Annotated in this window: 392 protein-coding genes, 3 tRNA genes, 1 other RNA gene, 3 pseudogenes and 1 riboswitch (2 of these 400 cut by a window edge); of the genes and pseudogenes, 176 read left to right on the plus strand and 223 right to left on the minus strand. The window is 52.1% G+C overall.

The annotated features are described in order from the left end of the window. Both QWJ20_RS04725 and arsC read left to right on the plus strand, forming a co-directional pair. On the plus strand, positions 1 to 468 hold the final stretch of the coding sequence (locus QWJ20_RS04725; RefSeq protein ID WP_397309756.1) for a beta-barrel assembly-enhancing protease. It extends 969 nt beyond the left edge of the window; only the last 468 of its 1,437 coding nucleotides appear in the window; its start codon lies beyond the left edge, outside the window; the stop codon is at positions 466 to 468. Between the two features lie 14 nt (positions 469 to 482). Then, positions 483 to 854 (plus strand): arsenate reductase (glutaredoxin), encoded by a 372-nt coding sequence (gene arsC, locus QWJ20_RS04730; RefSeq protein ID WP_433991973.1) that lies wholly within the window; start codon positions 483 to 485, stop codon positions 852 to 854. A gap of 82 nt (positions 855 to 936) precedes the next feature. On the opposite strand, the gene hda is transcribed toward arsC, so the two are convergent. From hda to upp, 3 genes are all read right to left on the minus strand, one after another. After that, positions 937 to 1,644: a DnaA inactivator Hda gene (gene hda, locus QWJ20_RS04735; protein ID WP_433991974.1), complete on the minus strand. Its 708-nt coding sequence runs from the start codon at positions 1,642 to 1,644 to the stop codon at positions 937 to 939. A 100-nt stretch (positions 1,645 to 1,744) separates the two neighbouring features. Next, a complete protein-coding gene (gene uraA, locus QWJ20_RS04740; RefSeq protein ID WP_040031268.1) occupies positions 1,745 to 3,034 on the minus strand; it encodes a uracil permease in 1,290 nt (429 codons plus the stop codon). 216 nt (positions 3,035 to 3,250) lie between these two features. Beyond that, positions 3,251 to 3,877, minus strand: a complete 627-nt coding sequence (gene upp, locus QWJ20_RS04745; RefSeq protein WP_010307474.1) for a uracil phosphoribosyltransferase — start codon at positions 3,875 to 3,877, stop codon at positions 3,251 to 3,253. Positions 3,878 to 4,214: 337 nt separating this feature from the next. On the opposite strand from upp, the gene purM reads away from it, so the two are divergent. From purM to speG, 5 genes are all read left to right on the plus strand, one after another. After that, the gene (purM, locus tag QWJ20_RS04750; RefSeq protein WP_010286490.1) at positions 4,215 to 5,252 is read left to right on the plus strand and encodes a phosphoribosylformylglycinamidine cyclo-ligase; all 1,038 of its coding nucleotides are present in this window, start codon (positions 4,215 to 4,217) and stop codon (positions 5,250 to 5,252) included. Next, positions 5,252 to 5,890: a phosphoribosylglycinamide formyltransferase gene (gene purN, locus QWJ20_RS04755; RefSeq protein ID WP_095993992.1), complete on the plus strand. Its 639-nt coding sequence runs from the start codon at positions 5,252 to 5,254 to the stop codon at positions 5,888 to 5,890. The genes purM and purN overlap by 1 nt, the downstream gene beginning before the upstream one ends. A gap of 271 nt (positions 5,891 to 6,161) precedes the next feature. After that, positions 6,162 to 7,268 carry an ABC transporter substrate-binding protein gene (locus QWJ20_RS04760; RefSeq protein ID WP_433991975.1) on the plus strand — a complete coding sequence of 369 codons (1,107 nt, stop codon included), beginning with the start codon at positions 6,162 to 6,164 and terminating at the stop codon, positions 7,266 to 7,268. Further along, positions 7,261 to 9,402, plus strand: a complete 2,142-nt coding sequence (locus QWJ20_RS04765; RefSeq protein WP_433991976.1) for a TonB-dependent siderophore receptor — start codon at positions 7,261 to 7,263, stop codon at positions 9,400 to 9,402. The genes QWJ20_RS04760 and QWJ20_RS04765 overlap by 8 nt, the downstream gene beginning before the upstream one ends. A gap of 168 nt (positions 9,403 to 9,570) precedes the next feature. Next, on the plus strand, positions 9,571 to 10,146 hold the full coding sequence (gene speG / locus QWJ20_RS04770) for a spermidine N1-acetyltransferase (protein ID WP_039472461.1): 576 nt from the start codon (positions 9,571 to 9,573) through the stop codon (positions 10,144 to 10,146). A gap of 56 nt (positions 10,147 to 10,202) precedes the next feature. Here speG and ybbP read toward each other — a convergent pair whose 3' ends face one another. Both ybbP and ybbA read right to left on the minus strand, forming a co-directional pair. Continuing rightward, a complete protein-coding gene (gene ybbP / locus QWJ20_RS04775) occupies positions 10,203 to 12,632 on the minus strand; it encodes a putative ABC transporter permease subunit YbbP (RefSeq protein ID WP_095698818.1) in 2,430 nt (809 codons plus the stop codon). Continuing rightward, complete coding sequence (gene ybbA, locus QWJ20_RS04780; protein WP_095993988.1) at positions 12,629 to 13,360, minus strand: putative ABC transporter ATP-binding protein YbbA; 732 nt, start codon at positions 13,358 to 13,360, stop codon at positions 12,629 to 12,631. The genes ybbP and ybbA overlap by 4 nt, the downstream gene beginning before the upstream one ends. Here ybbA and tesA point away from each other — a divergent pair. From tesA to QWJ20_RS04795, 3 genes are all read left to right on the plus strand, one after another. Beyond that, on the plus strand, positions 13,283 to 13,966 hold the full coding sequence (gene tesA / locus QWJ20_RS04785) for a multifunctional acyl-CoA thioesterase I/protease I/lysophospholipase L1 (protein WP_095701874.1): 684 nt from the start codon (positions 13,283 to 13,285) through the stop codon (positions 13,964 to 13,966). The genes ybbA and tesA overlap by 78 nt on opposite strands. A 28-nt stretch (positions 13,967 to 13,994) precedes the next feature. Beyond that, positions 13,995 to 14,765, plus strand: coding sequence for an SDR family oxidoreductase (locus tag QWJ20_RS04790; protein WP_433991977.1), 771 nt, complete (start codon positions 13,995 to 13,997; stop codon positions 14,763 to 14,765). 110 nt (positions 14,766 to 14,875) lie between these two features. Then, the gene (locus QWJ20_RS04795; RefSeq protein WP_039486057.1) at positions 14,876 to 15,736 is read left to right on the plus strand and encodes a thioredoxin family protein; all 861 of its coding nucleotides are present in this window, start codon (positions 14,876 to 14,878) and stop codon (positions 15,734 to 15,736) included. 173 nt (positions 15,737 to 15,909) lie between these two features. Here QWJ20_RS04795 and QWJ20_RS04800 read toward each other — a convergent pair whose 3' ends face one another. Beyond that, positions 15,910 to 17,103: a nicotinamide mononucleotide deamidase-related protein YfaY gene (locus QWJ20_RS04800; RefSeq protein WP_433991978.1), complete on the minus strand. Its 1,194-nt coding sequence runs from the start codon at positions 17,101 to 17,103 to the stop codon at positions 15,910 to 15,912. Positions 17,104 to 17,324: 221 nt separating this feature from the next. Here QWJ20_RS04800 and tyrP point away from each other — a divergent pair, with 221 nt between their 5' ends. Next, on the plus strand, positions 17,325 to 18,533 hold the full coding sequence (gene tyrP, locus QWJ20_RS04805; protein ID WP_433991979.1) for a tyrosine transporter TyrP: 1,209 nt from the start codon (positions 17,325 to 17,327) through the stop codon (positions 18,531 to 18,533). Positions 18,534 to 18,676: 143 nt separating this feature from the next. Here tyrP and QWJ20_RS04810 read toward each other — a convergent pair whose 3' ends face one another. After that, positions 18,677 to 19,216, minus strand: coding sequence for a YfaZ family outer membrane protein (locus tag QWJ20_RS04810; RefSeq protein ID WP_039472451.1), 540 nt, complete (start codon positions 19,214 to 19,216; stop codon positions 18,677 to 18,679). A gap of 248 nt (positions 19,217 to 19,464) precedes the next feature. On the opposite strand from QWJ20_RS04810, the gene QWJ20_RS04815 reads away from it, so the two are divergent. Further along, positions 19,465 to 19,677 (plus strand): catalase, encoded by a 213-nt coding sequence (locus QWJ20_RS04815; RefSeq protein WP_433991980.1) that lies wholly within the window; start codon positions 19,465 to 19,467, stop codon positions 19,675 to 19,677. 1 nt (position 19,678) lies between these two features. On the opposite strand, the gene menE is transcribed toward QWJ20_RS04815, so the two are convergent. The 6 genes from menE to menF form a co-directional block, all read right to left on the minus strand. Then, positions 19,679 to 21,163, minus strand: coding sequence for an o-succinylbenzoate--CoA ligase (menE, locus tag QWJ20_RS04820; protein ID WP_433991981.1), 1,485 nt, complete (start codon positions 21,161 to 21,163; stop codon positions 19,679 to 19,681). Continuing rightward, entirely contained in the window at positions 21,151 to 22,122 is a 972-nt protein-coding gene (gene menC, locus QWJ20_RS04825; RefSeq protein ID WP_433991982.1) for an o-succinylbenzoate synthase, read from the minus strand. The genes menE and menC overlap by 13 nt, the downstream gene beginning before the upstream one ends. Beyond that, positions 22,122 to 22,979: a 1,4-dihydroxy-2-naphthoyl-CoA synthase gene (gene menB, locus QWJ20_RS04830; RefSeq protein WP_039486044.1), complete on the minus strand. Its 858-nt coding sequence runs from the start codon at positions 22,977 to 22,979 to the stop codon at positions 22,122 to 22,124. The genes menC and menB overlap by 1 nt, the downstream gene beginning before the upstream one ends. A 5-nt stretch (positions 22,980 to 22,984) precedes the next feature. Next, positions 22,985 to 23,800 (minus strand): 2-succinyl-6-hydroxy-2,4-cyclohexadiene-1-carboxylate synthase, encoded by an 816-nt coding sequence (gene menH / locus QWJ20_RS04835; protein WP_433991983.1) that lies wholly within the window; start codon positions 23,798 to 23,800, stop codon positions 22,985 to 22,987. Continuing rightward, positions 23,788 to 25,470 (minus strand): 2-succinyl-5-enolpyruvyl-6-hydroxy-3-cyclohexene-1-carboxylic-acid synthase, encoded by a 1,683-nt coding sequence (gene menD, locus QWJ20_RS04840; protein ID WP_433991984.1) that lies wholly within the window; start codon positions 25,468 to 25,470, stop codon positions 23,788 to 23,790. Before menD ends, menH begins: the two co-directional genes overlap by 13 nt. Positions 25,471 to 25,687: 217 nt before the next feature. Continuing rightward, positions 25,688 to 27,010, minus strand: a complete 1,323-nt coding sequence (gene menF, locus QWJ20_RS04845) for an isochorismate synthase MenF (protein WP_433991985.1) — start codon at positions 27,008 to 27,010, stop codon at positions 25,688 to 25,690. Between the two features lie 577 nt (positions 27,011 to 27,587). Between menF and QWJ20_RS04850 the strand changes: the two genes are divergently transcribed. From QWJ20_RS04850 to rcsB, 3 genes are read left to right on the plus strand one after another with little or no spacing between them, the layout of a single operon-like run. Beyond that, positions 27,588 to 28,757 (plus strand): MFS transporter, encoded by a 1,170-nt coding sequence (locus QWJ20_RS04850; protein ID WP_095993978.1) that lies wholly within the window; start codon positions 27,588 to 27,590, stop codon positions 28,755 to 28,757. A gap of 16 nt (positions 28,758 to 28,773) precedes the next feature. Beyond that, positions 28,774 to 31,458, plus strand: coding sequence for a phosphotransferase RcsD (gene rcsD, locus QWJ20_RS04855; protein WP_433991986.1), 2,685 nt, complete (start codon positions 28,774 to 28,776; stop codon positions 31,456 to 31,458). A gap of 8 nt (positions 31,459 to 31,466) precedes the next feature. Next, complete coding sequence (gene rcsB, locus QWJ20_RS04860) at positions 31,467 to 32,117, plus strand: response regulator transcription factor RcsB (RefSeq protein WP_005976164.1); 651 nt, start codon at positions 31,467 to 31,469, stop codon at positions 32,115 to 32,117. Between the two features lie 37 nt (positions 32,118 to 32,154). On the opposite strand, the gene rcsC is transcribed toward rcsB, so the two are convergent. Both rcsC and gyrA read right to left on the minus strand, forming a co-directional pair. After that, positions 32,155 to 35,010 carry a two-component system sensor histidine kinase RcsC gene (gene rcsC / locus QWJ20_RS04865; protein WP_433991987.1) on the minus strand — a complete coding sequence of 952 codons (2,856 nt, stop codon included), beginning with the start codon at positions 35,008 to 35,010 and terminating at the stop codon, positions 32,155 to 32,157. Positions 35,011 to 35,125: 115 nt separating this feature from the next. Then, complete coding sequence (gene gyrA / locus QWJ20_RS04870; protein ID WP_433991988.1) at positions 35,126 to 37,765, minus strand: DNA topoisomerase (ATP-hydrolyzing) subunit A; 2,640 nt, start codon at positions 37,763 to 37,765, stop codon at positions 35,126 to 35,128. 261 nt (positions 37,766 to 38,026) lie between these two features. On the opposite strand from gyrA, the gene ubiG reads away from it, so the two are divergent. The 4 genes from ubiG (at position 38,027) to yfaE (ending at position 42,897) form a co-directional block, all read left to right on the plus strand. Next, positions 38,027 to 38,746, plus strand: coding sequence for a bifunctional 2-polyprenyl-6-hydroxyphenol methylase/3-demethylubiquinol 3-O-methyltransferase UbiG (gene ubiG, locus QWJ20_RS04875; protein ID WP_095993974.1), 720 nt, complete (start codon positions 38,027 to 38,029; stop codon positions 38,744 to 38,746). A 349-nt stretch (positions 38,747 to 39,095) separates the two neighbouring features. Continuing rightward, entirely contained in the window at positions 39,096 to 41,381 is a 2,286-nt protein-coding gene (gene nrdA / locus QWJ20_RS04880) for a class 1a ribonucleoside-diphosphate reductase subunit alpha (RefSeq protein WP_095698803.1), read from the plus strand. A 121-nt stretch (positions 41,382 to 41,502) separates the two neighbouring features. Next, on the plus strand, positions 41,503 to 42,633 hold the full coding sequence (gene nrdB / locus QWJ20_RS04885) for a class Ia ribonucleoside-diphosphate reductase subunit beta (RefSeq protein WP_095698802.1): 1,131 nt from the start codon (positions 41,503 to 41,505) through the stop codon (positions 42,631 to 42,633). A gap of 3 nt (positions 42,634 to 42,636) precedes the next feature. Next, the gene (gene yfaE, locus QWJ20_RS04890; protein WP_010284079.1) at positions 42,637 to 42,897 is read left to right on the plus strand and encodes a class I ribonucleotide reductase maintenance protein YfaE; all 261 of its coding nucleotides are present in this window, start codon (positions 42,637 to 42,639) and stop codon (positions 42,895 to 42,897) included. A gap of 152 nt (positions 42,898 to 43,049) precedes the next feature. Here yfaE and QWJ20_RS04895 read toward each other — a convergent pair whose 3' ends face one another. Further along, positions 43,050 to 43,400: a hypothetical protein gene (locus QWJ20_RS04895; RefSeq protein WP_109411868.1), complete on the minus strand. Its 351-nt coding sequence runs from the start codon at positions 43,398 to 43,400 to the stop codon at positions 43,050 to 43,052. A gap of 574 nt (positions 43,401 to 43,974) precedes the next feature. Here QWJ20_RS04895 and QWJ20_RS04900 point away from each other — a divergent pair. The 6 genes and pseudogenes from QWJ20_RS04900 to QWJ20_RS04925 form a co-directional block, all read left to right on the plus strand. Continuing rightward, positions 43,975 to 44,163: pseudogene (locus QWJ20_RS04900) on the plus strand (hypothetical protein); the annotation flags it as partial. Between the two features lie 31 nt (positions 44,164 to 44,194). Beyond that, positions 44,195 to 44,542, plus strand: coding sequence for a hypothetical protein (locus tag QWJ20_RS04905; RefSeq protein ID WP_433991989.1), 348 nt, complete (start codon positions 44,195 to 44,197; stop codon positions 44,540 to 44,542). A gap of 520 nt (positions 44,543 to 45,062) precedes the next feature. Beyond that, on the plus strand, positions 45,063 to 46,439 hold the full coding sequence (locus tag QWJ20_RS04910; RefSeq protein ID WP_433991990.1) for a hypothetical protein: 1,377 nt from the start codon (positions 45,063 to 45,065) through the stop codon (positions 46,437 to 46,439). 159 nt (positions 46,440 to 46,598) lie between these two features. After that, positions 46,599 to 47,477: a hypothetical protein gene (locus QWJ20_RS04915; RefSeq protein ID WP_174877664.1), complete on the plus strand. Its 879-nt coding sequence runs from the start codon at positions 46,599 to 46,601 to the stop codon at positions 47,475 to 47,477. A 278-nt stretch (positions 47,478 to 47,755) separates the two neighbouring features. Next, a complete protein-coding gene (locus QWJ20_RS04920) occupies positions 47,756 to 48,670 on the plus strand; it encodes an SPFH domain-containing protein (RefSeq protein ID WP_095698795.1) in 915 nt (304 codons plus the stop codon). Continuing rightward, complete coding sequence (locus QWJ20_RS04925) at positions 48,670 to 49,125, plus strand: NfeD family protein (protein WP_127156252.1); 456 nt, start codon at positions 48,670 to 48,672, stop codon at positions 49,123 to 49,125. The genes QWJ20_RS04920 and QWJ20_RS04925 overlap by 1 nt, the downstream gene beginning before the upstream one ends. Before the next feature lie 37 nt (positions 49,126 to 49,162). On the opposite strand, the gene cueR is transcribed toward QWJ20_RS04925, so the two are convergent. After that, positions 49,163 to 49,570, minus strand: coding sequence for a Cu(I)-responsive transcriptional regulator (gene cueR / locus QWJ20_RS04930; protein ID WP_039502918.1), 408 nt, complete (start codon positions 49,568 to 49,570; stop codon positions 49,163 to 49,165). 117 nt (positions 49,571 to 49,687) lie between these two features. On the opposite strand from cueR, the gene copA reads away from it, so the two are divergent. Further along, positions 49,688 to 52,411: a copper-exporting P-type ATPase CopA gene (gene copA, locus QWJ20_RS04935; protein ID WP_433991991.1), complete on the plus strand. Its 2,724-nt coding sequence runs from the start codon at positions 49,688 to 49,690 to the stop codon at positions 52,409 to 52,411. 95 nt (positions 52,412 to 52,506) lie between these two features. Here copA and QWJ20_RS04940 read toward each other — a convergent pair whose 3' ends face one another. Next, the gene (locus QWJ20_RS04940; RefSeq protein ID WP_039312292.1) at positions 52,507 to 52,938 is read right to left on the minus strand and encodes a type II toxin-antitoxin system HicB family antitoxin; all 432 of its coding nucleotides are present in this window, start codon (positions 52,936 to 52,938) and stop codon (positions 52,507 to 52,509) included. A gap of 22 nt (positions 52,939 to 52,960) precedes the next feature. Next, on the minus strand, positions 52,961 to 53,143 hold the full coding sequence (locus QWJ20_RS04945) for a type II toxin-antitoxin system HicA family toxin (protein ID WP_039485998.1): 183 nt from the start codon (positions 53,141 to 53,143) through the stop codon (positions 52,961 to 52,963). Between the two features lie 185 nt (positions 53,144 to 53,328). On the opposite strand from QWJ20_RS04945, the gene QWJ20_RS04950 reads away from it, so the two are divergent. Beyond that, complete coding sequence (locus QWJ20_RS04950) at positions 53,329 to 54,147, plus strand: TraB/GumN family protein (protein WP_433991992.1); 819 nt, start codon at positions 53,329 to 53,331, stop codon at positions 54,145 to 54,147. A 70-nt stretch (positions 54,148 to 54,217) separates the two neighbouring features. Next, positions 54,218 to 54,697, plus strand: a complete 480-nt coding sequence (ybaK, locus tag QWJ20_RS04955) for a Cys-tRNA(Pro)/Cys-tRNA(Cys) deacylase YbaK (RefSeq protein WP_014914564.1) — start codon at positions 54,218 to 54,220, stop codon at positions 54,695 to 54,697. A gap of 107 nt (positions 54,698 to 54,804) precedes the next feature. Here the strand turns inward: ybaK and QWJ20_RS04960 are convergent, their stop codons facing one another. From QWJ20_RS04960 to QWJ20_RS04985, 6 genes are all read right to left on the minus strand, one after another. Next, positions 54,805 to 56,187: a glycoside hydrolase family 28 protein gene (locus QWJ20_RS04960; protein ID WP_127156255.1), complete on the minus strand. Its 1,383-nt coding sequence runs from the start codon at positions 56,185 to 56,187 to the stop codon at positions 54,805 to 54,807. Between the two features lie 281 nt (positions 56,188 to 56,468). Next, the gene (yjiA, locus tag QWJ20_RS04965) at positions 56,469 to 57,455 is read right to left on the minus strand and encodes a GTPase (protein ID WP_095993963.1); all 987 of its coding nucleotides are present in this window, start codon (positions 57,453 to 57,455) and stop codon (positions 56,469 to 56,471) included. A 16-nt stretch (positions 57,456 to 57,471) separates the two neighbouring features. Next, positions 57,472 to 57,675: a YbdD/YjiX family protein gene (locus QWJ20_RS04970; RefSeq protein WP_005976130.1), complete on the minus strand. Its 204-nt coding sequence runs from the start codon at positions 57,673 to 57,675 to the stop codon at positions 57,472 to 57,474. Between the two features lie 145 nt (positions 57,676 to 57,820). Continuing rightward, a complete protein-coding gene (locus tag QWJ20_RS04975) occupies positions 57,821 to 59,974 on the minus strand; it encodes a carbon starvation CstA family protein (protein ID WP_095993962.1) in 2,154 nt (717 codons plus the stop codon). A 478-nt stretch (positions 59,975 to 60,452) separates the two neighbouring features. Then, positions 60,453 to 62,591 (minus strand): SGNH/GDSL hydrolase family protein, encoded by a 2,139-nt coding sequence (locus tag QWJ20_RS04980; RefSeq protein ID WP_433991993.1) that lies wholly within the window; start codon positions 62,589 to 62,591, stop codon positions 60,453 to 60,455. 457 nt (positions 62,592 to 63,048) lie between these two features. Then, entirely contained in the window at positions 63,049 to 65,037 is a 1,989-nt protein-coding gene (locus tag QWJ20_RS04985; RefSeq protein WP_433991994.1) for a discoidin domain-containing protein, read from the minus strand. A gap of 203 nt (positions 65,038 to 65,240) precedes the next feature. Between QWJ20_RS04985 and QWJ20_RS04990 the strand changes: the two genes are divergently transcribed. Continuing rightward, positions 65,241 to 66,496 (plus strand): IS3 family transposase gene (locus QWJ20_RS04990; protein ID WP_433991995.1). Its coding sequence is split into 2 segments (ribosomal slippage): positions 65,241 to 65,601 and positions 65,601 to 66,496, totalling 1,257 coding nucleotides; the frame shifts between segments, so codons are not numbered across the junction. Between the two features lie 19 nt (positions 66,497 to 66,515). On the opposite strand, the gene QWJ20_RS04995 is transcribed toward QWJ20_RS04990, so the two are convergent. The 5 genes from QWJ20_RS04995 to ushA form a co-directional block, all read right to left on the minus strand. After that, positions 66,516 to 66,671 carry a hypothetical protein gene (locus QWJ20_RS04995; RefSeq protein ID WP_433991996.1) on the minus strand — a complete coding sequence of 52 codons (156 nt, stop codon included), beginning with the start codon at positions 66,669 to 66,671 and terminating at the stop codon, positions 66,516 to 66,518. Continuing rightward, positions 66,644 to 68,500, minus strand: a complete 1,857-nt coding sequence (locus tag QWJ20_RS05000) for a discoidin domain-containing protein (RefSeq protein ID WP_433991997.1) — start codon at positions 68,498 to 68,500, stop codon at positions 66,644 to 66,646. The genes QWJ20_RS04995 and QWJ20_RS05000 overlap by 28 nt, the downstream gene beginning before the upstream one ends. Before the next feature lie 161 nt (positions 68,501 to 68,661). Continuing rightward, on the minus strand, positions 68,662 to 68,817 hold the full coding sequence (locus QWJ20_RS05005; RefSeq protein ID WP_433991998.1) for a hypothetical protein: 156 nt from the start codon (positions 68,815 to 68,817) through the stop codon (positions 68,662 to 68,664). Next, on the minus strand, positions 68,790 to 70,583 hold the full coding sequence (locus QWJ20_RS05010; RefSeq protein WP_433991999.1) for a discoidin domain-containing protein: 1,794 nt from the start codon (positions 70,581 to 70,583) through the stop codon (positions 68,790 to 68,792). Before QWJ20_RS05010 ends, QWJ20_RS05005 begins: the two co-directional genes overlap by 28 nt. A gap of 243 nt (positions 70,584 to 70,826) precedes the next feature. Then, on the minus strand, positions 70,827 to 72,476 hold the full coding sequence (gene ushA, locus QWJ20_RS05015; RefSeq protein WP_433992000.1) for a bifunctional UDP-sugar hydrolase/5'-nucleotidase UshA: 1,650 nt from the start codon (positions 72,474 to 72,476) through the stop codon (positions 70,827 to 70,829). 668 nt (positions 72,477 to 73,144) lie between these two features. Here ushA and ybaL point away from each other — a divergent pair. Further along, on the plus strand, positions 73,145 to 74,830 hold the full coding sequence (gene ybaL / locus QWJ20_RS05020; protein WP_039487888.1) for a YbaL family putative K(+) efflux transporter: 1,686 nt from the start codon (positions 73,145 to 73,147) through the stop codon (positions 74,828 to 74,830). A gap of 111 nt (positions 74,831 to 74,941) precedes the next feature. On the opposite strand, the gene hemH is transcribed toward ybaL, so the two are convergent. The 8 genes from hemH to QWJ20_RS05060 form a co-directional block, all read right to left on the minus strand. Further along, positions 74,942 to 75,904 (minus strand): ferrochelatase, encoded by a 963-nt coding sequence (hemH, locus tag QWJ20_RS05025; protein WP_433992001.1) that lies wholly within the window; start codon positions 75,902 to 75,904, stop codon positions 74,942 to 74,944. A 222-nt stretch (positions 75,905 to 76,126) separates the two neighbouring features. Further along, complete coding sequence (gene adk / locus QWJ20_RS05030) at positions 76,127 to 76,771, minus strand: adenylate kinase (protein ID WP_039487885.1); 645 nt, start codon at positions 76,769 to 76,771, stop codon at positions 76,127 to 76,129. A gap of 263 nt (positions 76,772 to 77,034) precedes the next feature. Beyond that, positions 77,035 to 78,918: a molecular chaperone HtpG gene (htpG, locus tag QWJ20_RS05035; RefSeq protein ID WP_226307459.1), complete on the minus strand. Its 1,884-nt coding sequence runs from the start codon at positions 78,916 to 78,918 to the stop codon at positions 77,035 to 77,037. 180 nt (positions 78,919 to 79,098) lie between these two features. Further along, positions 79,099 to 79,704, minus strand: coding sequence for a recombination mediator RecR (gene recR, locus QWJ20_RS05040; protein WP_039487881.1), 606 nt, complete (start codon positions 79,702 to 79,704; stop codon positions 79,099 to 79,101). After that, positions 79,704 to 80,033 (minus strand): YbaB/EbfC family nucleoid-associated protein, encoded by a 330-nt coding sequence (locus QWJ20_RS05045; RefSeq protein ID WP_005976112.1) that lies wholly within the window; start codon positions 80,031 to 80,033, stop codon positions 79,704 to 79,706. The genes recR and QWJ20_RS05045 overlap by 1 nt, the downstream gene beginning before the upstream one ends. 40 nt (positions 80,034 to 80,073) lie before the next feature. After that, a complete protein-coding gene (gene dnaX, locus QWJ20_RS05050) occupies positions 80,074 to 82,161 on the minus strand; it encodes a DNA polymerase III subunit gamma/tau (protein WP_433992002.1) in 2,088 nt (695 codons plus the stop codon). A 74-nt stretch (positions 82,162 to 82,235) separates the two neighbouring features. After that, positions 82,236 to 82,790: an adenine phosphoribosyltransferase gene (apt, locus tag QWJ20_RS05055; RefSeq protein ID WP_095698780.1), complete on the minus strand. Its 555-nt coding sequence runs from the start codon at positions 82,788 to 82,790 to the stop codon at positions 82,236 to 82,238. A 215-nt stretch (positions 82,791 to 83,005) separates the two neighbouring features. Further along, a complete protein-coding gene (locus QWJ20_RS05060) occupies positions 83,006 to 83,401 on the minus strand; it encodes a DUF454 family protein (RefSeq protein ID WP_039356217.1) in 396 nt (131 codons plus the stop codon). A gap of 208 nt (positions 83,402 to 83,609) precedes the next feature. On the opposite strand from QWJ20_RS05060, the gene priC reads away from it, so the two are divergent. Next, on the plus strand, positions 83,610 to 84,146 hold the full coding sequence (priC, locus tag QWJ20_RS05065) for a primosomal replication protein PriC (protein WP_433992003.1): 537 nt from the start codon (positions 83,610 to 83,612) through the stop codon (positions 84,144 to 84,146). 37 nt (positions 84,147 to 84,183) lie between these two features. Beyond that, entirely contained in the window at positions 84,184 to 84,354 is a 171-nt protein-coding gene (gene rsmS, locus QWJ20_RS05070; protein ID WP_226307366.1) for a pleiotropic regulatory protein RsmS, read from the plus strand. 56 nt (positions 84,355 to 84,410) lie between these two features. Here rsmS and acrR read toward each other — a convergent pair whose 3' ends face one another. Then, positions 84,411 to 85,052, minus strand: coding sequence for a multidrug efflux transporter transcriptional repressor AcrR (gene acrR, locus QWJ20_RS05075; protein ID WP_433992382.1), 642 nt, complete (start codon positions 85,050 to 85,052; stop codon positions 84,411 to 84,413). Positions 85,053 to 85,217: 165 nt separating this feature from the next. On the opposite strand from acrR, the gene QWJ20_RS05080 reads away from it, so the two are divergent. The 6 genes from QWJ20_RS05080 to QWJ20_RS05105 all read left to right on the plus strand — a co-directional run bounded on the left by QWJ20_RS05080 (position 85,218) and on the right by QWJ20_RS05105 (position 91,433). After that, positions 85,218 to 86,411, plus strand: a complete 1,194-nt coding sequence (locus QWJ20_RS05080) for an efflux RND transporter periplasmic adaptor subunit (protein ID WP_095698776.1) — start codon at positions 85,218 to 85,220, stop codon at positions 86,409 to 86,411. Positions 86,412 to 86,439: 28 nt separating this feature from the next. Further along, entirely contained in the window at positions 86,440 to 89,568 is a 3,129-nt protein-coding gene (locus tag QWJ20_RS05085; protein WP_095698775.1) for an efflux RND transporter permease subunit, read from the plus strand. A 232-nt stretch (positions 89,569 to 89,800) separates the two neighbouring features. After that, positions 89,801 to 90,049 (plus strand): type B 50S ribosomal protein L31, encoded by a 249-nt coding sequence (locus tag QWJ20_RS05090; RefSeq protein ID WP_015839361.1) that lies wholly within the window; start codon positions 89,801 to 89,803, stop codon positions 90,047 to 90,049. Between the two features lie 17 nt (positions 90,050 to 90,066). Continuing rightward, a complete protein-coding gene (ykgO, locus tag QWJ20_RS05095; protein WP_005976091.1) occupies positions 90,067 to 90,210 on the plus strand; it encodes a type B 50S ribosomal protein L36 in 144 nt (47 codons plus the stop codon). 597 nt (positions 90,211 to 90,807) lie between these two features. After that, the gene (gene tomB / locus QWJ20_RS05100) at positions 90,808 to 91,176 is read left to right on the plus strand and encodes an Hha toxicity modulator TomB (RefSeq protein WP_005976089.1); all 369 of its coding nucleotides are present in this window, start codon (positions 90,808 to 90,810) and stop codon (positions 91,174 to 91,176) included. 53 nt (positions 91,177 to 91,229) lie between these two features. Then, positions 91,230 to 91,433, plus strand: coding sequence for an HHA domain-containing protein (locus QWJ20_RS05105; RefSeq protein ID WP_005976087.1), 204 nt, complete (start codon positions 91,230 to 91,232; stop codon positions 91,431 to 91,433). Between the two features lie 461 nt (positions 91,434 to 91,894). On the opposite strand, the gene ffs is transcribed toward QWJ20_RS05105, so the two are convergent. After that, an RNA gene (gene ffs, locus QWJ20_RS05110) (signal recognition particle sRNA small type) lies at positions 91,895 to 91,991 on the minus strand. 185 nt (positions 91,992 to 92,176) lie between these two features. On the opposite strand from ffs, the gene QWJ20_RS05115 reads away from it, so the two are divergent. Beyond that, entirely contained in the window at positions 92,177 to 92,497 is a 321-nt protein-coding gene (locus QWJ20_RS05115) for an MGMT family protein (protein WP_433992004.1), read from the plus strand. Positions 92,498 to 92,516: 19 nt separating this feature from the next. On the opposite strand, the gene QWJ20_RS05120 is transcribed toward QWJ20_RS05115, so the two are convergent. Continuing rightward, positions 92,517 to 93,098 carry a YbaY family lipoprotein gene (locus tag QWJ20_RS05120; RefSeq protein ID WP_433992005.1) on the minus strand — a complete coding sequence of 194 codons (582 nt, stop codon included), beginning with the start codon at positions 93,096 to 93,098 and terminating at the stop codon, positions 92,517 to 92,519. A gap of 212 nt (positions 93,099 to 93,310) precedes the next feature. Here QWJ20_RS05120 and tesB point away from each other — a divergent pair, with 212 nt between their 5' ends. Further along, positions 93,311 to 94,174, plus strand: a complete 864-nt coding sequence (gene tesB / locus QWJ20_RS05125) for an acyl-CoA thioesterase II (RefSeq protein ID WP_109411847.1) — start codon at positions 93,311 to 93,313, stop codon at positions 94,172 to 94,174. A 127-nt stretch (positions 94,175 to 94,301) separates the two neighbouring features. On the opposite strand, the gene amtB is transcribed toward tesB, so the two are convergent. The 5 genes from amtB to QWJ20_RS05150 all read right to left on the minus strand — a co-directional run bounded on the left by amtB (position 94,302) and on the right by QWJ20_RS05150 (position 100,406). Further along, the gene (gene amtB / locus QWJ20_RS05130; protein ID WP_433992006.1) at positions 94,302 to 95,588 is read right to left on the minus strand and encodes an ammonium transporter AmtB; all 1,287 of its coding nucleotides are present in this window, start codon (positions 95,586 to 95,588) and stop codon (positions 94,302 to 94,304) included. A gap of 39 nt (positions 95,589 to 95,627) precedes the next feature. Further along, complete coding sequence (gene glnK / locus QWJ20_RS05135; RefSeq protein ID WP_039485501.1) at positions 95,628 to 95,966, minus strand: P-II family nitrogen regulator; 339 nt, start codon at positions 95,964 to 95,966, stop codon at positions 95,628 to 95,630. A gap of 359 nt (positions 95,967 to 96,325) precedes the next feature. Beyond that, a complete protein-coding gene (locus QWJ20_RS05140; protein ID WP_433992007.1) occupies positions 96,326 to 98,104 on the minus strand; it encodes a SmdB family multidrug efflux ABC transporter permease/ATP-binding protein in 1,779 nt (592 codons plus the stop codon). After that, entirely contained in the window at positions 98,097 to 99,866 is a 1,770-nt protein-coding gene (locus tag QWJ20_RS05145; RefSeq protein ID WP_119888082.1) for a SmdA family multidrug ABC transporter permease/ATP-binding protein, read from the minus strand. The genes QWJ20_RS05140 and QWJ20_RS05145 overlap by 8 nt, the downstream gene beginning before the upstream one ends. Positions 99,867 to 99,944: 78 nt before the next feature. Then, positions 99,945 to 100,406, minus strand: a complete 462-nt coding sequence (locus QWJ20_RS05150) for an Lrp/AsnC family transcriptional regulator (RefSeq protein ID WP_433992008.1) — start codon at positions 100,404 to 100,406, stop codon at positions 99,945 to 99,947. 281 nt (positions 100,407 to 100,687) lie between these two features. Here QWJ20_RS05150 and QWJ20_RS05155 point away from each other — a divergent pair, with 281 nt between their 5' ends. The 3 genes from QWJ20_RS05155 (at position 100,688) to queC (ending at position 103,268) form a co-directional block, all read left to right on the plus strand. Then, positions 100,688 to 101,131, plus strand: a complete 444-nt coding sequence (locus QWJ20_RS05155) for a hypothetical protein (protein ID WP_433992009.1) — start codon at positions 100,688 to 100,690, stop codon at positions 101,129 to 101,131. Between the two features lie 156 nt (positions 101,132 to 101,287). Next, a complete protein-coding gene (locus tag QWJ20_RS05160; RefSeq protein WP_433992010.1) occupies positions 101,288 to 102,364 on the plus strand; it encodes a PLP-dependent cysteine synthase family protein in 1,077 nt (358 codons plus the stop codon). A gap of 208 nt (positions 102,365 to 102,572) precedes the next feature. Next, complete coding sequence (queC, locus tag QWJ20_RS05165) at positions 102,573 to 103,268, plus strand: 7-cyano-7-deazaguanine synthase QueC (RefSeq protein WP_039485491.1); 696 nt, start codon at positions 102,573 to 102,575, stop codon at positions 103,266 to 103,268. Positions 103,269 to 103,364: 96 nt separating this feature from the next. Here queC and QWJ20_RS05170 read toward each other — a convergent pair whose 3' ends face one another. The 9 genes from QWJ20_RS05170 to bolA form a co-directional block, all read right to left on the minus strand. After that, complete coding sequence (locus QWJ20_RS05170) at positions 103,365 to 103,763, minus strand: acyl-CoA thioesterase (RefSeq protein WP_039485489.1); 399 nt, start codon at positions 103,761 to 103,763, stop codon at positions 103,365 to 103,367. 105 nt (positions 103,764 to 103,868) lie between these two features. Next, on the minus strand, positions 103,869 to 104,234 hold the full coding sequence (locus QWJ20_RS05175) for a helix-hairpin-helix domain-containing protein (protein WP_095698765.1): 366 nt from the start codon (positions 104,232 to 104,234) through the stop codon (positions 103,869 to 103,871). A gap of 138 nt (positions 104,235 to 104,372) precedes the next feature. Beyond that, positions 104,373 to 106,253 carry a peptidylprolyl isomerase gene (gene ppiD, locus QWJ20_RS05180; RefSeq protein WP_095698764.1) on the minus strand — a complete coding sequence of 627 codons (1,881 nt, stop codon included), beginning with the start codon at positions 106,251 to 106,253 and terminating at the stop codon, positions 104,373 to 104,375. A gap of 269 nt (positions 106,254 to 106,522) precedes the next feature. Continuing rightward, the gene (gene hupB / locus QWJ20_RS05185) at positions 106,523 to 106,795 is read right to left on the minus strand and encodes a nucleoid-associated protein HU-beta (protein WP_005976031.1); all 273 of its coding nucleotides are present in this window, start codon (positions 106,793 to 106,795) and stop codon (positions 106,523 to 106,525) included. Between the two features lie 197 nt (positions 106,796 to 106,992). Beyond that, complete coding sequence (gene lon, locus QWJ20_RS05190; protein ID WP_039485486.1) at positions 106,993 to 109,374, minus strand: endopeptidase La; 2,382 nt, start codon at positions 109,372 to 109,374, stop codon at positions 106,993 to 106,995. Positions 109,375 to 109,566: 192 nt separating this feature from the next. Beyond that, complete coding sequence (gene clpX, locus QWJ20_RS05195; RefSeq protein WP_039485483.1) at positions 109,567 to 110,841, minus strand: ATP-dependent protease ATP-binding subunit ClpX; 1,275 nt, start codon at positions 110,839 to 110,841, stop codon at positions 109,567 to 109,569. Between the two features lie 163 nt (positions 110,842 to 111,004). Continuing rightward, entirely contained in the window at positions 111,005 to 111,628 is a 624-nt protein-coding gene (gene clpP / locus QWJ20_RS05200; protein WP_010282141.1) for an ATP-dependent Clp endopeptidase proteolytic subunit ClpP, read from the minus strand. Between the two features lie 512 nt (positions 111,629 to 112,140). Continuing rightward, a complete protein-coding gene (gene tig, locus QWJ20_RS05205) occupies positions 112,141 to 113,445 on the minus strand; it encodes a trigger factor (RefSeq protein ID WP_174877678.1) in 1,305 nt (434 codons plus the stop codon). Positions 113,446 to 113,764: 319 nt separating this feature from the next. Next, on the minus strand, positions 113,765 to 114,079 hold the full coding sequence (gene bolA / locus QWJ20_RS05210) for a transcriptional regulator BolA (RefSeq protein WP_039485477.1): 315 nt from the start codon (positions 114,077 to 114,079) through the stop codon (positions 113,765 to 113,767). 323 nt (positions 114,080 to 114,402) lie between these two features. Here bolA and QWJ20_RS05215 point away from each other — a divergent pair, with 323 nt between their 5' ends. The 8 genes from QWJ20_RS05215 (at position 114,403) to QWJ20_RS05250 (ending at position 123,424) form a co-directional block, all read left to right on the plus strand. Further along, positions 114,403 to 114,981: a lipoprotein gene (locus QWJ20_RS05215; protein ID WP_010304166.1), complete on the plus strand. Its 579-nt coding sequence runs from the start codon at positions 114,403 to 114,405 to the stop codon at positions 114,979 to 114,981. Positions 114,982 to 115,040: 59 nt separating this feature from the next. Next, positions 115,041 to 116,528, plus strand: a complete 1,488-nt coding sequence (gene ampG, locus QWJ20_RS05220) for a muropeptide MFS transporter AmpG (protein WP_226300598.1) — start codon at positions 115,041 to 115,043, stop codon at positions 116,526 to 116,528. 424 nt (positions 116,529 to 116,952) lie between these two features. Then, on the plus strand, positions 116,953 to 117,915 hold the full coding sequence (gene cyoA, locus QWJ20_RS05225; RefSeq protein WP_433992011.1) for a cytochrome o ubiquinol oxidase subunit II: 963 nt from the start codon (positions 116,953 to 116,955) through the stop codon (positions 117,913 to 117,915). A gap of 4 nt (positions 117,916 to 117,919) precedes the next feature. Next, entirely contained in the window at positions 117,920 to 119,911 is a 1,992-nt protein-coding gene (gene cyoB / locus QWJ20_RS05230) for a cytochrome o ubiquinol oxidase subunit I (RefSeq protein WP_039485471.1), read from the plus strand. After that, positions 119,901 to 120,515 carry a cytochrome o ubiquinol oxidase subunit III gene (locus QWJ20_RS05235; RefSeq protein ID WP_095698760.1) on the plus strand — a complete coding sequence of 205 codons (615 nt, stop codon included), beginning with the start codon at positions 119,901 to 119,903 and terminating at the stop codon, positions 120,513 to 120,515. The genes cyoB and QWJ20_RS05235 overlap by 11 nt, the downstream gene beginning before the upstream one ends. Beyond that, positions 120,515 to 120,847 (plus strand): cytochrome o ubiquinol oxidase subunit IV, encoded by a 333-nt coding sequence (locus QWJ20_RS05240; protein ID WP_039490482.1) that lies wholly within the window; start codon positions 120,515 to 120,517, stop codon positions 120,845 to 120,847. The genes QWJ20_RS05235 and QWJ20_RS05240 overlap by 1 nt, the downstream gene beginning before the upstream one ends. 14 nt (positions 120,848 to 120,861) lie before the next feature. Then, a complete protein-coding gene (gene cyoE, locus QWJ20_RS05245) occupies positions 120,862 to 121,752 on the plus strand; it encodes a heme o synthase (protein WP_010282097.1) in 891 nt (296 codons plus the stop codon). A 307-nt stretch (positions 121,753 to 122,059) separates the two neighbouring features. Further along, positions 122,060 to 123,424, plus strand: a complete 1,365-nt coding sequence (locus QWJ20_RS05250) for an MFS transporter (protein ID WP_039485465.1) — start codon at positions 122,060 to 122,062, stop codon at positions 123,422 to 123,424. A 62-nt stretch (positions 123,425 to 123,486) separates the two neighbouring features. Here QWJ20_RS05250 and QWJ20_RS05255 read toward each other — a convergent pair whose 3' ends face one another. Then, positions 123,487 to 123,978: a YajQ family cyclic di-GMP-binding protein gene (locus tag QWJ20_RS05255; protein ID WP_005976012.1), complete on the minus strand. Its 492-nt coding sequence runs from the start codon at positions 123,976 to 123,978 to the stop codon at positions 123,487 to 123,489. A gap of 188 nt (positions 123,979 to 124,166) precedes the next feature. Between QWJ20_RS05255 and panE the strand changes: the two genes are divergently transcribed. Both panE and yajL read left to right on the plus strand, forming a co-directional pair. Continuing rightward, positions 124,167 to 125,075, plus strand: a complete 909-nt coding sequence (gene panE / locus QWJ20_RS05260) for a 2-dehydropantoate 2-reductase (RefSeq protein WP_433992012.1) — start codon at positions 124,167 to 124,169, stop codon at positions 125,073 to 125,075. Further along, complete coding sequence (gene yajL, locus QWJ20_RS05265; RefSeq protein WP_010282087.1) at positions 125,038 to 125,628, plus strand: protein deglycase YajL; 591 nt, start codon at positions 125,038 to 125,040, stop codon at positions 125,626 to 125,628. The genes panE and yajL overlap by 38 nt, the downstream gene beginning before the upstream one ends. A gap of 35 nt (positions 125,629 to 125,663) precedes the next feature. On the opposite strand, the gene thiI is transcribed toward yajL, so the two are convergent. Beyond that, positions 125,664 to 127,112, minus strand: a complete 1,449-nt coding sequence (gene thiI / locus QWJ20_RS05270) for a tRNA uracil 4-sulfurtransferase ThiI (protein ID WP_095993934.1) — start codon at positions 127,110 to 127,112, stop codon at positions 125,664 to 125,666. Between the two features lie 252 nt (positions 127,113 to 127,364). Between thiI and xseB the strand changes: the two genes are divergently transcribed. From xseB to dxs, 3 genes are read left to right on the plus strand one after another with little or no spacing between them, the layout of a single operon-like run. Continuing rightward, entirely contained in the window at positions 127,365 to 127,613 is a 249-nt protein-coding gene (gene xseB, locus QWJ20_RS05275) for an exodeoxyribonuclease VII small subunit (RefSeq protein WP_010282080.1), read from the plus strand. After that, a complete protein-coding gene (gene ispA, locus QWJ20_RS05280) occupies positions 127,610 to 128,521 on the plus strand; it encodes a (2E,6E)-farnesyl diphosphate synthase (RefSeq protein WP_109411833.1) in 912 nt (303 codons plus the stop codon). Before xseB ends, ispA begins: the two co-directional genes overlap by 4 nt. 18 nt (positions 128,522 to 128,539) lie before the next feature. Further along, positions 128,540 to 130,405 carry a 1-deoxy-D-xylulose-5-phosphate synthase gene (gene dxs / locus QWJ20_RS05285; RefSeq protein ID WP_039485456.1) on the plus strand — a complete coding sequence of 622 codons (1,866 nt, stop codon included), beginning with the start codon at positions 128,540 to 128,542 and terminating at the stop codon, positions 130,403 to 130,405. Between the two features lie 71 nt (positions 130,406 to 130,476). On the opposite strand, the gene pgpA is transcribed toward dxs, so the two are convergent. The 6 genes from pgpA to nrdR form a co-directional block, all read right to left on the minus strand. Then, positions 130,477 to 131,013, minus strand: coding sequence for a phosphatidylglycerophosphatase A (pgpA, locus tag QWJ20_RS05290; RefSeq protein ID WP_433992013.1), 537 nt, complete (start codon positions 131,011 to 131,013; stop codon positions 130,477 to 130,479). After that, positions 130,988 to 131,968 carry a thiamine-phosphate kinase gene (gene thiL / locus QWJ20_RS05295; protein ID WP_433992014.1) on the minus strand — a complete coding sequence of 327 codons (981 nt, stop codon included), beginning with the start codon at positions 131,966 to 131,968 and terminating at the stop codon, positions 130,988 to 130,990. Before thiL ends, pgpA begins: the two co-directional genes overlap by 26 nt. A gap of 68 nt (positions 131,969 to 132,036) precedes the next feature. After that, complete coding sequence (nusB, locus tag QWJ20_RS05300; protein WP_010282066.1) at positions 132,037 to 132,456, minus strand: transcription antitermination factor NusB; 420 nt, start codon at positions 132,454 to 132,456, stop codon at positions 132,037 to 132,039. 24 nt (positions 132,457 to 132,480) lie between these two features. Continuing rightward, the gene (ribH, locus tag QWJ20_RS05305) at positions 132,481 to 132,957 is read right to left on the minus strand and encodes a 6,7-dimethyl-8-ribityllumazine synthase (protein WP_039485449.1); all 477 of its coding nucleotides are present in this window, start codon (positions 132,955 to 132,957) and stop codon (positions 132,481 to 132,483) included. Positions 132,958 to 133,068: 111 nt separating this feature from the next. Further along, positions 133,069 to 134,205: a bifunctional diaminohydroxyphosphoribosylaminopyrimidine deaminase/5-amino-6-(5-phosphoribosylamino)uracil reductase RibD gene (gene ribD, locus QWJ20_RS05310; RefSeq protein WP_174870843.1), complete on the minus strand. Its 1,137-nt coding sequence runs from the start codon at positions 134,203 to 134,205 to the stop codon at positions 133,069 to 133,071. 35 nt (positions 134,206 to 134,240) lie between these two features. After that, positions 134,241 to 134,690 carry a transcriptional regulator NrdR gene (gene nrdR, locus QWJ20_RS05315; RefSeq protein ID WP_010282042.1) on the minus strand — a complete coding sequence of 150 codons (450 nt, stop codon included), beginning with the start codon at positions 134,688 to 134,690 and terminating at the stop codon, positions 134,241 to 134,243. A 217-nt stretch (positions 134,691 to 134,907) separates the two neighbouring features. On the opposite strand from nrdR, the gene QWJ20_RS05320 reads away from it, so the two are divergent. Next, complete coding sequence (locus tag QWJ20_RS05320; RefSeq protein WP_039485445.1) at positions 134,908 to 135,477, plus strand: DUF3251 domain-containing protein; 570 nt, start codon at positions 134,908 to 134,910, stop codon at positions 135,475 to 135,477. A gap of 197 nt (positions 135,478 to 135,674) precedes the next feature. Here the strand turns inward: QWJ20_RS05320 and secF are convergent, their stop codons facing one another. The 5 genes from secF to queA all read right to left on the minus strand — a co-directional run bounded on the left by secF (position 135,675) and on the right by queA (position 141,285). After that, positions 135,675 to 136,586: a protein translocase subunit SecF gene (gene secF / locus QWJ20_RS05325; protein WP_217451075.1), complete on the minus strand. Its 912-nt coding sequence runs from the start codon at positions 136,584 to 136,586 to the stop codon at positions 135,675 to 135,677. A 72-nt stretch (positions 136,587 to 136,658) separates the two neighbouring features. Beyond that, entirely contained in the window at positions 136,659 to 138,506 is a 1,848-nt protein-coding gene (gene secD / locus QWJ20_RS05330; protein ID WP_071822569.1) for a protein translocase subunit SecD, read from the minus strand. Positions 138,507 to 138,533: 27 nt separating this feature from the next. Next, entirely contained in the window at positions 138,534 to 138,866 is a 333-nt protein-coding gene (gene yajC, locus QWJ20_RS05335; RefSeq protein WP_010282033.1) for a preprotein translocase subunit YajC, read from the minus strand. A 109-nt stretch (positions 138,867 to 138,975) separates the two neighbouring features. Then, positions 138,976 to 140,121, minus strand: coding sequence for a tRNA guanosine(34) transglycosylase Tgt (gene tgt, locus QWJ20_RS05340; protein WP_039485440.1), 1,146 nt, complete (start codon positions 140,119 to 140,121; stop codon positions 138,976 to 138,978). Positions 140,122 to 140,217: 96 nt separating this feature from the next. Further along, positions 140,218 to 141,285, minus strand: a complete 1,068-nt coding sequence (gene queA / locus QWJ20_RS05345; RefSeq protein ID WP_433992015.1) for a tRNA preQ1(34) S-adenosylmethionine ribosyltransferase-isomerase QueA — start codon at positions 141,283 to 141,285, stop codon at positions 140,218 to 140,220. Positions 141,286 to 141,521: 236 nt separating this feature from the next. On the opposite strand from queA, the gene QWJ20_RS05350 reads away from it, so the two are divergent. The 3 genes from QWJ20_RS05350 (at position 141,522) to QWJ20_RS05360 (ending at position 144,415) form a co-directional block, all read left to right on the plus strand. Continuing rightward, on the plus strand, positions 141,522 to 142,103 hold the full coding sequence (locus QWJ20_RS05350; RefSeq protein WP_095698752.1) for an ACP phosphodiesterase: 582 nt from the start codon (positions 141,522 to 141,524) through the stop codon (positions 142,101 to 142,103). A gap of 211 nt (positions 142,104 to 142,314) precedes the next feature. Next, complete coding sequence (locus tag QWJ20_RS05355; protein WP_095698751.1) at positions 142,315 to 142,917, plus strand: peroxiredoxin C; 603 nt, start codon at positions 142,315 to 142,317, stop codon at positions 142,915 to 142,917. Positions 142,918 to 143,140: 223 nt separating this feature from the next. Further along, complete coding sequence (locus tag QWJ20_RS05360) at positions 143,141 to 144,415, plus strand: mechanosensitive ion channel family protein (protein ID WP_433992016.1); 1,275 nt, start codon at positions 143,141 to 143,143, stop codon at positions 144,413 to 144,415. 64 nt (positions 144,416 to 144,479) lie between these two features. Here the strand turns inward: QWJ20_RS05360 and proY are convergent, their stop codons facing one another. From proY to phoB, 6 genes are all read right to left on the minus strand, one after another. After that, positions 144,480 to 145,850, minus strand: a complete 1,371-nt coding sequence (proY, locus tag QWJ20_RS05365; RefSeq protein ID WP_039514062.1) for a proline-specific permease ProY — start codon at positions 145,848 to 145,850, stop codon at positions 144,480 to 144,482. A gap of 141 nt (positions 145,851 to 145,991) precedes the next feature. Then, positions 145,992 to 147,311, minus strand: coding sequence for a branched-chain amino acid transport system II carrier protein (brnQ, locus tag QWJ20_RS05370; protein WP_039485425.1), 1,320 nt, complete (start codon positions 147,309 to 147,311; stop codon positions 145,992 to 145,994). Between the two features lie 479 nt (positions 147,312 to 147,790). Further along, the gene (locus tag QWJ20_RS05375) at positions 147,791 to 148,897 is read right to left on the minus strand and encodes a cobalamin-independent methionine synthase II family protein (RefSeq protein ID WP_433992017.1); all 1,107 of its coding nucleotides are present in this window, start codon (positions 148,895 to 148,897) and stop codon (positions 147,791 to 147,793) included. A gap of 242 nt (positions 148,898 to 149,139) precedes the next feature. Then, the gene (locus QWJ20_RS05380) at positions 149,140 to 150,078 is read right to left on the minus strand and encodes a PstS family phosphate ABC transporter substrate-binding protein (protein ID WP_433992018.1); all 939 of its coding nucleotides are present in this window, start codon (positions 150,076 to 150,078) and stop codon (positions 149,140 to 149,142) included. Positions 150,079 to 150,093: 15 nt separating this feature from the next. Then, on the minus strand, positions 150,094 to 151,416 hold the full coding sequence (gene phoR, locus QWJ20_RS05385) for a phosphate regulon sensor histidine kinase PhoR (RefSeq protein WP_095698746.1): 1,323 nt from the start codon (positions 151,414 to 151,416) through the stop codon (positions 150,094 to 150,096). Between the two features lie 27 nt (positions 151,417 to 151,443). Next, positions 151,444 to 152,133, minus strand: coding sequence for a phosphate response regulator transcription factor PhoB (gene phoB / locus QWJ20_RS05390; RefSeq protein WP_005975981.1), 690 nt, complete (start codon positions 152,131 to 152,133; stop codon positions 151,444 to 151,446). Positions 152,134 to 152,427: 294 nt separating this feature from the next. On the opposite strand from phoB, the gene sbcD reads away from it, so the two are divergent. After that, positions 152,428 to 153,666, plus strand: a complete 1,239-nt coding sequence (gene sbcD / locus QWJ20_RS05395) for an exonuclease subunit SbcD (protein WP_433992383.1) — start codon at positions 152,428 to 152,430, stop codon at positions 153,664 to 153,666. Beyond that, complete coding sequence (locus tag QWJ20_RS05400; protein WP_433992019.1) at positions 153,663 to 157,346, plus strand: AAA family ATPase; 3,684 nt, start codon at positions 153,663 to 153,665, stop codon at positions 157,344 to 157,346. The genes sbcD and QWJ20_RS05400 overlap by 4 nt, the downstream gene beginning before the upstream one ends. Before the next feature lie 18 nt (positions 157,347 to 157,364). Here QWJ20_RS05400 and mak read toward each other — a convergent pair whose 3' ends face one another. Then, positions 157,365 to 158,276: a fructokinase gene (mak, locus tag QWJ20_RS05405; RefSeq protein WP_433992020.1), complete on the minus strand. Its 912-nt coding sequence runs from the start codon at positions 158,274 to 158,276 to the stop codon at positions 157,365 to 157,367. Positions 158,277 to 158,565: 289 nt separating this feature from the next. On the opposite strand from mak, the gene rdgC reads away from it, so the two are divergent. Then, a complete protein-coding gene (gene rdgC / locus QWJ20_RS05410) occupies positions 158,566 to 159,495 on the plus strand; it encodes a recombination-associated protein RdgC (protein WP_039485408.1) in 930 nt (309 codons plus the stop codon). Positions 159,496 to 159,604: 109 nt separating this feature from the next. Here the strand turns inward: rdgC and QWJ20_RS05415 are convergent, their stop codons facing one another. Beyond that, positions 159,605 to 161,395, minus strand: coding sequence for a methyl-accepting chemotaxis protein (locus tag QWJ20_RS05415; protein WP_174868813.1), 1,791 nt, complete (start codon positions 161,393 to 161,395; stop codon positions 159,605 to 159,607). A gap of 537 nt (positions 161,396 to 161,932) precedes the next feature. Between QWJ20_RS05415 and QWJ20_RS05420 the strand changes: the two genes are divergently transcribed. After that, positions 161,933 to 162,679, plus strand: coding sequence for a GntR family transcriptional regulator (locus QWJ20_RS05420; RefSeq protein ID WP_205556278.1), 747 nt, complete (start codon positions 161,933 to 161,935; stop codon positions 162,677 to 162,679). Here the strand turns inward: QWJ20_RS05420 and QWJ20_RS05425 are convergent. From QWJ20_RS05425 to QWJ20_RS05455, 7 genes are all read right to left on the minus strand, one after another. Next, a complete protein-coding gene (locus QWJ20_RS05425; protein ID WP_433992021.1) occupies positions 162,653 to 163,630 on the minus strand; it encodes a PfkB family carbohydrate kinase in 978 nt (325 codons plus the stop codon). The two genes, QWJ20_RS05420 and QWJ20_RS05425, sit on opposite strands and share 27 nt — an antisense overlap. Then, positions 163,630 to 164,631, minus strand: a complete 1,002-nt coding sequence (locus tag QWJ20_RS05430) for an ADP-ribosylglycohydrolase family protein (protein ID WP_433992022.1) — start codon at positions 164,629 to 164,631, stop codon at positions 163,630 to 163,632. The genes QWJ20_RS05425 and QWJ20_RS05430 overlap by 1 nt, the downstream gene beginning before the upstream one ends. Then, positions 164,628 to 165,908 carry a nucleoside permease gene (locus tag QWJ20_RS05435; protein WP_433992023.1) on the minus strand — a complete coding sequence of 427 codons (1,281 nt, stop codon included), beginning with the start codon at positions 165,906 to 165,908 and terminating at the stop codon, positions 164,628 to 164,630. The genes QWJ20_RS05430 and QWJ20_RS05435 overlap by 4 nt, the downstream gene beginning before the upstream one ends. Before the next feature lie 277 nt (positions 165,909 to 166,185). Beyond that, on the minus strand, positions 166,186 to 166,470 hold the full coding sequence (gene ppnP, locus QWJ20_RS05440) for a pyrimidine/purine nucleoside phosphorylase (protein ID WP_039485395.1): 285 nt from the start codon (positions 166,468 to 166,470) through the stop codon (positions 166,186 to 166,188). Between the two features lie 140 nt (positions 166,471 to 166,610). Next, the gene (gene aroL / locus QWJ20_RS05445; RefSeq protein ID WP_433992024.1) at positions 166,611 to 167,132 is read right to left on the minus strand and encodes a shikimate kinase AroL; all 522 of its coding nucleotides are present in this window, start codon (positions 167,130 to 167,132) and stop codon (positions 166,611 to 166,613) included. 282 nt (positions 167,133 to 167,414) lie between these two features. Next, positions 167,415 to 168,464 carry a type II asparaginase gene (locus QWJ20_RS05450; protein WP_433992025.1) on the minus strand — a complete coding sequence of 350 codons (1,050 nt, stop codon included), beginning with the start codon at positions 168,462 to 168,464 and terminating at the stop codon, positions 167,415 to 167,417. Between the two features lie 206 nt (positions 168,465 to 168,670). Beyond that, a complete protein-coding gene (locus tag QWJ20_RS05455) occupies positions 168,671 to 170,317 on the minus strand; it encodes a multidrug ABC transporter permease/ATP-binding protein (protein WP_433992026.1) in 1,647 nt (548 codons plus the stop codon). An 18-nt stretch (positions 170,318 to 170,335) separates the two neighbouring features. Here QWJ20_RS05455 and QWJ20_RS05460 point away from each other — a divergent pair, with 18 nt between their 5' ends. From QWJ20_RS05460 to QWJ20_RS05480, 5 genes are all read left to right on the plus strand, one after another. After that, positions 170,336 to 170,548, plus strand: a complete 213-nt coding sequence (locus QWJ20_RS05460; protein WP_433992027.1) for a hypothetical protein — start codon at positions 170,336 to 170,338, stop codon at positions 170,546 to 170,548. 500 nt (positions 170,549 to 171,048) lie between these two features. Continuing rightward, entirely contained in the window at positions 171,049 to 185,661 is a 14,613-nt protein-coding gene (locus QWJ20_RS05465; RefSeq protein ID WP_433992028.1) for an Ig-like domain-containing protein, read from the plus strand. 153 nt (positions 185,662 to 185,814) lie between these two features. Next, positions 185,815 to 187,254, plus strand: coding sequence for a TolC family outer membrane protein (locus QWJ20_RS05470; protein ID WP_433992029.1), 1,440 nt, complete (start codon positions 185,815 to 185,817; stop codon positions 187,252 to 187,254). A 37-nt stretch (positions 187,255 to 187,291) separates the two neighbouring features. Continuing rightward, a complete protein-coding gene (locus QWJ20_RS05475) occupies positions 187,292 to 189,430 on the plus strand; it encodes a type I secretion system permease/ATPase (protein ID WP_433992030.1) in 2,139 nt (712 codons plus the stop codon). Between the two features lie 11 nt (positions 189,431 to 189,441). After that, complete coding sequence (locus QWJ20_RS05480) at positions 189,442 to 190,611, plus strand: HlyD family type I secretion periplasmic adaptor subunit (RefSeq protein WP_433992031.1); 1,170 nt, start codon at positions 189,442 to 189,444, stop codon at positions 190,609 to 190,611. Between the two features lie 321 nt (positions 190,612 to 190,932). Here the strand turns inward: QWJ20_RS05480 and QWJ20_RS05485 are convergent, their stop codons facing one another. Further along, positions 190,933 to 192,141 carry a glycoside hydrolase family 28 protein gene (locus tag QWJ20_RS05485; RefSeq protein WP_433992032.1) on the minus strand — a complete coding sequence of 403 codons (1,209 nt, stop codon included), beginning with the start codon at positions 192,139 to 192,141 and terminating at the stop codon, positions 190,933 to 190,935. A gap of 578 nt (positions 192,142 to 192,719) precedes the next feature. Between QWJ20_RS05485 and pelI the strand changes: the two genes are divergently transcribed. Further along, the gene (pelI, locus tag QWJ20_RS05490; RefSeq protein WP_095698731.1) at positions 192,720 to 193,763 is read left to right on the plus strand and encodes a pectate lyase PelI; all 1,044 of its coding nucleotides are present in this window, start codon (positions 192,720 to 192,722) and stop codon (positions 193,761 to 193,763) included. 103 nt (positions 193,764 to 193,866) lie between these two features. Here the strand turns inward: pelI and uxuA are convergent, their stop codons facing one another. Beyond that, the gene (uxuA, locus tag QWJ20_RS05495) at positions 193,867 to 195,063 is read right to left on the minus strand and encodes a mannonate dehydratase (RefSeq protein WP_433992033.1); all 1,197 of its coding nucleotides are present in this window, start codon (positions 195,061 to 195,063) and stop codon (positions 193,867 to 193,869) included. Positions 195,064 to 195,335: 272 nt separating this feature from the next. Next, positions 195,336 to 196,070 carry an FCD domain-containing protein gene (locus QWJ20_RS05500; RefSeq protein ID WP_039472311.1) on the minus strand — a complete coding sequence of 245 codons (735 nt, stop codon included), beginning with the start codon at positions 196,068 to 196,070 and terminating at the stop codon, positions 195,336 to 195,338. 211 nt (positions 196,071 to 196,281) lie between these two features. Between QWJ20_RS05500 and QWJ20_RS05505 the strand changes: the two genes are divergently transcribed. From QWJ20_RS05505 to QWJ20_RS05530, 6 genes are all read left to right on the plus strand, one after another. Next, a complete protein-coding gene (locus QWJ20_RS05505; protein WP_433992034.1) occupies positions 196,282 to 197,475 on the plus strand; it encodes an alpha/beta hydrolase in 1,194 nt (397 codons plus the stop codon). Positions 197,476 to 197,560: 85 nt separating this feature from the next. Then, complete coding sequence (locus QWJ20_RS05510) at positions 197,561 to 198,805, plus strand: SpoIIE family protein phosphatase (protein ID WP_039485365.1); 1,245 nt, start codon at positions 197,561 to 197,563, stop codon at positions 198,803 to 198,805. A gap of 13 nt (positions 198,806 to 198,818) precedes the next feature. After that, on the plus strand, positions 198,819 to 199,373 hold the full coding sequence (locus QWJ20_RS05515; RefSeq protein ID WP_249687731.1) for a SiaB family protein kinase: 555 nt from the start codon (positions 198,819 to 198,821) through the stop codon (positions 199,371 to 199,373). Between the two features lies 1 nt (position 199,374). Then, positions 199,375 to 199,827, plus strand: coding sequence for a DUF1987 domain-containing protein (locus tag QWJ20_RS05520; protein ID WP_039485361.1), 453 nt, complete (start codon positions 199,375 to 199,377; stop codon positions 199,825 to 199,827). Continuing rightward, positions 199,814 to 200,521, plus strand: coding sequence for a GGDEF domain-containing protein (locus QWJ20_RS05525; protein ID WP_433992035.1), 708 nt, complete (start codon positions 199,814 to 199,816; stop codon positions 200,519 to 200,521). Before QWJ20_RS05520 ends, QWJ20_RS05525 begins: the two co-directional genes overlap by 14 nt. A 79-nt stretch (positions 200,522 to 200,600) precedes the next feature. After that, positions 200,601 to 201,494, plus strand: coding sequence for a LysR family transcriptional regulator (locus QWJ20_RS05530; protein WP_433992036.1), 894 nt, complete (start codon positions 200,601 to 200,603; stop codon positions 201,492 to 201,494). Here the strand turns inward: QWJ20_RS05530 and QWJ20_RS05535 are convergent. The 4 genes from QWJ20_RS05535 to QWJ20_RS05550 all read right to left on the minus strand — a co-directional run bounded on the left by QWJ20_RS05535 (position 201,491) and on the right by QWJ20_RS05550 (position 206,074). Then, positions 201,491 to 202,216, minus strand: coding sequence for a sulfite exporter TauE/SafE family protein (locus QWJ20_RS05535; RefSeq protein WP_433992037.1), 726 nt, complete (start codon positions 202,214 to 202,216; stop codon positions 201,491 to 201,493). The genes QWJ20_RS05530 and QWJ20_RS05535 overlap by 4 nt on opposite strands. Before the next feature lie 564 nt (positions 202,217 to 202,780). Next, a complete protein-coding gene (gene mltB / locus QWJ20_RS05540; protein WP_109411803.1) occupies positions 202,781 to 203,851 on the minus strand; it encodes a lytic murein transglycosylase B in 1,071 nt (356 codons plus the stop codon). 138 nt (positions 203,852 to 203,989) lie between these two features. Continuing rightward, complete coding sequence (locus QWJ20_RS05545) at positions 203,990 to 204,331, minus strand: zinc ribbon domain-containing protein YjdM (protein WP_010296489.1); 342 nt, start codon at positions 204,329 to 204,331, stop codon at positions 203,990 to 203,992. 120 nt (positions 204,332 to 204,451) lie between these two features. Continuing rightward, positions 204,452 to 206,074: an EAL domain-containing protein gene (locus QWJ20_RS05550; RefSeq protein WP_433992038.1), complete on the minus strand. Its 1,623-nt coding sequence runs from the start codon at positions 206,072 to 206,074 to the stop codon at positions 204,452 to 204,454. A 302-nt stretch (positions 206,075 to 206,376) separates the two neighbouring features. On the opposite strand from QWJ20_RS05550, the gene fecI reads away from it, so the two are divergent. From fecI to QWJ20_RS05605, 11 genes are all read left to right on the plus strand, one after another. Next, positions 206,377 to 206,898, plus strand: coding sequence for a ferric citrate uptake sigma factor FecI (gene fecI / locus QWJ20_RS05555; protein ID WP_433992384.1), 522 nt, complete (start codon positions 206,377 to 206,379; stop codon positions 206,896 to 206,898). Continuing rightward, the gene (gene fecR, locus QWJ20_RS05560) at positions 206,895 to 207,851 is read left to right on the plus strand and encodes a ferric citrate uptake sigma factor regulator FecR (RefSeq protein ID WP_433992039.1); all 957 of its coding nucleotides are present in this window, start codon (positions 206,895 to 206,897) and stop codon (positions 207,849 to 207,851) included. Before fecI ends, fecR begins: the two co-directional genes overlap by 4 nt. A 92-nt stretch (positions 207,852 to 207,943) precedes the next feature. Further along, positions 207,944 to 210,292: a TonB-dependent Fe(3+) dicitrate receptor FecA gene (gene fecA / locus QWJ20_RS05565; protein ID WP_433992040.1), complete on the plus strand. Its 2,349-nt coding sequence runs from the start codon at positions 207,944 to 207,946 to the stop codon at positions 210,290 to 210,292. A 90-nt stretch (positions 210,293 to 210,382) separates the two neighbouring features. Next, on the plus strand, positions 210,383 to 211,297 hold the full coding sequence (locus tag QWJ20_RS05570; protein ID WP_433992041.1) for a Fe(3+) dicitrate ABC transporter substrate-binding protein FecB: 915 nt from the start codon (positions 210,383 to 210,385) through the stop codon (positions 211,295 to 211,297). Beyond that, on the plus strand, positions 211,297 to 212,292 hold the full coding sequence (fecC, locus tag QWJ20_RS05575) for an iron-dicitrate ABC transporter permease FecC (protein ID WP_433992042.1): 996 nt from the start codon (positions 211,297 to 211,299) through the stop codon (positions 212,290 to 212,292). The genes QWJ20_RS05570 and fecC overlap by 1 nt, the downstream gene beginning before the upstream one ends. Continuing rightward, on the plus strand, positions 212,292 to 213,251 hold the full coding sequence (gene fecD / locus QWJ20_RS05580; RefSeq protein WP_433992043.1) for a Fe(3+) dicitrate ABC transporter permease subunit FecD: 960 nt from the start codon (positions 212,292 to 212,294) through the stop codon (positions 213,249 to 213,251). Before fecC ends, fecD begins: the two co-directional genes overlap by 1 nt. Further along, positions 213,252 to 214,019: a Fe(3+) dicitrate ABC transporter ATP-binding protein FecE gene (fecE, locus tag QWJ20_RS05585; protein WP_095698715.1), complete on the plus strand. Its 768-nt coding sequence runs from the start codon at positions 213,252 to 213,254 to the stop codon at positions 214,017 to 214,019. It abuts the gene before it with no gap. 196 nt (positions 214,020 to 214,215) lie between these two features. After that, the gene (locus QWJ20_RS05590) at positions 214,216 to 214,845 is read left to right on the plus strand and encodes a glutathione S-transferase family protein (protein WP_433992044.1); all 630 of its coding nucleotides are present in this window, start codon (positions 214,216 to 214,218) and stop codon (positions 214,843 to 214,845) included. 259 nt (positions 214,846 to 215,104) lie between these two features. Next, the gene (locus QWJ20_RS05595) at positions 215,105 to 215,584 is read left to right on the plus strand and encodes an Hcp family type VI secretion system effector (RefSeq protein WP_433992045.1); all 480 of its coding nucleotides are present in this window, start codon (positions 215,105 to 215,107) and stop codon (positions 215,582 to 215,584) included. Between the two features lie 71 nt (positions 215,585 to 215,655). Then, on the plus strand, positions 215,656 to 215,991 hold the full coding sequence (locus QWJ20_RS05600) for a hypothetical protein (protein ID WP_039557101.1): 336 nt from the start codon (positions 215,656 to 215,658) through the stop codon (positions 215,989 to 215,991). Then, entirely contained in the window at positions 215,984 to 216,328 is a 345-nt protein-coding gene (locus tag QWJ20_RS05605) for a hypothetical protein (protein WP_433992046.1), read from the plus strand. Before QWJ20_RS05600 ends, QWJ20_RS05605 begins: the two co-directional genes overlap by 8 nt. Positions 216,329 to 216,342: 14 nt before the next feature. Here the strand turns inward: QWJ20_RS05605 and QWJ20_RS05610 are convergent, their stop codons facing one another. Beyond that, positions 216,343 to 217,137 carry a DUF4225 domain-containing protein gene (locus tag QWJ20_RS05610; RefSeq protein ID WP_433992047.1) on the minus strand — a complete coding sequence of 265 codons (795 nt, stop codon included), beginning with the start codon at positions 217,135 to 217,137 and terminating at the stop codon, positions 216,343 to 216,345. Positions 217,138 to 217,611: 474 nt separating this feature from the next. Here QWJ20_RS05610 and mutS point away from each other — a divergent pair, with 474 nt between their 5' ends. Next, a complete protein-coding gene (mutS, locus tag QWJ20_RS05615; protein WP_233966523.1) occupies positions 217,612 to 220,176 on the plus strand; it encodes a DNA mismatch repair protein MutS in 2,565 nt (854 codons plus the stop codon). Between the two features lie 57 nt (positions 220,177 to 220,233). Here the strand turns inward: mutS and nlpE are convergent, their stop codons facing one another. Together nlpE and QWJ20_RS05625 are read right to left on the minus strand one after the other, a co-directional pair. Then, positions 220,234 to 220,929 carry an envelope stress response activation lipoprotein NlpE gene (gene nlpE, locus QWJ20_RS05620; protein ID WP_433992385.1) on the minus strand — a complete coding sequence of 232 codons (696 nt, stop codon included), beginning with the start codon at positions 220,927 to 220,929 and terminating at the stop codon, positions 220,234 to 220,236. Between the two features lie 73 nt (positions 220,930 to 221,002). Continuing rightward, complete coding sequence (locus QWJ20_RS05625; protein WP_039483887.1) at positions 221,003 to 221,557, minus strand: YaeQ family protein; 555 nt, start codon at positions 221,555 to 221,557, stop codon at positions 221,003 to 221,005. Positions 221,558 to 221,797: 240 nt separating this feature from the next. On the opposite strand from QWJ20_RS05625, the gene QWJ20_RS05630 reads away from it, so the two are divergent. Next, on the plus strand, positions 221,798 to 221,998 hold the full coding sequence (locus QWJ20_RS05630) for a YaeP family protein (protein WP_010285748.1): 201 nt from the start codon (positions 221,798 to 221,800) through the stop codon (positions 221,996 to 221,998). Further along, on the plus strand, positions 221,985 to 222,245 hold the full coding sequence (gene rof, locus QWJ20_RS05635; protein WP_029367608.1) for a Rho-binding antiterminator: 261 nt from the start codon (positions 221,985 to 221,987) through the stop codon (positions 222,243 to 222,245). Before QWJ20_RS05630 ends, rof begins: the two co-directional genes overlap by 14 nt. 126 nt (positions 222,246 to 222,371) lie before the next feature. On the opposite strand, the gene tilS is transcribed toward rof, so the two are convergent. From tilS to rpsB, 19 genes are all read right to left on the minus strand, one after another. Further along, positions 222,372 to 223,691, minus strand: a complete 1,320-nt coding sequence (gene tilS, locus QWJ20_RS05640) for a tRNA lysidine(34) synthetase TilS (protein WP_433992048.1) — start codon at positions 223,689 to 223,691, stop codon at positions 222,372 to 222,374. 4 nt (positions 223,692 to 223,695) lie between these two features. Further along, complete coding sequence (locus tag QWJ20_RS05645; protein WP_433992049.1) at positions 223,696 to 224,085, minus strand: VOC family protein; 390 nt, start codon at positions 224,083 to 224,085, stop codon at positions 223,696 to 223,698. A gap of 145 nt (positions 224,086 to 224,230) precedes the next feature. Beyond that, entirely contained in the window at positions 224,231 to 225,190 is a 960-nt protein-coding gene (gene accA, locus QWJ20_RS05650) for an acetyl-CoA carboxylase carboxyl transferase subunit alpha (protein ID WP_039483881.1), read from the minus strand. Positions 225,191 to 225,202: 12 nt separating this feature from the next. Continuing rightward, positions 225,203 to 228,685 carry a DNA polymerase III subunit alpha gene (dnaE, locus tag QWJ20_RS05655; protein ID WP_119888381.1) on the minus strand — a complete coding sequence of 1,161 codons (3,483 nt, stop codon included), beginning with the start codon at positions 228,683 to 228,685 and terminating at the stop codon, positions 225,203 to 225,205. A gap of 86 nt (positions 228,686 to 228,771) precedes the next feature. Beyond that, positions 228,772 to 229,368: a ribonuclease HII gene (gene rnhB / locus QWJ20_RS05660; protein ID WP_119888380.1), complete on the minus strand. Its 597-nt coding sequence runs from the start codon at positions 229,366 to 229,368 to the stop codon at positions 228,772 to 228,774. 21 nt (positions 229,369 to 229,389) lie between these two features. After that, the gene (gene lpxB, locus QWJ20_RS05665; RefSeq protein WP_433992050.1) at positions 229,390 to 230,541 is read right to left on the minus strand and encodes a lipid-A-disaccharide synthase; all 1,152 of its coding nucleotides are present in this window, start codon (positions 230,539 to 230,541) and stop codon (positions 229,390 to 229,392) included. 3 nt (positions 230,542 to 230,544) lie between these two features. Continuing rightward, positions 230,545 to 231,333, minus strand: coding sequence for an acyl-ACP--UDP-N-acetylglucosamine O-acyltransferase (lpxA, locus tag QWJ20_RS05670; RefSeq protein ID WP_095701864.1), 789 nt, complete (start codon positions 231,331 to 231,333; stop codon positions 230,545 to 230,547). A gap of 4 nt (positions 231,334 to 231,337) precedes the next feature. Then, positions 231,338 to 231,793, minus strand: coding sequence for a 3-hydroxyacyl-ACP dehydratase FabZ (fabZ, locus tag QWJ20_RS05675; RefSeq protein ID WP_010284842.1), 456 nt, complete (start codon positions 231,791 to 231,793; stop codon positions 231,338 to 231,340). 101 nt (positions 231,794 to 231,894) lie between these two features. Further along, on the minus strand, positions 231,895 to 232,917 hold the full coding sequence (lpxD, locus tag QWJ20_RS05680) for a UDP-3-O-(3-hydroxymyristoyl)glucosamine N-acyltransferase (RefSeq protein WP_039490407.1): 1,023 nt from the start codon (positions 232,915 to 232,917) through the stop codon (positions 231,895 to 231,897). 3 nt (positions 232,918 to 232,920) lie between these two features. Continuing rightward, positions 232,921 to 233,418: a molecular chaperone Skp gene (skp, locus tag QWJ20_RS05685; protein ID WP_039483875.1), complete on the minus strand. Its 498-nt coding sequence runs from the start codon at positions 233,416 to 233,418 to the stop codon at positions 232,921 to 232,923. A gap of 143 nt (positions 233,419 to 233,561) precedes the next feature. Continuing rightward, positions 233,562 to 235,991, minus strand: a complete 2,430-nt coding sequence (gene bamA / locus QWJ20_RS05690; RefSeq protein WP_095701862.1) for an outer membrane protein assembly factor BamA — start codon at positions 235,989 to 235,991, stop codon at positions 233,562 to 233,564. Positions 235,992 to 236,026: 35 nt separating this feature from the next. Next, entirely contained in the window at positions 236,027 to 237,382 is a 1,356-nt protein-coding gene (gene rseP / locus QWJ20_RS05695; protein WP_277513336.1) for a sigma E protease regulator RseP, read from the minus strand. Between the two features lie 21 nt (positions 237,383 to 237,403). Continuing rightward, positions 237,404 to 238,261, minus strand: coding sequence for a phosphatidate cytidylyltransferase (gene cdsA, locus QWJ20_RS05700; protein ID WP_095701860.1), 858 nt, complete (start codon positions 238,259 to 238,261; stop codon positions 237,404 to 237,406). 9 nt (positions 238,262 to 238,270) lie between these two features. Then, positions 238,271 to 239,032, minus strand: a complete 762-nt coding sequence (gene ispU / locus QWJ20_RS05705) for a (2E,6E)-farnesyl-diphosphate-specific ditrans,polycis-undecaprenyl-diphosphate synthase (RefSeq protein ID WP_014914449.1) — start codon at positions 239,030 to 239,032, stop codon at positions 238,271 to 238,273. A gap of 198 nt (positions 239,033 to 239,230) precedes the next feature. Then, positions 239,231 to 240,427, minus strand: a complete 1,197-nt coding sequence (gene ispC, locus QWJ20_RS05710) for a 1-deoxy-D-xylulose-5-phosphate reductoisomerase (protein WP_095993884.1) — start codon at positions 240,425 to 240,427, stop codon at positions 239,231 to 239,233. Positions 240,428 to 240,677: 250 nt separating this feature from the next. Further along, positions 240,678 to 241,235, minus strand: coding sequence for a ribosome recycling factor (gene frr, locus QWJ20_RS05715; protein WP_095701858.1), 558 nt, complete (start codon positions 241,233 to 241,235; stop codon positions 240,678 to 240,680). A gap of 135 nt (positions 241,236 to 241,370) precedes the next feature. Continuing rightward, entirely contained in the window at positions 241,371 to 242,096 is a 726-nt protein-coding gene (pyrH, locus tag QWJ20_RS05720; protein ID WP_005975910.1) for a UMP kinase, read from the minus strand. A 155-nt stretch (positions 242,097 to 242,251) separates the two neighbouring features. Then, positions 242,252 to 243,103 carry a translation elongation factor Ts gene (tsf, locus tag QWJ20_RS05725; protein ID WP_010296401.1) on the minus strand — a complete coding sequence of 284 codons (852 nt, stop codon included), beginning with the start codon at positions 243,101 to 243,103 and terminating at the stop codon, positions 242,252 to 242,254. 134 nt (positions 243,104 to 243,237) lie between these two features. Beyond that, a complete protein-coding gene (gene rpsB, locus QWJ20_RS05730; protein WP_039483864.1) occupies positions 243,238 to 243,963 on the minus strand; it encodes a 30S ribosomal protein S2 in 726 nt (241 codons plus the stop codon). 344 nt (positions 243,964 to 244,307) lie between these two features. On the opposite strand from rpsB, the gene map reads away from it, so the two are divergent. The 4 genes from map to QWJ20_RS05750 all read left to right on the plus strand — a co-directional run bounded on the left by map (position 244,308) and on the right by QWJ20_RS05750 (position 249,316). Then, entirely contained in the window at positions 244,308 to 245,102 is a 795-nt protein-coding gene (gene map, locus QWJ20_RS05735) for a type I methionyl aminopeptidase (RefSeq protein WP_014914446.1), read from the plus strand. A gap of 41 nt (positions 245,103 to 245,143) precedes the next feature. Continuing rightward, positions 245,144 to 247,858: a bifunctional uridylyltransferase/uridylyl-removing protein GlnD gene (gene glnD, locus QWJ20_RS05740; protein ID WP_224072377.1), complete on the plus strand. Its 2,715-nt coding sequence runs from the start codon at positions 245,144 to 245,146 to the stop codon at positions 247,856 to 247,858. A 28-nt stretch (positions 247,859 to 247,886) separates the two neighbouring features. Beyond that, positions 247,887 to 248,714: a 2,3,4,5-tetrahydropyridine-2,6-dicarboxylate N-succinyltransferase gene (gene dapD, locus QWJ20_RS05745; RefSeq protein ID WP_010284812.1), complete on the plus strand. Its 828-nt coding sequence runs from the start codon at positions 247,887 to 247,889 to the stop codon at positions 248,712 to 248,714. 212 nt (positions 248,715 to 248,926) lie between these two features. Further along, positions 248,927 to 249,316 (plus strand): DUF3461 family protein, encoded by a 390-nt coding sequence (locus QWJ20_RS05750; RefSeq protein ID WP_010296391.1) that lies wholly within the window; start codon positions 248,927 to 248,929, stop codon positions 249,314 to 249,316. 73 nt (positions 249,317 to 249,389) lie between these two features. Here the strand turns inward: QWJ20_RS05750 and QWJ20_RS05755 are convergent, their stop codons facing one another. The 6 genes from QWJ20_RS05755 to syd form a co-directional block, all read right to left on the minus strand. After that, positions 249,390 to 249,845 (minus strand): flavodoxin, encoded by a 456-nt coding sequence (locus QWJ20_RS05755; RefSeq protein WP_095701857.1) that lies wholly within the window; start codon positions 249,843 to 249,845, stop codon positions 249,390 to 249,392. 55 nt (positions 249,846 to 249,900) lie between these two features. After that, entirely contained in the window at positions 249,901 to 250,686 is a 786-nt protein-coding gene (gene truC, locus QWJ20_RS05760; protein ID WP_433992386.1) for a tRNA pseudouridine(65) synthase TruC, read from the minus strand. Continuing rightward, positions 250,679 to 251,029: a YqcC family protein gene (locus QWJ20_RS05765; RefSeq protein WP_095701856.1), complete on the minus strand. Its 351-nt coding sequence runs from the start codon at positions 251,027 to 251,029 to the stop codon at positions 250,679 to 250,681. Before QWJ20_RS05765 ends, truC begins: the two co-directional genes overlap by 8 nt. 91 nt (positions 251,030 to 251,120) lie before the next feature. After that, positions 251,121 to 251,567: a MarR family winged helix-turn-helix transcriptional regulator gene (locus QWJ20_RS05770; protein ID WP_226308537.1), complete on the minus strand. Its 447-nt coding sequence runs from the start codon at positions 251,565 to 251,567 to the stop codon at positions 251,121 to 251,123. Between the two features lie 328 nt (positions 251,568 to 251,895). Next, complete coding sequence (locus tag QWJ20_RS05775) at positions 251,896 to 253,572, minus strand: amidohydrolase (RefSeq protein ID WP_433992387.1); 1,677 nt, start codon at positions 253,570 to 253,572, stop codon at positions 251,896 to 251,898. Between the two features lie 903 nt (positions 253,573 to 254,475). Continuing rightward, positions 254,476 to 255,024 (minus strand): SecY-interacting protein, encoded by a 549-nt coding sequence (syd, locus tag QWJ20_RS05780; protein ID WP_433992051.1) that lies wholly within the window; start codon positions 255,022 to 255,024, stop codon positions 254,476 to 254,478. Between the two features lie 70 nt (positions 255,025 to 255,094). Between syd and queF the strand changes: the two genes are divergently transcribed. The 3 genes from queF to xni all read left to right on the plus strand — a co-directional run bounded on the left by queF (position 255,095) and on the right by xni (position 258,481). Beyond that, positions 255,095 to 255,943 (plus strand): NADPH-dependent 7-cyano-7-deazaguanine reductase QueF, encoded by an 849-nt coding sequence (queF, locus tag QWJ20_RS05785; RefSeq protein WP_433992052.1) that lies wholly within the window; start codon positions 255,095 to 255,097, stop codon positions 255,941 to 255,943. Between the two features lie 318 nt (positions 255,944 to 256,261). Further along, positions 256,262 to 257,626, plus strand: coding sequence for a nucleotide 5'-monophosphate nucleosidase PpnN (gene ppnN, locus QWJ20_RS05790; RefSeq protein ID WP_010284789.1), 1,365 nt, complete (start codon positions 256,262 to 256,264; stop codon positions 257,624 to 257,626). A 72-nt stretch (positions 257,627 to 257,698) separates the two neighbouring features. Continuing rightward, positions 257,699 to 258,481, plus strand: a complete 783-nt coding sequence (gene xni / locus QWJ20_RS05795; RefSeq protein WP_433992053.1) for a flap endonuclease Xni — start codon at positions 257,699 to 257,701, stop codon at positions 258,479 to 258,481. Between the two features lie 53 nt (positions 258,482 to 258,534). Here xni and rlmM read toward each other — a convergent pair whose 3' ends face one another. From rlmM to QWJ20_RS05815, 4 genes are all read right to left on the minus strand, one after another. Then, positions 258,535 to 259,635: a 23S rRNA (cytidine(2498)-2'-O)-methyltransferase RlmM gene (rlmM, locus tag QWJ20_RS05800; protein WP_095701851.1), complete on the minus strand. Its 1,101-nt coding sequence runs from the start codon at positions 259,633 to 259,635 to the stop codon at positions 258,535 to 258,537. Beyond that, the gene (locus tag QWJ20_RS05805) at positions 259,628 to 260,023 is read right to left on the minus strand and encodes a DUF423 domain-containing protein (RefSeq protein WP_010296354.1); all 396 of its coding nucleotides are present in this window, start codon (positions 260,021 to 260,023) and stop codon (positions 259,628 to 259,630) included. The genes rlmM and QWJ20_RS05805 overlap by 8 nt, the downstream gene beginning before the upstream one ends. Before the next feature lie 110 nt (positions 260,024 to 260,133). After that, positions 260,134 to 261,057, minus strand: a complete 924-nt coding sequence (locus QWJ20_RS05810; RefSeq protein ID WP_039362098.1) for a transcriptional regulator GcvA — start codon at positions 261,055 to 261,057, stop codon at positions 260,134 to 260,136. 537 nt (positions 261,058 to 261,594) lie between these two features. Beyond that, entirely contained in the window at positions 261,595 to 261,816 is a 222-nt protein-coding gene (locus QWJ20_RS05815) for a YgdI/YgdR family lipoprotein (protein WP_005975888.1), read from the minus strand. Positions 261,817 to 261,999: 183 nt separating this feature from the next. On the opposite strand from QWJ20_RS05815, the gene csdA reads away from it, so the two are divergent. Together csdA and csdE are read left to right on the plus strand one after the other, a co-directional pair. Beyond that, positions 262,000 to 263,205: a cysteine desulfurase CsdA gene (gene csdA, locus QWJ20_RS05820; RefSeq protein ID WP_433992054.1), complete on the plus strand. Its 1,206-nt coding sequence runs from the start codon at positions 262,000 to 262,002 to the stop codon at positions 263,203 to 263,205. Between the two features lie 3 nt (positions 263,206 to 263,208). Beyond that, positions 263,209 to 263,664, plus strand: a complete 456-nt coding sequence (csdE, locus tag QWJ20_RS05825) for a cysteine desulfurase sulfur acceptor subunit CsdE (RefSeq protein WP_433992055.1) — start codon at positions 263,209 to 263,211, stop codon at positions 263,662 to 263,664. A 51-nt stretch (positions 263,665 to 263,715) separates the two neighbouring features. Here csdE and tcdA read toward each other — a convergent pair whose 3' ends face one another. Both tcdA and QWJ20_RS05835 read right to left on the minus strand, forming a co-directional pair. Next, a complete protein-coding gene (gene tcdA, locus QWJ20_RS05830) occupies positions 263,716 to 264,528 on the minus strand; it encodes a tRNA cyclic N6-threonylcarbamoyladenosine(37) synthase TcdA (RefSeq protein ID WP_095993874.1) in 813 nt (270 codons plus the stop codon). Positions 264,529 to 264,596: 68 nt separating this feature from the next. Continuing rightward, positions 264,597 to 266,855 (minus strand): molybdopterin-dependent oxidoreductase, encoded by a 2,259-nt coding sequence (locus QWJ20_RS05835; protein ID WP_433992056.1) that lies wholly within the window; start codon positions 266,853 to 266,855, stop codon positions 264,597 to 264,599. Positions 266,856 to 267,269: 414 nt separating this feature from the next. Between QWJ20_RS05835 and QWJ20_RS05840 the strand changes: the two genes are divergently transcribed. From QWJ20_RS05840 to QWJ20_RS05870, 7 genes are read left to right on the plus strand one after another with little or no spacing between them, the layout of a single operon-like run. Further along, complete coding sequence (locus QWJ20_RS05840; protein WP_095993873.1) at positions 267,270 to 268,856, plus strand: ABC transporter substrate-binding protein; 1,587 nt, start codon at positions 267,270 to 267,272, stop codon at positions 268,854 to 268,856. Between the two features lie 51 nt (positions 268,857 to 268,907). Beyond that, positions 268,908 to 269,894, plus strand: coding sequence for an ABC transporter permease (locus QWJ20_RS05845; RefSeq protein ID WP_095701845.1), 987 nt, complete (start codon positions 268,908 to 268,910; stop codon positions 269,892 to 269,894). Position 269,895: 1 nt separating this feature from the next. Next, a complete protein-coding gene (locus QWJ20_RS05850; protein ID WP_249715407.1) occupies positions 269,896 to 270,831 on the plus strand; it encodes an ABC transporter permease in 936 nt (311 codons plus the stop codon). Continuing rightward, complete coding sequence (locus QWJ20_RS05855; protein ID WP_433992057.1) at positions 270,828 to 272,549, plus strand: ABC transporter ATP-binding protein; 1,722 nt, start codon at positions 270,828 to 270,830, stop codon at positions 272,547 to 272,549. The genes QWJ20_RS05850 and QWJ20_RS05855 overlap by 4 nt, the downstream gene beginning before the upstream one ends. A 55-nt stretch (positions 272,550 to 272,604) precedes the next feature. After that, on the plus strand, positions 272,605 to 273,885 hold the full coding sequence (locus tag QWJ20_RS05860) for a M20 aminoacylase family protein (RefSeq protein ID WP_433992388.1): 1,281 nt from the start codon (positions 272,605 to 272,607) through the stop codon (positions 273,883 to 273,885). A gap of 3 nt (positions 273,886 to 273,888) precedes the next feature. After that, positions 273,889 to 274,590: a TetR family transcriptional regulator gene (locus QWJ20_RS05865; protein WP_433992058.1), complete on the plus strand. Its 702-nt coding sequence runs from the start codon at positions 273,889 to 273,891 to the stop codon at positions 274,588 to 274,590. 43 nt (positions 274,591 to 274,633) lie between these two features. Beyond that, positions 274,634 to 275,551 carry a 4-hydroxy-tetrahydrodipicolinate synthase family protein gene (locus tag QWJ20_RS05870; protein WP_433992059.1) on the plus strand — a complete coding sequence of 306 codons (918 nt, stop codon included), beginning with the start codon at positions 274,634 to 274,636 and terminating at the stop codon, positions 275,549 to 275,551. Positions 275,552 to 275,639: 88 nt separating this feature from the next. Here QWJ20_RS05870 and mltA read toward each other — a convergent pair whose 3' ends face one another. Beyond that, on the minus strand, positions 275,640 to 276,770 hold the full coding sequence (gene mltA, locus QWJ20_RS05875) for a murein transglycosylase A (protein ID WP_226308545.1): 1,131 nt from the start codon (positions 276,768 to 276,770) through the stop codon (positions 275,640 to 275,642). Further along, entirely contained in the window at positions 276,673 to 277,026 is a 354-nt protein-coding gene (locus QWJ20_RS05880) for a hypothetical protein (RefSeq protein WP_433992060.1), read from the minus strand. Before QWJ20_RS05880 ends, mltA begins: the two co-directional genes overlap by 98 nt. A 35-nt stretch (positions 277,027 to 277,061) precedes the next feature. Between QWJ20_RS05880 and QWJ20_RS05885 the strand changes: the two genes are divergently transcribed. Beyond that, positions 277,062 to 277,138 (plus strand) — tRNA-Met (locus QWJ20_RS05885). A 72-nt stretch (positions 277,139 to 277,210) separates the two neighbouring features. Beyond that, positions 277,211 to 277,287, plus strand: a tRNA-Met gene (locus tag QWJ20_RS05890). 184 nt (positions 277,288 to 277,471) lie between these two features. On the opposite strand, the gene amiC is transcribed toward QWJ20_RS05890, so the two are convergent. Further along, a complete protein-coding gene (gene amiC, locus QWJ20_RS05895) occupies positions 277,472 to 278,716 on the minus strand; it encodes an N-acetylmuramoyl-L-alanine amidase AmiC (RefSeq protein WP_433992061.1) in 1,245 nt (414 codons plus the stop codon). 260 nt (positions 278,717 to 278,976) lie between these two features. Between amiC and argA the strand changes: the two genes are divergently transcribed. Then, the gene (gene argA / locus QWJ20_RS05900) at positions 278,977 to 280,320 is read left to right on the plus strand and encodes an amino-acid N-acetyltransferase (protein ID WP_174866179.1); all 1,344 of its coding nucleotides are present in this window, start codon (positions 278,977 to 278,979) and stop codon (positions 280,318 to 280,320) included. Positions 280,321 to 280,384: 64 nt separating this feature from the next. Here argA and QWJ20_RS05905 read toward each other — a convergent pair whose 3' ends face one another. Beyond that, a complete protein-coding gene (locus QWJ20_RS05905; protein WP_433992062.1) occupies positions 280,385 to 281,581 on the minus strand; it encodes an L-talarate/galactarate dehydratase in 1,197 nt (398 codons plus the stop codon). A gap of 326 nt (positions 281,582 to 281,907) precedes the next feature. Here QWJ20_RS05905 and QWJ20_RS05910 point away from each other — a divergent pair, with 326 nt between their 5' ends. Beyond that, complete coding sequence (locus tag QWJ20_RS05910) at positions 281,908 to 282,930, plus strand: LacI family DNA-binding transcriptional regulator (protein ID WP_433992063.1); 1,023 nt, start codon at positions 281,908 to 281,910, stop codon at positions 282,928 to 282,930. 76 nt (positions 282,931 to 283,006) lie between these two features. On the opposite strand, the gene recD is transcribed toward QWJ20_RS05910, so the two are convergent. From recD to rppH, 12 genes are all read right to left on the minus strand, one after another. Next, positions 283,007 to 284,872 (minus strand): exodeoxyribonuclease V subunit alpha, encoded by a 1,866-nt coding sequence (gene recD, locus QWJ20_RS05915; RefSeq protein WP_433992064.1) that lies wholly within the window; start codon positions 284,870 to 284,872, stop codon positions 283,007 to 283,009. Next, positions 284,869 to 288,450: an exodeoxyribonuclease V subunit beta gene (gene recB, locus QWJ20_RS05920; RefSeq protein ID WP_433992065.1), complete on the minus strand. Its 3,582-nt coding sequence runs from the start codon at positions 288,448 to 288,450 to the stop codon at positions 284,869 to 284,871. The genes recD and recB overlap by 4 nt, the downstream gene beginning before the upstream one ends. Beyond that, the gene (gene ptrA / locus QWJ20_RS05925) at positions 288,447 to 291,383 is read right to left on the minus strand and encodes a pitrilysin (RefSeq protein ID WP_433992066.1); all 2,937 of its coding nucleotides are present in this window, start codon (positions 291,381 to 291,383) and stop codon (positions 288,447 to 288,449) included. Before ptrA ends, recB begins: the two co-directional genes overlap by 4 nt. Before the next feature lie 96 nt (positions 291,384 to 291,479). After that, entirely contained in the window at positions 291,480 to 294,878 is a 3,399-nt protein-coding gene (gene recC / locus QWJ20_RS05930) for an exodeoxyribonuclease V subunit gamma (protein ID WP_433992067.1), read from the minus strand. 57 nt (positions 294,879 to 294,935) lie between these two features. Further along, positions 294,936 to 295,331 carry a prepilin-type N-terminal cleavage/methylation domain-containing protein gene (locus tag QWJ20_RS05935; protein ID WP_433992389.1) on the minus strand — a complete coding sequence of 132 codons (396 nt, stop codon included), beginning with the start codon at positions 295,329 to 295,331 and terminating at the stop codon, positions 294,936 to 294,938. Next, a complete protein-coding gene (locus tag QWJ20_RS05940; protein ID WP_254592644.1) occupies positions 295,318 to 295,773 on the minus strand; it encodes a YgdB family protein in 456 nt (151 codons plus the stop codon). The genes QWJ20_RS05935 and QWJ20_RS05940 overlap by 14 nt, the downstream gene beginning before the upstream one ends. Continuing rightward, complete coding sequence (locus tag QWJ20_RS05945; RefSeq protein ID WP_433992068.1) at positions 295,770 to 296,396, minus strand: prepilin peptidase-dependent protein; 627 nt, start codon at positions 296,394 to 296,396, stop codon at positions 295,770 to 295,772. The genes QWJ20_RS05940 and QWJ20_RS05945 overlap by 4 nt, the downstream gene beginning before the upstream one ends. Further along, positions 296,390 to 296,893, minus strand: a complete 504-nt coding sequence (locus tag QWJ20_RS05950; protein WP_433992069.1) for a prepilin peptidase-dependent protein — start codon at positions 296,891 to 296,893, stop codon at positions 296,390 to 296,392. The genes QWJ20_RS05945 and QWJ20_RS05950 overlap by 7 nt, the downstream gene beginning before the upstream one ends. A gap of 175 nt (positions 296,894 to 297,068) precedes the next feature. Beyond that, positions 297,069 to 297,863, minus strand: a complete 795-nt coding sequence (gene thyA, locus QWJ20_RS05955) for a thymidylate synthase (RefSeq protein WP_095701828.1) — start codon at positions 297,861 to 297,863, stop codon at positions 297,069 to 297,071. A 36-nt stretch (positions 297,864 to 297,899) separates the two neighbouring features. After that, the gene (lgt, locus tag QWJ20_RS05960; RefSeq protein WP_433992390.1) at positions 297,900 to 298,766 is read right to left on the minus strand and encodes a prolipoprotein diacylglyceryl transferase; all 867 of its coding nucleotides are present in this window, start codon (positions 298,764 to 298,766) and stop codon (positions 297,900 to 297,902) included. 389 nt (positions 298,767 to 299,155) lie between these two features. Further along, entirely contained in the window at positions 299,156 to 301,402 is a 2,247-nt protein-coding gene (gene ptsP / locus QWJ20_RS05965) for a phosphoenolpyruvate--protein phosphotransferase (RefSeq protein ID WP_433992070.1), read from the minus strand. A gap of 12 nt (positions 301,403 to 301,414) precedes the next feature. Beyond that, positions 301,415 to 301,948 carry an RNA pyrophosphohydrolase gene (rppH, locus tag QWJ20_RS05970; protein ID WP_010282870.1) on the minus strand — a complete coding sequence of 178 codons (534 nt, stop codon included), beginning with the start codon at positions 301,946 to 301,948 and terminating at the stop codon, positions 301,415 to 301,417. A 696-nt stretch (positions 301,949 to 302,644) separates the two neighbouring features. Here rppH and mutH point away from each other — a divergent pair. The 4 genes from mutH (at position 302,645) to QWJ20_RS05990 (ending at position 305,934) form a co-directional block, all read left to right on the plus strand. Then, a complete protein-coding gene (mutH, locus tag QWJ20_RS05975) occupies positions 302,645 to 303,340 on the plus strand; it encodes a DNA mismatch repair endonuclease MutH (RefSeq protein ID WP_010282867.1) in 696 nt (231 codons plus the stop codon). Between the two features lie 215 nt (positions 303,341 to 303,555). Beyond that, positions 303,556 to 304,272, plus strand: coding sequence for a TerC family protein (locus QWJ20_RS05980; protein ID WP_174868756.1), 717 nt, complete (start codon positions 303,556 to 303,558; stop codon positions 304,270 to 304,272). Positions 304,273 to 304,446: 174 nt separating this feature from the next. Continuing rightward, positions 304,447 to 304,665: a YgdI/YgdR family lipoprotein gene (locus tag QWJ20_RS05985; RefSeq protein ID WP_174872011.1), complete on the plus strand. Its 219-nt coding sequence runs from the start codon at positions 304,447 to 304,449 to the stop codon at positions 304,663 to 304,665. Positions 304,666 to 304,872: 207 nt separating this feature from the next. Further along, positions 304,873 to 305,934 (plus strand): NADP(H)-dependent aldo-keto reductase, encoded by a 1,062-nt coding sequence (locus QWJ20_RS05990; RefSeq protein ID WP_433992071.1) that lies wholly within the window; start codon positions 304,873 to 304,875, stop codon positions 305,932 to 305,934. Positions 305,935 to 306,341: 407 nt separating this feature from the next. Here the strand turns inward: QWJ20_RS05990 and phnE (QWJ20_RS05995) are convergent, their stop codons facing one another. The 16 genes from phnE (QWJ20_RS05995) to trmB all read right to left on the minus strand — a co-directional run bounded on the left by phnE (QWJ20_RS05995) (position 306,342) and on the right by trmB (position 321,975). Then, positions 306,342 to 307,238, minus strand: a complete 897-nt coding sequence (gene phnE, locus QWJ20_RS05995) for a phosphonate ABC transporter, permease protein PhnE (protein WP_433992072.1) — start codon at positions 307,236 to 307,238, stop codon at positions 306,342 to 306,344. Position 307,239: 1 nt separating this feature from the next. After that, a complete protein-coding gene (phnE, locus tag QWJ20_RS06000) occupies positions 307,240 to 308,100 on the minus strand; it encodes a phosphonate ABC transporter, permease protein PhnE (RefSeq protein ID WP_095993852.1) in 861 nt (286 codons plus the stop codon). Between the two features lie 125 nt (positions 308,101 to 308,225). Continuing rightward, entirely contained in the window at positions 308,226 to 309,158 is a 933-nt protein-coding gene (phnD, locus tag QWJ20_RS06005) for a phosphonate ABC transporter substrate-binding protein (RefSeq protein WP_174871994.1), read from the minus strand. Positions 309,159 to 309,209: 51 nt separating this feature from the next. Next, positions 309,210 to 310,037, minus strand: a complete 828-nt coding sequence (gene phnC, locus QWJ20_RS06010; RefSeq protein WP_433992073.1) for a phosphonate ABC transporter ATP-binding protein — start codon at positions 310,035 to 310,037, stop codon at positions 309,210 to 309,212. Between the two features lie 152 nt (positions 310,038 to 310,189). Beyond that, positions 310,190 to 311,326 (minus strand): alpha-D-ribose 1-methylphosphonate 5-triphosphate diphosphatase, encoded by a 1,137-nt coding sequence (phnM, locus tag QWJ20_RS06015; protein ID WP_433992074.1) that lies wholly within the window; start codon positions 311,324 to 311,326, stop codon positions 310,190 to 310,192. Beyond that, positions 311,313 to 312,026, minus strand: coding sequence for a phosphonate C-P lyase system protein PhnL (gene phnL, locus QWJ20_RS06020; protein ID WP_433992075.1), 714 nt, complete (start codon positions 312,024 to 312,026; stop codon positions 311,313 to 311,315). Before phnL ends, phnM begins: the two co-directional genes overlap by 14 nt. A 63-nt stretch (positions 312,027 to 312,089) precedes the next feature. Then, positions 312,090 to 312,854 (minus strand): phosphonate C-P lyase system protein PhnK, encoded by a 765-nt coding sequence (phnK, locus tag QWJ20_RS06025; protein WP_095993847.1) that lies wholly within the window; start codon positions 312,852 to 312,854, stop codon positions 312,090 to 312,092. Beyond that, positions 312,841 to 313,695 (minus strand): alpha-D-ribose 1-methylphosphonate 5-phosphate C-P-lyase PhnJ, encoded by an 855-nt coding sequence (locus tag QWJ20_RS06030; protein ID WP_433992076.1) that lies wholly within the window; start codon positions 313,693 to 313,695, stop codon positions 312,841 to 312,843. The genes phnK and QWJ20_RS06030 overlap by 14 nt, the downstream gene beginning before the upstream one ends. Further along, positions 313,688 to 314,764, minus strand: coding sequence for a carbon-phosphorus lyase complex subunit PhnI (locus tag QWJ20_RS06035; protein WP_433992077.1), 1,077 nt, complete (start codon positions 314,762 to 314,764; stop codon positions 313,688 to 313,690). The genes QWJ20_RS06030 and QWJ20_RS06035 overlap by 8 nt, the downstream gene beginning before the upstream one ends. Continuing rightward, positions 314,764 to 315,345 (minus strand): phosphonate C-P lyase system protein PhnH, encoded by a 582-nt coding sequence (gene phnH, locus QWJ20_RS06040; protein WP_433992078.1) that lies wholly within the window; start codon positions 315,343 to 315,345, stop codon positions 314,764 to 314,766. The genes QWJ20_RS06035 and phnH overlap by 1 nt, the downstream gene beginning before the upstream one ends. Further along, on the minus strand, positions 315,345 to 315,791 hold the full coding sequence (phnG, locus tag QWJ20_RS06045; RefSeq protein ID WP_433992079.1) for a phosphonate C-P lyase system protein PhnG: 447 nt from the start codon (positions 315,789 to 315,791) through the stop codon (positions 315,345 to 315,347). Before phnG ends, phnH begins: the two co-directional genes overlap by 1 nt. Then, positions 315,792 to 316,505 carry a phosphonate metabolism transcriptional regulator PhnF gene (gene phnF / locus QWJ20_RS06050; protein WP_433992391.1) on the minus strand — a complete coding sequence of 238 codons (714 nt, stop codon included), beginning with the start codon at positions 316,503 to 316,505 and terminating at the stop codon, positions 315,792 to 315,794. Positions 316,506 to 316,758: 253 nt separating this feature from the next. Then, a complete protein-coding gene (locus tag QWJ20_RS06055) occupies positions 316,759 to 319,869 on the minus strand; it encodes an autotransporter domain-containing protein (RefSeq protein WP_433992080.1) in 3,111 nt (1,036 codons plus the stop codon). 212 nt (positions 319,870 to 320,081) lie between these two features. After that, a complete protein-coding gene (locus tag QWJ20_RS06060; protein ID WP_010282855.1) occupies positions 320,082 to 320,795 on the minus strand; it encodes a DUF2884 domain-containing protein in 714 nt (237 codons plus the stop codon). Positions 320,796 to 320,909: 114 nt separating this feature from the next. Next, positions 320,910 to 321,254, minus strand: a complete 345-nt coding sequence (locus QWJ20_RS06065; RefSeq protein ID WP_039483816.1) for a YggL family protein — start codon at positions 321,252 to 321,254, stop codon at positions 320,910 to 320,912. A 1-nt stretch (position 321,255) separates the two neighbouring features. Then, on the minus strand, positions 321,256 to 321,975 hold the full coding sequence (gene trmB / locus QWJ20_RS06070) for a tRNA (guanosine(46)-N7)-methyltransferase TrmB (RefSeq protein ID WP_039472184.1): 720 nt from the start codon (positions 321,973 to 321,975) through the stop codon (positions 321,256 to 321,258). Between the two features lie 165 nt (positions 321,976 to 322,140). Here trmB and mutY point away from each other — a divergent pair, with 165 nt between their 5' ends. The 4 genes from mutY to QWJ20_RS06090 all read left to right on the plus strand — a co-directional run bounded on the left by mutY (position 322,141) and on the right by QWJ20_RS06090 (position 325,829). After that, positions 322,141 to 323,247 (plus strand): A/G-specific adenine glycosylase, encoded by a 1,107-nt coding sequence (gene mutY / locus QWJ20_RS06075; RefSeq protein ID WP_233966427.1) that lies wholly within the window; start codon positions 322,141 to 322,143, stop codon positions 323,245 to 323,247. Continuing rightward, complete coding sequence (locus tag QWJ20_RS06080; protein ID WP_249683686.1) at positions 323,244 to 323,516, plus strand: oxidative damage protection protein; 273 nt, start codon at positions 323,244 to 323,246, stop codon at positions 323,514 to 323,516. The genes mutY and QWJ20_RS06080 overlap by 4 nt, the downstream gene beginning before the upstream one ends. Positions 323,517 to 323,568: 52 nt before the next feature. Further along, the gene (gene mltC / locus QWJ20_RS06085) at positions 323,569 to 324,642 is read left to right on the plus strand and encodes a membrane-bound lytic murein transglycosylase MltC (RefSeq protein WP_120357972.1); all 1,074 of its coding nucleotides are present in this window, start codon (positions 323,569 to 323,571) and stop codon (positions 324,640 to 324,642) included. Positions 324,643 to 324,737: 95 nt separating this feature from the next. Then, positions 324,738 to 325,829, plus strand: a complete 1,092-nt coding sequence (locus QWJ20_RS06090; protein WP_433992081.1) for a helix-turn-helix domain-containing protein — start codon at positions 324,738 to 324,740, stop codon at positions 325,827 to 325,829. Here QWJ20_RS06090 and QWJ20_RS06095 read toward each other — a convergent pair. Further along, on the minus strand, positions 325,792 to 326,835 hold the full coding sequence (locus QWJ20_RS06095; RefSeq protein ID WP_127157645.1) for an alpha/beta hydrolase family protein: 1,044 nt from the start codon (positions 326,833 to 326,835) through the stop codon (positions 325,792 to 325,794). The genes QWJ20_RS06090 and QWJ20_RS06095 overlap by 38 nt on opposite strands. 567 nt (positions 326,836 to 327,402) lie before the next feature. Between QWJ20_RS06095 and QWJ20_RS06100 the strand changes: the two genes are divergently transcribed. Continuing rightward, positions 327,403 to 327,816 (plus strand): DUF2628 domain-containing protein, encoded by a 414-nt coding sequence (locus QWJ20_RS06100; protein WP_095993838.1) that lies wholly within the window; start codon positions 327,403 to 327,405, stop codon positions 327,814 to 327,816. Positions 327,817 to 327,939: 123 nt separating this feature from the next. On the opposite strand, the gene QWJ20_RS06105 is transcribed toward QWJ20_RS06100, so the two are convergent. Beyond that, complete coding sequence (locus tag QWJ20_RS06105) at positions 327,940 to 328,773, minus strand: phosphoenolpyruvate hydrolase family protein (protein ID WP_109412691.1); 834 nt, start codon at positions 328,771 to 328,773, stop codon at positions 327,940 to 327,942. A gap of 12 nt (positions 328,774 to 328,785) precedes the next feature. Then, entirely contained in the window at positions 328,786 to 330,009 is a 1,224-nt protein-coding gene (locus QWJ20_RS06110) for a Tm-1-like ATP-binding domain-containing protein (RefSeq protein WP_433992082.1), read from the minus strand. A 288-nt stretch (positions 330,010 to 330,297) separates the two neighbouring features. On the opposite strand from QWJ20_RS06110, the gene QWJ20_RS06115 reads away from it, so the two are divergent. The 3 genes from QWJ20_RS06115 to ansP all read left to right on the plus strand — a co-directional run bounded on the left by QWJ20_RS06115 (position 330,298) and on the right by ansP (position 333,572). After that, positions 330,298 to 330,927, plus strand: coding sequence for a TetR/AcrR family transcriptional regulator (locus QWJ20_RS06115; RefSeq protein ID WP_039483806.1), 630 nt, complete (start codon positions 330,298 to 330,300; stop codon positions 330,925 to 330,927). A 79-nt stretch (positions 330,928 to 331,006) separates the two neighbouring features. After that, positions 331,007 to 331,747, plus strand: a complete 741-nt coding sequence (locus QWJ20_RS06120; protein WP_433992392.1) for an SDR family oxidoreductase — start codon at positions 331,007 to 331,009, stop codon at positions 331,745 to 331,747. Positions 331,748 to 332,120: 373 nt separating this feature from the next. Further along, positions 332,121 to 333,572: an L-asparagine permease gene (ansP, locus tag QWJ20_RS06125; RefSeq protein WP_433992083.1), complete on the plus strand. Its 1,452-nt coding sequence runs from the start codon at positions 332,121 to 332,123 to the stop codon at positions 333,570 to 333,572. 60 nt (positions 333,573 to 333,632) lie between these two features. Here ansP and QWJ20_RS06130 read toward each other — a convergent pair whose 3' ends face one another. Continuing rightward, entirely contained in the window at positions 333,633 to 335,786 is a 2,154-nt protein-coding gene (locus QWJ20_RS06130; RefSeq protein ID WP_174872007.1) for an ornithine decarboxylase, read from the minus strand. 231 nt (positions 335,787 to 336,017) lie between these two features. Further along, positions 336,018 to 336,149, minus strand: a complete 132-nt coding sequence (locus QWJ20_RS06135) for a hypothetical protein (RefSeq protein WP_262252947.1) — start codon at positions 336,147 to 336,149, stop codon at positions 336,018 to 336,020. A 312-nt stretch (positions 336,150 to 336,461) separates the two neighbouring features. On the opposite strand from QWJ20_RS06135, the gene QWJ20_RS06140 reads away from it, so the two are divergent. After that, a tRNA-Phe gene (locus QWJ20_RS06140) sits at positions 336,462 to 336,537 on the plus strand. A 247-nt stretch (positions 336,538 to 336,784) separates the two neighbouring features. On the opposite strand, the gene QWJ20_RS06145 is transcribed toward QWJ20_RS06140, so the two are convergent. Next, positions 336,785 to 337,027, minus strand: a complete 243-nt coding sequence (locus QWJ20_RS06145; protein WP_174866205.1) for a helix-turn-helix domain-containing protein — start codon at positions 337,025 to 337,027, stop codon at positions 336,785 to 336,787. Positions 337,028 to 337,131: 104 nt separating this feature from the next. Here QWJ20_RS06145 and QWJ20_RS06150 point away from each other — a divergent pair, with 104 nt between their 5' ends. From QWJ20_RS06150 to QWJ20_RS06170, 5 genes and pseudogenes are all read left to right on the plus strand, one after another. Next, the gene (locus QWJ20_RS06150) at positions 337,132 to 337,386 is read left to right on the plus strand and encodes a helix-turn-helix domain-containing protein (RefSeq protein WP_433992084.1); all 255 of its coding nucleotides are present in this window, start codon (positions 337,132 to 337,134) and stop codon (positions 337,384 to 337,386) included. A gap of 84 nt (positions 337,387 to 337,470) precedes the next feature. Continuing rightward, complete coding sequence (locus QWJ20_RS06155) at positions 337,471 to 337,719, plus strand: helix-turn-helix domain-containing protein (RefSeq protein ID WP_010299606.1); 249 nt, start codon at positions 337,471 to 337,473, stop codon at positions 337,717 to 337,719. 14 nt (positions 337,720 to 337,733) lie between these two features. Then, entirely contained in the window at positions 337,734 to 337,952 is a 219-nt protein-coding gene (gene ccdA, locus QWJ20_RS06160; RefSeq protein ID WP_433992085.1) for a type II toxin-antitoxin system antitoxin CcdA, read from the plus strand. Between the two features lie 6 nt (positions 337,953 to 337,958). Beyond that, positions 337,959 to 338,240, plus strand: a pseudogene (gene ccdB, locus QWJ20_RS06165) (type II toxin-antitoxin system toxin CcdB); the annotation flags it as partial. A 99-nt stretch (positions 338,241 to 338,339) separates the two neighbouring features. Continuing rightward, the gene (locus QWJ20_RS06170) at positions 338,340 to 339,155 is read left to right on the plus strand and encodes a toll/interleukin-1 receptor domain-containing protein (RefSeq protein ID WP_174872305.1); all 816 of its coding nucleotides are present in this window, start codon (positions 338,340 to 338,342) and stop codon (positions 339,153 to 339,155) included. Between the two features lie 401 nt (positions 339,156 to 339,556). Here QWJ20_RS06170 and QWJ20_RS06175 read toward each other — a convergent pair. The 15 genes and pseudogenes from QWJ20_RS06175 to QWJ20_RS06245 all read right to left on the minus strand — a co-directional run bounded on the left by QWJ20_RS06175 (position 339,557) and on the right by QWJ20_RS06245 (position 355,861). Beyond that, positions 339,557 to 339,984, minus strand: a pseudogene (locus QWJ20_RS06175) (GNAT family N-acetyltransferase). A gap of 56 nt (positions 339,985 to 340,040) precedes the next feature. Next, positions 340,041 to 340,334 carry a DUF1778 domain-containing protein gene (locus tag QWJ20_RS06180; RefSeq protein ID WP_433992393.1) on the minus strand — a complete coding sequence of 98 codons (294 nt, stop codon included), beginning with the start codon at positions 340,332 to 340,334 and terminating at the stop codon, positions 340,041 to 340,043. A gap of 205 nt (positions 340,335 to 340,539) precedes the next feature. Then, positions 340,540 to 341,040 (minus strand): serine acetyltransferase, encoded by a 501-nt coding sequence (locus QWJ20_RS06185; RefSeq protein WP_039461785.1) that lies wholly within the window; start codon positions 341,038 to 341,040, stop codon positions 340,540 to 340,542. A 26-nt stretch (positions 341,041 to 341,066) separates the two neighbouring features. Further along, positions 341,067 to 342,461 (minus strand): DUF4832 domain-containing protein, encoded by a 1,395-nt coding sequence (locus tag QWJ20_RS06190; protein ID WP_433992086.1) that lies wholly within the window; start codon positions 342,459 to 342,461, stop codon positions 341,067 to 341,069. A 38-nt stretch (positions 342,462 to 342,499) separates the two neighbouring features. Beyond that, positions 342,500 to 342,907 carry a hypothetical protein gene (locus tag QWJ20_RS06195; RefSeq protein WP_433992087.1) on the minus strand — a complete coding sequence of 136 codons (408 nt, stop codon included), beginning with the start codon at positions 342,905 to 342,907 and terminating at the stop codon, positions 342,500 to 342,502. A gap of 2 nt (positions 342,908 to 342,909) precedes the next feature. Continuing rightward, complete coding sequence (locus QWJ20_RS06200; protein ID WP_095701793.1) at positions 342,910 to 344,022, minus strand: glycosyltransferase family 4 protein; 1,113 nt, start codon at positions 344,020 to 344,022, stop codon at positions 342,910 to 342,912. A 1-nt stretch (position 344,023) separates the two neighbouring features. After that, on the minus strand, positions 344,024 to 345,235 hold the full coding sequence (locus QWJ20_RS06205) for a glycosyltransferase family 4 protein (RefSeq protein WP_433992394.1): 1,212 nt from the start codon (positions 345,233 to 345,235) through the stop codon (positions 344,024 to 344,026). Positions 345,236 to 345,244: 9 nt separating this feature from the next. After that, complete coding sequence (locus tag QWJ20_RS06210) at positions 345,245 to 346,234, minus strand: glycosyltransferase family 2 protein (protein WP_205556491.1); 990 nt, start codon at positions 346,232 to 346,234, stop codon at positions 345,245 to 345,247. Next, positions 346,227 to 347,609 carry a capsular biosynthesis protein gene (locus QWJ20_RS06215; protein WP_433992088.1) on the minus strand — a complete coding sequence of 461 codons (1,383 nt, stop codon included), beginning with the start codon at positions 347,607 to 347,609 and terminating at the stop codon, positions 346,227 to 346,229. Before QWJ20_RS06215 ends, QWJ20_RS06210 begins: the two co-directional genes overlap by 8 nt. Next, a complete protein-coding gene (locus QWJ20_RS06220) occupies positions 347,606 to 348,817 on the minus strand; it encodes a lipopolysaccharide biosynthesis protein (RefSeq protein ID WP_433992089.1) in 1,212 nt (403 codons plus the stop codon). The genes QWJ20_RS06215 and QWJ20_RS06220 overlap by 4 nt, the downstream gene beginning before the upstream one ends. Positions 348,818 to 348,830: 13 nt before the next feature. Beyond that, the gene (locus QWJ20_RS06225; RefSeq protein ID WP_433992090.1) at positions 348,831 to 350,963 is read right to left on the minus strand and encodes a GumC family protein; all 2,133 of its coding nucleotides are present in this window, start codon (positions 350,961 to 350,963) and stop codon (positions 348,831 to 348,833) included. 2 nt (positions 350,964 to 350,965) lie between these two features. Continuing rightward, the gene (locus QWJ20_RS06230; protein WP_174878129.1) at positions 350,966 to 351,523 is read right to left on the minus strand and encodes a polysaccharide biosynthesis/export family protein; all 558 of its coding nucleotides are present in this window, start codon (positions 351,521 to 351,523) and stop codon (positions 350,966 to 350,968) included. 1 nt (position 351,524) lies between these two features. Then, positions 351,525 to 352,811: an outer membrane beta-barrel protein gene (locus QWJ20_RS06235; RefSeq protein WP_433992395.1), complete on the minus strand. Its 1,287-nt coding sequence runs from the start codon at positions 352,809 to 352,811 to the stop codon at positions 351,525 to 351,527. Beyond that, positions 352,801 to 354,192, minus strand: coding sequence for an undecaprenyl-phosphate glucose phosphotransferase (locus tag QWJ20_RS06240; RefSeq protein ID WP_433992396.1), 1,392 nt, complete (start codon positions 354,190 to 354,192; stop codon positions 352,801 to 352,803). The genes QWJ20_RS06235 and QWJ20_RS06240 overlap by 11 nt, the downstream gene beginning before the upstream one ends. Positions 354,193 to 354,904: 712 nt before the next feature. Further along, a complete protein-coding gene (locus QWJ20_RS06245; protein ID WP_174868711.1) occupies positions 354,905 to 355,861 on the minus strand; it encodes an AraC family transcriptional regulator in 957 nt (318 codons plus the stop codon). A gap of 115 nt (positions 355,862 to 355,976) precedes the next feature. On the opposite strand from QWJ20_RS06245, the gene QWJ20_RS06250 reads away from it, so the two are divergent. Further along, on the plus strand, positions 355,977 to 357,164 hold the full coding sequence (locus tag QWJ20_RS06250; protein ID WP_174872322.1) for an MFS transporter: 1,188 nt from the start codon (positions 355,977 to 355,979) through the stop codon (positions 357,162 to 357,164). A 130-nt stretch (positions 357,165 to 357,294) separates the two neighbouring features. Here the strand turns inward: QWJ20_RS06250 and QWJ20_RS06255 are convergent, their stop codons facing one another. After that, complete coding sequence (locus QWJ20_RS06255) at positions 357,295 to 357,717, minus strand: MarR family winged helix-turn-helix transcriptional regulator (RefSeq protein WP_174866217.1); 423 nt, start codon at positions 357,715 to 357,717, stop codon at positions 357,295 to 357,297. A 159-nt stretch (positions 357,718 to 357,876) separates the two neighbouring features. Here QWJ20_RS06255 and QWJ20_RS06260 point away from each other — a divergent pair, with 159 nt between their 5' ends. Then, positions 357,877 to 358,896, plus strand: a complete 1,020-nt coding sequence (locus tag QWJ20_RS06260) for an alpha/beta hydrolase (protein WP_433992091.1) — start codon at positions 357,877 to 357,879, stop codon at positions 358,894 to 358,896. Between the two features lie 687 nt (positions 358,897 to 359,583). Here QWJ20_RS06260 and QWJ20_RS06265 read toward each other — a convergent pair. Beyond that, entirely contained in the window at positions 359,584 to 360,723 is a 1,140-nt protein-coding gene (locus QWJ20_RS06265; RefSeq protein WP_433992092.1) for a methyltransferase, read from the minus strand. A gap of 131 nt (positions 360,724 to 360,854) precedes the next feature. Continuing rightward, positions 360,855 to 361,442, minus strand: coding sequence for an NAD(P)H-dependent oxidoreductase (locus tag QWJ20_RS06270; RefSeq protein ID WP_433992093.1), 588 nt, complete (start codon positions 361,440 to 361,442; stop codon positions 360,855 to 360,857). 117 nt (positions 361,443 to 361,559) lie between these two features. On the opposite strand from QWJ20_RS06270, the gene QWJ20_RS06275 reads away from it, so the two are divergent. Then, the gene (locus tag QWJ20_RS06275; protein ID WP_433992094.1) at positions 361,560 to 362,177 is read left to right on the plus strand and encodes a TetR/AcrR family transcriptional regulator; all 618 of its coding nucleotides are present in this window, start codon (positions 361,560 to 361,562) and stop codon (positions 362,175 to 362,177) included. 94 nt (positions 362,178 to 362,271) lie between these two features. On the opposite strand, the gene QWJ20_RS06280 is transcribed toward QWJ20_RS06275, so the two are convergent. After that, positions 362,272 to 362,805, minus strand: coding sequence for an HPP family protein (locus QWJ20_RS06280; RefSeq protein ID WP_400275546.1), 534 nt, complete (start codon positions 362,803 to 362,805; stop codon positions 362,272 to 362,274). 133 nt (positions 362,806 to 362,938) lie between these two features. Between QWJ20_RS06280 and QWJ20_RS06285 the strand changes: the two genes are divergently transcribed. From QWJ20_RS06285 to cueP, 3 genes are all read left to right on the plus strand, one after another. Beyond that, positions 362,939 to 363,505: a TetR/AcrR family transcriptional regulator gene (locus QWJ20_RS06285; RefSeq protein WP_127157574.1), complete on the plus strand. Its 567-nt coding sequence runs from the start codon at positions 362,939 to 362,941 to the stop codon at positions 363,503 to 363,505. Positions 363,506 to 363,590: 85 nt separating this feature from the next. After that, positions 363,591 to 363,992 carry a VOC family protein gene (locus tag QWJ20_RS06290; protein WP_120357942.1) on the plus strand — a complete coding sequence of 134 codons (402 nt, stop codon included), beginning with the start codon at positions 363,591 to 363,593 and terminating at the stop codon, positions 363,990 to 363,992. Positions 363,993 to 364,208: 216 nt separating this feature from the next. Further along, positions 364,209 to 364,760 carry a copper-binding periplasmic metallochaperone CueP gene (gene cueP / locus QWJ20_RS06295; protein WP_433992095.1) on the plus strand — a complete coding sequence of 184 codons (552 nt, stop codon included), beginning with the start codon at positions 364,209 to 364,211 and terminating at the stop codon, positions 364,758 to 364,760. Positions 364,761 to 364,865: 105 nt separating this feature from the next. Here cueP and QWJ20_RS06300 read toward each other — a convergent pair whose 3' ends face one another. Continuing rightward, entirely contained in the window at positions 364,866 to 365,759 is an 894-nt protein-coding gene (locus QWJ20_RS06300) for an ABC transporter six-transmembrane domain-containing protein (protein ID WP_127157572.1), read from the minus strand. A 92-nt stretch (positions 365,760 to 365,851) separates the two neighbouring features. Here QWJ20_RS06300 and QWJ20_RS06305 point away from each other — a divergent pair, with 92 nt between their 5' ends. Continuing rightward, positions 365,852 to 366,424, plus strand: coding sequence for a TetR/AcrR family transcriptional regulator (locus tag QWJ20_RS06305; protein ID WP_174878116.1), 573 nt, complete (start codon positions 365,852 to 365,854; stop codon positions 366,422 to 366,424). Positions 366,425 to 366,482: 58 nt separating this feature from the next. Here QWJ20_RS06305 and QWJ20_RS06310 read toward each other — a convergent pair whose 3' ends face one another. Both QWJ20_RS06310 and QWJ20_RS06315 read right to left on the minus strand, forming a co-directional pair. Continuing rightward, positions 366,483 to 366,953, minus strand: a complete 471-nt coding sequence (locus QWJ20_RS06310; RefSeq protein ID WP_433992096.1) for a FidL — start codon at positions 366,951 to 366,953, stop codon at positions 366,483 to 366,485. Then, on the minus strand, positions 366,940 to 367,713 hold the full coding sequence (locus tag QWJ20_RS06315) for a winged helix-turn-helix domain-containing protein (RefSeq protein ID WP_174868705.1): 774 nt from the start codon (positions 367,711 to 367,713) through the stop codon (positions 366,940 to 366,942). The genes QWJ20_RS06310 and QWJ20_RS06315 overlap by 14 nt, the downstream gene beginning before the upstream one ends. Positions 367,714 to 368,429: 716 nt before the next feature. On the opposite strand from QWJ20_RS06315, the gene QWJ20_RS06320 reads away from it, so the two are divergent. The 5 genes from QWJ20_RS06320 to QWJ20_RS06340 all read left to right on the plus strand — a co-directional run bounded on the left by QWJ20_RS06320 (position 368,430) and on the right by QWJ20_RS06340 (position 374,063). After that, complete coding sequence (locus QWJ20_RS06320) at positions 368,430 to 368,978, plus strand: fimbrial protein (protein WP_095701757.1); 549 nt, start codon at positions 368,430 to 368,432, stop codon at positions 368,976 to 368,978. A gap of 225 nt (positions 368,979 to 369,203) precedes the next feature. Continuing rightward, on the plus strand, positions 369,204 to 371,627 hold the full coding sequence (locus QWJ20_RS06325; protein WP_433992097.1) for a fimbria/pilus outer membrane usher protein: 2,424 nt from the start codon (positions 369,204 to 369,206) through the stop codon (positions 371,625 to 371,627). 37 nt (positions 371,628 to 371,664) lie between these two features. Next, the gene (locus QWJ20_RS06330; protein ID WP_433992098.1) at positions 371,665 to 372,414 is read left to right on the plus strand and encodes a fimbrial biogenesis chaperone; all 750 of its coding nucleotides are present in this window, start codon (positions 371,665 to 371,667) and stop codon (positions 372,412 to 372,414) included. A 17-nt stretch (positions 372,415 to 372,431) separates the two neighbouring features. Beyond that, positions 372,432 to 373,466, plus strand: coding sequence for a hypothetical protein (locus QWJ20_RS06335; RefSeq protein WP_433992099.1), 1,035 nt, complete (start codon positions 372,432 to 372,434; stop codon positions 373,464 to 373,466). Between the two features lie 27 nt (positions 373,467 to 373,493). Continuing rightward, a complete protein-coding gene (locus QWJ20_RS06340; RefSeq protein WP_433992100.1) occupies positions 373,494 to 374,063 on the plus strand; it encodes a fimbrial protein in 570 nt (189 codons plus the stop codon). Between the two features lie 107 nt (positions 374,064 to 374,170). Here the strand turns inward: QWJ20_RS06340 and QWJ20_RS06345 are convergent, their stop codons facing one another. Beyond that, complete coding sequence (locus QWJ20_RS06345; protein WP_039283817.1) at positions 374,171 to 374,662, minus strand: DUF2569 domain-containing protein; 492 nt, start codon at positions 374,660 to 374,662, stop codon at positions 374,171 to 374,173. A gap of 97 nt (positions 374,663 to 374,759) precedes the next feature. Next, complete coding sequence (locus QWJ20_RS06350; protein WP_095993808.1) at positions 374,760 to 375,509, minus strand: AAA family ATPase; 750 nt, start codon at positions 375,507 to 375,509, stop codon at positions 374,760 to 374,762. A gap of 282 nt (positions 375,510 to 375,791) precedes the next feature. Between QWJ20_RS06350 and QWJ20_RS06355 the strand changes: the two genes are divergently transcribed. Both QWJ20_RS06355 and QWJ20_RS06360 read left to right on the plus strand, forming a co-directional pair. Then, positions 375,792 to 377,138 (plus strand): MFS transporter, encoded by a 1,347-nt coding sequence (locus QWJ20_RS06355; RefSeq protein ID WP_433992101.1) that lies wholly within the window; start codon positions 375,792 to 375,794, stop codon positions 377,136 to 377,138. Beyond that, a complete protein-coding gene (locus QWJ20_RS06360) occupies positions 377,131 to 378,480 on the plus strand; it encodes an enolase C-terminal domain-like protein (protein ID WP_433992102.1) in 1,350 nt (449 codons plus the stop codon). Before QWJ20_RS06355 ends, QWJ20_RS06360 begins: the two co-directional genes overlap by 8 nt. A 104-nt stretch (positions 378,481 to 378,584) precedes the next feature. Here QWJ20_RS06360 and fhuE read toward each other — a convergent pair whose 3' ends face one another. The 3 genes from fhuE to QWJ20_RS06375 all read right to left on the minus strand — a co-directional run bounded on the left by fhuE (position 378,585) and on the right by QWJ20_RS06375 (position 383,009). Further along, positions 378,585 to 380,834 carry a ferric-rhodotorulic acid/ferric-coprogen receptor FhuE gene (fhuE, locus tag QWJ20_RS06365; protein WP_433992103.1) on the minus strand — a complete coding sequence of 750 codons (2,250 nt, stop codon included), beginning with the start codon at positions 380,832 to 380,834 and terminating at the stop codon, positions 378,585 to 378,587. Between the two features lie 208 nt (positions 380,835 to 381,042). Next, positions 381,043 to 382,065 carry an AEC family transporter gene (locus QWJ20_RS06370; protein ID WP_433992104.1) on the minus strand — a complete coding sequence of 341 codons (1,023 nt, stop codon included), beginning with the start codon at positions 382,063 to 382,065 and terminating at the stop codon, positions 381,043 to 381,045. Between the two features lie 50 nt (positions 382,066 to 382,115). Then, the gene (locus QWJ20_RS06375) at positions 382,116 to 383,009 is read right to left on the minus strand and encodes a LysR family transcriptional regulator (RefSeq protein ID WP_433992105.1); all 894 of its coding nucleotides are present in this window, start codon (positions 383,007 to 383,009) and stop codon (positions 382,116 to 382,118) included. Positions 383,010 to 383,645: 636 nt separating this feature from the next. Here QWJ20_RS06375 and QWJ20_RS06380 point away from each other — a divergent pair. The 3 genes from QWJ20_RS06380 (at position 383,646) to QWJ20_RS06390 (ending at position 387,838) form a co-directional block, all read left to right on the plus strand. Next, complete coding sequence (locus tag QWJ20_RS06380) at positions 383,646 to 384,335, plus strand: helix-turn-helix transcriptional regulator (protein ID WP_226300572.1); 690 nt, start codon at positions 383,646 to 383,648, stop codon at positions 384,333 to 384,335. Positions 384,336 to 384,349: 14 nt separating this feature from the next. Continuing rightward, on the plus strand, positions 384,350 to 385,666 hold the full coding sequence (locus QWJ20_RS06385; protein WP_433992106.1) for a purine-cytosine permease family protein: 1,317 nt from the start codon (positions 384,350 to 384,352) through the stop codon (positions 385,664 to 385,666). Between the two features lie 306 nt (positions 385,667 to 385,972). Next, the gene (locus QWJ20_RS06390; protein ID WP_205556518.1) at positions 385,973 to 387,838 is read left to right on the plus strand and encodes an Svx/AvrXca family virulence/avirulence protein; all 1,866 of its coding nucleotides are present in this window, start codon (positions 385,973 to 385,975) and stop codon (positions 387,836 to 387,838) included. A 119-nt stretch (positions 387,839 to 387,957) separates the two neighbouring features. Here the strand turns inward: QWJ20_RS06390 and azuC are convergent, their stop codons facing one another. Next, positions 387,958 to 388,044 carry a stress response protein AzuC gene (gene azuC / locus QWJ20_RS06395; protein WP_085996941.1) on the minus strand — a complete coding sequence of 29 codons (87 nt, stop codon included), beginning with the start codon at positions 388,042 to 388,044 and terminating at the stop codon, positions 387,958 to 387,960. A 391-nt stretch (positions 388,045 to 388,435) separates the two neighbouring features. On the opposite strand from azuC, the gene QWJ20_RS06400 reads away from it, so the two are divergent. From QWJ20_RS06400 to QWJ20_RS06430, 7 genes are all read left to right on the plus strand, one after another. Further along, entirely contained in the window at positions 388,436 to 389,629 is a 1,194-nt protein-coding gene (locus tag QWJ20_RS06400; protein ID WP_095701738.1) for a multidrug efflux MFS transporter, read from the plus strand. Between the two features lie 291 nt (positions 389,630 to 389,920). Then, positions 389,921 to 390,325: an ExbD/TolR family protein gene (locus QWJ20_RS06405; RefSeq protein ID WP_010301909.1), complete on the plus strand. Its 405-nt coding sequence runs from the start codon at positions 389,921 to 389,923 to the stop codon at positions 390,323 to 390,325. A 1-nt stretch (position 390,326) separates the two neighbouring features. After that, positions 390,327 to 391,073, plus strand: a complete 747-nt coding sequence (locus tag QWJ20_RS06410) for an energy transducer TonB (RefSeq protein ID WP_433992107.1) — start codon at positions 390,327 to 390,329, stop codon at positions 391,071 to 391,073. 90 nt (positions 391,074 to 391,163) lie between these two features. Next, positions 391,164 to 393,404, plus strand: a complete 2,241-nt coding sequence (locus QWJ20_RS06415; RefSeq protein WP_433992108.1) for a TonB-dependent receptor family protein — start codon at positions 391,164 to 391,166, stop codon at positions 393,402 to 393,404. A gap of 85 nt (positions 393,405 to 393,489) precedes the next feature. Beyond that, on the plus strand, positions 393,490 to 394,173 hold the full coding sequence (locus QWJ20_RS06420; RefSeq protein ID WP_433992109.1) for a MotA/TolQ/ExbB proton channel family protein: 684 nt from the start codon (positions 393,490 to 393,492) through the stop codon (positions 394,171 to 394,173). Next, positions 394,166 to 395,506, plus strand: a complete 1,341-nt coding sequence (locus tag QWJ20_RS06425) for a phospholipase D-like domain-containing protein (RefSeq protein WP_433992110.1) — start codon at positions 394,166 to 394,168, stop codon at positions 395,504 to 395,506. Before QWJ20_RS06420 ends, QWJ20_RS06425 begins: the two co-directional genes overlap by 8 nt. Before the next feature lie 33 nt (positions 395,507 to 395,539). Next, a complete protein-coding gene (locus tag QWJ20_RS06430) occupies positions 395,540 to 396,901 on the plus strand; it encodes an esterase-like activity of phytase family protein (RefSeq protein WP_433992111.1) in 1,362 nt (453 codons plus the stop codon). A gap of 66 nt (positions 396,902 to 396,967) precedes the next feature. Here QWJ20_RS06430 and QWJ20_RS06435 read toward each other — a convergent pair whose 3' ends face one another. The 6 genes from QWJ20_RS06435 to QWJ20_RS06460 form a co-directional block, all read right to left on the minus strand. Further along, positions 396,968 to 397,654: a GntR family transcriptional regulator gene (locus tag QWJ20_RS06435; protein ID WP_433992112.1), complete on the minus strand. Its 687-nt coding sequence runs from the start codon at positions 397,652 to 397,654 to the stop codon at positions 396,968 to 396,970. A 197-nt stretch (positions 397,655 to 397,851) separates the two neighbouring features. After that, positions 397,852 to 399,318: a mannitol dehydrogenase family protein gene (locus QWJ20_RS06440; protein WP_433992113.1), complete on the minus strand. Its 1,467-nt coding sequence runs from the start codon at positions 399,316 to 399,318 to the stop codon at positions 397,852 to 397,854. A 273-nt stretch (positions 399,319 to 399,591) separates the two neighbouring features. After that, entirely contained in the window at positions 399,592 to 400,962 is a 1,371-nt protein-coding gene (locus QWJ20_RS06445) for an MFS transporter (RefSeq protein WP_039484935.1), read from the minus strand. Positions 400,963 to 401,174: 212 nt separating this feature from the next. Further along, the gene (locus QWJ20_RS06450; protein WP_433992114.1) at positions 401,175 to 402,197 is read right to left on the minus strand and encodes a Zn-dependent oxidoreductase; all 1,023 of its coding nucleotides are present in this window, start codon (positions 402,195 to 402,197) and stop codon (positions 401,175 to 401,177) included. 44 nt (positions 402,198 to 402,241) lie between these two features. Further along, positions 402,242 to 403,456 carry a D-mannonate dehydratase ManD gene (gene manD, locus QWJ20_RS06455; RefSeq protein ID WP_039283781.1) on the minus strand — a complete coding sequence of 405 codons (1,215 nt, stop codon included), beginning with the start codon at positions 403,454 to 403,456 and terminating at the stop codon, positions 402,242 to 402,244. A 290-nt stretch (positions 403,457 to 403,746) separates the two neighbouring features. Further along, a complete protein-coding gene (locus tag QWJ20_RS06460; protein WP_433992115.1) occupies positions 403,747 to 404,646 on the minus strand; it encodes a LysR family transcriptional regulator in 900 nt (299 codons plus the stop codon). 402 nt (positions 404,647 to 405,048) lie between these two features. Here QWJ20_RS06460 and QWJ20_RS06465 point away from each other — a divergent pair, with 402 nt between their 5' ends. The 6 genes from QWJ20_RS06465 (at position 405,049) to QWJ20_RS06490 (ending at position 411,602) form a co-directional block, all read left to right on the plus strand. Next, positions 405,049 to 406,014 (plus strand): alpha/beta hydrolase fold domain-containing protein, encoded by a 966-nt coding sequence (locus tag QWJ20_RS06465; protein ID WP_433992116.1) that lies wholly within the window; start codon positions 405,049 to 405,051, stop codon positions 406,012 to 406,014. A gap of 528 nt (positions 406,015 to 406,542) precedes the next feature. After that, positions 406,543 to 407,241, plus strand: a complete 699-nt coding sequence (locus QWJ20_RS06470) for a 4Fe-4S dicluster domain-containing protein (protein ID WP_433992117.1) — start codon at positions 406,543 to 406,545, stop codon at positions 407,239 to 407,241. Further along, the gene (gene nrfD, locus QWJ20_RS06475; protein ID WP_433992118.1) at positions 407,234 to 408,196 is read left to right on the plus strand and encodes a cytochrome c nitrite reductase subunit NrfD; all 963 of its coding nucleotides are present in this window, start codon (positions 407,234 to 407,236) and stop codon (positions 408,194 to 408,196) included. The genes QWJ20_RS06470 and nrfD overlap by 8 nt, the downstream gene beginning before the upstream one ends. Beyond that, a complete protein-coding gene (locus tag QWJ20_RS06480) occupies positions 408,197 to 409,573 on the plus strand; it encodes an MFS transporter (protein WP_433992119.1) in 1,377 nt (458 codons plus the stop codon). Positions 409,574 to 409,657: 84 nt separating this feature from the next. After that, positions 409,658 to 410,005 (plus strand): FMN-binding protein, encoded by a 348-nt coding sequence (locus QWJ20_RS06485; RefSeq protein ID WP_433992120.1) that lies wholly within the window; start codon positions 409,658 to 409,660, stop codon positions 410,003 to 410,005. A gap of 67 nt (positions 410,006 to 410,072) precedes the next feature. After that, positions 410,073 to 411,602, plus strand: a complete 1,530-nt coding sequence (locus QWJ20_RS06490; protein ID WP_433992121.1) for an FAD-dependent oxidoreductase — start codon at positions 410,073 to 410,075, stop codon at positions 411,600 to 411,602. Positions 411,603 to 411,682: 80 nt separating this feature from the next. Here the strand turns inward: QWJ20_RS06490 and alkB are convergent, their stop codons facing one another. Further along, positions 411,683 to 412,339 carry a DNA oxidative demethylase AlkB gene (alkB, locus tag QWJ20_RS06495; protein ID WP_433992122.1) on the minus strand — a complete coding sequence of 219 codons (657 nt, stop codon included), beginning with the start codon at positions 412,337 to 412,339 and terminating at the stop codon, positions 411,683 to 411,685. Next, positions 412,336 to 413,469: a bifunctional DNA-binding transcriptional regulator/O6-methylguanine-DNA methyltransferase Ada gene (ada, locus tag QWJ20_RS06500; RefSeq protein WP_433992123.1), complete on the minus strand. Its 1,134-nt coding sequence runs from the start codon at positions 413,467 to 413,469 to the stop codon at positions 412,336 to 412,338. Before ada ends, alkB begins: the two co-directional genes overlap by 4 nt. A 279-nt stretch (positions 413,470 to 413,748) precedes the next feature. Here ada and QWJ20_RS06505 point away from each other — a divergent pair, with 279 nt between their 5' ends. Both QWJ20_RS06505 and QWJ20_RS06510 read left to right on the plus strand, forming a co-directional pair. Next, positions 413,749 to 414,528 carry an L-threonylcarbamoyladenylate synthase gene (locus QWJ20_RS06505; protein ID WP_174868681.1) on the plus strand — a complete coding sequence of 260 codons (780 nt, stop codon included), beginning with the start codon at positions 413,749 to 413,751 and terminating at the stop codon, positions 414,526 to 414,528. Between the two features lie 182 nt (positions 414,529 to 414,710). Next, positions 414,711 to 415,373: a DNA-3-methyladenine glycosylase family protein gene (locus QWJ20_RS06510; RefSeq protein WP_433992124.1), complete on the plus strand. Its 663-nt coding sequence runs from the start codon at positions 414,711 to 414,713 to the stop codon at positions 415,371 to 415,373. 23 nt (positions 415,374 to 415,396) lie between these two features. Here the strand turns inward: QWJ20_RS06510 and QWJ20_RS06515 are convergent, their stop codons facing one another. Continuing rightward, positions 415,397 to 415,867, minus strand: a complete 471-nt coding sequence (locus QWJ20_RS06515) for a multidrug/biocide efflux PACE transporter (RefSeq protein ID WP_039485099.1) — start codon at positions 415,865 to 415,867, stop codon at positions 415,397 to 415,399. 105 nt (positions 415,868 to 415,972) lie between these two features. Between QWJ20_RS06515 and QWJ20_RS06520 the strand changes: the two genes are divergently transcribed. Next, positions 415,973 to 416,851, plus strand: coding sequence for a LysR family transcriptional regulator (locus QWJ20_RS06520; protein ID WP_095701724.1), 879 nt, complete (start codon positions 415,973 to 415,975; stop codon positions 416,849 to 416,851). A 5-nt stretch (positions 416,852 to 416,856) separates the two neighbouring features. Here the strand turns inward: QWJ20_RS06520 and QWJ20_RS06525 are convergent, their stop codons facing one another. Further along, entirely contained in the window at positions 416,857 to 417,021 is a 165-nt protein-coding gene (locus QWJ20_RS06525) for a hypothetical protein (RefSeq protein ID WP_157910747.1), read from the minus strand. Positions 417,022 to 417,340: 319 nt separating this feature from the next. On the opposite strand from QWJ20_RS06525, the gene fumA reads away from it, so the two are divergent. Then, positions 417,341 to 418,984, plus strand: a complete 1,644-nt coding sequence (fumA, locus tag QWJ20_RS06530; RefSeq protein WP_095701723.1) for a class I fumarate hydratase FumA — start codon at positions 417,341 to 417,343, stop codon at positions 418,982 to 418,984. Between the two features lie 257 nt (positions 418,985 to 419,241). On the opposite strand, the gene norR is transcribed toward fumA, so the two are convergent. Next, positions 419,242 to 420,780: a nitric oxide reductase transcriptional regulator NorR gene (gene norR, locus QWJ20_RS06535; protein WP_433992125.1), complete on the minus strand. Its 1,539-nt coding sequence runs from the start codon at positions 420,778 to 420,780 to the stop codon at positions 419,242 to 419,244. Positions 420,781 to 420,945: 165 nt separating this feature from the next. Between norR and norV the strand changes: the two genes are divergently transcribed. The 3 genes from norV to tehB all read left to right on the plus strand — a co-directional run bounded on the left by norV (position 420,946) and on the right by tehB (position 424,601). After that, entirely contained in the window at positions 420,946 to 422,475 is a 1,530-nt protein-coding gene (gene norV, locus QWJ20_RS06540) for an anaerobic nitric oxide reductase flavorubredoxin (RefSeq protein WP_433992126.1), read from the plus strand. A gap of 7 nt (positions 422,476 to 422,482) precedes the next feature. Continuing rightward, a complete protein-coding gene (norW, locus tag QWJ20_RS06545; protein ID WP_433992127.1) occupies positions 422,483 to 423,622 on the plus strand; it encodes an NADH:flavorubredoxin reductase NorW in 1,140 nt (379 codons plus the stop codon). 118 nt (positions 423,623 to 423,740) lie between these two features. Continuing rightward, positions 423,741 to 424,601 (plus strand): SAM-dependent methyltransferase TehB, encoded by an 861-nt coding sequence (gene tehB / locus QWJ20_RS06550; protein WP_095701719.1) that lies wholly within the window; start codon positions 423,741 to 423,743, stop codon positions 424,599 to 424,601. A 103-nt stretch (positions 424,602 to 424,704) separates the two neighbouring features. Here tehB and ribB read toward each other — a convergent pair whose 3' ends face one another. Continuing rightward, on the minus strand, positions 424,705 to 425,358 hold the full coding sequence (ribB, locus tag QWJ20_RS06555; protein ID WP_174872349.1) for a 3,4-dihydroxy-2-butanone-4-phosphate synthase: 654 nt from the start codon (positions 425,356 to 425,358) through the stop codon (positions 424,705 to 424,707). Positions 425,359 to 425,485: 127 nt separating this feature from the next. Next, positions 425,486 to 425,662: riboswitch (FMN riboswitch) on the minus strand. A 180-nt stretch (positions 425,663 to 425,842) separates the two neighbouring features. Between ribB and ubiK the strand changes: the two genes are divergently transcribed. Continuing rightward, a complete protein-coding gene (ubiK, locus tag QWJ20_RS06560; RefSeq protein ID WP_039484983.1) occupies positions 425,843 to 426,136 on the plus strand; it encodes a ubiquinone biosynthesis accessory factor UbiK in 294 nt (97 codons plus the stop codon). 133 nt (positions 426,137 to 426,269) lie between these two features. Here the strand turns inward: ubiK and yjeH are convergent, their stop codons facing one another. Then, complete coding sequence (gene yjeH, locus QWJ20_RS06565; protein ID WP_226300555.1) at positions 426,270 to 427,523, minus strand: L-methionine/branched-chain amino acid transporter; 1,254 nt, start codon at positions 427,521 to 427,523, stop codon at positions 426,270 to 426,272. 128 nt (positions 427,524 to 427,651) lie between these two features. Next, positions 427,652 to 428,692, minus strand: coding sequence for a cell division protein ZipA (zipA, locus tag QWJ20_RS06570; RefSeq protein WP_433992128.1), 1,041 nt, complete (start codon positions 428,690 to 428,692; stop codon positions 427,652 to 427,654). A 224-nt stretch (positions 428,693 to 428,916) separates the two neighbouring features. Here zipA and cysZ point away from each other — a divergent pair, with 224 nt between their 5' ends. After that, complete coding sequence (cysZ, locus tag QWJ20_RS06575) at positions 428,917 to 429,744, plus strand: sulfate transporter CysZ (RefSeq protein WP_262253014.1); 828 nt, start codon at positions 428,917 to 428,919, stop codon at positions 429,742 to 429,744. A gap of 162 nt (positions 429,745 to 429,906) precedes the next feature. After that, positions 429,907 to 430,875, plus strand: a complete 969-nt coding sequence (gene cysK / locus QWJ20_RS06580) for a cysteine synthase A (protein ID WP_095701714.1) — start codon at positions 429,907 to 429,909, stop codon at positions 430,873 to 430,875. 49 nt (positions 430,876 to 430,924) lie between these two features. Here cysK and QWJ20_RS06585 read toward each other — a convergent pair whose 3' ends face one another. Then, positions 430,925 to 431,215 carry a hypothetical protein gene (locus tag QWJ20_RS06585; RefSeq protein ID WP_095993772.1) on the minus strand — a complete coding sequence of 97 codons (291 nt, stop codon included), beginning with the start codon at positions 431,213 to 431,215 and terminating at the stop codon, positions 430,925 to 430,927. 115 nt (positions 431,216 to 431,330) lie between these two features. Between QWJ20_RS06585 and ptsH the strand changes: the two genes are divergently transcribed. The 3 genes from ptsH (at position 431,331) to crr (ending at position 434,019) form a co-directional block, all read left to right on the plus strand. Then, on the plus strand, positions 431,331 to 431,588 hold the full coding sequence (ptsH, locus tag QWJ20_RS06590; protein ID WP_005971891.1) for a phosphocarrier protein Hpr: 258 nt from the start codon (positions 431,331 to 431,333) through the stop codon (positions 431,586 to 431,588). Positions 431,589 to 431,633: 45 nt separating this feature from the next. Further along, complete coding sequence (ptsI, locus tag QWJ20_RS06595; RefSeq protein ID WP_039513182.1) at positions 431,634 to 433,361, plus strand: phosphoenolpyruvate-protein phosphotransferase PtsI; 1,728 nt, start codon at positions 431,634 to 431,636, stop codon at positions 433,359 to 433,361. Positions 433,362 to 433,509: 148 nt separating this feature from the next. After that, positions 433,510 to 434,019 (plus strand): PTS glucose transporter subunit IIA, encoded by a 510-nt coding sequence (crr, locus tag QWJ20_RS06600; protein WP_010301392.1) that lies wholly within the window; start codon positions 433,510 to 433,512, stop codon positions 434,017 to 434,019. A gap of 65 nt (positions 434,020 to 434,084) precedes the next feature. Here the strand turns inward: crr and QWJ20_RS06605 are convergent, their stop codons facing one another. Then, on the minus strand, positions 434,085 to 435,452 hold the full coding sequence (locus tag QWJ20_RS06605; protein WP_433992129.1) for an ATP-binding protein: 1,368 nt from the start codon (positions 435,450 to 435,452) through the stop codon (positions 434,085 to 434,087). Continuing rightward, on the minus strand, positions 435,452 to 436,132 hold the full coding sequence (locus tag QWJ20_RS06610; protein ID WP_095701712.1) for a response regulator transcription factor: 681 nt from the start codon (positions 436,130 to 436,132) through the stop codon (positions 435,452 to 435,454). Before QWJ20_RS06610 ends, QWJ20_RS06605 begins: the two co-directional genes overlap by 1 nt. Before the next feature lie 375 nt (positions 436,133 to 436,507). Here QWJ20_RS06610 and QWJ20_RS06615 point away from each other — a divergent pair, with 375 nt between their 5' ends. Together QWJ20_RS06615 and QWJ20_RS06620 are read left to right on the plus strand one after the other, a co-directional pair. After that, a complete protein-coding gene (locus tag QWJ20_RS06615; protein ID WP_039485001.1) occupies positions 436,508 to 437,707 on the plus strand; it encodes an efflux RND transporter periplasmic adaptor subunit in 1,200 nt (399 codons plus the stop codon). A 3-nt stretch (positions 437,708 to 437,710) separates the two neighbouring features. After that, the gene (locus QWJ20_RS06620; RefSeq protein WP_433992130.1) at positions 437,711 to 439,663 is read left to right on the plus strand and encodes a MacB family efflux pump subunit; all 1,953 of its coding nucleotides are present in this window, start codon (positions 437,711 to 437,713) and stop codon (positions 439,661 to 439,663) included. Positions 439,664 to 439,666: 3 nt separating this feature from the next. Here the strand turns inward: QWJ20_RS06620 and cysM are convergent, their stop codons facing one another. The 14 genes from cysM to QWJ20_RS06690 all read right to left on the minus strand — a co-directional run bounded on the left by cysM (position 439,667) and on the right by QWJ20_RS06690 (position 456,917). Further along, positions 439,667 to 440,548, minus strand: coding sequence for a cysteine synthase CysM (gene cysM / locus QWJ20_RS06625; protein ID WP_127157539.1), 882 nt, complete (start codon positions 440,546 to 440,548; stop codon positions 439,667 to 439,669). A 63-nt stretch (positions 440,549 to 440,611) separates the two neighbouring features. Further along, positions 440,612 to 441,478, minus strand: a complete 867-nt coding sequence (cysW, locus tag QWJ20_RS06630) for a sulfate/thiosulfate ABC transporter permease CysW (RefSeq protein WP_433992131.1) — start codon at positions 441,476 to 441,478, stop codon at positions 440,612 to 440,614. After that, the gene (gene cysT / locus QWJ20_RS06635) at positions 441,478 to 442,332 is read right to left on the minus strand and encodes a sulfate/thiosulfate ABC transporter permease CysT (protein ID WP_433992132.1); all 855 of its coding nucleotides are present in this window, start codon (positions 442,330 to 442,332) and stop codon (positions 441,478 to 441,480) included. The genes cysW and cysT overlap by 1 nt, the downstream gene beginning before the upstream one ends. Next, on the minus strand, positions 442,332 to 443,360 hold the full coding sequence (locus QWJ20_RS06640; RefSeq protein ID WP_095701706.1) for a sulfate ABC transporter substrate-binding protein: 1,029 nt from the start codon (positions 443,358 to 443,360) through the stop codon (positions 442,332 to 442,334). The genes cysT and QWJ20_RS06640 overlap by 1 nt, the downstream gene beginning before the upstream one ends. Before the next feature lie 320 nt (positions 443,361 to 443,680). Next, on the minus strand, positions 443,681 to 444,580 hold the full coding sequence (locus QWJ20_RS06645; protein ID WP_205556551.1) for a Dyp-type peroxidase: 900 nt from the start codon (positions 444,578 to 444,580) through the stop codon (positions 443,681 to 443,683). A gap of 188 nt (positions 444,581 to 444,768) precedes the next feature. Then, positions 444,769 to 445,380, minus strand: a complete 612-nt coding sequence (locus tag QWJ20_RS06650; protein ID WP_433992133.1) for an RpoE-regulated lipoprotein — start codon at positions 445,378 to 445,380, stop codon at positions 444,769 to 444,771. A 345-nt stretch (positions 445,381 to 445,725) separates the two neighbouring features. After that, positions 445,726 to 447,399 carry an ABC transporter ATP-binding protein/permease gene (locus QWJ20_RS06655; RefSeq protein WP_120358290.1) on the minus strand — a complete coding sequence of 558 codons (1,674 nt, stop codon included), beginning with the start codon at positions 447,397 to 447,399 and terminating at the stop codon, positions 445,726 to 445,728. After that, complete coding sequence (locus QWJ20_RS06660; protein ID WP_433992134.1) at positions 447,396 to 450,167, minus strand: M16 family metallopeptidase; 2,772 nt, start codon at positions 450,165 to 450,167, stop codon at positions 447,396 to 447,398. Before QWJ20_RS06660 ends, QWJ20_RS06655 begins: the two co-directional genes overlap by 4 nt. A gap of 25 nt (positions 450,168 to 450,192) precedes the next feature. Further along, on the minus strand, positions 450,193 to 453,006 hold the full coding sequence (locus QWJ20_RS06665; RefSeq protein ID WP_433992135.1) for a secretin and TonB N-terminal domain-containing protein: 2,814 nt from the start codon (positions 453,004 to 453,006) through the stop codon (positions 450,193 to 450,195). 119 nt (positions 453,007 to 453,125) lie between these two features. Next, positions 453,126 to 454,076: a FecR family protein gene (locus tag QWJ20_RS06670; RefSeq protein WP_433992136.1), complete on the minus strand. Its 951-nt coding sequence runs from the start codon at positions 454,074 to 454,076 to the stop codon at positions 453,126 to 453,128. After that, positions 454,063 to 454,584 (minus strand): sigma-70 family RNA polymerase sigma factor, encoded by a 522-nt coding sequence (locus QWJ20_RS06675; protein ID WP_095993759.1) that lies wholly within the window; start codon positions 454,582 to 454,584, stop codon positions 454,063 to 454,065. Before QWJ20_RS06675 ends, QWJ20_RS06670 begins: the two co-directional genes overlap by 14 nt. 357 nt (positions 454,585 to 454,941) lie before the next feature. Continuing rightward, on the minus strand, positions 454,942 to 455,904 hold the full coding sequence (locus QWJ20_RS06680; RefSeq protein ID WP_277513016.1) for a pesticin C-terminus-like muramidase: 963 nt from the start codon (positions 455,902 to 455,904) through the stop codon (positions 454,942 to 454,944). 27 nt (positions 455,905 to 455,931) lie between these two features. Further along, positions 455,932 to 456,078 (minus strand): hypothetical protein, encoded by a 147-nt coding sequence (locus tag QWJ20_RS06685; protein WP_277513015.1) that lies wholly within the window; start codon positions 456,076 to 456,078, stop codon positions 455,932 to 455,934. 413 nt (positions 456,079 to 456,491) lie between these two features. Next, a complete protein-coding gene (locus tag QWJ20_RS06690) occupies positions 456,492 to 456,917 on the minus strand; it encodes a GNAT family acetyltransferase (RefSeq protein ID WP_039274944.1) in 426 nt (141 codons plus the stop codon). A 181-nt stretch (positions 456,918 to 457,098) separates the two neighbouring features. Here QWJ20_RS06690 and hemF point away from each other — a divergent pair, with 181 nt between their 5' ends. Continuing rightward, positions 457,099 to 458,031 carry an oxygen-dependent coproporphyrinogen oxidase gene (gene hemF / locus QWJ20_RS06695; RefSeq protein ID WP_433992137.1) on the plus strand — a complete coding sequence of 311 codons (933 nt, stop codon included), beginning with the start codon at positions 457,099 to 457,101 and terminating at the stop codon, positions 458,029 to 458,031. 3 nt (positions 458,032 to 458,034) lie between these two features. After that, a complete protein-coding gene (locus tag QWJ20_RS06700; RefSeq protein WP_095701698.1) occupies positions 458,035 to 458,487 on the plus strand; it encodes a YaiI/YqxD family protein in 453 nt (150 codons plus the stop codon). Between the two features lie 81 nt (positions 458,488 to 458,568). On the opposite strand, the gene mtr is transcribed toward QWJ20_RS06700, so the two are convergent. Then, positions 458,569 to 459,843, minus strand: a complete 1,275-nt coding sequence (gene mtr / locus QWJ20_RS06705) for a tryptophan permease (RefSeq protein WP_433992138.1) — start codon at positions 459,841 to 459,843, stop codon at positions 458,569 to 458,571. A 195-nt stretch (positions 459,844 to 460,038) separates the two neighbouring features. On the opposite strand from mtr, the gene QWJ20_RS06710 reads away from it, so the two are divergent. Beyond that, a complete protein-coding gene (locus QWJ20_RS06710; protein WP_205556556.1) occupies positions 460,039 to 460,224 on the plus strand; it encodes a hypothetical protein in 186 nt (61 codons plus the stop codon). Positions 460,225 to 460,277: 53 nt separating this feature from the next. On the opposite strand, the gene maeB is transcribed toward QWJ20_RS06710, so the two are convergent. Beyond that, positions 460,278 to 461,373, minus strand: partial view of an NADP-dependent oxaloacetate-decarboxylating malate dehydrogenase gene (gene maeB / locus QWJ20_RS06715; RefSeq protein ID WP_095701696.1) — the final stretch only. Its footprint extends 1,184 nt past the window's final position; only the last 1,096 of its 2,280 coding nucleotides appear in the window; the start codon falls outside the window, past its right edge; its stop codon occupies positions 460,278 to 460,280.

The following is a 461,373-nucleotide window of genomic DNA, read 5'->3' on the forward strand; positions in this document are numbered from 1 at the left end:
CAACCGCTGTTAAGCAGCGCGCCTGAAAATCCGTGGTTTCTGGATATGATGACGGATATCGATATAGGACAAAGTCGCGCGACACAGGCTATCGCACGCTTACAAAACGTGCCGGGAATGCAGGCGAACCCGGTACTTCAGCTTAATCTGGCGAATGCTTATGTGGAAGGGAAACAGCCCGCTGCCGCCAGCAAAATACTGTATCGCTACACCTACGCGCACCCTGACGATTCGAACGGCTGGGATCTGCTGGCACAAGCCGCAGCAGCACAAGGACAGCGGGCAGAAGAACTGGCCGCGCGAGCGGAGAGTCTGGCCCTCAGCGGTCAGCTCGATCAATCTATTCGGTTACTGAGTAACGCGAGTTCACTGGTTAAATTGGGGAGTCTGGAACAGGCGCGTTACGACGCCCGCATTGACCAGCTCCGCCAGTTGCAGCAGCGCTTCCGCCAGTACCAGAAATCCTGATAAGGAGCATGACGATGACACAATCTTCAACTCAAAAATCCGTGACGATTTACCACAACCCGCGCTGCTCCAAGAGCCGTGAAACGCTGGCGCTGCTACAGGAACACAATATTAGGCCCGACGTCGTGCTCTATCTCGACACGCCGCCCGATGCCGCGACGCTGGCTCAGCTTATCAAGCAGTTGGGCTTGACTAGCGCACGCGAATTGATGAGAACCAAAGAAGAGATTTATCAGCAGCTGGGGCTGTCCGATGCCGCACTAACGGAAGCGCAGCTGATTCAGGCGATGATCGATAATCCGAAGCTCATCGAGCGCCCCATCGTCGTGGCACAGGGTCAGGCACGTATTGGTCGCCCGCCAGAGCAGGTGTTGGAAATTCTGTAGTGGTAAACCATTGTGGTAAAAAACAGCTGTAAACGATAGGCGTGAACGATCCTCAACGACGATCTTTATTAAAGATCGTCAATTACAGTCCGAGGATCTCTTTCACAAAAGGAATGGTCAGCTTGCGCTGCGCAGTGATGGAAGCATGGTCGAGCTGATCGAGCGTCATAAATAACGTGCGCATTTCCCGATCCAGACGCTTAAGCAGAAAACGGCTGACGTCTTCCGGCAATTCGAACCCGCGCAGTCTGGCACGCAGCTGTAGCGCTTCCCCTTTTTCGTCATCCGACAACGGCTGCAGCTTGTAGATTTGTCCCCAATCAAGGCGAGAAGCCAGATCGGGCAGACGTAAATTCAGCTGACGCGGCGGACGATCGCCAGTAATCAACAGCCGGGCACGCCCTGTTTCCTGAATGCGGTTATACAGATTAAACACCGCCATTTCCCACTCTTCATCGCTCGCGATAGATTCGATGTTATCGATACACACCAGCGCCAGTTGCTCCATCCCTTCCAGCACATCTGGTACAAAGTAGGCACGTTTATCCAGCGGCACATAGCCCACCGCACGTTCCTGACGCGACAATTCGGCGCAGGCAGCATGCAGCAGATGGCTGCGCCCGCCCCCTTCGCGTGACCAGAAATAGATATAGCTACCATGCTCCTGATACAAAGCATTATTGACGGCGGCAAGAAGAGACGCGTTTTCACCCGGATAGAAACTGGCAAATGTTTCGTCATCGGGTAAGTAGAGTGGCAATGAAAGCTGTGCCGGCGTGTTCAGAATCACCTCAAGCAAAACGGGCAGGAAATCGGATCGAGTTTATCACAGAAACCGGCCCCTGTTGAGGACGCGATACGCAAGGCCTCAACAGGGGGGAATGACGCGGTTATGAACGCGCGTCGTTCTCTTCCGGCGCATCGAGGATCTCTTCCTCTTTGCGGAACAGGCTGATGACCTTAAACACCAGACTCATGCCGATACCGACAACCGTCGCCAGCGCCATGCCTTTCAGTTCGGTCGAGCCCAAATGCACTTTCGCGCCGCTGACGCCAATGATCAGAATCACGGAAGTCAGGATCAGGTTTTGCGCTTTGTTGTAATCCACTTTGGATTCAATCAGCACGCGAATACCGGATGCACCAATTACGCCGTACAGCAGCAGTGACACGCCGCCCATAACAGGAACCGGCACAGCCTGAATCGCCGCCGCCAGTTTGCCCACGCAGGAAAGCAGAATCGCGAGGATCGCCGCACCGCCGATCACCCAAGTGCTGTACACTTTGGTAATCGCCAACACGCCGATATTTTCGCCGTAGGTTGTGTTCGGCGTAGAACCAAAGAAGCCGGACAGCACGGTAGAAATCCCGTTGGCAAACATGGAGCGGTGCAGCCCCGGTTCACGCATCAAGTCTTTCTTCACGATATTCGCCGTCACTACCAGGTGACCAACGTGTTCCGCAATCACCACCAACGCCGCAGGCAGAATCGCCAGAATAGCAAACCACTCAAAACGTGGCGTATAGAATGTCGGCATCGCGAACCAGTGGGCTTCACGAATCGGGGTCAAATCCACCACACCCAGCACGAACGACAGCGCATAGCCTGCCAGTACCCCGATCAGAATCGGAATGATCGCCAGAAAACCGCGAAACAGCACCGAGCCCAGAATGGTGATCGCCAGCGTCGCCAGTGAAATCGTCACAGCGGTAGAATCGACAGAAGCGCCATCGGCAGGCAACAGTCCAGCCATTCCCGCCGCAACACCCGCCAGTTCAAGACCGATAACGGCGACAATCGCCCCCATCGCCGCAGGCGGAAACAGCACATTCAGCCAGCCGGTGCCCGCTTTCTTAACAATCAGCGCCACCAGACAGAACAACACGCCGCACATAATGAAACCACCCAGCGCGACTTCATACCCCAGCGGCAACAGCAGTAAAACCGGGGAAATAAACGCGAAGCTCGATCCCAAATACGCCGGAATTTTGCCCTTACAAATGAATAAATAAAGCAGCGTACCCACACCGTTGAATAACAGTACGGTGGCCGGATTGATCTTGAACAGAATGGGCACCAGAACGGTAGCGCCAAACATCGCGAACAGATGCTGGAAACTCAACGGGATGGTTTGTAACAAGGGTGGTCGTTCACTTACCCCGATGGCGCGACGAGTCATCTTCAATATCCTCTGTAGTGTTGCTATTTATGTGTGCAGGTAGACCCGCACTTCTTATGACAGCCAGACGCATCCCGCCCCACCGTAGTGAAGCAGGATCATATTGACTGCTGATGTATAAAAGAACCGCGTGTGACGTAACACAGGCTGTGGCGCACCATAGGAAATACTTAGGTTTACGCCAAAAAAAAGCCGACTATCAAGTCGGCTTACCTGTTATTTGGTACCAAATATTTTATCGCCCGCATCACCCAGGCCCGGCATGATGTAACCCTGCTCGTTAAGGCCTTTATCGATGGATGCCGTGTAAAGCTCGACATCTGGGTGGGCTTTTTCCAGTGCGGCAATCCCTTCTGGCGCCGCGACCAACACCAGCACCTTAATGCTGTGACAACCCGCTTTTTTCAGCAGGTCGATCGTCGCGATCATTGAACCACCGGTTGCCAGCATAGGGTCAACAACCAGCGCCATGCGCTCTTCGATATTGGAAACCAGCTTCTGGAAATAAGGAACAGGCTCCAGCGTCTCTTCATCACGGTAGATGCCGACAACGCTGATACGCGCACTAGGCACATTTTCCAGCACGCCATCCATCATCCCCAACCCTGCACGCAGAATCGGTACGACGGTAATTTTCTTGCCTTTGATCTGATCGACTTCAACCGGACCGCACCAGCCATCAATGGTGACTTTTTCGGTTGCCAGGTCAGCCGTCGCTTCGTAAGTCAGTAAACTTCCCACTTCGGAAGCCAGCTCACGAAAACGCTTGGTACTAATATCGTTCTCACGCATCAAACCCAGTTTGTGTTTGACGAGTGGGTGTTTCACCTCGACGATCTTCATCATTATCTCCCCATCGGCTAGTGGACGGACAAAAACGCCAAGCGCGTTTTTAAACACCGCTTGCGGCGGCCCGCAGGGCGGCGGGCACGAGAGCCCGTCGTAAAAAAAATCGCGGGATTATACCGCCTTTTTTACTTAGCGCCATATGATTAAGCCTGATCCAGATCAACCGAGGAGAGAAATTGTCGCCATTAACGAAAAATAGCCAGCCGATGACTCATCACTCGCAAACGATTGCCTACACTGTTAGAATTAGCGCGCATTATTTTTACCACAGTATGTTTTCTAAATACCGTGTTTTCTGAATACGACCCGTAACCTTCGTGGGGACTCAGCAGTGACCGACAAAACCTCTCTCAGCTATAAAGACGCAGGCGTGGATATCGATGCGGGTAATGCATTGGTAGACCGTATCAAAGGTGTAGTGAAACAGACCCGTCGCCCGGAAGTTATGGGTGGATTGGGTGGTTTCGGTGCCTTGTGCGCCTTACCGCAAAAATACCGCGAACCGATTCTGGTTTCCGGCACTGACGGAGTCGGCACCAAACTGCGCCTGGCGATGGACCTGAAACGCCACGATACGATTGGTATCGACTTGGTTGCGATGTGCGTGAACGATCTGGTCGTTCAGGGCGCTGAGCCGCTGTTCTTCCTCGACTATTACGCCACGGGCAAGCTGGATGTTGACACCGCTGCCAGCGTGATTACTGGTATCGCGGAAGGCTGTAAGCAATCAGGCTGTGCGCTGGTCGGTGGCGAAACCGCCGAAATGCCGGGTATGTATCACGGTGAAGACTACGACGTTGCCGGCTTCTGCGTCGGTGTCGTAGAAAAATCAGAAATTATTGACGGCAGCAAAGTGCAGAACGGCGATGTTCTGGTTGCCCTCGCTTCCAGCGGCCCGCACTCAAACGGCTACTCGCTGGTGCGCAAAGTGCTCGAAGTCAGCAAGACCGATCCAGAGCAGTTCGAGCTGGAAGGCAAATCGCTGGCCGATCACCTGCTGGCCCCAACCAAAATCTACGTGAAATCCATACTGTCCCTGATTGAGAAAGTTGATGTCCACGCGATTTCTCACCTGACCGGCGGTGGCTTCTGGGAAAATATCCCACGCGTACTGCCAGAAGGCATGCAGGCAACGATCGACGAATCCAGCTGGCAATGGCCTGCCGTTTTCAACTGGCTGCAACAGGCCGGTAATGTCAGCCGCCACGAAATGTATCGTACTTTCAACTGTGGTGTTGGTATGATCATCGCACTGCCAGCCGAACAGGCAGACGAGGCCGTTGCATTACTCAACAGCAGCGGCGAAAACGCATGGAAAATCGGCGTCATTACTCAAACCGATGCCGGAGACGCAGTGGTTATTAACTGATGAAAAACATCGTTGTTCTGATTTCAGGTCATGGAAGCAACTTACAGGCGTTAATTGACGCCTGTAAGAACGGACGCCTTAAAGGAAAGATCGTCGCCGTATTCAGTAATAATGCGGAGGCTTACGGGCTAGAACGCGCACAGAATGCGAATATTCCTACGTGCGTCCTGAACCCTGAAGACTTTGCCGACCGTGCTGCATTTGATGCCGCACTGGCAAACGAAATTGAGCAATATGAACCCGCGCTGGTGATCTTGGCAGGCTACATGCGGATTCTCAGCCCGGAATTTGTTGCCCAGTTTGCTGGCAAAATGCTGAACATTCACCCTTCCCTGCTGCCCAAGTATCCCGGCCTGCATACGCACCGCAAGGCGCTGGAAAATGGCGATCGGGAACATGGGACATCCGTCCATTTCGTCACCGATGAACTGGACGGCGGCCCACTGATTCTGCAAGCGAAAGTGCCTGTATTCAGTGACGACACGGAAGAAAGCCTGAGCGAGCGCGTGAAGACTCACGAGCACACGATTTATCCGATGGTGATTAACTGGTTCCTGAACGGCAGACTGGTGATGCGTGATAATGAAGCCTGGCTGGACAGCATTCGCATCCCGCCGCAGGGCTACGCTGCCGAGTAATCTTGTCAGCTCATCGCTTCATCATAGAGTAAGGCTCCCCTGCGGAGCCTTACTTTTTATTACGTCTTCCTTTCCATACCCATTCATTAATCACTACCCTTTTCTCTTCCCTCACCACGCTTTAAATATTTACTAATCTTTACGAAAAATTCATTAACCATCAGATAATAAAGAATATTTATATCAACCGACATTACACGTGCTCTTCATCGGTTGAAAATGAAAATAACAATGATTATCTTTCCCCATCTTAAATTTTGTGAACTCCATCATGCGTACCGTCTTACTGTTTTGCCTGCTTTTTCTCAGCCCGCTCTTGCAGGCAAAAACCGTCACCGACATTTTAGGCCGACAGGTGGCGATCCCAGACAATCCTCAGCGCATCATTCTGGGCGAGAGCCGCATGCTCTATACGCTGGCGTTGCTCCAACCTGATAACCCAGCAAAGCATGTCGTCGGCTGGCCGGGAGATATGGCGCGCTACGATGCGCAGAGCTGGTCACGCTATACCGAAAAATTCCCACAGCTGAGCCAGATCCCCCAGTTAGGTAACGGCAGCCTGCAAGCGATGAATGCAGAAATGCTGCTGCCGTTAAAACCCGATCTGGTCATTCTTCCACGGCTGGCAAAAAATGCGGCCAATGAAGACCTCCTGCAACAGACGCTGACTCGTGCAGGAATCCCGTTTATTTACGTCGATCTGCGTATCGATCTGCTTAACAACACGTTGCCCAGTATTCGCCTGCTCGGTGAGGTGTTAAATCAACCCCAGCGCGCTACCGCCTTCAGCAATTTCTATCAGCAGCATATGGATGTGATTCGCCAGCGCATCGCGCAATACCACGGCAAGAAACCGACGGTCATGCTGCATCTGCATCTGGGCAGACGGGACACCTGTTGCACCACGGCGGTCGGCGGCAGCCTTGGCGATCTGCTGACCTTCGCTGGCGGCGAGAATATTGCCAGCGGCACTATCAATAGCGTCTACGGAGAGCTAAGCCCAGAGCGCGTTTTGGCGGCCAATCCCGATGTCTATATCGCCACCGGTATGGCAGGGCCAGACGGCAAACGCTTTTCCAGCCTGATGCTCGGCCCGCTGGTTAACGCTGCACAAGCACAAGAGAGCTTCGACACGCTTATTCGTCAGGAACCCATTTTGTCTCACCTACGAGCCGTACAAACAGGTCACGCCTGGAGCATGTGGCACAACTTCTATCTCAGCCCGTACCACGTCGTAATGGTCGAGATGTTTGCCAAGGCGCTCTATCCAGATCGGTTTGCCGATATCGATCCGCAACAAACACTACAACAACTCTATCAACAGTTTTTACCTATTGAATTTTCAGGGATTTATTGGAGTCAGATTTCGCATGAATAAGTTTTTTATAAAAAAGGCCACGCTCCGTCACGGATGGCCGCTGCTGGCGCTGTTGCCGTTTAGCATTCAGGCTGCCACCGTCGATGGCAAAGCAGACACCATGGTGGTGAATGCCACCTCTGGCGATCAGGCAGAAAAAGAGACTGGCTATCAGCAGCATAAAACCGTGACGGGCACTCGCACTGAAAGCCGCCTGCTGGATGTTCCACAGGCCGTCAACGTCGTTCCGACTCAGGTACTCGAGGATCGTGCGGTACGCAACATTGATGAAGCACTGTATAACGTCAGCGGCATCACCCAGTCCAATACGCTGGGCGGCACGCAGGATGCCATCATCAAACGTGGCTTTGGCGATAACCGCGACGGCTCGATCTTTCGTGATGGAGTGCGATCCATTCAGGCGCGCAACTTTACGCCCAGCAGCAAACGCGTCGAAGTGCTGAAAGGTCCGGCGTCCATGCTCTACGGCATGGGAGAACCCGGCGGTGTCATTAATATCATCAGTAAAAAACCCGAACTGGTGCAGAAAACGCACATTGAAGGCTGGGGAAGCAGCTTCAAAGGTGGCGGCGGGCAGTTGGATGTCACCGGCCCGTTAGGCACATCCGGCTTGGCTTACCGCATGGTGGTCGATCACGATGAAACTGACTACTGGCGCAACTTCGGGCGTAACCGCCAGACGACAGTGGCTCCATCACTCATGTGGTACGGTGAAGACACCACCGTGCGCGTGGCCTACGAACATATGGAATACCTAACACCTTTCGATCGCGGCACCCTTATCGATCCGAAGACGGGCAAGCCGGTTAATACACCGCGAGATCGCCGCTTTGATGAAAGCTACAATGCGACACGCGGCGATCAGGACAGCGTCACTATGCAGGTTGACCGTAACCTCAATGACCGCTGGAAAAGTAGCCTGACCTACTCGTACAACCGCAACCGCTACAGCGACAATCAGGCACGAGCAATGGGCTATGACGCCAATACCGGAATACTAACGCGCCGAGCCGATGCCACCGCTTACGCGCATTCCCAGGCGCAGATCGTGCAGCTTACCGTAAATGGTGATGTGGACTGGGGGCGTATCAATCACCAATTGCTGCTTGGATTTGATTACGAGGCAGACCGTACCTTCCGCGGTGATATGATCCGCGGAGGAAACAATACGACCAGTTTCAATATCTACAATCCAATTTACGGTCAATTACAAGTCCCTACAGTCGCCAATGCTTCCGACAGCGATCAGCGCGAAAATATCGACAGCAAAGCTTTCTTTATGCAGGACGCTATCCGCCTTAACGATCGCTGGCAGTTGCTGGGCGGTTTGCGATATGACACCTTTGATGTGATGTCAGGTAAAGGTCGCCCGTTCGTCACGCGAACAGATAGCACCTACAGTCGCGTCGTTCCACGAGCAGGTGTCATCTATAATCTGACATCCTATTCTTCGCTTTATGCCAGCTATAGTGAATCATTCAAACCTAACTCCTCTATTGCGGCACAGGCCACCTCTCTGCCGCCAGAGTTAGGGCGTTCTTATGAAATCGGAGCAAAGTGGGATTTGGACAACCGTATCAGCGGTAATCTGGCTCTCTTCGATATTGAGAAACGCAACGTCATGGTGACAGAAAGAATAGGGAGCGAAAATTTTGGCCGTGTTGTAGGCCAAGTCCGTTCACAAGGGGCAGAACTTGATCTAGCAGGAAAACTAACGGACTCACTGAGTCTAATCGGTTCCTATGCCTATACCGATGCTCGCGTCACCGCCGATCCAAAAAATAATGGCAAACGTATGCCAAATTCCGCTCGCCATACCGCCTCGCTATTCCTGACACAGGACTTCGGCAACATTGGTCTGGCGGCTGGTGACGATCTTCGTGCTGGTGCAGGCGCGCGCTACGTCAGCCGTCGTGCAGGAAAAGACGATAACAACTTCTATCTGGATGCCTATACTGTCGCGGATGCGTTTATTGCCTATAGCCTGCCGCTCAACGGCTACAAAGTGAAATGGCAGCTCAATGTGAAAAACCTGTTCGACAAGACCTATTATCCATCCAGCGGTAACGATAATCTGCGTGTCGCCGTCGGTGAACCACGTCAGGTGGTGCTGCGCGCCAGCGTCGATTTCTGATGCATTTTCGCCCCGCGTCTCACCGATGCGGGGCACCTTACCGAGTTTCATTCCACATTGAGAGTTCAGCACCCGCCTCCCCGCCGCTATACTAGCGTTGGCATACTCATGCCAGCGTGACCTCGGTAACCACGGGTCACGTCCCTTTATATCAATTAAGGATTCACTATGTCCGGTACGAGCAATTCCGTTCGGCTACGACCGCTGGAGCGAGACGATCTCACTTTTGTCCATCAGTTGGATAACAATGCCAGTGTGATGCGTTATTGGTTTGAAGAGCCTTACGAGGCCTTTGTCGAACTCAGCGATCTGTACGACAAACATATTCATGACCAAAGCGAGCGGCGCTTCATTATTGAACACGAGCAGACCAAAGTAGGTCTGGTTGAGCTGGTAGAGATTAACCACATCCACCGCCGCGCGGAATTTCAGATCATTATCGATCCCGCGTATCAAGGCAAAGGTTACGCCAGCGCAGCAGCCAAGCTGGCGATGGATTATGGCTTCTCGGTGTTGAACCTCTACAAGCTATATTTGATTGTGGATAAGGAAAACAAGAAAGCGATCCACATCTACAGCAAGCTGGGGTTTGAGGTAGAAGGCGAGCTGATCCACGAGTTTTTCATCAACGGTGAATATCGCAACACGATCCGCATGTGCATTTTCCAACATCAATATATGGCGAAGCACAAAACCGTGACGGGAACCGGTGGCGAAGCGCCGGGAAGTTCTATCAGCCAATAAGTTCTATCAGCCGATATGTAAGAAGGCCAGCAATGCGCTGGCCTTCCGTTAGAGCATTAACCCGCAAATTGCCGGAACAGTGCTTTACCGCGTAAGAGTCGTAGCCCCAGCCAGCCGCCGCAGAGCGACAGAAGGAACGCCGCGATTAACGGCAGTGCTATCCACATCCCGATATTCGGTTCCCAGGCAAAGTTAAAGACCTTACGCTGCAACAGCCACAGTGCCGATTCTGCGCCAATCGCTGCCGCCGTTCCCGCCACCAAGCCCAGCACCGCGAATTCACACCACAGCGTAGTACGCAGCAGGCGTAATCCGGCTCCCAGCGTGCGGTATACCATCAGTTCCTGACGTCGCTGACGCATCCCGACCTGAATCTGTGCCAGTAACAACAGCACGCCACAGAACAACACCAGGATGACCATAATCTCCAGCGCACGACTCACCTGCTGCAAGACCTGCCCAACCTGACGCAGAATACTGCCAATATCCAGTACGCTTACCGTCGGGAACTGGCGATTCAGTTGCGTAATCATCTTCTCATCGCCATCGTAGCGGAAGCTGGTCAGCCAGGACTGAGGCTGGTTATCCAACGCCCCCACGGGGAAAATGAAGAAGAAATTCGGACGCAGGCTTTCCCAATCCACCTGACGGAAACTGGTCACCGTAGCGCTAAACGGCTGCGTGTCGCCGGTAAAAGTCAGCGTATCACCAATCTTGATCCCCATCTCTTTGGCTTCTTTCGCTTCCATCGAGACTTCACCCGCCTTCGGTGCTTCACCTTCCACCAGCACATTGTGTTGCGGGATCCCGTTCATCCAGGTCAGGTTCAGCTCACGGTTCACCGTGTTGCCGCCCGGATCGTCCTCGTGGATCACTTCCGTAGCGACCTGCTGATTAATCTCCGTCAGACGCGCACGAATAATTGGGAAGAACTGCTCCGGCATTACCTCATGCTGAGAGAGGAAATCCCTTATCTGTGGCACCTGATCTGCCGTGATATTCAGCAGGAAATAGTTCGGGCTACCCGGCGGCAACTGCTGCTGCCAGCGTTCCAGCAAATCACCGCGCATCACCAACAGCAGCGCCAATAGCATGAAGGACAGCGAAAACGCGGCCAGTTGACTGAGCGTCGACCACGGCTGACGCAGCAGGCGATTAATCGCCAGACGCAATGCCAGTCGTTTAACCGTCAAACGCCGTAACAGCAGCAGACCGCCCCAGCCAATGACGCCCAGCAGTAGCGACAGCACTGCCACGCCGCCAAGCAGCGACCACAGCAGCACGCCGCCACCGGACAACACGGCCAGCAGCCCGACGACAATAATCAGGACGATCGGCAGGTAATAGCGCAGCGGCCACACGTTCGCCACCACATCCTGACGCAACACGCGCAGCGGCTGTGTCGCCAGCAGCAGTCGATAAGGCCGTAGCCCAACCAGCAGTGAGATCAGCACTAGCGATCCCAGCGCCCATACCCACGGCCACAGCCCGGATGCAGGCAATGCGGCGGGTAGCACCGGGGCCAGCATTTTCATCAGCAGCGCCTCAAACCCAAGGCCGAGCACGCTACCGCAAACCGCCGCCAGACCAAGCACGGAAAGCCACTGCCCGATGATTAATCGCCTCAGCGCCTGTTTGCCTGCCCCCAGCGTTTTTAGAATAGCGACCAAATCATAGCGGCTGCGGCAGTAGTGCCCCATCGCCACCGCAACAGCGGCAATAGACAGCAACAGCGTTAGCAATGCCGACAGCAACAGGAACTGCTGCGACCGCTTTAACGACTGGCTCAGTGCACCTTCAGAATCTTCCATGCCATACCAACGCTGATCGGGCTTGAGCTGTGGCTTGATGAAGTTGCTGAATTCACTAATTTGCTTCTCATTGCCAGAAAACATGTAGCGCCAGGTAATGCGACCACCCGGCTGAATCGCGCCGGTTTTCTCGACATCGTCCAGATTCATCAGAATACGCGGCGCGGTCTCGAACGGATTGAAGCCGGAATCCGGTTCCTGAATCAGTTCGCCGCTGATGCGCAGCGAGGTATCGCCGACGTCCAGCATGTCACCGACTTTCAGCCCAAGTAACGCCAGCAGGCGCGGGGCCACCAGCACCGTTCCCGCTTCCGCATGCAGTCCTTCGGGGCGCGTCTGCAAATTACCGTACAGCGGATAGCGCTGGTCAGTCGCTTTAACCTGCGCCAGCTGCGGCGTATCACCCGCAAACGTCATGGTCATGAAAGAAATCTGGCGGCTAAGCGTCAGCCCGCGCTGCTCCGCTTCCTGAAGCCAGGTGTCAGCAACGGGACGCGATGCACGCAGCACGCGGTCGCCCGCCAGAAAATCCCGGCTCTGCTGGCTGAGCCCTTTCTCCATGCGGTCGCTGATCGTGCCCAACGCCAGCACGCAAGCCACGGCCAGCGTTAGCGCCAGCCAGACAATCAGTAAGGAAGGAGAGCGCCATTCGCGCCAGAACCACCGCCAGATCATGCGTCCTCCCGCAGCTTGCCGTCGACTAACCGCAGACGTCGCTCGCAGCGTGCCGCCAGTTGTTCATCGTGCGTCACCAGAATCAGCGTCGTGGCATAATCACGATTGAGGGAAAACAGCAGATCAACGATGCGCTCACCGGTTTTACGATCCAGATTCCCGGTAGGTTCATCGGCAAACAAGACGTTAGGGCGACCGCTGAATGCGCGCGCCAGTGCTACGCGCTGCTGTTCACCGCCGGAAAGCTGAGCGGGAAGATGATGTAAACGCTCCCCCAGGCCAAGCTGCTGTAAAAGCTGTTCGGCCTGTCCACGACTGTGGCTATCGCTTTCACCGCGCAGCAACGCGGGTAGCTGTACGTTCTCCAACGCATTCAGCGTCGGCACCAGCATGAAAGACTGGAAGACAAAACCAACATGCTGAGCACGCAGCGCCGCACGACCTTCTTCATCCAATCCGTTGAGTGATTTGCCCATCAGGCTAACGTCGCCCTCGGTGCCATCATCCAGCCCGGCCAAAATCCCCAACAAGGTTGATTTCCCCGAACCGGATTCACCAATCAGGGCAATTGTCTGCGCAGGTTTGACAATAAGCTCAACTCCGGTAAGGATGGAAAGCCGATTTTCTCCTTGACCAACGTGCTTACTAAGATGATGAACTTCAAGAATGTTTTCTACGTGCGCAGTTTCGCTTGGCGTAGCACTCGCTGGGCTGGTCTTCGCAAACATGTTTTTGTCCTTTTGCTTCTGGGATTATGCAGCGTACGCGCTTTCGCCGCTGACACATTATTAATTCTGGGCGATAGCCTCAGTGCGGGCTACCAAATGCCAGCCGCTAACGCGTGGCCAACGCTGCTGAACACGCAGTGGCAGACGCAGAAAAAAGGCATCGCGGTGGTTAACGCCAGTATTAGCGGTGACACCACCGCACAAGGGCTGGCACGTATTCCTGCCCTGCTGAAACAGCATCAGCCGCGTTGGGTGTTGATTGAACTGGGCGGCAATGACGGGCTCCGGGGATTTCCGGCAGCCAATATCGAGCAGGATCTGACGAAAATTATCACGCTGGTCAAACAGGCTAACGCCCAGCCGCTGCTTATGCAGATCCGTTTGCCGACCAACTATGGCCGTCGCTACACCGAGTCATTCAGCAATATCTACCCCAAATTGGCGGAGCAGTTTGCGCTTCCGCTGCTGCCTTTCTTTATGGAGCAGGTGTATCTTAAACCGGAGTGGATGATGGAAGATGGCATCCATCCAACCCGGGATGCCCAACCGTTTATCGCAGAATGGATGGCGAAGCAGCTGGAACCCTTAGTTAACCATGAGTCTTAATAAATAGGCTTTTGAATTAGGTAAAGTTATGCAAAAAACGGTCTTCATTACCGGTTGCTCCAGCGGCATTGGCCTGATTGCCGCTCAGGATCTGCAAAAACGCGGCTATCGTGTGATTGCGGCCTGCCGCCGCGCAGAGGATGTTGCTCGTCTGACCGCGCTCGGTCTGGAAGCGATTACGCTCGATTTGGATAACAGCGCCAGCGTTGAACAAGCCGCTGCGGAGGTGATCAGGCTGACCGATAACCGTCTGTACGGTTTGTTTAATAACGCTGGATATGGCCTGTATGGCCCGTTGAATACCATTTCGCGCCAGCAGCTTGAGCAGCAGTTTTCCAGCAACCTGTTCGGTACGCATCAGCTCACGCAGCTGTTATTGCCTGCGATGCTGCCGCACGGTGAAGGCCGCATCATCCAGACCAGTTCCGTGCTGGGGCTGGTGTCAACGCCGGGTCGCGGTGCGTATGCCGCCAGCAAATATGCGCTGGAAGCCTGGTCAGATGCGTTGCGTATGGAATTACACGGCAGCGGCCTGCATGTCAGCCTGATCGAGCCCGGCCCGATCAGTACGCGTTTTACCAACAATGTCGCACAGACGCAGACGGACAAACCGGTTACCAATCCCGGCATCGCCAAGCGCTTCACGCTGCCGCCAGAAGCGATATTGCCGAAGCTCCATCATGCGCTGGAAAGCTCACGGCCTAAATTACGCTATCCCGTGACGATGGTGGCTCACGCCTTAACCTGGCTGCGTCGTTTGCTACCGGGGTGTCTTCTGGATAAGGTAGTACGAGGATAAGGTCGCAGAGGGCGATGTATTGCGCACTCACCTCTGCACAAGGCTTGTAAGTCACACCGACAGGCCCCATCTAAGAGTCAAATGAATTCAAGAAGTAAGAGAGACTACTCATGTTAGAACAACAAGCGACTATCGTTGACGTCAATGAATCCAACCTGCATCAGGTGTTGGAACACTCCATGACACTGCCAGTCCTGTTTTACTTCTGGTCGGGGCGTAGCCAGCACTGCCTGGAGCTGGAACCAGTGCTGGACAAGCTGGCGCAGGAATACGCAGGACAGTTTGTTCTGGCGAAGGTTGACTGTGATACCGAACAGCGCGTAGCCGCCCAGTTTGGCCTGCGCTCAATCCCAACCGTGTATCTGGTTAAAGACGGGCAGCCGCAGGATGGTTTTCAGGGGCCACAGCCGGAAGAAGCCATTCGTGAATTGCTGAAACGCGCGCTACCGAAAGAAGAAGAACTGAAAGTCGCACAGGCGCAGCAGCTGATTCAGGAAGACAAACTGCCGGAAGCGATGCAACTGCTGAAAGACGCCTGGCAACTCAGCCAGCAGCGCAGCGACATCGGTCTGATGCTGGCAGAAGTGCAGATTCAGATCAACCGCAGTGAAGATGCAGAAGCCGTGCTGGCCACTATTCCTTTGCAAGACAGGGATACCCGCTATCACAGCCTCGTGGCGCAGATTGAATTACTGAAACAGGCGGCAGATACGCCAGAAATTCAGCATCTACAGCAGCAGTTGGACGTCGATCCGCAAAATGCGGAGCTGGCGGTACAGCTGGCGCTGCAACTGCATCAGGTTGGGCGTAACGAAGAAGCGCTTGAACTGCTGATGGGCTTCCTGAAGAAAGATCTGGCCGTTGCTAACGGCAGCGCACGTAAAACGCTAATGGACATCATGGCCGCCCTCGGCACCAGCGACGCCCTCGCCGCTCGTTATCGCCGGCAGCTCTATTCGTTATTGTATTGATTCTCTAGTGGAAAAGGCCAGAACGTTGATTCTGGCCTTTTTATTTGCAGACAAGCCGTCCCGTGTCGGGCGCGTGCTATGAAGTAGCATGAAAGTGACGGTATTATCGCGCACGAAACAGCCTCAACAGCGGCATAAAATGCAACTCAGAGGCAGTCTTGGATCCCCGCTGACTAAAGCGTCTTCAACACCGTTATCCAGCCGTGTCCGTCATACACGGACCAACCGTTTAGCCAGCGGCGCAGCATGTTCATCGCCAGCATCGCAACGACTTCCTGATGGGTTTTCAGGCTGTAGCGCTGTACGTTGAACTGTATCGTTTGGGCGAAAGATCCTTCCGGCGTATGCAGCGCTAATGACAGCTCCGCATCGTTCCGGTTTCCTACAACCAGCGCTAACGATGCGCCCTGATGCTCCGCCAGATGGCGGGCATAGTCCACAAGCCCAGACAAGCTGGTATCCTCAACGTTTGCCAGCAGTTCTCCGCCCGCCAGCGGAACATTCGCCGATTGGAGCTGCCAGTTGAGCAATCCTGCCGTGAAGTGTTCACTCACTGCCAGCGTCATATCACGCTCGGCCAGACGCCGTGCCAACTGTGCCGGTAACCCCTCGGTTCCTTCGAAGATGGTATTTTCCCCTGCCACGGTGCGCACCGTTTCCCACAGTTGCTCCATATTTTCCTGCTGGGCAGCAGGGCCGGTTAGCTTCAGCTCGATAATCGGCATAGAAGAGCGGTAGCCCAGCACCACGCCCGGCGGTAACGCCATGCCGTCCAATTGGCTTGCCAGATCGCTCTCGGAGCGACCAAAGGTGGTCAGACGCAGGCACAGCGGGGCATCTGCGACAGCAAAACGCTCGCGCAGGCGCGGCATAATCTGCTGATCGACCATGACCTTAAACTCAGACGGCACGCCCGGCGTAAAAAACATCAGGCACTTGTTCAGTTGCAGCGCAAAACCACAGGCGGTGCCCACCGGATTATCGACCATTTCCGCACTGGCAGGGATTTGCGCCTGTTTGCGGTTGCTCGGTGCCATCACTCTGCCGCGCTCGGCAAAGAACGCCTCCATACGCGCCAGCCATTCCGCGTGCTCAACCAGCCCTTCTCCCGCTGCGGTGGCCGCTGCCAATGCGCTGAGATCGTCGCTGGTCGGCCCCAGGCCGCCGTTCACAATCAGGATATCAGCTATCTGGCTACGCTGCGTTATCGCAGTCACCAGCGCATCGAGATCGTCCCCCACCGTCATCCGGCTGGTCATCGGTAATCCCTGCTGAAACAGATAATCCGCCAGCCAGGCCGCATTGGTATCAATAATCTGACCATGCAGCACTTCATCGCCGGTACATAACATCTCGACCCTAAGCATTTTTTTATTCCTCGTGACGATCCTGAAACCACTTTAAAAAGTCGGATGAACAAACACAATATTTCTTTCAGCCCGCCGAAAAATACGCCACCGCCGACGAGCCTCACTCCAGTGTAAATATAAAATTACACCCCTCGTAACGGCGTTTTGACAGAAATCACTGAATACTCTACCCTGCTGCCAAAAATATCTGGATAGCCACGCTATTTATAGAGGAATAGGTGAAAAATCGTACTCTTGGCAGCATTTTTATCGTTGCAGGCACTACCATTGGCGCGGGAATGTTGGCGATGCCGTTAGCCACCGCTGGCGTCGGGTTTGGTACTACATTGATGATATTAATCGGTTTGTGGGCACTGATGTGTTACAGCGCCTTATTGCTGGTTGAAGTGTATCAACATCAGCCCTCGCACACCGGGCTGGGCACGTTGGCAAAAATCTACCTCGGCCGCTGGGGACAGTGGATCACCGGTTTCAGTATGCTATTCCTGATGTATGCGCTAACGGCAGCCTATATCAGCGGCGCTGGCGAACTGCTCGCCAGCAGTATCAGCCAGTGGAGTGGCTACTCACTTCCATTGTCCGCAGGCATTCTGCTCTTTACGCTGGTTGCTGGCGGCGTCGTTTGTATCGGAACATCCTCCGTCGATTTGTTTAACCGCATCCTGTTTAGCGGCAAAGTACTGATGCTCGTCATCATGCTGGCCGTCATGGTGCCGCATATTCAGCGCGTCAACCTCTTAACGCTACCGCTGCAACAGGGTCTGACGCTCTCGGCATTACCCGTCATTCTGACCTCCTTCGGCTTTCACGGCAGTATCCCCAGCATCGTGCACTACATGGGTGGAGATAGCCGTAAGCTGCGCCGGATATTCCTTATCGGTAGCGTGATACCGCTGATTGCCTATATTTTCTGGCAGCTCGTAATGCTGGGCAGTCTCAGCTCTTCAACATTCAACGCTATTTTGGCCGATCAGGCAGGATTGAATGGGTTGATGCAGGCTATTCGCACGCTGGTTGCCTCACCGCACGTTGAACTGGCCGTCCATCTGTTTGCCGATCTGGCTCTGGCGACCTCTTTCCTCGGCGTGGCGCTTGGATTATTCGATTATTTAGCCGACCTGTTTAAACGTAAAAATAGCATCATCGGGCGCGCGCAAACGGGCTTGCTGACCTTTATTCCCCCGCTGGTGTTTGCCCTCTTTTATCCGCAAGGGTTCGTGATGGCGCTGGGCTATGCGGCGATCGCACTGGCCGTGCTGGCACTGCTTATTCCCGCCCTGCTGAGCTGGCAGGTACGCAAACAGCGTCCTGAAATACGCGCAACGCGCGGTGGCGCGCCGGTCCTGGTACTAGTCTTCGCCAGTGGCGTAGCGATTATCCTGATCCAACTGGCGATGGTCGCGGGCTGGCTACCGTCAATCAGTTAACCTTACGTGCATAAAAAACGCAGGGAGCGTTTTTCAACGTCGCTTGCGACGGCCCAAAGGGTGACGGACAAGGATGTCCGTCATAAAAAAAGAGCGTGAACTCAGCATTCACGCTCTTTTTTGTTTCGAACTTCAGATAGCTATCAGAAGTTCAGACCAACGCCGACATAGGCAGAATCCGCCAGTCTGTTATCTGGGCCGTTTTCACGCGCCATATTGATATAGCGGTAGCCGACATCAACGCTCAGCGGTGCAAACACCTGCCAGCGTACGCCTGCTTTCCCTTCAACATAGTGGTCAACATGGCTGGAGAAGGAATCCGGTGAATAGTAACCTTCACCATACAGCGAGAACTGACGGCTCAGCGGCCACTGCACGCCACCGCCCAGTGCGACGCCATAGCCATCATTGCCGTGATCCTGATTGAGGTACAGCGCTTTGCCACCCAGAGTCAGCTTGAGTGGGCCAACAGGAATGGTGTATCCCAAGCCGAAGCCGTATACATCATTGTTGTTGTCGCCGTGGGCATAGCTCACATTGCCCGCAAGCCCAGGAATGCCCAGACCGAAGCCCGCACTAGCACCAGCGTAATCGCGACCTGCTTCCCCGGAAAGGCTAATGGCATGTACAGAAGCACTTGCAAGTAACAAGCTTCCCGCACAGGCAATCACAAACTTTTTCATTTTCAATATCCTTAAAAACCGTCGTTAAACGCGCGTGTAAAGGTGTTATCGGTGCCGATTCTACCCGAAACGCCCCCTCACTCCAGCATGAAATTGCCCTGAGCAGCGATTTATTCTTTTAATAATCATGAAAGTTTACCTTCAGCGCTGCTGACAATAGCAGCAATAAGCGCCGCCTATTTGCTCAAAAAAGACAAAGTGAACAATAGTAATCGTCATGGATGACGACAAACAGGCAGAAGGAAACGATGATGAGAGAAGGAAAATTAGCCACAGAAAAGCGCGCCACGGCGATGGATGCTCCTCACACGGTAAGTTCCGACAGGCAGAGCCCGATGCGGTTTCAGGACATGTGGTTTCTGGAGAAGCTGGCGCTGTTCGATCGTGAAACCCGCGCCAATAATCAGACCAATCATCCGCGAAAGGTAGCGAAATCCGGCACCAACGCACCGGACAACTAGCCTACGGCCGAGCTGTTCGACCAGTTGTGTTGGACGAATGGTGCATTGCATTGACCCAGCTTTTCACCTGCTGGCGAGAAAGCTTAATCCCACCATTTTTCAGTTCAGCGGGCAGCGCATAATACGCGACCGGACGCTGAAACCCGGCAAGCTGCGGCTGTAGCCAATCGCGTATTGCATCAAGCGTCGTGGCTTGTGCCACCTCCAATACCGCAACAGGACGGTGGCCGAACTCCGCATCGTCAACAGGCACAATGCAGGCCTGTTGAACGTCAGGATGCGCCAACAGTACGGCTTCGATATTCTCGGGTTGAATCCCTTCTCCACCGCTGAAGAATTGGTTATCCAGACGCCCCAGAATATGCCACTCACCCTCGGTAAATAGCCCGCGATCCCGCGTGTGGAACCAGCCGTCATCGTCGGCGAGTGGAATCAGTTTTCCATCACGCCAATAGCCAGCGGCCAGCGTGCTGCCACGCAGCAGAATTTCCTCTTCTACCAGCCGGATCTCTCGCCCATGCAGCGGCATGCCGACACCTGAATGCCCGTCAGCACGTTTCGCGCAGACCGTGGACGCCAGCTCCGTCAGACCGTAGCCACACCAGCAGCTAACGCCTCGCGCTTCTGCCTGTTGCGTCAGCGCCTGTGGGATCATCGCGCCGCCAAGCAATACGGCCTTCAATGCCGAAGGGAATGTCCCCTCTGACAGCAGTCGCCACAGTTGCGTTGGCACCAGAGAAGCATGGGTGCAATCGCGCAGCGCACTATCCAGAGGCTGATGTGCGCGGACAACAATGGTTGCCCCAGTCGCAAGCCAGCGCCAGACGATGCCCTGCCCGGAAACGTGAAAGAGCGGAAGTGACAACAGCCAGCTGTCGCTGGAGGAAAATGCCATCATCAGCACCACACCTTCCGCGCTGGAGAGATGGGCAGCAAATGAATGCACCGCGGCTTTTGGCATCCCACTGGAGCCGGATGTCAGTGTCAGCGTCGCCAGCCGATCGGCCTGCCAGCGTACTTGGTCGATGCTGTGACTTTCTTCGGTATCGCCTGATGGCGAAGCGTCTGATGACAAAGAAATAGAAGGCAAAGAAAGCGTGCGTATCGCATTCGGCCACGGTTTATCATTCAGGCACAGACCATACGCCACATTCAGCGCAGGCAGCAGCGCCTCGGTGAGTGCATCAGGTAACTGTGGGTTCAGCGGCAGCACGCGCACGCCGCACTGTAACAGAGCCAAATAGCTGAACAGCATCTGGACGCTATTTTTCCCGCGTAGCGCGACCGTACTGTCGGCCATCACGCCCTGCTGTGTGAAATGCTCTGCCAGATGATCCACCCGCTGGGCAAGCGACTGCCAGCTCCAGCGGGTTTCGTCGTCAATCAGCGCGATTGACTCATCCAACGGGACAGGCTCATTCAACGAGACAGGCTGGGACGTCTGGTTTGCCCAGTGTCGCCACGGCCAGTCAGTCAGGATTGCCATACCACGTCCAGTTGCTCAGCCGCCAGCAGCGGCAACGTGCTCTCCGGCCAGCGTTGAATCACCTGCGCCTGCATCAGATCCAACGTGTCCAGCCCTGGGATCGTGTCCGGCGTCAGCCAGTGTGCCAAACGTGCCAGCTGCGTTAAGCCTAGGCTGGATTCGATGCTGGAGCTGATCACCGCCGTTAATCCAGCCTGATGCGTTTCCTGCACCAGCTGCTGGCAGCGAGCGAGGCTACCGACCAGCGTCGGTTTGATCACAATCGCGCTCACGCCCGGCTCAGCTTCCACCCGAAAATCCGCATCGCGCACGCTTTCATCCCAGGCAATGCTAATGCCCGTTTCCCGCGCAAACTCGCGAGATTCCTCACGAGTTTTGCAAGGCTCTTCGAGAAAGGCAATGCGCGAACGCAATGACGGCGCGACATAACGAGCGAAGCCGTCCGCTTTGGCACGCGTCCAACTGCGATTGGCATCCAGACGGAGTTTCAGATCCGGCAAGGCTTCCAGCAGCACGTTAACGATCATGCCATCACGCACCGCTTCGTACAGGCCGACTTTGATCTTCGCCACTTTCTCGCCCGGCATCGCCTGTAACATGTCAAACAGCTCGTCAGGATCGCCGCTGCACAATGGCGCTTTGCGATAGTCCGCCGCCTGAGGCAGACGCTGATCCAGCTCGGCCTGCGCACAGCTCAAGCCAAAGGCAACAGAAGGCGGAAGATCGTCAGAAAATGCCGCCCCTGCCGCCCACGATTTTAGCTGTTCAAGCGCGGCTGATTCCGCCTCTGCCAGCGTTTCCACGCTGAACTCTGGCAGAGGCGCGATCTCGCCCCAGCCCAATCGCTCGCCGTCTTGCAGGCGAACGATAAGCCCATCGCGGGTTTTCAGACGCTGATTGCGCAGCACCACTCCGGCTTCCATCGGCACGCTGTAACGATAGAGAGTGACCTGACGCATTACGGATTCCGTTTGAATTTGCTGAAGTCAGGCTGACGTTTTTCGTTGAACGCGTTACGGCCTTCTTGCCCTTCGTCCGTCATGTAGAACAACATGGTGGCGTTACCCGCCAGTTCCTGCAAGCCAGCCTGACCGTCGCAGTCCGCGTTCAGCGCCGCTTTCAGGCAGCGCAGCGCCATCGGGCTGTTTTGCAGCATTTCACGGCACCAGCGCACCGTCTCTTTTTCCAGCTCTGCCAACGGAACCACGGTGTTAACCAGCCCCATATCCAGCGCCTCCGCCGCATCGTACTGGCGGCACAGGAACCAGATTTCACGCGCTTTTTTCTGACCCACGATGCGCGCCATGTAAGAAGCGCCCCAACCGCCGTCGAAAGAACCGACGCGTGGACCCGTTTGACCGAAGATGGCGTTCTCTGCCGCAATCGTCAGGTCACACATCATGTGCAGAACGTGTCCGCCACCGATGGAATATCCCGCAACCATCGCGACAACCGGCTTCGGACAAGTACGGATCTGACGCTGGAAATCCAACACGTTCAGGTGATGCACACCGCTGTCATCCTGATAACCGCCGTAGTCGCCGCGTACTTTCTGATCGCCGCCGGAGCAGAATGCCTTATCGCCCGCGCCAGTCAGGATGATCGTCCCGATGCCGTCATCATGGCGGGCATTATCGAGCGCCTGAATCATCTCTTTTACCGTTTGCGGACGGAATGCATTGCGAACCTGAGGACGGTTAATGGTGATTTTGGCAATGCCATCGATGGATTTATGGTAGAGGATATCGGCGAAGTCGCCGCTGCAATCGTGCCATTCAATCGGTGCGTAAAGCAGATCTTCACTCGGATAAAGCATAGTTATCAATCCTTAACGTGATGCAAAAGAAAAGAGCGAACCCGCTCGGCATAGGCCGTTGGATTCGCCTGATGAGCATTATGACCCGCCTGAGCCACGCTCAGTAACGGCAGGCCGTATTGCGCCGCCAGCGTTTGAAACTTCACGTCGCTGGCACCGCATAAGTAAACAAAAGGTATCGACAGGTGCCGGAGGCGTTCCGCCAAAAAAGGCTGTTGCCCCAGCGAGGTCGCTTCGAGCATTGCCGCAATGGAGGCACCGTAATTCACGCTGCGGCGCGCGATCAGTTGTTCACGCTGCGCTGAATCCAGATCGGCAAACACCGCCTGCTGATACCAGTCCTGCAAGACCGCCGGCAGCGGCTCCTGACGAAAGCGCTGCGCCCAGCGTGCATCATGCTGGATACGTTCCGAACGCAACTCCGGCGTTGCCAGACCGGGATGGCCGCCTTCAACCAGCAGCCCCAGCATGCCGTCATGCTGTCCGTTGCAGGCGTGATACATCGCGATACGCCCACCGAGCGAATAGCCTAGCAGCCAGTAATTCTCAATGCCTTGATCCAACAGCGTCTTACTTAACTGGCGGCTGACATCGGCAAAATCTGTTGTGGAAATCGTTCGCGACGCACCGTGTCCGGGTAAATCCACCAGCAGCACCGGCCAGTCACGACAAAACGGCAAAACAGGCAGCCAGTCTTCGCCACTGCCTAATAAACCATGCAGACACACCAGCCACGGCTGCCTCGGCGCCACCGCGCCATGCGTCACTTTCCGGCAGCTTAGCCTCTGAAAATCTATCTGCTGAAAATCTAATGCGCCCACGTCGCCACCTGAGCGACCAATTCATTGAGCGTTTCTGCGCCGTCTTTAGGCTCAACCACCACTTCCAGCAGCGTGACGCCACCCTGAGTCCAGCAATCCGCCACCGTGTCTGCCAGTTGTTCCCAGCTCTCGGCACGTACGTAATTCAGGCCAAACATCGCGGCCGCGTGGCCGAATTCCACATTTTGCGGCATGCAGTAAAACGTTTCACGCTGCGCAACCGGCGTCGGCAGCAGGGAAAATATCTGGCCGCCGTTATTGTTCACCACGATCAACACCAACGGTGCGGGAGCCTGACGCAGCAGCGCCAGCGCATTCAAATCGTATAACGCGGAAAGATCGCCGACGATGCCAAGCGTGGCTTTTGACGTGGCACGCTGTACACCAGCCAGCGTGGAGATAAGACCATCAATGCCGCTGGCACCGCGATTACCGTACACCGGATATCCCTGCGGGAGCTGCGCCAACGCATCGATCAGGCGAACCACAAGGCTGTTGCCGACAAATAGCTGTCCATCCGGCGGCAACAGCGCCGGTATGCGCTGCGCCAGTTGCGCCTCACCAAAACGGGAAGCCAGATGCGCGTCGATCTGCCGCTGCGTTTTGTCGGCAATATCCGCCAACAAATCCGCCCACGGCGCTTGTTTGTGTGCCGGATGCGCAGACAGCCATTCGCCCACATCCGCCACCAGACGACGCCCGCGATGGTGAGCTGGATCCAACCGTCCCGGCAAATCATCAATTAACCAGAATTCTTGCGGCTGGCACTGTTCCTGCCATTGCAGCAGACGCTTACCCGTCAGGCTGCCGCCGAACTGCAGGACAATGTCCGCCTGCCGTAAGCGATCCGCCGCGTCAGGATGCGCCAGCCAAATATCCGCACAGGGTAACGGCTGCCCGCTTTGCGACAGGACGTCGCCAATCAACGGCCAGCCCAGTTCGTTCGCCCACGCAGCGAGTCGCGCGCCTTGTTCAGGCGTCACGCGACCGGCAAGAACAACGCCCCGCTTCTGTCGCCACTGCGGCCAGTCCGACTGCACCGCCAGCGTACTCTGACGCATTTCACGCAACCAAGGTTCACGGCTGTTCCACCAGTCGCCCAGCGTCATCAGCCAGTCCTGATACACCGTGCCGTCATCGGCACCGTACAGCGGTTCAGCAAAGGGGCAATTAATGTGCAACGCGCCGTGCGTCAATCGCGCCATTGCGCTATCCACAGAGGAAACCAGCCAGCTAGCCGGAATGTCGGGCGTGGGGCGCGGCAAATCCAGCGCCAGCGTGGGGTGTGAAGCATACAGTGCATGTTGGCGAATTGCCTGATTCGCACCGCAATCAATCAGTTCCGGCGGTCGGTCGGCCGTCAGAACCACCAGACGTTCACCGGTCAGCCCAGCTTCGATGATGGCTGGATAAAGGTTCGCGGCAGCAGTGCCTGACGTCACGATAATCGCAACCGGCTCACGCGACGCTTTTGCCAGCCCCAGCGCCAGATGCCCGAGCCCCCGCTCATCGAAATGCGTGTGGCAAATCAGTGCGTGATTGTCCGCCGCAGACAGCGTCAACGGCGTAGAGCGCGAACCAGGCGCGATGCAGACATGCCGGACACCGTGGCGGGTCAGCGATTCCAGCAGTAATGTAGCCCAGCGGCGATTAAATACACTTGTTGACATGTTGTACTCAACAACTCAGGTTGCAGGTTATATCCGTTATGCTTCAAGCCGCCTTCACGCAACTCGAATTATTTAGGGTATTAAGCAAATAATAATGATCAAACTGTTGGCGGTCTGGTGCCCTTCAGCAAACATCGAGATCAGCCTTATTATATTTTTTTTTCTCACGCTGACTTTGATATAAACCAGTACCTCGCACAACAACCATAAAACAAAACTATGACATATCACCGTCTAACAGGGATCTTAGCCCCGCTGCTTTGTTTTCTAACTCCTGCCATTCTTGTTCTGGATCAGAAGCCGCCACAATTCCGGCACCGGCATAAAGCGTTAAAACATGATCCCGCACTTCGGCCGAACGTAGCGCCACGCTGAATTCAGACTGCTGACGCGAAAGGTAACCTGCGGAACCCGCATACCAGCCGCGTTCAAACGGTTCATGTTCAGCAATAAAACGGCGAGCCTCTTGCCTCGGCAGGCCCGCAACGGCTGCCGTGGGCTGTAGCGCATTCAGGCACGCGCTATCGGATGCGGTGCGCAGCGTGGCGTGAATAGTACGGCGCAGATGCTGTACTTTACGCAGGCGCACAATTTCCGGCGGCATGACATCCAGCGACAGCGCGGACTGCTGTAACCGCTGACAAATATCATCCACCACCAACATGTTCTCACACTGATTTTTAGTGTCATTCATCAGCCAGTCGGCCAGTTCAGCGGCTTTGCGCGCATCGCGATCGCTTGCCACCGTCCCCGCCAGCGCCTCCGTTTCCAGTTCACTACCCCGACGGCGATAAAGCCGCTCTGGGCTGGAGCCGAGAAACGCATGACGCGCATCGTGCGCCAGCATGAAATGGAAACAGTGGTGATTTGCCGCTCGGCTGGCGGCCATAAAGGTGGTGGCCTGTAGCGGCTGCGTCAGCGTTAGCGTGGTCGCGCGCGCCAGAACCACTTTTTCCATCAGCCCGGCATTGATGTCATGCAGCGCACGGTGGAGCAAATCAATCCACCCCTGACGCTCCGGCTGATGCCCGACGGATTGCACTTCCGCATGCAAAAGAGGCTGCGACGCGGGTGGCAGAAGCAGGTTAATAAACGCCGAGGCTTCAACGGCATCCTGCTGCAATGAGGTGTCACTGAACAGGTTAATGCTGAGGCTGAGCATCTCATCCTGACACCGCAGTTCTGCACGAGGCAAAAACAGGTAGCCAGATGACGCAGCGCCGTCCTCTCTCGTTTGATTAAACGCGTTCAGCCCCCAGATGCGCACATCGGGATCGCATTGCTGCTGAACGAGGAATGCCTCAGCATCCTGAATGTGGCGAAACCCGCACACGTTGCCGCACACGGCGGCTTCTTCACGATCCTGACGATGCTGCCAATAGAACTGGGGGTACACTGGCTGGGTCGCCAGCCACGGCAATAGCTCAGACGCGTCGCTGAGGGTCAACGAACGCGTTATTTGTCTGAAACCTGCGCGTTCAGGCTGTGGCTCGCGCAAATCCTGCTGCAGATGCCGCAGCAAGTCGGAAAGTTGTTTCACCGTTACCCCGGAGACCTAACACAAAGTAGGGGATTATACGGGAAAAAAACACGCCGTGGGTGAGAGGTTACACAAGACCAACAGGCTACCCTCAGCAGGGTCGCACTTTTTATGACGTGCCATCCCTGGCCGTCACCCTTACGGGCCGTTGCTGACGCAACGTTAAAAATTTCTCCCGGCAATTTTTTATGACGTGCCATCCCTGGCCGTCACCCTTACGGGCCGTTGCTGACGCAACGTTAAAAATTTCTCCCGGCAATTTTTTATGACGTGCCATCCCTGGCCGTCACCCTTACGGGTTATCCTCATGACCATAATGGTGAGCATGGACTGAAATCGCACCAAACGGCAAAACGGGTCACGCACATCGCTCTAAAATCCTCTTCCATCATCATTATTGCTTCAATTGACCGATTCTTTTGCCGATTATCTAATCGGCATTTTTTTGCCCGCTCCACGGCCCCAAGCTTCCCTTCTTCCCTCGCACCAAAACCGCACACCAGGATTCTTTCCATTCAGACCGCTAATTATGGTAAAAATAGGCCCTTGTTACGTCGACCGGATAGCCTCATTCAGGATGAGTACAACACTGAATTCCAACCCGTTATGCATTAATCAGAATCTGCCAGGCAAGAAAGCACAGGCAGCCACGCGCCTCGTTTTCTTTGTTGCGGGCTTTGCTATGGCTGCTTGGGCGCCGCTGGTGCCCTTTGTCAAAACGCGGCTGGCTATCAGTGATGCCTCTCTGGGGATGTTGCTGCTTTCTCTCGGTATTGGCTCGCTCTTAGCCATGCCGCTGACCGGTTTCCTCACCAGCAAGCTAGGGTGCCGCAGCGTTATTTTGCTGGCAAGCGCGCTGCTTTGTCTGGTATTGCCCGCGCTGACGCAGGCAGAAACGCTGCCTCTGATGGCGATAACGCTGCTCTTTTTCGGCGCGTCCATGGGCATGATTGATGTCGCGATGAATATTCAGGCCGTTATCGTGGAACGGGCGAGCGGCCGGGCGATGATGTCCGGTTTTCATGGCTTCTTTAGCATCGGTGGGATTGTCGGCGCAGGCGGTGTTAGCGCCCTGCTGTGGCTTGGCCTGTCTCCGCTAATGGCAATTCTGGCGATTGTCGCACTCATGCTGATAGTGATGGCAACAGCGCACAAACACCTGCTACGCACCACAAATCAAGATGATGATGGCCCGCTGTTTGTCATCCCGCGCGGCTGGGTGATGTTCATTGGCTCACTGTGCTTCATCATGTTCTTAGCCGAAGGATCCATACTGGACTGGAGCGCCCTCTTTTTAACGGTTGAACGCAACCTGAGCGGCGCGCAGGCAGGCATGGGCTATGCGGCGTTTTCCGTCGCGATGACGCTAGGCAGGTTGAATGGCGATCGTATTGTTAATGCGCTCGGCCGCTACGCAATTCTGACCGGCGGCAGCCTCTGTGCCGCACTCGGTCTGGTGTTAACGATCAGTATTGATAATGCAATCACCGCCCTTCTTGGCTTTGTGATGGTGGGCATCGGCGCATCGAATGTGGTGCCGATCCTTTTCAGCGCCGCGGGAAATCAAAAGATCATGCCGCCGAATCTGGCCATCGCCTCCATTACCACGGTGGGCTATGCAGGTATTCTGATCGGCCCGACTATTCTTGGCTTTATTGCACAGTTCAGCAATTTGGCTACCGCATTCGGGTTTGTCGCACTGCTATTGCTAGGCGTTAGCGCCAGCGCACGTGCCGTTATCCGCTAATCAGGAGCGTTAATTGATGCCAGCCATGATTCTGCGTTATTTTTCACTCCTTACGGTGCTCTCACTCCTGATTACCGGAACGTTCGGCTATAACTACATCAACGATTTGCTGACGGACAAAAAACATTCGCTGACGACTATCGCTCAGGGCATACAAAAACGCGTCGATACCTATCGTTTTTTCACCTATCAAATATACGGCAGCCTAAACAGCGAACCAGCCGCTAGCGACGCCAACATTAGCGCCATTAATTTAATGCCGAATGTTTTCTATGTAGAAAAAAACGGTCAGAAAACGGACGCGCTGATTTTTGGGCAACACGATAAAGGGACGCTCACTTCGGTTCGCCGGATATCACGTTACCTCGATATTCTCTGGGGCGCGGAGAATAGCGTCTATTCCATGTATTACCTGAATGGTATCGACAACAGCCTGACGATGATTTCCACGCAGACGCTGAAAGATATCTCCTCGCAGTTCCGTGGGAATTATATTACGGTCATCGCCGAAGCCCGCCGTACGGAAATGCTGCAACAGGCGAATGTGTTAGACGAGCGCGAAAGTTTTTCCCCGCTGCGTAAATTACGCTTCTATAACGACTACTATTTTACGCTACGCACCACATTCAATCAGCCGGGCCATCTGGCGACGATTCTGGCGTTCGATTTACCGATTAACGATTTAATCCCAGACACCATTCCGCGTGAGCATCTTATGCTGAAGCCGGATACGCCGGCGGCCAGCAATATGGACAACAATAACGGCGAAGGCACGGCTGACGTTCAGCTTCATGGCTCGAATATTGAAATCTCCGCCACGCTCGTGAATGCGCCGATAAAAATCGTTTTTCAGGTGCCGATAAAAGTCCTGATTATTGATTCATTACGTAATAACGTCTGGCTTCTGCTGCTGAATCTGGTTCTGCTGAGTGTGTCTATCGTCGGCTTTTATCTTTTCCGTCGGCAGTATGCGCATCCCAGAGAGGATGTCTCGCATCAGTTGGAAAAGACGCTGGATATTTACCGCGAAACAACGGGAAGAATCCCGATGGGCGTGCTAGTTTATGATTTCAGCAACAATAAAGTCGTTATACAGAATGAGCGCGCAGAGCAGCTGCTTCCGCACCTGAGCCTGCAAAAAATCACCAATATGGCGGACGAGCATCAGGGCGTCATTCAGGTCACGATTAATAATGAGATGTATGAAATACGCCAAATCCGCAGCCAATATTCGCCTGACTATTGCCTCTTCCTGCTGCGTGAACAGGATAAAGAGATTCTGGTACAGCGGAAATTGCTGCTCGCCCAGCGTGAATACGAAAAGAATATTCATGCCAGAAAACGGTTATTCCAAAACCTGCTCAGCGAATTCAAACAACCGCTGATTTCACTGCGACAGCATATTCATGCGCTACGCCACAGCGAGACAGCAACCGTACCGACACCCACGCTGGATCAGCTAACGGCGGATACCCGCTGCGCGATTGAGCTGCTGGAAAATATTGCCTTGCACGAAAAGCTGGAAGCGCAGGAATGGAATGTGGTCAACGAGAGTTTTTCACCGCTGACGGTTATCGACCATGTTCTCCTTGAGCTGCTGCCACGATTGAATCAAAAAGGTCTGACCCTATTCCATCATTACAATCTGGATATGAATCAAACCTACGTGGGCGATGCCGAGCTGTTGAAAAAGACGCTGGCGCTGTTGCTGAATTATTCGGTGACCAATACAGATTACGGCAAGATTACGGTATCGATTGATAGAAAAAGTAATGAGTCGGATACGCTGATTATTCAGATTAGCGATACGGGTACGAATGTTTCAGGCAAAGAGCAGGAAAATATTCGGCACCCCTTCCTGCATCCTGCAACTTCCGATCGTTTCGGACAAAATTCAGGATTGACCTTATTTTTGTGCAATCAACTCTGTAATAAACTGGGCGGCGCGTTAACTATCAACAGTAAGGCCGGATTAGGCACACACTATATTCTGACGCTAAAACTGGAGCCAGAAGCGCTTCCCGTTGAGGAAGAAAAACTGCTGGATGGTATTACCGTTCTGCTGGATGTGACGTCTGATGAAGTACAGCATATTGTCGGCAATATGCTGACGGGCTGGGGTGCGAATTATCTGGTTAGCGATGAACGCCAGATTAATCAGGAAGCGGATATCTGCATGACTGACGACCCAGAGAAAAAAGCAGATTATACGCTGCTGTTGAGTCATGACGATGACACAGTAACGCCTTTGGGCCCGCGCCGTTTGCGGGTGAATTATAATATCAGCCACCTCCTGCTGGAGGCATTACTTAAGCTGATTGAGCTACAACTGGAAACATCACCCGATGCGCTACAGGAAGGGGAACCGGATAATGTTGAATTTTATGCCGAACAATTGGCAGCAAGCGACTATTATTCGCTGTTCGTGGAGACAGTACCGGATGATTTAAAGAGGCTGTATACTGAAGTGGAAGCAGGCGATTTCCCGTCGCTTTCGCAGACGGCACACCGGCTGAAAGGCGTGTTTGCCATGCTTAATCTGCATCCTGGCAAACAGTTGTGTGAACAGCTTGAACAGCATATTACCGCGCATGATAGTGAACAGATCGAGGCTAACCTTCATGAAATTGAGTGGTTTGTCAGTGCATTACTATCCCCAGTAGAACCTAAAGGGCAGCAAGGTAGCCAACAAGATGAGTAACCAAAACGATGAGTAACTTAAACGTAATTATTGCCGACGACCATCCTATTGTCCTTTTTGGCATCAAAAAATCGCTTGAGCAGATTGAATGGGTCAATGTGGTTGGCGAATTTGAAGACTCAACAGCGCTGATCAATAACCTACCTAAGCTGGACGCTAATGTTTTAATCACCGATTTATCCATGCCAGGCGATAAATACGGCGACGGTATTACCCTCATTAAATACATTAAGCGCCATTTTCCCCACCTTTCTATTATTGTTCTTACCATGAACAATAATCCGGCGATTCTGAGCGCGGTGCTGGATTTGGATATCGAAGGCATCGTACTGAAACAGGGTGCGCCGACCGATTTACCCAAAGCGCTGGCTGCCCTGCAAAAAGGGAAGAAATTCACTCCGGACAGCGTATCCAAAGTGCTGGAGAAAATCAGCGCCAGCGGCTACGGCGACAAACGTCTGTCCCCGAAAGAAAGTGAAGTGCTGCGTTTGTTTGCAGAAGGCTTTTTGGTTACCGAAATCGCCAAAAAACTGAATCGCAGTATCAAAACGATCAGTAGCCAGAAGAAATCAGCGATGACTAAGCTGGGCGTCGAGAACGATATCGCCCTGCTGAATTACCTGTCCTCCGTTAACGGCGGCGCGACGCAGGTAGACTAAGCATCTCCCCTCCTGCACCGGCAGCCGCTGGTGCAGGTTATTCCTCGGATGTTCTCGCCTGACGCACCACGTTACTGTAATGCGCCAACGCCTGCTGCAACGTATCCAGCGTAACCGGTTTTGACAAACAGTGGTCCATCCCAGCTCCGAGGCAACGCTCTCTTTCTTCCGCCAACGCATTTGCCGTCACGCCGATAACCGGGAAACGTAACCCCTGCTCGCGCATACGCCGTGTGAACAAATAACCATCCATATTCGGCATGTTGACATCCGTCAGCACAATATCAATATGGTTCTTACTCAACACACTCAGACCATCTACGCCATCATTCGCCGTCATTGCCTGATAGCCCAGAGAGCCTAGCTGATCCGCCAGTAGTCGACGATTGATCGGGTGATCGTCAACCACCAGAATCATAATGTCGCCATTCTCAGCTCGCACATAGTTAGTCAGCGGCGGCGAAATCTCTGTACGAGTCTTATCCTCGTTCTCTGAACGATAGATTTTTTCCAGCAAGTCCGGCAGATGTTGAGGTGTGGACGTCCCTTGCACCCAGTGCCCGTCGCTGACTTCCTGCGCCGACCCGGTATGCGCGCCGCTCATCACGATATGCGCCCGAACGTTAACGGCCTCTTCCGACACGAAATCGCTAATCATCACATCATCAGGCGACACGGTTTGGTTCTGGTAACGCGCCACCTGCAACCCTTGCTCCTGCAACAGCGCCAGCAGATAAGCCTCAAGCCGGGCATTGCGTATCCTCAACCAGCACGTTTTCCCTTGCAGGCTGGCGTTGATCGCCGCTGGTGCATAGCGCGCTTTATACAGCGGAATTCTGACGCCAAACAGGCTGCCAAGCCCAGGTTCCGACTCAATGGTAATGTCTCCATCCATCAGATTGACCAGCTTTTCACAAATCGCCAGCCCTAAGCCCGTCCCCTGAAAATGACGCTGAACACCGCTCCCAGCCTGGAAGAACGGATCAAACAGCTTCACCGCCTCGCGAGGCTGAATGCCCACGCCAGTATCACGCACTACAAATTCCAGATAACCATCGCGGCAGCCGACTTCGAAAATGATGCAGCCCGTGTCCGTAAACTTGATGGCGTTACTCAGCAGGTTAGATAACACCTGCTGCAAACGTACGGGATCGCCGAATAGGCTGACCGGTACATTGGGATCGATAAAGCAGTACAGCGTCAGGCGTTTCTTGACCACCAGCGGGAGATAGTTGCTGGTGATGTGGCTGATGACTTCATGCGGTGCAAACTCACACGCTTCGATCTTCAACTGCTCAGATTCAATCTTGGAAAAATCGAGGATATCGCTGATGATTTTCAGCAGCAGTGAGGAAGAGTTGTTCATCGCGGCAACCAGACGGTTGGCATCCTGCGGCAACGATTTGGTTTGCAGTAAATCGAGGTTACCGATAATCCCGTACAGCGGCGTACGCAATTCATGGCTGACGGTGGCAAGGAACATCGATTTAGACTGGCTTGCCTGCTCGGCGGCATTCGCCATTTCCTGTAGCGACTCTTCCATTTTGACGCGCGCGCTGACGTCCAGCAGCACACAAATTGCCACGTTTTCATTACGATAGCGCGAATGGACAAAGCTGATTTGCAGGTGATGATTGCGGCTGGTCATGACATCCACAAACTTGGACTGCTGCTCGCAAATGATGCGGGTAATTCGCAGCCTATCCTCGTGGGTAAGCAGGTTGAGATAGTTGTGCGCCAGCTCGTTACTAAGGATGTTCGTGCCGTCATTAATACGCAGGATACAAATGCCTACGGGTGCCGATGCGACAATCTTGCGGTTGAATTGCTCGTTTTCTTCCAGTTGGAACGCATTGATTTCCGCTGGCAATAGCATTTTCCGCTCAAACACCAGCGCCAGCACAAACAGCAAGATAGCCGATAGCGTATTCATCACCAGCATATTGATCATCAATGCGCTGATATGGGAGAGCAGCACCTTCAACGGCAGCGAATACACGATGCTGAATGACGTCGGCGACAGCGACTTCTTCAGAATGAGTTCATCATACCCATTCACATAGCCAAAATAGTTATGATCGGAGGGATAGCCATCTACCGAAGAAGCGTACCGCTCTTTATCATCGGAAAACTGCAAAACCACCTGATTATATTGATCCAGCAGCCGGGCACTGATCGGAAATTTACCCATGGTGACGAAGTCATCCAGACGAATCGTCTGTTCAATCCCCATGATGACTTCCAGCTTGTTATCCACATAAATCGGTGTCAGCGCATATAAATAGCCAACATCGGGGATAGAGGCAGGGGTAATCCAATAGACCGTTTCATCGCGTCCAGTTTGAGTGCGACTCTTCTTCTGATCCTGAAACCGATCCTGCACATTTTTAAGCAGGTTATCACGGTCGAGCGACTGGTTACGGATGCCAAAATCAACCATACAGCGCCGATCGCCGCCGACAAAAAAGACCCGATTAAGATCGTAGACGGCAGAGAAATTATCCTGCCAGCCGTTGAAAAAATGGCTCAATGAGAGCAGCGCTGCATTTCCGCCATATTGCGTGGAACAGGTTGCACCGGGAGCCAGTGAATAAACAGAAACACCGGGGCCCCCTTCCGTTGGCGGCTCTGCCTTTTCTCTTGCCAACATCAGGCGATTTGCCGCCAGATACTGGAGTTCACGCACAATATCCGATGCGTGTCGGATGTAACCCTGCGACTGATCAAAGCTGAGGTTATACTCCTGCCGCAGCTCTGATTCTTTTTCATTCAATACTTTAGTGACATAAAAAACGGATATCAGCGCGCCCAATACCCACAGCATGACCGCCAGAACCCGAAATAAATAGCGGGACACCTTTAATGTGGTCTGGAATGAGGCGAGATATTTCAAATGGATACCGTTGAATAAGGGAAGAACCAGTTGGCTGATACACTACCGAGAGTCGATAAAAAAAGCCAGCGCATTGCGCTGGCTTACTCTACTCATTCCGGTTTAATAAAAAGGCTTATTCGTCATCTTCAGCGATATCATCATCGCCATCAATGTCATCGATAGCATCATCGTCTTCGGCAACTTCGCCTTCAACTTTTACCACGCCATCCAGCTCTTCATCTTCTACCGGCTCGGCAACGCGTTGCAGGCCGACAACATGTTCGTCTTCCGCCGTACGAATCAGCGTGACACCCTGCGTGTTACGGCCAACGATACTGACTTCAGACACGCGAGTCCGCACCAGCGTTCCCGCATCGGTAATCATCATGATCTGGTCTGCGGCATCAACCTGAACCGCGCCAACAACTTTACCGTTACGTTCGCTGACCTTGATAGAGATAACCCCTTTCGTCGCACGCGACTTGGTCGGGTACTCGCTCACGGCAGTACGCTTACCAAAGCCATTTTGCGTGACGGTCAGGATATCGCCTTCGCCGCGAGGAATGATCAGAGAAACGACGCGATCTTCGCCTTGCAGATTGATACCACGGACGCCCGTTGCCGTACGGCCCATCGAACGCACCGCCTGCTCGGAGAAGCGAACCACTTTGCCTTCCGCAGAGAACAGCATCGCTTCATCGCTACCGTCGGTCAGGTCAACGCCAATCAGCTCGTCACCTTCGTTCAGGTTAACCGCGATGATCCCTGCACTACGCGGACGGCTGAATTCCGTCAGCGCCGTTTTCTTCACAGTACCGCTCGCGGTTGCCATGAAGATATGGCGGCCTTCTTCGTATTCACGCACTGGCAGAATCGCGGTAATACGCTCATTCGGCTCAAGCGGCAGCAGGTTGACGATCGGACGACCGCGCGCACCACGGCTGGCTTCCGGCAGCTGGTACACTTTCATCCAGTACAAGCGACCACGGCTGGAGAAGCACAGAATCGTGTCGTGGGTGTTGGCCACCAGCAGACGATCGATAAAGTCTTCTTCTTTAATACGAGCAGCAGACTTGCCACGACCACCGCGACGCTGGGCTTCATAGTCGCTCAGCGGCTGATACTTCACGTAACCCTGATGAGACAGCGTAACGACAACATCTTCCTGGTTGATCAGATCTTCGATGTTGATGTCAGCGGTGTTCGCCGTGATTTCCGTACGACGCTCGTCGCTGTATTGCGTTTTGATCGCTTCCAGCTCTTCGCGGATGACTTCCATCAGGCGCTCAGGGCTATTGAGGATATAAAGCAGCTCGGCGATCTCCGCCAGCAGCTCTTTATATTCATCAAGCAGCTTTTCGTGCTCCATGCCGGTCAGTTTCTGCAAACGCAGATCCAGAATCGCCTGCGCCTGCGGTTCGGTCAGGTAGTAGTGACCGTCACGGATACCGAACTCTGGCTCCAGCCACTCTGGACGCGCAGCATCATCGCCCGCACGTTCCAACATGGTAGCCACGCTACCTAGCTCCCATGCTTGTGCGATCAGCGCGGCTTTCGCTTCAGCAGGTGATGCAGCACGACGAATCAGTTCGATAATCGGATCGATGTTCGCCAGCGCAATAGCCAGACCTTCCAGAATGTGGGCACGGTCACGGGCTTTACGCAGTTCAAAAATGGTACGACGCGTCACCACTTCACGGCGGTGGCGCACAAACGCAACCAGAATGTCCTTCAGCGGCATGATCTTAGGCTGGCCCTGATGCAGAGCGACCATGTTGATGCCGAATGACGTCTGAAGCTGCGTCTGAGAGTACAGATTATTCAGTACCACTTCGCCCACGGCGTCACGCTTAATCTCGATGACGATACGCATACCGTCTTTATCGGATTCGTCACGCAGTGCGCTAATGCCTTCGATACGCTTATCTTTGACCAGCTCGGCAATTTTCTCGATCAGGCGCGCTTTGTTCACCTGATACGGAATTTCATGCACGATGATGGTTTCACGTCCGGTTTTCGCGTCCGCTTCCACTTCAGCACGCGCACGGATGTAAATTTTACCGCGCCCGGTGCGATAAGCTTCTTCAATGCCGCGTCGGCCATTGATGATCGCCGCCGTCGGGAAATCTGGGCCTTTGATGTGTTCCATCAACCCTTCGAGGCTGATGTTTTCATCATCGATATACGCCAGACAGCCGTTCACGACTTCTGTCAGGTTGTGCGGTGGAATGTTCGTTGCCATCCCGACGGCGATACCGGAAGAACCGTTAACCAGCAGGTTGGGAATACGCGTAGGCATGACGTCAGGAATCTGCTCGGTGCCGTCATAGTTCGGCACAAAATCGACCGTCTCTTTTTCAAGATCGGCCAGCAGTTCATGAGCAATTTTCGACATGCGAATTTCGGTATAACGCATCGCCGCAGCGGAGTCGCCATCAATCGAACCGAAGTTGCCCTGACCATCAACCAGCATGTAACGCAGTGAGAAAGGCTGCGCCATACGTACGATGGTTTCATAAACGGCAGAGTCGCCGTGCGGGTGGTATTTACCGATGACATCCCCGACGACACGGGCGGATTTTTTATACGGTTTGTTCCAGTCGTTACCCAGTACGTTCATCGCGTACAGTACGCGGCGGTGTACCGGTTTCAGTCCATCTCGAACATCTGGTAATGCACGCCCGACAATAACGGACATCGCATAATCCAGATACGAGCTTTTCAGCTCTTCTTCAATGTTGACCGGTGTGATTTCTCTGGCAAGGTCGCTCATGGAGCCGCTATCCCTCTATTTAGGCATCTACCCGTGTTCAGAAAAGTGAACCGTTCAGATAAGGTGAACTGTTCAAAAGGTGAAAAATTATATCACAAACCGCCGTTTCGGGGGAAACTCCCTTCCGCTCTGAACAGACTGTTTTCCCAATGGACTTTATTCCTCAGATATCCCTTAGAGAAAACGGACACCGCTGCACGTTGCAGCGCGAAGGGAGTATACTCGCGGCAGGATAAAGATGACGAAAGGCAGTGATGACACATGAATGTAGAAAATCAAACTCCGAACGTTGACCATCAGGAGATTGCCAAATTTGAGGCTATCGCTTCACGCTGGTGGGATTTAGAAGGTGAATTCAAACCATTGCACCGCATTAATCCGCTGCGTCTTGGCTATATTTCGCTGCACGCGGAAGGCCTGTTCGGCAAGAAAGTGCTGGATGTCGGCTGCGGCGGCGGCATTTTAGCCGAAAGCATGGCGCGTGAAGGCGCGGACGTCACCGGGCTCGATATGGGCGCAGAGCCGTTGCAGGTCGCGCGTTTGCATGCGCTGGAAAGCGGTGTCGCCGTCGATTACGTGCAGGAAACGGTAGAAGCGCATGCACACGCTCATCCGGGACTCTACGATGTCGTCACCTGTATGGAAATGCTGGAGCACGTTCCTGACCCGCAATCCGTGGTGCAGGCTTGTGCCAAGTTGGTCAAACCCGGCGGACACGTCTTTTTCTCCACCATCAACCGCAATGCGAAAGCGTGGATGATGGCCGTTATCGGTGCCGAGTACGTGCTAAAAATGGTACCGCGCGGCACGCACGACATTAAGAAGTTCATTCGCCCAGCAGAACTGATGCACTGGGTCGACAGTACACCGCTGCGTGAAAAGCATATCACCGGGCTGCACTACAATCCGCTGACGGACCACTTTAAACTGGGTCCAAACGTGGACGTGAACTACATGCTGCACACTCGGCACGATAAATAGAACCGATTAAGAATACTCTTAAAAGTTGCGTGGTTTTTCACCGCGCAATTTTCCAGGTTTTAGCTGAAAAACCAACAAAATGACTACGACTTATTTTTTTTACAGAATATTGACATCCTCTTAGCCCTTACAAAATCAGGATTTCGAGAAACCAACGGTTCAGCAACCTGAAATTAACACCAAAATCAAGCCTTGTACTCAAACGAATCCGGACTAGAATACTCACCATGTAGTAGCCATTTATTAAAAAATATCTATATCTAGTATTTATCCACAGAGTTAGTCACAGAGACATTTCTGTGAATAAACAGGGGATATTTTTTATTTTCACCAACAGGTAAATCCCAACATGAACCAGAGCTTGCTCGTCACCAAACGCGATGGCAGTAAAGAAAAAATCAATTTGGATAAAATCCACCGCGTCATTACCTGGGCCGCAGAAGGTTTACACAATGTCTCCGTTTCTCAGGTCGAACTGCGTTCACACATTCAGTTTTATGACAGCATCAAAACCTCTGATATCCATGAAACCATCATTAAGGCAGCCGCCGATCTGATCTCCCGCGAAAGCCCGGATTATCAATATCTGGCTGCGCGTCTGGCTATCTTCCATTTGCGTAAGAAAGCTTACGGCCAGTTTGAGCCACCAGCCCTGCTGACCCACGTCACCAAAATGGTCGAACTGGGCAAGTACGACAAGCACCTGCTGGAAGACTATAGCCAAGAAGAATTCGCCCAGATGGACGCTTTCATCGATCACTGGCGTGACATGAATTTCTCCTATGCTGCGGTTAAACAGCTGGAAGGGAAATACCTGGTACAAAACCGCGTCACCGGTGATATCTACGAAAGCGCCCAGTTCCTGTACATTTTGGTCGCCGCCTGCCTGTTCTCCGGCTACCCGCGTGAGACGCGTCTGGACTACGTTAAACGTTTTTATGACGCAATCTCTACGTTCAAAATTTCTCTGCCGACGCCAATCATGGCGGGCGTGCGTACGCCAACACGTCAGTTCAGCTCTTGCGTGCTGATCGAATGCGGCGACAGTCTGGATTCCATCAACGCGACCTCCAGCGCGATTGTGAAATACGTTTCTCAACGTGCCGGTATCGGCATTAACGCGGGACGCATCCGTGCGCTCGGTAGCCCAATTCGCGGCGGTGAAGCATTCCACACCGGCTGTATTCCTTTCTATAAACACTTCCAGACAGCAGTGAAATCCTGCTCTCAGGGCGGCGTACGCGGCGGGGCTGCCACGCTGTTCTATCCGCTGTGGCACCTGGAAGTGGAAAGCCTGCTGGTGCTGAAAAACAACCGTGGCGTAGAAGGCAACCGCGTTCGTCACCTCGACTACGGCGTGCAGTTGAACAAACTGATGTACCAGCGTCTGGTAAAAGGTGAAGAGATCACGCTGTTCAGCCCGTCTGACGTGCCAGGACTGTACGATGCCTTCTTCGCCGATCAGGATGAATTCGAGCGCCTGTATGTGCAATATGAGCAGGATAGCAGCATCCGCAAACAGCGCATCAAAGCAGTCGAACTGTTCTCACTTATGATGCAGGAACGAGCTTCCACAGGACGTATCTATATTCAGAACGTTGACCACTGCAACACGCACAGCCCGTTCGATCCGCAGATTGCCCCCGTTCGCCAGTCCAACCTGTGTCTGGAAATCGCACTGCCGACCAAGCCGCTGAACGATGTGAACGATGAAAACGGTGAAATCGCGCTGTGTACGCTGTCCGCTTTCAACCTCGGCGCAATCAATAGCTTAGACGATCTGGAAGATCTGGCGACACTGGCCGTGCGCGCGCTGGATGCCCTGCTGGATTATCAGGATTACCCGATTACCGCGGCAGAACGTGGTGCGATGGGTCGCCGCACGCTGGGTATTGGCGTCATTAACTTCGCTTACTATCTGGCGAAAAACGGCGTGCGTTACTCCGACGGCAGCGCCAACGGCCTGACACACAAAACATTTGAAGCGATTCAGTACTATCTGTTGAAGGCGTCGAATGTGCTGGCACGCGAACAAGGTGCTTGCCCGTGGTTCAATGAAACCACCTATTCGCAAGGTATTTTGCCTATCGATACCTATAAGCGCGATCTTGATGCGATTTGCAACGAACCGCTGCATCTCGACTGGGAAGCGCTGCGTAACGACATCAAAGAGTATGGCCTGCGTAACTCCACGCTGTCTGCGCTGATGCCGTCTGAGACCTCATCTCAGATCTCCAACGCCACCAACGGTATTGAACCACCGCGCGGCCACATCAGCGTCAAAGCGTCCAAAGACGGTATTCTGCGCCAAGTGGTGCCGGAGTACGAAACGCTGAAAGACGCTTACGAACTGCTGTGGGATATGCCAAATAACGACGGCTATCTGCAACTGGTTGGTCTGATGCAGAAGTTTGTCGATCAGGCGATCTCTTCCAACACTAACTACGATCCGTCACGTTTCCCATCAGGTCGAGTACCGATGAAACAGCTGCTGAAAGATCTGGTCACGGCCTACAAATTCGGCGTGAAAACGCTGTATTACCAAAACACCCGTGACGGCGCGGAAGACGTACAAGACGACCTGCTGCCAGAACCACAGGACGACGGCTGCGAAGGTGGCGCGTGTAAGATTTAAGCCAATAATGAAAGGCTGCCGATGCAGCCTTTCTCTTTTATAGCAAACGTCGCTGCCCGCCCCTGATGGGCCTTCACAAGCGGCGTTAAAAAATGCTCCCGGCATTTTTTTGGAGAGACTCATGGCCTATACCACTTTTTCACAGAATAAAAATGACCAGTTGCTAGAACCCATGTTCTTCGGTCAGTCGGTTAACGTTGCGCGTTTCGATCAGCAAAAATATGAAATTTTCGAAAAACTGATCGAGAAACAACTGTCCTTCTTCTGGCGTCCGGAAGAAGTTGACGTGTCCCGCGATCGCATCGACTATCAGGCGCTGCCCGATCATGAAAAACATATCTTCATCAGCAACCTGAAATACCAAACGCTGCTGGATTCGATTCAGGGACGCAGCCCGAACGTGGCACTGCTACCGCTGATTTCTATCCCTGAGCTGGAAACCTGGGTGGAAACCTGGGCTTTCTCGGAAACTATTCACTCACGTTCCTACACGCACATCATTCGTAATATCGTGAACGACCCGTCACTGGTGTTTGACGATATCGTGACTAACGAAGAAATTCTGAAGCGTGCCAAGGATATCTCCAGTTACTACGATTCGCTGATCGAGATGACCAGCTACTATCATCTGCTGGGTGAAGGGACACATCAGGTTAACGGCAAGACCGTGACCGTGAACCTGTATGCGCTGAAAAAACAGCTGTATATCTGTCTGATGAGCGTAAACGCGCTGGAAGCGATTCGCTTCTACGTTAGCTTCGCCTGCTCGTTTGCTTTTGCTGAACGCGAACTGATGGAAGGCAACGCCAAAATCATCAAGCTGATCGCCCGTGATGAAGCGCTGCACCTGACCGGCACGCAGCATATGCTGAACCTGATGCGTTCCGGCCATGACGACCCAGAAATGGCGCAGATTGCCGAAGAGTGTCAGCAAGAGTGTTATGACCTGTTCGTGCTCGCCGCTCAGCAAGAAAAAGAGTGGGCTGAATACCTGTTCCGCGACGGTTCGATGATTGGCCTGAACAAAGATATTCTGTGCCAATACGTGGAATACATCACCAACATCCGCATGCAGGCGGTTGGGCTGCCGCTGCCGTTCCAGACGCGCACTAACCCAATCCCGTGGATCAACGCCTGGCTGGTGTCCGATAACGTACAGGTCGCACCACAGGAAGTTGAAGTCAGCTCTTATCTGGTCGGTCAGATCGATTCAGAAATTAGCGACGACGATCTGAGCGATTTCCAACTGTAATCGATGAGCAATCCAACGATCACACTGCGCACATCCGGTGCGCAGTTTTCCTGTTCAGACGACGGCCCTTCCCTGCTGGATGTGCTGGAATCCAACCGCGTCAGCATTGAATATCAGTGCCGCTCCGGCTATTGCGGTTCCTGTCGGTTGCGTCTGGTAAAAGGCAGAGTGGCGTATCGTCAAACTCCGCTGGCCTGCATCCAACAGGATGAGATCCTTCCCTGCTGCTGTATGCCGCAGGGCGACATCGAACTCGATATCTAGCGAAGAGATTAGCGAAGAGATTAGCGAAGAAATTAGCGAAGAAATTAGCGAAATGATATGGCGAAATTCGCCAATGGAAACAAAAAACCATCATTTTGCAGACGCATTTTTTACTATAGCGGACACCTTATTGCAGCGCGTCCGCCATATATTTACTTTGCAGCGTCTTTTTCAGTGGATTTCAGGTATTGCAGGACATCTTTTTTAATTTTTTCCTGATTAGAGTATTTCCACTCTTTCCACAACTCTGGGTTATCAAGATAGACTTCCGAGCGAAGACCATAGTCTTGAAGCACAACCCATTCTCTCAGTAGTTCTTCATCGCGTTGTTGCAGGAAGCGTAGTAACTCTATCAGCGTCAATGCGGTAGCAGGAAAGTTCGTTGTTTTCCCTTCAAGATATTTCCATAGCGTAGCTCTGGGCAGGTTCATCATCGTTTGCAGAACCCCCTTCTCAATTCCCATTTTTTCAAAGGTCTCTTTGAACACATCCGCATCACTCATAACACTTACCGTCTCCAATGCGGCGAAAAAACAGCGCCAACAAAACATGATCTGTATCAATAAAGGATACGTATTTTATCTTATCGCCTGAGCTCTTTCCAGTAGAGGGCGATTAGCCCTTGAGTTTCAAGATATTACTCAAGACAAAATAACTTCACATTAAAACAATACAGCAAAAAACCAACCCAATGAAGACAAAAACAAACTCCAATGAAGACTATTAATATTTAAAAACCAAATAAACAGGATAAAAGTCGAATATTTGTGATGTGCAACACACAAATCTGAGCGTATAAATCAACTCCATTGAAGACAACATTCACTAATGGAAGTCATTGGCAGAGCTATCATGCAAAAATGATGCTTATCATTCGCTGTGATTGCCGCAAGCGTTCCATTGATAGCCAGAGAAAGCTTCAATGACAATGAGTTAGTTACAGAAAATACTTATTTCGCGTCACATCCTGATATTCAGATCTATGCACCTTGGATCGGGAAATCAGGACTGGATGTCAGCTCTCGACAGAGCCAATAAGTAGGAACAGTTAGGTTAATCATCAACAGAGCAAAGAATATGAAAAGAATCGCTGTAATCGCCCTCGGCGCAGTCACGTTTGGTCTGCTAGACGGTTGTTCCTCCCAAGCTTCGCGGATGGCGGAATGTGAAGCACAAGGCATCAGCCGCGACGCCTGTTACATCGCGGAAAAAAACCGCCAAGCTACAATTAATGCCAGTGCGGAAAAGCAGGCGCTGGAAAACGCAGCGCACGCGGTACGATAAGGAGTTTACCCATATGAAAAACGGAACAGTAGCACTCTTCGTACTGGTGCTGGCCGGGTCTCTGATCGCTGTAACCAGCTACGGTACGGTATTAGCGGGTACGCCACATACTGATCATTCTTCTCATCAAGCCGTAAAGGCCACGCAGAAGAATATGACCAAATCCTCTTGGGCGGGCTTTGGCATCAAAGTGATTCGGGAGAAAGACGGCATCATCACCGTCGATGGAAAGCCCGCAGCCTTAGATGAATCGAGTAAAGATGCTCAGGTTTACTCTCAAGGGCTAAACACGCTGATTTTCTACAAAACGGGAAGAGTCGTGTTAATGCGTAACGGACAATTTGTTGGAGACTTGAGGTAACTTTCTGCGTGAGTGGCTTTTTGTTATTGGTTATTTGAGTGTCACACCATCAGAGGTTTTACTCAGCTTCCTCTGACTACTTGATAGAACGTATCTCTCTTTGTGGTTTATTTTTCCTGGTGATTTGCCCTTTATCTCGCATAAAGGGCTTTTTTTTAACTCGCTCATGAAAAAACGCGAGGCATTCAGCATGCCATGACGCCCCTATAAAATCATCAATAAGTCACTTAAAAGACTAAAATGACAATTGTCATTTCCCCTCAAAAAAAATAGATAGCCTGCAATGATAAATTGATTTTCACCATTCAAAAAAACCATCTCTCACCTTACCCTTCATTTAAAACCCTTAAAAGAAATTAAAATCACTAACTTTTCAAACACTTCATTAAAACACATCAAAATCACTAAAAAAAGACTTGAGAATCACTAATTGAAGAGTAGGATTCGCAACATCAAAAGCCATTAAGAACCCTTAAGGGAATCAAGGCTTATTTAATTTTTTCTTTTAGGAAAAATAAAGATGAAAACCAATACCACCAAAACATTGATCGCTCTGGTTGTTACCGTTGCTGTTGCACCTGTGAGCGCAGCACATGCAAGTAACGTTGATGTGAATAACTTTCTTGTGAAAGCACATGGCGAGAACTTTCAGGAAGCGGTGAACGCCTACGATAACCTTAACCAGCGTGACCGAATGGTCGTTGATGGGATTGCAGATAAAACAGATTTAGGCGGGAAGTTCTTAGACATTAAAGGCGCAGCCGATCAGCTGGCTCACACTCATACAGCCCCGCAGGGTTGGGACTATTCAAAAACACAGGCTTTCATTGACGCTGCTAACGGTAAAAATGGGATCGACGGCGCAGCAGGTAAAGATGGGGTTAACGGTAAAGACGGTGTTAACGGTGCGGACGGTAAGGATGGCGTGACCACGATTATTACCAAAGTTGAAACCGATACCGCCACACAAAACCAAGTGAAAGCCAATACAAAAGCCATTGCAGGTACTGAAATTGAGCTCTTAGGCGAGTCTAACTTACGCCGCGTATCAGATGAGAATCTGCAACACCAGATCAATGCAACAAATACGAAATTACAGGGTGATGAGCTCACGCAGATGAACCGCGATCGTACTGCTAGTCAGCACGTGCAGCCTGTCGTGGGTCACGATGGCACTGATGGGGTTAACGGTAAAAACGGTGCTAACGGCAAAAATGGGATCGACGGCGCGGCGGGTAAAGATGGTGTGACGACAGTTATTACCAAAGTTGAAACCGATACTGCCACACAAAACCAGGTGCATGTGAACAGCGACGATCTGAAAGGTTTGCAACTGCAACAGGCGAACCGCGATCGTACTGCTAACCAACGCGTACAACCTGTCGTTGGTCACGATGGTGCGAACGGTGCGAACGGTGCGAACGGTAAGGATGGCGTGACGACGGTTATTACCAAAGTTGAAACCGATGCCTCCACGACACAGCAGGTCAGTAATAACGCGACATCGCTTCGCGCAGTACGCTCTGAACAGGCTGTACAAGGAGCATTTGTACAGCGTCAAGTAACGGTCATCAACCAACATTCAGCGCGTCTCACTCAGGACTCCGCCGACATCGCTCACAACAGCCAACGCATTGACCAGAACGCGAAACGTATTGATGAGACTAAAGAGGATCTGAAACGTGGCCTGAATAACGCCGCAGCCATGTCTTCACTACATTTCAACGGCAACCGTGATTCGTGGGCGCTGTCTACGGGTTCAGCGAATGGTGAAGGTGCTGCACTGGCTGGCGGTATGCAAAAGTCGCTGACTGAACACACTGCGGTAACTGTCCAATACTCTGATTCATTGTCTGGTGGCTACATGGTCGGTGCGGGTATCCACGGCGATTGGTAAGCCATCATCGACTCTTTTAAAAGGCTTCCATTCGGTGGCCTTTTTTATTTTCTTCTTATCAATGATAACGTGAAGACTTACCTCGCACTGGTAGTTAAAGCACCGTTGAAACTTTTCGTGCTATTCTGGTGCGGGTAGACAAAACAGGAAATCTATAAAATGTCACACGTTTTTCTTGAATTCGCAAACATCGATCCAGGGGTTAAGACTTTGGAAGATCTGCACTATGTGTTACGCAAAGATGATGACACCGCTTTTTCAATTAGCCCGGAAGTTGCACAATGGTTCAAGCAAACGTTGCAGGCATTCAAAGGCCAGAAGCTCACGCTGCTCAAAAATTGTCGCATTGCTTTTGCCGATGGCGCGGAGTTTGTAGAAATTGATAATAAAGGCAACGTGCAGCCAGTGGCCACCGTTGCACCGGCCTGGTACCCCGATCGTGGTGAATTCCTGCGTGAGAAATGGCTTATCAACAAAGAAATGCACGATCAAAATATTGTTGAATTTCTCCGCAACTTCCTGGAAATGTACCCTAACGTGAAAGATCGCAGGGTTCACGGCAATCTGCTGTTTGATCTGCAACTGGATAAGATCGACACGGAAAAGTCTGCCGATCACACCAAACCGCCAGCAGGGAAGATTGGGAATAAAAACAGATTATCGACTCAACCAAAAGTGAATGACCTGAAGTCGTTCGATATGTTCAGCCAGTTCTATTCAAATCTCGCCAAGGCGGTTATCGCTAACCAGTTCCCTACCATGCAGGTTTTGACCGGACAAGATAACCTCACCAAAGCGTCTACACCGTTGAAGGGTGCGGTCCGTACCTGGTTCAAGGCTATCACTGGTGAGCTGCCACCGAACAATAAAAAGGTTGAAGCGGGCCACGCAGAGGTGTTTTGCGCACCGATTCAGACCTCGCTACAGCAAATCACAGACTACGGATTAGAAAAATATTACGCTGAGCTCTCACAAGCTATCCAGCAGGCGGGAGATCTCACACTGGATAAATTTGAATATCCATTCCCGAAGCAATAAGACATCCACCACTTTAAAAGGCTTCCTATCTGGGTGGGCTTTCTCTTAGCTCACTTATGAAAAAACGTGATTGCTTCAGTCGTCAGTCATGGCGCAACGTTATTACCTATTATCCTTTTTCTACTGCATTGACGCTGCAATCTGACGAAAAGATAGGCTTTGTTGGGCGAAAGCGTTAGAATGCATTCGCAAGAAAAGAAAATAAAATCATCCCTTTCAAATAGTTAATAATCACTATTACGAATAAACACACGTAAGCGCCATTGGAGGTGAAAACTATGTTTACCGTCATTCCTATTTTGATCTTTGTTGCACTCATCATTGTCTGGTCAGGCATCAAAATCGTACCTCAGGGATATCAATGGACTGTGGAACGGTTTGGTCGCTATACCAAAACACTGATGCCGGGGCTGAATCTGGTCGTGCCGTTTATGGATCGCGTTGGTCGTAAAATCAACATGATGGAACAGGTATTAGATATCCCCTCTCAGGAAATTATCTCTCGCGATAACGCCAATGTAGCCATTGATGCCGTGTGTTTTATTCAGGTGATCGATCCCGCGCGCGCCGCCTATGAAGTTAGCAATCTGGAACAGGCTATCGTGAACCTCACCATGACCAACTTCCGTACGGTGCTGGGTTCCATGGAGCTGGACGAAATGCTGTCTCAGCGCGATAGCATCAACACCCGCCTGCTGCACATTGTTGATGAAGCCACGAACCCGTGGGGCGTGAAAATCACCCGTATTGAAATCCGCGACGTACGCCCGCCTGCTGAACTGATTGCTGCCATGAATGCGCAGATGAAAGCAGAGCGTAACAAGCGTGCCGACATTCTGGAAGCCGAAGGGGTGCGTCAAGCCGCGATCCTGAAAGCCGAAGGGGAAAAACAGTCGCAGATTCTGAAAGCCGAAGGCCAGCGCCAATCCGCCTTCCTGGAAGCAGAAGCGCGTGAGCGTGCGGCAGAAGCAGAAGCACAGGCGACTAAAATGGTGTCCGAGGCCATCGCAGCAGGCAACATTCAGGCGATTAACTACTTTGTTGCCCAGAAATATACCGACGCCTTGCAGCAGATCGGCTCCTCCAATAACAGCAAAGTGATCATGATGCCGCTGGAAGCCAGCAATCTGATGGGCGCTATTGGCGGGATTACGGAGCTGATTAAAGACAGCAAAGATAGCCGAGGTCAATAATGGGCATTGAACTGGTGATGGAAAATGCGCACTGGTTCTGGCTGTCGCTCGGCGGTCTGCTTTTGGCCGCCGAAATGCTGGGTGCCAGTGGCTATTCGCTGTGGAGCGGTTTATCGGCAGTATTGGTTGGGCTATTAACGTGGGTGATGCCGCTGGGGTGGCCATTACAGGGAACGATTTTCGCCATCCTGACGATCGTTACGGCACTGCTCTGGTGGTATTGGCTGCGTAAACGAACGCTGTCACGCCCACAATCGATGCTCAACCAGCGCGGACAACAGTTGGTTGGCCTGCGCGCGACGCTGACCGACCCGGTGATCAACGGTTTCGGCCGGGTAAACATCGGTGACAGCAGCTGGCGTGTGAAATCAGAACAGGATCTGCCCGTCGGCACGCAGGTTGAAGTGATTGCCATTGATGGTATCACGCTGCATGTACGCCCGATTGAGCGCTAACATAACGCATTATTTGGGGGAGCCAGTCTCCCCTTTATCACTCTTTTCTCTTTTGACAACAGCCCGCCAAATTATTGATTATCGGACAGTCTGCGCCCCCATCCCCCGGACACTGTTCTGCCAGTGCCAGTAAATGTTCACGCATCGTTTTCAGCTCTTCGATATGCATCTCGATTTCCTGCACTTTCTGCAAGGTTCGCGCTTTTACATCCGCACTTCGCCGCAGCGGATCGTTAAATAACGTAACCAGCTCTCGGCATTCATCCAGATTAAAGCCAACCTGACGCGCCTGACGCAGCAGCGTCAGCTCTTCGACATGATGCTCGTCGTAGCTGCGGTAACCATTTTCAGAACGCAGCGGCGTAGTCAGAAGTTCTTTCTCTTCATAGAAGCGAATGGTTTTACTGCTAAGACCGGTTTTTTTTGCAACATCACTGATATTCATGATTTCCCCCTTGACCCTCCCCTTGCTAGAAGGTTTACCTTACCCAATAACTAGTAGAAATCAGATGGCCGGTCAACGTCTTTCACCGCCGGCTGTGATCACGGGAGAAAAATTACTATGTCACAAACCATCTTGTTGTCATTGCAGGGACTGACCTGCGGACACTGTGTCCAACGCGTTAAAAAAGCACTGGACGCGCTGCCTGCGGTCGAACAAACCGACGTCACCCAACAGTACGCCAGCGTCAGCGGCGACGTTGATTCCCAGACGTTGATCGACACCATTGAGCAGGCTGGCTACGAAGCACAGCTTGCTACCACGCCGGATGTGTCCCTCCAGCTTTCCGGCCTGAGCTGCAATCACTGCGTCGCCGCTACGCGTAAAGTGCTGGAAGCAATTCCCGGCGTCGTGGCGACAGATGTCACCAAAGAACAAGCAACCGTGTATGGCAGCGTCGAGGCCACGATACTAATTAGTGCCATTGAAGAAGCTGGCTATCACGCCAGCGTGCAGGAGAACGTTCACCCAAAAACTGAGCCGCTGGCACAGGTAGCGATGACGCCGGAAGCGCTGCCAGCGGCCGAGAGTACTCTTCCGGCAACGACAACACATGCCACCCGCGATGACGACAGCGTGCAGCTCCTGCTTCAGGGCATGAGCTGCGCCAGCTGCGTGAACCGCGTACAGACGGCGCTGCAAAACGTCAGCGGCGTCACACAGGCGCGCGTCAATCTGGCCGAACGCAGCGCGTTGGTCAGTGGTTACGCCGAGCCGGAAGCACTGATTGCTGCCGTTGAGCAAGCGGGCTATGGCGCGGAAATTATTCAGGACGAAGAAGAACGCCGTGCGCGCCAACAGCAAACCTCTCAACAGGCTATTCGCCGTTTCCAATGGCAGGCCGCGCTGGGATTACTGCTTGGTGTGCCGCTGATGCTGTGGGGCGTGCTGGGCGGCAGCATGAGCCTGACGCCTGAAAGCCAAACGCCGTGGCTGGTCATCGGTATTTTGACGCTGGCAGTGATGGTGTTCGCTGGCAGTCATTTTTACCGTAACGCCTGGCGCAGCCTGAAAAATGGCACAGCAACCATGGATACGCTGGTCGCGCTGGGAACGGGTGCCGCCTGGCTTTATTCTATTACCGTTAACCTGTGGCCGGATCTTTTCCCGATGGCGGCGCGTCACCTTTACTACGAAGCCAGCGCGATGATCATCGGTTTAATCAACCTCGGTCATGCGCTGGAACAGCGCGCCCGCCAACGCTCTTCGCGGGCGCTGGAACGGCTTCTGGATCTGACGCCTCCGACTGCCCGCGTCGTGACGCCGGAAGGTGAGAAATCCATTCCGCTGTCCGACGTGCAGTCTGGCATGACGCTACGCCTGACAACTGGCGACCGTATTCCTGTCGACGGTGAGATTCTGCAAGGCGAAGTGTGGGTAGATGAAGCCATGCTGACCGGGGAACCGATCCCGCAATCCAAAACGGCTGGCGATACGGTTCACGCAGGCACGCTGGTTTCCGACGGCAGCGTCCTCTTTCGTGCAGACGCAATCGGCAACCAAACCACCCTATCGCGCATCATCCGACTGGTCAGGCAGGCGCAAAGCAGCAAACCCGCTATCGGCCAGTTGGCGGATCGCATTTCTGCCGTGTTTGTTCCCGTCGTCGTGGCCATCGCACTTCTCAGCGGCGCAGTCTGGTTCTTCGTGGGACCACAGCCACAGATGGTCTACACGCTCATTATCGTCACGACCGTTCTGATCATTGCTTGCCCCTGTGCGCTTGGGCTGGCAACGCCAATGTCGATTATTTCCGGCGTCGGACGAGCAGCGGAGTTTGGCGTGCTGGTGCGTGATGCCGATGCCTTACAGCAGGCCAGCAAGCTGGATGTGCTGGTGTTTGACAAAACCGGTACGCTAACCGAAGGACAGCCACGCGTTGTGGCGATTCATACCTTCGGTGACGTGACAGAAGAACAGGCGCTGGCTTGGGCGGCTTCGCTGGAGCAAGGCTCAAATCACCCACTGGCAAAAGCGATTCTTGAACGAGCAGAGAATTTGACGCTCACGCAAGCCGAACAGTTCCGTACGCTGCGCGGCCTCGGTGTCAGCGGCGAGATCGGTGATGCCCACCTGCTGTTAGGGAATCCGGCGCTGCTCAAACAGCATCAGGTCGATATCACCGCAGGCGAAACGCTGATCAATGAACAGGCTCAACGTGGTATCACGCCCGTGTTGCTTGCGGCGGATGGTCGCATCATTGCAGTGTTTTCTATCCACGATCCGCTGCGAGCAGATAGCGTCAGCGCCTTGCAGCGTCTCCACCAGCAAGGCTACCAGTTAGTCATGCTAACGGGGGATAATCCGCTCACGGCGAAGAGCATCGCGAAAGACGCGGGTATCGATCAAGTGATCGCTGGCGTGCTGCCAGACGGCAAAGCAGAGGCCATCAAAAAACTACAGGCTCAAGGCAAACGCGTGGCCATGATTGGCGACGGCATCAACGATGCGCCGGCACTGGCGCAGGCCGATGTCGGCATTGCGATGGGAGGCGGCAGCGATATCGCGATTGAAACCGCCGCCATCACGCTGATGCGCCACAGCCTGCACGGCGTCGCCGATGCGCTGGCGCTCTCCAATGCCACACTGCGCAACATGAAGCAGAACCTGCTGGGCGCGTTTATCTATAACTCGCTGGGGATTCCCATTGCCGCAGGCGTGCTCTACCCGCTGACCGGAACGCTGCTCAGCCCGGTGGTAGCTGGTGCCGCTATGGCGCTCTCCTCCATCACGGTGGTCAGCAACGCTAACCGCCTGCTGCGTTTTAAACCTAAAAATCAGTAATGCAAACGCGGCGCGCCTCAACAACGCGCCGCGTTTTCCTTTGCCGAAAATCATCGTGATTTTTATCGCTGGCAACCAGACCTATTCAACCGCGCTTACTCTAGTTCATGGCGTGCAGCTTCGGCCAAAAAATGGCTGCGATCGCGATAAGTACCCGGCTGCTCTCGTACGCGATTATCAATACGCTGTATCAACGTATCGGGAAGAGAAATGTTCAATCGCTGCGGCTTTCCCTCAAAAGCTGATAGATCGACATCCAGCACGAACCAACTATCATAGTCCGCAAAATCTGGCATCGCCGCATAGATGAGGTGTCCAGCGTCGTTAAGTCGTCTAATATCCAGATTTCCGCGACTCACAGCTTCATCAATAAGGGTTAAAATCGCTTCCCGCGCCATGCGTGCAATCTCTTGTTGGCTGTCTGCCGCAGAGAAGCAGCCGTAATCATCAGTACACAATGCCGGAACGATCAGCCCATATGCCGTAGCATCATCTTTTGGCGTTTCAACACCGACTGAAAAAAACATATTGCCTCCGAAAAGGCGGGGATCAGATCCCCGCCATTTTTTTGATGGATTTGACAGTGCCAAGTGGTAAATCCTTTTTTGGATGCGGCACTGGAAACGTTTTTCCAGTAATGGGTGACCACCATATTTGATGACTCCCGCCGTTATGCCGTTTGCACTCACAACCTGCCGCTGCCAGCTCCTTTATCAGGTCGGTTGATTTCATGTATCCTCCTAACCTGATTTTTATTATACACACCAATACACACTCATCAATATTTACGTATAGAAAGAATCGATAGGGAGTGAGTAGCCAAACACGTAGGCTTCCGTGCCCTTAGGAGTGGTATACCTTGTATTGTTCCGCATCTAGCGTTTAGCATAGTTATTCCACATCAGGAGACGGAACCAATGGGGCAACTGCTGCGTAGAATCGCGACTTTTCTTGGCTTTATCTCACCGCTGGCTTACGCCTACCCAGCGATAGACGTTCAGCTTGCCAATGAACGGCAGCTGCATCTGGTCGGCAGTATTCATATGGGCAGCAAGGATATGGCACCGCTGCCCGATACGTTGTTGCAACAGCTTCGGCAGGCAACCGCACTCATCGTCGAAGCCGATATATCCGATTCACACTCCCCCTTCGGACACAATGACGCCGAGCCGCCGCTCGTACAGCGCCTCAGCCCGGAAAACTACCGTCAACTGCAAAAAGTCTGCGAATCACTCTCTTTCGATGAGAGCAATATCAGTACGCTTCCGGCCTGGCAGGCCGCTCTGATGCTGCAAGCAAGACAGGCGCAGTTGCTGGGCTTACGTCCCGACTATGGCATCGATTATCAGTTGATTAACGCCGCGAAATCTCACGGTATTCAGGTTATCGAATTAGAAGGACAGCAGACGCAGGTTGATTTGTTACAACAACTGCCGCAGGGCGGCCTGCTGTTGCTGGAAGATACGATTAAACACTGGCGCACCAACGCGCATTTACTACAAACGATGGTGGGCTGGTGGCTAGACAGCAGACCCGGTAAATATACGCCGGATATCCCCGCGACGTTCAGCAATGAAATGACCGACCTGCTGATGGGGCAGCGTAACCGCCGCTGGCAACAGCAGCTTCAGGCGTTGCCACCTGGAAATTACGTTGTGGCCGTAGGGGCACTGCACCTGTATGGCGATGAGAATTTACCTACGCTGCTCACAAACGGTCATTCAGCAACCCCGTGAAAGAACACGCTATGACGCTTAACGACGTCCGCAAGATAAAGCCCGCTACAGGGTTAAGGATAGTGAAATCATGACACCCGCAGTCAATCTGCTCGAAAAGAACAAGGTCGCCTTTACGCTACACAGTTACCACCACGACAGCGACGAGACCAATTTTGGCGAAGAAGCGGCCAGAAAGCTGGGGCTGAATAAAGAACAGGTGTATAAAACGCTGCTCGTTTCTCTGAATGGTGATGCGAAAAATCTCGCCGTGGCCGTTACGCCAGTCGCTGGCATGCTGGATCTCAAGAAAGTCGCTCGCGCGCTATCGGCTAAAAAAGCGGATATGGCCGATCCGATCATCGCTCAGCGTGTCACGGGTTATCTGGTAGGTGGAATCAGCCCGCTGGGGCAGAAGAAACTGTTGCCGACCGTGATTGATGAACCGGCGCGCCAGTTCGGTACTATTTTTATTTCCGGTGGTAAACGGGGGTTGGATATTGAGCTGTCGGCTGACGATCTGGCACGCCTGCTGCGCGCCACTTTTGCCGATATCGCCAAGCATGATTAATGCCCGCCATTAAACGAACATCACCAGCCAGGCGATGAGCATAAAAGCGAAGCAGATAGCAGAGGACTCCACGGCCAGTGTGTCCCCTGCTACCGCTTCATGATCGATTACTGATCGACTTTCGCCCCTTTATCCAACTGCATCACTGGGCCTTCTTTCACATTCAGCGTCAGGCCTTTGGTTTGCAGTTCCGCATTCCTCACGCGAATGCCTTTATCTGCATCAATACGCACATTATCAAAGTGGAAACCACTGAGCGGGGCTTCCGGTACGCCGATAATGTACGCAGCGGCCTTGGTCTTACCGGTCGACTCCAGATTCTCGATCGTCACATTGCTGAAATGCGGCGTCTTGTACTGATCAAACGGCTGCTCTGGATCGGTATCTGGCGGGTAAATTTGCTCACCCATGGTGAAGCCACCTTCGGCCAGCATCTTATCGACTTCAGCCTGCACAATCGGCGCGGCTTTGTAGTAAGCGGCAAAGACTAGCGGGATTTCAACATCCACCATTTTGGTATTACGGTAGGTGATGTTTTTCACTTCGCCGCCTTTACCACGATGGGTTTTAATGCGGATACCGTACATGGAACCTTCGAACTGGTTATTTTCCACCAGCACGTTATTCACACCACCGGAGGTTTCGCTGCCGATAGAGATGCCGCGCCCCTGCTTCAGGATATTGTTGGCGATATAGATGTTATCCACAACGCCATTCGGGAAGCGGCTATCCGGCTTCTCGGCTTTTATCGCGATGTGGTCGTCATTACAGTCGATATAGTTGTTGGTGATACGGATATTCTGGCTGTCGATCGGGTCGATAGCATCAGTATTTGGTGCATGCCACGGCGACAGAATCCGAGTACCGTTGACATCCACATCATGCGAGTAACGCATCACAATGTGGAAGCTCGGAGAGTGAGTGAGCGTGACGCCATCCACCAGCACGTTACTCGAGCTTTTGATATAAATCAGACGTGGACGATCGGTGCCACCTTTCTTGCCGGTTGCACGAATGTTCTCACGCCAGCGCTCCCACCAGACAGCGCCTTGCCCATCAATAGTGCCCTGCCCGGTGATAGCCACATTCTGTGCATCGGCAATACTGATAAAGGGAAGCCAGCCATTTTCCGCTTCAGCGTACTTGGTTTTTTCCGTCGCGCGATACGCCGCTTCTTCGGTCGACGCGACGATGGTCGCATCTTTTGCCAGATCCAGTCTGATGTTACTTTTCAGGAACAGCGGATCGACCAGATAGTTACCGCGAGGAACGTGTACCGTTCCGCCGCCGGCCGCAGCACAATCATCAATCGCTTTCTGGAAAGCTTGAGTATTCAGTGCGATCTGTAGGCGGTGGCCTTCGGCCCCGTATTGCGTTACGTCACAGGTTTTATCGGGAAATTTCACTGAACTGGCCGCTTGTGCGGTGCCCGCTTGAATACCCAACGTGATGCAGGAAGCCATTAATGACAGGGCAAGACCACTACGCATACTTAACCTCACTAAAAAATGAAATATCGTTTTAATAAAATACCACTCCTATTCCATTAAAAAGCGAGAGGCGATCACGTTTTGGATGTATTCGTAATAATTACAATAAGGTAGGAATTTTTTCGTGCAATTGCACGATTCACATTTTGCTGATCTACTAATGACAGAGATCGCACCTGTCAGGCAGTGCGTCGCGTAAGCAGATCAAGTGAGGTAAAAGAAAGTAAGATCGAGGGAAATGGTGCTGGCCTGAGCGACCAGCACAGAGAAGATAAAGGGCGTTATGCCGTCAGGCGAGCGAAAGCGTCACGGATTTCCTGTTCAGGTAAATCCACACCGATAAATACCAGCACGCTCTTTCTTTCTTCATCAACGTGCCATTCTCTGTCCCAGTCGGCGCTGTACAAGCGCTGAACGCCCTGAAACAGCAGGCGACGGTCATCACCGTTGATGGCCAGAATGCCTTTATAACGCAGCAGATTGTCGGAGAATTGCAGCAGCAGGTTTTCCATCACATCGGAAACAGACTGAAGCTCAACCGCCTTCTCGAGATACACAACAATCGATTGCACGTTATTTTGCGTAGGAGCAACAAAGCGAAATACGGGCGTTTTCACGTCCAGCTTGTCACTGAGGACAAAGCCATCGATGTTAAACAGCACGCTCAGATCGATATCGCCATGTACCACAGGATAGATCGGTGCACGCGCATTGATGCGCTGAAGACGCGGTAGCAGCGTTTCGTCTTCGCTTGCCACGTCGGTTTTGGTTAGCAGTATGCGATCGGCATAGCCAATCTGCGACTGAGCGATAGTGAACTGATCGAGCTGTTGCTGCGCATGTACTGCATCCACCAGCGTGATAATCCCGTCCAGAACAAAGCGTTCACAGATAACTTCATGCGAGAAGAAGGTCTGCGCTACCGGCCCCGGATCGGCCATACCGGTGCATTCAATGATGACATGATCGAAATCCAACGTGCCGTTATCCACGCCATCAATCAGATCGAGCAGCGCATCGGCCAGCTCATTGGACTGCGTACAGCAGATGCAGCCGTTGCTCAGCGTCGTAATCTGGCTGGCACGTTCGCCGATTAGCGAATTATCAATCGGGACTTCACCGAATTCGTTTTCAATCACGGCAATCTTGTAGCCATGATCGGCATTCAGGATATGCCGTAATAAAGTCGTTTTTCCTGCGCCGAGAAACCCGGTCAGAATAGTGACATACACGGGTTTCGTCACATCAGAGGATAAAGGTTGAGTCATAACAGGTCCCAAGTCGTTAACAGCAACGCATCCCGCCTTTGCCGTCTCCGCCGTAACGCGCCTGCTGGCGTTCACGGAAGAATTCTTCGTACGTCATCGCAGGTTTATCCGGGTGATTAGTCTGCATATGCTGCACATAGGTATCATAATCTGGCATACCGACCAGCATACGCGCCGCCTGGCCCAAATATTTTCCTGCTTTTCCCAGATTGCCAAACATCATTACCTCCAGACCATCGCCTGCAATAGCGGCTAGATAAAAAATACCCTGTATAACGTTATACATTATACAGGGTATCTGTACCCGTCATCTTTCACGTTCAGCCTTGCTAGCTGTCTCGCAAAATCTGACGGGCGCGAATCACTTAGTGGCCGGAAGAGACTTTCACGCCACCTTCAGGAACCGGAACATACGGGGTTTCCTGATCGGTACGTTCAGCCACTTTACGTGCAGCCAGTGCCGCTTTAATACCGTACGCAATAATGCTGTACACCACGATCAGGAACAGAATGCTCAGACCGGCGTTGGTATAGTTGTTAGTCACGATATGGTTCATGTTAGAAATCTGCTGCGCGCTCAGTTCAGCACCGCCTTCCGCAATTTTGCCCTTGAACATGTTCGCCATGTAGAAGAAGCCTTCCAACTGAGGATTGTCGCTGAACAATTTCAGACCCAGCGCCCAAGTAGTACAGATCAACAGCCAAATCGCCGGAACCAGCGTTACCCAGATGTACTGCGTACGTTTCATCTTAATCAGGATAACCGTACCCAGCACCAGCGCTACCGCAGCCAGCATCTGGTTAGAGATACCGAACAACGGCCACAGGCTCTTCACGCCGCCCAGCGGATCAACCACGCCTTGATACAGCAGGTAGCCCCACAGACCAACGCAGCCAGCCGTACCGATCATACCGGCAATCAGAGAGTCGGTTTTCTTCAGGAACGGAACGAAGTTACCCAACAGGTCTTGCAGCATGAAGCGGCCCGCACGCGTACCCGCATCCAGTGCTGTCAGAATGAACAGCGCTTCAAACAGAATACCGAAGTGATACCAGAAGCCCATGTTGGCACCAGGAATGATCTGGTGGAACACATGTGCGATACCGACAGCCAGTGTTGGTGCACCGCCTGCACGGTTCAGAACGGAAGGTTCACCGATGTCTTTCGCCGTTTGCAGAATCTGCTCTGGAGAAATCACGAAGCCCCAAGAGCTAACGGTCGCCGCCGCGTGTGCGGATACGTCCTGCAGCTGTGCCAGAATCATCGGCGCATCGGCTGTACCCAGACGGTGCAGATCCGGCATCGTAATACCCAACGCCGCCGGCGGGGTATTCATCGCAAAGTACAGACCCGGTTCGATGATAGACGCCGCAACCAGCGCCATCACTGCCACGAAAGATTCCATCAGCATGGCGCCGTAACCGATGAAACGCGCATCGTTTTCGTTAGCCATCAATTTCGGCGTAGTACCGGAAGCAATCAGCGCGTGGAAACCAGATACGGCGCCACAGGCGATAGTAATAAACAGGAACGGGAACAGCGTACCTTTCCAGACCGGACCGGTGCCATCCACAAACTGCGTTACCGCTGGCATTTTCAGGTCAGGATTCAGAATCACGATACCAATCGCCAGACCGACGATGACACCAATTTTCAGGAAGGTAGCCAGATAGTCACGCGGTGCCAGAATCAACCATACTGGCAGCAGTGCGGACACAAAAGCATAACCAATCAGCGTATAGGTGATGGTCGTATCTTTGAAGGTCAGCGCCGGGCCCCAGTACGGGTCATGTGCCACTACGCCACCAAACCAGATTGCCAGCACCAGCAGCACGATCCCGATCACCGAGATTTCACCGACTTTACCCGGACGGATGAAGCGCATGTAGACGCCCATAAACAGCGCGATCGGCACCGTAGAACATACGGTAAAGACGCCCCACGGACTTTCTGCCAGTGCTTTCACCACGATCAGCGCCAGTACGGCAAGAATGATGATCATGATAAGGAAGCAGCCGAACAGCGCAATCGTACCCGGTACCGGGCCTAATTCTTTCTTAACGATTTCGCCTAATGACGCGCCGTTACGACGGGTCGAAATAAACAGCACCATGAAGTCCTGCACGGCACCGGCCAACACCACGCCGCCCAGCAGCCATAAGGTGCCCGGCAAGTAGCCGACCTGCGCGGCCAATACCGGCCCAACCAGCGGACCTGCACCTGCGATAGCGGCAAAGTGGTGCCCGAACAGGACGTTACGGTTCGTCGGCACATAGTTAAGACCGTCGTTATTCACAACGGCAGGGGTTGCTCTGGTCGGATCTAACTGCATGACTTTTTGTGCGATATACAGGCTGTAGTATCGATAAGCCACGAGGTAAACGGCGACAGAGGCAACAATAATCCATAATGCACTAATATGCTCACCGCGACGTAGTGCGACTACGCCGAGGCAAGCAGCCCCGATGATTCCAAGAATCATCCAAGGGATGTGTTTAAGAATGGCGTTGCTCTTCATAAGACATCCTTCAATTAAAAATCACAATCGTTTGATTTTGTTAGCTGTAGAAAAATAAACCCTGGTAATGCATCGTGCGATAACGCGGGTTATCGCGTATTTCAGATAAAGGAAAATAGTGGCGGCACATTACGCCATCGCGTACGCGCGTGGGGCGGGTATTTGGGTAGGCGGCAGAATAGCGAGCTAAGCGGTTAGAATGACGCAGTGAGTGGCTGGGGATAAATTGGGCGGTATAAACGAAAAGGCCGCGACGTTCGCGGCCAGTGAAGTATTGGATGTGGTGAACGATTACGGAACCTGATACGCCAGCTTGTAATTGCGGTTAGCGTTGCGGCATTGATTTGTGCCCACAAGCCAGCTGATGTTAATAATTTCTGAGTTACTGACTGTGCTAATAGAGTATATATTGTACGCACACTAATCCGATGCGCCGCGCGATAAATGCGGCACATCAGGCGAGATAAATTACAGATTTCTAGCGACCGCCGATGATTGTAACTCTGAACGATGTCGGATTGACGAGTGCATTCGCCGCATTATAAAACAGAATCCTGAACGAGTTCGTCGTCTTAAATACCACTCTATGGATGATGAAGGATGCGTCTTCTGTATATTCCACGTCAACTCTATAGTTATCAGTAACGAGATTGGCCATGCTTACATTGAATTGGCCAACAGCTTCAGTTGTGCATCCTGTAACGAAACCAGTAACCGTGTTACTAGAACCCCTTCTGAACAACGTCCCCACCACCCCGCCGTTGATGTCATTATTTTTAACGTTAGACCAGCTATCGCAGATCAGCCCCTCTAATGACACAGGCCCAGCATTCTGTCCTGATGCGAATGTAATCATGTGCCACCCCGCCGTTGTCACATGCAAATAGCCTGCTGTTGCGAGTTGAGAAAATCGCTCAGTAGCCCGGTTTTTTGATGTGTCACCCGAAATCGAACGCCTGGAAACAATGTAGTCTGGGTCTTGTAAAATGGTAGGGATTTCAACATTTGACGGATACAACGGCTGACGTGCGCCATTATTCAGAATCATGTCAACCATCCACGGGCCTTTTGCATGAAATGACGGGAAAATTAATGAATTATCGTCCTTGATATAAACCGCGATTGTCACGGTCCCGCCAACAGGGTCGTTGGGTAACATAACCCCGACAGCCTCTGGCTCGTCAGCAGCACCGAGAAAAGGCGGTGAGGTGCCGTTAGTAAATTCGTTCCTCTTCAATGTAACGTTAGACGATACAGGGGCATAAAATATGTGAGGAAGGACTACAGAACCCTGCCGCATGACGCACGGTCTTTTGTAATCCTGTTGCATAAAGACAGCGGCCAGCTTCTTACCCATTATCGATAAGAATTCTTCACGTAGATGAACACCATCGAACGCCGATTCGCTCAAACCATACTGCCGAATAACGTCCCGCTTGGTATCAATAAACATACATCCGAATTCATTCGCGACCGATTTAACCGCTGAGTCATATACCCATGAAACATAACCCTCTGTCAGATTACCCATCGGAGAGATATTTGCACCACCGACAAACTGTGTAGTGCCCAGCAATACTACACATCGGCGACGTAACAATTCTCTCGCGACAAACTTACGCATGACTACAGAAAAATTTTTACCGCTATAGAGAGAATCGCCGTCTACATTTTCGGGTACATTGCCGTTATTGGTTGCGGCTTTAATATCATTGATGCCCAACATAATTGTTGAAATATCACCGTCCGAACCATCATTAATCGTTCGGATATAGTGTGCTAGTGCTGTATCCCCTGCATGCGCCTGATTCTGAGACGTCCATACTGACTGCGTTAATGACGACATCACCTCTGCTATCACACCGGGGTACGTCACAGACATTTGCCCGCCTCCTGGTCCTTGCGCCCATGTGATGCTGTCTCCATAACTGATCACTTTGATGGGTTTATTAGTCCGAAGCTTGGCTTGATATTGTGTATAGCTGAGATTTTCTAGCTCATTTAGTTTGTCGTAATCGTCAAACTCTAACATCCCACCATTCGAGACTAACTTATGCAGTTCATCGTCAGATGTGATTTCCGAGCCTGCATGACCGGGGATAATATTTCGCGATGAGTTATACACAAATGTATAACCGACATCCGTTAAATAAACGCGCTGACCATCAATAAACCGCTCAAATGTTTTTGCATTGGCCAATGTGAGACGAATGACTTGCAGGCCACCGACCATTAAAAACCCTGTAGGTGCGGCCAGCTCGCTTCGTAGCGCCACATCGCCAATGTTAACGTTAATCCAGTTGCCATCATCATCCGGGGATGCCCCAGAGATAACATGAGGTTCATCAAGATTACCTGCATAGCGATACCATGACCCCTGATAGTTCACAATCTGGGTCGGCAATGAGATTTCCATACCTATCTCCCATATCCCTAATTGAATCCACCCCAGACCATCAAAGGCTGTGTTGAATTTCTGATACAACCAGCGCGTTCTATTTGCCAGGTCTCTTAACGGTTTATTCGCAGTACCATCCGGTCCACCGCCAACGGGGTCGTTACGCTCTATTTGATAAACGCCTGCTGTCCATTCTGGCGATTCAGGTAAATTAGCCATTTGTTTTCTCCTGGTGTATTAATACACGAACTTGTGTTCGCCGTTAAAATCGATTTCGTCGTTATAAGTGATGGTGCGTAATTCATTAATCATTGAGATACGCCCGAATATGCCCAGTTCTATTGACGTTTTTTTTGCAGAACGGGCAATATTAATGACGTGGTTTCTAATCCGACGAGGTTATTACTTGTATTAATCAGCTCTAACATGCCAACTGGATCGATATTGACGCGGTAGAGTTCGATAAGAGTTTCCCTGCAATTCTCTGCCAGATTGAGGGGCGTACTAAGTTCGGACTCCTAGAGCCCCCTCTTCATAGTTCATGCATAGGGAGTATTATTTGTTTTTTATAAATACTATTTTAAAGAAATTTAATAATTTACCTATTCATGCTCTGTAAAATTTAGAAAAAAGCCGCGATATACGCGGCTATTGAAAGAGGTCATCGGGCGAAGAGTTATGGAACCTGATACGCCAGTTTGTAATTACCTGCCGCCGCAGTGCGGAATGTCACACTGTCCGTGCGCCAGCGGATTTCCACCTCCGCCTGAGTCTGCACTTTCCAGCTTGAGGCATCGTTGACGTTCAGCACCAATCGATCAATCGTCGCAACGTCTGTCTCTGGATCGGTGATATCAAACGCAAACGCAAACGCGAGTGAGTCCGGCACGCCGTTATTGGATGAAAACAGTTGAGCCCACTGTGCCACCGTAATACCGCCGAGTTCGGCTGGCGTCATACCATCCGCAATCAGTGCTTCTGCGCCTGCGGTATCGGCTGACAGCGCACCAATATCAACCCACGCACCGTCCTGCAAGACATGCCAGCTCACCAGATCCCGTGTGACAGCGACACGCACTTTACCCTTGGCGGTTAGCGTTGTGGTATTGATTTTTGACCACACAGCAGACGTCAGTGATTTTTGAATAATAACTTGAGGCATTAATTTGTATGCATACTTAATTAATGCTCTGTTATTGCTAACAATTTCTACATTTTGAGCATCATCTCCGCTAAGAGATGCGGATGAAACCCCAATTTCATCAATCAACTCAGGTGTAACAGTATCCGTTATCTCACTGAGTGTTCCATTTACGACAGTGTAAAATTTATCAGCATAGCGCATGACAAATTTACTTTCAGGAGGGGATAACTTAAGTTCTGCAATTACAATAAAATTTTGAGTGCCGTTAACACTGGTGATAAACAGTCTGTAATGTTGATATGCAACAATTTTATCTAACTTAAATGATTTAATAACTCGAGTGTCATTTCTCGTATCATTCGTTACCTTATGCAAATCATGCCAATCAATTCCATCATCACTGCCTTGAAAAATGAAATCTCTGACTGAGGCAACATTATTACCATATGAATCAATAAATCTAGAGAAAATAGTATACCCAGAAACTGGAAGTTTATTCGGTAAATCTATACGTAACCATTGTGGTGCTTGTTCGGTCGGGCGGGCATTAGAAATCCATGCTTTCTGATTTGTTTCAGTTACGCCATCAAAACTGTAATATGCGTTATATGCTGCCGTATTATAACTGCTGGCACTTGCGATATATCCAGCAGGAACGTTATCAGATGTCATTTTTGGGATTATGGAATCCGTTACAACACTAATATCGACAGAATGATACCCATTTTTTACTTCTGAATAATAAAACCCGCCTCTCTGCTCTAACATTTCTGAATACACGCTACTATCTTGGTGTACCCCTCCATCAAAAATAACATCATCCGTTGCATCATAATTATCTTTACTGGATGCGCCGAAATCATCAACAACGTAAGTCTGATTTGCTGCACCGGCTTCTTCTTTCAGCGCATACGCCGCGAGATTAAATGTATTTTGTGGACGAATGTTGAACGCGTGGTTTTGCCCTGCCGTTGCGCCCTGACGATCGGCGACGATATAGCCAGAATTGCCGCCGGAACCACCAACAGCACTGATAATGGTTTTCTCATTCACAGGGTTATAACTCAGCGTCACGCCCGCCCCCGCTTCCAGCGAGGAATGGATAAGCTGTTTCGTTTTTTGCGTGTAGTCGGTGATGTCCGCAGTGGTGTGAGTGTGATCTGCGGCCGCAACCCCCATTTGCGCTGGCGTCAGTGAGATATCACCGCTGCCCAGCAGCGATTGACCAAAGAGCGTGCGGATGGTGGTGCCAGAAATTAATTCAGCCTGCTTTGCGTTCCAGATTGCTTTTTCATCCGGCGAGGCAAATTTTCTGGTGGCGGTTTCGGTGATCTGATCGGCGGTATAGTCGCCGGATTGTGCAATCACGATACCAGTACGCCCGAATACGGAGGCCACACCCGAAACACCGGGTTCTTGACCACCACCATTATCTGAATGACAGCAAGTATGGGGATGAACCGTACATGTTGATTTTCCCGTACTATCAAAAACATTAATTTCAATATTGATATCTTTCATAGCATTGATGACTCCAGTAATAAAAAGAATAAGGAGTATCACTTACTTTCCCTCTGTATTATTTCAACTCACTTTACTAATCCATTATTTCCTTTATATAAATTACAGAAGCAAAAAAGGCCGCAAAATGCGCGGCCATTTGAATATGTCTGACCCGTCCTGAATAGCGTTGACACGTTCCTGACTTAAATACGGAGAACGTGATGATGACTGAGTTCAAACGTACTCAACGTGATTATCCTCTATCCTTTAAAATAGCCGTCGTTGAACAGGTCGAAAAAGGCGAGATGACCTATAAACAGGCCCAGCAGCGATATGGCATTCAGGGGCGCTCCACCGTTCTTGTCTGGCTGCGTAAATATGGCCAGCTTGACTGGAGCCCCGGACTTCCTGACCTGATGAAGAGGAAACTGCCTGTGGCTCAGACAAATACCCCACTTACACCCGAGCAAAGAATCAAAGAACTTGAAGAGCAGCTTAAGCTGGCGAACCAGAAAGCTGAGTTTTTTGAATCTGTTATCAACGTCCTGAAAAATGATTACGGGGTAAGTGTCGTAAAAAAGAGGCCCGGCAAGTCCTTGCGCAGAGTCAGGTCCCAAAAGTCACCGTGACTCGTGCATGCCAGCTCCTGGGGCACAGCAGACAGGCATGGTACCAGCATAATGCAAGGTGCAATAAACGACATGAACACAATAGTCAGGTTCTTGATTTTATTGCCCGAGTTCGGTGCCGTCAGCCACGTATAGGCACACGCAAACTCCACTCTCTGTTGAACCGTCAGGCAGGTGAAACACTCAATATCGGGCGTGACCGCCTGTTTAGCCTGCTGGGTAAACACCGGCTTCTGGTACCCGTAAAGCGGGCATACCACAAAACGACCAACAGCCATCATCGTTTTTACCGGCATCCCAACTTGCTGAAGCCTGGCCCAGAACAGGTTACTGTCCTTCAGCCGGAGCAAGTCTGGGTCGCCGATATTACTTATCTACCAGTACGCAGTGGCACGGTCTACCTGAGTTTGGTCACAGATGCCTGTTCCAGAAAAATCATGGGTTACCATGTAGGGGATAATCTGCAAACTGAAAATGTGGTAAAAGCCTTCAAACAGGCATTACGACAAAGAAAAACAAAAGGGCTGTTGATACACCACTCTGACAGAGGGCTACAATACTGTTCAGCGCTTTACCAGTCGGTACATGAGAGCAATGGGATAACCTGTTCAATGACAGAGGGTTATGACTGCTACCAGAATGCGCTGGCTGAACGGATAAACGGCATCCTGAAAAATGAGTTTTTACTCTCGCGCCCAGCTAATCTGGCACAAGCGAGGAAAATGGTAAAAGAATCTGTGGCGATTTATAACCATGAGCGGCCACATCTGGCCCTGAAATACAAAACGCCCGATGAGGTTCATCAGGCGTTTTACAGGCAGAAAACTGTCAATCTATATCAGGACTAGTCAGTCATCGGGCGAAGAATTATGGAGCCTGGTACGCCAGTTTGTAATTACCTGCCATCGCGGTACGGAATGTCACGCTGTCCGTGCGCCAGCGGATTTCCACTTCCGAAGGTGACTGCACTTTCCAGCTTGAGGCGTCGGTGACGTTCAGCACCAGCCGGTCAATAGTCGCCACGTCGGTGACCGGGTCAGTGATATCGAGTGCAAACGCAAACCGAGTTCGGCTGGCGTCATACCGTCAGCAATCAGTGCTTCTGCGCCTGCGGTATCGGCTGACAGCGCCCCCACATCAACCCAAGCCCCGTTCCGCAAGACATGCCAGTTCACTAAATCCCGCGTCACAGCGATACGTACTTTACCGTTGCCGGTCTGCGTTGCCGTTAGTGTTGCGGCATTGAGCTGGCTATAGCTGACGAGTGAAGCCAACGCTGACTGGGTCAGGATCTGTGAGTGTGGCGTGTATTTTGTCTCAATATTAATTTCCGAATTTGAGATTACTTTCACTGGACTAGTGAAGAATGACGGCAGGTTACTGACACTGCTAATCCCCTGAGCACTAATTCTTTCCACTGTTAACTCACCGTCAATCTCTTTCAATGATCCATTATTGACACCGTAATTTTTACCGCCGTAGTTAATTACAAATTTATCCAGGGATTCATAAATTTCCAATTCATCAACACCGACAAATGATGATAAAATCCCATAATTCGCCAGCGTAATATGAATACGATAATATTGAAAACTAACATCGTTGTTAATGACATACGTGCGTTTCTGACCGGGAGTGTTCTGGGTATCGTTTGTAATCGTATGCAATACTGCCCACGTGACCCCATCATGGCTCCCTTGAAACGTCCAGGTACGCGGCGAATTTGAATATCCAGACTGATTACGGGTCACAACGGAATAGCCTTTAGCAATCGCGGACGCAAGGAGCTTTACGCCAACCCATTGCGGCGATGAGACAGAAGGCGCGCCATCGCTAGTCCATGAATCACTTCCTCCAACCTGAGATCGGTTAAAAGCTTTATATATTGCAGATCCAGCGCCTGGATCTCTGCTGTTTGAGCTTGCGATTGCTTCGTAGCCTGCTGGCGCGTTATTAGCGGTCATTACAGGAATGATGCTTTCCACCGTTGCTGATGTTGTCGGTGTTTTCTGAAGAATGCTTATCGCCTTTCCATCCGCTTTTATTTCGGCAGCATAAAATTTTCCATCCGATATTAATTGATAATTTGAACCAGTATAAAGGCTGGCTATACCGTCAAAAATAACATCACTTGTTGCGTTGTAATTCGGCTCACTCGACGCATTAAAATCATCAACCACATAAGTCTGATTTGCTGCACCGGCTTCTTCTTTCAGCGCATACGCCGCGAGATTAAATGTATTTTGTGGACGAATACTGAATGCATGATTTTGTCCTGCCGTTGCACCCAGACGTTCTGCGACGATATAACCCGAACTGCCGCTGCCAGAACCACCAGCAGCACTGATGATGGTCTTCTCATTCACCGGGTTATAGCTCAGCGTCACACCTGCTCCGGCTTCCAGCGAGGAATGGATGATCTGCTTCGTTTTTTGCGTGTAGTCGGTGATGTCCACTGTGGTGTGCGGGTGATCTGTGGCCGCAACACCCATTTGCGCTGGCGTCGGTGAAACGTCACCGCTACCCAGCAACGATTGGCCAAAGAGCGTGCGGATAGTGGTGCCAGAAATTAATGCGTCTTGCTTTGCATTCCAGATTGCTTTTTCATCCGGCGAGGCAAATTTTCTGGTGGCGGTTTCGGTGATCTGATCGGCGGTATAGTCGCCGGGTTGTGCAGTCACGATACCGGTACGTCCGAATACGGAAGCAACGCCCAAAACACCGGGTTCTTGACCACCACCATTATCTGAATGACAGCAAGTATGGGGATTAACCTGAACAGGAGGATGAACGGTACATGTCGCTTTGCCTGTACTGTCACAAACATTGATTTCAATATTAATGTCTTTCATGGCGTTGATGACTCCGTTAATAAAGGGCATAGGGAGTATCACTTATTTTCCAGAGAGATCATTTTAAAGTACTTTACTAATTCGTTGTTTATTTTATATAGAAACTGAATTAAAAAGGCCGCGATATACGCGGCCATTGAAATAGGTCATCGGGCGAAGAGTTACGGAATCTGATACGCCAGTTTGTAATTACCCGCCGTCGCATTGCGGAATGTCACGCTGTCCGTGCGCCAGCGGATTTCCACTTCCGAAGGTGACTGCACTTTCCAGCTTGAGGCGTCGGTGACGTTCAGCACCAGCCGGTCAATAGTCGCCACGTCGGTGACCGGGTCAGTGATATCGAGTGCAAACGCAAAGCAATCAACGTTGTTGCGCCTGCCGTATCGGCTGACAGCGCCCCCACATCAACCCACGCCCCGTTCCGCAAGACATGCCAGTTCACTAAATCCCGCGTCACAGCGACACGTACCTTGCCGTTGCCCGTCTGCGTTGCTGTTAGCGTTGCGGCATTGATTTTTGGCCACGCGGCGGACGTCAGTGATTTTTGAATTGCAATTTGTGAGTAAGGCGCATATTTCACTGAAACATCCAGTTGAGATGTAGACACAATCGATATCGGTAACTTTCCAATCAACTGTGACGCCATAATTTCCCCACTATTGGAAAACCCATTAAATGGTTTTAATTCAGCCGGTAATAAAACACCGTTACTGGCCGTAAAATATTCACCTGTCCCCGCTTTTATCAGGATAGTATCCTTAGCAGAAAGTAATTGCAGGTCACCAATTTGGACAAAATTACCACTACCATTGCTATCAGTTATATTCAGACTAAAGTAAATATATTTTTCACTTTTGGGGAATGACCATTCTCGTAGCTGTTGATTACCATTTCGAATATCGTTAACTACCGAATATATTTCATCCCAAATTACACCATCATTACTCCCTTGTAATGAAAATGACTTAGGTGATGCTAAGTCAATGACATACGGAGTATTCATGTTAGTTATTCGCAATCCATCAGCGCTAGTTGGATTTGGACATTTTACCCGTATCCATTGTGGAGATTCTGACGTTGGTTTTTTTGATGACCACCACGCATCAAGATTATTTATCGTTGTATTATTCATGGCTTTATATGCCGGTGAATTTTCGTTTAATTGGCTACTGGATGCAGCACTAAACCCTGCGTCTTCATTTGAAGACATTTTAGGGATAATATTACTTTTAACATCGGGTAGAACGATCGAGACAAACTTCCCATCCGCACGAACTGGGGATGAATAAAATTCACCGTCTTTTTCCAGTTGTACCGATACACCCGTGTAAAGATGTAGTAGATCATCAAAAAAAACCGCATTCGTCGCGTTGTAATTCAACTCACTTAACGCATTAAAGTCATCAACAACGTAAGTCTGATTCACCGCACCCGCTTCTTCTTTCAGCGCATACGCCGCGAGATTAAATGTATTTTGTGGGCGAATGTTGAACACATGATTTTGCCCCGCCGTTGCGCCCTGACGATCGGCAACGATATAACCAGAACTGCCCGTACCCGAACTACCAGCCGCGCTGATAATGGTTTTCTCATTCACCGAGTTATAACTCAGCGTCACGCCAGCCCCGGCTTCCAGCGAGGAATGGATGAGCTGCTTCGTTTTTTGCGTGTAGTCGGTGATGTCCGCTGTGGTGTGCGTGTGATCCGCGGCCGCAACGCCCATTTGCGCTGGCGTCAGTGAGATATCACCGCTGCCCAGCAGTGATTGACCAAAGAGCGTGCGGATGTTGGTGCCAGAAATTAATGCATCCTGCTTTGCATTCCAGGCTGCTTTTTCATCCGGCGTGGCAAATTTTCTGGTGGCAGTTTCAGTAATCTGATCGGCGGTATAGTCGCCGGGTTGTGCGGTTACGACACCAGTACGCCCAAATACGGAGGCAACGCCAGAAACACCGGGCTCCTGACCACCGCCATTGTCTGAATGGCAGCAAGTATGGGAATCAACTTGAATAGGGGGATTAACAGCACATGTTGATTTTCCCGTGCTGCCACAGACGTTGATTTCAATATTTACGTTTTTCATAGTACCGACTACTCCGTTAGTTAGGGTGTATCAGGAGTATCGTGTATTTGGCAGGTCGGTTATTTTAAAGCACGTTACTAAACATAAGATTATTTAATCAATTAAATCAGCAAATTAGATTTAATGCTTTTTGGTAGTTAAAAGTTTAAATGCGGCATGATTATCTCAGGATAACACCCAAAAAAATGGCGGTTTATGTCATCAGCAAAGAGACAAAAACCGCCATCACTATTTGTTAATTTGTTACTTATAAACGATCTCACCTTTCGGCGCGTAGGCTTCCGCATCCAGCGGAGAATGCTTCTCGATGTATTGCTTCAGCACTTCAGCGTCGACAAAGCCGGTGTTCACATAGCCCGGCAGATTATCAAGACGTGGGTAGCCATCGCCGCCCATCGCATTAAAGTTCAGCGTTGCCATGCGATAAACTTTATCGGCCTGCAACGGCTCACCTTTGATTTTCACGTTCTGCACGCCCTGCCCGTCTGCCGTCAGGCTGACGTTCAGGAATTGCGCATAGGCACCGGAATCCACCTTTTTATTGGCGGCTACGGCCAGATACTTCTCGACGTCGCTGCCTTTCATATCCACATAGACCAACGTGTTGGCGAACGGCTGAACCTTCAGTACATCTTTATAAGTGATATCACCGGATTCGATCGAGTCGCGTACACCGCCGCCGCTCATGATGGCAAAATCTGCTCCTGCACGTTCAAGCTGCGCCGACAACAGCACGTGCGCCAAATTGGTCTGACGGAAACGCACCTGATTGCGATCGCCTTCCAGCTTGCCTTTCACGCTACCGACCTTGATGCCCAGTTGCGCCTGCCCTTTTTCCTGGAACGGCGTCAACATTTTCATGACGTCAGCATCCTGCGTGATTTCATGCGTATAGAAAACACGTTCGGTTTTGCCGTCTTTCTCTACCTTTTTCTTCAGGTTGATCGGTATTAGCTGGTAATGCTCAAGTTTCAATTCACCATTGCGGAATGTGAAATCAGCACGACCAACATATTTACCCCACTCATGTGCCTGAACAATCCAGGTGCCGTTCTGGCGATCGGGAGCACAAGGCGCGCCTGGCACATAATCCACCTGCTTTTTATTTTCCTGCGCCATACATACCGGGTCCTGCGAGTGGCCGCCGACAATCATGTCCAGATATCCAGCAGGCAGGCTACGCGCCATTTCCACATCACCCGGCGCATTAGAACCGTGATTACCGTCGTCATAGTGTCCCATGTGCGTCGCGGCAATAATCACATCCGGTTTTTCGCTCTTCCGCAATTGCTCAACAACCTGCTTCGCTTCTGTCGAAGGATTACGGAATTCGATATCAGTAAAATACTCAGGATTGCCTAATTTGGCCGTATCGTCCGTTGTCAGGCCGATAACCGCGATTTTTACACCTTGCTTGTCGAACAGGGCATAAGGCTTAAATAAACGCTGATTGGTGCTTTTTTGGTAGATATTGGCTGATAACAGAGGGAATTTCGCCCATTTCTCCTGCTGACGCAGAACAGACAGCGGATTATCGAATTCGTGGTTGCCAAGTGCCATTGCATCATAGCCGACCATGTTCATACCGCGGAAATCTGGCTCTGCATCCTGCAAATCGGACTCAGGCACGCCGGTATTAATATCACCACCGGAAAGCAGCAGTACGCTGCCACCTTTACTCGCCACTTCCTGACGAATCTGATCGACCAGCGTTTTTTGCGCGGCCAATCCATATTCACCGTGATCGTTATGCCAGAAGTGACCGTGATGGTCATTGGTATGCAATATAGTGATGGCGTATGTTTTGTCTTTTTCCCAAGCCATTGACATTACAGGTGTTAGCGCGAGCGATACCGCCATCGCACATCCCAGAGCTTTTATTGAAAAGCGCATGATAAATCTCCGTTTATTTTAAAGACCCAGTGGAACCACTGAAAAATTCACCACACAAATTAGCACAGCAAAATGAACAATGCGCGAGGCGCATTCACGCTGTCCGTCAGCAATGTGCGGTAGCCGACAAAATCAGATTAGGTATAGCAGCGAGAGTGATATCACGCTGGCTTGGCACTGTCGTCACGCCGTCACGAACTCTTGCTAATATAGATACTTCATCGGAATAACCCAGCGACACACCGTTTATCCCCTATTTCCTGGGGTTTTACGTCAGTGGATAAAACCATTCCGCTGAATACACGGGAAAGCCGTAGGGCATTGCAGCCAATAACATCATGCTATCAGAATAATTACGCATGTTTATCAACGCTTATCGCGAGAAACCATCCCTAAATCTGTGTTAGACTACCTTTAACTGGAGAAACTGATATTTTTCATAAAATACCACTTTTATCCAAGCAACATTTCGCTATATGCAATAGAATTTATCTATACCCAGAGTAATTGGCGTTGCAGCCAAACAGCAAACGAACGAATCCCAATACGCTTTTCGGTACATAATAAAAGTCATAAGGGTACGTAAGCGCTGCTAACCACGCTGTAACTTCAAAGCAAGAAGGGTAAATCCGCTCAATTACGTTTCACCTATGGCACAAGGAGTTGGGATGCATGCTGCAACACCGCTAATTTCTACTATCGCTGGGGGGCTGGTTCTTGCCTTCCTCCTTGGTATTCTGGCACACCGCCTGCGTATCTCCCCCCTTGTTGGTTACCTTGCCGCAGGCGTTCTTGTCGGTCCTTTTACACCCGGTTTCGTTGCCGATACCTCACTGGCATCAGAACTCGCGGAACTTGGCGTCATCCTGCTGATGTTTGGCGTTGGCCTGCACTTCTCGCTGAAAGATCTCATGGCGGTAAAGTCCATCGCCATTCCCGGTGCGATAGCCCAGATTGCCGTGGCAACGCTACTTGGAATGGGGTTATCCTCCATGCTGGGTTGGAGCCTGGCGAGCGGCCTGGTTTTTGGCCTCTGCCTGTCCACCGCCAGTACCGTGGTTTTGCTACGCGCGTTGGAAGAACGCCAGCTTATTGATAGTCAGCGTGGTCAAATCGCCATCGGCTGGCTGATTGTGGAAGATCTGGCGATGGTCCTTACGCTGGTTCTGCTACCAGCCTTCGGCGACATGATCGGCGCTGAGCATGCCGACACCAGCAAACTGCTGGCCGATTTAGCCTGGACCATCGGCAAAGTGATTGCGTTTATTACCCTGATGATTGTGGTCGGTCGCCGTCTGGTACCGTGGGTGTTGGCAAAAAGCGCCAGCACCGGTTCACGTGAGCTTTTCACGCTGGCGGTGTTAGCAATGGCACTGGGTATCGCTTTTGGCGCGGTGAAGCTGTTTGATGTCTCCTTTGCACTGGGCGCATTCTTCGCCGGCGTGGTATTGAACGAATCTGAACTCAGCCAGCGTGCGGCACACGACACGCTGCCGCTGCGCGATGCCTTCGCCGTACTGTTCTTCGTTTCCGTCGGTATGCTGTTTGATCCGATGATCCTGCTGAACGACCCGATTTCCGTGCTGATCACGCTGGCGATTATCGTATTCGGTAAGTCAGCCGCCGCTTTCGTGCTGGTTCGACTCTTTGGTCACTCCAAGCGTACAGCATTAACGATTTCCGCCAGTCTGGCGCAGATCGGTGAATTTGCCTTTATTTTGGCCGGACTCGGTATTGTGCTGGGGCTGCTGTCCGAAGAAGGACGGAATTTGGTACTGGCCGGTGCCATTCTCTCCATCATGATAAACCCGCTGCTGTTTACGCTGCTGGAACGCTATCTGGCGAAGAACGAAACAATAGAAGAGCAGATCGTAGAAGAAGCGATTGAGGAAGAGAAACAAATTCCTGTCGATATGTGCAACCACGCGCTGCTGGTCGGCTATGGTCGCGTTGGTAGCCTGATTGGTGCCAAGCTGCATCAGGCTGGGATTCCCGTGGTCGTGATTGAGAATTCGCGTACACGCGTCGACGCACTACGTGAACAGGGAATTAAAGCCGTATTGGGTAACGCCACCAAGCCTGAAATCATGGATATTGCGCGTCTGGACTGCGCCCGTTGGTTATTACTGACGATTCCGAACGGCTATGAGGCGGGAGAAATCGTCGCGGCAGCTCGTGAGAAGCGCGCCGATCTGGAGATTATCGCTCGTGCGCACTATGACGATGAAGTCAGCTACATTACCGAACACGGTGCCAACGAGGTGGTGATGGGTGAGCGGGAAATCGCCAATAGCATGATCACGCTGCTGAAGCTGGATGACATTCCACCAGCACCTCAGGCGTGCCCTATCTGAATGGCTACACGTTAGAGACAAAAATGGCGGGCCTATTTGGCCCGCCATTTTTTTACGCTGTGCGATATCGATATGCCTGAAAACGTCACCAGACAAAAAACCGTCTTTCCCCTACTCGGCTTTACTCACTAGCTGTTCCAGCAGATCGATGTGCAGCGGATCGTCATTGAGCGCAGGAATATAGTGGAATGCCTCTCCACCTGCGTGCAGGAAGATTTCACGATTCTGTTCCTGAATCTCCTCCAACGTTTCCAGACAGTCAGCGGAAAAACCGGGGCACATAATCTGAATATGTTTGATTCCCTGCGCGGGTAGCCCCTGCATGGTTTCATCCGTATATGGCGTCAGCCAGGGTTCACGGCCAAAACGCGACTGGTAGGTCATCATTATTTTGCCTTCCGGCAGCCCCAGTGCGGCAATTAGCGCCTCTGTGGTCGCCCGACAGCGTTGTGGATAGTCATCCCCTTCATTGGCATACCGCTCGGGGATGCCGTGATAGGAGATCACTAATCTGTCGGGTTCGCCGTGTTCAGCAAAAGACTGCTCGACACGATGCTTCAATGCCGCAATATAAGCAGGATGTTCGGCGTAATCACGGATAAAGCGAATCGCAGGCAACTGACGATTATCACGCAGCTGTGCCGCTAACCCATCCCACACGGCAGCGGTCGTTGAGCAGGAATATTGCGGATACATCGGCAAGACCACCAGTTGCGTGACACCCTGCGCCAGTAGCTTATCCAACGCTGAACGTAGGCTTGGCGTGCCATAGCTCATTCCCAGCTCCACGGGCGTTTCCGGCATGCGCGCAGCCAGTGCCTGCTGCTGTCGGCGGCTAATCACCAACAGCGGCGATCCCTCTTCCATCCAGACCGACTGATAGAGCTTCGCCACTCGCGGTGAGCGGGTTGGTAGGATGATACCGCGCAGCAGCGGCCACCATAGCAGACGCGGCGTATCCACTACGCGCCGGTCGCTCAGAAACTCCGCCAGATAACGCCTCACCGCCTGCGGCGTCGGGGCATCGGGTGTCCCTAAGTTCACCATCAGCACGCCGTATTTCTCTTGTTTCATCGCCGTCTTCCTTTTATGGAGAAGCAGGCTTTCTCTCAGCCCACCAGTGCGTAACATCAGATTCCTATTGTAGCGAAAAAAAGCTAAACAAATACGGGTAGATAACAGGGATAACGCCGATGCTATCAATAGAAGAAACAAAGCAAATGAGGATCTCAGAACGAAAAAATGCCAGACGATCGTCTGGCATTCAGATAGCGGAGTATGATTCGCTTAGAAAAATTAGCCCAGAATAGTTTCCAGCTCTGCGCGAACTTCTTCCACTTTACGCGTACCTTCCACTTTGAAATAGCGCGTATTACCTGCATCAGCTTCTTTCTGATAGTAAGAAACCAGTGGTGCAGTCTGCTGATGGTACTCAACCAGACGCTTACGCACGGTATCTTCCTGATCGTCCTTACGAATGCTCAGCTCTTCGCCCGTCACGTCGTCTTTGCCTTCAACTTTAGGCGGATTGAATTTTACATGATAGACACGACCGGACGCCGCATGAACGCGACGGCCAATGATACGATCGATGATCAGTTCGTCAGGAACTGCAAATTCGATAACGTAATCCACATTGATGCCTGCATCTTTCATCGCATCAGCTTGTGGAATGGTGCGTGGGAAGCCATCCAGCAGAAAACCGTTACGGCAATCCTCCTGGGCGATGCGCTCTTTAACCAGAGCAATGACCAGTTCATCAGTGACCAGTTTACCTGCGTCCATGATTTCTTTAGCCTGCTTGCCCAATTCAGTACCCGCTTTTACCGCTGCACGCAGCATGTCACCCGTGGAAATCTGCGGAATACCGTATTTCTCCATGATGAATTGAGCCTGAGTACCTTTGCCTGCGCCCGGAGCGCCCAGCAGAATAATACGCATCGCGTAAATCCCCTTGCTATGTAATATTTATAAAATAAATTTGAAAAACGCTAAACCATACCATTCCAGACGCTTATGCTCAAGGAACGGGCTCGCTTCAGCAACGCGCAGGCAGATGAAAAAAAGCAAGATACCTAAAAATACGGTTTGCCGTCTGCCCAATATTGCCATTCAGTGTAGACGAAGAAACGCCCAATAACGGAAGGAAACGTAAAATCGGGGGGAAGACCCCGGTTGGTACCGGGGTCTAGAGGACATCAATATCAGGCACTTAACAGCTGATTCATACGGCGGATGAACAGGTTCGGATCGTCCAGCGTACCGCGTTCGGCCAGCAGAGCCTGATCCAGCAGCAGCTCGACCCACTCGCCAAACTCAGCGTCATCAGAAACGTCAGCCGCACGTTTAATTAGCGCGTGTTCCGGGTTCAGTTCAAAAATGTACTTCACTTCCGGTGCTTGCTGGCCTGCCGCAGCGAACAGTTTCGCCATCTGCGTACTCATCTCGTCCGCATCCGTCACGACAATCGCAGGCGTATCGGTCAAACGGTAGGTGAAACGCACATCTTTAACGCGCTCGCCCAGCAGCGTTTTCACACGCTCAACAAACGGCTCCAGCGCTTTCTGTGCTTCTTTCTGCGCATCGTTTTCTTCATCAGCCAGTTTATCCAGCGCGTCGTCCGCTTTGCTGACCGACTGGAGGGATTTACCGTCGAATTCGGTCAGGTAGCTCATCATCCATTCGTCAATACGTTCGGACAACAGCAATACCTCGATACCCTTCTTACGGAACAGCTCCAGATGCGGGCTGCTCTTCGCCGCCGCATAGCTGTCTGCGGTGATGTAGTAGATCTTGTCCTGACCTTCCACCATCCGGCTAACGTAATCTTCCAGCGATACCGTCTGTGCGGAGCTGTCGGATTGCGTAGTAGCAAAGCGCAGCAGTTTCGCGATCGCTTCGCGGTTGCTGCCATCTTCTGCTGGGCCTTCTTTCAGCACCAGACCAAACTGTTGCCAGAACGTCTGGTATTTTTCTGCGTCGTCTTTCGCCAGTTTATCCAGCATTTGCAACACACGTTTAGTCAGCGCATTACGCAGGTTCTGCGTCACACGGCTGTCCTGCAAAATCTCACGGGAAACGTTCAACGGCAGATCGTTGGAATCAATCAGACCACGAACAAAACGCAGGTAGTTCGGCATGAACTGCTCGGCGTCATCCATAATAAAGACGCGCTGAACGTACAATTTCAGGCCGTGTTTATGATCGCGGTTCCACATATCCCACGGTGCATGGGCGGGAATGTAGAGCAGGCTGGTGTATTCCTGCTTACCTTCTACACGGTTATGGCTCCAGCTCAGCGGATCGGTAAAGTCATGGGAGATATGTTTATAAAACTCGTTGTACTCTTCATCGCTGACTTCAGATTTACTGCGCGTCCACAGAGCCTGTGCCTTATTAATTTTTTCCCAGCTAACGGTGGATTCACCGCCTTCTTCTTCGCTTTCTGTCCGGGATTCAATTTCTACCGGCAGCGCAATATGGTCGGAATATTTGCTGATGACGGAACGCACACGCCAATCATCCAGGAATTCGTCTTCACCTTCGCGCAGATGCAAGGTGATTTCCGTACCGCGATCGTCTTTGGTGATGTCAGCGATGGTGTAATCACCTTCACCGGCAGATTCCCAGTACACGCCCTGATCGGCATTCGCACCTGCAGCACGGGTGCGTACAGTCACTTTATCCGCCACGATGAAGGCGGAATAGAAACCGACACCGAACTGACCAATCAGTTGGCTATCTTTAACTTGATCGGAACCCATAGATTCCAGAAAAGCCTTGGTGCCAGATTTCGCAATCGTACCGAGATTATCAATAACTTCATCACGGCTCATGCCGATACCGTTGTCAGAAATCGTCAGGGTGCGTTTTTCTTTATCCGTAGACACACGCACGCGCAGGTCGCCATCGCCCGCATACAGTTCTGGTGCGGACAGCGCACGAAAACGTAATTTGTCTGCCGCATCGGAGGAGTTGGAGATCAATTCACGCAGAAAGATTTCTTTGTTGGAATAGAGTGAATGGATCATCAAATGCAGGAGTTGCTTAACTTCGGACTGGAACCCGCGAGTTTCTTGGCCTTTCATGCTCATTGTTGCTTACCTCAATCCTAATATTATTCAGGCTGATTAAACTGACGATAAGTAGCAAGTGGGGATAAACCAAGGTGATTTCAAGGGGTAAATTTCAGCGAAAAAAGAAAACGGTGAGATGAAAGAGGAAAACAAGACTGCGGCTGCCAGATAATGATGCTGGCAACCGACAGATTAAAACCGGAAAGGCTGACGACCCGCGAGTGAATGGGAAAGCGTGGTGCCATCGACCATTTCCAGCTCACCGCCAACGGGAACACCGTGTGCAATGCGGCTGGCCATCACACCGTGTTGTGCGCACAGTTCAGCGATATAATTCGCGGTGGCATCACCTTCTACCGTCGGGTTGGTAGCCAGAATCACTTCGCTCATCGATTCCACTTGCAGGCGTTCTTCCAACCGCCCCAAACCGATATCGTCCGGGCCAATGCCATCCAACGGTGACAAATGCCCCATTAGAACGAAGTAGCGACCGGCAAACTGCCCCGTCTGTTCAATGGCATGAATATCAGCGGGGCTTTCTACCACGCAAATCTGCCCGTTTTGCTGGCGGCGCGGGTTCGAGCAAATCGCACAAACGTCCTGCTCGGTAAATGTCCGGCAATCGCTACAGTGACCGATTTCGGACATCGCCCGCGTCAACGCCTGCGCCAGACGCATACCGCCACTGCGGTTACGTTGCAGTAGCTGAAACGCCATGCGCTGTGCCGACTTGGGCCCAACGCCCGGCAGGCAGCGCAGCGCTTCCATCAATGACTCAAGAAGCGGACTGGTCTGCATCAGAACGGCATCTTGAAGCCCGGCGGCAGTTGCATACCGCTGGAAACCGACGCCATTTTCTCTTTCTGCGTTTCGGCAATACGACGAGCGGCATCGTTGAACGCCGCAGCGATCAGGTCTTCCAGCATCTCTTTGTCGTCTTCCATCAGGCTTGGATCGATCTCAACACGGCGGCAGTTATGCGCACCGTTGATCGTGATTTTCACCAGACCTGCACCCGATTCGCCCGTGACTTCCAGATTCGCCACTTCTTCCTGCATCTGCTGCATTTTTTCCTGCATCTGCTGGGCTTGCTTCATCAGGTTGCCAATTCCACCTTTACCAAACATAGTTTTCTCTCTATCACGTCGGGCTGCGCACTCGCAGCGGTTAAACAGGGCGGATACTTTCTTCGTCCAGTTCCGCATCAAAGAAACGCCGCAGCGTTTGAATCGTTGTATCGGCCAGAATTGACTGACGCGCCTGCGCCAGTTTCTCTTCATAGATAGCCTGACGCCACTCCAGCGGAGTTCGTACCGCTGGGTTGTCGTCTTCAGTAATCAGTAATTCTACAGGATGCCCGTAGTGAGCCGTCAATGCATCCACCAGCGTCTTTTGCGCCGCAGGCGAATTCAGGTGCCGCTGGGATGAACGCAGATGCAGATGGATCTTACCTGCTTCTTCGCTCTCTTTAAACGCATTGAGTGCCAGCTGTTGTACCAGCTTTGGCAACGTCAGGCGATGGATTTCCGCCGCCCATGCATCCCGCTCCAGTGACTCTTCCGCTAGCCGTGCCGCCAGTTCAGGCGTTTTTTCGTGCTCTAATGCTGAACGCAACGCTTTTGGCGTCGCGACATCGACCTTCTCTTCTTCGACTTTATTCTGCGCCCGCCAGCGATAGGCTTCCGGCTTTTTGGGTTCGGAGGAAGAGGTTTTCGCGTTTTGCCGTTGAATGCTGCGCTCAGTCACCGAAGCCAATCGCTCCAGCGCTGAGGTTGCCGGCCGCGTGTTGTCAGACGCTGCCGGATCAGCCTTTTTTGGTGGCGTACTCCCCTGTTTTCGCAGGAGCTGGCTGCGAGCCTGTAATAGCTGAGACGTTGCATCAGGCAGCTCGCTCTCACCATATTGATCCGCAGCACCCGTTAAAGCAGGCATTTCCCCTAACGGCGGCGCATACGCAGAGGCATCCATCGGCGGTTCGGAAGAGTAAGATGGTGGCTGCACGTCTTCATGAGATTCACTGCTTTGCGGCATTGGCGCACGAACCGTCGCCGGTGTCGTGGCAACAGGCTGCTGTGCAGGAGTCTGGAGAGAAGGCTGAATAATAGAAGGCGCACGCGCAGCTTGAACAGGCGCGGCGTTTACGGGCGCCACAGGTTCGGCAATAATCTGGCTGGGGTGAAACGCCAATGCTCTCAGTAGCGTCATTTCAACGCCCATGCGGCGATCGGGCGCAAAAGGCAGTTCTTTACGGCCAATGAGCATCGTCTGGTAGTAAAGCTGCACGTCCGCCGGCGGCAGCGCGCGCGCTAACTCGCGCATACGGGCTTCAACCGCGGCGTAATCATCACCCAGCGCAGCAGGCAGCAGTTGAACCATCGCAATACGATGCAACAGCGTCTGAGTTTCTACCAACAGCGATTCCCAGTCCACACCTCGTGCCGCGACCTGGTCTAATAGCGACATGACCTGTGCCCCATCGCCTTTCGCCAGCGCTTCAATAAGTGCTAGCGGTTGCTCATCGTCCAGCGTGCCCAGCATGTGGCTGACGGAATCCGTCGTCACCTGCCCTTGCCCCATAGCAATAGCCTGATCGGTCAGACTCAGCGCATCACGCAAGCTCCCATCAGCAGCACGAGCCAGAAGCTGTAGCGCACGCGGCTCACTGACGAGATTTTCAGCCTGTAATACCTGTTCCAGATGCGCACGAATCTGTTCAACATCCAGCGCTTTGAGGTGAAATTGCAGGCAGCGCGACAGAATGGTCACGGGCAGTTTTTGCGGATCGGTGGTCGCCAGCAGGAATTTCACGTGCGGAGGCGGTTCTTCCAACGTTTTCAGCAGCGCATTAAAGCTGTGGCGCGATAGCATGTGCACTTCGTCGATCAAGTACACCTTGAATCGCCCACGAGCGGGGGCGTACTGCACATTATCCAGCAGATCGCGCGTGTCTTCGACTTTAGTGCGAGACGCGGCATCGATTTCGATCAAATCGACAAAACGACCCTGTTCGATTTCGCGGCAGTTATCACACTGACCACAAGGCGTTGCCGTCACGCCCTGTTCGCAATTCAGCCCTTTTGCCAGCAAACGGGCAATCGACGTTTTCCCGACACCGCGGGTGCCAGAAAACAAATACGCGTGATGAATTCTGCCTAGGGAAAGGCCGTTAGCCAACGCGGTCAGGACATGCTCCTGACCGACAACATGGGTAAAGGTTTGGGGACGCCACTTACGGGCAAGAACCTGATAGCTCATCAATACCGCAACAGTCGAGTTATTGAGGCGATCATGCTAACACAGCCACGCCGCTATCGGCGAGACTGTTATGATTAATGTCCGGGGAAGTCAACCAGGCTATAGCAGGTTACACCCATCTCGGTCAGGCGTTGCTCGCCACCCAGATCGAACAAATTGATGATAAAAGCGGCATCATTGACCGAACCACCCAGACGACGGATCAATTTCACCGTCGCTTCGAGCGTACCGCCAGTTGCCAGCAGATCGTCGATCACCAGCACATTATCGCCCGCGGAGATTGCATCTGCATGAATTTCCAGCGTATCTGAACCGTATTCCAGCTCATAGCTTTCACTGATAGTCGGACGTGGCAGCTTGCCAGGTTTACGCACGGGAACAAAACCCACACCCAGCGCCAACGCAACTGGGGCGCCAAACAGGAAACCACGCGCTTCCGTCCCGACAACTTTCGTCACACCGGTGTTACGGTAACGGTTTGCCAGCATCTCAATACTGGCCGCATAGGCCACAGGATCTTCCAGCAGGCTGGTGACATCACGGAACAGTATTCCCGGCTTAGGATAATCGGGGATGCTTTTGATACTGTTTTTAATTAATTCTGCCTGCTGCGCTGTTACGGTCGTCATAGTTGTGCCTGATAAAACGTTCTGAACATACCAATGCCGGTCGCCACAAGGCTTTCATCATCGCATGATGCGATGAATAGGCATTATGACAAAGAGGAAAAATGGCGACCCGTGCACGAAAACGGTCAAATCTAGTCAAAGTGACGGACAAATGCAACCACCCGCACTCTGGGTGTGTATTTTTTGTCTGTCCGTCACAGAGGCCACCGCTTACACTATCTTTTCGGATTCGCGCCCTGCGTTTGTTGTTCTGGATCAATCACGGGTAAACGAAGCATGAAGGTCAGCAAAATAGCCAAAATGACCAACAGCAAAATCCTGACCCAAACGAGCTTAACCAGCCAGAGCGAAAGCGCGAACGTTAACAGAATCATGGTGACAGCCTTCCATTTTGCACCCGGCGGCAACGCCCGATGTTGCTGCCAATGGCGCAAATAGCTGCCAAACCAAGAACGGTACAGTAACCAGTCATGGAAACGCGGGGACGAGCGGGCAAAACACCAGGCGGCCAGTAGCAAGAAAGGCGTTGTCGGTAATAAAGGTAACACGACGCCCAAGGTTGCCAGCACAACGGAAACCCACCCCAATATCATCAGCAACACGCGATACATATTCACCTTTATGCTTTATTCACTACAACTATGTGTTGTCTACTCAATATGCGTTGTCTACGACAATGTCTATCACACTTTATCACCACCTTGCCCGATGAATTAGTTAAGATATCCTCATACAGTGTATTAAGGCGACGTAGACTCACAGTGTCGACCTACCAAGCACCGATTCGCTGAATCATCAGCCTTACCGTAAGGGAAAAAAGTGAACACGCATCGATTGCTGCAGGCGCTTGAACAACAAATTAACACGCTGGCGAAAGAGCTTGAACCGCTGGCGGATAAAGCCGTGCCGCAATCGCGCTTTGATCGTCAGCTTTTTAGCAGCTACGGTACCCGGCTACGTGACTATCGCGCCGAAGTTGAACAAAACCTGCACGCAATAAAGCAGTTAGTCGCAGAGCAGCGCACCGATCGCGTGGCGTTTCTGGCAGAAAAATTGGTCAGCCAGATAGCCGCATTGCAGCGCGAGCTAGCGACGCAGTCATTACGCAGACAGGAGCAAAATGCAGCCCCACAGCAGGAAGATGTGTATCACAAGCTGGCGGAGCATCAGGATTATGAACGTCGTTTGCTTTCCATGATTCAGGATAGAGAAAGCTTGCTCACCACGCAGACACTCTTCAGCGAGCAACAGCGATTACAAAAAGAGCTGGCTGCGCTGGAAGGAAGGCTGTCACGCTGCCGCCAGGCGCTATCGAGACTGGAGCGTCAGATAGAACGCCGAGAACAAGGACTATAGCGCGGCGGCTTCGCCGAGAAAAAAGAGGAACCGCTTCATGTCACTTGAAAACGCCCCACCCGACGTCAAGCTGGCGGTCGATTTGATTATGCTGCTGGAAGAAAACCAGATCGAACCGCGTATCGCGCTGGCCGCATTGGAAATTGTGCGCACCGATTTTGAAAAGAAGCTATCACAAGAAGAAAGCGACGCTAAATCCTCTGCCTAAAGCAAAAATAACTCAGCACGTAAAGGTAACGGGTGTTAGCGCCGTCGATCAATCGCTTACTCGGCGGGTTTACGGAGCGCCGGGCTAAAATGCAACATATCGATAAAGGCATCTACCAGCGATGGGGCTTCCTGATCGAGATCGAAACTTTCCGGCAGAAATAGCCAGTTCTCCATCACGCCAGAAAAATAGGCACGCAGCGCAATCGCCGCACGACGAGGATGAATATCTGTTGGCAACATTCCCAGACGGATGCACTCAATCAGATTATCTTCAATATCGACATAACAGGAGAGGTAAAGCTCTTTGCGCGCATTGTACGATTGCAACATTTCACCGACAAACTCACATTTGTGAAAAGCGATCTCCATAATAGATCGCCAATGCGTATCATTAACGGTTAAACGCAGCATATAAATCAATAATTCACGCATCACGCGGAGTGGATTATCAGGAAATTTTGTCTGATACTCTATTTCAAACTCACTGATCTTTGACTCTGCTAACGCCCAGATCTCATCAAAGATTTCGGCTTTGTTCTTAAAATGCCAATAAATAGCACCGCGGGTCACACCAGCAGCAGTCGCAATGTCAGACAATGAAGTCGCAGACACACCATGCTCAGAGAATACTCTTAACGCAGTATCCAGTATCTGTTGCCGGGTTTCCTGAGCCTGTTTTTTGGTTTTTCGTGCCATGATAATTTGGTTTTTCGTGCCATATCGCTGTATTTGAAGGAAAGTGAGATTTACATACATTCAAGTATGTATGTAACATAGCACGAACATAAGACTATAGCAGCAATGGGTTTTTGAGCTTGTGATCCATTGGTCAATTTCAAATCGGACACTTGAGGTTTATCTATGAACAAAAACAGAGGGCTAACGCCTCTGGCGGCAGTTCTGATGCTTTCCGGCGGCTTAATGCTCGCAGGATGTGATAGCGGCAATAATCAACAAGGCGGCGCACAGCAGCAGATGCCTGAAGTGGGTATTGTTACGTTGAAAACGGAAGCACTGAATGTCATGACCGAACTGCCGGGCCGTACAAGTGCTTACCGCATTGCTGAGGTTCGCCCACAGGTTGGCGGGATTATCCTCAAACGCAACTTCGTTGAAGGATCTGACGTCAAAGCTGGTGCATCGCTGTATCAGATCGATCCTGCGACATATCAGGCAAGCTACAACAGCGCCAAAGGTTCACTCGCTCAGGCTCAGGCTCAGGCAGAAATTGCCCGCTTGACCGTTAATCGCTATAAGCCGCTGCTGGGCACCAACTACGTCAGCAAGCAGGATTACGATCAGGCCGTCGCTACATCCCGTCAGGCTGATGCTGCGGTTCAGGCTGCCAAAGCGGCAGTGGACACCGCACAAATCAATCTGGCTTACACCAAAGTCAATTCGCCAATCGAAGGCCGTGTAGGTAAATCTACGGTAACGGAAGGCGCATTGGTGGCAACAGGACAGGCAACGGCATTAACAACCGTGCAGCAACTTGATCCGATCTATGTTGACGTCACGCAGTCCAGCAACGATTTCCTGCAACTGAAGAAAGAGCTGGAAAACGGCACGCTGAAACAAAGTGAAGGCAAAGCCAATGTCCGCCTGCTTTTGGAAAACGGTACTGAATATACTGAGGCAGGTACATTAGAATTCTCTGATGTCACGGTAGACGAAACCACTGGTTCCATCACACTGCGCGCTATTTTCCCGAACCCACAGCACAATCTCCTTCCCGGAATGTTTGTACGCGCTCGCCTCGATTCCGGCGTGAACCCAACAGCCTTGTTAGTTCCTCAGCAAGGTGTTACCCGCGATCCACGTGGTCAGGCCACGGCGATGGTGGTTGGGGAAGGCGATAAAGTAGAACCCCGCACGCTTAAAACGAGTAAGGCAGTTGGTGACAAATGGTTAGTTACCGAAGGCTTGAAAGCGGGCGATCGCGTTATCGTCACTGGTCTGCAAAAAATCAGACCCGGTGCGCAGGTGAAAACTAAAGAAGTCGCTTCAGAAAATCAGCAGACGCCGCAAGCGTCAGCAGAACCCGCGAAGTCTTAAGACGTTCTAACAGGAGCCGGTATAATTCATGGCTAAGTTTTTTATAGATCGACCCATTTTTGCATGGGTGCTCGCCATCATGGTGATGCTGACGGGGTTGCTGGCAATTGTTAAATTACCTATTGCCCAGTATCCAACGATCGCACCACCTGCGATTGAAGTAACAGCAAATTATCCAGGGGCCGATGCATCAACGCTGCAAGATTCCGTGACGCAGGTTATCGAACAGAATATGAACGGTATCGATAACCTGATGTACATGTCATCAAGCAGTGACTCTTCAGGTACAGTGCAGATTACGCTGACCTTTGACGCAGGTACGGACGCGGACATCGCGCAGGTTCAGGTGCAGAACAAACTGCAACTGGCCATGCCGCTGCTGCCGCAGGAAGTACAGCAGCAAGGGGTTAACGTTCAGAAATCAAGTAGCAGCTTCCTCATGGTTGCCGCCTTCATTAGTGAAGACGGTAAAATGTCGCAGGAAGATATCGCTGACTACGTGGCTGCTAACGTTAAAGATCCTATCAGCCGTACATCCGGCGTAGGTGACGCACAGCTGTTTGGTGCTCAGTACGCGATGCGTATCTGGCTGGATCCAAACAAACTGAACAACTATCAGTTAACTTCAGGTGATGTCACCGCAGCAATCAGAGTCCAAAACAACCAGATCGCAGCAGGACAACTGGGGGGAGCACCACCTGTTCCCGGCCAACAGTTGAACGCCTCGATCATTGCTCAAACCCGCCTGAACTCAGCAGAAGAGTTTTCTAAAATCCTGCTGAAGGTTAACGCTGACGGCTCTCAAGTTCGTCTTAAAGACGTTGCCCGCGTTGAATTGGGCGCAGAAAGCTATGACACAATTGCACGTTACAATGGTCAGCCCGCTGCTGGTATAGGTATCAAACTGGCAACCGGTGCGAACGCACTGGATACCGCGACTGCCGTAAAAAACTCACTAACAAAACTGGAAGAGTTCTTCCCTTCTGGCATGAAAGTGGTTTACCCGTATGATACAACGCCCTTCGTTAAGATTTCGATCAACGAAGTAGTGAAAACACTGGTAGAAGCCGTCGTACTGGTATTCCTGGTTATGTATCTGTTCTTGCAGAACTTCCGTGCCACGCTGATCCCAACCATCGCGGTACCGGTCGTCTTGCTGGGGACGTTTGCTATCCTCTCCGCGTTTGGTTATTCCATTAACACCTTGACGATGTTCGCGATGGTTCTCGCCATCGGGCTTCTGGTGGATGACGCCATCGTCGTCGTGGAAAACGTGGAACGTGTCATGGCGGAAGAAGGTCTGCCGCCTAAAGAAGCGACAAAACGCTCCATGGAGCAGATCCAAGGTGCGTTGGTCGGTATTGCGCTGGTCCTGTCCGCGGTATTCGTCCCGATGGCGTTTACCGGTGGTTCCACAGGGGCAATCTACCGCCAGTTCTCCATCACTATCGTTTCTGCAATGGTGCTGTCGGTTCTGGTCGCATTGATTTTGACACCTGCTCTTTGTGCAACGCTGTTAAAACCGATTGCCAAAGGCGATCACGGTGAGAAGAAAGGCTTCTTCGGCTGGTTCAACAGACTGTTCGAGAAAAGTACCCATCACTACACCGATAGCGTGGCAAATATCCTGCGCAGCACGGGCCGTTATCTGGTCATCTATCTGCTGATTGTTGTGGGTCTGGCAGTGTTGTTCTTACGTTTGCCGGCATCCTTCCTGCCAGACGAAGACCAAGGGGTTCTCCTGAACATTGTTCAGTTGCCTTCCGGTGCGACGCAGGAAAATACGCAGAAAATCATGGACAGAATGACGCAATACTATCTCGACAATGAGAAAGGTAACGTCAAGTCTGTGTTTACCGTGACGGGCTTCGGGTTCTCTGGTCGTGGGCAGAATGCCGGTCTGGCTTTCGCCAGCCTGAGTGACTGGAGTGAACGAAGCGGCAAAGAAAATAAAGTTCTGGCGATTGCAGGCCGAGCAAACGCAGCCTTTAGCCAGTATAAAGAAGCGATGGTTTTCGCAGTCAACCTTCCTGCGATTATCGAACTGGGTACCGCAACAGGTTTCGACTTCCAGTTGATTGACCAGGCTAACCTTGGGCACGCAAAACTGACGGAAGCACGTAACCAACTGCTGGGCATGGCGGCACAACGTCCTGATACGCTGGTGCAAGTTCGTCCTAACGGGATGGAGGATACACCGCAGTTCCGTCTCGATATCGATCAGGAAAAAGCACAGGCGCTTGGTGTGTCACTGTCGGATATCAGTTCAACATTGGCAACCACGCTGGGTGGTTCTTATGTAAATGACTTTATCGATCGCGGTCGCGTGAAGAAAGTTTACGTTCAGGCCGATGCGCCTTTCCGTATGTTGCCGGATGACATCAAAAACTGGTACATCCGCGGTAGCAACGGACAAATGGTGCCATTCTCTGCATTCACGCAGAGCCACTGGGAATATGGTTCACCGCGTCTGGAACGTTATAACGGCCAACCATCCATGCAGATCCAAGGTGAAGCCGCGCCAGGTAAGAGTACCGGTGAAGCCATGGCACTAATGGAAGAGTTCGTCACCCAATTGCCGCAGGGTATTGGCTACGAATGGACGGGTATGTCCTATCAAGAGCGGTTATCAGGCAACCAGGCACCGGCAATCTATGCCATTTCACTGATTGTCGTGTTCCTGTGTCTGGCAGCGCTTTATGAGAGCTGGTCAATCCCGTTCTCCGTCATGCTGGTGGTTCCATTGGGGATTATCGGTGCGTTGATTGCGGCGAATATGACAGGTCTTGAAAACGACGTTTACTTTAAGGTGGGCCTGCTGACAACCATTGGGCTATCGGCGAAGAACGCCATATTGATTGTCGAATTTGCTAAAGATCTGATGGAGAAAGAAGGGAAAGGACTGATTGAAGCAACGCTTGATGCCGTTCGTATGCGTTTGCGTCCAATCCTGATGACATCACTTGCCTTTATCCTCGGTGTTATGCCGTTGGTTATCAGTAGTGGTGCCGGTTCCGGTGCACAGAACGCCGTTGGTACTGGCGTAATGGGCGGGATGATTACCGCAACCGTGCTGGCTATCTTCTTCGTTCCTGTGTTCTTTGTTGTTGTCCGCCGTCGCTTCGGCAAGAAAGTAGACGACACAACAGCGCACTAAGACCGAATCCCTCCGATATACTCTAAAAGGCCGCCTAGCGGCCTTTTTTACGCCCCTGCCCCGACCCAATGACGAAGCTGAGCCAAGCAGCACTATGCGCTGTTTGGCTCAGCTTCGTTATCTCTAGAGTGGCTTAGAGAATGCTGACGTCTACCGAAACATAATAGTTGATCCTGATGCTAAAAAAGCGCAACATAATGGATATGTTATAACATAACAATCAGAGGCAACTATGAAAGCGGGTATTCATCCTGACTATCGTACAGTGGTATTTCATGATACCAGCGCGGATGTCTATTACAGGACTGGGTCAACCATTAAAACCGATCGAACCATTGAGCTTGAGGGTACCAGTTACCCTTACGTCACCATTGACGTTTCTTCGGCATCGCATCCCTATTACACCGGGAAGCAAAAAGAATATTCCAAAGAAGGCAGCACAGCGCGCTTCCAGCAGCGTTTTGGGAACTTCTTCAAGTAATCAGAGAGGGCTATTAAATGCAGGTGCTTAGTTCGCTACGTTCAGCAAAGAATCGTCATAAAGATTGTATTGTGGTCCGCCGTCGCGGGCGCGTTTACGTTATATGCAAATCCAACCCGCGCTTTAAGGCTGTGCAAGGCGGGAAAAAGAAAAAAGGTTAATCTTTCTCGCATCCATCCCGATACAGTCAGTGTTATGACGCTAACAAGGCTGTACGGGATGATTCGCATGAAAAAACTGCTGAAACAATAAGATAACGCATACCAACACCCCTTATCCGTTGAGTAATCTCTTCGCATTCCTTCTGCCATTTCTCATATTTTCAGATAGAAATAATTAAATAATCAGCAGCCGAGTTTATTCTATGCTCATTGTTACAACAAAAATTCTGAGAATTAATCAAAATAAATAGCAGTGAAAACCTTACCTATTATCCGCGAACTTTACGAACACTTTTGCTATAGTCATATATAGAATGACGTAACCGTAACCAGCATGGTATAGCTATACTTAAGGTTAAGTCATGAGATGTTGGTATTTACGCCAACGCTATTTCGCGACATAGTAGATACTGGGAGGGACGATAATCACGGTTTTCTCATTCATTACAGAACAAATCACAATGGTTCAACGCCCTGTCTGTAACAACATGAATACGAAACAACGTTAACGTTTTATCTTGTAAGCTTCATCAGTCTACCTGTTTACCAGGTGTTAACCGCAGTAACACTGAATAACGGCTTAACGGAGGGATTGATATGGATGAGTACACACCAAAACATTATGATATTGCCCAACTCAGATTCTTATGTGAGAATCTGTGTGACGAAAGCATAGCAACGTTAGGTGATAGCAGTCACGGCTGGGTCAATGATCCAACATCTGCGATCAATCTCCAATTAAATGAACTTATTGAGCATATCGCTACGTTTATTCTCACATTTAAAATAAAATACCCTAACGAAAGTGAGCTTTCAGAGCAGGTTGAAAAGTATTTGGATGATACTTACGTCTTGTTTAGCAACTATGGAATTAATGATGCTGAACTGCGGCGTTGGCAGAAGTCCAAAGCAAAATTATTCGGAATGTTCTCAGGGGAGAACGTCTGTACGCCTGCTAAAACTTAAGCAATAATTTATTTATATTTTTTAACCACCAGGTACTGCTTGCATAGGCCATTATGAAAAAAATCGACTATTTGATGCGTTTGCGTAAATGCACAACCATTGACACTCTCGAACGCGTTATTGAAAAAAACAAGTATGAACTCTCCAATGATGAACTGGAGATGTTCTTTTCCGCAGCGGATCATCGTCTGGCAGAACTGACGATGAACAAACTCTACGACAAAGTCCCTACTGCAGTATGGCGATACGTTCGTTAATTCCTAACGAAACGCATACAAAAACTGACATTAAATACACTGTGCCGATAATATTATCGGCCTTTGTTTTTATTATCTTTTTAACGTATTAATTGCGTAATACTTGTAACAAATTGTATTTTTTATATTAAGTAAAAATGAATTATTCCTCACCTTCTACACTTATTTCTCCGGCACTCATCGTTTATAACAATCGCATCGATAGCATCCACGAATGGTATATCCCATGATGAAAATAGAGGATGTAATAATTACCGCAATTATTACTCGCTAAGTAAAGATGCACAGTAATCCTCTCGAAGAAACAGCGATCGAAAAATGACACCTATCGAGCAAAAAATGGCGGCTCAGCGTTTACGTCTGTCAGAAAATGGGTTTATGGCAGAGAATTTAATTTACGTGCAGAAGATGAAGACCAGTCTGGTGATGAAGCGATTACCGAGGGCACAAATTGGTGGAGGCCCTGCCAGCTACATCCCGGCACACACGTCTCCTGCTGCGGCTGCTTCCTTCCGGACCTGACCGAATCCACAGGTTAGTGTTGCGGGAGAACCGACAGGGCCTCCATTGACGACTTCATAACAGCTTGCACATGATAACCGCAACGCGTCACAAAGCGGTGGGCATTATCGGCGATGGGATAGGCAATTGCAAGCTAACACAGACTAACCGTTGTTTTCTTACCCACCCCACTGTGCCACTATGAGGCTCAATCGGTTTAGGAACAGCAGGAACATCCGCTGATGTCAGAAGAAAACGATAATTTCCGCCAGCGCGTTTTTCAAATCATCGCGGCAATCCCTTACGGAAGAATAGCGACCTATGGCGACATCGCACAGCTTGCCGATTCACCCAGAGCATCCCGACAAGTCGGCGGAGTATTAAAACGTCTGCCGAAAGACAGCAAACTTCCCTGGCATCGGGTAATCAATCGTAAAGGCGAAATATCGCTGGTTGGTGGAGACTATGTGCGTCAAAAGTCAGCGCTACAAGCGGAGGGCATTATTTTCAATCGTCAGGGAAAAGTTGATCTTGCGAAATACCGCTGGCAATACGCGCCATAAAGGCGCGTATTCAGATGAATTACCAGATGGTCTGTGGTGCCGTAGATGACGAGCCAGGCTGCCCCTGAAGCATATGAGGGGTCTGGTTCGTCGGGTTAGACATCATTGATTCCTGATTTTTCGCCGGTAAGGGAACAGAAGCGACAGGTACCAGCACCAAATCGGCGTTATTTACCCCGTTGCTAATAACCGGCAATACGTTCTCCGTCAGCATGACGATACGATTATCGATTGCAATCGCAGCGCTGAGTAAGATACGCGCATTGGGCTGGATATCTGCCGGGTTATACGGTAGCTCGAATTGGAAAGGTGCTTGCTTTCCTTCTGTACGCGTCACACGCTGGGTAATCACTTTTGAAGGCGCATCCGCCAGCGATGCATCAGACACCGTAACGGTCAAAACGGCGTTGTGAGGTAGCGCAATGCGCTGACGAATATTCACCGTACCCGTTACCGCAGGCATCGCGACAGCTGGGCGCTGTGAAGAAACACTGGTGACAGGTGCGCCAGTTTGAGGAGAAACGCCATAATCATTCCTCTGTGCGCATGCAACCAGAGTCATCGATAACGTGATACCGCCTAAGATATGCCATAATTTCATTCGGTCAGTCTCCTTTATTATTGTCAGACTACCAGTATCGAAAACTGGCACTCATAAATAGTATGATTCAACCAACACAATAATGATGGTGCAAAATTCTGATATTTTCCTGAAAACCACACACTTATTGCAGTAAAAATCTATAAGCAGATATTTTACACATTAAAAAACAAATAGATAACTAGCCATTCGCATCCATTGGGGCCGATACCATGAGTCAATCACTACAACACCTTCTCGACCTCCTGCATTTAGAAAAGCTCGAAGAAGGGCTATTTCGCGGACAAAGCGATGATTTGGGGCTGCGTCAGGTCTTTGGTGGGCAAGTCGTCGGCCAGGCCATGTCAGCCGCCAAACAGACCGTCCCTGTCGAGCGCAACATTCATTCATTCCACAGCTACTTTTTGTTACCCGGTGACAGTCAGAAACCGATTATTTATGACGTTGAAAACCTGCGCGATGGCAACAGTTTCAGCGCCAGACGCGTTAGAGCTATCCAGAATGGTCGCCCCATTTTTTATATGACCGCCTCATTCCAAAGTCATGAAGAAGGGTTTGAGCACCAGAATGTGATGCCAGACGTCACACCGCCAGAAGATCTGAAATCTGAGCAGGAAATCGCACAAGACATGCAGCACCTTCTGCCGCCCCGCTTTCACGATAAATTTATTCAGGCCAGCCCGATTGAGATACGCCCGGTTAAATTCCATAACCCACTAAAAGGCGAAGTAGACGAGCCAGTGCGACATGTCTGGTGCCGTGCCAGCAGCCCACTACCGGACGATAAGCGTATTCACCAATATCTGCTCGGCTATACGTCTGACTGCAATTTCCTACTCACGGCCTTGCAGCCTCACGGCGTTGGCTTTTTGGAACCGGGTATGCAGGTCGCCACCATCGATCACTCGATGTGGTTCCATCGTGATTTCCGGCTGGATGACTGGCTGTTATATACCGTGGAAAGCACGTCTGCATCCGGTGCTCGTGGTTTCGTTCGTGGGCAATTCTATACACGGGAAGGCGTGCTGGTTGCATCCAGCGTGCAGGAAGGCGTCATACGTCGCCGCCAGCCGTAGCAGCCTCGTCATGTAAAAAACCACCTCATCAGAAGGTGGTTTAACACTGATAATAAAACAGGCGTGGAGTTTCCCCCACGCCTGTTTATTTGTACTCAAACGATCTCACTGATTAATTTACGCGATCTTATTGGTTGTAAGCACTCTCGCCATGGCTGTTGACGTCCAGACCTTCGCGCTCTTGATCTTCAGGTACACGCAGGCCGACAACCATATCCGCGATCTTGAAGGCGACAAATGCCACCACACCAGACCACACCAGACAAACAATCACGCTGAACAACTGCACCCAAACTTGGTGTGCCATCGTCACGCCTTCCGCATAGCCAGTACCGCCCAGTGATGCAGAGGTGAATACGCCAGTCAGGATACAGCCAACGATACCGCACACGCCGTGAACACCGAACACATCACACGGGTCATCCACACGCAGCCATCTTTTCAGTACCGTTACGCCCCACAGGCCTGCAACGCCACCAGCCAGACCGATGATCAGTGCACCGCCGACGCCAACCGTACCCGCTGCAGGCGTGATTGCCACCAGACCAGCGATACAGCCAGAACATGCGCCCAGCAGAGAAGGTTTACCACGTACCATCCACTCACCGCCAACCCATGCCAGAATTGCAGCAGCAGTTGCGACAACGGTGTTCAGGAAAGCCAGAGCGGCGATACCGTTCGCAGCACCTGCAGAACCCGCATTGAAACCAAACCAGCCGATGTACAGAATCGCCGTACCGATAAACACCATCGGCAGGTTATGCGGTTTGAAGGCTTCTTTGCCAAAACCAGCACGTTTGCCCAGCAGGTAAGCACCAACCAACCCAGCAACTGCGGCGTTGATGTGAACCACCGTACCGCCAGCGAAGTCCAGCGCGCCATCCGCAGCCAGATAGCCACCGCCCCATACCATGTGCGTCATCGGCAGGTAGGAGAACGTCAGCCACAGCGCAACGAAGATCAGTACAGCAGAGAAACGGATACGCTCAGCAATCGCCCCGACAATCAGCGCAACCGTGATACAAGCAAAGGAAGCCTGATAAGCCACGTGCACGAACTGATAGAAGGTGCCACTGATGGATTCAATCCCGATGCCTTTCAGCATAAAGGTGCTGAAACCACCGAAGAAGGCATTACCTTCGCTGAAGGCCAGGCTATATCCGTAAACCACCCACAGGATACAGACCATCGCGAACGTTACGCTCACCTGCGTCATCATGGACAGTACGTTCTTAGAACGAATCAGGCCGCCGTAAAACAGTGCAATGCCCGGTATAGTCATAAAGAGTACCAGTGCGGTACAAATCATAATAAAAGCGTTGTCCGCTTTATCAATAGTCGGTGTCGCAGCCATTGCCCAGGTCGGGAGTAATGCCGCCACACCGAAACCTAATGAAGAGAGTAGTTTTTTCATTTTCATCCATCCCTATTTACGTATCTACGCTAGGTGTTGTTAAAGTGCGGCTTCGTCAGTTTCACCCGTACGAATACGGATAACTCTTTGCAACTCGGCGACAAAAATTTTGCCATCACCAATTTTTCCGGTGTACGCGGATTTGCTGATGACGTCGATCACTTCATCCAGTTGGTCGTCTGCAATCGCGATATCAATTTTTACCTTAGGTAAAAAGTTAACGCTGTATTCCGCGCCGCGGTATAGCTCCGCGTGTCCTTTCTGACGACCAAACCCTTTCACCTCAGTGACGGTGAGTCCCTGGATGCCGACAGAAGATAACGCTTCACGTACATCTTCCAGCTTGAATGGTTTTATCACCACAGTAACCAGTTTCATTTATCTTCCCCCTAGCCATTATGTTCAGGCTTTCGCCCGTCACTTGTTCGATTACATGCTCTATGAAGTAGGTCTACGTCATGACTAAAGCAAAGGGTGTGCCATAAATGATTTATCTGGCACAAATCAGGAAAGAGAACGCAATTAACGATAAGAAAGGGCAAAAAGAAAACCCGGTGGGAAAGAAGTGCAGGAAGAATCGGGCAAGAATTGCACTAATTTAGTGCACGGCGAGTATTTTCAGTGCAGCGGGGGAAAAACCTGAATCATGATGCTTATTGATGGTGCGAAGCCATGAATAGACTGTCAGTCTGCACCACACAAGGCGGTGCAGACTGAGATACTATCTCAGGTAAGTCTCAGTGCGCAGGGCAAGGCTCCGTGCTGGTGGCGGCAAGATCCTCTCCGGCGAGCTGCAATTGATACATTTGATAATAGCGCCCCTGCTGTTGCAGCAGTTGCTCATGCGTTCCCCGCTCAACGGTTTGCCCATGATGGAGCACCATAATCGTGTCGGCCTCAACGATAGTGGAAAGCCGATGGGCGATGATAATCAAGGTCGTTTGTTCCCGGATAATGCGCAGCGCCTTTTGCACCGCCTGCTCCGTACCCGAGTCAATATTCGCCGTCGCTTCATCGAGAATCAGGATTTTAGGCGTTTGCACCAGTACCCGCGCAATCGCCAGCAGCTGCTTCTGTCCGGTAGACAGGTTATTCCCCTGCTCACCAATGCGCGTGTGCAATCCTTCCGGGAAAGCACGAACCAGTTCGGCAAGCTGCACCACTTCCAGCACGCGCCAGACGGCCTCTTCACTGATATCACGCCCCAGCGTTACATTCACAAACATGGATTCCGCCAGAACAACCGGATCCTGTTGCACCATTGCCACATTTTGGCGCAACACCTCATGAGAGAGCGTCGACAGCGGGCGGCCATCAAGCCGAATCTCGCCCTCATCCGGCGCGTAATACCCCATAAGCAAACTGGCTAGCGTACTTTTCCCACTGCCGGTATGTCCGACCAGCGCGACGAATCCGCGCTCAGGTATCGCCAGAGAAATATTCTGTAGCACACGTTTTTCTGTGCCATACGAGAAAGAAACCTCATCAATATCGACGCGCCCAGTTGCCAGAGGACGATCATCATCGCCGTAGCTCTGCTTTTTGCCATCCATCAATTCAAAGATACGCTCACCAGCGACGACCGCCTGCTGTAACATGGACTGCTGGGTTGTCAGTTCAATCAGCGGTTCATTCAGACGGCCCAAATAGTTGATAAACGCGTACAAGACCCCGACGCCAACCGATCCCATTGAGCTGAAACCAAATTGGATTAACAAGCCACACAGTACCATTGCGGCAAACAAGCTCAGCAACGGTCGCAGCAGGAAACCTTCCAGACGCAGGGCCTTCATCCGCGCTTCATAATGTTCATGGCTGGCTGCGCCCAACTTCTTGCCAAAGCGAGCCTGCTGGCGAAACTGCTGAATGACGCCCATGCCATTAATCACTTCGTTGAAACCATCATTGATGTCGGCCAGATAGCTTCGTACCTTGCGCACAGTCGGCGTACTAAAGCGATGGTACAGCACCATAACCGTCGCTACCGCAGGGAAAATCATCAACGCAACCAGCGCCATCTGCCAGTTCAGACTGAACATCGCCACCAGCATGGCACCAACCAGCGCCGCACTGCGTAATACCGTTGACACCACCATGACGTACAGGTCTTTGACCACTTCGGTGTCATTGGTAACGCGTGAAATCAGTTGCCCGACAGGCTGCGTATCAAATGTACTCAGCGGCTGGCGCAATGCCGCATCCATCACATCAATGCGCAGTTGCTGAACGACACCGACCGCGACCCGGTTAAACAGTAGCGTCTGAAAATAGTGCAGCGAGGCTGCCAGAATTTGCAGCAGGATATAGGCCATTGCCAGACCAGCCGCAATCGCCAGCGGGAATTGGCCTTTTGCTATCAAATCATCAATAAAATAGCTCACCAACACGGGGCCTGAGACTTCAGCGATTGCGGCAATCCACAGCATCAGGACGCCCTGCATCAGCGGTTTTCGCCAGGGGGAGCCATAGGCCAGCAAACGTTTCAGGGTTGGCCAAAACTGTTGAGGGCTATTCATTTTTCGTTCCTTCCAACTGCGGCACATCATCCAGCGCCGCCTCTAGCTGTTGATAACGGTACATATCCCGATACCAGCCAGGTTGTGCCGCCAGCGTCCGGTGTGTGCCACGCTGCACCGTTTGTCCTTGCTGCAACACCACAATTTCATTCGCTTCGGTTAGGGCTGACAGGCGGTGTGCGCTAATGATCACCGTCCGTTTTTCACCCCATGTTTTGAGATTCTGTAAAATCTGATGTTCCGTTCGCCCATCAACCGCAGACAACGCATCGTCCAGCACCAGAATTTCAGCATCCAGCAGTAATGCACGGGCAATCGCGATCCGCTGTTTTTGACCGCCTGATAGCATTACGCCGCGCTCTCCGACCTCTGTCTGATAACCCTGAGGCAAACGCAGAATGTCGTCATGAACGCTGGCAAGCCGTGCCGCTTGTTCAATCTCTTGTTGGGTAGCATCAGGCCGACCCAGTGCGATGTTTTGCGCCACCGTATCGGAAAACAAAAAGGGCATTTGCCCCACAACGGCAAAACGGCTCCGCAGTTCATCCAGCCGAATAGCGCTCAATGGACGATCGTGATAACGAATCTCTCCCGATTGAGCATCGAAATGACGCAAAATCAACGCCAGCAGCGTACTTTTACCCGATCCTGTCGGTCCACATAGCCCCAGCATATTGCCCGGCGCCAGCGTAAACTGAATATGTTGTAAAGCATCACGGGTATTATCCGGGTAGCGAAACGCGGAGATATTCACCTCAAGCACGCCCCGCTCGGCAGGTAATGATTCCTCACCGTCTTTCACCACGAGATCTTCCGCAAGCAGTTGGCGAATACGGCTATATGCCGCGCTACCACGCTCAACAATATTAAACATCCAGGCCAGCGCCAGCATCGGCCAGATCATCAACCCGAGATACATAACAAAGCTGGTCAACAAGCCCAAGGTCAGTGAACCATTAATCACCATCCAACTGCCGCCGCCAATCGCCAGCAAATTCGACAGCCCGACGGCAATATAAATCGTGGGATCAAAGCGGGCATCAACTCGGGCGACGTGCATGTTCTTGGCACCAGCATCTGCCGCAACCTGCGCAAAACGCGCGGACTGATAGTTTTCCAACCCGAAGGCTTTAATCATCCGAATGCTGGTCAAACCTTCCTGCGCCTGATCGTTAAGCGAAGAAAACGCGGCCTGTGCGGATTTAAAGCGGTTATGCAGTTGGGTACCGTAGCGTTTGATGAAAATCGCCATGACTGGCATCGGAAGCAGCGCCAGCAGGGTCAGTTCCCAACTGATTTGAGTACACATGACAACCAGCACGGCACAACCCATCACCATCGAATCGACCAGCGTCAGCACGCCTTCTCCGGCGGCAAAGACTACACGATCAACATCGTTAGTCGCTCGCGCCATCAGATCGCCAGTTCGGTGACGTTGATAAAATGCCGGATGCTGGCGGCTCAGTTGGCGGTAAAAATCCTCTCGTAGCTCAACCGCCAACTGGTATGACGCGCCAAACAGAAACACTCGCCACACATAGCGCAGCAGATAGACCATGACGGCAGTCAGCAGCATCACGCCAATCCACTTCATCATTTCGGTCATCGACATGCCGTGCTGCGTTACACCATCGACAATCACGCCGACCAATTTAGGGGGCAACAATTGCAGAATGGCAATTGCAATCAATAGCGCAACAGCACCCAGATAGCGCCGCCATTCGCGGCGAAAATACCAACTCAGTTGAGCAAACAGTCTCACGCGGTTTTCATTCCAATAGCCAAACGGGTCATGACAGACTCAGACAAGTGATTATACAAAAGACGGATATACGATGAATCACAGGGATAAGGGCAGTGCCGTGGTATGTTTGATTCGTTCCATAGCAAAGTTAGATGTTACATCGACCAGCCCGGGAATACCATTCACCAGCCGCTTATAGAAATCATCATAGCTTTTCATATCAGCAACCTGAACCTGCATCAGGTAATCGTATTCGCCAGCCATACGATAGAAAGCCAGCACCTCCGGCATGTCAGATACTACGCGAGTGAAGGTCTGATACCAGTCACGGTTGTGCTGCTGCGTCTTCAATAAGACAAACGCCGTCAGCCCTAACCCCAGGCGTTCATTATCCAGCAACGCCACCCGAGCCCGGATGATTCCTTCCTCCTCCAGACGCTTCAGTCGTTTCCAACACGGCGTGGATGTCAGATTAACCGCATCGGCCAGCGTCTGTAGTGAAAGTGTGCAATCCTGTTGCAGCATATTCAGCAGTGTGCGATCAATTTTATCTAGCATAGTTTTACTCAATATAGCGCCGCCGATAGAAAACCTTGCCCTACTTTCCCCCATTAAGAGAGAAAAGCAATGTTCTTCCCATTAAAAATCGCCTTCAATATTCACTGACAACATCAAAAAACCACATCACCATTCGATAATGAAAAATCATAATGGATTGTATAATATGGAATTTCATTACCTTTTACAGAAGGTGATACCTTAAGCAGACAGATTGATTTCTACAATTCATTACGCATCAGCCAGTGACGTATTTTATGCCAATCAGGAGTGGCGAAACGATGACAAAGGATAAAAACAATAAACTCAGTACTATAGGTATGATTTTAGGCGCAATCGGATTAGTGATTGCCGTATCTTACTTTTGGGTCGGACCATCAACACCAGAAGTACCGATTGAAGAGCGAATCGCAGAAAAAATTGTCTCCATCCGTGATACCACGTTGGATAGATTAATGGGAAAAGCGCTCCCCACACCACCACAGCAATCCTCATTCAATGAAGAGCGGTTAGTCATTGCAGCAACATCCGTATTAGGTTGCCTTGCGATAATTTTCGCTGTTTTCGGCTTCGCTCGCCGTGAATCCACCAGACCTTGCATGAGCGCAGCCATGCTTGGTATCGCTGTGATCGCATTCCCTTTCATTATCAGTGCCATCAATATGGCATTCGCTTTAATGGCTCTCGTTGCGCTAGCAGCAGCCATCGCCATGTTTTTTGGGTAAGCATCCCCCAGCCAGGGGGATGGAAAATATTCCCAAAAAACCAGAAATAAAGAGTAAATATTTTCTTTAAATTGGTCATGAAGAGATAAAAAGATAACCTTTTTATCCTGAAAACTCGTTACTCTATTCGCATCACTGCCTAACCGAGTTTTCATCATGACCAATGCCTGGGTTAAAAATGCCATCAGCGCTATCGAAGCAGATTTTCAGCGTTCAGCTGATACGCATCTTATCCGTCTGACCCTGCCGGATTATCCGGGTATCTATTTTTATCTCAAAGATGAAAGCACGCATCCCAGCGGCAGCCTGAAGCATCGCCTGGCTCGTTCCTTATTTCTCTACGGGCTATGCAATGGCTGGATTAAAGAAGGCACGCCGATTATCGAAGCGTCATCCGGCAGCACCGCCGTCTCAGAAGCCTACTTTGCACGTTTGCTTGGCCTGCCGTTTATCGCCGTCATGCCTTCCTGTACCGCAAAAAAGAAAATCGAGCAAATCGCTTTCTATGGCGGGCGCTGCCATTTTGTCGAGCAGGCGGGACAAATCTATGCCGCATCCGAACAGCTCGCACAAGAGATGAACGGCCATTATATGGATCAGTTCACCTACGCTGAACGCGCCACCGACTGGCGTGGCAACAACAATATTGCCGATAGCATTTACCGCCAAATGGCACGTGAACCGCATACTGTGCCGGACTACATCGTGATGAGCGCAGGAACTGGCGGTACGTCAGCCACGCTCGGACGCTACATTCGCTATCAAGGCCTGGATACGCAACTGGTCGTCGTCGACCCAGAAAACTCCGTCTTCTACGACTGCTACCAGCAGCGGGATCGCTCTATCACAGGGCCATGTGGCAGTCGGATCGAAGGTATTGGTCGCCCGCGTGCAGAGCCTTCTTTTATTCCTGACGTCATTGATCACATGATCAAAGTGCCGGATGCCGCCAGTATTGCAACACTGTACTGGCTGGAAAGCGTGTTAGGTCGCAAAGCGGGAGCCTCTACCGGCACCAACGTCTGGGGTATGCTGCAACTGGCCAAAGAGATGGTGAGCAGGGGTCAAAAAGGCGCGATTGTGACCCTGCTTTGCGACAGCGGCGAACGCTATCTGGACACCTACTACAACAGCAACTGGGTAGAAAAAAATATCGGTGACATTAGCCCTTATCTCAGTGTGCTGAACACCCCAGAGATAGCTCACCTTTCCCCTGAATCCAACCTGACGTGAGGCTAGCGTATTCCGCACGCAGCCGCAGCGCTGAATGTGGGCTGTTTTCCAGGTAACATGGTTTTCAGATAACATGGTTTTCAGATAACCGCGCTTTTCAGATAACAGGTTTTTTCAGCTAACAGAGCTTTTCAGGTAAAATAGCGGCTTTACACCGCAGTACGTTACAGACGTATTGCGGTTAACGTCGCGTTAAGGTGAATGAAGAATGAAGCGTGCTGTTGTCGTTTTTAGCGGTGGACAAGATTCCACAACCTGCCTGATTCAGGCTTTGCAAGATTATGATGACGTCCACTGCATCACCTTCGATTATGGGCAACGCCACCGCGCAGAAATTGATGTCGCTCGGGAACTCAGCCAGAAACTGGGTGCAACGGCGCATAAGGTTCTGGATGTCGGCTTGCTGAATGAGCTCGCCACCAGCAGCCTGACGCGTGACAGCATCCCTGTCCCCGATTACGACGCCAATGCACAAGGCATCCCCAACACCTTTGTTCCGGGAAGAAACATTCTTTTCCTGACGCTCGCCGCAATCTACGCCTATCAGGTTGGTGCAGAAGCCGTGATTACCGGCGTGTGTGAGACTGATTTTTCCGGTTACCCAGATTGTCGCGATGAATTCGTCAAGGCACTGAATCAGGCTATTGTTTTAGGTATTGCCCGCGATATCCGTTTTGAAACCCCGCTGATGTGGCTTAATAAGGCCGAAACCTGGGCGCTGGCGGATCATTACCAGCAACTCGATACCGTTCGTTACCACACGCTAACATGCTATAACGGCATCAAAGGTGATGGGTGTGGTCAGTGTGCCGCCTGCCATCTGCGAGCAAACGGGCTTGCACAGTATCAAAATGACTCCGTGGCTGTCATGGCATCGCTGAAGCAGAAAGCAGGATTACGCTGATACTTCACTCCACCATTCAGAAACCGACACGCAGAAACATCACACAGTGTAAAAACAGCAGGCCACACCTTACAGGTAGTGGCCTGCTGCTTCATGTTAACGGCGAATCTCGTTTAGGTGTTCCAGCAGTTCTCCCTCCAGCGGCAGTGATTTTTGCGTCGATAAATCGATACAGACAAACGTCAGCGTGGCATCCGCCACATCGCTTTCATCAGACACTCGGGTTATCTTCTGACTTATCACGCCACTCTTCGTATTCATCTGCAGTAATTCACTATCAATACGCAGCACGTCACCGAGAACGGCAGGCTTGCGATAGTTGATATTGATGTTCACCACGACGAAAGCAATATTGTTGCTATGCATCCAACCAAAAGCGGGCAACGTTTCCAGCCATTGCCAACGCGCTTCTTCCAGAAACTCCAGATAGCGCGCGTTATTAACGTGCTGATAAACATCAATGTGATAACCACGAACGGTAATGAAAGTCTGCATAGCGGTGATACTCCTGTGACAACACTAACAACTGGTATGACCTGATAATTAGCCTAGCAGAGGTTCGCAGCCCAGAGGAAGTGCTCGACTGGGCTGCGACTGATATCACAGTTTTAAACGAGAGAGATTTCGCTCAACCAACGCAGCCCCAATTCCCGGGACCTCAGTTAATTGATCGATCTGAGTAAAAGGACCATTTTGCTCACGATAGTTAACGATCGCTTCCGCCTTTTTAAGGCCGACACCGTTCATTATTTCCGCCAAATCAGCAGCGTTTGCTGCATTAATGCTTACCTTATCCTCGTCACCATCAGGAAGCGTTGCTTTTTCCGCTTTCTGATCTGCTGGCGCAGACTTCACCACTGTCGCCGTACTGTCGGCGGCTTTAGGTGCCGCCTGCCCCAGTAATGGCAACCCAGACAAACTCATTCCGATGATTAAACACAGTGCTTTTATTCCTGATTTTTTCATGCTGTTTCCTCCTTGTGTGTGACAGCACGGCTACCTTGCCGCAGACCCATCAACACCGCAAACAGCAGAATTTAAATGTGGAAAAGGCCGCGAAAGCGGCCTTTTGTTGTTGCAACGATTTGCAAATTTTTGCGGAGCTTATTGCTGTTCTTGCGCCGCATTGCCCATCTTGATTTTCGCTTCACTACGCAAGCTGGACAGCAGAGAATCAAACAGCGCACCCAGAGAACCTTGCTGAACCTGGCTAGCAAACTGTGTTTTCTGCTCATCATTTAGCTGATGTGGCGTCACGCTATCCAGCGCGACCAGTACGACATTACCAGCCTGATCCTGAGTAATCGCATAAGATGGCTTATCTTTCTCTGGATGCGGCATAGCAAAGATTGCTTCGGCCGTTGCATCACCCTGAGAGATAGAAGACATCGTTTTTGCCTCACCAAAGCTCAGACCTGCAGCTTTAAGCGCGTCGTCTTTGCCTTGTTTCAGCTCAGCCAGAATTTTTTCAGCGTCTACACGAGTCTGCTGTTCAGCTTTCTGACGTTTCAGCGTCTCTACGATCTCGGTACGAACCTGATCCAGAGGGCGAGTACTTTCAGGCTTGTGCTCAGTGATGCGCAGAACGAAAGCACGATCGCCGTCGACGTTAATCACATCGGAGTTGTTGCCCGCAGCACCGTTTTCGCCCAACAGCGCACCGCTAAAGATAGCCTGTGTTACCGGCTGGAAGTTCAGCGCAGCGGGAATTTTCTCACGCGTAAACCAGTCGGTCTGCGTTGCTTTCACGCCGGCCGCTTCTTCTGCTGAAGCCAGAGATTCGTTGTCGTTACTGGCCGCTTCGCTGACTTTTTGTTGCAGCGCATAGTAACCATCCTGCGCTTTCTCGTGCTTCACTTTCTCAGCAATCTCGGCACGCACTTCGCTCAGCGGTTTGACCTGCTGCGGCTGAACATCATCCAGACGCACAACCAGATAACCAACAGATGATTTAATCGCTTCGGAAACCTGACCTTTCTCCGTCAGTTTTGCCTGCTTCAGCTCATCAATCATGCTGTTTTCGTCCATCCATCCCAGATCGCCACCGTTGCGGCGCGAGATAACGTCCGTTGATTTTTCTTTCGCCAGCGTAGCGAAATCACCACCTTGCTTCAGCGCATCCAGAACAGACGCTGCATCGGCCTCATTCTTCACCTGAATAACGCTGAATTTTTTTCGCTCAGGTTGGGAATAATCGCTCTTGTTCTGTTCGTAGAAATCGTTGATGGCAGCATCGTCTACTTTCACGCCGTCCATGATGCTTGCCGCATCCAGCGAGATATAGCTGACTTTGAATTCTTCTGGTGCGATGAAATTCCCTTTGTTTTGATCGTAATAACTCTGGATCTCATCGTCAGCAACCGTCTGCGCTTTCGCCTTGGCAGCAATATCAATGGTTGCAACACGGACAACACGATCTTGTGCAGCCAGTTTCACCAGATTATCGATCTCCTGCGGCAGCAGGAACGCGGTATTGCCAAAGCCACGAATCAACTGCTGTGAAGTCAGTTGTTTACGCAGCATCTGAGCATACATATCCGGTGTGACGCCAAGGCGACGAACCTGATCCAGATACTTTTCATTATCAAAACGGTTGTTGGTCTGAAACGCAGGAACGTCAAAGATCGCCTGTTTGATTTGCTCATCACTGATGTTCAGTCCCAGCTTGTTGGCATACTGATCCAGCAAGGTTTCATCAATGAGTTGGGAGAGTGCCTGCCTACGCAATTGCTGCATGTAGCCGTCATTACTCGCCAGAAGAGAGAAATTCTCACCCAAGGCTTCCTGCTGACGACTGCGTTCGTTCTGTACCGCCTGCTCAAGCTGTGCGCGGGTAATTTCCTGCCCGTTCACCTTTGCAGCGTAATCTCCTGAACCACCAATAAGATAATCACCAACGCCAGTTAGAACGAATGATGCGATGATCAAAGCAAGAATAATTTTGAGCACGACGTTATTCGCGGCCGTACGTAAATTGTCCATCATAATGTGACAACACTCCGCTGTAGAATGGATAAAACTCCCTGCGCTGGCCGGAGCCATGCATCCTTGCGATTGCTATAGCCCAATACAAGGCTAGGGCGCATTTAAGCTTATTGCCCGCCACGTTTTGCCATGTGTCGGGTATGTATAGTCCTAATAAATAAAAGGCACATCATAAAATGATGCGCCTCGTATCTTACCCTACCAATATCATTGCGTCAGGTATTGTTTGGCACCCAAAGTGGTTATCAGCCAAACCTGTGACGTAATAATCAGTTAACGGCGTCTTTCAGCGTTTTACCAGCACGGAATCCTGGTACTTTCGCCGCAGGGATACTGATTTCTTTACCAGTTTGCGGGTTACGGCCGGTACGAGCAGCACGTTCACGCACTGAGAAAGTACCAAAACCAACCAAAGCAACATCATCCCCTTCTTTCAGGGATTCGGTAACGGAACCAATAATTGCATCCAACACACGCCCTGCTGCCGCTTTGGAAATATCAGCATCTGCGGCAATTTTGTCGATCAATTGTGACTTGTTCACTCTGTCATCCCCTCTGGAATTCTCTTATCGCGCTTCAATGTCCCAAGACGCGACACGTGACTTATTATCAATACTGTCATGCCTAGCCTGTTATGGCTAAAACTAACAGTGCTCTAACTTAGCGGTACAAAAAAAAGCTGGCAAGCACGATTTCACTCACCAGCCCTGATTTTCTCAAGGGTTTTTGCGACAGGTCACTATTTTGCCTTGGCTTTGGTCTTGGCTTTAGGCGCCGTGACCACCTGCATGCCAGAAGGCGCATTCAGCAATGCGAGTGCCAATACTTCCTCGATACGTTTCACCGGATGGATTTCCAGATCGGCAATCACGTTCTGTGGGATATCTTCCAGATCGCGCTTGTTGTCATCAGGAATCAATACCGTCTTGATGCCACCACGGTGTGCTGCCAGCAGTTTCTCTTTCAGACCACCAATCGGCAGTACCAGACCACGCAGGGTAATCTCACCCGTCATCGCCACATCGGCACGCACCGGATTCCCGGTCAAACAAGAAACCAGTGCGGTACACATAGCGATACCCGCACTCGGACCGTCTTTCGGCGTCGCACCTTCTGGAACGTGAACGTGGATATCACGCTTCTCGTAAAAATCAGCATTGATGCCTAATTTTTCTGCACGAGCACGAACCACGGTAAGCGCAGCCTGAATCGACTCCTGCATGACCTCACCCAACGAACCGGTATAAGTCAGCTTACCTTTGCCCGGCACGCAGGCGGTTTCAATCGTCAACAGATCGCCGCCAACTTCCGTCCAGGCCAGTCCGGTCACCTGCCCTACGCGATTTTCATCGTCCGCACGACCATAGTCAAAACGCTGTACCCCAAGGAAATCCTTAAGGTTATCGCCCGAAATCTGGATATGCTTAGTGGATTTATCCATCAACAGCGTTTTTACTGCTTTACGGCACAACTTGGAGATTTCACGCTCCAGGCTACGCACGCCAGCTTCACGCGTGTAATAACGGATAATGCCAACAATCGCGCTGTCTTCTACCGAGATCTCACCATTTTTCAGCGCATTACGTTCGATCTGTTTCGGCAGCAGATGCTGTTTAGCGATATTCAGTTTTTCGTCTTCTGTATAGCCGGAAAGACGAATGACTTCCATACGGTCAAGCAACGGCGCTGGGATGTTCATCGAGTTAGACGTCGCAACAAACATCACATCGGACAGATCGTAGTCGACTTCCAGATAGTGATCGTTAAACGCCACGTTCTGCTCAGGATCGAGCACTTCCAGCAAGGCAGAAGCCGGATCGCCACGCATGTCAGAAGACATCTTGTCGATCTCATCCAGCAGGAAGAGTGGGTTTTTCACACCAACTTTTGCCATTTTCTGGATTAGTTTGCCCGGCATTGAACCGATATAGGTACGGCGGTGCCCGCGGATTTCAGCTTCGTCACGCACGCCACCCAGCGCCATACGCACATACTGACGTCCAGTCGCTTTGGCGATAGACTGACCGAGCGAGGTTTTACCCACGCCTGGCGGCCCCACCAGACACAGAATCGGCCCTCTGATCTTGCTGACACGGCTCTGTACTGCAAGATATTCAAGGATGCGTTCTTTCACGCGATCCAGACCATAATGATCGGTATCCAGCATTTCCTGCGCTTTCAGCAAGTCTTTCTTCACTTTGCTGCGCGCATTCCACGGCACCTGCACCATCCAGTCGATATAGCTGCGCACCACTGTCGCTTCCGCTGACATCGGTGACATCATTTTCAGCTTTTGTAATTCTGCTTCGGCTTTCTCACGCGCGTCTTTCGGCATTTTCGCCGCTTCAATCTTGCGTTTTAACGCTTCGTGTTCATCCGGTGCGTCATCCATCTCACCCAGCTCTTTCTGAATCGCTTTCATTTGCTCATTCAGATAGTACTCACGCTGGCTTTTTTCCATTTGCTTCTTAACGCGGCCACGAATCCGTTTTTCTACCTGCAACAGGTCGATTTCGGATTCCATCATCGCCATCAGGTACTCCAAACGTTCAGTAATATCGAACATTTCAAGTACAGACTGCTTATCAGCCAATTTCAGCGGCATGTGCGCAGCAATAGTGTCGGCCAAACGCGCAGCATCATCAATGCTGTTCAGCGAGGTCAGCACTTCCGGCGGGATCTTCTTGTTCAGCTTGATGTATCCCTCAAACTGATTGACCGCCGTACGCATGAGCACTTCTTGCTCGCGCTCATCAATCGCTGGGGAATCAAGATATTCTGCGTGTGCAGCGAAATGTTCACCGCTGTCAGAAAGCGTCGTAATACGCGCACGCTGTAACCCTTCGACCAGCACTTTTACTGTGCCGTCCGGCAGTTTCAGCATTTGAAGAATTGAGGCTACCGTCCCTACCGAGAAAAGATCGTTAATACTTGGCTCATCCGTTGAGGCTTCTTTCTGTGCCACCAGCATGATCTTCTTATCATGATCCATTGCGGCTTCAAGGCACCGAATCGATTTCTCCCGACCAACAAACAACGGAATGACCATGTGCGGATAAACCACCACATCGCGCAATGGCAATACGGGGATTTCTATGCGTTCGGAACGCTCAGGGTTCATAGAGCTCTCTCTTAGTTTCGTTTCCGCCAGGTTATGGGAATCTCGTGAAACGCGGTTTTCACGGGTTTCATCAAATAGGTATTTGAGTATATGGGGATAAATGTCTCACATTCAACGACCAGCATGCGTGTAAAAAACAAATGGGGGATAAAATCCCCCATTTTTATTTTTTGATACCGCCAAATTGATTAATTATTCGCCGGAAGCCTGCTGTGTCTCAGGTTTGCCATAGATCAGCAATGGTTCGGACTGGCCCGCAATAACGGATTCATCAATGACGACTTTATCCACGCTTTCCAGCGATGGCAGGTCATACATGGTATCCAGCAAAGCAGCTTCAACGATAGAACGCAGACCACGTGCACCGGTTTTACGCACCATCGCTTTCTTAGCAATCGCCGTCAGCGCTTCATCGCGGAATTCCAGCTCAACGCCTTCCAGATTGAACAGCGCCTGATACTGTTTAGTCAGCGCATTCTTCGGCTCACGCAGAATCTGAATCAGCGCGTCTTCGCTCAGTTCTCTCAGCGTAGCAACGACTGGCAGACGACCGATAAACTCAGGAATCAAACCAAATTTAATCAAATCACCTGGCTCAACCTTGCCCAACAACTCGCCTTCTGTCGCTTTATCTGCGGTGCCTTTAACCGTTGCGTTAAAGCCGATGCCGCGTCCCGTGTCGGTACGCTGCTCGATCACCTTGTCCAGACCTGCGAACGCACCGCCACAGATAAAGAGGATCTTGGAGGTATCAACCTGCAAGAACTCCTGCTGCGGATGCTTACGGCCACCCTGCGGTGGAACCGCTGCGATAGTACCTTCGATCAGCTTCAGCAGAGCCTGCTGAACGCCTTCACCAGACACATCGCGGGTGATCGATGGGTTGTCTGACTTACGAGAAATCTTGTCGATTTCATCAATGTAGACAATGCCACGCTGCGCTTTCTGCACATCGTAATCGCACTTCTGCAACAGCTTCTGAATGATGTTCTCAACGTCTTCACCGACGTAGCCCGCTTCAGTCAGCGTAGTTGCATCCGCCATAGTGAACGGAACGTCCAGGAAGCGCGCCAGCGTTTCAGCCAGCAACGTTTTACCGCTCCCCGTAGGACCGATCAGCAGGATGTTACTTTTACCCAGTTCGATCCCGTTGCTGCTGTCACCATTACGCAAGCGTTTATAGTGGTTATATACCGCAACGGCCAATACCTTCTTGGCCTGCTCTTGACCGATGACGTAATCGTCAAGGTGGCGGCGAATTTCGTGTGGCGTCGGCAACGCACTGCGCTCACGGTGGGGCGCCACTTCCTTAATTTCTTCGCGAATAATGTCGTTACACAAGTCAACACATTCATCGCAGATATACACCGACGGCCCGGCAATCAGCTTACGCACTTCATGCTGGCTTTTGCCGCAAAAAGAGCAGTACAGTAACTTTCCTGAACCGTCTTTGCGCTTATCTGTCATGAGTTAAACCTCTTTTTCGTCTTTTGCCCGCAGGCCAACCACAGCGATACCGCTACAACGAACGCCGATACTTATAGCTAATACGCGTAAAATAACCTCGCACAACAGACTATCGGTCGAACACTGATTTTTAGCTACACCAGACCGCTAATATGGCGAATTATTACCCACGGTTAGTGAATACGGAGTCTACCAAACCGTAGTCTACTGCCTCACTGGCAGAGAGGAAACGATCGCGCTCGGTGTCTCTCTCTATCGCTTCAAGAGGCTGACCCGTATGTTTCGCCATCAGCTCATTCATCTTGGCTTTCACTTTCAGTATTTCTTTGGCATGGATTTCAATATCCGTTGCCTGCCCCTGGAAACCGCCCAATGGCTGGTGAATCATGACGCGCGAGTTAGGCAGGCAAATACGCTTGCCTTTGGCTCCCGCCGTCAACAGGAACGCGCCCATGGAACAAGCCTGTCCCATACAAATCGTGCTGACATCCGGTTTGATAAACTGCATGGTGTCGTAAATAGACATACCAGCAGTAATGACGCCACCTGGAGAGTTAATGTACAGATAAATGTCTTTTTCTGGGTTTTCAGCTTCCAGAAACAACATCTGTGCCACAACCAGATTCGCCATGTGATCTTCAACCTGACCAGTCAGGAAGATTATCCGTTCTTTTAGCAGACGGGAATAGATATCGTAAGAACGTTCCCCGCGAGAGGTCTGTTCAACCACCATCGGCACTAACGCCATATGAGGTGCTTGTCTTTCTTGTTCGCCACTGTATGACATTCACGTCTCCTAGATAAAATGCGTCCGGCACTCTTAGCGTTGTTCAATCAATTGCATTGTTCAATTCTACTAGAGATAGGGGGGGATGACTACGGAACCCTGTCTCGTCCTTGCTGAACAACCCATACGGCCGAGAATCCTTACCTGCTGTGCCTACTTTTCCTCTTCAGTGAGTGGGGGCACACGCATTGTATTTCAAGCTTACACTATCAATCGTTCTCTATTAAAGAGCCAATTATTTTATTCTTAACACGTTATCGGCACGGCAACGCTGCAGTTTAACTCGTTGCCTGACCTAACAAATTCGCAGCCTGAGTTAACTGTATGACTTAATAGTAGTGCAATTTCAGGCGGTCATTCCTCGTGTATCCCCTGACAGGAACACCGGATACGACGTAGCCCAAGCGATCATCATCAGTATTGCACCAAGCAAAAAGCCCGCGCCATAAGGCACGGGCTTTTGATAGGGAAGCATCCCGCTACGCAATAAACAATGTTGATATCAACAAGGTTTATGCTGTAGTCGTTTGATTCATCAGTTCGTTGAAGCTTACTGACTTCTCAACAACTTTCGCTTTAGCAAGCACGGTTTCTACCGCTTGCTCTTCCAGAGCAACGTTACGCATGTTGTTCAGCAGCTCTTTGTTTTTGCTGTAGAACTCGATAACTTCCTGCGGATCTTCGTAAGCAGAAGCCATCTCTTCGATCAGTGCATTAACGCGTGCTTCGTCAGCTTTCAGCTCATTGCTGCTGATGACTTCACCCAGCAACAGACCGATAACAACGCGGCGTTTAGCTTGCTCTTCGAACAGCTCACGCGGTAATTCCTGCGCTTGCTTCTCGTTGCCGCCAAAACGCTGTGCAGCCTGGCGACGCAGAACGTCGATTTCGCCATCGATCAGTGCAACTGGCACGTCGATTTCGTTAGCGTTGATCAGTCCGTCCAGAACCTGAGTTTTAACACGGTTACGCACCGCGCCTTTCAGTTCACGTTCCATATTTTTACGAACTTCAGCACGCAGACCTTCCTGAGAACCATCAGCCACGCCGAAACGTTTGATGAATTCTTCAGTCAGTTCAGGCAGCTCACGTTCTTCAACTTTCTTCAGGACGATAGCGAACTGAGCCGCTTTTCCTTTCAGGTTTTCAGCGTGGTAATCTTCTGGGAAGTTCACGTTGATAGTGAATTCTTCACCCGCTTTGTGCCCAACGATGCCATCTTCAAAGCCTGGGATCATGCGATTCTGGCCCATTGCCAGAACGAAGTCAGACGCTTTTCCGCCGTCGAAGACTTCACCATCGATAGAACCGGTGAAATCGATCGTTGCACGATCTTCCGCTGCCGCAGCGCGGTCAGTTTCTTTCCAGGTCGCCTGTTGCTTACGCAGCGTGTCCAGCATGGTATCAACGTCAGCATCAGTGACTTCAACAACCGGTTTTTCAACTTCGATTGCATCCAGACCTTTCAGCTCGACTTCTGGGTACACGTCAAATTCAACAGAGTAAGTGAAGTCGCCACCTACGGCATATTCGCCAGGGATGTAGTTAGGCGCGCCAACCGGATTAATTTTTTCTTTGATGATCGCGTCAACAAAGTTGCGCTGCATCAGGTCACCCAATACGTCCTGACGCACAGAGGCACCATAACGCTGAGCAACAACATTCATCGGCACTTTGCCTTTACGAAAACCGTCAATACGTACTTTTTTGGCCGTGTTGACCAGCTCGCTCTTCACCGCACTCTCAATGATGTCAGCAGCAACGGTAATCGTTACGCGACGTCCCAGACCTTGAGTTGTTTCAACTGAAACTTGCATCTTATTACCTCAAAAAATCACAGTGATCGGTCAACCCCAAAACTATTCTCGCGACGAAAAACTCTCACGACAGCGACACTGACTCAGACTGCCGCCACCGAAGGCGTACAGCTCGAATCAACCTCGCAGAACCGGGAAATTGCCAACCCCGTCCTTGTAGTCAGAAGCGTCCCGAATACATTCAGGAAAAAATTAGACGCGTATTATAGCGATATAGAGAGGATGAGTCGAGAACGGCGGGCGGACTATTACAGCAACGGATTCACACTTTTGTCAGTAACCCGCCCTGAATATGTCAGGAACGGGCCATATTAATGACTTAAGAAAGGATGCCAGCGCCACCGCAAGGCGGTGAAGAAGGTACGGCATTTTGCAAACTGGTCCACTCTTTTGCCGTATACGTATGCAGTGCTAACGCATGCACTGACCCCGCCAGCTCCGTAGCCAGCACGGCATAGACTGCACGATGTCGCCCAATCACGCGTTCGCCCGTGAATTTATCGCTGACCAGCACAACTTTAAAATGGCTTTCTGCTCCCGCAGGCACGTTGTGACGATAACTCTCATCAGTCACTTCTAAATGAACGGGTTCAAAACCCACACGCAGCTTGTCTTCTATCGTTTCACGCATCATACGGCTACCCTTTCGGCTTGGGGAAAATTTGATATCAACGCGACATGACTGTCATTCACCGATGCCCGAATCATTATAACCTCATCGTTTTTCAACCTGTTATGCGTACAAACAGCATAGTGAGAAGAAAGCTGTACGCTACGGGTTGATATATCATCGACGGTCTTGATGTGATAAAAACGGTTTTTCCAGGTCAAAAGCGTGAAAAAGATGAATTTCAGGACAATTTACCTGCTATCGGATCTTTTTCCTGCCTGTGGCGATGATATGATATCAACAATATTTGTCAGCTCACCACACTAATCATTACTGAGAAAATACGAATGTTAAAAAAATTATTTTTCCCTCTTCTGGCCGTAATTCTGCTTGCAGGATGTGCAGCAAAAAGCAACACCTTGAACATCACACCAAAAATTAGCGTGCCTTCTCAGGATCCGACGCTGATGGGCGTAACGATTAGCATCAATGGTGCAGACCAGCGCGCCGATCAGGCTCTGGCGAAAGTGAATCGCGATGGCCAACTGATTACGCTGACGCCTTCTCGCGATCTGCGTTTCCTGTTGCAAGAAGCGTTGGAAAAGCAAATGACCGCACGCGGTTACATGATCGGAACCGGTGGCCCAGTCGCCTTGCAGATCGTGGTTAACCACCTGTACGCTGATGTCTCCGAAGGCAACCTACGCTACAACATCACCACCAAAGCGGATATCTCCATCATTTCTCAGGCGGCGAATGGCAACAAGCAGGTGAAGAACTACCGCTCAACCTATAACGTTCAGGGCGCGTTTACTGCCAATAACGAAAATATTACCAATGCCGTTAACACGGTGTTAGGCGATGTCATCAACGACATGGCGCAAGACACGACTGTAAGTAGCTTTATCAAAGAAAACGCCCGTTAATTTCTGTACGCCGCTTCCCTTGCTCCTGAACGCTCACGGAGCAAGGGAAAGGACTCTTCATGTTTAGTCGCATCATTGCTTTATTCAGCCAACGTAATTCGCTTTTTATGCTGTTGCTTGGCTTCGCTTCCGGTTTACCACTGGCATTGACATCAGGCACATTACAAGCCTGGATGACCGTCGAGAATGTCGATCTGAAAACCATTGGTTTTTTCTCTCTGGTTGGTCAAGCCTACGTCTTCAAGTTCCTGTGGTCCCCGCTGATGGATCGCTACACCCCACCGTTTCTCGGCAGACGCCGCGGCTGGCTGATTCTCAGTCAACTTCTGCTCATTGCTGCCATTATTGGTATGGGGTTTATGAACCCAGCACGCGATCTCTGGTGGCTGGCCGCGCTGGCGGTTCTGGTCGCGTTCTGCTCCGCGTCTCAGGATATTGTTTTTGATGCCTATAAGACGGATTTACTTCCCCCTGAAGAACGCGGTACGGGTGCAGCTACCTCGGTATTAGGTTATCGTCTGGCCATGCTGGTTTCAGGCGGACTGGCGCTGTGGATGGCCGATCGCTATTTCGGCTGGCAGGCCACTTATTGGTTAATGGCAGGATTAATGCTGATTGGTGTATTTGCCACCCTGCTAGCGCCGGAACCACTGAATAGCCAGCCAGCACCGCGCACCATGGAGCAAGCAATTGTTGCCCCCTTGCGTGACTTCTTCGCACGCAACAACGCCTGGCTCATTCTTCTACTTATCGTGTTATACAAACTCGGTGACGCCTTTGCGGTCAGCTTGACGACAACCTTCCTGATACGAGGCGTTGGCTTCAATGCTGGTGATGTCGGGCTGGTTAATAAGACACTTGGACTCTTCGCCACCATCGTGGGAGCCATTTACGGCGGATTACTGATGCAGCGACTCTCGTTGTTCAGAGCGCTGATGCTGTTTGGTATTCTTCAGGCGGTATCGAATGCGGGATACTGGCTGCTGGCTATCACAGACAAAAGTCTGTTCACCATGGCCAGCGCTGTCTTTCTGGAAAATCTCTGCGGCGGTATGGGAACGGCAGCATTCGTCGCACTATTGATGACGCTGTGTAATAAGTCATTTTCAGCCACACAGTTTGCTCTGCTTTCCGCCCTTGCCGCTGTCGGACGGGTTTACGTTGGCCCCATCGCAGGCTGGTTTGTCGAATCCTACGGCTGGGCATGGTTCTATCTGTTCTCGATTTTTGCCGCATTACCGGGACTGGCAATCCTGATGATTTGCCGTGAAACGCTGGAATTTACCCAGAAAACCGATACTTTTCAGTTACGCACACATTTCCAGAATTATTACAAGAAGGCCATACATGTGCTGGGATTAGGTGTGATCGTGCTGGTATTGTGGCTCATGCTGCTGATCAGCAATGCGCTGGAATGGTCCTCATTGCCTCTGTTGGCAGAATACCTGCTCGCCGCAGGCGGCACACTCGCTCTGCTGGGCATTTTCTTCGGTAGTTTGCTGGACTATCTGTCACTCCGGCGCGCGTCCAAACAGTCCGCGCACTGACGATATTCGTTCAGGCAGCACTCATCTGCTGCCTGAACCTATTACATCATTCCTTTATTTAATTATTTTTTTCATAATTATCTTGCTAGAGGGAATTTTATTTCCTCGTAAAACCCGCCAGAACTAATTTCATTCGTTATCAAAAACACAGATTGAGCAAAAAATTTCACCAAACTAAAAATAGAAAATAAGCGTTACGATACGTTGTAATTTCTTATTATCCATCCATACTCTCATCTGGGTAGCCACTTAATTTGCTGTTTTTCAATACCATTTTTATTTTGGCTATCTTTGTGACATTAAGGGCAAAAAACAGCAACAATCGGCTGACATAACCTTAATCATGTTTACAGTGCAGTAACCTTCCCGTAAAATGCCCGCTCGCATGAAATGACAATAGAGCCCTTGTTATTGAGGTCGCTAGATGAGACTCAAGAAATACAATAAAATTTTTGGGATGCTGTCTTTATTTGCAGCCACTGTTCTACTGAGCGGTTGCGATATGGCGCTGATGAACCCCAAAGGAGAAATCGGGTTAGAGCAAAGATCGTTAATACTGACTGCCATCGGGCTGATGTTGATCGTTGTGATTCCCGTTATCGTTATGACGATAGCTTTTGCCTGGAAGTTCCGTGCTTCCAATGAAAAGGCAAAATATACCCCGAACTGGTCACATTCCAATAAGATAGAAGCAGTAGTCTGGACTGTACCAATTATCATTATCGTTATTCTTGGCACCATTACCTGGAAGACGACTCACTCGCTTGACCCGTACAAGCCGCTGGTATCAGACGTCAAACCTATCAATGTCGAAGTTGTTTCGCTTGATTGGAAATGGCTGTTTGTTTACCCGGATCTGGGTATCGCGACGGTTAACGAACTGGCGTTCCCTGCCAACGTGCCTGTTGCGTTCAAGATTACATCCGACTCCGTGATGAACTCCTTCTTCATCCCTCGTCTTGGCGGACAGATTTACGCCATGGCCGGAATGCAGACGAAGCTCCACTTGATCGCTAATGAACCGGGCAAGTATGACGGTATCTCTGGCGGCTATAGTGGTAAAGGCTTCTCTGGTATGAAGTTCACCGCGATTGCCACGCCAACTCAGCAAGAGTTTGACCAGTGGGTTGCGAACGTTCGGTCGTCCCCTAAGACACTGAATACCATGGATGAATTCAACGCGTTGGCTAAACCAAGTGAATTCCATCCTGTCGAATACTTCTCCACTGTCCAGCCGGATTTGTTCAATAATATTATTCGCAAATTCACAGGCAACGACATGAACATGCAACATCATGGTGAAGGCATGAAGCCCGACGAAAACATGCAACACGGTGAGGGTATGAACATGGGCGAGCATAGCTCGCACAAAGGAGCCGAGGGATAATACGATGTTCGGAAAACTTACACTCGATGCGGTTCCGTATCACGAACCCATTATTATGGTCACCGTGGCGGCGATCATCGTTGGCGGCCTTGCGCTGCTGGCGGCAATAACCTATTTCGGTAAGTGGAAATGGCTGTGGGCCGAATGGTTCACCTCCGTAGACCACAAGAAAATCGGTATCATGTACATCATCGTCGGTCTGGTGATGATGATACGTGGTTTTGCCGATGCCATCATGATGCGTGGCCAGCAGGTGCTGGCCTCTGCCGGGCAAGAAGGCTTCCTAAACGCTCACCACTACGATCAGATTTTCACCGCTCACGGTGTCATCATGATCTTCTTCGTGGCAACTCCGTTCGTTGTTGGCTTGATGAACCTTGCGGTTCCCTTGCAGATCGGTGCGCGTGACGTTGCTTTCCCCTTCCTGAACTCCCTCAGCTTCTGGCTGTTTGTCGCTGGCGTTATCTTGATCAACCTCTCTCTCGGGGTAGGTGAATTTGCGCAGACTGGCTGGGTGGCGTATCCGCCGCTTTCAGGAAAGGAGTACAGTCCCGGCGTCGGGGTCGATTACTGGATATGGAGTCTACAGATATCCGGTATAGGTACCACGCTGACAGGTGTTAACTTCTTCGCTACGATTCTGAAGATGCGCGCACCGGGCATGACGCTGATGAAAATGCCAGTATTTACCTGGACAGCACTGTGTACCAACGTGCTGATCATTGCCGCATTCCCGATATTGACCGTTACCATTGCACTACTGACGCTTGACCGTTACCTCGGCACCCATTTCTTTACCAATGATATGGGTGGCAACATGATGATGTACATCAACCTGATTTGGGCATGGGGTCATCCTGAGGTTTACATTCTGGTGCTGCCAGTCTTCGGTATTTACTCCGAAGTGGTTGCGACCTTCTGTAAAAAACGGCTGTTTGGCTACACCTCACTGGTGTGGGCAACGATTGCGATTACGGTTCTGTCGTTCATCGTTTGGTTGCACCACTTCTTTACCATGGGGTCCGGCGCGAACGTCAACGCCTTCTTTGGTATAGCCACCATGATTATTTCAATCCCGACCGGGGTTAAAATCTTCAACTGGCTGTTCACCATGTATCAAGGCCGTATCGAATCCAACTCCGCGATGCTGTGGACCACGGGCTTCATCATCACCTTCACCATCGGTGGGATGACCGGGGTACTGCTGGCCGTACCGGGTGCGAACTTTGTCCTGCACAACAGTCTGTTCCTGATTGCTCACTTCCATAACGTGATCATCGGCGGCGTGGTGTTCGGTTGCTTCGCAGGTATTACTTACTGGTTCCCGAAAGCCTTTGGCTTCACCCTGAACGAAACTTGGGGTAAGCGCGCATTCTGGTTCTGGATTATCGGCTTCTTCGTTGCCTTCATGCCGCTGTATGTCCTCGGCTTCATGGGAATGACGCGTCGTCTGAGCCAGCAAATCAACCCTGAGTTCCACGCTTTACTGGTTGTGGCCTCCATCGGTGCGGTATTGATTGGTATCGGCGTACTGTGTCAGGTTATGCAGTTCTACGTCAGTATTCGTGACCGTGACCAGAACCGCGATCTGACGGGTGATCCGTGGGGTGGACGTACGCTGGAGTGGGCAACCTCTTCTCCTGCACCGTTCTATAACTTCGCTATCGTGCCACACGTCAACGACCGTGACGCATTCTGGGAAGCGAAAGAGAAAGGTGAAGCTTACAAGCGCCCTGCCAGCTATGAAGAGATTCACATGCCGAAGAACACCGGCGCTGGTGTGATTATCTCCGCATTCAGCCTGGTATTCGGTTTTGCCATGATCTGGCATATCTGGTGGCTTGCTATCGCTGGCTTCGCTGGCATGATTGTGACCTGGATTGTGCATAGCTTTAATCAAGACGTGGATTACTACGTGCCGGTTAAAGAAATTGAGCAAATTGAGAATCAGAATTTTGATCAACTCAGTAAGGCAGGCGTGAAACATGTCAACTGAAACTCTGACTAACCACAATACCGCCCATGCCGAGCATGGGCACCACGACGCAGGAGCCAACAAAGTATTTGGCTTCTGGGTCTACCTGATGAGCGACCTGATCATTTTCGGGTCACTGTTCGCAACCTATGCGGTACTGGTTAACGGTACAGCGGGTGGCCCAAGCGGGAAGGAACTTTTCCAACTGCCTTTCGTGCTGGTGGAAACGTTCGCGCTGTTGTTCAGTAGTATTACCTACGGCATGGCAATGATCGCCATGAATAAGGGCAACAAATCTCAGGTTAATACCTGGTTAGGCGTGACCTTCCTGTTCGGCCTGGTGTTTATCGGGATGGAAATCTATGAATTCCATCACCTGATCGCTGAAGGCTATGGCCCGGATCGCAGCGCGTTCCTGTCTGCCTTCTTCGCACTGGTCGGCACCCACGGGCTGCACGTAACGGGCGGTCTGATCTGGTTGGTCATCATGATGATTCAGGTGTCCAAGCGTGGCCTGACTGCAACCAATAAAACGCGTCTGATGTGCCTGAGTCTGTTCTGGCACTTCCTCGACGTGGTATGGATCTGTGTCTTCACCGTTGTTTACCTGCTGGGGGCAATGTAATGAGTCATTCAACAACCGATCATGCAGGTGCCAGCCACGGCAGCGTGAAGTCATATGTGATAGGTTTTGTTCTGTCTGTAATTTTGACAGTGATTCCTTTCAGTATGGTCATGAGCGGCACAGCCTCACATAGCGCCATTCTTTTCACTGTGGTGGGATGTGCCGTTGTTCAGATTCTGGTACATCTGGTGTACTTTCTGCACCTGAATACGTCCTCAGAAGAGCGCTGGAACGTGGTGGCTCTTGTGTTTGCCGTCCTGATTATCGCTATTGTCGTCGTGGGCTCCATCTGGATTATGATGAGCGCACACCACAATATGATGATCCAGTAACAGAGCCGTAAAAGATGATTAAGCAATACCTGCAAGTTACTAAACCAGGAATTATTTTCGGAAATCTGATTTCCGTTATCGGTGGATTTCTCCTTGCGGCACAAGGCCGCATTGATTATCCCCTGTTTTTCGCCACCCTCGTGGGTGTGTCGTTAGTCGTTGCATCTGGCTGCGTGTTTAACAACGTCATTGACCGCGACATCGACAAGAAAATGGAGAGAACCAAAAATCGGGTTCTGGTAAAGGGACTGATTTCGCTGAAGGTAACGCTGGTTTACGCATCGCTGTTAGGTATTGCGGGCTTTGCTCTGCTTTACATCGCGGCTAACCCGCTGGCCATGTGGCTGGCGGTGATGGGCTTCGTCGTGTATGTCGGTGTGTATAGTCTGTACATGAAGCGGCATTCTGTTTATGGCACGCTGATTGGCAGCCTGTCTGGCGCGGCACCACCGGTTATCGGTTATTGTGCCGTCAGCAACCAGTTCGACGCTGGTGCGTTGATTCTGCTGCTGATCTTTAGCCTGTGGCAGATGCCGCATTCATACGCGATTGCGATTTTCCGCTTCAAGGATTATCAGGCCGCCAACATCCCGGTTCTGCCTGTTGTGAAAGGTATCTCCGTTGCGAAACACCACATCACGCTGTACATCGTGGCGTTTGCGGTAGCGACGCTGATGCTGTCTCTCGGCGGCTATGCTGGCTATAAATATCTGATCGTTGCCGCAGCAGTTAGCGTCTGGTGGTTGGGTATGGCGCTGTCAGGCTATAAAAATGCGATTGATGACCGCGTATGGGCAAGAAAACTGTTTGTTTTCTCCATTGTCGCGATTACGTCACTGAGCGTCATGATGTCTGTGGATTCAATGGCACCAGCGCATGAAATTATGCTGACCTACCTGCGTTAATCACAAGCAGCGTTACAGGCATTTAATAAAAACAGGTGGCTCGTCCGCCTGTTTTTTTATGACCAGCTTCCTGCACGCGTCCTTCGTCTCGTCGCAAGGACGTTAAAAACGTTCCCTGGTTTTTTTATGTCGAGCTTCCTGCTCTCCCCCCTTCGGGCCGTCGCAAAAGCGACGTTGAAAAACGCTCCCTGCGTTTTTTTCTTTCCCCTCCCCTACTTTTTCCTCCGCCAAATCACGTAACAAACCTATCGTTTACTGTCTGACCAAGAACACACTAAAATAGGGCAATTGCTTTTCAGAGGTATACATGAACGATAATAAAATGACCCCTGGCGAATTACGCGCCACATGGGGCTTGGGAGCCGTTTTTTCACTGCGCATGCTTGGCATGTTTATGGTGTTGCCCGTCCTGACAACTTACGGCATGGCCTTGCAGGGCGCGAGTGAAGCGCTGATCGGTATTGCGATTGGTATTTACGGCTTAATGCAGGCTATTTTCCAGATTCCCTTTGGTTTGGTCTCCGATCGTATCGGTAGAAAACCGCTGATCGTCGGGGGGCTGCTGATATTTGCACTCGGCAGCGTCATCGCCGCACTGAGCGACTCCATCTGGGGCATCATCCTTGGTCGGGCATTGCAGGGCGCTGGCGCGATTTCTGCCGCCGTCATGGCGCTACTTTCCGACCTGACGCGTGAGCAGAACCGAACCAAAGCCATGGCGTTTATCGGCGTCAGCTTTGGTGTCACCTTTGCTATCGCCATGGTCGTTGGGCCTATCGTTACTCACGCCTTCGGTTTACAGGCGCTCTTCTGGGGCATCGCCCTTCTGTCACTCGCTGGCATTGTCATCACGCTGACCCTGATTCCTTCTGCGCCTGCACACGTCCTGAATCGAGAATCGGCGATGGTACGCGGCAGTTTCCGTAAAGTGCTCGGCAATAGCCGCCTGCTGAAACTGAATATCGGCATCATGTGTCTGCATATTTTATTGATGTCGAGCTTCGTCGCCCTGCCGCGCGTAATGGAATCTGTGGGCTTGGCACCGCAGGACCACTGGAAAGTCTATCTGGTCACGATGCTGATCTCTTTTGTCGGCGTCGTGCCTTTCATTATTTATGCTGAAGTGAAAAGGCGAATGAAGCAGGTCTTCATCGGCTGCATCGTGGTGCTGATCGCCGCAGAAGTTGTCCTGTGGAAGGCAGATAACCACCTCTGGCAAATTATCATCGGCGTACAGCTGTTCTTCCTGGCCTTCAACGTCATGGAAGCCCTGCTGCCCTCGCTGATTAGCAAGGAGTCGCCTGCGGGATACAAAGGCACCGCGATGGGCGTTTACTCCACCACGCAGTTTATCGGTGTGGCCATTGGCGGGAGCATCGGCGGCGGACTGTTTGAGCTTTATGGTGCCTCTGCCGTGTTTATGGCAGGCGCGGCGATTGCGGCCATCTGGCTACTCGTCAGCGTCACCATGCAGGAGCCGCCTTATCTCAGTAGCCTGAGAATCGCGCTGTCCGATTTAGCATTGCAGGATAGTGAATTGGAACAGAAAATTCGCACCCAGCCCGGCGTGGCCGAAGTGGTTATCGTGCCGGATGAATACAGCGCCTACGTGAAGATCGACAACAAAAAAACCAATCGGCAGCAGTTAGAACAATTAGTGGGTCAATCCTAACGCATCATGCAAAAGGCCAGCTTTCGCTGGCCTTACTGTTCATCGGCGGATGACTAACCGTATCAATCGCGGAAGTTGGTAAACTGGAACGGTTGCCCCAGATTTCCACCGCGAATCAACGCCATCACACCCTGTAAATCATCCCGTGATTTACCGGTGACACGAACCTGTTCACCTTGAATCTGCGCCTGCACTTTCAGCTTGCTGTCTTTAATCAGCTTGATGATTTGCTTGGCCAGCGTCGTTTCAATGCCTTGCTTCAGCTTCGCTTCCACGCTGTACGTTTTTCCGCTGTGTTCCATCTCTTCTGGGATCTCCAGCGCACCGCCTTCAATACCCCGCTTAACCAGCTTTTCGCGCAGAATATCAACCAGCTGTTGTACCTGAAAATCAGACTCGCTGGCCACTTTGATACTCTGTGATTTCTCATTCAGTTCAAAGCTGGCCGGAACATTGCGAAAATCCCAACGGGTGCTCAGATCGCGTGTCGCATTTTCCACCGCGTTACGGACTTCCTGCATATCAATTTCCGAAACAATATCGAAAGATGGCATAATTCGCTCTCCTGACAAATTTGGCTGGCGAGCATAATAACCGCTCTTCTGCGATAAGCAAGATGCCAGACACGATCCCGATTTTTACTCTGCATCAGGTAAACAGGCCGAATAACACAAGATCGTGACATGAATGATAGCCTATGATGGCAGAACAACCGCGCCCGCATCGAATAAGGGAGACACACATGAAGATCACCGTTCTTGGCTGTGGCGCGCTGGGGCAACTTTGGCTCGCCGCGTTACATCAGCAAGGGCATGATGTCCAGGGATGGCTGCGCATTCCGCAACCGTATTGTCCAGTCAATGTCACGATGCTGGACGGTCAGCACTGTAATCTCAACCTGACAGCGAACGATCCCGATCATCTTGCCCAAAGCGAACTTCTGCTGGTGACGCTCAAAGCCTGGCAGGTTTCCGATGCCGTTACCGTGCTGTTGCCGCAGCTCAACCCGCATTGCACGATTCTGCTTTTACACAACGGGATGGGCACACGAGAAGAATTGCCGTCGCTGCCGCAGCCACTGGTGCTCGGTATTACCACTCACGCTGCCAGACGCGATGCAAATAACGTCGTACACATTGCGGCAGGCACAACACATATTGGCACGTTTAACGGTGACAGTAGCCAAAGCCATTTAGCTGAAGTGCTGCATCAGGCGTTGCCGGATGTGGCCTGGCACACCAACATTAGCGCTACCTGCTGGCTGAAACTGGCGGCTAACTGCGTCATCAATCCGCTCACGGTGAAATATCACTGCACCAATGGCGAGCTTTCTGCCTACCCGGAACTGATTGTGTCACTTTGTCAGGAAGTGGCCAGCGTCATGGAACGAGAAGGCTTCCACACATCGCCAGATAGCCTGCTGCTCTACGTGAACCAAATTATTCAGAACACGGCAGCAAACACCTCATCGATGTTGCAGGACATCATCGCTCAGCGACATACCGAAATTGATTACATTACCGGGTATTTACTGCACCGTGCGCGTCTCCACGGGCTGATGCTCCCCGAAAATGCCCGTCTGTTTGACTACATTAAGCAAAAGGAAAATGATTATGACCGCATCGGCACTGGTGTGTCTGGCACCTGGTAGTGAAGAAACTGAAGCCGTCACGACCATCGATTTGCTTGTCCGAGCGGGTATTCAGGTCACGCTTGCCAGTGTAGCCAGCGATGGCAATCTGGAAATCGTCTGCTCACGCGGGGTAAGGCTGCTGGCGGATGCCCCACTGGCTACCGTCGCCGATCGGCCTTTCGATGTGCTGGTGTTACCGGGCGGCCTGCAAGGTGCGGAGTGCTTCCGCGATAGCCCAATACTGGTGGAATGCATTCGACAAGCACATCTGGAAGGGAAAATTGTTGCTGCGATGTGTGCAACACCTGCGCTGGTGCTGGAATATCATCAGCTGTTCCCTGTCGGAAACATGACGGGCTATCCTGCGTTTAAGGATAAGATTGCACCAGAAAAATGGATGGAAAAACGTGTCGTCTACGATCCACGGGTGAATCTGTTAACCACACAAGGGCCAGGAACCAGCATGGATTTCGCGCTAAAGATCATCGATTTACTGCTGGGAAAAGAAAAAGCCGCCGAAGTCGCCGCACAGCTCATCCTGCCGCCGGGAATTCATAATTATCGCGATTGAGGCTGACGAAAAAGGCGCTTGCGCGCCTTATTCTATTACGGACGGTATACCTTCACATTGCTGAAACCTTGCTCACGCAAGTACAGCGCCTGCAAGCGGCTCATCACGCCACGCTCGCAGTAAAGTAGATAGGTTTTACTCTGATCCAAATCGCCAAACTGCGTACCCAGCTTGTAGAACGGTAAGGATTTGATTTCGATCTGATCCAGCTCAAGCGGTTTATCGTCCTGTTCATCCGGCGCGCGGATATCCAACAGCACGTCAGTTGGCGCAAACGACGCGACCGTTTCGACTTCAACCACCTCTTGCTTGGTCTGCTCGGCGATCTCACGGATATCAATATTCCGTGCTTCACTCACCACGCGATCCAGGATAGCAAAATCAAAGTGGCCTTCTTCAGCCTCAATCTTCGCTTTCACTGCCTTCACCGTCGGGCTTTTCGAGATCACACCACAGTATTCCGGCATCGTTTTGGCGAAGTCTTCCGTCCCCAGCTCACGAGCCTGTTTGATAATGTGCTCTTTATCATGAGAAATCAGCGGGCGAAGAATCAGCGTGTCGGAGGCATTATCGATCAAACGCAGGTTGGTTAGCGTCTGACTGGACACCTGCCCTAACGCTTCACCGGTCACCAGCGCCTGAACACCGTAACGCTCAGCAACTTTGGAGGCCGCACGTACCATCATGCGCTTTAAGACAACACCCATCTGGCCGTCGTCAACCTTCTCCAAAATTTCACCCACGACAGGATCGAAGTCGATGGCAATAAAACGCACCCGATGCGAGCTACCAAAACGGTTCCACAGATAGTGTGCTACCTGCTTCACACCGATCTCATGTGCAGCACCGCCAAGGTTGAAGAAGCAGTAATGCACGCGGCATCCACGACGCATCAACATATAGCTGGATACGCCAGAGTCGAAACCACCAGAAATCAGTGATAACACATCTTCCTGCGTACCGATTGGGTAACCACCGATCCCTTCGCTGCGGCCTTTAATCAGCAGCAGGCGGTCCTGCTCGATTTCCAGATGCACGGTGACCTGCGGTGTCGTGAGGTTAACTCGCGCCGTTTCAATATGCTGGTTCAAACCGCCGCCGACGTAGCGTTCCACGTCCTGAGAGCTAAATTCATGCTTACCGCGGCGTTTCACTCGCACACAAAACGTCTTGCCTTCCAACCGCTCACGATACAACGCCAGCGCCTGTTCAAAGATGTTATGCACATCGGTATAAGAATGATCTTCAACTTCCAGAATATGGTGAATACCTGGAATTCTTGTTAGCGCATCACGAATCGCTCCACGCTGATTTTCATCTTTGGCACGAACTTCGATATGATCCCAGTGACGGACAACCGCCAGCGTTTCATCATAGTGTTTTAATACGTTGCGAATGTTTCCGGTTAGAATCTTGATAAAGCGCAACCGCACAGATTGGCTCTTGATGGTGATTTCCGGGAACAATTTAATGATAAACTTCATGGTGGCTGTCGTTACTTGGTCAGAAAGGCGTAAATAAATTTACCCTGAGCACTAAAATCACGTTATCGGTAAAATCAGCCAGAACAGAGATGATTTTACCAATAGCATCCAGGGCGCGGAGTATATCATTATATGAAGATATACTGTGCGCTTTAACCGTATAATTGTTGCGCATCCACAGATGACCACACGCAACACCACGCTCTGCCGCCACAAGCCAACGGCGTATAACACCAGGATTCTGAAACCACTATGCCTAAGAAGACCGAGCAGCCAGTCAGCTTTGAAAGCTCGCTGAACGAACTGGAAAAAATCGTTACCCGTCTCGAATCAGGCGAACTGCCGCTGGACGATGCGCTAAATGAGTTTGAGCATGGCATCCAGCTTGCTCGTCAGGGGCAGCAAAAACTGCAACAGGCAGAACAGCGCGTACAAATCCTGCTGAGTGACGATCCCGAGGCGCCGTTGTCACCGTTTACGCCGGATAACGATTCGCTATGACCGATTTCAGCACGCAATTGAATGCACATTACCAGCGCACTAACCGTATGTTGGGGCATTTCATCGCCGATCTCCCCTTTCAGAGTAGTCCACTGGTCAATGCGATGGAGTATGGCTCACTCTTAGGAGGCAAACGCCTGCGCCCGTTTCTGGTTTATACTACTGGCGAACTGTTTGGCGTGCCGTTAGAGAGTTTGGATGCCCCCGCTGCGGCAGTAGAATGTATCCATGCTTATTCACTGATTCATGACGATCTGCCGGCAATGGACGACGACGATTTACGCCGCGGACAGCCAACCTGCCACATCAAGTTTGGCGAAGCGAATGCCATTTTGGCAGGCGATGCATTGCAAACGCTGGCATTCTCCATTTTGGCCGATGCACCGATGCCGCAGGTCTCTGACCGCGATCGGCTGGCGATGCTCTCAGAATTGGCTCATGCTAGTGGTGTAGCGGGCATGTGTGGTGGTCAGGCTTTCGATCTGGAAGCGGAAGGCCATCAGGTCGATCTGGCCGCGTTAGAGCGGATTCACCGCCACAAAACCGGTGCATTGATTCGCGCCGCAGTCCGATTAGGCGCACTGGCTGCTGGTGAAACAGGCCGCGCTGCGTTGCCCCATCTGGATCGTTACGCTAACGCGATTGGGCTCGCTTTTCAGGTTCAGGACGATATTCTCGATGTTGTTGGCGACAGCGCGACAACAGGCAAACGTCAGGGTGCAGACCAGCAACTAGGTAAAAGCACCTATCCCAGTTTACTGGGGTTAGATAACGCACGAAAAAAAGCACAGGAGCTCTATCAGGAATCACTGGCATCGCTTGACGATCTCGTCGCATCCAGCTCAATTCCCCTGAATATTGCCCCACTACAAGCGCTGGCGAATTTCATCGTTGAACGCGATAAGTAATTACCTAATGAGTCTCTAATGAGTTTTGATACCGCGAAGTACCCTACATTGGCGTTAGTGGAAACACCGGATGAACTTCGGTTGTTGCCAAAAGAGAGCCTGCCAAAGCTGTGCGATGAGCTGCGCCAATATCTGCTGGACAGCGTCAGCCGTTCAAGCGGCCATTTTGCTTCAGGGTTAGGGACGGTTGAATTAACGGTTGCACTGCATTACGTCTATAACACCCCTTTCGATCATCTGGTGTGGGATGTCGGCCATCAGGCTTATCCGCACAAGATCATTACCGGCCGTCGCGATCGTATTTCAACGATCCGCCAAAAAGGCGGTTTGCACCCTTTCCCATGGCGTGATGAAAGCGAATATGACGTATTAAGCGTCGGGCATTCATCCACCTCAATCAGTGCCGGACTGGGCATGGCCGTTGCGGCCGAGCGTGAAGGCAAAGGCCGTCGTACCGTTTGTGTGATCGGCGACGGCGCGATTACCGCAGGCATGGCCTTTGAGGCAATGAACCACGCGGGCGACATTAAATCCGATTTGCTGGTTGTGTTGAACGACAATGAAATGTCGATTTCAGAAAACGTCGGTGCACTGAACAACCATCTGGCGCAGCTGTTATCCGGCAAGCTCTACGCCAGCCTGCGTGAAGGCGGTAAAAAGGTCTTATCTGGCCTGCCGCCCATCAAAGAGCTGGTGAAACGTACCGAAGAGCATCTTAAAGGCATGGTCGTGCCGGGCACGCTATTTGAGGAACTGGGTTTTAACTATATCGGCCCGGTTGACGGTCATGACGTTCAGGCGCTGGCGCATACGCTGAAAAACATGCGCAGCCTGAAAGGCCCACAGCTCCTGCACATTATGACGAAGAAAGGCAAAGGGTACGCCCCTGCCGAGCAGGATCCGATCAGCTGGCACGCAGTGCCGAAATTCGATCCGGCCAGCGGCACATTGCCGAAAAGCAAAGAAGGTGCCCAACCCACCTATTCCAAAATCTTCGGTCAATGGCTACAGGAAACGGCTGCCAAAGACAGCAAGCTCATGGCGATCACACCTGCAATGCGCGAAGGTTCGGGCATGGTGCAATTCTCCCGCGACTATCCACAACAATATTTTGACGTCGCAATTGCCGAACAGCATGCCGTAACGTTTGCTGCGGGTCTGGCTGTCGGTGGCTATCATCCGGTTGTCGCCATTTACTCTACTTTCCTGCAACGTGCTTACGATCAGGTCATCCACGATGTCGCGATCCAGAATCTACCCGTTCTGTTTGCTATCGATCGCGGCGGTATTGTTGGTGCGGATGGACAAACGCATCAAGGTGCGTTCGATCTCTCTTTCTTACGCTGTATCCCGAACATGATCATCATGACGCCCAGCGATGAAAATGAGTGTCGCCAGATGCTGCACACGGGCTATCACTACCAGAAGGGCCCTACGGCAGTGCGCTATCCGCGCGGAAACGGTACGGGTACGGAACTGACACCACTATCAGAACTGCCAATTGGTAAAGGCGTGGTACGTCGTCAGGGCGAAACGATCGCGATTCTGAATTTCGGGACGCTATTGCCGGAAGCTCAGATTGCAGCAGATAAGTTGAATGCCACGCTTGTCGACATGCGTTTTGTTAAGCCGCTGGATGAAGCGTTACTGGAAGAGCTGGCGCAGTCTCACAGCACGTTTGTGACGCTGGAAGAGAATGCGGTCATGGGCGGCGCAGGGAGCGGCGTGAATGAATTCCTGATGGCGAAACGCCTTGCTGTCTCGGTGCTGAACATTGGGCTACCGGACGTCTTTATTCCACAAGGTTCTCAGGAAGAAATCCGTGTCGATCTGGGTCTGGATGCCGCTGGCATTGAGCGCAGAATCACGCAGTGGATGGAATAAGCGACTCACGATAACCGGGGCACATGGCCCCGGTTCAATAATAATGTCAGTGATTCAATAACGCAGTAACGTCAGAATATCGGCCAGTGATAGCCGATGAAATAGATAATTCCCGCAGAGATCACCCCCGCGACGACATCGTCGATCATGATGCCCATACCGCCATGCACGTTGCGATCGAACCAGCGAATCGGCCAAGGTTTCCAGATATCCAGACAGCGGAAGACGACAAACCCTGCCGCCACCCATTGCCAGTTATCCACCGGGATCGCCATCAGGGTAATCCACATGCCGACAAATTCGTCCCAGACGATGCTGCCGTGATCGTGAACGCCCATATCTTTCGCGGTCTGATGACACAGGTAAACCCCGATACAAATGCTCAGCATCACCAAGAGCGAATACAATTCAAGCGGCAGGAACGACATGAGATACCACAGTGGAATCGCCGCCAATGACCCTACCGTACCCGGCATCCAGGGAGACAGACCGCTGCCAAACCCAGTTGCTATCAGGTGCCACGGGTTACTCAGCCGTAAGCGGCGTTTTGCCACTTCAGCACCTTTCGCCTTGTTCGCAGAGTCAGTTTTGCTCGCTAAAATGGTCATACCCCTTCCAGTTCAGCTCGGTCGCTTTATTATCCCTGAAAAAACGTAGCCCTTCAGAGGAAGGCCCGATTTGCCCGATGCAGGTGTAGTCAGCGCCGAGATGCCCCAAGGCCAGCTCCAGCGCACCACGGTTAATTTCCGGCACGGTAAAGCACAGCTCATAGTCTTCGCCGCCAGATAGCGCCCAACGCAACGCCTGTTCTTCATCGACGCAGCCTCGCAGCCAATCAGATTGTGGGATCGCGTCCAGATTAATACGCGCACCGCACTCGCTGGCTTTAAGTATATGCTGTAGATCGGAGATGAGGCCGTCAGAAAGATCGATAGCCGAGCTGGCCAGATCGCGCAATGCCTGACCTTGCAGAATTCTCGGTTGAGGACGAAAGTGACGTTGGAGCAATCCCTGACGTGCCTTTTCATCCTCAACGTGCAATATATTCTGGAGAATAGCCAGACCAGCCGCGCTGTCGCCTAATGAACCGGTAACATAAATCCAGTCACCAATTCTGGCCCCACGACGCGTCAGTGCCCGACCTGCTGGCACCAGACCGTGGATAGTCAGCGTCAGGCTCAGTGGACCGCGCGTCGTATCGCCCCCCACCAACTGCATACCATAATAGTCAAGCAGCTCAAACAAGCTGTCGCTGTACGCGGATAGCCACTGGCTATTGCTTTTAGGGAGGGTAATGGCCAGAGAAAGCCAGGCAGGATCGGCACCCATTGCAGCCAGATCGCTTAAATTGACCGCCAGAGATTTGTAACCCAGATCGGCGGGATCGATATCAGGTAGGAAATGAACGCCAGATACCAGCGTGTCGGTACTCACCGCCAGCATCTGTTTATCTGCCACCGTCAGTAACGCACAGTCATCACCGATGCCTAACTCAACATCGCGACGTGAACTTCGGACCCGATTAAAATAGCGGGCAATAAGGTCAAACTCACCTTCAACCATAACCTTTCCAGCCAGCCTATCATTCAAAAGCGATCAGGGCCGGATATCCGGCCCTGATTCGATTCGTTTTACTTCTTGCCTTTCCGTACACTCGGAGCAGCTTTGTCTAGCACGCCATTCACAAACTTATGGCTATCTTCAGCACCGAAGATTTTAGCCAGTTCGATGGCCTCGTTAATCGCCACCTTGTAAGGAACGTCTTCGCGCTTGCTCAGCTCAAACATCGCCAAACGCAGAATCGCTTTTTCAACCTGTCCCAATTCCTCAATTTGACGAGACAGGAAAGGTGCCATCAGTTGATCAAGCTTCTCAGCCTGAGTGGCAACACCCGCCAGCAATTCACGGAAATAGGTAATGTCGACATCTTTGACATCCTGCTCGCTCAGGAATTGGTGTTCAACATCGGCAATATCATTTTTAGATAACTGCCAGGAGTAAAGCGCTTGAACCGCACATTCACGAGCGCGGCGACGAGCAGCAGGTTTCACGGAATTCCCCTTACTTAATCAGGCTTACTTAATCGCTTTCAATACATTAATCATTTCTAGCGCGGTCAAGGCAGCTTCAGCACCTTTGTTCCCCGCTTTCGTACCGGCACGCTCAATCGCCTGCTCAATGCTTTCCGTCGTCAGAACGCCGAAAGCAACAGGGATTTCACTGTCCATCGCAACAGAGGACAAGCCTGAGCTACATTCGCCAGCAACAAATTCAAAATGCGCTGTTCCACCACGGATGACCGTTCCCAGAGCAATCACGGCATCATATCCGCCATTTTTCGCGCTTTTGGTCAGCGCACGAACCGTCAATGGCAGTTCGTAAGCACCCGGCACCCAGACAACGGTGATGTTTTCGTCTTTAACCTGACCGATGCGTTTCAATGCATCAATCGCACCGTCCAGGAGGCTGTCGTTAATAAAATGGTTAAAACGCGCAATCACAATCGCCACACGGGCATCAGGAGTAGCAACAACACCTTCAATAACGTTCATAGCATTCCTTGTATCTGGTCTTTATGGCCCGCTAGGGGGGCGGATTCTATCATAATTTTTGTTGGCACGTATCCGGTTTTGTCGGACCTGCACTACGTATTTACATACACATCAGAATTTAGGTTTCAGGCGCAATCGCAAATCTGGGCCAATCTGGCGAACGTCTGCGATATCAAATTCCGGTGCCTGAGACAGCTGATCCAGCCCAGGCAAGAGGCACAGCGAACGGGCATTTTCACCCAACAGTTTGGGGGCAAGATAAACGATAAGTTCATCAACAACGCCAGCATTAAGCAGCGCACCGGCCAGACTGGCCCCGGCTTCAACCCAAACGGAGTTAATCTGCCGTCTCCCCAGCACCATCATCAGCGCCACCAGATCAACGCCGCCATTGTGCTGCGGTAACATCACTTGTTCAACGCCCTGCGGCCACGCTTGTTCATCCGCCTGCACGCGCGCCAGCCAGGTCTCACCCGGTTGGCTAACAATTCGATGCTGTGGCGTGACGCGCTGTCGGCTGTCCACAATCACCCGCACGGGCTGCCTGAGATCCGCTTCTGAATAGCGTTTCTGCACATCGGCACCCAGCTCTGACCAGCGTACGGTAAGCGAGGGATCGTCAGCTAACACCGTCGCACTGCTGCTCAGAATCGCTGCGCTCTCTGCACGAAAACGTTGCACATCCTGCCGTGCCTGCGGTGAAGTGATCCACTGGCTTTCTCCCGACGCCATCGCAGTACGCCCATCCAAAGACGCCGCCATTTTGAGCTGCACGTAAGGAAAGCCCGTCCGCATACGTTTCAGGAAGCCTACATTCACCTTCTCTGCTTCAGCCATCATCAAACCATGACTGACGGCAATCCCCGCTTGCTGTAGGCGATGCAAACCACGACCCGCTACCTGTGGATTCGGATCCTGCATTGCAGCAACCACGCGGGAAACGCCAGCAGCAATCAACGCATCGGCGCAAGGTGGCGTGCGGCCATGGTGGCTACACGGTTCCAATGTGACGTAGGCCGTCGCACCACGTGCACGTTCCCCCGCCATTCTCAGCGCATGCACCTCAGCGTGTGGCTCACCAGCACGAAAATGATAGCCTTCACCTACAATTTCGCCATCACGAACAATCACGCAGCCAACATTAGGGTTGGGTGCGGTCGTGAAACAACCACGACGCGCCAACTCTAACGCGCGCGCCATGTATAATTCATCCTGCGGCAAGTGGCCGTTTTCCTGAAAAACGCTCATTCCCGAACCTCTTATCTCCGTCGCGTTGACGCGACTTAATCCTGCAAACGCGCAATCTCTTCGCCAAACTCGCGGATATCTTCAAAGCTGCGATACACCGATGCAAAGCGGATATAAGCCACTTTATCCAGCTTTCTCAACGCTTCCATCACCAGATTCCCCACCATCTTGGTGGTAACCTCGCGTTCTCCGGTGGCACGAAGATGAGATTTAATGTGATTAAGCGCCATTTCGACGTCATCAGAACTGACTGGCCTTTTTTCCAGCGCTTTCAGCATGCCGCTACGCAATTTATCTTCATTAAAAGGCTCACGTACTTCATTGCTTTTAATGACTCGCGGCATCACCAGTTCAGCCACTTCAAACGTGGTGAAGCGTTCATGACAAACCAGACACTGCCGACGACGACGGACTTGCGAACCTTCGCCGACCAGACGGGAATCAATGACTTTGGTATCAACAGCGGAACAAAACGGGCAATGCATGATGTGTCCTGACCAGTAATCCTTAACGTAGCGACAGTTTACCCTGAATTAACGGACTAACCAAAACTCCTGATCCACGTTGCGAAGGGTTTCGCATCTCTCCCGGTAATAGGATGAAAAAAGCTGTCTCACCTATGACTTAGGCTTAATCGCAGCTAAACTCAGCAACAGGGATCAACGGATCAATGAATAAAACATCGAAAGGGGAACCACAGATATGAGAACCCGATATCGCGTACTGACCTTCCTGCCAGCGCTACTTTTGCTCGCAGGATGTGCTGAACAGCGCCAGATGCCCAAATTGCAGAACCAGATAGGTCAACTCAATCAGCAATTACAAACGCTGACCGATCAGGCCACGGCATTAGAGCGACAAAATGCGTTGAATTCCCAGTCCACCTCCGGCGTTTATTTACTGCCTGCCGCGCAAACCAGCACCGTGCTGGAAAGCAGTATTGGCAGACTCAACGTATCGTTACGCAATATCGAGACTGAAGCGAACGGAACAAGCGCGTTGTTGCACATTCGCACGCTTGATGCGAAGGGGCTACCAGCCTTTGGCGCACAGCTTGACTGGGGACGGCTCGATCCCGTGAGTGGGAAGCCTTTAGCTGGCGATACGCAAACACAGTCCTTTGTCGTCTCCCCGACTCTGTTACCAAAAGCCGAAGCGATTATTGAATTGCGCCTGAGCGGCCTGCCGCCGGAAGAACTCGGCTTTGTTCGTTTGCATCAGGTTCAGGAAATACAGAGTCCGCCGCCCGTTGCCGCAACCGAGTCCCCTTGATATATCCGTCATACTTCAAGCTGCATGTACGTTGGCTTTCCTCGCTCACCCCAGTCACTTACTTATGTAAGCTCCTGGGGATTCACTGTGTCGCCGCCTGCATGCAACTCGAATTATTTAGGATATAAAGGTATTTCCCAACGCTAAGATGCAAAAAACCCCGCAATGCGGGGTTTTTTATGTTTACAGTCAGCAGATTAAGGCAGGATAGACGGTTGGTCCGCTCCTTCTTTTTCCACTTTCTGAACGATCAGGTGTTCACGCTTCATACCCAGTTTCAACGCCAGAGCGGAAGAAACGTAGATAGAAGAGATCGTACCGATGATCACACCGATAAACATCGTCAGCGAGAAGCCATGCAACAAGGCGCCACCGAAGACCATGAGGATCACAATCATCGCCAGCGTGGTCGCTGATGTGATGATGGTACGCTGCAACGTCTGCGTCAGAGAAATGTTGGTAATCTCGTAAGGTGTGCCACGACGCACCTTGCGGAAGTTCTCACGAATACGGTCAGATACTACGATCTTATCGTTAAGTGAATAACCAATTACCGACATCAGCGACGCAATGATCGTTAGGTCAATCTCAATAGAGAACAGAGACAGCAGACCCATCGTGATGATCGCATCGTGCGCCAAAGCCAGCACGGCACTCATCGCCAGACGCCATTCAAAACGAAAACCGATGTAAATAAGGATAGCAATCAACGCAGACATCAGCGCCAATGCGCCCGCCTGTGCCAAATCACTCCCCACGCTCGGCCCGACAAACTCAATACGTTTCACCGTCGCATGCTGCTGGAAGGTATCATTAACTACCTTCAGCACTTTGTTACCGAGCGCTTCGTTCTCGCTGCCAGAAACGGGTGGCATACGCACCATCACGTCACGGCTGCTACCGAAATTCTGCACCTGCGGCTCTGAAAACCCAGAGGTCTCTAATGAACTGCGCAGGACATCGAGATCGATCGGTTGCTCAAGGTTGATCTCGATAACCGTACCACCGGTAAAATCGAGTCCCCAGTTGAAACCACGCACACCCATAATCGCGATAGAAGCGATGATCAGCAGACCGGAAATGACAAATGCCAATGTATCCCAGCGCATGAAATCATAGACTTTACGCCCATGATTGAGTTGTTCAATGTTGTATTCCTGTTCCTGTGCCACAACGCACTCCTAGATAGACAGCTTGTTGATACGTTTACCGCCGTAAAGCAGGTTAACGATGGCACGAGTACCGACGATCGCCGTAAACATTGAGGTCGCAATCCCAATCGCAGTCGTGATAGCAAACCCTTTGATAGAACCGGTACCAACCGCATACAGGATGATAACTTTAATCAACGTCGTGACGTTCGCATCAACAATCGAACTGAATGCACCTTTGTAGCCCTCATGAATGGCCTGTTGCACAGAGCGACCATTACTGAGTTCTTCTTTGATACGTTCGTTAATGAGTACGTTAGCATCGACGGCAACCGCCAGCGTAAGCACGATACCCGCGATACCCGGCATGGTCAGCGTCGCCCCCGGTAGCAGCGACATCACGCCGACAATCAACACCAGGTTAGCAACCAGCGCACTAGTCGCAATGACACCAAACTTCTTGTAGAAGAAGACCATAAAGAGAATCGATGCGATCAAGCCCCACAAACAGGCTTCCAGCCCCTGAGTGATGTTTTGCATCCCCAGCGTTGGCCCAATGGTACGTTCTTCAACGATTTGGATCGGCGCAATCAACGCCCCCGCACGCAACAGCAGAGAAAGCTGACGCGCTTCGTTCGGGTTATCAATGCCGGTAATACGGAAGCTGTTACCCAGTCGCGACTGAATCGTCGCTACGTTAATCACTTCTTCGTGTTTTTCCAATATCGAACGGCCAGTCGCATCTTTCTTGCCGCTGTCTTTGTATTCCACAAAGAGCGTCGCCATCAGCTTGCCGATACTGTCTTTGGTGAAGTTGGACATGGTGTTGCCACCCGCGCTGTCCAGTGAAATATTCACCTGAGGCTGGTTGTATTCATCCGTACTCGATGTCGAATCGGTAATATGGTCGCCCGTCAGAATCACACGCTTGAACAACACCACTGGTGAGCCGTCACGCATGTTCTTCACTTCAGAGTCGCCCGGCACACGGCCGTTCGCCGCTGCGGTTGCATCAGCATTACTGTTGACCAGACGGAATTCCAGCGTAGCGGTTGCACCAAGAATTTCTTTCGCGCGCGCCGTGTCCTGAATACCCGGTAACTCAACAACGATACGGTCAGCACCCTGACGCTGTACCAGTGGCTCAGCAACACCCAGTTGGTTCACACGGTTACGCAGGATATTGATGTTCTGCTGTACGGCGTATTCACGTGCTTCACGCAGACGTTCGTCAGACATCACTGCACGCAGCAGGTTGCTACCGCTGCTGCTGAGAACCAGATTGCGGTGACGAGTCGTCAGATAGTTGATGCCCTCATCACGCGTTTGAGCATCACGGAAACGAATTTCGACACCGTAATTATCAATTTTACGCACGGAGGCATAAGGAATGTTCTTCTCACGCAGATCGCTGCGCAAAGAGTCCATTGTTTGTTCTTGTAGTTTACCCAGCGCCGTATCCATATCCACTTCCATCAGGAAGTGAACGCCGCCGCGCAGGTCAAGCCCCAATTTCATCGGTTCAGCGCCCAACAACCGCAGCCAGGTTGGCGTAGCAGGTGCCAGGTTAAGTGCAACGACGAACTTTTCGCCCAGCTCATTCACGAGCGCTTCACGCGCACGGAGCTGAACATCAGGGTTAGAGAAGCGAGCCAGAATTGCACCGTTTTCCAATGCAATCGACTTACTGGTAATGTTCTGTTCTTTTAAAACATTCTGGACTTGGATCAGCGTCGTTTCGCTGGCGGCGGTTCCCCGCGCGCCAGTAACTTGTACCGCCGGATCCTCACCATATAGGTTAGGAAGTGCGTAGAGCAGGCCGACAAACAACACCACGACCAGCATCAGGTACTTCCACAAAGGATAACGATTTAACACGGCAGTTCCCTTCGGGAAAATCGGAAATTACAGGGCCTTAATCGTGCCCTTCGGCAGCACGGCAGCCACGAAATCACGTTTGATAACCACTTCATTGGTCTCGTTCAACGCAATCGCAATATAGCCAGTTTCGGACACTTTGGTTACGCGACCAACCAGACCACCGGTCGTTAAGACTTCATCGCCCTTGCCGATAGAATCCATTAACTTTTTGTGTTCCTTGGCGCGTTTTTGCTGAGGACGCAGGATCATAAAGTAGAAAATCAGACCAAAAACGGCCAGCATAATAACCAGAGAGTACGGGCTTCCCTGAGCCGGAGCGCCGGTTGCAGCTACAGCATCGGAGATGAAAAGACTCATTTAAATATCCTCTTTTTTGTCAAAAGATAAGCTATCAAAAAGATAAGTTATCAACCTTACAATCGTGAAAACGCTTCACAGCAAAATGCAATTCATAGCAAACGGGCTGTCAGTTGCTTGTGGCAACGTCTTTTTCAGCAAGCGGCGGAATGGGTTTGCCTATCCGTTGGTAAAAATCCACCACAAAGTGCTCTAATTTACCCTCTTCAATGGCCTGACGTAAACCCGCCATTAAACGCTGATAATAACGCAAGTTATGAATGGTATTGAGTCGTGCTCCGAGTATTTCGTTGCAACGGTCAAGATGATGCAAGTAGGCGCGGCTATAATTGCGACACGTGTAGCAATCACAGTGTTCATCCAGCGAGCTGACGTCATCTTTATGCTTCGCATTACGGATTTTCACTACGCCATCAGTCACGAAGAGATGCCCGTTACGTGCATTGCGCGTTGGCATCACACAGTCAAACATATCAACACCGCGGCGAACACCTTCGACTAAGTCTTCCGGCTTGCCAACGCCCATCAAGTAGCGTGGTTTATCTTCTGGAATCTGCGGGCAAACGTGCTCCAGAATACGGTGCATATCTTCTTTCGGCTCACCGACAGCCAAACCGCCCACAGCGTACCCATCAAAGCCAATGTCTACCAGCCCTTTTACGGATACATCACGTAAATCTTCGTAAACACTTCCTTGGATAATACCGAACAGCGCATTTTTATTCTCCAGCTCATCAAAACGCTGACGGCTACGTTTTGCCCAGCGCAGAGACATCTCCATCGAGCGTTTGGCGTAGTCCCAATCAGCAGGGTACGGCGTACATTCATCAAAGATCATGACGATGTCGGAACCGAGATCGTGCTGAATCTCCATCGATTTTTCCGGGCTAAGGAAAATCGAGTCCCCGTTGATCGGGTTACGGAAATGCACGCCCTGTTCGGTAATCTTGCGAATATCGCCGAGGCTGAACACCTGAAAACCGCCGGAATCCGTCAGAATCGGGCCGTGCCAGTTCATGAAGTCGTGCAGATCGCCATGCAGCTTCATGATTTCCTGACCGGGACGCAGCCACAGATGGAACGTATTGCCGAGCAGAATCTGTGCGCCGGTCTCTTTCACTTCTTCCGGCGTCATGCCTTTCACCGTGCCGTACGTCCCCACGGGCATAAAAGCCGGAGTTTCCACTACGCCACGTTCAAAAATCAATCTACCGCGTCGCGCACGGCCGTCCGTTGTTTGTAATTCGTACTTCACTTAGCCTCCAGCATCAGAAAAACAGTCTGATGGTAATGATGTATTAACACCTGACAGAGCGTGGTCTGTGGCGTTCCTATTATGTGGAAAGCGGGTTTATCCCACTTTTTCCTGTTCGGCCATCAGGTTATGCGTAATAAACATCGCATCACCGTAGCTGAAAAAACGATATTGCTCTGCCACCGCCTGACGGTAGGCAGACATCGTATTCTGGTAACCGGCAAAGGCAGACACCAGCATGATTAACGTCGATTCGGGTAAATGGAAATTGGTCACCAGCGCATCGATAATGCGGTAGCGATAGCCCGGATAGATGAAAATTTTGGTATCGCCGAAGAACGGTTCGATAGCAGCGTTCTGGCTGGCCTGCGCGGCACTTTCCAGTGAACGAACCGAGGTGGTGCCAACGGCGATTACGCGGTTTCCCCGCGCTTTGCACGCCAGAACAGCATCAACGACGTCTTGCGGCACTTCGGCATATTCGGCGTGCATGATGTGATCTTCGATCGTATCGACGCGTACAGGCTGGAAAGTCCCCGCACCCACGTGCAGCGTAACAAACGCCATATCGATGCCTTTCTCGCGCAGCGCGGCCAACATCGGCTCATCAAAATGCAAGCCCGCCGTCGGTGCCGCTACGGCACCCGGACGTTGGCTATACACCGTCTGATAAAGCTCACGGTCGGCGTCTTCATCAGGTCTGTCGATATAAGGTGGCAACGGCATGTGGCCGATGTCATTCAGGATCGACAGAACATCGCGAGAATCATCGAAATGCAGCTCGAATAGCGCATCGTGGCGAGCCGCCATCGTAGCTTTGACGCTTTCGTCATCGCCCAGTAGCAGCTCTGTGCCCGGCTTCGGCGCTTTTGACGCTCGAACGTGCGCCAGCACCCGATGGTCATCCAACACGCGCTCGACCAGCACTTCCAGTTTGCCGCCGCTGGCTTTACGGCCAAACAGACGAGCAGGAATCACGCGTGTATTGTTGAACACCAGCAGATCGCCGGGATTCAGTTTATCCAGCAAATCGGTAAACACACCATGCGTCAGATTTCCCGTCGGCCCGTCCAGCGATAGCAGGCGACAACCACTGCGTTCCGCTTGTGGATAATGGGCAATCAATGATTCAGGAAGTTCAAACGAAAAATCGGCAACACGCATGGCAATTCACTTAGCTGTAATACATTAAAAATGGGCGGCCTAGTCTAGAGCCGCAAGCGCATGGCTGCAAGAAATAAGCATCTGAGTCGTGGAATGCATTATACCCAATAGATTTCGAGATACAGGAAGGCGGCAACTGAGGGAGTCCCCAGGAGCTTACATCAGTAAGTGACTGGGGTGACCAAGGGCAGCCAACGAGCCTGTAACTCGAAAGATGAAGGGTATATACTAGCGCCATGAATTTTCTTGCTCACCTCCACCTGGCCACGCTGGCCGACAGCTCCCTATTAGGTAATCTGATGGCGGATTTCGTGCGCGGCAACCCGCAGGACAGCTACGCTGACGAGATCGTCGCGGGTATTCGTCTGCATCGTCGCGTTGATTCACTGACCGACAGCCTGCCGGAAGTCAAACAGGCGCGTCAGTATTTCAGCGATGAATTCCGCCGCGTTTCGCCCATTACGCTAGATGTCCTGTGGGATCACTATCTTGCGCGTCACTGGCTACAGCTGGTGCCGGACACGCCCTTGCAAACCTTTATTGACGGTGCACAATCACAAATCGAACCGCATCTGGCACTGACGCCTGAACGCTTTCAGAACCTGAATCGCTATCTGTGGCCGGAACGCTGGATGACCCGTTACGCAGAGCTGCCGTTTATCGCCGATGTGCTGCACAGAATGTCGGTACGCCGCCCAAAACTGGCTGCGCTGTCCGGCTCTTTTCAGGATATCGAGCAGCATTATCACCAATTTGAAACACTCTTCTGGCAGTTTTATCCACGGATGATGCAATTAGCGAAAGCGCAGCAGCTGTAAGAACGCGATTTTTCCGTTTTTCTACGCGACGTATTGTCCTTTCCGTCAAAAGGGATAATGTAGCCCCTTGAAAGGAAATAGCGATGAGTTCAATAGACAGAAGCTATCTCATTGATTGGTCTCTTTGCCTGTATTCACTCAGGTAGAGTCCCTATACTAGTCGCTGTTTTTTATATCATCCGATCACTAACCGCTATCTACAGGAGTAATTATGGTCCTGGTAACTCGTCAAGCCCCAGACTTCACCGCAGCTGCCGTTTTAGGCAGTGGCGAAATCGTCGAAAATTTCAACCTGAAGAAGCACATCAACGGTAAAGCTGCCGTGATCTTCTTCTGGCCGATGGACTTCACCTTCGTTTGTCCGTCAGAGCTGATTGCTTTCGATCACCGCTATGCCGAGTTCAAGAAACGCGGTGTAGAAGTGGTTGGCGTTTCCTTCGACTCCGAGTTTGTTCACAACGCATGGCGTAAAACCCCTGTGGACAAAGGCGGCATCGGCGAAGTGCAATATGCGATGGTTGCTGATATCAAGCGCGAAATCCAGAAAGCCTACGGCATTGAGCACCCAGAAGCGGGTGTTGCACTGCGTGGTTCTTTCCTGGTCGACAAAAACGGCGTAGTTCGTCACCAGGTGGTGAACGATCTGCCGCTGGGTCGTAACATCGACGAAATGCTGCGTACCGTTGACGCCCTGCAATTCCACGAAGAGCACGGCGAAGTGTGCCCGGCGCAGTGGGAAAAAGGTAAATCCGGTATGGGCGCGTCACCAGACGGCGTAGCGAAATACCTGTCTGAGAACGCAGACAAGCTGTAATTCCTCATTCTGCCGACATGGCAATATGATGACCAAGCCAGTTGCTAAGCGACTGGCTTTTTCTTTGCCCGCCATTTACCCCTCTGTTCTTCTTCACCTCTCACAGACTCTTCCCTGCGATATCTTAAATAATACAAAAGGTTGACTAGGGGCGCTAAATCCTTAGCCTTAAAGCCACATCGTGTTAATGCACGACAGATTCATTGGAATAAAAGGAGAACGCATGCAACAAAACCTCACGCTGTGGCTGAGAGAAGCTGAGATACAACACGCGAGCATCATTGCGTTACTGATTGTTCTTGGGCTGATATTGCTCATTTCTGCCGTCATCCACCTGATTTTGCATCAGGTTGTGCTGAAAAGAATGGTACTGCGTTCGCTCAATAAGCCGGGAAAAACCGAGGGGCACGGGTGGAAACAGGCACTGACGCAACACAACTTGTTTAATCGGCTGGCCTTCTTGCTGCAAGGGGTGATCCTCAATATTCAGGTCTTTGTGTGGCTTCCCGCGCAGAGTGAAACTCGCGAAACGCTGATCATCTGTTCCCAAGTGTGGATCATGATCTTTGCGCTGCTGTCCCTATTTTCGCTCCTTGATGTTCTGCTCAACGTTTCCGCCCGAACCAAAGTCGCGGCCCAATTGCCGCTGCGCGGTATCTTCCAGAGTCTGAAGCTGATTGCCACCATCGTCATCAGCATTATGGTCGTGTCACTGCTCATCGGGAAATCGCCACTGATTCTGATTAGCGGATTAGGCGCGATGGCCGCCGTCCTGATGTTGGTGTTCAAAGATCCGATTATGGGATTGGTGGCAGGTATCCAACTCTCCGCCAACGACATGTTAACGCTGGGCGACTGGCTCGAAATGCCGAAATACGGCGCTGACGGGGCCGTTATCGATATCGGTCTGACAACGGTAAAAGTGAGAAACTGGGACAATACTGTCACCACCATTCCCACCTACGCGTTAGTCTCCGATTCCTTTAAGAACTGGCGTTCAATGTCCGAATCAGGAGGACGGCGCCTCAAGCGCAGTATCAATATCGATACCACCAGCGTGCATTTTATGACGGAAGACGGGCAGGCGCGATTGCTGCGCAGCAAGCTGCTGTCGCCTTATATTCAGAACAAGAAGAGTGAACTGGAGCAACATAATGCACAGTCCGATTGCGATCTGACATCACCGCTGAACGGCCGTCGTTTGACGAATTTAGGTACGTTTCGCGCCTACCTTCAGGTTTATCTGCGCACGCATCCGGGTATTCATAAAGGCATGACGCTGATGGTGCGGCAGCTTGCGCCAACGTCAGAAGGGGTACCGCTGGAGATTTATGCGTTTACCAACACGACCGCTTGGGTCGATTACGAAAGCATTCAATCTGACATTTTCGACCATATTTTTGCGATCTTACCGGAATTCGATCTCCGCGTTCATCAAATACCAACCGGCCACGATATGCGGGTCATGGCACAGCAAATGACGGCTCCGAAAGCGTAATATCGATTCAAAAAAAGCGCTCCAACAGGAGCGCTTCTTCTGACAACAAGCGACTAGCTTAATGCTATGCCGCTACCGCATTCTGACGCTTCTTCTTCCAGACATAGCCCACTAAAAGCAGCACTATCCAAATGATGCCGACATACAGCGACACGCGCGTGTCCGGGAAGTAGCCAATCAAACCAATGATGAAGAACAGGAAGACGATGCCGAACACGGAGGTCACAATGCCGCCGCGCAGTGGGAACGCCAGCGCCTTCACTTCATCTGGGCTCAGACGGCGGCGGAAGGCGATCTGAGAAAACAGAATCATGATCCACACCCACACCGTGGCAAACGTTGCCAGTGAAGCAATCACCAAGAAAACTTTGCCAGGCATAATGTAATTCAGATACACCGCTACCAGCAGCGCCATCATCATCACAACCACCGTGACCCACGGGATACCACGCTTGGAAAGGCGGCTAAACACCTTCGGTGCGTGCCCCTGCTCCGCCATCCCGTGCAGCATTCTGCCGACGCCGAAGACATCGCTGTTAATCGCCGACAGCGACGCGGTAATCACGACAAAGTTCAGGATACCTGCCGCCGCCGTAATGCCCATATGCTGGAATGTCAGCACGAACGGGCTTCCGTTAGTGCCTACCTGATTCCACGGGTAAATCGACATAATCACGAACAGCGTACCGACATAGAACACCAGAATACGCCATGGCACAGAGTTGATCGCACGAGGGATAGACTTCTGCGGGTCTTTGGCCTCACCGGCCGTAATCCCGATAATCTCGACGCCGCCATACGCAAACATCACCAGTTGCAGCGACAGAATCATCCCCATCACACCGTTACTGAAGAACCCGCCATTGCTCCAGAGGTTGTGGATACCCGTCGGTTCCCCCCCGTTGCCAATCCCCCAGATGATGATGCCGATCCCAGCAGCGATCATGATGATAATGGTGGCCACTTTGAAGAAAGAGAGCCAAAACTCCAGTTCACCAAAGGCTTTCACATTCATCAGGTTAATGGCACCAATGATAAGCACTACGCTCAGAACCCACACCCAGTGCGGCACGGCAGGGAACCAGACGCCCATGTAGATACCAAACGCGGTCACATCAGCAATGGCAACAATCAGCATCTCAAAACAGTAGGTCCAGCCGGTGATATACCCCGCTAATGGCCCGAGATAATCCTGCGCATAGCGGGAAAACGAGCTGGACTGCGGGTTGTGCACCGACATTTCACCCAGTGCGCGCATGATGATATACGCGACAACCCCACCGATCAGATAAGCCAGTAATACACTGGGGCCAGCCATTTGGATCGCACTCGCGGAACCATAAAACAGACCGGTTCCGATTGCCGAGCCAAGGGCGATAAAGCGGATATGCCGCGTGCTTAACCCACGCTTGAGCTTGGAGGATGGTTGTTCCATTGATAAGCAACCCTGTCTTATATAAAGGAAAATTTTACAAAAAGAAAAACCACAGGCAAAAACCTGTGGTGCATAAACCCAACCTTGTGCTGGAGCAGTACGCTATCCCTACCGCCCCAGCGCTATCAGGCATTAACGATGTTATTGATGTACCGTAACTTCCTGACGACCACAAAGTCTGTCGTAAATCACCGCAACCAGTAAGATCAGCAGTGACGGTGGCAGCCAGGCCAACCCTTGCTCGCTCAGCGGCAGGTTGAGGCTCCACTCTGGCAACAGCGATTTGAAGGCCGACGATTTTACACCATCAATCATGCCAAATAACAGACTGACTAACATGACCGGGGCCACAATACGTGAAGCGCTATTCCACCAACGCAGCGTAAAGCTCAATAAAACCAGAATGATACACGGTGGATAAATCGCCGTCAGTACAGGAATGGAAAGTTGAATCAGATGGCTTAAGCCCAGATTAGACACCACCATCGAGAACGTTCCCAACACAAATACCAGCGTGCGGTAAGACAACGGCAGGTATTGCGCAAAGAATTCAGCACAAGCACAGGTCAGCCCCACCGCCGTCACCAGACACGCGATGAAGATTAACAACGCCAGGAAGCTGCTTCCCATATTGCCAAACGAATGTTGCACATAGGCATGGAGAATTTCAGCACCGTTCTGCGCCTGCGGCACCAGTTCACCGCTGACAGAACCGAGCTGGAACAGGCTCAAATAGACTAATGTCAGGCCAATACCGGCAATCAAACCCGCCCACATGGTGTAACGCGTCAGCAGCACAGAGCTGGTCACCCCACGCGAGCGCGCAGCATTCACGATCACGATACCAAAGACCATTGCACCCAGCGTATCCATCGTCAGATAGCCGTTAACAAAACCATTAGAGAACGGCAGTTGCTCATACGTTTCTGTCGCCGGGATAGGCGAACCGGCAGGCCACAGCACCGCAGCAATACCCAGTACCGCCAGCGCAATGATCTTTAACGGTGCCAACACATGGCCGACCGTATCCAGCAGTTTGCCCGGATACAGGGAAATCGCGATCACAATGGCAAAATAAATCAGGCTATAAATCAGCAGAGGAGAGGCTCCGTTGCCGACCAAAGGCGCCAGACCGACTTCAAACGAGACGGTTGCCGTGCGCGGCGTTGCGAATAGTGGCCCAACGGCCAAATAGCACACGGTCGCCAGAACAACACCGGCCTTTTTACCAATCGGCGAGCTCAGCGCATCAACGCCACCGCCAACCCGGGCAAGCGCGATCACGGTCAACACCGGTAGGCCAACCGCCGTCAGCAGAAAGCCGAGCGCTGCGGTCCAAACGTGCTCTCCCGCCTGCAATCCCACCATAGGCGGGAAAATAATATTTCCTGCCCCCACGAACAAAGCAAAGGTCATAAAACCTAATGCCACGATATCTTTGGAAGTTAAACGATGACTCATAGTTATGTCGTGTTGCCTGTATCAAATCGATAAAAAGAAAACGGTGCCGTTTATCGCCGCCAGAAGCCATTCACAAAGGGCTAGCGCGAAGCTGACGCCAACACTCTGGAAACGTGAAAGATGGCGAGCATAGAGGAGTTATTTTTTGCACAGCCATATTGGGTGCTAAGTAAAACGTTTATAGCGTAAAAAGACAAGTAGAGATCCAAAAACCAGAGTATCAAGCCTAACTATGCCAAAAAGTAAGAATATAAATTGGTTTATCCTGATTTGCATAACACATGATTTGCGCATTTATCGATATTTCATTGCAATAAAACTGACAAAAACTGGAATAAAATGCGCTGTTCGATCATAAAAAAAACATATTTCACAAAAGCGTCGCGAATAGAAAGCCGGATAACGGCCACAAAAAAGGCCGGATCGAATGATCCAGCCTCTGTATGTCTGTTGCAGAATAGCGCGCTACCTCATCGGTATCACCACACGCGATTGGCGATATCCACAACAAGCTTCAACTTATTCCACTGCTGCTCTTCCGTCAGGCTATTGCCCTCTTCCGTTGAAGCAAAGCCACACTGTGGGCTCAGGCAAATCTGGCTGAGATTGATATATTTTGCCGCTTCCGCGATACGCGCCTGCACAACTTCAGCCTCTTCCAGCTCACCGTTCTTCGTGGTGATCAGTCCCAGTACCACCTGCTGATGACCCGGCTTCACAAAACGCAGCGGCTCAAACCCGCCCGCTCTCTCGGTATCGTATTCCAGGAAGAACGCATCGACATTCACTTCGCCAAACAGAATTTCTGCCACAGGCTCGTACCCGCCTTCAGAAATCCAGGTCGAGCGGAAATTACCGCGACAAACGTGTAAACCGATCACCAGATCCGCAGGCTTATCAGCCAGCGCTTTGTTCAACACATCAGCATAGGTCCGTGCCAGCTGTGCCGGATCTTCACCACGTTCACGGATCTGGCGTTTTTGATCGTCAGAGCACAGGTAGGCCCATACGGTGTCATCCAGTTGCAGGAAGCGACAGCCTGCGTCATAAAATGCGTGAATCGCATCGCGCCAGGTTTGTGCCAAATCGTCGAAATAGTCAGCCAGATCGGGATAAACCGTCGCATCAATCGCTTTGCGGCCGCCGCGGAAATGCATCACGCTAGGGCTTGGAATCGTCATTTTAGCGACCGCATCGCCAGAAATGCTGTTCAGGTAGCGGAAATGATCGAGCATCGGATGCTGGGAATTGAAGCTCACTTTATCCACAACGCGAATCGCATGGGATTTGGTCTGAATACCGTTGAATTGAATACCGTGATCGGCTTCGTAGCGCTCCACGCCGTTCAAGTCGGCAAAGAAGTCGAAGTGCCACCAGGCGCGACGCAGTTCACCATCCGTCACAACCTGCAGGCCCGCTTCACGCTGCTTTTCTACTACCCGCAGAATCTCGCGATCTTCAATGCTACGCAGCGCAGCATCATCAATCTCACCTGCCTGATGCTGAAGACGTGCTTCCTTAATCGCGGCTGGACGCAAGAAACTGCCGACGGTATCGGCACGGAAAGGGGATAAGGTGTTCGCCATATGTCGCTCCTGACATGTTGCCAGCACCGACCTTCAGGAAAGAAGCGTACTGACAGATAGTTTCAATATGAAATATTTGCCCAGAGGGATAATTACATTTAATTTTATTTAGCCATCTGGACGTCTAAATTTAAAACTATCCTGTCACGTGGCGAATCACAGGGCAATAGAAGAATTTTCACGTCACGTGAAGAAAGTTCATGTAACGTGAAAACATCGCAAATTCGTAGTGGAAAGAGAAATTATTCCGGCAGGCCAATCAGCTGACGCGCCTGATGACGCGCTGCTTCCGGCAGTGGCAAATAACCATCCTGATTCACCAACGACTGCCCCGTTTCAGACAGCACTCGCGCTAAAAATGCCGCCGTCAGCGCTTCCAACGGTTGGCTGGGCGCCTTGTTCACGTAGATATAGAGATAACGGGTATAGGGATACAAACCGCTGCGGATATTTTCAGTCGAGGGATAAATGTAGTCGGTGCCTTGTGCGGCTAACGGCAGCATTCTCACGCCGCTGGTACGAAAGCCCACGCTGGCATAGCCGATGGCATCGGTTGACGCCGCAACTGCCTGCACAACGGACGCCGAACCCGGCAACTCATTAACCTGAGGAAGGAAATCGCCACGGCATAGCGCCTTTTGCTTAAAGAACCCATAGGTTCCCGACGCAGAATTTCGTCCATAGCGCAGTAGCGTGCGTTTTTCCCAATTGCCGTGCAGGCCGAGATCGCCCCACTGTTTTATCGGCTGGTGGTTACCGCAGCGCTGCGTAATCGAAAAGATGGCGTCCAACTGCGACAAGTTCAGCCCCGGCAGCGGGTTATCCTGATTGACCAGCACGACCAACGCATCCATTGCCACCGGCACCGCCAGCGGCGGGTAGCCATAATGCTGGACGAACGCCTCAACTTCGCTGGCCTTCATCGCCCTGCTCATCGGCCCAAGCTGCGCGGCACCCGATGCCAGAGACGTCGGCGCAGAGGACGACCCAGCGGCCTGAATCTGTAAATTCACGTTCGGGTAATGCTGGCTGAAATCCGCCGCCCAAAAGGCCATCAGGTTAGCCAGCGTATCCGACCCCGCGCTGGAGAGGTTACCCGCCAACATCTGGCGAGGCTGCGCGGAGCACAACGCGCTGAGCAGCAGTAAAAAAGCGCCCGCAATACGAGTGGCGGATGTCATAGATAGCGTTTTCCGTCAGGCTGAAGGTTTCACCGTATTTTCAGCCAGAGAGGCAGGGACAATCAACCGATTCGGCAACGTAAAGACGAAACGTGAGCCCAGCCCATCCTCACTCATGATTTCCAGACGGGAATCATGATGGCTAAGCGCATGCTTAACAATCGCCAGCCCCAAGCCGCTACCGCCGGTTTGTCGTGAACGCGCCTTATCCACCCGATAAAAACGTTCCGTCAGGCGCGGCAAGTGCTCGGCCGCAATGCCCGGCCCGTTATCGCTGACCTGAAACTGTGCGCCCTGTGGGATCTTCTGCCAGCAGACTTCGATACGCGTTCCCTCTGGCGTATGGTTGACCGCGTTATACACCAGATTGGATACCGCACTGCGCAGCTGTTCTTCATTACCAAACACGCGGAGGCTTTCGTTCACACGAAAGACGATCTCATGTCGCCCTTGACTCAGCGTCTGCGCTTCACGCTGAAGTACGCGCAGCATCAATGGAATATCGACCTTTTCATTCAGATCGATTGCCGTCGCCGCCTCAATACGGGACAAGGTGAGCAGCTGTTTGACCAACCCGTCCATGCGTCGGGTCTGCTCCTGCATGGTATTCAGCGCTTTCCCGCGCAGCGCCGCATCAAGCGTTTCTTCCTGCATCATTTCCAGATAACCCTGCAACACCGTCAGCGGCGTACGCAGTTCATGGCTCACGTTGGCAAAAAAGTTACGTCTGGCGCCTTCCAACTGGTGCATTTGCGTAATATCACGCACCACCATCAGTAGCTGGCCTTCGGAATAGGGCATCACGCGGAATTCAACATGGTGGGAATTATTCAACTGCAGCGTGAGAGGACGGCTAAAATCCTGTCCTTTCATGTAATTCGTGAATTCGGGATAGCGTAATAAGTTGAGGATATTCTGACCGTTATCTTCCGGCCAGCGGAAATTCAACAGGTGCTGCGCCAGATGGTTACACCAGAAGATCGTGCCTTCTTCGGTGGTGATCACCACGGCATCGGGTAAGGATTCGGCACCGCTGCGAAACCGCTTAATCAGAAGCGCCAGTTCCCGACGTCGGCGTCGATTACGCAACTGCATCTGATAGAGCCCGTAAAACAGCGGCTCCCAGCTCCAGCGACCAGGTGGTGGCGTCATGCTGCGGTCAACCCACAGCCAATAAGAGAGTTTTAGCTGGTTATAAAAATTCCAGCACAGTAAGCCTAATACGGCGACCAGCAGAAACCAGGGCAGATAGCCAAAAATCAGCCCCAGCAGTAAAGCGGGCAAACAAAAAAAAGCTAGCTCCAATGCCAGCCTTTTCCAGGATAAACGTTCTAGCACGTTAATGTGTCTCCGGTTACGATCACCTCAGTAACGCGTTGAAAAACGGTAGCCCGTTCCCCGAACGGTTTGCACCATTTTGTCATGTCCGCTGGTTTCCAGCGCTTTACGCAGGCGACGAATATGGACGTCGACAGTACGATCCTCAACATAAACGTTAGTGCCCCAAACGTGATTCAGCAACTGTTCCCGGCTATAAACACGTTCAGGATGCGTCATAAAGAAATGCAGCAGTTTAAATTCCGTCGGTCCCATGTCCAACGCGTGCTCTTCGGTCGTCACGCGATGTGAGGAAGGATCGAGGCTCAAGCCACGCATTTCAATCACTTCTTCCACTGCCATCGGTGAAATGCGGCGCATGACGGCTTTGATACGCGCCACCAATTCTTTGGGTGAAAACGGTTTGGTAATGTAATCATCCGCTCCCACTTCAAGCCCGCGCACGCGGTCTTCTTCTTCGCCACGCGCGGTCAACATCATCACCGGGATATCACGCGTTAGCGCCTCGCGCTTCATATGCTTAATGAATTGCAGGCCCGACCCGCCTGGCAGCATCCAGTCCAATAACACCAGTTCCGGGAATGGCTCCGACAGTTGCGTTACCGCGCTGTCATAGTCTTCAGCTTCAACGGGTTGATAACCATTTTGTTCCAGTACAAAGCAGACCATTTCACGAATTGGTGCTTCATCTTCCACGACTAATATGCGTTTTGCCATTGTTAATCCTGTCGTTAATCATCGTCGCTGTTAGCAGGCGGAGGCATTATGCGTCAGTTTTATGACAGATTTATGAAAAACGCACGGACCGCTCTGCACGATTGTTACAGCGCGTACATCCGATTTTTCGAGCTGCTTTCCAAACACCTGATTCCACCGCGACAGCCGCCATCCCTGCTATATATAATCATGGCATTACGATGACAAAGCACCATGGCGACGACACACCCTTTCACATAATAAATAATGACAACGTCATCCACCGCCACGCGGCATGAATATCGAGAGAACACGATGCGCATTATCCACACCGCCGATTGGCATTTAGGGCAATATTTTTATACCAAAAGTCGCGCTGCTGAGCATCAGGCTTTTCTAAACTGGCTTATCGTTCAAGTAGAACAACATCAGGTCGATGCCATTATCGTTGCTGGCGATATTTTTGATAACGGCTCGCCCCCCAGCTATGCGCGAGAAATGTATTATAGCTTCGTGGTCGCGCTACAGCGCACAGGCTGCCAGCTCATCGTTCTCGGCGGTAACCACGATTCTGTCGCGATGCTCAACGAATCCCGCGAGCTGCTTGCCTGCCTGAACACGAAAGTGATTGCCTGCGCCAGCGACGATCCAGCCCAACAAGTGCTTCTGCTGGAAAACCGTCAAAAGCAGCCCGGTGCCCTGCTCTGCGCGATTCCTTTTTTACGTCCGCGCGATGTGTTAACCAGCAAAGCCGGGCAATCCGGGGATGAAAAACAGCTGGCGCTACAGGAAGCGATTACCGCGCACTACCAGCAGTGTTATCAACTCGCTTGCCAAAAGCGCGACGAGCTTGGCCTGCCGCTGCCGATTATCGCAACCGGGCACCTGACGACGATTGGTGCGACCGCCTCGGAATCCGTGCGCGATATCTATATTGGTACGCTCGATGCCTTCCCTGCTCAGGCTTTTCCTCCTGCGGATTATATCGCGCTCGGCCACATTCACCGCCCGCAGCGCGTGACCCAAAGCGAGCATATTCGCTACAGCGGTTCGCCGATCCCATTGAGTTTTGATGAACTAAACAGTGAAAAATCCGTCTGTCTGGTCAGTTTTTCATCTGACGCATCACCGCAAACACCTCCGCAGATAGACATCCTGCCGATTCCCATGACTCAGCCGATGCAGCTGATTAAAGGCAGCCTGAGCGATATTGAAAAACAGCTGACCACCTTCCAGAACTATCAGGGCGATAAACCCGTGTGGTTGGATATTGAAATCAACACGCAGGATTATCTGAGCGACATGCAAAAACGCATTCAGGCGATGACCGAAAACCTGCCCGTAGAGGTGCTGCTGCTGCGCCGCACGCGTGAACAGCGCCTGCAGGCGATTACCCGACAGGACAAGGAAACGCTGAACGAATTGAGCGTACATGACGTTTTTGAACGTCGTCTGGTAACGGAGACAGACATGGAAGACAGCCGCCAGCAGCGTGTTCGCACGCTGTTTAATCAGGTTATTGATGAACTGGAAAATAGCGAGACGGCCAAATGAAGATTCTCAGTCTGCGCTTAAAGAACCTTAATGCACTGAAAGGCGAATGGAAGATCGATTTCACGCAGGAGCCGTTTTCCAGCAACGGCTTATTTGCCATTACTGGCCCGACTGGCGCGGGGAAAACCACTCTGCTGGATGCGATCTGTCTGGCGTTATATCACGAAACACCACGGCTTGGCCTGCTTTCCGCCAGCCAGAATGACCTGATGACGCGTAATACCGCAGAGTGCCTTGCCGAGGTAGAGTTTGAAGTTAAAGGCGTCGGATATCGCGCCTTCTGGAGCCAGCGCCGGGCAAGAAACGCGCCAGACGGCAATTTGCAGTCTCCCAAGGCTGAACTCGCGCTCATTGAAGACGGCAAAATTCTGTGTGAAAAGCTCAATGATAAGAAAGAGATGATCACACAGCTCACCGGGCTAGATTTCGGCCGCTTCACGCGATCCATGATGCTGTCGCAGGGGCAATTTGCCGCCTTCCTCAACGCCAAAGCAGACGACCGAGCGGAACTGCTGGAAGAGCTGACCGGCACGGACATTTATGGCCTGATTTCCGAACGCGTCTATGACAAACACAAGCAGGCAAACGTCGCACTGAACACGCTACAGGCGCGCGCATCAGGCATTCAACTGCTGACCGATGAGCAACGTCAGCAGGTGGAAGAACAGCTTGCCGCGCTGATCCAGCAAGAGCAACGGGGCAACGTTGAACGTGAGCAAGCGCTGACTACGCTGCGCTGGTTTGAGCAACTGACGCAGCAGCACACGCAGCTAACCAACATGCAGGCGCAGCATGCGAGTGCCGAATCCGCCATTCAGCAGGCTAAACCGCAGCTCGACAGATTAACTCACAGCGAACCAGCAGAAAAACTGAGGCCGCTACATCAGGAACGAGAGCGCTATCGACAGGAATCTCTTACGCTGGCACAGCGTATTGAACAACTGACCGGGAAGCAGGCCGCCGAGCAGGTGACGTTAACCGCGCTACGCCAGCAGGAAGAAAAAGCAGAGCTGGAGGTTAATGAGCACAAACGGGTACGGCAGCAGCAAGAACAGGTGATCAACGAACAGGTTGTGCCACTTGACCATCGCATTGCCACGTTGGTGCAGCAAAACGCGCAGCAACAGGACGAACTGGCAAAAACGCAGGTTCGTCTGCACACCGATGAAAGCAAACAAACCCAGACAGCGGCGGAACAGCAGCAGGCTACACAGCAGCTTGAACAGATTCAGTTTTACCGCCAGCAACACGCGCATCATCAGCAGTGGGGAGAACAACTTCCTCAGTGGCGCACCCAGTTCAGACAGTTGCGCCAGCTTCAGGACGAGCAAGAGAACCTGAAGCAAAAACAGGCGCGGCACACCGCACAGTCGGCAGTGCTACAGCAAGAGACTGTGACGCTGGTGGCACAACAGTGTGAACAACAAGCAGTCGTTGATGCAGCCCGTCAGCAGTTCATGCAACACGATGAGACACGGCAACAGCAGGAAGCGCACCAGCCGCTTTCCGCCCTGCAACAGCAGTTTAATCAACGTATTGACCAGCGTGCTGAACGACAACGGCTCGCGACAATCAGCGACCAGTTCCAGCGTCTGCATGTGCGCAAGCAGCAGTACCTCACCAAACAGGGTGAAGTACAAGAGCATATCAGCCAGTCAGAAATCTTGAAGAAACGGCAGCAGTCTGAGCATGAGCAGCGAAGCCAGCATCTGGTCGATCTGGAAACTCTGCTCCGGCAGGAAGAGCGTATCGTTAAGCTGGAAGCCGAACGCCAGCGGCTACAGGCCGGAGACGCCTGTCCGCTATGTGGTTCAACCGAGCACCCCGCTATCGAACGCTATCAGGCGCTGCAACCGTCTGAAACCCAAAGCCGCCTGACGTCGCTACAACAGGAAGTAAACCAGTTAACGACAGCGCTGGCGAATTCAACTGCACAGTTGGCCTTGCTAGAACAACAGCGGGAACAGCTGCAACAGGAGATCGCTCAGCTCGATAGCGAACATCATGCCCTGCTGCAACAGTGGCAAGATGTCAGTGAGCGCTTACAAGTTAACTACACGCTGGAACAACCGGATGAGATCGCAGTCTGGCTTACGCAAAATGAAGCCGAAGAACAGGCTATTCGACAGCAGATTACCGCACGCGAGCAATTGCAAAAACAGTGGCAGGAAAGTAAGGATTTACTGACTGCCGCAGAGGCATTGCAGCGGGAACTCGACCAGAAAATCGCGCTGAATACCCAGCAACAAACTGCGCTAAGCGTTACGCAGCAAGAAATCGAGCAGTCGCTGCAAAACGTGCACCAGCAGATCACGCAGCACACTCAGGAAATCACGCAGACGCTGGCAACCTTAAGCCTTGTTCTACCTGAAGCCGACGCACAGAATGACTGGCTGGCTCAGCGCGAGAACGAGTGGCAGATCTGGAAAACCAAAGAGCAGGAGCAATCTCGCTTAGTTCCTCTATTTGCCACGTTGGAAAGCGATCTTCAGCATCTGAATCGCAGCGTGACCGAGGCAAAACAACAGCTCCAAACCCAGCAACAGCACGTGGAACAGCTCCTCGCGTTGCTCAACGCGAGCCAAAAAGAGCGACTGGCACTTTTCGGCGACAGACAAATCGCCACCGTGCGCGAACAGCTACAGCACACCAGTCAACAGTATGACGATGCACTGCGCTTGGCCCTGTCAGCTCGTCAGCAAACCGAAACGACGTTGAGCCGTCTGACGGGAGAGCTGGCTAGCACGCAGCAGCACTATGAACAAAGCACGCGCCAGCATGAGAGTGCAACCGAACGCTTTCGTCAGGCTTTGCAACAAAGCACTTTCGCCGATGAAGCCACGTTCCTCAATGCGCTGCTTGATGAGCAGGAACGCCAGACGTTGCAGGCATGGAAGGAAGAACTGTATCAGCGCTTGCAGCAGGCGGCGGCCCTTCACCAACAGGCTGAACGTGAGCTGCTCGCCCATCAACAAAAGCGCCCCGCTTCCCTGACGGAAGACGCCACACAAGAAGCGGTACAGCAGCAGTTGGCAGCGCTGGATGAAACACTGAAAGCGAACCTGCGGCAGCAGGGCGAGTTCCAGCATCAGTTGGCTGACGATAAACAACATCGCCAGAACCAGCAGGATTTGCTCAATGAGATCGCCCAAAGTCAGCAAATGTATGACGACTGGAGCTGTCTTAATACGCTCATCGGCTCACAAAGCGGGCATAAATTCCGTAAGTTTGCTCAGGGGCTAACGTTGGATCATCTGGTTTATCTTGCCAATCTCCAGCTTTCCCGCCTGCATGGGCGCTATATGCTGAAACGGAAACCCGGCGACGATCTGGAACTGCTGGTGATGGATACCTGGCAAGCGGACGCCGAGCGTGATACGCGTACGCTGTCCGGTGGCGAGAGCTTCTTAGTGAGTTTGTCGCTGGCGCTGGCGCTATCCGATTTGGTCAGCCATAAAGCCAGCATCGACTCTCTGTTTTTAGATGAAGGCTTTGGCACGCTGGATGCCGAGACGCTGGATATCGCGCTGGATGCCCTCGATAACCTGAACGCCTCCGGTAAAACCATCGGCGTTATTAGCCATGTCGAAGCCATGAAAGAACGAATTCCGGTACAGATCAAGGTGCAGAAGATTAACGGGCTGGGCGTCAGCCGACTGGCGCCGCAGTACGCCGTTTAGCCATCATTCGATCTGCAATTACTTCGTCTTCGGCCAAAGCCAGGCGGCTCCGCGTACCCCGCTGGAGTCGCCGTGTATGGCCTGGCGCACGGGCGTTTCGCACTCGCCGCCGAAGATCCACGGTTTAATCTTTTCCGGCACGGTTTGATAAAGGCGAGCAACGTTACTCATTCCGCCCCCCAGCACCACGACATCGGGGTCGAGCAGATTAATCACATGCGCCAGCGATTTTGCCAGACGATGTTCATAGCGCTGTAACGCCAGTTCTGCAATGGGATCGCCCTGCTCCGCTAAGGCAATAATCGCCTCGCCCTTGTGCGGCTGACCGCTCAGGCGTTGGTAATCCAGCGCAAATCCCGTACCGGAAATAAAGGATTCAATACAGCCGGACTTGCCGCAGTAGCAGGGAACCGTCTGCCGATAGCGCAGCTCATCGTCATCCATCCAGGGCAGCGGGTTATGTCCCCATTCACCCGCAATACCGTTGCCGCCGACGTGAGCCTGACCGTTCAGCGCAATACCCGACCCGCAGCCGGTTCCGATGATGACCGCGAAGACGGTCTGCTTCCCAGCCCCGGCACCGTCAACCGCTTCTGAAACCGCGAAACAGTTCGCGTCATTGGCAACCCGCACAGGCCGATTCAGCAGCGTGGCGAGATCGCGATCCAGCGCCTGACCGTTGAGCCAGGTGGAGTTGGCATTTTTTACCTTACCGGTAAACGGCGACAGCGTACCGGGGATTCCCACACCGACGCTGCCGCGAGAGCCGGTCGCTTTTTCAGCCATCTCCACCAGCGTGGCGATAGTCCGCAGCGTTTCCGGATAATCATTTCTTGGCGTCGGCATACGCTGCCGAAAACGTTCCTGCCCCTCATCATCCAGCGCAATGACTTCCGTTTTCGTCCCGCCTAGATCGATACCGATTCTCATGATGTCTCCCCGCGTGTTGTAAATAGGCCAGAGTAAATTCACTACCGACCTGAAAACGTTCTGATTTATAGATAGAAACCCTAAATAATTCGAGTCGTGCAGCCAACGCATATGTCGCTTGAAGTATGACGGGTATAACCAGAGAAACCAATCAGCTGCCACTCAAAGCGTGATAGGTATTCCTCTGAATCCCGGTATTTTATTCCACATAACCGTCTCGAATTCGTTATCATGCGCGCAACATTACAAACCCGCGTGCAAACCTGCGCGCCCAGTCAGGGATAACACCATGTTGTGGTTTAAGAACTTAATGATTTACCGCCTAAGCCGGGACAGCGTGCTGTCCAAAGATAACGTTTTATCTGCGGATGAACTGGAAAAACGGCTCAGCGCTTTCGCGTTCACCCCGTGCGGCAGTCAGGATATGATGAAAACGGGTTGGGTATCGCCGATGGGGTCGCATAGCGATGCCTTAACGCACGTCGTTAATGGGCAAATCGTTATCTGCGTCCGCAAAGAAGAAAAAATCCTGCCGTCCCCGGTCATCAAGCAAACCCTTCAGGCCAAGATTGAACGTCTGGAAGCGGAACAGCACCGCAAGCTGAAAAAAACCGAAAAAGACTCGCTGAAAGACGAAGTGCTGCATAGCCTACTGCCGCGTGCATTCAGCCGTTTCAGTCAGGTTTGGCTGTGGATCGATACGGTTAACGGCCTGATTATGGTCGATGCTGCCAGCGCCAAAAAAGCGGAAGATACGCTGGCACTGCTGCGTAAAACGCTGGGTTCGCTGCCTGTTGTACCACTGACGATGGAAAATCCTATCGAACTGACGCTGACCGAGTGGGTTCGCTCCGGTGAACCAGCGGCAGGTTTTGCGCTACAGGATGAAGCAGAGCTGAAAGCCATTCTGGAAGACGGCGGCGTTATCCGCTGTAAAAAACAGGATTTGGTCTGCGATGAAATTGCCGTACACATTGAAGCTGGCAAACTGGTTACCAAGCTGGCGCTGGACTGGCAGGAACGGATTCAGTTGGTCTTGTCTGAGGACGGTTCGGTAAAACGCCTGAAGTTCTCCGATACACTGCGGGAACAAAACGACGATATCGATCGGGAAGATTTTGCTCAGCGGTTTGATGCCGATTTTATTTTGATGACCAGCGAGCTGGCGGCATTGGTTGCGAATCTGATTGAGGCGCTGGGCGGAGAAGCTCAGCGTTAATGCTGTCGATTGTTAGTACTGTTGATTATTAGTACTGTCGATTGTTAATACAGTCGGCGATTGCCCGCCAGCGTTCTGGCGGGCAATACCTCTTTAGTGCCTGAACCCGTTAAACTCGGAATGCCCCGACAACGGCGTTCAGTTCTTCAGCCTGTGACTGCAACGCACCCGACGCAGCAGCAGATTCCTGCACCAGCGCGGCGTTTTGTTGCACCATCGAATCCAACTGCGCGACCGCTTTGTTGATCTCGTTGATGCCACGCATTTGCTCATCTGCCGCATGCGTGATTTCAGACATCACCGAACTTACCGTAGAGACGCCGCCGACAATTTCATTCATCGTGTCGCTGGCCTGACGAACCTGCACGGAGCCAGAGGTCACGCTGGAGACCGTCGCTTCAATCAGCTCTTTAATTTCTTTTGCGGCCTGCGCACTGCGCTGTGCCAGACTGCGAACTTCACCAGCAACAACGGCGAAACCACGCCCCTGTTCGCCTGCTCGCGCGGCTTCTACCGCGGCGTTAAGCGCCAGAATGTTAGTCTGGAATGCAATGCCATCGATCACACCGATGATATCGCCGATTTTGCCAGACGCGACCACGATCTCTTCCATCGTGACAATCACATCGGACACCACTTTTCCGCCCGTACCGGCATCTTTCGACAGCAGCAGCGCTTTGGCGTTAACCTGCTGTGCAGAACCTGCCGACTGCGTGACCGCCGCAGAAATTTCTTCCAGCGAGGCTGCGGTTTGCTGAATGCTCGACGCCGCAGATTCAGTACGCGCAGAGAGATCGTTGTTCCCCGCAGAGATTTCATCCGCCGCGACCTGAAGCGATGCGCTGATATCCCGAATCTGCATCATTACCTGACTGATCTTATCGACGAAGATATTAAACGAGCGCGCAATTTGCGCCACTTCATCATGCCCTTCATCCGGCAGACGCTGTGTCAGATCGTTATTACCGCTGCTGATATCATCCATCGCATCGCGGATTTGCAGCAGACGCTTGAGCGCTGAGGCAATGATGAAACCAATCACCAGCGTGCCCAGCAGAGCGATAACGACTAGCGTGATCACAGAGGTAGACAGCAGAGAACGCATGCCCGCTGTCGCTTCGGCTTTATCCAACGCCACCAGCATGAACCAGTTCGTGCCAGCAATCGGTTTTGCAACCACGAGCTTTGTCGACCCAGAAAAATCCACATCGCGGGCGCTATCGGCGGAAAGAATGTCGTTCAGATCAATCCCAGGGGCAATGTCGGTGATATTTTTCAGCGTCAGTTTTTCATCCGGGTGAGCAATGATCAGACCGCTACGCTCGATAAGAACACCGAAGCTATCTTTGGCTGGGTTAATCGCTTTTACGTTTTCAATCACGCTGTTCATCGTGACATCGCTACCGACGACGCCTCTGACCGTTCCGCCGTCCACCACGGAAGCAACGAAAGAAACCACCAGCGTATTCGTCACCGCATCAACGTAGGGGGCAGTGACCAGCGGTTTGCCCTCTTTCACCGCCTGCTGATACCAGGGGCGGATCGTTGGGTTGTAATCGGCAGGAATACCGCCAGAATCGGCAAACTTAGCCGTGCCATTGGCATAACCCATGTACACATTCAGGAGGCCACCGGATGCCGCAATCTGTTTAAACAGCGGAATCGGATCCTCATCAGTCATGACACGGTCGTGCAACGCAGAGATCATCAGCGTTTTAGAAGCAACCCAGTCGCTAATCGCAATACTATGGCTAGTAGCTACCGCATTCAGCGTATTCTGGATCGATTCCTTATTAGCGTTATTGGCGATGGTGTAATTAAGAAAGGTATTGATAACAAGTGAAAGCACAACAATTGTCGAACAGGCCGCAAGGATGCGGGAGCGAGTCGTTTTCAGCATAAAATACTCTTTGCATAGAATAGTTATACTATCCATAACGGCACAGCAAAATAAAACTTGAATGCGATCACATTCCACAACCGCCATTTATCTTAAAACGCAGAAAAATAATTAATACGTTCAACCAAACCTTTATACAAAAAAAGACACCAAATGGATTTCCAACCAACAAACCAACACAAAAACCCAGTTTAAAGAAAATAAAAAGAACAAAAAACTTATTCACCCCCATAACATAAAATTATCGGTGAATGCCGTAATCTGTTGTATTTTAACAATCATGGGATTATTCCTAATAACTACGACATTCTTTTACGCTATTAATTAATAAACACCATTAAATAAAATAACTCATATATGGAATTAATGATGAGCGTTACAAAGAATAGATGACGTTTTCGTGACAGGTAAACATGCTAAAAATCACTAAATATACTTTATTTTATGTGGCAACGCCGCGATTGCCATTTTCAGTATAGAGGTAATAATACCAGTGGTATTATTACCTCTACGCAAACCGATCAGGATCAGAGAAGAATGGAACACGCGCATACTCGATTAATAGAACAGCTTACTCAGCGCTTTGCGACAGCAGATAATACCCCACTCTATCTAAAGTTTGCCGAAACGGTAAAAAATGCAGTGCGCAGCGGTGCATTGGAACATGGCAATATTCTGCCGGGAGAACGTGACCTGAGTCAGTTAGCCGGCGTATCCCGCATTACCGTGCGCAAAGCGATGCAGACGCTGGAAGAAGAAGGCGTTGTGACCCGCGTGCGCGGCTACGGGACGCAAATCAATAATATTTTCGAATATTCGTTGAAAGAGGCGCGCGGATTTTCACAACAGGTCGTGCTGCGGGGCAAAAAACCCAATACGCTGTGGGTAAACAAACAAATCGTAAAAAGCAGCAAGGAAGTGGCCGAGCAGTTGGCTATTGCGCCAGACACACCCGTTTTTCTGTTGAAACGTATTCGCTATGTGGATGAGGACGCCGTTTCGATTGAAGAATCGTATGTTCCTGTTGATCTGATCGCTGACGCTGAAGATATCGGCGTCTCGCTTTATGACTATTTTCGTAGCCAGAATATCAATCCACAGCGTACGCGCAGCCGCGTCAGCGCCCGTATGCCCGATGCCGAGTTTCAGTCACACATCCAGCTTGATAATAAAGTGCCGGTTCTGGTCATCAAGCAAATTGCGCTCGACCCGCAGAACCGGCCCATTGAGTACAGCATCAGCTATTGCCGCAGCGATCTATACGTTTTCGTCTGCGAGGAGTAACCGCGTACGCAGTTCAGCCAGCGTCGGCGCGCAGTCTCCGCCGCGGTGGCTCACGACATAGGCCGCAACGGCGTTCCCCAGCGTGACGGCATCGGCCAGCGACCACCCAGCCGCCAGGCCAGCCAGCGTTCCGCACGCGTGGCTGTCCCCTGCCCCAATGGTATCCACCACCGTTGCCGGAAACGGCGCGATAATGCCTTCAGAAGCCGCGTCGAAATACCACGCTCCCGCTTTGTCCTGACGAATAATCACTGGGGCACGGTAGGCTTCCCGCCAGGCTCTTCCCAGCGTTTGTACATCAGCCGACACGCCGAGCAGGTCCGCCGCCACATCCGCTTCCTGACGATTAAGGGAAACCACGGGGTGAAGCGCCATAATGCGAACCATCAGGCTTGCCGGTATATCGGCAATGCGTGGGCCAAAATCGATGAATGGCGTGATGTTATGCAAATTTTCCAGCCAGCTCACCAGGCGCTCACCGCACGGTGCCGCCAATTGATAGCCAGAAAGGTAGACCAAACTCCCCGATGCGACGGATAACGATGCCAGCCAACTGTCGCTCCACTGATTCTCAACCCCGCTGAAGGACATAAAAGTCCGTTCACCGTCCGGTTCAACCAGCGCCAGACACCAGCCGTTGTCTCCCGAATCGGTTTGTACCACCGTGGTGATATTTTGCTTTTCCAGACTATGACGAATGATATCCGCCCACACGCCCTGCCCGACAGGCAAGGCGTTTTGTGCGGCTATCCCAAGGCGTTTAAGCGCAATGGCAATATTCAAGGCACAGCCGCCAATATTCACGCTTTGCTGCTTCAGTTCGATATCACACCCGCGATACGGCAGAGCGTAAGCATCGGCAATCACATCAATCACCGCCGCCCCAATGATGGTCAGCGGCTGACGCGTCGTTAGCCCATCCAGTTTTGCAGCAAGTTCGCTGGCCTTCATCACGCCTCCCGTGCTGAGCGATACTGCTGAATCAGGCTGGCGTAGCGACGAAAATCAAGCTGGTTAATGTCATCCAACTCCTGCTTCAGCGCGGCATCAATCGCCGTGACGCCGTGCAGCGCACCGCATATTGCGGTTGCCATCGCCCCGATAGTGTCGGTATCCCCTCCGAGGTTGGCGCACAGAATCGCACAGCGATTTGGGTCGGTCTGCGCCAATTCCACCATCGCGATGGCGGTAGCAACGGATTCAATGGTGCTCGTTCCCGCGCCAATCAGCTGATAAAGCTGCTCGCTGGCGCTTTCCGTCCCGTTTGCACGGCGCACGATACTCAGCGCCAGCTCCAAACGTGCGGCAAGGGAGGCGCTAAACGTCGTGATACGCTTTTCCTGCGCGTGGCGTGCCACAGACGGCAACGCATCGACAATCTCCTGCCAGCTGGCGCCGTCAACTGCCCGGGAAATAGCCCAGGCAACGACGACCGCTCCCGCAATTGCCAAATCAGATTTATGTGTCGGGCTGGATGCCAGCGCCACCTGATCGATGAATTCATCGAGATCGTGCGCAGGCAGCAGACAGCCTAGCGGGGAAGCCCGCATCGCCGCGCCGTTCGTGACACCATTATTTTCCAGCTCGCTGACCGGTGTGCCCTGTCGAATCGCCTTCAGCGCAATTTTAGAAGTCGGGCCGAGCACATTCTTATTAAATGCATCGAACGATTCCGCCCATTTCAGGATGTGGCGACCAATCGCATCGGCGTTGATTTCACCATCGCATTCAATGATGGCGTCGGCCAGACTCAGCGCCATCGAGGTATCATCCGTAAACTCGCCACGGCCAAAATAGCACGCCGCATTGTTTTCCGCCGGGCCGGGTAAAAAGCGATCAATCCAGCCGAAATGCGCTTTCACGCGGGTTCGGGGCCACAGTTCCGATGGCATGCCCATCGCATCCCCTAAAGCCTGGCCGTATAAGGCACCGAGAATACGTTCTTGTTTCATTTGCTTTCCTCTGTACTGAAATGCTTGTTTTTTGCACCGTCGACATCAATGGTCGAGATCGTCTTATCCGATTCACGGAAAAACAGAATAAAGATCAGCGCAATAATTGCGATCATCACCGCACCAAACAGCCACATACCGGTCCAGTTAAAGGTCAGGCCGTTCACCGGCTCACCGTGGGCGAAAAGTTTCTCCATCATCACGCCACCCAGACGATATCCCAACAGGCTACCGAAGCCCTGACAGCAGAGCGTAATCAGTCCCTGCGCGGCCGTGCGCATATGCACCGGCGCTTTTTTATCAACGTAGATATAAGCGGTCACATAGTAAAAATCGTAACTCACGCCGTGCAGCAAAATGCCGAGGAACAGCAGTGCATACGTGAAGTAGTGGTAAGCGTCGCCGTAGACGAAGAAGACATAGCGGATAGCCGCCGTCACCAGCCCCAGCAACAATACCTTTTTAATACCAAAACGTTTGGTGAAAAACGGCAGCGCCAGCATAAAGAAAATTTCAGAGAACTGGCCCAGCGTCATCCAGCCTGTCGCATTCTTCATGCCGACTTCGGTGAGGAAGCCCGTGGCAAAAATGTAATAAAACGCCAGCGGCATCGCGAATAAGAAGGAGCAGACAAAAAACACCAGAAAGTTTTTGTCTTTCAGCAGCACAAGCGCGTCCAGCCCCAGCATGACTTTAACATCCATCTTGCCAGTGCTTTTGGGTGGCGTATTGGGCAGGAAAAACGCAAAGAAGCCGAGCAACGCGGAGCTAGCAGCGGTAATCATCAGCGGAACATTGGTGGGCGAAATATCGCTAAATCCAAGCCATGTCGGCAGAAAACCGCAGACGATCCCGGAGGCGATCCAGCCAATCGTTCCCAATACCCGGATACGTGGAAAATCCCGTTCTACATCGGCAACATGCGAGAAAGCGATGCTGTTAGTCAGTGCGATAGTCGGCATGTAGGTCAACGAATAGGCCAACAGCAGCGGGAAGAAATACATAAATTCCATTTGCTGCGCCGCCAGGTACATCAGTATCGTCCCGGCGAACATCAGTACCGCCAACACCTTTTGCGCGGCAAAGAAGCGATCGGTGAGCGATCCCACCAGAATCGGCGACAGAATCGCGGCAATCGCAGTACAGGCATACGACCAGCCGATTTCACCCGCCGTAAATCCGCTTTTGCTCAGATAAAGCCAGAGTGGAACGAACCAGGCTCCCCAGATAAACCATTCAACGAACATCATGAACGACAGCTTTGCTGTAGTTTTCATATTTACATCCTTCATGACAGAGTAAGGTACACCTTTAAAACACCAATTAATAATACCTTTTAAATACCTTTGCGTTCATTACTTGAGCTACTTAACATTTTTGCAGCATTATTTATTACCATCAGGGGAAGAATGGCAGAGAAAGGCGCTAACCGCGTTGGGGAGTAACAAGAGGAATGAGGCAGGACTAGGATAAAAAACGCCGCGTTATGTCGTACATAACGCGGCGAGAATGATCTACTCTACAGAGAGAGAATAGCTATTACAGGTACTTACACTACAGGTACTTACACAGATAAGAGGTCGGTTCGACCACCTGCAAATTGAATTCACTTTTTCCCGGAACGAAAAACGTTTCTCCCGGTGTGAAAACCTGCCAATCCGGTGCGCCTGGCAGCAGTACTTTCAATGCTCCGGTGATCACCGTCATTTCTTCCGGCTGTGCGGTTCCAAAGGTGTATTCACCCGCATCCATGACGCCGACACTGGCGCGGCCAATGCTGTCGCCTTCAAAACCGATTGATTTGACCTTCCCTGCAAAATACTCATTTACATTCAGCATAGCGCGGCACCCTATCATCGAAAAAATTCAGGAAATTCATCTTAAAAGGAGAGTCGAGCCACTGTCACGATCTATTCATTGAAAGTTGGTGTTCGGTAACACTGACTGGTGATTATTTTACCAGTATCCGGCTCACCGACCTATGCAGCCGACGAGCGCAGCGCTTTCAACACGCTTGCCACAATCGCTTCCGGCGTTTGCGATGCATCGATGACGTGGTGCGCAACACCGCGATAAAGCGCCTCGCGCGCGGCCAGTACATCAGCCATTTCCTCGGCGATAGGGCGACCAGTCAACGTCGGCCGCTGGTTATCCTGCGGGTTTTCTTCCAGCCGCTGGGCCAGCAGTTCGGCATCCGCATGGAGGTAAATGACGGTGCCTTTATCATGCATAAAGCGCCGATTGGCTTCCGCCAACACCATACCGCCGCCTGTCGCGATGATGCAGCGGTTGGACGTCACCTGCTGAAGCGCCAGACTTTCACGCTGGCGGAACCCATGCCATCCTTCCTGCGCAACCACATCAGCCACCGTCATATTGGTGGTCTGCTGCATAAACAGGTCGGTATCGACAAAGTCATATCCTAACGCCTGCGCCAGTTGATGCCCAACGGTGGTCTTCCCACAGCCTCTGGCACCAACCATAAAAATGGGGTGTGTCATGTAATGACGAATCCTTCTTCTTTAATTCACCCGCTCCGCCATACTTCAAGCTGGACGCGCGTAGGCAGTCCCGCCACTCGAATTATTTCGGGTATCAAAGATAAATAGGGGTGATTACCTGCTTTGTCGTGGGCTGAATCATACCGATAAAATCAACAGAGAGGGAAGTGACTTCTCAGTGGAAACGAAAAGTTGAATAACTAAAAGTAAAAATGGGATGACGGGAAATAAAAAGCCCCGCTTTTAAAGGCGGGGCTATCACACTACAAACCGATCAGACGATTAATACGCGTGGAAATAATCCTGAATCACCGCTGGGTTCGTCGTTTTCGTCAGTGCCAGCATCAGCAGAATGCGTGATTTAGCCGGGCTCAGAGAATCGGCAACCAGACCAGGCTGGCCCGCATCCGGTGGCACGATACCGCTGCCGGTACGGCTGGAGCGCACAACAACAACGCCTGCGCTTTCCGCTTTACGGATGCCCGCATCGCCGCGCTTGGATACCGAGCCTGCGCCCATACCCGCATAGACAATACCTTTCGCGCCATTTTTGATAGCGGCGTGGTACATGTATTCAGGGTCATCCTGATAGCCATAAATAATGTCAACGGCTGGCAGTTTATCTACGTTGGTCACATCAAATACGGAACGTGTGGTGTGAACTTTATCCAGACGCGTCTGGTAATAAATTTTGTCACCGATAATCACGCCCAGATAACCTTCTTCTGGCGCTTTAAAGGTATCCAGCGTAGAAGCGTTGGTTTTGCTGATGAAACGGGCAGAACCAATACGGTCGTTCAGTACGACGAGAACGCCGCGACCGCGAGAGTTTTTATCCGCTGCCACTTTTACTGCGCCGTACAGGTTCATTGGGCCGTCGGCACTGATTGCCGTTGCCGGACGCATCGCGGCGGCAAAGACCACCGGTTTGTCACTCTTCACCGTCAGGTTCAGGAAGTAAGGTGATTCGTCGAGCGTATCCGTACCGTGCGTAATGACCACGCCATCAACATCGCTGCGCGCCAGCAGCTCGTTTACGCGCTTGCTCAGCTTCAGCAGCACGTCGCTGGTCATATTTTCACTGCCGATGCTGGCAACCTGCTCGCCCGAAATATTGGCAAGCGTTTTCAGCTCTGGCACTGCTTGAATCAGCGTCTCTACACCCAACGCACCGGCTTTATACCCTGTGGTTTGCGTATTGGCCGCAGCGGAACCTGCAATCGTACCGCCTGTTGCCAGAATGACAATGTTAGGTAGATTTTCTGCCGCATTTGCCAGAGACGAAAAACAAACAAAAACAACAACGAATAATGCGTTAAATATCCTTTTCATAACCTATACCAACTTATTGAGTTAAGTGGCAGACCAGATACGTCAGGTGCCTGATCTGTAAGTAAAAAACGTCCACTCTGTTAGCAGCCTGCCAACATTGGCGCTTATTCTGCCCCAGAACTCAACGAATTAATATATGCCCGTCAGACTTCACGTTAACGATGTGTGATGCCTCACAGCACGGCATTCCGCCGCGCCGATTTACGTTACCGACTAATCTGCGCCACGGCATCCTGCGAGGCCTGTTCACGCGCTTCCCCCGTCAGTTCTGACAGCGTTCCCTGATGCATTTCAAGCAGGCGATCGGCGTATTCAAAGTAGTGATCGTCATGGCTGATCGCCACAATCGTTTTCCCCAATGCGCGCAGCTGCGGTAACAGCTCAAGATAGAACACGCGGCGGAATTGCGGATCCTGATCGGCCGCCCATTCATCCAGCAGCAGGATGTCCCGCTGTTCGGCGACGGCCAGCAGCAGCGCCACACGCTTACGCTGCCCCTGAGAAAGCTGTAAGTTCATCACCTGATGATTCTCCAGCGTCAGCTTATGCCGCATGTTCAGGCGATCCAGCCAGCTATCGACCAGCGCCGTATCCGGCTCCGTTCCCTGCGGCCCCATCATCTGCCCGAACAGGTGGAAATCGGTAAAGATGGCAGAGAATAGCCGTTGGTAATCCTCGCGCGTTTCCGCCGTAACGGGGCGGTTATCCAGCAGCAGCGAGCCGGAAACCGGGGTATAGAGCCCCGTCAACAGCATCGCCAGCGTCGATTTTCCGCTGCCGTTGCCGCCAATGAGAAACACCAGTTCACCACGCGTTATCACCAGATTGATCGGTCCGACTTCAAAGCCGGAATCGTCATAGCGAAATACCACGTCACGCAGTTCCAGCGTGTGCCAGCCAGCAGGGGCAGCCGCAGCAGAAAACGGTTCCTGATAATCCGCTAAATCGAAACGTTTCAGCTTATTAAACGCGACTTGCGCACTCAGCAGCGTCGGCAGTGCGCCAACGGCCTGAAGCATCGGCGTGCGTAAAAACAGCAGCGTCAGTGAGTACGTCGCCGCCACGTTGGTATCCGCCCAGCCGAGGTTGTTTGCCATGAAAAAGACCGCGCCAATCACGCCCAGCATCATAATGTTCGACCAGTTCACCGCACTGAGGTGGAAGGTGTCGGCACGAATCACGTTCTGTCGGTAATCCTGCGCATTGGCCTGATAAACCTCTTCATACAGCTTCTGCGCCCGTTCACGGTTGAGCGTCAGCTCTTTACGCCCGTTAATCACCGTTTCGTAATCTTTCTGAAGACGATCTTCCGCTTCCCTCACCTGAGTAAGGTGGCGATACACGCGGGAAACCAGCATAAAACCGCCCCAGAGCGTTATCGCAATCCAAACGGACGTCACCACCAGCATCTTGGGGGAGAGCCAGGCCAGATAAGCGGCCGAACCGATGGTAAGCACAATGCCCTGAATCAGCTCCGGCAGACGCACAAACGCAATCGTGATATTGCGGATATCGCTGGACAAGCTGGCAAGCAGCTGCGCACTGCCGATCTGTTCGATACGGGCAATGTTAGTGTCCAGAATACGCTTGATAAATTGCCCACGTAGGCGGTAAACGAAATGGTGCCCCAGCGTAGTCAGCGCCAATTGCGACACCAGCGTGACGCCCATCAGGAGCAACAGCAAGCCCAGAAATTGCGGCAATACGCTCAACGACTGATTGACCGTTTCAATCAATTGCAGGTTGATAAAGGCAATAAGCCCAATGCCCAGCGCAGCACTCAACAGACTTAACAGGATAACGGCCAGGAAAGGCCAACGGTACTGCTGGTAAACAATGCGGAGCAACTCCATAACAACCTGGTCTCTCTGATGAAAACAATCGCCCGCAGTGTAATAGGGATGACCGTGATATCAAGAATAATTCTCATATCCAGCGTTATACCAGATGCCATCTTTTCAAAATTCACGCTCGGTATCGCCAGCACCAACCATAAGAAAAAATCATTGATTATCACGTTTCGTTATCACTTTGCTGGCAACATACCTCGTTTAACGCTCATGTATTACCGCCAACAAAAATAAACACAAATTGATACAACAAACACAGATAAAGACACTATCTTAACGGTGAGTATCCCCATCGCCTCCTACTCAAATGTGGGCAAAAGGCGTATTGCCAAGCCACAAAATTCGCTAAGAGATGGTAATTTAACATGATAATTAGTGTGGTAATGATAAGAGTGGGAGGGCAATGTCGCTAAGTGATTTAATACGTAAGAATATTGTCATATTTTTTATTTTCAAAACATTTCAAAAAAGTTGGATTTTTAGTTAAGCCACACCTATAAATATCAAGAATTGGGTGAATATGATCCCGATAACCTAATCCCCATAACAGAGGGATACACAGCAATATTGTTAATCATATTTGACGACGACTGCTTTTTGTTTCTGAACCAGGTCAGCTTTAGCGCCCCCTCTTTTTGTATTGGTGGTGCATCTCCCCATACGTCTCCCGTTGCGGCCCCGATCCGCTGTGAGAGGTATTAAGACAATGGTGCAGATAAGCAAGAGGCTATTTCATGTCAGATATGAATGTTATTGCGGGAAATGCAAATATCCTGTCGCGTCATAGTGGTCAGTTCATCAACGCCGTTCCTCAGGGAGCGACGAATATCGAATTGCTGGAAAGCAGCACCGTCAGAATCTTTGGCACACCCGACGTGGTGTCTCGCTATGAGCGTGTCGGCAACGATCTTATCTTGCACATGAGCGACGGTACCACCGTCCGCTATGAAAGCTTCTTTACTCTGGATGCCGCGGGCTATCACAGCGAGCTGGTTTTTGACGATGGCACCCGACTCATCCATGCACAGTTTTCTGGTGCGGCGGCGGCAGAGGGAGCCGCACTCACGGCGGAAGCCGTTGCCCTTACGCCAGAGTACACCGCGCTGGGCGATATGACGTCATTGCTGATTGGTAGCACGACAACCAGTACGTTATCTGCAACCACGCTGGGCAGCATTCTGGGTGCGGTCGCCGTCGGCGGAGCCGCTGTCGCTGGGGTCGCCGTCGCTGTCTCGTCATCAAGCAATGACAACAACGCCACACCGCCACCGCAAGAGCCCTTAACCGTCGATGCCTTTGCTGGAAATAACGGGCTGAACCGTACAGAAATCGGCCAACCTCATGTCCTCAGCGGGAAAACAACCGGCGTCAGCGCGGGGCAAACCGTCACTATCACGTTGAACGGCGTGGTTTACACCACCACCATTGCCACCGACGGCAGTTGGCACTTTACGCTGCCAGCAGGTGCATTTACCGGGCTGCAAGATGGCGTTTACGCATTAAAAGTGAGCGTACCGGGTGCAAACGGCGTCATCCATGAGAAAACGATCGATCTCACCATTGATACCCTGCCGCCGAATTTAACCGTTGATAAATTCACGGGCGATAACTACCTCACCGTCGGAGAGCTGGCAAACGGCCAGATCCTCAACGGAACCGGTGAAGTAGGCCAGAACGTCAGCATCACGCTGAATGGAAAAACGTATACAACGACCATTAATGCTGCCGGTACCTGGACCCTGACCGTACCTGCCGCAGATCTTCGCGCACTGAGCGAAGGTGAGCACGCTATGTCGTTCACGATTAGCGATAGCGCCGGCAATACTACCGTGGTCAACCGCACCATTATTGTCGATACCACGCCGCCAGAGCTGTCCCTGTCGCCGTTTACCGGCAACAACCTGATCACCGCTGACGAACTGCAATCCTCACAGTTTGTCTCCGGTACGGCCTCCCTGTCGGATGTTGGTCAAACCGTGACGGTGACACTCAACGGTATCACCTATACCACCACCGTAGAGAGCGACGGCGCCTGGAGCGTGTTCATTCCTTCCGGTGATATCCAGGCGCTGACTAACGGCACCTACAATCTGGTGGCGTCATTAACGGATAAAGCAGGCAACACCACCACGCTGCCGCCCCAAACCATCACGGTGGACACCAACGCCGAAGCGGTCAACATTAGCATCATCTCATTTGATAATCGCCTGAATGCCGTGGAAGCTGGGCAGCCGCTAACGATTGATGGCACAACGGCCAACGTTGCCGCAGGCCAAACTGTCACCGTGATATTGAACGGGAAACCCTACACCACCACAACGGGAGCAGACGGCAAATGGTCTTTGGACATCCCCAGCGCCGACCTGCTTTTGCTGTCAGACGGCAGTAATACCCTGACTGCCAGCGTACAGGGAATCAGTGGTGATACCGTCACCGTCGACCACACGCTGGATGTACACATCAACACGCTCCCTTCCATTACGCTGACACCGCCTTTCGCCGATGGCGTATTAAACGGAGCCGAAGCCGCGCAGGATCAGGTCATCCGTGGGGAAACCGGAATTAGCGGCAGAGGCCAAACCGTCAGCCTGACGATCGGTGGGAATTACGTTACCGGAACGGTGGATGCCAACGGGAACTGGACGGTCACGATCCCTAAAGACGTGCTGCAAAGCCTGCCCTCAGACAACATTAGCGTGCTGGAGATCGTCGTCCGCGATATCGCCGGCAACGAAACTATCGTCACGCAGAATATCACCGTAGATACGACGCCGCCGACGCTCACCGTCTCCGCTATCGCTCAGGACGATATCCTCAATGGTGCAGAACTGGCCGTTAATCAGGTGGTCAGCGGGACCGCATCGCTCAGCGAAGCCGGTCAAACAGTCACCGTTACGCTAAATGCCAAACTCTACACCGCCACCGTCGGCAACGACGGAAACTGGAGCGTTACGCTGCCAACGGCCGATCTGGCGGCTATCGCGGACGGTAACCAGAACCTGACCATTACGCTGACCGATGCCGCAGGCAACACCACAACGGTTACCCGCCCGCTGACCATTGACAGCGGTACGACCACCGCGCCAACCATTACCATCAATAATTTCGCGGACGATAACGTCATTGATGGCGCAGAAGCAAAAGTCAGCCAGCAGCTAAGCGGGACCACCACCAACGTTGAGGCGGGACAGGTTGTCACCATCAGTCTAAATGGAAAAACCTACCTTGCCACCGTGCAATCCGGCGGTGTCTGGAGCATCAACGTTTCAACCGCAGATGTTGCCCTGCTGGCGGACGGTGCGCACAGCATTAGCGTTAACGTGAGTAACAAAGCGGGCAACGCCGCAAGCGGAAGCCAGAATATCAACGTCGATAAGTCTGGCGACAGCATCGCCATCAACATTGTCGCCAGCGATAACCTGTTAAGCCGGGCAGAATCCCTGCAACCGCTGGCGATTAGCGGGAATACCGCCAATGTCCCTGCGGGGCAGACGGTGACCGTGACGCTGAACGGAAAGAATTACACCACGACCGTGGCCGCCGACGGCAGTTGGACGCTGCAAATCCCTAGCGCCGACCTCCAGCTTCTGTCAGACGGCAATGCCACCATCACCGCCAGCGTGAATGTGGCGGGAAGCGCTGCCGTAACGGACAATCACACGCTTGGCGTTCACATTCATACCCTGCCACAACCGACGATTGATACCCCGTTCGGCAACGGTTCACTGAACAGCGCAGAGGCGCTGGTCAGCCAGACGATTACCGGCCATACCGGTATCAGCGGTGCGGGGCAGACGGTCATCTTGTCCCTCGGCGGGAAATCTTATACGGGAACGGTTGATACGGCAGGTAACTGGAAAGTCACCGTCCCTGCGGCCGATCTCCAGCAGCTACCAGAAGGCAACAATACGCTGTTGGTAACCGCACAGGATGCTGCGGGCAATCAGGCGGGTAAAACGTTTGTTAGCCCAACCGACTTTACGGCCCCTACCCTGACTATCGGCACCCTTGCAGGCGATGACACCATCAACATGGTCGAATCGCAAAGCAACCAGACTGTCAACGGCACCGCCTCAATCAGCGAAGCGGGTCGCACCGTCGTTATCACCTTCGATGGGCAGTTCTATACCGGCGTTGTTGGCACCGATGGCAACTGGAGTATCAATTTGCCCACGGCAGCCCTGCGCGGCATGGCTGATGGCAACTACACACTGTCCGCGTCGCTGAGCGATACCGCGGGGAATACCGTCAGCGTTGAGAAGTCCATTACGCTCAGTGCAGATCCGGCATTCCAGCCGACGATCTTCGTTAACGCTTTCGTCAATGAAAACAACGTCATCACCGCGGCCGATCTCAACGTCAGCCAATGGCTGACAGGCACCAGCGCGAATGTGGAAACCGGCCAGATCGCCACCCTTCTTCTTAACAAAAAGTTCTACTTCGCCGCCATTAGAAGCGGTGGGAACTGGAGCGTGGAAATCCCCGCCGAAGACATGGCGCAGCTCTCTGAAGGCACCGTGTCCATCACTGCGCAAGTTGCGGATCTGGCTGGAAACGAGGGCAGTCATGAGAACTGGTCCAATGTTGATATGGATAATGACAGTATCTCCATCAGCATTGTCGCGATTGATAACCAGATCAACCGTCTGGAAGCATCACAACCGCTGACCATTTCGGGTTCGACGGTCAACGTGACGCTGGGAGAAAGCGTTACCGTTACGCTCAATGGCAAGACCTATATTGGCACGATTGCCGCAAACGGGAGCTGGAGCGTCACGATCGAGAGCAGTGATATGCTCGCCTTGCCGGATGGCACAACCACCATTACCGCCAGCGTCGCCAACCCCGGTGATGTCCCTGTCACCGCCAGCCGCAATATTGATATCCATATTAACAACCTGCCACAGCCAACGATTGACCAACCTTTCGGCGACGGCATACTGAACATCATCGAATCATCCAGCGGGCAGAACCTGACCGGGAAAACGGGAATTGCCGGAGGCGGCCAAAGCGTCATCGTCACGCTGAACGGCAAAGCCTATACGGCAACCGTGGATAATCAGGGGAACTGGAGTGCCGCGCTTCCCGCTGCCGACCTGCAACTTCTGCCAACTGGCGTACAGACCATTCGCGTAGAAGCGACGGATACCGCAGGCAACAGCATACAGGGCATTCGCGACATTACCGTCGATATGGTTCGCCCTCTTCTGACGCTGAAACCGCTGACCAACGATGGCATCATCAACGCCGCTGAAAGCCTGAACGATCAGGTGATCTCCGGTCACGCGCTACAGTCAGAAGCCGGACGCACCGTCCTTGTCACGATCAACAATAAAAATTATCAGGCGCAGATTCAGGTTGATGGTAGCTGGAGCACCACAGTTCCTGCCGCCGACCTTCAGGCTATGGCTGACGGCAATTACACCGTGACGGCGACACTGACGGGCGTATCGGGCAACAGCGCCACCAGCACGGGATCATTAATGCTGGATGCCAATCCGGCCAATCTGCCGCTGCTCACCGTCAACGCTATCGCGCTCAATAACATCATCGACGGGGGCGAAATCAACGTCGCGCAAATCATCAGCGGCGGCAGCCTGAATGTCGAGGCGGGGCAGCGAATTACCGTGACGCTTGGCGACAACATCTACACCGCAACGGTTGACAGCAACGGCCAATGGCGCGTCAGCGTACCGTCTGTCGATCTCCTTCATCTGGCACAAGGCGCGCATGCCGTTACGATTGGCGTCAACGACGTCAGCGGTAACCCCGCAACGCTCAGCCAGACCATTACGGTGAACACTTCCCTGAGCGGTATCGCCATCGATACCGTCGCGGGCGATGACAAGCTGAATCAAGTCGAAGCCGCGCAAGATCTCACCGTCAACGGCAGCAGCCAGAATGTGGCAGCCGGCACCGCCGTCACGATTGCGCTGAACGGGAAAAGCTATGCTGGTGTCGTACAACCGAATGGCACCTGGAGCATCACCGTATCAGCAGCCGATGTCAGCACGCTGGCCGACGGCACTTCAACCCTGACCGTCACGACAATAGACAGTACGGGGAATGTGTTAAGCGGCAGCCGTACGATCGAGGTATTCACCCACAGTAGCCCAGCGCTGACGCTGAATACGCCGTTCAGCGACGGCATCCTCAATGCCACAGAAGCGGGCGTGACTCAGACGCTCAGCGGCACAACCGGTATCGCCTCACCAGGGCAAACCGTCACGGCCACACTCGGCGGCGTGACGTACACAGGGATCGTAGATTCGGCAGGTAACTGGACGATCTCTCTGCCTGCGAATGGCCTGCAAAATCTGCCGAATGGCAGCACCGCATTGCAGGTTAGCGTCAGCGACGCAGCCGGAAACAGCAGCACCTTAACCAGTAACGTTACCGTGGCGCGTACACCGCCTACGCTGACGGCAGGCAACGTTGCTACCGACAACATTCTGAACAGCACCGAGGTACAAAGTAATCAGTTGCTCACCGGCACCGCCTCACCGTCTAGCGCGGGGCAAACGGTCACCACCACGCTGAACGGGAAAACCTACAGCGGCACCATCGGCGGTGACGGCACCTGGAGCATCACCATTCCGTCAGCCGATCTGAGCAACCTGTCCGACGGCAGTTACAGCGTAGTGACACGTCTGACCGATGCCGCAGGCAATACCACGACCACAACGCAAACCATTGTCGTCGATGCCAGCCCGCTCAACGCGCCGGTCGTCACGATGGGTACGTTCGCTGGCAACAACATTATTGACGGGGCGGAAGCTCGGGTCAGCCAAGTGATCAGCGGCACCAGTAAAAACGTTGAGCAAGGCCAGACGGTAACGATTAGCTTCAATGGCAAGGCGTATACCGCACAGGTTCTGTCGAATGGAGGCTGGAGCACCACGATTTCGGATACTGACATGGGACTGCTGGTTAACGGCAGCCAGACGATTACCGTCAGCGTGAATGATGTCGCCGGCAATACCGCAACATCCAGCAGCGCCGTCATGGTTAACACTAACGCGAGTGGGCTGTCTATTGCGCCAATCACCGGGGATAACCAGCTAAACGTGCTCGAAGCGGCAAACGGTATTACGATTAACGGCGGTGCCGTCAACGTGGTGCCAGGCACGGACGTCAATGTCATACTCAATGGGAAAACCTACACCGCACAGGTTCAGCCAGACGGGACCTGGAGCGCCACCATTCAGCCCAGCGACCTGCAAGTGCTGGGGGATGGCGTCATCACAGTTAACGTCACGGCGGTCGATCAGGCGGGTAATGCCCTGTCGGGGACGCAGCAGTTGGGCGTCAGCATCCATAATCCACCGGTGGCATCGCTGCATATGCCGTTCAGCAACGGCTACCTGAATCTCAGCGACGCTCAGGCCGGACAGACGCTCTACGGCACGACGGGCCTGCGTGGCGCCGGGCAAACCGTCAGCGTGACCATTGGCACCACGGTCTATTCCGGCACGGTTGACAACAACGGTAACTGGAGCCTGCAACTGTCACCGAGCGTGTTGAACGCGCTGGCAGACGGTATACAAAATATTTCCGTTACCGTCAGCGATGCGGCAGGCAATACCTCCACCGTTCAGGGCAGCGCCTTCGTTGACTTGACTCCACCGGTGCTGACCATCAATCCGATTGGCATTGACGATATCATCAACATTGCGGAAAGCCTGCTGCCGCTGGAAATCAGCGGTACGTCGCCCATCCACGACAGCGGCCGTCCTATCATTGTTAACGTCACCATCAACGGGCAGATCTATCAGGGGCTGGCGCAGACGGATGGCACCTGGAGCGTCACCGTGCCTGCTGGCGACCTGCAAAATATGCCGAACGGCATCACGGCAATCACTGCCAGCTTGACCGATGCGGCCGGCAACACCGGCACGGTAAGCCATTCGATTACGCTGGATACCGATCCGGCTAAAGCACCAACCCTGACGATAGCCACGCTGTCGACCGATGATTACCTCAATCTGGCCGAATCAGGTCTGCCGTTGACCATCAGCGGAAGCAGTCAGAATGTAGAACAGAACCAGCAAGTTACCATCACCCTCAACGGTGGAATTTACTTTGCCACCGTGGGTGCGGATGGCAGTTGGAGCGTGCAGGTTCCTGCAACCGATGTCGGCAGCATCCCTGATGGCAAACAAACCGTAAGTGCCAGCGTAACGGACGTGAGCGGCAACCCCGGTTCAGTGACGCATAGCATTACCGTCATCACCGATGTGACTAATCTGCCAGCCATCACCATCGCCACCCTATCGGGTAACGATGTCATCAGCGCGCAGGATACGCAATCTGACCTGCTCATCTCTGGCTCAACCACGAATATTCAAGTGGGACAGCGCATCACGGTGACGCTGAATAACAAAACATATCTGGCGACCGCTGGTGCGGACGGCAGTTGGAGCACCACCGTTCCGGCTAGCGATGTGCAAAACCTGCCACAGGGCAGCCAGAACGTTACTGCAACAGTCAGCGACATCGCACAGAACCCGGCCACAGCCACCCATCCGTTCATGGTCGATACCGTCCCACCGCTGTTGTCCATCGACATGTTGGTTGACACCAGCGACATCGGTTTGGCGGACGCGCTGGCCGGGCTACCGCTGAGCGGCAAGGCCGAAGCGGACCTTCTGGTCACGATCAACGTCGGTACGGCAGTCTATAGCGTCGTCGCCGATAGTAACGGCGTCTGGCAAATCACCGTTGCGGCAAGCGACCTGCTGGCATTGGGCGACGGCGTGAAAACACTGGCGGCCAGCGTGACCGACGGCGCAGGGAATGCCAGCGCCACCAGCATTGATATCACGTTAAAAACGCAGTCGCTCCCAACGCTGACGCTAGATTCGCTCTATGACAATAACGTCCTGACTATTGCGGAGCTGGCGACGGCAACGACGATTGGCGGCAGTTACACCAACCTGCCCGTCGGGACAGTGATTCAGGTCACGATAGGGACTTACACTACGACGGGCGTGACGCTCGCGGGCGGCCTGTGGAGCGCCACGATTCCGGCCAATGCACTTAGCATTCTGGCAGATGGCAACATGCAGGTCAGCGCGACGGTCACAGACAACGCGGGCAATACCGGCAGTGCGAGCGGCACATTGGATGTCGTCATCCACACCAATTTCGCCATCAGCATCGCTACCCCGTTTGTTGACGGCGTGCTCAATCAGGCAGAAAGCACGGTGGATCAACTGCTGACGGGGACGACGGGATTCATCGATCCAAGCCAGAGCGTGTCGGTTTCGGTAACCAACGGTACGATCACCTCCACCTACAGCGCCACAGTGGCAGCAAACGGTCAGTGGAGTGTGATGCTACCCGCTGCCGATCTCGCTGCACTTGGTGATGGTACACAAACCATCAATGTGACCGTCACGGACCATGCAGGCAATACCGGTTCAGGCAGCGGATCCTTCACCAGCGTTATTGTGGGTGTTCCCGTCGCCTCGCTGGATACGCCGTTCGGCGATGGCAAATTGAGTCTGGCCGATGCACAGCCGGGCGCTATACTTTCCGGACAAACGGGGCTCACCAGCAACGTGGGGCAAACCGTGTCGGTCAGCATTAACGGCACCAGCCTCCCTGCTACAGTGAATGCCGACGGCAGTTGGTCGTTATCGCTGGGTCGCCAGACGCTGATCGACCTGCCGGATGGCACGGTGAATTTCACCGTCATCGTAACCGACACGGCGGGCAACACCAGCACCACAGCAGCCACGGCGAATGTACTGACCACCACTCTGCCCGTGGCCACGCTGGACCTGCCGTTTGGTGATGGCATCCTGAACACCACTGAAATTCAGGCCATCCAGACATTGACCGGTAAAACCGGTATTACCAGCGCGGGTCAGGAAGTCATCGTGACGGTGACCAATAAAACTACGCTGGTCGACACCCCCTTTACCGCCATCGCAGACGGCTTAGGCGGCTGGTCCAGAGCGCTAAGCCTTGCCGATTTGGCGATCTTCACCGAAGGCAACTACAGCATTAGCGTCAAGGTCACCGACTGGGTTGGCAATACCAACACCAGCGCCTCGCTCGACGTGAGTTCGGCGCAGACGCTGCCAGCGCCGATTATCGACGTGGTGCCATTCGGTATTGATAATATTCTGAGCGGTGCCGAAGCCGCATCCGCACTGACCTTCTCTGGCCGCACGCAGATTGGCGGCAACGGGCAAAGCGTTAAACTGGAGATCGACCTCAACGGCATTCGCTACACCGCAACGGTCGATGGTCTCGGCAACTGGTCCGTTACGCTGCCCCCTAATGCGCTGAACTCGCTGAGCGACGGCCAACATACCATCACCGTCACCGCCGTCGATGCGGCCGGCAACGTAGGGTCTACGCCGATCGTCTTTGACAGCGATCTCACGCCACCGACCATCACGCTGAATACGCCGTTTGGCGATGGCTACATGAGCATTGCGGAAGCCGCTACGCTGCTGGGCAGGACGCTAAGCGGTACCGCGGGCGATGCGGTAAACGTGGACGTCACGTTTGGCGGTGAACCGCTTGTCGTACAGCTTAGCGGGGGAGTCTGGACCGCAACGCTCACCCCAATCCAGCTTTCCCAGCTTGCCGACGGTACGCAAAATATCAGCATCACGGCCACGGACAGCCTCGGTAACAGCAGTACGTTGAATTCTCAGGCCTACCTCGCGATTCAGGCCGCACCGACCATTACGATTTCGGCCTTCGCCGGTCTGGACGGTCTTACCTATGCGGAAAGCCGGGCAACGCAGGCCGTCAGCGGGACGTCGACCGGACTACAAATTGGCCAGAACGTGACCGTCAGACTGAATGGTCAGGACTACCAAACCAAAATTCTCAACGGTGGCTTATGGAGCCTTGACCTCCCTTCCTCTGCATTGCAGGTATTGTCCAACACGACCTATTCGCTTTCCGTCAGTGCGCAGGACCGAGCAGGCAACTCAACGCCGCCATCCAGCGTTAACTTTACTGTTGACCTGACGCAAACTCAGCCCATCATGACCATTGACCCTATCTCGACCGACAACATCATCAATGCCGTCGAGATCAATGGCAACATTACGATCTCTGGGCGTTCTATTGGTCCTGCGTCATCAGAGACCGCAGTACAAGTTTCGGTCAACGGGGTAGCGCTTCAGCCCGATCCCATCACCGACATCAACGGTAACTGGACCATTACCATCCCAGCCCTGCCAGCCTTTGCTGGTCAGGGGGCGATCAGCGTAACCGCGGCGTCTCTGGACGCGGCCCGGACCACGAGCGTCACCGTGGATACCGTCGCGCCCGATTTGAATATTGTCGCTCTGGCTACAAACAACGTGCTCAACGCGGCTGAAATGAGCACCGCGCAGGCGATTACCGGTACGGCCTCCGTCTCAGAGGCGGGACAAATTGTCACCATCGTCCTGAATGGTAAAACCTACAGCGCTCAGGTTGGTTCCCTTGGCGCCTGGAGTGTCAATGTCCCGGCCGCCGATCTGGCACAGTTAGCCGACGGTAACTACGTCATCACCGCGACGCTGTCGGATAAAGCTGGCAATACCACAACGGATACGCAGGTTATTACCGTTGATACCGATATCCCACTGCTTAGCGTCACGCTGTTTGATGACAACATCCTGACGCTGGCTGAAGCCGTAGCGGGCGCAGCGATTACCGGCAGAGGCGAAGCGGGTGCCACCGTCACCTTAACCACCGGGCCACTGACGGGCACGACAACCGTCGGTCTCGACGGCAACTGGAGTCTTCCAATCCTGTCCGCCAATCTGCAAAACCTGATTGACGGGCCGCAGGTCATCGGCGTGACGTTGACCGATACAGCGGGCAATACCGCTCACCTTGATGTCACACTGGACGTTGCGCTGAACAAAACGCTCGGCGCAGGCATTACCGATATCTTCGGTAACGATGGCATCCTCAATCTGGCCGAATCACTGTTGACGCAGGTCATCAGCGGTAACGCGACCGGCAACTATCTGGGCGCGAAAGTACAGGTCACCGTGTTAGGCACCACAGTGGAAGGCACCGTCGGAGCCAACGGAGCCTGGAGCGTTGCCCTGCCCTCGAACGTGTTCACTGGCTTAAGCAATGGCGTGCTGGCGGTTAACGTCGACATCGTCGATTCACACGGCAACGTGAAGAATCAGCTAGTCAACATTGACGTGTTGAAATCCCTGCCGGTCATTGACTCTGTTGTGGCCTTCACGGATGGCGCGCTGAATGCCGCAGATGCCACGACCAGCCAGATTATCAGCGGTATCGTCAGCAATGTGAATATCGCTGCTGGCGCAACGGTCGCCGTGACATTGGGCACCAAAATTTACACTGGGATTACCGTCGGTGCAGGCGGTGCCTGGAGCCTGTCCGTTCCTGCTCTCGACCTGCAAGCCTTGCAGGACGGCACGCTGGCGCTGGGCGTTGCGGTCACCGATCATGCGGGCAATACCGCCAGCCAGATAGTGAACGTCCCGACGGTCATCAAGAACTTGCCGAGCATTACCCTGAATCCGGCCTTTGGCGATAGCCTGCTGAATCTGGGCGACCTGCTGGTCAACCAAACCCTGAGCGGCACGGCTACCGGTCTGGCAGGCAGAACCATTACGCTTAGCATTGCGGGTTCACAGACGGTCACCGCGACCGTTGGTCTGGACGGCAAATGGAGCGCCGCGGTTACTCCAAGCATACTGGGTATTCTGCAAGGGCTCGGCAGCGGTGATTTCACCGTGACCGCGACCGCGACAGACAGCGTAGGCAATAGCGCCAGCGGCAATGCCGGCATCAAGTTCGATTTCGCACAGCCAGTGATAACGCTCAACCCGGTATTTGGCGGCGATGGTTTCCTCAACGCGGCAGAAGCGCTGGCGGCACAAACGATCGGTGGCGTGGTCACCAATGCCAGCGCAGGATCGCAGGTTGCGGTTACCCTTGGCGGTAAAACCTTCCTGTCTACAGTCGGGGCCGGGGGCGCGTTTAGCCTGACGTTGCTGCCGTCCGATCTCGGTACGCTGCTCGATGGCAACACCACGCTGAATGTGTCGATCACGAATACCTCCGGCAATATCGGTACGGTCAATAACGCCATCAACATTATTGCCAAAACTCTGCCGACGATTAACCTTGGCTCACTGTTTGGCGGTGATGGTTTCCTCAATGCCGCAGAAGCCGCATTGACGCAGACGATTAGCGGCACCACCACTAACGCCGTCGCAGGATCGTCCGTCGTGATTCGTATTGGCACCCTGACGCTAAACGCGACCGTCGGCAATGACGGCACCTGGAGCACCAGCGTCACGCCGCTGCAACTGTCCGGCTTGGCGAACGGTAACCTCACCGTCAGTGCCACGGTAACCGACCCAGCAGGCAACAGCACGGGTATCAGCACGGGCCTCAACATCGCCATCTTGCCGCCGACGATTACCCTTAACCCATTGTTCAACAACGGTGTTCTGGATCTCCCTAGCCTGTTAAGTACGCAGCTCATCGGCGGGACTACGACCAATGTGTCAGCAGGCACCGCGATCAACGTCACGCTGGGCAGTAAAACCTACACCACAACGGTCGGTGCAAACGGCAGTTGGAGCCTGCCGGTCCCTAGCCTCGATCTGAAAGCCCTTGCGGATGGCGTCACTAACGTCGGTGTGCGTCTGGTCGATGCGGCGGGTAACGTAGGCACGCAAGCCGGTACCGTAAGCGTGGCGATTAACGGTCAACCGACGCTAACCATCAGTCCACTCTTTGGCGGTGACGGCCTGCTCAATGCCGTCGAAGCAGCGGCGGGTCAGGTCATCAGCGGAACCAGTACCAATGCGATAGGTTCCACAATCCAGATCTCACTGGGTGCCAAGACCTACTCTGCCGTGGTGCAAAGCAACGGGAACTGGTCCGTCAGCCTGCCTTCACTCGATCTCAACGGTTTGACTGACGGCACGCTTTCCCTCAACGCCTCTCTGACCAACGCGGCTGGAAAAAGTACCAGCGCGGGGGCATCAATCGGCGTGGGCGTTCACATGCTGCCGACGGTCAGCCTCGGCTCTCTGTTTGGCGGGGACGGTTACCTGAATCTGGCCGAAGCGGGCATAAACCAGATCATCAGCGGAACCACAACTAACGCGGCAGGCGGTAGCGTCACGCTGACCGTGGGCGGGCTTGTGCTCAGCGCCGCTGTCGCCGGCAACGGCACCTGGAGCATCAGCGTACCGAGCGCTAACCTGCTCAACATCGCCGATGGCAATTTGTCCGTCGGTGTCAAAGTCACTGACCGCTATGGCAACACCAACAACACCAGCAGCAATGTGATCGTGAAAACGCACCAGTTGCCGCAGTTGGGCATTGATGCGGTGGGGTCGCTGGTGGGAAATACCGTTGGTCTGCTGGCAAACGGCATCACCGTCAGCGGGACATCACGCTACGTGCAGCAGGGTGCCAAAGTGACCGTCACGCTGCTCGGCCAGACGCTACAGGGTACCGTCGGTGCCGATGGCAAATGGAACGCGCACTTCACCAGTTCACTACTGGGGATCAACGTCCTGAACGTTGGCGCAATTTTGACGGCGCTGCTGGGTACGGCGGTTGAAGCCTCCGTCACCGATCAGGCGGGCAACTTCACTGGCGTCTCCGCTGGATTAACCTCCGGTATCTCCCTCGGGTTACCGCTGATGAGCATGATGGCGCTGGACGTTGACGATAGCAGCGTCGCGCAGGTGGCGTCGTTGTCCAGCGAACCGCTCGATACCGGGGACAATGCCGAGGTACAACCCCTTCATGTCAGTTCGAAAGTGGCGGCGGCTGCGCTCAGCGAGACCAACACCCTCGACAATAGCGCCAGTACCGACGTGGAAGACAGCGTTTACGCCATCGGCGGTGTTGTCATCAATCTGGCCGACGGCAGTGTGCAAACGGGAGCAGATGTCGAAGGCGGTGAAGGCGATGACCTCATTACGCTCTCAACGCTCGACTTTACCCAGATCGATGGCGGCAACGGCATTGATACGCTGGTTCTGGATGGCGCCGATCTCAATCTGGATCTCACCGCGCTGGGGTTGAAAATCGACAACGTGGAAATCTTTGATTTAGGCCAAAACGGCACCAACAGCATCACGCTGGATCTCGACCGCGCCCTGAATGTCACCGACCGACCAGAAGACGACTTACTGATCGTCGGGGGAGAAGGCAATCAGGTGAACCTGATCCCGGGCGAAGGCGCGTGGAGCACGGTAGGACAGCGCGATATTGATGGTCAACGTTTCGACGTCTACCACCATTCATCGTTGGATAACGCCAACAACCTGGGAGATGTACTGGTACAGCAAGGCCTGCTAGTCAATATGGTGTAACCGTGTTTTAAGAGTTAAGTGTTAACGCCTCCCCCAGCCAAAGGGGGAGGCTTTGAGAGGAGGTCAGTTAGGGAAAAACAACCACTGTTACTAACAGGCTGGCCGCCCTTTTAAAGGAACTAAAACAAAGAGTGATGAAAACAGGGGTCATTGATGCACAAACCATTTTTTATCAGGGGCATGTTTTTTCCGCGCAATCGCGCTTTTTTTACGCACACATTACGCCATCACACGCCGCGCGGTGTGCTGACTGTCGGGCTGGCGATCGGGCTGGCCTGCGGTGGCCTTCCTTTCTTCTCTAGCTCGCCGACGTTCGCTCAGGCCGTCGCGTTTGACTGGTCTGCCGCACCAACGGAGCAGCAGGTCGATAGTCTGGATCTCAAGCAAGCCATTCTCCGCGCGTTCGCACGCAACCCGCAAATCGCGCAGGCCTCAGCACAAATTCGCGTTGGCGAAGCCGATCTGCGCGTGGCGCAAAGCGCCTGGTTCCCGCAAATCGGTCTGAGTGGCAATGTCGGTCGGTCAGATCAAAGTGATACTGGCGGCACAATGAGCAACAATTCGACGGCGGGTCTTACGCTGAAACAGCTCCTGTACGATTTCGGTAAGACGGGCGGCAGCATTGATGAGCAGCACAGCCTGTCAGATGCTTATCGCTATCAGCTCTACGGCACCATGACCACGGTCGGCCAGCAAACCTTGCTTACCTACCTGAAAGTCAAACGCTATCAGGAACTGAGTCTGGCGGCCGAACGCAATATCACATCGCTCAGTGTGGTAAAAGACACGGCGACGCTCCGCGCCGAGGCCGGTCTCAGTACGCAATCCGATATTCTGCAAGCGGAAACCCGCATCGCGGGCATGAAGGCGACGCTGGAACAGTATCGGGCACTGGAGCGTTCCTCACTGGCCCAGCTCAGCGTGTTAACCGGCGTTCTCCCCACCGTCCTGCCCGATCTGCCACGCGCGCTGCTGCAACAAAAGATTACGCTCAAGGCGCTCCCGTACCAGCAGAGTAATGCGGTGCTGAGCGCACAGTCCAAGCAAGAGGCCTCGCGCCACCGGATTCGTCAGGCAGAAGCGCAACACTTTCCCACCATTGCCGTGCAGGCAGGTCGCACCCGTTATGAAACTGACAGGCGTAATTACTGGGACGATCAGCTCCAGCTGGTGGTAGAAGCCCCGCTCTATCAGGGCGGAGCCGTCAGCGCACGCGTTGATGCCGCATCAGGCACGCGCGAAGCGGCGCAGGCCGAAGTCGAAGCGGCGAAGCTGGATATGAACCAGAAAGCCTCAACGGCCTATGCCGATCTCATCGGTGCGCAGCAGCGTGAAAAAGCCAGCCAGCAGCAAATTACCAGCGCGACCTACACCCGCAATGTCTATCAGGATGAATACAAACTCAGTAAGCGCAGCCTGAACGACCTGCTCAGCGTGGAGCAAGACGTGTTGCAGGCCGAAACCTCACGCATCGGCGCGTTATACGACGGCTGGGAGGCGACGGTTAACTACGCCGCTGCCGTCGATAATCTGTTGGATATGCTGGGTATTGAGCGTCATGAAACCACTGGCGAGACGTTACCGTCGCTGTAAGCCGGCTCCTGCCGGATAAGAACATGCAGGAATATCAATGACACACGTTGCCCAAACTGAAGTCTGGATTGCCGCGATGGCTCGCGCCGCCGCCCACTATGGACAGGTGGTGGATACTCAGTCGGTACGCCAGCAGATGCGCTGGTACGAACAGCAGCCGATTGCCCGCCAGTTAGAACAAATCAGTCACCTGATGGGGTTGAGCATCAGCCTGCGCCATACGGAGAAACTCCGCTGGCGTAACAAGATCCTGCCGGTACTGGCGGAAACCGATGACGGCGGCGTTATCGTCATCGAATCATTGAATGACGAAGGCATCGCCACCTACTGGCTGAATGACGGCGGCGATCTTCAGCGCGAAGCCGAACTGACAGAACTCATCAAACACAGTCAGGGGATTGTCGTGCTGGTCGGCATCGCGGAACGTGGCCGCGATACCCGCATCGATGATTTCGTCAAACCGTACCGCAAGCACTGGTTCTGGCAGCACTTTCGCGGCGCAAAACGACAGATCGGGGAAATCTCTCTGGCCTCTATCGTGGGTAACGTTCTGGCGCTCGCGGGGATCCTGTTCTCCATGCAGGTGTATGACCGCGTGATTCCGGCGCAGTCGATCCCCACCTTGTGGGTGCTGTTTTTCGGCGTGCTGCTGGCCGCTGCATTAGAGTATGCCATCCGTTTGTCGCGCACCGTCGTTTCCGATTTGATGGGCAAAAGCATCGACCTGAACGTGTCGGGTATGCTGTTTGCCCGCGCGCTGGCGATAAAAAATGAGGCTCGGCCGAAATCCACAGGCTCGTTTATTTCTCAACTGCGGGAAATCGATCAGGTGCGTGAACTGCTGACCTCGACGACCGTCGGGGCGGCCGCTGACATGCCGTTCGTCTTGCTGTTTCTCGGCATCATGGCGATGATCGGCGGCCCGCTGGTGTTTATTCCCATGCTGGCGATCCCGCTGATTGTGATCCCCGGCCTGCTGCTGCAATGGCCGATGGCGAAGCTCGCTAAAGAAGGGATGCGTGAAAGCGCATTGCGCAATGCGGTGCTGGTCGAATCCATCGAAGGGATCGAAGATATTAAAGCGTTGCAGGCTGAACCCTACTTCCAACGCCAGTGGGAGCAAACTCACGAAGTCAGCGCCGCCATCGGGATGAAGCAGCGCGTATGGGGCGCACGGCTCAGCGGCTGGGCATCGACCGTTCAACAGCTCACCTATGCTGGCATGCTGGTTTTCGGCTGCTATCTGGTGATGGCCGGTGATATCACCACCGGTACGCTCGTGGCCTGTAGTCTGCTTTCTTCTCGCACCATCGCCCCGCTCATGCAGCTAACGATGGTATTTTCCCGCTGGCAACATGCGAAAACCGCCATGACCGGGCTGGATGACCTCCTGCAAAAACCGCTGGATCGGCCGGAAGAGGGCAAAATGGCACACTGCCCGATCCTTCAAGGGCACTTCCAACTGCACAACGTGCAATACAGCTACGACCCCGAAAAGGGCGATACCGCCTTGCAGGTCGGAAAGCTGGAAATCAAACCGGGCGAAAAAGTGGCGCTGCTGGGTAAGGTCGGCGCGGGGAAATCCACCCTGCTCAAGCTGCTTGCCAATCAGGCGACCGCGACGCGCGGCAAGGTCATTATTGATGGCGTCGATATCAGCCAGATCGATCCAGCCGATGTCCGCCGCCAGTTGGGTTTTCTGTCACAGGAATCGCGCCTGTTCTTCGGCAGCCTGCGGCAAAACCTGATGCTCGGCAACCCGCACGCCACCGAACAGGAACTGTTGCAGGCGCTGCGCATTAGCGGCGCGCTCAGCCTGATCCAACAGGATGCTTCCAGTTTGGATCGCATCATTCATGAAGGCGGGCGCGGTTTATCCGGCGGGCAGAAACAGATGATCCTGCTCAGCAGGATGCTGTTGCGTAATCCCCAAATTGTCCTGCTGGATGAACCCACCGCCTCAATGGACGAACAGCTGGAAAGCCACGTTATTCAGCAATTAAGCAACTGGCTTACCGGCCGCACGCTGGTGCTGGTGACACACCGTCCGGCGCTGCTCAAGCTGGTTGACCGCGTGGTCGTCATGGATGGCGGGCGCATCGTCGCTGATGGCCCGCGCGATCAGATCCTGAAAGCAGTCAGCAAACCGGCAGATACCGCACAGAGCGTGGCGTAAGGGGAAATACAATGAGTAGCATCACTATCCACGATGACCTGAAACGCCAGGGTCGACGCGTCTCCGTCATTATCTGGCTCAGCCTACTGGGGCTGATAGTGTTTTTTATCTGGGCCAAATTCGCCGTGCTGGATGAGGTTTCCGTCGGGAGCGGCAAAGTCACGCCGTCGACCCGCGCGCAGGTGATTGAAAGTCTGGATGGCGGGATCATCGGCCAGCTGTATGTGCAGCAGGGCAACGTCGTCGAGAAGGGTCAGGTGCTGGCGCAGTTGGACATCAACCGCTTCCAGTCCGTCTACGGCGAAGCCTTCTCCCGCGTGCAGACGCTACGGGCCTCCGCCGAACGGCTGCACGCCGAGCTCAGCGGTGCACCGCTAAAATTCAGCGAAGAAACCATGAAGGAACCGGCGCTGGCAGCACGCGAACGTCAGCTTTATGAATCACGTTTGCGCAATCGCGATGAAACGGTCGCCAACCTGCAACAGTCTATGCGGCTGGTAGAACAAGAGCTGCGGATGACAGAGCCGCTGGTGCAGCGCGGTGCTGCCAGCGCCGTCGAGGTGATTCGCTTACGCCGTCAGATTAGCGAAATCCGCGGAAAAATCGACGAAGCCAACAACCAATATGCCGTACGGGCGCGGGAAGAACAGGTCAAAAACAACGCCGATCTGGAAGCACAAATGGAAGTGGTCAGCGGGAAAGCCGATCAGCTCAAGCGCGCGACGATTACGTCACCGGTACGCGGAATTGTGAAAGACATTCAGGTAACGACCGTGGGCGGCGTGCTGCAACCGGGCGGTAAGCTGATGGAAATTGTACCGCTGGAAGATCAGTTGCTGATCGAAACACGCATCAACCCGCGCGATATTGCCTATATCCGGCCGGGTTTGCCCGCCACGGTAAAAATCACCGCCTATGATGCGTCCATCTACGGCAATTTAACGGGTGAAGTCGAAAGCGTGTCACCCGATACCCTTCAGGACGAAGTCAGGCGCGATCAGTTTTATTATCGAGTCTATGTGCGCACCGCGCAGGCAGAGCTGACCAACAAAGCCGGAGAAAAATTCCCCATCGTGCCCGGCATGGTCGCCAGCGTTGAGATAAAAACCGGTCAAAAAAGCGTGATGGACTATCTGATTAAACCGCTGAATAAGGTCAATGAAGCGCTGCGTGAGCGTTAAGTCAGTACACTCAATGCACGCTGTCATTTTATAAATAACGGTGCTGCGATTGCTGAAAAAGTGAGTCGAGCGGTGATAATGGGTAGATCGTAAAGACGCTGCAAGTCCCTCCCTGTAAGCTCGAGCCGCGCGGATATGAATCTCATCCCTGAGATTCACCCTTTCAGGGCCGTCGCAAGCAACGTTCAAAGGCGTTCCTAACGCCTTTGTCCCTGGCGCGGACGCTTTACTCTTCTATCCCATTACCACCGTTCTTGTTCTGTAAGTAGATTTGTCAACGCTCTGAACGTTGTCATGACAAAACAACTTATTAGAAGCGAACTACTTCTTAACCGTGACGTTCTTGATTTGCCAGGTACTATCGCTTGTCAGTTTGACGTTCTTCATGGTGACTTCTATCGGCTTTTTCGCGTTCTCGCCGTTCAGTACCACTACGCCTTTGGTTTGGGACGTAATATCTTTAAACGTAATGTCGCTCCAGTCAGGAACATTACTTCCCTCTTTTTTCTCATATACCGTATCAATCACGATCGGTTTCGCCACATTTTTCATGACGACATTGCTATACCGAACGCCAGTGACCACCCCTGCCGCCGATTTGTCACTTTTAATACGTAAGCCATTCGTGGTGCCAGTCATGACCAAATCATCGACCGTCACGTTATAAACCCCCATCGTTTCGCTGCCGATCGACATACCGTGTCCCGTTCCGAATTCGTTATGCAAAATGGAAATATTGCGCGTTTCGGCACGGCCTTTATAGGCTTTGATCGCCACGTTATCGTCACCCGTCGAAATATTGCTGTGGGCAATAGTGATATTTTTTGATGACATCGGATCGATACCGTCGGTGTTTCTGGCAGTAGACGGTGTTTTGATCGTGGTTTTCCACGCGGTGAAACCATCACCATCGCTGAATACCACATGGAAGTTCGGGGAATTAATGAGAGAGATATTATACAGCGTGAAATTCTTGCTCTTATTAATCTGAATCAGCCGGGGAGTATTCTGTTTTAACTTTTTCACTTTGGCATCGGCGGCCAAATCCCACCAGCTCACCTTTTTATCTTGAAGCTTCACACCGCCTTGCCCATCAATAGTGCCCGGCCCATAGATTCCGCTACCTGTCGTACTCGTTGCGGTAATAAACGCATCACAGCCTTTACCGTTTTTATCGACGACGCCGCAGGATGATGGCGCGTTCTCAAAAGATTTGGCGTTATTCACTGCACGTAAGGTCACCCCTTTGTCGATTAATAAGCTCACGCCAGAAGGCAGAGAAAGCGGACCGCTCAGAAAGACGGACGAACTCCCTGTGCTCAGCCTTACCGCTTTTCCTTGCCCACAATTATTCAGAGCCTTTTGAATCGTACTCGTGGCCGTACTGCTGTCCGCTTTAAGCACCGTACAGGAAGACGGTGCTTTCGGTTCACTCACCGTTCGTGAGTCAGAAGCAAACGCCGATGCGCTGAACAGACCTAATAGCCCCAATGATAGTGATAAAACTCGCTTGCCTGATTGGTATTCCATGTCAAACCTTCCCTTATAGATATCCGCAATTTTATTGTGACTAAAAAGGAATGACGCATTTTCTTTATTTAATTAAGAAACATGAAACACCTTTATAGAAACTAAAAATTGTCGCATATGAATATGTAGATTAATAAAAGTCCATTTACATAAAACTTTGCTGATGTTTATCAAGAAAAGCATTCAGTTTTACGCATGGTTAAATTATCACCAGAAAATTAAATGGCACATCAACGAAACGTGGAAACAAATCGAATACTGTCATGCGCAGCAATAGGCGAGTGATAAGATTTCCACCTCGCCACATCATTAATTTCTCTTATCCTTTAATAAGAACCTTCCGAATGTTTATTAATTTCCATAAAATAATTAAATGAAATATAATAAACGACCAATAAAATTAAATATAAAATAGTCACAGGCTAAATTAAATAATCTGATTAACCTCAACAATTTCGTCGAATTATTATTCATTTCATATTCTCTGCTATATAATCCTTTTCGATGCGCAAGGACTCCCTCTTTATTTGGAATAAATAAAGAGAAAAAATATCCGTTTAATTTACAAGGAAAAACACATGTTTAAGTATTTAACACCGATATTTTTATGCACGGCTGCTTTCTCTTTTCAGGCTCAGGCAGATGACACCATGCTGATGCTGCTGAAAAAAGACAATGCCACCTATTTAAGCTGGTCTACCGATGCAGGCAACGTTGTTCGCCAGGATGTGTATCGCAGCACCAGTAGTGCTCAGGCAGGCAGCGAAAAAATCGCAGAGCTCAATTCCACCGACAGAACCTTTACCGATTTAAGCGCCAATCCACAGTCAGACTATTGGTATTGGGTGGATACCGTTAGCGGTAATAATAGCGTTCTGAAATCTAATGCCGCTTCAACGGCCCCAGCACCATTGCGCGCCGCTCCGCTTAAGGCAGCAAGCCCTGAATGTAAGGCCGGTGCAGTCATCAAAAACAAATCTGTCGACTGCGGTGGGATTACTCTGGGTCTGAGCTGTAGCGGTGATAGTGATAAGCAACCTCCTGTTATCACGCTGGAAAACGCGAGTATCAAGAACCTGCGCATCTCGGCAAAAGGCGGTTCTGACGGTATCCACTGTAAATCAGGCGACTGCCGTATTGAAAACGTGATCTGGGAAGACGTTTGTGAAGATGCAGCAACCAACCTGGGTAAAACCATGACCATCGTCGGCGGTGTTGCACATAACACCACCAATGGCCCTGGTGGCAAACCGGACAAAGTGCTGCAACAGAACTCCAAGAATAGTCACACTATCGTACAGGGCAACTTCACCCTGACTGGCCAACACGGCAAACTGTGGCGCTCTTGCGGTGACTGCACCAACAACGGTGGCCCACGTAACCTCACCATCATCAGCGCAACCGTTGACGGCACCATCGACAGCATCGCTGGCGTAAACCGTAACTTTGGTGATGTCGCTGAAATCCGTGATTTGCGTATTAAAGGCTACAAAGCAGGTAAACCTAAAATCTGTGAAGAGTTTACTGGTGTAGAAAAAGGCAAAGGCACACCAACAAAACATGACGAGCAGTGGGATACCAAGAACTGCAAAGTCAGCCGTTCAAACGTTAAAGCTCTGTAATTCTGCCAGCAGAATTCACATATAAATTAATACCTCCTCTGGGGTCCTGACGCATCAGTCACCTGCAGACCGTGCTTGAATAAGCACGGTCTGCTTCATTTCATTACCCTTGCTGCAATTCGGTAAACAGCGTGCGTTTCAACGCCAGTTCGACGCCGCGCAGTTCCGCCAATCCTTTCAGCCGCCCGATTGCCGAGTAGCCGGGGTTGGTTTTCTTTTTCAGATCGTCCAGCATCTGATGCCCGTGATCTGGCCGCATCGGGATCGGACGGCGATCGCCCGCCTTCTGACGCCGCAACTCTTCTGCCAGAATGGCCTTGATAATCGCGACCATGTCCACATCCCCCTGCAAATGCGCGCCTTCATGGAACGAGTTGGGATTGTCTTCCCGGCAGGTGGCACGCAGATGGGTGAAATGCACGCGATCGCCGAACGTTTCCAGCATCGTCACCAGATCGTTATCGGCCCGTACGCCGTAAGATCCCGTACAGAAGGTAAAGCCGTTATGAAGGCTATCGACCGTCTGTTTCAGCCAGCGCATGTCGTCAATCGTGGACATCACACGCGGCAGCCCAAGGATCGGACGCGGTGGATCGTCTGGGTGAATGGCAAGGCGAAGGCCAACGGCTTCCGCAACGGGCACAATCTCACGGAGGAAATACCCAAGGTGCTCGCGCAGTTTCGCATGGTCGATACCATCATATTCCGCCAGACGGCCGCGGAACTGCTCCAGCGTATAGCCCTCTTCAGAGCCCGGCAGCCCGGCGATAATGTTACCTGTCAGGCGCGCGATATCTTCTTCGCTCATTGCACGGAAGTAGTCGGCAGCCTGTGCCTGTTCATCCGCCGTGTAATCTTTTTCAGCACCGCGACGCTTCAGGATATGCAGTTCAAAGGCGGCAAAGGCAATATGATCGAAACGCAGCGCCTTTGAACCATCCGGCAGAACATGCTCCAGATCGGTTCGCGTCCAGTCCAGCACGGGCATGAAGTTATAACACACCGTATCAATGCCGCACTGCGCCAGGTTACGCAGCGATTGCTGGTAATTGGCAATATGCTGCTGATAATTCCCCGTCTGAGTTTTGATCTCTTCATGAACCGGTACGCTTTCCACCACCGACCACACCAGCCCTTTCGCCTTCAATTCGGCTTTGCGCTTTTCAATCTCTTCAACCGACCAGATTTCGCCATTAGGGATGTGGTGCAATGCCGTCACCACGCCGGTCGCTCCAGCCTGCCGAACATCATCCAGTGAGACAGGATCGTTCGGGCCGTACCAACGCCAGGTTTGTTCCATACCGAGTTACCCTTTTATTTTCGTCAAGATAGTGAGTTGTCGTCGAGAATAGGAAAAGCCTACCTCACCGGGACAGGCTGTCAAACGAAACTCACGAATTGATTGACCAATTACACAAAAAATTCGCATTTTGGACTAACATCATGCGTAATCAGGCTGAAATCATAAAGGGAAAGTCAGGAATGGATTATTTGGTCTGATATCTTTCTCTCCGTACACCGATGCGATGCCAGAGAGAAAATTCACACGAGAAGGGAAACGCAGAGGGAGAGTCAGGATTCCAGACGTGAAGGAACAGACTCGAACAGATAGCCGTCGAAAGCCGGATCGTCCACATTCGAGATTTCCAGCAGTTTAATTTTTACGTTTTCCAGATGCTGCCACATTGCCTGACGCGCCATGTTCACATCGCGGCGAGATACGGCACGCAGGATTTGTTCATGATCGTCTAGCCACTGGCGCTGATAGCTGAAATCGTCGGTATGGGAGTGAATGCCTTGCCACATTGGGCTGCGTTTACGCGCCTGCCACACCTCATACACCATATTGGCTAAGACGCTGTTTTGGGTAGACTGCGCCAGCAGGCAATGGAATTGTTCATCGGCGCTTTCATCCACGCTGCCGTTCTCAAGCGACGCCCGTTCTTGTTCAATGGCCTGCCGCATTTTCACGATGTCGCTTTTGGTCGCCTGCATCGCGGCAAACGCTGCGACTTCGCCTTCCAGCAGTTGACGCGCCTGCATCAGCTCGAAGGGGCCATAGCCGCTGTCCACCACGCTGTCTTTTCCCTGTGCGCTCGGCAACTGCATGACATAAACGCCAGAGCCTTTACGCACCTCAATCAGCTTTTCCAGCTCCAGCATAATCAGCGCTTCACGCACTACGCTACGGCTGACGTTGTAGGTTTCAGCAATATCACGCTCGGGAGGCAAGCGGTCGCCAATCTGATAGTTTCCCTTCAGAATTTCCGCGCGAAGATTGTCGCCAATCTGCTGATATAAACGCATACCGCCATCCCTTTATTCAACATCGGCCATCGTAATATTGGCCTGACCAAAAGACAGAAAAAACGCCCAATTTGTCTGAAGTATAACATGAAGCCATACAGCGCCGCACGTTGAGCAATCTGCATACGAAATGATTTCGGATATAGTGTTGTCAACGCGCCATTATCCCGTTAGCGATCAGATTGATATTGCCAAAAGGCAAGGAGCATAAATGACAATAAGCGTATTCCGGTTCGTTTCGTGGGCAGTCTGGAAACGGGTGGTGGCAGGCCTGTTCGCCCTCATCGGCGTACTTTTCATGGTGGGATGCAACAGCAGTCCGCGCGACATCACGCCGTTAGGGCAAACCTCATTCGAACGTTACCAGCAAGACACCACGCGCTGGGTCGCTGAGCACCGCGCCTTTCAAACCACGGATAAGCAACTGGAATTACGTTGGAATACGCCCAGTGAAACCCGCCCCCTCGGCCAACCGCAGAAAGCCATCTTATTGGTACACGGGTTGGGCGATTCACCCGGTTCATTCACTGACATCACCCCAAAATTGGTCGAACAAGGCTTTCTGGTCAGAACCGTGTTGCTACCAGGTCATGGCACCCGCCCCGCCGATCTGTTGCACGTTACCGTAGATGACTGGCGCAGCGTAGTCGCCGAGCAGGCGGCCATCCTCAGCAAAGAGGTCGATGAGGTTTATCTGGGCGGCTTTTCCACCGGCGGCAATCTGGTACTGGAATACGCCTTACAGCATCCTGAAATCAAAGGGCTGGTGCTGTTCTCCCCCGCGATTAAATCCAACGAAAAATACGCCTTCATGGCTCCGGTGCTGTCCGTGTTTACCGACTGGCTGATGCCGCCGCGCCCCGGTTACCCCCAGCAGTTGGCAACCCGCTATATGCGCGTGCCGACCAACGGTTTCGCCCAATATTATTATTCCAGCAGCGGTGTGCGTTCAGAGCTCGCCAAAAAGCCTTATGACAAACCGGTGTTCATCGTGCTGGCGGAACATGATTCCGTCGTCGATACGACTTATCTTGTCGACACGTTCGATAAACAGTTTACCAACCCACGCAGCCGTCTGATCTGGTATGGCGATCGCCCTGCCGGTATCCATTCTTCACGCGTGTTGGTGCGGACAGGCTCGCTGCCCGACTGGCGTATCAGCCAGTTCTCGCACATGTCGCTCATGTTTTCACCAGACAATAAGGAGTACGGCAAAACCGGTGCGATTGTCATCTGCGCCAACGGCCAACCCCTGAACGACCTGAAAACCTGTCAGGACCGCAGCACGCTGTGGTATTCCGACTGGGGATACGTCGAAAATGGCAAAACCCATGTGCGCCTGACCTTTAACCCCTACTTCGACTGGCAAAATCAGATCATGGCCAACGTACTCGACGCGCAATAGTCTTACCGAAAACGGGGAGTTGTCATCATTTGGTCATCAAGGGCAGGTATTTTGACTTAAAGATAAATACGCCCAAAGATTAACCATGATCGCCATGCCCGTTCCTTGCGCCCGACCACTCCTCCGGGGTACACCGGTGGCGCGAGATCTTTGCATTCCTCTGCCGGACGTTTCTCCTAACACCGACAACGCCACCGTATTGCAGTTGTTCAGTAAGAATAAAGAGTGGGTCAGCCTGCCTGTCGTGGAGGATGGACGCCCTTTCGGCTTAATCAACCGCCATATTTTTCTCTCGCAGATGTCCCGGCCTTTTTATCGTGAACTGTACGACAAAAAGAGCTGCATCGCGTTTATGGATAAAAATCCGCTGATTGTCGATGCACTGGCATCATTGAACGACGTCGCCGATCAAACGGTGATTACCGGTGATAAATCGCTGACGGACGGCTTTATGATCACTGAGAACGGGCGTTATATCGGTATCGGATTAGGCATCGATCTGATCAAGGCCGTCTCCGATATGCACCTGCGCCAGCATCAGCAGATTATGCAGAGCATTGAATATGCCAGCGTGATTCAGACAGCGATGCTGACGACGTCAACACAGGCGATGTCCCGCACGCTTGCCGACTGGTGTTTAGCCTGGGAACCGCGAGACTGTGTCGGCGGCGACTGCTATGCCTTTAAAACCTATCAGAATGGCTGGCTTGCCGCCGTTGCAGACTGTACCGGACACGGCGTACCCGGCGCATTCATGACCCTGATTTTCTCTTCCGCGCTGGAACAGGCGCTGACACAGCACGGCCCGATGCTACCAGCGCAGTTGTTACAGGCAATCAACCGTCATATCAAAGATACGCTGGGGCAGCGTGACGAAGCGCGTCAGCTTTCTACCTCTAACGACGGCTGCGACGCGATGCTGGTGTTCTGTGATATGACGCGAAACACGCTGACGTTTTCCGGTGCGCGGATGCCCGCTTTCATGTTGCAACGCCAGACCGGAGAGCTGACACCACTCCAGTGCGATCGTATGGGGGTCGGCTATACCGAAACGCCTTATGACTACCAGTGGTCGAGCTATGAATTGCCGCTTCATGATAACGATATATTTTTCACCACCACAGATGGCTTGACGGATCAAATCGGCGGAGAACGCCGGATTATGTTTGGTAAACGTCGCCTACAGGAGTACCTCCAGCACCATCAACACCAGCCGATGCGCGAACTGGCTAACCAGCTCCTGTCGGCACACAAGATCTACCAGGGCGATCAGACCCGACGAGACGATTTAACATTTTGGGGCTTCCGACATTGTTCGACTTTTGTTTAATCAGGCAGACAGAATGATGCCAAACATCAAATACACTGAATTTTTTTCGCCCTCACACCAGCATGACATCACGCTGTATTACGTGGGCTATTTTTCACAAAACATCATCAGTTCACTGGCCGAAACCATGCGGCTACAGCTGGAGAAAAAACAGCTTCCTGCCGGCATCCGTCGCCGACTGTTCTCTACGTTCGTCGAAATGGTGCAGAACATTACCCGCTATTCCGCTGCACCGTTAACCGCGCTCGATCACACCGCCGAAGTCCGTCATGGTTCGGTGTGTCTGGGTTACGAAAATGGGAAATACTTCCTGTTGTGCGCCAACCCGATACACCCCGACGATGTCGAGACGCTGCGAGGACGTCTTGAGCCGCTGCGCGGCATGACGCTTGATGAAATCCGACTCGCCTACAAAGTCTCTCTGCGTGATGAAACCCCGTCATCAAGCAAAGGCGCGGATATGGGGCTATTGACCGTCGCGCGTGATGCCAGTGAGCCACTCCAGTTTACGTTTCGGGCCGATGCATCAACGGGGCTATCTACGTTTTATCTGAAGGCAATCATTTGACATGAAAAATATAACAACCCTAAGCAACCTCCATATTTCGGGGACATCCTGTACCCCGACGGTTGATTTTCACTTTGACACACACCGTCTTTATCTTTCCGGCGAATCTTATCCTGAGAACGCCGCGGCGTTTTATCGCCCGCTGCTCACCGAGATTCAGGCGTATCTGCACGCGTTAACAACCTACGCGGAAACGATGCCGCCGGATGAAGCGCTGCCGAGCATCGAAATTCACGTTTCCCTGATTTACTTCAACAGTTCCAGCACCAAGATGCTGTTCAGTTTATTCAATCTGCTTAATCAGGCGGCTGAACAGACGCTCTCGATTGCGCTGTATTGGTATTACGACAAAGACGACGATATTGCGGAAGAATTTGGTGAAGAGCTTCACATTGATTTCCCTGCCCTGACCTTTCACAGCACAATTTTGAGTGATAATCATGAGCACAATTGAATTGTTTACACCGGAATACGACATTCTGCTCGCCGCGCGCAACATCGCTAACCAGCAGGAAAGACCAGCAGAAGTCTATCGCGACACGCTGCTGGCGTTAACCGACCACTATCAGCGGCTGGTACGTGAGTCGCACCGCCTGATTTCGCGCAGCGACCGTGCGGAGAAAGAGCTGAACTGTCTGAACGCACAGCTCAATCAATTGGCCGTCGAACTGGAATACAAAGCCAGCCACGATCCGTTGACCAGCGTATATAACCGTGGCGCAATTATTGAACGCATTAACCACGCGCTGGAGCGCAATCAGGCGGCGCTCATCGTGCTGGATATCGATCACTTCAAGCAGGTGAACGATACCTATGGTCACCCAACCGGCGACGCCGTGATCTGCGATCTGGTCTCACGCGTGCAGCAGGTGCTGAATACCACGAGCAGCATTGGTCGCGTCGGTGGTGAAGAGTTCACCATCCTGCTGGAAGGGCACACGCTCATGCAGGCCGTTTCACTCGCCAGCCGCCTGCATCAGGATCTCAACAGAATGCCGCTCAGCGTGCTGCCGCAACAGCGCGTCACCGCCAGCTTTGGCGTCAGTTGGGCCCCACAGAAAACCCGTTTCGATGCGCTCTACGGTGCCGCAGATGCCGCGCTCTATCAAGCCAAAGAAAAAGGCAGAAATCGCGTGGAGTTTCAGTAAGTCGCAGGCTGGGCGATTGCCGTCGCCCTGACTCACGACCATAATAGGGGGTATCGGCGTCTCCGAGACAGATTCCCCTATGCGATTCGATTTAACCGATCTCCGGCTGTTTCTCAATGTTCAGAAAGCAGGCAGCATTACCGGTGGCGCAGCAGCGTCTAGCCTGACCGTGCAGGCCGCCAGCGAGCGAATCCGGGGAATGGAAGATGAACTTGGCGTACCGCTGCTGCTGCGGTCAAAGGCGGGCGTCTCGCTCACCGACGCAGGCTTTTCGCTGGCGCACCATGCCCACATTATCCTGCGTCAGGTAGAACATATGCGCAGCGAATTACACCAGTACAGCAAAGGGCTGCGCGGCCATATTCCGCTGCTGTGCAACTCTGCGGCGCTGAATGAATATTTGCCTGCCCTGCTGGGCCGCTATCTGGTGGTCTGCCCACAGATATCCGTCGCGGTGAATGAAAAACTCAGCCGCGATATCGTCAGCGCTATTCGTAATCAAACCGCCGACCTCGGCATTGTGGCCGATTCCGTACCGCTCGACGGGCTGGAAACGCGCCCGTTTCGCCGCGACGAGTTGGTAGTTGTCGTTCCCCGTGACAGCATCTGGTCTGACGCACAGCAGCTCACCTTTTCCGCCATTGCCGACGCCGAATTTATCGGGCTTAGCGAAGGCGCGGCCTTGCAGGAGCACATCGACGAGCACGCCAGAAGGCTGGGAAAACGCCTGAATTACCGCGTGCGTCTTGCCAGCTTCGATGCCGTTACGCAGGTGATTCACAGCGGTATCGGCATTGGTATTCTTCCGCGACATGCAGCACAGCGCATGATGGAACGGCTGGCGATTCACACGATTCCGCTGTCAGACGACTGGGCAATGCGTAATCTGGTTATCTGCGCCCGTCAGTTTTCCGCGCTGCCCGGCTATGTTCAGGATTTCGTGGCTTTTATTACGACAGAGAACGCAGGTTAAAGCAGCCCGCGCGCGACCATGTATCCACCCAGCACTACCAGCCCGATAAAGAAGCAGCGCCGGAAAACCGGTTCGCTAATCGTGTGGCGCAGGCGTTGCCCAATCATCATGCCCAGCAGCGCGGGAATCAGCGCCAGCACCGATTGCCAGAGATCGATGCCCTGTAGCCCAACGCCCTGCATCAGCTGTATCGCCAATCCCAGCGTGGAAACGGTAAATGCCAGCCCGAGCGCCTGCACCAGATCGTTTTTATTAAGCCGCAGGCATTGCAGGTAAGGCACGGCGGGAATCACAAAGACGCCCGTCGCCGCCGTGATAGCGCCGGTGATGTAGCCCACCAGCGGCGACAGCCAGACTTCGTGACGACCGGGCTGCGGCAAAGTCGTCGCTACGATGCCCCACAGGCCATAAACTACCAAAATGCCGCCGAGCGCCGCGCTCGTCCATGACGATGATGAGGTTAGCGCAGGCAGACCATTCCAGAACGTCCCAATAATGATCCCGGCAAACAGCGTCCAAAACCGTTTAATCAGGCTAAGAAAAGCGGGGCCGCAGGCAAGTTGCCAAATGTTGGTCACTAGCGAAGGAACGATCAAAAGCCCCGCCGCGCTGGCAGCGGGCATCACCAGCGTTAACAAGCCCATCGAGATCGTTGGTAATCCCAGGCCAATCACGCCTTTCACTACACCAGCCAGCAGGAACACCACCATCATCGTCGTCATTTATCGCCTCGATTTGCAAAGCATATTTTTATAAAACAGTAAGATAGGAAAGAATAAAAAAACGCTACGAATGAATATTCCAACGATGCGACAAGGCTGTCTATGCGGATTGTATTGAGGGTGATTCAGGGAAAATTGGAGGCAAAGGGAGGATTAGGAAGAGTGAGATTCTCGACAGTCCTTTGAGTCACATCTTTATGCAGGTTCAGAGACCGTTTCGTGCGCAACAATACCGTTATTCTCATGCTACTTCGTCGCACGCGCCCGACTCGGGACGGCTCAAACGCCGCTCGCCCCGAGACCCCAGGCTTTTGGCGGGAATTATGCCGCTAAAGCGGTACCTTCGTCGGTATCAGGCTTAGAGGACCACTTGCGACACGTTCCATACGTGGCGCAAGCTTTCGCCGCGTCCATGCGGCTCATCCTAAGCCAGCTATCTCCTCAGCATAATTTTTTACGCCAGATAACAGTCAATCCTGCTGGCATCCCACACTGTGTATAAGAAACAGCTCTGAGATTGGGGTCAGACGTTATTAGCAAGCCACAAATTTAATAGCCCTGACCCTAGCGCGCGCGGCCTACAGCTTCGCCTAGCTGCCATACGGCCATCGCGTAGTGCGTGCTGTGGTTGTAGCGCGTGATGGTGTAGAAGTTCGGCAGTCCGTACCAGTATTGGTAACCCGTGCCGATGTCCAGCCGCAGCAGGCTGGCTTCACTGTATCCCGCCAGCGAATGCTGTGGCGTCAAACCCGCGGCCTGTAGTTCCGTGAGCGAGTAGCGGGTATTAAAACCGTTCGGGAGCAGAGGAGCCTGGCCATTTGCTTGCACCGCAACAGGTGCGCCTTTCACCCATCCGTGCGCTTTGAAATAATTGGCTACGCTGCCAATCGCATCCACCGGATCCCATAAGTTGGTATGTCCGTTGCCGTCGAAATCCACCGCGTAGTTCTTGAATGATGACGGCATAAACTGCCCATAGCCCATCGCGCCCGCGTAAGAACCGCGCAGGCTGAGCGGATCGTTGCCTTCTTTACGCGCCATCAGCAGGAAGGTTTCCAGCTCGCCCGCAAAGTAATCGGCACGTCGCGGGTAATCAAACGCCAGCGTTGCCAAGGCATCAATGATGCGCGTTTTACCCATGACTCTGCCCCAGCGGGTTTCAACGCCAATAATGCCGACGATGATCTCAGGCGGGACGCCGTAAATGTTCTGAGCGCGCTGTAGCGCATCCTGATATTGATTCCAGAACGCCACGCCGTTCTGTACGTTGTCTGGCGTAATAAACTGATTGCGGTAGCGGTTCCAAGATCCGTTCGGCCCTGAAGGCGGGCGCGATGTCGGGGCTTGTTTATCCATCAGACGGATCACCCAATCCAGACTTTTCGCCTGCACCAGCACATCATGCAGCTGCTGGCGGTTAAAGCCGTGCTCCAGCACCATTTTCTCGACAAACCGTGCGGTAGCCGGGTTAGTTGCAAAATCACCGCCTAGCGGATGGACATTGTGTGCAGGTTCAAGCAGGAAGCCACCTTTAAAAGGATTACCTGAAGGCACTTCTGCGGGAGGAGGGGCCGGCTGACTGCTACAGGCCGAGAGCAAAACGAGCAGAGGGAGAAAACGAACCAAATGACGCATCAGATATCCGTATAGCCAGGTAAGAAATCAATACAGGCTATGGTAAAGGATTGTCTGATGTGAAAAAACCAGCCAGAGGTGAAAAAATGCAGCGCGCCGCTCAAATAGAAGACCGACGCGTATGTCATCACATCCGAATTAGTTCTTCTTCACAAACTCGGACTTCAGCTTCATCGGGCCGAAACCATCGATTTTACAATCAATATTGTGATCGCCTTCGACCAGACGAATGCCCTTCACACGGGTGCCGATTTTCAGCGGTGTTGAACTGCCTTTTACTTTCAGGTCTTTAATGACCGTTACCGTATCGCCGTCCGCCAGCAGATTGCCGTTAGCATCTTTCACGACTAAACCGTCATCCTGCGCTGGCGCATCGCCTGCCGCCGACCACTCATTTCCGCATTCTGGGCAGTTAAGCATTTCGCCTTCTTGCCAGGTATATTCAGAACTGCATTTTGGACAATGAGGCAACTGTTGCATGATAAACTCCTGAAAAATTAACAATAAAAAAGTAATAAATATCATTAGGTAACTACCATATTTTCGATATTTTACCCTTTTATGCGTATTTTTGATAGTGAAGCCGCGTTTATCGTGACTTTACGACGCATCCGACCCTGTTTCATCTTTTTCCGCCAGAAACGTAATCAGTGCTTCTTGCGTTAGCGCTTTGGAATACAGCCAGCCCTGCGCATAAGCGACGCCAAGGCTTTTCAGATAGGCTTCCTGAGCCGGAGTCTCAACCCCTTCGGCAACAATATACAGATTAAGACAGTGCGCCATGCTGACAATATGAGACAGCACAATATCAGTCGGTGAGTGGACACTAATATTCCCAACAAAGGACTTGTCGATTTTAAGCTTATTGGCTTTTACCCGCTCAAGATACGACAGCCCCGAATAGCCGGTGCCAAAATCATCAATGGCAACATCAATGCCTTGTTGTTGATACAGCTCCACCATCGGTGCTGCTTTCCGGGGTTCAATCATGGATGATTCGGTTAATTCGACATTAACATTGGCACCATCGAGATCGTATATAGCAACCTGTTCCACGAGATAATTTAAAACGGACATATCCTCAAATTCGGCCGCCTCAAGATTGATAGAGACAAACATGTCAGGGTCACTTTTCTTCAGTACACTGGCTGTTTGTAGCGCCTCATTAATGACGAACAAGGTTAACTCTTTCATCAACCCAACCTGACGAATCATGGGAATAAAAGAGTCTGGCGTAATCAGGTTACCATCCGAATGACGCCAGCGTATCAGCGCTTCACATCCCACGACCTGAGCGGTATCCAATTTAATAATCGGCTGATAATGTAATTCAAACTCTTTTTGCCTCAGCGCCTGCTTGAGAACATAGAGCGGACTCTGAATGGTCAGCGACTTTCTGGAGATAAGGATGGACAGAATCAGGGAAAGCAGCAGAAAAATAGGCAAAGCAGAGAAAAAAATCTTCAGATAAAATGAGAGGGATGTGGATTGATCCGCACTCACCACCAGAGCAAGATCGCTATCCGGTATCGGTTTCAGAACGTAGTATTTATCGCCAATATAAAATTTATCAGGGTTATTCTCCCCGACGACCAGACGAGAATAAATATCATCAGTCATTAAATCCGATAGAATAACGCGTCCATCTCCCTTATTTTTCTCCAGCAATGCATATTGGATATTATAACTGTAGGAAGGAACATCCAGAAATGAACGCGGATTCAACACCACAAGATGACGCGTTGCGCCAACATAAATCATCGGCTTATTTCTATTCAGCGGACTTTCAATTTTGTACCAAATATTATAGCTATTTTTATAGTGAAAATCGGGCGATGGAAGAAACACCGAATTAATTTCACTCATCATCGAAGAGCAGCGGAGGCGATTCCCATCGATATAAACCACATCCTGAATATAATCATTGTCGTAAGCGATTTTACGCAGTAAACCTAAATGCAAATCATCACAATAAGGTGGAAACTTTTTTTCTAAAATATCGAGTGCGGAGGTCGCCTGTAGAATGATTTTCCCAGCATGTTCAACCGTGACGTTAGAAAAATCATCAACTTCGTGTTCAAACTGTCTGAGCGTAAACGTTGAATAAACCGCAAGCACCAACGCAAAAAGTGAAGCCAGAATAAAAAGCAGGCAGGAAGATAATAAGAAAAAACTTTTCTTAAAATAGAGCGTTTGAAAATAGGCTAGCAGGCTTTTTTTCATAGTAGCGACGCAGCATCATTATGAGAAATCCAACATAGCACACAACCCTTCCCGACAATCTATCGATATCTCAAATAATTCTGATTTTAAGACACCCGTAACCGTCGGATTCCGCAGCGCCTCTCAGGCAAAGGTGACATCGCTATTTAGTTTTCTATTTACCTTAAAAAACAGCCAGTTGCTTTCTATCACTTTTTTCTTATCACTGTCGCTCTGTGATTTAATTGTAATGAGAACCATTATCATATTAACATAGCACCCTATTATTGACCGTCGATACGTTTTTTCTATTTCTGCCCATGATAGCTGACCACGCAACTCCCTCTGCTGAACTGACGCTTGAATCACTCTATGGTTCGCATCACGGCTGGCTGAAGCACTGGCTGACGGGCAAACTCCAATCCTCTTTCGACGCCGATGATATTGCTCAGGACACCTTCCTGCGCGTGATGAACGGCGAGTCGCTGACCGCAATCCGCGATCCTAAATCGTTTCTGTGTACCGTTGCCAAGCGCGTGATGGTCGATATCTTTCGCCGCAATGCGCTGGAGAAAGCCTATCTGGACAGGCTGGCGCAGTTGCCGGAGGCGCTTGCGCCCTCACCGGAGATCCAGCAACAGCAGCTTGAGACGCTCCAGCAGGTGGATCTCATGCTCGATGGCCTGAGCCACAAAGCACGACAGGCGTTTTTGCTTTCCCAGCTTGATGGCATGGCCTACGGCGAGATCGCCACACGGCTGAATGTTTCCGTCAGCTCCGTCAAAAAATACGTTGCCAAAGCCACGGAGCATTGCCTGCTGTTCCGTCTGGAGCACGGGCTGTGAGCCTCCCGCTGACCGATTCTCAACGTCAGGCTCTGCGTTCCGCCTCGCATTGGTATGCGGTACTGAGTGACGAACGCGTGAGCCCCCAGCAAACTGAGAAATGGCAGCAGTGGTATGAGCAAAATCGGGATCACCAGTGGGCCTGGTCGCAGGTAGAAAATCTGCGCAGCCAGATGAACGTCGTGCCCGGCAACGTCGCCCACCGCGCCCTTCAGGATACGCAGCTTACCCGTCGCAGAGTGATGAAAGGTCTTTTACTGCTGTTAGGCGTTGGCGGCGGGTGGCAGCTTTGGCGCTCCGATACCGGAACGGGCCTTCGAGCCGATTACACCACGGCGAAAGGTGCAATCCGTCAGCAGCGTCTGGAGGACGGAACGCTGCTTTCGCTGAACACCGACAGCGCCGTCGATGTTCGCTTCGATCCACAGCAGCGGCGCATTCATCTCTGGTACGGCGAAATCGCGATTACCACCGGACAGGATGCCAGCCGTCGCCCTTTCTACGTGCAGACACGACACGGGAAATTGACCGCACTCGGCACTGAATTTACGGTCCGTCAGGAAGCCGACAGCACGCTACTGAGCGTGCAACACCATGCGGTAAAAGTCGTACTGGCAGAAGATCCGACTCAAGAGCACATCGTGCGTCAGGGCGAAAGCCTGCGCTTCAGCGCGCGGGAACTAGGTGAAATCCAATCCGCAGAGGAAGAAGACAGCAACTGGGCGCAGGGCATTCTCAGTTTCAGCAATAAGCCGCTCGGCGACGTGATAGCGACGCTATCGCGCTACCGTCATGGCGTGCTGCGCTGTAGCCCAGAGGTCGCGACGCTGCGGTTAAGCGGCACCTTCCCGCTGAAAAATACCGATACGGTGTTACAGGTTATCGAGAAAACACTTCCCGTTAAGATTCAGTACATTACTCGTTACTGGGTCAATATCCTTCCCGCAAACTAAACGATAACGAAAAAAATTATCATTCTTGATTGTCCTTTTTCTCCCTCTCGTTCGACTTAGGTGTATAGAACAAAAATGATGATGGAGATGTTATGACGCTCTTACGCGCCTTTCGTAAAGCAACCCCTTTAGCCATGGCGATACAGCTCAGCCTGCTGTCGACAGTCGGTATCACGACAGGGATGGCCCACGCGGCGACGGCTCCCGCCACCGCACGCTACGATATTGCTGCTGGTGAGTTAGACAAAGCGCTCAACCACTATGCCGCCCGCAGCGGGATTACGCTGTCGGTCGATGCTAGCCTGACGCAGGGAAAACGCAGCAACGGCCTGCACGGCGACTACACCGTTGACGGCGGCCTGAAAGCCCTGCTGGCGGGTAGCGGTCTGCAACTGAAAGCGTTGGGCGATAACGCTTGGACGCTGGAACCAATCCCAGCGGCAGCGGAAGAAACGCTGACGGTCGTTGGCGACTGGCTGGGTGAAGCGCGTGAAAATGACGTCTTTGAACATGCGGGCGCACGCGATGTGATCCGTCGTGAGGACTTCGCCAAGACCGGTGCCACCACGATGCGCGATGTCTTAAACCGTATGCCGGGCGTGTATGCGCCGGAAAATAACGGTACGGGCAGCCACGATCTGGCCATGAACTTTGGTATTCGCGGCCTCAGTCCACGCCTCGCCAGCCGTTCCACCGTGCTGATGGACGGCATTCCAGTGCCGTTTGCCCCTTACGGTCAGCCGCAGCTTTCCCTTGCGCCCATCTCACTTGGCAATATGGACGCCATTGATGTCGTGCGCGGCGGCGGTGCTGTGCGCTACGGGCCGCAAAGCGTCGGCGGCGTCGTGAACTTCGTCACTCGGGCGATCCCGAAAGAGTTTGGCATTAGCGCGGGCGTAGAAGGCCAACACAGCCCGACATCTTCACAGCACAACCCGAAAGAAACGCACAACCTGCTGGTTGGCGGCACGGCGGATAACGGTTTTGGCTCGGCGCTGCTCTATTCCGGCACGCGCGGCAGCGACTGGCGTGAACACAGCGCGACACGCATTGACGACGTGATGCTGAAAAGCCGCTACGCACCAAACGACGTGCACACGTTTAACAGCCTGCTGCAATATTACGATGGCAGCGCCGATATGCCGGGCGGTCTGTCGCGTGCCGATTACAATGCGGACCGCTGGCAGTCAACGCGCCCGTACGATCGCTTCTGGGGACGTCGTCAACTTGCCAGTCTGGGCTATCAATACCAGCCGGATCAGCAGCATAAATTCAATATTCAGGGCTTCTACACACGTACGCTGCGCAGCGGCTATCTGGAACAGAATTCGATCATTACCCTGTCGCCACGCGAATATTGGGTACGTGGCATCGAACCGCGCTACAGCCAAAGTTTTACCCTCGGATCTTCCGCTCATGAAGTGGGCGTCGGCTACCGCTATGTCAGCGAATCCACCCATGAGGTGCGTTATTTCACCAGCACCGCCAGCAAAACGCTGCCAAGCGCCAGCAGCCCTATCGACCGCGAAACCCGCGCGGGTACAGAGGCACACGCCTGGTACATCGACGACCGCGTTGATATCGGCAACTGGACGATTACGCCGGGAATGCGCTTTGAGCACATCAAATCTCATCAGGACAACACGCTGAAAGGCACGGGCGAAGCGGTCAGCTACAACGCACCACTGCCCGCCTTGAACGTGCTCTACCACGTTAACGAGAGTTGGAATCTTTATGCAAACACCGAAGGATCATTCGGCACCGTACAGTACAGCCGAATTGGCAAGGCTGCTCAAAGCGGCAAAGTGGAACCAGAAAAAGCGCGCACCTGGGAAGTCGGTTCCCGCTACGACGACGGCGCGCTGACGGCAGAAATGGGCGTTTTTCTGGTTAACTTCAATAACCAATATGACTCCAATCAGACCAACAACACCGTCACCACGCGGGGGAAAACCCGCCATTCCGGGCTGGAAACACAGGCGCGTTATCACCTCGCCGAGCTGTCACCCCGCTTAGACGCGGTGTCAGTTTATGCGCGCTATTCCTATGTGAATGCGGAAATTCGCGAAGCGGGCGATACCTACGGTAATCAGGTGCCCTTCTCTTCAAAACACCGGGGAGGATTCGGCGTCGATTATCAGCCGGGCAACTGGACGTTCAACCTGAACAGCGAGTTCCAGTCCAGCCAGTTCGCCGATAACGCCAACACCGTTGCCGAAAGCGCCGATGGCAGCGCCGGACGTATCCCCGGCTTTATGCTGTGGGGTGCACGCGCGGCCTACGACTTTGGCCCGCAGTTCTCTGACCTCAATCTGGCCTTTGGTGTGAAAAACCTGTTCGACCACGATTACTACACGCGCTCGAACAGCGATGACAACAACAAAGGGATTTATGCCGGTCAGCCCCGCACCTTCTATATGCAAGGCTCGCTGAAATTCTGATCGCCACACGCACTCGCCGGGCAACTGCCCGGCCTGACTAACGATCGTGACTTATTCGATCACAATAATGACTACTGATGGGATTACGCTATGTTTGCTCTAATTCGCATTGCACTGATTACCACGCTTTGTCTGTTCGGACTGGGCCGCGCCAATGCCGTAACGGTGCAGGATGAACAAGGTTCCTTTACGCTCGACACGCCGCCTCAGCGTGTTGTGGTGCTGGAACTGTCTTTTGCCGATGCGCTGGCAGCGATCGATGTCAGCCCAGTCGGCATCGCCGATGATAACGATCCAGACCGGATCCTGGCGGAAGTCCGTAAACATCTTAAACCCTGGCATTCCGTAGGCACACGCGCACAGCCGAGCCTGGAAGCCATCAGCGCATTGAAGCCTGATTTAATTATCGCCGACAGCAGCCGTCATAGTGGCATTTACACGGCGCTGAAAGCTATCGCACCGGTGCTGTTACTGAAATCACGCAACGAAACCTATGAAGAGAACCTGCACTCTGCGGAGACCATAGGCAAGGTATTGGGGAAAGATAGCGCGATGCAGGCTCGTCTGGCTCAGCATCGTGAGACGATGAAAGCCTACGCCGCCCAGCTTCCTCAAGGCACAAATGTGGTCTTCGGTACCTCACGCGAGCAGCAATTTAACCTGTATTCCAGCGATGCCTACACTGGCAGCGTGCTGGCCGCACTCGGTCTGAATGTCCCAAAACCGATCAACAATGCCCCGATGGCTTCCATCAATCTGGAACAGCTGCTGGCGATTAACCCACAGTGGCTGATCGTGACGCACTATCGCGAAGAAAGTATCGTGAAACGCTGGCAGCAGGATACGCTCTGGAACCTGTTGGAAGCGCAGCAAAAACAGCAGATTGCCGCCGTTGATAGCAACGCTTGGGCGCGGATGCGCGGCATTTTTGCAGCGGAACGCATCGGCAGCGATACGGTGAAGATTTTTAAGCATCAGCCCGTTAGCGTCAGCAGCGAGCAATAATGAAGCAAAGTTTTCACCCATTCTGGCGTTGGGGATTACCGATAGCGGTACTGCTGGGCGTGTTCTGGCTTAGCTTGTTCTGTTATTCCGCGATCCCCATTCCCGCCTTGAGTGCCATCAAAGCGCTGGTAACGGGATCGTCCTCTTCACTACCCGAGGCGCTGGTGCTCAACCTGCGCCTGCCACGCAGTCTGGTTGCCGTACTGATCGGCGCCAGTCTGGCATTGTCCGGTGCCCTGCTTCAGACCTTGACCCATAATCCTCTGGCTTCTCCTTCTCTGCTCGGCATCAACAGCGGCGCGGCGCTAGCGATGGCACTGACCAGCGCATTCAGTTCTTCACTCTCCGGTTACCCTATCGCCTTTGTTGCCGCCTGCGGTGGCGGCCTATGCTGGCTGATGGTAATGGCCGCGGGCGGCGGCTGGCGACAAACGCTCGATCGCAATCGACTGATCCTGGCGGGCGTCGCACTTTCCGCACTGTGCATGGCCTTAACGCGGATTACGCTCCTGCTGGCGGAGGATCACGCCTATGGCATTTTTTACTGGCTGGCGGGTGGCGTATCGCACGCGCGCTGGGTCGAATTCTGGCAGCTCTTCCCGTTTGTCATCACCGTCACTCCCATTGTCCTGTTGCTGTCTAACCAGCTGAATCTGCTGAACATCGGTGACGTCAGCGCCCATACGCTGGGCGTCAACTTAGGTCGTCTGCGCCTGATCCTCAATCTGGCCGTGCTGATTCTGGTGGGTGCCTGCGTGAGCGTCGCCGGCCCGGTGGCGTTTATCGGCCTGTTAATACCGCATCTGGCGCGTTTCTGGATCGGTTACGACCAAAAAAAGCTTCTCCCCATGAGCATGCTGATGGGCGCGGCGTTTATGTTACTGGCCGATCTACTTGCCCGCGCGCTCGCCTGGCCGGGCGAACTGCCTGCCGGCGCGGTATTGGCACTGATCGGCGCTCCCTGTTTCGTGTGGCTGGCAAGGAGGCGAGGATAATGCGCCCCGTTATTGTGTTCATCTCGATTACGCTGCTGCTACTCGCTATCAGCATTCTGTCGCTGCGCATGGGCGCGATTCCGCTGCCGTGGTCGGCGTTGATGAGCGGCTGGCACAGCACCAGCGAACATCATTATGTGCTGACGCAGTATCGCCTGCCGCGCGTGCTGCTGGCGCTGTTCGTTGGCGCGGCACTGGCCATTTCCGGCGTGCTGGTGCAAGGGATTGTGCGTAACCCTCTGGCATCGCCGGATATTCTCGGCGTGAACCACGCGGCGAGTCTGGCGACCGTCGGCGCACTGATGCTGGTGCCTGCACTGCCAGTGATCTGGCTGCCGCTGCTCGCGTTTATTGGAGGCATCGCCGGGCTGCTGCTCCTACGGCTCATCGCGGGAACATCATCCCCGATGCGGCTGGCACTCATCGGCGTCGCGCTGTCTGCCACTTGGGCAAGCGTCACCGATTATCTGATTCTCTCTCGCCCGCAGGATATCAACAACGCGCTGCTATGGCTGACGGGTAGCCTGTGGGGGCGCGACGGGTCATTCGTTATGGTCGCGCTGCCCGTCCTCTGCGTATTGATTCCGCTCAGCCTGCGTTTTTGCCGCGATCTGGATTTGCTCGCGCTGGGCGACGACCGCGCCAGCACACTGGGCGTGAATATCGGGCGCATTCAGTTTTGGGGATTGGCACTCGCCGTCGCAGTCGCCGCAACCAGCGTGGCCGTGTGCGGGCCTATCGGTTTTATCAGCCTCGTGGTGCCGCATCTGATCCGCTATCTGGTGGGAGGACGGCACCGCTGGCTCCTCCCAACGTCTGCCGTTGCCGGTGCGCTGGTACTGCTACTTGCCGATCTACTGGCACGTACGCTGAACCCGCCGATGGAATTACCCGCAGGGGTGCTCACTGCCATTATCGGCGCACCCTGGTTTTTTTGGCTTCTTGTGAGAATGCGCTAAATGGAACTGACAACACAAAACCTGACGGCGGGCTATGGCGACAAGCGTATTCTTGACGGCCTATCGTTGTCGCTACCCGCCGGAAAAATTACCGCCCTGCTCGGCCCCAACGGCTGTGGAAAATCAACGCTGCTGAAGTGTTTCGCCAAGCTGCTTACCCCGGAATCCGGCGCTATTCAGCTGAATGGCAAGCCGCTCTCTGCATTCTCTGCCCGCCAGCTCTCGCGCCATCTGGCGCTGTTACCGCAGCAGCATTTGACGCCAGAGGGGATCACCGTGCGCGACATGGTGGCCTACGGGCGTAGCCCTTGGCTATCGCTATGGGGACGGTTATCTCAGGACGATCGCCAGCGCGTACAGCTCGCGATGGAGAAAACACACATCGTCGATCTCGCCGACAAACGGTTAACCGATTTGTCCGGTGGCCAGCGTCAGCGGGCCTTTCTGGCGATGTTGCTGGCACAGGATACGCCCGTCGTCCTGCTCGATGAGCCGACAACCTATCTTGATATCAATCATCAGGTCGAGTTAATGAAGCTGCTGCGTGAACTGAATCAGGCTGGCAAAACGGTGGTGACCGTGCTGCACGATCTGAATCAGGCCAGCCGCTACTGCGATCATCTGGTGATGCTGGCGGGCGGGCGTGTGATGGCGCAGGGTTCACCGCACGAGGTCATGAAACCGGCATTACTCCAGCAGGTATTCAGCATCGATGCAGAGATCCACGCCGAACCAGTCTCAGGCCAGCCGATGTGCGTGGTGCGGTGAGTGCGAGTCATGTTTTTTATCCAGCATTCGTGGGCATAACCACCTCATAAAAATATTTATGCCCCTTCAAAAATAGCCTTGTTAGCCGTGAACCATCAGAACCGCTACTCTGCCTGTGTGACATGGAATCAATACACATAGCGGGAACACCACTATGGCGATTAGCTCAAACCATCAGGATTTAAGGAAGCGTGATATGGGATTAAAATTGCATCATCTTAATGATTCGCGGTCTGTGCGTATTCTCTGGCTGCTTGAGGAAGCGGGGATACCTTATGAGCTTGTCAGATATCAGCGGGATGAAAAAACGCATCTGGCACCGGCCTCATTGAAAGCGATACATCCTTTAGGTAAATCCCCGCTGATTGAAGAAGAGGGGAAAATCATCGCAGAATCCGGCGCTATCGTTGAATACCTAATTAATCGCCACGCCAAACACTTAGCCCCAGATGCAAATGCAGCCGAATACATTGATTATCTGCAGTGGATACACTTTGCGGAAAGCTCCGCCATGCTCCCGGTTTTATTGAAGATCTTTGGCGAGTTTGAAAAGAATACCGGCACCACGCTGAATTTCCTTGAGGATTACGCTGACAACGAATTCGAGAAAGTCTTTTCATTCTTAGACGACTCGTTATCTTCACGGGAATTTATCGTGGGCGATACGCTGAGCGGCGCGGATATTATGCTGGGCTTCGTTATTAATACTGTCGTGGAGCGGCTCGTTCCCGGTGAGCGCTTCCCGAATATTCAGCGCTATTCTCAGCGCCTGAAAAACCTACCTAGCTGGAAAAAAGTTCAGGCTATTGAATCACACGCAGAATAAGAAATCAGCGCGGGGCATCACGCCATACTTTGGAAAAATTACGAGCGGCCTCGCGCGCTCAGACCACCCTCCTCTAATCAATATTAGTTAAATTAAAAATAGTTAGCATGTTAATCACTTCAAAAATCAAGCATTTCAAGTTATATACCTCGCCCGATAACCACTATTGACTCGTTGACTAAAAAATGCAGAAATTACCCTCCCATAAGGAAAAAGGATTTATGGGGGCTGGATTATGGATAACATTAAGGAATAAATAATGGCAAATTTGATCTATCTAAAACTCACTGGCATCAAACAAGGTCTTATCTCTGCGGGTTGTTCAAGTGCAGACTCGATTGGTAACAAGTATCAGATCGCTCATGAAGATGAGATTTTTGTTTATGAGTTAATGAATAGAATAACTCGACAGGATAATGTTGCTTTCAACCCCGTAGAAATAAGAAAACCGATAGATAAAGCCACCCCACTTATTGCTCAGGCATTAGGCGATAACGAAAAACTAACCTGTGAATTTCTGTTTTACAGAACATCACAATCCGGTGGCAACGAACTCTATTTTAAAATGGTGCTGAGAGATGCGGTTATCAACGATATTCAGTTTTTCTATCCTAACTCATTGACACATAATGAAACCCAGCCACAGGAAAGTATTTCATTCAAATTTGCATCAATCGAATGGGAGCATGTGGTAGCAAGAACCAATTCTTTCCTCTTATGGACTGATTCGACTTACTAATACATAATTGATGGGCGATAGTGTTAAAATGTCTCTACGCCCTATCAAACACAATAAAATCGGGATAAAAAATGAATGATCAGGAAATGGAAAAAGAACTCTTAGAGAATGGTTTCACTCAGGATGATGTTAACTTCATGAGAAAAATAATCTCTCGTGGTGAGGATAGTGAAGAGACATTATTGATGTTAACGCACACGCTAAAAAACAGATTTCACACCGGATGCTTTTTATGCGTTGTTCTAATTACTATATTTATAGCAATCCTGACTATAAGAGATGACATTATTGTAATTTCGGTATATTTTTTATTTACACTTATTTTTGTTTTTATAGTCTATTATCTTACTCCAATGAAATTAGCATATAAGTCATATAAAATAATAAAAGAGAAAAAACATGAATGACCAAGAGATAGAAAAAGAGCTCTTAGAAAATGGGTTTACAAAAAACGACATTGCAAAAATGAGAAATTTAATATCTCGTAGCGGGAATAGTGAGGAAACCTTATCGATGTTAACACACTCACTGAAAAAGGCATTTTTAAATGGATTTTTCATATTAGCAATTTTTATCTCTTCATTCATTATCAATGCCATATTTAACATATCCAATAGTGGAATGGAAATATTGGTTCATTTTATCCTTACAGTATTTTTTATTTTACCTATATATTACCTTACCCCAATAAACTTAGCATATAAATCATATTCCTATCTAAAGAGAAAAAGTAAGATGGGCTGACTCAGCCCATTAGATTAAAGAGAATCATCTTTGTATATATCAGACATTATCCGTATCTTATTTCCAGCCCCAACCATCTTCAACATCAGCGATGCTCTGCTCATCGTATTTATTTTTCTATAATAATCACTGGGGATATATCTAAAAAGCCGCCAGGCATCAGGTTTTAGTGTTAATTTGACGATGCCATAAAATGAAGTGACAAGATCGACTGAGTGATAAGCCAACAGACCTGATTTTTTATCAAACCCCAGGAATTCTGCCGTACGTATATAGCCAGACTTCATAAATCCAATTTCATTATCATCCCCAATAAGATGGAAAAAACTCTCTATGGATGAACTTGCACCAGTGAAGGCAATGTGAGCACCAATAAATCTCCCAATATATGTTGTTGCACCAGCAAGAATACCAAATCCAGAAACAAACTGAGCACCACCAACAATCACACCGATTGCATTTATTGTATAACCAACCTCCTTCTCTCTTTTCTCCATGTTGATGGTAATAAATACCTTGGCTTTCTCAAGAGAAAGCATTGTTCCTTGTCTTTCAATATTGGCACATTCTTCCTTGATGTTATTAATAGCAACCTGACATTCCGATGAACTACTGGCATTTCTAACTGTGTCCAGATTCCCATTGGAAAAACGCCGGATTTCATCCTCAAATTTTGCTTTAAGAAAGAGATCGTTAATATGGCGAGAGGAAACAATTCTGGCCGTTTTTATTAGATCAAACGAAGCGGCCTGAGCCATCGCCAAAAAATATTGATTATTAACGCTATTTCTATTTAGGTAATTGTCCATATTTCGCATCCTTGACGTTAAAGAACATTTATAACCATCAATACCATTCCTTTGGTTATCTGTTCTGCTGATTAGCTAACTTTCAGCCCTTCGGCTCAATCCGTTGCTTTCTCAATTCCTGACTAGCCAGTTGTTTGAACCCATTGCCGAGACTAAGACCTTATTTTGCTACTGCAATCTTACCCTATGATTGACTGCGGCATTGGACAAACTTGCGAGCCGCCTCGCGCACTTGAGCAATAGAGGAAAAATCGCATACGCATCCCTGTCTCAGTCTGGTAACGTCGTCTGACGCCAAATGACGGCAAGCAGTGGTAAGATAGCGCATTCGCGGGTGATGTTTTTCATCCGTCAGTCAGTATACTTCTGGCATTCCATTTCAATGCTCAGGTGACGAGCCATCCGTAAGGTTGACCATCAAACCCAATGCCATCACCTGAACGAACAAAAGCGTTAAGACTGAGTAAAATCAATATGAAAGATTCTACCGACAAGGATTTCACTGCCCACACTCCCATGATGCAGCAGTACTTTAGGTTAAAGGCTGAACATCCGGAAATCCTGCTGTTTTACCGCATGGGCGATTTTTACGAGCTGTTCTATGACGATGCCAAGCGGGCTTCTCAACTGCTGGATATCTCGCTGACGAAGCGTGGTGCCTCCGCAGGGGAACCGATACCGATGGCAGGCGTTCCTCACCATGCCGTTGAAAACTACCTTGCCAGACTGGTGCAAATGGGCGAATCCGTCGCTATCTGCGAACAGGTTGGCGATCCCGCCACCAGCAAAGGTCCAGTAGAACGTAAAGTCGTACGCATCGTCACGCCGGGAACCATCAGCGACGAAGCGCTATTGCAGGAAAAGCAGGATAACCTGCTGGCAGCGATCTGGCAGGACGGTCGGGGGTTCGGTTATGCCACTCTGGATATCAGCTCTGGACGCTTTCGCGTGAGCGAGCCGGACGATCGGGAAACCATGGCGGCCGAATTGCAGCGCACCAATCCGGCAGAATTACTTTACCCTGAATCCTTTGAGTCCATGGATTTGATCGAGAATCGCCATGGTCTTCGCCGCCGTCCACTGTGGGAATTTGAGCCCGATACCGCACGCCAGCAGCTTAACCTGCAATTTGGCACTCGCGATCTGACCGGTTTCGGCGTAGAGCAGGCGAAACTCGCGCTGCGGGCCGCCGGATGCCTGCTGCAATATGCGAAAGACACCCAACGCACCTCGCTACCGCATATCCGCGGGATTACGATGGAACGCCAGCAGGACGGCATCATCATGGATGCGGCCACCCGCCGTAACCTTGAACTGACGCAGAATCTGTCCGGCGGCGTGGAAAATACGCTGGCCGCCGTACTGGACTGCACCGTGACGGCAATGGGCAGCCGGATGCTGAAGCGCTGGATTCACATGCCCAGCCGCGATATTGAGGCGCTCAAACAGCGCCAGCAGGCTATCAGCGCGTTGCAGGACATCACGCCCGAGCTACAACCCTCTCTGCGACAGGTCGGCGATCTGGAACGTATTCTGGCGCGACTTGCGTTGCGCACGGCACGCCCACGCGATCTGGCACGTATGCGCCACGCTTTCCAGCAGTTTCCCGATATTCGTGAGCAGCTTGCGCCACTGGATACTGATTCCGTTCGTCGTCTGGTCAGCCTGATTGGACAATTCGATGAGCTACGTGATTTGCTGGAACGCGCCGTTGTCGAAGCACCACCTGTGCTGGTACGTGACGGCGGTGTAATAGCGCCGGGCTACCATGCAGAGCTGGATGAATGGCGCGCGCTGGCTGACGGTGCCAGCGATTATCTGGATCGTCTGGAAATTCGCGAACGCGAAAAATTGGGGCTCGATACGCTGAAAGTCGGCTTCAATGGCGTACACGGTTATTACATTCAGGTTAGCCGTGGTCAAAGCCATCTGGTGCCGATCCACTACGTACGCCGCCAGACGCTGAAAAATGCCGAACGCTATATCATCCCCGAGCTGAAAGAATACGAAGATAAGGTTCTGACCTCGAAAGGCAAAGCATTGGCGCTGGAAAAAGCGCTCTACGATGAGCTTTTCGATCTACTGCTACCTCATCTGGCCGAGCTTCAGCAAAGCGCCGCAGCGCTGGCTGAGCTGGATGTTCTGACGAATCTGGCTGAACGCGCCGATACGCTGAATTACGTCTGCCCGACGCTGAGTGATAAACCCGGCATCAAAATTACGGGCGGTCGCCACCCCGTCGTCGAACAGGTGCTTCGTGAACCGTTTATTTCGAACCCTCTGTCTCTAGCACCACAGCGTCGTATGCTGATTATCACCGGTCCCAACATGGGCGGGAAAAGTACCTATATGCGTCAGGCCGCACTGATTGTGCTGATGGCGCACATCGGCTGCTTTGTGCCTGCGGATCAGGCAGTCATTGGCCCCGTCGATCGTATTTTCACTCGTGTGGGCGCCGCCGACGATCTGGCCTCTGGCCGTTCTACCTTCATGGTGGAAATGACAGAAACGGCAAATATTCTGCACAATGCCACGGAAAACAGCCTGGTGCTGATGGACGAAATCGGCCGCGGAACCTCAACCTATGACGGCCTGTCACTGGCCTGGGCCTGTGCCGAAAATCTGGCGAACCGCATCAAAGCGATGACGCTGTTTGCAACGCACTACTTTGAACTGACCACTCTGCCGGAAAAAATGGAAGGCGTGGTGAATGTGCATTTAGATGCGCGCGAACACGGCGATACCATCGCCTTCATGCACAGCGTACAGGATGGCGCAGCCAGCAAAAGTTATGGCCTTGCCGTCGCCGCACTGGCTGGGGTACCGAAAGAAGTGATTAAGCGCGCACGCCAGAAGTTGAAGGAGCTGGAAACGCTATCGAATAATGCGTCATCCAGCCATATCGATGGTGCGCAGCTGGCGCTGCTGAGCAATGACGAACCGTCACCAGCCATTGAAGCGCTGGAAGCCATCGATCCTGATGCGCTCACGCCACGTCAGGCGTTAGATTGGCTTTATCAGCTAAAGAAAATGCTCTAGCGCGGAATCGATACAAAAAAGGCACTGGAATCAGTGCCTTTTCTTTTTAATGCTGCGTTAGTCTATCTGTGTATCGCAGTTTGCCCGCGCGCTCATGCGTGCGTTATCGCTGCTGTTAGGGACCACCGCTTTCACCATCTGCCCTTCTTCCATTGATGGAATCACGGCAAAATGCGCGGTAAAGGAAACCAGCACCGGTTCACCTGCCGACGCCGTCGTACGAAGGTACAACCTTTCCAGCACGGCATTACTCGCCACTACAAACGTTTTCCCCGTTGCGCAGTCAGAGAACGTTGCAGCATCCGCCAGATAGCGGTACATCCCCTTCATCGACATTGGGGTATCCGGCAATGCCTGCTCGGTTGCCGTCAGTTGGCGAGGAAGAGAAGAATTGATAGGCAGCCCTTCCTGATCCAGCATTTCAAGAGAGTTATCAACCGGGCGGAAGTAACGTTTTTCGCCCGCGCTATCAGTCAACACCAGCTTGTCCGCGGTACGTCGCCATTGCCCATAGGAAGCGAACGTGTTGTTGCCCTCTCGCGTCGTTTGATACTGCTCACGCAGAACAAAAGTCCCGTCTTTTTCCAAAAACAATGACGTATCAATCCCTCCGCAGTCCGCACAGGGTAAAACGCCACGATAACTTTGCGCCATTGGTTTAAGGGGTTCTTCCTGAACTTGCGAGCGGGTATGACACCCGATCAACCCAGAAATCCCTGCAATCAACAGCACACCGATAGCCAGTTTTTTCATCATTATTTTCCTGCCGTCTCTGCCCTGTTTTTATCGTTTTGACTCAACGATCTGGAATATATCCAATCTGTTATCATCCCTGAGTCTGAGGGATTTTCCACTCAGAAAATGCTATTTCCAGACTATTCTTATCGTCAGATAACCAGATCGTGCCTTCCTGTATCGTTGCCTGCAATGACATAGTGCGTTGAACCAGTCCGGCAAGCTGGGCCAGCTGATTATCATCCAGAAAACGGATAGCCAGGTTCTTGTACCCGGAGACCTTGCCCGATATTGCACTCCACCAAACCTGTGCCGCTCGCTCGCTGTAGGCGTACAACACCACGGAGCGGGACTGATTACAGGCTTTCTTGAGCCGTTTTTCATCCGGCAGGCCTAGCTCAATCCACAGTTCCAGTTCCATCGTATCGTTACGTCGCCAGATTTCCGGTTCGTCATCTGCGCTGAGCCCTTTGGTAAAGCGCAGATTTTCATCAGCATGGCAAATCCACGCTAAAAGCCGCAGCATCATGCGCTGCTCAGTTTCAGACGGATGCTGGGCTATCGTCAGATTCGCGTCGTGAAAAAAATTCCGATCCATATCGGCAATATTGATTGCTGCTTTGTAAACCGTTGCTTTTAATGCCATCAGTGACCTCGTCTTTATTCCCTCCTAGTTTACTTGAGTTAGCGCCATCCTCACAGTAAAGGTGATATCTGCCACGTAACCGATAGATTAGGCCTCTAAGGACTACTGATATCCTGTTAGTGCCTATGCTATAGTCGGTTTGATAAATAGAGTTTATCTTCGTAGGCTTACAACATCGCGCACCACAGCAAGTGATGATGCATGAATATCTACCGAGCTAAGCTTTTAAGGGAGGATATAGTGCAAGAATACTGTGAATTAGTACGTCGCTTATACGCAGAGATCGCCAGTGGCGATCTGGGCTATATACCCGATTCGCTGGGTTGTGTTTTGAAAACCCTGGATGGCATTGCCGCGAATGATGCGTTGCCATCCTCCGTCAGGGAACAGGCTGCTTTTGCCGCCGCTAACTTATTGGTGAGTGATTATGTCAATGAGTAATGAATATCAACCCATCAACTGTGATGATTACGACAGCCTGGAAGCCACTTGTCAGCAGAATTTGACGCTGACGCTGGAACTACGCAATGGTGAAGTTGTGACCGGTAAAGCCAGTGATATGATCTCACGTAAGCAGGTCGAATATCTGGTGATTGAAGCCTCAGGAACAACGCGCGAGCTGCGTCTCGACCACATCGTCAGTTTCAGTCATCCTGAAATCGGGAAGGTCGTCGTCAGCGAATCCTGACAGACTTTTCCTTTCATTCAGCGGCAAACGCTGAATCAATGCTTCCAAAACGGACAACGCAGGTTGTCCGTTTTTATTTCAGCGCTTTTGCTTCAGGCTTTTTCTCCAGGCTTATTTTTCCCAAACTTATCTTTCCCAAACCATGTGCCATACAGGATGGTTCTCTCTCGCCTGCCCTTCTCGCGTGACGAATCGTCCCACTGCCGCAATCAGTTGCTCGTTGTAGAACACCAGCGGCGTACGGTCACGCCACCAGGGCGGAACGCCCAACTCCTGCCAGAGTTTCTTGATTTGTCGCCCGTGGGCTCTGCCGACAATATGCACGGTTCCGCTGGTCGAAAAACGAATGCTCACCGCCTCACCGTTTTCCGGCGCGCGAATCGCCACACCGCTATCAGCCAACAACAGCGTGCCTAGATTGTCGGGTAGCGATAACGGGCATGACGGCGACTGCCACGGGATAATGTGGTCTTTTAGCGACGACATCAGCGGTAGCAGATAGAGATGCTGACGAAAACGACGAACCTGCATCTGATTCAGTTGCAATACCGGCTCCGCATCCTGACGGCTCGTCGCGATTTCATCCCAGAGTCGCTGTAACTGTTCACGTGCGGGCATGGTCGCCCCTTGCTGCGCTAGCCAGCGACGCAGGAGTGCAAAACGACGCACCGGACTTAGCGGCAGCAGGCCGTCAATGCTCAGCGCACCATCCGGCTGGCATAACGCCAGCAATGACTCCTCCAGCAACTCATCTAATAGTTGCTCCTGTTCAGCGCAAAGCTCGGCACTACGCGCTACGGCGGAGGAGAAATGCGGCCAGCGCTGCGTCAATCGCGGTAAGATCTGATGACGTAGAAAATTGCGGTCGAAACGATCATCCTGATTGCTGTCGTCTTCAATCCAGTCAAGCTGATGCCGCTGCGCATACGCTTCCAACTGCAAGCGAGAAACGCCTAACAGCGGACGCACAAGACGATGATGACCGAGCGTACTTTGAGCCGCCATCGCAGATAATCCGGCAGGCCCACTGCCGCGTTTAAGCGCCAGTAAAAAAGTTTCGCTCTGGTCATCCAGATGTTGCGCCGTCAGCAAGGCTTCGCCCTCTTGCAGATGCGCTTGCAAAGCCTGATAACGTGCCGTTCTGGCCGCGGCTTCGATACCGCCGTTCTGCGCCTCAACCGTCACAGACAGCGAGGCAAACGGCACCTGCCTGCGTTCACACTGCTGACGACAATGTTCAGCCCAGCTATCGGCCAGCGGATTTAAACCATGATGGATATAAGCTGCACGAATGGACAGCCCAGAGCGCTGACGTAGAGCCACCAGCAGATGCAATAGCACGCTAGAATCCAGACCACCGCTGTAGGCCAGCAGGATCGAGCCGCATCCGGCTGTTTGCGTCGCGATCGTCTGGAGCAATCGATCATCAGGTTCGGTGTGGTCCACGGTATCAGATCTCATACAGTTCTAAAGGCAAGCCGTCAGGATCGGAGAAAAAGGTGAAGCGCTGCTGCGTGTCAGGATCGATCCGGACAGATTCACAGATAACACCAGCCTGTTCCAGCGAGGCGACAGCTTGTTCAATGTCAGCCACCGCAAAAGCTAGGTGGCGCAGGCCGCAGGCTTCCGGGCGACTCACGCGCGCAGGTGGATGGGGGAAGGAAAATAGCTCAATGGTATAGCGCCCATTCAGCGAGAGATCGCCTTTCCACGACAGCCGCGCTTCACGGTAGACCTCGTTGTTCAACGTAAAACCCAGCACATCACAGTAAAACGCCTTACTGCGTTCGTAGTCAGAGGCAATAACCGCAATGTGATGGACATCGAGCAGCTTCAGCATGCTTCAAACCCTCATAGCAAAAAATCCGCTGTCATTTCTGACAACGGATTTTCAAAATAACGCCAGAATCGCCTGATTGATAACACATCAATCAGACAATCACCTTATCAGCAATAACCACTGTACTTAACAGTAACCCCTGTACTTAACAGTAACCATAATTCATCAAACGCTGATAACGGCGGTTCAACAGCTCTTCTTCCGTCAGGCCGTCGAGGTCGAGCAGGTCGGCCAGCAGCTGTGCTTTCAGAGACTCTGCCATCACCGGGACGTTACGGTGCGCGGAACCCAGCGGTTCAGGGATCACGGTATCGATCAGTTTCAGCTCTTTCAGACGTGGCGCAATGATGCCCATGGCCTCCGCCGCCAGCGGCGCTTTATCTGCGCTTTTCCACAGGATAGACGCACAGCCTTCCGGTGAAATAACCGAGTAGGTGCTGTATTGCAGCATGTTGACCTTGTCACCCACGCCGATAGCCAGTGCACCACCGGAACCACCCTCACCGATAACGGTACAGATGATTGGCACACGCAGCGTCGACATTTCACGCAGGTTACGCGCGATAGCCTCAGACTGACCACGTTCTTCTGCACCAACGCCCGGATAAGCGCCCGGCGTGTCGATGAAGGTGATGATCGGCATTCTGAAGCGATCGGCCATTTCCATCAGGCGCAGCGCTTTGCGATAGCCTTCCGGTGCCGGCATGCCAAAATTACGGCGAATCTTTTCTTTGGTTTCACGTCCTTTCTGATGACCAATGATCATCACCGGACGCCCCTCCAAACGGGCAATTCCGCCGACAATGGCTTTATCGTCGGCATAGGCACGATCGCCAGCCAATTCATCAAAGTCGGTAAAGATATGCTTAATATAATCAAGCGTATAAGGACGTTGCGGATGGCGCGCTAATTGCGCAACCTGCCAGGCACCCAAATCGGCGAAGATTTTGCGCGTCAGTTCAACGCTCTTCTCACGCAGGCGCTGGACTTCTTCGTCCAGATTAATATCCAATTTTTCGTCTTGACGGCTGACTGCGGTCAGCGAGTCAATTTTCGCTTCCAACTCTGCAATCGGCTGCTCAAAATCAAGAAAATTCAGACTCATAGTATTCCTATATTAGTCAAATTCCAGTTCCACCTGCTCATTACCCACTAATCCGCGCAGCTCGTTCAGTAGCGCATCGGCAGGCGTTACACGCCATGCTGCGCCGAAACGTAACCGGGCGCGCGCATCTTCACGCTGGTAATAGAGATGCACTGGGATCGTCCCCGATCGATGGGGTTCCAACGATTGGCGGAGACGGTTTAATAGCTGGTCATCAATTTGCCTGTCAGTCAGCGAGATAGCAAGCCCGCGCGCGTATTTTTCCCGCGCTTCACTGATATCCATTAACTCTCGGACGGTCATTTTAAGCCCGCCGCTGAAGTCATCAAAGCTGACCTGTCCACTGGCGATAAGGATACGGTCTTTCTCAAGTAAATGCTGATATTTTTCCAATGCATCGGTAAACAGCATTATCTCAAGGCGACCGGAACGATCGTCCAATGTACAGACACCAATACGGTTACCCCGCTTGGTGACCATGACGCGAGCCGCCAACACCAGCCCAACGGCAGTGGTCATTTTACCCCGATCCGTCGGGTGCATATCTTTCAAACGCACGCCACCGGCATAGCGTTCAATTTCCTTAATATATTGCGTGATTGGGTGGCCGGTCAGGTACAGCCCCAGCGTTTCCCGTTCACCATCCAGCACCACCTGCTCCGGCCACGGCGGTACCGTACTGTAGGATTGCTCAACCTGTTCAGGCGCATCGGCCAGCACGCCGAACATATCCACCTGACCGATGGCTTCCGCTTTCGCATGCTGATCGGCAGCCTTCAGCGCATCAGGCAATGAATTCATCAGCGCGGCGCGATGCGGCCCCAGACGGTCAAATGCCCCAGACATAATCAGCTTTTCCAGCACGCGGCGGTTCAGCTTTTTAATGTCGGTACGCGCGCAGAGATCAAACAGCTCTCTAAAATAGCCGCCCTGATTACGCGCTTCGATAATCGCCTCAATCGGGCCTTCACCCACGCCTTTAATCGCACCGATGCCATAAACAATCTCGCCATCGTCGTTAACGTGGAAGTGATACAGCCCGCTGTTGATGTCCGGAGGCAGGATTTTTAGCCCCATCCGCCAGCATTCATCAACCAGACCGACCACTTTATCCGTGTTGTCCATATCGGCCGTCATCACCGCCGCCATGAATTCTGCCGGATAGTGCGCCTTCAGCCATAGCGTTTGGTAAGACACCAACGCATACGCTGCGGAGTGAGATTTATTAAAGCCATAACCGGCGAATTTTTCCACCAGGTCGAAAATCTTAATCGCCAGTTCGCCGTTTACGCCACGAGATTTGGCACCATCTTCGAAGCCACCACGCTGCTTCGCCATCTCGACCGGGTTCTTTTTCCCCATCGCACGACGCAGCATGTCCGCGCCGCCCAGCGTATAGCCCGCCAGAACCTGCGCGATCTGCATGACCTGTTCCTGATACAGGATAATGCCGTAGGTCGGCTCCAGCACGGGCTTAAGCGACTCGTGCTGCCATTCGATATCAGGATACGAGATCGCTTCACGGCCATGCTTACGGTCGATGAAGTTATCCACCATGCCGGATTGCAGCGGGCCAGGGCGGAACAGCGCCACCAGTGCGATCATATCCTCAAAGCTGTCGGGTTTCAGTCGCTTGATCAGGTCTTTCATGCCGCGCGATTCAAGCTGGAATACCGCCGTGGTTTCCGAGCGTTGCAGCATATCGAAGCTTTTCTTATCGTCGAGCGGGATCGCCGCAATATCAATCGGCTCCTGTCCTTGCTTCGCGCGACGGGCGTTAATCATCCCCAGCGCCCAGTCGATAATGGTCAGCGTACGCAGGCCAAGGAAGTCGAACTTCACCAGCCCGGCATATTCCACATCGTTCTTATCAAACTGGGTAACCGGATGGTTCCCTTCCGAATCACAATACAGCGGCGCAAAATCGGTAATCTTGGTGGGAGATATCACCACCCCACCGGCATGTTTACCGGCGTTACGCGTTACCCCTTCGAGCTTGCGCGCCATATCGATGAGGGCTTTAACTTCCTCATCGGCTTCATAAATTTCCGGCAACTGTGGTTCAGCAGCAAACGCTTTTTCCAGCGTCATGCCCGGATCGGGTGGCACCAGCTTTGAAATTCGATCGACAAACCCATAAGGGTGTCCAAGCACGCGCCCGACGTCACGAATAACCGCTTTCGCCGCCATCGTACCGAAGGTGATAATCTGCGATACCGCATCACGCCCGTACATTTCCGCGACGTGATCGATGACCTTGTCGCGTTTTTCCATACAGAAATCGACGTCAAAGTCAGGCATGGAAACACGTTCAGGGTTGAGGAAGCGTTCGAACAGCAGGTCGAATTCCAGCGGATCCAGATCGGTGATTTTCAGCGCGTAGGCGACTAACGAGCCCGCACCGGAGCCACGCCCCGGCCCAACAGGCACATCGTTATCCTTCGACCACTGGATAAACTCCATTACGATCAGGAAGTAACCGGGGAACCCCATTTGGTTGATAACGCCCAGTTCAATATCCAGACGCTCATCATATTCAGGCCGACGTTCAGCGCGCACTTCCGGATCGGGGAACAGGAATTCGAGACGCTCCTCCAGCCCCTTTTTCGAGCACTGAACCAGAAAATCTTCCGTACTCATGTCGCCCGTCGGGAACTGCGGTAGGAAATATTCACCCAGACGAATCGTTACGTTACAACGCTTGGCAATTTCAACGCTGTTCGCCAGCGCTTCGGGGATATCCGCAAACAGCTCGCACATTTCCTCTTCGGTACGCATGTACTGTTGAGGGCTGTAATGACGTGGGCGTTTGGGGTCATCAAGCGTGTAGCCATCGTGAATAGCCACGCGAATTTCGTGAGCGTCAAAATCATCGGTGCTGATAAAACACACTTCATTCGTTGCCACCACGGGCACACCGTGCTTCGTCGCCAATTCAACGGCGGCATGCAAGTAGCTTTCTTCATCGGGACGGGACGTGCGGATCAGTTCCAGATAGTAACGCTGGGGGAAGTGTTCCTGATAGAAGGCCAGACACTGTTCGGCCTGCGTCTGGTTACCGCGCAGCAAAAATCGGCCAACATCACCCCGGCGGCCGCCAGACAGTAAAATCAGCCCTTCCTGATGCTCAATAAGCCAATCCCGGTCAATCGTCGGCCCAGCAGCGCCATAACCTCGTTGATAAGCGTGGGAAATCAGCAGCGTCAGATTCTGGTAGCCAGCATTATTCATGGCTAGGACGGTAAGATGCGCGAGCTCATCACCCAATTCGTCGCTTTCGACACAGAAATCTGCGCCGATAATGGGCTTGATTCCCGCACCATGCGCGCCGCCATAGAATTTAACCAGCCCACACAGGTTGGTAAAATCAGTAATCGCCAGCGCTGGCATGCCGAGTGCTGCCGCTTTTTTTACCAGCGGACCGACTTTGGCCAGCCCATCGATCATGGAATAGTCACTGTGAACACGCAGGTGAACAAAACGTGGTTCGGCCATCTCCAGATCCCAGAATTTATCGATTAGTCAGCATGGCAACGGCACACTTACGTGCCCACGCCATACCGAGAGTGAATGATGATGTTTTACGCCAGACCTAATGCACGTTTGACTGGCGCGAAGCTCCGACGGTGAAACTCAGTGGCACCCAGTGCGGCCAGTTTCTCCAAATGAAAAGCCGTTGGATAGCCTTTGTGTTGGGCAAAACCGTAAGCGGGGAAGCGTTGATCTAACTCGACCATCTCACGATCGCGAGTCACCTTCGCCATAATCGAGGCCGCGCTGATTTCTGCCACGCGGCTATCCCCTTTAACGACCGCCTGAGCGGACATCGGCAAGGCCGGGCAACGGTTGCCGTCAATGAGAACAAAATCAGGCACGACAGCCAACCCGGCAACCGCACGCTGCATTGCCAGCATGGTAGCATGCAGGATATTCAGTTGGTCAATCTCTTCCGGTTCCGCACGGCCAAGGCTCCACGCCAATGCCTTCTCTTTGATTTCATCATAGAGCGACAGCCGACGTTTTTCACTCAGCTGTTTGGAATCCGCCAGCCCGACAATTGGCCTAGTCGGGTCAAGAATCACCGCAGCCGTCACGACCGCACCAACCAGAGGGCCACGGCCCACTTCATCAACGCCAGCGATGCAGTTCGCCTGCGGATAGATAAATATTTCACTCATGGTCTTATTAACATGGTTTTATTAACACGGCTTTACTAATTCCAGTACCGCCTGAGCCGCTTGCTCATCGGCATTGCAGCGGATCTGCTGATGCAAATCCACAAACGTCGTGCGTAGCTCAGCCATTTTTTCCTTATCGGCAAACAGCGGCAGCAGCGCTGCGGCCAGCTTATCCGGCGTACAATCGGTCTGTAGCAATTCCGTCACCAGCTCGCACCCAGCCAGCAAATTCGGCAGCGACACCCACGGCGTTTTGACCAGACGCTGTGCTAACCAGAAGGTAAAGGGCTTCATACGATAACCCACAACCATCGGGCATTTAGCCAACATACACTCCAGTGCTGCCGTACCGGATGCCAATAGCGCCGCATCACTGGCAATCATGGCTTCTCGCGCTTGCCCATCCAGTAGATGTACGCGTAGATCGGGCGCCACGCTACTTTTTATCCGCTCGAACTGTTCACGGCGCTTGCTGTTGACCAGCGGAACCACGATTTCCAGATCGGGAAAATGCTGGCGTAGTAACACAGCCGTATTGAGGAAATCTGCGCTAAGCATTTCAACTTCTGCACCGCGACTGCCTGGCAGCAGCGCCAGACAAGGCACATCGGGCGCAATACCCAACGTCGCACGTGCAGCCAGCTTATCGGGATGCAGCGGCATCGCATCAGCCATCGTATGACCGATAAAGCGACAAGGGACATTGAAACGATCGTAAAACGCTTTTTCAAAAGGCAAGAAGGCCAGCACCAGATTGGTCGCTTTACCTATTTTGAAAACGCGTTTTTGACGCCATGCCCACACAGAAGGGCTGACGTAGTGAATAGTATTGATACCGCGCTTTTTGAGGTTGCCCTCCAGCGTGATATTGAAATCAGGTGCATCAATGCCGACGAAGACATCGGGCTGAAGCTCGCTAAAGCGCTGGGTTAAATCCCGCCGAATTTTCAGCAGTCGAGGAAGCCGCTCAAGCACTTCAACAATGCCCATAACGGCCAGTTCTTCCATCTCGTACCAGGCTTCACAGCCTTCGGCCTGCATACGTGGCCCGGCAACGCCGACAAACCGCACATCAGGCACCTTTTCTTTTAGCGCACGGATCAGGCCTGCGCCAAGGATGTCGCCGGAAGTTTCTCCGGCGACCAGCCCAATAGTCAAAGGACGTGATGACATAGATTAACGAATGATGCCGCGAGTAGAACGGGCAAAGAAATCGGTAAACGCCTGCACAGCCGGGTGTTCAGCCGCCAGCGCTTCAATTTCCGGTTTCACTTCGTCCAGCGTTCTACCGCTGCGGTAGAGAAGCTTGTACGCGTTACGAATCGCGTGCAGGGTGTCTTTCTCGAATCCACGACGCTTCAGGCCTTCAATATTCAGGCCAAACGGCGTGGCGTGGTTACCCTGCGCGATAACGTACGGCGGCACGTCTTGCGCCACACCAGAACATCCGCCAACCATGACGTGAGCACCGATAATGCAGAACTGGTGCACGGCCGTCATCCCACCGATAATCGCAAAATCATCGACGGAAACGTGGCCGCCCAGCGTCGCGTTATTCGCCAGAATACAACGGCTGCCCACGACGCAGTCATGTGCGATATGCGTGTTGATCATCAACAAATTATCGCTACCGACTTTAGTCAACCCACCGCCCTGTGCCGTGCCACGATGAATCGTGACGCTTTCACGGATGCGGTTACGATCGCCGATCTCAACGCGGGTCGGTTCCCCAGCGTATTTGAGATCCTGATTCACTTCACCAATTGACGTGAACTGATAGATTTCGTTGTCGCGACCAATTTTAGTGACGCCATTGACGACGACATGTGATTTCAGCACCGTCCCCGCACCGATCTCAACCTGAGAACCGATATAGCAGAAAGGGCCAATATGAACGCCAGCACCAATAATGGCACCGTCTTCAACAATCGAACTAGGGTGAATAAAGGCGGTTTGATCAATCACGTTATCAGGACTCCCGACGGCGAGCACACATCATTGACGCTTCACAGGCCACTTCGCCATCAACTTTGGCAACACCTTTAAAGCGCGCAACGCCGCGACGCTCTTTGATGAATTCAACTTCAAGGATCATTTGATCGCCTGGCTGCACGGGACGCTTAAAGCGCGCTTCGTCCACAGCGGCGAAATAGTACAGCTCACCCGGCTCCAGTTTACCCACGCTTTTAAACGCAAGAATACCGGTGGCCTGAGCCATCGCTTCCAGAATCAGCACGCCGGGAAAAATCGGTTTGCCCGGGAAATGGCCCTGGAAGAAGGGTTCGTTGAAAGAGACGTTTTTCACCGCCCGCAGAAACTTCCCTTCTTCAAAATCCAGTACCCGATCAACCAGCAAAAACGGGAAACGGTGCGGTAATAATTCTAAAATCTCTTCAATATGCAGAGTATGAGTGTCAGTAGTCAAAATACTCTTCCTGTCCATAAAAACTGATGCCATCAACAACACGGCCTGCGCAGACCCTAAATTAGGTGTCTTCAGGCAGGCCGCAAATAAAACGCGAGTGATTAAACGTTATCGACTTTTCGTTCAACGGCTTTCAACCGTTTGCTTATCTCATCAATATTCATCACCAGCGCTGCAGTTTTGCGCCACACTTTGTTGGGTTGCAAAGGAATGCCCGAAGAGTATACCCCAGGTTCTGTGATTGGTCGCATGACCATCCCCATTCCCGTTACCGTCACTTTATCGCAGATCTCCATGTGCCCGTTAATCACGCTGGCACCACCGATCATGCAATAACGACCAATTTTCAAGCTACCCGCCATAATGACGCCACCCGCGACCGCGGTATTGTCGCCAATCACGACGTTGTGCGCAATCTGACATTGGTTATCAATGATAACACCATTGCCAATGACCGTATCATCCAACGCACCACGATCGATGGTTGTGCTCGCGCCAATCTCAACCCGATCGCCAATTCTGACCGTTCCCAACTGCGGGATCTTCACCCAGTTGCCGCGATCGTTGGCATAGCCAAAGCCGTCAGAACCGATCACGGTTCCCGACTGGATCAGGCAATGCTCACCCAGCTCAACGCGGTGATAAATCGTTACATTTGCCCACAAGCGTGTACCGGCACCAATGCGGGCATCTTTGCCGATAAAGCAGCCGGGGCCAATGACAACGCCATCACCCAGCTGTGCACCAGATTCGATGACAGCATTTGCACCAACGGACACGTTCTGGCCCAGCGTCGCGTCTGGAGCAATAACCGCACTCGGCGCAATATCGGTTGCTGGCTGCGGCGTGGTGTCCAGCAGCTGTGCCATGCGCGCATAGGTAAGATAAGGATTCTTCACTACCAACGCAGCAACCTGACAGTAAGGTAAATCCGCTTCCGTCAGCACGACCGCTGACGCTTGCGTCCCGGCCAGTTGCTCACGGTAACGACTGTCGGAAAGAAACGTAATTTGCCCAGTTTTTGCCGAATGCATAGAAGCAACACCGGTGATGACGATATCGCCATCACCGTGTAATTGTGCATCCAACTGTTGAGCTAACGCGTCCAGTCGAATTGAATACATGTATTATTTAACCTGTTTCAGCACATCGGCAGTAATGTCTTTAGCATTGGCGACATACGCAACAGCGTTAGCGTCAATCACAACATCATAACCTTCTTTGGTTGCAACGGCTTTCACCGCATCCTGAATACGGCTCAGGATTTTGTTGCGTTCTTCATTCTGGCGGCGGCGGTTGTCCTGGTCAAAAGCCTGAGCTTTAGTAGAGAACTGCTCGCGCTGCGCCATGACGTCTTTTTCCATTTTGCTGCGATCGCTCGCTTTCATGGTAGAACCATCACGTTGCAGTTTCTGCATCTTGCCCTGTAAATCGTTTTCCATCGATTGCAGTTCAGAAGCACGACCTTTGAATTCGTTTTCCAGCTGTTTGCCAACGGTTTCACGCTGTGGCAGCTGTTGGAAAATGCTGGAAACGTTAACAACGGCAATTTTGTCAGCAGCCTGAACGCTGGCTGAAGCAGCCAATGCTAAACCGAGGCCTGCGGCACATAACCACTTTTTCACTATAAACTCCTCAACCTAACCTAATTTGTGTCTTAACACTTTAATTATGAGCATCGCGTCATGGTATGAACGTCTTATGTTCAACCATTCATATCCATGAACAACGATGCGACATTCCCTGCATACGACCTATTGACGTCACACTACCAGGTTTTGCCAATGTTAAACTGGAATTGTTCCGACTTGTCTCCATCGTACTTTTTAACCGGCTGGGCATAGGAGAAGACCAATGGCCCAAGCGGAGACATCCATTGCAACGCGATACCGCTGGAAACACGGAAGTTGCTCGCCTTGCTGTAATCCGGCACGCCTGCGGCAATCGTTGCAGGTGTATTTTCCCAGTTGGTATCCCATACCGTACCGCCATCAACAAAGAAGGACGTACGTACAGAGCTCGCGTATTTATCGCTGATAAACGGTGTTGGCACGATCAGTTCCGCACTCAATACCGCCATCGCGTTACCGCCAACGGCATCATCCAGATTGGTCGAATCAATCGGACAATTGGAATAAGACGTCGCACCCGCAGCACACCTGTAATACGCCGCTTTAGGACCAATCGTATTCGACTGGAAGCCACGTACCGTACTGGAACCACCAGCATAGAAGTTGTCGTAGAACGGCACTTCTTTGCTACCGATACCATCCGCAAAGCCCGCGCGCGTACGGCCCATCACGACCCAGTTACCGCTGTCGCTCAACGGGTAGTAGCTCGCCGAATCAAACGTCAGTTTGTAGTATTCGTTGTCCGAGCCCGGCACCGCAATCTTGGCATTCGCAGACGCACGTGTTCCTTTCGTCGGGAAGTAGCCGCGATCCAGATTGTTATACGACCATCCGGTATTCAGGAAGAAATCGTTCGCTTTGAAGTCAGCGCTAGATTTATTCCCTTCCTGAACCACGGATGGATTAACACCCACGGAATCCAGATAACGCCACATCGCCACCTGCGGTCTCATATCCGACAGATCGTTATGCACATAATCCAGACCGACACGCAGTGAGTTATTCTCGTTAATCGGGAAGCCCAAGGTACTGCCAACGCCATAGCTCACGTTGGTGTAGTCGGACAGATCGGCGTCAGATGCCTCAAATTTGTTATAGAAGACGCGGCCACCGAGGCTAACGCCATCAACGGTAAAGTACGGGTCAGTCAGTGACAGCTCGACATACGTCTGGTAGTCGTTTTTAGTCCCGCTGATACCAACGGAGTTACCCGTTCCCAGCCAGTTGTCCTGCTGAACCCCAGCCTGGAAGCTCACGCCACTTTCTGTACCGAAACCGACACCAAAGTTGAATGTGCCCGTATTACGCTCTTTGACTTTATACGTTACATCAACCTGATCGGCCACGCCGGGAACGCGCTGCGTTTCTACATCAACGCTTTCAAAGTATCCCAGTCGGTTCAGACGCTCTTTGCCCTGCTCAACCAGATCGTTGCCTAACCAGGCACCTTCCATCTGACGCATTTCACGACGCAGAACAGAGTCTTTAGACGTGTCGTTACCGTCAAAGCGGATATGACGCACATAGAAACGGTTACCCGCATCGACGTTGATGTTTAATCTCACCGTCTTATCTGCATCATTGATTTCCGGCTGTGTAACCACGCGCGGATAGGCATAGCCATAACGACCCAGCAGTTTCTTGATGTCCTCTTCCATCCGGGTCACTTTCGTCCCGTTGTAGAGTTCACCTGGTTCGACCTTCGTCAGCCCTTCGACTTCCGCAGAGTGACCAGCCAGATTACCTTTCACCGTGACGCCTGACAGCTTGTACTGCTCGCCTTCCGTCATATTGATGGTGATATAGATACCTTTTTTATCCGGCGTCAGGCTCACTTGCGTGGAATCGATGTTGAAACGCGCATAGCCGCGATCCAGATAGAAACTCCGTAACGTTTCCAGATCGCCAGACAGTTTTTGTTTCTGATATTTACGATCGCCAACTACGTTCCACCACGGCACTTCATCACGCAGTTGGAAACGGGAAATCAATTCGTCGGAGCTGAACGCTTTGTTACCGACAATATTAATCTGCTGGATCTTGGCGGAAACGCCTTCTGTGAAGACCAGTTTAAGGTCTACACGGTTACGCGGGAGTGGCGTGACAACGGCTTTAACCGACGCACTGTACTTACCCACGCTGTAGTAGAAATCTTCCAGTCCTTTTTCGATGTTGGTGAGCGCCGTGCGGTCTAACGCTTCACCGACGCGCACGCCGGAGGCCTCCAGGTTTTCTTTCAGCATGTCGTCTTTGACGGACTTATTGCCGGAAAACGTGACGCTGGCGATTGTTGGACGTTCTTTCACCTGCACAATCAGCGTTTCGCCATCGCGCAGGACACGAACATCTTCAAAATTTCCGGTCGCAAACAAGGCACGGATGGTGTTACCGATATCATCGTCACCGATGGTATCACCAACGCGGACTGGCATACTGAGTAATGCCGCCCCGACGGCAACCCTTTGCAGGCCCTCGAAATGAATGTCCTTCACTACGAACCCGTCTGCACCGTATACGGTTGCGCTGCTAAACAGCAGCGACGCTATGAGCAACTTTTTGATCGCCATCGTTGTTATGCGTTTTTCCTAACCTAATCCCGCGCCTAGAGACGAGAGAAATCATTGAAAAGTGCGAGTCCCATTAACAACATCAGCAACACTGTACCAATGCGATAGCTAACGTCCTGCACACGCTCAGAAACCGGCCTGCCCTTCAACTTTTCAACCGCAAGAAAGAGCAGGTGTCCACCATCCAATACCGGCAGAGGGAACAGATTGATGATCCCCAAATTGACGCTGATTAAGGCCAAAAACATCAGGTAATAAATCAATCCATAATCTGCTGACATTCCTGCGCCCTGAGCAATCGAAATGGGACCGCTCAGGTTGTTCAGCTTAACATCACCCATAACCAGTTTCCCTAACATACTGACGGTCAATTTCATCAGTTGCCAGGTTTTATCTGTTGCCTGGTAGATCGCGCTGAACGGCCCATACTGGCGCACAGTCCTGTATTCTTCAGGCAGTGGCGTCACGCTTGGCATTACGCCTGCCAGCCCTTCAACTCTGCCACTTCCCACAGATTTGCTGTCTGGCGTTAACGTCAACGGGACTGTTGAGCCGTTGCGTTCCACCTCCAGAGCAATAGATTGCCCGGGGTTATCACGCACGGCGATGACAAAATCACGCCATTGCGCTAGCGCCTGCCCGTCGACTTTAACGATCCTATCTCCGACTTGCAAACCTGCTTTTTCCGCCGCCGAACCCGCCTGCACCTGATGCAATACAGGTTCGATTTGCGGACCACGCGGGATAATCCCGAGCGAGGCCGCAGGATCTTGCTTATCCGGCTCAAACTGCCACTCGCGTAAATCCAGCGTTTTCTGGACGACACGGTCGGAGCCTAAAGGTGCAGTTCCGATCACAACATCGCTATCGCCAATTTTACCGATCAGCGCCAGACGCGCGGTATCCCAATCAGGCGTTTCGATACCATCAACGGACTTTAGTTCCGTTCCCGCCGACATTTCCGCCTGCGCCGCGATGGAGTTGGGCAGTATTTGACCCACGACTGGACGCACGCCCGGTACGCCAATAATAAACACCAGCCAGTACGCGACAATCGCAAACAGAAAATTGGCAATCGGCCCAGCGCTGACAATAGCCGCACGTTGCCAGACCGTTTTACTGTTAAATGACTGGTGACGGAATTCTGGCGCGACCGTGTCGACGCGCTCATCCAGCATCTTCACGTAGCCGCCAAGTGGGATCAGCGCAATCACGAATTCTGTACCGGTGCGATCACGACGACGCCATAGCGCACGTCCGAAACCGACGGAGAAGCGTTCGACCTTCACACCACAGCGGCGCGCTACCCAGAAATGTCCAAATTCATGGACAGTGACCAGCACACCCAGTGCGATGATAAACGCGGCAAGATTCCAGAGAAAACTCAGCATAAATAGCTCTACCGCTTTATTCTAAGCCACTTTAAACAGCAGCAGCATCAGGCAAGAGAACACAGGAACCGCAGCCGTCAGGCTGTCGATACGATCGAGCACGCCACCGTGCCCCGGAATCAAATGGCTACTGTCTTTGATGCCCGCCTCGCGTTTGAACATACTTTCCGTCAAATCACCCAGCACCGAGGCCAGCGCAGCAGCAATAGAACAAATCAACAACGTTGCTGGCGCTACCGTTAACGGCGCATAAAGACTAAACAGCACAGAGATAAGCGCCGAAGTTGCCAGACCACCGAGAAAGCCTTCCCAAGTTTTGCCTGGCGAGACTTTTGGCGCGAGCTTACGCTTACCAAACAGTTTACCGAACATGTAGGCACCGCTGTCCGCGCCCCACACCAGCAACATGACGTACAGCAGCCACCAGGCACCCGCGAATGGGTTAATCGCATAATTGTAATGGCGAAGCGCGACCATGCCCCAGAAAAACGGCACGATCGTCATGATACCGAACACCAACCGCAATGTGCGCGAATGACGCCAGAATGAGGCGGAAGCCGGATAGAACAGAACCAGAAACAGCGCTACACCCCACCACACCAGTGATGACCAGAGCGCGATGCTGATTTGTGGAATATGCACGGAATAATGGTAAGCCGGGAGTGATAACAGCATCAGCGCCAGCAAAAAACCACACAGGATCGCGAGCCATAGGCGTTGGCCATAAGAGGCAAACCCCGCCAGCTGACCCCATTCCCATGCCGCCAGCATACAGACAGCCAGCGTAACAAGCGTGAATCCCAGAGGAGGCAACAAGAAAAGTGCTGCAATAACAATCGGGATCAAAATAAAAGCAGTAATCAGGCGATACTTCAGCAAAAGTTCCCCCTAGGATGCATCAGCATCGATAGGTGTTGTTCCCCCGAAGCGGCGCTCGCGTTGTGCAAAAGCATTCAGCGCACCTTCAAAGACTTGTTCATCGAAATCAGGCCAGAGGACATCAGTAAAGTAAAGTTCAGCATAAGCAATTTGCCACAGAAGAAAATTACTGATGCGGTGTTCTCCACCGGTTCTGATCACCAAATCAACCGGAGCCAGATCATGCAGACAGATGTACTGACATAATGACGCTTCATTAATGCTATCAGGGCGCAGAATGCCTTCCTGCACCTGCTCTGCAAGTTGCCGTACTCCCTGAATAATATCCCAACGGCCGCCATAATTCGCGGCAATATTCAGTGTGAGCCCCTGATTCTTTTCCGTCAGTGCTTCTGAACGGCGGATTCGCTCTTGTAAACGCGGACTGAAGCGGCCGATATCGCCAATGACCCGCAAGCGAACGTTGTGCTTGTGCAGGCTTTTCACTTCGCTGTCCAGCGCTCTAACAAACAGTTCCATGAGTGCGGAAACTTCCTGCGCCGGACGGTTCCAGTTTTCACTGCTAAATGCGTAAAGTGTCAGTGCATCCAGCCCTTGGCTCACTGCAAAACTGACCGACCGTCGCACAGCCTTTACACCAGCCTGATGGCCAAAAATCCGCATTTTCCCCCGGCTTTTCGCCCAGCGACCATTGCCATCCATGATAATGGCAACATGCCGCGGCCCGGCGGGTGGCAGATCGTTAGTATTTTTTTGATTATCGGACGGCATAACGCGTACTTATTTCCTCAAGCAAGAAATACAACAGTTCTTCCGTAACATCAGATCCCGTTAGCGCAAAAAAAGCCGTGAACGATCACGGCTTAGCTTCCCGGTCGATTAAACAACTTTCGCATAATCAACCATTGAGTGGCGCAGACTATACCACCTCCACCGCACATGAACAAATTGTGCCACGGTGGTATCCAGCTATCGCGCGTAATGTGTCAGGGTCTGTGTTGCGACCTGTCTGGCCCAGCGGTCGATAAACAAAACATCATCAACGCTGGCGGGTTCTGGCAATGTAAGTTGTTCAATGACATGCCGATTTACCGCCGCGATATCCGTAAAACGAATCTGCGACTGCAAGAATGCTGCCACTGCAACTTCATTCGCCGCATTCAGTGCCGTGGTGGCCGACTGACCGTGATTACAAGCATCAATAGCGAGCTGTAAGCAAGGATAGCGCGCATAGTCCGGTGCCAAAAATGTCAGCGCGCCAATCTGGCAAAAATCTAACGTTTTTGCACCCGATGTCACACGTTCAGGATAAGCCATTGCATGAGCAATCGGCGTACGCATGTCGGGCGATCCTAACTGCGCCAGAACGCTACCATCACGGTAACGCACCATTGAGTGAATCACTGACTGCGGATGAATAATGACTTCCATCTGTTCGGCAGAAGCATTAAACAACCAGCGTGCTTCGATATACTCCAGCCCTTTGTTCATCATCGTGGCAGAATCAACCGAAATTTTGCGCCCCATTGACCAATTTGGATGCGCACACGCCTGATCCGGCGTCATGTCCGCCAACGCCGACACCGGAGTTTCACGAAACGGACCACCGGAACCGGTCAGAACAATACGTTCGACCCCATGCTGCGACAATGAAGCGTAGCCTAATTGGCGCTGAATTTGCTCAGGTAAACTCTGAAAAATCGCATTATGTTCGCTATCTATCGGTAAAAGCTGTGCGCCACTTTGCGCCACTGCATCCATGAAGAGACGTCCGCAGGTGACCAGCGATTCTTTGTTCGCCAACAAAACCTGTTTTCCGGCATGAATTGCCGCTAGCGTTGGCAATAACCCTGCAGCGCCCACAATCGCGGCCATCACCTGATCGACCCCATCCAATGCAGCAAGGTCACATGCTGCCTGAACCCCAGCCAGCACTTCCGTTTTACAACCATATTCCGCCAACTGCTGGCGCAGGGCAGTTGCAGAGGCTTCATCAGCCATTGAGGCATAGGCGGGTTGGAAAGTGAGGCACTGCTCTAGCATCAACTTGACGTTGTACCCGGCGGATAACGCGCGTACGGCAAATTTATCGGGATTGGCTTTAATCACTGCCAGCGAACTGACGCCAATAGAGCCGGTGGAACCAAGAATTGTCAGTTGCTTCATTAAAAATGCTCTGAATAACCGGATTTGATGACAGGAAGGTACACGAGTCTGAGGCGATTACCATGATATATCTCTGCTATCGATCACAGTCACGATAACCGCAGGCATATACACAGCAAAAAATTGTTTACTACCCAGAGGGGCTAGCCTTCACCCATTCCTTACACGACCATTGTATAAAAAATAAAGCGCCGCAGGAAATAAGGGGGCATCCCACAGATTTCCGGCGACGCAATATTCAACAGGCTGATTAGAACTCCATCAGCTCCGCTTCTTTTTCTGCCAGTGCAACGTCCACTTTCTTAATAAAGTTGTCAGTCAGTTTCTGCACATCGTCCTGAGCGCGACGTTCTTCATCTTCACTGATCGCTTTATCTTTCAGCAGCGCTTTCAGTTTGTCGTTCGCGTCACGGCGCACGTTACGTACGGAGATACGGCCCTGCTCTGCTTCGCCACGAACCACTTTGATCAGATCTTTACGGCGTTCTTCCGTCAGCGGTGGCAGTGGCACACGGATTACGGTGCCAGCAGAAGACGGGTTCAGGCCGAGATCGGAGGCCATGATCGCTTTCTCAACCGCTGGGCCAAGCGAACGATCGAATACCGAAATCGCCAGCGTGCGGGAATCTTCTACGACAACGTTAGCAATCTGACGCAGTGGCGTTGCGCTGCCATAGTATTCAATATGAATGCCATCGAGAATGCTAGGTGACGCACGGCCGGTACGGATTTTGCTGATCTGGTTTTTAAACGCTTCAACACATTTGTCCATGCGCGTTTCAGCATCTTTTCTGATTTCATTAGTCACGTTGTGAACCCTTGAAAACTGGTTGCCTGGCAGGCCATGTCAGTACATGACCCGGTGAATAATTAAGCCAGCGCGCGGCTGGCGTATGGCGCAATACTGGGGAGTATAGTACCCCATAATTGGCGTGAGACGTTATTACTGACTAATCAACGTCCCTTCTTTTTCACCCATGACAACGCGACGCAGTGCGCCAGGTTTGTTCATGTTGAAAACACGGATCGGTAAATTATGGTCGCGTGCCAGCGTGAACGCGGCAAGATCCATCACTTTCAGCTCACGTTCTAACACGTCTTGATAGGTTAGCGTTTCGTACATCGTCGCTGAAGGATCTTGTACCGGATCGGCAGAATAGACGCCATCGACTTTTGTCGCTTTCAAGACGACATCCGCTTCAATCTCAATGCCGCGCAGGCAAGCCGCTGAATCCGTGGTGAAGAAAGGGTTGCCTGTTCCAGCGGAGAAAATCACTACGCGGTTATTACGCAGCAGGCTAATTGCTTCTGCCCAGCTGTAATTGTCACAGACGCCATTCAGGGGAATGGCAGACATCAGACGAGCGTTCACATAGGCACGGTGCAACGCATCACGCATTGCCAGACCATTCATGACGGTCGCCAGCATTCCCATGTGGTCGCCCACAACGCGGTTCATACCCGCTTTAGCCAGACCCGCGCCACGAAACAGGTTACCACCGCCGATAACTACACCGACCTGAATGCCTAACTCAACCAGTTCTTTCACTTCCTGAGCCATGCGATCCAGAATGCTCGCATCGATACCAAAACCTTCAGTTCCCTGTAAAGCTTCGCCACTGAGCTTCAGCAGGATTCGTTGATAGACGGGTTTTGCATTGGTTGCCATGGTGTTCTTATCCTACAGGCTGTCGTCGTATTGGGGGGTTGTAAAAATCAAAACTGCTCCACCCGGCTCCTATCTGAATGCAGGAAACCAAGCGTACTAAAACTCTTTGGGCTGGATAAAAAGGAACCGCCAACTGGCGGCTCTTTTTTTTGCTATTAAGACTGCTTGCTCATTGCTGCAACTTCAGCAGCAAAGTCAGTCTCAACTTTTTCAATACCTTCACCCACTTCGAAACGGATGAAGTTAGTCACGTCAGCGTTGTGCTCTTTCAGCAGTTGACCAACAGACTTGGCTGGATCCATAACGAAAGGCTGGCCAGTCAGAGAAACTTCGCCGGTGAATTTCTTCATACGGCCTTCAACCATTTTCTCTGCGATTTCTTTCGGCTTACCAGACTGCATCGCGATTTCCAACTGAACCTGGTACTCTTTCTCTACCACTTCAGCAGACACGTCTTCTGGCTTAACGAATTCAGGCTTGCTTGCGGCAACGTGCATAGCCAGGTGTTTAACCAGCTCTTCGTCAGCGCCTTTAGCAGCAACCAGAACACCGATGCGCGCACCGTGTTGGTAGTTACCCAGAACTTCGCCTTCCAGAGCAGAAACGCGACGAATGTTGATGTTCTCACCAATTTTCGCAACCAGCGCAACACGCTCTTCTTCGAACTGTGCTTTCAGCACGTCAACGTCAGTGATTTTGCCTGCAACCGCAGCGTCCAGCACTTTGTCAGCAAACGCCTGGAAACCACCGTCTTTAGCAACGAAGTCGGTCTGGCAGTTAACTTCCAGGATCACAGCGTAGTTACCGTCGATCTTAGTCTTGATCACGCCATCAGCAGCAACGTTACCTGCTTTTTTCGCCGCTTTAATCGCGCCGGATTTACGCATGTTTTCGATTGCCAGCTCGATGTCGCCGTTAGCTTCAACCAGCGCCTTCTTACATTCCATCATGCCCGCAGCGGTACGCTCACGCAGCTCTTTTACCAGGGATGCGGTAATTTCAGCCATTCTAAAATCCTCGGAAGATTTTTTCTGCCTGGTCGTCACGACCAAACAGCTTTAAAAGTGAAAAAGGGGCCATAAAAAGGCCCCTAACCAAACTAGTACTACCTGGTTAATAAGGGCTCAACGAGCCAGACTTATTATTCAGCTTCTACTAAGCCTTCTTCTGCCTGCACAGCCAGATCTTGAGAACGGCCTTCGCGGACAGCAGTAGCAACAGCGCTCAGGTACAGGTTAACTGCACGGATTGCGTCATCGTTACCAGGGATGATGAAGTCAACGCCATCTGGATCGGAGTTGGTATCAACCACTGAGAATACCGGAATACCCAGGTTGTTAGCTTCTTTGATTGCGATGTGCTCGTGATCGGCGTCGATAACGAACAGCGCGTCTGGCAGACCGCCCATATCTTTGATACCGCCCAGGCTGTTTTCCAGCTTGTCCAGTTCACGAGTGCGCATCAGCGCCTCTTTTTTGGTCAGCTTGTCGAACGTGCCGTCTTGAGATTGGGTTTCCAGATCTTTCAAACGCTTGATGGACTGACGAACAGTTTTCCAGTTAGTCAGCATACCGCCCAACCAACGATGGTTCACGTAGAACTGATCGCAGTTGTTGGCCGCATCTTTTACCGCTTCGCTTGCTGCGCGCTTGGTACCAACGAACAGAATTTTGCCTTTGCGAGAAGCAATTTTGCCCAGCTCAGCCAAAGCGTCGTTGAACATTGGTACAGTTTTTTCAAGGTTGATGATGTGAACTTTGTTACGTGCACCGAAGATGAATGGCTTCATTTTCGGGTTCCAGTAACGGGTCTGGTGACCAAAGTGTACGCCAGCCTTGAGCATATCGCGCATGGAAACAGTTGCCATGATTACCTCTATTAATTAAGTATGGGGTTATGCCTCCACATGTCCCATTGCGCCGACCCCATCCGGTGAAACACCTCAGGAGCACCCCGGCGAACGTGCCGACATGTGTGTGTTATTTACACAAAGTGAGTTTAGTCGATGTCGTTGAATATCGTATAACCGATATCCAGCCGGATCATCGGCGCGCTTTATACCATAAATCCCCCAGCGACACCAACATTTGTTATTCAATCGTCCACAAATCAGAATGATAGTTTGGCAAGCCAACGGCATGGCTGGTAACATAAGTTATTAGTTATCGCTTTTAATTTTTGTGCTTAACAGGCACCTGCGGACAATCATCAATGGCAATTTCAATTAAAACTCCTGAAGACATCGAAAAAATGCGCGTAGCTGGCCGTCTGGCTGCCGAAGTCCTGGAAATCATCGAACCCCACGTGGTGCCGGGCGTGAGTACTGCCGAATTAGACAGAATCTGTCACGATCACATCACCAACAAGCAGCAAGCCATTTCTGCTTGTCTGGGCTACCACGGCTTCCCGAAATCCGTCTGCATCTCCATCAACGAAGTGGTGTGCCACGGCATTCCTAGCGAAGAACGCATTTTGAAAGACGGCGATATCGTCAACATCGACGTCACCGTAATCAAAGACGACTTCCACGGCGATACGTCAAAAATGTTTATCGTCGGCAAACCAACCATTCTGGGTGAGCGCCTCTGCCGCATCACGCAGGAAAGTCTCTATCTGGCGCTGAAAATGGTTAAGCCGGGCATTCGCCTGCGCACGTTGGGCAAAGCGATCCAGCAGTTTGCGGAAGGGAATAACTTCTCCGTGGTGCGTGAGTATTGTGGTCACGGCATCGGCAAAGGCTTCCACGAAGAGCCACAGGTTCTGCACTACGATGCAGACGACGGTGGCGTCGTGCTGCAAGCAGGTATGGCATTCACGATCGAGCCTATGCTCAATGCGGGTGATTACCGCATCCGTACGATGAAAGACGGCTGGACGGTAAAAACCAAAGATCGCAGCTTGTCGGCACAGTACGAGCATACTATTGTGGTAACCGATAACGGCTGCGAAATAATGACGTTGCGAAAGGATGACACCATCCCCAACATCATCACGCATGAACAGTAAACACTAAGCCGGCAGACGCCGGCTTTTTTATGGGCTGCGCTATGACAGATAACCGATTTTCGCCAGACAGTACGCCACCTAACGCGTCCTCATCAAACAGCCCTATAGACCCCATCGCGCCAGTACAGTTGCCCGCCTCACCGCTGACCTATGCTGATGACATGCTGAATTGTCAGACGTTAAAACAGCAACTGGAACTGTTTCAGCTTTGGCTCGGTTCAGAATTCCGTTCCGGCGTCAGCGCAGAAAAGCTGATTGATGCCAGAACCTTGTTCATCGATCGCCTGTTGCAGCGGCTGTGGTACTTCTACGGCTTTGAAAATATCGCGCAAACTGCGCTGGTCGCCGTAGGCGGATATGGCCGCGGTGAACTACACCCGCTTTCCGATATCGACGTGCTGGTATTAAGCCAGACGGCACTCAGTGAAGAACATTCCCAGCGTGTCGGCCAATTCATCACCCTACTGTGGGATTTGAAGCTGGAAGTCGGCCATAGCGTCAGAACGCTGGAAGAGTGCTTACAGGAAGGACGCGCAGATATCTCCGTCGCGACCAATCTGATCGAATCCCGCATGATATGCGGCGACGTCGCCCTGTTTCTCTCGCTGCAAAAAAACATATTCAGTGATGAATTTTGGCCGTCAGACACGTTTTTCCCGGCAAAAATCGCCGAACAGCAGGAACGCCATCAGCGCTATCACAGTACCAGCTACAATCTGGAACCCGACATCAAAAGCAGCCCAGGCGGGCTACGCGACATTCACACGCTGCTGTGGGTCGCGAGACGCCACTTCGGCGCGACGTCACTCAATGAAATGGTCGGTTTCGGCTTTCTAACCGAGGCCGAGCGTAAAGAGCTGAACGAATGCCAAAGCTTTTTGTGGCGCATCCGCTTCGCCCTGCATCTGATCCTGCCGCGTTACGACAACCGGCTGCTGTTCGACAGGCAGTTGAACGTCGCACAGTTGCTGCAATATCAGGGCGAAGGTAACACGCCAGTCGAACGCATGATGAAGGATTTCTACCGAATGACGCGTCGCGTCAGCGAGTTGAACCAGATGCTGTTGCAGCTCTTTGACGAAGCGATTCTGGCGTTGGATGCAAGTGAAAAACCTCGCCCGATTGACGATGAGTTTCAGCTACGCGGCAATCTGCTAGACCTGCGCGATGAAAACCTGTTTATCAAAAAGCCGGAAGCCATCATGCGCATGTTCTACCTAATGGTGCGCAACCGTGACATCAGCGGCATTTACTCCACCACGTTGCGCCAACTGCGCCATGCTCGTCGCCATCTCGCCAGCCCGCTGTGCACCATCCCGGAAGCACGCCAGCTGTTCATGAATATTCTGCGCCATCCGCATGCGGTCAGCCGTGCGCTGCTGCCAATGCATCGCCACAGCGTGCTGTGGGCCTATATGCCGCTGTGGGGGAACATCGTCGGTCAGATGCAGTTCGATCTGTTTCACGCCTATACGGTGGATGAGCACACGATCCGCGTTCTGCTCAAGCTGGAAAGCTTCGCCGACGAGGATACGCGACCCCAGCATCCGCTGTGCGTCGAGCTCTACCCTCGCCTGCCTCAGCCTGAATTATTGCTGTTGGCCGCGCTGTTCCACGATATCGCGAAAGGTCGTGGGGGCGATCACTCTGAGCTGGGCGCGCAGGATGTGCTGGAGTTTGCGGCGCTGCACGGGCTAAATTCGCGTGAAGCTCAGTTGGTTTCCTGGCTGGTGCGCTGCCACCTGCTGATGTCCGTCACCGCACAGCGTCGCGATATTCAGGATCCCACCGTTATTCAGCAATTTGCCACCGAAGTGCAGAGCGAAACCCGCCTGCGCTATCTGGTCAGCCTGACGGTTGCGGATATCTGTGCCACCAATGAAACGCTGTGGAATAGTTGGAAACAGAGCCTGTTGCGTGAACTCTATTTCGCGACGGAGAAACAGCTACGCCGTGGCATGCAAAATACGCCAGATTTGCGCGAACGCGTCCGACATCACCGCTTGCAGGCGCTGGCGCTGCTGCGTATGGACAATATTGACGAAGAGGCGTTGCACCATATCTGGAGCCGCTGTCGGGCCGATTATTTCCTGCGCCACTCGCCAAACCAGCTTGCCTGGCACGCGCGCCACTTGCTGGAGCATGATGTCAACAAACCGCTGGTGCTGATCAGCCATCAAGCCAGCCGTGGCGGTACAGAGATTTTTATCTGGAGCCCAGACAGGCCTTATCTTTTCGCAGCGGTCGCTGGCGAACTGGATCGGCGCAACCTCAGCGTGCACGATGCGCAGATTTTTACCAGCCGCGACGGCATGGCGATGGATACGTTCATCGTGCTGGAACCGGACGGCAGCCCGCTGGCGCAGGATCGACATGAAATGATACGCCAGGCGCTGGAGCAGTCGCTGACGCACCGACATTACCAACACCCGCGCGTACGCCGGCCGTCACCCAAGCTGCGGCACTTCAGCGTACCAACGGAAGTCAACTTCCTGCCGACGCACACGGACAGACGCAGTTACATGGAGCTCAGCGCGCTTGACCAACCGGGGCTGCTGGCACGGATCGGTGAGATTTTTGCCGATCTCAACCTGTCGCTGCACGGCGCGCGAATTTCCACGATCGGCGAGCGGGTAGAGGATCTTTTCATTCTGGCCGACAGCGACAGACGGGCATTAAAGCCGGATTTACGCCTTAAATTGCAAGAACGGTTGACAGAAGCCCTTAACCCAAACGATAAAGTACCATTGAGTTAATTTTTACAATCAGGAAAGAGAAATCAGGATGCACCAACAATTACAGAACATCATTGAGACGGCTTTCGAGCGCCGCGCTGAAATCACTCCGGCAAACACAGACACCGTCACGCGTGAAGCCGTCAATCAGGCTATCAACCTGCTGGATAGCGGCGCCCTGCGCGTTGCAGAGAAAATCGACGGCCAGTGGGTTACCCATCAGTGGCTGAAGAAAGCCGTGCTGCTCTCTTTCCGTATTAACGATAACCAACTTATCGAAGGCGGAGAAACACGCTTTTTCGACAAAGTACCAATGAAATTCGCTGACTATGATGAAGCGCGTTTCCAGCGTGAAGGCGTGCGTGTTGCACCGCCAGCCAGCGTGCGTCGCGGTGCTTATATCGCACGTAACACCGTGCTGATGCCGTCTTACGTCAACATCGGCGCTTACGTTGATGAAGGCACGATGGTCGATACGTGGGTAACCGTCGGTTCTTGTGCTCAGATCGGTAAAAATGTTCACCTGTCCGGCGGCGTCGGTATCGGTGGCGTTCTGGAGCCGTTACAGGCTAACCCAACCATCATCGAAGATAACTGCTTCATCGGTGCGCGTTCTGAAGTCGTGGAAGGCGTTGTCGTTGAGGAAGGTTCCGTCATCTCGATGGGCGTGTTCATCAGCCAAAGCACACGTATTTACGATCGTGAAACCGGTGAAATTCACTATGGTCGCGTCCCGGCTGGCTCCGTTGTGGTTTCCGGCAACCTGCCGTCTAAAGATGGCAGCCACAGCCTGTACTGTGCAATCATTGTGAAGAAAGTGGATGCGAAAACCCGCGCTAAAGTGGGTATCAATGAGTTATTACGCTCCATCGACTAAACTAGAAACGGCGGGTTAATCACCCGCCGTTTTTTTATGCTCGAACGATAAGTTATTTATATGTTCCCTAAATAATTCGAGTTTCAGGCAGGCGGCAAGCGAAGGAATCCCGATGAGCTTACTCGGGTAAGTGATTCGGGTGACTGAACGCAGCCAACGCACATACAACTTGAAGTATGACGGGTATATCTAAAAACCGAGAAGGTGGCGCTATGTATGACAATCTAAAAAGCCTGGGCATTACCAATCCCGATGATATCGATCGCTATAGTCTGCGTCAGGAAGCAAACAACGACATCCTGAAGATCTATTTCCGTAAAGATAAGGGCGAATTTTTCGCTAAAAGCGTGAAGTTCAAATACCCGCGCCAGCGCAAGACCGTCGTGGCAGACAATTCTGGACAGGGCTACAAAGAGATCAACGAGATCAGCCCAAATCTGCGCTATGTGATTGATGAATTAGACAAGATTTGCCAGCAGGAACAGGTTGAAGTCGATCTGAAGCGCAAAATCCTTGACGATCTGCGTCATCTGGAAAGCGTGGTTTCCAACAAAATTACCGAAATCGAAGCGGATTTAGAGAAGCTGACCAAGAATCGCTAAGCGCGATTATCTCAACAAGCCGCAAACGAAAACGGGAGCACGACAGGCTCCCGTTTCTCATTTCAGCACAGCATCACTGCGCGTCAACCAAATCAGCCCATGCTTCAACCCACGGGCATGAAATCACTTCTGGCTCAGGATGTTCGACGGCATCAACGTCCAACACATCGCCCAGGCGCTTAGCCCCGATGTCCTGCAATAAGGCATCGAAAAGATGGCCACCCGCGCAGAAATTCGGGTAACTGCTGTCACCCAGCGCAATCACGCCATAGCGCAGCGCGGGCTGGTAACCGCCTTTTTCACGCAGTGCGGCGTAAAGCGGAACAATAGAATCAGGTAACTGGCCTTGTCCCGTCGTCGACGTGACAACTAACACCGTATGCTCGCGGTAGTCCAGCCAGGATTCCAGCGTCGCATCTTCAAAGACCTTAACCTCGTGGCCACGATCCTTGAGAATATTTTCGGCTTCTTCGGCCACCAGCAATGCATTCCCGTAGACCGTACCAACAAAAATACCAATCTGCGCCATGCTTCTGACTCCCTTTTTAATTCAATATATTTAATTAAAAGTAATACGCCAGATATTACCCGACGGAATGCTCGCTATCCTGACCTGAGTCGGCGGGAAACTCAACCCCTTCAAACTCAGGGAGAATTCCCTGCCAGCCAAACTGTGTCATCACGCCCTGCCACGGAGCATCCCAACGCGCCTGCAACCTCAATGGTTGTCCGCTCACTGGATGATTCAGCTGTAACTCGCTGGCATGCAGCATGAGCCTGCCGCAGGAGAAGTGCGTCTCCATACCGCGATTGTGTCGCAAGTCGCCGTGCGCGGTATCGCCGATAATCGGATGGTGGATATGTGACATATGGCGGCGGAGTTGGTGCTTGCGTCCGGTCTGTGGCTTCAGTTCCATCAGACTGTAGCGTGCCGTTGGGTAACGGCCGATGGCAACCGGCATCTCGACCTGCGCCAAAGAACGGTAATCCGTAACGGCAGGCTGCGGCGCCTTATCAGGATTGGTAAATTTGTCGGCGATCTTGTCCAGCTCTTCAGTGAGCGCGTAATCGATCACGCCGTCATCCAGCACATAGCCCCGCACAACGGCATGATACATTTTCTGCATCTGGTGTGATTCAAACTGCTGGGATAACGCACGCGCGACATCGCTGGACAGCGCGAGCAGCAACACGCCGGATGTCGGCCTATCGAGACGATGAACGGTATACACATGCTGGCCGATCTGATCGCGCACGGTCTGCATCACCACGACTTTTTCTTTGCGATCCAGCCAGCTACGATGGACTAACCAGCCACTGGGTTTATTGACGGCAACCAGATGCTCATCCTGATAAATAATCTCAAGCATCGTGCGCTGCGCCATCCTGTACATCCGGGCGGAACAACTCATCAAGCTGCCCGATACGCAACAGAACCGCCGCCGTCTCTTCTGGCGCCCCTTCCAGTGCTTCTTCAAAATAAGGCAGCAAGACCAGCTCAGCGGGCAGTGCGAGCTCGCTGTCCAATAAGGCATGCATGCGCGGCAAAAAGACCCACTGCAACCACTCTTCGGGTTTCATGGTATCGAGGCTGAAGGGCTCCGTGCTGTTAAACGCCTCCTCTTCCGGCGGGACGACCTGCCAGAAAGGGCTTTCCCTCAACGCGCGCTCGATATCGAATAATGACTGACGAACCTGGTTCTCTCTACTCATGCGGTTTCTCGCCCTTGACGCCAACAGTAATGGCGGCAAAGCATAGCACTGATATCAGCCTGACCCAATCGCCAGTGAAAAGACAACCCGGCTACTCACTCACCCCAGGCACATTCTCCATCTCTTGCTCAAACAGCGTGCAGAATCCCTCTAAATTGGAGAAAAGTTGCTGCGTTCGTTCCTGACCCAGCGCCCCAAAAGCGCGCTCACTTAATATCTGCGATTGCGTCAAAATTGGTTGAGTACGCTTTTTTCCCAGCTCAGTTAGCGTCAGGATCTTTTCCCGCTTGTCATGTTCGCTTTCGGTGATATCAATCAGCCCTTGTTCTTTGAATAACTTGCAGATGCTAAACACGGTTTGTTTAGGCAGACTCCATCGCTCACAAATATATTTTTGCGTGCATTTTCCATCAGGGGATACCGCCAAAGAGTGCAGCACCGCAAAGGCGTTTTGATTAAAGCCTAACTTCTTCATCCACTGCTGAAACAAGTTATCAAGGTGATTGAGTTGTCTGCCTAACTCATCTAATCGATACATATGAAATATCCTACAAATGGGCTAATCGCTTAAAATCGCCAGGGTAATAAAATCCACGATCTGCATTATCTACCCAACATGTTTCAGGTGACAGAGGCATTGATAGGATTACCCGCCCCATCCATAGGCTTTGCGCTATTGGGAACAGCAGCCACTCGACTCAGCGTTGCCACTTCCCCAGTCACTGACGCTTGCCAGCTTCCGGGGAAGTCATTCGGCGACGGCTTTCCATGCCGCCGAGCTATATTGGATACGAACGGTATTGGATAAGAACCGATATTGGATACGAACCGATATTGGATACGAACGGTATTGGGTACGATGTACGTTAGTACACTTTTTCCCCTTTGAAATAGGTTGCCAACACCTTGGTATCTTTCAGCTTTTCCAGTCCCACGCTGCCAATATCGGTATCCACGATAATAAAGTCGGCGTTTTTCCCTTTCTCAAGACTGCCGGTTATATCGCTAATACCAAGCTGCTTCGCGCCATTAATCGTGTAAGCCTGCAAGCTTTGGCTGAACGTCATTGCCGCCTCGGTTGGGGGGAGATAGCCGGCATTTGGCTGGCCGCGTTTGATGGCGTGATACATTTGATTGAACGGGTTCACCGCATCAAAGGTATTCGCAGGGTAATCAGAGCCGAACGTTACCGCGACCCCCTCGCGTGCTACTTGTCCGAGCAGGAATTGGTGATGATAAGCGTCGTGACCAATTTTGGTCCTCGTTTCATCTTTTTCATACATCACCGCCCAGTTTGGCGTCGTTTGCAGGAATAAATTGTCCTTCATGGCGGCAAACTTCTGCACGCCCTGTGGCTCAAATACCTGGTTGTGGGCAATCACGCGGGCCAACTGCGGGTTAATTTTTTTGTTAGCCTCAAAGGCGTCTAAAATCGACTGCTGTGCTTTATCGCCTATTGCGTGTACATGCACAGAGAAACCCGCTTGCAACGCCGCAGCGACATTGTCGTTAATCTGTTGCTGGCTTAAAAATGGCTCGACGACGTTGCCGTTGGGATAAGGCTGGTACATCGCCCCAGAATCCATTTCAATCGTGCCATCCATAAATAATTTATACAGATTCATCGACAAATTACCCTGATGATATTTTTCACGCAGGGCTTTAAGGCTGGCAATATTTTGTTCAGTCGATTTGGCCGCATCATAAAAATAGCCGCGCTGATAATAGACCTTCAGCTTCCCCTGATCGTTTAAGCGGGCAATAGCAGCCACTGTCGTGCTAAACGTATCGCCGACGTCGGTAATCGCCGTAAAACCCAGCGAGTGGTAGGTCTTTAAAATCGGTTGGAGTTTCTCGGCAACGTTCTCGACTGCGTTAAATTGCTGCGCATCGACAACATTGTGCATCGCACTTTCGTGCATAAAACCGGTAGGGTTGCCTTTGTTATCGCGCTCAAAATAATGCTTACCCGGAATAGGATCGGGCGTGTTCGCACCGACACGGGCGACGTTCAACGCTGCACTATTCGCCCACCCCGCGTGCATACCGCTGTCATACACCACGATGGGAACGCTCTCAGACACCGCGTCCAAATCAGCGGCAGTCGGCAATGCTCCTTGCGGCAAACCCAACGAGGCAACATTAAATCCCTGCGCCAATAAATAATTAGCGTTCGGGTGTGCGGTTAAATACACTTTTAATTGGCTAAGAATCTGCGGCAGGGTTGCTGAGCCGTCAACATACACAAAATCACCCGCTTCCATCACGGCTACCGTTGCAGGATGAGCGTGACTTTCAATAAAGCCAGGCAGTACCGTTTTTCCTTCTAAATCAACCAACTCGGTAGCCACTGCTTTGAATGGCTTTGCACCATCATTTCCACCGACGTAGACAATTTCGCCCTGATCCACCACCAGAACGGACGCCGTTGGCTGCCGATCGTTAACGGTATAAATCCGTGCATTTTCATAGACGGTGTGCGCGAAAGCATGGCTGGTAAACAGGCCAAGTGTGACTGACAGCATTTTTACATTGAATTTCATCACTGCATTTTCCTTTGCTAAATAGTCCGATAATTTACTAAAAAATCAATTTAGTAAATTTTCAGACTAATTGCAAATTCTGGACGCTGGCTAAACGTCAATATTCAGCGATGACTTAGGTATCACGTTTTGCGCATTTCTGCTTCGCTGGCGCTACATCCCTGCGTTCGGGGGAAAGGCGCTTGTAATAGGAAAAAATAATACAGGCAAAAAATTGGGGGTACTGATTGCTCAGTACCCCCGGTTCGTTTTATAGCTATCCCGCTACACATTTGCATCCCTGCTCATCCGTGAAAACTTTTCCTTTTTGGTCGTCCTAACCCACAATCCTTGCTGGCGTCCCACTTTCGTCCTGACGTGTCCATCCTGTATCTTCCGTGATTCAATCCCTTTAGGCTCCTGCCCCACCGATATTCCTAATCGGCTCTCGGTCTCCTTCCTGGAGGTGTCCCTGATTTCATCCTGAAACCATGTTTCTTCCTGAAAACCGTTCTTCTTCCTGAAAACAACGCTTCTTCCTGAAGCTACTGTTTCTTCCTAAAACAGTGTTTATCCTTAAAACAGCGTTTCTTCCTAAAACAATGCCTCTTCCTGAAACAATGTTTCTTCCTGAAAACAACCCGAGTGCAGTAACGTTATTTTGTTACCTATAGTAACTGTTACACACACTGTAACCGGTTACTAACTTAAGTAATAAGATGTATTAATTGTCAGCTTTCAGCAAGGGGTAATTGACAGTGTTTCTCAACACCCCTCAAGTGACACTGCGGATTTTTGTTATAATTAACTAATTAATAATGAAAAAATCAAAATGAAACATATTTTCAACATTAAAGATAAGACATTTCTTACAGAGAATGTAAGAGATCTCTCACAAGGCAGAAAGTGAAATTCGATTAACCATTAGATCGCTAACGGATTAAGGCCAGAAAGAAACATCGCCAGCGTTGGTGCTAAGGTCTGACGTTTTTTGGTGCCGAATTCTTCCAGGATGATTTCCCCGGAAACATTACACAGCGACACCATTGTCAGCTCCGAATCGGTCGTCGCTAAAAACAGCGTCGGCGTGAGTTTAAGGCGCTTCTGCGTTAATAAATGACCAATCAGATTCTCCTGCATCCGGGTAAAATCCTCTTCGCTCCATACCTGCAAGAGCTGGCACGATAGCGAATCAAACTGCGCCGCCATATCCCCGGCATACTGCGAGGTGTAAAAAGCATGAACATCAGGATGCAGGCTGATTTCCAGCGCACGTTCCACACCATCCAATGCGGCTGAAGGCACAAAAGGCTGTGGCGACCAGTAAACCGTATCGTCATGATTTTCGACAATACACGGGGAAGGTATACCGTAAAGGGCTTCACTGGCAGGCAAATGCCCCTTTTCCTGCTGCCAACAGGCAACATAGCGCTGGGTAAACGCCGCCAGTGCTGAAACAACCTCATGTTCCATAATTTTTCTCATCACTCTTTTAGTCAGGTTACACTATTCGCCATCACGCTTATCACATCAAGGTAACAGCATGTCCGTCTATGACAAGCATCAGGCCCTGAGCGGGCTGACACTGGGCAAACCCACTCCCTATCACGATCGCTATGATGCCGCACTTCTGCAACCCGTGCCACGTAGCCTGAACCGCGATCCACTCGGCATTTATCCTGATAGCCTGCCTTTTCATGGCGCGGATATCTGGACGCTCTATGAGCTTTCCTGGCTGAACAATCGTGGCGTGCCTCAGGTGGCCGTGGGTGAAATGCATCTCAATGCGGAAAGCCTGAATCTGATTGAATCAAAAAGTTTTAAACTGTATCTGAACAGCTTTAATCAGACGGCATTCGACAGTTGGGAGAGCGTTCGTGCAACGTTAGCCAAGGATCTGGCGCATTGCGCACAGGGGGATGTCAGCATCACGCTTTTCAAACTCAGCGAGCTTGAAGGCCAGCCGCTAGCAGGATTCACAGGCGATTGCATTGACGACCAAGACATCCAGATCGACAGCTACGACTTCAACGCTGACTATCTGGCGACCAACGAACAGGACGCGCCAGTCGTTGAAGAAACGCTGGTCAGCCACCTGCTGAAATCCAACTGTTTGATCACCCATCAGCCTGACTGGGGCTCGGTACAGATTCATTACCACGGCAAGCGTATCAACCGTGAAGCGCTGCTGCGCTATATTGTCTCATTTCGTCATCATAACGAATTTCACGAACAGTGTGTGGAACGAATTTTTAACGACATCATGCGCTACTACCAGCCGGAAAAACTTAGCGTGTATGCCCGCTATACCCGACGCGGCGGGCTGGACATCAACCCGTGGCGCAGCAACACCCCGTTTAACGCGCCAAATGGCCGCCTGCCGCGCCAGTAACTGGCCGATAAGTCGCAGGCTTGCACGGTAATATGCGTAGCGTCACGCAAGTTAGGCAGCAGACTTCTGCCAACATTGGAAAAAATGATGGCAGCGCGTTAAGGTGGTGTGCCAGACAACAGAAGATCCATAACGTCTGAACGGTGCTCAAGTAGGTTTCATTTAGGCTCGCGGTATTTAACGCATGCGCGTTCCGCGTAGTGTCTTAAATGAATGACATTCGTGCCGTGCTGCTGAAACGTCGAGCGTGTAACAACGGAACGTGCTCTCGGCAGCGAGCATGGCATCGCGAATTATATTGCGTTTCAAGGAGCAAAATTGATTACACATATCAGCCCATTGGGATCGATGGATTTGTTATCGCAGTTGGAAGTGGACATGCTGAAAAGCACAGCCAGCAGCGATCTCTACCGTTTGTTTCGCAACTGTTCCCTCGCCGTACTGAATTCCGGTAGCCAGACAGATAACAGCAAAGAGTTGCTGTCTCGTTATGAAGATTTTGATATCAACGTGTTGCGCCGCGAGCGCGGCGTCAAACTGGAATTGGTGAACCCGCCGGAAGACGCCTTCGTTGACGGTAACATCATTCGAGCCTTGCAGGCTAACCTGTTCGCCGTATTGCGCGACATTCTGTTCGTCAACGGCCAAATCGCCAGCGCAGGTCGCTATCAGAACCTGAATCTGGAAAATTCCGCCCATATCACCAATCTGGTGTTCTCTATCCTGCGTAATGCCAGAGCGCTCCACGTCGGAGAAGAACCGAACATGGTGGTCTGCTGGGGCGGCCATTCGATTAATGAAATCGAATACCAGTATGGCCGCAAGGTAGGCAGCCAGCTCGGTCTGCGTGAACTGAATATCTGCACGGGCTGCGGTCCGGGCGCGATGGAAGCGCCAATGAAAGGTGCTGCCGTCGGTCACGCGCAGCAGCGCTACAAAGAAGGACGCTTCATCGGCATGACTGAACCGTCCATCATTGCCGCTGAACCACCGAATCCGCTGGTCAATGAACTGATTATCATGCCGGATATCGAAAAGCGTCTGGAAGCCTTTGTCCGTATTGGACACGGCATCATTATTTTCCCCGGCGGGGTCGGAACGGCGGAAGAGTTCCTCTATCTGCTGGGCATTATGATGAACCCAGAAAACAGCGAGCAGGTGCTGCCGATTATCCTGACCGGACCAGAGGAAAGTGCAGACTATTTCCGCGTGCTGGACGAATTCATTGTTAGCACGCTGGGCCGTCAGGCGCGTCGTTACTACTCGATCATCATTAATGACGCCGCGGAAGTCGCCCGTCAGATGAAGAAAGCGATGCCACAGGTGAAAGAAAGCCGCCGCCACACGGGCGATGCTTATAGCTTTAACTGGTCACTGCGCATCGCACCCGACCTGCAACTGCCGTTTGAGCCGACACATGAAAATATGGCCGACCTCAACCTGCACCCGAATCAGCCGGCTGAAGAGCTGGCTGCCGCGCTGCGTCGGGCGTTCTCCGGCATTGTGGCTGGCAACGTGAAGGAAGTCGGTATTCAGGCGATTGAGCAACGTGGGCCGTACAAAATTCACGGCGACCCGCAGATGATGAAAAGCATGGATACGCTGCTACAGGGCTTTGTCGCCCAGCAGCGCATGAAGCTGCCCGGCAGCGCCTATATTCCCTGCTACGAAATCTGTTCCTAACGATTTACCGCTCGGTCGTACCTATGTGGGGAAGCTCAGCTTCCCCCCTCTTATCACATCAGGAATTACGCGATGCCCGTCCATTTGCTGATTGTTGACGCGCTCAATCTGATACGTCGCATTCATGCGGTACAAGGTTCGCCCTGTATCACGGCATGCCAACATGCGCTGCATCAGCTCATACAAAACAGCCAGCCTACGCACGCGGTCGCTGTCTTTGATGATGAAGATCGCGATACCAGCTGGCGTCACCAACTCTTGCCGGACTACAAGGCGGGACGCACGCCAATGCCGGAGAATCTGAAGCAAGAACTCCCGCAGATTAAAGCGGCGTTTGCCGCCGTTGGCGTAGCAAGCTGGCATAGCCCCGGCAATGAAGCCGACGATCTGGCGGCTACGCTGGCCGTCAAGCTGTCATCCGCGGGTCATCAGGCAACGATTGTGTCGACCGATAAAGGATATTGCCAGCTACTGGCACCACACATTCAGATCAGGGATTACTTTCAGAAACGCTGGCTGGATCTGCCGTTTATCGAACAGGAATTTGGTGTGTCACCGCAGCAGCTTACGGACTACTGGGGGCTGGCAGGCATTAGCAGTAGTAAGATTGCGGGCGTCGCAGGAATCGGTCCTAAAAGTGCCGCACAGCTCTTGCAACAGGCGGGGAGCCTAGAGGCGTTATATCAGCAGTTGGATGCCGTACCGGAGAAGTGGCGTAAGAAGCTGGAACAGCATAAAGACATGGCGCTGATCAGTCGTCAGGTTGCGACGCTGCGTACCGATTTAACGCTGAATGGCAATCTACAGCAGTTAAGATTACCGGTGCAGAATAGCGTTCAGCCGCATTCTCACTAGCGGATGAATACCGATGCGTACCTGAGTGACCTCAGATACGCACCCGCTCGAGACTATCGCTCGTCACGACGGCCGGGCACCGCGCTCCAGAAACGACGAACATGCACGGTGATTTCTTCACGGTCATGGTACAAATGCTTGGCATGCACTTCAGCATTAATCCCATTTTCGCTCAGGCGCTCACGCAGCACGGCCAGATTCTGCGACACTTCTTCATAGCGCTTCTTCATCGGCAACTTCAGGTTGAATATCGCTTCACGACACCAGCCCTTGATTAGCCAATCGCTCATCAGGCTGGTGACTTTCGCGGGCTTCTCCACCATATCGCACACCAGCCAGTACACGTTATTACGCGGTACTTCGAAGCGGAAGCCATCCGCCTGATGGTGCATCACCTGTCCGGTGTCCATCAGGCTCGGTGCCATTGGGCCGTTGTCTACCGCATAAACCATCATGCTGCGTTTAACCAGTTGGTAAGTCCAACCGCCGGGGCAGGCACCTAAATCCACCGCGTACATGCCGCTGCCCAGACGCTCATCCCATTCGTCCGCAGGAATGAAGACATGAAACGCTTCTTCCAGCTTAAGTGTCGAACGGCTTGGTGCATCGGAAGGGAACTTGAGGCGTGGGATCCCCATATAAAACGGTGAGTTGTTATTGCTATAAGAGTAACCGGCATAGCAGCAGCCGGGCGCAATAAACAGCACATGCAGCACCGGACGATCCGCTTTTTCATAGCCCAGCAGAATTTTATGCTCGCGTAATGCAGCGCGCAGCGGCACGGTGAATTTGCGGCAGAACTTCATCAGCTCTTTACTTTCATTGGTGTCGGGGACTTCGACGCGCAGATCTCCCGCGCGCTCAATGGCTCCCGTCAGCATACCAACGATTGGCGTGATGCGGTCTTCCGGCGACAGGTCGCGCAGCAGTTCACCACTCACGAACATCTGGCGGGCAAAAATCAGCTCATGAAACGGCAGCGTTTTTACCAGGCGTTCAGCATCTTCATGCTGATAGCATTCAAACACAACGTAGCCGCTGTTCTCTTTTACCCGCGCGAAGCCAAAGGCATTATGCTCCGTGGCTTTTTCCGTTATTTCCGCCGCACACTCTTTCTCAAACCCAGGGCGGCAATACAAAATGACTTTATTCATGGCGTTTAGCCTTTCTCTTCAGACGCAGTGCGCCAATCAATATTAATATCCATCCCACCAGAAAACAGGCTCCGCCAATCGGCGTCACATAAACCCACAGTTTCAGGTGAGAAAGCGCCAGACAGTACAAACTTCCGCTGAAGAGTACCGTTCCCAACGCCAGAAAAACGCTGCTCCAGTAAAACCACAGATTGGTTCGCTGTTGCATCGCAACCGCCAGCGCTAAAATCGCCAGCGTGTGAAATGCCTGATATTCAAGGCCGGTATGTAGCCAGCCCAGCTCCGTTGCGCCCAGCGTTTTGCTAAGAACGTGAGAGCCAAACGCGCCCAGCGCGACAAAAGTGAAGCCGCTGATAGCAGCAAACACCAGCATGAAACGACTATTCATCGTATTTACCTATAATCGTTGTTGCCTATAAACGAGGTTGCTGACAAAGACCGTCGTTTTCATTCTGCAAATAGATCTGTCATCAATATTCGACAGCCAGCGACACGGCTTCAGCGCGTGCCGTTGTCATAGCGGAAGCGAAATTTTTCCTGTTCGCTGGCTGCCCGCGCCAGAATCCAATGGCGAAAGGCGGCTATTTTACCCAGTTCTGCCTGGCTGTCATGACATACCAGATAAAAAGCATTCCGGCTGACCAACACATCGTTAAACGGGCACACCAGTCGCCCAGCTTCGATTTCCGTCTGTGCCATCACATTATTCGCCAGCGCTACGCCCTGCCCGTGAATCGCCGCCTGCAACACCATCGCGCTGTGGCTGAAAATCGGCCCTTGCTGCACGTTAATCTGTACACCAAGCTGGCGCGTATAGGACAACCAGTCACGACGTGACGCATCGTGCAACAACGTATGGGCGACCAGATCGTCCGGCGTTTTTAACGGGTGATTCCCCGTCAGCAACACTGGCGAGCAAACCGGCAACAGATATTCGGCGTACAGCTTTTCAACTCGCAACCCCGGCCAGTTTCCCCGACCGTAGAAAATCGCGACATCCACGTCATCCGCCAGACGATCTTCGTCGCGATCGACCGCCTGAATACGCACATCAATCCCTGGATAGTCGGAGTTAAAGCTCGAAAGGCGCGGCACCAGCCAATGGATAGCAAAACTGGGCAGCAGGCTAACCGTTAACGCGCCTTTGGCGCTGCGGGATTGCAGCTTACGGGTTGCATCATTCAAAGAGGAGAAGATCTCTTTGATATCAAGATAGTAACTTTGCCCTTCTTCCGTCAGTAGCAGGGAGCGATTACGACGGCGGAATAATTTAAGCCCCAAGAAATCTTCCAGTGACTTAATCTGGTGGCTGACGGCAGCCTGCGTAACAAACAGCTCTTCTGCCGCTTTGGTAAAACTTAAATGGCGAGCCGCCGCATCAAAAACGCGCAATGCGTTGAGCGGAGGGAGACGTTTTGACATGAATGAAATCTTTTGGTTTACGCTAAATCAGCGATTTATCAGGCACATTCGTACCCAATAACGCTTAAGGTGCAGAAAGGCGACAAGCGGAAATCGCCCCAGCCGATCCGCTGTCTGCGCGTTTAAAGCCATCGACAGCGGCCAACCTCTCCACAACGAAAAGATGACGGGTACAACTATTAGTTTTTGTAATCCGAGACATTATAATTTGTCCGTTGAGGATGTACCAGCAAATACCTATATTAGCGCAACTTCCTGGGCCGGAACGAAAAGTGCGGATGGGTGACCTGAGGTGCTTTTGGCTTGTGGTTGTGATGTTGTGTTTGCTATTTGTTTGTCTGCCTTTTGCAGATGTGGTAGCGAGTCTACCCTATTCACTTCCTGTACATTTACCCTGTCTGTCCAAAGTGATTTTTTGTGTAGCACCGCAAATTGCGGTGCTTTTTTTTGCTTACGTTTCACACCTGAATGCCATGACACGCTTATCTAGTATCTGGCACGGCTTAACAGGCAACGTGTGATGATGGGCAAACGGTACTATTTCCCTTTCGCCATTTCTTTCACATTATCACGGTTAATTTGCTGCTGCTGACCGTAGGCATCGGTATAGCTGATCATACCCGTCTCATCATCAACCTTCGGTTTCCCCTCTGCGACGATGGTACGACCGTCATTGGTATGCATGACGTAATTACTGGAACAGGCTGCCAGAGAAAACGCCATCACGATAGCGGCAAAAATAGAAATTTTATTCTTCATAGTTAACCCTCAATAAATTTAAATGTTTTCTAGTTAACCTTATGCATCAGGAAATCCTGAAAATTAACACTTTAAAGCGTAGCAATAGTTGCTTTTTTTTCCATAAAATCGCATTAGGCATAGTCCTAAACTTGTCTCTCTCGACAAAATGGGACAGGATCTGCCCTCCAAAAGAGGATGCACATGACACCGTTTAACCCCGCCACCTTTCGCCAACAGTTCCCCGCTCTCCAGCATTCGACTGTCTATCTTGATAGCGCCGCGACCGCACTGAAGCCGCAGCCCGTCATTGATGCAGTGCAGGCGTTCTATGGCAGCGAGAGTGGTACGGTGCATCGCAGCCAGCATCGCGGCGCACAGGCGTTAACCCAGCGTTTTGAAGGCGCTCGTGAGCAAGTTGCCGCTTTGCTCCACGCAGACGATCCGCGTTCCATTGTCTGGACCAGAGGCACGACGGAAGCGATTAATCTGGTCGCACAGAGCTATGCGCGCCCTCGCCTTCAACCGGGCGACGAGCTCGTCGTGAGCGAAGCGGAACATCACGCTAACCTCATTCCGTGGCTGATGGTGGCGCAGCAAACTGGCGCGAATATCGTGAAGTTACCGATAGGCGCGGACTTCTTGCCGGATATGGAACAGTTAGCCACGCTGATCACGCCAAAAACCCGCCTGCTAGCACTAGGGCAGATGTCAAACGTGACAGGCGGCCAGCCCGATCTGGCGCGTGCGATTGCGCTGGCTCACCGCTATGGCGCAGTCGTGATGGTTGACGGCGCGCAGGGCATCGTTCACTGCCCGCCCGATGTACAGGCGCTGGATATCGATTTCTACGCGTTTTCCGGGCACAAGCTTTATGCACCAACCGGGATCGGCGTGCTGTACGGCAAAACCGCCTTGCTGGAAAGCATGATGCCGTGGCAAGGCGGTGGGAAGATGATGACGCAGGTGTCCTTTGACGGCTTCAAACCGCAGGCGATTCCACAGCGTTTTGAAGCGGGAACCCCGCACATTGCCGGCGTGCTTGGCCTGTCTGCGGCACTAGACTGGCTGACCACGCTGGATTGGCACGCCGCAGAGCAGCATAGCCAGCAGTTGGCACAGCTTGCCGAAACGTATTTAGCGCAGTTTCCCGGCTTTCGCAGCTTCCGTAGCCCGCATTCCAGCGTATTGTCCTTTGATATTGCCGATGTCCACCACAGCGATCTCGTGACGCTGCTAGCCGAAAGCGGCATCGCACTGCGCGCTGGGCATCACTGTGCGCAGCCGCTGATGGACGCACTCGGTGTCAGCGGCACGCTGCGCGCCTCGTTTGCCCCGTATAACAACCAACAAGATGTTGCTGCGCTGATCGCCGCAGTGGGCAACGCCCTTGAATTACTGATCGACTAAACCATGACCCAGATAACTGACACCACGCATCCTTTTGGCCACCACACCACTGTCGCCGACCTGCTGGCGCGCTTCGATGCCTGCCGCGCATGGGAAGATCGTTATCGGCAGCTCATTTTGCTGGCAAAGGCGTTGCCAACGTTGCCCGAGGCGCTGAAAACCGAGGAGATTTCATTATCCGGCTGTGAAAATCGCGTCTGGCTGGGTTATCAACGTCAGGAAGACGGCAGGCTGCATTTTTACGGCGACAGTGATGGGCGCATTGTGCGGGGATTACTGGCGGTGTTGTTAACCGCCGTAGAGGGAGAAACGCCAGAAGCGCTATTGCAGCACGATCCGCTGGCGCTGTTCGATAAGCTGGGGCTTCGCGCTCAGCTCAGCGCTTCGCGTTCAAGCGGACTGGCGGCGCTGGCCGCCAGAATCAAGGAAATTGCCGAACAAGAGGCGGCAGGCAAGTAGCGGAATTCGAGCTATTTCTGCGCCGCAGGCTGGTATGTCACAAACGCTCGGTTACGTCGCAGACGCTCTTTCCCTTTTCGCCATCATCTTCTTCAACGCATGAGAGACCGCAACAAACCCAAAGGTTGCGGTGACCATCGTTGCAGCACCAAAGCCTGACGCACAATCCATACGCATCACCCCATCAGCCGTGCTGCGCGACGCACAAACGGAGCCGTCAGGCTGCGGATAAACCAGCGGTTCGCTGGAAAACACACAGTCGATACCCAGCTTCCCTTTGCTGTTCTTCACCACGTTAAAATCGTGCTTTAACCGCTCGCGCAGCTTGGCAGCCAGCGGATCCTGAATCGTTTTCGCCAGATCGACCACCTCAATGCGGGTCGGATCGATCTGCCCGCCCGCACCGCCGGTTGTCACCACTGGGATCTTATAGCGGCGACAGTAGGAGAGCAGCGCCGCCTTCGGCCGCACGCTGTCGATGGCGTCAATCACATAGCTGAAATTCTGGTCGAGCAGCTCGGCCACGTTTTCCGCGCTGATGAAATCATCCACGCAGGTGACGCGACATTCCGGGTTGATCGCCAGAATACGTTCAGCCATCACTTCCGTCTTTGACTGTCCGGTGTGCTGACGCAGCGCGTGGATCTGCCGGTTGGTGTTACTGACACACACATCATCCATATCGATCAGCGTGATCGCACCGATGCCGGTACGCGCCAACGCCTCAGCCGCCCAGGAGCCGACGCCACCAATACCAATCACGCAAACGTGAGCCTGAGAAAACAGCGCCAGCGCCTGTTGACCATATAACCGCGCGGTGCCGCCGAAGCGTTGCAAATAGGCTTCGGATAATTGCGTACTCATTCAACCAACCTTACGAAAACAAAGTCACAGGAAAATAAAACCGCGAGAAAAAGCGGCTCAGGATAGCGCTAAACCCGCACGACATCCACCAGACAGCTCATGGCGTTCGGTCCCTGCGTCAGCGGCGACGTGCCGATATCCAGCGTCAGTACATTCGCATTGCCTGATTGTTCAACCTGATGCCACGTTTTCTGGCCGAAGCCGGGCTCAAACCAGGCACCGGTCGACATAATCACCACGCCCGGCGTAACGCCGTCGGTAATCTGTACGCCTGCCAGAATACGGCCACGCGCATTTCTGACTTCCACCTGCGAGCGATCGATGATATCTCGCGCCGCAGCATCTTGCGGGTGCATATAAAGCGTCTCTTTTCCTGCGGTCTTATTTGCAGCAACCTGCGGTGTAGCGGCCAGCTGGCTGTGCAAACGGTCGGACGGCTGAATGGAAATAAAGTGCAACGGCCATTCTTCCGTGCTTTTGGCTCCCAGCCATTCAACGGGAGGCTGCCACTCAGGATGCGGCGCAAAATCCGCATAGCCATAGCTGGCGATGGCAGAGCTAAACAATTCAATTTTACCGCTTGGCGTGCTGAGCGCATGCTGCTGCGGATCGCGGCGGAAATCCTCAAAAAACACAAACGGCTTTTCATCCATCGGGATTTCTACATGTCCCTGCTGCCAGAAATCCTCAAATGACGGCCAGCGGTCAGCGGCATCTCGCTGCCTTGAACGGCATTCATCATAAAGGTGTTCCAGCCACTGCTGCTCACTGCGATTTTGCGTAAACGCGTCGCCATAACCCAGACGCTCCGCCAGTTCGCTGAAGATATCCACGTCATTACGCGCCTGATGCTGCGGCGCAATCGCCTGATGCATGGCAAAGATAAAGCGATCGCGGGATGAGCCGCCGATATCATTACGCTCCAGCGTGGTGGTGACGGGCAGCACGATATCCGCCATCTGCGCCGCTGGCGTCCAGACGATATCCTGCACAATCACCGTATCCGGCTTGCGCCAGCCGTCCACCAGACGGTTCAACTGCTGGTGATGATGGAACGGATTACCGCCCGCCCAGTGAATCAGATGAATATCGGGGTAAGTATGGGTTTCGCCCTGAAAGGTATAAGGCGTTCCCGGATGCAGTAGCATATCGGCGATACGCGCCACGGGGATCGCCTTCCCCGCGTTCGGGGTTGATGGAGAAGCCGGCGCAGGCGTTGAAATACGCTCGTTGCCGACGCTGTTCATCGAACCGTGGCCGAAGGAGAATCCGCCGCCCGGTAACCCCACCTGCCCCAGCATGGAAGACAGCGCAATCATCATCCAGTAAGGCTGTTCACCACGGTGGGCGCGCTGCACGGAGTAAGAGCAGGTAATAAAACTGCGTACGCCAATCAGCTGCTGCGCCAGACGCCGGATGCGCTCGGCGGGAATGCCCGTGATATCGCTGGCCCATTCGGGGGTTTTCACCACGCCGTCGCCGCGACCGTGCAAATAGTCACTCAGTTGTTCGTAGCCAACGCAGTAGCGTTGCAGAAAATCCTTATCATCAGCACCCAAGCGCTGAATTTCATAGCCCAGCGCCAGCATCAAAGCGACATCGGTATTCGGGCGGATAGGAATCCACTCGGCATTCACAAATTCAGGACAGTCATCGCGCATCGGGCTGATGTTAATGACCGGAATCCCTTTCGCCACCAGCGCTTCCAGCGCGGGCTTAAGCGTGTGGTGCCCGGCACCGCCGGATGCCACCTGTGCGTTTTTCAACGCCAGACCGCCAAACGCGAGGAAAATATCACAGTGCTCGGCGACGCTGCGCCATTCGGTCACTTTGCCCGTCAGCGGGTGGAAAGTGCCGATCACGTACGGCAGGAAGAACTGCGCCGCGCCCCAGCTGTAATTGCCTTGCTGATCGACCGCGCCGCCACCAGAGAAATAGAAGCGTCGAACCTGAGAACGCGCGTGGTGATAGCGTCCGGCAGAGGACCAGCCGTAGGAACCGGCAAACAGGCCGTCCGCACCATAGCGATCGCGAATACGGCGATTCTCCTGCGCGACCAGATCGAGCGCGACGTCCCAATCCACTTCAACAAAATCTTCCCGGCCACGCAGCGTTCTGTCGCTGTTTTCGCGTTTCTGAAGCCAGGAACGACGCACCGAAGGACGACGGATACGTCGGTCGGAATACACCAGCGGCACGATAGAATCGAGCATGGCGGACGGTGCCGGATCGTCGGCAAACGGCTCGCAACGAATCAGCTTGCCGTCTTCAACCACAGCGGTAAACGCGCCCCAGTGCGCAAGATGTGGATAACGTTTAATCGCCATGACAACCTCAGAATAATTAATTAGCAGGCTGGATAATAACCTGAATTATCCGTGCTCCCAACAGCAAGAAGAGTGAATAGCTTATGCGTAATGTGACATTACTTATCCATATTTAAACGTTCGTTTAAAACACACGTTGGGCTAGGGTTTAACCAGAAAATAAAGAGTAGGTTCAGGCCGTTTTATTATTTTTTCGTTATTCAAACCAGGAACGCAGCATGAAACCCATTACGCCACACAGCAACGGTAATGACGTTATTTCATTACTGCCCCGATGTTGACTTAATTCAGCCTGATTTCTCTTCCTCCTGAAGAGAACGGTTTTTTGTCACCCAAAACACATCATTCAAAACACGCAATTAAAAAAATAAAGGCGGAGCGCACAACGCTGCCCTCTGCATACGGATGGGAAATATGAAAAAGAATTTACTCTTGTCAGCGTTAATTCTGACGTCTTCGCTCTTCGGCCTTGCCGCACAGGCAGAAACGCCGACGCCCAAGCGCGGCGGCACGCTGAACTTTTTAGCCGAGCCTGAGCCGCCCGTATTAACCAGCCTGGTTAGCACCAGCGGCGCAGTAATGAAGGTCAACGCCAAGGTGATTGAAGGTCTGTTGAATTACGATTTCGATATGAAGCCAACCCCGCAGCTGGCGACCAGTTGGTCAGTAAGCCCGGACGGCAAACAATATACGTTCCATTTGCGTAAAGGCGTGAAATGGCATGATGGGCAAGACTTCACCTCTGCGGACGTCGCGTTTTCTATTCTGACCGTCAAGAAATACAATTCACGCGGTCAGGGCACGTTTGCCAACGTCACCGAAGTGAAAACCCCCGATCCGTATACCGCGATCCTAGAGCTGTCCAAACCCGCACCTTACCTGCTGAGCGCGTTCTCCGCCAACGAAGCGCCCATCGTGCCGAAACACTTGTACGAAGGCACAAACATTCTGTCGAACCCTCACAATACCGCACCGATTGGTACGGGTCCGTTCGTCTTCAAAGAATGGGTTCGTGGCAGCCATATCCTGTATGAACGCAATCCAAATTACTGGGACAGCCCCAAACCTTACGTCGATAAACTGGTGGTGAAAATCATTCCCGATGCCGCCACTCGCACGATTGCTCTTGAAACTGGCGCGCTGGATCTGGGAAGCGACTCTCCCGTTCCGCTGAGTGAAATTGAACGCATCAAGAAAAACCCCAAGCTGGGCATTGAAACCAACGGCTACGGTTACAGCCCGACGCAAACCCGCATCGAGTTCAATCTGGATAACCCTTACCTGAAGAACCTGAAAGTTCGTCAGGCCATTGCGCACAGCATCAATATTGATGTGTTGAAAAACGTGGTGTGGTACGGCTATGCGGTAAGTTCACCGACGCCGATTACGCCAGAACTGGCGCAGTTCCATGATGCAACGCCGTCACCTTATGGCTTCGATATTGCCAAAGCGAACAAACTACTGGACGAAGCAGGCTTCCCACGTCAGGCAAACGGTATCCGCTTCAAGCTGGTACATGATTTCATGCCCTATGGCGATAGCTTCAAACGCGTAGCGGAATACCTCAAATCCGCGCTGGCCAAAGTCGGGATTGACGTCACCATTCGCTCGCAGGATTTCGCCACCTTCGTTAAGCGCGTTTATACCGACCGCGACTTTGACTTCAACAACGGTTCCATCTCGAACCTGTTCGATCCCGCCGTGGGCGTACAGCGCCTGTACTGGTCAAAAACCTATCAACCGGGCGTGCCTTTCGGCAACGGCTCACATTACAGCAATCCAGAGGTAGACCGTCTGCTTGAACAGGCCTCGGTGGAAACCGATCCTGAAAAACGCGTGGAACTGTACAAGCAGTTCCAGCGCATCATCGCCACGGATATTCCCGATTTGAACCTGCTCCAAATTAAGCGCCAGACGATTTACAACAAGCGCGTACATAACGTCGTCACGGATATTCAGGGCGTCAACGGCAGCCTGGCTGACGTGTGGCTGGATCAGTAATCGCAAGACAGCATTCCCCTGCGCGGCAGGGGAACTTCATGAAGGTATGTGATGAATAAAGTAGAACGAATCGGGCGCGTACTCTGGCGCACGCTGCTCCATGCGCTGCCAACGGCGATTGGCATTGTCATTCTGGTGTTTTTCCTGTTGCAGCTGGTGCCGGGAGACGCCGTTGATGTACTGGCTGGCGAATCGGGCAATGCAACCGAAGCGACGATGGCACACCTGCGCGCTCAGTTCGGTCTCGATCAACCCATACTGCAACAGCTTTCTGTCTATTTGGGCAATTTGGCGCAGTTCAGCCTCGGTTTTTCGCCTCGCTATAACGCGCCGGTGATGGATCTGATCCTGTCGCGGCTGCCGGGCACGCTGTTCCTGATGCTGCTGTCACAGGTTTTCGCCATCATCATCGGCATAACGCTGGGAACGATCATGGCGGTGTGGGCAGGTAAATGGCCCGACCGCCTGCTCTCGCTGATCGCGCTGCTGCTCTACTCCACGCCGGGATTCTGGATCGGCCTGATGACGCTGATTCTGTTTTCTGTACATCTCGATTGGCTGCCAAGCGGCGGCAATATCACCATCGGCGCAAACCTCACTGGCTGGGCGTATTTCAAGGATATGTTGCAACATGCCATCCTGCCGGTTGTGGCGCTGAGCAGCTTTTTTATCGCCATTTACGCCCGCCTGACTCGCGCGGCCATGTTGGAAATTGCCCAGCAGGATTTCGTGCGCACCGCACATGCCAAAGGGCTGTCGCCGCTGTGGGTTACCGTCAGGCACATTCTGCGCTGTGCGCTGCTGCCTATCACGACCGTTGCCGGTATGCACTTCGGCAATCTGCTGGGGGGAGCGGCCGTGGTCGAGACGGTCTTTAGCTGGCCGGGACTGGGCCGTCTGGCGCTGGAAGCAGTGATGGCGCGTGACTTCAACGTCTTGTTAGGCGTCCTGCTGCTTTCCGCCTTCTTAGTCATTTTGGCTAACGTGCTGGTGGACTTACTGCAATCCTGGCTCGATCCCCGAATTAAGGCGCGCTGATATGAATCACCTTTCCCCTGACAATCTCACACCGAAGAAAGCCGCAGCGGACGGCGTTAGCTCAGCGGCAACTCGCCCGTTAAAAACGCCTTTTCGCCTGTCGCCGGAGGTGCGTGCATTTATCCGCAACCCCGCGGGGATGGCCGGCCTGCTGTTACTGATGACGGTATTTCTGATGGCCGCTTTCGCACCGTTGCTGTATCCCGGCGATCCGCTGGATATGGTCGCTCAGCCTTTCTTATGGCCGGGCGACAATCCTGATTTCCCGTTAGGAACCGATTCGATGGGTCGGGATGTCGCCGCCGGAATTGTCCACGGTTCACAGGTTTCTTTGCAGATCGGCTTCTCGGCGGTCATTGTCAGCCTGTTCATTGGCACTGTCGTCGGTGCGCTGGCGGGCTATTTTGGCGGTCGGGTTGATGACCTGCTGGTGCATATCACCGAACTATTCCAGACCTTCCCAACCTTTTTACTGGTCGTGGTGTTGGTCGCCATCGGTTCACCGTCGGTTACGCTGATTTCACTGGCCATCGGGATTGCCTCCTGGCCAACGATTGCACGTCTGGTGCGAGCCGAATTTCGCTCGCTGCGTGAAAGCGATTTTGTGTTAGCCGCACGCAGTCAGGGATTTTCCAGCCTGCGTATCATCTTTCAGGAAATGCTACCGAACGCGCTGCCGTCGATCATCGTCACCACGTCGGTCATGGTTGCATCAGCCATTTTGATTGAATCCGCCCTGTCCTTCTTAGGCTTTGGCGATCCGAACCGCGTGAGCTGGGGCAGCATGATCGGCGCAGGCCGGGAATCGCTGCGTACCGCCTGGTTTCTTACCGCCTTGCCCGGTACCGCACTGGTCTTAACCGTACTGTCACTGAATCTGGTTGGCGACGCGTTGAACGATGCTCTGAATCCACGGTTACGGGGGAGAAGCGCATGAAGCCGCTGGTCGATATTCAAGATTTACGCGTTGATTTTCCCGGTCATCAGGCCGTTCGAGGACTAAACCTGACGATTAACGCTGGAGAAACGCTGGCGCTGGTCGGTGAATCCGGCTGTGGTAAATCCGCGACGGCGCTGTCTCTGATGCGACTGGTCGCCGAACCGGGGAAAATCAGCGGCCGCATCCTGTTTGATGGACAGGATCTGCTGACCCTGCCGGATCGACAGATGCGCCAGCTGCGTGGCAATGCGCTGTCGATGATTTTTCAGGAACCGATGACCTCGCTCAATCCGGTGCTTTCCATCGGGCAACAGATTAGCGAAACGCTGCGGTTGCATGAGGCGCTGACGCCCGCACAGGCACGAACGCGCGCCATCGAGCTGCTGGATCTGGTCAAGATCCCTGAACCAGCGCGCCGGGTGGATGACTATCCACATAACCTTTCTGGCGGGCAGCGTCAGCGCGTTATGATCGCCATGGCGGTAGCGTGCCGACCGCGCCTGCTGATTGCCGATGAGCCGACCACGGCGCTGGACGTCACCATTCAGGCACAAATTCTGGCTCTGCTGGATAACCTGCGTCGTGAATTCTCGATGAGCCTGCTGCTGATTACCCACGATCTTGGGCTGGTGGCGCAATGGGCTGACCGCGTAGCGGTGATGTATGCCGGGCAAAAGGTAGAAGAAGCACAGGCAACTGACCTGTTTCAGTCATCTACACACCGCTTCTCCCCCAAACACAGCTATACCCGCGGGCTGTTAGCGACATCGCTGCACATGGATCAGGACAGACACTACCGTACCCATCGGCTGGCGGAAATCCATCACGCGCCAACGGACGAAGGCTTTACGCTGCTGACGCCGCCTACCCTGATTCATCGTGCCACGGATACGAGCCAGCAGCCGCTGCTTTCACTGAAAAATATTCAGACCCGCTATTCAACAGCGCAGGGCAAAGTGCTGGCCGTTGACGATGTGTCACTGACTATTTTACCCGGAGAAACGCTCGGTCTGGTGGGCGAATCCGGCTGTGGTAAATCCACCCTGTCCAAAACCATTCTGCGCCTGCTACCGCCTTCACACGGGCAAATTGTGTTCGATGGGCAAGACATCACCACACTGAAAGAATCACGGCTGAAAGCGCTGCGCCAGCGGGTGCAGATGATCTTTCAGGATCCTTACGCTTCGCTGAATCCACGCCACAGCATTCAGCATATTCTTGAAACGCCGCTGATTGTGCACGGCCTGGGCGATCGTTCGCAGCGACAGCAGGCGATCAAAAATATCATCGATCGTGTCGGTCTGCCGCAAAGCAGCCTGAGCCGCTATCCCCATGAATTTTCCGGCGGGCAGCGCCAGCGTATCGGTATTGCTCGTGCGCTGGTGGTACGTCCTTCGCTGGTAATTTGCGACGAGCCGGTGTCCGCACTCGATGTCTCGATTCAAGCGCAAATACTCAATCTGTTGGTTGAGTTAAAAAACGAAATGGGTCTATCGCTGCTGTTTATTTCCCACGATCTCGCGGTGGTGCGCTATATCGCCGACCGGGTCATGGTGATGCAAAACGGGCGCTGCGTGGAAAGTGGCGATCACCACAGCATCTGGCACCAGCCACAGCACCCGTACACCCGCAAACTGATCGATGCCGTCCCCGGCGGCGGGCAGCGTGATGCGCCTGTGCCTCCACAGCAACTGAGCAGACAGGCGCATGGATAAGAGCAGAGAACGCATAATGAATACATCGACACCAGCCGCTATTGATCAAACGGCGATGGAATCGGTCATTCAGGATTTTTTACCTGAGCTGATTGCGATTCGTCACCATATTCATCAGCACCCAGAAATCGGCTTTGAAGAGGTTGCTACCGCGCAACTGGTGGCAGAAAAGCTGGCGGCGTGGGGGCTTGCCGTCACAACGGGCATCGGTGGAACGGGCGTGGTCGCCACCCTACGTGGCCGTTATCCCGGTGAAGACAGCATCGGCCTGCGGGCAGATATGGATGCGCTGTATATCAATGAGAAAACGGACCTGCCCTATGCCTCGGTGCATGCTGGGAAAATGCATGCCTGCGGACACGATGGACACACCACCATGCTGCTGGGCGCCGCACGCTATTTGTCTCAGCACCCCGACTTTGCTGGCACAGTGCATTTTATTTTCCAGCCCGCGGAAGAGGGATTAGGTGGCGGACTTGCCATGCTCAATGACGGCCTGCTGACCACATTCCCCTGCAACCGACTGTTTGGCCTACATAACAAGCCCGGTATCGAGGTGGGTCAATTCGCGATTCGCAGCGGACCGATGCTGGCGGCCAGCGACACCTGGCAGGTCACGTTTCACGGCACAGGCGGACACGGCGGTTCAGGCGTCCACCTCTCTATCGACCCGACGCTGCCCGCCGCGCAATTTATGCTTGGGCTGCAAACCATCGTCAGTCGCAGCGTTCCTGCAATGGATGCGGCGGTGCTCAGCATCGGCCATATTCAGGGCGGCGATATCCATGCCCCAAACGTTATCCCTGACCGCGTCATCCTTAAAGGCACCGGACGCAGCTACTCGCCGAGCGTGCGCCACCTGCTGGAAACGCGCCTGCGAGCGCTGGCACACAGCACCGCACAAGGTTTTGGTGCAACGGCCGACGTGCATTATGAACGGCAATATCCCGCGCTGGTTAACGATACGCACGCCACACAGTTAGCCGTTAATGCCGCTGCGCAGGTGGTCGGACTCGAACAGGTCGACACTGCGATGACGCCGCTGCTGGGCGCAGAAGATTTTGCCTACATGCTGGAGCAGCGCCCCGGCGCATTCATGATGCTGGGAAACAGCGACAAAAATGCGGCCAACGTGCATCACCTGCATACCCCGCACTACGACTTTAATGATGCACTGATCCCATTAGGTATCCGCTATTGGGCAACGCTGGTTTATCAAGAACTGACGTTATCGGGAACCGGGTCTAGCGGGAACGACAGCGCATTTCCCCACGGCCTCAATATAACAACGCATGGCGTCGGTGCATCCGACGGCAAGCGTGAGCAAAAAGGATGAATCATGGTGGCGTTATTGAAAACCAAAGATCAAAGCAAAGAAAAAGAGGCAGACATTAAACAGCGCATCCTGCGTGAAGCCATCACGATCTTCGCCTGCAAAGGCAGTGAGCTAACGACGATTCGCGAAATAACGGAAGCGACCAACGTGAATGTGGCTTCGGTGAATTATTACTTTGGTTCGAAAGAAGGATTACTGCGTGCCGTGTTGGACAACGTTCTTGGCCCGTTAAATGACGAAAGAACGCGTCTGCTGGATGAGGTGGAAAAGGCTAATCACGGTGATGAACTGCCCGTTGCCGCGCTGCTGGATGCGCTGTTGCGACCGTTGGTTAAAACCGCTCGCACGCCCGACGGCGGACGCATTGTCGTTCGCCTGTTACAGCATCTGCGGGCAACACCGGGTCTGGAAGTCACCACCCTGCTTTCGGCCCAGTTTGATCACGTCGCTCACCGTTTTATCGATGCCTTTTCTCGTGCGTTACCGGCGCTATCGCGCGCGGAAGTTATCTGGCGTTATGAATTTGCCCGAGGTGCCGCCATGCACGTGTTAACCGACGCCGATCCGCGTTCTGGCCGTCTGGCATTGCTCTCCAAAGGGCTGTGTGACAACCGCGATGACGATCGCGTGCTGTCGCACCTATTACGTTTTGTCGAGGCGGGTTTTACCGCCAAACCACTGACTGAGACATCACTTCAGTCCTGACTTTTCGTTATTAGCAACACGTTTACATTGACAGGAAACAGACATGAGCAGAGAAAAAATTGAAGGGTCATTCGTTGCCCTCATTACGCCTTTTAATGACGATGGCAGCGTGGATTTCGGCGCATTTGAGGCGTTATTAAAATTCCAGGAAGACAACGGCACGGCGGCCGTTTTGATTATGGGCTCAACCGGGGAAGTGTCCATGCTGTCCCCAGATGAGAGAAAAGCGATCATCCGCCGAACCGCGCAATACAGCACCAGCAAAATGAAGCTGTTCTATGGCTGTACCGGTAACAATACCGATACCACCATCGACTATGTTCGCTATGCACATGACAACGGCGCAGACGGTGCGATTATCGCCGCCCCCGCCTATATCTGTGCCAGTGAGAGCGACATCGAAAGCTACTTTCTGGAAATTGCAGATGCGACCGATTTGCCGTTAGGGATTTATAACAACCCGCCGCGCGTAAAAACGGACCTACACTGGACATCGCTGCTGCGTATTTTCCAACACCCGAACTACGTCATTCATAAAGAATCCACCACCCGCGTGGGCCAGGTCGCACAAGTGCTGGCAGGCAATCCCGATGTGTCGGTGATGTGCTGCGATTCGCCTAATCTGGGTCTGGTGGTGCCAACGATGTCGTTGGGCGGACATGGAACAGCCAACATGACGGGCAATATTGCCCCGGCAGAACTGGCCGAAATTTCTCGTCCGTGGAAAAACGGCGAGGATGCAGAGCGCTTCCGTAAGGCGTATCAGCATTTGCTGCCGCTGCTGCATTACACCTACTCGGCAATCAATCCCGTGGCGGTGAAATCGTTGATGAAGGCAGTCGGATTACCAGCAGGCAGCCTGCGCCGTCCACTGCGGGATTTGCAGGGCGAAGCGTTGGATTCCGGTGTTCGTATCGTGAACGAATTAGGATTGAGCAGCAAATACGGCTTTAACCGCTGATTCTATTCTGGTGCGTGGAGAGCAAGCGTCTCGTCTCAGAAGTGGCTCATCTTGACACCACTTCTGAGATTTCAAACGAAAGAGATGACTACTGTGGATTGTTGACGAACAGCGATCCCGAACTGTTCGTCGGGCTGCTTTGCGCGTTCTTCAAAACCCAGACCCGGCCATAGTGGTTATAGAAGCCCGCCGAGTGACCGGCATCCGGCCCAATGCCCTGATACATATCGAAGTGCTGGCCTTTAATCGCCCCGCCAACATCCAGCGCAATCATCAATCGCATTTCATACTTGCCAGTGAATTTACCTACGTTATCCAACAGCGGCACTTCCATTAGCAGAGCCGTACCTGCCGGGATCAGCGAACGGTCAGAAGCGACGGAGGCTTTCGCCACCAGCGGCACAGCGCTTGCCCCTTTGACAGGCGCAGACATCATTGGCTTAAAGAACACAAAGGAAGGATTCTGCTCAAACAACTCACGCACTTCATATTCGGTGTGCTGCTCCGCCCACTTGCGGATGGCCTGCATCGACATGTCTTCACGTGCAACTTCACCACGGTCGATCAGCACCTTACCAATGCTGCGGTAAGCGTGGCCGTTTTTGCCCGCATAGCCGAAGAACGTCAGCGGGCGTCCATCACCAAAATCAATATAGGCGCTGCCCTGCACTTCCATCATGAAGTTATCGACCAGCGAATTGGTCCAGGCGAGAACCAGTCGCTCATCCAGCGCGCCAGAATAAATGCCAGCACGATCTGGCAGTCGGCGGTTCTTTTTGCCCTTTGACGGCATAGCATATAAAGGATGGCGGAATTCACCCTGACGGGTATGGCGCGCCTGCAGCACTGGCGTGTAGTAACCCGTGAACTGCACGTTACCAAAGTTATCAACGCCTTCCATCTGCCAGGCGTTCAGGCCAAACTTGCTCAGCTCGCGGGTGTCCGCACCGGACATCATCCAGCTTTCAATCGCCTGAAAGGTCGTATTATTGCGCGAATACAGATTAGGTGACGCCGAGCGGATTTCAGAAACCTGAGTCATGAAATCCCGCGCGTTGACCGGTTTTCCTTTGGCACTAGGTTCATTCACCAATTCCAGAGGCTGGTTGAGGTGACCATCTTTATATTGCTGCCCGCGATCGGTTGGCCTGGATTGGCACCCCGCCAGAATGGCAATGACCACTGCGGTCAGCACGTACTTTCCCCACCGTCCCTTCATCTTTTCGCTCGCTTTTTACATCAAAAAATTTACCGTCGAACGATAACAAACAGCTATCGAGAAAGGAATGGGAGAGCACATAAATCCACGGGTCAAGCGTATGCTGCTCGGCACACGGCATCGTAAAAATCGATTTTTCTGTTAATCGTCGCATTACGTTCACAAAGCCATCCATTCGGTGATAAATCAATCCATCCGGTGGTAAATCAATCACCTGACGACCCAATGCCGCGTTTTTTACAGAAATAGGTTGCATCAATGTTCATGGAGAGTATAGTGCGCATCCACGGACGCGGGGTGGAGCAGCCTGGTAGCTCGTCGGGCTCATAACCCGAAGGTCGTCGGTTCGAATCCGGCCCCCGCAACCAATTGATGTGAGTCGTCCATCAAGAAAAGTGRAMGMAGTAAAAGRTAGYCAGTAGTCAATAAGYTAGTACGGACGCGGGGTGGAGCAGCCTGGTAGCTCGTCGGGCTCATAACCCGAAGGTCGTCGGTTCGAATCCGGCCCCCGCAACCAATTAAGACTCTCTTTCATTACGTTCTGTTCGATTAAGAACGCAGCGATAAAGCACCTTAACAGGTGCTTTTTTGTTTTCTACGCATTATCTGTTTTCTGTTTCTACGACCATGCCCCAGACATCATTCCCTTTGAACCGCGCCAGTTAGGCGCGGTCATCGCGTGTGCTACATCGACAACACAACTACCGCTCAGCCTGACTGGCAAAGTAGGCTTTAATGCCTGCAAAAATGGATTCCGCAATTTGCTGCTGGAAATGGCTGGTACGCAGCTTGCGCTCTTCTTCCAGATTGCTGATAAATGCCGTCTCAACCAGAACAGACGGAATATCCGGCGCTTTCAGTACTGCAAATCCGGCCTGATCGACACTGTTTTTATGCAGACGATTCACCCTACCCAGCCGGGTCAGGATCTCTTTACCAAACTTCAGGCTGTCACCAATCGTCACGGTCTGCACCAGATCGAACATGGTGTGATCCAGATAGCGATCGCCGCTCATGCTCACGCCACCGATCAAATCCGATTCGTTCTGGGTCTCAGCAAGGAATCTGGCGGCAGTACTGGTTGCCCCTTTCTTCGACAGGGCAAAAACTGACGATCCTCTTGCCGATCGATTGGTAAACGCATCCGCATGAATCGAAATGAACAGATCGGCACGCTGCTTGCGCGCTTTCGCCACCCGCACGCGCAGCGGAATGAACACATCTTCATTACGCGTCATATAGGCTTTCATGTTGGATTCATTATCAATCAGCTTGCGCAAACGGCGGGCGATTTGCAGCACGATGTCTTTCTCGCGCGTTTTATTCTTGCCAATCGCACCGGGATCTTCACCGCCGTGGCCGGGGTCGAGCATGATAATCAGCGGACGATCCCGCCCGGCTTTTCCGACTTTCGGCGCTTCTGCCGGCAGCGTACGTTCCAGATCGCCTTTGTTGTAATCCTCCAGCAGCGCCAACAGCGGGTCTTCTTCGTTGTCGTAACGACCTGCCGCAGGATACAAATCCAGCACCAGTCGATGCTTGAATTCAGCCACTGGCCCCAGCGTAAAGACTTTGGTCGTCGCCTGCTGCTTGAGCTCCAACACCAAGCGCACCGTGGTTTTATCGAACTGGCCGATGCGCGCTTCTTTAATCAGCGGGTCGTTATCCGACGTAAACTGGCTGGCGATCTCCTTCAGTACGCTGTTCAGATGAACATTTTCGATATCCACCACGATGCGTTCAGGATTACTCAGACTAAACTGTTTATATTTCAGCGGGTGATTGGATTCCAGCGTGACGCGGGTATAGGCGGAGGACGGCCAGACGCGCACGGCAACGACCTGCGTTGTCGCCGCTATTCCTACACCACTTACGCTTAACAGCCAGGTTGCTGCTGCGCTTTGTAATAGACGCCGTCGAGTCAGATGATGATTCGAATGAGACATGCCACTCCGATCTGATTGCTGTGCGCTATCCTGCATTGTTGTGCTGCGAATGCGCTGGATAGGCCATTAAAAAATGAATAAAGGTAAAAATTGTCAAAAACTTTAACGAATCTGTTCCATGCTGTCATGCAAAAATCCAGTGCAGGCCTTATAACAGGCGGATATCATAAATTTGAAGCATTAATCCTGACTTTTCTGGTTAATACTTCCTCTTGCCTTTTACGTCATAAAGAATAAAAATACAGAAATTACGAATAAAAATGCAAAGAGGGCTCGCAGTGAAGGAACGGAGTACAGAACTGGTTCAGGGCTTCCGCCATTCAGTTCCCTATATCAATGCCCACCGCGGCAAAACGTTTGTCATCATGTTAGGTGGCGAAGCCATTGAACATGCCAACTTCTCTAGCATCGTAAATGATATCGGGCTGCTACACAGTCTGGGGATCAAGCTGGTGGTCGTTTATGGCGCTCGTCCCCAGATCGATGCCAACCTGACAACGCATCACTACGAGCCTCTCTACCATAAAAACACACGCATCACCGACAGCACCACGCTGGAGCTGGTCAAGCAAGCCGCGGGAATGCTGCAGTTGGACATCACCGCCCGGCTGTCGATGAGCCTGAACAACACGCCGCTGCAAGGCGCCCACATTAATGTCGTCAGCGGTAACTTTATTATCGCGCAGCCGCTTGGCGTGGATGACGGTGTGGACTATTGCCACAGCGGCCGTATTCGCCGCATTGATGAAGAAGCCGTTCACCGCCAGCTGAATAGCGGTGCCATTGTGCTGCTCGGTCCGGTTGCGGTTTCAGTCACTGGTGAAAGTTTCAATTTAACCTCGGAAGAGGTCGCGACCCAGCTCGCTATTAAGCTGAAAGCGGAAAAGATGATCGGCTTCTGCTCCTCGCAGGGCGTAACCAATGAAGAAGGCAACATCATTTCCGAGCTGTTCCCCGACGATGCACAGCAGCGTATTGATGCGCTGGAACAGACTGGCGATTACCATTCGGGTACGGTCCGATTCCTGCGCGGCGCGGTCAAAGCCTGCCGCAGCGGCGTACGCCGTAGCCACCTGATCAGCTATCAGGACGACGGCGCGCTGCTGCAAGAACTGTTCTCACGCGACGGCATCGGTACGCAGATCGTGATGGAAAGCGCCGAGCAGGTTCGCCGTGCGACCATCAATGACATTGGCGGTATTCTGGAGCTGATTCGCCCGCTGGAAGAACAAGGTATTCTGGTCAGACGCTCACGCGAGCAGTTGGAAATGGAGATCGACAAATTCACCGTCGTGGTACGCGATAACCTGACTATCGCCTGCGCCGCGCTTTATCCGTTCCCGGAAGAAAGCATCGGCGAAATGGCCTGCGTCGCGGTTCACCCGGATTACCGCAGCTCATCACGCGGCGATATGCTGTTACTGCGCGTTGCCGCTCAGGCGCGTCAGCAGGGTCTGCAAAAGCTGTTCGTGCTGACGACGCACAGCATCCACTGGTTCCAGGAACGCGGCTTTTTACCTGCCGAAGTGGAAATGCTGCCGAAGAAAAAGCAGGCGCTGTATAACTACCAGCGTCGCTCGAAGATTCTGGTGCTGGATCTCTGAGTTATTCCACTCGATAACGCTTCTCGTGGCCGATCGTAAAATCGGCCACGCTGTTTTCATCTTCTTATGGCTGCTTGCCAAACTCACAGCTTAACGTTGTCCACTTCCTTGCCTGTTCACTCAGCGTAAATCCTAATCCCAGACGATCGGATACCCACATGCGCCCATCGCGCAGTTCTAGCTGCTCGTTGAAAAGCGGATTCAGCCACTCGAAGTGTTCCAGCCAGGGTTCAATCGGATAGGCCGCAGCAAGATGCAAATGCACTTCCATCGCAAAATGCGGTGCCAGTTTACGACCGTGCTTCGCGGCCAAATCCATGATTTTCAGGAAAGGCGAAATCCCGCCCACGCGCGGTGCATCCGGCTGGACGAAATCGCTGGCATTGCCGAGGATCAGCTGTTCATGCTCGCGGAAGCTGGTCAGCATCTCGCCAGTCGCAATCGGCGTATCCAGTGCCGCCGTCAGCGCCGCATGGCCTTCCACATCGTAGGCATCCAGCGGTTCTTCAATCCAGATCAGGTTAAAGGCTTCCATCTTTCTGCCCATCCGAATCGCCGTTTCGCGATCCCACTGCTGATTGGCATCCACCATCAGCGGGAAATCCTCTCCCAGCGCTTCACGCACTGCCGTGAGGCGACGGATATCCTCTGCCGTATTCGGCTGGCCGACTTTCAGTTTGATCCCACCGATGCCGCTTTCACGGGAGATCACGACATTTTTTAATACCTGATCCAATGGCGTGTGCAGGAAGCCGCCGGAGGTGTTGTAACACTGCACGGAATCACGGTGTGAGCCCAGCAGCTTCGACAGAGGCAGACCTGCGCGCTTGGCTTTCATATCCCACAGCGCGATGTCGAGCGGAGAAATCGCCTGCACCGCCATGCCACTGCGGCCAACCGATGCGCCAGCCCACAGCAGCTTGGTATAGATCTTATCGATATCGTTTGGATCTTCGCCCAGCAGGTTACCGGCAATCTCTTTCGCGTGGGCATAAATACCCTGTCCACCCGCCCGCTTGGAGTAGCTGAAGCCGACCCCTTCAAATCCATCACGACTGCGGATTTCCGCAAAAATAATGGCGACTTCGGTCAGCGGTTTCTGCCTTCCGGTCAGTACTTTCGCATCACTAACCGGCGTTGCCAGCGGCAAAAACGCCAGAGAGAGTTTTACCCATTCGATTCGATCGCCCGACTCGGCAGCCGTTCTGACGTTCGTGACTTTTGCATAGCTAACTGCTGCTGAATTTGCACTGATGGTCATGTCTCACCTCGTAAAATGATTGCGCTAACATTCATAAACAGAAGGAAGATAGCGATAAATGAAGAAAAAACATGCAACGCAGATCACATAATAATCATTATCACGATAAAACCGTCCATCAAGAGACAAAATTAATGATTGCGCAATCACCACAAAAAGTTAGAGGATACAGCAGAAATACCGCCTAGCCAGCTCTTGGGCCAGCCCGAAAAAGCGAGACAATTCGTCAGGTTGTCAGAAACACAGGCGACTGGTAAACCGATGTACCATCAACGATAATCCAGCGACATGTGAATATGCGCGCAGCCTCAGAAGGGAACCCGTGATTGAAACGCGATAAGAACGCCAGCAGCATGCGGCCACATGCTCCCACGCTTGAAGATGTAGCGCGCGCCGCAGGCATTTCGCCCATGACCGTCAGCCGCGCGTTGAACAATCCTAAGATTGTTCGTGCAGAAACCGTGAACAAGGTGATGGAAGCGGTCCGCGCCACGGGTTATATTCCCAATATGTTAGCGGGCGGGCTAGCCTCCCGACGCAGTAAGCTGATCGCCGTCGTTGTTCCGCAAATCAATAACAACATGTTCGTTGATACCGTTCAGGCGATCAGCGATGAGCTGGCCGCACGCGGTTACCACATGCTGCTGTGCGTTGCTGGCTATACCAATGAATCTGAGGCGGAGATTGTCGCTACCCTGCTTTCTCGTCGCCCGGACGGGATCGTTCTCACCGGTATTCACCACACGCCCGAACTCAAACGTCTTCTGCTCAACGCCACGATCCCCGTGGTAGAAATCTGGGATCTCACCCCGACGCCGCTTGATATGCTGGTCGGTTTTTCCCATGAAAGTATCGGGAACGCCATTGGGCACTATTTGCAGGGTAAAGGACATTCGCGCTTTGGCCTTGTCTGGACCGAAGACGCGCGTGCCGGGCTGCGTAAGAAAGGCATTTACGACGTCATACAAAAACAGCCGGGAAGCTACGTGCATGAAGCCATCGCCCCGTGGCCTGCGACGCTGGCGTTAGGGCGACAAGGGCTGAGTGAACTTCTGGCTAATGGCGACGTTTTTGATGCCATTATTTGCAGTTCCGATACGCTGGCACAGGGCGTGATGATCGAAGCGGCTGCCAGAGGATTAGCCGTACCGAAGCAACTGGCAGTCATGGGGTTTGGCGATCTGGATTTCGCTGCACACAGCACACCGACGATTACAACGGTCAGAGTCGATCGCTGGAAGATCGGCACCGACGCGGCGGCAATGCTGGCAGAAAAAATTGAGGGGAAGAGCGTACCCTCCCCTATCGTGGATATTGGTTTTTCACTGATTGAACGCGAGTCTGCCTGACGTTCTATTCATCACATTTGATTGCCCTTACCGACTCGGCCCGCCGTGGGCCTTGCCAGTCTGCAACGCCAATGATTTAAGGTGTGTCGCCATTCATCAGTACGCTAATTCTCTCTTCCAGGCCGCTATAGCGCTGCGTTGGCGTTTTCACCGCCCGGCAGAGAATGCGGACATCGGTATAGAGTGACAAACGCTGGCGCGCGCGCGTGATCGCGGTATACACCAGTTCCCGCGTCAGCACGGGTAAATAGTGGTTCGGCAGCACCAGCGCCGTATGATCGAACTCCGATCCCTGTGATTTATGCACCGTCATCGCATAGGCCGTTTCATGCGGCGGCAGACGGCTTGGCGTAACGTCTTTGGTTTCGCCATTTGGCAACGGGAAAAATACGCGCAGTTCCCCGCTTTCTCCCATCATGGCAATACCGATATCCCCATTGAACAGACCCAATGCGGTATCGTTACGTTCAATCATGACCGGTCGGCCGGGATACCAGCGGTTGAGCGGATTACGGCTGCGCTGAATCAGCCCAGCCTGATGCAAAGCCTGCTCGATGCGCTGATTCAGCCCTGCTACGCCAAATGGCCCTTCGCGCAATGCGCACAGCTGGCGATAGCGCTGGAAGGCAAGCAGCACAGCATCCGGCGTAGATTCCGCCGCAACCAGCTGTAGATAATCACGATACCCTTCGACGCACTGTGCCAGCATGGCCTGATACTCTTCAGCCTCGGTTAACGGGCTACAGGTGATATCGGCAAACTCACCGTTCAGCACCGCACGCACACGCGCATCATCACCGCCGTTCACCGCCAGCGCCAGTTGCCCAATCCCGGAATGCGGATCGAAACGGTAGCTCCGGCGTAACAGACAAATACTGTCACTGACTGTCGATTGCCCTTCGGGACCGCTTTCATCCAACTGACAGCCCGTCAGTCGCTGTAATTGCTGCGCACGCGCACGGCTATAGCCAGCCTCGGCAAAACGACAGATATCGCCCAACACCGCACCCGCCTCAACGGACGCCAGCTGATCGCGGTCACCCAGAAAGATAATTCTGGCGTGTGGCGGAAGCGCGGCGATCACATTCGCCATCATCGGCAGATCGACCATCGACGCCTCATCCACAATCAGTACATCCAGATGCAGCGGGTTGTCCTGATGGTGACGCAGGCGTTGGCTGTCTGTCACCGCCCCCAAAAGACGATGCAGCGTTGTCGCTTCCTGCGGAAACGCATCCCGCAGCCGAGGATCTACCGCAAGACGGTGCAGCGCCTGCCCCAGCGACTCCGTGAGTCGCGCAGCCGCCTTCCCAGTCGGCGCAGCCAGTTGAATACGTAACGTTTCTCCCGTATTCAGCTCAATCAGCGCCGCCAGCAATTTGGCCACCGTCGTCGTTTTCCCCGTTCCCGGCCCACCGGAAATAACCGCAATGCGGCGCGTCAAGGCGACAGCGGCGGCCACCTTCTGCCAGTTAACCTCTTCGCCCGCGTCAGGAAACAGCCGATCCAGAACCGCTCGGATCGCAGATTCATCGACATGGATCGTATCGCGCTCGCTGGCAATAAACCGCGCCACGCGGCCTTCACTCTGCCAGCTACGCTGTAAATACAGCTTTTCTCCTTGCAGCACCAGCGGCGTCGGCTGGCTGCCGTCGCTGACGGCATCGGACGCCAGTAAGCGCTGCCGCCATGCAGCAACCGTATTGAGCCCTGCTTCAGTGAGCAGCTGTTGCGCCAGTTCAGGCTCGCGACCGTCAAACAGCGTTTGCGCCTGCAAATTCTCCAGCGGTAAACACACGTGCCCCGCGCCCGAATGTGCACTCAGGCAGGCGGCAGCCAACATCAGGTCGGGCTGGGTCTCATCCGCCAGCATTCTGGCGAACTGAACATCCAGCAAGCGTAGCAACCGCCGCGCCAGCGCCGTTTCAAGTAACGCAATCATGAGGGAATTCCTGTATCAGCATCATCAGGCGTCTTTCCCTTGAAGAGCGCATCAAGCCCGAAAACAAATTCAGCAGAGGGACGAAAAGTAAAGATGCCATTGCCAGGGTGAGACGCTTCAACGCCGCGTAAAAACAGATAAAACACCCCGCCAAAATGGCGTTCATAGTCATAATCCGCAATGCGATGATGTAGATAGCGATGCAAAGCCAGCGTATAGAGCTGGTATTGCAAGTCATAGCGATGTTCGGCCATCGACTGCATCATGGCCGTTTGGGTGTACGCACTGGCATCAGGGCCAAGCCAATTGGACTTATAGTCCAGCAGGTAATAACGCCCTTCCCAGCGGAACACCAGATCGATAAACCCTTTCAGCATGCCTTTCACCTGCTGGAAAGAGAGAGCCGGACACTGCGCTGATAGCGGATCGTGATGCTTTGCCAGCCGATCGAGCTGCACCGCCTGTATTGGCGCATCAATCGGTATATAAAACTGTAATTCGGCCTGCTTATCGGCGTTATCCAGCGCCGATAGCGCGATCCCTTGCTCGTTAAGCGGCGTATGCAAAAGCGTATCCATCCACGCCTTTAACACCGGGTGCCAGTGCGCTTCAAATCCCTGTAGCTGTAACTGCTCGGCTAACCAGTCATCCTCAACGGGCTGAGTGAAATCCAGCGTTTCAAACAGGCTATGCAAAAACGTGCCCGGACTCGCGCCACGCGGGAACGTATGCGGCGTCAGTTGGGTTTCATCCGCTTCCTGACGCTCGCCTATCGCTTCAATATCCAGACGTGGCACCAGATCCTGCGCGCTGGCAGAACCATGCTGCTGAAGTCCCGAATAGCTGGTTACTCGCCAGCCGTCGCGCAGTTGGCGTTCGATGTGGCGAGCCCGCAACTCTGCCAGTTCCGGTCTATCCGGCTGCCAGCGCTGTTCTTCCGTCGCCTGTAGCGGTGTCAATGCGACACCGTCGCCAACCATGCCTTCCAGCTCGTTGACTAATGTGGCTGCCTCGGCTTCTTTACCACGCTGGAGTAAATAGCCCAGCGCGCTCTGGTGCATATCGCTGCTGCCGTCTTTCTTACGCGACCGCTGAACGGGGGCGACCCCCACGCTACAGTGGTAGATAGAACGGGTTAGCGCGACATACAGCAAACGTAAATCTTCCGCCAGCCGCTCTTCTTCCGCTAGCGTCTGGCTTTCTTCATTATTTTGCAGATCCAACACGGCATGATAGTTCTCGCGATCGTGATAAATCCCCTGATCCTGCACGCGGAAGTTACTGATGAAAGGCAGCCATACCAGCGGATATTCGAGCCCTTTCGATTTGTGGATCGTCACGATCTGCACCAAATGACGATCGCTTTCCAGACGTAGCTGCTGGTTCTCTGCCTGCGGATTAGGTTGGACAATCTGCTGGGATAGCCAGCGCACCAGCGCATGTTCGCTATCAAGGGTTGCTGAGGCATCCTGCAATAACTCACCGATATGCAGAATATCGGTAATGCGGCGTTCGCCCTCCGCACTCGCCAGCAGGTTCTCCGCCAGTTGATGTTGGCTCATCAGCGCACGCAGCATCGGCAGTACGCCGCGCTGACGCCACAGAGCACGGTAACCTGCAAATTCATCCACCAGCGCATCCCACGCGGCTTCGCTTTGCCCTAATGCATCAACCTGTTCGGCATCCAGCCCCATCAGAGCCGTCGCCATGGCGCTGCGTAACGTGCGCTCTTGTTCCGGTGCCAGCACCGCCTGCAGTAGCCACAACATATCGCTGGCTTCCGGCGTGCTGAATACGCTGTCGCGATTGGACAGATACACCGAAGGAATGGACAACCGGCTCAGCGCATCACGAATCAGCGAGGCTTCACGTCGGCTACGCACTAGCACGCTCATGTCGGATGCCCTGACCAAACGCCGGGAATCGTCGGTGACCAGCCAAGCTTCATTGCGTTGGCTCGCAGCCAGCCAGTCACGAATCTGCGCCGCACACTGACGCGCCATCTGCTGTTGATAATCCCCTACACCAATCGGTTCCGAACCCGTTAGCCAGAATTGCAGCGCAGGCTGGGGCTGCCCTGCAACCTCAAACACCAAACCGCGCTTGGACTCAGCAGGCTTAACCGGCAGGAAAGGGATATTTTGAAAAATAAAAGGAGAGTCGAGGCGTTCAAACAGACGGTTAACGCCACGTACCATCTGGTGCGATGAGCGCCAGTTCGTGCCCAGCGTATAATGTGCAGCTACTTCTCCGCGCGCGTGCATATAGGTAAAAATATCCGCACCGCGAAATGCATAAATAGCCTGCTTAGGGTCACCGATTAGCAACAGCCCACACTGCGGCTGCCCGACGTACAGCGTTCTGAAAATACGGTACTGTTGAGGGTCGGTATCCTGAAATTCATCGATCATCGCCACCGGATAGCGTTCGCGAATGGCGCTGGCAAGCTGTTCCCCACTCGGCTGTTGCAACGCAACATCCAAACGACTCAGCAGATCGTCAAACCCCAGTTCTGCACGCTGCCGTTTTTCCTCACTCACCGACTCCCGGATCGCCGACAGCGCGCGAACAATGACTAAATCACGCAGCGACAGCGGCGCTTCAAGCAGCCGTTCGGTCTCCTCAAAGAAGGTATGGACAGGCGGCTCACCTTTCTTCGTTTTCTCGATTAGCGTTTGCTGGGTAAATCTCACCAGATCTTTCGGCAGTTGATAATCCAGCGTCGGCTGCTCTGCCCACAGCGTGACTTTCTGTAGCCAGTTGGGAAGATGCTTGCTGCTGTAGCTGCGTTTATCGACGCCAGAAGCACTAATCAGCGTTTCCAGATCCGCTGCTGACGCCAGCCAGCGTTGTTTGTACCCATCGATCGTCGCCACGATCTTCTCATGTCGACTCAGCAGCGTTTCATCTTTTTCTGGCGGCAAGCGAAACGCAGGCGCTTCACCGTGCAGATAAGGCGCCAGATCGGCCAACAGGTTTTCCGGCCCTTTCCACTCCAGACCGACAATGCGTGCGACCTCGACTGGCAACGGATAGCAATAACGACGCCAGAAATCAGCGCAGGCCTGGCGGCGCAGCGGCTGTTCATCTTCTATCAGCACCTGTTCGAAAAGCACGCCGGATTCAAACGCATTGGTACTGAGCATACGCTGGCAGAAGCCGTGGATCGTGTAGATCGCCGCTTCATCCATTTGTCGTTCGGCCGCCAGCAATACGTCGGCAGCATCGCGGTGGTCCGAAATCTCCGCCAGCAGTTGCGCTAGCGAAGTATCTTTAGGCTTTCCCGCCTCTTCACCCTGCGTGCTTTTACGCAGGCAGGCGATGCGTAAAGCGTGGATTCGGGCACGAATACGCTCCCGCAGTTCTTCGGTCGCAGCCTCCGTAAAGGTCACAACCAGAATTTCTTCGACCAATAGCGGACGTGGATACGCGGCTTGCTTGCCCAGCCCCAGCAGCAGGCGCAGGTAAAGCGCAGCCAGCGTATAGGTTTTCCCCGTTCCGGCCGACGCCTCAATCAGCCGCTCCCCGAGGAGCGGCAACGTCATGACGTCTAATGATTGCGGCGCGGCATTTTTCATTCTGCTGAAACCTTACCAACAGCTTCTGATGCTACTGGCGCAGGGATCATCGTAGGCGCTTTCTCACGCGGTAACGTTTTCTGCAATGAAGACGCATCCGCGTAGGTATGCCATCCTTTCGGTGCGGCATAATCAGCTTTACCATGATGGCTACCGGAAACCTGCGACAGAATCGCCAGGCCCTCAGGCTTCAGCGCCTGCTGGAAGAAATCTGCCAGTTGCGTCACCGTCAGCGGTTTGATTTGTTCGAGCAGTTTCTCACGTGAATCAAAAGCGAAGTTTTCCCGATCCAGATCGCGACGCAGTCGGCTGGCCTCTTCACCCAATGTTTGCGGACGCTGGCTCAGTTCATTCATCACGCCCTGCTTATACTGCGTGAATTCTTCTTCACTCATTTCACGCAGTCGTTTTTGCGCTTTCAGGTAAAAATCTTCATAGCGCTGATACAGATAAGCAGGCTGTTTGCTGTTGCTTTGCAGCAGGAAGGCAATGCCCATCTGTCGACCGACCGTGGTTGGGAAGGCAAACACCGCGTAACCCAGTTGCTCTTCCGTTCTCAGTTGGCTATAGAACCAAGGCTGAACGATCTGCCCCAGCACCGAGCTATACGCCATGCTTTCCGTTTCCGAATACCCCGTCGGTACATACACCGCTGCTAACGCAGAATCCGTGCTGCTGCCCGGGCGTTGCAGATTAGCAAGCTGCGGCTTACTGACTTTGACATCATCGCTGCGCGACAGATTTTCGCCACCCGCCTTCAGATGTGCTTTCAGCGTGTTCGCCAGCTCGGTGACTCGATCTGGCGCCAGATTGCCGAGGACGAACATTTCCGGCGTGGCTTTTTGCAGCAGGTCTTTACGGTAGTTAACCACATCCTGTAAGCGAATATCCTTCAGCAATTTACGGCGTTCTGCACGTTCAAAGTAAGGCAGTTGTGATATCGCCTGAACGGGCTGTAACGCCTGTTCAAAGGCTTTTGATTTCTCTACCGCATCCAATTGCTGTATGTACCAGGATTTCGCCTGCTCCAGCTGTGCTTCCGTCGAGGTAAAGGAGGCATAGCCATCCGCCAACGTCAGCAACAACCGTGGCAAATGTTGGGTATAGCCATTGGCGCTAATCACCAGACCATCATTGCTGCGAGTGGAGAAACTAATGCCGCCGATCGAAGCCTGATAGCTGAGTTCATCCAGCGCCAGACCTGCCAGATAATCGTTTAACGCAAACAGCACCTGATTACGGGCGGTACTGCGCGCTTCCTTATTACGGAGGAACAGCGTGATTTCTGCTTTCGGCTCATCAGCGAAGTCGTGACTTGGCATATACAGCACGCGCAGCCCCGGCTGATTCAACAGGAGCGTCGGTTTAGTCATCTCCTTATCGGCGTTGATCAGGGAGAAATCATCTGGGATATAGGGGTTGATCGTCGGCAACGACAGGGACATTTTCTGTCCCAGCGTTTTCCATTTTGCGAATGTTGCTGACGGGATTTTATTCATCTCGTACGGCGCATCGACAAAATAGGCCACCTTATTATGCGGCTCATTCGGGCTGATGACCCAGACGCGCGCGTTCTGCGGCGTCATCTCGTCCAGTCGTGCGGCGATAGCTTTCGGATCGTAGCGATCGGCAACATACTGCGCATCCAGCGTATGTTCGACCGGCACGCGCAGCATGGTATCAACCAACCATTCGATGTAGTCCATATCACGGCTGATGGACGGATAGCGGAAATCCAGATCCAGAACATGCGCGATCTCATCAAAATAGCGCTGCTGAATCCCTTCTGTGCGGATTTGCTGCAGGTAACGGAATATCGCAGCGATCACGTCATCACGCTGTGCCAGACCTTTATCGGTCAGCGAGGCTGAAATAGCGAACATGCCGCCATTACGGTCGATGATCGGCGAAGACCCCGCCCCGATAGACTCAACCAGCCCTTCCTTTTGCAACCAGTCAGAGAGCGTATTCTGGCTGCGGTTGCCGATCAGATAGCTAATGTAGGTATCCGTCTTGCTGCGAAACTCCTGGCTAATATCGCTGACGCGAAACTCAATGCGCAGCTGTTTTCTCGGCTGAGCAGGAACATAGTGAATCATTACGCCGCGCTGTTTTTCCGTCGCCACAGGAACGGTCACCGCAGGAACGCTGGCGTTGTGATTAGGAATGCGCCCGAATGTATCAACCGCCAGTTTCGCCAGTTCAGGCAGAGGTTGATTGCTGTAAATCACCCCTTTCATCAGGTTGGCGGAGTAGTATTTCTGATAGAACTTCACTAGCTCATCATGCAGCTTGCTGCCGGGTTTATCGCTCAGGGTTTCAAGATTCCCCCCCGAAAAACGTGCGCTTGGGTGCGCTGGGTTCAGCGTTTCCGCCCCCACCTGCGCCATGCGGTGACCGTCGCGCGAACGCGCCATCGTTAATTCCGCATTGACCGCGTTACGCTCACGATCGGCATTCACCGGATCGAGCAGCGGCTCCGCAATCGCATCCGCCATCCGATCGACGGCTGGCCGCAGCGCATCATTTTCCACTTCCAGATAAAACGCCGTGCGGTAAGACGCCGTGCTGGCATTGTGGCTACCGCCATGCTTTTTCAAAAACTCGGACAGCGCCTCTGGCTCTGGGTAACGTTTCGATCCCATCAGCACCATATGTTCGAGGTAATGCGCTAATCCCAGTTGGTTATTGGGATCGTCCAGCGAGCCAATAGGCAGCGCCAGTGATGCCAACGATTTGGGTGCCTGCGGATCGGAAACCAGCAGAACGGTCATCCCATTATCCAGTTTGATCGCCTGATATTGCCGCGGATCTTTTTCGCTTTTTCGAATCGTCTGAGCCAGCGGCTGCCAGCCTGTTTCAGCCCAACTCGCCGGAAGCCAGAATGTGAATAAAAGAAACCACCCGGTAATCCAGACCCACTGTTTACGCATGCAATTCTCCAACCTCATATCCATCACTTTTCACGTTGCAGTGCGTTATCTTCTCGCACCTCGAAATCAACTCGGGCATTACCCAAAACAAACTCATTACGCCAGATTAGAGCGGAACGGTGGCAGTAGCCAGATTTGCGCCGCTTCAATCACCTCATTCATTCGCTTTTCATCCAACTCACGGATAATGCGTTGCAGGTAATAATCTTCACCTTCTCCCCGCATTCCCATGTTGCCCTGCCATGCTTGCAGTAAACGAGCGCGCGCTTTGTTCTGCGCCTCCTCATCTGACCGCAGGCTGTCGCTTTCACGATCATAACATTCAGCCAGCCAGGCGCTCCCCGCTTTATTGAGCAATAACAGCGGCTTGTTCATTCCCTGACGATAGCCATCCAGCATGACAGACAGATGTTCTCTGGCCTGCGCTTCCGACAAGGCAGCAAAGCGCCATGCCGTATCTTCCCGCCCATACAATCGACTTTCACCCTGCCCGCCCGTTGCACAGTAGGCCAGATGCTCCAACCACAGCGTAATACCATCCTTCATGGAAAGCGTGCCGGGACGCCAACGCAGCAAACCATCCGGCTGCACCTGATTCAGCCAGCCGCTGATACGCACGCCGTCAAGGAGGATATCCACTTCCCGACTCGCCGACAGCGACGGCGTTAATTCATCACGCACACGCGCAGCCAACTGCGCCATCTCCTGCTGCTGTTCCTGCCAGTAAATTTCGCCGAACGCGCCATAGGGCAGTTCGCCCGCGGCTCTGGCACGGCGGTACAGTTTTTCCGTATCGCCTTCATTAATCAAGGTATTAAGCAACTCGCTATTCAATTGATAGCGGTTAAGGCTATCAACCACAAAGGGCTCTTCATCCAACAGCTCATCGCTGTGCAGCATAAAACTCACGCCAAGCCGCAGTTGAAAAAAGGCTCGCACAGGATGACGATAAAAACGCTTCAAATCGTCCAGACTGACATCCCTATCGCTCGCTCTTTCGGACAGCGCTTCACGATCGAAATCAGGCTGAGCTTCCCCTTTTTGGTTCGCCGCCGCCAACCACTCGGCCGCAAAGCTCAACGGCTGCGGTGCAGACAGGAAGTTATTCGCATCAAAAGGCATACGGCTATGTTCGCGGCAAAGGTGCTTCACCACTCGCTCCGCGCTGCTATCGATATCCAGCGCCTCATCGCCCGGCAGGACGTAACTTTGTGCGATATATTCAGTCAGCTCGCTGACCAATACAGAAGGATAGCGACGCGTATTATCCTGAATCGAGCGCCCGATATAGCTGATATAGAGTTTGTGCTGCGCCGACAGAAGTGCCTCAAGAAACAGATAGCGGTCATCATCACGTCGGCTACGGTCACCACGCTTGATTTTCCGCCCCATCAGATCGAATCCGAGCGGTGGCAGTGTTCGAGGATAGACGCCGTCATTCATGCCCAGCAAACACACGACCTTGAACGGGATGGAACGCATCGGCATCAGCGTACAAAAGTTGATCGAGCCAGCCAGAAAACGCTGGCTGAGCCGCTCCTGATCGAGACGCCGCGACAGTTCATCACGTAACCGGGAGATCGGCACCTGTTGCGGATAATGCGCCATCGTGCCCATACCAATCACGTGCTGCCACTGTTTTTCAACTAACGCCAGCGCAGCTTCGGTCTCGCTGTCAGCATCAAAGAAAGTTTCGATCAGCTCTCGACACAGCGGTAGCCAGTCGACAAGCACGCGCGGCTGAGACAGGCGCTGACGCCAATGGTGGATCTGCATCAGCAGTTCAGCCAGTTGACCGGCCAGTTCGGCAATCAGGCCGCTGGATTCATCATAAGGCAGCACGCCTTGCCAGTCGCCGACCTGACTGTCCATTGCATAGCCCAGCAGCATTCTCGTCAGGCCGAAACGCCACGTATGCTGCCCCGTTGGTGGCAGCATCAGATCGCGTACATTGTCGTCATCCAATCCCCAGCGCACACCCGACTCCACTACCCACAGGCGCAGACGCCGTAACCCTTCTTCCTGAATACCGAAACGCGCAGCCAGCGCGGGCACTTCAAGCAACGCCAGAACCTGTTCCGCCGTAAAACGGCTCGTCGGTAAATCCAGCAGGCTGATTACCGCCTGTAAGGCGGGATGCGCATGTCGCGCACGCTGATCGGAGATGGCAAAAGGCAGGTAGCGGTTATCCGGCGCGTTGCCAAACACCGCCTGAATAAACGGCGTATAGCTGTCGATATCCGCCATCATCACAATGACATCACGCGGCATCAGTTCAGGATCGTCGGCCATCATGGCCAGCAGCCGATCGTGAAGCACTTCAACCTCACGCTGCGGGCTGTGGCAAGCGTGAAAATCGATCGAACGATCGTCGAGTGTCAGCAGGCGTTTTTGCATGCTGGTGTTCTGCGTGTCGTGACTGACGGCCACCACCGCGTGGTCTTCCAGCTCAAGAATATCGCGCTGCAAGGTTTGCAGCAGATTTTCGCCATCCGACTCAACAAAAGCGTCGATCTCCTGCACGTTATCCAACTCAGCCAGCAGATAAAGGTTATCGCGTCCCAGCTTTCCCCACGATGCCAGCAGCGGATTATTAATCGACTGTTTACCGTCGTCGTTAAACAACGTTTCTGCCTGTGAGGGATTGCGAAAGAGCGGACGAGTTTCATCAGGCTGCTCGCCGTCAAAGCGATGTAAGCGGCGATTGCGGGCTTTAAGCTTCGCCAGAAATTTATAATCCTGGATGTCACTCCAGTAATGGCGACAAGGATTGGTAAATAGCAGGTGCACGTCAATATGACGCGCCAGCGCGTTCAACGCCTGTAAATAGATGGGGGGTAACGCCGAAATGCCGCAGATAAAAACGCGCGGCGGCAGGCCTTTCGGGCACGTTTTTGCCTGTTCTAGCGCGGTAATAAAGCGTTGATACAAAATCGCATGGTGCCATTCGGGCTGCGCCAGTTCGCGAGTGTAACCCACCAACGCACGCCACAGTGCCGATTGCCACAGCTGGTTTCCGCCGAGATCGTCAACCTGCTTTCCTTCTTGCCATGCCTTGATCCACTCCGGGCGATAAATCAGGTATTGATCGAAAAGATCCGCTACGCGTCCGGCAAGCTGATGCAGCTTGCGCTGGTTATCATCATCCTGCAAATAGTGGTTAAGGGCCGCAAAATCCGGCTGTGCCAACAAATCGGGCAGCAAATGCATGAGCTTCCACGTCATCGCATCCTTGCTGAAGGCGCTTTCTTTTGGAATATCCGGCAGCACATGGCGACACATATTCCACAAAAAAACACCGGGCAGCGGGAATTGAATATTGGCAGCAATGCCGAAGTGTCCAGCCAGTTCAATTTGCAGCCACTGCGCCATCCCTGGGCTTTGAACTAAAATCACTTCCTGCTGGAAAGGATCCGCAAGCGGCTGACGTTTTATCAGCTCAACCATCAGTCTTTTCAAGATGTCTAACTGATTGGAGTGATAGATTCTAAACATTCTGGCTCCTGCTCGCCGCGGCTTACGATTTATAATTCATAGTTTACCCAAGTATGCCTATCCAACAGGCGATGACAGGCAAAACCAACGGTTTAGTGTAGCCTGATAGCGACGTGGCGTCATGACTCTTGCCGTTACCTGACGGCATTCTCCATTCAGTCGCTGCTCTGACACACTAAACTGCCAGTTTTTACTCACAAGAGACGCGGTATTATCACTATCAGACGGATTATACCGTACGCCCGCTTCATAGGCCTCCAACTGCTGCATCGCAAACCGCCAGGCCTGACGCTGCTGCAACTGGTGTTGAAATGATTGCTGCAAGATCTGGTGATATTGCAGTAACCCCATCAGCGACACGGCAAACAGCAGCGCCGCCACCAGTGTCTCCAGCAGGCTAAAGCCAGATTGATGGCTCGCAATCCCCTTGTTCAGCGCGCTATTCTGTTGCATCACAGCGTGTCACCTCCTTATCAGGACAAAAATCTAGCCAGCCGTTACCCAATGGTTGAATCGCAATCTGGCTCGACGACTGTGCCGAAAAGGACACCCGTTGGTACAACGTCAACGGTCGCGCCGAAGAAGGAAGAGTCCCTTCGCCACGCAGTAATCCTTGCTCCCCATCCGAGGCCGCACGCAAGCACACTACGAGCTGTTCTGCCGATAACTGCTGACACTGCCAGCTTTCCGTTAATGTTGTCCAACGCTGCCCTCTTCCCCAGTTCAGTGAGGACAATGCCTGATTGAATGCACGCAGATAATGCCGTTCATCGTTTCCCATCTGAATGGCAGCATCAAGCTGGCGCTGCAAACCAGACATCAACAGCAGGCCGATAATGGCGATGAGCAGCACCATAGCCAGCGTTCCACTTCCCTCCTGATGTCCTTTCCTCATTGGTTACGACCAAGAATAAGGCGAGTGGTATGCTGCCGAACGGCAGGCCGCTTGGCCCAATAACCCGCGAGCTGTAATTCATACAGCGCCGCATCATTTTGTGCAGACAGACGCTGTAACCGGAACACCGTGAGCACCACCTCTTGCGGATCAAACAGTTTCTCCCACCTGTCGCCCTGACAGTTATGCGCCCCACTCTGAATTTCAAACGACCGACCGCGCAGGCGATAGCCAAAAGACTCGGCATCCTGCTGTTCTCCGCCATCCCAAATCCCATTCCGGTTCAGATCGTAAGAAACATTCAGACAGCTGTTTTCCGCCTCTCCCGGATAACTCCCTATGCTGATTGCCTTTCCCTGACAGGTTCCTGCACAAAAACCAGCCCGACGGATATCTTTCTCAACCCCCATAGCCACCTGACTGAACAATTGCTCCAGCCGGAAAAGCTGTGCGCTGTCCTGACTTTGACTGCGCAATAGAGGGTACAACTGTGCCGCCGACAGCATAATCAGGCTACCTAAGCTCAGTGCTAACAGGATTTCCGGCAGAGTGAATCCACTCTGCTTGCACCTCAGCCTTGGTTGCCTCAACACGGTCTGTCTCAACGCTATCGGTTTCAGCATAGGGGAATCGCCAGAACAGCATGCGCCTCGCTGCACAGACGCATGCGTCCTCTCACCGAGATGATGAGGCGCAATTGACCCGCAGAATTCGACAGTGATATGTGTCCAGCCTGTGCCGCGTTGCGCAAGCCAAAGAACGTAAAAACGTTGCTTGTGAACTTTGCCAGCACAACATCCTGCGTGCGGCGAACGAACTGCCCCGGCTGGTTCTCACGGCACGTCTCCTCTGACTGTTTTTCATTCTGCCCCGTCACCATGCACCAGAGTTCTCCCTGTGGTATCAGCTTCGCCATGCGGGTTTCGTTATGCCAGTAGGCATTCGCCTGAACCCGACTCAAAAAGTCCAGCAGTTGCTGCGCACTCTGTTCCAGACGAATTGCCTGTTGATACTGAATCCAGCCATGCAAACCGCCACCCGCCATCAGCGCCACAATCGTCAGCACTACCAATAATTCAAGCAAGGTAAACCCTCGCCGTTGTCGATTCCCTGTTTTCATGGCGTCAGGATAGTGAGTCTTCTCTGCAAAAACAGCGTATTAACAGCGCTATACGCGGCGGCTCGCAATGTTTTACTGCAACGATGTAACAACAGAAAAAGTGTGCGGGGAGGTAGGGGAATGAGAGAAACAAAAAGGGCCGCATTACGCGGCCCTCGAAAACATGGGGGAGGCTTTAGATCGCAACCGGTGCTTTGATGGCGGGATGTGGATCGTATCCCTCGATTTCAAAGTCCTCGAAACGGTAGTCGAACAACGTATCCGGACGGCGCTTAATCACCAGTTTAGGCAGCGCGCGTGGTTCACGGCTCAACTGTAAATTCGTCTGTTCCAGATGGTTGTTGTACAGATGCGTGTCGCCGCCAGTCCAGACGAAATCACCGACATCCAGATCGCACTGCTGCGCCACCATATGCACCAGCAGCGCATAGCTGGCGATGTTGAACGGCAGACCGAGGAAGATATCGCACGAGCGCTGATAAAGCTGGCAAGAGAGCTTGCCATCCGCCACGTAGAACTGGAAAAACGCGTGGCACGGTGCCAGCGCCATTTTATCCAGCTCACCCACGTTCCAGGCAGACACGATAATACGGCGCGAATCTGGATCCTGTCTCAACTGGGTCAGAACATTCTTCAACTGGTCGATCTGACGGCCATCTGCGGCACCCCACGAACGCCACTGTTTACCGTAAACCGGCCCCAAATCACCGTTTTCATCTGCCCATTCGTCCCAAATGCTGACTTTATTTTCATGCAGATAAGCAACATTGGTATCGCCGTTCAGGAACCAGAGCAGTTCATGGATAATCGAACGCAGGTGGCATTTTTTGGTGGTAACCAGCGGAAACCCGTCCTGCAAGTTGAAACGCATCTGATGACCGAAAATAGAACGCGTGCCCGTGCCGGTACGGTCGGCTTTCGGCGTGCCCTCTTCAAGCACTTTTTTCATCAGATCCAGATACTGTTTCATACTACCTCACCACGAATATTAAAGAAGGACGGCGGATTATTGCTGTGCAGGCTGACGGCGATAGGCCCAGACCATCATCAGAATACCGGCGATCACCATCGGCAACGACAGGATTTGCCCCATGCTGAACAGGCCACCGAACAGCCCCAGCTGCGCATCCGGCTGGCGGAAGAATTCAGTAATGATTCGGAACATGCCATAACCGATCAGGAAAAGCCCTGAAACGCTGCCCATCGGCCGAGATTTACGAATAAAGAGATTCAGAATGATAAACAGCGCCACACCTTCCAGCATCATTTGATACAGCTGGGAAGGATGACGTGGCAACATACCTAATTGATTAAAAATCGCCTGCCACTGCGGGTTGCTGACAGCCAGCGCCATATCTTCGCCACGCGAGCCAGGAAACAGCATGGCCCACGGCGTATCCGTCGTCACGCGTCCCCAGAGTTCGCCATTGATGAAGTTGCCCAGTCGGCCAGCACCAAGCCCGAAAGGAATCAGAGGGGCAATAAAATCAGCAACCTGGAAGAAATGGCGTTTGGTGCGATGCGCGAACCACAGCATGACGCAGATGACGCCCATTAAGCCGCCGTGGAACGACATGCCGCCATCCCAGACTTTGAAAAGATAGAGCGGATTTTCAAGAAATGATGGGAAGGCATAAAACAGGACGTAACCCAGACGCCCACCGACGAAGACCCCAAGGAACCCCATATACAGCAGGTTTTCGACTTCATCTTTTGTCCAGCCACTACTCGGTTTATTCGCCCGACGCACCGCCAGCCACATGGCAAATATAAAACCCACCAGATACATCAGCCCATACCAGTGCAGCGCCAACGGGCCAATTGAGAAAATCACGGGATCAAACTGAGGAAACGCCAGATAGCTTGTCGTCATCATTCACCACATATTTTATTGTGTTATCCCTGTTTTCGGGATCGTCATTGATAGGCAAAAGGCAGGAGAATGAATCCGTTCCTGCGAACCGCGGTGGCGAATCATAGCATACGCGCCAACGCTCGTTGATCGCATCGGGGAAAAGTTCTGTAAAACATTAATACTCGTCATACTTCAAGTTGCATGTGCGTTGGCTGCGCTCACTCACCCGAATCACTTACTTAAGTAAGCTCATCGGGATGAAATGAGAGACATCCTGTCTCTCACCGGAGGCCAGCCGTTGGCTGGTCAAATTCGTTCCCGACGAATTTGTCCTTCACTTGCCGCCTTCCTGAAACTTGAATTATTTAGAGTATATTCATAACGAAGGACCGCACCGCCGCGACAGATTAGCGTCCGCCGCGAATCAAGCCGCCCAATCCGCGATCTTCCATGAAAATCGCCGCCCACTGTCGGACTTCAGTCGCGCTCTGCGCACTGAGCAATTGCTTCACCAGCGCCTGCGATTCAGCCAGCGTAATTTGGCGCAACAAATATTTAATTCGCGCAACGCTGCGCCCGTTCATACTGAACGAGCGATAGCCCAACCCCGTCAGCAATAGCGCACCAAGTGCTTCTCCCGCCATTTCACCGCACACGGAAAGCGGAATGTTATACCGCTCGCACTCGACGGCAATCATATTCAGCGCTTGTAACATGGAAGGATGCAGACTGTCATAAAGCGATGCCACGTGGGCGTTGTTACGATCTACCGCCAGCAGATACTGCGTCAGATCGTTCGTGCCAACCGAAACAAAATCGATGCGGGAAGCCAGATGAGGGAGCAGGAACAGCATCGACGGGACTTCAATCATGATTCCAATGCGCGGCTTGGGCTGTGGGAAGCCCAGTAATTCTTCTACTTCGCCCGCGGCCTGATCGATCAGGCGACGTGCTTCACTGATTTCATCCAGACTGCTGATCATCGGCAGCAGGATATTAAGATTGCCAATATGTGCGTTAGCACGCAGCATCGCGCGCACCTGAATCAGAAAGATTTCAGGCTGATCGAGCGTAATACGAATGCCACGCCAGCCGAGACACGGGTTCTCTTCGCTAATAGGCAGATAAGGCAGCGGCTTGTCCGCGCCAATATCCAGCGTACGTAGCATCACGGGGCGCGTAGGATAAAGCGCCAACATGCTTTGATATTGCGCCATCTGCTCATCTTCGGACGGAAATCCGCTTTGCAGCATAAACGGAATTTCTGTGCGATACAGACCTACACCATCAACCTGATTGATAAAGCGTTTTTCGTGTTCAGCGCTGAGCCCCGCATTCAGCATGACCTGAATGCGTTCGCCGCTTTTCAGTACGGCAGGCTGTTCCATTTCGCCTTCGGCTAGGCGGGTCAGCTCATTTTCTTCCGTCAGCAGGCGCTGGTATTCCTGTACCAGCACGGGTTCGGGATCGACCAGCAGCTCGCCACGATAACCGTCGATGATTAGCAGACGCTGATGCAGCAGATCGGGCTGAATGTCCGCGCCCACTAGCGTCGGAATCCCCATCGCACGGACGAGAATCGCCGCATGCGAATTCGCGGCCCCGTCATACACAACAACGCCCGCTAGCCGCTCCGGCGGCAGCTCTGCCAACAGCGTGGCCGTTAATTCATCCGCCACGAGGATAAAGCGCTCAGGCCATTGCCCCATGATTTGCGCATTATCGTCGAGGTGGAACAGCAGCCGTTGCCCCAACGCGCGCAGATCGCCCGCCCGTTCGCGTAAGTAGGTATCTTGCAAATTGGTGAACTGCGCGGCAAAGCGCTCGATCACCAGTTTCACGGCCCACTCCGCAGCATTGCCCGCATCCACTTCCTGAAAGAGTTCACGCTTGAGTCGCGCATCATTCAGCAAGTGCGAATACAAATCGAAAATCGCCGCGCTCTCTTTCTGCGCGCTGGCGCTAAACCGCTTGCTGAAGCGGCGGAATTCCGCCGTGGCCTCTTCCAACGCCTGCGTTAAACGGGAGCGCTCACGCTCGCTATCCAGACTCGATGCGGGGAAAACCTGTTCCAGAGAAGGCTGGGTACAATCCTGCCAGCCAGGGGCAATCGCCACACCGGGTGCAGCCACTAGCGCTTTAACGCGTGTCTGGCGGTATTGACCGAAGAGCGTTTTTATCTGTGAAAGGGAAAGAATAGCGGCCATCTGCGTGGCCAGCGTCACCATGAACGATTCTTCGTTTTTATCAAACTGACGATGTTCACGCTGCTGCACCACCAGTACGCCCAGCAGGTGGCGACGGTAGATAATGGGAACGCCAAGAAAAGAGCGGAAATGTTGCTCTTTCACAGCGGGGATATATTTAAAGCTGGGATGCGCGCGAGCATCAGCCAGATTGATGGGCTCAGCACGTTGCCCGACCAACCCGACAATACCTTGCCCAAACGCCAGCGTAACCGTGCGCCCGCGCGGCTTTTTCAACCCGCGCGTTGCCATCAGGTAATAACATTGACGATCGTGGTCGGCCAGATAAATGGAACAGACTTCCGTGTCCATAGCCTGACAGGTCTCATTGACCAGAATGTCCAGCGCATCACTAAGGCGGGCCGTTGCCGCAACGTTTTCGACAATTTCTCGCAAGCGCGTGAGCATAATGTGCCTGAATTACCCTCTTTTTCGCCGAGGACCGGATGGCGTAACCACCCGAGCCGCAACACTCTCCTGAAGCAGTATCACCGGATTGATAAATTCCTTCATCACGCGACGATACACATCTCGCTTAAAAGAGACGACCTGACGTACCGGATACCAGTAACTCACCCAGCGCCAGCCATCAAATTCCGGCGTGCCGCTGCTCTGCATATTGATATCCGACTCATTACACATCAACTGTAGCAAAAACCATTTCTGCTTTTGGCCGATACAGACCGGTTTTGTATCCCAACGCACCAAACGCTTTGGTAATTTATAGCGTAACCAGTTACGGGTAGATGCCAATACGCGCACATCCTTTTTTCTTAACCCGACTTCTTCAAACAGTTCGCGGTACATCGCCTGCTCAGCACTTTCACCGGGGTTAATCCCCCCCTGCGGAAACTGCCAGGAGTGCTGACCATAGCGCCGGGCCCACATCACCTGCCCCTGCCGATTACAAATTACAATACCAACGTTTGGGCGGTAGCCATCATCATCGATCACCGGACTACCTCGATAAACATCAATGCAAAGATGACCTGATTGTTTCACACTCCCGTCAGGTGGTAAACCACTGCTTAGAAAGCATGTGATACGAATAAAAGTAAGATAACCCACAGATAAGATCAAAGTTATAAACATGTGAAGACCGGAATCGGCAATTTATTCACTTTTTCTGTGGACATCTTTGTGCAGAACCCATGAAGAAGTGAGTAAAACTCATTTTTAATGAAGAAAAAATATTAATGCGAATTAAAAAATAGTGCTTTTTATTCATAAAATTACAAACCATTTTACTTGAAATGACGACCCCTTATTTTTTGTTCAAATGGCATACAACGCAAGATTGGCGAAAGATCGCACTATGCCGATTTTATCCACAGGGAATACCACAAAGTCAGGCAATAAATAGGCAAAAACAGCAAAAAGGTCGGGAGTCAAGGCTGTAAATCGAACCAGTAATTCATGTTTATGTGGGTTATCCAAGAAATCTGTGGATAACCTAGTGTAAGATCCTGTTTATTGTCGGTGGCTATACGTGCACAGTTTGCAAAACGGTGTTAAGTGATCGCCATCACACTAAAAAAAAGCACTACGAATCATGCTATTATTGTTTTTCTCCACAGTCTTGCAGGCTGTGCACTGGTATTCTCTATCTATTGTGTTTTTTTTGAGCGGAAAAATATCGGGCTATACGCTATGAATTCACCCACGGTTCACACGACTGCGCCGCCAAGTGAGCACACGTTGCTGGAACGCGCGCAATCCCTCGCGGGTTATAATCTCGCGGAATTAGCGGACATCGCACGCCTGCCCCTTCCTGCCAACCTGAAACGTGATAAAGGCTGGATTGGTATCTTGCTGGAGCGTTTTCTGGGCGCAAGCGCAGGCAGCAAGCCAGAGCAGGATTTCCCCGACATCGGCGTTGAGCTAAAAACTATCCCCATTGATGAACAAGGCAAACCACTGGAAACCACGTTCGTCTGCGTCGCACCGTTAACAGGCAACAGCGGCGTGACGTGGGAAAGCAGCCACGTACGACACAAGCTCGCGCGGGTACTGTGGATTCCGGTGGAAGGCTCGCGGCACATTCCGCTGGGGGAACGCCGTATTGGCACCCCGCTAATCTGGAGCCCCAATGAAGAAGAAGAGGAACAGCTGCGCTGCGATTGGGAAGAGTTGATGGACCTGATCGTGCTTGGTCGGGTAGAAAGCATCACGGCCCGACATGGCGAAGTGCTACAGTTGCGCCCCAAAGCGGCAAATAGCCGAGCATTAACCGAGGCAATTGGCGAATTTGGTCAACCGATTCTGACCTTGCCACGCGGGTTCTACCTGAAAAAAACCTTTACCGCGCCGCTACTGGCCCGCCACTTTATGCAGCTCAGCAGCTGAATTTCATTAGCGCGATGTTCTATTAGCGCGATGCTTCATCAGCGCCCCGCTTCATCGTACACGAGCCTTATACGCCGCACTCGATTACGCAGCCAACGCACATGAAACTTGAAGTATGACGAGTATATCTCTACGACATCACACTTTCGCTTGCCTACGCACTAAGCTGGCAGAGTATAATATCGTTTACGTTTCGTTTAAGGTGTATTGAAATAATGTTTGATTGGATTGTTGATCCGAACGCATGGTTAGCGCTGGGAACGCTGACTATTCTGGAAATCGTTCTTGGGATCGATAACATTATTTTCCTGTCTCTGGTTGTCGCCAAACTGCCTAAAGCCCAGCAAAACAAAGCTCGCCGCATCGGGCTGATGGGGGCGATGTTAATGCGTTTGGGACTGCTCGCTTCTATTGCCTGGGTTATGCGTCTGACCGACCCACTGTTTACCGTCGCAGGCAATGAAATTTCCACTCGTGACCTGATCCTGCTCTTCGGGGGACTCTTCCTGATCTGGAAGTCGAGTATGGAAATTCACGAAACCGTCGAAGGCGGTTCAGCAGAACAGACTTCCAAGGTGTACTCTTTCTTTGGCGCGATTGTGCAGATCATGTTGTTGGATATTATCTTCAGCCTGGACTCGGTTATCACCGCCATCGGCCTGTCTGACCATCTGTTTATTATGATGGCAGCGGTCATCATCTCCGTTCTCGTGATGATGTTCTCTGCGCGCCCTATCGGCGAGTTTGTAGAACGCCATCCGTCCGTCAAAATGCTGGCCTTGTCGTTCCTGATCCTGATCGGGTTCACCCTGATTCTGGAAAGCTTCGACGTTCACGTACCGAAAGGCTACATTTACTTCGCCATGTTCTTCTCGATGTCCGTCGAAGCATTGAACCTGCTGCGCAGTAAAAAAGAAAAAACGATGCACTGATTGCCGCATAGCGAGCGCTCACGATAAAGGCATCCTAATCAGGCGGCGACCAGCCGCCTGATTACACAACATTAATTCTCTCCAAACACATTTTTTCCATTATTCCTACGTTATCCTCCGCAACCATTTGCTAGACTCACCCTAAGCTTTGGCATTTATGAACAGGTTAATATGATGAAAGTACGGATGAAAATGGCAATCACACTGGCGTTATTATTCACTCTGGCGGGCTGTTCCAGTGACTACGTGATGGCGACAAAAGAGGGGCAAATGCTCCTGACGCAGGGAAAACCCGTGCTGGATAAAGATACCGGGCTGCTTAGCTATACCGATGAGCAAGGTAATCAGAAACAAATCAACCGCGATCAAGTCTCCCAGATCGTACAGCGCTAACGGCAACGTTAACCCGATATATCCCCCATCGAACGACGCTCTTCGGCAAAATCATGCTGAAGAGCAACAGAAGAGACTTCCCCACTCGCCACGGCTTCGTTTATAGTCGAATTCAGGTGTGTTTTCCCAAACTCATTGGAATCGCAGCAAATCATGCGGAAATGACGGGAAATGCGCCTGCTATTTTCAGACATAAGGAAGCTGGCAATGCAATATCACCGTATTCCCCATAGTTCTTTAGAAGTGAGCGTACTGGGTCTTGGTACGATGACCTTTGGCGAACAGAACAGCGAAGCAGACGCTCATGCCCAGTTAGATCACGCCATTGCCGCAGGTGTTAACCTGATTGACACAGCAGAAATGTACGCCGTTCCTCCACGCCCGGAAACACAGGGGCTAACCGAGAGCTATATCGGTTCCTGGCTGAAATCCCGTGGCGGACGTGAAAAATTGATTGTGGCCAGTAAAGTCTCCGGCCCCGTGCGTGGAAACGATCACAGCATCCGGCCACAGCAAGCATTGGACAGAAAAAACATCCGTGCCGCGCTGGATGCCAGCCTGCAACGCCTGAACACCGACTATATCGATCTTTATCAACTGCATTGGCCACAGCGCCAGACCAACTGCTTTGGCAAGCTGAACTATCAGTATACGGATGACAAACCGCAATATACTGACGACAAATCGGTAGTAACGCTGCTGGAAACCCTGGAAGCGCTGAATGAGCAGGTGCGTGCCGGTAAGATCCGCTATGTCGGCGTCTCCAACGAAACCCCGTGGGGCGTGATGCGCTATCTGCATCTGGCGGAAAAGCACGACCTGCCGCGTATCGTGTCGATTCAAAACCCCTACAGCCTGCTGAACCGCAGTTTTGAAGTCGGCTTGGCGGAAATCAGCCAGCATGAAGGCGTAGAACTTCTCGCCTATTCGTCACTGGCGTTCGGTACGCTGACGGGGAAATACCTGAACGGCGCGAAACCTGCTAACGCACGTAACACGTTGTTTAGCCGCTTCACCCGCTATACCGGCCCGCAGGCTCAGGCAGCAGTTGCTGAGTACGTCGCGCTGGCGCAAAAGCACGGTCTGGATCCGGCGCAAATGGCATTGGCGTTTGTGCGCCAGCAGCAGTTCGTCGCCAGTACGCTGCTGGGCGCGACGACACTGGAACAGCTGCAAATCAACCTCGACAGCCAGAACCTGACGCTGGACGGTGAGATCCTTGACGAACTGGAAGCCATCCACCGCCGTTTCACGTTCCCGGCACCGTAAGCGCCAAATTCGGGGCTTACATGGGCCCCGAACCTTCCCCTTCATAAATAACTTCTTAGTCACATTTTTATGCAGATGCGGGGGCTGTTTCGTGCGCCACAATACCGCCATTTTCATGCTACGTCGCAGCACGCGCCCGACTCAGGGCGCTCAGTCGCCGCCGCCCTGAGAACCCAGGCTTTCCGGCTAAATTATGTCGCTGCGCGATGCCATCGGTGTTCATGACCGCTAGACGAGCCGCCAGTGACGCGTTCCCGACGCGGCACTAGCTTTCGCGGCATCCATGCCGCTCACTCGGCGGTCATGCCCACCGCTGCATAATTTCTTACGCCGGATAACGGCCAACCCCGTTTGCACCCTACATTAACTGTGTATAAGAGGCGGCTTCACTGGAGAAGAGCAGACACTTAATTATGGGCTTCGCTGTTTTTGGGCTGAAACAGCGGAATATCTTTGCCCGTGATATAGCGCCTACGCAGCCACGATGATATTCCATCCATAACCATCACTATCGCGACTAAAATCAGGGTGATAAACATCACCACATCCCAGTTCCATAAGCGCATGTTCTCTGCATAAACCAACCCGATACCTCCCGCGCCGACAAACCCTAATACAGCGGCAGAGCGGGTATTCGATTCAATCTGGTAGAGACTGAGCGCCAGAATGATGGGGAACGACTGCGTGAAGATACCAAAGCGGTGTTTTTGCAACGCATTGGCACCTAATGCGCTCAGGCCTCGTCCGGGCGAACGTTCGACGGCTTCGTGCCCTTCGGCGTAGAGCTTGCCGAGCAGGCCAATATCCTGCATCACGATAGCCAACAGCCCCGCCAGCGGTCCCAGTCCGACGGCACGCACGAATATCAGCCCCCAAATCGCCATATCAATACCGCGCATCATGTCCAACAGGCATCGCACCAACAACGCAATCGGCCGTAATCCGCGGCGCTGCATGATGTTACGCGCCGCAAAGAAGGAGAGTAACAGTGCGATACAGGTCGCCGTTACCGTTCCCGCAAACACGATTGACAGCGTGATGGCAATTTGCGACAGGTAGTAACTAAAGGGCCAATTGAGAAAGTCATGCCAGACAAACATGCGTAAAAAATAGCTCCCCAGCTGCGCCGAGCCATTGACCCACTGCTGCCAACTGATGCCAAAGGTCTGGAAAAAGAACAGGTAATACAGCGTGACCACCAGCGCCAGCAGCATAACTCGGCGTAGATAGCGCGACTGTATGCGAAACAGGTCGGGATGCTGCTTTTTCAATTGTTCGACATCAGGCGACGTCACAGTTTTCATATCACTGTCCTTCTACCACGCGGCGACGTAAATAGCCGGATAAACCATCCAGCAGCGAGACCACAACGAGAATCAGCAATAAGGTCATGCTCACCTGATCGTAGCGATCGAGCTTAATGTTGGTCATCAGTTCCTGGCCGATACCGCCCGCGCCGACCAGACCAAGAATGGTGGAGGAACGGAAATTAATCTCCATGCGCATAAAGCTGTAGGAGAGAAAAATCGGCTTTACCTGCGGCCAGAAGGCGAAACGCATAATCTGGAGCTTGTTGGCACCACAGCTTGCCAGACCGCGTACTGGCCGATCGGAAGCACTTTCCAAAGACTCATAAAACAGTTTGGTTAAGCTGCCGACGGTGTGCAGCGCCAGCGCAATAAAGCCAGGCATGGCACCAATGCCAAACGCCATGACAAACATAACCGCCCAACCCAGCTCCGGCATGGTGCGTAAAAACGCCACCAGTGCGCGGATAGTCACACGCAGCAGCATCGAACTTTGCGTATTCGCGGCGGCACAAAATGCCAGCATCGTGGCAACCGCCACCGCAACGATCGTGGAAGCCAGCGCCATTTGCAGCGTTTCCCAGATCAGCGGCAGCTGTATCGGCAGGCGATATCCCCAATAAGCCAGAGAGCCTTCGGTGTGAGCATTCGCCAGAAGCTGCTGCCAGTGCAGCACAGGCAGCGTATCGCGCAAGTAGCTGAAAAAACTTGGCAGAGAAGACCAAATGGTCGCGGGGCTGAATTCGGCGACCTTGCCCGCCCCCAGAAACAGGCAGGCCAGCAGTAAAGACCACAGCAGCGCCTCACGCTTCTGTCGCCCTTTAATCTGTTGATAATATTGCTCAAAGTCATTATTCAACGCAGTGTCCTGTTTACCGGGCAATACCGTATGCCCTGACTTTGCTTCGCGGACTGCCAATGGTAGTGCCCGTTCGATGTCGCGTCCGAACGGGCGTGAGGGAATGGCGACGCGCCTGCTCTCAATCAGCGATTGCCCTGCGTCAGTTCGCGTTTCATATCGATGATGTGTTTGTAGTCATTCAGGCTTGCCGGGCCGATATGCTGAGTCCCGCCCATCGCCTTGGTAAAGCATTCATGCTGTTCTTTATCCAACTTCATCACCGCAGTAATGACCTTCTGCTTGAAATCAGCAGGTAGCTTATTGCTGACCAGAATCGGGCCGTTAGGGATGATCGGGGATTGCCAGATAATTCGGATCTGCTGCATCAGATTCGGGTGATCCATGCGGATCAGGCGGGTAAAAGCGCCGGAGGTATAGCCCGAGTTGTAATCGCCCACCATTGATGTCCAGGCAACAGCACCGTCAAATTGACCGTTCAGTACGCCCAGAATGTCTTGCTCATGGCCGCCAGAAAACGTCACGCTGGAAAAGAAATTGTTGTATTTGTTATCGTTATTCCCGCCAAATTTCTGTTTAAAAATCTGATTAGGCACCAGAAAACCGGAGGTGGAATCGGGATCGGCAAAACCAAAAGATTTCCCTTTCAGGTCTTCCAGCTTTTTGTATGGACTGTCGGCTTTGACCACCACGACGGAGTGGTAGCCGCGTGACTGATCCTTATCGTCAACGGCGATACCAACAATATCTACCGCGTTAGGATCTTTCAGATAAACGGAGGCAAAAGACGACGGCGACATGCTCAGAACCAGATCGACTTTTCCCCCCAGCAATCCCTGAATGACGCCGGAGTAATCCGAAGCGTTACGCAACCGGGTCTCAACCCCCAGCTCTTTATCAAGGAACTGTTTGACGCACTGGTTATCACCGATCTGCTGTGTCGCATTTTGTCCGCCCAAAATACCCAAATTCAACTCCTTGGGCATCCCCGCCGCCGCCGCGCTGAAGACGGTCAGTGAGCTGGTCAACATCATCGCCAAACCAAAGATCTTTCTCATTGTTATCACCTGTTCTCGTGTCAAAGGCCATCGTGTTAAACGCATATCGCATTAATGTGCGTTCAGTTCATCGCCATACAGCGTATGAAGCAGCGGCTCATCCAATTGCGTTGGATGCCCGTCAAAAACAATGCGCCCTTGGGCGATCCCGATAACCCGCGTGCAGTAATGCTTCACCAGATCCACCGAGTGCAGGTTAACCATCACGCTAATCCCCTGCTGACTCACTTCCCGCAAGACATCCATGATGCGGCGGGTATTTTTGGGATCGAGCGACGCGACCGGTTCATCGGCCAATAAAATTCTGGGCTGCTGCATAAGGGCCCGACAGATAGCGACACGCTGCATCTGGCCGCCTGAGAGGTTTTCCGCGCGTTGTAACGCCTGTGGCAGCATGTTTAACCATTGCAACAACTCGATGGCGCGAGCGCGGTCTTCGTCGGAAAACACACGAAAGAGTGACTTGAGCGTGGAGGTTTGGCTAAGGCGGCCCAGCAAGACGTTGGTGAGGACATCCAGCCGCGGCACCAGACAGAAATCCTGAAAAATCATGCCGCAATGGGCGCGCCATTGGCGAATCTGGCGCGAGCTTAGCTTGATAATATCCTGTGGCTGCTCACCGCTGTAATTGATGATTTCACCGCCAGAGGCTGAAACCGTGCCGTTTAACAGATGCAGCAGCGTCGATTTTCCCGCCCCGGAGCGGCCAATGACGGCAACGAATTCTCCCGTGTGCAGCTCGAAGTTAACGTCGTCTAGCACTCGGTGTTGTGAAGACCACGCTTTCCCCACGCCACGAACGGACAGCACCTTTTGCGACCGAACGGGTTGCAACTGCGTATTGAATTCGAGGCCAGATTTCAATTGTGCCTGTGCCATCTTGATATCCACTGTGGTGAGGTAGCCCCCTCATTAAGAACAGATGGCGTGATGGTTTAATGAATAACAAATGATTAAATAATGACCAATTGAAACGATTTGTGAGGCTATCCTTAGCCGCGCCAAAATCCGCTAATAAGCCAATCAATCGATTAGTACACCTTCTGCCCTTTTGCCCACACATGACGAATATGAACATGGCCGTGAAGCGTATGAGCCAGAACCAGATCGGCACGCCCTCCTTCAGCAATCACACCGCGATCGTGTAATCCAATAGCGCGGGCGGGATTGCGCGTCAGCAAGGTGATAGCACGCGGCAGGTCATAAGGATTGCTCTCATCCTGTGCCAGACGAAATGCGGCATCAAGCAGGCTAGCGGGGTAATAATCAGAAGAGAGAATATCCAATAAGCCCTGCTGCGCCAGTTGGCTGGCGGAGACGTTGCCCGAATGCGAGCCGCCGCGTACCACGTTGGGTGCGCCCATCAACACCAGCAACCCTCGGTCGTGTGAGTATCTCGCTGCCGCCTCGGTAGTGGGAAATTCAGCAATCGCACAGCCCACCTGAAGGGATTCGTTAACGTGTTCTACCGTGGCATCGTCATGGCTGGCTAATGCGATCCCTTTTTTACGGCAGAGTGCCGCGATCGCCAGCCGATTGGGCTGAGACCAGCAAGCGGCCAACCCCCTCTGTTCTTCTTCAAACGCGTCCATCTGTAGGTTACTGAGATGATATTTTCCCTGAAAATACTCGCGGTATTTCTGCAACGATGTGTACTGACGCTGGCCGGGCGAGTGATCCATCAATGACACCAGCAGCAGGTCGGGGGTATTCATCAGTTGTTCAAACAGCGGCACCGTGGCGTCATACGGCAGTTCGCAGCGTAGGTGCAGCCAGTGTTCGGCGCGATTTAGTCCTTTTTCCTGTCCCTGACGGATCGCCTCAACCATTTTATTGAGGTTATCGAAGCGATGACCGCCGTCCCGCACATCGCCCACGGCAATCGCATCCAGCACGGTGGTGATACCATTCGCAACCATCAGCGCATCGTGGCTGCTCATGGCCGAGTAGGCTGGCCAATCCACTTTTGGCCGCGGGGTAAAAAATTTATCGAGATTATCGGTATGCAGCTCCACCAGCCCCGGCAGCAGGAATCCCCCTTCGCCATCAAAAGCCCCCGGCTGCTGGCTACATGCGCTGCTGACGTGAGCAATGACGCCGTTTTGCACGTCTAGCGATCCGTAAACCACTTCATTTTCCAATACCAAATGGGCATTATTGATAATCATGTTGCTGCACCCCGGGATAAGGTTGCATAGCGTGTAAATGCGTGGCGAGCCGGTTACGCACCGCACCGTCATGAAAAATACCGACAATCGCCGCCCCGCCCTCACGGGCTTCTTCAATCAGTTGAACCACTACGTTGCTATTGCCGCTGTCCAGCGACGCGGTGGGTTCATCCAGCAGGAGAATCGGGTAATCGGCGATAAACCCTCGGGCGATATTCACCCGCTGCTGTTCTCCCCCAGAAAAGGTCGATGGCGGTAGCGACCAGAGTCGTTCTGGTACGTTGAGCCGGGCGAGCAACTGTCTGGCGCGATCCTCACACTCAGCGCGCGCCATATCGCGCTCCAGCAGGGGCTGAATGACGACATCCAGCGTGGAGACGCGGGGAATCACCCGTAAAAATTGGCTGACCCAGCCAATCGTATCGCGGCGAATGGCAAGAATTTGCCGTGACGGAGCGTTCACCAGATCGACCCAGTGATGGTGATGCTTTACCCAGATATGGCCGCTGTTAGGCTGGTAGTTGGCATACAGCGAACGGAGCAGCGTGGATTTACCGCTGCCGGAATGACCATCCAGCACCACGCACTCCCCTGCTTTGACTTCAAAATTGGCGTCATGCAACACGGGCAACGCAGCACCGTGCTGATTGTGTAACACGAAGACTTTATAAACATGCTCAACGCGAAGCTGTGTGTTCATGGCGTGTTCCGATTGGTTACAACCTGGTTCACCCGCACTAGCGCGGGATTTGCGCGGCTTCCATCAGCTCAGGACTGACGAAACCAGCAGTTGCGTATAAGGGTGTCTGGGATCGTCCAGCACGCGGTCAATCAGGCCGCTTTCGACAACCCGCCCTTGTTTCATCACGATTAGGTGGTGAGCCAGCATCCGCGCGACGCCCAAATCATGCGTCACGATCACCACCGCCAGATTCAGTTCACGCACCAGAGTACGTAAGAGATCCAGCAGGCGAGCCTGTACGGAAACATCAAGGCCGCCAGTCGGTTCGTCCATGAAGACCAATTTAGGGCGTGTCACCAGACTGCGGGCAATTTGCAGGCGCTGCTGCATACCGCCAGAAAAGGTGGTGGGCAGATCGTCAATACGCGCGACCGGGATCTCAACGTCCTGTAACCACTGGCTTGCCTGCTGGCGAATCTCACCGTAGTGGCGCTGCCCGGCGGCCATCAGCCGTTCACCGATATTGCCGCCAGCCGAGACCTGCGGGCGCAGGCCATCAAGCGGATACTGATGCACCACGCCCCACTCGGTACGCAGCAGACGTCGCCGTTCACTTTCGCTCAGGCGATATAAATCGCGCCCCTGATAGTCAATCGTTCCCTGCTGGGGCGTTAACCGTGCCGAGATAGCCTGTAATAGCGTGGTTTTTCCCGAACCCGACTCGCCGACGATCCCCAGCACTTCCCCGGGAAAAAGCTCGAAAGAGACCTCTTCAAAACCCTTTTCCGGAGCATAAAGGTGCGTCAGGTTATTGACCGCAAGCAGCGGCTGTTCACTGCGATTCATGGCTTTGTTTCTCCTGCTGCTGACGGCAATAGTCGGTATCGGAGCAGACAAACAGACGCGATCCTTCATCATCTATCACGATTTCATCAAGGTAGCTGTCATGCGAACCGCACAGCGCACAGGGCTGATCCCAGCGTTGAACGCAGAACGGGTGATCGTCAAAATCCAGACTTTTCACGTCACAGTAGGGAGGCAAGGCGTAAATGCGTTTTTCTCTGCCTGCGCCAAACAGTTGCAGCGCGGGCATCCGGTGCATTTTGGGGTTATCAAACTTGGGGATGGGCGAAGGGTCCATCACATAGCGATCGTTCACCTTCACCGGATACGCATAGGTTGTCGCAATATGACCATAGCGGGCGATATCTTCGTACAATTTCACCTGCATGATGCCGTACTCTTCCAGCGCATGCATTTTGCGCGTTTCGACCTCACGCGGTTCAATAAAGCGCAGCGGATCGGGGATCGGCACCTGATAGATCAGGATCTGATCTTCTTTCAGCGGCGTTTCAGGAATGCGGTGGCGCGTCTGAATCAGCGTAGCCTCGACGGTGCGTTCGGTGGTCACCGCCCCGCTCACGCGCTGGAAGAAACGCCGAATAGAGATGGCATTGGTCGTGTCGTCCGCGCCCTGATCAATCACTTTCAGCACATCGTTTTCGCCAATCAGGCTGGCGGTGAGCTGAATGCCGCCGGTGCCCCAGCCGTAGGGCATCGGCATTTCCCGTCCGCCAAACGGCACCTGATAGCCGGGAATCGCCACTGCCTTCAAAATAGCGCGCCGGATCGTGCGTTTGGTTTGTTCATCAAGATAGCCAGGGTTATAGCCGCTTAACTCATGCATTTTTGCCCTCCAGATATTCCTGACGCAGACGTTTCAATAACTCCAGCTCGGCCTGAAAATCGACGTAATGGGGCAATTTGAGGTGAGAGACAAACCCCGCCGCTTCGACGTTATCCGCATGCGACAGCACAAACTCTTCGTCTTGCGCCGGGCTGGTCACCCGTTCGTGATGCTCTGCGGTTTGCAGCGCGCGATCCACCAGAGCCATCGACATCGCTTTACGCTCCGCTCGCCCAAACACTAATCCGTAGCCTCGGGTAAAGTGCGGCGCTTCCTCATCCCTGTCGGTAAACCCGTTGACCATTTCACATTCGGTCAGCAGGATTTCTCCGATTTCCAGCGGAAAGCCCAGCTCCTCCGGCACAATTTCTACCGTGACAAAGCCGGTACGGATCTCTCCGGCAAAGGGATGAGTGCGGCCATAGCCACGCTGTGTCGAGTAGCTCAACGCCAGCAGAAAGCCTTCATCCCCCCGCACTAGCTGTTGCAGACGTGCCGAACGCGGGGCGGGATAACTCGGCGGGTCGCGGGTGATATCGCACGGTTCGCTGCCGTCATCCTCTTCCCTGACGGCAAAGCCTTCGCGGGTCATCAGATCAAATATCAGCGGGCACGTTGCTTCCAGCGGTGTATCCGCCACGGACGGTGCAGGTGTGTCACCGTTGGCAAGCAGCGTGAAATCCAGCAAACGGTGAGTGTAATCGTAGGTAGGGCCGAGAACCTGGCCGCCCGGCACATCTTTGTAGACCGCCGAAATGCGTCGCTCAATCCGCATGTTTGCCGTTATTAGTGGCAGGCTGTCCGCCAGACGTGGCAGCGTTGTGCGATACGCGCGCAGCAGAAAAATAGCTTCCACCACATCGCCACTGGCCTGCTTGATCGCCAGCGCTGCCAGTTCACGATCGTAAATTCCGCCTTCTGTCATCACGCGATCGACCGCCAGCCCGAGCTGCTGTTCGACCTGCTGGTAGTCAATTTCCGGGATGTCACGATCCCCACGGCGCAGATCTTCCTGTAAGCGATGGGCATTCTCGATCGCTTTCTCTCCCCCTTTCACGGCGACATACATCAGCAAACCTCCACGTGGGTGGTGCGCGGTAATGCCATCAGGGCATCGGCACAGGTGAACATCAGATCGATACCTTGCGGAAAGGGATCGGGACGGTGACAGAGATAGCGCACGATGTCCGGCGACAGCTGCGGATCAACGACGCGTGAGGTTTCCAACCCCGGCCCGCTCAGGCGCAGCGGCGTGCCGCCAGTAAGAGAACTAACTTCGATGATGACCGTGGTACTTTTTTCCGGCGACATGACGTCACCGGCAGAAAACCGCGACAGCGCGATGGCTGTGGCTGACGAAACGTGAAGCAAGGCGAAGGCCGCCGATTCATCGCGGGTCAATATCGCACCGGTATGAAAACGCAGATTGCTACGGAGGGCTTCATCATCCAATGCCTCATCCAGCCAGAGCGGCGTATCGCGATCGACCAGCGTCAGCATCACCGCCGTCGAAGCGGGAGAAAGCCCCCCCCAGCCTTGCTGTAACGGTAAGGTCACCGTTACGCCCGGTTCGCTTACGGCTTTGAGGATGCGCCGAAAAGCACACTGCGCGTCAGCCACTGGCTGCGCAAAGCTCGTCTGTATAGACATCAGTTATCTCCGCGAACCAACGTGAAGAAATCGACCTTGCTACTGGCAATTTCACGCGCGCGCTGTTCACACAGCTCGGCACGCTGCGCCGCCAGAGGCTCAATGAGATGCTCCTGTAACCGATCGTGGTTTTCCGGCTGTTGTAACAGAGCATCAATCACGGCACAGCGCTCGGCATGGGCTTTATCGCGACCGGCCACATAGCTGTACCCGCACGTACCGTCTGCCAGACGCACCACGGCACGCGTCATCGTCATATCTCCCAGCACAAAGCGTTTGCCCGTTCCCCCCATTCTCGCCTGTAGGCGAGTCAGGCCAATTTCGGCGGCGCGCAGCAGGGCGTACTGCGGGTGTAAATTGAGCGCGTGCCAGCGCTTTTCCAGCTCGGCAACCGGGCTGAATGCCAGCACCGAAAGCCAGCGTTGACGGCGTATTAGCGTATCCATCTAGTGCTCCAGCGTCAGTTCGATCATATCGCCGCGCGTCAGGCTGACGGAGTACTCGGCGATCTCACCGTTTGCGGTTTTATTCAGCGTGCGCAAACACAGCAGCGGTGCCTGTGCGTCAATTTCCAATAGCCGACTCTCTTTAGCCTGAGCCAGACGCGTACTGATGCGCGTTTGCATGCGAACCAGCGTCTGATTCAGTCGCTCGGTAATAAAGTCGTGCAGCGAGCCGCTATTGAACTGCTGTAGGTGCGGCCACCAGGAAAGATTGGGCAGGAAATGGTTAATGACACAGACAGGAATGCCGTTCACCCGACGCAGCGTACGTAAATGGATGACATTGTCGCCTTCGCCACAGCCCAGCGTGGTGGCAATCTCCTGACTGGCCGGACTCAGCATGGCCAGAAGTCGCTCGCTGGAGGGATTACTGCCTTGATCCAACAGGTTCTGGCTAAAGTGGGCCTGTGCATGCAGCGGGTAATCATAAGGCCGCATAAGCACCAAGATCCCCACGCCGTGACGGCGTTGAACCAACCCCTTTTTCACCAAATCATCCACGGCGCGGCGTAACGTATGGCGATTAACGGCGTAGTGCGTCGCCAGTTGCTTTTCAGAAGGGAGATAGTCGCCACATTTGTAGCGTTCGCGTAGCTCTTCTTCTAGCTGGGCGGCAATCGCCTGATAGAGCGTGGTCGGATGTCTGGATAACTGCATCATAAAAAATCTCCCAGAAACAGGGGGCATTAATACGATTCGGAAGGCGAATGCTGAAGTGCATAAATATTGAACAATATTGACGGGGGAACATGTCGATATCGTTAATCAGACATGGCACAAAAATGAACTTTTTTCGATAGGCTGCTAACAATGTATGGCTATCGGCAACGCATTATCTCACCGGGCGACAACCCTGTACCAAACGCCCCACACACGGCTTTACCCGCGCGTGGGGGATAATTTTCAAGTATCAGAATGTGAGTCCAAACTGCATTTTGGCGCTGTTTTCGCGCATTTTATCGCTCACCAGGCCTTGGTAGCCCAGCAACAGCGTCGCATTCTGCTTAATCGCCAACGTGACGCCCGCCCGCACGAGCAGCGCATCGCGATCGTCAGTGGCAGAGTGGACGGTATAGGCATCGCCGCCTTGCACAAAACTCAGCCGCGTTTGATTACGGTCCGGCGTCAGGCGTCGCTGATAGCCCGCATCGGCATAGAGCCGGACAGGCGAGAGTGAAGACCAGCGCGCCTCACCGCGTAAGCCCAGCGTTGAGTATCCCGCCCCGCTGTCCTGACGTTCCCAGCGCAGCGCGGCGGCGCTACCGTGTTCCTGTCCACCTGCGAGATCGAGCCAGGCATACGAGAGGTTGCCATAAGGCTCGACGCTTAGGCTGTCATTGAACGCAAACCGATGACTTCCTTCCGCAAATCCCTGAAAAAGGTGCGCATGATAATCTGCCCGAGCGCGGCTCGTGAGTCCGGGCACCTGAATGTCTCGCTCACTGCCCATATCCAGATAGCTGTAGACCAGACCGGATCGCCATGCGATGCCGCTATAGCTCGTTCCCCAATAGCTGCCAACGTGATAAGCCGTCACATCGTTACTGGCGGCACGCGCATCGGTTTTGATCTTGCTTTTCTCTGCACCGACGACGACACCCAGCGTGCTGCTTTCACCGACAGGGCTACCGTTACCGATTAAGAAGCCATAGCCGCTGTGATTAACGCGTGAGGATTCAGCGGTCCCATCGAACTGGCCATTGTTCGCCCACGTACTCAGCCAAAGCGATTGTGCATTTTCATCGTGCAGCGCACTGTTGATCTCGTCCCGCACGTACCGACTACGTTGGAGCAATGCGGCACGCGAGGCGGCGTAGATCTCACCGTCGAGGTTATCAAATGCCGCCCGCGCGGCCGCTTCACTGCGGCTGTTCGCGATAGCAGAGAAAACCGGCCCACTATTCTGGCTCTCGATCGTCTGCGCAACGGCGCGTTGATTAAGACTGGTAGCAATGTCATTAAAGGCGCGATTATTACGCACCACGTCCAGATAAGCCTGCTTGTTGCCATAGCTCAGCGTATCTTGCAGGAAAGGCTGGGTTGAGTTGGATGTTAATCCATCAAAGCTGCCGCTCAGGGTGCCACCGACATTCAACAGGGTAAACCGATCGCCCAATGACTGCGAAGGCGCATCCAGCACCACGGTGCCCGCCAGCGTCGCATCCTGTGTAACATTCAGGCCATCGGCGTTCCCCTGCTCATCAATCTCATAGTGATAAAGACTGCCGGATTGAAACACCACATTGCCCACCGTTAATGTACCAACGGATGCACCGGGTGAAAGCGTGGAGCCGTTCTCAAGCGTGACGGTGCCGGCAATTTTGCCATGCCCGCCCAGCGTGGCTGTAGATTGTACCCAGACATCCCCCGCCAGACTGCCGCTCCCCTGCGCAACTCTACCCACTATGACGCTGCCGCCTTCGACAATGGTCGGCCCGAGATAGGTGTTATTGCCCGTCAGATAAAGCGCTCCTGCGCCCTGCTTACGTAAACCGACATCCAATTGATACAGGGAACTGCTGCTGGTCGTATTTTTCACCTGTGCAATGTCATTGCTCCAGGTGCTGGAATATCCTTGCGTATCAACCCCGTAGATCGCGTAGTTACCGTTAAACGTTCCACTACTGAGATCGCTATTGCTCAGCCTCTGGGCATTCAATGCGCCCGGCCCCTGCACCGCTTTATACGCATTCACCATCCCCTGACCAAATAGCGATTGGTAATCATCCGTCGTGAGCACATTGATATTTTGCGCGCTAGCGCGGGCACGAATCGCGCTGCGCACCTGTTCATCCGTGAGGTTGTCGAAGAACGCATCCTCTCTGACCCGCGCCAGAAAGACGGTCATTTCCTCATCGCTAAACGTCACGGCATTACCCGTCGCATAAACGTTGAGTTCGCTACTGAGATGGTTTTGATGGTCATCGTAATTCTTGTGGATGAGCAACACCGCACGCGGGGTATTACTACCGGTGAGCGGCGTGGCCGTGGACAAAAGAATATCGGCTAGCTGCTTACCGTCCAGATACGGAAACGCCTCAGACGCCAGCGCGGCAACGCCCGAAACGTAAGGTGTCGAAAATGACGTGCCGCTGAATGTGTCGGTGGTGTTCGCATCTCTGGTAGAAACAATATTCACGCCCGGCGCAAGCAGCGTATAAGCCGACGCCCCAAATCCCAGGTTACTGAATGATGCAATAAACGCCGCACTGGAAGGGCGCTGAGAAGGATCGTAAGCCACAACACTGAGCCAGTTATTGGCAATCGTATTGTCAATACCATAGGCATCCAATAGCGTTGGCAACCCAGCATTAATCGACGGCGTCAGGTGCCCTTCGTTCCCGGCAGAAAACACCGTTAACTGACCCTGCTTTGCCATCTCCGTACCAATCACCATATTGTTATTGATGATGCCGTCCAGCAATTCAATCTGACGATCGGCGCTGAACGTCTGTACCGTGTCGTTAAATATTTGGTATCCCCAGCTATTATTGACGATCTTGATATCTGGGCGATCGAGCACGTTAAGCTGGGCATTAACCAATGTATTCGATGAAAAAGTGGTTCCTAACGGCAGCAGGTTCGCCTGATAGGCGATACCGTGAATACCGCTATCGTTTTTCGCCGCACCAATGACGCCCGCCACCGCATAGCCATGAAACGCGCCATCCCACGGGGATGAGATCCACCCAGCGCCCGAATCCACCCGACCGGCAAATTCATCACCGCTCAGTTCGCCGGTCGCATCAATGACCGCAACGCCAACGCCCTTCCCCGAGAAACCGAGACTGTAGGCCTCTGCGGCGTTGATCGAATCCAGTGCGGCACCGTTCCGCTCATACTCCGCCGTCCGAAAATTATCTGCTCCCCATAACGTGACAGGACAAAACAGCAGTAACCCCATCGCAAGTACACGGTAAGGCGCGCTATCACGACCACCGTTCATACCGGAATCGCGCGACGTCACCGTGATGCGGACTTCCTTGTTTTTCCAATCCTTGTTTTTTAGCAGCGAGAGCATTAACGACACCCTGTTCGAACACAAATGTGATTGTCACTCTATGTTACTAGTACAAATAATCATAACGCATGAAGGTAACAATCAATGAATTTCATGAGGCATTCGGTTACAGGTAAAGAGGTCAGACCGAAAAGGAAAATACGAAGAGGGGGAAGAGAGGAAAAGGACGATCAAAAAACGGGCCTCAGCCCGTTTCCTTAAGCGACGTCAGTTTACTTCAGCGTCTGCAACAGACTCTTGCGCTGGTTTTCCAGCGATGTGACGCGGCTACAGACGTCATTGCCGAAGCGCTGGAACTCCAGTTCCTGATTGTTCCACTCGGCCTGAATCGCTTTCTGCAAACCGCCGAGGTTGCCCATCATCGCCTGTAGCGGGTTGCCGCCGCTGGACATCTGTTTTACGCCCATCTCGTTCAGGCTGTCTTGCAAGACGCCGCCCATGCTTTGCTGCACGAGCTGCTTGCCATCTTGTTCAACTTGCTTAATCGCCTGATGGTGGAACGTCAGGCCATCGGTGCGGTGTTCGATAATTCGGTTCATTTGCTGCTTGAGCTGTTTATCCAGCGTAGTCAGACGATTGCGCACATTGCTGTCGCTGCCAAGCTCCTGCACGATCACGTTATCCAGCGCGACTCGCGCTTTTTCAAGATGCTGTTGCGCGCCTTGGTCGATCCACGGCAACTGCTGGCGTAAATCCGCCTGATAGGCTTTGGCTTTCTGGCGCTGTTCAGCATTCAGAGTCAGTGGCGTACCGTTACGGACGATATCGCCCTGCGGGGAGAGTTGTAAGTTGCCGCTGGCACCCACGACCTGTACGTGTTGCGGACTAATAATGATGTCGTCCTGCGGGTTCACGTTGCACTGGTAGGCCGCCTGCGCTTGCCAGGACAGCAACATCAATAAACCCAAGGTTATTTTACGCGACATATTTTCTCCTGAAGAAAACAACGGCAGTAGCGGGAGAGCGGCAATCCGCCCTTTGATAAGGCGGATAACGCCTGAGCCAGAATCAGCTCAGGCATGCCTTGATAAGACCAAGGATTACAGCAGGTGTTCTGGCAGATCCCACCAGATATCGAACAGGTTGCTGACTTTTACGTCAGTCAGTTTCTGCTCTTCCAACCAGCGGCTAACCAGTTGGCGATGCTCTTCGGTGCAGTGACCAATTTTTTGCAGACAGATCAGGCCTTCCCAGAGCAGATAACCGCTGCCTTCAAATGCCAGTCCTTCTGGTTCAATGACGTCGTCAACGAACTTATCCATCAGCTGATCGATATCTTCTACGCTAGTGCCTTCTGGAAAGCGGAAGCTGACAGAAAAACCTAATTCCTGAAACTCATCAATGTGAAGCTTTTTACGTAAACGACGGCTACGAGCTTGTGCCATTTTATTTTATCCTCTCAAACATCAGATCCCACACGCCATGCCCCAAACGCTGGCCGCGTGCTTCAAATTTCGTCAGCGGACGGGACTCCGGCCGCTCAACGTACTCATTATTATTGGAAAGATTACGGTACTCGGTGACAGAGGTCATCACTTCGAGCATATGTTGCGCATAAGGTTCCCAGTCTGTTGCCATATGGAACACGCCGCCGACTTTCAGCTTACTCTGTACCAGTTGGACGAAAGGCACCTGAACGATACGGCGTTTATTATGGCGGGCTTTGTGCCACGGGTCTGGGAAGAAGAGTTGAACCATGGACAGTGAACCATCCGGGATCATATTCATCAGCACTTCGATCGCATCGTGACACATCACGCGCAGATTGCTGATTCCCGCCTCTTGTGCGGCAGCAAGACAGGCTCCCACGCCCGGCAGGTGAACTTCGATACCGAGGAAATTCTGCTCAGGATGCTGTGCCGCCATCGTCACCAGCGAGGCGCCCATCCCAAACCCAATTTCCAGCACCACCGGTGCGTCACGACCAAATAGCGCGTTAAAATCGACCAGCTCGGTCTGATATTCCACGCCCATCACCGGCCAGTAGTTATCCAGCGCCAGCTGTTGCCCGTTAGTCAAGCGCCCCTGACGGCGGACAAAACTGCGGATACGACGCATCGGGCGCCCATTTTCATCAAATTCCGGTGAAATGACGTTGTTAATCATAAAGAGTGCTTACTTGCTGTCCGATTTCGTTAATGAAACGCGCATTATGCAAGGATACCGTGGTTTAGCAAGCCCACTGCCTCGGAAAGTTCCGGTTTACAGCACATTCACTCTGTGCTGGAATCGCTATCAAACTTTTTACCTGCCGGATAGTGACCCCATTTTATGATGCAAGCGCAACAGTTCGCCCATCAGGTGCTGGACTGGTATCAACGCTATGGCCGCAAAACCCTGCCGTGGCAGCTTGAGAAAACTCCCTATAAAGTATGGCTATCCGAAGTGATGTTGCAACAAACGCAGGTCACCACGGTTATTCCCTATTTCCAACGCTTTATGGAACGCTTTCCGAACGTAAACGCCCTGGCGGCAGCGCCGCTGGACGAAGTGCTCCACCTGTGGACCGGGCTGGGCTACTACGCCCGCGCGCGCAACCTGCACAAAGCGGCACAAACCATCGTGTCACGTCACGGCGGCGAGTTCCCCACCACCTTTGATGAAGTCGCGGCATTACCGGGCGTCGGGCGTTCCACCGCCGGCGCGGTGCTGTCGCTCGCGCTCGGCCAGCATTACCCGATTCTCGACGGTAACGTGAAGCGCGTGCTGGCACGCTGCTATGCCGTTGACGGCTGGCCGGGCAAGAAAGAGGTTGAAAAGAAACTGTGGGCGCGGAGTGAAGACGTCACGCCAGCCGAGGGCGTCAGCCAGTTTAATCAGGCGATGATGGATCTCGGTGCGATGGTCTGTACCCGCAGCCGCCCCAAGTGCGAACTGTGCCCGCTGAACACCGGCTGCATTGCCTACGCCAACCACAGCTGGGCGCAATACCCCGGCAAGAAACCGAAGCAGACGCTGCCGGAGAAAACCGGCTGGTTCCTGCTGATGCAACAAGGTTCTCAGGTCTGGCTGCAACAGCGCCCTGCCGTCGGCCTGTGGGGCGGGCTATTTTGCTTCCCACAGTTCAGCGAACGTCGGGAATTGGAACTCTGGATGCAACAACGCGGTCTGAATCCTGATGGATTGCAACAGCTTGTCGCGTTCCGCCATACCTTTAGCCATTTTCATCTGGATATCGTTCCGCTCTGGCTGGACGTATCGCAGACCGATCGCTCACAAAACAGGTCCTGCATGGATGACGATGCAGGTCTCTGGTATAACTTAGCGCAGCCGCCGTCTGTCGGACTGGCCGCCCCGGTAGAACGCCTATTGAGGGAGTTGGCTCACCCGCAGTCAACACGTTTGAAAGCCTGCGAAATTGATGAGGAAGAAGCATGAGCAGAACGATTTTTTGTACTTTTTTACAACGCGACGCCGAAGGGCAGGATTTCCAGCTCTATCCCGGCGATCTGGGCAAGCGCATCTATACCGAAATTTCCAAAGAAGCCTGGGCACAGTGGCAAACCAAGCAAACCATGCTAATCAACGAGAAAAAACTCAGCATGATGAATGTTGACGACCGTAAGCTGTTGGAACAGGAAATGATCAAATTCCTGTTTGAAGGAAAGGACGTACACATCGAAGGCTATACGCCTCCGAGCCACTGAGATTGCGGGCTTTCGGGCCCGCTTACGTCCCCATTCCGACACGGCTTGTTATATGAAGAAAATGTTAGCTCTGCTGGTGATTGCACCACTGCTGGTTTCCTGTTCAGGAAACAAAGGGAATGCCAACGACGAAGAGTTTCTCAAGGATACCAACGCCTTCGATATTTTGATGGGCCAGTTCGCCAACAACATCGAAAATATCTGGGGGATGAATGAAGTACTGATCGCGGGCCCGAAAGACTACGTCAAATACACCGATCAATATAAGACGCGTAGCCACATCAACTTTGATGCCGGTTCAATCACGATCGAAACCATTTCGGCAACCGACTCCGTTGCCAGCCTGCGCCAGGCGATTATCACGACCCTGTTGATGGGCGATGACGCCAGTAACACCGACCTGTATTCCGACGCTAACGATATTCAAATCAGCCGCGAGCCGCTGCTGTACGGACAGGTGCTGGATAACACCGGACAACCGATCCGCTGGGAAGGCCGTGCGGCCAGCTTTGCGGATTACCTGCTCCAGAACCGTCTGCAAAAACGCACCTCCGGCATGCACGTTATCTGGTCGGTCACGATGCAGCTTGTCCCTAACCATCTGGATAAACGTGCGCACAAATACCTGCCGCTGGTGCGTAAGGCTTCCGAGCGTTACGGCATTGAAGAGTCGCTGATTCTGGCGATTATGCAGACAGAATCGAGCTTCAACCCTTATGCCGTCAGCCGTTCCGATGCGCTGGGTCTGATGCAGGTGGTGCAGCACAGCGCAGGACGCGACGTCTTCAAGATGAAAGGGAAAGGGGGACAGCCAAGCCGCAGCTATCTGTTCGATCCAGAACAAAACATCGACGCGGGTACCGCCTATCTGTCGATTCTGAAGAACAGCTATCTGGCCGGCATTGAGAACCCGACGTCGAAACGCTACGCCGTCATCACCGCGTATAACGGTGGCGCAGGCAGCGTGTTGCGCGTCTTCTCCAGCGATCGCGATCGCGCCGTGGGCATGATCAACAACATGTCACCGAGCGATGTCTACCAAACGCTGACAACGAAGCATCCGTCTGGTGAATCACGTCGCTATCTGTACAAAGTGAACACGGCACAGAAAAATTACCGCCGCTAATTCACGCGCACCACAGAACGCCGCGCTACCGGGTTTATTCCGGTAGCGCGGTTTCATCTGACCAGATATCTATAATAACGTTGTTGATAAACACGATGACCGCGATTCCTTTACCGTTTATTACCGCACTTCTGCTGGTTATTTTGTTTTTTCGCATCCAGTTTCTGGCTATTCACAACCATTCCCATAACAAGAACACCAAAAAGCGCAGTGCAACGGCAGAAGCGGTACTCATCGGCGTAAGCTGTCTTGCCCTGACGCTGGTGGCGTTACGCTGGGGCAGCCATGTTGCCTTACCCGCGTTTATTCAACCCACGATTGCCGCATCGATTCCACCGCTGTTATGGCTGTGTCTTTTCCCTCACGGCGACAAAGTATCTGAGGACGTAACCCGCTCACGCCGACGATATCTCTGGCATCTGTTACCGCCCTTACTCATCCTTGGCGCAAGCGCCATCCAGAGCAGAACAACCGTTCCGCTCATCGATCTGATGCTGGTGAGTATTTACTTCGGTTATGGGGCAGCGCTGATTTACAGCGCTCGCCGTCTGCAAACGTCATCACCCAGATGGAAAAGCGCGCCGTTTATCGCCGGGCTGTATGTGCTTATCTCCGGCGCTATCGACACCGTCATTGCACTGGATATCACGTTCTACAGCGGCAATAGCGCGGCGACCATCATCACCGCATTCCACATCGTCATGCTGGCGATATTGACCCTGCTGATCGTCACACACCGCTCATCCCCGCAGGCAGGGCTTGTCGCTCCGCCTGACCAGAAGCCTGAAGCCGTACCCGCCACCGAAGACGAACACCAGCTCGCGAAAGCGTTAGATGATTTCATCCGCACTCACGCGCTGTACACCGATCCGGGCATGACGCTTCAGCGCTTGAGCAGACGCATGGGCATACCGCTCAGACGCCTGTCCGAAACCATCAACCGCGTTCACGGTCGTAATTTCTCGCAGGTGATGAACGAATATCGCATAGAGGAGGCTAAGCGCCTCCTCAGCCAAACGGATGACCGAATCACGGATATCATGCTGGCCAGCGGGTTTCAGACTAAATCAAACTTCAACCGCGAATTTCTGCGGCTAACGGGGATGAATCCGAGCGTCTGGCGTAGTCAGTACCCACTTCAGGAACAGACTACGGCTTCCGCCACGCCGCCTGAAGAAAATCGCTGACATCCTTCCCTATTTCCTGATGGATCTGTTCACGCGAACGCTCACCGCCATCGAGACAAATCATGCCGTCGCCTGGGCTCTCGGCGTTGATGATTTCAACAGCACCTGGCTTACAAAGCTGCATAAAACTAAAATGCGTCGCGTCGGCAATTTCTTTATACGCTGAATGCGCTGGTGATAGCTTCTGCGCCAGATCGTGAGATTCCAACTCAGCGGGCAGTTCCTCATTGGGATACCCCGCCGCCATAATCAATACGGGAATGTTTATCGCCGCCAGACTCTCTGCGGTAAACCCTCGCGCCAGCCCCATATCCAGCGAGACCACCGCGCTGATGCGCGGATCGGCGAGTGATTTATCAAGCTGCGCGCGCGATTCGGCACTCTTTGCGACCTGCATCTTTTCATAAGCCTTGCAGGACGCCAGCCCGACGTGCATCAGACAATCCTTCTCAAACTGTTCGGTATTGAAACGCCCACCAGCCAGCGCCAGCACCGTCCATCCCCCCAACGAATGGCCCACAGCGGCAATGCGCTTCGCATCAACCTGCCCCGTCTTCTCTGGCGTAGCGAGTAATGCCGTAATGACGCGGCTGAGGTCATGAGGGCGTTGCCACAATGCCTGAGCGTTCACAGGGCGCATGTCTTTCGTCGTAGTTCCAGGATGATTGGGCGCAGCGACAATATAGCCTTGCTTAACCAACACCTGCGCCAGCCAGAGTTGATTAAACCAGCTCCCGCCATAACCGTGTGAAACCACAATCAAAGGATGTTCACCTGACTCAGGCTCGGCATTTTTACTCACCACAATGCCGGGAAAAGCAATATTCTCGCCAATGGTCGTCGTCTGCGATGGTGATGACGCCGGATAAAATACGGCGACGTCCAACGGCCTGTTAGTGGCCTCATCCGCTAACGTGATTTGTTGAAACCCAATGCCCGCGTTTGCCATAACGCCAAAGCTGAGTAGTAAGTTCGTGAGTAGTCCTATCGTGATACGCCATGTCATACCTATTTCTCCGAAGTTTCCGTGCTGTGAAAAATAGCATTTATAACAATGACTTTCGTACCAACGAGACCTAAAACGCTATTTAGTACCTCTGTTTTTTCTGCCTGAGCAGCAACACGACTGGGAGCCGAGAGAAGAATAAGAATGCTCTGACAACAAACGTTCGATTAACACCAATAAATAACGCCATTCTTTGCGATTGTATGAATAAAGGGAGTGAGGATCACTATTGAGAGCAATATTAAATTTTACTTAGTTCAATCAATTATCCGGAATTAATAAAAAATACAAGAGTTAATAGCCATAGTAATAAACATGCCTGTGATTACAAAAATCAGCCGCATAGACTGCACTACCTGCCTTTGATTCCATTATTATCGCAGTAAAATTACTCCATTAACCTCCTACTAATAACAATATTAAATTACCACGACACATTACAAACAATATATCGAGATGAGTTGTTATAAGTAAAATCAACGGTAGCAAGAAAATAATCTGCGCGTAAAATACCCATCGAAATTATTTACAGCAATATTATTCACATCTTTAAAGAAGAGAGTTGTTATGGAAAACACAACAGTAGAGAAGCAATACTCTAAAAAATGGCAAACCCGCTTCGCGTTTTATAATGAGTTTGGTGGGCCTAATACACCAGCCCATAAGGCTGCATTTAAAAATCTCAGTTTTCTCAATAGAATTCTGATTCAGAGCAACTTTATTGCTTTCTTTTTTGGCCTGATTTACTTCTTTGTTCTTGGGTTATGGCGAAAAAACCTGACGCTGTTAGGTATTGGTATTGCTATTAACATTGTTATCGCTTTCATTGAAGCTATCGTTGATGCCATGCTTCCCGAGTATATGAATCTTCCTATTGCTCTTTCTATCAGTTATCTGTGGGCAGGAACGGCTAACTACGCGTACTACCTGAAGGAAACTCAGAACAGCAAAAGCTGGAACCCGTTTGAAGGTATGCTCTAACCCTCGCTCACAAAAAACTACGGCCAGCATGTGCTGGCCGCATTCCCTGATATTGGCGCAAAATTTACCCACCTTTTTCCTGCTTTAGGACGTCGGCTTAGGTATAGAGCCAAAAAAAGTCTGTTAACGCTTAATTTTTTTAAATTGCTGTGTAGTAGCCGTTAATGCGGTTTCTGTCGGCAATCGCTCCATAGAGCTGGCACCGTAAAAACCATCGCACTGCGGGCAGTGATCCATGATGAACTGTGCGTCCTGCGGTGTTGAAATCGGTCCACCGTGGCACAGCACAATCACATCCTTACGTATGGACTTCGCCTCACGTGCCCAGTGATTAATCAACGGAACGCAATCCGCCAGATTAAGCGCGGTTTCCGCCCCAATGTTGCCGCCAGTGGTTAACCCCATGTGCGGCACAATAATATCCGCCCCTGCTTTCGTCATGGCGACCGCATCTGCCGCACTGAACACGTAAGGCGTGGTCAGCATGTCTTTTTCGTGCGCCAGACGAATCATGTCCACTTCCAGCGCGTACCCCATTCCGGTTTCTTCCAGATTGGCGCGGAAATTACCGTCAATCAGCCCAACGGTTGGGAAATTCTGCACGCCAGAAAAACCCAGCGCTTTCAGGTCATCCAGAAATTTATCAAACTGACAGAAAGGATCGGTCCCGTTTACGCCCGCCAGCACTGGCGTGTGCTTCACAACCGGCAGCACCTCTTTCGCCATATCCACGACGATCTCATTCGCGTTGCCGTAAGCCAACAGGCCAGCCAGCGAACCTCTTCCCGCCATGCGATAGCGCCCAGAGTTGTAGATCACGATCAGATCGATGCCGCCCGCTTCTTCACATTTCGCGGAAAGCCCCGTTCCTGCGCCACCACCGATAATCGGCTCGCGGCGCGCGATCATGTCGCGGAATTTTGCCAGCAGTTCCTGACGATTCATGCCTGACATCATGCTTCTCCCTTCTTATTTCACTAACGCCCGAAACGCATCGACTGCGGCATGGGCAAATAAAGGATCGTTAATATGGAAAGGCAGACGAATAATCTGTCGTCTTGCCGTTTGCTGCACGACGCTCTCCAGCGTGCGGATAAACGCGTCACGCGCTTCCGGGTGCCAGAATGCCTGATCCGGTGCATCCAGCGCGGAGAAGCCGCCTTCCGGGATCAGGAAACGCACGTCGCCTTCACAGCGGTTAAGCTTCTCCCCAATCCAGCGCGCCATCGCGATATTTTCGTCTATCGTGGTTCGCATCAGGGTGACCTGCGCGTTGTGGTTGTAGAACAGACGATGCGCGTATTTCTCCGGCACGCTGGCGGGAGAACCAAAATTCACCATGTCCAGCGCACCGCAGGACGCCACATAAGGCACCTGCGTCTTGGCTATCGCATCAAACCGTTCCGGCCCACAGGCCAGCACGCCATCAAACAGTAAATCGCACACCTCTGTCGTGGTGAGGTCGAGCACGCCGGTGAGCAAATGGCTGTCCACCAGCTTTTCCATCGCTTTCCCACCGCTGCCCGTCGCGTGAAAGACCAGACAGTCAAACTCCGCTTCCAGCAATGCACTGGCTTCCTGAATGCACGGCGTCGTGACACCAAACATGGTCAGGCCAATCGCGGGCTTATCGTCATGATGTTCCTGAATATGAAACTTCACGGCGCCGGCGATCTGGTGCGCAGCGTTGCCGAGAACCTGACGAGAAATGCGGTTCAGGCCCGCCACATCGGTAACGGAATACATCATGCTGATATCGCTGGCACCGATGTAACCGGAGATATCGCCGGAGGCCATCGTCGACACCATCAGCTTCGGCATCCCAATCGGTAACGCCTGCATGGCGGGTGTAATCAGCGCGGTTCCGCCGGAGCCGCCGAGACCCAGCACCCCGGCAATATCATCGCGGCACAGCATGAAGTGCTCAAACGCAACGGCCATGGCGCTAATTGCCTGACCTCGGTCATGGCAAAACACCGCCGATGCGCCCTGCGGATGGTAAGATGCCACCGTTGCGGCGCTGATATCTGTCGCCTCTGACACTTGTGTATCTGCTGACGGTGGTGTCGTTGACAGATCGACCGTGACCGTTTTTAAGCCTGTAGCGGCAATCAAATCGCGGACGTAAATCTGTTCTTTTCCTTTAGTATCAGCGGTACTTGCAATATAAACGCTGCCAACTTCACTTCCCATTTGGTATCCCTCCCACCGTTAGCGAAACAATTAACAGATTGATATAAATAGTAATTATAAGAAGCCAAAAACAGACAAGATTAATTTGTCGCCATATTGAGACTTGAGTATCAGAAAGACAAATCATTAAATACCCAAATGAGACAAAAGTCTCAAAATGTTATGTATGGCATTACATTAACAGTAAGAAAGCTTGACGTGGCACAAGAATCACTCAATTTGCTATAGTTCAGGCGACAACGCCGTGCTGCCCGATAGCGTCCGGCCCGAAAATTCAATGAGGTCTATGTGATTGAACGGGATGAAAAACTGACATCGACACGGGCGAAAACCCGTCGTTTACTAATTGATACTGCCATGAATATGTTCGATCAAGGCATATTCCCTTCCATTACCGATGTTGCCGCTGCGGCTCAACTTTCACGCGCAACGGCCTACCGCTATTTTCCAACGCAAAGTGCGTTAGTTTCCGCCGTTGTCGGCGAAAGCCTTGGCCCGATTCTGGCGTGGCATCCGACACAGCCGGACGCCAGTGAACGCGTTTCTGAGCTGCTGCACTTTGCTTACCCAAGAATGCTGGAGCATGAAGGTGCGCTGCGTGCAGCGTTACATCTTTCGCTGCAACAATGGGCCGATCGCCGCTCCAATCGTCTGCATACGGATACGCTGACGCGCGGCAATCGTAAACGCCTGCTCAAGATTGCCACTGAACCGCTGGAAGGAAAAATCACGCCGGAAGCACAACAGCGGGTGATTTATGCCTTATCGCTTATTTATGGTTCGGAGGTTTTCCTGGTGCTGAAAGATATCTGGCATCTGGAAGAAGACGGCATTCAGGATGTCACGCAGTGGGTCGCCAAAGCCATTTTACGGCAGGCGGAAGAAGACGCCGCACAGGCAGCGTCACAGAAAACCTAACGAACACATTTATGCTGCGTTCCGCTCTGTCGCTGGGTACGCAGCAACGGAAGCACACACGTTGCCAAGGGAACATATGATGCTGAAAGGTAAACGCGCGATTGTCACCGGCGGTGGTCGCGATTTTGGACAAGCGGTATCCGTCTGGCTGGCTCGCGAAGGGGTGAAGGTCGATCTTTGCGCCCGCAGATTGGCCGATGCACAGGCCAGCGTCGACATCATTCATCAGGAAGGCGGCACCGCGCGTGCGTATCAGTGCGATATTGCCAGCTCTGATTCGGTCAGCGATTTTTCCGCACAGCTGCTGGAAGACAGCACGCCCGTCGATATCCTGGTACTCAGCGCCGCCCAATGGCTGGAAGGCGCATTGGGCGAAGAAGACACCGATGCGGATATCGTCAGCACCATCAACTCTGGCCTGACCGGTTCTATCCTGCTCACCAAAGCGCTATTGCCGAGCCTGCGTCGTTCACAGGGTGCCGATATTCTGGCGATGGTTTCCGTTTGCGGCGTGCCGCAGTTCCACGACTCTATCGCCCACCCCGCGTTCTTCGCCGCCAAGCACGGCATGAGCGGCTTTAGCCAGAATCTGGCGCATCATGTCGCACAGAAAAACATTCGCGTGACGGGGTTTTATCCACCAGATTTTGAGGTCACCGGCTTTGATCACAGCCCCGCGAGCGGGGAAAAAATGGGCGAGCATCTGCTGAATGCCCGCTCGATATGGGAAACCATGCGTTTCGTGCTCATCCAGCCGCGCAGTTGCCATATCAACGCCATCCATTTTCAGGGGCCGACGCGCGCAGATATCGGCGCGTAATTCGTCACCTTTTGCGCTTCATCCCGCTCCGGTATTTATCACATAACCGGGGCGGTGAAGGGTGTTCCCCGCCTAACGCAGCGATCCCTCACGCCATCATGCTCTGACACACTTTCCTTCTATCCATTTTTTGCCACAGCACACAGGAAAAGGTAGCATCGCTGCCGTTGTTTTCTGCCATGTGGCTCACCGCACTATAAAAAAACGCCGGGAGCGTTTTTCAACGTTGCGTAGCAACGGCCCGAAGGGGGGCGTACAGGGATGTACGACATAAAAAAACGCCGCAGACAAAAACGTAATCATTTGAATTATAAATAATAATAGAAAACGCGTCGCCACGAGATGCGTGACAGACAGGAAAACACGGACACCAATGACAGAATATTCCTCCTCTCAGGGCGAGCGTCATGCCGCCGAGCAACGTCTCCACGAAAAGGGTTATCACCAAAGTCTCGGCAACCGTCACGTACAGATGATCGCAATTGGCGGCTCCATCGGCACAGGGCTGTTTCTTGGCGCGGGCGCGCGTCTGCAAATGGCAGGGCCGGCGCTGGCGTTGGTCTATCTGGTTTGCGGCATCTTCTCTTTTTTCATCCTGCGCGCGCTGGGTGAACTGATCGTGCATCGCCCCACCAGCGGTAGCTTCGTGTCGTACTCGCGTGAGTTTCTGGGTGAAAAAGCCTCCTACGTGGCAGGCTGGATGTACTTCCTCAACTGGGCGATGACCGGGATTGTCGACATCACCGCCGTCGCACTCTACATGCACTATTGGGGCACGTTTGCCGATGTCCCGCAGTGGCTGTTCGCGCTGGGTGCGCTGTCTATCGTCACGCTGATGAACCTGATCGGTGTGAAGTGGTTTGCCGAAATGGAATTCTGGTTTGCGCTGGTTAAGGTCGCGGCCATCGCCATTTTTCTAGTGGTCGGCACGGTCTATCTTGGCACGGGCAGCCCGCTGGATGGCAACACGCCCGGCCTACACCTGATTACCGATAACGGCGGCCTGTTCCCACACGGCATTCTGCCTGCGCTGGTACTGGTGCAAGGGGTGATATTTGCCTTTGCCGGTATCGAGATCATCGGCACAACCGCAGGCGAATGTAAGAACCCAGAGCAGGTGCTGCCGAAAGCGGTCAACAGCGTCATCTGGCGTATCGGCCTGTTCTACGTCGGTTCTGTCGCGCTGTTGGTCTGCCTGCTGCCGTGGAATGCCTATCAGGCCGGACAAAGCCCGTTCGTGACCTTCTTCAGCAAGCTGGGCGTTCCCTATATCGGGACGATCATGAATATCGTGGTGCTGTCCGCTGCGCTGTCGAGCCTGAACTCTGGCTTGTACTCGACGGGCCGTATCCTGCGCTCGCTGTCGTTGGGTGGTTCGGCTCCCGCTTTCCTGTCGAAAATGAGCAACCAGTCCGTGCCGTATACCGGTATTTTAGTCACAGTCGGCATCCACATTATCGGCGTGGTGCTGAACTACGTGGTGCCGTCGCAGGTGTTCGAGATCGTCCTGAATATCGCCTCGCTCGGCATTATCTGCTCCTGGGCGTTCATCATTCTGTGCCAGATGCAGTTGCGTAAAGCGATTCGTCAGGGGAAAGCCAAACCGGTGGCGTTCAAAATGCCCGGTGCGCCCGTGACATCGTGGCTGACGCTGGCTTTTCTGGTGAGCGTATTGGGATTGATGGCGTTTGATTACCCGAACGGCACGTGGACAGTTGCGACAATTCCGGTACTGACGATCATGCTGATGATCGGCTGGCGCGGGCTGAAAAAGCAGCGTGACGCAGTGAAACTCGCCAACCAGCAGGAATCCAGCCTGCGTTAAGACAGAAAAAACTCAGGCTCGTTTCCGAGCCTGAGTTTCATGAGCTGAAGAGAAAGGTAATTACTGTTCTACCACGTAACCGTACAGACGCTTGCTGCCATCTTCTTCCGCGACGCTATAGACACCCTGCAATTCCGGAGAGAAGCCCGGCAGTAGGTTAATGCCTGCTTCCAACGCCAGAAAATAGCGCTGTACCGCCCCGCCCCAGGTTTCCCCCGGCACAACACACAGTACGCCCGGCGGATACGGCAATGCGCCTTCTGCCGCGATACGTCCTTCCGCTTCGTCGATAGGGATCAGCTCGATATTCCCGCGTACAAATTCCCTGTTGGCATCCTGTGGCAACATCACCACCGACGGAAACTCGGTTTTGCGGAACATCGCTTTTTGCAGATCTTTCACGTTGTGCTGCGCGTAAAAATCATGCATTTCCTGACACAGCCGACGCAGCCGGTAACCGCGATAACGCTCTTTGTATTTCTGGTACAGGCTAGGCAGCACTTCACTCAGCGGCGCATCGCGGGCGATCAGCGTTTCGAAATGCACCAGCGCATTCACCAGCTCCTGCATTTTGGCAGCGTCTTCCGCTGGCGTTAGCAGGAACAGGATCGAGTTCATGTCGCATTTTTCAGGGATGATGCCGTGCTCGCGCAGGTAGTTGGCAAGGATCGTTGCCGGAATACCAAATTCGGTATAATCGCCGCTAGTCGCATCAATACCCGGCGTCGTCAGCAGTAACTTGCAAGGATCGATAAAATACTGATCCTCGGCGTATCCTTCAAACGCATGCCATTTCTCGCCCGGCTCAAAATTGAAGAAGCGTACGTCCTGCGCGATCGTCTCCGTATCGTGATCCTGCCAGAGCGCGCCGCCCACCGTCACGGGTACGAACGGTTTGATGAGCGAACAACGTGTCAGCAGTTGCTTACGCGCTTCAATACCCAGCTTCACGCAGTCCATCCACATACGACGCCCGCTTGCCCCTTCGTGCATTTTGGCATTGACGTCTAGCGCGGCGAACAGCGGATAAAACGGGCTGGTCGAAGCGTGCAGCATAAAGGCGTTATTCAGCTGCTTATGGTTGCAGAAACGGCGCTGGCCTTTGATGTGCGTATCTTTCTTGTGGATCTGCGAGGTCTGGGAGAAGCCAGCCTGCTGCTTATGCACCGACTGCGTCACGAAAATCCCCGGATCGTTCTCGTTCAGATCCAGTAACAGCGGCGAGCACTGCTCCATCATCGGGATAAACTGCTCGTAGCCGACCCAGGCAGAGTCAAACAGAATGTAGTCGCACAGATGCCCGATGCTATCGACCACCTGGCGCGCGTTATAAATCGTGCCGTCATAGGTGCCGAGCTGGATGACGGCCAGACGGAACGGGCGCGGCTCGTTGGCGCGTTCCGGCGCGACTTCCGCAATCAGCTTGCGCAGATAGGCTTCATCAAAACAGTGCGCATCCACGCCGCCGATAAAGCCGAACGGATTGCGCACGGTTTCCAGATAGACCGGCGTCGCACCCGCCTGAATCAACGCACCGTGGTGGTTGGATTTATGGTTGTTACGGTCAAACAGCACCAGATCGCCACGCGCCAGCAGCGCATTCGTCACCACTTTGTTCGCCGAAGAGGTGCCGTTCAACACGAAATAGGTTTTATCCGCGTTAAACACGCGTGCCGCGTGCTTCTGCGCCTTCTTCGCTGCCCCTTCATGGATCAGCAAATCGCCCAGTTTGACGTCCGCGTTACAGATGTCCGAACGGAACACGTTCTCACCGTAAAACTCAAAAAACTGACGCCCCGCCGGGTGCTTGCGGAAGAACTGACCGCCCTGATGCCCCGGGCAGGCAAACGTCGTGTTTTTCATGTTGACGTATTTGGTCAGCGTATCGAAAAACGGTGGCAATATCGCATCCTGATAGGCTTTCGCCGCACGCTCCAGCACGTTCGCGTGCTCACCTTCGTCATCGAGAACCAGCCATTCGCTGCCCGCAGGCAGAACATCTAACTCTTTATCTTCATCAGGCTCTTCGACAAACGCCGGAATACTAAAACCGGTGTGCTGCAATATCGACAGAATACCGCTACGGGCTTCCTCAATAGAAACCACGACCGCCGCCACATCAGTGAAGTCGGTCTGACTCAACGCGACAATCTCGCGCGTTGTGATTAAACGGGTGGCAACCGCTGCATTCGCCGCAATTTTTAACTGTTTCATGTAACCAAACCCAAACGGTTAAAGGTAAGTGTACGTGCCTGGAAGACACCGTTCAGGGATAACAATCCCGACCAATCACAATGCCAATCAATAACGACAAGCGTATGATCCCTACAGGTAAACTGTAGGCTAAGAATGGAAAAACTGGAGCCAGCACCATCCGATAGACATCAGTAAAAGCAGAGGCGTACTCTATTTTTACTCATGCCTAACAGTGAGCGAACGAACGCCTCACCGCATGGTGAAGGAGGATAATCGACGGGGAGAAAAGTAAACCGCGCAGTGGTGAGAAGAAGAAACGCGCAGCGATGTCATCAACGAACTGGCGCGAGCGTGCAGCACCATGAGCAATGAATCTGACATATCGGCGATCCTCTTTAGCTAACGCTAACTACGCTTAAAGGGGCGTTCAGGTGAACGAGACGTTAAAAACCGCGCAATAGTGGCATTATTCTTCATCAAATTCAACAATCCAGCCCGCACTCAAGGCGGTAAAAAGTGCAACGAAACATGCCGCGAGAATCAGAAAGAAACGTTATCACGCTAAGCGTGCTGAAAGGATCGCCAGAAACTGGCTAGCAAATAATACAATTGCCTGAAAATAGCGCAGGCGCTCCGCTTTGTGACAGAAACCCGTTGACGACACGCGGCCAATACGGTTTAATGCGCCCCGTTGCCCGGATAGCTCAGTCGGTAGAGCAGAGGATTGAAAATCCTCGTGTCCTTGGTTCGATTCCGAGTCCGGGCACCACTTTTTCTTAACCCTCGCCTTTGGCGGGGGTTTTTCGTTTCTGGCGTGTGGACTCTCCATCGAACACCGTTCGATTATTCGCCGCAAGCGGCTCACCCTTTCAGGGCCAGCGCGACAAGCGCGCTGTTCAACGCCTACGGCGTTTGTCCGAGTCCGGGCACCACTAATTTAAAGAAACCAGCCTAACGGCTGGTTTTTTGCTTTTGGGGAATGGGTCCTGAATAGGGTTCGATTCTCGACAAAAGCGCTATCCCGCCTCCCCTTCCCTATGATTCGAGCTCATACCCTGATAGCGTGACGGCCAGATCTCCTCCGGCTGCTTTCCCAATGCACAAGCAATTAACCTTTCGCCTTTGGGCCAGTGTCTCGTTAAAGCATTAGCGAGTGTTGAAGACGCTAATCCAGATGCTCTTGATACCGCCGCCAGCGTTGTACCTTTCTTCCTCAAGCCAGCAATAATGTCTGCCGGATGCCAATCGTGCTTATCCATTTCTCTAACCTCTCCCTATGATGAATCAACTCAATTATCCCACTTTGGGATAAAAAGAGAAATGATTGATATTCGATTTTGGGATATTAATCAAGGTCACCAAAATGGCATCGATTTATTCAGATGAATATCAATCAGTTATAAAAGTACTGCGAGAGGCCAGAATCGTAAAAGGCATGACCCAAGAAAATTTGGCCAACGCTTTAGGTCGACCTCAGTCTTTTGTAGCCAAAATCGAGAATGGGGAACGTAGGCTGGATGTTGTTGAATTTGCCCATATCGCTCACCTGCTATCTGTAGACGCTGCCACTGTTTTAGAAAAAATAGCGCATAAGATACGGACAGATAACATTAAGTAATCAACACAAAAAATCACTTATCCCGTTTTGGGATAAAGCAGTGAGCGACTGATATTTGATCCCAAATTTTATGGGGTTGAATCGATGGCTTCTGTTTACTCTGACGAATATCAAATCGTTATCAAGGCATTACGTGAAGCACGCATTGCCAAAGGGATCACGCAGGGAAATCTCGCGCTCGCGCTGGATCGTCCTCAATCGTTTATCGCTAAGGTTGAGAACGGGGAAAGAAGATTAGACATCGTAGAATTTATCCATATCGCCCGTTTACTTTCTCTAGACCCCGCCAGCATTATTGCTAAGATCCCTGCAAAATATAAAGCGCTTGGTTAAAGAGGAACACGGCCATGAAACGCCGGATTAGCATTGCCGTGGACAAAAACGATAATCAGATTCCCAATGCTACCGGGGTACCTATTTCTGGTCTGGTGAATGACGTCATAGGCAAAGAAGCCCACCGTATCAAAACTGAGGTGTGGAAAAAGGAAAACCGCGAAGGGATGAAAGAAGTCGCCCGATTTATCGCACAGAATGGTTCCTTTGCTGATGGAAATAGGAACTGGTGATCGTGTAAACGATCCAGCCACTACAAAACGTTTGTCGATATGCAAAGCGATATTGTCGACACACCAAAGCGACGCATGGTCATCCCGCTTATCGAATCACATCATCTGTCTGAGAAAGTGAATAAAACGCTGTTTCCTCTGATCCTCATCAACGGTGAAAATTATCGGCTGATGACGACTGAGCTTTCGAGTGTTCCTGTTGAAGTCATTGGCGAAGTGATTGCAGACCTCAGCGACTGTGCGGATGAGATCAAGGATGCTATTAATCTTATGTTTTGGGGGATTTAAGAGGTATTAGATACCTGCTCAGAAAATCAAACGTTGTCCAACGAAATATCTTAAAATGACGCGATACATGTGTGTATAATAAAAAAAAGGAGTTTATTTATGTCATTAAGACCAGGTGATTACGGCATAGTCAAAGTTATCCATGGTGAACATAAAGGAAGAATTGGATATTATGACGACGATGATTTCATTTCCGCTGAAGAGGAAATATTTGACGATGACGAACATATATATGAAGAGAGTGAAAACGAAGACCAAATAGCAATTGTTTACTTTGGTGATTTTCTCTTGGCACCAGAGTATTATTCCATTTCTCATGATGCATTAGAACATGTTTCGATGAATGATCTAATGGCACGTAAGGAAGAGTTATTTAGTCTATGCTCTCCTTTTTTGATGAAAAAAAAGACTAACTACACAACGTTATGCAGCTATTTCTCTGAACTTCACTTAGTTGAAACTACTCTTTTAGAAAAAATCGTGGAGCAGCGATACGTGAATAAACCAACAGGATTGAAAGTTTTCATCTCTCATTCATCAAAAGATAAACCGTTTGCTAAGCTATTGTGTATGGATTTAGAAGCAAATGGGCATATCCCGTGGTTGGATGAATGGGATATAAGCGTCGGAGAAAGCATTCCTGAAAAAATATCTATTGGATTGCAAAATGCTGATTTCATTATTGTTATTCTTTCTAAAAACTCAGTATCTTCAAAATGGGTTGAAAGAGAATGGCAGATAAAATATTGGAACGAAATTGAAAAGGGGCGCATAAATGTGCTACCAATTCTATTACAGGATTGTCAAATACCTGAACTATTAAGAACTAAAAAGTATGCCGATTTTAGAACTGACTTTAACCGGGGGCTAAATGATTTATTATCAGCCCTTGAAAACCTATCGAGAAAATTATAAATTCAAATAATTCCAATTCAATCCTATCCTAGGGCGGGTACTGGAAAACCTCACTCGTAAATCCAAGCATCGTCCTGCGATGCTTGCAGACTCTTTATCGTCGTTCAGGAAGAACTGTAGTAACAACATACTGAATCACTATGGTTTTTTAAAGAAACTACTGAGTAGTTTAAAATAGCTCAAAAAAAATAGGCACTCATGAGCGGTAAACTTATCCCGAATAGTTTAAAATTAAAGAGTTTAAACAGGTTATTAAACACGGTCATTCCGTTTCAATAGTAACAACACAAGCCAACTTTTTTATTACCATATCCATATAGTTAGACAGAAAGTATCTAAATTACCTGTCACGATTTAATAAATGTGTTTTGAGATCCCCTCATTCTAAAGGAGACTTCAAATCACAAACTCCCCACCAAATCCCCCAACGTTACCATCAACATCATCGGATCTATCACGAAGGCTCAAACCCTACCCGCAGGTAAAAATCTCACGCTTTATCAGACAGCGCATGAACCAGCATCCCGCGAATGCCGATAGTATCCGCCACCTGAATCACCCATAGCCCGGCATCTCTTACCAATGCCCGGCCAACGCCCTGACCATGCAATGATTTATCTACCGCCAGACGACCCAGCACTACCACCGGGATCGGATCGGGCATATTGCGGCGAAAACGTCCGGGTGCGGCATTCGTTGCCACAGCGCTGGAAGCCAATGAGTAATACGTCAGTACTTTTGAGCCATCACAACTAACGAAAGTTCGTGATGCTCCAGTGACCTGATTTTTCATCGCCCGCTGTTTCAGCCAGTTATCCATAGACTCCACGCCACAACAGAATGAGGATAATGCATGTTTGACCTAGATAAGCTCAGGGGCAGAGATCATTTTTTCTGTTCCCACGGAGCGGGCGTTTGCATGGTTTTACGCAATGCAGCATTCGGTGAGGGGACCTGATCCAAGCGGGCGAGGAATTCCTGATAAGTGTCAGGATCAGCCATGATGATGCGCAGCTCGATCAACGCTTCTTCTGCGGCAGCGCGGGGAGCCTCAAGAACAAAATCAGTGCGATTTTTTCCTCTAGCCTTCGCAGCTTGAGCGATAAGGTCGCGTTCGGCAGGCTTGATGCGTAAATTCAATGTTTCGCGTTTCGCAGAAACGCTGTTCGTCGCTGGTATGATGTTATCCTCTGGCACACGCTTTGGATATTAATCATATAGATAACGTAACGCTAATGTCATTACGACTTCTCGATGTCGCAGGAAATTGGACCAAAGGAACGAACCGAGTATTTCTTTATCGTATGTGGCCCATCATTTTAGTAGACAGTAAGAATAGCAGCCCGCTGTCACATGACATTCGTATAGAAATGAGCATACACTCTCAATTCAATTCTCTGGTTCCATACCCCACGACCACCTTTCCGGCAGCAAGGCTTTTTGTTACCACGGTTCCGGCACCGACTTTTACGTTATCACCTAATGTAATGTCGCCTAGCAGAATGGCATTGGCACCAAGCTCCACCTGATTACCCAGCACCGGGCTTTTGGTGACATGACCTTCACGGTTTATCACGCTACCAATGGTGACTCCCTGCCGTAATGTACAGTTCGCCCCGATGATTACATCGGAATTCACCACAATACAGTGCGGATGATATATTTTCAGCCCAAAACCGATTTGAGTTCTGTGCGGAATTTCCACACAGAACAGCCACTCATTAATCACTTTATTCAGGACAACAAAAGGAACGCTGATAATTTTCAGCAGCGCATTTGATGACTGGTAAATGGTTGAAAGGCGAAACAGCAGTATGACTAGTTTAGCTTTAATACTGCCCGCCGCTTTTATTTCACACCATACATGGCCGATATTTTTCAGCATATGAATATCTATTCTTAATTCCGTGCTCAGCGCACCGTTACCGTGGAAATTCGATACCAACCGTCAGCTTGCTTGCCCTCGTTGGCGAGATTAATTCGCGATACTCCCTTTGCGTCCAGCATCGCCATTTCAATATTATACTGCCCGGCTGGCAGCGCTTCCGGCATCGCCAATTGGTAGACGAAGGTATGCTGCCCTGGCAACCAAGTGCGGATGTCATCAGCCATTTTTCCCATACTCATTACGGTGTTGGCATCATTCACCACACGATAGGCCACATCATATTTCAGATAAATGGGCGCTACGCCGTCGTTAAACCACTGCTGGTTTAACGTCAGGCTCTGCCCTTGTACCAGTTCAGACTCATGAGTTAACGAGGCCAGGCGAAAACGATAGCCGAGTTTGGTCAGCGCGTTATCCACAATGTCCCGATATTCCGTCGGCACGCTGCGCGATTTCAGATTAATGGTGCTAGCATGCTGTGCCAGCGCCCAGTCAAAGGCCACCTGCACTTGCGCACGAGTATAGTGCTGCACGCTCTGCCACTCCGACATATGACCACAGATTTCCAGACTCACCGGCGCACGTTGCCACGCAGAGCTAAAATTTGGATAAAGCGCCTCCGCGTTTTGCAGTCGCTGCGGGTAATCATCTTGCATGTGGCTCCATGTGGTCGAAAAATTATGCCAGTCTCCCCAGCAATCCGCGCGCCATCCAGCACCTTGCTTCACTGCGCTGGCCAACGTGTCGCCGCCGTTAATGAGCATAATCTTTGGGCTGTTGGGAAACGCGGCAAAATACATTTCAACGTACTTATCCAACTGGGCTGATGTGTAGCGTTCAATCAGCGGCGTAATGGTCGGGAAATTGGTGTTGTGCCACTCGCCCCATGACCCCACTAACCCAATATCGATATAAGCCAAATTCGAATTACCGTCATAGCGCAGCCCAAAAGCATTAAGCAAACGCTGGCTGTATTCGATAAACACCGGGTCGTCCAGATCCGGCACAAAGGTTTTTTTGTCCGGCGTCCATTCGCCCTTGATGCCTTTTTGGATCAGCCAGTCAGGAATCTTCGAACCACTGGCAGGCTCATCAAGCGCCATAAAGCGCAACCCCACGTTCATCGGCGGTTGATGCTGGCTAGCTAGTTCGAAAATAGCGTCCACGGCTTGAAAATTATATTGGCCTTCTGCTGGTTCGAGTTCATTCCAGTACAAACGATCATATTCAATGCCGGTGTCGGGATAATCAGCCAGCGACAACGTTGTACCATTACCCTTGTTAAAGCTGGCGACGCCAGTACCTGGGTTCGTTAGAGGGCCAGTTAGCCCTCTGGGGGTGACGGTCGTCATCACGCCATCGGCCACACCCAATACAGAAAATAGCAAACCTCCTACAGCGATAATTTTACAATGCACTTATGACTCCTTATTTCCACATCAGCAGAAACCGGAGGTCAGTGATCCTTCAGGCTGAGCCACCAATCCCAAATTCCTAAGTGGAAATGTGGGAAAATATCAATACCCAAGGCAGACTTAATCATGTAAAGCATCAATAGCGCCGCAAGCATGCAGGAAAAGCCAGTAAACAGGATCAACGCAGTCAGCAGTATGCGAAATAGCGTTGACTCTTTGCGTGGACGCTTGCGGTGATCCAGACCGAACAAAAAAACGAAGTAATAGCGCTTGTTAAAAAAAGGGAAACTCTTACGCACGTCGACCCAATGCAGTGAAGATGCCGTAATCGACAGCACCGCCTGCTCAACGGCCAGCCGCTGTTCCGAGGTCAGTTCTGTATCGGTTTTTCCATCAAGGGCTTCATAGAAGCGCTCAATGACTAACGGGCGTTTATTCGATTCATTCACTATTAACCTATTGATTTATTTACTGCGGTGTAAACGGCCATCGTTTGTTCCGCGATTTGTTGCCAATTATACCTTTGTAAATATTCAGAGTAATCAACAGATAACGATTTAGAGCGCAACGTGATTTTTTTGGATAAATCCGCCACATCTCCTACATTGAAATAAGTTTCTGGCGCTAATTTCACCTCCAGATTGGCTGGAATATTGCTGACCACGGCAGGCAATGAGAATGACATGGCCTCCAGCAACGCAATGGGTAACCCTTCATGATATGACGACATCACAAAGAGTTTAGCCTGTGAGAAAACAGTTTGTAGTTCCTGGCCGTTTAAAAATCCGGTCAGAATCACATTCGGGGTTTCATGGGCTAACTGTTTTAATCGCATGCTATACGCAGTGGGGTGATCGGCATCGCCAACCAAAACCAGTGGCATCGTGACACCCGATTGCCGATAGGCCGCGATAAGATCATGCAGGCCTTTTTCTTCCACGAAGCGGCCAACCGCAACCAAATAGTGTTGTGGCTGAAGAGAAAAACGCGCCAATATTTGATTGATAACGTCCGCAGTGAGTCGCTGGGGTAGATTCACACCGTTATAGATAAGATGGGCATCATCGCGTCCATATTTCTGCTTGATCATATTATTAATCACTTCGGAGATCACAATCACTTCATTGGCATATTTCACTGCGACCTTTTCACCCAGCATTAAAATCTTCTTTGCCAGGAATCCCCATTTATGGCGGTCATAGTCTGGGCCATGATGAGTAAAAACCACTTTTTTACCCAGCAAACGTAAAAGCGGCACCACCAGGCCCGGACCAATAGCGTGAACATGCACCACCGTGGACTGATCAAAGCAGGTGATAAATGCCGCCAGCACCGAATGAACGATAGCCTCTAATGAACGCTTTTTCGGCGACAGTAAAGCGCGAGTCATCACGCCTCGATATTGTGATTTTTTATAATTGACATAAGGCGAACGTGCGAGAACACAAATATCCACGTCGAATTGCTGTTTAATTGTCGGATATAAATTTTGGCAATGTGTTTCCACACCACCCAACACGTTTGGAATACCACGTGTTCCCAGAACGGTAATTTTCGTAGTCATATTATTTTTCGATTAATATTTCCCGATAAAGCGCCAATAGAGATTCTGTGTGTTTACGTAATGAATATTTTTCGCGAAGACGTTGGCGCGCATTTAATCCCATTTCTCTGGCTTTTTGCGGATTCAACGTCAGGTCATCCAGCACATCGGCTAATGCCTGCACATTGCCGGGTTCGAATAAAATGCCGTCTATCTTATCGCGAATTTGTTCAGGTATACCGCCAATACGCCCGCCTACCACCGGTTTAGCGAATGCCATCGACTCCAGTACCGACATTGAACAGTTTTCATAGTATTCGGAAGGAACCACCACCGCGCGTGCGTATTTAATCAGCCGGTTAAGTTCTTCGCCCTGCTGTTTATAACCTAGGAATTCCGCATGCGGAAATTGCGCGACCAAATCGTTATACAGCGGCCCGCTGCCCGCAATTTTTAACGGAATTTTATTCCGCATTTGCTGATGCGCCCTGGCAAGCGTAGCAACGCCTTTCTCCCTACTCAGGCGACCAATAAACAGCAAATAACCGTCGTCTTTAACATCCTCCGCCGGCAGGCTGTCATTAATGCCGTTCACAATCACTTCAATACGAACATTCGGCAGCTTGCGCATTAATTGGTTACGCAGAAATTCGCTGGGCGAAACGATCACATCCAGCGCCTGATAGTTTTTGGCAATATTCTGCCAGGCACCTTCTAACGAAAGCAGCAGACTTTTCGATGCAGAACCTTGCTGGCACCGATATTTAAAAGCGTTAAATACCGAACCGGTTAAACAAGCGTCACAGACTTTGCCATCACGCAGCATGGTGTACGAAGGGCAGATAATCTTGTAGTCATGAGCCGTTAACACGGTTTTACACCCAAATTGACGGGCAATTTTAATCAACGACGGCGTGAGTTGGTGGTAGATATTGTGAAAATGAACAATATCCGGCTTTTCTTTACGCAATAACACCAGCAATTTCTTACATGCATCAGCATTATGAATAAAGTTAACCGCAGTTTTAATTGCCCCAATCGCACTGCTGTTTTGATGATAATCCACATTACCGACAAAATAGGGCGCGTAGTCTGACGGGAAGTTATTTTCATGCTGCATAGAGAAAGCGATAACGTCAACGCCAGCCTTTTTCAACATATCAATCTCTTGAAAATAAACCGTTTCAGCGCCGCCCTTAATATAGAAAAATTTATTGACCAATAAAATTTTCATCATACCTGCCTATTCATGAATAACCTTGCTGCTTGGTGGTGCCATAGGGTCGCGCACGGGTCTGGTTAACCCTTTTATCAATCCCGCAGAAAACACAGCCAGGTTCATCACACTCTGCACCCCGTTCAGCAGTGAACGGTTCTTAATCGTTTTTAATGCCACAAAAGCGAGTAACGGCAGCAACGCAGCACCAATAACAGTGGCGTTAAACGTCAATAAACTCATCAACAGCACCAGCAGATAAACCGCAAAAACTGCCTCGTTTTTAACGATATGCAATGCCTCACGGAAATAAGGCATCCCCCATGCGCTGCGTAAAAGCTCGCCCGGAGCCCAGAGAAAACCGTTCCGCCAACGATATTGCAGCATTTTATATGTTGGCATGGTGTACGACGTGTGACGGAAATAAGGCACATTAAGTCGATGTAATTTATAGTGGGCATAGCGCAGACGAATGCCTAATTCAGCCTCTTCATAACCATGCAAGCTGCGGTTGGTGAGATAACCTATTTTTTCAATTGCCGAGCGGCGGTATAACCCCCCACCACCTAAATGACCGCAGTCGCCCAACGGATATATTTTATGAAGGCGCTGTTTACGTGATGTAAACTCATAGTTCGCCGCGCCATCCATCTCTACCGTTCCAGCCACGCCAGCGTAATCAGGGTGTGCGGTTAAAAATGCGATGCCCTGCTCAATAAAGCCATCTTCCAGCTCCATATCGCCGTCCATTAGCAGCAAATAATCCCCCTGACTGTAAAGGTAACCAAGCTGATGCCCCACACCGCAGCAGCGTTCGGAAGGTTCAGTCAGCGACACCACGGTAATGCCTTTGGCGCTGGCAAGCTGCTGAGTGTTGTCGGTTGATAAGCTATCGGCAACAATGATTTTATGGGGGTAATCCACAATATGGCGACGAATACTGTCGATGGTTTTTTCGATGCATTCCGACTCATTGAATGTCTTAATACTCACTGAAATAAAAGGTTTATCACTCATACAGTTTTCCGATATAACGGCGGACAGAATGGCGAATCACCAGACTTGAGCCCAGAGATAAATAAAATAGGAATTGCAGCATGGGAATAATCATCAGGATCTGGCTATAAGGCAGACTCAACAGGCACCCAACCACAAAAACGTTAAAGGCCGGAGAAAAACTCAGCAATTTCAGGTCCTGTTGGTCTAATTTATTACGATCTAGTCCCGGCTTTGGCTGCGTAATGACTAAGATATAAATAATTAACCCGATGAAAAATAGCGTTCCAACCACGCCGACCTCCCATAGCAGCACACTTAATGAGGTTGAATCGATGATCAGGTTATAGATAATATTCAAAAAACCGGGAGAGACAGCGCTGCCGCTATTTGTCGCATTTAATCCATAGCCAAACAACGTACCGGAGATCCCCCACATATCGTGATTTTTCAGCCAGAAAAATAGCGTAGTAAGACGCCCAAGTTCACCGGATTCCATAATGTAGCTGGTATCAAAAATATAATTCAATGAATCTAGAAATACGCTCATCGCGCTTTTCGTCGGGTCGCCACCAAACGCCGAGGAGTAACCCGAGGCCAAAATGGTAATCGCCACGGTAATCAGCAACGCCATGCCAGTGAAAATCAGCAAAATTGCTTTCAGGTTTATGCTATTCATGCCTTTGATGTAGCTCGGCATTAACCAAACCCAGGCCAGTAATAACGGTGAAATCAGGATCACAAATTTCACTTCCCCCAGGATACACAAGCTAAATCCCAAAACGATATGCAGCGCCGTGGATTTAAACGACGTCAAACCATGTTTAAATTCCGAGACTTTCAGCAGCATAATCAACAAGCAGAACAACCCCATCGCCGCGGTATTTCCCCCGCCCATCGGGTCGCCGCCGAAAGTGCCGACTACCGAGTCCCATTTTTCGTCTTCTCCCCGCAATGCTACCCGCCGCGGCAAAACAAACAACACCTGATAAATCACCACCGGGAACTGCGCGTAGAACACCCAATACAAACTGCGGGTCACGCGATAAATCTGTGATTCGCGGCAAAATCCCAGCAGCAGGCAAAACATCATCAGCGACAATGCAACCTCGTTTTTAAACCCAACGATAGTGACGGTTATTCCGCCCTGTAACAGGGTAGATAATCCCGCCATCGCCAGAAAAGAGAGGTAAAGCGTGAGAACCATCAATTCCTGCGTATCCAAATGCAATCTATCGTAGCGAGTCTGCATAATCAGCAACCCCACCATGCTCAGCGCCAAAATAAATGGTAACCACAGCACCGCCAGAAAGCCGGTGAAATACTGCGTCAGTCCGCAGAATACCAGCGTGATAACAACATAAACCTGTAGGTAAAGCCCGGTATTCAAGCTCATGATTCTGTCATCATATTTTTCAGCCCATTAGCACGTTTGTTTACTTTGAGATAAATAAACGCGTAGCGTACAAATGTCAGCACAGAAAAAAGAATCATTGATGTGGCATAGTGATTATAAAAATAAGGCACAATCACAAATGCGATTAATACCACACTCAACTGCTCTAATTGAATACGCAAAAAATAGCGATGAGAGCCAAATATTAGTTCGATCACCGTCAGCGGACACACCGCCAGCGCCGGAAATAAATAAGGCAACATATAGCGAGAGGTTGGAATGGAGTTAATCCACTCCTCGCTAAAAAAAAGATGCATCACCAACGGATAGAAAATAAATACCCCTAGAGTGCAGATCACTCCCGACATCAATAATACCAGACGGACTTTTTTGAACTCATCATAGTTGAAACGTTTATTTCTGAAATCGGTAGACCAGGTTGAAAAAATAGAATGACGCACTGCATTGCCGATGATCACCACCGGAGACAAACAAAAACGGCTCACCACCGAGAAATACCCCGCTGTCAACGCGAAAAACCAAAAATTAATCAGCATAACCGGCAAATTACTATTAACCATCGCTAGCACTTCGGCGCTGCCAACGCGGGTGAGATGATGAGCATGCTGATGAAAGAAAGCCCTATTACGTTGCGGACTAAAATGTCCAAACGTAATGGTGTGAATATTGAACGAGAACAAAATACATCCGCTAATCAGCACCATCATGGCGCAGGCCCAGGACCAATAAAACGCGGTGGTATGTGAAGTGAACACCAGCGAAAGCACGACCACCACCGAGACGGCGAGTCGCTGAAAGGCCAGAAAACGGTAGTTACCCTCGCGCAGCGACAAATTCTCCGAGATCAGCACCAGCGCATAGGACAGCGTGAGCAGATAGAGAAAGAACACATTTCGCTGAAACAGCCATGCGGTCAACATCGCATAGGGCACAGCGGTAAGCAGGCTTTGCAGTGTGCTGAACACCACACTTTGCGCCAGTTCACTGTCTTGCTGTTTCGGAATCAGCAGTTGCGATGCAAAGGTACAGACCTGCGCCCCCACCAACACGATGCTGTAACTCAGTGCGTAGATCCCCACCTCGGCCATGTTGTATTTATGCGAAATCAGCCAGATAGACAGCGCGCCAATCAGTTGTGAAACCACCGATGAACCCGCAATGGTAGAAATGCTTTTTAGTAAACTCATCTTTTTCATAAACTCACAGGTGACCAGTACTGTCGATTAGCGCATTCATACGATGGTTCAGGGAACGTATCCCCTCTTTGGTTTCGAGGTTTTTATCCGCAACCCGATTCATTACCGCGCCAATCAGCACCGCGCGGTGGTGTTTAACGTTCTCAATGGCATTAAGCACATCACCCGTACGCCACTCGCCGGCTTTCAGCACAAAAACCACCCCGTCGATTACCCGGCTAATGAGTTGACTATCCTGCGTTTGATTCACTGCGGCCACATCAACGATTATTCTCTGATAGCGTGTTCTCAGCTCTGCCATCAACGTCACGACATGTTCGGACGACAGCATCAGTAAAGAAGACATCAAGGCATTGCCACGCGGCAGGAAGCTTAAATTTTCACTGATTGTCACCAGTGCGGCATCCAACGGTGATTGCCCTTGCAGCAGTTCCGCCACACCGATAGCGGAAGGGGGCGCCAGGTCTTGCGTCAGCCCGCCGTCGTTAAAGAAATCCAGGTCGATAAGCAGCGTTTTTTGGTCAGCGCTGAAAGATGTCGCCAGCAAATGCGCCAGCAACGATCGCCCTTCGCCATGCTCTGCCGAGCTGATGGCAATGGCCTGGCAGGATGGATGCGATAACAAAATGTGGGTTCGCATGCTGTGGACAATATCGACGTACAGCGGCGCTTTGGTTATCAAACGCACAACCTGTGAGCGCTTCACGCCACTGGCGAAGATGCGAATTTCCCCCACCGGCGCCACATTCAGGCGCTTTTTCATCTGGCTGATACTGTTGATTGAATTATCCAGCGCGGCTCTCACGATGAAGTAAACCACCGAGAAAATCAGGGTTAGCATGACAACCATCACCAGCAGCATCACTTTATTGGGTTTCGACGGGTGGCCCGCCGGCACGGCAGGGTCGTAAAGTACCGCGTCCGGCTCTAAATAGTTACCTGCCAGCGTCTGCTCTTTGGTGCGCTGATAGAGCGCCTTATACAGCTCTTTTGTTTTATCCAACGTGGTGATCAGGTTATTGTATTCATCACGTTTAGACGCTAGCGTTTGGAAATCCGCTTTCTGTTTCTCCAGCAGTTGCTGATAATATTTTTCATCCCTCAACGCCGCCTGATACTGCTTATTCAGCCCCGCTTCCAGTTCGAGTAACACGGTGTGGGTCTGCTCTTCAATCGCCTGAACCTGGGCTTCGGCTTCTAAAATTTTGGTATGCTTCAGCCCGTAGCGTTTCCGTAACTCGTATAAAGAACGCCGAGCCTGAATCAGCGCAATGCGCAAATCCTGAATTTGGGCATGATTAGAAATATCTGGCAGAGAAATGATGTTTTCCAGCGACGTACCCACGTTCAAACGCACGCTGTTGTAGTTCGTTTCCGCCCTGATGCGACGTTGGGTGGCATCCGCTAACTTGTTGGTGACGATCCCCAGTTGTTCAGTTTCGAAGCCATCCACGCCGCGGAAAGTCAGCAGCCCTTCTTTTTTCAGAAATTGGTCGATAACAGCCTGTTGCTCGACGACTTGCTGCCACACCTCCTCCATCTGTTTTTGGTTCAATGTTTTGGCTTTCAGTGTCTTGAGGTGCTTTTGCCTGGCCGTATAGTCAATAAATGCCTGCGCCGCGCCGTTAGCGATGTCGGCCGCCAGCTCAGGCGACGCCGATTCGTATGAGATAGTGGCGAGGTGCGTGGTGCGAACGCCAGTGATAGTGAGGTTTGCCACTATCGAATTCAGTGCGTGATCGACCCGCTGTTGCTCATCGCCACGGTTATCCGCATTTTTGTTTATATCGCCGTTAAACGCTGGATTTTGGTCCAGCTTGATGTCCCGCACGGCTTGTTCCAGCACAATACGCGACTGCATCAACGCATACTGGGTTTCGTAATAGCCGCTACGGGTGGAATCATAACCATCGACCTGCGGCAAAGGCGAAACGTTATCCTGCTGTGCCTTAAGCAGTACCGTTGCGGTCGACACATATTTGGGCGTGATCATGCTAATCAGCGGGTAAGCCACTACCGCCACAATCAGGCCGGCCAGCATGATCTTCCAGCCGTTCTGTTTGATCTCTTTGGCAAATCTGGAGAAATCGATGATGCTTTCCAGTTTTCTGCCATTTTCCACGATAGATAGACTCATGGTCAGAAAAAGCTCATACCAACAATCACGGTATCGCCAGGATGAACCACACGTCTTACATCAACATTTTCAATCAGTTGATTGCTATTCGATAGACGAATACCCACATCCTTGCGGTCTGCGCGATCGGTAAATCCGCCGGCCAGTGCCAACGCTTTTTCAACGGTTAAGCCCGGCTCGTAGGCATACCCGTTCGGTTTCTCCACTTCACCAGTGATATAGAATTTCCGGAACTCGGCGATGCTGACCGTCACCATCGGATTTTGCAGATAGTCGCCGCGCAGGCGATTAGCCAACTCCTCGCCCACCTGCTCTGGCGTTTTCCCTTTCAACACCAGTAGGCCAATGTAGGGGAAGGTAATCGCGCCGCTTTTATCCAGCATGAACTTCATCGTCATCTCCGGCTCGCCGTACACCAGAATATTTACAGCATCGCCTTCATCTAACTGATAGCCGGTGGTTTCACTTTCAGGTTTGTCCATTTGCCGCTGGCTCGGCGGGGAGCATCCCGCTAGCCAGATGCTGAGGGACAGAAAAATGCACAGTTTTATTATTTTCACGTTAGATCTGTACCTTAGCCGTAAACATAATCAGAGAGTTATCACGACCCAGCATTCTGACGACCTGGCGATCGCCGTTAGGGCCAATAAAGAAAGAATCGCTATCTTGATTGGAACGTAGCGTGTTCAGTTGATACTTTAATTCAACGTTAATAGAGGGCCTGAAGTTATAACTCATGGCGAATGTGAACACCCTGTTTCTGTCTTTACGATCTCGCGGGTAATTCTTGTAAACGTCCGTCAGGTATGAATAATCAAACGTGGTGGAGAAACGATCGACGAGCCAAAAGTGCTGATAAGAGATGCCGTATTTAGAAACTAGGATATAGCCGCCGATTTCTGACGGGTCTTTGATATGCTGCGACGTATGTGCGGTAAAAACGGATTGTTTAAGGGGTTTCCACTCCGTCTGAATATCCCAGTTTATCCCGCTAAAACGCCTGGAATTCGGGTTATTATCGAATGTCTTGTATAGCCAGGACACATTGGCATCAATATCGGTTTTTCCCGTAAGTTGCGATTTAATGCCGAATTCCAGATAGTATTCATCATTATCTTTTTGCGAATCGATTTCATAACGTCGCTGATTACCAATAAAACGGTAGCGAAAGCGCGTTGCCGACGAGTATTGGTCAGATAATTCGGCGATCAAACCGTTCTCGTACCATTCCTGCCCAAGAACATAGTTATAAAAATCAATATCGGTATTTTTAATATTCTCCGTGCGGCCTAACCGCAGTTTTCTAAACAGCAGCGCGACGTCGGCTTTACCGCGCCCTTTCAGTGCGCCATAGCTATAACGCAATTCACTGTTGAAAAGCGCGGTACTCAACGGCGAATGAATACCGAAATCGCTGAACTGTTGTGGTCGAAAACCTTCGGTAATACCGCGCCCACGCACTTCGTGCCCAAGCGCCTCCTCAAGACTGAGCGTTAATCCATGCCTCAACCCGTAGCGCCATGCGCCATTAAAGCGAAAGAAATGGTCGGTGTAATTATCCGCTGGATCGCTGTCGTAACGACGATAATCACCGGAATACATCAACAGATATTGATCCTGATAACGCGCGCCAATGGCCTTAATCATTGGCCTGAGGCTCTGAAAATGAGAACTCACCGCATTCTGATCATCAGCCTGATAGGTCACGTTATTCTCATGCCCATAGTCCAGACCCACCTGGCTTTGAAAATCAATACCAGCGACACCGATATGCGATTTCGGCATCAGGTCGGCCCAAGATGGGAGGGGGATTATCATTCCAGCGGCGATGACTAATTTAGTACGCATTTTCACCGATAAAGCCTTTGAAAATGGTTCTAAAGATAATTTTGATATCCAACCAAAGGGACCAACTCTGAATATAGGCAATATCGTAGTGAACCCGTTTTTCCATTTTATCGAGGGTATCCACTTCGCCACGATAACCATTAACCTGCGCCAAGCCTGAAATTCCAGGCTTCACTTTATGGCGGATCATGTAATTCTCGACTAGCTGGCGATACTGCTCGTTATGCACGACGGCATGAGGACGCGGGCCAATAATCGACATCGTCCCTTGCAATACATTGAAAAATTGCGGCAGTTCATCCAGCGAAGTCCGGCGTAAAAATGCGCCAAAACGCGTAACACGCGGATCGTTTTTAGTCGCCTGCGTCACGACGCCGGCGTTTTCCATCACGTGCATCGAGCGGAATTTCCACACTTTGATTTTATTGCCGCTCAGGCCATAACGATCCTGCTTGAATAACACCGGCCCCCGTGACGTCAGTTTGATACCAATAGCAATCACCAGCAGCAATGGCGAAATCATCAGCGTAATAACGCCACCAATCACTAAATCCTCAACGCGCTTAATCACCGAGCCAATACCATCAAACGGCGATCTGAAAATACTGATGGTCTGAATGTTATTGATGGAGCGAAACTGCGATACGTATGAGCTGTAGGAATAAAGATCGGGAATGATATAGGTATCTACCGTCGTATCGGACATCATCGACAGAAAATAACGAATGCGTTGTAGAGCAACCATTGGCAGCGCAATATAAATCTCATCCACTCTGCCCGCTTTAGCTTCTTCAACCAGCTTGCTCACTTTGCCTTTAAATTGGCTCTTAAACAGATAGCCACAACGGGATGGGCTACGATCGTCGTAAAAAGCCAATTCTAACTGCATGTTGGCATACTCTTTAAGCAATGCTTTTTCCGCCGCTAACCCACCGGGCGTTAATCCCACAATAGCAATTCGGATCCGCTTTTTAGTCGTAAATTTAAACGTAATTAAACGCGTGATATAGAGGCTACATAGCGAAAGAACATACCAGTACAGCGTTGCGGAAAAATATATATTATCGAATTTATGCAATAGACCCAGAGAGTACAGCGTACCGGCATAATTCCTGACTAACTCCACAAAGATGACCGAAAATAATGCGGAACCCCACAGTCTTCGCTGCCCACCAGGCTGCATATTTTTAAGGCCGCGGTGATATAGACCAGTATATTCTCCAATAAGTAAAAAAGAGATTGAGAATAGCAGACTAATCATAATTACATCATCGAAAGCGCCCATCATAAATAGACTAGCGCTAACTATTAATGTCAAATTTATTGATAAAAAGTCCATCAATTTAATAACAAAAAAATCATTTCCATAGGAAACATTCATCTGATTAGTAGACACTTTTTAATCTTAATCCATTAAGTTTTTATCATTAACTCTTTTCCGTGCCGGATAATATATCACATAAAAAAATTTAGAATAACAATCAGATCAGTCTTAAAGCTTTTTTAGGAAAACACACAAACTGCTAGTGCCCACAACCATAATAATTAACATATAAAATATATTTTCTCATATTAGTAATTTCTATAAATATTTATTTTTTCATTATTTAACTTTAAATATTTGTATTTGATAATTATTTCAACGTGATGGATAAAGCGTAAAATTTCGCCGTTCAGGCAAGTCTGCTCCTATTTTTTTGATTCAATAAATTCCGAATATCCCCAATGGCCCGATTATCTCCGCGATAATAAATAGATGGCATATCTTTATCTCCTCATTAAAATGCTATTCATCAGAAATACATTGTCGCTATAAACATTTTTAAAAATAACAGCAGAGATAAAAAATAAATCCGTCTTTTGGCGTAGGTTATTTATCGTGATGGGTTATTGTTGGCGGGGAAGTGTCTGGATTATTCGTGATGATTTAAACGACAAAAGCATAACGATGCTATCAGCCGTTATGTGCTTCATTCTGTATTATGTCAGAAGATCTCTAAAAATAAATGGTTCGCTTTACTGGGATACTTACAATCCCCCCCAGCAACAACGATCGCTACGATGGCCACGTTAGCTGCAAATATCGCTCCCCATCAAACCTCCTCAGAAGCCTGACTGATTTCCCGCAGTGCTCCCGGTGCATGGCCCACGATGCGTTTAAATGCCCGGCTGAACGCCGCCAGCGATCCGTACCCCAGACGTAGTGCCACCGTTTCAATCGCCTGATGCTCATGCCGGATGTACTGGACAGCCAGACGCATGCGCAACTCGCTGAGGTATTTCGCAGGTGTGGTGCCAGTTGCAGAGAGAAAACGTTCGGCAAAAACGGACCGGGAGGTACCCGCCTCTTTTGCCAATTCCGCGACGCTCCAGTTTACGCCCGGCTGCTGATGCATCGCGTAAATCGCCCGGCTCAGTCGTGGGTCGCGCAGTACCTGCACCCAGCCCGTCGCTTTACCGCAGCCGGCTTCAACCCATCCACGCACGATGAGCGCCGCGACCACATCGGCCAGTCGCGCCAGAATGCCGGCAAATCCTACCTGACGCGTCATCGACTCACGTTCCATGGCCGCAAGAATTGGATGGATTTCTGGCCAGGTCGACATCAGGCGGCTCACCATCATGACTTCCGGCATCGCTTTGATCAGCGGCTGCATTCCGCCCAGCTCAAAATCCATGCATCCGCTGAAAATCACCGTGTTTTCGATATCGGGGCACGGTTCGCAGCCGATCGCACACACCGAATTGCAAATCGCTTCGCTTGGAAATGCTGACACCGGCGTGACGTCAGCCTTTTCATCAGAGAGCAACGCATGCGAATTCCCGTTGGGGATAAACAGTGCGTCCCCGCTTTTGAGCACAAACGTCGCGCCACTCTCCATGCGCAGCAGCGCCGTACCCTGGCTGACAAAATGAAACTGCGCTCTGCCGGGCTCGTAGTGAAACGACACACCAAAGGGGGCATGGGTTTCAATTCGGCGATATGTCACCCCGGAAAGACGCATCCCACGCAGAAGCTCGCTGATTAAATCGGGTGACTGAACAGTCATGACGGCAACTCCGGACGAATAATCAATAAGTGAAGATTATATGTCATAGATCGTCCGTGTGGAACGCTCTATGCTTCGTGACGGTTGTCACATTTTTCTAACGAGAGAGCAACAGATGAATTCATGTATAGCGGCAAGTGAGGCCATCGCGCCCGCAAAACCCGCCTGGCGAGCCGTTTACTCACTAGGACTGGGGGTATTTGGCCTGATTACGGCTGAATTTCTACCAGCCAGTTTATTAACGCCGATGGCGACAAGTTTAGGCGTCACGGAGGGAATGGCAGGCCAAGCGGTGACCGCAACAGCGCTGGTCGCGCTGGTGACCGGCTTGCTCATCACATCGGCAACTAAAAGCATCGACCGCCGTTGGGTGTTGATGTTTTTCTCGGTGCTGCAAATCATCTCCAGCCTGCTGGTGGCATTTGCCCCCAATCTGCATGTGTTGCTATTCGGACGTTTACTGCTAGGCGTTGCCATTGGTGGATTCTGGGCCATGTCCACCGCCACGGCGATGCGCCTTGTGCCCAAGGATAAAGTGCCCAAAGCGCTAGCGGTGATCTTCTCCAGCGTCTCGATTGCCACCGTTGTTGCCGCACCGCTTGGCAGCTATCTGGGGAGTTTAATTGGCTGGCGAAACGTTTTTATCCTCTGCATTCTGCCGAGCGTTTTGGCACTGCTGTGGCAGTTGTGGGTGTTGCCATCGATGAAGCCGGAAAGCAACGGTAGCCTCGGAACACTGTTTCGCGTGCTGCGCCGTCCGGGCATGATCGGTGGACTGCTGGCAACGGTGCTGATCTTCAGCGGACATTTCGCCTTCTTTACCTACCTGCGCCCGTTTCTGGAAACCGTCGGGCAGGCAAGCGTCGAAAATATTTCCCTGATTTTACTCGGCTTTGGCCTCGCCAATTTTGTCGGTACTTCGATTGCCGGTTATCTACTGGCGCGAAACTTGCGCCTGACGCTGGCACTGGTGCCCTTTGTGATGGGCATTCTGGCTCTGACCATGGCGGCCTTTGGACATCTGGCGATACTGGATGGTCTGCTGGTGGCGATGTGGGGATTTGCGTTTGGTCTGGTTCCCGTGGGCTGGTCAACCTGGCTTGCGACAACCGTACCGGACGAAGCCGAAAGCGCGGGCGGTTTACTGGTGGCATCGATCCAATTTGCGATCGGGGCTGGCGCAGCGGGTGGCGGGGTAATATTTGACCTCAACGGAGCCAGCGGTGTGTTTGCTGGCAGCGGATTATTGCTGGTATCAGCAATGGTGATTGTTTTTGCGGGCGTGCGAGTTCGCGCACAATAACACGCTATGCCACACCTGAGAGTAGGTGTGGCATCTGTCACTTACCATCCTGTTTGATCCGTTCGCATCGCCAGATCGACCCGATTATTCGAGAATCCTCAATAGGAAATCGAGCTTTTCCCCCACCCGGCTATAAGTCTTCCAGCAGATTTTTAGAAAGCTGTCGCAGCATATTCAGATCCTCATCCTTCATGCGCATAGAGCAACGCATCTGATTTGGCAGGTCGACGATCCGTTCTTTCAACGCAAGCGCCTTGTCAGTCAGCACAACTTTCTTCATGCGTTCATCACCCGCAACCGCAACCCGGTTTAAAAATTCCTTGGCTTCCAGCTTCTGGACAAGCGGCGTCAGCGTGCCTGAATCAAACAGCGTTTTCTCACTCAGTTCTTTGAGCAGGATATTGTCCTGATCGTACAGGGACAGAAGGACGACAAACTGCGGGTAAGTCAGATCGAATTCTTTCAGCAACGGCCGATACTGACGGATCAGTGCATTGGCGACCGAATACAGAGAGAAGCACAATAGTTCACCCAAGATACTGTTTTCTTTCATTTTAAATACTCCGTTACTCACAAGCTTAAAAAAAAGTATAAATAATGTTTGACCAAAAGTAACTTGCACGCAAGTATGTATCTAACGATTAAATCGCATTAAATATAAAATCACTTTTGTGAACCTATCAACCGCACGATTTTAAAAAAGGCCAATATCATGAAAACCATCTCCACCATCCTGACGTCTGCCGTATTCGCTTCTATGACATCCGTCGCTTCTGCGCAGCCGATCAACACCCCTGCGCCGACCGCTGGCGTACAGGCATTTCTTGATGTTCTGAATTCCGGTAAGGGCAAACCGATAGAGCAGATGACTCCACAGGAAGCGCGTCAGGTTCTGATCGGCGCGCAACAGGGCGTGAAGCTGCCAGCCGCACAGGTGTCTGAAAAAACCATCCAGGTGAACGGTCAGGCTATTAAGCTGAAAATCGTGAAGCCGGAAAATGTATCCGGTACGCTGCCGGTGTTCATGTTTTTCCATGGCGGCGGCTGGGTGCTCGGTGATTTCCCAACCCACGAACGTTTAATCCGCGATCTGGTCAGGGCGTCTGGTGCCGCAGCAGTGTACGTGGATTACACCCCGTCCCCTGAAGCACGCTTCCCTGTAGCCATCAATCAGGCTTATGAGGCGACGCAGTGGGTGGCCGAGCACGGTCAGGAAATTGGTGTGGACGGTAGTCGTCTGGCGTTAGTTGGCAACAGCGTCGGCGGCAATATGGTCGCTTCTGTTGCCCTACAGGCTAAACAGTTCGGCGGGCCGAAAATTCGTTATAACGTCATGCTATGGCCTGTAACGGATGCGAACTTCGATAACGCGTCCTACAACCAGTATGAAAAGGGCTATTTCTTGACGAAAAATATGATGAAGTGGTTCTGGGATAACTACACGACCCACGCGGCAGACCGTAATAACATTCTTGCCTCCCCACTGCGTGCCAGTACGGAACAGTTGAAGGGCTTCCCGCAGACATTGATTCAGACGGCAGAACTGGACGTACTGCGCGATGAAGGCGAAGCGTTCGGACGTAAGCTGGATGCGGCCGGCGTATCCGTGACCGTGACTCGCTATAACGGCATGATTCATGACTATGGTCTGCTGAATCCGCTGAGCGAGGAGCCGACAGTCATCACCGCACTGGAGCAGGCAGGCGCAGAGTTGCAAAAACACCTGAAATAACGGCTTGATATAGCAACGGTCCTAAATGATAAAAGCCCTGACTATATTAGCCAGGGCTTTTAAGGTACTGCAGATTTAAGATTTAACATTCATTGACTTAATAACATCTTACTACTATCGGTACTGCTTCAAATGTACACGTTTATAACAGATAATATTGGGCACTAAAATGAGCTAAACCTCCCTATATTTACTGATTTAAACACTCTGCCAACCTTATCACCATTCAAAGATATGGCAGGTTAACAAGTACATCCCCCATCGCGATATAGACTCTTTGATGCGTGGCCTTACTCATGTTGCGATATTTTTCACATCACTAAACCAACACGTAATCGCAACCAATAAAAACAAAATCATGGCCTTACATCATCGCGCTTTCGTCCCCTTTTTGCGATTGTCGGTACTGACTACGTGGCCTTAAAGCATCATCGAGTGAGGATTATGAATATTTCTCAACATCGATTACCCATACAACAATACTTCGTGACCTGTATCGCAAAATACGTGTTAAAGAACATATTCACTGTCTTTAACATCACAGCAGGCTGAAACTTCACTGCTGTTAGTAACCAATCTACGGATTTTAAAAACAGTGTCAATACTGTTTTTAATAACATGATTTTAATAACAGTAGTCACTAGGTCAGCATGAGGAAAACGTAGAAAAACAGAGCACCTACGGTATTCAACTCCGTGCCGCCGCGCTTAATTTAATCTCAACAACCGTATGACCAGTAGCTATTTTCTTTGTCCCGACGAGAGTTAATCCACTTAACGTCAGAATATCTTCCATATCTTTCAACGTTCTGTATCGCGTGCCATCCTGGCAGATGACAGATTGAAAAAGCGCATTCATCAATAACCTTGGTGAGGTTTCTTCATGCTCCAGCAAAGGTTCGATGATTAATAGCGTCGAATGCCCAATTGATTGCGCGATGGCTTTTAATATTTTCAGGCAGAATTCGTCGTTCCAGTTATGCAATATGTTTTTAAGCAGATAGACATCATAGCCAGAAGGAATCGCCTCAAAGAAACTGCCGGGAGTGAAGGCCATTCTTTCTTTCAATTCAGGATAGTGCTGTGCAACACTCTTTTCGCTTCGATTACAGACACCGGTCATATCGAAAAGACAGCCGGTTAGGTGATGATACTGCTTTATAAGCTCAGTCAGAATAACACCACTACCGCCGCCAATATCAACAACGCTGCCGACCGTTTTAAAAAGAGATGCATATTCTTTAGCCAGCACATATCCAACCGGGCGAGATAAATCTCGCATGGCAAGATCGTAAATTTCTGCTCGCGATGCGGAGTGCGCCAGATGCTCATATAATGTCAGCCCAAAGACCTGCTTAAACCCCGACTCCCCTGTACGGCTAGTATGCAGTAGCCCATCAAACCCCTGATAGTATTCATTGCCGAACAGCATACAGAAATGCTTCATTGAGCTGATGTTATCCGACATCAGCAGCGCAGAACGTGCGTTATTTTTAATAATACGTTCATCTTTCACTTCAAAAAAGCCAAAGACCTCAAGCACCTTGATAATATCAAAAATATTCTTTTCACTCGCCTGACATTCCTTTGCCAATTCAGCGATGGTTATCCCCTGCTCCCCTATTTTATCGGCCATCCCTATTTCCGCTGCGACGCATAATGCTTTTGCGGCCAAAGGCATCATCATGATTTCTGAAATACTTCTAATATGCTCAGCGGAATTCATATATTTCCCTTTATTATCTAATTTCATAGCGAGGATGAGTTTACGATTTAGCACGTCATTGATGACGATACGCAAAGTATGCTGAAATGAGGCTAAAAACATATCATCCGTTTGGCCGAACGGTAATCAGCCATCTACCATCCGGCCAGAAGAAATAAGGGATTAAAACGTCATAATTTAAAGACGCTATTATTTTAAAAATAGGATTTGTTATCTATGGCTTACAATAACGATTAGCGGAAAACGCGCCCACCAATATTGCGCGCGGCGTCGATATACGCCTCTGGCGTTCCCATTTCCGGCATCAGCAGTATTTCAGACGTCAATACTGGCACACCACAGTAGTCAAAAATCCCGTGTGCGATCTGGGCATGAAAGGCGTCCGCATAGCCATGCTTTTCAAATGTTCTCTGGTTGACAGCGCCCAGCGCCACAAGGTGTACCGGTAAATGCCCCAGTTTCTTTATCACATTTCCATCGGCGGTTTCTTCATAGGCCCAGCCGTTTGAAAACACGCGATCGATCCACCCTTTCAACAACCCCGGCATAGACCACCAGTAAATCGGGAACACCAGCACCAGCGCATCTGCGTTATCAATACGAGATTGCTCAGCACTGACGTCAGGCGGTATTGCGCCTGTACATTGGAAAGCCGCTATATCTGGCACAGAAAACACCGGGTTAAAGCCTTCCTCTGTAAGATCTGCGATTTCAAACGTATTTTCTGGGTTTGCCCCCGCGATCCCTTCCGCAATTGCGGTAGCGACACTGTGAGTGAGTGAGGCATGAACAGGATGAGAAACGACAAGTAATGCATGCATTCCGGGTACTCCCTATTGCTATAAAACAGCGTAAGATATAGTCTTATATACTAACAGTAACCTACCATTAGTAAGTTACCTTTGGTACATAAGAATGTCAACAGGATAATATCGCCAATGTCCAAGCCACAGGCACGACAGCGTTTATCAAGAGAAGATCGCCATAGACAGCTGATCAAAGCTGCCTGGCAGATTATTCGGGAAGAAGGTACGGAAGCGCTGACGCTCGGGCATCTGGCGGAACGGGCTGGTGTAACGAAACCGGTGGTTTACGATCACTTTACTAACCGTTCGGGGCTGTTAGCTGCACTTTATAAGGAATACGATGCTCGCCAGACGGCGATTATGGATGACATTATCCGTAAAACTGAGCCTGTGCTTGATAAGCTGGCTGCGGTGATTGCGACTTCGTACATTGATTGCGTACTGCTTCAGGGCCGTGAAATGCCCAACGTCATGGCGGCGCTCACCGGAACCCCCGAGCTTGAACAAATCAGGCAAGAGTACGATGCCAGCTTCACGGAAAAATGCCGCGATCTCTTTGCCCCATTCTGCGCGGACAAGCCTCTTCATGATGCCGCGCTGCGGGCCATGCTCGGTTCCGCCGAGGGATTATCTTATGCCGCCGTTAAAGGGATTATTACGGAACAGCAGGCTAAAGATGAACTGTTCCACGTGATTGTCGCGATGGTGCAAAGGTGTCGCGCGAGCGAGCTTCATACTACGTCTATGTAAAACCGTTCTATGTAAAACGGCGCCATGAAAAATAGTTGAAGACTCCTCATACCGGTGAATCAAAAACGTATCCTCATCCCTGAGTCAGGCCACTTCAGGGCTGGCGCTTACGCTGTCCAATACCGTGCCAATACGCAGGCCAGTGGCTTTCCTCGGCATAGTTATTGATCACGGCGGCGATCGCCACCAGCACAATGCTCCCCAATAGAACGGGTGTGACTAAGAACTCAAACCCCACGGCGCTTTTCCCTGCCAGAATAATAACCAGCGGGTTGGCACCTGCCGGTGGGTGAACCGCGCGAAAATATTGCATCAGCATGATCGCTACGCCAACAGACAGTGACAACACTACGAGAGTGTCGCCGAATCCATATAAAGCAATCAGACCCACGGCTGACGTAATAAAATGCCCTCCAATCACGTTCCTTGGCTGTGCGAATGGCGATGCTGACGCAGCAAATAAAATGACGCACGTTGCCCCGAAGGGTGCCATCAACCAAGGCACTCCGCTGGACTGTCCCAAATAGCTTAGGATCAGAATCCCTATACTCCCACCCACTAACCCTTTCATTAACTGGATAAATGTTGGCTTTGGTGGCAAAGCACCACCGCCTTTGAGTCTCTTCATGGCTCATCCCCGATAAAAAATATGCGTGTTATGAAATTGCTGTGCTACATTAAGTGTACAGATCTGTACACACCCAAACGGAGAGTACATATCTGTACACGTAAAAACAACCCATCATTGATGAAGAAAAACGATGAAAGAGATCATGGGCAAGAGAGAGCACATTTTAGATATCGCGGAAGCGCTGTTTAATGAGTTTGGCTATACCGCAGTTGGCGTTGATTTAATTAGAGATAAGGCGGGAGTCTCTAAAACATCCATGTATCGCCATTTCGGCTCAAAGAATAAGTTGATTGAAGCCGTGTTGGCTCGCCGACATACGCGCTTTGAAGAAGGGTTAGCCAGCGTGGTATCTGGCGTTAACGACGCGGAAAGTCGTCTGGATGCCGTGATGGACTGGCATTTTTCCTGGTTCCGAAGTGTGAACTTTAAGGGATGTATGTTCATGCATGCGCTGGCTGAATTCAAAGGGCAAGATGAAGCCATTACGTCTCTGGCCCTGCGCCATAAAACCTGGATCAAGTCATTCTTGCTATCGATATTCACTGCCGAAGAGCCAGAAAAAGAAGACAAAATCGAAGCTATCATGACTTTTATTGAAGGGATGATCGTGAGAGCCGAATTTATTGGCCTAACCAGCGGCGAGGATGTTTATCGCCAGCACGCCAGACGGTTAGCTTTCCCTCACCCTTATCAGTAATAACTCGATACCTATCACACATCGGTAAAGCAAACCGACGATCAAGTCGTCGTCATTAACTTTATCTCTCATTGAGGAAGTAACCATGAACTCACCACTCACACAAGGCGTTCACCATATTGGTTTGGCGGTATCAGCATTGGAAGAAAGCGCGCACTTTTTTACCTCGCTTCTAGGATGGAAAGAGGTAAAACGAAAAGAGGATTATCCCGCTATTTTTGTCAGCGATGGAACGGTCATGCTCACACTGTGGCAGGTACAAACCAGCGAGCCAGTTCAGTTTGATCGAAAAAGTAATGTCGGCTTGCATCATCTTGCCATTAAGGTTGATAGCAAAGCGACGCTGTTTGAGATCGCTGAGAAATTATCAGCGCATAACATCAACATTGAGTTCGCGCCCGCTCTGGTTAGCGGTGGCCCGGCAATGCATATGATGTGCTACGAGCCAAGCGGGATCCGCATCGAGTTTTACTGGTCAGGTCAGTAAGTGCGACTTAAGAACACCTGACTCATGAGCCACATCAATAATGGCGCTGATATCACCGCCATTCACCCTGATTTAAAATTGACCGAAATCAATAAAAAATCAGTAAATACATTACTTTACCTTTCTATACTCCCCGCCTTTTGACCTTCCCGTAGGGGGAAGGTGTAACGTCATAAGTTGTGATTCCAAGCTAATGACTCTAATTGAGGGGAAATGATGATGAAGATAAAGATGATGGCGGCACTGTTCGCTCTGACGTTGAGCGGAACAGGGTTTACTGCGGCGACAGACGCCAACGCGTTTCTGGCTAAACAAGGGCTGGCGGGGAAAAGCGTCGAACAGATCGTCGATACGATCGATCAATCGCCGCAGGCAAGACCGTTGCCCTACAGCGCGTCGATTACCAGCAAAGAACTGAAATTATCCGATGGGCAGCAGCAGTATAGCTATCCGCTGGGCAATAAATTCTATCTCTCATTCGCCCCTTATATTCAGCAAACCCATCCCTGCTTTAACCACAGTTTATCCGGGTGTCAGGGTGAGCTCGCTAATACGGCGTTTGACGTAAAAATCACGGATAAAGCGGGTAACGTTATCGTGCAAAAAACACTGAGCAGCCATCAAAACGGCTTTGTCGGCGTATGGTTACCGCGCAATATTGAAGGAACGATTAATGTTACCTATCAGGGACGCGCGGCAAGCTCACCGTTTGCAACCTATGACGACAGTCAGACCTGCATGACGACACTGCCATTGAAAGAGGCATAGCAGAACGCCGTCGCGAACACAGATTAGGAAACCCAGCGCCATCTCTGGGTTTCTTATTCAACGGGAAACTGGCGTATTACTTACTTCATCGTCCCCGCGATTCACTCACACCACGCCCGTATCCACGCGCTTACCGATATCTTTTAGCTGCGAATATTTTTCTAACAGGCCGGGCGCGTCGTCCAGACTCATGGCAAACATCCACATGTAAGTCATCACCGAATAGATATGCCCCGCATTGGTTCCGCCATTAAGCGTCATATGCAGGATCGTCAATGAAAATAGGACGGCAGCGGCGGCACCGATAGACAAATAGCCCAGCGCCTCACGATCCGACAGGCGAATGCGCAGCCCAGCCAGCACATGGTAATGCTTGGTCAATGAAGCCGCCGTCGCGCTGCTGACAAAGCCAACCTCTTTTTCCAGACGGTTATTTAATTTACCGAACAGCACCTCGTTCTTGCGGGTGTAGCTTGGCAGGAACAACGCAAAAAACAGCAGAATGACGATACAGGCCACGCCCGCCCAGAACTCAATCACCAGCAACATCACCGCCGCACCGATGATCGACGCGAGCGACGTGATCAGCACCGGAAGGTGGATTTCAAAAAAATCCACGAACTCGCGTGAAAGCGCCACGCGCGCCGCGATAGTTGAGTGGTTATGGTTTTCTTTTCTCTGCGCCAAAATCACTGGGACAGCCAGTGCTGCATAAATACGAGCAAACGTGCGGGTATCCACGCTGCGTCGCGCCGCGCCAATCGCCCACATAATGAAAACCATCAGCGCATACAGCACCGCGTGCCAGGGCTGAGCATTCAAAATAGCGTTAATGGCGAAGCCCGCCATCAGAGGATAAAGAAGATAAGTCACATTCTCCGCCACGACTAACAGCAGAGTGAGAATCAGTTTTTTGCCATGCAGCTTTCCGAGTTTTTTAAGGGTGACAGCGGCACTATGCGAAACCTTGACCGGTTCGCTGATATTATGGGTTTGCATGAGAATCGTATTTAACAGAGTTATACTTGAGCGGTTGCTCAAGAGAAAAAATTGTATTTGAGCACTTGCTCAAAGTCAACGCGGGGACGGTAATGAAAGAGACGACGAAAGCGCTAAAAGACAAAATCCTTGATGGCGCAATCGAGCTGTTTATTGAGAAAGGTATAGAGAAAGTGACAACGCGCGAACTGGCGGAACACGTTGGTATTTCGCGAAGCCATCTTTATCACTACTTTCCTGACTGGCAAACGCTGTCCATTGAGGCACTAACGGCGTTCATGCAAGCGGATTTGGAAGAGGTTGCAGCAGGAATCGCCACATTACCGCCGAAAGAGAAACTGCATGCGCTGGTGAAGAATTACCTGCCGGATACGACTGACGTCATCTGGAATCTCTATGGATCGCTATGGCAGTTAGCCGTTCACAATGCCGCTTACGCAGAACTCGCCCATGTAATGGCAGAGAAATGGTTTGCTTTACTGGAAGCGATCATCGCATCAGGCGTAGCATCCGGTGTCTTTAAAAATACCGATACTCAGCGCGTTTCCCGCCAGCTAGGTGCACTGTTAAACGGCTACTCTGACCATCTGATTATTAACCCTACTCCTGCTGAATTTCAGCAAGCAACTGAAGATATTGATGATTTTATACAACGCGTGTTGTGAAGCACATAGTCAGCACAGCCCACATCGCGAGTAAGGCGTACACCTGTTCCAACACGCCTTAATCGCGGATATTACAGGCCATTTTTGATTGGACGGTGCTAATCAGATAAGCATGCTTCGTCAGCATTTCGAACTGGATGACATCATTTTCAGCCAGGATGGGGATCGCTTCATCGGGTGCATTATCATTGGTATTCTTATTCATCACGATATTGTGCACCACCAGCCGGTTCCCTTCCCATACTGAATCAAAGCTGAACGTGCGCCGAATCGTTAGCGGTACGCCGTCTTCACCGAGGTAAAAGCCGTTGACCAACACCAGTGCCCTGTTTTGTTTATTGAGATAAAAATAGACGTCATATTCCTTTCTGATTTTCCCATCTTCTAAGTAGCGCTTTACCTCAGCCTGACAGATCAGCGGATTTCGGTATAAATTACTTTTTAAATAAAAAAGGATTCCCAGCGTAAATGAAATAAAAAGCACTAATACAGTGCAAAAAATCTTCTTTCTGACTTTAATTATTAACATAAGTTACACATCCCTTCCCATCCTTCTTGCAGGAAATAACGATTTCACTTTTCTTATCCAGCATTCCAGACATAACGATTTTTTTCGACAGGAAGAACAACGTATTGTCGGTACACAGATTTTCATAGTCGGTCGGGAGGGGATAACCTACGCTGTCATATAAATAGAAAAGATCGCATTTCCCGCTCATCTTAACGTCAACAAGGTGCCGATACGGGAAGCGATTTGCGCTTACCAGCGCGATCAGGAAAACCCCCACTATCGTTATCCAGATGAGAAGGAACCGGATGTATTGCTGTTTTTTTACTGGCTCAGAGATGGCACGGTGTTTTATAGAAAACGGCTTTTTTTCTTCGTAAACCTCTTCTTCAACATTCTTCTCATCTCCCTGATTTAGCGCGTCTTTCTCTTCATTTCCCCCATCCGCTGTTGGGTAGAAAACAATGCTTTCCGCGTTAAAAACAATACCCAACTTGGGGATGGTGACAATCGAATCCGCAAGGTCGAATTCGCGTAATACCTTCCTTAGCAGAGATAAATAATTATTTAGATTATTAAGAGAGGGGCAAAGCGCGTGCTTTTCCAGTGCCTCTTTTAACAAAAACTCGCGGCTTAGCGTTACGCCCGGATTCTCAATCAACAAGCAGAGCAATCGAGAAATAGGAAGGCTCAGAGAGACGGCTTCATTTTCACGTTCTATCCATGCGAGTGTTCCTTCTCCCTCATTAAAAATGATTAAATCATTAATCAAATAAACCATACGTACTTTTTCCATCAAGATTAAGAAGCGCTATTCATTTGTTATAATCAGCCTGATAGATACATCACTTATGATGACAAAACCTATGGAATAGTCTTAAATTCACTACCCCATGACGAAAAATACGTTATCTATAAAAAATAAATATATATGCAATCTCACAGGCTCTATCTCAGGCAAGGATAAAAACTTACCTATTTATTGTCAAAGATTATTTACCCTTCATTTAAGATCTATATAAATAAAAAGACATTTCATTATTTTTATAAAGCAGTGGCTACTTACTCCCATCTCAACCCAGAAGCTAGAAAATAACAAATAAGGCATTGAATTAAAATAAATTATCTCGACAATTATATTTATAGCCCATTATGTCTCGTTAGAACGACAAAACCAAAAAACAGAATAAAAACCTAAATAAAAATAAATTTAAAAGATTTAAACTAAATAAAGTTAAACAAAACAATATATTTGACCACCAATCCACTCAACACTACTATCTACCCGGTTCCAGAGCCACTGATTAGGCAAGCGGAAAATATATTCCCACGTGAAAACATGACAAACCGCTAACCCGTCAGTAAAAGCATTACAAAAGAGAAGGCATTACTCGTTATACATGAACGCATGAGCATTCATGAGAGTAGCGTTCACGTTTAAATATTCACTTTTAAACATTCACGTTTAAACAAAGTAACCAACAGAGAGAGCAGAATATGAAATTATCAAAAATCACCCTGGCATCCCTTATCTCCGTCATATTGTCTGCCAGCGCATATGCTGCGGATTCACATAATGGATCGGTGACGTTCAAAGGAAAAATTATTGATACGCCTTGCTCAGTATCTCAGGATGATTTGCACCAAACGATCGAGTTTGGCGAAATCAGCAAAACTGTGCTGGAGAACGGTGGCACGTCAGAAATTAAGCCGTTTGATATCACATTAAAAGATTGCAGTCTGGATACCGCCACCAGCGCTAAAATTGTTTTCTCCGGCGGCGTGGCATCTGGCACCAATAATGAGCTGCTGGCATTAAACGGCAGTGCAACCGGTGCAGGGATTGCCGTTGAACGTGTTGGCGAAAAAATTAAATTCGACGGAACCACGCCAGCCGTTCCAGCAACACCGCTGGCAAATGGAGATAATATTTTCTCCTTCACGTCTTATGTCGCAAAACTGCCAACCCCACAGGAAGGGGAATCACCAGTAATCACGACCGGTTCCTTCGCCAGCACGGCTAATTTTGTTGTTTCCTATCAATAACATTTTGTTGCGCTAACAATCTATTGCGCTAACAACAGGGATAGGCGATCAAATGGGGGAGGTATCCTCCCCTAATAACTTATTTATTCTACATATCAATTGATATGAATGGATAACCACAATGCGGCATCTATTCAAGTATCTATTCCTATGGCAATGAAGAATATTACATTCAAAGAAAAAATAAAATTCGCGTTATTTCGCTGCGGTATTTTTATTTTTTCTTTGAATACAACATCGCTCAGTGCAACGGAATTTAACGTTAACGTACTGGATGTCGACGATCGTACTGAAATTGATCTTAGCCATTTTTCCGATCCCGAATATATCACGCCCGGCACCTATCTTTTATCAATTAAAGTCAACGCGCGTGAAATACAACAGCAGATAATTGATTACCTGCCGGAAGGCAATCATCACGCTCGGCCAACAGCCTGCCTCTCGCCCGAACTCGTCGATAAACTAGCGCTGAAAAAAGAGGCGCGTGACAAAGCCGAATTATGGAATAACGGTGCGTGTGTCGATCTGACGCCTATCGCTGGCGTCACCGTCTCTAACCAGATAGGCATGGGAACGCTAAATATTACGATCCCGCAGGCCTGGCTAGCGTACAGCGATCGCAACTGGATTCCACCCGAGCAATGGGACCACGGCATCAGCGGTGCGCTGCTGGACTACAACCTCGTCGGAAACGTGCGCCGTGATACCAACGGCAAAGGCACATCACACTATCTCAGCAGCTACGGCACCACCGGATTTAATCAGGGAGCCTGGCGCTATCGTGCTGATTACCGCTATTTTCTGCAAAAATCGCGCAACGCGAATCGCGATCGTTTCGCATGGGATCAATTTTACGCCTATCGTCCGCTGCCAACGCTTTCAGCCGATCTCAAGCTGGGGGAAATGTATTTCAGCAGCAACCTGTTCGATAGCTATCGCTTTACCGGCGTGTCATTAGCCAATAACGAGAACATGCTTCCCCCTTCGCTACGCGGCTACGCGCCCGAAATTCGCGGCGTTGCCAAATCAAACGCAACGGTAACCGTCACGCAAAATGGCAGGCTGATCTATGAAACCACCGTGCCTGCTGGCCCCTTTGCCATTCAGGATATGAAAAACGGCGTCAGCGGGACGCTGGATGTGCGCGTGACGGAAGAAGACGGCACGGTAACGACGTTCCAGACCGAATCGGCCAACCTGCCTTACCTGACGCGACCGGGGCACGTGCAGTACAAACTCGCCGCCGGTAAACCCTCGAATACCAACCACCGTCTGCAAGGCCCAACCTTTTCTGCTGCCGAAGCCTCATGGGGATTATCCAACGCGTGGTCGGTGTACGGCGGCGGCATGTTGTCCGATGGCTACCAGTCCTGGTCGGCGGGCATCGGGAAGAACCTCTATCTGCTGGGCGCGCTGTCGGCGGATATCACACAGTCACGCGCGACGCTCCCAGCAACGTCCGCGTCGCAGATGGGGCATGCCTTCTCACTCAACTGGTCTAAATACTTCAACTCGATCGATAGCCAGATCAGTTTCGCGGGCTATCGCTTTTCAGAAAAGACCTACATGAGCATGGCGCAATATCTCTATGCGCTGAATCTCGATAACCGCTATCGCAATGAAAAAGAGCGTTACACCATTACGCTCTCAAAAAACTTCGCGACGCGGGAATCATCTTCCGTGCTGAGCGGGCTATCGACCTACGTTACCTATACGCGCCAAACCTACTGGAATGAAGCCGAGCAGGATCGCTACGGGGTTTCGCTGAACAAATATTTCGATATCGGCGCATTGAAAGGCATTGCGGCGAATCTCTCGGTCTATCGCACCGAATTCAACCGCCGTACCGATGACAGCCTCTATCTGAGCTTTTCTATTCCACTCGGAGAGAAGGATCGCCTGAGCTACAGCATGGGGCGCTATAACGACGGCAGCAATCAGGCGCTGACCTATTCCAACAATGCCGATCCGCGCCGTACCTGGAATCTGAGCACCCGGCACGATAGCAAAGAGAATACTTACCTGAGCGGCAACTATACCCATCTGGCACCGATGACGGATGCCACCGTGGGCGTCGCCTGGCAGCAGGATCGCTATACCTACCTGAACGGTTCATTGCGCGGCGGGATTACCGCCACCCGCCACGGCGTTGCGGCACACCCGAAAGGCAATCAGGGCGGCACACGCATCATGGTCGATACCGAACAGGCAGGCGTACCGTTCACCGGCAGTCAGGTCGAGACTAACCGCTATGGCCTGGCCGTGATTGCTGGCACCAGCAGCTACTACGACGTGTCGACCCGCATTGATCTTCAAAAATTACCGCAACACATTGAAGCGGTAACGACAGTCGTTCAAGGCACGCTGACCGAAGGGGCCATCGGCTACCGCAAATTCGACGTGGTAAGCGGGGCAAAAATCATGGCGCACGTCGCGCTGGCCGATGGCAAAAATCCCCCGTTCGCCGCCCAGATCAAAAACAAGAAAGGCCGCGATATCGCCATGATCGCCAACGGCGGGCAGGCCTACATCACGGGCGTGTCGCCTGACGAAACGCTGTCCGTCATCTGGGAGGGGAGAACACAGTGTGCCATCACCCTGCCCGCCACCTTAAATCACCTTGATGCCCTGCTGCTTCCCTGTAAATAAGCGGCGCGAAGAAAGAGAAAAATCTGGAGAGTACGTTATGAAACACACATTTTATCAGCGAGCAGCAGGATTCATTATCGGCTGCCTGTTGTTGATGCCCACAGCCTACAGCGCACTGAGCCTCGATCGCACCCGCGTTATTTTTAACGATGAGGAGCAATCGGCGACGGTCATGTTGATGAACCAAAATGCAGAGAATCCGTTTCTGGCGCAGTCCTGGCTGACGGACGATCGGCACAATAAAGTGACGACGCCGCTGATGGTGCTGCCGCCGCTACAACGCATCGAAGCAAAAGGATATAGCCTGATTCGTCTGGTCAAAACAGAGCAAATCAGCCAATTGCCAACCGACCGCGAATCGCTGTTTTACCTCAACGTCCGCGAAATTCCGCCCAAGACGGACAAGCCCAACGTATTACAGATCGCCATTCAGTCTGAAATTAAGGTGTTCTTCCGCCCCCGTGGCGTAAAGCCAGCCAAAGACGAAATATGGCAGGAAAAACTGATCGTCCGCAAAACGGGAAACACCTTTCAGGTAGAAAACCCCACGCCGTACTACATCACGGTCAGCGGCATCCTGAAACAGCCCAAAGCGACGCGCGCCAACCCCACCAGCCTGCTGAAGGGAAACGCCTTTATGGTTTCACCACGCTCAACGCTGTCGGTTGAGGTAAATGACGGCGCGGTCGATCGCTTCTATCTGTACTACGTCAATGACTACGGCGGCCATCTGGAGTTGCCTTTTACCTGCGCACAAAACCAGTGCCAGCCCGCCATCCGTAAATAAGCCACAGGGAACCCGCCATGTCTTGGTTAGCTGCTCGTCAACATCGCTATGTCGCCCTCTGCGCATCGCTCTTTTTCAGCTTAACGGCGTTTAACGCCAGCGCGTTGGAATGCCGACTGGGCACCGTGACTGGTCCGGTAAACGACTATGAGGATATCGGTACGCTAAAAATCCCCGCGACCTTGCCTATCGGCAGGCGTCTGTGGACGTCAAAACCCTATACCCGCAGCTTAGCCTGCTGGGCGTATCAATCCGTACGCCCACAGGGCGAGATGTCCTATTTCTATCCCAACCCTGAAGGCAAGGCCATCAGCCAAGGGGTCGGGATTGGCATCATCTATAACGGACAGGATCTCGGGGTGATTACCAACGGCGGCACCACCGCATCCCGCGTCTCCACAGGGCAGTGGATCTTACCGGGCCCAAGCGGCTCATCACCGCCGTCCAACCCGACCATGCTGAATGTCACGGTGCAGCTCTATCTCGAAAAAACGGGAAATATCACCGATACCACTGCGGGAGTCGATTCGCTGCGCGTCTTCCAGATTGACGGTGAAGGAGGCATCAACAACAAACCCAACGGCAACTATGGCTTAAGTCTGTCAGGGCTACACGGCATAGACATTATGCAGTGCGCCGCGAAGATCAATGTCTCGCCCGACAGCTATGTCGATTTTGGTACGGTGAGAGCGTGGTCGGGTACAGAAGCCAACGCGCTGGCACAAACAGAATTCCACATCAACGTATCGACCGACGGCGGAGAAGACTGCGGTAAAGGATTCGATCTGGACATCAACTTTGATGCCTCGTCACGGGGAAATTCACTCGTCGGGATAGACGGCATGAACATGGGAAATGGCGCTACGCTGAAGATCGAAGATACGCGCAGCGGCAATAACGTGGTGTTTAACCAGTTCATCGGTCTGGTTGACGGCCTGACGGCATCGAGCGGCGTGATTGAACGGCGCTATACGGCTCGACTCTACGCCTCCGGCCCCGCGGTGGTCGGCGATACCGAGAAAAATATTATCCTACGGTTTAATTATCATTAATCCGTCTTACTACGCGAGATCGCAACGATGATCAAACACAGCAACACGGTAGTGAAATCCAGTTCGCGCCGCACCCTGCTCGCCTTCGCACTTGGCATCATCGCGCTGCATTCAGGTGCATCCTTCGCGCAGCAGATGACCGTGCTGGACGATCACGAAGTGACCTTCCACGTTTTAGTCGTCAACGCCGCCTGCAATGTGAGTACGGAGAGCAAGGCGATTGTGGTGGACATGAGTGAAGTCTCTGACCGCTATTTAAAAGCCAATCGCTACGGCGACTGGCATGACTTCACGATCAACCTCACGGACTGCAATCTGGATACCTACCAAAACGTCACTATCCGTTTCTCTGGCAAAGAAGAGCCGCTCTTACCCAAGCGGCTAGCGCTGGATACACCATCCGGTGCTAAAGGCATCGCGGTTGGCATTTATCATGCGAACAAACTGGTCGGCATCAACAGCAGCACGGACAATATTGTGCTGCAAAGCGGAGACAACGCCATTCCCTTTTCGGCCCGCATCGAAAAGATACGCGACGATCTGATTCAGTCCGGCGATTTCATGGCAACGGCGAACTTTACCTTGAGCTATTTATAGCGAGGTTGAGGAGAAAGTCGAGGCCGCCCTGTTCTTTACCAAACACTGGCGGCACACGCATTATTCACTCACGGCTAAAGTGATTTGTTAGCCGCTCCCCCTATTCGCTAGCGGCTAAAAACCAGCGGAATTCTTTTTGAGAACAGGAAATAGGGGATCCAGACGACAATACTGAAAGCAACGGCAGAAAGAACACTGAACGCATTACCGTCCAACGCAATATTAAACAACAGTGAAGGTAATAATGTCAGGCAACATGCCACAACCGCGTTAATGGCATAGTAGGCTACCATCATCATCTTTGTCCGCTTCTTGCGCCGGAAAAACGTTAGCGCAGTGAAAATCGATATGCCTAGTGAAACAATTAAACAAGACACAGCGAATAAACTGTAATAACTAATAAATCCAGTGTTTTTGAAATTCGTCAGTACTACACTAATAAGCTCATACAGCGAGAACGGCGTCATAATGACAGAGAGAATAATCCCCAGCGCCGGGAGATAGAGAATACCGTTAATCTTCTGTTGTTCTTTTTCTTCACACGCTGAACACAGACCGGACTCTTTACGCGCATCGTTATCGCAATTTAGGCACTTCATTTCTTAAATCCCTGTAAGTCGATTCCAAAAGAAAAAGACGGTTTCCCGTCTTGATATCACACTTAATTGTCGCTTATCCCCGAAGTGATGTTAACCCCTACTCCGCCATCAGCTCACGTAGCATCCGCTCAGGGTTATTCAGGAAAGCACGTGTGATCTGGTAGTGCTCCGTGTCCTCATACGCGACCTGCTGTATTCCGTCTTCACCGAACTGAAAGATAGTGGCGTCGGGATACGCCATCAGAATCGGAGAGTGGGTCGCGATAACAAACTGCGATCCTTCACGAATGAGATCGTGCATGCGGGCAATCGCCGTTAATTGCCTGCTGGGCGACAGCGCCGCTTCCGGTTCGTCGAGCAGATAAATCCCTTCTTTACCAAAACGATTGAGCAGCAGCGCCATGAAGGATTCGCCGTGGGATTGTTCATGCAGCGAATGGCCGCCATAGGAATCGATCACAGGTGGGTCAAAACCGGGTTCGCTATCCAGCCGTTCAATCTCTGTCGCGACATTGAAAAAGCTCTCCGCGCGTAAGAAGAAACCATTTTTCGGCTTTTTGATGCCTTTCGCCACCCGCAGGAAATGCGACAGTCTGGAGTGCGACGTACGGGTCCCGAAATTGAAATTGCGGGTGCCGCCTTCCGGGTTGAACCCCATCGAAACGGCGATGGCTTCCAACAGCGTGGATTTTCCCGCGCCATTTTCGCCGATAAAAAAAGTGACTTTCGGGTGCAGTTCCAGCTTATCCAGCGAGCGAATCGACGGAATAGAAAACGGGTAGGCCTCGAATGAATCCACCTTTTCGTGAACCAGTGCGACTCGGCTGATGTATTGCGTTGAGATCATTCTCTGTCTTCCTGACGGGTAATGATGATGAGTGAATAGCGCGTTTTTTCCATTACCTTAGCAAACGAATAAAAAGCGTCAATGCCTGAGATGCCTCCCCCGTCAGGCTGTGATCGCCGTCGCAGACGTGATATTTCCTCACTTTTTCCTAATCGCGCTGGCCGCCTTCATTTTCGCCGCCACTGTGGAGTAGCCCAACGCATGCTGGGCATCTGCACATGGTTATTCCTTTCACTCATTTTCTATAACACTTTCGTAACCTACCTACGCGAGGTGTAAAAAATGACAACGACAACAACCACATCATCTAACCACACCAGAGAGGCGCATCTCGCCTCAGCCATTGCCAAATTCTTCAAGCGTATTATCCCGATGCTGGCCATTATGTTGATAATTAATCAGATAGATAGGTCAAACATTGGGTTTATAAAAGCAGAACTCCAGACCGATGCCGGCATCAGCGCGGCGGCATTTGGCCTTGGTGCAGGGCTTTTCTTTATCGGCTATGCGCTGTTTGAAGTCCCCAGTAACCTGATGATGAAGAAATACGGGGCGCGAGTGTGGCTGACGCGCATCATGATTACCTGGGGAGCCGTCGTGGTCGCGACGGGTTTTGTCACCAGCCCTATCCAGTTTTATGCTCTGCGCTTCTTGCTCGGCGTAGCCGAAGCGGGTTTCTTCCCCGGCGTGCTGTATTACTTCCGGCTCTGGGTGCCTAACGCCTGGCGTGGCCGGGCAACGGCGCTGATCCTCAGTGCCAGCGCGGGGGCGTTTCTCTTCTCCGGCCCAATTACGGGAGCCATCCTGATGATGCATGATTTCCTCGGCATTGCAGGCTGGAAATGGGTGATGTTTTTAGAAGGCGCGGGGTCGATTCTGGTCGGGATTCTGGCGGCCTTTGTGCTGGTATCCAGCCCTGATAAAGCCCGCTGGCTCAGTGCAGAAGAGAAGCAGGCGCTCGGGCAACAGCTACAGCAGGAAGAGATAGAACGCGATGCGCAGCAGGCAAATACCGGAAAACTGCGCTTACTGACGGACCGCAGAACACTGTTCTACTGCGCCATCTTCTTTACCATGACCATGACGGGTTACACGCTGGTGTTCTGGCTCCCGCAGATTATCCAACGCATTCAGGGGTTCAGTAGTTTCGGTATCGGGCTGCTTACCGCGATACCCTGGCTGTGCGCCATTATTGCGATCAATCTGGTTAGCAAATTCAGCGACAAACACCGTCAGCACTTACCCAAAGCGCTGGGCGTCGCCATGCTGATTGCCGCCTGCGGTACGTTTATGGCAACGATCGGATCGCCGTGGTTCGGCTTCTTCGCCATGATCGTTGCCTGCATTGGCTCAAAGGTCAGCGCCACCTTCTTCTGGCCCATGCCGCAGGGCAACCTGCCTGCGTCCATCGTCGCACCGGGGATCGCCCTGATCAACTCGATCGGCAACCTCGGGGGCTTCGTCGCGCCGACCGTCTTTGGCTATCTGGAATTAAAAACCGGCAGCACAACGGGCGGACTCTATTCCCTGACCGCGGTTTCCGTCGTGACCGGTCTGTTCTTATTGCTACGTCACACACCCACCACGCCGCCCAGTTCATTCAAACCTATGGAGCATCGAAATGTCTGACAGCCCTATCATTAAAAAAATGGAGGTCATTCCGGTCGCCGGATATGACAGCATGCTTTTGAATATTGGCGGTGCGCACAACTGCTACTTCACCCGAATTCTGGTGACGCTGACAGACAGCGCAGGCAATACCGGCGTAGGAGAATGCCCCTGCCATTCCAGCACGCTCGCGGTGCTCAACGATTTTATTCCGCAGGTGGAGGGAACAACGCTGCTCAAGCTGAACACTACGTTGAGCACGCTGTTTAAAAGCGATCAGCGCAATCTGAGTAGCGGACAGAGCGACAACACCGCGATTCACATTCCGCAGATGAACCCAGAGAAATTTTATAACGCGGTCGCCGCGACGGAAGCCGCCCTACTGGATCTGACCGGTCAGTTCTTAAATCTTCAGGTCGCAGAATTGCTGGCCAGCGGTAAGCAGCGCGAGTCGATTCCGATTCTCGGATACCTTTTTTACATCGCCGACCGCACGAAAACCGACATGAATTACCTGCCCGGCGAAACCGGAAAACATGACTGGTTTTATCTGCGCCATCAGGCAGCGATGGACGACGCCGGCGTGATCCGTCTGGCGGAGGCCGCCAGCGATCTCTACGGTTTTAACGATTTCAAACTCAAGGGCGGCGTGCATCACGGCGAAAAAGAGGTTGAGACGGTAAAAGCGCTGCTGCGCCACTTCCCCGGTTCGCGGGTGACCGTGGATCCCAACGCCAGTTGGTCTCTGGATGAATCGATACGCTTGGGGCGGGAGCTACAGGGGAAAATACCGTATCTGGAAGACCCGTGCGGCGCAGAGAACGGCTATTCCGGCCGGGAAACCCTCGCCGAATTTCGACGCGCCACCAACATTCCCGTGGCAACCAATATGATCGCTAACGACTGGCGTCAGCTTAATCACGCGCTCCAGTTGAACGCTATCGATATTCCGCTGGCCGACCCGCACTTCTGGACCATGCGCCATGCCAATACCGTGGCGCAGCTGTGCCACGAATGGGGATTGACTACGGGCTGCCATTCCAACAACCATTTCGATATTTCGCTCGCGATGGTCGCGCATCTGGGTGCGGCCGCGCCGGGCGAACGCATCACGCCGTTTGATACCCACTGGATATGGCAGGATGGACAGCAGCTCACGCATGAAGCCCCGCGAATTGAAAAAGGCCATTTGCACTTGCCGGAAGGGCCGGGATTAGGGATTACGCTGAACAGGAAGCGGGTGGAAGAGGCGCATCGGCTTTATCAGTCACTACCGGATAAAAACCGTAACGACGCGCTCGGTATGCAGTTTTTAATCCCTAACTGGTCGTTTAACGCCAAACGACCCTCGCTGGTTCGTTGAAAAAATCCCCCGCCGATGCTGTCGGTGGGGGATGATGTTTTACTTAAGATTTAGACAGCACTATCGATCATCAGAAAGCGTTGTTCGTCAGAAAGCGCTGATCCTCAGAAAGCATAGTTGACGGTCATCGAGACGCTGCGCGGCGCGCCATACACGGCATAAGGTGCAAGGTAGTCGCTGTACTCTTTATCAAACAGGTTGTTGACATTCGCCTGTACCGCCAGCTGTTTGGTCACCTGATAGCGGCCAAACAGATTAACCAGCGCGTAGCTGCCCTGCTCGGCGCGCAGCGTGGTGTTTTGCGGACCAGAGCCTTCCTGCCAGATACCATTTTGCCAATTCACGCCGCCGCCAACGGTCAACTCCGGCAGCGTTGGCAACTGGTAGCGGGTAAACAGCTTGAACGACGTGCGCGGCTGTTCTGGGTTAACCGACTGACCATCTTGGTCGTCAACGACATAGCGAGAACCGCCAAACGTCATTTGCAGGTTATCCGTCACGGCGCCGTTCACTTCAAATTCGATCCCTTTGCTGACGACACCATCAACTGAACGATAGGCAAATTCTCCGCCACCGCCAGGAATCGCGATTCCCGTTGATTGCCCCACGTTATCCTGCTCAATGCGGAAAACGGATACCGACGCCGTCAGGCGACTGTTATACCAGTCTCCTTTAACACCCGTTTCGTAGTTTTTCCCCGTCGTTGGAGACAGATATTTTTTATTAATATCTTTCTGCGTTTGCGGTTGGAAGATATCGGTATAGCTGGCGTACGCTGACCAGGTATCGTCGATGTCATACACCAGACCCACATAAGGCGTGATGCGGTTATTACTGGTATCCCCCGTCGAACCAATGATGCTCCAGTCGGTATAACGCGCACCAGTAATCAGGTGCAGCGGATCGGCCAGAGAGAAACGGGCTGAGGTATAGAGCGATTTTTGGCGCATGGTTGAGTGCTCATAATCCGCCCAAACTCCCCCCACAAAAGTCCCATTAACCCAAGATCCCCATGTCGGATCGGCAGTGTTGCCATTCCAATTGTAGTAATTGCCCATATCTGTCGGGCTGATCGTAGCTTGCGTGTTATAGAACTGACTGCGTTGTCGACTGTAGCTGCCACCTATCACCAACTCATGCTGGCGTCCCAGTAGCTCGAACGGGCCAGAGGCGTAAGTGTCAATCGCATCAACCTTACGTGTTCCCTTATTCCATCCACCATAAGCACCGACATTACCGCCGAACGGATCAACCAGTATTCCGGTATCTTTATCTGGGAACCCATTGGCATACATCAGCTTGGAATCGAAGTTGGTTTCACCATGCGTCCCGTTCATACGCACCTGCCAGCCGTTATCAAAACGCTGAGTCAGATCGGCAAAGACTTTTCTCGATGTTTTATCGGAGTAGCTCCAGTTCGGTGCGGAGTTAGCACTACGGCCGAAATGCGTACGGCTGCCGTCAGTGAACCACGTCGGCAGTCCGCCCCACGTTGGGCTATCGGTATTGGCTTCCTGATAATCATAACCGAGGGAGATCGTCGTCGAATCAGTCACATCAGCATCGATCACGCCGTAGAGGAATTTTTTGCGGTTGTGGTAACGATCGAGCCAGGTGTCGTTATCCTGATAGCCCGCAATGACGCGTCCACGCACATTACCGGACTCCGTCAACGGCGCAGACAGATCGGCCACCATCCGTTGTTTATCCCACGACCCGTAGCTGCCGGATACCGAGCCTTTAAATTCACGGCTGTCCGCATGCTTGCGCACCATGTTTACTGCCGCGGCAGGATTGCCCGTTCCCGTCATCAATCCCGTCGCTCCACGCACCACTTCGATACGATCATAGATTGCTGTATCGGAAGCGGAATCACCGAAATCCCAAATTTCGTCTACGACCGTAGGAATTCCATCGAACAGATAATTATTAATCTGGAAGCCACGCGCAAAATACGTCATACGCTCGGAATCGATGATTTTAGAGGACACACCCGTCGTGTTCGCCATCACCTCGCCAATCGTTTGCAGGCCCTGATCTTCGATACGCTGCTGGCTGATCACGCTCACCGACTGCGGAATATCACGCGGCGTCAGCGTCATCTTCGTTCCAGCGTTAGTGACTTTCACGCTGTAATCCTGCGGGTCACTGGCCTCGGCGTTAGCATTGGCATTGGCGTTCGCGCTGACGACGAGCGTATCACCTGAAGCTGGGTTTTCTTCGGCAACGGCCTGAGCGGGCAGGAAAGAGGCTGAGATCAACAGGGCAAGAAGAGAGACTCCGAATGGTTTTGCTCCGGCCAGCGAAGAATCACAAACGCGCGTTTTTCCGGCGCGAGTAACTCTAAAAGACATGGTATATCCTCGGTTAACTGATGGTGATTTTGGCGAGATGCTGAGGCGTTTCTTGTCAACATTTGCACAGAAAAGTAAATGATAACTATACGCATTATTATTGTCATTTCAATGCAATGATTAATTCACTTAAAATACAAATAGATAGAAAATAATAAATCACCATTCCGTTAACAAGGCATTGTTACAAAAAGAACATACGAGGAATTTATAACAGTCCGCTCAGCCCAAGGACGGCCAGTGGCAGCGCGACGCCTGCTACCAGTGTTTGAACCGCAATGATGCCCGCCATCAACGGTGCATCACCACCCAACTGACGAGCCATGATGTAAGACGACGATGCCGTCGGCAGCGCCTGAAACAGCAGTGCGGCAATCGCAGCCGAGCCAGACAGACCAAAGAGGTGGCAGGCAGCAATCGTCACCAGCGGCATCGCAACGAATTTCGCGCATGATGCCATCACGACAGGCCGCAGCCAGCTACGCGCGGCAGAGAAATCCAGCGCTGCGCCCACGCACAGCAGCCCCAGCGGCAGCGACGCCTGTCCCAATGATTTCATTACTGGTTCAATCCCCGGTGGCAAACCTAATCCGGTAATCTGCAAAGTAATGCCGATCGCACAGGCCACCACCAGCGGGTTCAGCGCCAGCAGCCGCACGATATTCTTGAATGACGGCGTCCCAGCGTTGCCGTAGCGGGCAAAGACCAAGACACAGAGAATATTGACCGTCGGCACAATCGCCGCGTTCGCGACGGCGGCAAGCGCCACGCCGTGTGCGCCAAACAACCCAGCGGCGGCAGACACACCAACGTAGTTATTAAAACGGACACCGCCCTGAAATATCGAGGTAAACGCCGCATTATCAACGGGAAAGAAGCGGCGTACCGCGACCAGACCGACAGCGACGGCCACCGTTGAGCACACCAGCGTCAGGATCATCGCTGTTACCGGCACGCCATCCAGACGCGCTGTCGCCAGCCCGTGCAGAAATAGTGCGGGAAGTAGAATGTAATAACCCAGCCTTTCAGCCTGTGGCCAAAATGCCGCCGTCAGAAAAGCACGCTGACGTAGCCACGATCCCAACACGATCAGTAGCGCGATAGGCAACAGCGCCAGCAGGAGTGAGCCGATCATCGGCTGACACACCACGGCGTAGAAGGTGAAAGCGGTAAGGATTGCGGGTTGGACGCCATGGTTCAGTACCTGAATTGAAGAAACTGGCACTACCATAGCGGGACTTCTGATGAGAAAAAAACGAGATTAACTCGACGTTAGCTCAATTATTTCTCATGAATGGCATCGTCACCAGACTGCGTTCGGATCGCTTCCGCCAGCGCCGCAGCCAAGCGCGCTGCCGGACGATCTTCGCGCTCCAGCAGCACAACGCGCCTATGCTGCTGAGGTTCACCGAAGGGGATACATAGCAGATTATCCAAACGATTCACCTCACGTTCAGACAGCGGAATCACCGCCACGCCAAGCCCGCTGATGACCATCTGCATAATCGCGTCCTGACTGTCCAGTTCCATATCAGTTTGTACCCGCAATCGCTGGCGACGCAGCTCGCGATCGATGGTTCGCCCAGCCCAGGCACGACGATCGAAACGAATGAAAGGATGCTCTTGCAGGAGCTGTCTGGCATCCCGAGACGCCAGCGCCGGTGGCGCAATAATCCAGAATCCTTCCTGATAGAGCGGCGTGCTCACCAGGCCGGTTGGGTAAGGTTTTACCGGCTCGGTGGTCACGGCGGCATCCAGTTCACCGGCATCAATGCGAATTGCCAGTTCTGCCGACATCCCCGAATTCACCAGAACACGCAGGCGTGGATGAGCACGACGCAATGCGGCCAACGCGGCGGGCAAGACGCCAGCCAGCGCAGTCTGGATCGCGCCAATTCGCAGGCGTCCGGCCAACTCCCCGCCCTCGCCTAACTCGGCAGCAATACCGTCATACTGCGCAAGAATATCCCGCGCCTGCTCCACCGCGCGATGTCCGGCTTCCGTGAGTACCGGAATGCGGCGTGAGCGATCGAAAAGCGACACCTTGAAGTCTTCTTCTAAGCTGCGAACATGCAGGCTGACGGCCGATTGCGTCAGGCACACGGCTTCAGCCGCGCGGGCAAACGATCCATACTGAGCAATCGCGACTAACGTGCGTAAGGCTTTTAACGACATGCAACCCACTCTCCGGCCTATGTACTTGATATAGAAAAACATGAATAGCAAAACGTGAATGGCAAAATGGCGCGCTATCGAGCAATCCGTCAAAACAACGTCATGAGAAACCGTAGCCATGCCATGATAGGCAGTAACAATGTCGCCTTTTTACATAGGTTGCAACATACGTAGGCGGAGGGGATGAACGGGAGAAGGATGCCAGCGAAACGGCAATCCATTTCGCTGGCATAAACCGGGCGTGACTCTGCACCTTGATGTGGACACAGAGGAATTAACGATATAAAAATGCTGAAGAGTCAGTGAGTAACGTGTAAATAATGTATTTTTTATTTTTTGATGTAAGACCCAATACCATCCCTTACAGGATTCGGTATTATTTCCCTGGTGCGGCGAATATTTTCTTAATTTTGTGACGCTATCGACATATAATTAGCGAAAAACGTCGTGGCGTAAAATTATAGCACAAGAATAGAAAGTCATAAAAGGCAAAAAACACCCTTGCCTGACAAAAACAGTCATGATAAGCAATCAACCGCAACCCAATAAGTTAGCGGGATAATAATGATCTATAGACTATTAACTAAAACTAAATATTAATATTCATTTAATTAATACACCCTCAAGGAGGGCGGAATGTCACCATCAGCGGAACACATGACTGACTACATTCATAATTTGATTACGATGATCGAGTGCTTAAGTGAGCCGTGGGGGATTAAGGATTTATCATCACGGCATATTTACATGAACAAGGCCGCCTATTTTTATACCAGCACACCGGAAAGATTTGATATAGAGGGGCGCTTTGATGATGAATTCCCTGCCAGTTGGGCGGAACTCTCCGATGATTTAAAAGAGCACGACAGATTGGCGGAGAATAGTGAGAAACGGGTGACGGTGATCGAAACACATTACTGGTATGGCAAAAAAACACTCACACCTTGCGTTAGCGAAAAGATTCCTATTTTTGATAGAAACAAGATCTGTATTGGAACCATGTGGAGTGCCAAACAGTTAGATTCGCGTTCTCCCTTGATCTATATCAATCAGCAAAAACCCACCGTATTACAAACGGAACTCGCTACCGATGTTTTCACACCGGCAGAGCTCGACATTATATTTCTGTTATTGCAGCGTTTTTCAAATAAAGAAATTGCCCGAAAGATGAATGTCTCGCCGAAAACAATAGAGAACAGAGTCTATAACATGTACCAAAAAACCGACACGCACTCTCTACCTCAGTTTGAAGCATTTTGTCGGAATATTGGTGTAGATGGTTATATTCCCCGCTCGCTCATCACGAAAGGCATTCAGTTTATATAAGCACATATATCCCTATGGAAAAAATAGATGACTATCCGGTCAGCCGCGTTCCGTTGAGTGTCCGGCTGCCTTTTTTCAATGTGGCACTAGTGCACATCGGCATGTTAACCGCGCTGGACCAGTTTATGTTAGGCGCGGTACTCGGTCATTCCATGACGCTCAGTCAGGCATTTCTCGCCATCTTTATTGGCAGCGCCATTTTTGGCGTGGTGACCGTGGGGTTGGGCTATGCGGGAATGAAAGAAGGGATGTCGGGCAGCCTGCTCGCACGCTGGTGCGGCTTTGGCCGTATTGGCTCCGTTCTGATTGGGCTGGTGATCGCCGTTAGCCTCATCGGTTGGTTCGGCGTCCAGAATGCCGTATTCGCCAAAGCGCTTAACTTTGCGATGGCGGATAAGCTCGGCTTTGGCTGGTCTGCTGCGCTGTCCGGCATTGCGCTGACGCTGCTGGTTGCCTTTGGTTTCAGGGCGTTACGCTTCACGGCCAAAATTGCTGTGCCGATGTTTGTTATCGTCATCGGCTATATCTCGATTATGACGCTCTCCGGCCACAACATTGCAGAATTGATCGCTTCCGCGCCTAACGGTGAAGCCATTTCCATTAGCGCTGGCGCGACGATGGTCGTGGGTGGCTGTATCGTCGCCAGCTTAATTACTCCAGACATGACGCGCTATTCCCAAAAAGGAAAACACGTATTCTGGATGACGATGCTGTCGATTATCGTCGGGGAATTTATCGTGAATGGCCTCGCCATCATTATTGCCCGTGCGCTCAATACCGCAGACGTTGTGACGATCATGTCCCAGGCAGCTGGCGGTATCGGGTTGATTGCCGTGATATTTTCGACACTGCGTGTAAATGATATCAATCTCTATTCCTCCTCTTTGGGAATCGCCAATGCCATAGAAGGCGTCACGGGGAAGAAATTACGCTATGTCTCCATCACGCTGGTGATTGGGCTCATCGGTACACTGCTTTCAGTTGCCGGTATTCTGGACCGTTTTATTGATTTCCTGACGCTATTGGGCGTGCTGTTCCCACCGATTATCGGCGTGATGCTGGTTGATTATTATATTTTACGCACCCACAAAGCGTTGCTCGACACCAGCCGTGCCGAAGGCCAATTACCCGACAGCGCACAAACGCCGCTGATTGGCTGGTCGGCTATTATTGCCAGCATTGTCGGTGCGATTGTCGGGTTAACCTTTGAGTGGGGCGTGCCGGCATTTAATTCGTTGCTGGCAGCCAGCCTGCTTTATTGGGTAATACAGCATCACATCAATAACCACATTTATTTTAAGAAACTCAAGCATAACCAAAATTTAAAATGAAATAGGTAACAAGATAAAATTAACCTATAATCCAGTCGGCCTCTTCCTACAGAGGCCGATATATTTTTTACTTAAGCAAATTAGCTCCTAAATAATTCGAGTTACATGCAGGCGGCGACGCAGTGAATCCAAGGTGCTTACATCAGTAAGTGACTGGGGTGAACAAGGAGCCAACGTACAGGTAACTTGAAGTATGACGGATATAGGCCATGATGGCCTTGGGATGGAGTCTTATCTATCAACGAGGAATTCCCTCTCGTGAAATAATAAGGCTGATTAGCAATATTCATGCTAGGAAAAGGATTTATGCCAAAAATAAAAACACTTCTCACGCCGCTAAACTGTCTACTCGTTTTAAGTGGCGCATTGATGGTCAATTCGGCAAATGCCGCTGAGGCTTGTGTCGCGGGCAACTGGCAGGTGGATAATTCCATCACCGATATGCCTTCCGTGAAATACCAGACTGAGCACTTTGCCTTCCGCTGGAATAATAACGACGTTAACCGTAATGATGCGGTTGCCGCAGGGCAGAAACTGGAACAAATTTGGGATAAATTTATTAAACAAATTGAGTTCCCCGAGCCTTATTGCAAACAGACCGTGAAATATAAAGCCAATATTCACATCGACCCGACCTTTGGGCTCAGCGGGGGTATTGCGGGCGGTGGCAGCATGGGAATGTGGATCGGCCCTGCATCACTCAAGGATAACTGGGGGCTGGCGCACGAATTTACCCATGCACTGCAAGGGCAAACCGGCGGCTTCCAGAGTTCGGGCGATAACTACGTTGGCTGGATTTGGGAATCCCACGCGAACTGGATGACGCACCAGATGGATGAATTCCGCGGTACGTCGGCACACTGCTCGGAAATGCAGGTCAACTATTCGCATATTTATCTGGGTTCAACGCGTAACCGTTACTGCAACTGGCAGTTTATGGAATATGTGAAGAACCGCTTTGGCTATAGCGCCATCAACGATATGTGGGCAAAAGCGCCGAAATGGGGCGAAAGCGGTCAGTCTACCGCTGATCCACTGTCCATTCTGCGTACCAACATGGGCTGGAGCCAGTCTGAATTCAACGACGTCTTTGGCGACTGGGCGATGCACAACGTCAACTGGGATTACGTCGATCCAGACGGTTTCGATCGTGGTCGTTTTTATCGTTCAACCTATGGCGGCTATGGTGCGGTACAACCCAACCAGAATAACGCCGACCGTCTGCTGAGAACCACAGCGCTTGAGCCGGTTGTCGGTGCCAGCGCCAGCCTCCGTCGCTTCTCCGTACCGTTCGATCAGGCTCCGCAGCAGTTGGGCTACAACATTGTCCGGCTGATCCCGGAAAGTGGCGCGACGAAAATCACCGTCAAATTCCGCGGCATGGTGCAGAGTAAATCGGCCATTACCCGCTTCCCTGGGCTGAAAAACGATCCAGCAACCATGCCACAGCCTAATTCCGACTGGCGCTGGGGTATTGTCGCTGTCGGTTCGGACGGCGTTTCTCGCTACAGTGAATTGCAGCGCGGCGCGTCTGCCACGGTGAAAAACTTCACGATCCGTCAGGACGATCGCGGCATTTACATGGTGGTCATGGGTACACCGTCGCAAATGCAGAAGATCAAGTGGGATCAGGCTTACTATTCCCTTTATCGCTATCCGTGGATGGCTGATTTCACCGGCGTCTGGCCGGAAGGCAGCCAGCCTGGCGCACCGAATCCAACCGCTAACGGTTCTCGTCACGCCAACGGCGGCGGCTGGGTATCCAACGCAGCCAATGTTGCCCCTACCGCATACGTCGGGCCTTATGCTCGCGTCATCGGCGGGACAGTGAGGGATAACGCAAGAATTGAAGATCGTGCAACGATTCTGAGCGGGACCGTGGAAGGACGCGCCGTTGTCAGCGGCCTGACGGTGATGCAGGGCAATACCATCGTGCGCGATAACGCACGCCTGCATACGGTCTTCATGGGTCCGGGTGCCTATGAACGCGGTATCGTGCTGTCAGGCAATGCGCAGATGCGTGGAGATGCGGAAATTCGCGGCACTTCCGCGTCGCAGGGCGTGTTCTATGGCTTTATTGATGAAAATGAAGTCAGAAGCAGCGCAGCCGGTGCTTACCTGACCGAAGCCGTGCCAGAAGTGACGGCCGTTCCGGTCTACAGCACGAAGTAATATCACCACAAAAAAGGGACCGACTCAGAACCACGTTACGCTGGCTCTCAAAATAAGTCGGTTCCATAAAAAAGCAGGCCGCCATATTGGCGGCCTGCTTCATTGCATAGCACAGATTCTTAGAACAGTGCGCCGGGCGGCACGTCTTTATAGGTATTCAGGTAAGCCGCCAGCATTTTTTTAAAGAAGTTACGCACTTTTTTCACCTTGGTTTGACTTAATTCGTATTTTAATCACGCGATGGAATGACTTTTTAGCGATGACTTGTCTTAATGGCAGTGCCCCGCTTTATGGTGATGAATTGTACACTCTTGTTGAGCAAAAGCACATTTTTTGTGACGTAAGTCACACAATAAAATTCACCGCCCCTCTCCTCCAATCCACCCTATACCCACGCTGATTTTCTTTTGTTGCGAATCATTACCATCAGTGACCAATACGCTGCTGGCTATGCTATGCTCATGATGAAAGACGAAATTTTAGTCACTGCCCGTTATTAATTGAGCGCCATTCACTGTCGGTTAGCACACTTTTTCACGCGCAGTCACCACGGTTTCGCCATTGGTTATTCGCTGATGAAGGCCCATTCCTACCCCCATGGAAACCTGGAAACTTAACCTCTTCTCTGCCTGGCTGGGATGTTTTTTCACCGGGCTGGCCATGAGCCAGATATTGCCCTTCTTGCCGCTGTACATTGAGCAGCTTGGCGTTCACTCGCACGAGTCGCTGAGCCTGTGGTCCGGTTTGATCTTCAGTTCATCTTTTCTCATCTCAGCCGCCGTTGCGCCGCTGTGGGGAAGTCTCGCCGACCGCAAAGGGCGAAAGCTCATGCTGCTGCGCGCCGCACTCGGTATGGCAATCGTGATGTCATTGCAAGGGTTGGCAACCAACGTGTGGCAGTTGTTCATCCTGCGTTCGCTCATGGGGCTAACCTCTGGGTACATTCCCAACGCGATGGCGCTGATCGCCTCACAGGTTCCGCGTGAAAAAAGCGGCTGGGCGCTGGGGATGCTATCGACCGGGCAGATCGCTGGCGTCATTCTCGGCCCCTTATTCGGCGGCTTTATGGCCGACTATATCGGACTACGCATCGTCTTTTTCATCACCGGTGGCCTGCTGTTTACCAGCTTCCTGATCACGCTTTTCGCGATTAAAGAGAGCGTGGTTAAGGTCACCAAAGAGAATCGGCTTAGCGGGAAAGCCGTCTTCGCGTCGCTGCCTTATCCGGCGCTCATCATTTGCCTGTTCATTACGACAATGATGATCCAGATGGCGAACGGTTCCATCAGCCCCATCCTGACGCTGTTCATCCGCGATCTGGCTCCCGGCACCGACAATATTGCCTTTATCAGCGGCGTGATTGCGGCTATTCCCGGCGTGTCCGCCCTGCTATCCGCCCCGCGACTTGGCCGCTTAGGTGACCGAATCGGCGCACATCGTGTCCTGATCGCCGCACTGGCGATCAGCGTGCTGCTGTTCCTGGTCATGGCGATGGTACAAAGCCCTACACAGCTCGGCATCCTGCGCTTTCTGCTGGGCTTTGCCGATGGCGCACTGATGCCAACTGTGCAGGCGCTGTTGGTCAAATACAGCAGCCAGCAGGTGACAGGTCGCATCTTCGGCTATAACCAGTCATTCATGTATATGGGCAACGTTTTGGGGCCGCTGGTGGGTTCCGGCGTGTCCGCCCTGATGGGCTTCCGCTGGGTTTTCGTCATCACCGCCGTTCTGGTGCTGTGCAACACGATACAACTCTTTTTCGCCTTCAGGAAACCGCGCGGAAAGGGATAACGATCCGGCCAGCAACTCTGCTGGCCATTCATTTCTCTCGATGAGCCCCCACCCTATATACCTCTCCCTTTCTCAGGGTATTCACTCACTCTTGTTAAAAATGATGTAAAAACATCAAAAAACTTATTTTTTGACAAAAAATTACCATCAAAACGTATCAATATGAAAAATTAATCACATAAATGTAAAAAAAATTAAACAAACCCTACCTATATTGGCTGCTTTGTTTCGGCGCCACGCGAATTGCCCTGTTCAGAAATTCAGATATTCGCGCCTGTAGGGAAGTGAGTAATGAGAAACTGGAACGAACCAAAGAAGCAAAAAGCCCACATCGATTTGGTTCCCATGATCGATGTGATGATGTTCCTGCTGGTCTTTTTTGTGCTGATCAGCATGAACGTCATTCCCGCGCTAGGCCTGAAAACGCAGCTCCCCGCCGCAGGCAGCGCACAACAACTTAAGCCGCAGAAAAAAGCGATCATCACGCTTGGCGCACAGGATCATCTTGAGCTGGACGGACAGCCGATGGCACTGAGCGATCTCGTTACGACGCTGCAACAGCAGCAGCAAGACCAGCAAACCACCATCATTATCAACAGCGATAAAAGCGTCGAGGTTGAGCGTCTGGTAGCCGTCATGGATACCCTGCGTCAGGGTGGGTTCTCGTCCATTTCTATCGCTACCCGGAAATTGTGACATGTATCTGCTCTATCGCTCACGCCACGCCATCAGTTGGTTGCCGTTGCCGGTCTTTGCTACCTGCCTGTTCTTCGCCAGCCAACAGCCTCCGCTGAAAGTTCAGCAGCAATACGACGAAACGGTCATGGCGCTCACGCTGGCTGAACCGGAACCGATTCCCCAGCCCGAACCGATCCCTGAGCCAGAGCCAGAACCGGTGCCACAACCGGAACCCGAGCCTGAGCCGATTCCGGTTAATGAGCCCGATCCGATCATAGAAGCCCCGCCGGTTACGCCGCCGAAACCGGAAGTGAAGCCGAAGCCTAAACCAGAGGTTAAGCCCAAGACGGAAGCCAAACCTAAACCGGTGCCCACACCAGCCAAGCCGACTGCGCCACGCCCAGAAGCCCCGGCCAAGCGCCCGGCACCGGCTGCCCCTTCCGCGCCGTCGGTGAATGTTGCGGCGCTAGAAAATAGCTATGCACAGGCGCTGCGTGCGCAGCTTGAACAAACCAAACGCTACCCGACCGGACGTCAGGCGTCACTCGAACGTCCCGAAGGTCGTGTTGAAGTCTGGCTGGAAGTTGATCGCACAGGACGCGTCATCGATTCTGGAATCAGCAGCAAAGCACGCAGCATGCTGCTAAACCGGGCGGCGCAAGCCAGCTTACAGAGCATCAAACAGGTTCGGGCCTTCCCTGCCGACGCCTTTGCAGGACAAAACACAAAACGTTTTTTAGCCACGTTCGATTATCAGGCTCAGTAGTGTTCATCGCCTGAGTAAGAGAGTGAATCAGCAAGAATAACGTCAACAACATGTTGATTAATAAACCACTGATAATACTGGGATTGTTAAATGAAACCGTTCAAACTTTCTGGGGTATGTTTGTCCGTCGTCGGCGCATTACTGGCAGGCTCCGCGCTGGCGGAAGAAGCGACAAATGTCGGCACGATCAACGTACAGGGACAACCGCTCGGCGCAGGGTTAATGGTTCAGGAAGACAGCGCAAAATCGCGCTCGACTGTGACAAAAGACGCATTGGATAAGATGCCCGCAGCAGGTAACGCCATTGATAAACTGAAATACACCGCAGGCCTGAACGTCAGCAGCAACGACGCCAGCGGCTTAAGCGGCGTCAGCTATACCATGCGCGGCATGAGTGCGGATCAGGTCGGCCTGTCATCCGACGGCATTCCCGTCAATGACTCCGGCGACTACGCCGTGTACCCGAACGGGATGGGCGATCCAGAAAACCTGGAGCAGATCTTCGTCACCCAAGGTTCGTCAGAAATGGACGGCCCGCACATCGGTGCCAGCGGCGGCAACATCGGGCTGGTTTCCCACCGTCCGGCGAAAGAGTTTGGCGGCTTCGTTAAGCAGACATTCGGCAGCAATAACCTCAGCAAGACCTTCGCGCGTCTGGAAACTGGTAAACACAACGGCTTTAGCAGTTGGCTCTCCTACTCCTATACCGACTCCGACAAATGGCGCGGTTCAGGGTATTCCCGTGCCGATAAAGTCGAGTGGAACGGCCTGTATGAACATGAAAATGGCCACAGCAGCAGCCTGATTGTGAAATACAATCAGCAAGATACCATCAACTATTCGACGCTGAGCAAACGGCAGTTCGAGCAAAACGGGCGTAAGATGGATTACGCCACGACACCGGTTTACAACAACCGTGGGCAGATTTCCCAATACTACAAACTCAACCGCAATAACTTTGAAACGCTGAATGTCACGTTCACGCAAAAATTGCAGCTGCGCGATAATCTGGCGCTGACGCTACAGCCCTACTATTTCTCGACGAACGGCGGCAGCTTCGGCAGTGGAACCGCCAGCGTGTTATCCGCGACGTCAGACCGCGCAGGTAACTACGATCTCAGCAATCTGACCTCCAACACCTACTACCGCCCGTCGTGGACGGAAACCTGGCGGCCGGGTATCACCACCAAGCTGAAATGGGATCTTAACGACGAGCATAGTCTGGATATCGGCTACTGGTTCGAGCGTGCCCGCCAGCGTCAAACGCAGCCGTTCATCCCGATCCAGAGCGACGGCAACCCGGTTAACGTTTCCGGTAAACCCGGCGATGCGAACCAGATTACCGACGCGAACGGGAAAGTGGTTCAAGGCCGTAACCAGTTTACCGTCACGCCTGCCCATAAAATCTGGATTCAGGACACCTGGTTCTTCTCCCCAGAATGGACGTTCACTGGCGGTCTGGCCTATCAGCACGTAGAGCGTGACGGCACTAACCTCGGCAGCTTGTATAACGTCGCAGAGAAAAAGAACAAGAAGTACCACGAATTCCTGCCTAGCTTTAACGCGGCCTACCGCATCAATACCGAAAATCAGGTGTTCTATAACATCACGCGCAACATGCGTACCCCGCCCAACTACGTCTTGTACAACGTTGGCGATTCCATCAATACCAAACCTGAGCTGAGCTGGAACCAGGAACTGGGCTGGCGCTTCCAAGATGAGGACATGCTGCTGAGCGCCTCGCTGTTCTTTATCCGCTTCACCGATCGCCAGATCTCCAGCCGTAACGCCGCTGGCGACTACGAAATGATCAACGCCGGGAAAGTGGAAAACAAAGGGCTGGAACTGGAGTGGAGCGGAAAATTGCCTCATAACTTCAACTACTTAGCAGCTTACACCTATACCGACACCGAGCAGAAAAACAATCTCGCCACCGGTGGCAGCCAGCTCCCAACCACGGGCAAGCAGGTCGCCAACGCGCCGAAAAATATGCTTAACCTCGGGCTGGGCTATGACGATGGCCTCTACTATGCCGGCGTGAATAGCCGCTACGTCGGGTCGTTCTACGGCGACATGACCAATGACGAGAAGATCGGTGGACGTACCATTTTCGATCTCAGCGCTGGCGTCTATCTGCCAGTGGATAAGAAGATCGTGAAAAGCGCCACCTTACGCTTTGGCGTCAACAACCTGTTCGATAAAGAGTATCTCGACTCCGCGCGCTCAGTGAGCTTCAACTCACGATCGTATAACGGCGTATCGGCAGGCACACCGTTTTACAACGTCGGGGAAGAGCGCACCTTCAGCGCCTCACTGGAAGCCACGTTCTAATCCAATAACGTAATACGCCAGCGCGGTTTCCCGCGCTGGCGCTCATCACAAACAACGCCCAACAAGGCAACAGAAGGATCAGGCCATGAACGCCGATATGCTGCACGAGATTATTTTCTACGTCATGTACGCCTCACTGGTGATCGCCCTGATGATCATCATCGAACGCAGTCTCTACTTTTCCTACACACGTCGGCAGGCCAAACGGCTGGAACGCGCGCTGACGGCGGATATTCGCCACGTTCACGATCTGCCGGACGCGCTGACCCAGCGCCCCAGCCTACCCATCGCGACAGTGACACCCGTTCTGGCGCAGTCACATCAGGTAGAAAACCGCGATACGCTTAACGACCTGATCGACGCACAGTATCTGCAAAGTAAGCCGCAGCTGTCGCGCGGACTATGGATTCTGGAAACGGTCGTCACCGCAGCACCGTTACTGGGGCTGCTCGGCACCATCATGGGGATTATCGAAACCTTCAAAGCGCTGTCCGCCGCGGGAATCTCCGACCCGAGCCAGGTTTCCGCCGGGATGGGCACCGCGCTGTACGCCACCGGACTGGGCATCGCCATCGCGTTGGTCTGTCTGCTGGGGAACAATTTCCTGCAAAGCCGGATGGAACACATCAACGAAATGCTGAAAGTCCTGCTGATTCGCGCCGGAATGCCTCATACTCGCCAACAGAAAGCGGGCTCTGCTGTGACGCACAACTCCATAACGGACAATGCCGTGACAGAAAAAGCGATGACGGAGAAGCGCTATGCTTAATCGTTGTGGTTTCATCAATCCGGGGCAACGCTGGAAACATTGCATCAACACACTGCTGACAGGAGGCGTATTGTTTATTGTGAGTGCGTCAGCCTATGCCGATGCCAGCACCAGCGGCTATCGCATTCCCGGCTATGAGTTAGTGTATGACGCCCCGGTGGAAACCACGCTGACCGCCCCCGATCTCCGCCCCAGCGATACGGTGTGGATATCGCTGTTTGATCATGCCCAACACACCATTGAGTTGGGTCAATTCTACGTCGCCAATCAGGCGGGAACACGCTTTGATACCGTCTTGCAGCATCTGCGTGCCGCCGGAGAGCGCGGCGTACGAATCCGACTGCTGCTTGAAGAGAAAGGGCTAAAAATTTCCACGCAGGACACGCTGGAACAGCTCAAAACGATTCCGAATCTGGAACTGCGCGTGATTCCCTTTGAACGCCTGAGCGGCGGTATTGTGCATGCCAAATACCTGCTGGTTGATGGCAAACAGGCTTACATGGGCAGCCAGAACCTTGACTGGCGGGCGCTGGAGCACATTCACGAAACGGGATTATTGATCGACGATCCCCGCGTGGTAGCTCAGATTAGCGCTATTTTTGAACAAGACTGGCAGGCACAGGCGCGACTGGCCCACGGCGAAACCGTTCCGCCGCTGCCCGCCGCAACGCAACCCGCTGACCGTTCGGGCAACTATCTGGTTGCCAGCCCCAAAGCGTTTAATCCCGCTGGCGTGATAGATTCCGAAGAAGAACTCCCCCGCCTGTTGGCCGAAGCCCAGCAGTTGGTCCGTATTCAGGTGATGGATTACGTCCCGCTCTCCTACGGCCCGGAGAAAACACGCCCGTACTACGCGGTGATCGATAACGCAATTCGCACCGCCGCTGCACGCGGCGTCCAGATCGAGCTGATGGTGTCCGAATGGAGCACCAAAATGCCAAATATCGCCTACCTGAAAAGTCTGGCAATGCTACCCAACATCCAGATAAAAACGGTGTCGATCCCCCAAGCCAGCAGCGGCTTCATTCCTTTTGCTCGCGTGATCCACAGTAAGATCATGACCATCGACGGCAAGAAAGCCTGGATTGGCACCAGCAACTGGAGCGGCGGCTATCTGGATAACTCGCGCAATCTGGAGATGGTAATTCAGAACCCAGCGATGGCGCAGCGGGTAGACATGCTCTATACACAACTGTGGAACAGCGAGTACGCGCATCCTCTGCGCATTGATTATGATTACCCGCGGCCCGATCCGGGTGGCATGAAAGAGAAAGATAAGGTGAAGGAAACCAGCCCTTCGTCCACGACAGGCGGCGCGGTCAACGCACCGTAGCCACCACCAGAATGACATTTGATGGGGAATAGCATGAAACACACGTTGTTAGCACTGCTGGTTGCCGGATTTTTGCCGTTCAGCGTTCAGGCCGCAGGAGAAAAAGTGACGCGCTATATCGTCACCTTCCCAGCCAGCGAACGCGTTGCGTATCAGGGTAAATTCGCCCAGAACTTCCCCAACGGTCTGCCTGTCGGTATTGGCTCCGGCCTCTATTTCACCGGTAAACAGGGCGACGATCTGATGTTCACCACCGTCACCGATCGCGGCCCGAATGCCGATGCACCGCTGGTCGGCGAGAAAGAGGCCAAGATTTTCGCCAGCCCTGACTACGCGCCGCTGATGATGGATATTCGGGTCAGCGCGAAAGCCGCCGAGGCGATCAACGCTCGTCCGCTGCACGATGCGGAGGGCAATATCACCGGCCTGCCGCTGCCCGCAGACGTTATCGGCACCACCAACGAAGTGGCGCTGAACGATGCACTGCAACCGCTCAGCACCAGCCAGCGCGGGCTGGACACCGAAGGAATTACGCCGGACGGCAAAGGCGGCTTCTGGCTGAGTGACGAATACGGCCCGTTCCTGATTCACGTTGATGCCAGCGGGAAGATTCTGCAAAAATTCGGGCCGACGCCTGCGGGCAGCGAGCATTCAGTCGCCAGCGGTTTACCGAATATCATCAAGTGGCGTCAGCCGAATCGGGGTTTTGAAGGGCTGACCCGCCTGCCGGACGGCACAATCGTCATGGCCGTGCAAAGCACGCTGGATATCGACGGCAAAAGCAAAAACAAAGCGCAGTTTACGCGTCTGGTGATGTTTAACCCGGAAACCAAAACCAGCCGCATGCTGGGCTACCCGATCAATATCGACAGCTATAAGAAAGCGAAGGATGCCAAGATCGGCGATATCGTGGCGCTGGATAATCAGCGCATTCTGCTGGTCGAGCAAGGCGCGGATAAAGACAAGCAAATGCAGAACCGCATCTATCTGGTCGATCTCAGCAAGGCGAGCGACCTGACACCGTTCGATGCTGACGGTAAGTCGCCGGAATTTGACGATCTCGCCCAGTTGGAAAAACGCGGCATTACGCTGGCGAGCAAGCAGGAGCTGGTGGATCTGCGTAAGCTCGGCTGGCAGCAGGAGAAAGTGGAAGGTCTGGCGCTGGTCGATAAGCAAACGCTGGCCGTCATTAATGACAACGACTTTGGCCTGCAATCCATGCTGCAATCCCCAGTGAAAGCAAAAGATAAGGCGGACGACTATCAGGTTACTGCCGATGGAAAACTGACGCGCGATGGCAAGGCGGTCGAGACGACGTTAGCCATCAAACCGTTGGAGAAGCCAGAAGCCGATAATGAACTGTGGGTGATTACCATGCCACAACCGCTCAAGTAATCTTCTGTAAAATGGCTTCCACCGGAGACGGGGAAGCCACTATTCAACGTACTCAGGTTAGCGCGATCAGGCGTGCTCGAACCAGTCGCTATTCTGTTGCGCAATCGGCGTGATCGAATAGATCATTTCCTGCAAATGCTCACGAATCGCTTTTTCTGCGGCGTCAGGATCGCGTGCTTTCAGGGCGCTAAAAACCAGGTAGTGCTGTTGAATCAGGCTGGGCGGCGGTGAAACCTGGCTCAGGCTGAGAAAACGCACGCGGTCCATCGTCGCTTTAATCGATTCGATGGTTTCCCACGCCAGCGGACAGTTGGCAATCTGCGTCAGAAGCTGATGGAAGCTGTCATCGAGGCTGAGAAACTCGCGTACCTGATCATTCTGCGCGGCCAGTTCCTGACGGCGTAAGTTGTGCTCAAGCGTCAGCAGCTGTTCTTCCGTCACCATTTCCGCCGCCCGGCGCGCAATAGCGCATTCCAGAGCCTGACGGATAAAGCGGGCATCCGCTACGCGCTGTTCGGAGATCTTCATCACAAACGTGCCGCGCTGCGGCATGATCTGCACCAGTCCGGCCTCTGCCAGCTTGATAAAAGCCTCTCTGACCGGCTGGCGGGAAACGTCAAAACGCACAGAAATTTCTTTTTCAGACAACAGTTTACCCGGCGGAATATTGCATTCCACAATGTCTTTGCGCAGTACGCGATAAATTTGCTGGTTGACTGGTTCGTTGTTGTTGATCTGAAAAGAGGTGTCCATGCCGCTGTGCTTACCCGAGAAATTTACCGCTTATGATACACGCTTAGCGCGGTGAGTGTCAGTGTTACAACGCCTGTCGTGGTGAGTTCGGGGACACAGGGCAAGGCATCGTCGACACTCGCCTCATCCTGTGCTGCTTTATGATTCACAGATATCGAATGCAGTTACGCGACGGCCGCCGCCGTCGCGCTTTCATCCTACCAGCAGGTATCCTGCAATGTGCCCTTCACGCCCTTCGCTAACAGCGACAGGTAGTGCTGCGTCACCACATCGACAAAGACAGGGTTCTTCGGTAAGTCCTCACCAAAAATCGCCGTCAGCGTCAGCAGTGCCGCGACTCGGCTTTCACCTTCCGGGCTATGTTGCACCGTTTCAGCGATCAGCGCTTTCAGTGGATCGCTGATTTCAATCGGTTTTCCTTGTTCATCCACGCCGCCGACATAGCGCATCCATCCCGCCACGCCGAGCGCCAGCGCATCAAAACGGCTGCCGCGTGCCAGATGCCAGCGGATCGAATCCAGCATACGCTGTGGCAGTTTTTGCGAACCGTCCATCGCAATCTGCCAGGTGCGGTGTTTTAACGCACGGTTGCGATAGCGATCCAGCAGTGCATCCGCATAGGCCGCGAGATCGACACCCTGTATACGCAGCGTCGGAGCCTGTTCACGCAACATCAGGTGATGCGCCGCCGCGACCAGGTCGCTGTCCTGCATGCACTCGCTGATATGCTGATAGCCAGCAAGGTAGCCCAAATACGCCAGAAACGAGTGGCTGCCGTTCAGCATACGCAGCTTCATTTCCTCAAACGGCAGGACATCCTGTACCAGCTCCGCGCCCGCTTTTTCCCATGCGGGACGACCGTTGACGAAGTTATCTTCAACCACCCACTGGAAGAACGGTTCACAGGCAATGCCCGCGGGATCGACGACGCCCAGCTGCCCCTGAATCGTTTCCAACGTTTCCTCGGTGATAGCCGGAACAATCCTGTCCACCATCGTGGACGGAAAGGTGACGTGCTGTTCAATCCAGCGCGCCAGTTCGATATCCTGCAGCTCGGCCAGTTGCACGATCACGTTGCGCGTGACGTGCCCGTTTTCTGGCATATTGTCGCAGGACATCACGCTGAATGCCGGTAACTGACGTTCCCGTCTGCGTTTGATGGCAGCCAGAATCACACCGGGCAGGGAGCGTGGTTCTGCGGGTAACCCCAGATCGTGGCAAATCAGCGGATGTTCACTATTTAACTGTCCCGTCGCCGGATGGTGGCAATAGCCTTTCTCCGTGACGGTAATCGACACAATGGAGATATCCGGCGCGCTTAGCGCTTCCAGCACTGCGTCGATGCCTTCGACTTCCGCGTGCAGCGCGCTGGTTGCTACGCCGATGACCCGGCTATTCCAGCCGCTGTCCGCCATTTCGGAAACCGACCACAGCAAATCCTGCTGGCGAATGGCTTCAATCTGCTGCTCGCCGCCAATCAGGTTGATTTCGCAATAACCCCAGTCGCTACCGTGCTCCGCCGCCAGTTTATCGGCACAGACTGCCTGATGCGCCCGGTGGAATGCGCCAAAGCCAATATGCGCAATACGTGTTTTTAGCTGGCTGCGGTTGTAACGCGGCACCACAACCTGCGGTTTAAGAGTAGAAAATTCACTGATACTCATCGTTATCCCTGATAGGTGATTCAAAAATACGTCAACTGCTGGAAACCTGAGAGGAACGGGGATAATGGGTAGATCGTAAAGACGCTGTGAATACATCCCTGTACGCTCGGATTGCGCGAATATGAATCTCATCCCTGAGATTCCCCCTTTCAGGGCCGTCGCTAGCGACGTTCAAAAACGTTCCTGACGTTTTTGTCCATGGCGCAAACGCTTTACTCTTCTATCCCATTACCCCCGTTTTCGCTCCGCAAACAGGAGCGCTGTGGTGTTCTGTTATACCGCGTCGTCTAATTCATCCAAGTCACGGTCTTTCACTTCTGGCATACAGATAGCCGCAAATAAACCGATCACAGAATAAACAATCATCATCACGACAATCGGCCACCAGGAACCGGTCATGTTGCAGAAAATACCCGCTAACACCGGACCAAAACCAACAGCAACCAGGCCACCGGTTTCTTTGGCAATCGCCATTTGCGTAAAGCGGCTACGTCCACCGAATATTTCCGCCATGGTGATATTTTCCAGCGCAAATAATCCCAGCACCGCGAAGTTATGAATAATGATAATGCTGACGACAATCACGTTAACGCTATTCTCTTTATCGACAATAAGAGAGAGCATTGGGTAGGCTAATAATATCGCCGATATATTCAGAATAATATACGGTACGCGGCGACCAATTTTATCCGAGAGCCATCCTAATAATGGAATCGTGATAAAACCAATAATGGAGCTGATCATCAATGCATCGGTCGGAATAGATTTATTGAACAAGAGTGTTTGGACTAAATATCCCGCGAGGAAGGTCTGAATTAACCCTGAATTTCCCGCCTGTCCGAAACGTAATCCCGTTGCCAGCCAAAACGCCTTGCTTTTGAACATGGACAGTACTGATTTTTGCTCGCTTTGCTCAACCACCAGAGCAGGTGACGGCTCTTCAGTACCAGAGACATCATTACTCACTTTTTCAAAAACCGGGCTTTCTTTCAGGTTCATACGCAGCCAGATCGCGAAGATCATCACGACTACGCTGGCCAGGAACGGTACACGCCAGCCCCACGCCAGTAATTCTTCTCTTGAGAGGGCAAAAAACATAACGGCCCAGATAGCCGTAGCACTGAGCGTGCCGCAGTTAGTGCCCATTGCAACCAGTGAGGAAATAATCCCGCGTTTCCCTTTCGGCGCGTATTCAGCCAGCATGGTACCGGCACCGGAAATCTCAGCGCCCGCCCCTAACCCCTGCACAATACGCAAGGTCACCAGCAAGATTGGCGCGAAAATACCAATCTGTGCGTAGGTTGGTAGCACGCCAATTAACGTGGTACAGATCCCCATCATGGTAATGGTGATAAAGAGCACGCGCTTTCTGCCGATGGAGTCCCCCATACGGCCGAAAATAAAGGCACCGACGATACGTGCAACATAGCCCGCACCGTAGGTTCCCATTGCCAGAATCAGCGCCATTGCCGCCGATTGTTCAGGGAAGAATATTTCATGGAAGACCAATGCCGCACCGAGCGAATACAGTTGGAAATCCATAAATTCTAATGCGGTGCCCAGCCAGCCGGACACCGCCGCCTTGACTAAATCAGAGGTACTTCTTACAGGCTTATCTTGTCCAGATGCGATTTGCGTATTCATATATATACTCTCGACGATTTGTAATTATGGTAGAGCACAGTAAGTAAAATTACCGTTCATCATGGTGTCGCAATCCACTCCAGCCCGTTATTGATGGTCTGGAGTGATTAAGAGAGAAATAATTACTTCAAAGGAATCATTATATTATTCTGTAGTCGATATAGTTTTTCCTTTTATATATCCCCTGTTGTTAATAAAGATATTTATACTCGTCATTCATCATTAAACGTCAGCAGGACTTTACAGCAGCGTTTTTGATCTTTTTCAAAGACCTCAATCGCCTGTACCACCTGCTGATAATCAAACCGATGGGTAATCAGTTTTGCTGGATCGATACGTTTCGCTTTCAGCCACTCAATCACGATAGGGAATTTGTTGGCATTCAAGCGCGATGAGAAAATGGAGATCTCTTTGCTGGTTATCCCCTGTTGGCTGACCTGACAAGGCTCACTGGAAAAGCCCATGATGGCGATGCGTGCCGCAGGAGAAGCAATCGTAATCGCTTCCTGCAAAATAGACGGATGGCAGGCGGCATCAACAATCAGCGTAGGCTTGATATTCAGCGCGTCCAGTTCGTCTTTTAATGACAGCGAGGCGTTGTTGATGACCCTGTCCGCTCCGCTGCGTAATGCCATATCCAGACGTTCAGGAATACGATCGACGACGATCACTTCCTTCACGTTGAACACGCCTTTCAGTACCTGAACCGAGGTCAACCCCATCGGGCCCGCGCCATAAATCAGGGCGACATCCTGCTCCGTCGGCTTCACCTGTGCAGTCACGTTGGCGGAAATCGTGAAGGGTTCGACCATCACGGCGAACTCATCAGGGATCTCATCCGGGATGATGTGCGCGTTCTTCGCCGGTACGGCAGCGTACTCGCTGAACCCGCCGTCGCGATGCACACCCAGCACCACCAGCGAAGTACAGACGTTCGGCTTACCGATTGAGCAAGGGTAGCAGTGGCCGCAGCTCACTACCGGATCGACCGAGACGCGTTCACCCAGACGGGATGCCTCCACGCCCTCACCCACCGCCTCAATCACGCCGAAGAATTCATGCCCGATCACGCGCGGGTATTTGGCAAAAGGGTTATGCCCGCGATAGATGTGGCTGTCCGAGCCACAGATACCGGCCAGCTTGACCTTCACCCGAACTTCACCTGCCGCTGGCTGCGGAATAGGACGTTCGTCAATCACCAGCGTATTCGGCTGCTGTATCACAATGCTTTTCATATTTTGGCCTCTGATTACCTATTCCACTCTTACCAGTTCCACCCTTACCAATTCCACAATGTGCCGTCTTCCAGACGGGCAACCGGGAGATAAGCGGGGTCATAGGGGTATTTGGCCGCCAGCTTTTCATCAAACTCGATGCCTAACCCCGGTTTTTCGCCTGGGTGCATGTAACCGTTATCGAATGTCCAGTTATGCGGGAACACTTCCAGCATTTGCTCCGAATAACCCATGTATTCCTGTACGCCGAAGTTTGGCACCCAGAGGTCAAAATGCAGCGCCGCCGCCATGCAGATAGGCGACAGGTCCGACGGCCCGTGTGAACCGGTGCGCACCTGATAGAGCGAAGCAAAGTCGGCGATGCGACGCATGCCAGTAATCCCGCCCGCGTGGGTAATCGTGGTGCGGATGTAGTCGATGAGCTGTTCTTCGATCAGCTGTTTGCAATCCCAGATGCTGTTAAAGACTTCACCCACCGCAATCGGCGTAACCGTGTGCTGACGGATTAAACGGAAGCACTCCTGATTTTCCGCAGGCGTTGGGTCTTCCATCCAGAACAGACGATAGTCTTCAATGCTTTTACCAAAGCGCGCCGCTTCAATCGGCGTCAGGCGGTGGTGCATGTCGTGCAGCATGTGTTCGTTGAAGCCAAACTTGTCGCGCACCGCTTCAAACAGCTTAGGCGTGAAATCGAGATATTTCTCCGTCGACCACAGCTGCTCTTCTGGCAAGTTACCTTTCGTCGCCGGCTCATACGCCAGCCCTTTGCCTTTCGCCATGCCATAAGTGGTTTTCATACCCGGCACGCCGCACTGTACGCGAATCGCCTTGAAGCCTTCATCGCGATGCTTGGCGTAATCATCCAACACTTCATCGATAGAGTGGCCCGTGGTGTGGCAATACACCATCACGCCCGTGCGCGATGCGCCGCCCAGCAGTTGGTAGAGCGGCATGTTGGCGGCTTTGGCCTTGATGTCCCACAGCGCGGTGTCGACTGCCGAAATGGCAGACATCGTCACCGGGCCACGACGCCAGTACGCGCCTTTGTAGAAATACTGCCAAATATCTTCGATCTGGTGCGCATCGCGGCCAATCAGCTGCGGACACACATGATCTTTGAGGTAAGAGGCGACCGGCAGCTCACGCCCGTTGAGCGTCGCATCGCCGAGGCCGGTTAATCCGCTATCTGTCGTAATTTTCAGGGTGACAAAGTTTCGCCCCGGGCAGGTGACAAACACTTCAGCGCTGACAATCTTCACGTTACTTATCCTTCTGTGCATGTAGCCATTCGTTTATGCTGACTACCATACAAGTATATTAATCGAGATAATTTGAATCACCTCACATTTATTCACATTTGCAACATTTATCTAAAACCCATGAAGGTCAGGAAGAGAAACCGAGGTGCGTTGAGGGGAGAAAACGTGGGGAGATAAAAGACAGGTGGCGACTTGTGCGGTCAATGCTCGGAGATTGGACGCACACGGAGCACGTTCTCCGTTACGGTACACGCGCTGGCTATCCGCACCTTCATAACAAGGAAGATGCCCTACCGGACGGACTCGCTGTAGTCTTGCAGGAAATCCAGAAACAGGCGCACCATGGGAATGTTCGTGCTGCGTTTCAGATAGCTAATGGCGAAAGTCCTTTTCAGTTGCTCTTCCAGCGGAATAACCGCGACGTCGTAAGCGGTCAGGCTTTTGGCAACAGACGAACAGAGGAAGACCACGCCGGACAGGTTAATCACCAGATCCATAAGGATGTCCATGTTACTGCATTCGCGAAAGTAGCTGGGGTTGATGCCCTGTTGAGTGAAGGATTTGGAAACCGCGGCATGCTCCCCCGTCCCTTTCTGCGGCACGATCAGCTTTTCTTTTACCATCTGCGGCAAGCTGAGCGTCTTGCTGTCGGCAAGCGGGTGCGACCTTGCCATCACCGCAACAATGTCATCGATCTGACAAATGGTGTGATGAAACAACGGATCGTTCAGGTACTCATCAAAAGGCGTCGAGAAAGACAGGTGGATCTCACCATTGCGCACCCTTTCCAGTAAATCGGTGCTGACGCCGTCAATGAAAGAGATATCGATATTGGGATAGGCTTTCTGAAACAGGTTAAACATATTGTAGTGAGCCAGACGATTAAAAATCGGAATCACGCCAACCAGTAGCGCGCCATCCGTGCTTTCCTCATAGCTGCTGACGAACTGTTCCAGCTCATAATGTTCTTTAATCATCCCCTGAATTTTGTCAGCAAAGATCTTCCCGAAGGGCGTCAGAGAAAACTGCCGGGTGGTGCGGTTAATCAGTTTTCTTTCCGTTTCAAGCTCCAGTCGCGCGATCTCCTGCGACAAGAAAGCCTGAGAGATATTCAGCGCCTTCGCCGCTTTCGTGAAACTCCCGACCCGGATGAGTTCCTGATAATAAATCACACGCTTTATACTGAACATTGTTTTATATTACGCATCAACTGCCTCGTTTATATACTCTAAATAATTCGAGTTTCAGGCAGGCGGCAAATGAAGGAATCCCGATGAGCTTACTAAAGTAAGTGATTCGGGTGACCGAATGAAGCCAACGCACATGCAACTTGAAGTATGACGAGTATAACCAGCTATAATAACAATTATAAGGGCTTGTAAATAATCAAATGTGATTAGATGCACATTTAATTCATGAGAAATAGCGTTAATGGTAGATATAGTCAACTTATTATCAAGAAGGAAATAATTTATTAGCTTAAGACAGTACACCCCATATTATTAAAGATTTTTTAATATTATTTTTACAAACACAACATCGTTCTTCACAAACCTCTCTGATTTACATGCTTCTAACAAAGGACTGAAAGTATGCACTATCCGAAAACAGCCAAAATAGTATTAGCCTCACTCACGATGATGAGTTCCAGCGCAATCAATGCGGCACAGAACCAACATGAAATCACCGTAAAGCAGGAAACCACCTCGGTGAAATTAATCTCTGACGTCGTTTATTCTCAGGTATCGGTGCGCGGCTATCCTAACGTCGCATTAAAAATGGATATCCTTCAGCCTGAAGCGAAAAACGCACTTCCCGTCGTATTATTCATTACCGGCGGCGGATTCGTTAATGCCAATAAAGATAATTACCTGCAACAACGCCTCAACATTGCCGAAGCGGGCTATGTGGTTGCCAGTATGGAATACCGTGTCGCGCCTACCGTGCTTTTCCCCTCGCCGCTGGAAGATGTAAAATCCGCCATTCGCTATCTGCGCGCTAATGCGAAAAAATTTGGTATCGACGGCCAACACGCTGCGGTTTTCGGCGCCTCTGCTGGGGGCTATCTGGCCGCCTTTGCCGGGACGACAAATGGCTCAAAAAACTATGACAAAGGCGATAACCTCGATCAAAGCAGCGATGTTCAAGCGGTGATTGATTTTTATGGCCTATCCGACCTGACACTCGTCGGCGAAGGCTTCCCTGACGATGTCGTTCAGAAACACGCATCACCTTCCGCGACAGAAGCTATCTGGGTCAACGGCACCGCAGTATTTAATGAAGGGGGCGCGATTACTCGCTATCCCGACAAAGCAGCAGCGGCCAACCCGATTAACTTTATCAGCAGCGCCACACCTCCGTTCCTGATTATGCACGGCACAAACGATACCTCGGTTTCTCCACGCCAGACCGAGAGACTGCATCAGGCTCTGACGGCGAAAAATATTGAATCCACCTACTACAGCGTCAAAGGTGCCGAGCACGGCGGGCCGCATTGGCTGCAACCGGAAATCATGCAGATTACCGTCCGTTTTCTTGATAAGCACCTAAAACCCTGATGCCGGTTTAAAATCTATAGAATAGATTTCTTATTATTTATGTTGCATAAACGTTAGCGTAAAATAAATGCTAACGTTTTTTATTTGTTGCAAAAAAATAGAACTATCCATTCCCTCCCCCATTTATCCTCACATAAAAAATACGTAATCTGATACACATCAATTCTTCACACTTATCGCTCTCTGAAAAATAATCTGATAAAAAACCATAGCAGAAACGCATTCCCATAAAATGAGAAATTCATAAAAATCACATTCTAAATAACTAGCACAATAAAATGGCATTTATAACAAATCGACATTTGTTATATATGGATCTACAAAAAAATAAACGTGACCAACCGCACACTTAACCTTTAATCCCCATGTTCCAATAAACCACAATAACAACGTGGCCTACTTATTATTCCCATCGTAATAATGAAGCATTACTCCTATTAGCGCCACACTGCGAAATATTAACGCTATTGCTGGATTACTACTATCTAGCGTTCGCGCGGCTATCACCCCAATGTGAAGATTTATAATATGGAAGAATTATCTCGCCGTCGTTTTATTGCCTATATGGGAGGTACGATTGCCATTAGTGGGCATATCGGTCTCGCACAAGCGCAAAATGAGCCCGAAAAAACGCAGGGTAAATTAGCCGTTAAATATGGCTTATTGCATAACGAAATGCGCTGTATCGGTTGCAAAGCCTGTATCAAGGCCTGTAAAGAGACCAATAACGTGCCCGATGGCGTAACCCGGCTGGATATACTGCAAACCGTCGATATTCCCGCCGTCGAGAAGACGCGCGCCATTAAGCAATTTTTCCGTAAATCCTGTCAGCACTGTGAGAACCCGCCCTGTGTTGCGGTCTGCCCAACGGGAGCCTCCTTCAAAGACGCGCTCACCGGTATCGTCGACGTCAACGATAAACGCTGCGTGGGCTGCCGCTACTGCATTGCTGCGTGTCCTTACCATGTGCGTTTCATCAACCCAGTCACGAAGACGGCAGACAAGTGTAACTTTTGTCGGGAAACCAATCTGGCCGCCGGAAAGCAGCCCGCCTGCGTCGAAATCTGCCCCACTAAAGCCTTGGTATTTGGCGATCTCAACGATCCTGAAAGCAACATTGCCAAGATGATCGCGAGCAACGCGACCTACCGCTCCAAGGTCTATTTGGGCACAGAACCCCAGCTCTACCGCATGCCGGGGAAACGAGGAGAAATCGACAATGCATAATGCCTTCACGTTCGACACGCTGGTATGGGATTGGCCCATCGCCGTTTATCTTCTTCTGGTCGGCATTTCGGCGGGCATGGTGTCGCTCTCGATGCTCCTCAGGCACTACGTTCCCAGCGAATATCGCGGCAGTAACCTTGTCATCAAAGCCACGGCCATCGTGGCACCACTCGCCGTCATTCTCGGGCTGGTAATTCTGATTTTTCACCTGACTCGACCGCTGACCTTTTGGTATTTGATGGTTTTTTACAACCCGACCTCCATCATGTCGCTTGGTGTGATGCTCTTTCAGGTGTATTTCGTCGTGATGCTGTTATGGATCATCACGCTTTATCATGACGGATGGCTGACGCATCTTGAGACCGTCTGGCACCGGCCCGCGTTGGCTGCGCGAGCGCGTAAGTTAACGGCGATGATCGTCAAAAAAGCGGCGATGATTGAAAACCTGCTGCTGGTGCTGGCGATCCTGCTCGGCTGCTACACCGGCTTTCTACTGTCTGCGCTGAAATCGTTCCCGTTACTGAATAACCCCGTTCTGCCCGTCCTGTTTCTGGTATCCGGCACCACCTCCGGCATTGCTGTCATGCTGCTGGCCAGTGCATGGGGGCGCAATACGTCGGGGCATTCACGCTCCCTGCATTTTATCCACCGCGTGGAAACGCCAGTGGTGTATGCCGAGCTGTTCCTGCTGTTCGCGTTCTTTATCGGGCTGCTGCTTGGCGGCGGGCAAAAGGTTGTCGCCGCACAGACCGCACTGTCGGGTTTCTGGGGCGGTGTATTCTGGATTGGCATTATCGGCATCGGCATTGTGATCCCATTCATTGCCAATCAGGGGCGCAAGCCTTCTGCTCATTCCGGCAAAGGCCAGCTGATTACGTTAGCCGCCATGAGCCTGTTCGGCGTGTTCCTGCTACGACTGTTCGTGCTTTATGCCGGACAAATGACGGTGGCCTGAATGAACACGTCATGGGTCTTATTCTGGATTGCATCGGCTACCTTTTTCATGCAATCCCTGGATACCACCATGGTGTATGTCGCCATTCCTGCCATCGCGCAGTCGTTACACCAGCCGGTGTTGCATATGGAAGCGATTGTGATCGCCTACATTGTCACGGTCGTCGCATTTACGCCGGCCAATAGCTGGCTGGCGGAACGGCTAGGGGAACGGAAAACCTACCAGATCGCGATCGCCATTTTCACGCTCGGATCGCTGCTGTGCATGACGGCAACCACACTCGGCAGCTTAAGCGTTTTCCGCTTTATTCAAGGCATCGGCGGTGCGCTCATGCTGCCCATCATCAGAACCGTGATATTGCGCACCACGCCGCAGAAGCTGAAATTACGCTTCCTGAATCGGGTGACCTTATTGGGATTACTCGGCACCCTGACCGGCCCCGTTTTCGGCAATATTCTGGTTAGCTTTCTCTCATGGCAGGCTATTTTCCTCGTTAATATCCCGCTGGCTTTACTCTGCTTTTTTCTGGCAACTAAATATATCCCTGTTGCTGCCATAAAAGAGACAACCCGCACAGGTGCCTATGAAGTCGTCTTTCCCATTTTGATGTTATTTCTCGTGGCCTTCATGTTAACCACCGCCACGAAAAATATATTGCCAACGTTCGTCATGCTATTTCTGTCTTGCAGCACGCTGGGTTTGGTATTTATTTATTATCGGCAGCATCTCATCGCAGAGACGGCATTATTCCCTCGTGCCCTGTTTGGCATCAGAACCTTTTCTGTCGGCGTTATTGGCGGCATCGCGACGCGCACGCTCCTGGCATCGACGCCCGTCGTGCTGTCGTTAATGCTGCAAACGACGCTGGCCTGTAAACCCGCGGAAACCAGCCTGATTTTACTGCTCTTTTCCAGCGGCGCACTGCTGTCAAAACTGCTGTTCGAGCCATTGGTCAAACATATTGGCTACCGTCGGCTGTTGATGCTGACAACCAGCATCACGTCGCTGTGTATCCTCGCCCTGAGCGTCGCCGTACAAGAGAAATCGATGCTGCTCATCGGCATCATCGCCCTGCTGTTAGGCGTGCTGATTTCAACCTTATATTCAGCAGCAGGCACGCTGGCCTTTAGCAACCTGAATAACAGCACCTATCACAGCGGTAATAATCTGCTGACCATTAGCCAATTACTTTCCGTCATGCTCAGTATGACGCTGACGTTTCCGATATTACGTTTTCTTTCTCAGTTTGAAATTCTCTTCAACCTTAACGCTTTCAGCCTGTTGTTTTTATTACTCGGCATTGGTTTACCCATTTGCTGCCTGATATTCAAGCCCCTCAATAACGACGACGGCTATCACTTTATTCATGGGAGATAGCGTTATTTATGGGCGATAACGTGATTTATGGGAAATAGATTTGTGATTCACCGTATTCATTCAAAAACTACTGGAACTATTGATATGAAAATCTGCTCAGGAATTCTTCCACTCTGCCTGTTATTCGCAATGGGAACCGCAGTTGCGCAAGAAGGGACTTTTAAAGCTGGCACCTATTCCGCCGCGAGACAGGGTATCGGCGGGGACGTCACCGTTACGCTCGATATCGATGCGCAGGGGAAAGTCCTTAAATCGACGATTGATGCCCCGGAAGAAACGCCGGAAGTCGGCGGGGAAGCCGCCATCGAACTCGCAAAAACCATGACCGAAAAGCAGAGCATTCAGGTTGATGGCGTGTCCGGTGCCACGATGACCAGCGGTGCGGTGAAAGAAGCGGCAGAAGACGCGTACTCACAGGCTAAAGCGAATTAATCCCGTTGGTTCTCCACGCGCAGCACGACTGCATTGTAAGAATACGAATAACATTAAGGAAAACATCATGAAACGCTTCAGAAAAAGTGTACTCGCGACGCTCTGTCTCTCGATGATGAGCTGGTCTACCGCACAGGCGGCGGACGCGGCAAAGCCGGAAATCCCAAAAAGCGCGGATATCGTTATTATCGGCGCGGGTGCAGCAGGCACGTCGGCAACGATGGCCGCCGCAGAGAAAGGCGCGAAAATCGTCTTACTGGAAAAACAACCGATCGTTGGCGGCACGGGTAACTTTGCCGAAGGCATCTTCGCCGCCAACAGCAGCCTGCAGAAACGTCAGGGGATTGTGGTCACGCCTGATATGGCCTTTAAGACCATCATGGATTACAGCCACTGGATGGCTAATCCCTTCGTGGTGCGCGCTTTCGTCAACCGTTCTGCGGACACAATTGAATGGGTGAAATCGAAAGGTATCAAGTTTGAATACATCGGCCCCGGCGGCCCTGGAGGCATGCTGACCTGGCATGTGATCGACGGCCCCGGCCACGGACGCCACCTGATCAAGACATTCCACGAGCAGTTTAAAAGCATGGATGTCACCACGCTGGTGAAAATGGCGGGTAAAGATCTGGTCGTGAAAGACGGCAAAGTCACCGGCGTTATCGCGCAAGATAGCGAAGGCAACACCGTACAGATAGACGCCAAGGCCGTCATCATCGCGACTGGCGGCTATGCCAACAATAAAGAGATGCTGCAAAAATACGCCGCCTTCCCCGATACCATCATGGTCGGTAACGTCGGTAAAGACGGCGACGGGATTAATATGGCCTGGAAAGCCGGTGCCAAACCGGACGGCTTGGGCCTGCTGCAAGCCTATCGCCCCGGCCTGCCAGACTACGCTCCGAACTCTCACCTGCTGGCCGCCGCGCGTCAGCCCTATCTGTGGGTTGACCAACACGGCCGCCGCTTTACCGATGAATCCAACGTCATCATCTGGCCACACTCCGGCAATGCGCTGTCAAAAGCGGGCGGCATCATGTACTCCATTTTTGACGAGACATCCCGTAAGCATTACGTCGAAGACGGCATTGACGTGCCGATTGGCGAATGGGTGATCGCCAATACCAAGCTGACGAAATTTGATAGCGAATTTACGAAGGAAAGTCAGAAAAATCGCGGCTTCGTCTTCAAATCAGCCACCATCGACGGGCTGGCAAAAGAGATGGGCGTTGATGCGAGCGTGCTGAAGAATACGCTGGAAGAAAACAACAAATTTGCGACGCAAAAGCGGGATGAGGTGTTTAACAAAAACATGGATTACCTGCGTCCGGTCAAAATCGGTCCGTTCTATGCGGTGAGAATGCAACCGGCCGCGCTGGGCACATTAGGCGGCGTGAAGATCGACGAGAAAATGCAGGCGATAGATAAATCCGGAGAAGTCATTCCGGGTCTGTACGTCACGGGTAATGATGCTGCTGGCATGTATGGCGACACCTATGACCTGCTGTTAGGCGGCGGCACGTTTGGCTTTGCGCTCAACTCAGGTCGTATCGCGGCAGAAAGCGCCCTTGATTATATGAAGTTCAGCAAGAAATAAGCGCTAGCGCTTAAGCCTAAGATCGTTTGAGCATCGAGATACACGGGGCGACCACAGGGGAATCATCCCTGTGGTTCCCCTCATCCAGCTTGACGAAACGTCAGGTTAAAACGGCATTCGTCAGACATCCCTTCCGGCACGTTGCCGCTTTTCAACGGCAGAATACCGTGGAAATAGAGCCGCGATTCACCGCCCCAGACCACCACATCACCATGAGTGAGCGGCACACGCTGCGCTTTATCACTACGCGCCATGCCGCCAAACAGGAACATCGCGCTGAGCCCCAGCGAGACGGACACGATAGGCTGGTGAAAATCCCGCTCGTTTTTATCCTGATGCAGAGACATACGCGTGCCGACATCATAGCGATTTATCAAACAAGCATCCGGTTCAAAATCGACAAAACCCGCTTCGCTCGCAGCCTGCTTCGCCAGTCGGGAAAAAACCTCCGGCATCGCGGGCCACGCCTCTCCGCTCAGCGGATCGTGTGCGGTGTAACGATAGCCGCGTTCATCCGTCACCCAACCGAGCGGCCCGCAGTTGCTCATCGCCACCGACATCACAAATCCGCCCGGCGTGATCATATTCCGCAGCGGCGCTCGCGCAGTGACAGCTTTCAGCGCCGCAAGCAGCGCCGGAGCATCGTCATAGGCGCGACCACGCAGAATGACCGCCCCCGGTGCCAGCGTTTCCGTCCAACGGCGCGGCGCTTCATCGGCAAATAAATCAAAATTCACGATGACGATTCCCCTTGCAGATGTACGGCCTGCCCTTTCTCCAGCAGTTCTTTGTCCAACTGCTCTTTATCCACCAATTCTTTCTCCAACAGGGCGCGTTTACGCACAACGCCCCAGCGATAGCCTGACAGTGCGCCGTCATGCCGAACCACGCGATGACAGGGAATCGCGACCGCCAGCCGGTTTGCCGCACAGGCCCCCGCAACCGCGCGCACGGCGGCCGGCGATCCAATGCGCTCAGCGACATCACGATAGCTCAGCGTTTCTCCAGCCGGAATCGCCCGTAGCGCCTGCCAGACTCGCTGCTGGAATGCCGTGCCGCGAATATCCAGCGGCAGCGTCAACCCGATAGTCGGATCGTCGACAAACCCAACAACTTGCGCCATCCGTTGCTCAAACGCCACATCGCCGCCGACCAGCTGTGCGTTGGCAAACATCTCCTGAAGCGCATGGAGCAGAGGTTCAGGATCGTCTCCCAGCAGGATCGCGCAGATCCCTTTCTCGCTTTCTGCCACCAGCACCTCGCCGAGTGAGCAGCAGCCAATGCCAAAGCGGATCGTCATCCCTTTTCCTTTGTTCTGAAACGCCGTCGGCGTCATCCCTAAATGCGCGCCCGCTTCGGCATAAAAGCGTCCGCTGGCCTCATAGCCCGCTGCTGCTATTGCGGCAGTCACCGTGCCGCTATCTGCCAACTGTTCACGTAGCTGCCGATGACGATGGGCGCTGGCATACTGCTTTGGCGTCAGACCGGTTATGGTTTTGAACACGCGATGAAAATGGAACGCGCTTATCCCCACGGCCTGAGCCAACACCGCCAGCGTCGGCTGATGCTCCGACTGCTCAATCATCCGGCAGGCTTGGGCAATCTGCTGCGCCTGCTGTTCCTGCCGCGAAAGTGTTCCCTGACGGCAGCGTTTACAGGGGCGGAAACCCGCCGCCTGCGCCTCGTCGGTCGTCGCGAAGAACACCACATTTTCACGCCGGGGCTGGCGTGATGCACAGGAGGGCGCACAGTAAATCCCCGTGGTTTTCACCGCATAGATAAAGCAGCCGTCAGCCGCTTGATTACGCGTCACCACCGCCTGCCAGCGCGAGTCGGCATCCTGAAACGGTGTATCGTTACGCATCATAGGCACCTCAACCTCATTCCAATCTCAGTCTGACTGCCAGCCTTAATATTACTGTCAGTCTTGATACTACTGCCCATCTTGATACAACTAAAAGCAACGCCATGCGCTAACGCTAAACCAGAGCGACCTTACGCACACGTTCAACTCTTGCTTTTTCATTCGGATCATCCCGATGTTGATATTTCCGCCGACATTATCGGTTACTTTTTGAACAAATCTGTGATGCGAATAAATGGTACACGGTGAGACTCAGCTTTTTCTCAGCAATCAGGAGGCAACATGAGTGGAAGTAAAGTTCACTGGAATGGCGGTTTGCATGGCGATGCGGTGCAGATTATGTCACGCGGTGGGGGAATCATCGTTTCGCCCACCAAGGTGGGTTACATCATCATGGCTTCAGATAAGGCCGGGCTGGAGCGCAAATTTGACGCCAAACAGCGCAGCCGAAGCAAGCCGGGCGTCGTGCTGTGTGGATCCATCGCGCAGCTGAAAGCGCTGGCGCAGCTAAACCCAGAAATCGAACAATTATATCAACGCCATTGGGATGCCGACGTGCTGCTGGGCTGCATCCTTCCCTGGCACGACAGCGCATTAGTGCGTATCCCCAAAGACGGCTCGAAAGCGCTGATGATGGACGATCGCAAAACCAGCTGTTTCGTGATTAAGTTCGGTAAACCGAGCGAAATTCTCACGCAGGAGCTGTGGGAAAAGTACGGTAAATTAACCTTTGCCAGCTCAGCCAATCCGTCAGGCAAAGGCAATCGGGGCGAGGTGGAGGGGATCGGTGAACGGATCAGTGCCTTTGCCGATCTGATTATCGAAGCCGACGATTACGTGAAATCTATCCAGCCGAATAAATCCCATGACACACGCTACGAGCAAGGCGTGATGGTGTCGATGGTGGATACGGAAGGTCAGCTGATACCGGAACAGAAAGGGAGACGGAGCGTATATCCGTGCCCGGCGCTGATACGCAAGGGGCTGGATGTGGACAAGGTGATGTCGCTACTGTCTGACACCTTCACCACCTGGGACTATCGCCACGGCGAGTATTATTAACGCGTAACAGCGGCATAGCCTGCCGCTGAAATATCCCCTCCTCCGGCAGTTCCCACTACTACGTATCATCACCATCGGCACGGCTTGCTTTTTCATTCGAATCGTCTTCCCACATGGCGCGCTATGCGGCAATCTCCTATGCTCGTTTTCTGTCCTTTGCGTTCTCATCACGGAAGCCGTTTATGCCATCCCACTCGCCGTCGGATTTCACGCAGCTCGCCAAAACCCATCTCAGCGCCATCAATCCGCACTGGGCCAGCCTGATCGAACAAATTGGCGACTGTCGCCATCAGACCGCGCCGCATCGGGAACCCTATGAAGCGCTGATGCGTGCCGTTGCCTATCAGCAGCTAACGACGCGTGCTGGGGATGCGATGGTCGCGAAACTCCTGCGGATACATGGCGATGTCTTCCCTACCCCGGAACAGATACTGGCCTGTTCCACCGACACACTGCGACAGTGCGGTTTTTCCGCCCGTAAAGCGGATACGCTGCATGGCATCGCACAAGGTGCGCTGAGCGGTCTGGTGCCCAGCCTCGAACAGGCCGCAGAGAGGGATGACGACACGCTCATTCAGCAACTGACGTCGCTCAAGGGGATCGGGCGCTGGACGGTCGAAATGTTTTTGATTTATTCGCTGGAACGCACCGACATCATGCCGCTCGACGATCTCGGTATTCGGCAGGGGCTACGCTACGTTTATGATTTGCAGGACATGCCGAAACCGCGCGAGTTACAGGCACTGAGCCTGCACTGTCAGCCTTATCGCACGGTGGCATCCTGGTATTTATGGCGTTCGCTTGAACTACCGGCGTATCAGAGCTTTAAGCTGACACACCGGTAACGCGCGGAATTAACACAGACAAATTAGCGCAGACGAGAACTGGCTGAAACCTGCTGAGCGTGATGGCGGCGGTTCATAATGCGTTCCCGCAGCGTATCGTAAGCCCAGTTGTACACCACGGTGTACGGCAGGAAGAACAGGAAGAAGCCGATCTCCACCATCAGCGCCTGCCACAGCGTGACGTTCAGCATCCACGCCGCCAGCGGCAGACCGATCAGGATAAAGCCGCCTTCAAACCCCAGCGCATGAGCGATACGAATCGGCAGCCGACGCTTAACACGATCCGCTGGCCATAGGCGATCGAATATTGAGTTGTAGATCATATTCCAGATCATCGCGACGCTGGACAGCATGATCGCCAATGCGCCCATATCGAACAGCGGCTTATTCAGCAGCCAGGCACCCGCTGGCGCACAGATCGTCAACGCGATTAGCTCAAAGCCCACCGCATGGTACACACGTTCACGTAACGTTTTGTTGGTTTTGTTTTGCATAGCACATTCACTTTTATTCATTGTTTGGTTCTGACTGCGGCTATTTTCATCGCATAAGGTGGTAGAGTACAGTTAGATTCCATCGATAAAAACGATAGAGGTACGATGCGATATTCACCGGAATCCCTGTTGGCTTTTGTGACCACCGTTGATGCGGGCTCGTTTTCCGCCGCCGCACGACGATTGCATAAAAGCCAGTCCACGATCAGCGCGGCCATCGCCAATCTGGAAGCCGATCTGGGGCTGACGCTGTTTGATCGATCCGGCCACCAGCCGGTGCTCACGCTGGCAGGCAGAAAAGTGCTTTCCCACGTACAGGCGATCTTATCCGCCAGCGAAGAACTGGATGGGCTGGCGATCCGTCTGGCCGACCATATAGAACCCCGCCTGACGTTTGTGCTGTCCGATATCTGGCAAGCGCCCCACTACGAACCCGTGCTTCAGCGTTTCGCCCATCATTTTCCTGATATTGAATTTGAATGCCTGATTGCAGAAGGCGATGACGTGATCGATCTGCTGCAAACAAACCGTGCGCATGTCGGGCTAGTGCGCGCTCAGGCGGATTATCCGCCCGACATTGCCGCCGCGCGTTTGCAGGTCAAAACCGACATGGCCATCTTTGTGTCGGCAGCGCACCCGCTCGCAACGGAAAAAACCGTAACGCGCAGCCAGTTGGCGACAATCCGCCAGCTCTATCTCAATACCTATAAACGCAGCGATCGGCTGCAACCGGAAGGGATCGTCTGGTCTGCGCCGTCCTACCTGATGCTGTTGGAAATGGCGCAGCAGGGGCACGGCTGGAGCATTCTGCCACGCTGGCTGGTGGCGCAATACGATCAGCGGAAACTGGTGGAGCTGCCTGTCACGGGCTGGCCGCAGTGGATTGACGTGGACGTTGTCTGGTCCAAACCCCATCCGCCCGGTCCGGCAGGGCTGTGGATGATCGACAATCTCCTTGCCCAACAAGAGACTACGCCGCCATAACGCCGTCACTGTATTGGCAACATCACATCCGTCATCACCTCTGTCACCGCGCCGTGGCTTTGGTGATCGGCCTGTTTTTCCATGAAGCGATAAAAAACCAATAACAGTTTCTTTATATCGCCAACGAATAACATTAAAGATGAAATGGTTATTGTTTTTAATTCCACCATTTACTTTACTTAATTAAGCCAATTAAAAGAGAAATATTTTCACGCTAAACCATACGCATTTTCCTGAGTTGCCTGTCCGCGGAAACCCGAGCCGTGCGGCGGCTTCGCTCGTCAGTCACAGAGAAAATAATGCACGACATCATTATTATTGTGATGTACCAAAGTAGTACTTCCCGACAAAAAACCATACTATTATGGTGATTACTACTTTTGTATTCGAGACATCCCTGTAGTGCTGCAGTAATACGCCTTAATAATAAGATGCTGAATCCTATAAGGTGAAAATTTACTAATTGATGCAATTGCAAGTGAGAAAAAAATGTCGAATAAACCCTTCTATTACCAAGATCCGTTTCCACTCAGTAAAGATGACACCGAATATCGCCTGTTGAGCACCGACTTTGTCTCTGTCGCGCAATTTGAAGGTCAGGACATCCTGAAGATCGATCCAGCCGCGTTGACCCTTCTGGCGCAGCAAGCCTTCCACGATGCCTCTTTCATGCTTCGCCCCGCTCACCAGCAGCAAGTTGCCGATATTCTTCACGACCCAGAAGCCAGCGAAAACGATAAATACGTTGCTCTGCAATTCCTGCGCAACTCAGAAATTTCCGCCAAGGGCATTCTGCCGACCTGTCAGGATACCGGTACGGCGATCATCGTCGGTAAAAAAGGCCAGAACGTCTGGACGGGCGGTAATGATGCCGAAGCGCTGTCCAAAGGTGTGTACAACACGTTCATTGAAGACAACCTGCGCTACTCGCAGAACGCCGCGTTGGATATGTATCAAGAGGTCAACACCGGCACCAACTTGCCCGCGCAGATTGACCTCTACAGCACCGAAGGCAAAGACTATAAATTCCTGTTCGTCACCAAAGGTGGCGGTTCAGCCAACAAAACCTACCTGTATCAGGAAACCAAAGCGCTGCTGACGCCGGGTAAACTGAAAAGCTTCCTGATCGAGAAAATGCGCTCGCTGGGCACCGCGGCTTGCCCGCCGTACCACATCGCGTTTGTCATTGGCGGCACCTCAGCAGAAACCACGCTGAAAACCGTTAAGCTGGCGTCAACCAAGTACTACGACGAGCTGCCGACCGAGGGCAACGAGCACGGTCAGGCATTCCGCGATGTCGCGCTGGAACAAGAGATTCTGGAAGCTGCACGCGATCTGGGTCTGGGCGCACAGTTTGGCGGTAAATACTTTGCGCACGACGTGCGGATTATCCGCCTGCCGCGCCACGGCGCATCTTGTCCGGTCGGTATGGGCGTGTCCTGTTCCGCTGACCGTAACATCAAAGGCAAGATCAACCGCATGGGCGTCTGGCTGGAGCAGTTAGAGCAGAATCCGGGTAAATATATTCCTGAACATCTGCGTGAAACGGGTGAAGGCGATGCGGTTAAAATCGACCTGAACCGTCCGATGGCTGAGATCCTGAAAACGCTGTCACAGTATCCGGTATCCACCCGTCTTTCGCTGACCGGCACCATCATCGTGGGTCGTGACATTGCTCACGCCAAGCTGAAGGAGCGTCTGGATAACGGCGAAGGCCTGCCGCAGTACATCAAAGATCACCCGATTTACTATGCAGGCCCAGCGAAAACGCCAGAAGGCTACCCGTCCGGCTCGTTAGGCCCAACCACCGCTGGCCGCATGGATTCCTACGTTGATTTACTGCAAGCCAACGGCGGCAGCATGATCATGCTGGCGAAAGGCAACCGCAGTCAGCAGGTCACCGACGCGTGCCATAAACACGGCGGCTTTTACCTCGGCAGTATCGGCGGCCCAGCAGCGATTCTGGCGCAGAACAGCATCAAGAGCCTGACCTGCGTGGAATACCCGGAACTGGGCATGGAAGCGATCTGGAAAATCGAAGTCGAAGATTTCCCAGCCTTTATTTTGGTCGATGATAAAGGCAATGATTTCTTCCAGGTGATTCAGAGCGCCAAGTGCGTGAAATGCGGTTAACTACGTCCTGTAGTCATTAGAGGGTCGGAGAAATTTTGTGTGCCAACGCCCCGATTTTCGGGGCGCGTTCAGACCGTTGACAAACCTATTTGCCGAATGAAAACGGGAGTAACGGAATAGAAGAGTAAAGCGTTTGCGCCAGGGATGGCGCAATCCGAGCTTACATGGACGTACTTGCAGCGTCTTTACGATCTATCCGTTACCCCGCTCTGCGGGCTTTGTCAGCAACCTCAACGCCCCGATTTTCGGGGCGTTTTTTATTTGATGCCTAACCGCTTTGCCAGACGGTGCAGGTTGCCGCTGTCCATTTCCAGTTCTCTTGCGCAGGATGACCAGTTGCCCTCATGGCGTGCCAGCGTTTGTTGGATGATCCGCCGCTGATAGTCGTCCGTTGCCTCTCGCAGGCCGCCGTTGATGAAATACGCCAGCTCAGTGTCGATAGCGCTCGATGAGCCAGTAGTCGTATGAATTGGCTGGGAGGGAAGTTCGAGATTGAAATGCTCGGGACCTAACAGCACCTCGCCCGATTCCTGCCCCGCTCTCGCCAGCACAGTCGCACGATAAATGGCGTGTTCCAGCTCGCGCACATTCCCCGGCCAGTCGTACTGTTCCAATAGCGCTCCCGCGTCTGCCGTCAACGCCAAACGTGCCAGTCCCAGTTGCGCACGGCTACGTTCACAGAAGAATCCCGCCAACAGCGCCACATCCTGACGACGCTCGCGCAATGGTGGTACAGACAGCGGGAACACGCTCAGACGGTGAAACAGATCGGCACGGAAAGCCCCATCCAACACCGCCTGCCGCAGATCGCGATTAGTCGCCGCCAGCACGCGCACGTTCACTTTCAGGCTGCTGTCATCACCCACCCGCTGGAGATCGCCATACTGCAATACGCGCAGCAGCTTCGCCTGTAGCGTCAGCGACAGTTCGCCAATCTCATCCAGAAACAGCGTGCCGTTATCCGCCATTTCAAACTTGCCGGTTCGATGATGGATCGCACCGGTAAACGCGCCCTTAACATGACCAAACAGCTCGCTCTCCGCGACCGACTCCGGCAGAGCGGCACAGTTCAGGTACACCAGAGGATGACTTGCCCGGCTGGAACCGCGATGAATCGCCCGCGCCACCAGCTCTTTACCGACGCCGGTTTCCCCCATAATCAACACGTTTAGGTCAGAACCCGCGACGATATCGACCTCTTTCTTCAACCGCTGCATCGGTTCAGACAGCCCAACCATTTCCTCGACGCTTTCCGCTGCCGGGCTTTCAGCACGAACCGGTGCGGGCAACTGCCGCTCAAGACGCTCCATCAGCAGCGCGTTACTCAGCGCCGCCGCCGCCATCGCGCCCACCAGCCGCAGTTCTTCATCGCTAAAATGGTCGAACTGGCAAGGATCCATGCCGTCCACGGTCAGCGCCCCGATCAGGTTCTGATTGGCAAACAGCGGTAAGCCGACGCAGGCATGCACCTTAAGATCTTCCTGACTGGGGATCAGGCCGTCATACGGATCGGGAAGCTGGCTGTCCGCCGGAAAGCGCACCACGTCACCCGCGCGGGCAATCGCCTCCAGACGGGGGTGATCGGACAGACGAAAACGTCTCCCCAGCACGTCCGGCGCCAGACCGTCGATCGCCAACGGACGGAACAGCTGATTTTCGTAACGCAGCAGCGCCGAGGCATCACAGCGCAGCAGTTGGCGCAGGCTGTTGATTAAGCGCTGGAAGCGATCCTGATTCGATAGCCCCATTTGCAGCTCGATAGCAATGCGGGCAAGGGCGTTAATGGAAAGCGTCATAGTGTGTCCTAATGACAGAGCCTGTGTCATTAAGACAATAGTTAAAGCATGTCATTTTGACAATCACTATTTATTAAAACGTTATAAATCAATACATTAAAAATTGGCACACTTCCTGCAATCTCTACAGCATATTCCCGACTATGACTACTGAGGTTTCAGAACATGACAATTCACGTTAAGAACAATATCCACTGGGTTGGACAACGCGACTGGGAAGTCCGTGACTTTCACGGCACTGAATACAAGACGCTGCAAGGCAGCAGCTACAACAGCTACCTGATCCGCGAAGAAAAAACCGTGCTGATCGATACCGTCGATCACAAATTCAGCCGTGAGTTTGTGCAAAACCTGATGGCGGAAGTCGATCTGAACACGATTGACTACATCGTGATCAACCACGCCGAAGAGGATCACGCTGGGGCGCTGAGCGAACTGATGGCGCGTATTCCCAACACGCCAATTTATTGTACCTACAATGCGATCGATTCCATTACTGGGCACCACCACCACCCTGAGTGGAATTTCCACACGGTCAAAACCGGCGACACGCTGGATATCGGCAATGGCAAACAGCTGATCTTTATCGAAACACCCATGCTGCACTGGCCGGACAGTATGATGACCTACATGACCGAAGATGCCGTGCTGTTCAGTAACGATGCGTTCGGTCAGCACTACTGCGATGAGCACCTGTTCAATGACGAGGTGGATCAAACTGAACTGTTCGAGCAGTGCCAGCGCTATTTCGCCAATATTCTGACGCCGTTCAGCCGCTTGGTGACCGCCAAGATCCACGAAGTACTGGGCTTTAACCTGCCGCTGTCGATGGTGGCTACCTCGCACGGCGTGGTATGGCGTGACGATCCGGCCCAGATCATTCACCTGTATCTGAAGTGGGCGGACAGCTATCAGGAAGATCGCATCACACTGTTTTACGACACCATGTCTAATAACACCCGCATGATGGCTGACGCCATTGCGCAAGGCATCAACGATGTCGATCCCGGCGTAGCGGTGAAAATCTATAACGTCGCCCGCCACGACAAGAACGAAATCCTGACGCAGGTCTTCCGCTCGAAAGGCGTGCTAGTCGGTTCATCCACCATGAATAACGTGATGATGCCGAAGGTCGCTGCCATGCTGGAAGAGATCACTGGCCTGCGTTTCCAAAACAAGAAAGCCTCGGCGTTCGGCAGTTACGGCTGGAATGGCGGTGCGGTAGACCGCGTTCAAACCCGTCTGATGGATGCCGGTTTTGAAACCACGCTGGCGCTGAAAACTAAGTGGCGTCCTGATGGTTCAGCGCTGGAAATTTGCCGCAATCACGGCCGCGAAATCGCCCGTCAGTGGGCACTGCATCCGCTGGATGACACGCCAGCCCGTCGCGTCATCTCGCCCGTAAAACAGACCGCTGCCGCACCGCAAGCGACCACCGCCCCACAGAATGTGAGTGCCCCTGCCGAGAGCGCCTGCGGATGCAATGAAGTCGCTGCGCCACAGTCAACCGCACAGCCAGCGGTACAGTCAGAAAACGGTTGTATGGTGTGCAGCGTCTGCCAGTGGATCTACGATCCGGCACTCGGCGAACCGATGCAGGATGTCACCCCTGGCACCATGTGGTCGGATGTACCAGACAGCTTCCTCTGCCCGGAATGTGGGCTGGGCAAAGACGTTTTCAATCCGATTCGCTAAGGAGAGGATGATGAAAGATATCGTGATTATTGGCGCGGGCTTTGCCGCCCGCCAGCTCATCCGACAGCTGCGCAAGCTGGATGCGCACTGCCCTATCCGCCTGATTACTGCCGACAGCGGCGATGAGTACAACAAGCCGGATCTAAGCCATGTGATGAGCCTGCAACAGCACGCCGACGATCTGACCAAGATATCGGCAACCGCGTTTGCTGAAGAAAACCGCATTGCGCTGCTGGCCAATACGCGCGTCACCGCCATTGACCGCCATGCGCAACAGGTCGTCTGCGGCACGGATCGTTACGATTACCACAAACTGGTGTTCGCAACGGGTGCCAGCGCGATGGTGCCACCAATTCCGGGACGCGAATATATGCTGACGCTCAATAGTCAGCAGGAATATCGCACCCACGAAAACCGACTCTGGCAGGCCGAACGCGTACTAGTGCTCGGTGCCGGACTCATCGGGACTGAGCTGGCGATGGATCTAGGTCGCGCCGGAAAACGGGTCACGCTGGTTGACTGTGCCAGCAGCATTCTGCCCGCGTTGATGCCGCCCGAAGTCAGCGCACGCCTACAGTTCACACTAACGCAGCAGGGCGTTTCGCTGTTGCTGAACACGACTCTGCAACAGTTGGAGAAAACCGAAACCGGCGTACAGGCCACATTTACTGATGGTCGTTCTGTCGAGGTGGACGAAGTCCTCTCCGCTATCGGTTTACAGGCCAACACGCAGTTAGCGAAAGCAGCAGGTTTGGCGGTGCAGAAAGGCATCCAGACCAATGCGCAGTTACAGACCACCGATCCACAGATTTATGCACTGGGCGACTGCGCAGAGATTGGCGGTAAGCTTCTGCCTTTCCTGCAGCCGATTCAGCTCAGCGCGATTACGCTGGCGAAAAACCTGCTGGGTGCCAGTGAGACGCTGACGCTGCCGCCGATGCTGGTTAAAATCAAGACGCCGCTGTTTCCCTTACAGATGGCAGGCGATACCACCAGCGGTGATTTACACTGGCAGCAGGAATGGAACGAACAGGGGATGGTAGCAAAAGCGCTGGATGGTCAGCAGGTGCTACGCGCCTTTGTGGTCGGCGGTGAGCGGATGAAAGAGGCATTTCCGCTGCTGCGACAGCTTTCCACGGTGAGTTAAACCACGGCCTGAGACAGCAAAATAAATAATGCATTTAAAATACATATTTTCTGGTCAGCCTGCGTGCGGATTAATAGAATACGGCTATCGCTTTTAGAATTTACAGACCGAGGTGAAGATGCAAGATCTCATTTGTTATAAGAAGATGCCACAGTGGAACAGCCAGACGCTGCCTGCCGCGTTTCAGGAAAAGCACAACACGCAGGAAGGCACCTGGGCAAAACTGACCGTGTTGAAAGGGGAAATGACCTTCTCCATGCTGACCGAAGACGGCGATACATTGGAGACATTCCAGTTCTCCGAGCAGAACCAGCCGCCGTTTGTTGAGCCGCAGGCGTGGCATCGCATCGTCTCGTTTTCTGACAATCTCGAATGTCAGCTCAGCTTTTTCTGCTCAGCGGAAGATTTCTACCATAAAAAATACGGTCTGACGCGTACTCATTCCGAAGTGATCAACGCGGTACAGCACATCAAGCCGGGCAAAACACTGGATTTAGGCTGCGGCGGCGGGCGCAACTCGCTGTACCTGAACCTGCGCGGGTTTGACGTTACGGCCTGTGATAAGCACGAGCAAAGTATTGATTCGCTGAATAACATCATCAAGAGCGAAGCGCTGGAAAACATCCGGGCGGGCGTTTACAACATCAATCTGGCGGAAATCAAAGAACAGTACGACTTTATCCTGTCGACCGTCGTGCTGATGTTCCTGGAACGCGATCGTATTCCGCACATCATCAGCAATATGCAGGACAGCACCGTTAACGGCGGCTATAACCTGATTATCGCGGCGATGTCGACAGAAGATTGCCCGTGCCCAATGCCTTTCTCGTTCACCTTTAAAGAAAACGAGCTGAAGGACTATTACGCTGGTTGGGAGATCCTCAAATACAACGAGGATATGGGTGAGCTACACAAGACCGATGCACAGGGCAACCGCATCAAGCTGCGCTTCGCCACGCTACTGGCAAGAAAGCCGTAAGCACTGGTTAGTCGCCAAAAAACCTAACTAATTAAAAAATAATACATAAAATACAAAAGGGCCGATTAATCGGCCCTTTTTATTTCGCTATACACTGTGAGAATCAGCTGGCTTTGCGCGCTGCCGCGATGCGGTAAGCCACCAGATCTTCAATCGTCAGTACCGGCATATCGTGCTGTTTGGCAAATGTGATTACTTCCGGCGCATGCGCCATTGAACCATCATCGTTCGTCAGTTCACACAGAACACCAGACGGCTTCAGGCCCGCCAGTTTCATCAGATCAACCGTCGCTTCAGTATGACCACCGCGCGTTAACACGCCACCCGGTTGGGCGCGCAGCGGGAATACGTGACCAGGGCGATTCAGATCGCTCGGCTTGGCGTTATCCGCAATCGCGGCACGAATGGTGGTCAGGCGGTCGGCAGCAGAAACGCCCGTCGTCACGCCTTCGGCGGCTTCGATCGTCACAGTGAATGCCGTTTGGTAATGGCTGGAGTTCTTCTCCACCATCATCGGCAATTCCAACTGCTGGCGACGCTCTTCCGTCAGGCACAGGCACACAATGCCACTGCCGTGACGAATCGTCAGCGCCATTTGTTCAACGGTCATATTTTCAGCGGAAAAGATCATGTCACCTTCGTTTTCACGATCTTCATCATCCAACACCAGCACGCCGCGGCCATGACGCAATGCATCAAGTGCGCGTTCTACGCGTTCGGTAGGATTGCCAAATTCAGAAAGTAATGTCTGATTCATGGTAAAAAACCTCAATGTTATTATGGATTACCAGAATCAGGGCGAGCTTGAGGAGTAACCACTACTACTGGTTGCATAGTAATAGTTAACAAAAATAACGCGAGCGGGCATATAGCCCGACAGATACCGTTACTCTCTCCCATCCGGACTTTAACCGTCGGCTCCGGAATTACACCGGATCTGCTGACCCCACGCTGCGAAATCGATAATTAAATCGGAAAACACAGCGAGAGCGCTCGCGGGCTTCCAGTATGTGTACTGGTTTACCGCCGGTGGGGAATTACACCCCGCCCTGAGAATAAGCGGGTTTACTATAACGCTAATACCTCGATAGGGCAATTGATCCGCCACAGGAAATAGGGCAAAACGTATGCTGGATTACAGTAAAATTATGCTGAATATGTGCAAAGCAGATGTCAGATTTTATTTATACCCATTACACTTGCTATAGTAATAACTTACATAACCTAATCAGGAAAGCGACATGATTGACCCAAAGAAGATTGAGCAAATCGCCCGTCAAGTGCATGAATCTATGCCAAAAGGTATCCGGGAATTGGGTGATGATGTGGAGAAAAAGATTCGTCAGGTCTTGCAAGCACAGCTGACCCGATTGGATTTGGTGAACCGTGAAGAGTTCGATATTCAGACGCAGGTTCTGCTCCGCACGCGCGAGAAGATTGCCCGTCTGGAACAGCGTATGACCGAGCTGGAAGCGAAACTGTCTACGGAAGAAAAGCCCGCCGCAGCGCCGGAAAACGACCAGTCATCACAATAACTCGTCTCATCACAACAGCGCGTCATCATCGCGATGCAGCGCCCTAATCAGGGCGTTGCTCGATTCCCTACCCCGCACCAGCGACAGCCTGCAGAAACACAGATTTCACGTCACGGAATTTAGAATAAACGACTCAGTGGGAAATCAGTTCGACCTGCTTGCGCGGCAGGAACAACCATAGCGCGGCCAGCATGATTAACGCATACAGCGATTTCCAGCCGATCATCAGCAACAGCGCACAGCAGAGCAGACCCCCGATTGCCGCCATCACTTTGGCGCGCCCTTTCAGCAAACGCCACCCCGCCAGCATACACAGCAGATAAATCAGCACAAAGATGCCGTTCGCGTACACAATCAGCATATCCAGCGGCAACCTAAGCCAGTAAATCAACAGGCTGCATACCAGACAGCAGGCCACCACAACCGACAGCGCATTCACCGGTGCCTGCCCTGCAGACAGCTTCGCTAATGCACTTCCTTTCGATGCCTGCGACCAGACTAAACGGGCGAAGCCCTGCGTGTAGATATTCACGCTGGCAAAGCAGGCCAGATACCCAACAAAGCAGGCAATCCACAGCGCGTGTTCGCCAAACAGCTGCACGACGATACCCGGCAATGAGGCCGTTGCGGCAATCCCTTCACCGTAGGCTTTAAAATGCAGCACGGCCACCGTACATCCCCAATACACCGCGCCGGCAACCAGCATGCCGATCAGTAAAGCCCGTGGAAAATCACGTTCCGGCACGCGAAACTCCGTCGCCATATGAGCAAAAGCCTCAAGACCCACAAAGCACCAGAACATCACAGCCAGCGCGCCGAAAGTGTTAGACCATGACAGTTCACTCACTGACGGCCAAGGAATATGCGCGGGCGTGATATCGCCTTGCCACCAGATTGCGGCAACCAGCCCCACCACCAGCATTGCAATGACGATCTGAATGTTGGCGCTGGACCCCGCACTGCGCAGGCCAAGCAGCCAGATACCGCCCAGCGTCAGCAGTTGTACGCAGAGCAGCCCCAGATCGCTCCAGCCAAACGCCGCCTGCCAGAATCCGGCGGCAATCTGCAAAGCAGCAGGCAGACCCAGCGGAATAACGGACAGAAACAGCCATCCGGTCACCCGTGCCATACGCGGCCCAAAGGCAAGGTTAACAAAGTGCGCGGCACCGCCCGCATTAGGAAAATGTTGCCCCAGCGCGGCAAAGCCAATGGCGATAGGAAAAACAAGCAGGATCAAGATCGGCCACGCCCATAGGCTGTCTTGCTGTGCTAGCTGTGCGGCCAGCGCGGGAACGGCAAACACCCCAGTCCCCAGCAGAGAAGTAGACAGCAACCCCACGCCCTGAATCAGCCCAAGCTCTTGTTTTAATCCTTTTGCTTCACTCACTACGTTTCACCTTTTCTTGCTTTTTTACACCACAGCGCTACCGGATCGAAGAATAAAAAAAGCCTCCACTAACGGAGGCTTCTCTCACCCACTGCATTCGCAAACTTATGTTTTCACATAAATGTCTATCAGGCGTTGGCTTTCAGCACATCGCGAATGCGGGCTTTGTAGGATTCAACCTTCTGCGGCGTCATCATACGACGTTCGTCATCCTGCACCACACCGCCAACATCATCAGCAATACGCTGTGCAGACTGTAACATCAGTTTAAAGTTTTGGCTGGCATCGCCATAAGACGGCACCATCATGAAAATGGACACGCCGGGCGTCGAGAACTCGGACATGGCATCGACATTAAACGAACCGGGTTTAACCATATTCGCCAGGCTGAACAATACCGGGCCTGCGCCAGCGGGGTTCACATGGCGATGGAAAATGTTCATTTCACCAAACTGGAAACCGGCCTGAAGCAGACTTTGCAACAGCACTTCGCCGCCAATGACACCGCCCTGATGCGCCACAACGTGCAGCACCAGAACCGCTTCTTTTGCCGCTGCAGGTTCAACTGGCTCAGCAGGCGCGGGCTGAACTTTCTCATGCAGCGAATGTGCAACAGGCTGCTGTGGAGCAGATTCCGGTGCATCATACGCAAACGGCTCACGCGGAGCGTTAATGCTCGGTTCAGAAATCGGGTTTTCTCTAGGGGCGACAACCTGCGGGTTAGTATCACCACGTACCTGCGCACGCGGAGAATCTACCGGCGTGGCTTCATCCAGTAGAGGGTCGTAAGAAGAGACGGGAGACAGATGCTCGAACGGCGATTTCGCCTCTGAACGAACGTCTTCACGTGCACTGTTGTTATTAAGTGAAGGGTTATTAAATGAAGAATGATCAAATGACGCGTTATCAAACGATGAGTTATCGAGTGAAGCGCTGCCAAATGAAGGTTCACTCTGCTGCGGCCGAGCGCCCTTCACGCGAACTTCGCCAACGCCTTCATCCAGATCGTCAAGCGGCGTTTCATCACGCGCTTTCTTTACACGTTTAGCTGGGCGGTCACGAAAAAGGGACGAGCGTTCTTTACGGCTAGTCCACAAGCCGTGCAGTAAAAGCGCTATTATAGCGATCGCGCCAACAACGATTAATATCAGACGCAAGTCCTGCATCATTGCTATCCCAATTGTTCCAAAAAAACATTGCCACCACGGCAAATACCTATACTACTAACTCTATTTGCCTGAGTACACAAGTGCAAGCCTGCACGGTACTTTATGACAATAAAGATAGATACAACGCACTTTTTTGCTGTTTTTTCATCCAAATGCGGGCTAGTCAGCATAAGATCATCCCGATATGATGCCTCAACAAACAAATGACTGAGTCTATCGGCACTATGTCTTCAGAAAAACAATCGTCTTCAGAAAAACCATCATCTTCCGAAAAATCGTCTTACGGTAATACCACAGACCAGGTTCGCAGCGGCATACACTATTTTCTTGCTGGATGGCGCCTGATCTCACTGCCGGGCATCCGCCGTTTCGTTATTCTGCCCTTACTGATGAACATCGTACTGATGGGCGGGGCTTTCTGGTGGCTTTTTACCCAGTTGAATGACTGGATTCCGCAGATCATGAGCCACATTCCGAGCTGGCTGCAATGGCTCAGCTACCTCATTTGGCCACTTGCCGTGATCTCCATTTTGCTGGTATTCAGCTACCTATTTAGCACTATCGCCAATTTCATCGCCGCACCGTTTAACGGCTTGTTAGCCGAGCAGTTGGAAGCAAAACTAACCGGCCAAACGTTGCCGGACAGCGGCATACTGGGCATCGCTAAAGACGTCCCGCGCATCATGAAACGTGAAGTCCAAAAGCTGGCGTATTACCTGCCACGCGCCCTTGTGCTATTTCTTCTCTATTTCATCCCCGGCATTGGGCAAACTGTCGCTCCGGTACTGTGGTTCCTGTTCAGTGCGTGGATGCTGGCGATTCAATATTGCGATTATCCTTTTGATAACCACAAAGTGGGATTTGCCACAATGCGTCAGGCATTACGCCGCCATAAAGTCGCCAACATGCAGTTTGGCGCGTTGGTCAGCCTGTTTACGCTGGTGCCTTTTTTGAATCTGGTCATCATGCCCGTTGCGGTATGCGGCGCAACGCAGCTGTGGGTGGATCGTTATCGCGATCTATCAGCAACCCTACCGAAAAAAGCGCCATAAAAAGACTGCAAGCACTGGCTGATAACGACCAGTGCTTTCTATTGTAATGAAAAGATATTTCTTAAGAACATAACGATATAGCAATTCTTTACTTCACTGAAAAGTGTGAACGGGTATTCTCTCTACGTTCGCAAAAATTTCATACAGTTATAAGGACAGGCTATGAGCAAGATCTACGAAGACAATTCTTTCACAATCGGCCATACGCCGCTGGTTCGCCTGAACCGTATCGGCAACGGACGCATTCTGGTTAAAGTGGAATCCCGCAACCCGAGCTTCAGCGTAAAATGCCGTATCGGCTCCAACCTGATTTGGGATGCAGAAAAACGCGGCGTTCTCAAACCAGGCATTGAGTTGGTTGAACCTACCAGCGGAAACACAGGGATTGCCCTGGCCTATGTCGCCGCAGCTCGCGGTTACAAACTCACGCTCACCATGCCGGAAACCATGAGCATCGAGCGCCGCAAGCTGCTGAAAGCGCTGGGTGCTAATCTGGTACTGACCGAAGGCGCGAAAGGCATGAAAGGTGCCATCGCCAAGGCAGAAGAGATTGTTGCCAGCGATCCACAGCGTTATCTGCTGCTACAGCAGTTCAGCAACCCTGCTAACCCAGAAATTCACGAGAAAACCACCGGCCCTGAAATCTGGGAAGATACCGATGGTCAGGTCGATGTCTTTATCTCTGGCGTCGGTACTGGCGGTACGCTGACGGGTGTCAGCCGCTACATCAAGAACACCAAAGGCAAGGCCATCATCAGCGTGGCGGTTGAACCTACAGACTCACCGGTGATCACTCAGGCGCTGGCAGGCGAAGAACTGAAGCCAGGCCCGCACAAGATTCAGGGCATCGGCGCGGGGTTCATTCCGGGTAACCTGGATCTGAAACTGATTGACCGCGTAGAGAAAGTGACGAACGAAGAAGCGATCGGCACCGCACGCCGTTTGATGGAAGAAGAAGGCATTCTGGCTGGTATTTCTTCCGGTGCAGCCGTTGCCGCAGCGCTGAACTTGCTCAAAGAAAAAGAATTTGAAGATAAAACTATCGTCGTTATTCTGCCTTCTTCCGGCGAACGTTACCTCAGCACAGCACTCTTTGCCGACCTGTTCACCGAGCAGGAACTGCAACAATAACCTCCCGGTCACACTCGAACAACAAGTGACCAATGTGTTAAAAAAGCACCTATTTAGGTGCTTTTTTGTGGCACAGTTCAAACTTTCCACCACATGTGGATTGCTTTTCTACATCAGGTTTAGTATTTAACCGAACAATTATTTTGATGCGTGAAATTAATATCCGGCAAGTACCACGCCTCATCACATTATGTTTTTCCTGCGCATGACCGTTTTTTTTCCTGCGCACGATAGCCCACATCGCCGTTTTGCGACTGAGGTTAAGATAATGGGTGACGGAATCCGCGGTATTTGATGGTATTTTATTCAGGAAATACGTTTGACGGTTTTCTTGTCGCATCGTGGCCTGCCCCTGTAACATAAATCAGGAGCTAACCAAACAGGCTAAAGTTCAGTGAATCAACTAAACTTTAGTTCCACAACATTAATCTAATCCATAAGTTGGGGAAAAAAGCATGTTCCAGCAAGAAGTGACTATCACCGCACCGAATGGCCTGCACACTCGTCCTGCTGCTCAGTTCGTCAAAGAAGCCAAAGGCTTCACCTCTGAAATCACAGTGACGTCTAACGGCAAGAGCGCTAGCGCTAAGAGCCTGTTCAAATTACAAACACTCGGCTTAACACAAGGAACTGTGGTTACTATCGCTGCGGAAGGCGAAGACGAACAAAAAGCGGTTGAACACCTGGTCAAGCTGATGGCTGAGCTCGAGTAAACGACGAGTTTTTTAGTGAACACCAGAATCGAGTAAGGTAGGGTTATGATTTCAGGCATATTAGTATCACCGGGTATTGCTTTTGGTAAGGCACTGTTACTGAAAGAAGATGAAATTCTCATCAACCGGAAAAAAATCTCTGCGGATCAGGTGGAGCAGGAAATTGAACGTTTTCTGACTGGCCGTTCCAAAGCATCCGTACAGTTGGAAGCTATCAAGAAGAAAGCGGGCGAGACGCTGGGCGCAGAGAAAGAAGCCATCTTCGAAGGCCACATCATGTTGCTGGAAGATGAAGAGTTCGAGCAGGAAATCATAGCCCTGATTAAAGATGAGCATGCTTCCGCCGACGCTGCTGCATTTTCCGTCATCGAAAACCAGGCTAAAGCACTGGAAGAGCTTGATGATGAATATCTGAAAGAACGCGCCGCAGACATGCGTGATATCGGGAAACGTTTGCTACGCAACATTCTCAATATGACCATCGTCGATCTGGGCGATATTCAGGATGAAGCCATTCTGGTCGCCACGGACCTGACACCGTCAGAAACCGCGCAGTTGAATCTGGACAAAGTGCTGGGCTTCATCACCGACCTTGGTGGCCGCACGTCTCACACGTCCATTATGGCCCGTTCGCTGGAACTGCCTGCGATCGTCGGCACGACAAATGTGACCCAGCAGGTTAAAAACGGCGACTATCTGATTCTGGATGCCGTAAACAACCAGATCTATCAGAATCCGACCGCGGATAAAATTGAAGAATTAAAAGCCGTTCAGCAGCAATACCACGCTGAAAAGTATGAGCTGGCCAAGCTGAAAGATCTGCCGGCCATCACGCTGGACGGTCATCAGGTTGAAGTCTGTGCCAACATCGGTACCGTGCGTGATGTCGCCGGTGCAGAGCGTAACGGCGCAGAAGGTGTCGGCCTGTATCGTACCGAATTCCTGTTCATGGATCGTGACTCACTGCCTACCGAAGAAGAGCAGTTCCAGGCGTATAAGGCGGTTGCCGAAGCCGTTGGCGCTCAGGCCGTTATCGTCCGTACCATGGATATCGGTGGCGACAAAGATCTGCCATACATGAACCTGCCGAAGGAAGAGAACCCGTTCCTTGGCTGGCGTGCTATCCGTATCTGTCTGGATCGTAAAGAAATCCTGCATGCTCAGCTGCGTGCCATTCTGCGCGCATCAAAATTTGGCAAGCTGCGTATCATGTTCCCGATGATTATTTCCGTGGAAGAAGTGCGTGAGCTGAAAGCCGAACTGGAGATGCTGAAAGCACAGCTGAGAGAAGAAGGTAAAGCCTTCGACGAAAGCATTGAAGTCGGCGTGATGGTTGAAACACCTGCCGCCGCCGCCATCGCGTCACATTTAGCCAAAGAAGTCGACTTCTTTAGTATTGGGACAAATGACTTAACCCAGTATACTCTGGCAGTTGATCGCGGTAATGAGCTGATTTCTCATCTCTATAATCCGATGTCCCCCGCCGTCCTGACCCTGATTAAACAGGTTATTGACGCGTCTCATGCCGAAGGCAAATGGACAGGGATGTGTGGTGAGCTCGCCGGTGACGAACGTGCTACACTACTGTTATTGGGAATGGGTCTGGACGAATTCAGCATGAGTGCGATCTCTATCCCGAGCATCAAGAAAATCATCCGTAATGCGAATTACGAAGATGCGAAGGCGCTGGCGGAGCAAGCACTCGCTCAACCGACAGCACAAGAGTTAAGCAATCTGGTGAGCCGCTTTATTAAAGAAAAAACGCTCTGCTGATTCTGCTTTACCTAATAGGTTTCAAGGTGGCAATCAGCACCCCGACAGGCGATAGATTCGCAGTCGGGGTAGCGAAGAAAACCAATGCCACACCAACTTGAAAGATTAGGGTATACGCTGGCCCAATATTAATGCTTAGGAGAGAATCATGGGTTTGTTCGATAAATTGAAGTCTCTGGTTTCTGACGACAAAAAAGACACTGGCAGCATCGAAATCATTGCCCCGCTGTCCGGTGAAATCGTCAATATTGAAGACGTTCCTGATGTCGTATTTGCAGAGAAAATCGTCGGTGACGGTATTGCCATCAAGCCAACTGGCAACAAGATTGTCGCACCGGTAGACGGCACCATCGGTAAGATTTTTGAAACCAACCATGCGTTTTCCATCGAGTCTGACAGCGGCATTGAGCTGTTTGTGCACTTTGGTATTGATACCGTTGAATTGAAAGGCGAAGGCTTCAAGCGTATCGCCGAAGAAGGCCAGCGCGTGAAGAAAGGCGATCTCATTATCGAGTTTGACCTGGCTCTGCTGGAAGAAAAAGCGAAGTCTACTCTGACACCAGTGGTTATTTCCAACATGGATGAAATCAAGGAATTGACCAAACTGAGTGGTACGGTTGTTGTCGGTGAAACGCCGGTTATCCGTATCAAAAAGTAAGCCGCCTTCTACGGATGGTTTACTACGTTTGCACGAAACGGCACCCGGATGGTGCCGTTTTCGTTTCAGGCTTTCCAGCGCGGCACGCACAGGCGAATCACTAACCCGCACTGCTCACCATTATCCGCCTCAATATGCCCACCGTGCGCCAGCACGACTTTACGAGTAATCGCCAACCCCAGCCCATAGCCTTTGCCAGACAGCGGTGAATCAACACGAATGAAAGGATCGAAGATGCTAGAGAGCTTACTTTTCTCCACGCCGGGGCCCTGATCGGCGACCTGAATCGTCCACTCATGCTCATTGCCAATGAGCGACACGGAAACCTGCTGCGTGGGAGCAGAAAAACGTAGTGCGTTGCGCATCACATTATCGACCGCCCTGCGCATCAGCTCCGCGTTGCCTTTAATCGTGTAGTCTTCGTCTTCATCCGCCGCCAGCAAGATTTCAACATCGGTGACCTGCGCTTCATAGCGAGTATCGTTGACCACGGCCGTCACCAGCCCCAGCAAATCGAAATAGGCTTCCTCAATGCCGGAATGCTCCGTGCGCGATAGCGTCAACAGTTCGCCAATCATCTTATCCATCAGCAGCGCTTCACGCTCAATACGCTGCAAGGAACTCTCTATATTGTCGGGGTTCTGTCTTATCAACCCGATAGCGAGCTGCAAACGCGCCAGTGGCGAGCGCAGCTCATGCGAGACATCATGGAGCAGCTGTTCACGCGCGCTGGCCAGACTGTCCAGCCGTTCGACCATCGAATCGAAATCCCGCGCGACATCGCTGATTTCATCATGACGTTTATGCATCACTGGCAGCAGCCGCACGTTGAGATCGCCCTGCGCAACTTGATCAAACCCGGCGCGGATCTGACTTAGCGGACGTGCCAGACTCCATGCCAATACCGAGCTGAACAGCAGGCCCCCCAATCCCGCAATCACAGCAAACGGTGCAGGCACATTGAGAAACTCAATCGGGCGAGGAGGACGGAATTCGCTGCGTAGCAACTCGGCGTCATAACGAATCTGATACCATTTCCCGGCTGGGCCGCTGACCTGCTTGATAATATGCGTGGCACGCGACATGCTACGTTTATCCGGCGCAAAAGCCTCATCGAGCAACGCGTTCTGCGAGCCGGAAACCAATTCTTGATCGGACAGCGGCAGCGGCGATTCCGTGACGGAAATGTATTGCTGCTCTTGTTGCGGCAGCAGCGACATCACATCGTTCAGTTCGCCCAAACCGCCATGTTGCAGCGCCGCAGCCACCATCTCCGTTTGCATTGTCGCGATGCGCGACACTACGATTTCTTCCAGCGGCTTATGCCGCTCGCCGTAAAAAGAAAAAGCCAGCCACAGTAGCTGGGACATGACGAGGAACGTCAGCCAGAACCCGAGCAGTATCTTCCAGAAAAGTCGTCCACGAATCATCATCAGCGAATCCGGTATCCCACGCTGCGCACGGTTTCAATCGTCATCGTGTTGCCCGGCAAGGCACCGAGCTTCTGACGAATATTGCTGATGTGCACATCTACGCTGCGGTCATACGCTTCACGACGACGCCCCAGGCATTTTTCGGACAGCTCATCTTTTGACACCACCCGTTCAGGGGAACGTAACAGCAGTTCCAGCAAATTAAACTCAGACGCCGTCAGATCAAACGGCTTCCCACGCCATTCGCTGATGCGCGTTGCGGGGTTCAATACCAGATCGCCGCTGGCAGCCAGGCTCTCGTCGCGCTTTGTGCTCGGCTGCTCGTCATAGCGGCGTAGCACCGCCCGCAGTCTTGCCACCAGTTCACGCGGATAGCACGGTTTGGGCATATAATCATCTGCGCCCATTTCCAGACCGATGACCCTGTCGATGTTGTCACCTCTCGCTGTCAGCATAATGACGGGCAACTGCTGGGTTTTTCTGATCTGGCGCAGCACGTCAATCCCGCTCATGTCGGGCAGCATGACATCCAGAATCATCGCGGTGTAATCCCCTGATATCGCGCCATCGACGCCCTCTTTGCCCGTCAGCACCCGCGAGGTCGAAAACCCTTCCGCATTCAGGTACTCACAGAGCATATCGCCCAGCTCTACGTCGTCATCGACCAGTAAAATATTCATATCCTGTCCTCATTAATCGGGTATACCCTACGTATTCGAGCTGCGGGAAGGAAACGCACAGGCAGCCTAAAGTATGATGGGTATAGATGATGTATTCTCAGGCCTGGCGTGAATATTCGCAGCCAGATTTACTTAATCCTTACCATTTCTTTCAGCAAAGATTACCGCTACCGTTACGGACTCGGGGTAAATTACTCACCTGCGTTATTTATTCCCGTTGATAGCCTAAATAATTCGAGTTTCAGGCAGGCGGCAAGCGAGGGAATCCCGATGAGCTTACTCAGGTAAGTGATTCGGGTGACTAAGCGCAGCCAACGCACATGCAACTTGAAGTATGACGGATACAGATGCATTCATTAAGGACGACTCCCCCTGATGCAATCACGATTTTTTACACGACGCCGTACGACGATCGCGCTTGGCCTTATCGCCGCTGCTGTACTTCTTCATCTGTTTTTCAACAAGCCATCGCCTGCGCCCAATGCGCTTACCACCGCCGCCGAGATTGCGGATCTCGAACAGACGGTACTTGCTGACGGCAAAATTGAGGCACAGAAGCAGGTCAGCGTCGGTGCGCAGGCCTCGGGGCAAATCAAAGCGCTGCACGTCGAACTTGGCGATAAGGTGAAAAAGGGGCAATTGATCGCCGAGATTGATGACCTCACCCAGCAGGACACGCTAAAAAACGGTGAAGCCGCGTTAAAAAACATTCAGGCGCAGCGAGCGGCCAAACTGGCGGAATTGCGTAATAACGAATTAAGCTGGCAGCGTCAGCAAATGTTGATGAAACGTGGCGTTGGCGCACAGGCTGATTACGATAGTGCAAAAGCGACGCTAGATGCCACCAAAGCCAACATCGACGCGCTGGACGCCCAAATCATTCAGGCACAGATCACCGTCAACACCGCCAAGGTTAATCTGGGATACACCCAAATTCGTTCACCGATGGATGGCACCGTGGTCGCCATTCCGGTTGAAGCCGGGCAAACGGTCAACGCGATTCAGACGACGCCGACCATCGCCAAAGTCGCCAATCTGGACACCATGACCATCAAGGTGAAAATCTCAGAAGCCGACGTCGTTAAAGTGAAAACCGGCATGCCCGTGTGGTTCAGTATTCTCGGCGAACCGAATAACCGTTACGAAGCCACGCTGAGCTCGATTGAACCTGCGCCAGACTCCATCAACACAGACTCAACCACAACCTCATCCAGTTCGAGCAGCAGTTCCAGTTCATCATCCAGCACCGCGATCTATTACAACGGTCTGTTCGATGTGAAAAACCCTGACGGCGTATTGCGCATTTCCATGACGGCACAGGTGTATATTCTGCTGTCTTCAGTGAAAAACGCCATTGTCGTTCCAGCAACGGCGTTAACCTCGCGCGATGGCATGTGGTACGTGCAGGTCGTGAATGCGAACAAGAAGGTTGAATCGCGTCTGGTGACGCTTGGCCTTAACGATAACGTGCGCACCCAGATTCGTTCGGGGCTCAGCGTGGGGGAACAGGTCGTTGTCAGCCCATCATCCGGCGATGTCGCGTCTACGCATCCTGGCCCACCGATGGGGATGTAACGCATGTCCACATCCTTACTTAAGCTAACCGGTATTACCCGCCGCTTTTCCAACGGAGAACAGGACGTCACCGTCCTCAAGGACATCAACCTGACCATCAATCAGGGAGAAATGGTGGCGATTGTCGGGGCATCCGGATCGGGAAAATCCACGCTGATGAATATTCTCGGCTGTCTGGATAAACCGTCTGCCGGTGATTATCAGGTGGCAGGACGCGCCGTTGGCGAACTGGATAACGACCAGCTCGCGGAACTGCGCCGCGAGCATTTCGGCTTTATTTTCCAGCGCTATCACCTGCTCGGCGACCTGACAGCGCTGGGGAATGTTGAAGTTCCAGCCATTTATGCCGGAAAAAGTCGGCTGGCGCGCCGTCAACGGGCGGCAGAGCTGCTCACTCGGCTAGGACTGGAAAGCCGTCTCCACTATCGACCCAGCCAGCTTTCCGGTGGCCAGCAGCAGCGCGTGAGTATCGCGCGGGCGCTGATGAACGGCGGCGGCATTATTCTGGCGGATGAACCCACCGGTGCGCTCGACACCCACAGCGGCAACGAAGTTCTGAGCATACTTCGCGATCTGCACAGACAGGGCAATACCGTCGTGATCGTTACCCACGATATGACGATTGCCGAACACGCGCAGCGCATCATCGAACTGCGCGATGGCGAAGTGATTGCCGACCGACAAACGCGCCCCGAAGAAGCTGCCGTACCGTCACCAGAAGCTACCAGCTCTCCGGTGACGTCCGCCTTGAATCAGTTCAAAGATCGCTTTATTGACGCGTTTAAAATGGCGCTGCTGGCGATGAACGCCCAGCGAATGCGCACCTTTCTGACCATGCTCGGCATCATCATCGGCATTGCGTCTGTCGTCTCGGTCGTCGCGCTGGGAAAAGGCTCACAGGAACAGGTGCTGGCCGACATCAACTCGATGGGCACCAGCACGTTGGAAATCTTCCCCGGTAAAGGCTTCGGCGACATGGATGCCAGCGCCATCCAGACGTTACGCGCCAGCGATATTCAGCCGCTGACGCAGCAGCCTTACGTGCATAGCGTGACGCCGTCCGTCTCCACCAGCGTAACGATGCGCTACGGCAACATTGCCGTTTCCGCCAGCATTTCCGGGGTTGGCGAGCAGTTCTTCACCGTACGTGGCTATACCTTACAACGCGGCGTGCTTTTCCCTCGCAGCAGCGTCGATGAACTGAAACAGGACGCGGTGATTGATAAAAACACGCGCGATAAGCTCTTTCCCCACGGCGAAGATCCCATTGGACAAGTGATTTTGCTGGGCTCGCTGCCCGTACGGATTATCGGCGTCGTCAGCAAGAATCAGAGCGGCTTCGGCAGCGATGAAAACCTGAATGTCTGGGTGCCGTACACCACGGTGATGAAGCGCATGGTCGGGCAATCCTACCTGAAAAGCATCACGGTGCGGGTGAAAGACAATATTGATATGAACGTCGCCGAGAAAAACATCACCGCCCTGCTGACGCAGCGGCATGGTACGAAAGACTTCTTTATCATGAACACTGACAGCATCCGTCAGATGATCGAGAAAACCACCACCACGCTCACGCTGCTGGTGTCGATGATTGCCCTGATCTCACTACTAGTCGGCGGTATCGGCGTGATGAACATCATGCTGGTTTCCGTCACGGAGCGAACCCGAGAAATCGGCGTTCGTATGGCGGTTGGCGCACGCACCAGCGATATCATGCAGCAGTTTCTTATCGAAGCGGTGCTGGTTTGCCTGTTCGGCGGCATCATCGGCGTGGGGCTGTCGTTGGCTATCGGCGTGCTATTCGCCCAGTTCAGCAGCAATTTCGCGATGATCTATTCCAGTTCCTCGATTATTGCCGCGTTCCTGTGCTCCAGCCTAATCGGCATTATCTTCGGCTTCTTCCCCGCCCGTCGTGCCGCGCGGATGGAACCGATCCACGCGCTGGAGCGGGAATAGTCGTCAGTCAAATACCCCGGTGGACAGATACCGATCGCCGCGATCGCAGGCGATTGCCACAATCACGCTGCCGGGGTTTTCCGCTGCGATCCGCAGTGCACCCGCCACCGCGCCACCGGAACTGACGCCACAGAAGATACCTTCCTGACGCGCCAGTTGGCGTAACGTATTCTCAGCGTCCACCTGCGTCATATCCAGAATACGATCGACCAGATCGGCGCGGAAAATGCCCGGCATATAGTCCGGCGTCCAGCGGCGAATTCCGGGAATGTGGCTCCCTTCCGCAGGCTGTAATCCCACCGTGCAAATCGCTGAGTTCTGCTGTTTCAGATAGCGGCTGACGCCAGAAATCGTGCCGGTTGTCCCCATGCTGGAGATAAAGTGAGTCACCTTACCCGCCGTCTGCTGCCAGATCTCCGGGCCAGTCGTAAGAAAGTGCGCCAGTGAATTGTCCGGGTTATTGAACTGATCGAGCGTTTTCCCTTCTCCCGCCAGCACCATCTGTTTTGCGCGATCCCGCGCCCCTTCCATTCCCAGCTTGCGACTAACCAACACCAGCTCTGCGCCATACGCGCGCATCGCGGTCTGGCGTTCATAGCTCATGTTGTCCGGCATCAACAGGCGCAGCCGATAGCCTTTCACCGCTGCAATCATCGCCAACGCAATGCCGGTGTTCCCGCTGGTCGCCTCAATGAGCCGGTCACCGGGGGCGATGTCACCACGATTCTCAGCCTGCTGGATCATAGAGAGCGCAGCCCGATCTTTGACCGATCCGGCGGGGTTATTTCCTTCCAGCTTCAGCCAGATTTCACTGTTTAACCCCTGTGTGATGCGCTGCAATTTCACCAGCGGGGTATTGCCAATACAATGCTCAAGCGTTGTCACAAGTTGAGTCCTAAAAAACCTCACGCATGCGGCGCGAGTGATAGAAAAGATAGAAGATAAAAGTCAGTGTTTATTCATTTGACGCTTCACACGCCACTGCAAGGCGCTTTTGATGAACAGCGTCAGTATCGCCATCACGGTTAACAGCGCCGCCGCGGTAAACGCCCCCACGCTGTTATAATCCTGATGCAGCAATTCAACCTGTAGCGGCAGCGTGTAAGTTTCACCACGAATCGAGCCCGACACCACAGACACTGCGCCAAACTCGCCAATCGCTCGGGCATTGGTCAGCACCACGCCATACAGCAGCGCCCAGCGAATATTCGGGAGCGTCACCCGATAGAACACCTGCCAGCCTGACGCACCGAGCAGCACCGCCGCTTCTTCTTCCTGACTGCCCTGACTCATCATCACCGGAACCAGCTCCCTGACCATAAACGGGCAGGTCACGAATATCGTTACCAGCACAATGCCCGGCCAGGCAAACATCAGCTGTATCCCCTGCTCATCCAGCCAGCCGCCAACCGGGCCGTTGGTGCTGTAAAAGAGCAGATACAGCAAACCCGCGACCACCGGAGAAACAGCAAAAGGAATGTCGATCAGCGTGAGAAGCAGTTGCCGCCCCGGAAACTGAAAGCGTGTGACCAGCCACGCCAGCAGCGTGCCAAACACCAGATTCACCGGTACGACGATCGCAACCACCAGCAGCGTGAGGCCAATGGCATGCAGCATGTCAGGATCGCTCAGATTACGCCAGACGCCTCCCAACCCGTGCGACAGCGCAGCGGCAAAAATTGACACTAAGGGGATGACCAGCATGATGAGCGACAATATCACGCCCAGCGCAATCAACGCCGCTCTCGCCCAGTTACGTTCCTGCCGAACCGGATGAGATTGACGCCGTGGCGTCACAGTCGGTATCTCAGCCATTACACGCTCCGGGTCCGTTGACCAAAACGGCTTTGCAGCACGTTGACAGCAAACAGTATCAATAAAGATGCGGCTAATACGACGGAGGCAATCGCGCTGGCGGCAGGGAAATCAAACTCCTGCAAACGGATAAAAATCATCAGCGAAACGACTTCCGTCTGCCAGGCAATGTTCCCCGCAATAAAGATAACCGCGCCAAACTCGCCTAGACTGCGGGCAAACGACAGCGCGGTGCCCGTTAAGAGCGCCGGGGTTAACTCCGGTAAGATGACGTAGCGAAAACACTGCCAGCGATTCGCCCCCAGCGTTTGCGCCGCCTCTTCGTATTCCGGCCCCAGATCTTCCAACACGGGTTGAACGGTGCGCACCACAAAAGGAATGCTGGTGAACGCCATCGCAACCGTAATCCCCAGCCAGGTATAGGACACCTTGATGCCATACTCTGCCAGCCATGCGCCGTACCAGCCAGTCGTTGAAAACAGCGCGGCCAGCGTCAGCCCCGCCACGGCGGTGGGAAGCGCAAAGGGTAAGTCCATCAGCCCATCCAGCAGGGCTCGCCCGGGGAAGCGATAACGCGTCAAAATCCACGCCATTAACAGGCCGAATCCCGCATTAAATACCGTCGCCAGCCCCGCAGCCAACAGCGTTACTTTGTAGGCGGCCACCACCTGCGGATTAGAAATCACCGTCCAGTACTGCGCCAGACTCATTTCTGAGAGCTGCATGACCAGCGCACTTAAGGGCAGCAACAGAATCAGGCAGACGAACAGCAGGCTGCTGCCCAGACTCAGCGCGAATCCCGGCAGTACCCGTTTACCTGAACCAGAAAAGAAATTACCCGACCCCAAAGACATTACTGACGACCAGCCGCCAGCAATTTATCCAGTTCACCACCGGTGTCAAAGTGAGTTTTCATCACCTGTGGCCACGCCCCAAACTGATCTTCCACCCGGAATAAGGTGGTTTCTGGGAAGCGGGATTTCAGCGTTTGCGTCAATTCCGGGTTATTCACACGGTAGTAAAAATCGGTGATGACCTTCTGTGCTTCTGGGCTATAGAGATAATTCAGATAGGCTTTTGCCGCCTGCTCGGTGCCGTTCTTCTCAACATTCTTATCGATCCACGCCACAGGGAATTCCGCCAGTACGTTGACCTTCGGGACGATCACCTCGTAGTTCTCAGCACCATACTGATTGCGGATGTTATTCACCTCGGATTCAAAACTGATCAGCACATCGCCCAACTGGCGTTCCACAAACGTGGTGGTTGCGCCACGACCGCCGGTATCAAAGACTTCGACGTTCGCCAGAAAACGCGTAATCCACGCGCGCGTTTTGGCCTCGTCGCCACCGTTGGCTTTGCTGGTCGCGCCCCAGGCGGCAAGGTAGGTGTAACGAGCATTGCCGGAAGTTTTCGGATTCGGGAAAATCAGCTTAACGTCATCACGCACCAGATCGTTCCAGTCGTGGATTCCTTTAGGATTGCCTTTGCGAACCAAGAAAGCCATGGTGGAGTAAAACGGAGAGCTGTTATTCGGTAAACGCGCCTGCCAATCAGCCGGAATCAGCTGACCACGATCGTGCAGGATCTGAACGTCCGTCACCTGATTATAGGTCACGACATCGGCCTTCAGGCCTTGCAGAATAGCCAACGCCTGCTTAGACGAACCGGCATGCGATTGTTTGATCGTCAACGGATCGTTAGGGTGCTGTGACAGCCACTGCTTTTCAAAGCCGGGATTGAGCGCAACAAAGAGCTCACGCGACACATCATAAGAACTGTTCAGCAGCTCGGTAGCAGAGACAGCGCTCTGCCCGCCCAGCAGCAATGACAGCGCCAGAGAACCTTTCACCAGCCAGCCTTTCACCTGTACTTGATTCATCTTATGTCCTGCCAGAGTTAGAGCCTATTCGGTAGGCCTTGTTATAGGAGCCGTTTCATAGCCGTTTTTTGCATAGCACACGCTTGTCAGCGCAAATCAGTGTAGGGGGAAGTGGTGATTAACATATAACCTTTATATATAACATTTCGGGCTTTTTAAGCGCTAAAGGACATAACCCCGAAACGGGCGAGGCGAGAAGAAAAAGCATGCTGAAAAAGCAAAGGCGCGGCCAGATAGCCCAAGGCAGAGAGGTGGAAACATTGAAAGCGGAGAGAATGGATGCCTGCACAGGCGCAGGCATCAGGAAAATGCGTCAGATCTTACAGCGACAAAAGCTGATCCAGAGAAGGCGCGAAGAAGTAGCTGCCGCTGACAGCACGCGTAAAGCGCAGCATGTCGTCACGTTTACCGTCACGATCGCCGAACATGCTCAGCAACTGCTGCTCAATGTTATGCAGACGTGCGCAGTAGGCGACAAAGTAGAGGCCGTTTTTCCCGCTCGCGGTGCCATAAGGCAGGCTCTGGCGCAGAATTTTCAGCCCCTTGCCGTCCTCCTTTAAATCCACACGGCTCAGGTGTGAGGTCTCTGGGCGTTCATCGGAAGACAGCTCTTCGTTGTCCTGCTTGGTACGCCCGATCATCTGCTCCTGCTGTTCCACGCTAAAACGTTGCAGTTGCTTCAGATTGTGTTCCCAACGCTGGGTAAACACGTAGCTACCGCCCGCATCTGGCTGGCCTTCAGGGATAATCGCCACGGCGTGACGGGCATCGCCCTGCGGGTTTTCCGTGCCGTCGACAAAGCCGCTTAAATCGCGATCTTCCACCCAACGGAAACCGTGCGTTTCTTCTTCGATACGAATCGCGCTACCAAACGCCGCCAGCGCCGCCTGTGCCAGCGTAAAATTGACATCATGGCGCAGCGATTGAATATGGATCAACACATCACGCTGCGTAGCAGGGGCAAGCCCTTTACCCAGCGGCGTGAACGGCTTCAGCTCCGCCGCACTATGGTTACAATCCAGATCGCGCCAGACATCGCTGCCAAACGCCAGCACCGCGCCCAATCCCGCATCGGGATACTGCTGCTGTAACTCTTGTAACGTCTGACAGAATTTTTTGCATCCCTGCCGGATAGCATCAAACTCTCCCTGAATCATCGCTTCCATAAAAATGGCAAAACGGCGGTGTTCCAATAAAATACCGCTTTGAATTGGTGTCATTTCTGCTTCCTCAAGCGTCAGTTTTTCTTTGTTGTTATGGCTTTTACTACTGTAGTTATGGCTTATTACTGCGGTCATAAGAGATTGTGGCTGCCACAGCACATTCCAGGCATGTGCCGCTATCATACCGGAAGCCGCCTGGCTTTTACCTTGCGTAAAGACAAATTAGTCCTTTACGAGACACTCCTTTATAACGCGGATGTGTTACGCCCCTGCGCATGCCACACAATTTTGCTCACTTTCCAGGTTTTCAGGATATCGTCGGGCGGCATCAAGCCTTCTGGGCCGCTCCACTCGCCGGAATAGACGTAGCTGATATGCGTACTCTGCGGTGCGGCACATTCCACGCTCTGCGCATCATCACCTTGTCCCAACTGGCAGGATTCAAACGCTTTGCTGTAGGTATTGCTAAAAACATAACCAATTTTCACGCCGCCTGCGCTGCCAATCGCCGGATCCATAACCTCAACTTTGCGCACGCTGCCCTTCGGCTGGCCGCTGATGATCATCTTCACGTCTTTGCCATCCAGCGCCTGATAAAACGCGACCAGTTGACCGTTGGACGTACCCATTCCGCTACGCAGTTGATAACTGCCATCCAGCGCGCTCTGTAGCGCCCCTTCGGACAATGGCGTACCGGCATTGATGCCACCGACACCCGCATCGGTCACCTCCAGCGAGCTGCCGAACCAGTTAAACGGCGACAGGCTGGACCAGGAGAAATTGGAAAGCGTACTGCATCCGGTCAGCAACAGCGGTAAACCCAGCACCAGCGATAAACCCAGCGGGCGAAAATTCATGGCATGTACTCCTCAAGATTGAACGGCTTTCGTCATCAGCCACCCTAGTAAGATGGGAATTGGAGTCTGCGAGCGACGAAAAGTGCCGTAAAGACGGGATAATCCTGCGGAAGATTATAGGGGGCATATGGGAAGAAACCTACCAGAACGACAGACAAAGGCCGCAGAGTGCGGGGGTAACGGATAGATCGTAAAGTCGCTGTAAACACGTCCATGTGCGCTCGGCTTGCGCCATCCATGGCGCAAACGCTTTACTCTTCTATTCCGTTACTCCCGTTTTCATTCGTCGAATAGGTTTATCAACAGTCTGAGGCCTCACGACACTCGGAAGGCCTGCGTGCAACATCAACTGCGCTGTGAGGCAAAATCCGTTAAGTCATAACGGTGCGTGAACAGATCGTCCAGCTCCGTCTGGTGCGTAATCGCCACCACAGTACACGCTGGCAATGCCAGCTTGACCAGTGCCAGAAGCTGTCTGGCAGCGTCATGATCCAGATTACTCGTCGCTTCATCCAGATAGAGCGTATCGGGTTTAGCAATCAGCGCACGGGCAAAGGCAACACGCTGCCGCTCCCCACCGGAGAATACGCGATCCCAGTTTAGCTGCTCATCCAGACGATCGCGCCATGCGCCCAGCCCGACGCTATCGAGCGTCTGACGCAGCATGTCGCTATCGGCTAGCGGCGGATATGGATAGCAGAGGATCTCTGCCAGCGTACCCTGCCCCAAATAGCTTTGCTGCGGTAACAGCAGGCTGCGGCCTTCAAGCGACTGCCAGCGGCCATCGTAATACGGCCATAAACCATTTAGCGTACGCAGCAGCGTGGATTTCCCCAACCCGCTGCGGCCAGAAAACTTACTCCAGCTACCCGCTTCACAGCTCAGATCCACCTTTTGCAACAGCGGGGCGCCCTGCGGCGTGGTGAAAGAAAGCTGATCAATACGTAAATCTTGCCCTACCGTCACATCGGCCTGTTCAGACTGATGACGTTTGATTTCTTCCTTAAACTGGCTCAAACGCGCCATACTGGCGGACAGAATCACAAACTCCTTGTACTTATGGATAAACCAGCTCAGCGCACCGTGCACTTGCGCAAACGCCCCACGAATCTGCATCAATCCACCCAGCGTCACCGTCTTGCTCAGGAAGGCAGGCAAAGCAGCAAAGACCGGCACAATCTGGCTCACACGCATATAGCCCGTGGTGAAAAAGCCCAGATTACGCTCAGCATTCATAAAACGTCCCCAGTTCGACACGATGGCAGAGAAATGACGCTGAAGGTGGTTTTTCTCCTGCGCTTCGCCGCCATATAGCGCAATTTGCTCGGCGTTATCATGCTTACGCAGCAACGCAGCACGGAAATCGGCCTCCGCCTTTTGCTTTTCATAATTAATATTATGTAAGCGCTTCCCGACCACATGCGTGATCAGGCTGCCGATCAGCGTATACAGAACAGCAATCCAGACCAGATAGCCTTTGATTACCCACTCTTCACCGAATAGGGTAAAGCGTTGAACGCCCGACAATCCCCACAGGATAACGACGAAAGAAAACAAGCGTGCCGTGACGATCAAAAACTCCACCACCAAGCTAACGGCTTTGTCGACGAACAGGTTGATATCTTCGGCAATACGCTGATCGGGGTTATCAACCTTGCCCGCCACCGACATGCGATAAAATGCCCGCTTCGCCAGCCAGCTATCCACCATCTCTGCGGTTAACGCACTGCGCCAGCGGATAATTAGCAGTTTGGTAAACCATTCCTGATACACGATCGACCCAATATAGAGCAGGATGTAAATACCGTATTCTTTCATCAGAGAAAGCAACAAATTGCTGTCGAATGCACCTAACGCATCATAAAACGTCTTACTCCACTCGTTTAATAACACGTTGAGATAGACAATCATCCCGCCCATCCCGATGGCGATAAACAAAAGTAACCAAGCCTGCCAGCTCCGCTTACCGCCCCAAAAGGGACGGCAGAGATCGACAAACTGTGCCGCCATCTTTTTCACTCTTTCACCTCTTGCGGCAAGGTGATGTAAAGCACGCGGTTATCCGGGTTATACAGCTTCGCCGACATCGCCCGTACCTCTTCCAGCGTGATGCTGTCAGCCAGTTTGGATACGCTGCTCAGATAACGTGGATCGTTATAGTGGCGGTAGCTCAGGAGCAGACGGCGCTCTATCGTCATGAGATCGCCCTGACGCCCTTTTTCTGCACGGATGAACTGTGCTTTCTGCTCATCGACATCCTGCTGGGTGATCTTCGTCGGCAGTTCAGCAAAGGCTTTCTCAGCCAGCGTCCACAATTCCTGCGCACGTTCAGGCGCGCTGGAGAAGCTCACTTCCGTTTCAATACGCTGTCTTTTATCTTCCAGTTCGCTATCGAGACGCATGCGGTAAATACCTAACGCATCATCACGCAGGCTGGTTTTGAGATACTTATTCGCCAGATTACGGGCAACGCTCACCTGTACGGCAGCCTGTGGCGTCCATGCATGCGGCGTAAAGCTCCAGGTGCGGATATCGGCACGCGGTTCGATGCTGATGGCCGATGTCGCTTCACGTTTACCTGGCAGAGCCAGATGTGATTTCACTTCACTAGCAGACTGACGCGGGATCGTCGCTAAATAGCGTTCAACCTGCGGCAAAATCTGTGCGGCTGGCATATCTGCCACCAGATAGTAGGTGACCGGAGCAAACACCGCTTTATGCCACTGTGAAAGCAGCGCCGGCGCTGAAATTTGCTTCAGCTCTGCAATTTCAGGCTGCTGCCAGGCTGGCTCACCAAAACGCAGTTTGGCAATGTCACTAGCCCGTGTTCCTGAAACCGATTGATCGTCATTGGCTTTTTGACGCGCCAGACCCATCATGCTCTCTTTCATCACATCAGGATCGATACCCGGCGCCACATTCAGCTCACGGTATAACGCTAACAGGTTTGCTAACTCCCCCGTTGGCGCACTCCCGCTTACCGTCAGTTGATCCGCTTCCTGCTTGATGCCCAGCGACAGCGTTTTTTCCTTTTTCCAGTTACTGAGCGCTTCACCGCTCCATGTTGCCGGTCCGCTTTGGTTTACTAATTGGCTTGCCAGCTGTACCTGCCACGGATTGGTCGATGTCGACAAATAGCCCGCGTCGCTCACTGCCGTCAGGTAGACTTTTTTACCCGCTTCTGGCGCACGCAGCCAGACCACGCGGTCACCATTGCTCAACTGCCACTGTTCTACCTTCTGCGCGGCAAAGGTCTTCACCGCCGTGCGTTTCCCCGTTTGCGTTACCGCAGGCAATTCAGGGATGACTTTCTCTTTTTCTACCTGTAACGGTGCCAGTGTTGCTGCTGCCCACTGTGCCTGTAACTTACGAATCGCATCCGACGTCGGCAACGTGAAAGGCGTCGCACCCGGCACGCTAAACTGTGCCAACGTATCTGGTGAGGCTAACCAGCGTTGCCATTGGCGGTTCACGTCTTCTGCCGTGATCGTGTTCACGATGTCCAGTGCGTCTTTACCGCGCTGCTGGCTACCAACATAAGGGCGATCCTGCTGCCATGAGATGGTCAACAGTTGAACCCAATCTGAAAACTCACGTTTTTCAGGCGCATCGCTCATACGCTGTGCCGCTTCACGAATGTTGGATTTGATATCCGTGATGTCCTGCTCGTTTAACGGATAGCGTTTAAACCGCTCAATTTCTTTCAGCACGGCGGACATCGCAGCGTCATGACCACCCGGCATCACATTCGCGAAGAAGCCCAGCGCGGCGGTCGTTTTACCGATATTCGATTTACGCACCACCAGACTACTGGCGTCTTGCGGCAGCTCCGCTTGCTGACGACGAACCTGACGCCCTACCGCAGACATCGTGATTTGCGTCAGCACACGGTGATAGTAGTCAGACTGACCGAATGTGTCCTTGTCATTGAAACGGTAGACAAATGACACCTGGCTGCTACCACTTTGGCTATCCTGCAAACGGGCAACGTTGAGTCTCGGTTTCAGTAATGGCTCGTAGTAATCACGGGCTGGCACAGCGACATTTGGCAGCGGTGCAAAATAGCGTTGAATTTCGCGTTCTGCATCCGCAGGCGTGATATCACCAATGATCATCAAACGCATATTCGACGGGTGATACCAACGTTGATAGAAATCTTGCAGTACGCTGGCTGGCGTGTCGTTAATCGACGCTTCCGTACCAATCGTCGGGCGGGAAGGATAACGAGAGTCATGGCGAATCGCCTGTACGCGCTGCTGGTTCATGCGTTCCGCTACGCCCAGCTTGCCACGCCACTCTTCCAGAATAATTTTGCGCTCATCATCGAGATCGCTTTGCAGCAGTTTCGCATGGCTCGTCATCTGGCTCAGCGCCTGCAACGTCGTGCCCAGATCGCGATTCCCTTTCGGCGGGCTCATCATGTACATGGTGCGCTCGTAGTTGGTCACGGCGTTATAGCTCTGACCGCGTACCCACCCTTGCTTGTGCAATTCGGTACTTACGCCTTGAGGAAACGCCTCGCTGGCGCGGAACACCATATGTTCCACGATATGCGCCACTCCAGATTCGTTGTCCTTCTCATCAATCGAACCGACATCAACAATCAGGCGAACATCTATCCGCGACTTTTGCCCTTCCAGCGGCACGAGGGTATAGCGAAGTCCATTCGCCAATGTCCCTTCTTTAATGACCGGCAATGGGCTTTTCACTTCTTCAGCCTGGCTCACAACACTTCCAGCTAACAGGCAAATAGCACCCGCCAGCCAGTACATGATTTTATTTTTCATCACTGACCTTTATTATTTTTCTCACTTACCATGAATACGTCACATCCAGCCAAAACTGACGACCTAATCCATAGTTAGATTCGTTCTTATTGGCTTTATTCAGGACATTGAGTACATCTACGCCCACTTTTAGATTCTGCTTACCTAATGGCTGGGTATAAGTCACACGCCAATCCAATAGCATATTGTTGCCATACTGCTCTTCTTCATAAACATCGGTAGCACCAACATATCCGGAACAACGGTCATCATCTGGACAGTTAATAGTTTCAGTTCGCGTCATCGCCTTATAGCCCCCCACATAGCTTAAGCGTTGCGTCCAATCTAAACGCCAGTTAGGAACTTCAGTATTCAATTCAATAAATGCTGTCCAAGGACGGTTGAAATTATCTGCCGGTTTATCAATCGCGCGGATCATTTTCCCGTTGTAGAGAATATAGCCATCGGTATCCGCTTCGGTGTCATAGTCTTTATTTGAGGAAGTACTTTTCTGTATATTTCCTCCCGCCGTCCAGCTAAACACCGCGGAATTCCATTCAATTGGAGAAACCGGTTTTACCACTAGACTAAACGTGTCGGATTCAGACTTACCATTATTAGTGAGCTCATAAGTTTTTGTGGTTTTATTTTGCTCAGCAGAAAATTGATCTTTTGCTTCACGATGAACCCATTTCAGCGCCCAAACCGTATCATAAATACGCTGCTGCACACCGAGATTCAATTCATCACTGTAGGGTGTGTTTAATGAGGTGTATTTATAATTAACTGGCCGAAGGTTTGTCATAAATTGCCAGTCTTCTGTTGTATTACCCGAACTCCTTGACGTTGATGGGCATGAAGTGCCAACAATGTGATCAGTTCGGCATTCGTTATAACCCAATTTACGGGCTTCTCTCAGCTTATAAGCCAAGACATTGCCTGCATAGTAACGATTAATTCCACCGAAGACTTCAGTGGAACGATCTCCCCATATATCATAGCTTGAGCTAAAGCGCGGTGAGACATTCATGTTTTTCATATAGTCATCATAATCAACACGAATTCCGGGAACCATGGTTAAGCGGGAATAGGTCAATGTATCTTGTAAATAAACAGCATAAGTGCTTGCTGCGACTTTTACATCCGAAGCTTCATATACTGTTCGTTGACGGAAATACTGTTCACCGTCAATACATGCAGAATCACCATTACATACCACATTATTTTTTCTGACCGCATTAGCATAAGAATAGGAATTATTTTTACGCTGATACCTAGCTTCGGAAAAGTCGGTATCAAAACCAAAATCAAACTGGTGCTGTACACCCCATGCAGAAAAAGGATTTAGCTGCCAATCCTGTTTAAAGTTAATGCCAGATTGCTCGGTTCTTACCGTGCCATACCCACCCTGCTGGGCAGCAGTTCCTGAAAAACTCGACACCCAGTCAATACTGTTTGTTTTAGCCCAAGAATAAAAATTGTCTCCCTTATTCTTTATGGTATTCTCATTCTGCTTCCATATTAACTGTGTGGCAACTTTGCCCCACTTATTCTGGTTATCCCACTTAAGGTTGGCATTATACCCCCCTCCTTCGGCAGTAAAATCCCCATCTTTTATATTGGAACGTACATAGCTTGCACTATGAGGTGAATGCATGAATGATAAGCTAAATTGATTTCGCTCATTGGCATCCCACGCCCCCCGTAACATATAGGTTTCAGATTCGCGCGACTGATCTTCCCATCTTTGAAAAATCGTATGCCAGAACGGAATGTCAGATTCCTTACGGCTATACACAAACATCAGCGCAGCATTATCACTTAGTGGCTGACTCACATTCAGGTTATAAAAATTTTTGGTAAACTTAGGCTGCCTCTTAGCCGTAGTAGCGGCACTGAACGAGGCTTCATCTTTTTTCTCCAGATGATATTTCGTCCATGACGAACGCGTTGTACGGTAAGAGACAGAACCAGACGGCTCGGTAAACGAGGGTTTCTTAAGTTTGGCATCAATGACACCGCCAGTGAATTGGCCATACTTAGCCGACACGTTACTGTCATAAACCGACAGGCTTTCAATCAGGCTACTGTCTATCCAGAAGGATTCAGGATGACCAGAGGGGAAATCATTAGCGGCATTCCCATTGGCTGTAGAACCCACCTCACCGACATTCACACCGGGGTTCAGGCGATCGTTGTTCGACATCCCGTCGATCATGAAGTTGTTGTTATAGAACTTCTCACCGTGAAATGAGACAACATCTGGGGCCAGTTCTCCTGGAGTCTCACTATTGCGTGAGGTTTCAGAGAATTGCACATTTGGGTTAGTGCGCAGCAATTCAGTAATATTTCCATTAGCTGTCGGCTTTTTTGCGATTTCCTCAGCCACCAATTGTTGGCTACCGATCTCCATCGGCCCCGGCGTAATCTGCGCTTTTACCATGATCACATCACCGCGCCCTTCATTTCCTGCGCGGCTATTATCTGCACCCGTAGGTATGCTCTGTACATCATCCGCCGCAGGCACGCTAGCCATTGGGCGAATGATAAAAGCTTTACCGGTTTCTGTAGGCTCTGCATAAAGGTTATTACGGTTCAATAACCTATCCAAAGCCTGTTCCACCGTGTAGTTTCCTTCTAACGCAGGAGCTTGCTTCCCTGCCACCAGTTGACTATCAACACCAAAGTTGACGCCCGTCTGCCGTGCCAACTGTGTTAATGATTTTTCCAATGACTGTGCAGGAAGGTGTATTGATTGTGCTGGTGCCGTTGCGCCAAACGCCGAGCCGCCTCCGCTTAACGCCAGCGTTAGCATCGCAGTCGGCCAAATTGTGTTACGCATCCCCAAAAAATTACGCATGAATTTACCCTGAATTATTTTATGTTTTCAGGAGAGAAGACGTTGTTCAGCAAAAATCGGGCAGAAGAAAATAAAAATAATTATCATTTATATTTAAATTAATTCTTTACCATTGATTATTAAAGTTTTTTATTTTCACTAATCGAGACAATGTAGCCGAGAGACTGTCGGACGGAGATGGGAAGGGAATGTTTCAGTAGCTCGAGCGCCTGCTGACTGTCATTCAATGGCAGAACGCCGGTAAAGTGCAGACTATCTAATTCCTGGCGCTGACGCGGATCCAGATAAATGAGCCCTGGGTAATGACGGGAAAGTTCATCAACAACCTGAATGAACGGGGCATTTTCAAAAATCAATTGGTTGTGAATCCAACCCGCTTCCGTTGATGCCCCCACTGGCCGGGTAATATGGAGCCGATCGAGTCCAACCTGCTGACCAGCACCAATGTCGAGGCGGATATCCGAGTTCTCATTTGCAGTAACACGTACACGAGATTCGTCAACGCTCACCAGCGTATCCTCTCCTGTATCACGTACGCTATAGCGAGTACCCAGTGCCTGAGCCGCTGCCTGTGCACTGTCAATCACAAACGGTCTGCTACGCGGATCTTTGGCAACATGCGCGTAAACTTCACCACGTAGCAACGTGATTGTTCGTTTTTGTGATGTGAAGGAAATATTCACAGCCGAATTGCTGTTCAGCATCAATTCGCTGCCGTCATCCAGAACAATGCGCCGAACTTCACCAGCAACAGTGCGCTGATCGGCCAACCAATAAGCATAAGGCAGTTGGCTTAGTAACCAACCACCTGCGATGAAAATCGCCAGAGCAGCATAACGGGATGAGCGTGATTTTCGGGATGTCGCCGCTGGCGTGATGGCTGCACTTGCCCATAATTGCTGCATCTGATGATAAACCACAGAATGGCGAGCATCGTTCTGGCACCACTGCTGCCACTCTTTGTGCAGTAATATCGCGTCGTCGCTATCCTGCTCGACCTCCGAGAAGCGTAGTACCCATTCAGCGGCTTGCTGCTGAATCTGCTCAAAGTCAGCGTTATGCTTCATCATGTTCCTGGAAAAAGATCCGGCTATGGAAATGCACCATCGCTTTCGCCAGATATTGCTTTACGCTACTTTCGCTAACGTGCAGCGCCTCAGCAATCGTCCGATAATCGTGTCCTTCCACACGCGCCATAATAAACGCACGTTGTACCTTTTCATCTAACTCATGGGTCAGAATATGTAGCGCTGTCGCCACAAGTTGACTTATCGCAACACGATATTCCGCAGAATGCTCTTCTTCCCCATCAACTAGTACTGCTAATGCAGATAACGCATCTTGTTCCAGCTTACGCTTACGGAACTGATCGATCATGACGTGATTCGCCGTCACCATCAGATATGCCTTAGGCTGTCGGATAGCGGCAGGGTCGGCAAGCGTCAGGAGTTTTAGGAAGGTGTCATGGGTAAGATCATCTGCCTGATGAATGCAGCCTATTTTTTTACAAAGCCATCCCCGCAGCCATCCTTGGTGGGTCTGGTAAAAATCACTCCAGAAAGAAATTAGCTGCGTCATAATGGTTTCAACAGGCAAAAATTAGATAATATTAGTTTAATTGATACTCATTATCATCTAAGCCAGTGACACGATGCAACACTTTTTAGACAATTCGACTACAAGCACTTTATGGTATCTCTTCGTTCATCATCTACCTTCTTCCATAGCTGAAGTGGACATACCCAAAGTCAGCCGATGTACAATTTAAATTACGGTATCTAAACATTCGATTGATTCAATAAATATCAATTCTCTAATAAAAAACCGGAGCTGCTTATCAAGCCAGCTCCATTTTCATACAGATATTAATACACTAAGGGATTATTTATCCTCACCAATAAACCAAGTCACACTGAAATTTTATTTCATAAAAACTCACCGTGGAAGAATAATAGTGTAAGGTTGACCATCAGCGAAAGCAAACAAAGAATTAATATGCTGATAATCAGCATAAGCCAAAGCTTCAATATCTAGGTAAATAAGTTCCGCCTCTCTTTTCCTTCTTGTTTTATGCCCATCACCAAAATCATTAAGCTCCTTGAAAAATAAATCCCATTCATTACGGGTAATATATCCCCAGGATTTTGGCGTTTCTGTTTTTAGATTATTATATTGAAATGCTAAATCTGCTATCGCCGTCCTTGTATTTGCCGGTAACTCATTAAATTTCAAACCAACTGATTCAGCATCAAAGGCCTTTTCTACCTTTCTTAGTGCTTTTTGTGTGTAAATAGAGGTTAAGAAATCAGCCTGATCTGCAGTCAAACTTAATGGTGATTGCCTTAATTTTTCAACAGCAACATGTTCTTTAATTACGGTATAAGGTGACAATATATCCACAAGATATTGCGGTACGCCATCACGTAGCAATTCATCTTTATCTCTTTGTCCTAAATCCACCCCCCCACCGATAGTAACACCTGAATTCTTATATACCTCCCCCTTTTCATTTCTAGGAACATACCCGTTTGTTTTAAACCCTTCAGATTCTAATAAAAAATCAATATTAATTCTCAACTTATCTGAAAGAATTTGCCGGCGTAATTTTACTCTTTCATGAAGCAGCCCTTCAGCACCGCTTCTAATAACACAGTTTTTAACAGGATAAGCTGAGCAAGTTAATAAAAAAATATCCTGATCTTCTGCTTCTAAGAAATTTCCATCACTCTGATCAACGTCTCCAGTAATTAATAATGCTACACAACTCGAACATGAGCCTGCACGGCATGAGTATGGTAAATTCCCCCCAGCTTCCTCTAAGGCATCTAATATATACACATCATCAGGGCAATCAATTGTAATCTTAGTAGTTAAATCACTTACCTTGTATATCGCCATTTTCACTCTCCTTTTCCAAGATATATTTCATCGTGCACAAAAACACTTTTCCCGTTTACATCCAGGCCGCCGCTTTTTTATCTCTTCAGGTTTTATTTTTTCTTCAGTTTCGTTTCCATCATGAAAATTAACTTCCAATTTATTTTCACTTTTAACACTTTCATCTTTTTTCATTCACTGGCCTCATTTATAAAATAAATAGCTTCACCTGCCATCATGGCTATATAAATTCACGATTCACACCGTAAATTAGAGGGTATAATGCAAGATCCTAATCATTTTTTATTTTAAAGGAGTTTAATAACCAGAATTGTCCTATGAAATAAATAGAACCATTGAAATAATTACGATCAGTAACTCTACCATTGCAATAGGGTTCGTAAATTCCTCACCAAATGGCGAATTAAATAATTTAATCAGAATAAACCAGACACTAAACGGCACCTACACTGGCAAACACAGTCACGACAATGGGTTAGTGCATAAATAAGAAAAGGTGCACCATTAACGGCGCACCTTTTCTCAGCATTAGGAATATTCTAGAGAAGAAAAAATATTAACGGGTATCGCTTGAAGATCGGAATAAATCAATATTCCCTGTCTTCAATCAGGCGTTTTCCCAGCGTGATGCAGTCAACGATCTCATAGTCGAGTTTTTCATACATACCGATGACAGCATCGTTGTCTTCGCGCACCATCAGGTGAATCTTCGGACAGCCGCGAGCAATGAGCTTTTTCTCCAGACGGCTAATCAACGCATTCGCAATGCCGCGCCCGCGAAAATCAGGATGTACGCCCAGATAGTATGCCGATCCACGGTGACCGTCGTAACCGCCCATCACCGATCCCACGAGTTCGCCGTTCACCTCTGCGACCAGAAACAGATCGGGATCGTGATTGAGCTTACGTTCGATGTCCATTTCAGGATCGTTCCACGGGCGCAGCAAATCACAGCGTTCCCAGAGGGTGATCACGGCTTCAAAGTCATCCTGCCTGAATATGCGGATTTCCATCACAGTCGCCATTTTGCAATAAGGTAAATCGTGATTATCGCGTGATTTTTATCAGACGCAATCTCAAATTGCGCGCCGCTATCAGGAATCACACAACAGGTGACCGGGGATCGATTTTATTGATGGTATACTGCCCGCCTTTATTATTGTGCCCCATCGCCAAAGAAACGAGATGCCCACTATGTCTGACGTCAATGCGGTAAAACATTTTTTGCTTAGCTTACAGGAAGATATCTGCCAGCAGCTTGCAGCGATCGATGGCGGAGCCGATTTCGCCAAAGATGAATGGCTACGTGCCGAGGGCGGCGGCGGGTGCAGTCGCGTGCTGTCCGGCGGACGCATCTTTGAACGCGCTGGCGTAAACTTTTCTCATATCATCGGTAAGTCGTTGCCGCCTTCAGCCAGTACACATCGTTCGGATCTGGCAGGCCGCAGCTTTCAGGCGATGGGCGTTTCGCTGGTGATTCATCCGCTGAGCCCTTACCTCCCCACCAGCCATGCCAATGTGCGCTTGTTCATCGCCGAGAAACCGGGAGAAGAACCGGTTTGGTGGTTTGGCGGCGGGTTCGATCTTACACCCTATTATGGTTTCAAAGAGGACGCGGTGCACTGGCATCAGACCGCTCACGACCTGTGCCAGCCGTTCGGTGAAGATGTGTACCCGCGCTATAAAAAGTGGTGCGACGATTATTTCTTCCTGAAGCACCGTAACGAAGCGCGCGGTATCGGCGGACTCTTCTTCGACGATCTCAACGAGCCAGATTTTGCTACCAGCTTTGCCTTCATTCGTGCCATTGGTAACGGGTTCCTTGATGGCTATCTGCCTATCGTTGAACGGCGTAAAGATCTGCCGTGGGGAGAACGCGAGCGTGAATTCCAGCTCTATCGTCGTGGCCGCTATGTGGAATTTAACCTGATTTGGGATCGCGGTACGCTGTTTGGTCTGCAAAGCGGCGGACGCACTGAGTCAATTTTGATGTCCATGCCACCGCTGGCGCGCTGGGAATACCAGCATCAGACTGAACCGGGTAGCCCGGAAGCCCTGCTGTATCAAGATTTTTTACCAGCCAAAGACTGGCTGGCAGAAAGTCACACGCAAAACAAGGAAGCATAAGTCATGCAGATTTGGGTCGATGCCGACGCCTGTCCTAACGTCATCAAAGAAGTGCTATTTCGCGCGGCGGATCGCACACAAACACAGGTCACGCTGGTTGCCAACCAGACCATCAAAGTACCGCCGTCGCGCTTTATTCGCACGCTGCGCGTCTCAGCGGGTTTTGACGTCGCCGACAATGAGATTGTGCAACGCGTTGAAGTCGGCGATCTGGTGATCACTGCGGATATCCCGCTGGCATCGGAAGTGATAGAAAAAGGCGGCATCGCATTGAATCCGCGCGGAGAGCGCTATACGCCGGATACCATTCGGGAACGGCTAAACATGCGGGACTTCATGGATACCATGCGCGCAAGCGGGATACAAACCGGTGGCCCCAGCGCATTAAACCAGCGGGACCGCCAGCAGTTCGCTAACGAGTTGGACAAGTGGTTGCAGCAGTTAAAAAAGCCATAATGACCTGAAAGACTCGCCATCCCACGTTTACTGTTGTTAACAGGCAAAGCAGGATGGCGATACTGACTTAGCGATACTTCCTTAGCGATAAACCGGCAGCAGATCGAGGCTGGCAAGGATGTGTATCAGCGCGGTGCTGATACCAAATAGCAGCACCAGCGCAATCATCGCATTGCCGCCCCGCACGCGGAACAGCGGGCTACCGAAGCGGCGACGCGATGCGTAAGCCAGCAATGCAGGCGTAATTACCGCCCATACGGCAGCGGCAAGCCCGGCAAAACCAATCGCATAAATAAAGCCATTCGGATACAACAGACCACCGATAACCGGTGGCAGAAACGTCACCAGCGCCGTTTTGGATCTTCCCATTCGGCTATCGTCAAACTTCAGCAAATCAGCCAGATAATCAAACAGCCCCAGCGTTACGCCGAGAAACGAACAGGCCACGGCAAAGTTGGAAAAGACGGTGAGCAATACATCCAGATAAGGGCTATTCAACACCCCACCCAACGCCTGCACCAACACATCGATATTACCGCCCCGCTCTGCAATCCCGATAAAGTCAGGACGGGCAATGTTTCCCATAGTGCCAATCAGCCAAATGGCATACATCACCAGCGCCAGCAAACTGCCAATAAACAGGCAGCGCTTGATGATCTGCGGTTCACGGCCGTAGTGCTTCACCAGGCTGGGGACGTTGCCATGAAAACCAAAAGACGCCAGGCAGAATGGCAGAGTCATCAGTACATAAGGAAGATAGCCGGGTGCCGGTTCCTCCACATTCAACAACACCGTTGGCTTCACATTCCACAGCAGGCTGCCGAACGTCATGAAAAAGGTCAGAACTTTTGCCGCCAGAAAAAAAGCGGTCATGCGGCTCACTGCCGCGGTACTCCACCACACAGTCAACGCGACAAACAGCGCAAACAGGCAGCCGCCGATGCGTGCAGAGAAATCAATCGACATCTCAGCAAGCGTGTGATGGATGATTGAACCACTCGCCGAAATGTAGGCGTAAGTCAGGATATAGAGAACAAAGGCGATCGATATGCCGTTAATGACATTCCAGCGCTTACCCAGCAGATCTTTGGTCAGCGTATCGAAGCTGGAGCCGGTCGGATAATTAAGGTTCGCCTCCAGTATCATTAACCCCGAGTGATACATGCAAAACCAGGTAAACACCAACACGGCAAATGACCAGAAAAACCAGGCCCCCGACATCACCACCGGCAGGGAAAACATCCCAGCGCCGATAATCGTTCCTGCAATAATCATCGACCCGCCAAACAGCGAAGGAAGACGCTTTCCTGTACCGCTTTTTTCTACTGTATGTTCGTTCACTGCGCGTGTTGCCATAACCGATATTCGCTCGTTGGTTTTTTTATCAAGTCCGGGGAATCGCCCCCTAAAGACGAGGCGGGATCATGGCATAAAACCAAAATTATTCCATTGATTTAACTTATGCCACGGTATGGAAAAAACCATGTTCTGCTAAACATGGCGTATTATGTTGTAAGCGATTAAAGGAAAAAGTAATTTAAGGATGATGTAATGCTGAAAGCGGCGAAGTCTGTTTTATTCGATATTCTCTCCATGATACTGACATTTATTTTCTGGGTTATCTCTCTTCTCATGGTCACCTATTTACTCCCAGAGAATATCGTGTTCCCCGCCTTCGCGTTTTGCTTTATCGGTTCTATGTTGTTAAGCGACTATTTGGTCGATAAATTGCGATAAATAAAAAACCCAGCCGACTTCTGGCTGGGTTTGTCTGTGTTACAGAAAATGACTTACAGCGGCTGAGTTTGTGCTTCTACCACCGCCAGCGCCACCATGTTCACGATCCGGCGTACCGAGGCAATCGGCGTCAGGATGTGTGCTGGTTTCGAGATCCCCATCAGTACTGGGCCGACCGTCACGCCTTCTGAAGACGACACACGCAGCAGGTTATAGCTGATACGCGCAGACTCCATATTCGGCATGATCAGGATGTTAGCCGAGCCTTTCAGCGGGCTGTCCGGCATTTGCTCGCGGCGGATGGCTTCTACCAGTGCGGCATCGCCGTGCATCTCGCCGTCGATCTCCAGCTCCGGTGCCAGCTTGTTGACCAGCGCCAGCGTTGCACGCATCTTCTGCGCCGTCGGAGAATCCGAGGTGCCGAAGCTGGAATGCGACAGCAGCGCGACTTTCGGCTCGATACCAAAACGGCGTACGCTTTCTGCCGCCATCAGCGTGATTTCCGCCAGCTGTTCCGGCGTCGGATCGGCGTTGACATAGGTGTCGGCAATGAAGGTATTACCGCTTGGCAGCATCAGCGCGTTCATCGCGCCCGCAGCCTGCACACCTTCACGGTAGCCGAACACTTTCTCAACTACGTCGAAATGCTCTTCATACGTGCCAATGGTGCCGCAAATCAGCGCATCTGCTTCACCACGGTGAACCATGATGGCACCGATCAGCGTCGGGTTACCGATCACTGCACGCTGCGCTTTTTCCTGCGACACACCGCGACGCTTCATCAGATCGAAATACTCGCTCCAGTATTCTTTGAAGCGCGGATCCGATTCGTTGTTGACCACTTCGAAATCTTTACCGATGGTCAGTTGCAGCCCCAGCTTTTGCAGACGCATTTCGATGACGCTCGGACGACCAATCAGAATCGGGAACGCCAGACCCAGCGTCACCAGCTCCTGCGTGGCGTGCAGCACGCGCGCATCTTCACCTTCCGCGAAGACTACGCGCTTCGGCTGCTGACGCGCCTGTGCGAAGATCGGCTTCATGAACAGGTTGGTTTTGTAGACGAACTGGGTCAGTTTTTCGATGTAGGCATCGAAATCTTCGATCGGACGCGTCGCCACGCCGGAATCCATCGCCGCCTTCGCCACC

The sequence above is a fragment of the Pectobacterium sp. S5 genome, from assembly GCF_051707265.1.
In the GTDB taxonomy this organism is placed as follows: Bacteria; Pseudomonadota; Gammaproteobacteria; order Enterobacterales; family Enterobacteriaceae; genus Pectobacterium; species Pectobacterium polare.

Coding starts and splice junctions, on each gene's coding strand:
- arsC (WP_433991973.1), top strand. CDS start 483: ATGACACAATCTTCAACTCAAAAATCCGTGACGATTTACCACAACCCG.
- uraA (WP_040031268.1), bottom strand. CDS start 3,034: ATGACTCGTCGCGCCATCGGGGTAAGTGAACGACCACCCTTGTTACAA.
- upp (WP_010307474.1), bottom strand. CDS start 3,877: ATGAAGATCGTCGAGGTGAAACACCCACTCGTCAAACACAAACTGGGT.
- purN (WP_095993992.1), top strand. CDS start 5,252: ATGAAAAACATCGTTGTTCTGATTTCAGGTCATGGAAGCAACTTACAG.
- QWJ20_RS04760 (WP_433991975.1), top strand. CDS start 6,162: ATGCGTACCGTCTTACTGTTTTGCCTGCTTTTTCTCAGCCCGCTCTTG.
- QWJ20_RS04765 (WP_433991976.1), top strand. CDS start 7,261: ATGAATAAGTTTTTTATAAAAAAGGCCACGCTCCGTCACGGATGGCCG.
- speG (WP_039472461.1), top strand. CDS start 9,571: ATGTCCGGTACGAGCAATTCCGTTCGGCTACGACCGCTGGAGCGAGAC.
- ybbP (WP_095698818.1), bottom strand. CDS start 12,632: ATGATCTGGCGGTGGTTCTGGCGCGAATGGCGCTCTCCTTCCTTACTG.
- tesA (WP_095701874.1), top strand. CDS start 13,283: ATGATGAACTTCAAGAATGTTTTCTACGTGCGCAGTTTCGCTTGGCGT.
- ybbA (WP_095993988.1), bottom strand. CDS start 13,360: ATGTTTGCGAAGACCAGCCCAGCGAGTGCTACGCCAAGCGAAACTGCG.
- QWJ20_RS04790 (WP_433991977.1), top strand. CDS start 13,995: ATGCAAAAAACGGTCTTCATTACCGGTTGCTCCAGCGGCATTGGCCTG.
- QWJ20_RS04795 (WP_039486057.1), top strand. CDS start 14,876: ATGTTAGAACAACAAGCGACTATCGTTGACGTCAATGAATCCAACCTG.
- QWJ20_RS04800 (WP_433991978.1), bottom strand. CDS start 17,103: ATGCTTAGGGTCGAGATGTTATGTACCGGCGATGAAGTGCTGCATGGT.
- QWJ20_RS04810 (WP_039472451.1), bottom strand. CDS start 19,216: ATGAAAAAGTTTGTGATTGCCTGTGCGGGAAGCTTGTTACTTGCAAGT.
- QWJ20_RS04815 (WP_433991980.1), top strand. CDS start 19,465: ATGATGAGAGAAGGAAAATTAGCCACAGAAAAGCGCGCCACGGCGATG.
- menE (WP_433991981.1), bottom strand. CDS start 21,163: ATGGCAATCCTGACTGACTGGCCGTGGCGACACTGGGCAAACCAGACG.
- menC (WP_433991982.1), bottom strand. CDS start 22,122: ATGCGTCAGGTCACTCTCTATCGTTACAGCGTGCCGATGGAAGCCGGA.
- menB (WP_039486044.1), bottom strand. CDS start 22,979: ATGCTTTATCCGAGTGAAGATCTGCTTTACGCACCGATTGAATGGCAC.
- menD (WP_433991984.1), bottom strand. CDS start 25,470: ATGTCAACAAGTGTATTTAATCGCCGCTGGGCTACATTACTGCTGGAA.
- QWJ20_RS04850 (WP_095993978.1), top strand. CDS start 27,588: ATGAGTACAACACTGAATTCCAACCCGTTATGCATTAATCAGAATCTG.
- rcsD (WP_433991986.1), top strand. CDS start 28,774: ATGCCAGCCATGATTCTGCGTTATTTTTCACTCCTTACGGTGCTCTCA.
- rcsB (WP_005976164.1), top strand. CDS start 31,467: ATGAGTAACTTAAACGTAATTATTGCCGACGACCATCCTATTGTCCTT.
- gyrA (WP_433991988.1), bottom strand. CDS start 37,765: ATGAGCGACCTTGCCAGAGAAATCACACCGGTCAACATTGAAGAAGAG.
- ubiG (WP_095993974.1), top strand. CDS start 38,027: ATGAATGTAGAAAATCAAACTCCGAACGTTGACCATCAGGAGATTGCC.
- nrdA (WP_095698803.1), top strand. CDS start 39,096: ATGAACCAGAGCTTGCTCGTCACCAAACGCGATGGCAGTAAAGAAAAA.
- nrdB (WP_095698802.1), top strand. CDS start 41,503: ATGGCCTATACCACTTTTTCACAGAATAAAAATGACCAGTTGCTAGAA.
- yfaE (WP_010284079.1), top strand. CDS start 42,637: ATGAGCAATCCAACGATCACACTGCGCACATCCGGTGCGCAGTTTTCC.
- QWJ20_RS04895 (WP_109411868.1), bottom strand. CDS start 43,400: ATGAGTGATGCGGATGTGTTCAAAGAGACCTTTGAAAAAATGGGAATT.
- QWJ20_RS04905 (WP_433991989.1), top strand. CDS start 44,195: ATGAAAAACGGAACAGTAGCACTCTTCGTACTGGTGCTGGCCGGGTCT.
- QWJ20_RS04910 (WP_433991990.1), top strand. CDS start 45,063: ATGAAAACCAATACCACCAAAACATTGATCGCTCTGGTTGTTACCGTT.
- QWJ20_RS04915 (WP_174877664.1), top strand. CDS start 46,599: ATGTCACACGTTTTTCTTGAATTCGCAAACATCGATCCAGGGGTTAAG.
- QWJ20_RS04920 (WP_095698795.1), top strand. CDS start 47,756: ATGTTTACCGTCATTCCTATTTTGATCTTTGTTGCACTCATCATTGTC.
- QWJ20_RS04925 (WP_127156252.1), top strand. CDS start 48,670: ATGGGCATTGAACTGGTGATGGAAAATGCGCACTGGTTCTGGCTGTCG.
- cueR (WP_039502918.1), bottom strand. CDS start 49,570: ATGAATATCAGTGATGTTGCAAAAAAAACCGGTCTTAGCAGTAAAACC.
- copA (WP_433991991.1), top strand. CDS start 49,688: ATGTCACAAACCATCTTGTTGTCATTGCAGGGACTGACCTGCGGACAC.
- QWJ20_RS04940 (WP_039312292.1), bottom strand. CDS start 52,938: ATGTTTTTTTCAGTCGGTGTTGAAACGCCAAAAGATGATGCTACGGCA.
- QWJ20_RS04945 (WP_039485998.1), bottom strand. CDS start 53,143: ATGAAATCAACCGACCTGATAAAGGAGCTGGCAGCGGCAGGTTGTGAG.
- QWJ20_RS04950 (WP_433991992.1), top strand. CDS start 53,329: ATGGGGCAACTGCTGCGTAGAATCGCGACTTTTCTTGGCTTTATCTCA.
- ybaK (WP_014914564.1), top strand. CDS start 54,218: ATGACACCCGCAGTCAATCTGCTCGAAAAGAACAAGGTCGCCTTTACG.
- QWJ20_RS04960 (WP_127156255.1), bottom strand. CDS start 56,187: ATGCGTAGTGGTCTTGCCCTGTCATTAATGGCTTCCTGCATCACGTTG.
- yjiA (WP_095993963.1), bottom strand. CDS start 57,455: ATGACTCAACCTTTATCCTCTGATGTGACGAAACCCGTGTATGTCACT.
- QWJ20_RS04970 (WP_005976130.1), bottom strand. CDS start 57,675: ATGTTTGGCAATCTGGGAAAAGCAGGAAAATATTTGGGCCAGGCGGCG.
- QWJ20_RS04975 (WP_095993962.1), bottom strand. CDS start 59,974: ATGAAGAGCAACGCCATTCTTAAACACATCCCTTGGATGATTCTTGGA.
- QWJ20_RS04980 (WP_433991993.1), bottom strand. CDS start 62,591: ATGGCTAATTTACCTGAATCGCCAGAATGGACAGCAGGCGTTTATCAA.
- QWJ20_RS04985 (WP_433991994.1), bottom strand. CDS start 65,037: ATGAAAGATATCAATATTGAAATTAATGTTTTTGATAGTACGGGAAAA.
- QWJ20_RS05000 (WP_433991997.1), bottom strand. CDS start 68,500: ATGAAAGACATTAATATTGAAATCAATGTTTGTGACAGTACAGGCAAA.
- QWJ20_RS05010 (WP_433991999.1), bottom strand. CDS start 70,583: ATGAAAAACGTAAATATTGAAATCAACGTCTGTGGCAGCACGGGAAAA.
- ushA (WP_433992000.1), bottom strand. CDS start 72,476: ATGCGCTTTTCAATAAAAGCTCTGGGATGTGCGATGGCGGTATCGCTC.
- ybaL (WP_039487888.1), top strand. CDS start 73,145: ATGCATGCTGCAACACCGCTAATTTCTACTATCGCTGGGGGGCTGGTT.
- hemH (WP_433992001.1), bottom strand. CDS start 75,904: ATGAAACAAGAGAAATACGGCGTGCTGATGGTGAACTTAGGGACACCC.
- adk (WP_039487885.1), bottom strand. CDS start 76,771: ATGCGTATTATTCTGCTGGGCGCTCCGGGCGCAGGCAAAGGTACTCAG.
- htpG (WP_226307459.1), bottom strand. CDS start 78,918: ATGAAAGGCCAAGAAACTCGCGGGTTCCAGTCCGAAGTTAAGCAACTC.
- recR (WP_039487881.1), bottom strand. CDS start 79,704: ATGCAGACCAGTCCGCTTCTTGAGTCATTGATGGAAGCGCTGCGCTGC.
- QWJ20_RS05045 (WP_005976112.1), bottom strand. CDS start 80,033: ATGTTTGGTAAAGGTGGAATTGGCAACCTGATGAAGCAAGCCCAGCAG.
- dnaX (WP_433992002.1), bottom strand. CDS start 82,161: ATGAGCTATCAGGTTCTTGCCCGTAAGTGGCGTCCCCAAACCTTTACC.
- apt (WP_095698780.1), bottom strand. CDS start 82,790: ATGACGACCGTAACAGCGCAGCAGGCAGAATTAATTAAAAACAGTATC.
- QWJ20_RS05060 (WP_039356217.1), bottom strand. CDS start 83,401: ATGTATCGCGTGTTGCTGATGATATTGGGGTGGGTTTCCGTTGTGCTG.
- rsmS (WP_226307366.1), top strand. CDS start 84,184: ATGTCACTTGAAAACGCCCCACCCGACGTCAAGCTGGCGGTCGATTTG.
- acrR (WP_433992382.1), bottom strand. CDS start 85,052: ATGGCACGAAAAACCAAAAAACAGGCTCAGGAAACCCGGCAACAGATA.
- QWJ20_RS05080 (WP_095698776.1), top strand. CDS start 85,218: ATGAACAAAAACAGAGGGCTAACGCCTCTGGCGGCAGTTCTGATGCTT.
- QWJ20_RS05085 (WP_095698775.1), top strand. CDS start 86,440: ATGGCTAAGTTTTTTATAGATCGACCCATTTTTGCATGGGTGCTCGCC.
- QWJ20_RS05090 (WP_015839361.1), top strand. CDS start 89,801: ATGAAAGCGGGTATTCATCCTGACTATCGTACAGTGGTATTTCATGAT.
- ykgO (WP_005976091.1), top strand. CDS start 90,067: ATGCAGGTGCTTAGTTCGCTACGTTCAGCAAAGAATCGTCATAAAGAT.
- tomB (WP_005976089.1), top strand. CDS start 90,808: ATGGATGAGTACACACCAAAACATTATGATATTGCCCAACTCAGATTC.
- QWJ20_RS05105 (WP_005976087.1), top strand. CDS start 91,230: ATGAAAAAAATCGACTATTTGATGCGTTTGCGTAAATGCACAACCATT.
- QWJ20_RS05115 (WP_433992004.1), top strand. CDS start 92,177: ATGTCAGAAGAAAACGATAATTTCCGCCAGCGCGTTTTTCAAATCATC.
- QWJ20_RS05120 (WP_433992005.1), bottom strand. CDS start 93,098: ATGAAATTATGGCATATCTTAGGCGGTATCACGTTATCGATGACTCTG.
- tesB (WP_109411847.1), top strand. CDS start 93,311: ATGAGTCAATCACTACAACACCTTCTCGACCTCCTGCATTTAGAAAAG.
- amtB (WP_433992006.1), bottom strand. CDS start 95,588: ATGAAAAAACTACTCTCTTCATTAGGTTTCGGTGTGGCGGCATTACTC.
- glnK (WP_039485501.1), bottom strand. CDS start 95,966: ATGAAACTGGTTACTGTGGTGATAAAACCATTCAAGCTGGAAGATGTA.
- QWJ20_RS05140 (WP_433992007.1), bottom strand. CDS start 98,104: ATGAATAGCCCTCAACAGTTTTGGCCAACCCTGAAACGTTTGCTGGCC.
- QWJ20_RS05150 (WP_433992008.1), bottom strand. CDS start 100,406: ATGCTAGATAAAATTGATCGCACACTGCTGAATATGCTGCAACAGGAT.
- QWJ20_RS05155 (WP_433992009.1), top strand. CDS start 100,688: ATGACAAAGGATAAAAACAATAAACTCAGTACTATAGGTATGATTTTA.
- QWJ20_RS05160 (WP_433992010.1), top strand. CDS start 101,288: ATGACCAATGCCTGGGTTAAAAATGCCATCAGCGCTATCGAAGCAGAT.
- queC (WP_039485491.1), top strand. CDS start 102,573: ATGAAGCGTGCTGTTGTCGTTTTTAGCGGTGGACAAGATTCCACAACC.
- QWJ20_RS05170 (WP_039485489.1), bottom strand. CDS start 103,763: ATGCAGACTTTCATTACCGTTCGTGGTTATCACATTGATGTTTATCAG.
- QWJ20_RS05175 (WP_095698765.1), bottom strand. CDS start 104,234: ATGAAAAAATCAGGAATAAAAGCACTGTGTTTAATCATCGGAATGAGT.
- ppiD (WP_095698764.1), bottom strand. CDS start 106,253: ATGATGGACAATTTACGTACGGCCGCGAATAACGTCGTGCTCAAAATT.
- lon (WP_039485486.1), bottom strand. CDS start 109,374: ATGAACCCTGAGCGTTCCGAACGCATAGAAATCCCCGTATTGCCATTG.
- clpX (WP_039485483.1), bottom strand. CDS start 110,841: ATGACAGATAAGCGCAAAGACGGTTCAGGAAAGTTACTGTACTGCTCT.
- clpP (WP_010282141.1), bottom strand. CDS start 111,628: ATGTCATACAGTGGCGAACAAGAAAGACAAGCACCTCATATGGCGTTA.
- tig (WP_174877678.1), bottom strand. CDS start 113,445: ATGCAAGTTTCAGTTGAAACAACTCAAGGTCTGGGACGTCGCGTAACG.
- bolA (WP_039485477.1), bottom strand. CDS start 114,079: ATGATGCGTGAAACGATAGAAGACAAGCTGCGTGTGGGTTTTGAACCC.
- QWJ20_RS05215 (WP_010304166.1), top strand. CDS start 114,403: ATGTTAAAAAAATTATTTTTCCCTCTTCTGGCCGTAATTCTGCTTGCA.
- ampG (WP_226300598.1), top strand. CDS start 115,041: ATGTTTAGTCGCATCATTGCTTTATTCAGCCAACGTAATTCGCTTTTT.
- cyoA (WP_433992011.1), top strand. CDS start 116,953: ATGAGACTCAAGAAATACAATAAAATTTTTGGGATGCTGTCTTTATTT.
- cyoB (WP_039485471.1), top strand. CDS start 117,920: ATGTTCGGAAAACTTACACTCGATGCGGTTCCGTATCACGAACCCATT.
- QWJ20_RS05235 (WP_095698760.1), top strand. CDS start 119,901: ATGTCAACTGAAACTCTGACTAACCACAATACCGCCCATGCCGAGCAT.
- QWJ20_RS05240 (WP_039490482.1), top strand. CDS start 120,515: ATGAGTCATTCAACAACCGATCATGCAGGTGCCAGCCACGGCAGCGTG.
- cyoE (WP_010282097.1), top strand. CDS start 120,862: ATGATTAAGCAATACCTGCAAGTTACTAAACCAGGAATTATTTTCGGA.
- QWJ20_RS05250 (WP_039485465.1), top strand. CDS start 122,060: ATGAACGATAATAAAATGACCCCTGGCGAATTACGCGCCACATGGGGC.
- QWJ20_RS05255 (WP_005976012.1), bottom strand. CDS start 123,978: ATGCCATCTTTCGATATTGTTTCGGAAATTGATATGCAGGAAGTCCGT.
- panE (WP_433992012.1), top strand. CDS start 124,167: ATGAAGATCACCGTTCTTGGCTGTGGCGCGCTGGGGCAACTTTGGCTC.
- yajL (WP_010282087.1), top strand. CDS start 125,038: ATGACCGCATCGGCACTGGTGTGTCTGGCACCTGGTAGTGAAGAAACT.
- thiI (WP_095993934.1), bottom strand. CDS start 127,112: ATGAAGTTTATCATTAAATTGTTCCCGGAAATCACCATCAAGAGCCAA.
- xseB (WP_010282080.1), top strand. CDS start 127,365: ATGCCTAAGAAGACCGAGCAGCCAGTCAGCTTTGAAAGCTCGCTGAAC.
- ispA (WP_109411833.1), top strand. CDS start 127,610: ATGACCGATTTCAGCACGCAATTGAATGCACATTACCAGCGCACTAAC.
- dxs (WP_039485456.1), top strand. CDS start 128,540: ATGAGTTTTGATACCGCGAAGTACCCTACATTGGCGTTAGTGGAAACA.
- pgpA (WP_433992013.1), bottom strand. CDS start 131,013: ATGACCATTTTAGCGAGCAAAACTGACTCTGCGAACAAGGCGAAAGGT.
- thiL (WP_433992014.1), bottom strand. CDS start 131,968: ATGGTTGAAGGTGAGTTTGACCTTATTGCCCGCTATTTTAATCGGGTC.
- ribH (WP_039485449.1), bottom strand. CDS start 132,957: ATGAACGTTATTGAAGGTGTTGTTGCTACTCCTGATGCCCGTGTGGCG.
- ribD (WP_174870843.1), bottom strand. CDS start 134,205: ATGAGCGTTTTTCAGGAAAACGGCCACTTGCCGCAGGATGAATTATAC.
- nrdR (WP_010282042.1), bottom strand. CDS start 134,690: ATGCATTGCCCGTTTTGTTCCGCTGTTGATACCAAAGTCATTGATTCC.
- QWJ20_RS05320 (WP_039485445.1), top strand. CDS start 134,908: ATGAGAACCCGATATCGCGTACTGACCTTCCTGCCAGCGCTACTTTTG.
- secF (WP_217451075.1), bottom strand. CDS start 136,586: ATGCGCTGGGATACATTGGCATTTGTCATTTCCGGTCTGCTGATCATC.
- yajC (WP_010282033.1), bottom strand. CDS start 138,866: ATGAGTCTTTTCATCTCCGATGCTGTAGCTGCAACCGGCGCTCCGGCT.
- queA (WP_433992015.1), bottom strand. CDS start 141,285: ATGCGTGTTGCCGATTTTTCGTTTGAACTTCCTGAATCATTGATTGCC.
- QWJ20_RS05350 (WP_095698752.1), top strand. CDS start 141,522: ATGAATTTTCTTGCTCACCTCCACCTGGCCACGCTGGCCGACAGCTCC.
- QWJ20_RS05355 (WP_095698751.1), top strand. CDS start 142,315: ATGGTCCTGGTAACTCGTCAAGCCCCAGACTTCACCGCAGCTGCCGTT.
- QWJ20_RS05360 (WP_433992016.1), top strand. CDS start 143,141: ATGCAACAAAACCTCACGCTGTGGCTGAGAGAAGCTGAGATACAACAC.
- proY (WP_039514062.1), bottom strand. CDS start 145,850: ATGGAACAACCATCCTCCAAGCTCAAGCGTGGGTTAAGCACGCGGCAT.
- brnQ (WP_039485425.1), bottom strand. CDS start 147,311: ATGAGTCATCGTTTAACTTCCAAAGATATCGTGGCATTAGGTTTTATG.
- QWJ20_RS05375 (WP_433992017.1), bottom strand. CDS start 148,897: ATGGCGAACACCTTATCCCCTTTCCGTGCCGATACCGTCGGCAGTTTC.
- QWJ20_RS05380 (WP_433992018.1), bottom strand. CDS start 150,078: ATGACATCCGCCACTCGTATTGCGGGCGCTTTTTTACTGCTGCTCAGC.
- phoB (WP_005975981.1), bottom strand. CDS start 152,133: ATGGCAAAACGCATATTAGTCGTGGAAGATGAAGCACCAATTCGTGAA.
- sbcD (WP_433992383.1), top strand. CDS start 152,428: ATGCGCATTATCCACACCGCCGATTGGCATTTAGGGCAATATTTTTAT.
- QWJ20_RS05400 (WP_433992019.1), top strand. CDS start 153,663: ATGAAGATTCTCAGTCTGCGCTTAAAGAACCTTAATGCACTGAAAGGC.
- mak (WP_433992020.1), bottom strand. CDS start 158,276: ATGAGAATCGGTATCGATCTAGGCGGGACGAAAACGGAAGTCATTGCG.
- rdgC (WP_039485408.1), top strand. CDS start 158,566: ATGTTGTGGTTTAAGAACTTAATGATTTACCGCCTAAGCCGGGACAGC.
- QWJ20_RS05415 (WP_174868813.1), bottom strand. CDS start 161,395: ATGCTGAAAACGACTCGCTCCCGCATCCTTGCGGCCTGTTCGACAATT.
- QWJ20_RS05420 (WP_205556278.1), top strand. CDS start 161,933: ATGGAACACGCGCATACTCGATTAATAGAACAGCTTACTCAGCGCTTT.
- QWJ20_RS05425 (WP_433992021.1), bottom strand. CDS start 163,630: ATGAAGGCCAGCGAACTTGCTGCAAAACTGGATGGGCTAACGACGCGT.
- QWJ20_RS05430 (WP_433992022.1), bottom strand. CDS start 164,631: ATGAAACAAGAACGTATTCTCGGTGCCTTATACGGCCAGGCTTTAGGG.
- QWJ20_RS05435 (WP_433992023.1), bottom strand. CDS start 165,908: ATGAAAACTACAGCAAAGCTGTCGTTCATGATGTTCGTTGAATGGTTT.
- ppnP (WP_039485395.1), bottom strand. CDS start 166,470: ATGCTGAATGTAAATGAGTATTTTGCAGGGAAGGTCAAATCAATCGGT.
- aroL (WP_433992024.1), bottom strand. CDS start 167,132: ATGACACACCCCATTTTTATGGTTGGTGCCAGAGGCTGTGGGAAGACC.
- QWJ20_RS05450 (WP_433992025.1), bottom strand. CDS start 168,464: ATGAAAAGGATATTTAACGCATTATTCGTTGTTGTTTTTGTTTGTTTT.
- QWJ20_RS05455 (WP_433992026.1), bottom strand. CDS start 170,317: ATGGAGTTGCTCCGCATTGTTTACCAGCAGTACCGTTGGCCTTTCCTG.
- QWJ20_RS05460 (WP_433992027.1), top strand. CDS start 170,336: ATGAAAACAATCGCCCGCAGTGTAATAGGGATGACCGTGATATCAAGA.
- QWJ20_RS05465 (WP_433992028.1), top strand. CDS start 171,049: ATGTCAGATATGAATGTTATTGCGGGAAATGCAAATATCCTGTCGCGT.
- QWJ20_RS05470 (WP_433992029.1), top strand. CDS start 185,815: ATGCACAAACCATTTTTTATCAGGGGCATGTTTTTTCCGCGCAATCGC.
- QWJ20_RS05475 (WP_433992030.1), top strand. CDS start 187,292: ATGACACACGTTGCCCAAACTGAAGTCTGGATTGCCGCGATGGCTCGC.
- QWJ20_RS05480 (WP_433992031.1), top strand. CDS start 189,442: ATGAGTAGCATCACTATCCACGATGACCTGAAACGCCAGGGTCGACGC.
- QWJ20_RS05485 (WP_433992032.1), bottom strand. CDS start 192,141: ATGGAATACCAATCAGGCAAGCGAGTTTTATCACTATCATTGGGGCTA.
- pelI (WP_095698731.1), top strand. CDS start 192,720: ATGTTTAAGTATTTAACACCGATATTTTTATGCACGGCTGCTTTCTCT.
- uxuA (WP_433992033.1), bottom strand. CDS start 195,063: ATGGAACAAACCTGGCGTTGGTACGGCCCGAACGATCCTGTCTCACTG.
- QWJ20_RS05500 (WP_039472311.1), bottom strand. CDS start 196,070: ATGCGTTTATATCAGCAGATTGGCGACAATCTTCGCGCGGAAATTCTG.
- QWJ20_RS05505 (WP_433992034.1), top strand. CDS start 196,282: ATGACAATAAGCGTATTCCGGTTCGTTTCGTGGGCAGTCTGGAAACGG.
- QWJ20_RS05510 (WP_039485365.1), top strand. CDS start 197,561: ATGATCGCCATGCCCGTTCCTTGCGCCCGACCACTCCTCCGGGGTACA.
- QWJ20_RS05515 (WP_249687731.1), top strand. CDS start 198,819: ATGATGCCAAACATCAAATACACTGAATTTTTTTCGCCCTCACACCAG.
- QWJ20_RS05520 (WP_039485361.1), top strand. CDS start 199,375: ATGAAAAATATAACAACCCTAAGCAACCTCCATATTTCGGGGACATCC.
- QWJ20_RS05525 (WP_433992035.1), top strand. CDS start 199,814: ATGAGCACAATTGAATTGTTTACACCGGAATACGACATTCTGCTCGCC.
- QWJ20_RS05530 (WP_433992036.1), top strand. CDS start 200,601: ATGCGATTCGATTTAACCGATCTCCGGCTGTTTCTCAATGTTCAGAAA.
- QWJ20_RS05535 (WP_433992037.1), bottom strand. CDS start 202,216: ATGACGACGATGATGGTGGTGTTCCTGCTGGCTGGTGTAGTGAAAGGC.
- mltB (WP_109411803.1), bottom strand. CDS start 203,851: ATGCGTCATTTGGTTCGTTTTCTCCCTCTGCTCGTTTTGCTCTCGGCC.
- QWJ20_RS05545 (WP_010296489.1), bottom strand. CDS start 204,331: ATGCAACAGTTGCCTCATTGTCCAAAATGCAGTTCTGAATATACCTGG.
- QWJ20_RS05550 (WP_433992038.1), bottom strand. CDS start 206,074: ATGAAAAAAAGCCTGCTAGCCTATTTTCAAACGCTCTATTTTAAGAAA.
- fecA (WP_433992040.1), top strand. CDS start 207,944: ATGACGCTCTTACGCGCCTTTCGTAAAGCAACCCCTTTAGCCATGGCG.
- QWJ20_RS05570 (WP_433992041.1), top strand. CDS start 210,383: ATGTTTGCTCTAATTCGCATTGCACTGATTACCACGCTTTGTCTGTTC.
- fecC (WP_433992042.1), top strand. CDS start 211,297: ATGAAGCAAAGTTTTCACCCATTCTGGCGTTGGGGATTACCGATAGCG.
- fecD (WP_433992043.1), top strand. CDS start 212,292: ATGCGCCCCGTTATTGTGTTCATCTCGATTACGCTGCTGCTACTCGCT.
- fecE (WP_095698715.1), top strand. CDS start 213,252: ATGGAACTGACAACACAAAACCTGACGGCGGGCTATGGCGACAAGCGT.
- QWJ20_RS05590 (WP_433992044.1), top strand. CDS start 214,216: ATGGGATTAAAATTGCATCATCTTAATGATTCGCGGTCTGTGCGTATT.
- QWJ20_RS05595 (WP_433992045.1), top strand. CDS start 215,105: ATGGCAAATTTGATCTATCTAAAACTCACTGGCATCAAACAAGGTCTT.
- QWJ20_RS05600 (WP_039557101.1), top strand. CDS start 215,656: ATGAATGATCAGGAAATGGAAAAAGAACTCTTAGAGAATGGTTTCACT.
- QWJ20_RS05605 (WP_433992046.1), top strand. CDS start 215,984: ATGAATGACCAAGAGATAGAAAAAGAGCTCTTAGAAAATGGGTTTACA.
- QWJ20_RS05610 (WP_433992047.1), bottom strand. CDS start 217,137: ATGGACAATTACCTAAATAGAAATAGCGTTAATAATCAATATTTTTTG.
- mutS (WP_233966523.1), top strand. CDS start 217,612: ATGAAAGATTCTACCGACAAGGATTTCACTGCCCACACTCCCATGATG.
- nlpE (WP_433992385.1), bottom strand. CDS start 220,929: ATGAAAAAACTGGCTATCGGTGTGCTGTTGATTGCAGGGATTTCTGGG.
- QWJ20_RS05625 (WP_039483887.1), bottom strand. CDS start 221,557: ATGGCATTAAAAGCAACGGTTTACAAAGCAGCAATCAATATTGCCGAT.
- rof (WP_029367608.1), top strand. CDS start 221,985: ATGTCAATGAGTAATGAATATCAACCCATCAACTGTGATGATTACGAC.
- QWJ20_RS05645 (WP_433992049.1), bottom strand. CDS start 224,085: ATGCTGAAGCTGCTCGATGTCCATCACATTGCGGTTATTGCCTCTGAC.
- accA (WP_039483881.1), bottom strand. CDS start 225,190: ATGAGTCTGAATTTTCTTGATTTTGAGCAGCCGATTGCAGAGTTGGAA.
- dnaE (WP_119888381.1), bottom strand. CDS start 228,685: ATGGCCGAACCACGTTTTGTTCACCTGCGTGTTCACAGTGACTATTCC.
- rnhB (WP_119888380.1), bottom strand. CDS start 229,368: ATGAGTGAAATATTTATCTATCCGCAGGCGAACTGCATCGCTGGCGTT.
- lpxB (WP_433992050.1), bottom strand. CDS start 230,541: ATGTCATCACGTCCTTTGACTATTGGGCTGGTCGCCGGAGAAACTTCC.
- lpxD (WP_039490407.1), bottom strand. CDS start 232,917: ATGTATTCAATTCGACTGGACGCGTTAGCTCAACAGTTGGATGCACAA.
- bamA (WP_095701862.1), bottom strand. CDS start 235,991: ATGGCGATCAAAAAGTTGCTCATAGCGTCGCTGCTGTTTAGCAGCGCA.
- rseP (WP_277513336.1), bottom strand. CDS start 237,382: ATGCTGAGTTTTCTCTGGAATCTTGCCGCGTTTATCATCGCACTGGGT.
- ispU (WP_014914449.1), bottom strand. CDS start 239,032: ATGCCGTCCGATAATCAAAAAAATACTAACGATCTGCCACCCGCCGGG.
- ispC (WP_095993884.1), bottom strand. CDS start 240,427: ATGAAGCAACTGACAATTCTTGGTTCCACCGGCTCTATTGGCGTCAGT.
- pyrH (WP_005975910.1), bottom strand. CDS start 242,096: ATGGCAACCAATGCAAAACCCGTCTATCAACGAATCCTGCTGAAGCTC.
- tsf (WP_010296401.1), bottom strand. CDS start 243,103: ATGGCTGAAATTACCGCATCCCTGGTAAAAGAGCTGCGTGAGCGTACC.
- rpsB (WP_039483864.1), bottom strand. CDS start 243,963: ATGGCAACTGTTTCCATGCGCGATATGCTCAAGGCTGGCGTACACTTT.
- map (WP_014914446.1), top strand. CDS start 244,308: ATGGCAATTTCAATTAAAACTCCTGAAGACATCGAAAAAATGCGCGTA.
- glnD (WP_224072377.1), top strand. CDS start 245,144: ATGACAGATAACCGATTTTCGCCAGACAGTACGCCACCTAACGCGTCC.
- dapD (WP_010284812.1), top strand. CDS start 247,887: ATGCACCAACAATTACAGAACATCATTGAGACGGCTTTCGAGCGCCGC.
- QWJ20_RS05750 (WP_010296391.1), top strand. CDS start 248,927: ATGTATGACAATCTAAAAAGCCTGGGCATTACCAATCCCGATGATATC.
- QWJ20_RS05755 (WP_095701857.1), bottom strand. CDS start 249,845: ATGGCGCAGATTGGTATTTTTGTTGGTACGGTCTACGGGAATGCATTG.
- truC (WP_433992386.1), bottom strand. CDS start 250,686: ATGCTTGAGATTATTTATCAGGATGAGCATCTGGTTGCCGTCAATAAA.
- QWJ20_RS05765 (WP_095701856.1), bottom strand. CDS start 251,029: ATGAGTAGAGAGAACCAGGTTCGTCAGTCATTATTCGATATCGAGCGC.
- QWJ20_RS05770 (WP_226308537.1), bottom strand. CDS start 251,567: ATGTATCGATTAGATGAGTTAGGCAGACAACTCAATCACCTTGATAAC.
- QWJ20_RS05775 (WP_433992387.1), bottom strand. CDS start 253,572: ATGAAATTCAATGTAAAAATGCTGTCAGTCACACTTGGCCTGTTTACC.
- syd (WP_433992051.1), bottom strand. CDS start 255,024: ATGGAACATGAGGTTGTTTCAGCACTGGCGGCGTTTACCCAGCGCTAT.
- queF (WP_433992052.1), top strand. CDS start 255,095: ATGTCCGTCTATGACAAGCATCAGGCCCTGAGCGGGCTGACACTGGGC.
- xni (WP_433992053.1), top strand. CDS start 257,699: ATGCCCGTCCATTTGCTGATTGTTGACGCGCTCAATCTGATACGTCGC.
- rlmM (WP_095701851.1), bottom strand. CDS start 259,635: ATGAATAAAGTCATTTTGTATTGCCGCCCTGGGTTTGAGAAAGAGTGT.
- QWJ20_RS05805 (WP_010296354.1), bottom strand. CDS start 260,023: ATGAATAGTCGTTTCATGCTGGTGTTTGCTGCTATCAGCGGCTTCACT.
- QWJ20_RS05810 (WP_039362098.1), bottom strand. CDS start 261,057: ATGTCAAAACGTCTCCCTCCGCTCAACGCATTGCGCGTTTTTGATGCG.
- QWJ20_RS05815 (WP_005975888.1), bottom strand. CDS start 261,816: ATGAAGAATAAAATTTCTATTTTTGCCGCTATCGTGATGGCGTTTTCT.
- csdA (WP_433992054.1), top strand. CDS start 262,000: ATGACACCGTTTAACCCCGCCACCTTTCGCCAACAGTTCCCCGCTCTC.
- csdE (WP_433992055.1), top strand. CDS start 263,209: ATGACCCAGATAACTGACACCACGCATCCTTTTGGCCACCACACCACT.
- tcdA (WP_095993874.1), bottom strand. CDS start 264,528: ATGAGTACGCAATTATCCGAAGCCTATTTGCAACGCTTCGGCGGCACC.
- QWJ20_RS05835 (WP_433992056.1), bottom strand. CDS start 266,855: ATGGCGATTAAACGTTATCCACATCTTGCGCACTGGGGCGCGTTTACC.
- QWJ20_RS05840 (WP_095993873.1), top strand. CDS start 267,270: ATGAAAAAGAATTTACTCTTGTCAGCGTTAATTCTGACGTCTTCGCTC.
- QWJ20_RS05845 (WP_095701845.1), top strand. CDS start 268,908: ATGAATAAAGTAGAACGAATCGGGCGCGTACTCTGGCGCACGCTGCTC.
- QWJ20_RS05850 (WP_249715407.1), top strand. CDS start 269,896: ATGAATCACCTTTCCCCTGACAATCTCACACCGAAGAAAGCCGCAGCG.
- QWJ20_RS05855 (WP_433992057.1), top strand. CDS start 270,828: ATGAAGCCGCTGGTCGATATTCAAGATTTACGCGTTGATTTTCCCGGT.
- QWJ20_RS05860 (WP_433992388.1), top strand. CDS start 272,605: ATGGAATCGGTCATTCAGGATTTTTTACCTGAGCTGATTGCGATTCGT.
- QWJ20_RS05865 (WP_433992058.1), top strand. CDS start 273,889: ATGGTGGCGTTATTGAAAACCAAAGATCAAAGCAAAGAAAAAGAGGCA.
- QWJ20_RS05870 (WP_433992059.1), top strand. CDS start 274,634: ATGAGCAGAGAAAAAATTGAAGGGTCATTCGTTGCCCTCATTACGCCT.
- mltA (WP_226308545.1), bottom strand. CDS start 276,770: ATGAAGGGACGGTGGGGAAAGTACGTGCTGACCGCAGTGGTCATTGCC.
- QWJ20_RS05880 (WP_433992060.1), bottom strand. CDS start 277,026: ATGCAACCTATTTCTGTAAAAAACGCGGCATTGGGTCGTCAGGTGATT.
- amiC (WP_433992061.1), bottom strand. CDS start 278,716: ATGTCTCATTCGAATCATCATCTGACTCGACGGCGTCTATTACAAAGC.
- argA (WP_174866179.1), top strand. CDS start 278,977: ATGCAAAGAGGGCTCGCAGTGAAGGAACGGAGTACAGAACTGGTTCAG.
- QWJ20_RS05905 (WP_433992062.1), bottom strand. CDS start 281,581: ATGACCATCAGTGCAAATTCAGCAGCAGTTAGCTATGCAAAAGTCACG.
- recD (WP_433992064.1), bottom strand. CDS start 284,872: ATGATTGCGTTACTTGAAACGGCGCTGGCGCGGCGGTTGCTACGCTTG.
- recB (WP_433992065.1), bottom strand. CDS start 288,450: ATGAAAAATGCCGCGCCGCAATCATTAGACGTCATGACGTTGCCGCTC.
- ptrA (WP_433992066.1), bottom strand. CDS start 291,383: ATGCGTAAACAGTGGGTCTGGATTACCGGGTGGTTTCTTTTATTCACA.
- recC (WP_433992067.1), bottom strand. CDS start 294,878: ATGTTTAGAATCTATCACTCCAATCAGTTAGACATCTTGAAAAGACTG.
- QWJ20_RS05935 (WP_433992389.1), bottom strand. CDS start 295,331: ATGCAACAGAATAGCGCGCTGAACAAGGGGATTGCGAGCCATCAATCT.
- QWJ20_RS05940 (WP_254592644.1), bottom strand. CDS start 295,773: ATGAGGAAAGGACATCAGGAGGGAAGTGGAACGCTGGCTATGGTGCTG.
- QWJ20_RS05945 (WP_433992068.1), bottom strand. CDS start 296,396: ATGCTGAAACCGATAGCGTTGAGACAGACCGTGTTGAGGCAACCAAGG.
- QWJ20_RS05950 (WP_433992069.1), bottom strand. CDS start 296,893: ATGAAAACAGGGAATCGACAACGGCGAGGGTTTACCTTGCTTGAATTA.
- thyA (WP_095701828.1), bottom strand. CDS start 297,863: ATGAAACAGTATCTGGATCTGATGAAAAAAGTGCTTGAAGAGGGCACG.
- lgt (WP_433992390.1), bottom strand. CDS start 298,766: ATGACGACAAGCTATCTGGCGTTTCCTCAGTTTGATCCCGTGATTTTC.
- ptsP (WP_433992070.1), bottom strand. CDS start 301,402: ATGCTCACGCGCTTGCGAGAAATTGTCGAAAACGTTGCGGCAACGGCC.
- mutH (WP_010282867.1), top strand. CDS start 302,645: ATGAATTCACCCACGGTTCACACGACTGCGCCGCCAAGTGAGCACACG.
- QWJ20_RS05980 (WP_174868756.1), top strand. CDS start 303,556: ATGTTTGATTGGATTGTTGATCCGAACGCATGGTTAGCGCTGGGAACG.
- QWJ20_RS05985 (WP_174872011.1), top strand. CDS start 304,447: ATGAAAGTACGGATGAAAATGGCAATCACACTGGCGTTATTATTCACT.
- QWJ20_RS05990 (WP_433992071.1), top strand. CDS start 304,873: ATGCAATATCACCGTATTCCCCATAGTTCTTTAGAAGTGAGCGTACTG.
- phnE (WP_433992072.1), bottom strand. CDS start 307,238: ATGAAAACTGTGACGTCGCCTGATGTCGAACAATTGAAAAAGCAGCAT.
- phnD (WP_174871994.1), bottom strand. CDS start 309,158: ATGAGAAAGATCTTTGGTTTGGCGATGATGTTGACCAGCTCACTGACC.
- phnC (WP_433992073.1), bottom strand. CDS start 310,037: ATGGCACAGGCACAATTGAAATCTGGCCTCGAATTCAATACGCAGTTG.
- phnM (WP_433992074.1), bottom strand. CDS start 311,326: ATGATTATCAATAATGCCCATTTGGTATTGGAAAATGAAGTGGTTTAC.
- phnL (WP_433992075.1), bottom strand. CDS start 312,026: ATGAACACACAGCTTCGCGTTGAGCATGTTTATAAAGTCTTCGTGTTA.
- phnK (WP_095993847.1), bottom strand. CDS start 312,854: ATGAATCGCAGTGAACAGCCGCTGCTTGCGGTCAATAACCTGACGCAC.
- QWJ20_RS06030 (WP_433992076.1), bottom strand. CDS start 313,695: ATGCATGAGTTAAGCGGCTATAACCCTGGCTATCTTGATGAACAAACC.
- QWJ20_RS06035 (WP_433992077.1), bottom strand. CDS start 314,764: ATGTATGTCGCCGTGAAAGGGGGAGAGAAAGCGATCGAGAATGCCCAT.
- phnH (WP_433992078.1), bottom strand. CDS start 315,345: ATGTCTATACAGACGAGCTTTGCGCAGCCAGTGGCTGACGCGCAGTGT.
- phnG (WP_433992079.1), bottom strand. CDS start 315,791: ATGGATACGCTAATACGCCGTCAACGCTGGCTTTCGGTGCTGGCATTC.
- phnF (WP_433992391.1), bottom strand. CDS start 316,505: ATGCAGTTATCCAGACATCCGACCACGCTCTATCAGGCGATTGCCGCC.
- QWJ20_RS06055 (WP_433992080.1), bottom strand. CDS start 319,869: ATGCTCTCGCTGCTAAAAAACAAGGATTGGAAAAACAAGGAAGTCCGC.
- QWJ20_RS06060 (WP_010282855.1), bottom strand. CDS start 320,795: ATGTCGCGTAAAATAACCTTGGGTTTATTGATGTTGCTGTCCTGGCAA.
- QWJ20_RS06065 (WP_039483816.1), bottom strand. CDS start 321,254: ATGGCACAAGCTCGTAGCCGTCGTTTACGTAAAAAGCTTCACATTGAT.
- trmB (WP_039472184.1), bottom strand. CDS start 321,975: ATGATTAACAACGTCATTTCACCGGAATTTGATGAAAATGGGCGCCCG.
- mutY (WP_233966427.1), top strand. CDS start 322,141: ATGATGCAAGCGCAACAGTTCGCCCATCAGGTGCTGGACTGGTATCAA.
- QWJ20_RS06080 (WP_249683686.1), top strand. CDS start 323,244: ATGAGCAGAACGATTTTTTGTACTTTTTTACAACGCGACGCCGAAGGG.
- mltC (WP_120357972.1), top strand. CDS start 323,569: ATGAAGAAAATGTTAGCTCTGCTGGTGATTGCACCACTGCTGGTTTCC.
- QWJ20_RS06090 (WP_433992081.1), top strand. CDS start 324,738: ATGACCGCGATTCCTTTACCGTTTATTACCGCACTTCTGCTGGTTATT.
- QWJ20_RS06095 (WP_127157645.1), bottom strand. CDS start 326,835: ATGACATGGCGTATCACGATAGGACTACTCACGAACTTACTACTCAGC.
- QWJ20_RS06100 (WP_095993838.1), top strand. CDS start 327,403: ATGGAAAACACAACAGTAGAGAAGCAATACTCTAAAAAATGGCAAACC.
- QWJ20_RS06105 (WP_109412691.1), bottom strand. CDS start 328,773: ATGATGTCAGGCATGAATCGTCAGGAACTGCTGGCAAAATTCCGCGAC.
- QWJ20_RS06110 (WP_433992082.1), bottom strand. CDS start 330,009: ATGGGAAGTGAAGTTGGCAGCGTTTATATTGCAAGTACCGCTGATACT.
- QWJ20_RS06120 (WP_433992392.1), top strand. CDS start 331,007: ATGCTGAAAGGTAAACGCGCGATTGTCACCGGCGGTGGTCGCGATTTT.
- ansP (WP_433992083.1), top strand. CDS start 332,121: ATGACAGAATATTCCTCCTCTCAGGGCGAGCGTCATGCCGCCGAGCAA.
- QWJ20_RS06130 (WP_174872007.1), bottom strand. CDS start 335,786: ATGAAACAGTTAAAAATTGCGGCGAATGCAGCGGTTGCCACCCGTTTA.
- QWJ20_RS06135 (WP_262252947.1), bottom strand. CDS start 336,149: ATGTCAGATTCATTGCTCATGGTGCTGCACGCTCGCGCCAGTTCGTTG.
- QWJ20_RS06145 (WP_174866205.1), bottom strand. CDS start 337,027: ATGGATAAGCACGATTGGCATCCGGCAGACATTATTGCTGGCTTGAGG.
- QWJ20_RS06150 (WP_433992084.1), top strand. CDS start 337,132: ATGGCATCGATTTATTCAGATGAATATCAATCAGTTATAAAAGTACTG.
- QWJ20_RS06155 (WP_010299606.1), top strand. CDS start 337,471: ATGGCTTCTGTTTACTCTGACGAATATCAAATCGTTATCAAGGCATTA.
- ccdA (WP_433992085.1), top strand. CDS start 337,734: ATGAAACGCCGGATTAGCATTGCCGTGGACAAAAACGATAATCAGATT.
- QWJ20_RS06170 (WP_174872305.1), top strand. CDS start 338,340: ATGTCATTAAGACCAGGTGATTACGGCATAGTCAAAGTTATCCATGGT.
- QWJ20_RS06185 (WP_039461785.1), bottom strand. CDS start 341,040: ATGCTGAAAAATATCGGCCATGTATGGTGTGAAATAAAAGCGGCGGGC.
- QWJ20_RS06200 (WP_095701793.1), bottom strand. CDS start 344,022: ATGACTACGAAAATTACCGTTCTGGGAACACGTGGTATTCCAAACGTG.
- QWJ20_RS06205 (WP_433992394.1), bottom strand. CDS start 345,235: ATGAAAATTTTATTGGTCAATAAATTTTTCTATATTAAGGGCGGCGCT.
- QWJ20_RS06210 (WP_205556491.1), bottom strand. CDS start 346,234: ATGAGTGATAAACCTTTTATTTCAGTGAGTATTAAGACATTCAATGAG.
- QWJ20_RS06215 (WP_433992088.1), bottom strand. CDS start 347,609: ATGAGCTTGAATACCGGGCTTTACCTACAGGTTTATGTTGTTATCACG.
- QWJ20_RS06220 (WP_433992089.1), bottom strand. CDS start 348,817: ATGAGTTTACTAAAAAGCATTTCTACCATTGCGGGTTCATCGGTGGTT.
- QWJ20_RS06225 (WP_433992090.1), bottom strand. CDS start 350,963: ATGAGTCTATCTATCGTGGAAAATGGCAGAAAACTGGAAAGCATCATC.
- QWJ20_RS06235 (WP_433992395.1), bottom strand. CDS start 352,811: ATGCGTACTAAATTAGTCATCGCCGCTGGAATGATAATCCCCCTCCCA.
- QWJ20_RS06240 (WP_433992396.1), bottom strand. CDS start 354,192: ATGAATGTTTCCTATGGAAATGATTTTTTTGTTATTAAATTGATGGAC.
- QWJ20_RS06245 (WP_174868711.1), bottom strand. CDS start 355,861: ATGACTGTTCAGTCACCCGATTTAATCAGCGAGCTTCTGCGTGGGATG.
- QWJ20_RS06250 (WP_174872322.1), top strand. CDS start 355,977: ATGAATTCATGTATAGCGGCAAGTGAGGCCATCGCGCCCGCAAAACCC.
- QWJ20_RS06255 (WP_174866217.1), bottom strand. CDS start 357,717: ATGAAAGAAAACAGTATCTTGGGTGAACTATTGTGCTTCTCTCTGTAT.
- QWJ20_RS06260 (WP_433992091.1), top strand. CDS start 357,877: ATGAAAACCATCTCCACCATCCTGACGTCTGCCGTATTCGCTTCTATG.
- QWJ20_RS06265 (WP_433992092.1), bottom strand. CDS start 360,723: ATGTTTTTAGCCTCATTTCAGCATACTTTGCGTATCGTCATCAATGAC.
- QWJ20_RS06270 (WP_433992093.1), bottom strand. CDS start 361,442: ATGCATGCATTACTTGTCGTTTCTCATCCTGTTCATGCCTCACTCACT.
- QWJ20_RS06275 (WP_433992094.1), top strand. CDS start 361,560: ATGTCCAAGCCACAGGCACGACAGCGTTTATCAAGAGAAGATCGCCAT.
- QWJ20_RS06280 (WP_400275546.1), bottom strand. CDS start 362,805: ATGAAGAGACTCAAAGGCGGTGGTGCTTTGCCACCAAAGCCAACATTT.
- QWJ20_RS06285 (WP_127157574.1), top strand. CDS start 362,939: ATGAAAGAGATCATGGGCAAGAGAGAGCACATTTTAGATATCGCGGAA.
- QWJ20_RS06290 (WP_120357942.1), top strand. CDS start 363,591: ATGAACTCACCACTCACACAAGGCGTTCACCATATTGGTTTGGCGGTA.
- cueP (WP_433992095.1), top strand. CDS start 364,209: ATGATGAAGATAAAGATGATGGCGGCACTGTTCGCTCTGACGTTGAGC.
- QWJ20_RS06300 (WP_127157572.1), bottom strand. CDS start 365,759: ATGCAAACCCATAATATCAGCGAACCGGTCAAGGTTTCGCATAGTGCC.
- QWJ20_RS06305 (WP_174878116.1), top strand. CDS start 365,852: ATGAAAGAGACGACGAAAGCGCTAAAAGACAAAATCCTTGATGGCGCA.
- QWJ20_RS06310 (WP_433992096.1), bottom strand. CDS start 366,953: ATGTTAATAATTAAAGTCAGAAAGAAGATTTTTTGCACTGTATTAGTG.
- QWJ20_RS06315 (WP_174868705.1), bottom strand. CDS start 367,713: ATGGTTTATTTGATTAATGATTTAATCATTTTTAATGAGGGAGAAGGA.
- QWJ20_RS06320 (WP_095701757.1), top strand. CDS start 368,430: ATGAAATTATCAAAAATCACCCTGGCATCCCTTATCTCCGTCATATTG.
- QWJ20_RS06330 (WP_433992098.1), top strand. CDS start 371,665: ATGAAACACACATTTTATCAGCGAGCAGCAGGATTCATTATCGGCTGC.
- QWJ20_RS06335 (WP_433992099.1), top strand. CDS start 372,432: ATGTCTTGGTTAGCTGCTCGTCAACATCGCTATGTCGCCCTCTGCGCA.
- QWJ20_RS06340 (WP_433992100.1), top strand. CDS start 373,494: ATGATCAAACACAGCAACACGGTAGTGAAATCCAGTTCGCGCCGCACC.
- QWJ20_RS06345 (WP_039283817.1), bottom strand. CDS start 374,662: ATGAAGTGCCTAAATTGCGATAACGATGCGCGTAAAGAGTCCGGTCTG.
- QWJ20_RS06350 (WP_095993808.1), bottom strand. CDS start 375,509: ATGATCTCAACGCAATACATCAGCCGAGTCGCACTGGTTCACGAAAAG.
- QWJ20_RS06355 (WP_433992101.1), top strand. CDS start 375,792: ATGACAACGACAACAACCACATCATCTAACCACACCAGAGAGGCGCAT.
- QWJ20_RS06360 (WP_433992102.1), top strand. CDS start 377,131: ATGTCTGACAGCCCTATCATTAAAAAAATGGAGGTCATTCCGGTCGCC.
- fhuE (WP_433992103.1), bottom strand. CDS start 380,834: ATGTCTTTTAGAGTTACTCGCGCCGGAAAAACGCGCGTTTGTGATTCT.
- QWJ20_RS06370 (WP_433992104.1), bottom strand. CDS start 382,065: ATGGTAGTGCCAGTTTCTTCAATTCAGGTACTGAACCATGGCGTCCAA.
- QWJ20_RS06375 (WP_433992105.1), bottom strand. CDS start 383,009: ATGTCGTTAAAAGCCTTACGCACGTTAGTCGCGATTGCTCAGTATGGA.
- QWJ20_RS06380 (WP_226300572.1), top strand. CDS start 383,646: ATGTCACCATCAGCGGAACACATGACTGACTACATTCATAATTTGATT.
- QWJ20_RS06385 (WP_433992106.1), top strand. CDS start 384,350: ATGGAAAAAATAGATGACTATCCGGTCAGCCGCGTTCCGTTGAGTGTC.
- QWJ20_RS06390 (WP_205556518.1), top strand. CDS start 385,973: ATGCCAAAAATAAAAACACTTCTCACGCCGCTAAACTGTCTACTCGTT.
- QWJ20_RS06400 (WP_095701738.1), top strand. CDS start 388,436: ATGGAAACCTGGAAACTTAACCTCTTCTCTGCCTGGCTGGGATGTTTT.
- QWJ20_RS06405 (WP_010301909.1), top strand. CDS start 389,921: ATGAGAAACTGGAACGAACCAAAGAAGCAAAAAGCCCACATCGATTTG.
- QWJ20_RS06410 (WP_433992107.1), top strand. CDS start 390,327: ATGTATCTGCTCTATCGCTCACGCCACGCCATCAGTTGGTTGCCGTTG.
- QWJ20_RS06415 (WP_433992108.1), top strand. CDS start 391,164: ATGAAACCGTTCAAACTTTCTGGGGTATGTTTGTCCGTCGTCGGCGCA.
- QWJ20_RS06420 (WP_433992109.1), top strand. CDS start 393,490: ATGAACGCCGATATGCTGCACGAGATTATTTTCTACGTCATGTACGCC.
- QWJ20_RS06425 (WP_433992110.1), top strand. CDS start 394,166: ATGCTTAATCGTTGTGGTTTCATCAATCCGGGGCAACGCTGGAAACAT.
- QWJ20_RS06430 (WP_433992111.1), top strand. CDS start 395,540: ATGAAACACACGTTGTTAGCACTGCTGGTTGCCGGATTTTTGCCGTTC.
- QWJ20_RS06435 (WP_433992112.1), bottom strand. CDS start 397,654: ATGGACACCTCTTTTCAGATCAACAACAACGAACCAGTCAACCAGCAA.
- QWJ20_RS06440 (WP_433992113.1), bottom strand. CDS start 399,318: ATGAGTATCAGTGAATTTTCTACTCTTAAACCGCAGGTTGTGGTGCCG.
- QWJ20_RS06445 (WP_039484935.1), bottom strand. CDS start 400,962: ATGAATACGCAAATCGCATCTGGACAAGATAAGCCTGTAAGAAGTACC.
- QWJ20_RS06450 (WP_433992114.1), bottom strand. CDS start 402,197: ATGAAAAGCATTGTGATACAGCAGCCGAATACGCTGGTGATTGACGAA.
- QWJ20_RS06460 (WP_433992115.1), bottom strand. CDS start 404,646: ATGTTCAGTATAAAGCGTGTGATTTATTATCAGGAACTCATCCGGGTC.
- QWJ20_RS06465 (WP_433992116.1), top strand. CDS start 405,049: ATGCACTATCCGAAAACAGCCAAAATAGTATTAGCCTCACTCACGATG.
- QWJ20_RS06470 (WP_433992117.1), top strand. CDS start 406,543: ATGGAAGAATTATCTCGCCGTCGTTTTATTGCCTATATGGGAGGTACG.
- nrfD (WP_433992118.1), top strand. CDS start 407,234: ATGCATAATGCCTTCACGTTCGACACGCTGGTATGGGATTGGCCCATC.
- QWJ20_RS06480 (WP_433992119.1), top strand. CDS start 408,197: ATGAACACGTCATGGGTCTTATTCTGGATTGCATCGGCTACCTTTTTC.
- QWJ20_RS06485 (WP_433992120.1), top strand. CDS start 409,658: ATGAAAATCTGCTCAGGAATTCTTCCACTCTGCCTGTTATTCGCAATG.
- QWJ20_RS06490 (WP_433992121.1), top strand. CDS start 410,073: ATGAAACGCTTCAGAAAAAGTGTACTCGCGACGCTCTGTCTCTCGATG.
- ada (WP_433992123.1), bottom strand. CDS start 413,469: ATGATGCGTAACGATACACCGTTTCAGGATGCCGACTCGCGCTGGCAG.
- QWJ20_RS06505 (WP_174868681.1), top strand. CDS start 413,749: ATGAGTGGAAGTAAAGTTCACTGGAATGGCGGTTTGCATGGCGATGCG.
- QWJ20_RS06510 (WP_433992124.1), top strand. CDS start 414,711: ATGCCATCCCACTCGCCGTCGGATTTCACGCAGCTCGCCAAAACCCAT.
- QWJ20_RS06515 (WP_039485099.1), bottom strand. CDS start 415,867: ATGCAAAACAAAACCAACAAAACGTTACGTGAACGTGTGTACCATGCG.
- QWJ20_RS06520 (WP_095701724.1), top strand. CDS start 415,973: ATGCGATATTCACCGGAATCCCTGTTGGCTTTTGTGACCACCGTTGAT.
- QWJ20_RS06525 (WP_157910747.1), bottom strand. CDS start 417,021: ATGGTGGAATTAAAAACAATAACCATTTCATCTTTAATGTTATTCGTT.
- fumA (WP_095701723.1), top strand. CDS start 417,341: ATGTCGAATAAACCCTTCTATTACCAAGATCCGTTTCCACTCAGTAAA.
- norR (WP_433992125.1), bottom strand. CDS start 420,780: ATGACGCTTTCCATTAACGCCCTTGCCCGCATTGCTATCGAGCTGCAA.
- norV (WP_433992126.1), top strand. CDS start 420,946: ATGACAATTCACGTTAAGAACAATATCCACTGGGTTGGACAACGCGAC.
- norW (WP_433992127.1), top strand. CDS start 422,483: ATGATGAAAGATATCGTGATTATTGGCGCGGGCTTTGCCGCCCGCCAG.
- tehB (WP_095701719.1), top strand. CDS start 423,741: ATGCAAGATCTCATTTGTTATAAGAAGATGCCACAGTGGAACAGCCAG.
- ribB (WP_174872349.1), bottom strand. CDS start 425,358: ATGAATCAGACATTACTTTCTGAATTTGGCAATCCTACCGAACGCGTA.
- ubiK (WP_039484983.1), top strand. CDS start 425,843: ATGATTGACCCAAAGAAGATTGAGCAAATCGCCCGTCAAGTGCATGAA.
- zipA (WP_433992128.1), bottom strand. CDS start 428,692: ATGATGCAGGACTTGCGTCTGATATTAATCGTTGTTGGCGCGATCGCT.
- cysZ (WP_262253014.1), top strand. CDS start 428,917: ATGTCTTCAGAAAAACAATCGTCTTCAGAAAAACCATCATCTTCCGAA.
- cysK (WP_095701714.1), top strand. CDS start 429,907: ATGAGCAAGATCTACGAAGACAATTCTTTCACAATCGGCCATACGCCG.
- QWJ20_RS06585 (WP_095993772.1), bottom strand. CDS start 431,215: ATGCGACAAGAAAACCGTCAAACGTATTTCCTGAATAAAATACCATCA.
- ptsH (WP_005971891.1), top strand. CDS start 431,331: ATGTTCCAGCAAGAAGTGACTATCACCGCACCGAATGGCCTGCACACT.
- ptsI (WP_039513182.1), top strand. CDS start 431,634: ATGATTTCAGGCATATTAGTATCACCGGGTATTGCTTTTGGTAAGGCA.
- crr (WP_010301392.1), top strand. CDS start 433,510: ATGGGTTTGTTCGATAAATTGAAGTCTCTGGTTTCTGACGACAAAAAA.
- QWJ20_RS06605 (WP_433992129.1), bottom strand. CDS start 435,452: ATGATGATTCGTGGACGACTTTTCTGGAAGATACTGCTCGGGTTCTGG.
- QWJ20_RS06610 (WP_095701712.1), bottom strand. CDS start 436,132: ATGAATATTTTACTGGTCGATGACGACGTAGAGCTGGGCGATATGCTC.
- QWJ20_RS06615 (WP_039485001.1), top strand. CDS start 436,508: ATGCAATCACGATTTTTTACACGACGCCGTACGACGATCGCGCTTGGC.
- QWJ20_RS06620 (WP_433992130.1), top strand. CDS start 437,711: ATGTCCACATCCTTACTTAAGCTAACCGGTATTACCCGCCGCTTTTCC.
- cysW (WP_433992131.1), bottom strand. CDS start 441,478: ATGGCTGAGATACCGACTGTGACGCCACGGCGTCAATCTCATCCGGTT.
- cysT (WP_433992132.1), bottom strand. CDS start 442,332: ATGTCTTTGGGGTCGGGTAATTTCTTTTCTGGTTCAGGTAAACGGGTA.
- QWJ20_RS06640 (WP_095701706.1), bottom strand. CDS start 443,360: ATGAATCAAGTACAGGTGAAAGGCTGGCTGGTGAAAGGTTCTCTGGCG.
- QWJ20_RS06645 (WP_205556551.1), bottom strand. CDS start 444,580: ATGACACCAATTCAAAGCGGTATTTTATTGGAACACCGCCGTTTTGCC.
- QWJ20_RS06650 (WP_433992133.1), bottom strand. CDS start 445,380: ATGAATTTTCGCCCGCTGGGTTTATCGCTGGTGCTGGGTTTACCGCTG.
- QWJ20_RS06660 (WP_433992134.1), bottom strand. CDS start 450,167: ATGAAAAATAAAATCATGTACTGGCTGGCGGGTGCTATTTGCCTGTTA.
- QWJ20_RS06665 (WP_433992135.1), bottom strand. CDS start 453,006: ATGCGTAATTTTTTGGGGATGCGTAACACAATTTGGCCGACTGCGATG.
- QWJ20_RS06670 (WP_433992136.1), bottom strand. CDS start 454,076: ATGATGAAGCATAACGCTGACTTTGAGCAGATTCAGCAGCAAGCCGCT.
- QWJ20_RS06675 (WP_095993759.1), bottom strand. CDS start 454,584: ATGACGCAGCTAATTTCTTTCTGGAGTGATTTTTACCAGACCCACCAA.
- QWJ20_RS06680 (WP_277513016.1), bottom strand. CDS start 455,904: ATGGCGATATACAAGGTAAGTGATTTAACTACTAAGATTACAATTGAT.
- QWJ20_RS06685 (WP_277513015.1), bottom strand. CDS start 456,078: ATGAAAAAAGATGAAAGTGTTAAAAGTGAAAATAAATTGGAAGTTAAT.
- QWJ20_RS06690 (WP_039274944.1), bottom strand. CDS start 456,917: ATGGAAATCCGCATATTCAGGCAGGATGACTTTGAAGCCGTGATCACC.
- hemF (WP_433992137.1), top strand. CDS start 457,099: ATGTCTGACGTCAATGCGGTAAAACATTTTTTGCTTAGCTTACAGGAA.
- QWJ20_RS06700 (WP_095701698.1), top strand. CDS start 458,035: ATGCAGATTTGGGTCGATGCCGACGCCTGTCCTAACGTCATCAAAGAA.
- mtr (WP_433992138.1), bottom strand. CDS start 459,843: ATGGCAACACGCGCAGTGAACGAACATACAGTAGAAAAAAGCGGTACA.
- QWJ20_RS06710 (WP_205556556.1), top strand. CDS start 460,039: ATGCTGAAAGCGGCGAAGTCTGTTTTATTCGATATTCTCTCCATGATA.